General features: G+C 44.7%; 437 protein-coding genes, 33 tRNA genes, 6 rRNA genes, 14 pseudogenes and 2 other annotated features (1 of these 492 cut by a window edge). Of the genes and pseudogenes, 60 read left to right on the top strand and 430 right to left on the bottom strand.

Going from position 1 to position 461373, the window contains the following annotated elements:
• The 13 genes from xerC to dapB all read right to left on the bottom strand — a co-directional run.
• Positions 1-257, bottom strand: the beginning of a protein-coding gene (gene xerC, locus ACSYSK_RS04995; protein ID WP_491715804.1) for a tyrosine recombinase XerC. It extends 640 nt beyond the left edge of the window; only the first 257 of its 897 coding nucleotides appear in the window; the start codon lies at positions 255-257; its stop codon lies beyond the left edge, outside the window.
• 125 nt (positions 258-382) lie between these two features.
• Positions 383-2497, bottom strand: coding sequence for a type I DNA topoisomerase (gene topA / locus ACSYSK_RS04990; protein WP_491715803.1), 2115 nt, complete (start codon positions 2495-2497; stop codon positions 383-385).
• Between the two features lie 69 nt (positions 2498-2566).
• On the bottom strand, positions 2567-3439 hold the full coding sequence (gene dprA, locus ACSYSK_RS04985; protein ID WP_491715802.1) for a DNA-processing protein DprA: 873 nt from the start codon (positions 3437-3439) through the stop codon (positions 2567-2569).
• A 68-nt stretch (positions 3440-3507) separates the two neighbouring features.
• Positions 3508-4269, bottom strand: a complete 762-nt coding sequence (rnhB, locus tag ACSYSK_RS04980; RefSeq protein WP_491715801.1) for a ribonuclease HII — start codon at positions 4267-4269, stop codon at positions 3508-3510.
• Positions 4262-5119, bottom strand: a complete 858-nt coding sequence (gene ylqF, locus ACSYSK_RS04975) for a ribosome biogenesis GTPase YlqF (RefSeq protein ID WP_491715800.1) — start codon at positions 5117-5119, stop codon at positions 4262-4264. The genes rnhB and ylqF overlap by 8 nt, the downstream gene beginning before the upstream one ends.
• Positions 5120-5283: 164 nt before the next feature.
• On the bottom strand, positions 5284-6705 hold the full coding sequence (locus tag ACSYSK_RS04970) for a S41 family peptidase (RefSeq protein WP_491715799.1): 1422 nt from the start codon (positions 6703-6705) through the stop codon (positions 5284-5286).
• 15 nt (positions 6706-6720) lie between these two features.
• Positions 6721-6945 carry a YozE family protein gene (locus ACSYSK_RS04965; RefSeq protein ID WP_491715798.1) on the bottom strand — a complete coding sequence of 75 codons (225 nt, stop codon included), beginning with the start codon at positions 6943-6945 and terminating at the stop codon, positions 6721-6723.
• Positions 6945-7571: a YpmS family protein gene (locus tag ACSYSK_RS04960; RefSeq protein ID WP_491715797.1), complete on the bottom strand. Its 627-nt coding sequence runs from the start codon at positions 7569-7571 to the stop codon at positions 6945-6947. Before ACSYSK_RS04960 ends, ACSYSK_RS04965 begins: the two co-directional genes overlap by 1 nt.
• Positions 7568-8506 (bottom strand): SGNH/GDSL hydrolase family protein, encoded by a 939-nt coding sequence (locus tag ACSYSK_RS04955; protein ID WP_491715796.1) that lies wholly within the window; start codon positions 8504-8506, stop codon positions 7568-7570. Before ACSYSK_RS04955 ends, ACSYSK_RS04960 begins: the two co-directional genes overlap by 4 nt.
• A gap of 5 nt (positions 8507-8511) precedes the next feature.
• Positions 8512-9024: a dihydrofolate reductase gene (locus tag ACSYSK_RS04950; RefSeq protein ID WP_491715795.1), complete on the bottom strand. Its 513-nt coding sequence runs from the start codon at positions 9022-9024 to the stop codon at positions 8512-8514.
• A 15-nt stretch (positions 9025-9039) separates the two neighbouring features.
• Positions 9040-10926 carry an ABC-F family ATP-binding cassette domain-containing protein gene (locus tag ACSYSK_RS04945; protein ID WP_491715794.1) on the bottom strand — a complete coding sequence of 629 codons (1887 nt, stop codon included), beginning with the start codon at positions 10924-10926 and terminating at the stop codon, positions 9040-9042.
• A gap of 13 nt (positions 10927-10939) precedes the next feature.
• Positions 10940-12142: a CCA tRNA nucleotidyltransferase gene (locus ACSYSK_RS04940; RefSeq protein ID WP_491715793.1), complete on the bottom strand. Its 1203-nt coding sequence runs from the start codon at positions 12140-12142 to the stop codon at positions 10940-10942.
• Positions 12139-12918 (bottom strand): 4-hydroxy-tetrahydrodipicolinate reductase, encoded by a 780-nt coding sequence (gene dapB, locus ACSYSK_RS04935; protein ID WP_491715792.1) that lies wholly within the window; start codon positions 12916-12918, stop codon positions 12139-12141. Before dapB ends, ACSYSK_RS04940 begins: the two co-directional genes overlap by 4 nt.
• A gap of 140 nt (positions 12919-13058) precedes the next feature.
• Here dapB and ACSYSK_RS04930 point away from each other — a divergent pair, with 140 nt between their 5' ends.
• The gene (locus tag ACSYSK_RS04930; RefSeq protein WP_491715791.1) at positions 13059-13874 is read left to right on the top strand and encodes an integrase; all 816 of its coding nucleotides are present in this window, start codon (positions 13059-13061) and stop codon (positions 13872-13874) included.
• Positions 13875-13941: 67 nt separating this feature from the next.
• On the opposite strand, the gene ACSYSK_RS04925 is transcribed toward ACSYSK_RS04930, so the two are convergent.
• From ACSYSK_RS04925 to dnaE, 19 genes are all read right to left on the bottom strand, one after another.
• Positions 13942-15204 carry a tetratricopeptide repeat protein gene (locus ACSYSK_RS04925; protein ID WP_491715790.1) on the bottom strand — a complete coding sequence of 421 codons (1263 nt, stop codon included), beginning with the start codon at positions 15202-15204 and terminating at the stop codon, positions 13942-13944.
• Positions 15205-15355: 151 nt separating this feature from the next.
• Positions 15356-15631, bottom strand: coding sequence for an HU family DNA-binding protein (locus tag ACSYSK_RS04920; RefSeq protein ID WP_491715789.1), 276 nt, complete (start codon positions 15629-15631; stop codon positions 15356-15358).
• Between the two features lie 159 nt (positions 15632-15790).
• A complete protein-coding gene (gene der, locus ACSYSK_RS04915; protein WP_491715788.1) occupies positions 15791-17098 on the bottom strand; it encodes a ribosome biogenesis GTPase Der in 1308 nt (435 codons plus the stop codon).
• Positions 17099-17172: 74 nt separating this feature from the next.
• Complete coding sequence (gene rpsA, locus ACSYSK_RS04910; RefSeq protein WP_491715787.1) at positions 17173-18357, bottom strand: 30S ribosomal protein S1; 1185 nt, start codon at positions 18355-18357, stop codon at positions 17173-17175.
• A 75-nt stretch (positions 18358-18432) separates the two neighbouring features.
• Positions 18433-19107: a (d)CMP kinase gene (gene cmk / locus ACSYSK_RS04905; protein WP_491715786.1), complete on the bottom strand. Its 675-nt coding sequence runs from the start codon at positions 19105-19107 to the stop codon at positions 18433-18435.
• A gap of 26 nt (positions 19108-19133) precedes the next feature.
• Positions 19134-19760: an SAG1386/EF1546 family surface-associated protein gene (locus ACSYSK_RS04900; protein ID WP_491715785.1), complete on the bottom strand. Its 627-nt coding sequence runs from the start codon at positions 19758-19760 to the stop codon at positions 19134-19136.
• Positions 19761-19837: 77 nt separating this feature from the next.
• Positions 19838-21277, bottom strand: a complete 1440-nt coding sequence (locus ACSYSK_RS04895) for a RecQ family ATP-dependent DNA helicase (RefSeq protein ID WP_491715784.1) — start codon at positions 21275-21277, stop codon at positions 19838-19840.
• Complete coding sequence (locus ACSYSK_RS04890; protein ID WP_491715783.1) at positions 21174-22307, bottom strand: YpbB family protein; 1134 nt, start codon at positions 22305-22307, stop codon at positions 21174-21176. Before ACSYSK_RS04890 ends, ACSYSK_RS04895 begins: the two co-directional genes overlap by 104 nt.
• Positions 22308-22313: 6 nt before the next feature.
• Positions 22314-23051 (bottom strand): pseudouridine synthase, encoded by a 738-nt coding sequence (locus ACSYSK_RS04885; RefSeq protein WP_491715782.1) that lies wholly within the window; start codon positions 23049-23051, stop codon positions 22314-22316.
• Positions 23044-23631: an SMC-Scp complex subunit ScpB gene (scpB, locus tag ACSYSK_RS04880; protein ID WP_491715781.1), complete on the bottom strand. Its 588-nt coding sequence runs from the start codon at positions 23629-23631 to the stop codon at positions 23044-23046. The genes ACSYSK_RS04885 and scpB overlap by 8 nt, the downstream gene beginning before the upstream one ends.
• On the bottom strand, positions 23631-24371 hold the full coding sequence (locus ACSYSK_RS04875) for a segregation and condensation protein A (protein WP_491715780.1): 741 nt from the start codon (positions 24369-24371) through the stop codon (positions 23631-23633). Before ACSYSK_RS04875 ends, scpB begins: the two co-directional genes overlap by 1 nt.
• On the bottom strand, positions 24361-24720 hold the full coding sequence (locus tag ACSYSK_RS04870) for a GNAT family N-acetyltransferase (RefSeq protein WP_491715779.1): 360 nt from the start codon (positions 24718-24720) through the stop codon (positions 24361-24363). Before ACSYSK_RS04870 ends, ACSYSK_RS04875 begins: the two co-directional genes overlap by 11 nt.
• Before the next feature lie 67 nt (positions 24721-24787).
• Positions 24788-25663 carry a site-specific tyrosine recombinase XerD gene (gene xerD / locus ACSYSK_RS04865; RefSeq protein WP_491715778.1) on the bottom strand — a complete coding sequence of 292 codons (876 nt, stop codon included), beginning with the start codon at positions 25661-25663 and terminating at the stop codon, positions 24788-24790.
• An 8-nt stretch (positions 25664-25671) separates the two neighbouring features.
• A complete protein-coding gene (locus ACSYSK_RS04860) occupies positions 25672-26115 on the bottom strand; it encodes a Fur family transcriptional regulator (RefSeq protein WP_491715863.1) in 444 nt (147 codons plus the stop codon).
• A gap of 32 nt (positions 26116-26147) precedes the next feature.
• Positions 26148-27008 carry a CvfB family protein gene (locus ACSYSK_RS04855; RefSeq protein WP_491715777.1) on the bottom strand — a complete coding sequence of 287 codons (861 nt, stop codon included), beginning with the start codon at positions 27006-27008 and terminating at the stop codon, positions 26148-26150.
• A gap of 33 nt (positions 27009-27041) precedes the next feature.
• On the bottom strand, positions 27042-27500 hold the full coding sequence (locus ACSYSK_RS04850; RefSeq protein WP_491715776.1) for a DUF441 domain-containing protein: 459 nt from the start codon (positions 27498-27500) through the stop codon (positions 27042-27044).
• 189 nt (positions 27501-27689) lie between these two features.
• On the bottom strand, positions 27690-29459 hold the full coding sequence (gene pyk / locus ACSYSK_RS04845) for a pyruvate kinase (RefSeq protein ID WP_491715775.1): 1770 nt from the start codon (positions 29457-29459) through the stop codon (positions 27690-27692).
• 136 nt (positions 29460-29595) lie between these two features.
• Positions 29596-30558, bottom strand: a complete 963-nt coding sequence (pfkA, locus tag ACSYSK_RS04840; RefSeq protein WP_491715774.1) for a 6-phosphofructokinase — start codon at positions 30556-30558, stop codon at positions 29596-29598.
• A 131-nt stretch (positions 30559-30689) separates the two neighbouring features.
• The gene (gene dnaE, locus ACSYSK_RS04835; RefSeq protein WP_491715773.1) at positions 30690-33995 is read right to left on the bottom strand and encodes a DNA polymerase III subunit alpha; all 3306 of its coding nucleotides are present in this window, start codon (positions 33993-33995) and stop codon (positions 30690-30692) included.
• 133 nt (positions 33996-34128) lie between these two features.
• On the opposite strand from dnaE, the gene ACSYSK_RS04830 reads away from it, so the two are divergent.
• The gene (locus ACSYSK_RS04830) at positions 34129-34317 is read left to right on the top strand and encodes a YjzD family protein (RefSeq protein ID WP_491715772.1); all 189 of its coding nucleotides are present in this window, start codon (positions 34129-34131) and stop codon (positions 34315-34317) included.
• A 104-nt stretch (positions 34318-34421) separates the two neighbouring features.
• Here ACSYSK_RS04830 and clpB read toward each other — a convergent pair whose 3' ends face one another.
• From clpB to rpsU, 14 genes are all read right to left on the bottom strand, one after another.
• Positions 34422-37022, bottom strand: a complete 2601-nt coding sequence (gene clpB, locus ACSYSK_RS04825) for an ATP-dependent chaperone ClpB (RefSeq protein WP_491715771.1) — start codon at positions 37020-37022, stop codon at positions 34422-34424.
• Positions 37023-37050: 28 nt separating this feature from the next.
• Positions 37051-37851, bottom strand: a complete 801-nt coding sequence (locus tag ACSYSK_RS04820) for a Nif3-like dinuclear metal center hexameric protein (RefSeq protein ID WP_491715862.1) — start codon at positions 37849-37851, stop codon at positions 37051-37053.
• Positions 37851-38528, bottom strand: coding sequence for a tRNA (adenine(22)-N(1))-methyltransferase (locus tag ACSYSK_RS04815; RefSeq protein WP_491715770.1), 678 nt, complete (start codon positions 38526-38528; stop codon positions 37851-37853). Before ACSYSK_RS04815 ends, ACSYSK_RS04820 begins: the two co-directional genes overlap by 1 nt.
• 72 nt (positions 38529-38600) lie before the next feature.
• Positions 38601-39695, bottom strand: a complete 1095-nt coding sequence (gene rpoD, locus ACSYSK_RS04810; protein WP_491715861.1) for an RNA polymerase sigma factor RpoD — start codon at positions 39693-39695, stop codon at positions 38601-38603.
• A 32-nt stretch (positions 39696-39727) separates the two neighbouring features.
• Positions 39728-41575: a DNA primase gene (gene dnaG, locus ACSYSK_RS04805; protein ID WP_491715769.1), complete on the bottom strand. Its 1848-nt coding sequence runs from the start codon at positions 41573-41575 to the stop codon at positions 39728-39730.
• Positions 41576-41669: 94 nt separating this feature from the next.
• Positions 41670-43748 (bottom strand): glycine--tRNA ligase subunit beta, encoded by a 2079-nt coding sequence (gene glyS / locus ACSYSK_RS04800; protein WP_491715768.1) that lies wholly within the window; start codon positions 43746-43748, stop codon positions 41670-41672.
• A gap of 1 nt (position 43749) precedes the next feature.
• A complete protein-coding gene (glyQ, locus tag ACSYSK_RS04795; RefSeq protein ID WP_491715767.1) occupies positions 43750-44667 on the bottom strand; it encodes a glycine--tRNA ligase subunit alpha in 918 nt (305 codons plus the stop codon).
• Between the two features lie 61 nt (positions 44668-44728).
• Positions 44729-45502 (bottom strand): DNA repair protein RecO, encoded by a 774-nt coding sequence (gene recO / locus ACSYSK_RS04790; protein WP_491715766.1) that lies wholly within the window; start codon positions 45500-45502, stop codon positions 44729-44731.
• A gap of 16 nt (positions 45503-45518) precedes the next feature.
• Positions 45519-46421, bottom strand: coding sequence for a GTPase Era (era, locus tag ACSYSK_RS04785; RefSeq protein ID WP_491715765.1), 903 nt, complete (start codon positions 46419-46421; stop codon positions 45519-45521).
• A 25-nt stretch (positions 46422-46446) separates the two neighbouring features.
• The gene (locus tag ACSYSK_RS04780; RefSeq protein ID WP_491715764.1) at positions 46447-46860 is read right to left on the bottom strand and encodes a diacylglycerol kinase family protein; all 414 of its coding nucleotides are present in this window, start codon (positions 46858-46860) and stop codon (positions 46447-46449) included.
• On the bottom strand, positions 46844-47317 hold the full coding sequence (ybeY, locus tag ACSYSK_RS04775; RefSeq protein WP_491715763.1) for an rRNA maturation RNase YbeY: 474 nt from the start codon (positions 47315-47317) through the stop codon (positions 46844-46846). Before ybeY ends, ACSYSK_RS04780 begins: the two co-directional genes overlap by 17 nt.
• 10 nt (positions 47318-47327) lie before the next feature.
• Positions 47328-48308 carry a PhoH family protein gene (locus ACSYSK_RS04770; RefSeq protein WP_491715762.1) on the bottom strand — a complete coding sequence of 327 codons (981 nt, stop codon included), beginning with the start codon at positions 48306-48308 and terminating at the stop codon, positions 47328-47330.
• 259 nt (positions 48309-48567) lie between these two features.
• Positions 48568-49014 carry a GatB/YqeY domain-containing protein gene (locus ACSYSK_RS04765; protein WP_491715761.1) on the bottom strand — a complete coding sequence of 149 codons (447 nt, stop codon included), beginning with the start codon at positions 49012-49014 and terminating at the stop codon, positions 48568-48570.
• A 21-nt stretch (positions 49015-49035) separates the two neighbouring features.
• Positions 49036-49221, bottom strand: a complete 186-nt coding sequence (gene rpsU / locus ACSYSK_RS04760) for a 30S ribosomal protein S21 (protein WP_491715760.1) — start codon at positions 49219-49221, stop codon at positions 49036-49038.
• Positions 49222-49416: 195 nt separating this feature from the next.
• Between rpsU and ACSYSK_RS04755 the strand changes: the two genes are divergently transcribed.
• The gene (locus ACSYSK_RS04755; protein ID WP_491715759.1) at positions 49417-50238 is read left to right on the top strand and encodes a pyruvate, water dikinase regulatory protein; all 822 of its coding nucleotides are present in this window, start codon (positions 49417-49419) and stop codon (positions 50236-50238) included.
• Here ACSYSK_RS04755 and ACSYSK_RS04750 read toward each other — a convergent pair.
• The 4 genes from ACSYSK_RS04750 to hisS all read right to left on the bottom strand — a co-directional run bounded on the left by ACSYSK_RS04750 (position 50235) and on the right by hisS (position 55432).
• Complete coding sequence (locus ACSYSK_RS04750; protein ID WP_491715758.1) at positions 50235-51383, bottom strand: CDP-glycerol glycerophosphotransferase family protein; 1149 nt, start codon at positions 51381-51383, stop codon at positions 50235-50237. The genes ACSYSK_RS04755 and ACSYSK_RS04750 overlap by 4 nt on opposite strands.
• Positions 51384-51404: 21 nt before the next feature.
• Positions 51405-52277 (bottom strand): YitT family protein, encoded by an 873-nt coding sequence (locus ACSYSK_RS04745; RefSeq protein WP_491715757.1) that lies wholly within the window; start codon positions 52275-52277, stop codon positions 51405-51407.
• Between the two features lie 102 nt (positions 52278-52379).
• Positions 52380-54134, bottom strand: coding sequence for an aspartate--tRNA ligase (gene aspS, locus ACSYSK_RS04740; protein ID WP_491715756.1), 1755 nt, complete (start codon positions 54132-54134; stop codon positions 52380-52382).
• A gap of 2 nt (positions 54135-54136) precedes the next feature.
• On the bottom strand, positions 54137-55432 hold the full coding sequence (gene hisS, locus ACSYSK_RS04735; protein WP_491715755.1) for a histidine--tRNA ligase: 1296 nt from the start codon (positions 55430-55432) through the stop codon (positions 54137-54139).
• Between the two features lie 358 nt (positions 55433-55790).
• Here hisS and ACSYSK_RS04730 point away from each other — a divergent pair, with 358 nt between their 5' ends.
• Entirely contained in the window at positions 55791-56660 is an 870-nt protein-coding gene (locus tag ACSYSK_RS04730) for an N-acetylmuramoyl-L-alanine amidase (protein WP_491715754.1), read from the top strand.
• Between the two features lie 243 nt (positions 56661-56903).
• On the opposite strand, the gene dtd is transcribed toward ACSYSK_RS04730, so the two are convergent.
• The 5 genes from dtd to prmA are packed head-to-tail and all read right to left on the bottom strand — an operon-like array spanning position 56904 to position 61596.
• Positions 56904-57356: a D-aminoacyl-tRNA deacylase gene (gene dtd / locus ACSYSK_RS04725; protein ID WP_491715753.1), complete on the bottom strand. Its 453-nt coding sequence runs from the start codon at positions 57354-57356 to the stop codon at positions 56904-56906.
• Positions 57357-57367: 11 nt separating this feature from the next.
• Positions 57368-59590, bottom strand: a complete 2223-nt coding sequence (locus tag ACSYSK_RS04720; protein WP_491715752.1) for a RelA/SpoT family protein — start codon at positions 59588-59590, stop codon at positions 57368-57370.
• A 15-nt stretch (positions 59591-59605) separates the two neighbouring features.
• Positions 59606-59932: a hypothetical protein gene (locus ACSYSK_RS04715; protein ID WP_491715751.1), complete on the bottom strand. Its 327-nt coding sequence runs from the start codon at positions 59930-59932 to the stop codon at positions 59606-59608.
• Positions 59933-59968: 36 nt separating this feature from the next.
• On the bottom strand, positions 59969-60715 hold the full coding sequence (locus tag ACSYSK_RS04710) for an RsmE family RNA methyltransferase (protein ID WP_491715750.1): 747 nt from the start codon (positions 60713-60715) through the stop codon (positions 59969-59971).
• 11 nt (positions 60716-60726) lie between these two features.
• On the bottom strand, positions 60727-61596 hold the full coding sequence (gene prmA, locus ACSYSK_RS04705) for a 50S ribosomal protein L11 methyltransferase (RefSeq protein WP_491715749.1): 870 nt from the start codon (positions 61594-61596) through the stop codon (positions 60727-60729).
• A 102-nt stretch (positions 61597-61698) separates the two neighbouring features.
• Between prmA and ACSYSK_RS04700 the strand changes: the two genes are divergently transcribed.
• Positions 61699-62661, top strand: a complete 963-nt coding sequence (locus ACSYSK_RS04700) for a nucleoside hydrolase (protein WP_491715748.1) — start codon at positions 61699-61701, stop codon at positions 62659-62661.
• 9 nt (positions 62662-62670) lie between these two features.
• Entirely contained in the window at positions 62671-63021 is a 351-nt protein-coding gene (locus ACSYSK_RS04695) for a hypothetical protein (RefSeq protein WP_491715747.1), read from the top strand.
• Between the two features lie 291 nt (positions 63022-63312).
• On the opposite strand, the gene ACSYSK_RS04690 is transcribed toward ACSYSK_RS04695, so the two are convergent.
• From ACSYSK_RS04690 to ACSYSK_RS04625, 14 genes are all read right to left on the bottom strand, one after another.
• A protein-coding gene (locus ACSYSK_RS04690; protein WP_491715273.1) for an IS3 family transposase occupies positions 63313-64724 on the bottom strand; the annotation gives its coding sequence in 2 pieces (ribosomal slippage) (positions 63313-64232 and positions 64232-64724; 1413 coding nt in all).
• An 84-nt stretch (positions 64725-64808) separates the two neighbouring features.
• Complete coding sequence (locus ACSYSK_RS04685; protein ID WP_491715746.1) at positions 64809-65558, bottom strand: NADPH-dependent oxidoreductase; 750 nt, start codon at positions 65556-65558, stop codon at positions 64809-64811.
• 17 nt (positions 65559-65575) lie between these two features.
• The gene (gene greA / locus ACSYSK_RS04680; RefSeq protein ID WP_491715745.1) at positions 65576-66049 is read right to left on the bottom strand and encodes a transcription elongation factor GreA; all 474 of its coding nucleotides are present in this window, start codon (positions 66047-66049) and stop codon (positions 65576-65578) included.
• 31 nt (positions 66050-66080) lie between these two features.
• Positions 66081-66722: a uridine kinase gene (gene udk / locus ACSYSK_RS04675; RefSeq protein WP_491715744.1), complete on the bottom strand. Its 642-nt coding sequence runs from the start codon at positions 66720-66722 to the stop codon at positions 66081-66083.
• Positions 66723-66737: 15 nt separating this feature from the next.
• Positions 66738-67847, bottom strand: a complete 1110-nt coding sequence (gene mltG, locus ACSYSK_RS04670; RefSeq protein ID WP_491715743.1) for an endolytic transglycosylase MltG — start codon at positions 67845-67847, stop codon at positions 66738-66740.
• A 181-nt stretch (positions 67848-68028) separates the two neighbouring features.
• Positions 68029-70446, bottom strand: coding sequence for a phenylalanine--tRNA ligase subunit beta (gene pheT / locus ACSYSK_RS04665; RefSeq protein ID WP_491715742.1), 2418 nt, complete (start codon positions 70444-70446; stop codon positions 68029-68031).
• A gap of 6 nt (positions 70447-70452) precedes the next feature.
• Entirely contained in the window at positions 70453-71499 is a 1047-nt protein-coding gene (pheS, locus tag ACSYSK_RS04660; RefSeq protein ID WP_491715741.1) for a phenylalanine--tRNA ligase subunit alpha, read from the bottom strand.
• Between the two features lie 320 nt (positions 71500-71819).
• Positions 71820-72167, bottom strand: a complete 348-nt coding sequence (locus tag ACSYSK_RS04655) for a winged helix-turn-helix transcriptional regulator (protein WP_491715740.1) — start codon at positions 72165-72167, stop codon at positions 71820-71822.
• 116 nt (positions 72168-72283) lie between these two features.
• The gene (locus ACSYSK_RS04650) at positions 72284-72772 is read right to left on the bottom strand and encodes an HD domain-containing protein (protein WP_491715739.1); all 489 of its coding nucleotides are present in this window, start codon (positions 72770-72772) and stop codon (positions 72284-72286) included.
• Between the two features lie 90 nt (positions 72773-72862).
• Complete coding sequence (locus ACSYSK_RS04645; RefSeq protein ID WP_491715738.1) at positions 72863-73624, bottom strand: TrmH family RNA methyltransferase; 762 nt, start codon at positions 73622-73624, stop codon at positions 72863-72865.
• A gap of 20 nt (positions 73625-73644) precedes the next feature.
• Positions 73645-74262, bottom strand: a complete 618-nt coding sequence (locus ACSYSK_RS04640) for a hypothetical protein (RefSeq protein ID WP_491715737.1) — start codon at positions 74260-74262, stop codon at positions 73645-73647.
• A 33-nt stretch (positions 74263-74295) separates the two neighbouring features.
• The gene (locus ACSYSK_RS04635) at positions 74296-75231 is read right to left on the bottom strand and encodes a hypothetical protein (protein ID WP_491715736.1); all 936 of its coding nucleotides are present in this window, start codon (positions 75229-75231) and stop codon (positions 74296-74298) included.
• 9 nt (positions 75232-75240) lie between these two features.
• Positions 75241-76080 (bottom strand): exonuclease SbcC, encoded by an 840-nt coding sequence (locus tag ACSYSK_RS04630; RefSeq protein ID WP_491715735.1) that lies wholly within the window; start codon positions 76078-76080, stop codon positions 75241-75243.
• Between the two features lie 80 nt (positions 76081-76160).
• The gene (locus ACSYSK_RS04625) at positions 76161-77327 is read right to left on the bottom strand and encodes a hydroxymethylglutaryl-CoA synthase (protein ID WP_491715734.1); all 1167 of its coding nucleotides are present in this window, start codon (positions 77325-77327) and stop codon (positions 76161-76163) included.
• A 129-nt stretch (positions 77328-77456) separates the two neighbouring features.
• Between ACSYSK_RS04625 and ACSYSK_RS04620 the strand changes: the two genes are divergently transcribed.
• The 3 genes from ACSYSK_RS04620 to ACSYSK_RS04610 all read left to right on the top strand — a co-directional run bounded on the left by ACSYSK_RS04620 (position 77457) and on the right by ACSYSK_RS04610 (position 80184).
• On the top strand, positions 77457-77729 hold the full coding sequence (locus tag ACSYSK_RS04620) for an acylphosphatase (protein WP_491715733.1): 273 nt from the start codon (positions 77457-77459) through the stop codon (positions 77727-77729).
• Positions 77730-77802: 73 nt separating this feature from the next.
• Complete coding sequence (yidC, locus tag ACSYSK_RS04615) at positions 77803-78747, top strand: membrane protein insertase YidC (RefSeq protein ID WP_491715732.1); 945 nt, start codon at positions 77803-77805, stop codon at positions 78745-78747.
• A 207-nt stretch (positions 78748-78954) separates the two neighbouring features.
• A complete protein-coding gene (locus ACSYSK_RS04610; protein WP_491715731.1) occupies positions 78955-80184 on the top strand; it encodes an ISL3 family transposase in 1230 nt (409 codons plus the stop codon).
• 215 nt (positions 80185-80399) lie between these two features.
• Here ACSYSK_RS04610 and ACSYSK_RS04605 read toward each other — a convergent pair whose 3' ends face one another.
• The 11 genes from ACSYSK_RS04605 to rpsO all read right to left on the bottom strand — a co-directional run bounded on the left by ACSYSK_RS04605 (position 80400) and on the right by rpsO (position 93371).
• A complete protein-coding gene (locus tag ACSYSK_RS04605) occupies positions 80400-81881 on the bottom strand; it encodes a HAMP domain-containing sensor histidine kinase (protein ID WP_491715730.1) in 1482 nt (493 codons plus the stop codon).
• Positions 81881-82567, bottom strand: coding sequence for a response regulator transcription factor (locus tag ACSYSK_RS04600; protein WP_491715729.1), 687 nt, complete (start codon positions 82565-82567; stop codon positions 81881-81883). The genes ACSYSK_RS04605 and ACSYSK_RS04600 overlap by 1 nt, the downstream gene beginning before the upstream one ends.
• Before the next feature lie 172 nt (positions 82568-82739).
• Positions 82740-84161 carry an NADP-dependent phosphogluconate dehydrogenase gene (gnd, locus tag ACSYSK_RS04595; RefSeq protein ID WP_491715728.1) on the bottom strand — a complete coding sequence of 474 codons (1422 nt, stop codon included), beginning with the start codon at positions 84159-84161 and terminating at the stop codon, positions 82740-82742.
• A gap of 26 nt (positions 84162-84187) precedes the next feature.
• Entirely contained in the window at positions 84188-85432 is a 1245-nt protein-coding gene (clpX, locus tag ACSYSK_RS04590; protein ID WP_491715727.1) for an ATP-dependent Clp protease ATP-binding subunit ClpX, read from the bottom strand.
• A 120-nt stretch (positions 85433-85552) separates the two neighbouring features.
• Positions 85553-86899 (bottom strand): trigger factor, encoded by a 1347-nt coding sequence (gene tig / locus ACSYSK_RS04585; protein WP_491715726.1) that lies wholly within the window; start codon positions 86897-86899, stop codon positions 85553-85555.
• 161 nt (positions 86900-87060) lie between these two features.
• Entirely contained in the window at positions 87061-88248 is a 1188-nt protein-coding gene (gene tuf, locus ACSYSK_RS04580; RefSeq protein WP_491715725.1) for an elongation factor Tu, read from the bottom strand.
• A gap of 192 nt (positions 88249-88440) precedes the next feature.
• Positions 88441-89304 (bottom strand): hypothetical protein, encoded by an 864-nt coding sequence (locus ACSYSK_RS04575; protein ID WP_491715724.1) that lies wholly within the window; start codon positions 89302-89304, stop codon positions 88441-88443.
• A gap of 13 nt (positions 89305-89317) precedes the next feature.
• Positions 89318-91015: a ribonuclease J gene (locus tag ACSYSK_RS04570; RefSeq protein WP_491715723.1), complete on the bottom strand. Its 1698-nt coding sequence runs from the start codon at positions 91013-91015 to the stop codon at positions 89318-89320.
• Between the two features lie 13 nt (positions 91016-91028).
• Entirely contained in the window at positions 91029-91904 is an 876-nt protein-coding gene (gene dapA, locus ACSYSK_RS04565) for a 4-hydroxy-tetrahydrodipicolinate synthase (RefSeq protein ID WP_491715722.1), read from the bottom strand.
• Between the two features lie 14 nt (positions 91905-91918).
• Positions 91919-92971: an aspartate-semialdehyde dehydrogenase gene (locus ACSYSK_RS04560; RefSeq protein WP_491715721.1), complete on the bottom strand. Its 1053-nt coding sequence runs from the start codon at positions 92969-92971 to the stop codon at positions 91919-91921.
• Positions 92972-93101: 130 nt separating this feature from the next.
• Positions 93102-93371 carry a 30S ribosomal protein S15 gene (rpsO, locus tag ACSYSK_RS04555; protein WP_491715720.1) on the bottom strand — a complete coding sequence of 90 codons (270 nt, stop codon included), beginning with the start codon at positions 93369-93371 and terminating at the stop codon, positions 93102-93104.
• Between the two features lie 289 nt (positions 93372-93660).
• Between rpsO and ACSYSK_RS04550 the strand changes: the two genes are divergently transcribed.
• The gene (locus ACSYSK_RS04550) at positions 93661-95034 is read left to right on the top strand and encodes an ISNCY family transposase (RefSeq protein ID WP_491715848.1); all 1374 of its coding nucleotides are present in this window, start codon (positions 93661-93663) and stop codon (positions 95032-95034) included.
• Between the two features lie 379 nt (positions 95035-95413).
• The gene (gene rpsT / locus ACSYSK_RS04545) at positions 95414-95668 is read left to right on the top strand and encodes a 30S ribosomal protein S20 (RefSeq protein WP_491715719.1); all 255 of its coding nucleotides are present in this window, start codon (positions 95414-95416) and stop codon (positions 95666-95668) included.
• 60 nt (positions 95669-95728) lie between these two features.
• Here the strand turns inward: rpsT and holA are convergent, their stop codons facing one another.
• The 11 genes from holA to ACSYSK_RS04490 form a co-directional block, all read right to left on the bottom strand.
• Entirely contained in the window at positions 95729-96817 is a 1089-nt protein-coding gene (gene holA / locus ACSYSK_RS04540; protein WP_491715718.1) for a DNA polymerase III subunit delta, read from the bottom strand.
• Positions 96774-98972 carry a DNA internalization-related competence protein ComEC/Rec2 gene (locus ACSYSK_RS04535; protein ID WP_491715717.1) on the bottom strand — a complete coding sequence of 733 codons (2199 nt, stop codon included), beginning with the start codon at positions 98970-98972 and terminating at the stop codon, positions 96774-96776. The genes holA and ACSYSK_RS04535 overlap by 44 nt, the downstream gene beginning before the upstream one ends.
• 74 nt (positions 98973-99046) lie before the next feature.
• Positions 99047-99760, bottom strand: coding sequence for a helix-hairpin-helix domain-containing protein (locus ACSYSK_RS04530; protein ID WP_491715716.1), 714 nt, complete (start codon positions 99758-99760; stop codon positions 99047-99049).
• Positions 99761-99821: 61 nt separating this feature from the next.
• Entirely contained in the window at positions 99822-100319 is a 498-nt protein-coding gene (gene coaD, locus ACSYSK_RS04525; RefSeq protein WP_491715715.1) for a pantetheine-phosphate adenylyltransferase, read from the bottom strand.
• Positions 100319-100885: a 16S rRNA (guanine(966)-N(2))-methyltransferase RsmD gene (rsmD, locus tag ACSYSK_RS04520; protein WP_491715714.1), complete on the bottom strand. Its 567-nt coding sequence runs from the start codon at positions 100883-100885 to the stop codon at positions 100319-100321. Before rsmD ends, coaD begins: the two co-directional genes overlap by 1 nt.
• Before the next feature lie 11 nt (positions 100886-100896).
• Positions 100897-101181 (bottom strand): YlbG family protein, encoded by a 285-nt coding sequence (locus ACSYSK_RS04515; protein ID WP_491715713.1) that lies wholly within the window; start codon positions 101179-101181, stop codon positions 100897-100899.
• A 12-nt stretch (positions 101182-101193) separates the two neighbouring features.
• Positions 101194-102387: an FtsW/RodA/SpoVE family cell cycle protein gene (locus tag ACSYSK_RS04510; protein ID WP_491715712.1), complete on the bottom strand. Its 1194-nt coding sequence runs from the start codon at positions 102385-102387 to the stop codon at positions 101194-101196.
• Between the two features lie 6 nt (positions 102388-102393).
• Entirely contained in the window at positions 102394-102669 is a 276-nt protein-coding gene (locus ACSYSK_RS04505) for a DUF1507 family protein (RefSeq protein ID WP_491715711.1), read from the bottom strand.
• Positions 102670-102842: 173 nt separating this feature from the next.
• A complete protein-coding gene (typA, locus tag ACSYSK_RS04500) occupies positions 102843-104684 on the bottom strand; it encodes a translational GTPase TypA (RefSeq protein ID WP_491715710.1) in 1842 nt (613 codons plus the stop codon).
• Between the two features lie 161 nt (positions 104685-104845).
• Positions 104846-105130, bottom strand: coding sequence for a UPF0223 family protein (locus tag ACSYSK_RS04495; protein ID WP_491715709.1), 285 nt, complete (start codon positions 105128-105130; stop codon positions 104846-104848).
• Positions 105120-106025: a Rossmann-fold NAD(P)-binding domain-containing protein gene (locus tag ACSYSK_RS04490; protein WP_491715708.1), complete on the bottom strand. Its 906-nt coding sequence runs from the start codon at positions 106023-106025 to the stop codon at positions 105120-105122. Before ACSYSK_RS04490 ends, ACSYSK_RS04495 begins: the two co-directional genes overlap by 11 nt.
• A 165-nt stretch (positions 106026-106190) precedes the next feature.
• On the opposite strand from ACSYSK_RS04490, the gene def reads away from it, so the two are divergent.
• On the top strand, positions 106191-106757 hold the full coding sequence (gene def, locus ACSYSK_RS04485; RefSeq protein ID WP_491715707.1) for a peptide deformylase: 567 nt from the start codon (positions 106191-106193) through the stop codon (positions 106755-106757).
• Here the strand turns inward: def and ACSYSK_RS04480 are convergent.
• On the bottom strand, positions 106754-107245 hold the full coding sequence (locus tag ACSYSK_RS04480) for a hypothetical protein (RefSeq protein ID WP_491715706.1): 492 nt from the start codon (positions 107243-107245) through the stop codon (positions 106754-106756). The two genes, def and ACSYSK_RS04480, sit on opposite strands and share 4 nt — an antisense overlap.
• Before the next feature lie 168 nt (positions 107246-107413).
• On the opposite strand from ACSYSK_RS04480, the gene ACSYSK_RS04475 reads away from it, so the two are divergent.
• Positions 107414-107629: a DNA-directed RNA polymerase subunit epsilon gene (locus ACSYSK_RS04475; protein WP_491715705.1), complete on the top strand. Its 216-nt coding sequence runs from the start codon at positions 107414-107416 to the stop codon at positions 107627-107629.
• On the top strand, positions 107629-109305 hold the full coding sequence (gene rnjA / locus ACSYSK_RS04470; RefSeq protein WP_491715704.1) for a ribonuclease J1: 1677 nt from the start codon (positions 107629-107631) through the stop codon (positions 109303-109305). Before ACSYSK_RS04475 ends, rnjA begins: the two co-directional genes overlap by 1 nt.
• A gap of 421 nt (positions 109306-109726) precedes the next feature.
• Here rnjA and lepA read toward each other — a convergent pair whose 3' ends face one another.
• Both lepA and ACSYSK_RS04460 read right to left on the bottom strand, forming a co-directional pair.
• Entirely contained in the window at positions 109727-111556 is a 1830-nt protein-coding gene (lepA, locus tag ACSYSK_RS04465; RefSeq protein ID WP_491715703.1) for a translation elongation factor 4, read from the bottom strand.
• A gap of 927 nt (positions 111557-112483) precedes the next feature.
• Positions 112484-112687, bottom strand: coding sequence for a hypothetical protein (locus ACSYSK_RS04460; RefSeq protein WP_491715702.1), 204 nt, complete (start codon positions 112685-112687; stop codon positions 112484-112486).
• Between the two features lie 190 nt (positions 112688-112877).
• On the opposite strand from ACSYSK_RS04460, the gene ACSYSK_RS04455 reads away from it, so the two are divergent.
• Complete coding sequence (locus tag ACSYSK_RS04455; RefSeq protein ID WP_491715701.1) at positions 112878-113777, top strand: Ltp family lipoprotein; 900 nt, start codon at positions 112878-112880, stop codon at positions 113775-113777.
• Between the two features lie 615 nt (positions 113778-114392).
• A tRNA-Arg gene (locus ACSYSK_RS04450) sits at positions 114393-114466 on the top strand.
• Between the two features lie 123 nt (positions 114467-114589).
• On the opposite strand, the gene recD2 is transcribed toward ACSYSK_RS04450, so the two are convergent.
• The 25 genes from recD2 to ACSYSK_RS04325 all read right to left on the bottom strand — a co-directional run bounded on the left by recD2 (position 114590) and on the right by ACSYSK_RS04325 (position 140121).
• Positions 114590-116953 (bottom strand): SF1B family DNA helicase RecD2, encoded by a 2364-nt coding sequence (gene recD2 / locus ACSYSK_RS04445; protein WP_491715700.1) that lies wholly within the window; start codon positions 116951-116953, stop codon positions 114590-114592.
• Between the two features lie 9 nt (positions 116954-116962).
• Entirely contained in the window at positions 116963-117613 is a 651-nt protein-coding gene (locus ACSYSK_RS04440) for a tetratricopeptide repeat protein (RefSeq protein ID WP_491715699.1), read from the bottom strand.
• A gap of 10 nt (positions 117614-117623) precedes the next feature.
• Complete coding sequence (locus tag ACSYSK_RS04435) at positions 117624-118277, bottom strand: histidine phosphatase family protein (RefSeq protein WP_491715698.1); 654 nt, start codon at positions 118275-118277, stop codon at positions 117624-117626.
• 194 nt (positions 118278-118471) lie between these two features.
• The gene (gene mnmA / locus ACSYSK_RS04430; protein WP_491715697.1) at positions 118472-119593 is read right to left on the bottom strand and encodes a tRNA 2-thiouridine(34) synthase MnmA; all 1122 of its coding nucleotides are present in this window, start codon (positions 119591-119593) and stop codon (positions 118472-118474) included.
• 99 nt (positions 119594-119692) lie between these two features.
• Positions 119693-120034, bottom strand: a complete 342-nt coding sequence (locus tag ACSYSK_RS04425; RefSeq protein ID WP_491715696.1) for a cysteine desulfurase — start codon at positions 120032-120034, stop codon at positions 119693-119695.
• Positions 120034-121122 carry a cysteine desulfurase family protein gene (locus ACSYSK_RS04420; protein WP_491715860.1) on the bottom strand — a complete coding sequence of 363 codons (1089 nt, stop codon included), beginning with the start codon at positions 121120-121122 and terminating at the stop codon, positions 120034-120036. The genes ACSYSK_RS04425 and ACSYSK_RS04420 overlap by 1 nt, the downstream gene beginning before the upstream one ends.
• Positions 121123-121192: 70 nt before the next feature.
• The gene (locus ACSYSK_RS04415) at positions 121193-121876 is read right to left on the bottom strand and encodes a 5'-methylthioadenosine/adenosylhomocysteine nucleosidase (protein WP_491715695.1); all 684 of its coding nucleotides are present in this window, start codon (positions 121874-121876) and stop codon (positions 121193-121195) included.
• A 12-nt stretch (positions 121877-121888) separates the two neighbouring features.
• Complete coding sequence (locus ACSYSK_RS04410) at positions 121889-122140, bottom strand: hypothetical protein (RefSeq protein WP_491715694.1); 252 nt, start codon at positions 122138-122140, stop codon at positions 121889-121891.
• 4 nt (positions 122141-122144) lie between these two features.
• Positions 122145-122681 carry an NUDIX hydrolase gene (locus ACSYSK_RS04405; protein ID WP_491715693.1) on the bottom strand — a complete coding sequence of 179 codons (537 nt, stop codon included), beginning with the start codon at positions 122679-122681 and terminating at the stop codon, positions 122145-122147.
• A 14-nt stretch (positions 122682-122695) separates the two neighbouring features.
• Positions 122696-123682 (bottom strand): diaminopimelate epimerase, encoded by a 987-nt coding sequence (gene dapF, locus ACSYSK_RS04400; protein ID WP_491715692.1) that lies wholly within the window; start codon positions 123680-123682, stop codon positions 122696-122698.
• 141 nt (positions 123683-123823) lie between these two features.
• A complete protein-coding gene (ileS, locus tag ACSYSK_RS04395) occupies positions 123824-126619 on the bottom strand; it encodes an isoleucine--tRNA ligase (protein ID WP_491715691.1) in 2796 nt (931 codons plus the stop codon).
• Between the two features lie 273 nt (positions 126620-126892).
• Positions 126893-127594 carry a DivIVA domain-containing protein gene (locus tag ACSYSK_RS04390; RefSeq protein ID WP_491715690.1) on the bottom strand — a complete coding sequence of 234 codons (702 nt, stop codon included), beginning with the start codon at positions 127592-127594 and terminating at the stop codon, positions 126893-126895.
• Between the two features lie 34 nt (positions 127595-127628).
• Positions 127629-128408 carry a YlmH family RNA-binding protein gene (locus ACSYSK_RS04385; RefSeq protein WP_491715689.1) on the bottom strand — a complete coding sequence of 260 codons (780 nt, stop codon included), beginning with the start codon at positions 128406-128408 and terminating at the stop codon, positions 127629-127631.
• On the bottom strand, positions 128408-128665 hold the full coding sequence (locus ACSYSK_RS04380; RefSeq protein WP_491715688.1) for a YggT family protein: 258 nt from the start codon (positions 128663-128665) through the stop codon (positions 128408-128410). Before ACSYSK_RS04380 ends, ACSYSK_RS04385 begins: the two co-directional genes overlap by 1 nt.
• 21 nt (positions 128666-128686) lie before the next feature.
• Positions 128687-129913: a cell division protein FtsZ gene (gene ftsZ / locus ACSYSK_RS04375; RefSeq protein ID WP_491715687.1), complete on the bottom strand. Its 1227-nt coding sequence runs from the start codon at positions 129911-129913 to the stop codon at positions 128687-128689.
• Between the two features lie 23 nt (positions 129914-129936).
• A complete protein-coding gene (gene ftsA, locus ACSYSK_RS04370; RefSeq protein ID WP_491715686.1) occupies positions 129937-131262 on the bottom strand; it encodes a cell division protein FtsA in 1326 nt (441 codons plus the stop codon).
• Between the two features lie 114 nt (positions 131263-131376).
• A complete protein-coding gene (locus ACSYSK_RS04365; protein ID WP_491715685.1) occupies positions 131377-132147 on the bottom strand; it encodes a cell division protein FtsQ/DivIB in 771 nt (256 codons plus the stop codon).
• 4 nt (positions 132148-132151) lie between these two features.
• The gene (murG, locus tag ACSYSK_RS04360) at positions 132152-133249 is read right to left on the bottom strand and encodes an undecaprenyldiphospho-muramoylpentapeptide beta-N-acetylglucosaminyltransferase (RefSeq protein ID WP_491715859.1); all 1098 of its coding nucleotides are present in this window, start codon (positions 133247-133249) and stop codon (positions 132152-132154) included.
• Complete coding sequence (gene murD, locus ACSYSK_RS04355) at positions 133249-134610, bottom strand: UDP-N-acetylmuramoyl-L-alanine--D-glutamate ligase (protein WP_491715684.1); 1362 nt, start codon at positions 134608-134610, stop codon at positions 133249-133251. The genes murG and murD overlap by 1 nt, the downstream gene beginning before the upstream one ends.
• A 14-nt stretch (positions 134611-134624) precedes the next feature.
• Positions 134625-135590 carry a phospho-N-acetylmuramoyl-pentapeptide-transferase gene (mraY, locus tag ACSYSK_RS04350; protein ID WP_491715683.1) on the bottom strand — a complete coding sequence of 322 codons (966 nt, stop codon included), beginning with the start codon at positions 135588-135590 and terminating at the stop codon, positions 134625-134627.
• A gap of 23 nt (positions 135591-135613) precedes the next feature.
• Positions 135614-137665, bottom strand: a complete 2052-nt coding sequence (locus ACSYSK_RS04345; RefSeq protein ID WP_491715682.1) for a penicillin-binding transpeptidase domain-containing protein — start codon at positions 137663-137665, stop codon at positions 135614-135616.
• A gap of 95 nt (positions 137666-137760) precedes the next feature.
• On the bottom strand, positions 137761-138120 hold the full coding sequence (locus ACSYSK_RS04340; protein WP_491715681.1) for a cell division protein FtsL: 360 nt from the start codon (positions 138118-138120) through the stop codon (positions 137761-137763).
• 4 nt (positions 138121-138124) lie between these two features.
• Positions 138125-139078 carry a 16S rRNA (cytosine(1402)-N(4))-methyltransferase RsmH gene (rsmH, locus tag ACSYSK_RS04335; protein ID WP_491715680.1) on the bottom strand — a complete coding sequence of 318 codons (954 nt, stop codon included), beginning with the start codon at positions 139076-139078 and terminating at the stop codon, positions 138125-138127.
• 5 nt (positions 139079-139083) lie between these two features.
• On the bottom strand, positions 139084-139515 hold the full coding sequence (gene mraZ, locus ACSYSK_RS04330; RefSeq protein WP_491715679.1) for a division/cell wall cluster transcriptional repressor MraZ: 432 nt from the start codon (positions 139513-139515) through the stop codon (positions 139084-139086).
• Positions 139516-139764: 249 nt separating this feature from the next.
• Complete coding sequence (locus ACSYSK_RS04325; protein WP_491715678.1) at positions 139765-140121, bottom strand: DUF3397 family protein; 357 nt, start codon at positions 140119-140121, stop codon at positions 139765-139767.
• A 102-nt stretch (positions 140122-140223) separates the two neighbouring features.
• On the opposite strand from ACSYSK_RS04325, the gene ACSYSK_RS04320 reads away from it, so the two are divergent.
• Positions 140224-140343 (top strand): DUF4044 domain-containing protein, encoded by a 120-nt coding sequence (locus tag ACSYSK_RS04320; protein ID WP_491715677.1) that lies wholly within the window; start codon positions 140224-140226, stop codon positions 140341-140343.
• 107 nt (positions 140344-140450) lie between these two features.
• Here ACSYSK_RS04320 and cls read toward each other — a convergent pair whose 3' ends face one another.
• The 26 genes from cls to ACSYSK_RS04190 all read right to left on the bottom strand — a co-directional run bounded on the left by cls (position 140451) and on the right by ACSYSK_RS04190 (position 167900).
• Positions 140451-141896 carry a cardiolipin synthase gene (gene cls / locus ACSYSK_RS04315; RefSeq protein ID WP_491715676.1) on the bottom strand — a complete coding sequence of 482 codons (1446 nt, stop codon included), beginning with the start codon at positions 141894-141896 and terminating at the stop codon, positions 140451-140453.
• Positions 141897-141989: 93 nt separating this feature from the next.
• Complete coding sequence (gene minD / locus ACSYSK_RS04310) at positions 141990-142796, bottom strand: septum site-determining protein MinD (protein ID WP_491715675.1); 807 nt, start codon at positions 142794-142796, stop codon at positions 141990-141992.
• A gap of 1 nt (position 142797) precedes the next feature.
• Positions 142798-143463, bottom strand: coding sequence for a septum site-determining protein MinC (locus ACSYSK_RS04305; RefSeq protein WP_491715674.1), 666 nt, complete (start codon positions 143461-143463; stop codon positions 142798-142800).
• A gap of 15 nt (positions 143464-143478) precedes the next feature.
• The gene (mreD, locus tag ACSYSK_RS04300; RefSeq protein ID WP_491715673.1) at positions 143479-143991 is read right to left on the bottom strand and encodes a rod shape-determining protein MreD; all 513 of its coding nucleotides are present in this window, start codon (positions 143989-143991) and stop codon (positions 143479-143481) included.
• 14 nt (positions 143992-144005) lie between these two features.
• On the bottom strand, positions 144006-144857 hold the full coding sequence (mreC, locus tag ACSYSK_RS04295; RefSeq protein ID WP_491715672.1) for a rod shape-determining protein MreC: 852 nt from the start codon (positions 144855-144857) through the stop codon (positions 144006-144008).
• Between the two features lie 79 nt (positions 144858-144936).
• Positions 144937-145941 (bottom strand): rod shape-determining protein, encoded by a 1005-nt coding sequence (locus ACSYSK_RS04290; protein ID WP_491715671.1) that lies wholly within the window; start codon positions 145939-145941, stop codon positions 144937-144939.
• Positions 145942-146045: 104 nt separating this feature from the next.
• A complete protein-coding gene (locus ACSYSK_RS04285) occupies positions 146046-146252 on the bottom strand; it encodes a cold-shock protein (RefSeq protein ID WP_491715670.1) in 207 nt (68 codons plus the stop codon).
• 98 nt (positions 146253-146350) lie between these two features.
• Positions 146351-147607, bottom strand: a complete 1257-nt coding sequence (locus tag ACSYSK_RS04280; RefSeq protein ID WP_491715669.1) for a PTS sugar transporter subunit IIC — start codon at positions 147605-147607, stop codon at positions 146351-146353.
• A gap of 33 nt (positions 147608-147640) precedes the next feature.
• Entirely contained in the window at positions 147641-148618 is a 978-nt protein-coding gene (locus ACSYSK_RS04275; RefSeq protein WP_491715668.1) for a LacI family DNA-binding transcriptional regulator, read from the bottom strand.
• A 24-nt stretch (positions 148619-148642) separates the two neighbouring features.
• On the bottom strand, positions 148643-150019 hold the full coding sequence (locus ACSYSK_RS04270) for a glycoside hydrolase family 1 protein (protein WP_491715667.1): 1377 nt from the start codon (positions 150017-150019) through the stop codon (positions 148643-148645).
• A gap of 166 nt (positions 150020-150185) precedes the next feature.
• Positions 150186-151016 (bottom strand): exodeoxyribonuclease III, encoded by an 831-nt coding sequence (locus tag ACSYSK_RS04265; protein ID WP_491715666.1) that lies wholly within the window; start codon positions 151014-151016, stop codon positions 150186-150188.
• A 120-nt stretch (positions 151017-151136) separates the two neighbouring features.
• Entirely contained in the window at positions 151137-151661 is a 525-nt protein-coding gene (locus tag ACSYSK_RS04260) for a hypothetical protein (RefSeq protein ID WP_491715665.1), read from the bottom strand.
• Position 151662: 1 nt separating this feature from the next.
• Positions 151663-153129, bottom strand: a complete 1467-nt coding sequence (locus tag ACSYSK_RS04255) for a xylulokinase (RefSeq protein ID WP_491715664.1) — start codon at positions 153127-153129, stop codon at positions 151663-151665.
• Between the two features lie 11 nt (positions 153130-153140).
• A complete protein-coding gene (locus tag ACSYSK_RS04250; protein WP_491715663.1) occupies positions 153141-154184 on the bottom strand; it encodes a zinc-dependent alcohol dehydrogenase in 1044 nt (347 codons plus the stop codon).
• A gap of 15 nt (positions 154185-154199) precedes the next feature.
• A complete protein-coding gene (locus tag ACSYSK_RS04245; protein ID WP_491715662.1) occupies positions 154200-155039 on the bottom strand; it encodes a PTS system mannose/fructose/sorbose family transporter subunit IID in 840 nt (279 codons plus the stop codon).
• Complete coding sequence (locus ACSYSK_RS04240; protein WP_491715661.1) at positions 155032-155817, bottom strand: PTS mannose/fructose/sorbose/N-acetylgalactosamine transporter subunit IIC; 786 nt, start codon at positions 155815-155817, stop codon at positions 155032-155034. Before ACSYSK_RS04240 ends, ACSYSK_RS04245 begins: the two co-directional genes overlap by 8 nt.
• A gap of 39 nt (positions 155818-155856) precedes the next feature.
• Positions 155857-156333, bottom strand: coding sequence for a PTS sugar transporter subunit IIB (locus ACSYSK_RS04235; protein WP_491715660.1), 477 nt, complete (start codon positions 156331-156333; stop codon positions 155857-155859).
• Between the two features lie 14 nt (positions 156334-156347).
• Positions 156348-156698: a PTS sugar transporter subunit IIA gene (locus ACSYSK_RS04230; protein WP_491715659.1), complete on the bottom strand. Its 351-nt coding sequence runs from the start codon at positions 156696-156698 to the stop codon at positions 156348-156350.
• 90 nt (positions 156699-156788) lie between these two features.
• The gene (locus tag ACSYSK_RS04225; protein ID WP_491715858.1) at positions 156789-157643 is read right to left on the bottom strand and encodes a class II aldolase; all 855 of its coding nucleotides are present in this window, start codon (positions 157641-157643) and stop codon (positions 156789-156791) included.
• 154 nt (positions 157644-157797) lie between these two features.
• Complete coding sequence (locus ACSYSK_RS04220) at positions 157798-158541, bottom strand: GntR family transcriptional regulator (protein WP_491715658.1); 744 nt, start codon at positions 158539-158541, stop codon at positions 157798-157800.
• Between the two features lie 196 nt (positions 158542-158737).
• A complete protein-coding gene (gene radC, locus ACSYSK_RS04215; protein WP_491715657.1) occupies positions 158738-159412 on the bottom strand; it encodes a RadC family protein in 675 nt (224 codons plus the stop codon).
• Between the two features lie 40 nt (positions 159413-159452).
• Positions 159453-160769, bottom strand: a complete 1317-nt coding sequence (locus ACSYSK_RS04210) for a bifunctional folylpolyglutamate synthase/dihydrofolate synthase (RefSeq protein ID WP_491715656.1) — start codon at positions 160767-160769, stop codon at positions 159453-159455.
• A gap of 23 nt (positions 160770-160792) precedes the next feature.
• Positions 160793-163453, bottom strand: coding sequence for a valine--tRNA ligase (locus ACSYSK_RS04205; RefSeq protein WP_491715655.1), 2661 nt, complete (start codon positions 163451-163453; stop codon positions 160793-160795).
• Between the two features lie 58 nt (positions 163454-163511).
• Positions 163512-163709, bottom strand: a binding site (T-box leader).
• 39 nt (positions 163710-163748) lie between these two features.
• Positions 163749-164966 carry a tRNA uracil 4-sulfurtransferase ThiI gene (thiI, locus tag ACSYSK_RS04200; protein ID WP_491715654.1) on the bottom strand — a complete coding sequence of 406 codons (1218 nt, stop codon included), beginning with the start codon at positions 164964-164966 and terminating at the stop codon, positions 163749-163751.
• Positions 164967-164975: 9 nt separating this feature from the next.
• The gene (locus ACSYSK_RS04195; protein ID WP_491715653.1) at positions 164976-166133 is read right to left on the bottom strand and encodes a cysteine desulfurase family protein; all 1158 of its coding nucleotides are present in this window, start codon (positions 166131-166133) and stop codon (positions 164976-164978) included.
• Positions 166134-166211: 78 nt separating this feature from the next.
• Entirely contained in the window at positions 166212-167900 is a 1689-nt protein-coding gene (locus ACSYSK_RS04190) for a septation ring formation regulator EzrA (protein ID WP_491715652.1), read from the bottom strand.
• Between the two features lie 144 nt (positions 167901-168044).
• On the opposite strand from ACSYSK_RS04190, the gene ACSYSK_RS04185 reads away from it, so the two are divergent.
• The 4 genes from ACSYSK_RS04185 to ACSYSK_RS04170 all read left to right on the top strand — a co-directional run bounded on the left by ACSYSK_RS04185 (position 168045) and on the right by ACSYSK_RS04170 (position 171023).
• Positions 168045-168494 carry a GAF domain-containing protein gene (locus ACSYSK_RS04185; RefSeq protein ID WP_491715651.1) on the top strand — a complete coding sequence of 150 codons (450 nt, stop codon included), beginning with the start codon at positions 168045-168047 and terminating at the stop codon, positions 168492-168494.
• Between the two features lie 24 nt (positions 168495-168518).
• Positions 168519-169154, top strand: a complete 636-nt coding sequence (locus ACSYSK_RS04180) for a uracil-DNA glycosylase (RefSeq protein ID WP_491715650.1) — start codon at positions 168519-168521, stop codon at positions 169152-169154.
• Positions 169155-169417: 263 nt separating this feature from the next.
• Entirely contained in the window at positions 169418-170029 is a 612-nt protein-coding gene (gene rpsD / locus ACSYSK_RS04175) for a 30S ribosomal protein S4 (protein ID WP_491715857.1), read from the top strand.
• Positions 170030-170177: 148 nt separating this feature from the next.
• Positions 170178-171023: a phosphotransferase gene (locus tag ACSYSK_RS04170; protein WP_491715649.1), complete on the top strand. Its 846-nt coding sequence runs from the start codon at positions 170178-170180 to the stop codon at positions 171021-171023.
• A 351-nt stretch (positions 171024-171374) separates the two neighbouring features.
• Here the strand turns inward: ACSYSK_RS04170 and ACSYSK_RS04165 are convergent.
• Positions 171375-171462, bottom strand: a tRNA-Ser gene (locus tag ACSYSK_RS04165).
• A gap of 193 nt (positions 171463-171655) precedes the next feature.
• Between ACSYSK_RS04165 and ACSYSK_RS04160 the strand changes: the two genes are divergently transcribed.
• Complete coding sequence (locus ACSYSK_RS04160) at positions 171656-173029, top strand: ISNCY family transposase (protein ID WP_491715856.1); 1374 nt, start codon at positions 171656-171658, stop codon at positions 173027-173029.
• A 290-nt stretch (positions 173030-173319) separates the two neighbouring features.
• Here the strand turns inward: ACSYSK_RS04160 and ACSYSK_RS04155 are convergent, their stop codons facing one another.
• From ACSYSK_RS04155 to ACSYSK_RS04030, 26 genes are all read right to left on the bottom strand, one after another.
• On the bottom strand, positions 173320-173949 hold the full coding sequence (locus ACSYSK_RS04155) for an SAP domain-containing protein (protein ID WP_491715648.1): 630 nt from the start codon (positions 173947-173949) through the stop codon (positions 173320-173322).
• Between the two features lie 2 nt (positions 173950-173951).
• Positions 173952-175352, bottom strand: coding sequence for a Fe-S cluster assembly protein SufB (gene sufB, locus ACSYSK_RS04150; protein WP_491715647.1), 1401 nt, complete (start codon positions 175350-175352; stop codon positions 173952-173954).
• Positions 175349-175786, bottom strand: coding sequence for a Fe-S cluster assembly sulfur transfer protein SufU (gene sufU / locus ACSYSK_RS04145; RefSeq protein WP_491715646.1), 438 nt, complete (start codon positions 175784-175786; stop codon positions 175349-175351). The genes sufB and sufU overlap by 4 nt, the downstream gene beginning before the upstream one ends.
• Entirely contained in the window at positions 175773-176999 is a 1227-nt protein-coding gene (locus ACSYSK_RS04140; protein WP_491715645.1) for a cysteine desulfurase, read from the bottom strand. The genes sufU and ACSYSK_RS04140 overlap by 14 nt, the downstream gene beginning before the upstream one ends.
• Positions 176992-178263 (bottom strand): Fe-S cluster assembly protein SufD, encoded by a 1272-nt coding sequence (gene sufD, locus ACSYSK_RS04135; RefSeq protein ID WP_491715644.1) that lies wholly within the window; start codon positions 178261-178263, stop codon positions 176992-176994. The genes ACSYSK_RS04140 and sufD overlap by 8 nt, the downstream gene beginning before the upstream one ends.
• Positions 178264-178274: 11 nt before the next feature.
• Positions 178275-179060 (bottom strand): Fe-S cluster assembly ATPase SufC, encoded by a 786-nt coding sequence (gene sufC, locus ACSYSK_RS04130; protein ID WP_491715643.1) that lies wholly within the window; start codon positions 179058-179060, stop codon positions 178275-178277.
• A 68-nt stretch (positions 179061-179128) separates the two neighbouring features.
• Entirely contained in the window at positions 179129-179488 is a 360-nt protein-coding gene (locus ACSYSK_RS04125; RefSeq protein ID WP_491715642.1) for an arsenate reductase family protein, read from the bottom strand.
• A 141-nt stretch (positions 179489-179629) separates the two neighbouring features.
• On the bottom strand, positions 179630-180823 hold the full coding sequence (locus ACSYSK_RS04120; protein ID WP_491715641.1) for an FtsW/RodA/SpoVE family cell cycle protein: 1194 nt from the start codon (positions 180821-180823) through the stop codon (positions 179630-179632).
• A gap of 20 nt (positions 180824-180843) precedes the next feature.
• On the bottom strand, positions 180844-181062 hold the full coding sequence (locus ACSYSK_RS04115) for a DUF2969 family protein (RefSeq protein WP_491715640.1): 219 nt from the start codon (positions 181060-181062) through the stop codon (positions 180844-180846).
• Positions 181025-181351, bottom strand: a complete 327-nt coding sequence (yidD, locus tag ACSYSK_RS04110) for a membrane protein insertion efficiency factor YidD (RefSeq protein ID WP_491715639.1) — start codon at positions 181349-181351, stop codon at positions 181025-181027. Before yidD ends, ACSYSK_RS04115 begins: the two co-directional genes overlap by 38 nt.
• Positions 181351-182343, bottom strand: coding sequence for a rod shape-determining protein (locus ACSYSK_RS04105; protein ID WP_491715638.1), 993 nt, complete (start codon positions 182341-182343; stop codon positions 181351-181353). The genes yidD and ACSYSK_RS04105 overlap by 1 nt, the downstream gene beginning before the upstream one ends.
• A 33-nt stretch (positions 182344-182376) precedes the next feature.
• Positions 182377-183672, bottom strand: a complete 1296-nt coding sequence (murA, locus tag ACSYSK_RS04100; RefSeq protein ID WP_491715637.1) for a UDP-N-acetylglucosamine 1-carboxyvinyltransferase — start codon at positions 183670-183672, stop codon at positions 182377-182379.
• A 30-nt stretch (positions 183673-183702) separates the two neighbouring features.
• A complete protein-coding gene (locus tag ACSYSK_RS04095; protein ID WP_491715636.1) occupies positions 183703-183945 on the bottom strand; it encodes a DUF1146 family protein in 243 nt (80 codons plus the stop codon).
• A gap of 271 nt (positions 183946-184216) precedes the next feature.
• Positions 184217-184636 (bottom strand): F0F1 ATP synthase subunit epsilon, encoded by a 420-nt coding sequence (locus ACSYSK_RS04090; RefSeq protein WP_491715635.1) that lies wholly within the window; start codon positions 184634-184636, stop codon positions 184217-184219.
• Positions 184637-184649: 13 nt separating this feature from the next.
• The gene (gene atpD / locus ACSYSK_RS04085) at positions 184650-186056 is read right to left on the bottom strand and encodes a F0F1 ATP synthase subunit beta (protein WP_491715634.1); all 1407 of its coding nucleotides are present in this window, start codon (positions 186054-186056) and stop codon (positions 184650-184652) included.
• 18 nt (positions 186057-186074) lie between these two features.
• Positions 186075-187007, bottom strand: a complete 933-nt coding sequence (locus ACSYSK_RS04080) for a F0F1 ATP synthase subunit gamma (RefSeq protein ID WP_491715633.1) — start codon at positions 187005-187007, stop codon at positions 186075-186077.
• 12 nt (positions 187008-187019) lie between these two features.
• The gene (gene atpA / locus ACSYSK_RS04075) at positions 187020-188531 is read right to left on the bottom strand and encodes a F0F1 ATP synthase subunit alpha (protein WP_491715632.1); all 1512 of its coding nucleotides are present in this window, start codon (positions 188529-188531) and stop codon (positions 187020-187022) included.
• A gap of 20 nt (positions 188532-188551) precedes the next feature.
• Positions 188552-189094: an ATP synthase F1 subunit delta gene (gene atpH, locus ACSYSK_RS04070; RefSeq protein WP_491715631.1), complete on the bottom strand. Its 543-nt coding sequence runs from the start codon at positions 189092-189094 to the stop codon at positions 188552-188554.
• Entirely contained in the window at positions 189081-189602 is a 522-nt protein-coding gene (atpF, locus tag ACSYSK_RS04065) for a F0F1 ATP synthase subunit B (RefSeq protein WP_491715630.1), read from the bottom strand. Before atpF ends, atpH begins: the two co-directional genes overlap by 14 nt.
• A gap of 35 nt (positions 189603-189637) precedes the next feature.
• Positions 189638-189862, bottom strand: coding sequence for a F0F1 ATP synthase subunit C (atpE, locus tag ACSYSK_RS04060; protein WP_491715629.1), 225 nt, complete (start codon positions 189860-189862; stop codon positions 189638-189640).
• Between the two features lie 34 nt (positions 189863-189896).
• Positions 189897-190610: a F0F1 ATP synthase subunit A gene (gene atpB, locus ACSYSK_RS04055; protein WP_491715628.1), complete on the bottom strand. Its 714-nt coding sequence runs from the start codon at positions 190608-190610 to the stop codon at positions 189897-189899.
• Between the two features lie 402 nt (positions 190611-191012).
• Positions 191013-191642 carry a uracil phosphoribosyltransferase gene (gene upp / locus ACSYSK_RS04050; protein WP_491715627.1) on the bottom strand — a complete coding sequence of 210 codons (630 nt, stop codon included), beginning with the start codon at positions 191640-191642 and terminating at the stop codon, positions 191013-191015.
• Between the two features lie 87 nt (positions 191643-191729).
• A complete protein-coding gene (locus tag ACSYSK_RS04045; protein WP_491715626.1) occupies positions 191730-192749 on the bottom strand; it encodes an L-threonylcarbamoyladenylate synthase in 1020 nt (339 codons plus the stop codon).
• 17 nt (positions 192750-192766) lie between these two features.
• A complete protein-coding gene (gene prmC / locus ACSYSK_RS04040; RefSeq protein WP_491715625.1) occupies positions 192767-193612 on the bottom strand; it encodes a peptide chain release factor N(5)-glutamine methyltransferase in 846 nt (281 codons plus the stop codon).
• Complete coding sequence (prfA, locus tag ACSYSK_RS04035; protein WP_491715624.1) at positions 193605-194684, bottom strand: peptide chain release factor 1; 1080 nt, start codon at positions 194682-194684, stop codon at positions 193605-193607. The genes prmC and prfA overlap by 8 nt, the downstream gene beginning before the upstream one ends.
• Entirely contained in the window at positions 194684-195292 is a 609-nt protein-coding gene (locus ACSYSK_RS04030; protein ID WP_491715623.1) for a thymidine kinase, read from the bottom strand. The genes prfA and ACSYSK_RS04030 overlap by 1 nt, the downstream gene beginning before the upstream one ends.
• 173 nt (positions 195293-195465) lie before the next feature.
• Between ACSYSK_RS04030 and ACSYSK_RS04025 the strand changes: the two genes are divergently transcribed.
• Positions 195466-196812 carry a MurT ligase domain-containing protein gene (locus ACSYSK_RS04025; RefSeq protein ID WP_491715622.1) on the top strand — a complete coding sequence of 449 codons (1347 nt, stop codon included), beginning with the start codon at positions 195466-195468 and terminating at the stop codon, positions 196810-196812.
• A complete protein-coding gene (locus ACSYSK_RS04020; protein WP_491715621.1) occupies positions 196812-197516 on the top strand; it encodes a type 1 glutamine amidotransferase in 705 nt (234 codons plus the stop codon). The genes ACSYSK_RS04025 and ACSYSK_RS04020 overlap by 1 nt, the downstream gene beginning before the upstream one ends.
• 141 nt (positions 197517-197657) lie before the next feature.
• Here ACSYSK_RS04020 and manA read toward each other — a convergent pair whose 3' ends face one another.
• From manA to ACSYSK_RS03900, 24 genes and pseudogenes are all read right to left on the bottom strand, one after another.
• Positions 197658-198623 (bottom strand): mannose-6-phosphate isomerase, class I, encoded by a 966-nt coding sequence (manA, locus tag ACSYSK_RS04015; protein ID WP_491715620.1) that lies wholly within the window; start codon positions 198621-198623, stop codon positions 197658-197660.
• Between the two features lie 23 nt (positions 198624-198646).
• Positions 198647-199648, bottom strand: a complete 1002-nt coding sequence (locus ACSYSK_RS04010; RefSeq protein WP_491715855.1) for a serine hydrolase domain-containing protein — start codon at positions 199646-199648, stop codon at positions 198647-198649.
• Between the two features lie 282 nt (positions 199649-199930).
• Positions 199931-201124 carry a tryptophan synthase subunit beta gene (gene trpB, locus ACSYSK_RS04005; RefSeq protein ID WP_491715619.1) on the bottom strand — a complete coding sequence of 398 codons (1194 nt, stop codon included), beginning with the start codon at positions 201122-201124 and terminating at the stop codon, positions 199931-199933.
• Between the two features lie 263 nt (positions 201125-201387).
• Complete coding sequence (locus ACSYSK_RS04000; protein WP_491715618.1) at positions 201388-202218, bottom strand: phosphoenolpyruvate hydrolase family protein; 831 nt, start codon at positions 202216-202218, stop codon at positions 201388-201390.
• A gap of 7 nt (positions 202219-202225) precedes the next feature.
• Entirely contained in the window at positions 202226-203434 is a 1209-nt protein-coding gene (locus ACSYSK_RS03995) for a Tm-1-like ATP-binding domain-containing protein (protein WP_491715617.1), read from the bottom strand.
• A gap of 84 nt (positions 203435-203518) precedes the next feature.
• Positions 203519-204709 (bottom strand): phosphoenolpyruvate hydrolase family protein, encoded by a 1191-nt coding sequence (locus ACSYSK_RS03990; protein ID WP_491715616.1) that lies wholly within the window; start codon positions 204707-204709, stop codon positions 203519-203521.
• A gap of 91 nt (positions 204710-204800) precedes the next feature.
• Positions 204801-205366 (bottom strand): annotated as a pseudogene (locus tag ACSYSK_RS03985) (NAD(P)H-dependent oxidoreductase).
• Positions 205367-205906 carry a TetR/AcrR family transcriptional regulator gene (locus ACSYSK_RS03980; protein ID WP_491715615.1) on the bottom strand — a complete coding sequence of 180 codons (540 nt, stop codon included), beginning with the start codon at positions 205904-205906 and terminating at the stop codon, positions 205367-205369.
• Positions 205907-206078: 172 nt separating this feature from the next.
• On the bottom strand, positions 206079-206345 hold the full coding sequence (locus ACSYSK_RS03975; protein ID WP_491715614.1) for a hypothetical protein: 267 nt from the start codon (positions 206343-206345) through the stop codon (positions 206079-206081).
• Complete coding sequence (locus tag ACSYSK_RS03970) at positions 206342-206677, bottom strand: hypothetical protein (RefSeq protein ID WP_491715613.1); 336 nt, start codon at positions 206675-206677, stop codon at positions 206342-206344. The genes ACSYSK_RS03975 and ACSYSK_RS03970 overlap by 4 nt, the downstream gene beginning before the upstream one ends.
• Before the next feature lie 94 nt (positions 206678-206771).
• The gene (locus ACSYSK_RS03965) at positions 206772-207242 is read right to left on the bottom strand and encodes a dihydrofolate reductase family protein (RefSeq protein ID WP_491715612.1); all 471 of its coding nucleotides are present in this window, start codon (positions 207240-207242) and stop codon (positions 206772-206774) included.
• A gap of 14 nt (positions 207243-207256) precedes the next feature.
• Positions 207257-207460, bottom strand: coding sequence for a hypothetical protein (locus ACSYSK_RS03960; protein ID WP_491715611.1), 204 nt, complete (start codon positions 207458-207460; stop codon positions 207257-207259).
• Positions 207461-207544: 84 nt separating this feature from the next.
• A complete protein-coding gene (gene rlmD, locus ACSYSK_RS03955) occupies positions 207545-208912 on the bottom strand; it encodes a 23S rRNA (uracil(1939)-C(5))-methyltransferase RlmD (protein ID WP_491715610.1) in 1368 nt (455 codons plus the stop codon).
• A 70-nt stretch (positions 208913-208982) separates the two neighbouring features.
• Positions 208983-209981 (bottom strand): diacylglycerol kinase, encoded by a 999-nt coding sequence (locus tag ACSYSK_RS03950; protein WP_491715854.1) that lies wholly within the window; start codon positions 209979-209981, stop codon positions 208983-208985.
• A 29-nt stretch (positions 209982-210010) separates the two neighbouring features.
• A complete protein-coding gene (gene gatB, locus ACSYSK_RS03945) occupies positions 210011-211444 on the bottom strand; it encodes an Asp-tRNA(Asn)/Glu-tRNA(Gln) amidotransferase subunit GatB (protein ID WP_491715609.1) in 1434 nt (477 codons plus the stop codon).
• Positions 211444-212907 (bottom strand): Asp-tRNA(Asn)/Glu-tRNA(Gln) amidotransferase subunit GatA, encoded by a 1464-nt coding sequence (gene gatA / locus ACSYSK_RS03940; protein WP_491715608.1) that lies wholly within the window; start codon positions 212905-212907, stop codon positions 211444-211446. Before gatA ends, gatB begins: the two co-directional genes overlap by 1 nt.
• Positions 212908-213210, bottom strand: a complete 303-nt coding sequence (gatC, locus tag ACSYSK_RS03935; RefSeq protein ID WP_491715607.1) for an Asp-tRNA(Asn)/Glu-tRNA(Gln) amidotransferase subunit GatC — start codon at positions 213208-213210, stop codon at positions 212908-212910.
• A 141-nt stretch (positions 213211-213351) separates the two neighbouring features.
• Positions 213352-214476 carry a CamS family sex pheromone protein gene (locus ACSYSK_RS03930; RefSeq protein ID WP_491715606.1) on the bottom strand — a complete coding sequence of 375 codons (1125 nt, stop codon included), beginning with the start codon at positions 214474-214476 and terminating at the stop codon, positions 213352-213354.
• Complete coding sequence (ligA, locus tag ACSYSK_RS03925; protein WP_491715605.1) at positions 214473-216491, bottom strand: NAD-dependent DNA ligase LigA; 2019 nt, start codon at positions 216489-216491, stop codon at positions 214473-214475. Before ligA ends, ACSYSK_RS03930 begins: the two co-directional genes overlap by 4 nt.
• Before the next feature lie 9 nt (positions 216492-216500).
• On the bottom strand, positions 216501-218699 hold the full coding sequence (gene pcrA / locus ACSYSK_RS03920; RefSeq protein WP_491715853.1) for a DNA helicase PcrA: 2199 nt from the start codon (positions 218697-218699) through the stop codon (positions 216501-216503).
• A 210-nt stretch (positions 218700-218909) separates the two neighbouring features.
• Positions 218910-221186, bottom strand: coding sequence for an ABC transporter permease (locus ACSYSK_RS03915; protein ID WP_491715604.1), 2277 nt, complete (start codon positions 221184-221186; stop codon positions 218910-218912).
• A gap of 187 nt (positions 221187-221373) precedes the next feature.
• Positions 221374-221827 (bottom strand): annotated as a pseudogene (locus ACSYSK_RS03910) (ABC transporter ATP-binding protein); the annotation flags it as partial.
• Positions 221828-221898: 71 nt separating this feature from the next.
• Positions 221899-222669 carry an AAA family ATPase gene (locus tag ACSYSK_RS03905; protein WP_491715603.1) on the bottom strand — a complete coding sequence of 257 codons (771 nt, stop codon included), beginning with the start codon at positions 222667-222669 and terminating at the stop codon, positions 221899-221901.
• A gap of 2 nt (positions 222670-222671) precedes the next feature.
• On the bottom strand, positions 222672-223586 hold the full coding sequence (locus tag ACSYSK_RS03900) for an AvrD family protein (protein WP_491715602.1): 915 nt from the start codon (positions 223584-223586) through the stop codon (positions 222672-222674).
• 150 nt (positions 223587-223736) lie between these two features.
• Between ACSYSK_RS03900 and ACSYSK_RS03895 the strand changes: the two genes are divergently transcribed.
• Positions 223737-224084 (top strand): winged helix-turn-helix transcriptional regulator, encoded by a 348-nt coding sequence (locus ACSYSK_RS03895; RefSeq protein ID WP_491715601.1) that lies wholly within the window; start codon positions 223737-223739, stop codon positions 224082-224084.
• 138 nt (positions 224085-224222) lie between these two features.
• Here ACSYSK_RS03895 and ACSYSK_RS03890 read toward each other — a convergent pair whose 3' ends face one another.
• The 6 genes from ACSYSK_RS03890 to ACSYSK_RS03865 form a co-directional block, all read right to left on the bottom strand.
• A complete protein-coding gene (locus ACSYSK_RS03890; RefSeq protein WP_491715600.1) occupies positions 224223-225359 on the bottom strand; it encodes an ATP-grasp domain-containing protein in 1137 nt (378 codons plus the stop codon).
• Positions 225360-225386: 27 nt separating this feature from the next.
• Positions 225387-225962: a xanthine phosphoribosyltransferase gene (locus ACSYSK_RS03885; protein ID WP_491715599.1), complete on the bottom strand. Its 576-nt coding sequence runs from the start codon at positions 225960-225962 to the stop codon at positions 225387-225389.
• Positions 225963-226072: 110 nt separating this feature from the next.
• Positions 226073-226666, bottom strand: coding sequence for a LysM peptidoglycan-binding domain-containing protein (locus tag ACSYSK_RS03880; protein ID WP_491715598.1), 594 nt, complete (start codon positions 226664-226666; stop codon positions 226073-226075).
• A gap of 70 nt (positions 226667-226736) precedes the next feature.
• Positions 226737-227378, bottom strand: a complete 642-nt coding sequence (locus tag ACSYSK_RS03875) for a glycoside hydrolase family 73 protein (RefSeq protein ID WP_491715597.1) — start codon at positions 227376-227378, stop codon at positions 226737-226739.
• A 17-nt stretch (positions 227379-227395) separates the two neighbouring features.
• Positions 227396-228004, bottom strand: coding sequence for an ECF transporter S component (locus ACSYSK_RS03870; RefSeq protein WP_491715852.1), 609 nt, complete (start codon positions 228002-228004; stop codon positions 227396-227398).
• Positions 228004-228429, bottom strand: coding sequence for a MarR family transcriptional regulator (locus ACSYSK_RS03865; RefSeq protein WP_491715596.1), 426 nt, complete (start codon positions 228427-228429; stop codon positions 228004-228006). The genes ACSYSK_RS03870 and ACSYSK_RS03865 overlap by 1 nt, the downstream gene beginning before the upstream one ends.
• 245 nt (positions 228430-228674) lie before the next feature.
• On the opposite strand from ACSYSK_RS03865, the gene ACSYSK_RS03860 reads away from it, so the two are divergent.
• On the top strand, positions 228675-228980 hold the full coding sequence (locus tag ACSYSK_RS03860) for a DUF454 family protein (protein ID WP_491715595.1): 306 nt from the start codon (positions 228675-228677) through the stop codon (positions 228978-228980).
• 299 nt (positions 228981-229279) lie between these two features.
• Here ACSYSK_RS03860 and ACSYSK_RS03855 read toward each other — a convergent pair whose 3' ends face one another.
• The 57 genes from ACSYSK_RS03855 to ykzS all read right to left on the bottom strand — a co-directional run bounded on the left by ACSYSK_RS03855 (position 229280) and on the right by ykzS (position 282367).
• Entirely contained in the window at positions 229280-231346 is a 2067-nt protein-coding gene (locus ACSYSK_RS03855; protein WP_491715594.1) for a DNA topoisomerase 3, read from the bottom strand.
• Between the two features lie 76 nt (positions 231347-231422).
• On the bottom strand, positions 231423-232358 hold the full coding sequence (locus ACSYSK_RS03850) for a methyl-accepting chemotaxis protein (RefSeq protein ID WP_491715593.1): 936 nt from the start codon (positions 232356-232358) through the stop codon (positions 231423-231425).
• A 51-nt stretch (positions 232359-232409) separates the two neighbouring features.
• Complete coding sequence (locus ACSYSK_RS03845) at positions 232410-234488, bottom strand: methyl-accepting chemotaxis protein (RefSeq protein WP_491715592.1); 2079 nt, start codon at positions 234486-234488, stop codon at positions 232410-232412.
• A gap of 141 nt (positions 234489-234629) precedes the next feature.
• A complete protein-coding gene (flgL, locus tag ACSYSK_RS03840; RefSeq protein ID WP_491715591.1) occupies positions 234630-235673 on the bottom strand; it encodes a flagellar hook-associated protein FlgL in 1044 nt (347 codons plus the stop codon).
• Positions 235674-235676: 3 nt separating this feature from the next.
• A complete protein-coding gene (locus ACSYSK_RS03835; protein WP_491715590.1) occupies positions 235677-237269 on the bottom strand; it encodes a flagellar hook-associated protein FlgK in 1593 nt (530 codons plus the stop codon).
• Between the two features lie 11 nt (positions 237270-237280).
• Positions 237281-237640 (bottom strand): flagellar motor switch protein, encoded by a 360-nt coding sequence (locus ACSYSK_RS03830; RefSeq protein WP_491715589.1) that lies wholly within the window; start codon positions 237638-237640, stop codon positions 237281-237283.
• Between the two features lie 14 nt (positions 237641-237654).
• Positions 237655-237912, bottom strand: a complete 258-nt coding sequence (gene flgM / locus ACSYSK_RS03825) for a flagellar biosynthesis anti-sigma factor FlgM (protein WP_491715588.1) — start codon at positions 237910-237912, stop codon at positions 237655-237657.
• A 156-nt stretch (positions 237913-238068) separates the two neighbouring features.
• Positions 238069-239322, bottom strand: a complete 1254-nt coding sequence (gene fliY, locus ACSYSK_RS03820; protein ID WP_491715587.1) for a flagellar motor switch phosphatase FliY — start codon at positions 239320-239322, stop codon at positions 238069-238071.
• Complete coding sequence (gene fliM, locus ACSYSK_RS03815; RefSeq protein WP_491715586.1) at positions 239319-240332, bottom strand: flagellar motor switch protein FliM; 1014 nt, start codon at positions 240330-240332, stop codon at positions 239319-239321. The genes fliY and fliM overlap by 4 nt, the downstream gene beginning before the upstream one ends.
• 27 nt (positions 240333-240359) lie before the next feature.
• Entirely contained in the window at positions 240360-240767 is a 408-nt protein-coding gene (locus tag ACSYSK_RS03810; RefSeq protein ID WP_491715585.1) for a chemotaxis protein CheW, read from the bottom strand.
• Positions 240768-240788: 21 nt separating this feature from the next.
• Positions 240789-241151, bottom strand: a complete 363-nt coding sequence (locus tag ACSYSK_RS03805) for a response regulator (protein WP_491715584.1) — start codon at positions 241149-241151, stop codon at positions 240789-240791.
• A gap of 14 nt (positions 241152-241165) precedes the next feature.
• A complete protein-coding gene (locus ACSYSK_RS03800) occupies positions 241166-241768 on the bottom strand; it encodes a chemotaxis protein CheC (RefSeq protein ID WP_491715583.1) in 603 nt (200 codons plus the stop codon).
• On the bottom strand, positions 241768-243846 hold the full coding sequence (locus tag ACSYSK_RS03795; RefSeq protein ID WP_491715582.1) for a chemotaxis protein CheA: 2079 nt from the start codon (positions 243844-243846) through the stop codon (positions 241768-241770). Before ACSYSK_RS03795 ends, ACSYSK_RS03800 begins: the two co-directional genes overlap by 1 nt.
• Positions 243847-243867: 21 nt before the next feature.
• Positions 243868-244638, bottom strand: coding sequence for a CheR family methyltransferase (locus ACSYSK_RS03790; protein WP_491715581.1), 771 nt, complete (start codon positions 244636-244638; stop codon positions 243868-243870).
• 4 nt (positions 244639-244642) lie between these two features.
• Positions 244643-245737 (bottom strand): chemotaxis-specific protein-glutamate methyltransferase CheB, encoded by a 1095-nt coding sequence (gene cheB, locus ACSYSK_RS03785; protein ID WP_491715580.1) that lies wholly within the window; start codon positions 245735-245737, stop codon positions 244643-244645.
• 15 nt (positions 245738-245752) lie between these two features.
• Positions 245753-246250, bottom strand: coding sequence for a chemotaxis protein CheD (locus ACSYSK_RS03780; protein ID WP_491715851.1), 498 nt, complete (start codon positions 246248-246250; stop codon positions 245753-245755).
• Positions 246237-246737: a chemotaxis protein CheW gene (locus tag ACSYSK_RS03775; RefSeq protein WP_491715579.1), complete on the bottom strand. Its 501-nt coding sequence runs from the start codon at positions 246735-246737 to the stop codon at positions 246237-246239. Before ACSYSK_RS03775 ends, ACSYSK_RS03780 begins: the two co-directional genes overlap by 14 nt.
• Before the next feature lie 26 nt (positions 246738-246763).
• A complete protein-coding gene (locus ACSYSK_RS03770; RefSeq protein WP_491715578.1) occupies positions 246764-248059 on the bottom strand; it encodes a methyl-accepting chemotaxis protein in 1296 nt (431 codons plus the stop codon).
• A 99-nt stretch (positions 248060-248158) separates the two neighbouring features.
• Positions 248159-248866 (bottom strand): cell division ATP-binding protein FtsE, encoded by a 708-nt coding sequence (locus ACSYSK_RS03765; RefSeq protein WP_491715577.1) that lies wholly within the window; start codon positions 248864-248866, stop codon positions 248159-248161.
• 21 nt (positions 248867-248887) lie between these two features.
• Positions 248888-249658, bottom strand: a complete 771-nt coding sequence (locus tag ACSYSK_RS03760; RefSeq protein ID WP_491715576.1) for a flagellar hook-basal body protein — start codon at positions 249656-249658, stop codon at positions 248888-248890.
• A 22-nt stretch (positions 249659-249680) separates the two neighbouring features.
• Entirely contained in the window at positions 249681-250385 is a 705-nt protein-coding gene (locus ACSYSK_RS03755) for a flagellar hook-basal body protein (protein ID WP_491715575.1), read from the bottom strand.
• The gene (locus tag ACSYSK_RS03750) at positions 250382-251089 is read right to left on the bottom strand and encodes a sigma-70 family RNA polymerase sigma factor (RefSeq protein WP_491715574.1); all 708 of its coding nucleotides are present in this window, start codon (positions 251087-251089) and stop codon (positions 250382-250384) included. The genes ACSYSK_RS03755 and ACSYSK_RS03750 overlap by 4 nt, the downstream gene beginning before the upstream one ends.
• Before the next feature lie 25 nt (positions 251090-251114).
• Positions 251115-253184 (bottom strand): flagellar biosynthesis protein FlhA, encoded by a 2070-nt coding sequence (gene flhA / locus ACSYSK_RS03745; protein WP_491715573.1) that lies wholly within the window; start codon positions 253182-253184, stop codon positions 251115-251117.
• A 31-nt stretch (positions 253185-253215) separates the two neighbouring features.
• The gene (locus ACSYSK_RS03740; RefSeq protein ID WP_491715572.1) at positions 253216-254280 is read right to left on the bottom strand and encodes an EscU/YscU/HrcU family type III secretion system export apparatus switch protein; all 1065 of its coding nucleotides are present in this window, start codon (positions 254278-254280) and stop codon (positions 253216-253218) included.
• Between the two features lie 13 nt (positions 254281-254293).
• Positions 254294-255043, bottom strand: a complete 750-nt coding sequence (gene fliR / locus ACSYSK_RS03735) for a flagellar biosynthetic protein FliR (RefSeq protein ID WP_491715571.1) — start codon at positions 255041-255043, stop codon at positions 254294-254296.
• A 4-nt stretch (positions 255044-255047) separates the two neighbouring features.
• Positions 255048-255311: a flagellar biosynthesis protein FliQ gene (fliQ, locus tag ACSYSK_RS03730; RefSeq protein ID WP_491715570.1), complete on the bottom strand. Its 264-nt coding sequence runs from the start codon at positions 255309-255311 to the stop codon at positions 255048-255050.
• Between the two features lie 10 nt (positions 255312-255321).
• Positions 255322-256107, bottom strand: a complete 786-nt coding sequence (gene fliP, locus ACSYSK_RS03725; RefSeq protein ID WP_491715569.1) for a flagellar type III secretion system pore protein FliP — start codon at positions 256105-256107, stop codon at positions 255322-255324.
• Positions 256104-256445: a flagellar biosynthetic protein FliO gene (locus tag ACSYSK_RS03720; RefSeq protein WP_491715568.1), complete on the bottom strand. Its 342-nt coding sequence runs from the start codon at positions 256443-256445 to the stop codon at positions 256104-256106. The genes fliP and ACSYSK_RS03720 overlap by 4 nt, the downstream gene beginning before the upstream one ends.
• 10 nt (positions 256446-256455) lie before the next feature.
• Entirely contained in the window at positions 256456-256944 is a 489-nt protein-coding gene (locus ACSYSK_RS03715) for a flagellar basal body-associated FliL family protein (RefSeq protein WP_491715567.1), read from the bottom strand.
• A complete protein-coding gene (locus ACSYSK_RS03710; RefSeq protein WP_491715566.1) occupies positions 256945-257148 on the bottom strand; it encodes a flagellar FlbD family protein in 204 nt (67 codons plus the stop codon).
• Positions 257149-257169: 21 nt separating this feature from the next.
• Entirely contained in the window at positions 257170-258087 is a 918-nt protein-coding gene (locus tag ACSYSK_RS03705; RefSeq protein WP_491715565.1) for a flagellar hook-basal body complex protein, read from the bottom strand.
• 20 nt (positions 258088-258107) lie between these two features.
• Positions 258108-258620 carry a hypothetical protein gene (locus tag ACSYSK_RS03700; protein ID WP_491715564.1) on the bottom strand — a complete coding sequence of 171 codons (513 nt, stop codon included), beginning with the start codon at positions 258618-258620 and terminating at the stop codon, positions 258108-258110.
• 13 nt (positions 258621-258633) lie between these two features.
• Entirely contained in the window at positions 258634-260127 is a 1494-nt protein-coding gene (locus ACSYSK_RS03695; protein ID WP_491715563.1) for a flagellar hook-length control protein FliK, read from the bottom strand.
• Between the two features lie 24 nt (positions 260128-260151).
• Positions 260152-260577 (bottom strand): flagellar export protein FliJ, encoded by a 426-nt coding sequence (gene fliJ, locus ACSYSK_RS03690; RefSeq protein WP_491715562.1) that lies wholly within the window; start codon positions 260575-260577, stop codon positions 260152-260154.
• Between the two features lie 5 nt (positions 260578-260582).
• The gene (gene fliI / locus ACSYSK_RS03685) at positions 260583-261938 is read right to left on the bottom strand and encodes a flagellar protein export ATPase FliI (protein ID WP_491715561.1); all 1356 of its coding nucleotides are present in this window, start codon (positions 261936-261938) and stop codon (positions 260583-260585) included.
• A gap of 12 nt (positions 261939-261950) precedes the next feature.
• Positions 261951-262646, bottom strand: coding sequence for a FliH/SctL family protein (locus ACSYSK_RS03680; RefSeq protein ID WP_491715560.1), 696 nt, complete (start codon positions 262644-262646; stop codon positions 261951-261953).
• Positions 262639-263640 carry a flagellar motor switch protein FliG gene (fliG, locus tag ACSYSK_RS03675; RefSeq protein WP_491715559.1) on the bottom strand — a complete coding sequence of 334 codons (1002 nt, stop codon included), beginning with the start codon at positions 263638-263640 and terminating at the stop codon, positions 262639-262641. The genes ACSYSK_RS03680 and fliG overlap by 8 nt, the downstream gene beginning before the upstream one ends.
• A 40-nt stretch (positions 263641-263680) precedes the next feature.
• Entirely contained in the window at positions 263681-265204 is a 1524-nt protein-coding gene (gene fliF / locus ACSYSK_RS03670) for a flagellar basal-body MS-ring/collar protein FliF (RefSeq protein ID WP_491715850.1), read from the bottom strand.
• Between the two features lie 84 nt (positions 265205-265288).
• Positions 265289-265603 carry a flagellar hook-basal body complex protein FliE gene (gene fliE, locus ACSYSK_RS03665; protein WP_491715558.1) on the bottom strand — a complete coding sequence of 105 codons (315 nt, stop codon included), beginning with the start codon at positions 265601-265603 and terminating at the stop codon, positions 265289-265291.
• A gap of 14 nt (positions 265604-265617) precedes the next feature.
• Entirely contained in the window at positions 265618-266058 is a 441-nt protein-coding gene (flgC, locus tag ACSYSK_RS03660; protein ID WP_491715557.1) for a flagellar basal body rod protein FlgC, read from the bottom strand.
• Positions 266059-266081: 23 nt separating this feature from the next.
• Positions 266082-266453 (bottom strand): flagellar basal body rod protein FlgB, encoded by a 372-nt coding sequence (gene flgB / locus ACSYSK_RS03655; protein ID WP_491715556.1) that lies wholly within the window; start codon positions 266451-266453, stop codon positions 266082-266084.
• A 457-nt stretch (positions 266454-266910) separates the two neighbouring features.
• Positions 266911-267699 carry a flagellar motor protein MotB gene (locus tag ACSYSK_RS03650; protein ID WP_491715555.1) on the bottom strand — a complete coding sequence of 263 codons (789 nt, stop codon included), beginning with the start codon at positions 267697-267699 and terminating at the stop codon, positions 266911-266913.
• Positions 267700-267723: 24 nt separating this feature from the next.
• Positions 267724-268557 (bottom strand): MotA/TolQ/ExbB proton channel family protein, encoded by an 834-nt coding sequence (locus ACSYSK_RS03645; RefSeq protein WP_491715554.1) that lies wholly within the window; start codon positions 268555-268557, stop codon positions 267724-267726.
• A 209-nt stretch (positions 268558-268766) separates the two neighbouring features.
• Positions 268767-269141: a flagellar export chaperone FliS gene (gene fliS / locus ACSYSK_RS03640; protein WP_491715553.1), complete on the bottom strand. Its 375-nt coding sequence runs from the start codon at positions 269139-269141 to the stop codon at positions 268767-268769.
• Positions 269142-269161: 20 nt separating this feature from the next.
• A complete protein-coding gene (locus tag ACSYSK_RS03635) occupies positions 269162-269500 on the bottom strand; it encodes a hypothetical protein (RefSeq protein WP_491715552.1) in 339 nt (112 codons plus the stop codon).
• A 19-nt stretch (positions 269501-269519) separates the two neighbouring features.
• Positions 269520-271133 carry a flagellar filament capping protein FliD gene (gene fliD / locus ACSYSK_RS03630; protein ID WP_491715551.1) on the bottom strand — a complete coding sequence of 538 codons (1614 nt, stop codon included), beginning with the start codon at positions 271131-271133 and terminating at the stop codon, positions 269520-269522.
• Positions 271134-271141: 8 nt separating this feature from the next.
• Positions 271142-271573 (bottom strand): flagellar protein FlaG, encoded by a 432-nt coding sequence (locus tag ACSYSK_RS03625; protein ID WP_491715550.1) that lies wholly within the window; start codon positions 271571-271573, stop codon positions 271142-271144.
• A 220-nt stretch (positions 271574-271793) separates the two neighbouring features.
• Positions 271794-273047, bottom strand: a complete 1254-nt coding sequence (tyrS, locus tag ACSYSK_RS03620; RefSeq protein ID WP_491715549.1) for a tyrosine--tRNA ligase — start codon at positions 273045-273047, stop codon at positions 271794-271796.
• 58 nt (positions 273048-273105) lie between these two features.
• Positions 273106-273294 (bottom strand) — a binding site (T-box leader).
• Between the two features lie 12 nt (positions 273295-273306).
• On the bottom strand, positions 273307-273762 hold the full coding sequence (locus ACSYSK_RS03615; RefSeq protein ID WP_491715548.1) for a Fur family transcriptional regulator: 456 nt from the start codon (positions 273760-273762) through the stop codon (positions 273307-273309).
• A 153-nt stretch (positions 273763-273915) separates the two neighbouring features.
• The gene (locus ACSYSK_RS03610) at positions 273916-275967 is read right to left on the bottom strand and encodes an LTA synthase family protein (RefSeq protein ID WP_491715547.1); all 2052 of its coding nucleotides are present in this window, start codon (positions 275965-275967) and stop codon (positions 273916-273918) included.
• Positions 275968-276104: 137 nt separating this feature from the next.
• On the bottom strand, positions 276105-276332 hold the full coding sequence (locus ACSYSK_RS03605; RefSeq protein ID WP_491715546.1) for a YkuJ family protein: 228 nt from the start codon (positions 276330-276332) through the stop codon (positions 276105-276107).
• A gap of 133 nt (positions 276333-276465) precedes the next feature.
• The gene (locus ACSYSK_RS03600; protein ID WP_491715545.1) at positions 276466-277479 is read right to left on the bottom strand and encodes a lysylphosphatidylglycerol synthase transmembrane domain-containing protein; all 1014 of its coding nucleotides are present in this window, start codon (positions 277477-277479) and stop codon (positions 276466-276468) included.
• Positions 277469-278500: a glycosyltransferase family 4 protein gene (locus ACSYSK_RS03595; RefSeq protein ID WP_491715544.1), complete on the bottom strand. Its 1032-nt coding sequence runs from the start codon at positions 278498-278500 to the stop codon at positions 277469-277471. The genes ACSYSK_RS03600 and ACSYSK_RS03595 overlap by 11 nt, the downstream gene beginning before the upstream one ends.
• Entirely contained in the window at positions 278500-279684 is a 1185-nt protein-coding gene (locus tag ACSYSK_RS03590; RefSeq protein ID WP_491715543.1) for a glycosyltransferase family 4 protein, read from the bottom strand. The genes ACSYSK_RS03595 and ACSYSK_RS03590 overlap by 1 nt, the downstream gene beginning before the upstream one ends.
• A 281-nt stretch (positions 279685-279965) precedes the next feature.
• Positions 279966-281687, bottom strand: coding sequence for a phosphoenolpyruvate--protein phosphotransferase (ptsP, locus tag ACSYSK_RS03585; protein WP_491715542.1), 1722 nt, complete (start codon positions 281685-281687; stop codon positions 279966-279968).
• Entirely contained in the window at positions 281687-281953 is a 267-nt protein-coding gene (locus ACSYSK_RS03580) for a phosphocarrier protein HPr (RefSeq protein ID WP_491715541.1), read from the bottom strand. The genes ptsP and ACSYSK_RS03580 overlap by 1 nt, the downstream gene beginning before the upstream one ends.
• A 222-nt stretch (positions 281954-282175) precedes the next feature.
• A complete protein-coding gene (gene ykzS, locus ACSYSK_RS03575) occupies positions 282176-282367 on the bottom strand; it encodes a protein YkzS (RefSeq protein ID WP_491715540.1) in 192 nt (63 codons plus the stop codon).
• Positions 282368-282534: 167 nt separating this feature from the next.
• Here ykzS and ACSYSK_RS03570 point away from each other — a divergent pair, with 167 nt between their 5' ends.
• The gene (locus ACSYSK_RS03570; protein ID WP_491715539.1) at positions 282535-284718 is read left to right on the top strand and encodes an ATP-dependent Clp protease ATP-binding subunit; all 2184 of its coding nucleotides are present in this window, start codon (positions 282535-282537) and stop codon (positions 284716-284718) included.
• Between the two features lie 245 nt (positions 284719-284963).
• Positions 284964-285959, top strand: coding sequence for a MucBP domain-containing protein (locus tag ACSYSK_RS03565; RefSeq protein WP_491715538.1), 996 nt, complete (start codon positions 284964-284966; stop codon positions 285957-285959).
• Between the two features lie 71 nt (positions 285960-286030).
• Here the strand turns inward: ACSYSK_RS03565 and ACSYSK_RS03560 are convergent, their stop codons facing one another.
• From ACSYSK_RS03560 to rlmD (ACSYSK_RS03540), 5 genes are all read right to left on the bottom strand, one after another.
• Positions 286031-287608 carry a peptide chain release factor 3 gene (locus ACSYSK_RS03560; protein WP_491715537.1) on the bottom strand — a complete coding sequence of 526 codons (1578 nt, stop codon included), beginning with the start codon at positions 287606-287608 and terminating at the stop codon, positions 286031-286033.
• 17 nt (positions 287609-287625) lie between these two features.
• Positions 287626-288987 (bottom strand): ATP-binding cassette domain-containing protein, encoded by a 1362-nt coding sequence (locus tag ACSYSK_RS03555; protein ID WP_491715536.1) that lies wholly within the window; start codon positions 288985-288987, stop codon positions 287626-287628.
• A gap of 46 nt (positions 288988-289033) precedes the next feature.
• Positions 289034-290047 carry an NAD(P)H-dependent glycerol-3-phosphate dehydrogenase gene (locus ACSYSK_RS03550; RefSeq protein ID WP_491715535.1) on the bottom strand — a complete coding sequence of 338 codons (1014 nt, stop codon included), beginning with the start codon at positions 290045-290047 and terminating at the stop codon, positions 289034-289036.
• Positions 290048-290158: 111 nt separating this feature from the next.
• On the bottom strand, positions 290159-290704 hold the full coding sequence (locus ACSYSK_RS03545) for a DUF402 domain-containing protein (protein WP_491715534.1): 546 nt from the start codon (positions 290702-290704) through the stop codon (positions 290159-290161).
• A gap of 87 nt (positions 290705-290791) precedes the next feature.
• A complete protein-coding gene (gene rlmD, locus ACSYSK_RS03540; RefSeq protein WP_491715533.1) occupies positions 290792-292132 on the bottom strand; it encodes a 23S rRNA (uracil(1939)-C(5))-methyltransferase RlmD in 1341 nt (446 codons plus the stop codon).
• A gap of 112 nt (positions 292133-292244) precedes the next feature.
• Here rlmD (ACSYSK_RS03540) and recX point away from each other — a divergent pair, with 112 nt between their 5' ends.
• On the top strand, positions 292245-293045 hold the full coding sequence (recX, locus tag ACSYSK_RS03535) for a recombination regulator RecX (RefSeq protein WP_491715532.1): 801 nt from the start codon (positions 292245-292247) through the stop codon (positions 293043-293045).
• 162 nt (positions 293046-293207) lie between these two features.
• On the opposite strand, the gene ACSYSK_RS03530 is transcribed toward recX, so the two are convergent.
• The 25 genes from ACSYSK_RS03530 to ACSYSK_RS03410 form a co-directional block, all read right to left on the bottom strand.
• A complete protein-coding gene (locus ACSYSK_RS03530) occupies positions 293208-294089 on the bottom strand; it encodes a YihY/virulence factor BrkB family protein (protein ID WP_491715531.1) in 882 nt (293 codons plus the stop codon).
• Between the two features lie 126 nt (positions 294090-294215).
• Positions 294216-294288, bottom strand: a tRNA-Asp gene (locus ACSYSK_RS03525).
• An 11-nt stretch (positions 294289-294299) separates the two neighbouring features.
• Positions 294300-294373, bottom strand: a tRNA-Met gene (locus tag ACSYSK_RS03520).
• 12 nt (positions 294374-294385) lie between these two features.
• Positions 294386-294457: transfer RNA gene (locus ACSYSK_RS03515), tRNA-Glu, on the bottom strand.
• Positions 294458-294460: 3 nt separating this feature from the next.
• A tRNA-Ser gene (locus tag ACSYSK_RS03510) sits at positions 294461-294548 on the bottom strand.
• 3 nt (positions 294549-294551) lie between these two features.
• Positions 294552-294625: transfer RNA gene (locus ACSYSK_RS03505), tRNA-Ile, on the bottom strand.
• A 21-nt stretch (positions 294626-294646) separates the two neighbouring features.
• Positions 294647-294717, bottom strand: a tRNA-Gly gene (locus tag ACSYSK_RS03500).
• A 7-nt stretch (positions 294718-294724) separates the two neighbouring features.
• A tRNA-Phe gene (locus tag ACSYSK_RS03495) sits at positions 294725-294797 on the bottom strand.
• 9 nt (positions 294798-294806) lie between these two features.
• A tRNA-Asp gene (locus tag ACSYSK_RS03490) sits at positions 294807-294879 on the bottom strand.
• 11 nt (positions 294880-294890) lie between these two features.
• Positions 294891-294964 (bottom strand) — tRNA-Met (locus tag ACSYSK_RS03485).
• A 9-nt stretch (positions 294965-294973) separates the two neighbouring features.
• Positions 294974-295063 (bottom strand) — tRNA-Ser (locus ACSYSK_RS03480).
• Between the two features lie 16 nt (positions 295064-295079).
• Positions 295080-295153 (bottom strand) — tRNA-Ile (locus tag ACSYSK_RS03475).
• A gap of 15 nt (positions 295154-295168) precedes the next feature.
• Positions 295169-295242: transfer RNA gene (locus tag ACSYSK_RS03470), tRNA-Met, on the bottom strand.
• A gap of 16 nt (positions 295243-295258) precedes the next feature.
• Positions 295259-295332 (bottom strand) — tRNA-Pro (locus tag ACSYSK_RS03465).
• Between the two features lie 6 nt (positions 295333-295338).
• A tRNA-Arg gene (locus tag ACSYSK_RS03460) sits at positions 295339-295412 on the bottom strand.
• 13 nt (positions 295413-295425) lie between these two features.
• A tRNA-Leu gene (locus ACSYSK_RS03455) sits at positions 295426-295511 on the bottom strand.
• 21 nt (positions 295512-295532) lie between these two features.
• Positions 295533-295604 (bottom strand) — tRNA-Gly (locus ACSYSK_RS03450).
• Positions 295605-295607: 3 nt separating this feature from the next.
• Positions 295608-295680 (bottom strand) — tRNA-Thr (locus ACSYSK_RS03445).
• A gap of 59 nt (positions 295681-295739) precedes the next feature.
• Positions 295740-295812 (bottom strand) — tRNA-Lys (locus ACSYSK_RS03440).
• 7 nt (positions 295813-295819) lie between these two features.
• Positions 295820-295892, bottom strand: a tRNA-Val gene (locus tag ACSYSK_RS03435).
• Between the two features lie 6 nt (positions 295893-295898).
• Positions 295899-296015, bottom strand: a 5S ribosomal RNA gene (gene rrf / locus ACSYSK_RS03430).
• Between the two features lie 72 nt (positions 296016-296087).
• Positions 296088-298996, bottom strand: a 23S ribosomal RNA gene (locus tag ACSYSK_RS03425).
• Positions 298997-299135: 139 nt separating this feature from the next.
• A tRNA-Ala gene (locus ACSYSK_RS03420) sits at positions 299136-299208 on the bottom strand.
• A gap of 61 nt (positions 299209-299269) precedes the next feature.
• Positions 299270-300833 (bottom strand): 16S ribosomal RNA (locus ACSYSK_RS03415).
• The 16S, 23S and 5S rRNA genes sit together here with 20 tRNA genes alongside, the layout of an rRNA operon.
• A gap of 330 nt (positions 300834-301163) precedes the next feature.
• A complete protein-coding gene (locus ACSYSK_RS03410; protein WP_491715530.1) occupies positions 301164-301553 on the bottom strand; it encodes a CvfD/Ygs/GSP13 family RNA-binding post-transcriptional regulator in 390 nt (129 codons plus the stop codon).
• A gap of 198 nt (positions 301554-301751) precedes the next feature.
• Between ACSYSK_RS03410 and ACSYSK_RS03405 the strand changes: the two genes are divergently transcribed.
• The gene (locus ACSYSK_RS03405) at positions 301752-302750 is read left to right on the top strand and encodes an NAD(P)/FAD-dependent oxidoreductase (protein WP_491715529.1); all 999 of its coding nucleotides are present in this window, start codon (positions 301752-301754) and stop codon (positions 302748-302750) included.
• A gap of 29 nt (positions 302751-302779) precedes the next feature.
• Complete coding sequence (locus ACSYSK_RS03400) at positions 302780-303418, top strand: VTT domain-containing protein (protein WP_491715528.1); 639 nt, start codon at positions 302780-302782, stop codon at positions 303416-303418.
• A gap of 46 nt (positions 303419-303464) precedes the next feature.
• On the opposite strand, the gene ACSYSK_RS03395 is transcribed toward ACSYSK_RS03400, so the two are convergent.
• The 16 genes from ACSYSK_RS03395 to ccpA all read right to left on the bottom strand — a co-directional run bounded on the left by ACSYSK_RS03395 (position 303465) and on the right by ccpA (position 315839).
• Positions 303465-304106 (bottom strand): TIGR01906 family membrane protein, encoded by a 642-nt coding sequence (locus ACSYSK_RS03395; protein ID WP_491715527.1) that lies wholly within the window; start codon positions 304104-304106, stop codon positions 303465-303467.
• Complete coding sequence (locus tag ACSYSK_RS03390) at positions 304099-304872, bottom strand: TIGR01457 family HAD-type hydrolase (protein WP_491715526.1); 774 nt, start codon at positions 304870-304872, stop codon at positions 304099-304101. Before ACSYSK_RS03390 ends, ACSYSK_RS03395 begins: the two co-directional genes overlap by 8 nt.
• A 19-nt stretch (positions 304873-304891) precedes the next feature.
• Complete coding sequence (locus ACSYSK_RS03385; RefSeq protein WP_491715525.1) at positions 304892-305386, bottom strand: YutD family protein; 495 nt, start codon at positions 305384-305386, stop codon at positions 304892-304894.
• Between the two features lie 12 nt (positions 305387-305398).
• Positions 305399-306787: a bifunctional metallophosphatase/5'-nucleotidase gene (locus ACSYSK_RS03380; RefSeq protein ID WP_491715524.1), complete on the bottom strand. Its 1389-nt coding sequence runs from the start codon at positions 306785-306787 to the stop codon at positions 305399-305401.
• An 11-nt stretch (positions 306788-306798) separates the two neighbouring features.
• Positions 306799-307401 carry a metallophosphoesterase gene (locus ACSYSK_RS03375; protein ID WP_491715523.1) on the bottom strand — a complete coding sequence of 201 codons (603 nt, stop codon included), beginning with the start codon at positions 307399-307401 and terminating at the stop codon, positions 306799-306801.
• A gap of 191 nt (positions 307402-307592) precedes the next feature.
• On the bottom strand, positions 307593-308948 hold the full coding sequence (locus ACSYSK_RS03370; protein ID WP_491715522.1) for an amino acid permease: 1356 nt from the start codon (positions 308946-308948) through the stop codon (positions 307593-307595).
• Between the two features lie 159 nt (positions 308949-309107).
• Positions 309108-310094, bottom strand: coding sequence for a class I SAM-dependent methyltransferase (locus ACSYSK_RS03365; RefSeq protein ID WP_491715521.1), 987 nt, complete (start codon positions 310092-310094; stop codon positions 309108-309110).
• 80 nt (positions 310095-310174) lie between these two features.
• Entirely contained in the window at positions 310175-310474 is a 300-nt protein-coding gene (locus ACSYSK_RS03360) for a hypothetical protein (RefSeq protein WP_491715520.1), read from the bottom strand.
• Positions 310471-310905 (bottom strand): competence type IV pilus minor pilin ComGF, encoded by a 435-nt coding sequence (locus tag ACSYSK_RS03355; RefSeq protein WP_491715519.1) that lies wholly within the window; start codon positions 310903-310905, stop codon positions 310471-310473. The genes ACSYSK_RS03360 and ACSYSK_RS03355 overlap by 4 nt, the downstream gene beginning before the upstream one ends.
• Positions 310895-311152 carry a hypothetical protein gene (locus ACSYSK_RS03350; RefSeq protein ID WP_491715518.1) on the bottom strand — a complete coding sequence of 86 codons (258 nt, stop codon included), beginning with the start codon at positions 311150-311152 and terminating at the stop codon, positions 310895-310897. Before ACSYSK_RS03350 ends, ACSYSK_RS03355 begins: the two co-directional genes overlap by 11 nt.
• Complete coding sequence (locus tag ACSYSK_RS03345; RefSeq protein ID WP_491715517.1) at positions 311136-311576, bottom strand: prepilin-type N-terminal cleavage/methylation domain-containing protein; 441 nt, start codon at positions 311574-311576, stop codon at positions 311136-311138. The genes ACSYSK_RS03350 and ACSYSK_RS03345 overlap by 17 nt, the downstream gene beginning before the upstream one ends.
• Positions 311569-311892 (bottom strand): prepilin-type N-terminal cleavage/methylation domain-containing protein, encoded by a 324-nt coding sequence (locus tag ACSYSK_RS03340; protein ID WP_491715516.1) that lies wholly within the window; start codon positions 311890-311892, stop codon positions 311569-311571. The genes ACSYSK_RS03345 and ACSYSK_RS03340 overlap by 8 nt, the downstream gene beginning before the upstream one ends.
• Before the next feature lies 1 nt (position 311893).
• On the bottom strand, positions 311894-312880 hold the full coding sequence (gene comGB, locus ACSYSK_RS03335) for a competence type IV pilus assembly protein ComGB (protein WP_491715515.1): 987 nt from the start codon (positions 312878-312880) through the stop codon (positions 311894-311896).
• Between the two features lie 13 nt (positions 312881-312893).
• Entirely contained in the window at positions 312894-313874 is a 981-nt protein-coding gene (comGA, locus tag ACSYSK_RS03330; RefSeq protein WP_491715514.1) for a competence type IV pilus ATPase ComGA, read from the bottom strand.
• Between the two features lie 124 nt (positions 313875-313998).
• Complete coding sequence (locus ACSYSK_RS03325) at positions 313999-314718, bottom strand: YebC/PmpR family DNA-binding transcriptional regulator (RefSeq protein WP_491715513.1); 720 nt, start codon at positions 314716-314718, stop codon at positions 313999-314001.
• A 107-nt stretch (positions 314719-314825) separates the two neighbouring features.
• On the bottom strand, positions 314826-315839 hold the full coding sequence (gene ccpA / locus ACSYSK_RS03320) for a catabolite control protein A (protein WP_491715512.1): 1014 nt from the start codon (positions 315837-315839) through the stop codon (positions 314826-314828).
• Positions 315840-316040: 201 nt separating this feature from the next.
• On the opposite strand from ccpA, the gene ACSYSK_RS03315 reads away from it, so the two are divergent.
• A complete protein-coding gene (locus ACSYSK_RS03315) occupies positions 316041-317144 on the top strand; it encodes a M24 family metallopeptidase (protein ID WP_491715511.1) in 1104 nt (367 codons plus the stop codon).
• A gap of 328 nt (positions 317145-317472) precedes the next feature.
• On the opposite strand, the gene ACSYSK_RS03310 is transcribed toward ACSYSK_RS03315, so the two are convergent.
• Both ACSYSK_RS03310 and ACSYSK_RS03305 read right to left on the bottom strand, forming a co-directional pair.
• On the bottom strand, positions 317473-317706 hold the full coding sequence (locus ACSYSK_RS03310) for a hypothetical protein (protein WP_491715510.1): 234 nt from the start codon (positions 317704-317706) through the stop codon (positions 317473-317475).
• Entirely contained in the window at positions 317707-318138 is a 432-nt protein-coding gene (locus ACSYSK_RS03305) for a DUF948 domain-containing protein (RefSeq protein WP_491715509.1), read from the bottom strand.
• 158 nt (positions 318139-318296) lie between these two features.
• On the opposite strand from ACSYSK_RS03305, the gene ACSYSK_RS03300 reads away from it, so the two are divergent.
• The gene (locus ACSYSK_RS03300; protein ID WP_491715508.1) at positions 318297-319196 is read left to right on the top strand and encodes a mechanosensitive ion channel family protein; all 900 of its coding nucleotides are present in this window, start codon (positions 318297-318299) and stop codon (positions 319194-319196) included.
• Here ACSYSK_RS03300 and ACSYSK_RS03295 read toward each other — a convergent pair whose 3' ends face one another.
• The 10 genes from ACSYSK_RS03295 to ACSYSK_RS03250 form a co-directional block, all read right to left on the bottom strand.
• Positions 319197-320330: an N-acetyldiaminopimelate deacetylase gene (locus tag ACSYSK_RS03295; RefSeq protein WP_491715849.1), complete on the bottom strand. Its 1134-nt coding sequence runs from the start codon at positions 320328-320330 to the stop codon at positions 319197-319199.
• A gap of 23 nt (positions 320331-320353) precedes the next feature.
• The gene (gene dapD / locus ACSYSK_RS03290) at positions 320354-321073 is read right to left on the bottom strand and encodes a 2,3,4,5-tetrahydropyridine-2,6-dicarboxylate N-acetyltransferase (protein WP_491715507.1); all 720 of its coding nucleotides are present in this window, start codon (positions 321071-321073) and stop codon (positions 320354-320356) included.
• On the bottom strand, positions 321066-321554 hold the full coding sequence (gene cbpB / locus ACSYSK_RS03285; protein ID WP_491715506.1) for a cyclic-di-AMP-binding protein CbpB: 489 nt from the start codon (positions 321552-321554) through the stop codon (positions 321066-321068). Before cbpB ends, dapD begins: the two co-directional genes overlap by 8 nt.
• A gap of 145 nt (positions 321555-321699) precedes the next feature.
• Positions 321700-323049 (bottom strand): glucose-6-phosphate isomerase, encoded by a 1350-nt coding sequence (locus ACSYSK_RS03280; protein ID WP_491715505.1) that lies wholly within the window; start codon positions 323047-323049, stop codon positions 321700-321702.
• A gap of 106 nt (positions 323050-323155) precedes the next feature.
• The gene (locus ACSYSK_RS03275) at positions 323156-325324 is read right to left on the bottom strand and encodes an LTA synthase family protein (RefSeq protein WP_491715504.1); all 2169 of its coding nucleotides are present in this window, start codon (positions 325322-325324) and stop codon (positions 323156-323158) included.
• 213 nt (positions 325325-325537) lie between these two features.
• On the bottom strand, positions 325538-325870 hold the full coding sequence (locus ACSYSK_RS03270) for a hypothetical protein (RefSeq protein WP_491715503.1): 333 nt from the start codon (positions 325868-325870) through the stop codon (positions 325538-325540).
• 22 nt (positions 325871-325892) lie between these two features.
• Positions 325893-326339 carry a universal stress protein gene (locus tag ACSYSK_RS03265; protein WP_491715502.1) on the bottom strand — a complete coding sequence of 149 codons (447 nt, stop codon included), beginning with the start codon at positions 326337-326339 and terminating at the stop codon, positions 325893-325895.
• Between the two features lie 57 nt (positions 326340-326396).
• Positions 326397-326693, bottom strand: a complete 297-nt coding sequence (locus tag ACSYSK_RS03260) for a hypothetical protein (protein WP_491715501.1) — start codon at positions 326691-326693, stop codon at positions 326397-326399.
• A 101-nt stretch (positions 326694-326794) separates the two neighbouring features.
• Positions 326795-327097, bottom strand: coding sequence for a hypothetical protein (locus tag ACSYSK_RS03255; RefSeq protein WP_491715500.1), 303 nt, complete (start codon positions 327095-327097; stop codon positions 326795-326797).
• A 132-nt stretch (positions 327098-327229) separates the two neighbouring features.
• Positions 327230-327302: transfer RNA gene (locus ACSYSK_RS03250), tRNA-Glu, on the bottom strand.
• A gap of 206 nt (positions 327303-327508) precedes the next feature.
• Here ACSYSK_RS03250 and ACSYSK_RS03245 point away from each other — a divergent pair.
• Positions 327509-328882, top strand: a complete 1374-nt coding sequence (locus tag ACSYSK_RS03245; protein ID WP_491715848.1) for an ISNCY family transposase — start codon at positions 327509-327511, stop codon at positions 328880-328882.
• Positions 328883-329135: 253 nt separating this feature from the next.
• On the opposite strand, the gene ACSYSK_RS03240 is transcribed toward ACSYSK_RS03245, so the two are convergent.
• Positions 329136-329735 (bottom strand): XTP/dITP diphosphatase, encoded by a 600-nt coding sequence (locus ACSYSK_RS03240; RefSeq protein WP_491715499.1) that lies wholly within the window; start codon positions 329733-329735, stop codon positions 329136-329138.
• 113 nt (positions 329736-329848) lie between these two features.
• Between ACSYSK_RS03240 and ACSYSK_RS03235 the strand changes: the two genes are divergently transcribed.
• Positions 329849-330337 carry a DUF2507 domain-containing protein gene (locus ACSYSK_RS03235; RefSeq protein ID WP_491715498.1) on the top strand — a complete coding sequence of 163 codons (489 nt, stop codon included), beginning with the start codon at positions 329849-329851 and terminating at the stop codon, positions 330335-330337.
• A 161-nt stretch (positions 330338-330498) separates the two neighbouring features.
• On the opposite strand, the gene ACSYSK_RS03230 is transcribed toward ACSYSK_RS03235, so the two are convergent.
• The 25 genes from ACSYSK_RS03230 to tpx form a co-directional block, all read right to left on the bottom strand.
• Positions 330499-332841, bottom strand: a complete 2343-nt coding sequence (locus tag ACSYSK_RS03230; protein ID WP_491715497.1) for an endonuclease MutS2 — start codon at positions 332839-332841, stop codon at positions 330499-330501.
• A 14-nt stretch (positions 332842-332855) separates the two neighbouring features.
• Positions 332856-333341, bottom strand: coding sequence for a CvpA family protein (locus ACSYSK_RS03225; protein ID WP_491715496.1), 486 nt, complete (start codon positions 333339-333341; stop codon positions 332856-332858).
• Between the two features lie 8 nt (positions 333342-333349).
• Positions 333350-333598, bottom strand: coding sequence for a cell division protein ZapA (zapA, locus tag ACSYSK_RS03220; protein ID WP_491715495.1), 249 nt, complete (start codon positions 333596-333598; stop codon positions 333350-333352).
• A gap of 235 nt (positions 333599-333833) precedes the next feature.
• Positions 333834-334127 carry a DUF1292 domain-containing protein gene (locus ACSYSK_RS03215; protein ID WP_491715494.1) on the bottom strand — a complete coding sequence of 98 codons (294 nt, stop codon included), beginning with the start codon at positions 334125-334127 and terminating at the stop codon, positions 333834-333836.
• A gap of 9 nt (positions 334128-334136) precedes the next feature.
• A complete protein-coding gene (ruvX, locus tag ACSYSK_RS03210) occupies positions 334137-334583 on the bottom strand; it encodes a Holliday junction resolvase RuvX (protein ID WP_491715493.1) in 447 nt (148 codons plus the stop codon).
• A gap of 4 nt (positions 334584-334587) precedes the next feature.
• Entirely contained in the window at positions 334588-334845 is a 258-nt protein-coding gene (locus tag ACSYSK_RS03205) for an IreB family regulatory phosphoprotein (protein WP_491715492.1), read from the bottom strand.
• Between the two features lie 154 nt (positions 334846-334999).
• On the bottom strand, positions 335000-337642 hold the full coding sequence (gene alaS, locus ACSYSK_RS03200; protein WP_491715491.1) for an alanine--tRNA ligase: 2643 nt from the start codon (positions 337640-337642) through the stop codon (positions 335000-335002).
• Positions 337643-337905: 263 nt separating this feature from the next.
• Entirely contained in the window at positions 337906-339237 is a 1332-nt protein-coding gene (locus ACSYSK_RS03195; RefSeq protein WP_491715490.1) for a DEAD/DEAH box helicase, read from the bottom strand.
• Between the two features lie 8 nt (positions 339238-339245).
• Positions 339246-340190 carry a DHH family phosphoesterase gene (locus ACSYSK_RS03190; RefSeq protein WP_491715489.1) on the bottom strand — a complete coding sequence of 315 codons (945 nt, stop codon included), beginning with the start codon at positions 340188-340190 and terminating at the stop codon, positions 339246-339248.
• A 12-nt stretch (positions 340191-340202) separates the two neighbouring features.
• Positions 340203-341297: a DNA polymerase IV gene (gene dinB / locus ACSYSK_RS03185; protein WP_491715488.1), complete on the bottom strand. Its 1095-nt coding sequence runs from the start codon at positions 341295-341297 to the stop codon at positions 340203-340205.
• A gap of 198 nt (positions 341298-341495) precedes the next feature.
• Positions 341496-342959: a glucose-6-phosphate dehydrogenase gene (gene zwf, locus ACSYSK_RS03180; protein WP_491715487.1), complete on the bottom strand. Its 1464-nt coding sequence runs from the start codon at positions 342957-342959 to the stop codon at positions 341496-341498.
• A gap of 69 nt (positions 342960-343028) precedes the next feature.
• Positions 343029-343787, bottom strand: coding sequence for an enoyl-ACP reductase FabI (gene fabI / locus ACSYSK_RS03175; protein ID WP_491715486.1), 759 nt, complete (start codon positions 343785-343787; stop codon positions 343029-343031).
• A gap of 15 nt (positions 343788-343802) precedes the next feature.
• Positions 343803-344600 (bottom strand): carboxyltransferase subunit alpha, encoded by a 798-nt coding sequence (gene accA / locus ACSYSK_RS03170; RefSeq protein ID WP_491715485.1) that lies wholly within the window; start codon positions 344598-344600, stop codon positions 343803-343805.
• Entirely contained in the window at positions 344597-345448 is an 852-nt protein-coding gene (gene accD / locus ACSYSK_RS03165) for an acetyl-CoA carboxylase, carboxyltransferase subunit beta (RefSeq protein WP_491715484.1), read from the bottom strand. The genes accA and accD overlap by 4 nt, the downstream gene beginning before the upstream one ends.
• Positions 345435-346814: an acetyl-CoA carboxylase biotin carboxylase subunit gene (gene accC / locus ACSYSK_RS03160; protein ID WP_491715483.1), complete on the bottom strand. Its 1380-nt coding sequence runs from the start codon at positions 346812-346814 to the stop codon at positions 345435-345437. Before accC ends, accD begins: the two co-directional genes overlap by 14 nt.
• A gap of 4 nt (positions 346815-346818) precedes the next feature.
• On the bottom strand, positions 346819-347250 hold the full coding sequence (fabZ, locus tag ACSYSK_RS03155) for a 3-hydroxyacyl-ACP dehydratase FabZ (protein ID WP_491715482.1): 432 nt from the start codon (positions 347248-347250) through the stop codon (positions 346819-346821).
• Between the two features lies 1 nt (position 347251).
• A complete protein-coding gene (accB, locus tag ACSYSK_RS03150) occupies positions 347252-347707 on the bottom strand; it encodes an acetyl-CoA carboxylase biotin carboxyl carrier protein (protein WP_491715481.1) in 456 nt (151 codons plus the stop codon).
• Positions 347708-347709: 2 nt separating this feature from the next.
• Positions 347710-348945: a beta-ketoacyl-ACP synthase II gene (gene fabF, locus ACSYSK_RS03145; protein WP_491715480.1), complete on the bottom strand. Its 1236-nt coding sequence runs from the start codon at positions 348943-348945 to the stop codon at positions 347710-347712.
• Positions 348946-348959: 14 nt separating this feature from the next.
• The gene (fabG, locus tag ACSYSK_RS03140) at positions 348960-349691 is read right to left on the bottom strand and encodes a 3-oxoacyl-[acyl-carrier-protein] reductase (protein WP_491715479.1); all 732 of its coding nucleotides are present in this window, start codon (positions 349689-349691) and stop codon (positions 348960-348962) included.
• Positions 349682-350653 (bottom strand): ACP S-malonyltransferase, encoded by a 972-nt coding sequence (locus ACSYSK_RS03135; protein ID WP_491715478.1) that lies wholly within the window; start codon positions 350651-350653, stop codon positions 349682-349684. Before ACSYSK_RS03135 ends, fabG begins: the two co-directional genes overlap by 10 nt.
• Position 350654: 1 nt before the next feature.
• The gene (locus ACSYSK_RS03130; protein WP_491715477.1) at positions 350655-350903 is read right to left on the bottom strand and encodes an acyl carrier protein; all 249 of its coding nucleotides are present in this window, start codon (positions 350901-350903) and stop codon (positions 350655-350657) included.
• A 34-nt stretch (positions 350904-350937) separates the two neighbouring features.
• Complete coding sequence (locus ACSYSK_RS03125; RefSeq protein WP_491715476.1) at positions 350938-351921, bottom strand: beta-ketoacyl-ACP synthase III; 984 nt, start codon at positions 351919-351921, stop codon at positions 350938-350940.
• A gap of 16 nt (positions 351922-351937) precedes the next feature.
• Positions 351938-352378: a MarR family winged helix-turn-helix transcriptional regulator gene (locus ACSYSK_RS03120; RefSeq protein ID WP_491715475.1), complete on the bottom strand. Its 441-nt coding sequence runs from the start codon at positions 352376-352378 to the stop codon at positions 351938-351940.
• 67 nt (positions 352379-352445) lie between these two features.
• Positions 352446-352892 (bottom strand): 3-hydroxyacyl-ACP dehydratase FabZ, encoded by a 447-nt coding sequence (gene fabZ / locus ACSYSK_RS03115; protein ID WP_491715474.1) that lies wholly within the window; start codon positions 352890-352892, stop codon positions 352446-352448.
• Positions 352893-353312: 420 nt separating this feature from the next.
• On the bottom strand, positions 353313-353807 hold the full coding sequence (tpx, locus tag ACSYSK_RS03110) for a thiol peroxidase (protein WP_491715473.1): 495 nt from the start codon (positions 353805-353807) through the stop codon (positions 353313-353315).
• A 197-nt stretch (positions 353808-354004) separates the two neighbouring features.
• Here tpx and ACSYSK_RS03105 point away from each other — a divergent pair, with 197 nt between their 5' ends.
• Positions 354005-354670, top strand: a complete 666-nt coding sequence (locus ACSYSK_RS03105; RefSeq protein WP_491715472.1) for a DUF1361 domain-containing protein — start codon at positions 354005-354007, stop codon at positions 354668-354670.
• 135 nt (positions 354671-354805) lie between these two features.
• Here ACSYSK_RS03105 and murB read toward each other — a convergent pair whose 3' ends face one another.
• Complete coding sequence (gene murB / locus ACSYSK_RS03100) at positions 354806-355699, bottom strand: UDP-N-acetylmuramate dehydrogenase (RefSeq protein ID WP_491715471.1); 894 nt, start codon at positions 355697-355699, stop codon at positions 354806-354808.
• 120 nt (positions 355700-355819) lie between these two features.
• On the opposite strand from murB, the gene ACSYSK_RS03095 reads away from it, so the two are divergent.
• Positions 355820-356353 carry a 3'-5' exonuclease gene (locus tag ACSYSK_RS03095; protein WP_491715470.1) on the top strand — a complete coding sequence of 178 codons (534 nt, stop codon included), beginning with the start codon at positions 355820-355822 and terminating at the stop codon, positions 356351-356353.
• 7 nt (positions 356354-356360) lie between these two features.
• Here ACSYSK_RS03095 and tsaE read toward each other — a convergent pair whose 3' ends face one another.
• From tsaE to ACSYSK_RS03080, 3 genes are read right to left on the bottom strand one after another with little or no spacing between them, the layout of a single operon-like run.
• Positions 356361-356828 (bottom strand): tRNA (adenosine(37)-N6)-threonylcarbamoyltransferase complex ATPase subunit type 1 TsaE, encoded by a 468-nt coding sequence (gene tsaE / locus ACSYSK_RS03090; protein WP_491715469.1) that lies wholly within the window; start codon positions 356826-356828, stop codon positions 356361-356363.
• Entirely contained in the window at positions 356828-357805 is a 978-nt protein-coding gene (pta, locus tag ACSYSK_RS03085; protein WP_491715468.1) for a phosphate acetyltransferase, read from the bottom strand. Before pta ends, tsaE begins: the two co-directional genes overlap by 1 nt.
• A 10-nt stretch (positions 357806-357815) precedes the next feature.
• The gene (locus ACSYSK_RS03080) at positions 357816-358514 is read right to left on the bottom strand and encodes a uracil-DNA glycosylase (protein ID WP_491715467.1); all 699 of its coding nucleotides are present in this window, start codon (positions 358512-358514) and stop codon (positions 357816-357818) included.
• Between the two features lie 107 nt (positions 358515-358621).
• Here ACSYSK_RS03080 and ACSYSK_RS03075 point away from each other — a divergent pair, with 107 nt between their 5' ends.
• Positions 358622-359152 carry an LURP-one-related/scramblase family protein gene (locus tag ACSYSK_RS03075; protein WP_491715466.1) on the top strand — a complete coding sequence of 177 codons (531 nt, stop codon included), beginning with the start codon at positions 358622-358624 and terminating at the stop codon, positions 359150-359152.
• A gap of 137 nt (positions 359153-359289) precedes the next feature.
• Here ACSYSK_RS03075 and smpB read toward each other — a convergent pair whose 3' ends face one another.
• The 8 genes from smpB to rpoN all read right to left on the bottom strand — a co-directional run bounded on the left by smpB (position 359290) and on the right by rpoN (position 368260).
• Positions 359290-359754: an SsrA-binding protein SmpB gene (smpB, locus tag ACSYSK_RS03070; protein ID WP_491715465.1), complete on the bottom strand. Its 465-nt coding sequence runs from the start codon at positions 359752-359754 to the stop codon at positions 359290-359292.
• Positions 359751-362078, bottom strand: a complete 2328-nt coding sequence (gene rnr, locus ACSYSK_RS03065; protein ID WP_491715464.1) for a ribonuclease R — start codon at positions 362076-362078, stop codon at positions 359751-359753. Before rnr ends, smpB begins: the two co-directional genes overlap by 4 nt.
• A 75-nt stretch (positions 362079-362153) precedes the next feature.
• Complete coding sequence (gene secG / locus ACSYSK_RS03060; RefSeq protein WP_491715463.1) at positions 362154-362390, bottom strand: preprotein translocase subunit SecG; 237 nt, start codon at positions 362388-362390, stop codon at positions 362154-362156.
• Between the two features lie 191 nt (positions 362391-362581).
• Positions 362582-363331, bottom strand: coding sequence for a triose-phosphate isomerase (gene tpiA, locus ACSYSK_RS03055; protein WP_491715462.1), 750 nt, complete (start codon positions 363329-363331; stop codon positions 362582-362584).
• 25 nt (positions 363332-363356) lie between these two features.
• Positions 363357-364562 (bottom strand): phosphoglycerate kinase, encoded by a 1206-nt coding sequence (locus tag ACSYSK_RS03050; RefSeq protein ID WP_491715461.1) that lies wholly within the window; start codon positions 364560-364562, stop codon positions 363357-363359.
• Between the two features lie 83 nt (positions 364563-364645).
• Entirely contained in the window at positions 364646-365659 is a 1014-nt protein-coding gene (gap, locus tag ACSYSK_RS03045) for a type I glyceraldehyde-3-phosphate dehydrogenase (RefSeq protein WP_491715460.1), read from the bottom strand.
• Positions 365660-365723: 64 nt separating this feature from the next.
• Entirely contained in the window at positions 365724-366752 is a 1029-nt protein-coding gene (locus tag ACSYSK_RS03040) for a sugar-binding transcriptional regulator (protein WP_491715459.1), read from the bottom strand.
• Positions 366753-366952: 200 nt separating this feature from the next.
• On the bottom strand, positions 366953-368260 hold the full coding sequence (rpoN, locus tag ACSYSK_RS03035; protein ID WP_491715458.1) for an RNA polymerase factor sigma-54: 1308 nt from the start codon (positions 368258-368260) through the stop codon (positions 366953-366955).
• A 61-nt stretch (positions 368261-368321) separates the two neighbouring features.
• Here rpoN and ACSYSK_RS03030 point away from each other — a divergent pair.
• Positions 368322-368393 (top strand) — tRNA-Arg (locus ACSYSK_RS03030).
• Between the two features lie 279 nt (positions 368394-368672).
• On the opposite strand, the gene ACSYSK_RS03025 is transcribed toward ACSYSK_RS03030, so the two are convergent.
• Together ACSYSK_RS03025 and ACSYSK_RS03020 are read right to left on the bottom strand one after the other, a co-directional pair.
• Positions 368673-370421 (bottom strand): ABC transporter ATP-binding protein, encoded by a 1749-nt coding sequence (locus tag ACSYSK_RS03025; protein WP_491715457.1) that lies wholly within the window; start codon positions 370419-370421, stop codon positions 368673-368675.
• 33 nt (positions 370422-370454) lie between these two features.
• A complete protein-coding gene (locus ACSYSK_RS03020; RefSeq protein ID WP_491715456.1) occupies positions 370455-371243 on the bottom strand; it encodes a glycosyltransferase in 789 nt (262 codons plus the stop codon).
• Between the two features lie 260 nt (positions 371244-371503).
• Here ACSYSK_RS03020 and ACSYSK_RS03015 point away from each other — a divergent pair, with 260 nt between their 5' ends.
• Positions 371504-372097, top strand: a complete 594-nt coding sequence (locus ACSYSK_RS03015) for an ATP-dependent Clp protease proteolytic subunit (RefSeq protein WP_491715455.1) — start codon at positions 371504-371506, stop codon at positions 372095-372097.
• A 155-nt stretch (positions 372098-372252) separates the two neighbouring features.
• Here ACSYSK_RS03015 and whiA read toward each other — a convergent pair whose 3' ends face one another.
• From whiA to deoC, 31 genes are all read right to left on the bottom strand, one after another.
• Positions 372253-373182 carry a DNA-binding protein WhiA gene (gene whiA, locus ACSYSK_RS03010; protein WP_491715454.1) on the bottom strand — a complete coding sequence of 310 codons (930 nt, stop codon included), beginning with the start codon at positions 373180-373182 and terminating at the stop codon, positions 372253-372255.
• Positions 373183-373194: 12 nt separating this feature from the next.
• Positions 373195-374208, bottom strand: a complete 1014-nt coding sequence (locus ACSYSK_RS03005; protein WP_491715453.1) for a gluconeogenesis factor YvcK family protein — start codon at positions 374206-374208, stop codon at positions 373195-373197.
• Positions 374205-375089 (bottom strand): RNase adapter RapZ, encoded by an 885-nt coding sequence (gene rapZ / locus ACSYSK_RS03000; RefSeq protein WP_491715452.1) that lies wholly within the window; start codon positions 375087-375089, stop codon positions 374205-374207. The genes ACSYSK_RS03005 and rapZ overlap by 4 nt, the downstream gene beginning before the upstream one ends.
• A gap of 93 nt (positions 375090-375182) precedes the next feature.
• The gene (locus ACSYSK_RS02995; RefSeq protein WP_491715451.1) at positions 375183-375656 is read right to left on the bottom strand and encodes an S-ribosylhomocysteine lyase; all 474 of its coding nucleotides are present in this window, start codon (positions 375654-375656) and stop codon (positions 375183-375185) included.
• A 73-nt stretch (positions 375657-375729) separates the two neighbouring features.
• Positions 375730-378564, bottom strand: coding sequence for an excinuclease ABC subunit UvrA (gene uvrA, locus ACSYSK_RS02990; RefSeq protein ID WP_491715450.1), 2835 nt, complete (start codon positions 378562-378564; stop codon positions 375730-375732).
• Positions 378565-378575: 11 nt separating this feature from the next.
• Positions 378576-380576 (bottom strand): excinuclease ABC subunit UvrB, encoded by a 2001-nt coding sequence (uvrB, locus tag ACSYSK_RS02985; protein WP_491715449.1) that lies wholly within the window; start codon positions 380574-380576, stop codon positions 378576-378578.
• 221 nt (positions 380577-380797) lie between these two features.
• A tRNA-Leu gene (locus ACSYSK_RS02980) sits at positions 380798-380882 on the bottom strand.
• Positions 380883-380917: 35 nt separating this feature from the next.
• A tRNA-Cys gene (locus tag ACSYSK_RS02975) sits at positions 380918-380988 on the bottom strand.
• Between the two features lie 21 nt (positions 380989-381009).
• Positions 381010-381081 (bottom strand) — tRNA-Gln (locus ACSYSK_RS02970).
• A 7-nt stretch (positions 381082-381088) separates the two neighbouring features.
• Positions 381089-381161 (bottom strand) — tRNA-His (locus ACSYSK_RS02965).
• 4 nt (positions 381162-381165) lie between these two features.
• Positions 381166-381239, bottom strand: a tRNA-Trp gene (locus tag ACSYSK_RS02960).
• Positions 381240-381242: 3 nt separating this feature from the next.
• Positions 381243-381325 (bottom strand) — tRNA-Tyr (locus ACSYSK_RS02955).
• A gap of 4 nt (positions 381326-381329) precedes the next feature.
• A tRNA-Phe gene (locus ACSYSK_RS02950) sits at positions 381330-381402 on the bottom strand.
• 53 nt (positions 381403-381455) lie between these two features.
• Positions 381456-381528 (bottom strand) — tRNA-Val (locus ACSYSK_RS02945).
• Between the two features lie 6 nt (positions 381529-381534).
• Positions 381535-381651, bottom strand: a 5S ribosomal RNA gene (rrf, locus tag ACSYSK_RS02940).
• Between the two features lie 72 nt (positions 381652-381723).
• Positions 381724-384632 (bottom strand): 23S ribosomal RNA (locus ACSYSK_RS02935).
• 139 nt (positions 384633-384771) lie between these two features.
• Positions 384772-384844: transfer RNA gene (locus ACSYSK_RS02930), tRNA-Ala, on the bottom strand.
• 61 nt (positions 384845-384905) lie between these two features.
• A 16S ribosomal RNA gene (locus ACSYSK_RS02925) occupies positions 384906-386469 on the bottom strand.
• 304 nt (positions 386470-386773) lie between these two features.
• The gene (locus tag ACSYSK_RS02920) at positions 386774-387031 is read right to left on the bottom strand and encodes a PspC domain-containing protein (RefSeq protein WP_491715448.1); all 258 of its coding nucleotides are present in this window, start codon (positions 387029-387031) and stop codon (positions 386774-386776) included.
• A gap of 1 nt (position 387032) precedes the next feature.
• Positions 387033-387374 (bottom strand): PadR family transcriptional regulator, encoded by a 342-nt coding sequence (locus ACSYSK_RS02915; RefSeq protein ID WP_491715447.1) that lies wholly within the window; start codon positions 387372-387374, stop codon positions 387033-387035.
• Positions 387375-387671: 297 nt separating this feature from the next.
• Positions 387672-388127 (bottom strand): MarR family winged helix-turn-helix transcriptional regulator, encoded by a 456-nt coding sequence (locus ACSYSK_RS02910; RefSeq protein WP_491715446.1) that lies wholly within the window; start codon positions 388125-388127, stop codon positions 387672-387674.
• A gap of 21 nt (positions 388128-388148) precedes the next feature.
• Positions 388149-388871, bottom strand: coding sequence for an RNA-binding cell elongation regulator Jag/EloR (jag, locus tag ACSYSK_RS02905; RefSeq protein ID WP_491715445.1), 723 nt, complete (start codon positions 388869-388871; stop codon positions 388149-388151).
• Between the two features lie 298 nt (positions 388872-389169).
• Complete coding sequence (locus tag ACSYSK_RS02900; RefSeq protein WP_491715444.1) at positions 389170-389403, bottom strand: hypothetical protein; 234 nt, start codon at positions 389401-389403, stop codon at positions 389170-389172.
• 74 nt (positions 389404-389477) lie between these two features.
• On the bottom strand, positions 389478-390686 hold the full coding sequence (locus tag ACSYSK_RS02895; protein WP_491715443.1) for an ABC transporter permease: 1209 nt from the start codon (positions 390684-390686) through the stop codon (positions 389478-389480).
• Positions 390683-391366 carry an ABC transporter ATP-binding protein gene (locus ACSYSK_RS02890; RefSeq protein WP_491715442.1) on the bottom strand — a complete coding sequence of 228 codons (684 nt, stop codon included), beginning with the start codon at positions 391364-391366 and terminating at the stop codon, positions 390683-390685. The genes ACSYSK_RS02895 and ACSYSK_RS02890 overlap by 4 nt, the downstream gene beginning before the upstream one ends.
• Positions 391359-392411, bottom strand: coding sequence for an efflux RND transporter periplasmic adaptor subunit (locus tag ACSYSK_RS02885; RefSeq protein ID WP_491715441.1), 1053 nt, complete (start codon positions 392409-392411; stop codon positions 391359-391361). Before ACSYSK_RS02885 ends, ACSYSK_RS02890 begins: the two co-directional genes overlap by 8 nt.
• A gap of 624 nt (positions 392412-393035) precedes the next feature.
• On the bottom strand, positions 393036-394334 hold the full coding sequence (locus tag ACSYSK_RS02880) for a pyrimidine-nucleoside phosphorylase (RefSeq protein ID WP_491715440.1): 1299 nt from the start codon (positions 394332-394334) through the stop codon (positions 393036-393038).
• Between the two features lie 14 nt (positions 394335-394348).
• Positions 394349-395269: a sugar-binding transcriptional regulator gene (locus ACSYSK_RS02875; protein ID WP_491715439.1), complete on the bottom strand. Its 921-nt coding sequence runs from the start codon at positions 395267-395269 to the stop codon at positions 394349-394351.
• The gene (gene deoD / locus ACSYSK_RS02870) at positions 395262-395975 is read right to left on the bottom strand and encodes a purine-nucleoside phosphorylase (RefSeq protein WP_491715438.1); all 714 of its coding nucleotides are present in this window, start codon (positions 395973-395975) and stop codon (positions 395262-395264) included. Before deoD ends, ACSYSK_RS02875 begins: the two co-directional genes overlap by 8 nt.
• A gap of 331 nt (positions 395976-396306) precedes the next feature.
• On the bottom strand, positions 396307-397494 hold the full coding sequence (locus tag ACSYSK_RS02865) for a phosphopentomutase (protein WP_491715437.1): 1188 nt from the start codon (positions 397492-397494) through the stop codon (positions 396307-396309).
• Between the two features lie 15 nt (positions 397495-397509).
• Complete coding sequence (gene deoC, locus ACSYSK_RS02860; protein ID WP_491715436.1) at positions 397510-398163, bottom strand: deoxyribose-phosphate aldolase; 654 nt, start codon at positions 398161-398163, stop codon at positions 397510-397512.
• A gap of 234 nt (positions 398164-398397) precedes the next feature.
• On the opposite strand from deoC, the gene ACSYSK_RS02855 reads away from it, so the two are divergent.
• The 3 genes from ACSYSK_RS02855 to ACSYSK_RS02845 all read left to right on the top strand — a co-directional run bounded on the left by ACSYSK_RS02855 (position 398398) and on the right by ACSYSK_RS02845 (position 401837).
• Positions 398398-399336, top strand: coding sequence for a cation diffusion facilitator family transporter (locus tag ACSYSK_RS02855; RefSeq protein WP_491715435.1), 939 nt, complete (start codon positions 398398-398400; stop codon positions 399334-399336).
• A gap of 100 nt (positions 399337-399436) precedes the next feature.
• Positions 399437-399871: an ACT domain-containing protein gene (locus ACSYSK_RS02850; protein WP_491715434.1), complete on the top strand. Its 435-nt coding sequence runs from the start codon at positions 399437-399439 to the stop codon at positions 399869-399871.
• Between the two features lie 67 nt (positions 399872-399938).
• Positions 399939-401837, top strand: a complete 1899-nt coding sequence (locus tag ACSYSK_RS02845) for a M13 family metallopeptidase (protein ID WP_491715433.1) — start codon at positions 399939-399941, stop codon at positions 401835-401837.
• A 512-nt stretch (positions 401838-402349) separates the two neighbouring features.
• Here the strand turns inward: ACSYSK_RS02845 and ACSYSK_RS02840 are convergent.
• The 4 genes from ACSYSK_RS02840 to ACSYSK_RS02825 all read right to left on the bottom strand — a co-directional run bounded on the left by ACSYSK_RS02840 (position 402350) and on the right by ACSYSK_RS02825 (position 406555).
• The gene (locus ACSYSK_RS02840; protein ID WP_491714837.1) at positions 402350-403561 is read right to left on the bottom strand and encodes an IS110 family RNA-guided transposase; all 1212 of its coding nucleotides are present in this window, start codon (positions 403559-403561) and stop codon (positions 402350-402352) included.
• A 325-nt stretch (positions 403562-403886) separates the two neighbouring features.
• Complete coding sequence (locus ACSYSK_RS02835; protein ID WP_491715432.1) at positions 403887-404849, bottom strand: DUF4097 family beta strand repeat-containing protein; 963 nt, start codon at positions 404847-404849, stop codon at positions 403887-403889.
• The gene (locus ACSYSK_RS02830; RefSeq protein ID WP_491715431.1) at positions 404850-405449 is read right to left on the bottom strand and encodes a DUF1700 domain-containing protein; all 600 of its coding nucleotides are present in this window, start codon (positions 405447-405449) and stop codon (positions 404850-404852) included. It lies immediately after the preceding gene.
• A gap of 71 nt (positions 405450-405520) precedes the next feature.
• On the bottom strand, positions 405521-406555 hold the full coding sequence (locus ACSYSK_RS02825; protein WP_491715430.1) for a hypothetical protein: 1035 nt from the start codon (positions 406553-406555) through the stop codon (positions 405521-405523).
• A 68-nt stretch (positions 406556-406623) separates the two neighbouring features.
• On the opposite strand from ACSYSK_RS02825, the gene ACSYSK_RS02820 reads away from it, so the two are divergent.
• Positions 406624-407553 carry a hypothetical protein gene (locus tag ACSYSK_RS02820; protein ID WP_491715429.1) on the top strand — a complete coding sequence of 310 codons (930 nt, stop codon included), beginning with the start codon at positions 406624-406626 and terminating at the stop codon, positions 407551-407553.
• Here the strand turns inward: ACSYSK_RS02820 and ACSYSK_RS02815 are convergent.
• From ACSYSK_RS02815 to ACSYSK_RS02800, 4 genes are all read right to left on the bottom strand, one after another.
• Positions 407550-410186 carry a transglycosylase domain-containing protein gene (locus tag ACSYSK_RS02815; RefSeq protein WP_491715428.1) on the bottom strand — a complete coding sequence of 879 codons (2637 nt, stop codon included), beginning with the start codon at positions 410184-410186 and terminating at the stop codon, positions 407550-407552. The two genes, ACSYSK_RS02820 and ACSYSK_RS02815, sit on opposite strands and share 4 nt — an antisense overlap.
• Before the next feature lie 201 nt (positions 410187-410387).
• On the bottom strand, positions 410388-411332 hold the full coding sequence (locus tag ACSYSK_RS02810) for a 2-dehydropantoate 2-reductase (protein ID WP_491715427.1): 945 nt from the start codon (positions 411330-411332) through the stop codon (positions 410388-410390).
• An 87-nt stretch (positions 411333-411419) separates the two neighbouring features.
• Positions 411420-411758, bottom strand: a complete 339-nt coding sequence (locus ACSYSK_RS02805) for an ArsR/SmtB family transcription factor (protein WP_491715426.1) — start codon at positions 411756-411758, stop codon at positions 411420-411422.
• A gap of 15 nt (positions 411759-411773) precedes the next feature.
• A complete protein-coding gene (locus ACSYSK_RS02800) occupies positions 411774-412358 on the bottom strand; it encodes a cadmium resistance transporter (RefSeq protein WP_491715425.1) in 585 nt (194 codons plus the stop codon).
• Between the two features lie 170 nt (positions 412359-412528).
• Here ACSYSK_RS02800 and dltC point away from each other — a divergent pair, with 170 nt between their 5' ends.
• Positions 412529-412765, top strand: coding sequence for a D-alanine--poly(phosphoribitol) ligase subunit DltC (dltC, locus tag ACSYSK_RS02795; RefSeq protein ID WP_491715424.1), 237 nt, complete (start codon positions 412529-412531; stop codon positions 412763-412765).
• A 366-nt stretch (positions 412766-413131) separates the two neighbouring features.
• Here the strand turns inward: dltC and ACSYSK_RS02790 are convergent, their stop codons facing one another.
• From ACSYSK_RS02790 to scrK, 13 genes and pseudogenes are all read right to left on the bottom strand, one after another.
• Positions 413132-416869, bottom strand: a complete 3738-nt coding sequence (locus ACSYSK_RS02790; RefSeq protein WP_491715423.1) for a PHP domain-containing protein — start codon at positions 416867-416869, stop codon at positions 413132-413134.
• Between the two features lie 189 nt (positions 416870-417058).
• Positions 417059-419779, bottom strand: coding sequence for an MMPL family transporter (locus ACSYSK_RS02785; protein WP_491715422.1), 2721 nt, complete (start codon positions 419777-419779; stop codon positions 417059-417061).
• Between the two features lie 93 nt (positions 419780-419872).
• A complete protein-coding gene (locus ACSYSK_RS02780; protein WP_491715421.1) occupies positions 419873-420622 on the bottom strand; it encodes a CPBP family intramembrane glutamic endopeptidase in 750 nt (249 codons plus the stop codon).
• A gap of 20 nt (positions 420623-420642) precedes the next feature.
• Positions 420643-421143, bottom strand: a complete 501-nt coding sequence (locus ACSYSK_RS02775; protein ID WP_491715420.1) for a zinc ribbon domain-containing protein — start codon at positions 421141-421143, stop codon at positions 420643-420645.
• A 93-nt stretch (positions 421144-421236) separates the two neighbouring features.
• On the bottom strand, positions 421237-421944 hold the full coding sequence (locus tag ACSYSK_RS02770; protein ID WP_491715419.1) for a demethylmenaquinone methyltransferase: 708 nt from the start codon (positions 421942-421944) through the stop codon (positions 421237-421239).
• Between the two features lie 32 nt (positions 421945-421976).
• The gene (locus ACSYSK_RS02765; protein ID WP_491715418.1) at positions 421977-422753 is read right to left on the bottom strand and encodes a hypothetical protein; all 777 of its coding nucleotides are present in this window, start codon (positions 422751-422753) and stop codon (positions 421977-421979) included.
• Positions 422740-423456, bottom strand: coding sequence for an ATP-binding cassette domain-containing protein (locus tag ACSYSK_RS02760; protein WP_491715417.1), 717 nt, complete (start codon positions 423454-423456; stop codon positions 422740-422742). Before ACSYSK_RS02760 ends, ACSYSK_RS02765 begins: the two co-directional genes overlap by 14 nt.
• 21 nt (positions 423457-423477) lie before the next feature.
• A complete protein-coding gene (locus ACSYSK_RS02755; protein WP_491715416.1) occupies positions 423478-424062 on the bottom strand; it encodes an SOS response-associated peptidase in 585 nt (194 codons plus the stop codon).
• Positions 424063-424102: 40 nt separating this feature from the next.
• A complete protein-coding gene (locus ACSYSK_RS02750) occupies positions 424103-425266 on the bottom strand; it encodes an AI-2E family transporter (RefSeq protein WP_491715415.1) in 1164 nt (387 codons plus the stop codon).
• A gap of 484 nt (positions 425267-425750) precedes the next feature.
• Positions 425751-426609: pseudogene (locus ACSYSK_RS02745) on the bottom strand (fructosamine kinase family protein).
• An 81-nt stretch (positions 426610-426690) separates the two neighbouring features.
• The gene (locus tag ACSYSK_RS02740) at positions 426691-427359 is read right to left on the bottom strand and encodes a YczE/YyaS/YitT family protein (RefSeq protein WP_491715414.1); all 669 of its coding nucleotides are present in this window, start codon (positions 427357-427359) and stop codon (positions 426691-426693) included.
• Positions 427360-427495: 136 nt separating this feature from the next.
• Positions 427496-428194: a zinc metallopeptidase gene (locus ACSYSK_RS02735; protein WP_491715413.1), complete on the bottom strand. Its 699-nt coding sequence runs from the start codon at positions 428192-428194 to the stop codon at positions 427496-427498.
• A 57-nt stretch (positions 428195-428251) separates the two neighbouring features.
• The gene (gene scrK, locus ACSYSK_RS02730) at positions 428252-429124 is read right to left on the bottom strand and encodes a fructokinase ScrK (protein ID WP_491715412.1); all 873 of its coding nucleotides are present in this window, start codon (positions 429122-429124) and stop codon (positions 428252-428254) included.
• Between the two features lie 330 nt (positions 429125-429454).
• On the opposite strand from scrK, the gene ACSYSK_RS02725 reads away from it, so the two are divergent.
• The 3 genes from ACSYSK_RS02725 (at position 429455) to ACSYSK_RS02715 (ending at position 432136) form a co-directional block, all read left to right on the top strand.
• Positions 429455-430222 (top strand): lysophospholipid acyltransferase family protein, encoded by a 768-nt coding sequence (locus tag ACSYSK_RS02725; RefSeq protein WP_491715411.1) that lies wholly within the window; start codon positions 429455-429457, stop codon positions 430220-430222.
• A 76-nt stretch (positions 430223-430298) separates the two neighbouring features.
• Entirely contained in the window at positions 430299-431168 is an 870-nt protein-coding gene (locus tag ACSYSK_RS02720) for a lysophospholipid acyltransferase family protein (RefSeq protein WP_491715410.1), read from the top strand.
• A gap of 11 nt (positions 431169-431179) precedes the next feature.
• Complete coding sequence (locus ACSYSK_RS02715) at positions 431180-432136, top strand: glycosyltransferase family 8 protein (RefSeq protein ID WP_491715409.1); 957 nt, start codon at positions 431180-431182, stop codon at positions 432134-432136.
• A 196-nt stretch (positions 432137-432332) separates the two neighbouring features.
• Here the strand turns inward: ACSYSK_RS02715 and ACSYSK_RS02710 are convergent, their stop codons facing one another.
• The gene (locus tag ACSYSK_RS02710) at positions 432333-432761 is read right to left on the bottom strand and encodes a universal stress protein (protein ID WP_491715408.1); all 429 of its coding nucleotides are present in this window, start codon (positions 432759-432761) and stop codon (positions 432333-432335) included.
• A gap of 136 nt (positions 432762-432897) precedes the next feature.
• Here ACSYSK_RS02710 and ACSYSK_RS02705 point away from each other — a divergent pair, with 136 nt between their 5' ends.
• Positions 432898-433398: a hypothetical protein gene (locus ACSYSK_RS02705; RefSeq protein WP_491715407.1), complete on the top strand. Its 501-nt coding sequence runs from the start codon at positions 432898-432900 to the stop codon at positions 433396-433398.
• A gap of 91 nt (positions 433399-433489) precedes the next feature.
• On the opposite strand, the pseudogene ACSYSK_RS02700 reads toward ACSYSK_RS02705, so the two are convergent.
• The 4 genes and pseudogenes from ACSYSK_RS02700 to ACSYSK_RS02685 all read right to left on the bottom strand — a co-directional run.
• A pseudogene (locus ACSYSK_RS02700) lies at positions 433490-433744 on the bottom strand (flagellin); the annotation flags it as partial.
• 1080 nt (positions 433745-434824) lie between these two features.
• A pseudogene (locus tag ACSYSK_RS02695) lies at positions 434825-435160 on the bottom strand (flagellin N-terminal helical domain-containing protein); the annotation flags it as partial.
• A gap of 45 nt (positions 435161-435205) precedes the next feature.
• Positions 435206-436498 carry a flagellin N-terminal helical domain-containing protein gene (locus ACSYSK_RS02690; RefSeq protein WP_491715406.1) on the bottom strand — a complete coding sequence of 431 codons (1293 nt, stop codon included), beginning with the start codon at positions 436496-436498 and terminating at the stop codon, positions 435206-435208.
• A 17-nt stretch (positions 436499-436515) separates the two neighbouring features.
• Positions 436516-437811 carry a flagellin N-terminal helical domain-containing protein gene (locus ACSYSK_RS02685; protein ID WP_491715405.1) on the bottom strand — a complete coding sequence of 432 codons (1296 nt, stop codon included), beginning with the start codon at positions 437809-437811 and terminating at the stop codon, positions 436516-436518.
• A gap of 515 nt (positions 437812-438326) precedes the next feature.
• On the opposite strand from ACSYSK_RS02685, the gene ACSYSK_RS02680 reads away from it, so the two are divergent.
• The 4 genes from ACSYSK_RS02680 to ACSYSK_RS02665 all read left to right on the top strand — a co-directional run bounded on the left by ACSYSK_RS02680 (position 438327) and on the right by ACSYSK_RS02665 (position 443050).
• Positions 438327-439535 carry a flagellin N-terminal helical domain-containing protein gene (locus tag ACSYSK_RS02680; RefSeq protein WP_491715404.1) on the top strand — a complete coding sequence of 403 codons (1209 nt, stop codon included), beginning with the start codon at positions 438327-438329 and terminating at the stop codon, positions 439533-439535.
• A 24-nt stretch (positions 439536-439559) separates the two neighbouring features.
• Positions 439560-440828 carry a flagellin N-terminal helical domain-containing protein gene (locus ACSYSK_RS02675; protein ID WP_491715403.1) on the top strand — a complete coding sequence of 423 codons (1269 nt, stop codon included), beginning with the start codon at positions 439560-439562 and terminating at the stop codon, positions 440826-440828.
• 23 nt (positions 440829-440851) lie between these two features.
• Entirely contained in the window at positions 440852-442036 is a 1185-nt protein-coding gene (locus ACSYSK_RS02670) for a flagellin N-terminal helical domain-containing protein (protein WP_491715402.1), read from the top strand.
• A 486-nt stretch (positions 442037-442522) separates the two neighbouring features.
• Complete coding sequence (locus ACSYSK_RS02665; RefSeq protein ID WP_491715401.1) at positions 442523-443050, top strand: sigma-70 family RNA polymerase sigma factor; 528 nt, start codon at positions 442523-442525, stop codon at positions 443048-443050.
• A 49-nt stretch (positions 443051-443099) separates the two neighbouring features.
• Here the strand turns inward: ACSYSK_RS02665 and ACSYSK_RS02660 are convergent, their stop codons facing one another.
• The 4 genes and pseudogenes from ACSYSK_RS02660 to ACSYSK_RS02645 form a co-directional block, all read right to left on the bottom strand.
• On the bottom strand, positions 443100-443384 hold the full coding sequence (locus ACSYSK_RS02660; RefSeq protein WP_491715400.1) for a hypothetical protein: 285 nt from the start codon (positions 443382-443384) through the stop codon (positions 443100-443102).
• Positions 443377-443988 (bottom strand): RelA/SpoT-related domain-containing protein, encoded by a 612-nt coding sequence (locus ACSYSK_RS02655; RefSeq protein WP_491715399.1) that lies wholly within the window; start codon positions 443986-443988, stop codon positions 443377-443379. The genes ACSYSK_RS02660 and ACSYSK_RS02655 overlap by 8 nt, the downstream gene beginning before the upstream one ends.
• A 187-nt stretch (positions 443989-444175) precedes the next feature.
• Positions 444176-444430, bottom strand: a pseudogene (locus ACSYSK_RS02650) (flagellin); the annotation flags it as partial.
• A 1470-nt stretch (positions 444431-445900) separates the two neighbouring features.
• Positions 445901-446407 (bottom strand): annotated as a pseudogene (locus ACSYSK_RS02645) (flagellin N-terminal helical domain-containing protein); the annotation flags it as partial.
• A 474-nt stretch (positions 446408-446881) separates the two neighbouring features.
• On the opposite strand from ACSYSK_RS02645, the gene ACSYSK_RS02640 reads away from it, so the two are divergent.
• Positions 446882-446947 (top strand): hypothetical protein, encoded by a 66-nt coding sequence (locus ACSYSK_RS02640; RefSeq protein ID WP_491715847.1) that lies wholly within the window; start codon positions 446882-446884, stop codon positions 446945-446947.
• A gap of 243 nt (positions 446948-447190) precedes the next feature.
• Positions 447191-447286 (top strand): annotated as a pseudogene (locus ACSYSK_RS02635) (prevent-host-death protein); the annotation flags it as partial.
• Between the two features lie 206 nt (positions 447287-447492).
• Here ACSYSK_RS02635 and ACSYSK_RS02630 read toward each other — a convergent pair.
• The 4 genes and pseudogenes from ACSYSK_RS02630 to ACSYSK_RS02615 all read right to left on the bottom strand — a co-directional run.
• Positions 447493-447801 (bottom strand): type II toxin-antitoxin system YafQ family toxin, encoded by a 309-nt coding sequence (locus tag ACSYSK_RS02630; RefSeq protein ID WP_491715398.1) that lies wholly within the window; start codon positions 447799-447801, stop codon positions 447493-447495.
• A complete protein-coding gene (locus ACSYSK_RS02625) occupies positions 447791-448069 on the bottom strand; it encodes a type II toxin-antitoxin system RelB/DinJ family antitoxin (RefSeq protein ID WP_491715397.1) in 279 nt (92 codons plus the stop codon). The genes ACSYSK_RS02630 and ACSYSK_RS02625 overlap by 11 nt, the downstream gene beginning before the upstream one ends.
• A gap of 157 nt (positions 448070-448226) precedes the next feature.
• Positions 448227-448481, bottom strand: a pseudogene (locus ACSYSK_RS02620) (flagellin); the annotation flags it as partial.
• Between the two features lie 1475 nt (positions 448482-449956).
• Positions 449957-450458, bottom strand: a pseudogene (locus tag ACSYSK_RS02615) (flagellin N-terminal helical domain-containing protein); the annotation flags it as partial.
• 475 nt (positions 450459-450933) lie between these two features.
• Between ACSYSK_RS02615 and ACSYSK_RS02610 the strand changes: the two are divergent.
• Complete coding sequence (locus tag ACSYSK_RS02610; RefSeq protein WP_491715846.1) at positions 450934-450999, top strand: hypothetical protein; 66 nt, start codon at positions 450934-450936, stop codon at positions 450997-450999.
• Positions 451000-451314: 315 nt separating this feature from the next.
• On the opposite strand, the gene ACSYSK_RS02605 is transcribed toward ACSYSK_RS02610, so the two are convergent.
• From ACSYSK_RS02605 to ACSYSK_RS02595, 3 genes and pseudogenes are all read right to left on the bottom strand, one after another.
• A complete protein-coding gene (locus tag ACSYSK_RS02605; RefSeq protein WP_491715396.1) occupies positions 451315-452079 on the bottom strand; it encodes a DUF3800 domain-containing protein in 765 nt (254 codons plus the stop codon).
• A gap of 154 nt (positions 452080-452233) precedes the next feature.
• Positions 452234-452488 (bottom strand): annotated as a pseudogene (locus ACSYSK_RS02600) (flagellin); the annotation flags it as partial.
• 1559 nt (positions 452489-454047) lie between these two features.
• Positions 454048-454528, bottom strand: a pseudogene (locus ACSYSK_RS02595) (flagellin N-terminal helical domain-containing protein); the annotation flags it as partial.
• Between the two features lie 473 nt (positions 454529-455001).
• Here ACSYSK_RS02595 and ACSYSK_RS02590 point away from each other — a divergent pair.
• Positions 455002-455067 (top strand): hypothetical protein, encoded by a 66-nt coding sequence (locus ACSYSK_RS02590; RefSeq protein WP_491715845.1) that lies wholly within the window; start codon positions 455002-455004, stop codon positions 455065-455067.
• Between the two features lie 191 nt (positions 455068-455258).
• Here the strand turns inward: ACSYSK_RS02590 and ACSYSK_RS02585 are convergent, their stop codons facing one another.
• Positions 455259-456533: an ISL3 family transposase gene (locus ACSYSK_RS02585; RefSeq protein WP_491715395.1), complete on the bottom strand. Its 1275-nt coding sequence runs from the start codon at positions 456531-456533 to the stop codon at positions 455259-455261.
• Positions 456534-456927: 394 nt separating this feature from the next.
• Here ACSYSK_RS02585 and ACSYSK_RS02580 point away from each other — a divergent pair, with 394 nt between their 5' ends.
• Positions 456928-457191: a type II toxin-antitoxin system Phd/YefM family antitoxin gene (locus ACSYSK_RS02580; RefSeq protein WP_491715394.1), complete on the top strand. Its 264-nt coding sequence runs from the start codon at positions 456928-456930 to the stop codon at positions 457189-457191.
• A gap of 195 nt (positions 457192-457386) precedes the next feature.
• Here ACSYSK_RS02580 and ACSYSK_RS02575 read toward each other — a convergent pair whose 3' ends face one another.
• The 4 genes and pseudogenes from ACSYSK_RS02575 to ACSYSK_RS02560 form a co-directional block, all read right to left on the bottom strand.
• The gene (locus tag ACSYSK_RS02575; protein WP_491715393.1) at positions 457387-457695 is read right to left on the bottom strand and encodes a type II toxin-antitoxin system YafQ family toxin; all 309 of its coding nucleotides are present in this window, start codon (positions 457693-457695) and stop codon (positions 457387-457389) included.
• The gene (locus ACSYSK_RS02570; RefSeq protein ID WP_491715392.1) at positions 457685-457963 is read right to left on the bottom strand and encodes a RelB; all 279 of its coding nucleotides are present in this window, start codon (positions 457961-457963) and stop codon (positions 457685-457687) included. The genes ACSYSK_RS02575 and ACSYSK_RS02570 overlap by 11 nt, the downstream gene beginning before the upstream one ends.
• A 159-nt stretch (positions 457964-458122) precedes the next feature.
• Positions 458123-458377 (bottom strand): annotated as a pseudogene (locus ACSYSK_RS02565) (flagellin); the annotation flags it as partial.
• A gap of 1554 nt (positions 458378-459931) precedes the next feature.
• A pseudogene (locus tag ACSYSK_RS02560) lies at positions 459932-460438 on the bottom strand (flagellin N-terminal helical domain-containing protein); the annotation flags it as partial.
• 426 nt (positions 460439-460864) lie between these two features.
• Here ACSYSK_RS02560 and ACSYSK_RS02555 point away from each other — a divergent pair.
• Both ACSYSK_RS02555 and ACSYSK_RS02550 read left to right on the top strand, forming a co-directional pair.
• A complete protein-coding gene (locus ACSYSK_RS02555; protein WP_491715391.1) occupies positions 460865-461164 on the top strand; it encodes a hypothetical protein in 300 nt (99 codons plus the stop codon).
• 17 nt (positions 461165-461181) lie between these two features.
• Positions 461182-461310: a hypothetical protein gene (locus ACSYSK_RS02550; RefSeq protein WP_491715390.1), complete on the top strand. Its 129-nt coding sequence runs from the start codon at positions 461182-461184 to the stop codon at positions 461308-461310.
• The last annotated feature ends 63 nt before the right edge of the window (positions 461311-461373 follow it).

Genomic DNA, 461373 nt, shown 5'->3' with positions numbered 1-461373 from the left:
AAAAAGCGGTAAAACGAACGTAAACTAGAGATCATCCGCGAGACGCTGGTTTGCTGGTAATGTTGCTCGTATAAATAACTCAAATAAACGTGAACGTCATCATTAGTGACCGCGGCAAACGACGTTGCACCACCATTATGGGCCAAAAAGGTGCAAAAAGTCCGGATGTCTTGGCTATAAGCCTGAACGGTTTGGACGGAATACTGGCGCTCAAATTGCAGATAATGTTGGTATTCCGTGATCCAGTGTTCTTCCATGTTTTTCACCCACTAATTAAACTAGCAATAATTCTTTACTTATTTTTACCGCTAAAACATATCATAACACACTTTAACCGCGTAACGCCAAAGCTACCCGACCCTCTTGTCGCTTAAAAAACGCACTAACTATTTTGCAGTGCTTCTTCGTAGTCATGATTCGGGCACTTGACTTGCATGCCTTTACGCGATTTTTTGTAAATCAAATAGTGCTGACACTTAGGACAATTGCGTCCGACCGGTTGGTCCCACGAAACAAAATCGCAATCAGGATAACGGGAACAGCCATAAAAGACACGGTTTTTCTTGGACTTGCGTTCTACCACTTGGCCTTCTTGGCACTTAGGACAGGTGACATCCAGTTGTTTGACGATCGCCTTAGTATTACGACAATCCGGAAAACGGCTGCAGGCGTAAAATTTGCCGTAGCGCCCCATTTTAACCACCATCGGAGCTCCGCACAGATCACAATCAAAGCCAGCCGGCTCGTCTTTGATCTTGACCTTGGCTAATTTAGTATCCGCCGCGGCGACTTCCTTAGCGAAGGGCTGGTAAAACTGATCGATGATCTTGACCCATTGCTTTTTACCCTCTTCGATCTCATCTAGTTCATCTTCTAACTGCGCGGTAAAACTAACATCGACGATATCAGGGAAACATTCTTCAATCATCGAATTGACGATTTCTCCCAACTCGGTTGGCACAAATTTACGCGCCGTCAACTTAACGTAATAACGTTTTTGGATCGTACTTAATGTCGGGGCGTAAGTCGATGGCCGCCCAACGCCATTTTCTTCCAGCGTTTTGATCAAATTAGCTTCAGTATAACGTGCCGGCGGCAAGGTGAAATGTTGCTGCGGGTCGGTTTTAACTAAGCTGGCGGTTTGGCCTACCTCTAGTTCTGGTAGTAAATTGTCCTTACGTTTAGCGTCTGCGTATACCTTAGTATACCCAGGAAACTTCATCTTAGAACCATTAGCCCGAAATAAGACCTGGTCTTGGGTCAAATCAGCCCGCACGGTATCGACTAATGCCGGCGTCATCTGACTGGCGACAAAGCGCGCCCAAATCAAAGAATATAACTTAAACTGGTCTTTAGTTAAGTATTTTTTGAGCGACTCGGGCGTCCGCAAAGTCGAAGAAGGCCGAATTGCTTCGTGCGCGTCCTGGGCGTTTTCGGCTAATTTACCGGCCCGCGGAGTAACGGCGGCGTACTGACTGCCGTAGGTTTCCGTAATAAAGGAAGCAGCCTCGTGTTGGGCAATCGTAGAAATTCGCGTCGAATCGGTTCGCATGTAAGTGATCAACCCGACTGCGCCTCCCTTACCGATATTGATCCCTTCATAAAGCTGTTGTGCGATCATCATCGTTTTTTGGGTGCGAAATTTCAAATTATTATTAGCCGTTTGTTGCATCGTAGACGTCGTAAACGGCAATGCCGGGTAACGCTTACGTTCTTTTTTAGTCACGTTAGCTAAGGTAAATTCTTTTTGCAAGTCGATTCGTTTGAGTACGTCTTGCACGTCATCGTTATTATTCAGTTCCGTTTTCTTACCGTTTAACCCGTAAAAAGCCGCCTGAAATTTATCTTTACCCTTCTTAAAATCCGCGGCGATCGTCCAGTATTCTGCAGGTACGAATTTTTTGATCTGTTGTTCACGCTTGATGATCAAGTTTAACGCGATCGACTGTACCCGGCCGGCGGAAAGTCCCTTTTTGACCTTCGACCAGAGTAACGGGGAAATCGAATACCCCACTAGTCGGTCTAAGATTCGGCGTGCCTGTTGGGCATCAACGAGGTCCATGTCAATGGCCCGCGGATGTTTAAAGGCGTTTTTTACGGCTTCTTTAGTGATCTCGTTAAAGACGACCCGGTTTTTTTCCTGTGGATCTAACCCCAATAGGTAAGATAGGTGCCAAGCGATGGCTTCTCCTTCCCGGTCCGGATCGGCTGCGAGATAAACGTGTTGTGCTTTTTTAGCTTCTTTACGTAGCTCTTTGATCAAACTCCCCTTGCCCCGGATCGAAATGTAATGGGGTTCATAGTCGTGTTCGATGTCGATTCCCATCTTACTTTTAGGTAGATCTCTGATATGACCTAAGCTAGCCATTACTTTATAGCGTGAGCCTAGGTATTTTTCGATCGTTTTCGCTTTAGAAGGAGATTCCACGATCACTAAGTTTTTTTTGATTTTTCTTTTAGTTTTAGTAGCTTTTTTCTTTTTTGTGGTCTGCGGCAAATCATCCCACTCCTTTATTTAATTAATATTTCACAACTAAAATCGCTAATCATGTTATGCCACTCATCTTCAATTTGTCAAGAAATTTGTTAATTCGTCTAAAATATCCTGACTGGTCAGTGCCGGTTTCGCGCCCGCCAGCAATAATTCATTAGTTCCCTGCGCTAACGGCTGATCGATATTTCCCGGTACCGCTAAAACATTGCGGTTTTCTTGTAAAGCCAAGTTAGCGGTGATCAAACTGCCGCTGCGTTTTTTAGCCTGAACGACTAGTAAACTGCGGCACAAACCGGCGATGATCCGGTTGCGGTAAGGAAAATGAAACTTAAGTGGTCCTTGACCTTGTTCGTACTCACTTAATAATAACCCGTTACGAGCTACAGCCGCTTGTAATTCTTGGTTATAGCGGGGATAAACTTGATCTAACCCGGTCCCTAAAACGGCGATCGTATTGCCATGATGTTGTAGCGTGATCTGGTGTGCCAAGCTATCGTTGCCCGCCGCTAAGCCACTAACGATCACTACTTGCTGAGCAATCACAGCGGGTAACAGGCGTTGCAGGGCAATTTTGCCGTAAGTAGACATTTTGCGCGCGCCAACGACGGCTAATGCAGGAGCCTGTAACAGTCCCAAGTCTCCCCGGTAAAATAAAACTAGCGGTGGTTGGTAGATTTCTTTTAGGACCTGCGGATAACAATCGTCTAGGATCGTTAAAATACCTGCGGTCCGTAAATTTTGCTGGATCCGATCAGTGAGTTGACTAGAATGAAAAGCAGTCAAAAATTGGTGCAAGTTATTATTTTTCCCCGCTAATAGTGTCGCCAATTCCGTTCTCGTCGGTTGGCGGTGCAGTTCTTGCATAAACGCAAAGATCTTGTGCTCACCGGCTAACCCAATTCCCGTAGCTAGATGTACTCTAATTAAAAATGAACGATCATTCATGCTTAAATCCCGCCTTTTTTTAATTAAAATACGTCAAAACTAAACTAATTAACTCCCATTGCTTTAGTTTAGCTAAATTTTTTGACCGGTGCAAACGATAACCGGTGGATCGGTGTCAGCCCCAGTTGGGCCAAAGCAGCGAGGTGTTTAGCCGTACCATAACCTGCATTGTGAGCTAAGTCATAGCCTGGGTAGCGCTGATCATATTCTTGCATGATATGATCACGAGTTACCTTAGCGACGATACTAGCCGCCCCGATCGAAACCGAACGCGCATCGCCTTTGATCAGGCTGAGTTGGTCGATGTCACTGTCGAGTTGCATCGCGTCAACCAGTAGTTGTTGGGGCCGAACAGTTAAATTAGCCACCGCCTGTTGCATTGCACTACGCGCTGCTTCGTAAATATTGATCCGGTCGATCTCGCGGTTAGAAACGACGCCTATTCCGACGGCTAGCGCCTGTTGCAAAATCACCGGGTATAATTTTTCCCTAGCCTTAGCACTGAGTTGCTTAGAATCATTGACTTGATAAACGGCAAAAGTGGGCGGCAAAATGACTGCCGCCGCAACAACTGGTCCCGCTAACGGTCCTCTGCCAGCCTCGTCGATTCCTGCTACCAATTGATCTCGTTGCCAGTACTCACGTTCAAAACGACTGCGATAACGAAAAGCCATCAACTGATCTTGCTTTTTTTGCTGTCTTTTCCAATAGCTTTGCAATTGTTGTTGGACCCCCCGCCGGGGATCATCTTTTAACGCCGCCAGTTCTTTTTTAGTGGGAGTGGCGTGTAGTAGTTCTCGAATTTGTTTAACCGTTAATTTCTCACTCACTTTTTTCACGCACCACCCGTTGGGGAGCTTGTTCTAGCGTGTAACGACCTAGTTTACCTTTTCTGATATCTTGGATCAGCCGCTGGGCGCCCCGGTCATAATCGTCTTGAAAGCCGCAGTTTTTAGTCAGCGCTAATAACGTATCAACGTCACTAGCAGTCATTTGTGCGTCTGTCAGATGATAGCGTTGCTGCAAGGACGTAGGGGCCGCTTGCTTAAAAAAAGCAAGAGCGTATAAGCCGATATCATCGGCGTGATATAGTTGGTCTTTGATGGCCCCGGTCAAGGCTAATTTTTGTCCGACCAGTTGGTCTTCAAATTTGGGCCATAAAATTCCCGGCGTGTCTAACAGCTGCAGGTTTTTGCCCGCTTTTAACCACTGTTGTTTTTTGGTCACTCCCGGTTTATTGCCGACCTGTGCGACGTTTCTAGTAACTAGGTGATTTAACAAAGTCGATTTACCCACGTTAGGGATCCCGACGCATAGTGCGCTGATTTTACTGTTGCGGATACCCCGTTTTCGTTGACGCGCGAGCTTATCCGCTAATAATTTTTCTACTTTTTTAGTAATAATTTTAAGCGCACCTTGATTGCTAGTAACGGCCACAGCGGGTTGTCCTTGTCCTTCGTAATAATCTAACCACTGGCTAGTTTGCAGTTCATTAGCTAAGTCTTTTTTCGTTAAGATCAATAGTGTTGCTTTATCCGTTAAAATGCTGGCTAACTGCGGATTACGCGATGATTCCGGCAGCCGAGCGTCGACCAGTTCAAAAACGATATCGACGCTGCCCAATTGTTCTTTGACTTGCCGTAATGCTTTAGCCATGTGTCCAGGATACCACTGAATCATGTTTTATCTCCTTAAATCATTATTTATTCGTGTTTCATTATACACGTCTACGCCGTAATCAGTCTATTACTTACAGAAAACAAAAAAGGAGCTGCAACAAAACAGAGTTTTGTCTCAGCCCCCTTTTTGGGATTCCATAAACGATAGTCTTAATCGCGTTGCTTTTATTGCACCGTTTTGATTGCTTGCTTATATGCCTGATCAGAACGTACTAACAGTTGAGCAACCTGTTCTTCTAATTTTTGGTTAGTCTGCGGATCAGCTACACCGGTAACGGGTAATTGTTGCTGGGTTTGGAACTGCCGCACCGCCGCTGCAGTTTGTTCGCTGTAATACCCGTCTTCACGTCCCGGAGTAAAACCTAAAGCCTGCAAGAATTTTTGAATAGTCTTGATGTTGGTATTAACTTGGTCTTGCCGGTACGTTTTTTTCACGTTTGGCGCTGAGAGGTAAGCAACTGCCGGGTAATCAGCTTTAGTCGTTGGCTGTAGTCCTTTTTCGTGGATCCACGAGCCATCTGGTGTCAGCCACTTAGCGATCGTTAGTTTCAGTTCGGTTTTGTCCTTAAACGGCAAAGCATTTTGGACCGTGCCTTTACCAAAGGATTTAGTACCGATCAGTGGGATACCAGCTGATTGATTAAGAGCAGCCGAGAAAATTTCTGCGGCACTCGCTGAACCACCGTTGATCAAAACAGCCGTCTTTTCGGTCACCTTAAAGCCTTGATCGTATTTACGTCCCGCACGGTAGACTTCTTGTTTACCATGTCGGGGTTGGACGCGCATGATCACCTTACCATTATCCAAAAACATGGAAGACATCTTTAAGGCCTGGTCCATCAAACCACCCGGATTGTCCCGCATATCGATCACAAAGGACTTAGCCCCCTGATGACGTAACTTCTTGATTTCTTTTTTCATCTCACGCGTCGTATTATCGGAAAAACTGGTAACTTGGATGTAACCGACCTTTTTAGCCTGGGGATCTAAGTGGCCGTTGACCGTATGCACGGGGATCGTATCTCGCTTCAAAGTCTTGGTAAATGTCGTTTGCTGTCGTTTAATCGTTAACGTAACTGAGGTCCCTTTTTTACCCCGGATCAAAGAAACAGCCTTATTAAGCGAATAGCCCGAAATGGCGCGGCCATCGATCTTTAAAATCACATCTTTGGGCTTTAACCCGGCTTTTTTGGCGGGGGTCCCTGCAATCGGGGACACGATTTGGATCTGATTATTACTCTTACGCACCTCAGCACCGATCCCCGTAAAACTGGCCGAGATCGTATCGTTTAACGACTGGGTATCACTTTGAGACATGTATTCGGAAAATTGATCGCCTAAAGCATCGACCATCCCGTTTAACGCGCCGGTCTCCAGTTTTTGTTGGCTAATATTACGGTAATAATAAGACGACAACGCCTTATCTACCGCAGCGATTTTGCCTAAAGAGGCATTTTGGCGTTCAACTACTTGTAGCCGGGTATTCATAATGGCATAAACTATGCCCCCGCCTACTATTAATGTTAATAATGAGGTCAGTAGTAAGGTCCACCAACCAAATTTACGTTGCTTTTTAGGGGAATCCAAAGTATCTCCTTCTTCCTATGCCAGTTTGGTTAAGTATTGTTGCCACGCTTCGTCAAAAATCGTCATCGTCGGTAAGTAATTACCGTTTAATTCCAAGTACTGAGAAAGTTCCTCGTAGTCAGTGGCTTGTTTGGGAAAAGTTTGGTCAAAAAAAGCATTGTTGGCAAACTGAACGACTTCATCGCAATTATTGGGATCCCTTAAAGTCATTAAAAATTGGTAAAAAGTGAGTGTTCTCATCACTGCGCCTCCTGCTCTAGCGGGATCAAAACCTTAAAATCAAGCACATCATGCTGTAAGTCCAGCTTTTGGCCCTTAACTTGCATCCCTTGTTTAGTCTGCAAGTGACTCAAATCTAACGTGATCAGTTCCTTTTCCGGTGAGATCTTAACGGCTTGACCGGTATTAAAATGGTTTTTAACGTAGTTTAAGACGAATTTTTTGGGTGCGTTTAAAGAACCGACGGCAATCGAATTGACTTTTAACGCGATGTTACCCCTTTGGTCTAAAGAAGGCGTGGCAGAAAGGGTAAACGAAACTTTATTGTCTAACACCTTAGTGGTGCACATTAAAATCGCCACGTGTCCAAAAATGAACTTATAGTTTAGCTGACTATGGGGTTCTTTACTGAGATAGTAATTGATCACGTCACTTAGCTGTTGTTTGGTCAACTGGACGTTGATCCCCGTTTTATTTTGCTGCTGACTGCTACTAGCCAGTGCTACTTTTTCTTCTTGTTTAACCAGCGGATTAGGCGTTAACGCCCGGTGGATCACAAAAATCCCGGTCGCTAACAACAACGCCAGTAAAATTGCAAATGCCCATTTCCAATAATTAATGCGGGCACGTTTGGCTCTATGTTTCATTTCAGTTTCCCCTTACTAATAGTAGTATGCTTTACTATACTATGATATAGCTGTTTTGTCATGTAGCGGTATCCCCGCGAGTTGGGGTGAAAGTGATCCGTAGTAGAAAGATAATCATTTTTCTCCCGCGAATCGGCTAAAATTTGCGTCAATTGCTGTTTTTTCACTTTTTCCAAGTTCGGGTCGGTTTGGGCTCGCAGTTTTTTCTTAGACTTCCACCGGTATTGCCCTTGAGATAGCTGAGCTTCGATGTTGACTAAGTAAGAATTGTTTAAATTTCCTACTTGTTGGGCAGCGATGTTGTTCCACTGGTGCACGTAGTCTTGTAACGCGGTAATTTGGGGGAAATAAACGTAAAACGGGTTATAGATCGAAAATAAAAAAAGAGGCGCGTGTGAGTTGTAACGCCGGATCTCAGTCAACAACGCCGTTAAGTTATTTTGGTAGTCAGTTTGTGCTTTGGTCATCACCGTGGCAAACCGTGAACTCGCTAAGTACTCAAAATTATTTTGGAGTACCTGCATTAAATCGTTGCCCCCCGCCGTTACCGTGATAATATCGGCTTGTTTGACGTGGCGTTGCATCTCATTACTTTGCCGTAATCTTTTTAAAATTTGGGTAGTCGTATCGCCCGTTTTACCGTCGTTAGTCGTTTGAACTTGGTGTGCGTATCGGCCCAGTTGCGTGCGCACTAAAGTAACGTAACCGCCACCCTGCTCACTGGTATCACCAACCCCACGAGTCAAAGAATCTCCCACAGCAGCGACATCTAAATGCTTGATTTTGGCTGGTGTTTTTTTAACCGGAACACTACTGGTAGTCTGTTTAGGACCGGTATTAGTTGGCCGGTTTATCAGGGTCAGCAAGCCCCAAAAAAGGCCAGTTAAAAGTAATAATACGAGTAAAAATTTTCCCCCAGCGATTATTTTTTTCATCTATTTCATTCCTGACTGCGCCGCCGGTATAATTCCCACTTGTGCGGGTAAGGATTTTGCTGGTCGGTGGTGCCCACCACTTGTTTTACCAATTCAAACTGGTGGTAATCTAAGGCAGGCATCGTCGTATCGCCAGCAAAGTTACCGGTAACGCTGGTTTTAAAAAGATAAGTGACCGTGGTCGCGTAATATGCAAACAAACTAGCCCCCCCGATCACAAAAATCAGTTGGTCACCTTGGTGAGCTAGCCAAGTATCTAGCTTAGCAAAATTAGGGAAAACAAGTACCCGCTGATCAGTGGCATAACGTTGTGCCAAGCGCTGATCGTGGCTTAAAACTACGTGTTTTCTACCGGGCAAAACGCGGGGAAGACTAGCAAAAGTTTTTCTGCCCATCACCATTGGATGCTCCATCGTCGCCGCCTTAAAAAAAGTCAAGTCAGCTGGCAGGTGCCAAGGTAAGTGGCCCGCGACGCCGATCTGTTGTTTTTGATCTTCTGCCCAAATAAAAGCTAGCATATTAACTCCTCGTCACTAAACATATTGTCCTAACTCTTCCCAACGTTGCATCTTAGTTTCTTCTTGCCGGTTTAACTGTTCGACTTGCTGTTGCAATTCTCCCAACTGTAAGTAATCGTTACCCGCAACTGTTGCCATCTGTTGTTTTAACTCTGCTAGTTGGTCATCAATTTGTTCAATTTCTTGTTCCAACTTATCATACTCGATTTTTTCGGCATAAGTTAACTTAGTCTTAACGCCTGTTTGAGTCGGCTGCTGTTGTTTTTTGCTAGGTGCTTGCTTGAGATCTTTACCACTATTTTTTTGTTCTTGTTGTAAGTAGTCCGTCATTTTACCGGTATAACGAACTACATTACCCGCTCCCGTAAAAATCAGTAATTTTTCGGCGGTCTGGTTCAAGAAATAGCGGTCATGAGATACAGTGACCACGGTCCCCGCAAACGTCTGCAAATATTTTTCCAACACCGTTAACGTGTTGACGTCCAGATCATTGGTCGGTTCGTCTAACAATAACACGTTAGGCTGTTGCAGTAGTAATTTTAACAGGTACAAACGCCGCTTTTCTCCTCCAGATAGTTTGCGGATCAAAGTACCGTGCATAAAACGCGGAAATAAGAAATCCTCCAGTAACTGGGTCGTACTGATCGTTTGACCGTCAGTATTGACCACGCTTTGTGCAACCTCGTTTAAGTAACTGATCACCCGTTTATCCGGCGAGATCGGTTCTGTTTGTTGGTGATAATAACCGATCTTGACGGTCGGCCCGACGATCAGTTCTCCTTGATCAAGGGGCAATTGTCCGGCTAAAACGTTTAAAAAACTAGACTTGCCGGCACCGTTTTGCCCGGTGATCCCGATTCGGGCTCCCGCTGTCAGTAATAAATCGAAGTGGTTAATAATTTGGTGCGTCCCTAGTCGCAAAGAAGCATCTTTTAGCTCCAAGACCTTTTTGCCCAAACGTTGTTGCCCCAATTCAACCGTTAACTGTGCGTCTTTTTGCTGGGGATGATGAACTTGATCGGCTAAAGTTTCAAAGCGTTTCAAACGAGCCTGTTGCTTAGTTGAACGCGCCTTGGCACCTGTTTTGACCCAGGCTAATTCTTGGCGGTAAAGTTGCTTTTGCTTATGCTCTTGGCGGGCGACTTCTTCTTGCCGTGCCTTTTTTTGCCGCAAAAAAGCCGCATAGTTTCCCTGGTAAGCAGTTAATTTCCCCCAGGATAATTCATAGATCTGATTAGCGACCCGGTCCAAAAAATAACGATCGTGAGTCACCACCAACAATGCCCCCTGGTAGTTTTGCAGGTATTGTTCTAACCAGTCGATCGAATCAAAATCCAAGTGATTAGTGGGTTCATCTAATAATAACAGGTCTGGTTTTTGCAACAGCACCTGAGCCATTCCCACTCGTTTAGCCTGACCACCGGAAAGTTGACTGATTTTTTGGGTCAGTTGCGTGATGTGAAGCTGATTGAGGATACTCTTAACGTCACTTTCAAGCACCCACGCATTTTCTTGGTTCATTCGTTCTTCGATCACCGCATACTGTTCGGCTAGTTGCTGGTTTCTTGGCTCCTTAGTAAATCGGGCCAAGATCTCTTCGTATTCACGAACCAGTTGAAACCGGGGACCACTCCCACTAAAAACTGCGGCTAACACGGTCTGTGTCGGATCTAGCACCGGTGTTTGTTTGAGGTAGCCGATCTGATAGTCGTGCGGCATGATGAGCTCGCCTTGTTCGGCGCTATCCTGGCCACTCAATACGTTGAGTAAGGTAGTTTTACCCGAGCCATTAGTACCGATAAGGCCGATCCGTTGTTTTTCGGTGATCAGCAAATTTAAGTCCGTAAATAAAGTCTTTTCACCATAAGTTTTAGTTAAATGCTCCGCGCGTAATGTTTGCATGGCGCACCTTCTTTCATGAATTGCTCCATTTTTGAGCATACTCCAACAAGTCTGTTTGCCGGTTGGGGAGTTTTCCGTTTAAAACTAAACTTAAAATCGTGGTCAGTAATTCACCTAGCTTTTTTCCCGGCTGAAATTGTAACTGCTGAATCAGATCGTGACCGTCGATTTGAAGTTCATTTTTATTTTTGAGCGGTAACGCAGAATAACGCGCTACTAATTGTTCTTCATCATAGCCACCGCCACACAAGCAAGCGACGTTATTGGCTGCCAGTAACAGCGGCAAACCCGTGGTAAATAACAACTCGGGCGTTAGCTTTTCAAATTGCTGTAACGCCGCGAGTGCTTTGGTCACCTGAGTGATCATCTCGTTAGAACTTTTCCATTTTTTAAGTAAACTTTTGGTCTGTGTCAAGTTTAACTGGAAAAAAGTACAGACCAGCACCCAAATTTCAATTTCGTTATTAAAATGGAGCCGTTGCAGCTGACTGATCTGTTGTAATTCGTCCCGATAAGGGGCAAATTGCGGACAATACAAATAAAGTTTTGCCCGCAAGAATTCACTTAATCCTTTTTGCGGCGCGCTGCCTAATAACATCTTGACCCACTCGTCATGAATCCTTTCGACCGCAATTTTAGCCAGCAGACTAGCGTTATTAGCCAGTGCCTGCCGTGTTTTTTCTTCAATAGCGAAATCCAGCTGACTGGCAAAACGAACAGTTCGTAACATCCGCAAGGCATCCTCGTGAAACCGCTGGTTGGGGTCCCCCACCGCGCGGAGCGTTTGCTGGTGGAGGTCCGCTAACCCACCGAATAGATCGATCAGTTGACCGTCGGTATCCAATGCCAGCGCGTTGATCGTCAGGTCACGCCGTTTTAGATCCTCCGTTAAAGAACGGACGAATTCGACGTGGTCGGGGCGCCGAAAATCCTGATAGCCGCTTTCTGTACGAAAGGTGGTAATTTCGTAGCTACGTCCTTGGGTCAAGACCATCACCGTGCCGTGTTTGATCCCCGTGTCAACGGTCTGTCCAAAAATAGCCTTGATTTCAGCGGGATAAGCGCTACTAGCGATATCAATGTCGTGCGGGGGTAAACCTAACAATAAGTCACGCACACACCCACCGACAAAATAAGCTTCAAACCCAGCCGCTTGAATTTGCTTTAAGACTGGCAGTGCAGCGGTAAATTCAGCAGGTAATTGCTCTAATTTCATAAAATGTTTTCCAACCCCACCATTAAAGTTTGTAATTTATTAACTCGTCGTAATGCTAATGCCACTCCGTTCATAAAAGACGACCGGTCAAAAGAATCCTGCCTGATCGTCAAGGCTTCTCCGGGAGCCCCAAACAAAACCTGTTCGTGAGCGACATATCCCGGCAACCGGACCGCGTGGATCGGCACATCGTAGGCCTTACCACCGCGGACCCCGGGAATAGTCTCGTGTGCTTGGTCGTTTTTAATAGGTGCTTGCGTCCGGCCAGCAGCAATCTTTTCTGCCGTACTCAACGCCGTACCGGAAGGAGCGTCTAATTTATGTTCGTGGTGCATTTCGATAATTTCGGCATCGGGCAGATACTTAGCCGCTTGGTGAGCAAATTGCATCAGCAGTACCGCAGAAATACCGAAATTAGGAACGATCAAGCCGCCTAATTGTTTTTGTGCCGCTAAGTCTTGTAACTCAGCGACTTGCTTGTCAGTTAAGCCCGTAGTACCGATCACGGGATGAATTTCTTTTTGTAACGCGGCCAGCGTATTTTCGTAAACCGCATCAGGGGTAGTGAAATCAAGCCAAACATCGGCCGCACCTGTTGGGATCTGCGCTAATTTGGTGTACACAGGAACCGTTTGTCCGTTTGTAGTGGTCAGGTCCGTTTGTTGCGCGTGCGGATCGTAGCAACCCACTAGGGCAAGATCATCTTCTTTTAATACTAGTGCTAGGCTTTGTGCACCCATTTTGCCGTTAAAACCAGCTATTATTACTTTGATCAATTGCTTCACATCCCCATTTCAAAATATCATAGTCAATTTTACCAGAAATGAGGGGCATTTGCAGTGATTGTTGGGGGTTGTTTTGGGTTTTTATTTTTGTTAAAGTTAAAGTAACAAATTACTATTAAGAAGGTAGCGAAATGACATTTCCTTACGAGCAACGATTTCACAAATATTTAAGTCACGAGAAGTTACTGACCCCCCAAACTAGCGCCGATTTGTGCCACGACGTTAGTGACCTGTTCAATTACCTACGCACTTTTAACCCCGTTTACCAGGAACAACCCGAATTGTCCGTTTTAGAAGAAAGCGATATTCGCGAGTACTTGATCATGCTCCAAAGTCAGCGCGGAATCAAAAATACAACCTACAATAAAGTGCTGACACACCTTAACACCTACTTTAAATTTCTCTTTAAATACAAACTATCATCATCGCTGCCCACTCTTACCTTGAGCGGCTTACAGCGCTCTTTAGGCGACATAGCTGTTCTTTTGGGTTGGGAAACTCATTTGCCAAAATACTTATTACAACGCGACCTGCACGACTATACCAAACTCACCTTGTTGCTACTCAGTCGTTACTACACGATCGCCGAGATCCTCGCCCCCCAGTTTTACCGCGTACTAAAAAAAGAACAGTGGGCGGCAAATGAAACCTCTTTTCTGACGGCATTTTCCCAACACCAAGCTGCCCGCCAAGAAATGCAAGAATCTAACGACCTGTTTTTAAAAACCCGGATCAATTTGAGTAACCCCAGGCTGTCGTTAGCGGGATTGCATAAGATTTTAAAACGCGACCAAAAAAATTGCGCATTGCCGCTTAAACCGCAACTGCTGCACCAAGCCGTTATTTTTAATTTTATCAACACGCACCAAAACTGGAGTGACGAGCAGCTGCAACATCACCTGCGCCTAACGGACACTTCGTTGAATTATTACCGTCAGTTAAAGTAACTTTTTATTAAATCAAAAATGAAGCCCAGAAGCAATTTCTCATTGCTCCTGAGCTTCATGAAGTTGTTTAAATCGTGTCTGTCAGTTGTAACTGCAAGTCATTCATCTCAACGTTATTCGGATCAAGCTGCAAGTAAGCAGCGACACACTGGCGCGCCTGCTGTAAGTGACCGACATTGCGGTAAAAATACGCCGCATCCGCCAAAAAATCAGCAGCCGCACTCAAATCAGCGTAGGCCGCGTCATAGGACTGCAGCGCTTGTTCGTAGTTTTCCGTGGATACCAACGAACGTCCCTGGTTCCACCACAAATGGGCATCGTTTTGCTCTTGCAGGTATTTTTGCAGCAGCTTCAAGTTTTCTTCGTGCTTACCTTCTTTTAAATACAGGTCACTTAACGCGTTGACCAAAGTCAAATTGTCAGGATCCTGGTTAACGGCTTGCAACAAGTACTTTTCGGCTTCCGGTAACTGCCCCACTTTGAGTGCCATTTGACTAGCTGCTAAGTACAATTTGGGGTTGTACTGGTCGACAGCTAGTCCTTCTTGTAACGTGCGCAATGCCTGGCCAAATTGTCCTTGATGCTCGTAAATTTTGGCAAGATAGCCGTAAACTGTCGGATAATCGGGTGTACTTTCCTGCAGTTTTTCCAAGTTTTGCTGCGCCTCTTGTTCGTGTCCCAACTCAAATTGCGTCACGGCCAACTGAAAACGCGTGTCTGGATCCAAATTTTCCGGATGAATCTGTTCTAAGTAGCCTAAAGCCTGTTCAAATTTTCCGCTTTCGGCGTAGCTGACGCCCAAGCGTGCCACCAAATCGACCTTGGCGTAGTTAGTGATCCCCTGTTTGATCAAAGCCAAGTAGTATTTACGTGCTTGACTGTACTGCCGGAGATTAAAGTACAACTCGGCCAAAGCAAACTGGATCGCCGTTTCGCTCGGAGCCAACCGGTAAGCCTCTAATAGCTTTTGTTCGCTGATCTCGAAGAGCCCTTGAGTCTGATAAAGGTCGGCAGCAACTAACAGCGACTCCAAATAAGCCGGCGATTCGGGCGTGATCTCCGCCAAATACGATAGGGCTTGTTCGTCTTGGCCCTCATTGAGCGCTAATTCTGCCAGGGCCGTTTTGACCTGATCTTCATCCGGGTAACGCTGTAATAACAGTTCGTAAGCCCGCTTAGCAAAATTGGTAAAGCCCAGCGAAACTAGCTCTTGGGCCAAATTATAGATCAATTCGTCATCGTCTTTACGTAGTGCCCAGTTAAATTTTTTTCGTGCTAGTTCTAACTGCCCCGCTTCCAGTGCAGCTAACGTTTCTTGTGCGTAACTCATCTACTCATGCTCCTTTACTCATAATCATTATAAGCTTGCTTAGCGCCAATTTAACAGTAGTTTGTTTACCACACTAAATAATACCAGATAATAAAAGGAGCCAGAACAAATTAAATTGCCCTGACTCCTAGTTATTAGCTTTTACACTTAATTATTTAACAGCATCCTTAAGTGCTTTACCTGGTTTAAAGGCCGGCACTTTACTTGCTGGAATTTGAATTTCTGCACCTGTTTGTGGGTTACGTCCCTTACGCGCAGCACGCTGACGTACCTCAAAATTACCAAAGCCGATCAGTTGTACTTTTTCGCCGTCTTGCAAGAATTCTTGGATAGAATCGAAGACTGCATCAACTGCAACAGTTGCATCTTTTTTGGTTAAACCGGTTTTTTCCGCAACAGTTTCAATTAACTTTGCTTTATTTGCCATTTATTTCACCTCCTAAATTAGGAAATCAGTTAGCCAAGAGGTGGCTACCTTTGACCAACCTGACAATGACCCAAGTCACTGTTCACATAATAAGATAGCACATCAAGCCTAATATAACAAGGTTTTTATGCCGCTTTAATCATTTTTAATTTAATTTTTTTACTTTCTGCGCCTTTCAATTAATTTGAGGGGCGTTCCGCTAAAATCAAAGGCCGAGCGGAGTTGATTTTCCAAAAAACGTTCGTAAGAAAAGTGCATCAAATCCGGATCATTAACGAATAACACAAAGGTCGGCGGCTGAGTGGCGACTTGCGTCCCGTAATAGATTTTCAGGCGTTTACCGTTATCACTAGGGGTCGGATTATGAGCTAATGCGTCCAGCAAAACATCGTTTAGCACGGACGAAGTGATCCGCCGTTTGTGATTGCGATTGACCTTTTGGACCAAGGCGGGTAATTGTTCTAACCGTTGGTGCGTTTTAGCGGAAACAAAAAGCAGCGGTGCGTAGCTTAAATACTGAAATTCCTGGCGTACAGCAGTCGTAAAATCAGCTAAAGTATGGTTAGTTTTGGACAAACTATCCCACTTATTAACTACAATGATCACTCCCCGCCCCGCATCGTGCGCGTAACCGGCAATGTGCTTATCTTGCTCGCGGATCCCTTCTTGGGCGTTGAGTACCACACAAACCACGTCACTGCGTTCGATCGCCCTCATTGCGCGCAATACCGCGTATTTTTCCGTTTTCTCGTAAACCTTGCCGCGTTTTCTGATCCCGGCCGTATCGATCACGGTGAATTTTTGGTCATCGATCGTAAATTTAGTATCGACCGCATCCCTAGTTGTGCCTTCCATGTCCGAGACAATCACGCGTTTCTCACCCAACAAAGCGTTGACTAGTGACGATTTACCCACGTTCGGGCGGCCGATAAAACTAAACTTCAGCGAGTCATCCGCTGCTTGTTCTTGTTTAGCGGGAAAGCGATGACAGACCTGATCCAACAAATCACCGACACCGATCCCGTGAGTGCTAGAAACCGGCCACGGATCTCCCAGTCCTAACGAATAAAAATCGTAAATTTGTGCTCGGGCCTCAGGATTATCGACCATATTAACTGCTAGCAAAACCGGTTTATTGGTCTGATAAAGCAGTTGTGCGACTTGTTCGTCGGCCTGAGTCACTCCCTGTTTAACGCTGACGACTAACACGATCACATCGGCTTCATCCATCGCAATTTTAGCCTGTGCCCTAATTTGAGTCAGCAAAGGTACCGAACTAATTTCGATCCCACCGGTATCTATTAGGCTAAACTCTTGGCCCAGCCACTGTGCTTGGGCGTAGATCCGGTCTCGCGTTACCCCTGGAGTATCTTCGACGATCGAGATCTTCTCTCCAGCAATTCGGTTAAATAAAGTGGACTTGCCGACATTTGGTCGCCCCACGATTGCCACTACTGGATTACTCACTTTAATTTCCTCCTGCTAGCAAAAAAACCAGCCCACCATGATGCGTTGAGCTGGTTTGCTTAATTGACGTTAAATTAACCCTTTAAATCTTTACCAACAATATCACCTAAAGTAAAGCCGGATTCCTCAGCAGGAAAGTCCGTCGTTGCTTTACTCTGCCGCTTCTCGTTGACTTCAGCGGCTGGTTTTTCTTGTAAAGCCTTGATTGATAATGCCAAACGATGCGCTTCCGGGTCTACACTCAAAACCTTCGCTTGAACTTTTTCACCAGAAGTCAAGACTTCATTAGGCGTTGCAATATGTTTGTGCGAAATCTGTGAAATATGCACTAAACCTTCGACACCAGGAAAGACTTCGACGAAAGCGCCGAAGCTAGTCAAACGTTTGACCGTTCCTTCGATCACGTCACCAACAGCCACTTTTTCGGTGATACCATCCCATGGCTCTGGCAAAGTTTGTTTGATCGACAAGGAAATCCGCTCCCGGTCAGGATCGACGGATAAGATCTTAACTTGCACTTCTTGGCCCACCTTAAGTACGTCAGATGGCTTACCTACGCGTTCGTAAGAGATCTCAGAAACATGAACCAAACCGTCCACACCGCCTAGATCGACGAAGGCACCAAAATTAGTTAACCGCGCTACCTTACCAGTTACCACGTCGCCAGCTACTAACTGAGCCATGACTTCTTGGCGTTTAGCGGCACGTTGAGCCTTAGCAATTTCTTTGTGCGATAAAATCAACCGGTTTTCGCTCGGTTCGATCTCAATGATCTGCAATTCTAATTCTTGACCCTTAAACTGGTTTAAATCTTCCACAAAGTGATCAGAAACCATAGAAGCAGGAATAAAGCCACGAACACCGACATCAACTACTAAGCCACCCTTAACAACTTGGGTAACAGTGGCCGTTAAGTGTTCGCCTGACTTGAACTTCTCTTCGATCTCGTCCCAGACTTTACGAGCTTCAAGCCGCCGCTGAGACAACAAAAAGCTGCCGCCTTCTTTATCCGAACCAATTTTAGAAATTACGACCAAATCAAGCATGTCACCGACTTTAACGTTATCGGCTACCTCTTCTGGTTTCATACTCAATTCCCGGGCTGGAACAACACCTTCGACGCCAGCGCCTTCAATTCCTACAATTACCTGTTTGGCATCGTCTAAAGCTAAAACCTCACCCTTGACTACATCGCCAATTTTAACGGTCTTAACGCTATCCAATGCTTCTAATAAATCCTTGTTTTCTGATTCACTCATGGACTATGTCCTCCTTAACGACTAACTCTAGTTTACATCTTAACTGATTTTTAACAAAATTACCAGTAAATTTTGTTAATTTTCGCGTTTTGCTACGATTTTTAAAATTTGCTCCACTACTTGCTCGATCGTTAGTTTAGTGGTATCGAGCCTGATTGCATCCGGCGCCTGCACCAGTGGCGATAGTTCCCGGTGAGAATCTAAGTAGTCTCTGTGCGCGATCTGTTCTTCTAGTTCGTTTAACGGCGTGGTGATCTGCTTAGTTAAGTTCTCCCGGTAACGCCGCACGGCCCGCTCATGTACGCTGGCCACCAGAAAAATTTTGACATCTGCGTGGGGCAACACGGTCGTACCGATGTCCCGGCCGTCCATGACGATCCCCCCCGCAGTGGCGATCTGGCGTTGTTGCGCAGTCATTTTAGCCCGGACACTTTTTTGCGCAGAAACCACCGAAACGTAATTAGTGACCTCCGGTTGCCGGATGATCTGCGTCACGTCTTGGCCGTTGACCAGTACCTTTTGTTGGGGAACCGCCGGCTCAAATTCCAACACTAAATTAGCCAGTAACTCGGAATACGCGTCATCGCGCGCCAGTTCAAGCTGTTGTTGTAACGCTAAGTAAGTTACGGCCCGGTACATCGCTCCGGTGTCACAGTAAATGTAATTTAATTTTTGCGCGACGATCTTAGCCACCGTACTTTTGCCTGCCGAAGCCGGTCCGTCGATTGCAATTTGTTTGCCTCGTGTCATTTCAATTCCCCTTAATTATCTTATTATTACCTAATGCGAATCCGTTGTCCTGGCGTTAACGTCGTGGACTGACTCAAAGTCGGATTTAACTGCAATAAGCGTGCTACTGTCAGTCCATTATTGACGGCTACCCGATACATTCCCTGACCAGCACCAACAGTCGCGTAAGCCGCACTTTCATTTTCCTGGGATTGTTGCGGCTGTTCTGGTTGCGCTTGTTCTTGCTGCCCGGTCGTAGCGTTATCTGCCTGTTGGTCAGTTTGTGTTTGAGCGTCATTATCGTTGTTATTTTGCTCCTGCGGGCGGCTCGCCTTTTTCGTTGGCTTAGCGGCAGTCTTAGCCTTATGTACTTGCCGCTTTTTAGCTGGCTTTTTTGAGGCGGCTGACGCTGACTTTTTTGTTTTCGTGGTATTGACCGTTTCGACTTGGCCGTTATTATTCAACGACTTATGCGCCGTTTTTTGCGAAACGAAGTATAGCGCGATCGTACCGACTACGATCACCAAAAAAATCACCAGTAGTGAAGTCGTCAACACCGTATTATTCTTATTATTATTGCGTGAAACCGTTCGTGAATAATTGCCCGCGTCGTCTTTTTCGTTTTCAAACGTCGTCTCCCATGGCTTTTTAGTGTGATCCTTTTTCATATTCATCAAATAGACCTCCTCAAAACTGTGCTTTTATTCTACCATATCCCCGGCAAAATAGACTACTAGTAAACCAAGCCTTTTCATTTGCGATTAAATAAGCGTGCCAACAACTGCTGGTAATCCAACTCGGTCACATCTCCTTGTTTGCGGTTCACAGACCGCATAAGTGCTACGTCGGCAAGCGAACCGTCGTTTTGACAACAATTCTTGCGCGCCTGCTTTTTTTCCCCGAAATACTCCAACAAAAACTGGCGCAAGCAAGTGGTCAAAGTCACGTATTCTTTCACCTTTGCCAAGGCAAGCTGCTTTTCTTGGCGGCGCTGTTGCGTCAAATTTTCTATCTGTGCAAACGAAAAACCCAGCTGTAAGTAGCGGTTGATTAACGCGACACTGGGCTGTTGTTCCATCGTAGTCAACAAGGACGGCGTTTGTTCGTAGACTTTTAATTCTTGGCTGGTCGGCAAATCGAGGAGCGCTAGATTTTCTTGCAACTGTAAGTCTTGGTCACAATATAACAAAACGGCGACGCTTTGCTTGCCGTCACGACCCGCACGCCCGATTTCTTGCAGGTAATTTTCAATACTTTGGGGTAAATGATAGTGGAGCACATAACGAATATCGGCCTTGTCGATCCCCATCCCAAACGCATTCGTAGCACAAATGACGTCCAATTGCCCGGCTAAAAACTGCTGTTGCACGGCAAAACGTTCGCTGACCGGTAGATCCGCATGGTAAACGGCAACGCGTAAATTAGTTTGTTGGCGTAAAAAAGCGGCCAACTCGCCACACTTTTTTTTACTGGAAAAATAAATTAACCCCGGTCCCCCAAAACGAGTGACTAATTCCAATAACCGCTCATCTTTTTGCTGCGTGGAGGCTAACTGATCAACCGCTAAAAAAATATTAGGTCGGTCGACGGAACGCCGGACAATCCGGGTATCAGCAGGCAGCCGTAACGAAGTCGTAATGTCTTTTGTCACCTGTTCAGTAGCCGTGGCGGTCAAAGCTAGCGTCAAAGGAGCATTCAACTGCTGGCGAAAAGTGCCCAAACGAAGGTAAGCCGGCCGAAAATCGGGCCCCCAAGTCGAGATACAATGGGCTTCGTCAACTACTAACAATCCCCAAGAAACGGTCTGTAAGCGCGCCAAAACTTCCTTTTTTTGCAGCATTTCGGGAGCGACATAAACAAAACGATACTGCCCTAAATTAGCCAGTACCTGTTGTTTTTCGCCAAAAGTTAAACTCGAATTCAACGCCACGACCCGCGTTTCTCCTCGCAAGCGCAGCCGTGAAACTTGGTCTTGCATCAAAGAAACTAGGGGCGAAACTAACAGGACCGGGCAGCGCAATATTTGGCCTACAAACAAATAACACAGAGTCTTCCCTGCGCCGGTCGGTAAGATCGCTACCGTTGATTTAGCGGCCAGTAGATTTTGGATCACTTCTTTTTGTCCCGGCCGAAAGTCCTGTAGGTGATAGTGCTGCCTTAAAAATTGGTAAAGTCGCTGTTCGCTGATCAAGTTCTTGCCAACTCCTTTTAATTGCGTATAGCCTAAAATCAAAAAAAGAAATCGTCGGCGCCTGCAAACAAAGTTGCTGATAGTCCCACTGATCGATACTAGCGGGCAGTAATTGTTGCAGCCGCTGTTCTAATTGAGGTGCGATAAAAGAAGAGAAGGGAAAATCGGCACTGATCATCGCCGCGTTTAATAAGTGTTCTTTTAGCGTACTGATTTTGATCTTAAAATACCGGGCACTCTTAGTTAACGAACCAGTCTGTTTAACGACTCGCAGTGCCGCTACACTATCGTCTAACAACCGATTAGGCACCCGCAACGAAGCAAATAAACTCGCCAACGGCCCTTTTTGTTGCCATACCTTGGCCGTTAAGCGACTACACAGGTCTGCATTACTGACCTGCACTTCTGTGACCAAAGACGAAACGTGAGCAGCCACCTGCTCTAATGTCAGTGGCACTTGATAGTGACCGGCTAAGCGCGAACACCACGCCCAAGCAACTGCGGGAGTTTCTTGCGCTAAAAAAGTACTTAACGTTTGCCATAATTCGTTTTGTAACCGCACCAAGCCGTATTTTTTGACCCACTGTTTGACCATTAACTGTAGTTTCAAGCGGTCCGTAACAACATAATAATTACTGTTATGATAACTGGCTTCGGAAGCTACCTGCACCAATAAAAACCAGAGCTCTTGCACAGCAGTCATGTCAAAAACACCGAAGAGCTCGGGAGCTTTCAACGTTTGGTGCGTGGTGAGCAATTGCTGGCGCACCTCTTGTCCTCGGACGGTCAACGATAACTCCTTGGTACCCGTCAGTAGCCCTTGGTGCACTAGAAAAGCAAGTTGCTGTTCAAAGGTTGCGCGCTGTAGCTGGGGATAAACGTTAATATAACGCAATAAATCGTAACGCATTCCCCAAAAAAGAGTCGAGCTCGACAATTTTTTAGTCACTAACTGACGGATCACCGCGCTGCGCCGGGGTTGCTGGGGTGAAAAAAAGAGTAACCAGTAAAAAGCAGCTTGTAACTTCATCCGCTCTTACCGGGAATTTTTCTCGGCCAGCTCGTATAGCTGTGCCACTTCTCGCCGCGTTAGTTTGCGGTAATCTCCGGAAGTTAAGCCGGCCAAATTCAAAAAAGCATACGACTCGCGTTTTAATTTGAGTACCGAATGTCCGACGGCCTGTAACATCTTTTTAACCTGATGATTGCGTCCTTCGTGGATCGTTAACGAAACTACCGCCGTCTTTTTTTGGTGGTCGCTGGATAATAACTTGGCCTTTGCCGGTGCGCTTTTGTGCTGTTCGTCTAACTTGACACCACCGCGTAACGCCTGTAGTTCTTTGACCGTCGGAATACCTTTGACCTTAGCAACGTACGTTTTATTGACGTGATAGCGCGGGTGCATCAGGTAATTAGCTAGTTTGCCGTCGTTAGTAACTAATAACAGACCCGAAGTATCATAATCTAAGCGACCGACGGGATAAACTCTTTGGTCGATCTCGCTAAAATAATCGGTCACTACCTTGCGCTTTTTATCATCCTTAGCCGCAGAAATGACCCCGCGCGGTTTATAAAACAGGTAATAAACTAGTTCATCTGCCGGAGCAAGTAATTTACCATCGACTTCGATCACGGCTTGCGGGTCTACCTTATACCCTAACGTAGTGATCACTTGCCCATTGACTTTCACGCGACCAGCACTAATTATCTTTTCACTTGCCCGCCGGGAAGCAACTCCCGCATTTGCCAGCGTTTTTTGTAATCTTTCAGCCATCTTGTTTCTCCTCATCATTTGGTGTTACCGTCTTTTCGAATAATTCCAGTAAGTCCGGGGACTGTTTTTCTTCTTGTTGTTCAACGGACGGTAATTCTTCTAAGCTTGCTAAACCAAAATAATCTAAAAAACCGGCAGTCGTACCGTATAAAATCGGTGAACCGGTAGCCTGAGAACGCCCCTTTTCCGCGATCAAGCCTAGCGTTAGCAGCTTTTGCAGCATCGAGCTGGAATTTACGCCCCTAATTTCTTCGATCTCGACGCGAGTGATCGGCTGGTGATAAGCAACGAGCGCTACTGTTTCCAGCGCTTGGGGCGACAAGGTCAGTTCCGGCGTAGTAAAAAAGTTTTGGACTACCGCCGCTAAACTCTTTTTAGTCGCTAATTTATAGTATTCGCCCGTCTTTAACAATTCAAAACTACAGCTATTATCGGCCTGATACTTATTTTGTAGACGCGTTAACTGTTCTACGACCGCCGGTTTCATTAAACCACACAACTGGGCAAGTTGCGTAGCAGTTAACCCCGTGTCCCCGCTGACAAATAACAGTGCTTCTATTTTGATTTGATTGGATAACATTATTTTTCTCCGTTAACGATTTTGATCGGCCCTAAAACCCGTGCCTGTCTGACTTTTACCTTATGCTGTTTACTGAGTTCCAACAGTGCTAAAAAAGTAGTAACTACTAATTCCTGTTCGACTCCGTCAGTAAACAACTCGGTAAAGACGACCGGCTCACTGGCACTAACGACCCTGCGGTATAACCGGGGGATCTGATCTTTGACCAAGTAGCGCTCAGCTTGAACCAACCGGGGGACTTGCGCCGTGGTTTTTTGCCGCACCAATAAGCCTAAATATGCCTGTCGCAACACTAAAGAGCCAGCAGCCAGCGGCTTTAATTTGACCTGCGGCACGTCGGCCGGGATCTGGGCTTGCTGGCGCGAAACCTGTAAAGCACGTTGCTCATGTTTGACCCGTAGCTCTTGGGCCGCCGTTTGCACCTTTTGATAGGTCAGCAACTGTTCGACCAGGTCGGCTCTGGGATCTTCTTGTTCCACCTGTTGCTCATCAGCGGTACGCGGCAGCAACATTTGGCTTTTAATATTCAACAATAACGCAGCCGTAACAAAATACTCCCCAGCAATATTAAGCTTCATCTGCTTCATATGGTGCAGATGATCCAGATACTGAGAAGTAATTTTAGCCATCGGAATATCGTAAATATCCATTTTATTTTCTTTGATTAGGTGTAGTAATAAGTCCAGTGGGCCTTCAAAATCAGCGACTTTAAAGGTCAACACCTCATCTTCATTTGCCATTTGCTTTTTCCCATTTCGCAATCAGCGGGGCTATTTGATAACTACCCATAATTTTATGTGCGGGATAATGCTGTGCTAAAGCCGTCAGCATCTGATAACTCACACCCGTCTGACGTTCTTGGGGCGTCACCGCAATGTGGCGCACGAGTACTACGCTGTCGCCGACTTCCACACCGATGATCCCCACAAAGTCACCATTTTCGTTTTTCCAGAGGTATAAATTACGCTGCTCTTGGGTCAGATAAGCGTTGATCTCTTCTGATAAGCGCGCCACTTCTTTTAAACTCGGAATAAACGAAAGTAAACCCATCGCAATTTTTTGGTAACCTTGTTTATATTTATAAAGCATCTTGACCCCCCTTGGCCATCTTTTCTTAATACCCGTTAGGTTATCATATTTCAAGTCCGAAAACAAATCAGGCCCGTGGATGAGTCTTATTATAGACTGCACTTAAATGACGTTTGGATAAATGCGTGTAGATCTGAGTCGTAGAAATATCCGCGTGCCCCAATAATTCCTGCACGATCCGTAAGTCGGCCCCGTTTTCTAAGATATGCGTGGCAAACGAATGGCGTAGCGTATGGGGAGTGATATTTTTCGTGATCCCCGCCTTACGCGCCAGCTGTTTTAAGTTTTTCCAGACCCCTTGCCTCGTCAGTTTTTGCCCGTGAAAATTAACAAACAAGTACTGATTGGGACGCCGGATCAAACGGGGACGTGCCCGGTCCAAATACTCGGTGACCCACTTGATCGCAGTATCTCCGATCGGAATGATCCGTTCTTTTTGCCCCTTGCCTAGCGTTTGTAACAAGCCCATGCTTAAATGCAGGTCCGTTAATTTGAGTGCCGTGACCTCACTGACCCGTAAACCCGTGGCGTACATTAATTCCAGCAAAGCCCGGTCGCGCAAACCCAGGTCTTGGGCCGTGTTGGGTGCTTGCAACAACTGATCCACTTCTTCAGTAGACAGTACTTCCGGCAAAGTTTGGCGTTGTTTGGGCGTATCGATCAGCGCCAACGGATCTTGCGTGACCAGCTTTTCATTAATTAAATACTTAAAAAAACGCCGTAACGACGTCACACTGTGCACGATCGTCGCGTTGGCTTTATGCTGGAGCGTTTCTTGTTGTAAATAAGTCGTGATCACCTGACGGGTAACGTCTTTAAAGCTGGTGATCTTGTGGTTTTGTAAGTAACGGATAAACTGCTCTAAGTCATTGCCATAACTCTTAACAGTATTAGCAGACAAGCCGCGTTCGACCGTTAAATAGTGTAAGTAGTCTTGCACCAAATTTTCCGTTACGACTCACCGCTTTTCTTTTGCTGACAAGCAGCACAGATCCCGATAAAAGTTAACCGGTGATCGCTGACCACAAAATGATACTGCTTTTCAACTTGTTTTTCTACGTCCACCAACAGATCGGTTGTGATCTCCGTCGTTTTGCCGCATTTCATACATAATAAGTGGTGGTGAAAATGTTTCGCATCCCCGGTCCGTAGATCGTAGCGCACTATGCCGTCTTCAAACGAAACGCGCGTGACGATCTTTAATTCGACCAACATTTCTAACGTCCGGTAAACCGTTGCCAACCCGATCTTAGCGGTCTGTTTTAACAACAGCAGGTAAACTTCTTCGGCCGAAAGGTGTTCTTGGTGATGCTGCAGTAGTAACCTAACGATTGCCTGGCGTTGCGACGTTAACTTAAATCCCGCCTGCCGCATTCGCTGGTCGATCACCGCCATTTCTTTTTGCCAGTCCACACTGTTTCCCCCTACTACTCATTCAGCCAGATCTGCCCGTCTTTTTGCACAACAGCCCCTGCTTTTAACAGGTGTCCTAATGCCCGTTTAAACTGCCCCTTGCTGATCCCGAAATAGGCGTTGATCTCACTAGGCGTACTTTTATCCGATAATGCTAGTTTGCCCGCCGTGTGCTGAAGCGCCGCTAAGATCATCTGCGCATCGTCACCGATTGCTTCGTAAGCCCGTGGTTTCAACGATAAATTGAGCGTCCCGTCTTCTTTAACGCCGATCACGCGTGCCGCCAATACTTGCCCTAAGCGTGGTTCTTCTTGGCGTTGGGAAGGGTGAATGAATCCTAAGCAATAATCTTTGGTCAACACCCGCGTTCCCGCTTTTTTCAGGCGATAAACCACACAGGAAACGTCTTGATTTTTCATTTGCGTGCCTGCCTTTTGACTAACGCCCCTGATCATTTCTTCCGTGGCTAGATCGGCCCACAAGCGTCCGTGATGATCCACTTTCATGCCCACCAATAACCGGTCGCCGCGTTTAGGCCATAGTGCTGGTAGTTCCGGTAAATCATCCAAGGACAATGCCAGATCCTTATTAGCCAGACCAATATCGATAAAAACACCTAGGTTACGCTGGACTGAAACCACGGTGCCCCACGCGTAATGACCGTACCTACTATCCGGGATCTTGGTCGTCAGTTGCACGTGATGCCGCTCGTTTTCATAGACAAAACCGGTCACCTGTTGTCCGTTTACTAGTTTAGTCGCTACTTCAGTTTTAGCTAGTTGCAAGGTCACACCCGCGACCTGTGCGTAAAAATACTGCTCGTTTTCATCGGTGATCGTAGCAGTTACTACGCGCCCCATCACATCTTTTTTCATCGTTTTACTCCTCATCACGCAAAATACGCTGTTTTATTTAAAAGTCAATCCTAATAGTGACACGATGCAATACGTGATCCCACTAGCGATCACCGGACCAGCTGCGATCCCGTGCAAAAATACTACCCCAACAATAGTGCCGAACACTAATGCCACCGTCACTTGCGGAGAAGCAGCCAGCTGTGCGACCCCATAACGGGACAAAATTGCGACCAAGATACCACAAGCAATTGCGATCCAGCCAGCAGGAGACTTAAAAACTGTCAGTAAGTCGCTGAACTTAATTTCTCCTGTCGCGATCGGCACTAAGATCGCCACCGAGATCACGGTCACACCCCAATTGATCCCCTTACTCTGAATAGTCGGCAGTAAACTGGCGGTCACTGGTAACAGCTTTAGTAACATGACAACACCAGTAGCGATCAACAAAGAAGTATTTTTTCCTAATAGAGCTACCACTAAAACTAATAATAAAAATAACCAACTTTCCATTTTTTCACCTCATATACCTAATTATTCATTGTACAAGATTATGACCGTAATTAAAAGAAACTAACCGCGCAAATTATTGCTACTGACTGGTATCAGCTAAACATAGTTTACGTCAGCGCAAAAAAGACTAGGACAAAATTTTTGTCCCAGCCCCTTTTTATTTTTTAATTAACTACAGCAAGTAAACCATTAGATCGAATTAGAAGCACCGTGGTACACGATTCCTCTGCGAGCATCGATCGTGATCACTTCGCCATCTTTGATTGCAGTTGTTGCGTTGTGAGCACCAACGATCACCGGAATTCCTAGCGAAACTCCTACAACCGCAGCATGTGACGTTAAACCACCATTTTCAACTACCAAAGCAGCGGCGTCTTTAATTGCTGGCAAGTATTCTTTGTCAGTATTCTTGGTTACTAAAATGCAACCCTTAGTTACTTTTTGTTGTGCTTCTTGGGCAGAAGTAGCAACGGCAGCCTTGCCGATTACAGTTTCTTCACCAACACCTTGGCCTTCGACTGCTTTAGAACCGATCAGTTGGATCTTCATCAAGTTAGTAGTACCACTTTCACCGACCGGCACACCTGCGACGATCAAAATCAAGTCGCCTTCCTTAGCATAACCCAATTCCTGTGCTTTGCGGGTTGCGAGGTCAAACATTTCATCGGTATTTTCCGGTTTTTGAGCAACGATCGGATCAACACCCCAGTTGATCGTCAAACCACGCTGTGTCCGTTCGTCAAAGGTAATTGCCAAAATTTCGGCACTTGGACGATACTTGGAGATCATCCGGGCGGTATAACCAGAGTTAGTAGCCGTTACGATGGCTTTGATTCCTAATTCTTCAGCAGTTCGAACAACGGATTCACCAATTGCTTCGGTAGCGTTAGAACCCTTATAAGCAGCGAAACGTTGGCTAGCCAAAGTATTAACGCTATCCAATTGGTACTGAGTCTTCAGGTCGATCCGGTTCATGGCAGCAACAGCTTGTACCGGATAATCGCCGTTTGCACTTTCACCGGAAAGCATCGTTGCGTCGGTCCCATCCAAAACGGCGTTAGCAACGTCAGTTACTTCCGCACGAGTCGGGCGGGGATTTTCTTGCATCGAATCTAACATCTGTGTAGCGGTAATAACTGGTTTACCTAAAGCGTTACATTTTTTGATCAGTGCTTTTTGGACAAACGGTACGTTTTCAAACGGAATTTCAACACCCATATCGCCACGAGCGACCATCAAACCGTCGGAAACTTTTAAGATCGAGTCGATATTATCGATTCCTTCTTGGGATTCGATCTTCGGGAAGATCTGCACGTGTTCCATGTGTTTAGCTTCTAGTAATTCGCGAATGTCCAAAACATCTTGCGCCTTACGAACAAAACTTGCGGAAATGAAGTTGATTTCATGATCCAAACCAAAGTTAATATCATCAGTATCTTTTTGAGTGATCCCTGGCAAGCGGATCTCAACGCCCGGAGCATTAACGCCTTTACGAGAACCAATGATGCCATCATTTTGGACTACAGTTACTAATTCACGGGCCGCTTCGTCTTTTTCAATGATCTTTAAATCGACCAACCCATCGTCGATCAGCACGTGACCGTCGACTTTAGTATCGTCGAATAATCCCGGGTAGGTAACGGCGATCTTTTGCGGGTTACCCGTTAAAGTATCGTCCATCGAAATCCGGATCTTTTCTCCCTTATGAGCCTCAAACTTGCCGCCTTCTTGCACGGTCGTCCGGATCTCAGCACCCTTGGTATCTAACATGATACCAACAGTTTTGCCGGTCTTTTTTTCGGCTTCACGCACCATGTTCATCCGTGATAAATGTTCCTCATGATCACCGTGAGAAAAATTAAAACGAAAAACATTGGCACCAGCTTGGATCAATTGTGAAATTGTTTCGACGTCATTACTTGCTGGTCCTAATGTACTGACAATTTTGGTTCTTTTCATCGTGAAAAAACGCTCCTTTAAATATTGATTTCAGAACTGTCCATCTCTTCTTTAAGCTGCACTTTTGAAAGTCTCTATTAGTTCCCAACTACTTTCATGGCGGGTTCTTACAGCCAAGGGGTTATTTATTAACTAATTAAAACCTGATACGATCATTCAAATCCTTTAAAGCAACATCAGTGTGATGTTGATGTTTTTCTAGGGTTTCAATAATATCCGTAGCTACTAACTGATTATCCCTAATTCCGATCGCCAGTCCGCCTTTGCCTTCCAGCAATAATTTAACAGCATAATCACCAAAACGGCTAGCTAAGACCCGGTCTTTAGCAGTGGGCTGACCCCCCCGTTGAACGTGGGCCAACGTTACTGCCCGGCTATCAAAATGACCGTAGTTGTCTAATTCTTCTTTGAATTTTTGTGCCGACATTACTCCTTCGGCTAAGACGATCAAACCGTGCTTACGGCCATGTTCTCGGTTCTCCAGTAACTTAGCAGCTACTTTTTGGATGTCACAAGGACGTTCGGGGATCACGATCTCATCTGCACCAGCGGCGATCCCAGACCACAAAGCAATGTCACCCGCTCCACGACCCATCACTTCCACGACAAAAACCCGGTCGTGCGAAGTTGCAGTGTCATTGATCCGGTCTAACGCATCGAGTGCTACGTTAACGGCAGTATCAAAGCCGATCGTAAAGTCGGTTCCCGGAATATCGTTATCGATGGTTCCTGGAATACCGATCGAATTAAAGCCGTGTTGGGTCAAACGCTCAGCTCCGTGATAAGAACCGTCGCCGCCAATCACTACCAAAGCGTCGATCCCAAACTTTTTCAAGACTTCGATACCTTTTAACTGATATTCTTTTTCGGCAAATTCCGGAAAACGAGCCGAGTACAAGACGGTACCGCCCCGGTTGATGATCCCGTCTAACTTTTGGTTGTCTAATAAGGCAATGTTACCTTCTACCAAACCCTTAAAGCCATAACTAATGCCATAAGCTTCCAAGCCTGCAGACATTGCAGAACGCGCTACGGCCCGCACGGCAGCGTTCATTCCTTGAGAATCTCCACCACTTGTTAAGATACCAATCCGTTTCATGCTTCCACCCCATGTTAAATTGTTTAAAATTATCTACATTCTCCAACGTTCATAATATCACGTTTATTACTAATTGTCTTGTTTATTTTCAAAATAAATCGCAATATCGACTATTATTTTCATAATTGATTTCATGATTTTAACACCACGTTCGCTTTTCCTAACAAATTAGCTAAAGCCTGTTCGGTCCCCGTCCCAGCGCTCAACCATAAATTACGCGGCAAGACTTTTTTTTGGTCCGTTCCCGCGTCGAAAATAATCACCGGCAGTTTTCCATGAAAATCAAGCAAGACTTTTTTCAATTTTTGCTTGGTAGCTAGTGTCGTTTGGGCGTCTAGCTTCAAAAAATAGCAACCGGTCAATTCGGCGGCGGCTGTGACCTGCTGAGCAATCAGCGATAAATCTTTTTCGGTTTTACCACTGACTAGTAAGATCTCACCGACGACTAATAACGATTGAATTTGCTTAAAACAGCGGGGAAAAACCGTGATCTCTAATTCCCCCGTCTCATCGCTAGTGGAAACAAACGCCATTTGTTCACCTTTTTTGGTGCGGATCACCTTTACCTTACGCACATACACCAACACTTTTGCGTTTTGAGGAAACTGCAATTGCGCGATCTTTTGGGTACGGTAGATCTCACCGACTTCGGTATACTTTTCGACCGGATGTCCCGACAAGTATGCACCTAAATAGTATTCCTCTTTTTGTAATCGTTGAGCCAAACTAAGCGGCGTGACTGCCGGCATTTTTTTGGGCGTTAATAATTCCAACAAGCCTGCATCTCCGCCACTAAACTTCAAGTTATCCATGATCACCGGAAATTGGGCTAATGCAACGGCGCGTGAAGAAACCAGTTCATCAAACGCCCCGCTATAGATCAACGCTTCCATCACGTCCGCAGTTACCAACTCTATTCGCCCTAAGAAATCCTCCAGACTACTAAAACGTCCGTCTTGTTTTCTATTACTTAAAATCTCTTGGATCAAGTTACGCCGGACACCCTTGATGCTGCCCAAGCCAAAGTAGATCTCTTGTTTTTTGAGGGTAAAATACGTTTGACTGACGTTAATATTGGGTCCGTGAATGGTCAAATGCCGCTTTTTAGCTTCCATCAAATAAGTTTTAGTCTTAGCGGCCGCACCGATCACCGAATTTAACAGTGATGCGTAAAAAGCCGCGGGGTAATGAGCTTTGATGTAGGCTAGCTCAAACGCCATTTTGGAATACGCCACCGCGTGCGACCGGTTAAAGCCGTAATCACCAAACTTACTGATATACTGATAAACTTTAGTGGCAACCTGAACGCTAAACCCTTTTTTCTGAGCTCCTGCAATAAATTTAGCCCGCATCTGGGCGATCACATCGTGTTCTTTTTTACTCATCGCCTGCCGCAATAAATCGGCTTGGCCTAAAGAAAAGCCCCCCATCACAGCCGCTACTTGCATGACTTGCTCTTGGTAAACGATAATGCCATAAGTTGGTTTTAGGAGCGGCAACAGCGCCTGATCGGGGTAAACGATCGGCTTTAGTCCGTGCTTACGAGCGATAAATTCTGGGATATTTTGCAATGGTCCCGGACGATACAAGGCGTTGACCGCCACAATATCTTCAAAATCGGTCGGTACTAGTTTACGTAACACGTTTTTGATCCCCGCCGATTCGAACTGAAAGATCCCGTTAGTATCGGCCCGCCGAAATAATTCTAAGGTCTGTCGGTCCGTTAGCTTAATATCCGGTAAAGAAAAGCGTTGCTGATAGCCGATTTTTACCAACCGTAAGGCATTTTCTAAGATCGTTAGGTTACGCAAACCCAAAAAATCGATTTTTAGTAGTCCAACTTCTTCTGCCTGTTTTTTGGCAAATTGGGTCAACAAGATCCCGTCGCCGCCTAGTTGAACCGGGACCACGTCGCTTAACACTTGCTCGCTTAAGATCACCCCGGCGGCGTGGGTGGAATAATGACGAGGCAAGCCCTCTAATGCCAGTGCCGTTTTAAATAATAATTGGTTTTTAGCCGACTGTTGCACTAACCCCCGCAACCGCGCAGACTGCTGGTAAGCTTCTGTCAACGAAATATGCAGCACGCGTGGGATCGCCTGGCTCCATTCACTCATCTCGTAGCTACCTAAGCCAAAGACCCGTCCCACATCACGCAGTGCTTGTTTAGCCGCTAAGGTGCCAAAGGTAATGATCTGCGCCATTTTTTGGTCGCCGTATTTTTGGTGCACGTATTCGATCACCCGACTACGTTTTAAGTCGGGAATATCCAGGTCAATGTCGGGCATCTGCGCGCGCTCTTCGTTTAAAAAACGCTCGAATAGCAACTGGTATTCCAACGGGTCGACGTCCGTGATAAATAAGGTATAAGACACCAAAGAACCGGCGGCAGAACCCCGTCCGGGTCCAATTAGGATCTGATTTTGGTGCGCAAAATTGGTCACGTCCCATACGATCAAAAAATAATCGGCAAACCCCATCCGAGAAATCACGGCTAATTCGTGGTTTAACCGTGACTGATAATCTACTTCCGGGTGTTTTTTAGTAGCCGCTGCCAACCGTTGAGCCAAGCCCTGTTCGCATAATTGTGTCAGGTATTGTTGTGAATCCAACCCAGCAGGCGTTTTAAAATGCGGCAAACGCGTTTTAGCAAAAGTCAGCTGAACCTCACACTGTGCGACTAATTGAGCCACGTTTTGGTAGGCATCATATAAGCCGGAATCTTGGTATAACGTCGCAAACTCTTGGGGAGTGCGCAAAAAATTCGCGCCTTGCCGCGGGTTTTCCAACTGCGCAGCAGTCAGTTTTTCCCCGTTGCCGATCGCCATTAACACCGTTGCGCTAAAATGCTGCTTAGCCTCTAGGTACCTAACTGGACTACAAGCCACTACCGGCACGGCTAATTTTTGCGTTAATTTGCGCAAACTGACGATCACCTGATCGGACATTGCGGGTGCAACCCCGACGTACAAGCTATTGGCAGCCACTTTTTTTTGCCATTCCGTTAGCCAAGAAACTGCCAGCTCAACTTGCCCGTTTTGAATAGCAGTTACAACCAAACTATTAGTTGCCGGGGTAATCACGATTAAAGAAGATAGATATGGCGCCACCTCGGCTAAAGATAATTCCCGTTCACTCACGTTTAAACTGGTCATTTTCAGACTCGAGAGTTTGAGTAAGTTGTGATAACCCTGTTCATTTTTGGCAATAACGATGATGTCGTTTTGCTCTTGTAATTGAAGCGTTAATCCCAGTAAGGGCTTAATGTGATAACGGTGACAAGCGTGGTAGAAATCTAAAATTCCGTACAACACGTTGATGTCCGTTAACGCCAGTGCCTGGTAGCCCATCTTGCTTGCGGCCTGAACGTATTTTGTGATCTTTAGCGGACTTTGCAATAAACTATAGCAGCTAATGACTTGTAGGGGACTAAACAAGTCCGACACCTTCTTTACACTTGATTCGTAATTTACCTTTTTATTATACTAGCTTTCCCCCGAAATTTAGCAAATCAAATCTAGCGACTGTTACTATTTTGTGCTAAACTACAGGAGATAAGAGGTGTTAGCAATGGCAAAACAATTAACTACCATTTTTTGGAGTATCATTTACGGCTTGGTTTTAGGTTATATCGCTTCGGCACTAACTGGCACGGCGTTTAACCTCGTTTACAGTATCGTATTACCCGCGATCGGGGGCTTAGTCGTAGTCAACTGTCTCAGTCCAATGGTCAAAGCACCTAATAATAACAAGCAATAAGCAGTAACTGAGATGTAAAAACAAGACTGCAAAATGATAGTCTAAGCATGTCACAACTTAATTTTTAACAAATAAAAAAGCTGCCGCGGCAGCTTTTTTTATCTTTACTCTTCAGTGTGCGTATTAAATACCAAATTTTGCTGGTTGCCTACGCTGATCTCAACTTGTGAATGCGGTAAAACCTTACCCGCAATGATCTCTTTTGCCAGTGGCGTTTCTACCTGTTCGGTGATCAACCGCTGTAACGGTCGCGCACCATAAGCAGGATCATAACCGCGCTGAGCCAATAATTCTTTAGCCTGATCGTCTAATTTCAAGCTGATTTCTTGGTCGGCTAACCGTGCCGACAACTGGGAAACAAACTTATCCACGATCTGTTTAGTAGCCGCAAGCGTTAGCGGGGTAAACATAATGATATCGTCGATCCGGTTCAAAAATTCTGGCTTAAAGTGTTCCTGCGCTAATTTCAAAACCTTATCGTGAGTTTCCTGGGAGATCTTACCGCTCTGAGCGACTTCATCCAGTAAAATACTGGAACCTAAATTAGATGTCATGATCAAGATCGTGTTTTTAAAATCAACCGTCCGACCCTGCCCATCAGTCAGACGGCCGTCGTCTAAGACTTGCAGTAAAATATTGAAAACATCGGGATGGGCTTTTTCGACTTCGTCTAGCAAAATGATCGTGTACGGGTTACGGCGCACCGCTTCAGTCAACTGCCCGCCTTCTTCGTAACCGATATAGCCCGGAGCCGCGCCGACCAGCCGTGACACCGAAGCCTTTTCCATGTATTCGCTCATGTCGATCCTGACCATGTGTTTTTGCGAGTCAAATAAGTTTTCCGCTAAAGCCTTGGCTAACTCGGTCTTACCCACACCAGTAGGTCCTAAAAACATAAACGAGCCCAGCGGCTTAGAGGGATCTTGCAGCCCCGCTCTGGAACGTAAAACCGCATCGGAAACCGCCGTGACCGCCTCGTCTTGGCCGATCACTCGTTGGTGTAAACTATCCGCTAAGTGCAACAGCTTTTGGCGTTCGCCTTCCACCAATTTAGCGACAGGAATGCTGGTCAAACGACTCACCACCGCCGCAATTTCGTTTTCAGTTACCGATTCTTCCACTAGCCAATCATCCGGCCGGTCGCTTTTTTCGAGTTCCGCCAGTTCTTTTTCCAATTGGGGGATCGTTCCATGCTGTAACTTAGCGGCCTTTTCCAAGTCATATTGGTTTTCAGCCTCCTCTAACTCGTGTTTGGCCGCATCTATTTCAGATTTTTTAGCGCTGACCTTTTGGATATCTTCCTTTTCGGCTTCCCAGCGTGTCTTTAACTGTTGTTCTTTTTCGTGTTCGTCAACCAACTGAGCCTGAAGTTCTTTCAGCCGTTTTTGCGAAGCCTCGTCCGTTTCCTTTTTTAGTGCGGCCTCTTCAACTTCCAGCCGCATCACCGCCCGGTTGACCTGGTCTAATTCGTTAGGGACTGAATTCATTTCTACCCGAATTTCGGCACAGGCTTCATCCACTAGGTCGATTGCTTTGTCAGGCAAATAGCGATCGGTAATGTAGCGGTCCGAAAGCGTAGCTGCGGCGACCAGCGCGTTATCGTGGATCCGTACCCCATGATGGATCTCGTATTTTTCCTTTAATCCCCGTAAAATGGCGATCGTATCAGCCACCGTCGGCTCTTTGACCATCACCTTTTGAAAACGCCGCTCTAACGCCTTATCTTTTTCCAAATTCTCGCGGTATTCGTCTAGCGTCGTAGCCCCGATCAAATGTAATTCACCGCGCGCAAGCATTGGTTTCAACAAGTTGCCCGCATCCATGCTGCCCTCAGTCTTACCCGCACCGACAATGGTATGGATCTCATCGATAAATAAGATGATCTGACCGTTACTTTTAGTAACTTCTTTTAACACCGCTTTTAGTCGCTCTTCAAATTCACCGCGATACTTGGCCCCAGCGATCAGTGAACCCATATCCAAAGAAAAAATCGTTTTATCTTTAAGGTTATCGGGCACGTCTTTGCGAACGATCCGTTGGGCTAAGCCTTCGACGATCGCCGTTTTACCTACCCCTGGTTCTCCTAGTAAAACGGGATTGTTTTTAGTTTTCCGCGACAAAATGCGGATCACATCGCGAATTTCTTCGTCCCTGCCGATGATTGGATCTTGTTTGCCCGCACGTACCTCTTTGACCAAATCAATACCGTATTTTTCTAATGCCTTGTATTGCTTTTCTTGTTCCTTTGAAGTCACGTGTTCTCCTCCTCGTGTTTTTTCAACCACTGCTTGCAATTTAGCGGTCGTTAACCCCTGCTCGGTCAAACTGACGGTCAAGGGGTTGAACTCTAAATTCATCAACGCTAGCAACAACGTATCTAACGCAATAAATTCATCACCCAGCTTCTGGCGCACCTGCTCGGCTTGTTGCAATAACTCTAATAAATTACGACCGATCGTTTGGCCGTAAGCGACATTTTGCCCCTGCACGACCGCGATTTGGTCTAATTGTTGGTCAATTTTGTGTTCAAACTGTGCAACGTCAACTCCAGCTTGCTGGTAAATGTCGTTAGCTAGCTCTCCGGGCTGTACTAAAAATTTAAAGAGGTGCGCGCACTCGATTTCTTGGTGTTTTCTAGTGATCGCGATCTGCTGTGCTTGACCTAACGCCTCTTGCACGGCGGTCGTTAACTTTTCATTATCCATTTATTCCTCCACTGACTTAAAATCCGTATTAAACAAAAGTAAATGGCTCAGTATTAACTTGAGAGGCTATTACCGTAACGTCCCAGTGTTCTTGTTTTTGCCAAGCCACTAGCTTGCGTTGTAATTCAGGAATACAAATTGCTTCAATATGGTGGCCCAAGTCAAAAACGTGTAATCCGGCCGCCAACATATCGTGGGCAGTGTGATAACTAACGTCTCCGGTCAAGTAAAGGTCTGCGTTTTTAGCCACTGCTTGCGGGTAAAAACGGCCACCACTACCGCCTAAAATCGCTACCCTGTTAACCGGCTGGTTGAGCTCTGAACTGATCACCCGGAAGTGTTGCAACCGAAATGTCTCTTTGCATAAAGAGACCGCTTCTTGGACCGTCATTTCTTGGGGCAACTCGCCGACCCGGCCCATCCCGTAATTTCCGGGTTCATACGGTCCTAACAGCGGTACCGTTTTTCCCAATTTTAAGGCACTAGCTAGCCAATCGTTCATTCCCCCATTAGCGTTATCCAAATTAGTATGTGCGGCATAAACCGTTATGTCGTGTTTAATGATCTGTTCGTACATCCGGTTTTGGGGGACGTTTAAATCAAAACTTTTGACCGGGTGAAACATGATGGGATGGTGGGCAAAGATCATGTCTACGTTTAAAGCAATTGCTTCTTGGACCACCGCGGGCCTGACGTCTAAGGTAACTAAGATCTTGTGTACCGGACGGTCTAGTGCTCCCAACTGCAAGCCGATCGGATCACCTTTTTCGGCTAACCACTGCGGGGCAAACTCTTCAAATTTAGTAACTACGTCATTTACGGTAGTCATCATAAAACCTCCTCGATCTGTGCGATCTGCCGTTTTATCTGTGCAACTTTTTCTTGCGCATTCGTTTTGGCCAAAGAGCGCAGTATTTTTTGTTTACGCGCAATTTCTGTTTGCCATTTTTGCCTAAAAGCAGCGTTTTTAGCGCGCAGTAAAAACGGGCCAAATAAAATCTCTTGTGCCGTTAATTTAGGATGCGGCAAAAAATTAGCAACGATGATCTCATAGATGTGTCCGTCTTCACTTAAAATATTTTCGGCCGTGATCTGGTAACCGTGTTCGTCCAAAAAACCGCGGACCGCATCCGCCCTGACGTTTGGTTGTAATAACAATAGCGGGTGGGTACTCAAGTCTCCTTGCGCTAAAATATCACGGATCAACGGCCCCCCCATTCCACAGATCGCGATCGTATCGATCCTATCGGCGGGTTTGATTGCGGCTAAACCATCGGCTAAGCGTGCCTCCATCCGTCCCGCCAACTGTTGTTTTTGGATCACGCTAACTGCATTGAGGTATGGCCCCTTTGCTACTTCACCGGCCAGTGCAAATTCGATCACCCCGGTCGTCAGCAAATAAGCCGGCAAATAACCGTGATCGGAGCCGATGTCAGCCAACCTGGCTCCTTGAGGAACATAACTCGCTATACAACTCAGCCTTTGCGATAAGTGTTCTACATTCATATTCTACTCCTATTTGTCAAAAGGAGCCGGGGCACAACTTGCCCCAACTCCCCTTATTTTGCTAATTAATGATTAATCCAAAAAATCCTTGAGTTGTTTTGAACGAGACGGGTGGCGCAACTTACGCAACGCCTTGGCTTCGATCTGACGGATCCGTTCCCGCGTGACTCCAAAAACACGTCCCACTTCTTCTAGGGTCCGAGTCCGACCGTCGTCTAACCCGAAACGCAGCCGTAAGACATTTTCTTCCCTGTCCGTTAGGGTATCCAGCACGCTTTCTAACTGTTCTTTTAACAGCTCGTAAGCTGCGTGGTCCGCCGGACTAGTTGCTTCGTGATCTTCGATAAAGTCACCTAAGTGAGAGTCGTCTTCTTCGCCGATCGGAGTTTCTAACGAAACCGGCTCCTGTGCGATTTTCAAAATTTCACGCACTTTTTCGGTTGGCATTTCCATTTCGGCCCCAATCTCTTCGGGAATCGGTTCTCTACCTAAATCCTGCAACAACTGGCGCTGAATCCGGATCAGTTTGTTAATCGTTTCCACCATATGCACGGGGATCCGGATCGTCCGTGCTTGATCGGCAATCGCCCGGGTGATCGCCTGCCTGATCCACCACGTTGCGTAAGTCGAAAACTTAAAGCCCTTGCGGTAATCGAACTTTTCGACGGCCTTCATCAAGCCCATATTGCCTTCTTGGATCAAGTCCAAAAAAGACATGCCCCGACCGACATAGCGCTTAGCAATCGAAACTACCAAACGTAAATTGGCTTCTGCTAACCTCTGTTTGGCCGATTCATCGCCCCGTTCGATCCTCAAGGCTAAGGCGATTTCTTCGTCGGCCGTCAATAGATCGACACGCCCGATTTCTTTTAAATACATCCGGACCGGGTCGTTGATCTTGATCCCCGATGGTGCGGAAACGTCTTTTTTAGCGCTTTGAGCCTGTTTATCGGCCGCACGTAACGCCTGTTCACTAGGATTGCCGTTTTCATCTACCACGGAAATCCCCGCATCTTCAACGGCACCGATCAATTTATCCATAGTGTCTGCTTGCAAGTGATACGGCTCTGCCAATCGCTTCGATAATTCATTATATTTGATTTGTTTTTTGGGCTTATATTCGTGAATTAACTTACGGAGTTCTTTTTTATACTTTTCTTGCGTAATTTTATTATTTTTCTGATTATCTCCCGCCAAAGTCAAAGTCCTCCTTGGATTGTTTCAGTTTGCTGTAATAGCTGAATTAATTTAGTCGTCAACTCAGTGATCGCCTCTTGGTCATTCATCCTTTTGGCCCGCGTCAGTTGTTCTTTTAACCGTGCAACTTCTTGTTGTAACGGTGAAGTCTGCATAATCAAAGTCAAACAATCATCAACTTCTTGTTGCGTGCTTTGTTGCGTGTACTGTTGCATTTCTAACGACAAAACGACCTGTTGCAACACCTCGTCTTGCACAAAATCTAAGAAAATTGCACTATCATATTCATCATACTGCTCAAAATAAGCTTGCGCCAGTAAAAAAATCGTTTGGTAATTTTCATGGACAAAACAAAAGTCCGCCAGACTAGTTACGTGGTACAAAACTGCCGGTTCGTGCAACGCTCGAAACAGTAATAATCGTTCGGCTTGTTCCACTCGCGAATAATGGAGCGGTTCTTGTTGTTTAGCACTAACAGCAAGATCAGCAAGTGGTCGTTTAGCCGGTGAAGTGCGGTGTTTTTGCGGTTTTAATTCACTGACCTGAGCCGCTAAACGTTCCTTATCGATCCCAAAACGCTGAGCTAACCGATTTAAATACAGATCTTGTTCTAAGCCGTCGGACGACTGGGCGATCTTAGCCAATACGTCATCCAAATAAGCCAACTGGTCTAATTCATTATCTAAATTACGCCCCTGTTCGTAGTAATTTAGGTAAAAAGCTAAGGCACTTTCGCGGTTATCGGCGACAAATTGCGCAAAACGCTCAGTCCCGTACTGACGCACGTACTCGTCGGGATCCAGCTTTTGGGGTAGTTGAATAACACTTAACTGAAACTGCCCGGTAGTCGCTAACAAATCCAACGCCCGCGCGCTTGCCTTTTGGCCGGGAGAATCCCCGTCATAACAAACACTAACATTATGCGTTACGCGCGCCAGCAAATAAATTTGTTCCGTCGTTAAACTCGTCCCCATCGATGCCACCCCGTTTTTGACTCCCGCACGGTAAGCGGCTAAAACATCCATGAAGCCTTCAAACAAGATCACGTTTTTATTCTTTCTGATCTCAGCTTTAGCCTGATCGAAATTAAACAGGACCTGGCTTTTAGTAAATAGTGGCGTTTCCGGTGAATTCAAGTACTTAGGTTGCGTTTCACTTTTAGTCAGCAACCTACCCGAAAAAGCAACCACCTGCCCGTTAGCATTCCGGATGGGAAACATCACCCGTTCAAAAAAACGGTCGGTCAAATTGCCATCCTGGCTGGTCCCAAATAATCCCGAATCCCGGAATAACTGTTCGTCGGCCTCTTTTTGCTGCCGCAAAAAAGGCAGCAATGCCTTAGCCGGTGCGAACCCCAGCTGAAACTGGGTGATCAGATCATCATCTAGCCCACGCTGGTGCAGGTAATCTAGTGCCGGTTGCCCGACCTGCGTATTGAGTAAAATATGGTGATAAAACTCTGCACTGCTTTGATAATACTTCATCAGGGTCGCTTTTTGCGGAGAAACGGTAGTTACCGTTGACTTTGCTTCCTGCAAGGCCGTGCTACTAGCATCGTCCAAAGTAACATTACCTAACTGCGCTACTCGTTTTACCGCCTGAACAAAGCCAATGTTTTCGATCTCCATTAAAAATTTAAAAACATTGCCCCCGCGGTGACAAGAAAAACAGTTAAAAATCTGTTTTTGCTCGCTGACCGAAAAAGACGGGGTTTTTTCCGTATGAAACGGACACAACCCAAACCAGTTTTTACCGGAACGATGTAACTGAACGTATTGCCCTACGATGTCTAAAATATTTACCGCACCACGAATTTCATCGATCACTGCCGTTGGAATTTGTCGCTGCACTCCATCACCCCAGTTCATTGCTGGTCAAAATTGCAATCACGCATTATCTTATACTGAAATAAAAACCGGTGCAAGCATTATGTGTGCTACTCGCTTACTTAACGTTTAGTTGATTCAAGGAACCAAAAGAGCGGGTCAACTTAGTAATTTGCGCCAGTTGGGTTAAGCGATTTTGCCGTAAGGCTTGATCTTTAGCCATCACCATCGTTTGTTCGAAATAGGCACTGATCGGTTGACACAAGGCAACTAACAGCTGATATTTTTGTTCTAGGTCAACTTGGTAGTATTTCTCACTGATTTTAGCCACCTGCGCCGCTAACTCGCGTTCACTACTATTTTGAAATAACGTTTCGTCAACTTTGGTCCCAATCAAGTCCTGATTTTTAGTGGTCAAGTTGATCGTCCGGGTCAAAGCTTCGATCACGGGTTTAAACTGCTCTTCTTTTTGATGACTGGTCAAAACCTGAGCGGCGGAGAAGATCTCGGCAAAAGTATTATCGCCATGAGCAGTAACTGCCTGCACAATATCAAAGTCATAGTGCTGCTCAGTCAACAACTGTGCCACTCGTTCTAACATAAACTGCTGGCGCGCGTCTCGGTTAGTTTCAGGTAGTACATTTTGGTATAACTCCGGTAATTGTTGCTGTGCTGTGCGTAAAACGTCTTCTAAAGAAGCTACCGATAACGGCCACTTTTGTTGAACTGCAATTCTGATGACCCCCACAGCTTGTCTTCTCAACGCGTACGGATCATTAGACCCACTCGGCAACATTCCCGCCGCAAAGAAGGTTTGAATGCTGTCTAATTTATCGGCAACGGCTAGTAACGCCCCGACAGGACTCTGTGGTAATTTACCGTGCGTACTTAACGGCAGATAAGATTCCCTGATCGCCTGTGCGACTTCCTGATTTTCTCCGGCAGCTTGTGCGTAAATTTCACCCATCACGCCTTGTAATTCGGCAAACTCGCCGACCATACCCGTAACCAAATCAAACTTATAAATCGCACTAGCCCGCTGCAGGTCTTGGAGCTGTGTGGTAGTCAAGCCAACCTGTTTTCCTAATTGTTGGGCTAAAACACCTACACGCTGCATTTTTTCGGCCATCGTTCCGATCTTGTCGTGAAACATAACGTGTTGCAAACGCGCAACGTCCGTAGCAATCGCATTTTGCCGGTCTTCTTGGTAAAAGAACTTCGCGTCTTCTAAACGAGCTGTCAATACCTTCTCGTTACCAGCGACCACGTTTTCCAGGTATTCGGAATTGCCGTTGCGTACGGCCACAAAATGCGGTAACAACTTGCCGTTTGCATCTAACACGTAAAAGAAACGCTGGTTATCACGCATCGAAGTGATCAAAACCGGGGCCGGTAATGTTAAATACTCGGGGGCAAAATCACCCGCAAAAACGGTCGGGTACTCGACTAAGTTCGTCACTTCTTCTAGTAAGTCATCGTCAACTACGACTTGCCAGTCCCTTTTATCCGCTAACTGCGTGATCTGCGCTTGGATCATTTGTTTCCTACGGTCCTGGTCTGCGATCACCCACTGTTTTTCTAAAGCGCTAGGATAATCCGCCGCACAGGTGAGCTCGACTGGCTCTCCCAAAAAACGGTGGCCCGCAGAAACCCGGCCGGCCCGCAAGTTTAACAATTCGAGCGGCAAGACCTGGTCGTCTAACAAACACACTAACCAACGTAACGGTCTCACGTATTCAAACTCGTTGACCCCCCAGCGCATCATCGTCGGAAAGCGCATCGCCTTGATGACCGTGGTTACTTTAGCCAAAACTTCACTGGCTTTGACCCCAGCCACTTTTTTAGTAACGTAGGCGTATTGCGTGCCCTTAAATTCTTTAAAGTAGATCTCGTCTGGAGCAACACCTTGTCCCCGGCAAAATCCTTGCGCCGCTTTAGTCCAATTACCCTCTTTATCTTGGGCAATTTTTTTAGCGGGACCCTTAGCTTCACTTTCAATATCAGTTTGCTTTGCGGCTAACCCTAACACCTTAACGGCTAGTCTGCGCGGTGTGGCGTAAGTTTGAATTTCTTGGTATTCGAGCCGCTCTGTTTGTAAAAAGTCCGCCATCCGTTGAGCAAGTTGTTTAACACTAGGAGTGACTACGTGCGCAGGCATCTCTTCTAAACCGATCTCCAGTAAAAACGTGTGCGTCATTTTAAGCGTCCTCCTCTAATAATTTCTGCCGTAATTTTTCATCCTTGATCAAAGGATAGCCCAGCTTTTTTCTTTCCTTGACAAACGCCTTAGCCACATCTTTAGCCATGTTGCGGATCCGGGCTAAATAACCAGCACGCTCGGTCACCGAAACGGCTCCCCTAGCGTCTAACAAATTAAAGGTATGGCTAGATTTCAAAATGTAATCGTATGCTGGGTGGACCAAACCATTTTTGATCTGGGCCTTAGCTTCCTTTTCATACGTCGTAAAAGCCTGCAATAACATCTCTTCGTTGCTGGTCTCAAACGCATACTTAGACTGTTCGTATTCCGGCTGTAAGAAAATATCGCCGTATTTGACCCCGTTAGCCCATTCCAAGTCAAATACAGACTGAACGTCTTGGATGTAAGAAGATAAACGTTCCAGTCCGTAGGTCACTTCAGCGGCGACCGGCCAAACTTCTAGTCCGCCGACCTGTTGAAAATATGTAAACTGAGTGACTTCCATGCCGTCTAACCAAACTTCCCAACCAACTCCAGCACACCCCATCGAAGGGTTTTCCCAGTTATCCTCGACAAACCTGATATCATGTTCTTTAGCCTTGATTCCCAGTGCGGCCAAACTGTCTAAATACAAGTCCTGAATATTGGCCGGCGACGGCTTCATCACTACTTGGAACTGATGATGTTGGTATAATCGATTCGGGTTTTTACCATAACGCCCATCCGCTGGTCGACGTGAAGGTTCCACGTAAGCCACGTTCCATGGTTCCGGACCGATCGCCCGTAAAAAAGTATACGGGCTCATCGTTCCTGCTCCTTTTTCAGTATCATACGACTGCATCAACATGCAGCCTTGTTCGGACCAAAAATGCTGGAGCGTTAAAATAATTTCTTGCACACTTAATTTTTTTGACATCTGATTTCCTCCTCGCAAGGTCAACCCAAACATAATTATCCTGCCCCACAGATCTTATCGCCTACTCTTTGGGTGTGGGTTGCCACAAGTCCATTTCATTTAAAAATTTTTTAGCTTTAATAAAAATACCAACCTGGTTATCGTACAGTGTATCTAAAGTCTGCCGCAACTGTTTTTTAATCGCGGGATTGACCTTAATCGAATTCAGCCGCTCCAACCGTAAAACTGAAAATAAGCGCAGGTAATAGACCGTTTTTTGCTGCAAGTGTAACCGGTGAGGATCTAGGTACCAGTGGTGCTGGCACAAAATGCCCCCGTAACTTTCAGAAAAATCAAACGGACCGTGAGTTTCTTGACACACCACACAATAACGCCACTGGGGACCCACTCCAAAAACGGGCAATAACTGAACCTCGAGCACATTAGTGATGATCTGAGGATCTAACCCCTGGTCGATCAGTGTCAACGCCTGCTGGATCTTAGTAAACCAACCGGCCGGCAACAAAACGTCTTGCCCAAAAGCAGCGATCCCTAAACTAAAAATATAAGTAGCGTAGGCATTTAGCCTGATATCGACATAGATTTGTTGGTATTGCGCTAGTTCCCGGACCCCGGAGATATAAGACAAGCCGTGGTCGTTAATGCTACCAAAATAAGTGCCGTGCGCAAACGGCAAAACCGCGGCCGCTAGTTTAAAGCGGGCTTTCCTAGCTCCCCGAACTAAAAAGGTTTTAAACCCAAACTGGGCGGTCAAAATTTTGACCAGTAAGTCGCGTTCCTTATAATTAGTCCGTGAAACTACCAAGCCGTCAAAATCACTATGGTGAAGTGCCATTTAACTCACCGCTTTATTATTCGTCATCGTCACGATAGCCCAAGGACTGCAAGTCTAGCCTGCGATCCTTCCAGTTTTCTTTGACCCGGACCCATAATTCCAAATAAACCTTATCTCCCAGCAACGTTTCGATTTCCTTACGTGCCAAGGTACCGATCTTTTTGAGCATCGAGCCGCCCTTACCGATCAAAATTCCCTTCTGGCTGTTACGCTCCACGATGATCGTCGCCGCCACCTGAATTTTTTGTTGGTCCTGGCGTTTGACACTTTCAGTCACTACCGCCACCGAATGCGGAACTTCTTCTTTAGTCAACAAGATCGCCTTTTCCCTGATCAGTTCGGCAATAATGAATCTTTCCGGGTGATCGGTCACTTGGTCTGCCGGGTAAAACTGCGGTCCTTCTGGCATCGCCTGTACTAAGTTTTCCAGTAATTCGGGAACGTTATTACCCTGTAACGCTGAAATTGGGAAAATTTCTTGATAATCCAAGGTCTGCCGGTAATCGTCCATGATCGCTAGTAACTTATTAGGATGGATCTGATCGATTTTATTGATCAGTAAATAAACCGGCTTTTTGACGCTTTTTAGCCGCTCGATGATAAAATCATCACCCCGCCCGCGTTTTTGGGTAGCGTTGACCATCAACAAAATGGCGTCGACTTCGTTTAACGTCGACAACGCCGCTTTGACCATCAGATCTCCCAACTTACTGTGTGGTTTATGGATCCCCGGCGTATCAATAAAGATCAACTGCGCGTCGTCTCTGGTGTAGATACCCTGGATCTTATTTCTGGTAGTCTGCGGTTTGTCGCTCATGATCGCGATTTTTTGGCCGACAACCTGATTGATAAAAGTCGATTTACCAACGTTAGGTCGCCCTAAAATGGCGATAAAACCCGAATGAAACTCTTTATCCATACTACTGTTTTCCTTCCTACTCACATTAAAGTAACTGAATTACCCGACGCCAGATCTGTGGTATCAAAACTAAGGCTGCCACCACTAACGCGTAAAAAGTAGCTAACAAAACCGCTCCGGCCGCAATATCTTTGGCAAGTTTGGCGTACTTATTGGGTGTTGTCCCACAGATCAAATCAACGATATTTTCGACTACGGTATTCCACGCTTCACTACTCAGTACCAAAAAAACCGCTAGTAGTAGCGCTAACCACTGCCACGTGTTTAGCCTTAAAAACAGGCTCAAAATGATCACTAACACCCCGGCCCACACGTCAAAACGAAAATTGCGTTCGTTACGGTAAACGGCGATTAAACCATCCCTAGCGTGACAAACGGACTGCCAAAAGTGGCGGTTTTTCCACTTGGTAGTCCCCGTTTTTTTATCTTTTGAGGCCATAATCAGCTAAGATCTTTCTTTGTAGACCAAACATTTCCTTTTCGTCTTCTTCTTTCATATGATCATAGCCGTTTAAGTGCAAAAAGCCGTGTAAAACCAAAAAACCGAGCTCTCTTTCTTGCGAGTGCCCCAGATACTCGGCTTGCTCTTTGACCTTATCTAAGGAGACGACGATGTCGCCGATATTTTTAGGTAAATGCTCATCTGCCGCCAAAATGATCGGCACTTCGTCGACGGCGGTCTCTTCGATGGCAAAACTGATCACATCGGTCGGCTTATCTACGCCCCGATACTGTTTATTAAGCGCGTGGATCGCCTCATTATCAACCAAAGTGACAGACATTTCGGTATCTTCAGGCAGATCCAGGTACGGCGCAGCAAAGTTGAGCAAGTCCGTTATCAACTGCAACCATGCGGCAGATGCTTGCTTAGTCTGATCAATTATCTCTAGGTCCATTCTTGCTTTCCTACTTTCCGTGATTTTCATCGTTAGCGTGCTCATAAGCATTAATAATTGCGGAAACAACCGGATGACGCACAACATCTTCTGCCGCAAAATCAACAAATTCCAGTTGCTTTAATCCCTGTAAAATCGACCGGGCCTGGATCAAACCACTTTGTTTAGCTCCGTGCGGCAGATCGATCTGACTGATATCGCCGTTGACGATCATCTTGGAACCAAAACCGAGCCTGGTCAAAAACATCTTCATCTGCGGTTTAGTCGTATTTTGAGCCTCGTCCAAGATCACAAAGGCATTTTCTAGAGTCCGCCCCCGCATATAAGCTAAAGGTGCAATTTCGATCACACCCCGTTCGATCAACCGTTCGGTGCGTTCATTGCCTAAAATTGCGTACAGCGCATCATAAATTGGCCGCAAATACGGGTCGACTTTTTCCTTTAAGTCGCCGGGCAAAAAGCCCAATGATTCACCGGCTTCGACCGCAGGACGCGTTAAGACCAAGCGTTCGACTTCCTTTTTCTTCAACGCTGCAACCGCCATGACCACGGCTAAAAAAGTCTTTCCCGTTCCTGCCGGGCCGATACCAAAGACTAAGTCTTTATGCTGAACGGCTTGAACGTATTGTCTTTGGTGGGCATTTTTAGCCCGTACCGGTCGGCCCCGCCGGTCTTTTAATAACGTTTCACTATATAAGTCGCTAAAATACTCTAAGGTCCCCTTCTTACTCATATTTAAGGCCGTCAAAATATCACTAGGGCCAATCATCACTTTTTGGTGTAATAGCTGCAATAATTGTGCTATCACCTGAGTCACTTGCTGAACGGCACTAGGGGTTCCACTGATTTTAAATTCCGTACCAAAGGGTTTGATCGTAACTTGTCCTTCTTGTTCGAGCAGTTGCAAATTACGGTCACCTACTCCAGATAAACTTGCTTGCACTTCAGGGTCGGCAATGTTGATCCGCTGTTCGGTCATCTGTTCTGACAATTAAACGTCTCCTTTAACTAGAGTAACATAATAATACACTTAATATAGCCTATGGTGCTTGAGTTGGCAAGTCGGGAACTAGCGTGTAACTTTATTTTATGCGTAAAGGGGAGTTGCGAAAAAAGCCGTTAGCTGTTGTATTCCTAGGAACCTAGATTACTTGTTTGGTAAACACGATCAAGACTATCATTTACCAAAACAAAAAAGGACCTGGAACAAAACATAGTTTTGTCCCAAGCCCCCATAAATAACACTATCATTATTTAGCTAGTAACTCTTTGACAGCAGCACTGACAGCTTTGCCATTAGCCCGCCCTTTGACCTGCGGCATGACAGCTCCCATTACCTTGCCAAAATCAGCTGGAGAGCTTGCTTGCAGTTGCGTCATTACCCGTTGTACCAGCTCTTTTAACTCAGATTCGGTTAACTGCTGGGGCAAATAACTCTGCACCAAAGCAATCTCAGTTTGCAACTTAGCCACGGCTTCACTGCGGTCTGCTTTTTGAAACTCAGCCAGGGATTCCTGGCGTTGTTTTAGCTCACGCGCTAATACCGTAATTTCTTCATCTGGGGTCAAATCGTGTCCCAGATTGATTTTTTCATTGGTAGCAGCCGCTTTTAACATCCGAATCGTACTTAACTTTTCTTTGTCATGAGCCTTCATGGCCGTTACCAAATCTTTTTGCAATGTCGCTAATAAACTCATTGCAGGTGCCTCCTTAGGTCACTAGAAACGCCGTTTGTTTTTCCGCTTACGTGCGGCTTCAGATTTTTTCTTCCGCCTTACACTCGGCTTTTCATAAAATTCACGTTTCCGGTATTCCTGCAACGTGCCTGTTTTAGAAACGGTCCGTTTGAAGCGACGAAGAGCGTCATCAAGAGATTCGTTTTTGCGAACGACAGTCTTAGACATGATGTTTTCCCTCCCTCCGAGCTTAAGATAACCGTCTAACATGCACAAAAATAGCACAAAATCAACAGTTCCATTACATTATAACTAAACATAAAAACTGCGTCAATCTTTTCTTCCAATCTGACGCCAAAAATTTAGCCCCAACGATGAAAAAATCCCTTTCACCCCTTATAATATGATCAAGGAGTGAAGATTATGACTACTAAAGCTAAAAAAGAAAAAACAATTTTTATTATTTCCGATTCCTTGGGCGAGACGGCTTATAGCCTCGTGCAAGCGGCAATCGTCCAGTTTCCAGAAGTAAAGTTTCACATCCGCCGTTATCCTTTGGTACGGACTAATTCATTACTATCCGGCATTTTGAAATACGCTAAACGCCAAAATGCAATTATCGTCCACACCTTAGTGGCTCAAGAATTAAGTGCTGCAATTGCGAAATTTTGCCAGGCTAACCAGTTAAGCCACTTCGACGCACTCAATCCCTTGTTAACGATCATTAGTGAACAGACCGCTGTTAAACCTAAATTAGAGGTCGGCATGAACCACCATACGGACCAAAATTACTTCAACCGCATCGCCTGTACCGAATTTGCGGTCACCTACGATGACGGTAAAAACCCCAGTGGCTTTTTAAAAGCAGACATCGTTTTACTGGGCGTTTCTCGGACCTCTAAGACCCCGCTGTCGCTTTACTTAGCAAATAAGGGCTACCGGGTCGCTAACCTGCCACTCGTGCCACAAACCAAGATCCCGGACGAAATTTTTCAGATCGACCCGCAAAAAATCTTTGGTTTGACCAACGACCCGACGATCTTAAACAACATTCGCCAACAACGAATGCTTTCTTACGGCTTAGACCTTGATACTAATTATTCCAGCATCGAAAACATTAATAAGGAACTTAAATTTGCCACCGACCTGTATCACAAAATCGGGTGTTTGATCATCAACGTCGCTAACAAGTCGATCGAAGAAACCGCCATGCTGATCATCGAAAACCTCGAACAAAGCAATTAGAAATAATAGCGCAACACGTTGGCGCTCGCTTGCCCGTGATTGGCACTATTCCACAACTGGTTAAACTCGCTGTAATCCGTTGTGGCAGCGGGCTGTTGTAACGCGGCGAGTAACGAGGCGCCGTCGGTTAAAAAGGGGCCGGGGAGCCATTCCCTGAAGTCGGCTTGTATGCCGACGATCTGCTGGTATTGGTAGTGATCAAAACAATAAAATAGCATCTGACCGGCAGTTGGCAATAACGCGTAATCAAAGATCACCGACGAATAATCAGTGATCAAGCGGTCGGCTCTTACCAGTAATTGTTCCGTGCTAAAATCAGTGACCCACACTAAGTGCGAGAAGTGCTGGTCGCGCAAGAAAGCCGCCGCACCTACCACGTGGGGGTGTAATTTGATCACCATTACTTGGTGGTCGCTCAATGCGCGCACCACCTGCGTAAAATCAGCTGGAAATTCAAAGTAACTGTGCCCTGTGGGAGTTTCCCGGTAGGTCGGTGCGTACAAAATAACCTCTTTTCCCCGCAATTCGGGGTGTGCGCGCTCAATTTGCTCACGCAACACTTGATTTTTATTCGCCGCAAAAAACTGATCGGTGCGCGGATAGCCTAAAACTTTGATCTTGTCTTGGTTAACGTGATAGCTGGAACAAAAAACCTTCCCCATTTTAGCGGAGCCAACTACAAAATCGCTGAAGCGGTCATAAACTTTTTGAAAACGACGCTTGGCGGCTGCCGAACGCGTTTTAGTGCGTGGTTCTTGCCACCCAAAGGTCTTGACGGCTCCATTAGCATGCCATAGTTGGATCACCCGAGTCCGCTTGTTAAACGCACACCCCGCTAAAAAGGCGTAGTAATTGTCAACAAAAACTAGCTTAGCTTGCATGATCAACTTTAGTTTAGTAAAAATAAACGACCAGCCGTCGTGAAACTCCACCGCCCTGATGCCCTGCTGGCGTAATTTCTGTGCACTTGCTTGACAATTTTGACGATACAAAACACAAAAAGCGTTGGGCGCGGACTGTGCCAGTTTAACGATGAAATCCTCGTTACCGCTAAAACTCAACACGTAAACCACACTCGTCGGCTTTTTAGTTCGGACTACGTGTGACCACAGCCACAATAGCCACAGGTAAATACTCTTGCGCAATTTTCTAACCCCTCTTCTCACTTACAGGTCTGGTTCGTAAAAGTGTCCCATGATCTGCACGTTTTCCGCGATGCTGACAAACGCATGGGGATCGGCTTGACGCAGCGCTTGTTGTAACTGAGGCTGTTCGTAACGCGAGATCACCGTCAGTAAAACTGCCTTGCGGTCATGCTTATAAGCGCCCTCTGCATTGTGCACGATCGTCACTCCTCGCCGCATTTTACTTTGCAAACACTCAACGACCCGCTGAGATTCAGAAGTTACGATCAGCACCTGTAATTTTTGCTGGCGCGTGTATTGCATGTCCATCACCTTAGCATTGACCACCAGTCCTAATGCCGAATAAAATGCATACGGCCAGCCAAAAGCCCAACCAGCTGCCACAACGATCGCCGTATTGAATATTAAGTTGATCGTCCCGATCGACTTGCCAGTTTTTTTGCGTAAGATTAACCCCAGAATATCTAAGCCACCCGTCGAGATCCCATTTTTAAGCGCCATCCCCGTTCCAAAACCGTTTAACGCACCCCCAAAGATCGCACAGATGATTGGATCATGGGTCAGTGTCAACGGGTGTAACACTTTGATCATGAGACTGGCAAAAACTACGGACAAAAAAGTAAAGATGGTGAAACGCCGGCCGATTTGCAACCAAGCTAAAACAAATAACGGTACGTTTAATACAAACAACCAAAAAGCAGCCGTCAACTTCAGGGGCGTTTGCTGACACAAAGTCGCTAGCAGCTGAGCCACCCCCGTAACTCCCGAAGAATAAATATGTCCTGGAGTCCAAAAAAAGTTCATTGCGATCGAAACGATAATCCCATACATTAAAGCCGTTGAAGCTTTGGCTACGTACTCATGTCTACGCCACATTCGTTGCAATTCATCCATTGTTTAACCTCGTTTTACTATTTAAGCACCATTAAAAACTCATTCTAACAAAAAGCACCCCATCATTACCAGAATTACTGGCTTACGGGGTACTTTTTTAACTTATTCTTCAGTTTTCAGGTGCAATTCCGCTAATTGTTTAGCAGCTACCGCACTCGGTGCATTGGTCAGTGGCTCTGCCGCCTTCGAATTCTTCGGAAAGGCGATCACTTCACGGATATTGTCGCGTTTAGCCAACAACATCGCGAAGCGGTCTAACCCGATCGCTAATCCTCCATGAGGCGGGAAACCATAATCCAAGGCGTCCATGAACCAGCCAAATTGTTCTTTAGCCTGCTGTTCGCTAAAGCCCAACGCCTTAAACATCTCTTCTTGAACGCTACGTTGGTGGATCCGGATCGAACCACCACCCAATTCGTAACCATTAAGTACGATATCATAGCTTTGTGCGTGACACTTATGCGGGTCTGTTTTCAACAACTCTAAGTCTTCTTCGTTAGGCATCGTAAACGGATGGTGGGCTGCAATGTAACGGCCAAAATCTTCGCTGTATTCAAACAACGGCCAGTCAACTACCCATAAGAAAGCAAATTGATCTTGAGGGATCAAATCTAATTCCTGGGCACAATTCTTACGTAGGTAGCCCAAGGAATCCGCGACGATCTTAGCCGAAGCCGCTACAAATAAAATCAAATCACCCGGCTGAGCCTCCACTGCCGCGATCAATTCTTGTTGCTGCTCCTTGAAGAACTTGGCGATCGGTCCTTGCAACTCTCCTTGTTCCGTCACCTTGACCCAGGCTAACCCCTGAGCACCAAAACGTTTGATATAATCCTGCTTAGCTTCGATTTGTTTACGTGAGTAAGCCTTAGCTCCACCCGGCACGGCGATTGCCTTGACCTGTCCGCCGTCTTGTAAGACGTTATCGAAAACTTTGAAGCCCGCGCCCGTTACTACCTGTGCCATGTCGTGTAATTCGAGGCCAAAACGCACGTCCGGTTTATCGGACCCGTAGCGCGCCATTGCCTCGTTCCACGTGATCCGCGGTAATGGCGTTTGAATTGTGATCCCTAACGTCTCTTTCATGACAGCTTTGAGCAAACCTTCCGTTAGGTCCTGAATTTCTTCAGCCGTCATAAACGACGTCTCCAAATCGATCTGCGTAAATTCAGGCTGCCGGTCACCACGCAAGTCTTCGTCTCTAAAGCAACGCGCGATCTGGTAATAGCGGTCAAACCCGGCACCCATCAGTAGCTGTTTAAATAACTGCGGGGATTGCGGTAAAGCGTAAAAATGTCCCGGATAAACGCGTGAAGGTACCAAGTAGTCACGAGCACCCTCCGGTGTGGATTTAGTTAAGTACGGCGTTTCAATATTAATGAATTGTTGTTCATCTAAATAACGATGGACGGTCTGAACGATCCTGCTGCGGATCCGCATGCCACGTTGCATTTCCGGGCGCCGCAAGTCTAAGTAACGGTATTTCAAACGTAAATCACCGGTAGCAGTGGTATCGTCTTGAATATCAAACGGTGGCGTCTTCGCTTTATTAAGCACGGTCACTTGAGCAACTTCCACTTCAAATTCACCGGTTGGGATCTCATGGTTAGGTTGCGCACGACGGACAACTTTACCCTGGACTTCGATCACGTATTCACTGCGCAGGGTTTCAGCAACGGCCAACGCGTCCGCACCAAATTCCTGACTAAAAACCAACTGAACGATCCCTTCGCGGTCCCGCAAATCAACAAACAACAAGTTACCTAGATCCCGGCGTTTTTGGACCCAACCTTGTAAAACAACTTGTTTTTCCAAGTAAGTTTCGTCAACCAGCCCCGCATAAGTCGTTTTTTTCATTTTCACTTCTCCTTTGAAAAATTAGCTTGCACCCGCGCAAAATCCTGATAGACCTGCTGCAATGCGACCTTAGTTTCCTTACCACTACTCATTTCTTTAACGTTGATCATTCCCGATTCTAGTTCGGCTTCCCCAATCGTCAAAGTAAAACTCGCCTGTGCTTTGTTAGCCGCTTTAAATTGGCCCTTCGGCTTTTTGTCTAAATAATCGCGTTCGGCACTAAAGCCTTGATGTCGTAAGGCTTGCACCACTTTCAAAGTCGTGACCTGAGCCACTTCACCGATTCCTACTACATAAGCGGTCAATCCCTGTGGTTGCGCAACTTCGATGTGTTCGGCCGCTAACACTAGTAATAAACGTTCGACCCCTAAACCAAAGCCAACTCCAGGTGTTTGCGGACCGCCCAGCTGTTCGACCAAACCATTGTAACGACCACCCGCACAAACCGTAGTCCACTTGCCACCAAAGGCTTGCGAATCACTCATCAACTCGAAGATCGTGTGGTTGTAATAATCCAATCCCCGCACCATTTGAGTGTCGATCTCGTATTCGATCCCCAGTGCAGTTAAATACTGTTTAACCTGCGCAAAATGTTCACTGGCTTCCGGCGTTAAATAGTCCAGGATCTGCGGGGCGTCAGCAACGATCTGTTGGTCTTGAGGTTCTTTACTATCCAAAACACGTAAAGGATTACGTTCCATCCTGACCTGTGAATCCGGCGACAACTCTTCTTTATGCGGTGCTAAAAACTCAAGCAACGCCGTCCGGTAATCGGCTCTGGTCTTTTGGTCACCCAAAGTATTCAAGCTTAATTTCAAATGGGATAAACCAAAATGTTGCAGCAAGTCAACGGCTAACGCGATCACTTCGACGTCAAGCGCTGCGGACTGAGAGCCAAAAGCCTCTACTCCGATTTGATGAAACTCACGCATCCGGCCGGATTGGGGCCGTTCGTAGCGAAACATCGGTCCCATGTAAAAAGTTTTAAAGGGTTTAGCCACTTCCGGACCGTATAATTTATTTTCTACGTAAGCCCGCACGACTCCCGCAGTTCCTTCCGGACGCAAGGTAATGTGGCGGTCGCCTTTATCGTAAAAATCATACATTTCCTTAGTAACGATGTCCGAAGTTTCACCGGACGTGCGGGAAAAAACGGCGAAATTTTCAAACAGCGGCGTGCGTATTTCTTGGTAACGGTAATTGGCAAAGACTTGGCGGGCAATATTTTCGATTGCTGTCCAGCGACTCGCCTCTTGCGGCAAAATATCCGCGGTTCCCTTTGGACGTTGGTATTTCATAATTTCCTCCTCTGAATTGTTTGATTCCATAAAAAAAGCCCGAGGCTACTAGCCAAGGGCGCAAACTGCACGGTACCACCTTTATTTTTCACTTGGCAATAACGCTGCAGCAGCGACAATTATGCACCTCAAAAGTGTCTTCATTTTAGCAACTTGACGGAAATCGCAGCACTTCTTTCCGCTCTCTTCCAAGTTAATTAAAACTACTCTTCTTTATCATTGGTTTTCAAAATTAGTATACAAATAAAGTGAGCCAAAAGCAAGGGGCTCAGCTCCAACAAATGCGAGTAACGATTTTCAAATGCCACTAAATTTTGTATAATTGATATTAGTTCAGTAAACGTAGGTGGTGAAACAAATGCACAGTCGTAAAATTGCGGGTAATAAAATATTATTAGCAGCGATCATTATTTTTTTAGTCGGTCTGCTGGGCTACCGCACCATTCACTATTTTCAACAAGTCGTAGTCCAAACCGAAGAAGCAGTGCTAAAAAAAGGCCCGGGAATTGAGTATGAGCAAAAAACTACCGTCCCTAAACAAACCCGGTTGACGATCCTTAAAACTAGGTATCACTGGCTCTACGTTAACGACGGCCACACCAACGGTTGGATCGCCGACTGGATGATCGCCCCCACCTATCATAATCAAATCACCAGTCTGGCTAACGCAACGATCGTGTTAGATCCCGGTCACGGTGGTTCCGATTCGGGAGCCCTGGCTGCCACCGAAAAACACCACGAAGAAAAAAATTACACCTTACGTTACGCGCAAAAAACTGCGGCTAAGCTGCGCAAAACAGGAGCTAAAGTTTACTTGACCCGGACAACAGACCAAACCGTTTCACTCACGGCGCGTCCTGCCTTAGCGTTACGGACGCACGCCGACGCGTTTATCAGTTTCCATTTCGATTCTTCGCCCAAGGCTAACCTCGCATCCGGAGTGACTACTTATTATTACCATAAAGATTCATCCCTACCATTAGCCAACAGCTTAAGTCAGCAATTCAATTCGCTTTCCTTAAACAACCGCGGCGTCGAGCCGGGTAATTTTTTAGTGATCCGCGACACCGTTCAACCCGCGGTCTTACTCGAATTGGGTTACATTAATTCCGAGCCGGACTTCTCTCAGATCAAGTCTGCATCCTACCAAAATAAAGTTACTACTCAAATCGTTACCGGCCTAAAACAGTATTTTAGCAGTGATGGCAATCATAACAAAAGCAAGTAGCTAGCCGCAGACTGCTGGTTTTTCAAAGCGCGGTTAATCTATGCTTACAAGGAAATAAAACACTAAAAATAGAGGCTCCAGACAAAACAGACTTTTGTCTGGAGCCCCCTATTGTATTTTAGTCACTTATTGTCTGACCGTACTCCTAAAAGGAGTAATGCGCCTAGTTACGGTTAAAAATAAAAGCCAAGTTCAGGTTTTACTCGCAGCTAGGCTAGTACCCGAAGCACCTTTTTGTCCCCATTAATTTAACAACTCCGCGGTATCGTAAATGATCGTCACCGGGCCGTCGTTAGTCAACTCTACTTGCATGTCGGCTCCGAATTCACCGGTCGCAACTTGCAACCCAGCCGCACGCAATTTAGTATTAAATAAATCGTAGTTTTGGCGCGCCAACTGCGGTTCTTGTGCCAGTGAAAATCCCGGGCGGTTGCCCTTTTTAACGCTAGCATACAAGGTAAACTGCGAGACCGACAAAATTTGCCCAGCCGCTTGTTGGATATTGTAATTCATCTTACCAGCCTCATCACTAAACACCCGCAAATTAGCGATCTTTCTGACACAGTAATCGATTTGTTTTACTCCATCGCCGTTCGTAAATCCCACCAGCAAGACAAAACCGCGGGGAATCTCGCCTACTACGCGCTCCGCGATCTTCACTTGTGCGTGCTGACTTCTTTGCACTACTACCCTCAAAGTATTTCCTCCTAACGGATCGGTCGCTTAACTTCATAAACGTCCTTGACGCGTTTGATATTATCGATCAAGCGTTGTAATTCCATTTTGTTATGCACGCCAACGGTGATGTCGATCGTCGCCATTTTGTTCTTGTCGACCCGGCCGTTAACGGAACTTAAATTCTTAGTCGTATTGTTGATCACTTGCAAAACTTCGTTTAAAAATCCCGAATAGTTATAACCTTTGATCTCCAAGTCAGCATTATAGTACGTATAGCCAAGTTCAGTCGTATTCCACGCCACTTCGATCAGGCGCGTGCCGTTTTGTTCTTCTTGACTAACGTTGGGACAGTCGCTGCGATGAACCGAAACCCCACGTCCCTTGGTGATATATCCTACGATTGGATCTCCAGGAAGCGGATTACAACAACGACTCAAGCGAACTAACATGTTATCGATGCCGGCAATTATCACGTTTTCACTATTCTTAGCAACCTTGGGGGGCCGCGTGACCTGCTCGTTATCGTGGTGTTGTTCTAATAATTCCTTTTCCTGTTGGTGCTGGCGTTTGATCTCTTCTTTTTGCCGAATATCTTGCGTTAATACGTGCGCGATCCCCGTCGGCTGTAATTCACCAAAACCCAATGCAGCATACAGATCTTCCGCCGTTTGGTAGTGTTTTTTAACCAAGACTCGTTGCAAGTTATCGTTAGTCAAAATTTCGTGGGGATCATAGCCAGCCGTTAGCAAGGTATTACTGAGCAGTTCTTTGCCCGCCGTAATATTTTCATTACGATCGCGCATTTTAAAGAAACGCCGGATCTTATTACGCGCTTTATTGGTGTGTACAAAATCTAACCAGTCCGAACTGGGGCCGCTGGAATTTTGCGAGGTTAAAATTTCTACGATATCGCCGTTTTTGATCTGATAATTCAACGGCACGATCTTACCATTGACCTTAGCCCCCGTCGTGTGGTTACCGATCTCAGTATGGATCGAATAAGCCAAGTCCAACGGGACCGCTCCTTTAGGCAGTTCGATCACGTCACCTTTAGGCGTAAAAACGTACACCCTGTCGGTAAACAAGTCGCCCTTAACGCTTTCCATAAAATCAGTCGCGTCTTTAGCGTCGTTTTGGTATTCCAAAATTTCCTTAAATAAATTCAGCTTATCGCCAGTCGTCGTTGCGGCAACCGCCCCGGTTTTTCCTTCCTTATAGGCCCAGTGCGCAGCGATCCCGTATTCAGCGACCCGGTGCATCTCTTTAGTTCTGATCTGAACTTCAAACGGCCGCCCGTTACTGCCCAACACGGTCGTGTGTAACGACTGGTACATGTTAGCCTTAGGCATCGCGATGTAATCCTTAAATCTTCCCGGCATCGGCTTCCAGTTGGTATGGATCGCGCCTAACACCGCGTAACAGTCCTTGATCGAATCGACCACGACCCTCACTGCCAACAAATCATAGATCTGGTTAAATTGTTTGTGCTGGTCGCGCATTTTGCGGTAAATCGAATAGATATGCTTAGGCCGCCCGTAAATTTCACATTTTAAGTCCAACTCGGCCAGCACTTTTCTGATCTGCGCCACCACTTCATCGATGTATTTGAGTCGTTCCTTACGCTTAGAATTCATCAAATGAGCGATATGATAATACTGCTGCGGGTTTAAATAACGCAACGATGTGTCTTCTAACTCCCATTTGATCGCACTGATTCCCAACCGGTCGGCTAACGGTGCGTAAATTTCCAGCGTTTCGTTGGCGATCCGTCTTTGTTTATCGGGACGTAAATGACTTAACGTTCGCATATTATGTAAGCGATCAGCCAGTTTGACGATGATCACCCGCAGATCTTGGGCCATCGCTAACAATAACTTGCGGTGATTTTCGGCCTGCGCTTCTTCGTGTGACACGTATTTGATCTTACTGAGTTTAGTAACTCCGTCTACGATCACCGCCACGTCATGCCCAAAAAGCTCTTCGATGTCTCCTAACGTCACCGGTGTATCTTCAACTACGTCGTGCAAAAAACCCGCGCACACCGTTTGCGGATCCATCTTTAAGTTAGCTAAGATCCCGGCCACTTGGATCGGGTGAACGATGTAAGGTTCACCGGACTTGCGAAATTGTTCGCGGTGAACGTACGTCGCAAAGTCACAGGCTTTTTTAACCTGTGCGACGTGTTGTTTGTTCATGTATTTTTCACACATCTCCAAGACTTGTGCCGCATTCCAAATTGTTTCTTTTTTCAACGCACTCACCTCTGCTTAGTCCTTAGTCACCCCGTAAGCTAAAAACGTCAATAGTAAATAAATCAACGTAAAATAGCTGGCGTAACTAGCAAAAAAATAGCGATAACCGGCAAAATATAACAACGGAAAAAGCAGTAAAAAAAACCAGCCTCTTCGCATTTTACCCGCACATAAACCGGTAACTACCGCATAAATAATGTTGACTCCTAGTAAGATCAATCCCGTTTTCACGATATCCGTGAGGGCCAAAGACACCCCAGCGATCGGGATCACGAAAGCAAAAGTTGCACCAAACGCAAGGTACCACAAAGCCCGGACCATAAATAATTTATTATCACTCATACTGTTTCCCCGTTTACTTAAATGATTAACCGTATTTTACTCCAACTCTAAAGTAAATGAAAGAACCGCTAAAACGTAGAGCGGAGCCGTCTGCGCCCGCATGATCCGCGGTCCTAGACCACAAACTCGGACTCCGGATGCCTGCAACTCCCTGATTTCTGCGACAGAAAAACCGCCTTCTGGGCCGAAAAAAAAGGTTGCTTGCGCACTTTTTTGCTGTTTAATTTCCTGACACACGCTGACCAATCCCGCGGTCTGATTGCTTTTACCGGCTTCTTCGTAAGCTACCGCACGTACGCCGCCGGTTTTGGCTAAGACACTTTGCTGGTTGGGATATAATTTGACCTGCGGGATCAGGTTTCTGTGTGACTGCTGGGCCGCGGCCAACGCGATCTTTTGCAGCCGCGCAACTTTTTTTTCGGCTTTATCATTAGCCCAACGCGCGACCGAGTACTCACTATTATAAAAAATGAACTCGCTGGCACCCATTTCCGTTCCCTTCTGTACGATCTCTTCGGACTTGGCTCCCTTGGCCAAGCCACAAACTATAGTCACTTTAACTGGTAGCTCACTATTAGTCGTTTGTTGCGCCACAATTTGGGCCACGGCTTGCTTTTTAGTTACCTGCGTCAGTTGGGCGACCTTCACTATTTGGTCTGGTCCCACTAATTCAAACTTAGTTCCGACTTGTGCGCGCATCACCGCCAGTAAATGATGACAGATCTCTGGAGGAACTTCAAACTGAGATGTGGTAATATTTTGTGTCACTAAATATCTTTGCATGATCCACCTACTTATTTTTGCCAACTAGCACTAATACAATACCAGTCTCCGCTATTTAAAATTTCGTCTGCCACCAAACCGTTAGCGTTTAACAACGCCAAAACCGCAGATAACTTATCTGCAATGATCCCAGAAAGCAACAAATGTCCAGTAGGTAACAAGCAGTTTTTGACTTGTGGCACCAAACGCTCGTGCAAGTCGGCCAGTAAATTAGCGACGATCAGGTCCGCGGGTAATTCAATGCCACTCAATAAATCATTGACCGCTAACGTTGCGTCCTCTAAACCGTTAAGGTGAAAATTACGCCGAGCGGCCGTCAGCGAATCGGAAGTCACATCGTAAGCATAAATTTTACTTGCGCCTAACAACCGCGCCGCGATACTCAAAACTCCCGAGCCCGTACCCACGTCGATTACGGTCTCACCGCCCCTAACGACCATTTCTAACGCGTGTAAGATCAATTTAGTAGTCGGGTGCGTTCCGGTGCCAAAGGATTTTTGCGGGTCTAATTTAATGACGCTGACTTCTTGGGCAAAATCAACAGCATCTTCCCAGCTAGGAGCGATCGCTAAGTAGCGGCTGATTTGGACCGGATGATAGTATTTTTCCCACTGCTTCTCCCACGCACTAGAAGAAACCGCCGTGTGTGTGACCGTGAAATCTCCCGGGTCAAGGCCGTAAGTCGGCAAGCTCGCCAAGTATTGCTTTAGTTGCATAATTAACGGCTCCAAGTCCTTAGGTGCGGTAAAATATGTCGTTAAAGTCACCATTTGTTGGTGTTCTTCGACTTGCAACCCTTCCGCACCGTTTTCTAGTAAAAAGTTGCTAACTGCATCTTGCGCGCTTAAAGCAACACTAACAGCTAATTTTTCCCATTCCATAAATTCACGTCCTTAAAATTATTCGCTATGATTGCGATCACATGCTTACAAACTGCTTCTTTTTTGTTAAAATTAACTTAAATATATTGGGGAGGTTTTACAATGGCAAAATATAAAATGATCCTTGACCTGGATACCGGAATCGATGATGCTTTAGCCCTAGCCTACGCGATCGCGACCCCGTTAGCGGATCTGATCGGTGTCGTGTGCTCGTACGGTAATGTAACTACCCCCAAAAGCGCCGAAAACACCTTAGCGCTACTAAAATTATTGGGCCACCCGGAAATCCCGGTCTATTTAGGAGCAAGTCACGCTTTAGACCAAACAAATTTTACCGTTCAACCGATCAGTGCCCAGATCCACGGTAAAAATGGCCTCGGTGAAGTCCAATTGCCCCCAGCACAAAATCACGTTGATCCGCTGGAGGGACAAGAGTTCATCATTCAAGCCGCACATAAATACCAAAAAAATTTGTTGCTCGTGCCGACGGGACCACTGACTAACCTGGCAAGTGCCATTAGCACCGACCCCCAAATTGTTTCCCTGATTGGCAACGTGACTTTAATGGGTGGCGCTTTGAGCGTTCCAGGAAACGTTTCTGCCGTCGCCGAGGCTAACATCCACCAAGATCCGCAAGCAGCTAATGCCGTTTTAGGGAGCGATTTAAACTTGACCATGGTCGGCCTAGACGTCACGACCCGCACGTTACTAACTAACACCGAAACCAGTGTTTGGCGCAAACTTAACACTACCGCCGGAACCGCCTATGCGCAAATCGTCGATTATTACATCGACGCTTACCGGGTAACTAATCCGCACCTCGGTGGCTGCGCTTTGCATGATCCCTTGGCCGTTGCCGTGGCAGTTGAACCGACCTTAGTCCAAACACTGCCCTTAAACATGAAAGTTGATACGGCTCCAGAAGTTAGTGGCCGCACGATCGGCGACGAGACCCGGATCAATCAACCTGCGCTATACACCAAAGTCGCCGTTAACGTTGCCCGGGAACATTTCTTGGCGGAATTCATGCAACTCTTGACTAAATTATTTAAAAATCTTAACTAGGTGAACACAATGTGGCAATATTTAGGAATCTTAGGCTTTGCTTGCTGGTTATTTCTGACCGTCATCAAATTTAACCAACTCAAACCAAACGGGCGCTCTTTTTCGTACCGCCGGGCTTTTTTCGGTCAGTTAAACTGGTATTCCAACCTGCGCAACTGGTTGTTATTATTCAGCCTAACGGTCTTAGAACTGACCGCAGACCTGAAAGTTATTTACCTGTTATTTGGCGTCAGTGCTCTCATCTTTTTACTTTTATGTCTGCGCAACTTACACCTAAAAGTCGGTGCCATGAGCAAATCTTTACTATTGGCGTTACTCAATTTAATCGTCTGCGTCGCCACCGGCCTTTTCGTGATCTAATCGAGTAATATCATGACAAACCAGCTGTGAGAAGCCGGGTAGCAGTCGATGTCTTTAGAGCTTAGAATGTTGGTTCGAAAAGCGCGATTAAACTATTACTTATGAAAATCAAAAATGGGGGCTGGAACAAAACAGAATGAAGTGCAACAAAAAAGTTAGACATTTATAAAAGCTTAAAAATTTATCGCTTAACCAAAAAAGCAAAAACTCAAGTCATGTATATTTAAAAACCAATGGAGGTTTAGGAAGCGTCGTGCCTAAGCCTCCATTGGTTTTATGTACATTTTTAAATTAAGCCGTCAGTTTTTGGCGATAAGCGCTTGGCGTAGCGTAATTTAACTTGTTAGATCTCCTAACTTGGTTAAACCAAGCAACGTATTCTGTTAAGATTGCCTGCATTTTTTCCAGTGAAGCTATTTTTTCTCGATTTAACTTTTCTCTTTTTAACAAGTTAAAAAACGTTTCTGCTGGAGCGTTATCTAAGCAGTTACCTTTTCTAGACATACTTTGCTTGATGTGCATTTGCTTTAAGCGAGATTGGTAATTAGGATTACGGTATTGAAAGCCTTGATCTGAATGCAAAATGGGACGAGCGTCTGCTGGTAAGTTAGCTTGTAATTCTTCTAACATTGCATAGACTAATTCCATATTAGGTGAATAACTAACCTGACAGGCTAAGATTTCTAGCGAAGCTTCATCAATTACTGGTGAAATATAGACCTTACGGCCGGTAGTTAATTTGTATTCAGTAATGTCGGTGTGTAAAACGTGGTATGGCTGAGTTTCATCGAATTGTTGTTTTAGTAAATTAGCTTTAGTCGTCCCCATTGGTCCCGCATAAGAACTATAACGAGCTGTGTGGCGACTATAAACTTGAGTTTTAAGCCCCAACTGCCGCATAATTTTACGAATTGTATTCAATGAATAACGGTAACCGCGGTCTAATAAAGCACTATGAACACGTCGATAACCGTAGGTTGCATGACCTTCATGATAAAAAATATCTTGAATAATAGGTCTTAAACTAGCGTATTTATCGGGCTTATTAAGTCGATTCCAACAATTATCATAATAGGTTTTCCGATTCATATTTAACTTCTTGAACAAGACTTTTAATGGAATATCTGGTCTTTGTGCCCGAATTTCCAAGATTATTCTGGTTTTTTGGCGGTTGGTAAGCTTGGATATCGGGCAGCCACTTTTTTTAAGATCAAATTATCTAATTCGAGATCTTGCTTTTCTGCCTTTAACTTAATATTTTCTTGGCGTAATCGTTCAATTTCAGTTAATGGTTTAGTTGGTTTTTTGGTCCGTTTTTTAATTTTTTTAGTTTTTTTCTTAGCCACTTGAGATCGTCTCCCTTTAGGTTGAGGTGCTAAGCCGGCTAAACCATTTTCGCGATAGGCTTTCTCCCAAGCACTTAAGCCAGAAAGTGCAATTTGAAAATGAGCGGCGACTTTAATTTTTCCCCAATCATGTTCTTGATAAAAGCGTAACACATGTAGCTTAAATGTGGGAGAATAACTTTTTTTATGTCGTGAGGCTTTTAAAGCTGATAAGCCGTGTTTTTGGACTAAAAGAGCCCACTGTTTGATTCTATCTGGTTTAATTGCATACTCTCTGGCTAAACCTTCAAATGAATTTTCATGCCGTAAGTATTTAGTAACAATTTCTATTTTGAGTTCAGTTGGATATCCAATCATAAAAAATGCCCCCTAATAGTTAGTTTCTATGTCTAACTATTATGGAGCACTTCAGAATTTTGTCTCAGCCCCTCTTTTTTCCACTTAAGCCAGACACAGCCCCTGTTGGTGCAAGATCTCCACCAAGTCATTGCGTTTGGTCTGACGTTTTGCTAATTTACGTTTAATTTGGTTGGTAAACGTGTCGACCCGTTGGTTGGTATCACGCAAGTCATAGTAAGTATGGATGACCTTATCGTAGTCAGCTAGATCAGCCACGTCAAAATCGGCTTGGTACTGATTTTCAAAGTAACGCCGCTTCAACGGTAAACGCGGTTTTAGTTCCGGATGCTGGGCCGGATAACCAATTTGTAAGCCTAACAACGGGAAAGTCAACGGCGGCAAGTTTAACAATTTGACCATCTCAGCCGCATCGTCTAAAATGCTGCCTAAAAAGACGGTCCCCAACCCCCGACTCTCTGCTGCTGTCGCCGTGTTTTGGGCAGCCAACACCGTGTCTTCGACTGCCTGTAAAAAGACATCGGTCATGTGCAAGCGCCCGTCGTCCAGCCCACTTTGCCGTCTGATCTGTTGGTTGCGGTAGAGATCGGCCACTAAAATAAACAGTTCGCCGTTAGCACCAACGTAATCTTGCTGGCAAACCGCACGGATCGCAGACCGTAACTGCGTGTCCGTCACGTGGATCACCGTCGTTTGCTGTAAAAAAGAAGAAGTTGCTGCCTGGCGTCCCACCTCTAACAAACGATCAATTTCTGCGCGAGCGACCTTTTTGGCACTAAAAGCCCGGATCGTACGCCGTTCTAGCAATAGTTTTTCTGTTTCGTTATTTTCCACTCAATGTCCTCCTGTTATTACTCGACTGCCGTGATCTTCACTTTCATCGCGCCACCCGGAGTTTGGATCTCAACTTGTTCGCCTAACTTGTGGCCGATCAACCCCTTAGCGATCGGGGATTCGTTCGAAATTTTACCGGCAAACGGATCGGCTTCGGCAGCACCTACGATCTGGTAAGTTTCCGGCTCGTCGTCATCTTCTTGAAAGGTGACTTTCTTGCCGACCGCGACTTCATTTTTAGCGATCGCATTGCTGTCGATGATCTCGGCGTAGTTTAACATGTGATCAATTTCTTTGATCCGTCCCTCGACAAAAGACTGTTCGTCTTTAGCGGACTCGTATTCCGAATTTTCGGAAAGGTCACCGAATGAACGAGCAATCTTGATTCGGTCGATCACTTCGGATCTTTTCTTAGTTTTCAACTCTTCTAATTCGTCTTCTAGCTTCTTTTTACCCTCTTGGGTCATTGGAAATGTTTTTTGTTCTGCCATGATAAAGATCCTTTCATTTTAAATCTAATTGCTACTTAGAAGGACGAGAAATAATATCCTTGATCTTAGTTACCAGTAAATCGACCGCCACTCGGTTCTTGCCACCTTCCGGAACGATCACGTCGGCGTAACGTTTAGTCGGCTCTACAAACTGGTGGTACATCGGTTTGACGCTTTTTAAGTACTGCTCGATCACGGCTTCTAGGGTCCGGCCCCGCTCTTTGATGTCCCGTTGGATCCGCCGTAACAAACGAATATCGTCGTCAGTATCAACGAACACCTTGATATCCATCAAATCCCGTAAGCGGGGGTCGTTTAACACTAAAACGCCCTCCAAAATGATCACTTCTTTAGGGGGGACTGTGACAGTTTCTTTACTACGGGTAAATAAGGCATAATCATAGACTGGCTGTTCGATCGACTGCCAGTCTAATAACTGCTCGAGTTGTTGCAATAACAGTTCCGTGTCAAATGCCGCTGGATGATCGTAATTGACCTGTTTGCGTTGAGCCAAAGGAACCGCGGTTTGATCGCGATAATAAGCGTCTTGTTGTAACATTAATAGTGAATGACCTGCCAACTGATCTAATATTGAATGAGCCACCGTCGTCTTACCACTGCCCGATCCTCCGGCCACGCCGATCACGATCGGTCTTTTTTTCTTAACTTGCAACTATTTTCCTCCTAATTACTGCTGGGTTTGTAGATCTTTAGTGCCGTGTTTAGCACTGATCTGTTGGTGGCGCTCATATGTTTGCGAAAAGTAGACCTTACCGGTTTTACTATCGGCAAAAAAGTACAAGTAATTTTTATCTTGTTGTGCGGGATTTAACACCGCTTGGATCGAATCCAGACTCGGATTATTAAAGGGCCCCGGTCCTAACCCCCGGTGCAAGTATAAATTATACGGCGAAGCGACCCGCAAGTCCTTATAAGTCACGTTTTGCTTGTGCGTTTTTAACGCGTACAGCACAGAAATATCGGACTGGATCATCATATTGCGTTGCAGTCGATTCTCAAAAACGCCCGCGATCTTAGCGCGATCGCTCGAAGTGACCCCTTCACGTTCGACTAAAGAAGCTAGCGTCAACACGTCTTGCACACTCTGCTTTTTATCCCGGATCTGGCCGTAATAAGGCGTTAATACCTGATTAGTTTTAGCGACCATCTGCTCGACAAACTGTTTTAACGTCGTTTTTTTGGTGACTACATAGGTTGCCGGATACAAATAACCCTCGAGGCGGTAGCGCACCTTTTTGGCGGTCACAGCGGAACCTAACAAATCAGGGTACTTATTAGCTAGCGCGGTCACAAACGCGGGATCATTGACCAGCGTCAAAAATTGTTTGCGCGAAAACCGCGTATTGCGTGCGACTTGCGTAGCTACCTGACTAACAGTTGCCCCCTCACGGATCAACACGTGACCGGAATTTAACGGCTCGCTAGCACCACCGACTTGCAAGGTATGCGAAATAGTAGCTAAACTCATCGCAGGTTTTAACTCGTAGTAGCCTGCTTTTAAATTACCGATTTTTTTGGTTTTGACGTAATAATCGAAAACAAAACCGCTCTTGACCACTTTTTTATCCTCTAGGATCGAACCGATCTGCTTACTATTACTACCTACCGGGATCTTAACTTCGATCCGTTGGTGTGAATGCGGGGCTAGCGGTTTTAGACCAGACCTAAAATAACGGTAGCCCGCTAAACTAACCACGATCAGCAAAACGACGAGCAAAAAAACTACCCCACTGACCAAGCAGACTACGGTTTTACTAGCTTTAATTTTTTTATTCAAGATTCGGCCTCCTACAACTATCGTTTTCAATTATACTAAAAAAAATTATTTTTTGCATTAAGATAGCTGCGCCTTTTTCAACTTTAGTAAAAAGTAAACAATAAAGTAAGGACCAAGACAAATTGTAAAATTTATCTCAGTCCCCTTTTTTAACTATTAATTACCCCTTGCCAGCTAGTAATTAACGTGCACTAATTCCTAATTGCTCATCTAGTACGCTGACGACGTGGGCAAAGTCCGTCACGACTGTCTGGTCTTTTAAAGTACCGGCCGGATCACGGTAAACCAGCGTATAAGCTAATGACTTGTAGCCGTGCGCGATGTGTTCGCCCTGATAGTGGTCAAACAACTGAACGTCTTCCAAATATTGTCCACCGTTTTCCCAAATGCAATCTAACACTTGTTGGTTGGTAATTGCGACCGGAACCGCCAACGCTAGGTCACGGGTGATTGCCGGGTACTTAGCGATTTCTTCGTGCGCTAAAGTGGCTTTGGGTAAATCAATGATCTTTTGCAAGTCCAATTCGAACACGTAAACTCGTTTTAATTTATATTCACGGGCCAAATCCGGATGAATCTCACCTAAAAATCCTAACAGCTCATCACCGGCATAGACCTCAGCCGTCCGTCCCGGATGCATTTGCGGGTAAGCGGTCGTTGCACGGTAAGTGATCTTTTCTTTTAATGATAGGGAAGATAACAAGTATTCTACGATCCCCTTGACTAGGTAAAAATCAACGGGACGCTTGAGTTGCAGCCACGTAGACTGCTGCCAGTCCCCGGTCAAAACTCCCGCAATATGTTCTACTTCGCGGGGGCGCTCCTGCCCTTTTTTGGCGAAAAAGACCCGGCCTTGTTCGTATAACGCTACGTCCGTGACCTTGCGGGCAGAATTATAAGCTACGTCGTCCAATAACCCCGAAAGCAAGTTCATCCGCAGCGTCGTATGATCGGCACTCATCGGAAACGATAACTTGGTTGCAACACTGGGTTCTAATAAGAAGCGCTCTGCTTTTTCAGGAGTAGTCAAGCCGTATGAAATCGCTTGATTTAACCCCGCATCTTCCAGTAACCGACAAGCCGTCCGGAGCAACTCTTGTTTTTTGGTGTAATGCCCGGTCGTCATCTCTCCGGCAGGCAGTGTAGCCGGTAAGTTATCGTAGCCATACAAGCGGGCTACTTCTTCGATCAGGTCGGCAGCGATGAAAATATCCCACCTTCTGACCGGAACTTGGACCGTAAAATTCCCCTGCTCTTCTTGGACTCCAAAGCCTAAGCGTTCGAATAACTGACGCACTTGGTCGCTAGTCAAAGCAGTTCCCAAGACCTTATTGATCTTAGTAACCGAAACTTGGACTTCTTTAGGCGTTTGGTCGGCTTTTTCTATCCCGGTGACCCCGGTGACCACCTTACCGTTACCTAACTGGGCGATCAAAGCGGCCGCAGTGTCCAAGGCTTCTCTGACCGTTGCCACGTTAATGCCGCGTTCGTAACGCATTGAGGCTTCGGAATGCAGTTTTTCCTTCCGTGCGGTCTTACGGATCCGACTACCAGCAAAGACTGCGGACTCCAATGCCACCGTCGTCGAACCGTTATCGATTTGGGTAGCGGCGCCCCCCATCGTTCCGGCTAAAGCAACGGGGGCAGTTCCATTAGTGACTACAATATCATTAGCATTCAGTGTCCTAGTTTCGCCGTCTAACGTCGTCAGTTGTTCGCCTTCACGGGCTAAGCGCACAGAAATTTGCTTGCTATTTAATTTATCGTAGTCAAATGAGTGCAGTGGCTGTCCGTAATCTAGCAAAATATAATTAGTAACATCGACCACATTATTGATCGGACGCACACCCGCATTCCACAACCGGCGTTGAAGCCACAGTGGACTAGGCGCGATCGTCACGTCTTTGATGATCCGCATTAAATAAGTCGGCGCCAGGTCCGTTGGAATATCTTTAGCCGTAATGTAATCAGCGATTTGAGCAGCCGGATCTTCGCTTAATTTGACCTGCGGAAATGTAACTTGACGGTCGTATAAAGCAGCTACTTCATAAGCCACTCCGCGCATTCCCAACAGATCCGCCCGGTTAGGAGTAATGTCTAAGTCGATCACTTCTTGATCCATCCCTAAATAAGGAAAGACAGATTCACCGACAACGGCGTCGGCAGGTAAAACATAAATACCATCAGCGTAGTGTTTAGGAACCACGTTTTCGGCAAAGCCAATTTCTTGTAACGAACAGATCATTCCCTGAGAAACCTCGCCACGCATCTTAGCTTTTTTGATCTTAACGTGACCCGCGATCCATGAATTAGGCAAGGCGACGATCACATTTTGCCCGCTTTCCACGTTAGGTGCTCCGCAGATGATCTGGTAATCTTCGTCCTCACCAACATCTACTTGACAAATGTTCAAGTGATCGGATTGGGGATGAGGAGTCATACTCTTAATGTGTCCGACAACGATCTTTTTTTGCCCCGCCGCTAGCGAAGTCACGTCGTCGACTTCAACTGCGGAACGCTCGATTTTATCAGCTAGTTGTGCCGTAGGGATGTCTGCTACGGGTACGTATTCATTCAGCCATTCTTTTGCAACCTTCATACTATTTTATCCTTTCTGTGCGAATTGATTTAAAAAGCGCATATCGTTCAAATAAAATTCCCGAATATCGTCAACTCCGTACTTCAACATTGCCAAACGATCCGGTCCTAAGCCAAAGGCAAAGCCGCCGTAAACTTCAGGATCGATGCCCGCCATCGTCAACACGTTAGGGTGCACCATGCCAGAACCTAAAACTTCGATCCAGCCCGTGTACTTGCAGACTGCACAGCCCTGACCCTCACACTTGAAACACGAAACGTCGACTTCAGCTGACGGTTCGGTAAAAGGAAAATAGCTCGGCCGTAAACGGATCTCGCGTTGAGCACCAAACAACGTCTTAGCAACTACTTCCAAGGTTCCCTTCAAGTCGGCCATCGTAATGTGCTTATCGATCACTAGGCCTTCAATTTGGTGAAACTGGTGGGAGTGAGTGGCGTCGTCAGTGTCTCGCCGGTAAACTTTTCCCGGGCTGATCATCTTTAACGGTCCCTTAGTAAAATCGTGTTTTTCCATCGTCCGGGCTTGGACCGGCGAAGTTTGGGTCCGCATTAAAATCGAATCGGTAATGTAAAAAGTATCCTGCATGTCGCGTGCCGGGTGGTCTTTGGGTAGGTTAAGCATTTCAAAATTGTAATGCTCTTCTTCAACTTCCGGTCCGTCAACTACCTGATAACCCATTCCCAAAAAAAGGTGCTCAATTTGGGTGATCACTTGAGTCAATACGTGGGGTCTACCTTGTTTGACCGCCACCCCCGGCAAAGTGACGTCGATTTTTTCCGCCTCTAACTTAGCAGCAGTCTTAGCTTTTTCCAGTTCTTGGCGCTTATTTTCCAGTCGTTGCGTTAGTTCATCACGAATTTGGTTGGCAAAGCTGCCGACCTGGGGACGTTGTTCCACCGGTAGTTCGTGCATTCCCCGTAAAACTTCAGTTAAGCGTCCCTTCTTGCCTAAAACCTCAATGCGAATATCGTTGATCCTTTTGAGCTCAGCGGCTGCAGCAATTTCTTTTAAGCCTTCACGCTGCAGTTGCAGCAATCTATCTTTGAGATCCATTGATTTTTCCTTCCTTTTGCTAGATTTTACGAAAAAGAAAAAAAGCCCCGCCCCCGAAAAGGGACGAGACTACGCGGTACCACCCTTGTTTTAGCCGTTAATACGACTAACACTTGGTGCTTGATAACGATCAGAACCGACCGTTGTGCTTTTCGCATTGCGCTCCCAGCACCAACTCGGGAAGTGAACTTCAACTGTTAGTTTGTCGAAGCATTCTCAGTTTACTGCTTCTTCCTGTAACAACCCGTCAGCCTACTTTTTTCCGTCTTCGTCTTCAAATATTAACATCAGTGTACCTTTAAAAAAATCAAGCGTCAAGTTTAATTTTGACAATCTGCCAAAGTGTACCATTTTTCGGCCCAAGTATGTGCCGCTTCCATGATCTCCGTTAAGTCCGCCCCTTGCGGCGTTAACTGGTAAGCATCGCGACACGAATTTTCTAACGGCACTTTTTGAACCAAATTTTCCTCTTCCAATTCTTTTAACCGTTCGGCTAGGACCCGGTCGCTACATTTAGCGATCTTAGCCGCAAGGTCTTTGAAACGTTGCTGTCCTTCCACCCGTAAAACGTCGATGATCAATCCGTTCCACTTTTTGCCTAAAATACCAAAAGCCTTAACAAAACGCGGACACATCTGATACTCCCCTTTTTTCTCAGTTGCTAACATAGCCAACTTCCCCCTTTATCTCACCTAAAATTTCCGTAAATAAAAAAGCTCGTCTGTTAATTAGCCGAGCACTTTTAACGTTCCTATTTTAAAACAATTTGCTTACTTTTGTAAAGTTAAATTACTAATTTCAATTTGCCACTCAATTCTCGGTGCAAGTGGCCTAAATATTCCTGGGTAGCAGCGTACTTGTCGACCGCCGAAACGATAAATCCCTCCGGGTAACGTGGAGGACATAAGGTCGCGCCCCACATGTGCTTAACGATAATATCTTTTTCTAGTGGTGTTAACTCCGTCAATTTTTCCGCATTTTTTAACGCGATGCGCGGGTGGATCCACGCGTGAGTCCCACAGTCAAACTTAGTGACCCGCCAATCATAATAAAATAAATCATGCAATAAACCGCCGCGCGCAGCCGCCCGCGCGTGTAAGTGGAACTTTTTAGCCAAACGATAACTAAGATACGAAACAGTAATGCAGTGCTCCAAGCGCGTCGTCGCGTGATGTTGCTCATAATTACCCAATTCCCGAACAGCCGGTTGGGCTAACAACTCGGCTACACAGTCTAAATACCCTTGATCGTTTTGCCATTCAGCTTTAATCATCGTCTAACCTCACTTATCTCAAGTCTAAACTATGATTATCATAACTCATAAGTGGCGGCTTTGGCAATTTAAAAAATTATTAAGATAACGTCATTTTTTCAGCGCAAACATTAAAATCCCCGCCGCGACCGCCACGTTCAACGATTCCGCTTGTCCCGTTAGCGGGATATATAAATTAGCACTGGTCTGGGCCAAAACCTCATTACTGATGCCGTTACCTTCGTTTCCCACGACCAGGCCCAAGTTTTTTTGCGGGGTGATTTGGTCATAACTACGCGCAGCTGGATTTAGTTCGCTGCCGTAAACGGGGATCCCTTGCTCCTTAAAAGCCGCAAGCCACTCCGACAAATCGCCCTGAAACAACTGCAAGTGAAACTGACTGCCTTGCATCGCGCGCACTAATTTGGGTTGGTACAAGTCCACCGTTCCTTGCCCCAAAACAACACCAGCAAAGCCCGCGGCGTCTGCCGTACGCACGATCGTCCCCACATTACCCGGATCTTGTAATGCATCTAGTAGTACCCACGCACCCGTAAGATCAGCCGGTATTTTATCCGCTGGCTCGGTGAGCTGGAGCACGGCAAAAATTCCTTGGGGCGTAGTCGTTGCACTCAATTGCCGGGCAACCGCGGAAGAAATTTCGTAAAGTTCAGTATTTGTTGGGACGTCAAACTCATGATCGAACTCAGCGGTCATTAAAATGGCCTTTAAGTTGCAGTTAGCCTGCAGCGCTTCACTGACCAAATGCCATCCCTCTAACAAATAAGCTTGCTGTGCACTGCGTCCTTTTTTAGTCTGCAGTTTTTTGATCTCTTTGATCAACTGATTTTTAGTTGCCGTAATTTTTTTCATTCACTGCTTATCCTTTACGCTTAATGTACTGCTATTTTTTTAACCAGCCGCAAGACCGCTAACTGGTAGCCGTCCGCTAACTGATAAGTCCCCGCAAAAACCCGTACGTGGTAAGTAAAAGCCAGCTTTTGTAATAGTTTTTGCCGGGTAACAAACCGCAGGGTAGTCAAAAGTACCGCACAACTAGCCTGTTGGCGCGGTAAATACTGCGAGTGATAGATCGTAACCGGGATCTGACTCAACGCCAAATCACTGCTAAAAAAGTTCATGTTGTAGTGAGCAATTTCGCTCAGCAGGTCAGCAACCAAACCAGGAAATTGGCGCTCGTTAAAAACGGCAGTCAAGGAATCACTAGTCAAAGGCAGGCAGTCGATGATCGGTGCTAGACTAGCGTTGACTGGCGTCAGCAATAAATACAAGTAACCCCTTTTGAGCCGTGTTTGGTGCTCTAAAAGTACCGTATTGATCTTACCTATCATAAACATCTGCCGCCTAACGCCCAAGATCTGATAGGAGATCACCGTCAAATTGACCTGTAACTGCTGTTGTTGGAGTCGGCGACGCAAAAAAGATTCGATTTTTTGCGCTAGATAAAATTCATAGCTAGTTTCACCGACTGGCTGGTATATGACTTCCACTTTGCAATTCCTTCCAACTTAATGTGCTCATCTTTAAAAATAATTAGCATCCACCCTGATCTCTAACACGGTCAGATTATCCAAATACCAATCCCGTAAAAATTGATACTGGCATAATAAATCAAACCACGATAGCTGTGCCGCAGTGTCTTGCACGCTGATCCCCCACTGACCGTCTTTAGCACAAAACAGTAGCTGCAAGTCCGGTTTTAAGCGCAATAAAGCGTCTCCTTCACTATTTTCCTCCAACATGTAACCAGCTTGAGCGGCCACCACGAACAACTTGTCCAGTGCCTCTTTAGGCCTTGTATTCGTGCTAAAAGGATAAAACACCGTATTGGCGGGATCTAAAATATTAAAATCAACGTCAAAACCGTAGTCATCCTTGAGATAGCCACCTAAGCGCAGCATAAAATCGGCGAAACTCTTGCTGACAGTTAATTCAAATTGTTGTTGGTAATCGACCAGCAATAAAGTAACCAGCGCCCGCGCATTAAAGCGCACCAAGCGTTTAGTCAGATCCACGTAAAACAGTCGGTTGTTCGTTCTTTTTTCAAGGTAAAAAAAGCCCGCCGGCTGTGCCAAGCAAATAAAGTAACCGGCCGAATTAAGCGCCGGAAATTCGTGATACAGCTCTCGTTTGGCACTGTTATCCTGTAAAATCACCCGGGTAGTATCGTGTAACTCTAATAACCGGGTCAAAAATACCAAGTAAAAATCCGCCTTGCTGTATTGCTTGAGAAAGTGAAGGTACGCTGTGTCCAAATCAAACGCCGTCAGTTGTTCGAGGGCCGCCAGCAAGGTCGCAGGATCCTTAGTGGTGATCAGCTCGGTCAGGACTGTCGTGAATTTGAGTCCGTTTTGTAACCCCTGTTCGAGTTGTTGTTGGTAGGCAATCAGCTTGCCCGTGGTACTTTTAGGTAATGCTGCTTTTTTCTCCGGTTGAAAAGTGATCGTTTTATTATTCATTTTGTCTTCCTATCCTTCTTGTGCTATCAGGTCGGTCAAATAATCCCGGTACAAATTCTGATTATGTTCGACAAAATTAGCAAAAGTCCCAAACTTAGCAGTAATACTTTGCTTTTCGTATTCCAGTAAAGTATCTTCTTTGGATAGCGCTAAGATCTTTTTTTCATTTTCACGGATAGTTTCATAAGAATTATTAGCTTTTTCATCGATTTCAGTCAGGTGCGATAATTCTTGCACTAATTTTTCTTTTTCTTCTTTTTTGCGCCCATTTTCCCACGGCAGGGATTTTTCCTGCGCCAACTGCTTGATCTTCGTGCGCACGACTTTTTTACGTTGATCTCTTTCGTCTTGTTCGTCCATCAATTTCTGTAACTGTTCATTTTCGTGGGCAATCTGATCGATCTGTTGCCCGTTGACGCGCTGATTTTGCTTTTCCAGTTCAAAAGAACGAGCTAGTTGTTCGTAAGGTTCGGGGCTAAAAACAAACTGCACGTTCAATACGTCCAACTCGCCAAACAATTTGTGCCCCCACCAGTTGCCAAAATAAAACTGCAACTTAGCATCACTATTTTTTTCAAAGTAAAAAAATGGGTATGCCTGCCGTAAAAATAACAGTAATTTTTGACTGAGAAAATCGCTGAGCGCTCCTTTTAAGTCGCTAATTAAAAACTCATTACCGTCAGCACTGATGTGGCGGGCCCGCTGCACTTCTTTAGCGTATTTTTGGCCGTCGATCAGCTGATAGACCAAGCGATCATCTTGTTGTCGCAAAGCCTCTTGTAGTGCTTGTAAATAACTGATCTTACCGGTAACTGCCGCTTCCAGATTAGCCTGATTTGTCTTTCCCATATGATCTTCTCCCAATCATTATTTTCCCTTAATGACTTAGACACCTACTATCTTTATTTTACCACCGGAGTCCATGACTGCTACTTAGTTGGATCCAGCCGCCGCAAGTACTGGCGTTGAGCGTCACTTACTCCCTGAAATACGAAATCAGCTGGATCGACCGTCACGTCCAATTGCCGTTTCCTCTCAGTTGTAATAGCCGCGCGGTAAATTTCTTCGTATTCAGCCACACTGACCTGCTGGCGAGCCGCTAGTAGGTGTTTGACCCGCTGGTCTTGTGCGCATTCACAGAATTTTTCTTGCACGATCCCGCTCAAAAAGGCCGCCTGTGCTCCCGAGCCGTAACTATATAAACCGATGCGCTGGCCCGCTTTTAGCGTAGTACTATTTTGCACTAAGGACAATAAACTCAAGTATAAAGAGCCGGTGTATAAATTACCGACCTGACTACTATACAAGCGAGCGGCCTCAAACTGTTTAAACAACGGAGAAGACGCGTCGCTGACAACTGACCGTAACGCCTTGAGTCCTAATTTGGTATACGGTAAATGAAAAACTAAGGCGGCAAAATCAGCCAGCGTCCGGCCCGTTTGCTGACAGTACTGGTGGTAGACCTGAGTGAAAAATTCCAGGTAAACATTAGTAGAATACTTACCGGAAACTAAGGCCTCGCTGCAAGCTAATGGCCGCCAAAAATCCATCACGTTTTGCGCATAGACCGTCTGGGGGTCCTCGAATGCTAGTAAACTCGGATCAGCGGACAATAGCATTGCGACCGCACCGCCGCCTTGCGTAGGCTCCCCCGCCGTTTTTAACCCGTAACGGGCAATGTCGCTGCCAATTACCAGCACCTTTTTATCCGGGTGCACCGTCAGGTAATCTTTGGCCCATAACAAACCGGCAGTTGCTCCAAAACAAGCTTGCTTTAATTCGACCGCTAACACTTCTGCGGGCAACTCCAACAATTCAGCAACGTAAACGGCAGCCGATTTAGAGTTATCGATCCCCGATTCCGTCCCGAATAACACCAAACCCAGCTGTTTTTTATCAGCCGGCGTCAAAATCGTTTGCGCCGCGTTGCAAGCCAACGTTACGGCGTCTTGACTAGGAAGCAGGACCGCCATTTTTTGCTGGCCGATCCCCACCAAATATTTATTAGGATCTTCATTGCGCGCCGCTGCTAGGTCTTTCATCGCCACGTAAAAAGGTGAAGTGTAAAAACCTAACTTATCAATTCCAATTTTCATGCACATACTCCTTTGCTCAACATTACATATTATAGCTTACCTGATTTCAAAAAGGCAATCCTTGCCGGTTTTCCTGCGGACATTTTTAGCTTGTAGTATAATAATGCAAAAACAACAGGAGCAATTATCATGAAAACAGTACAGCTGACAGTCACAGGTTTCGTCCAGGGAGTCGGTTTTCGTTACACGACTAAAATGCTGGCGGAGCGGTTGGGAATCACGGGGATCGTACGCAACCAGTTTAACGGCGACGTTTATATCGAAGCGACGGGTAGCAACAGCGCGTTAACCCATTTCATCGCGGCAATCAAAAGTTCGCCTTCCCCCGCAGCACGCGTCACCGCCGTAACGACTAAAGAGATCCCGCCTAAAAAATACAGCGCGTTTTCCGTCGTTTACTAATAAAATAGCACGGAAAATCCGATTGTGATATAGTAGTAAATGTGTATTTTATAATGAAAGGATTTTTAATTGCATGAAAAATAAAAAGCTGGTCAGGTTATTTCCGCTTTTTTGGGGTCTAACTTTAATCTTAGGCGGCTGTGTCAGACGGACTAGTTCCGGCAAGCCGTATGGTTTTATTTACGATAACCTCGCGATCCCGACACAACATTTACTGGTGTGGTTATCACAACATTTAGGTAACAGTTACGGCTGGGCTATTATTTTGATCACCTTCGTCGTGCGTTTGATTTTAATGCCGCTCATGGTATCACAGTCACGGAAAGCCACCGTCCAACAAGAAAAGATGGCTGCGGTCAAACCATATTTAGATGATATTCAAAAAAGGCAAAAAAACGCTCAGACCCAAGACGAACAAATGGAGATCAGTCAGGAAATGATGAGCCTCTACAAAGAAAACGGGATCTCAATGACCGGGGGGATCGGTTGTTTACCCTTACTGATCCAAATGCCGGTTTTTGCCGCGTTGTACGCCGCGATCCAGTATTCGCCGGAATTGTCGAAGTCTTATTTTTACGGGATCAATCTGGGAAATCGCAGTCTAATACTCGTCATTTTGAGTTTTGCGATCTACGTTGCCCAAGCCTACATGTCGATGTATGGCCTGAGCCCCGAACAAAAAAAGCAAATGAAATCGATGCTGCTAGTCAGTCCGCTGATGACGGCTTTTATCACCTACATTTCTCCAGCGGGCCTAGGTTTGTACTTCTTTGTCGGCGGGATCTTTGCTTGCCTGCAGACACTAGCTATCATGTTCATGCGGCCGCGGATCAAAAAAGAAGTTGAAGAGCAACTTAAAAAGCACCCTATCAAAGCACCGGTCAAAAAAGCGGTCCCCGTTGCTCCGAGTACGAATGCTGCTACAACCAAAGCGGCTAAATCTGCTACGACAGCTGCTAACCAGCAGATGCACGCTAACAACCGCCAACGTAACGCCGGCAAACAAAGACATCACTAAATTTAATGGATACTAAAAAGGATCTGAGACAAAACTTATTGTTTTGTCCCAGACCCTTTTTTAGGGTTCTATACTAACAAGTGTTGATGACGAAAAATCAATGCTTGTTTTTTTGTATACCAATTTAAATTTAGGTATAAGAAAAAGCATTGCGCTTTTCCGTGTTACAATTAAGTCGACCAAAACCAATTGAAAGGAATGAAGGCAATGCTTTCCACAAATTATCTTATCAAACTTTGGCTCGGAATTACAGATAAAAACATCAATTTTGATGAAAAATATCCCCTCAGTCAGGAAATTATCAAAAAGAAACCAGCTCTTGTATTTCACGCTAATCTGACTTATTCACTTAACCGCTGTTTAAACTGCGGTTTCACAGGAAAAGTGGTCAAACATGGATTAAAATCTACCTTAGTTCAGCTGTGTGCTGATTCTCACCACCCACTTTATTTAGCACTTAAAAAGCAACGCTTTTTGTGTCGCCACTGTCAAATTTCTAGAACGGTCCATCAAATGATCACCCTAGAGGCAACCAAAAACGTGGCTTTACGTGAAATTGCCCAGCGTTTTAGGATCAGTGCCAGTACCGTCCAAAGATTTATCAACCAAGATAATCAGCAGTTATTAGTCGCTAAACCAACAACTCTACCAGCTCACCTGTTATTCGATGAAATCAAAGTCATGGGTCACGGCTATAGTTTTATTGTAATGGACGCCGATACTCATGAATTATTGGATATTTTACCCGGGCGCACGACCCGCGAGATTAAAGCTTATTTTCAGGAATTTTCCCTGACAGAGCGCCATAAAGTAAAGACAGTAGTCGTCGATTTAAACGCGGCTTATCTTAAATTTATTCCTGAACTTTTTCCGCAAGCAGCAGTGATCGTTGATCGTTTTCATATTGTACAGATGTTAAACCGTGCGCTGAATTCAATGCGCACTCGCGTAATGAAAAAGTATCCCAAAAGTTCGTTTGAATATAAGCTGTTGAAGCGTTATTGGCGTTTATTTTTAAAAAATTTTAACGACCTTGAGGCCGTTAAACTGCGTTATCATCCAGGAATCAAGCGCACTGATACTGACGTTCGTTTGGTCTATCAAGGGTTAGAGCTAGATTCCGGGTTCAAGGCAGCTTATGAAGTCTACCAAAAAATTTTAACGGCGCTCAAAGAACACGATAGTGCAACAATAATTACCACATTGAGTAATTACCATAAGCTAGATAATGAATTTGACCAGCCAATAAAATCGCTCAAGAAGAATCTGGTGGCAGTGGTAAATAGTTGTCGGTATCGCTATAGTAACGGCCCCTTAGAGGGCATGAACCGTAAGATCAAAGGGATTAAACGGACGAGTTTTGGTTTTAGAAACTGGTTTAATTTCAAGTTACGGGTCATTTTAGAATGTACCAGTAAGCTTTCAATACTGAATTAATTCAAAAAATTTGATCAAGTAGGAGGCTTATTTAGTGTACGTTAAAAGCGGGAAAACACGCCTAAATTACTAAAAATTAAAAGTGAAATTAATTAAAAACAAAAAACGACTTAAAAACAACAAACCACCTAGACCAATTTTGATCTAAGTGGTTGGAAAATTCTCCATCAACACTAGTTGACAAAGAACCTTTTTTAGTTTTACTTACCGTACTATCAATTATCTTTTTTATTTTTAGGCTTTCGTTTAGCTAACGGTAATAAGATCCTAAATAATGAACCTTGGCCCTCAACACTTTCGACCATGATTTTACCATGATAGCCTTCTAGCAAACGTTGTGCGATCGCTAGGCCTAACCCATTGCCACCCCGGTCGCGGCTGCGCGCCTTATCGACCCGATAAAACCGGTTGAATACCTTCTTAAGGTCCGCTTTAGGGATTCCCGCGCCAAAGTCTTGGACCACGATTTCGGCAAAGCGGCCCCCTTTAGCCAGGGTAACGTGCACTTCCTTGCGTTCCAACGAATATTTAACGGCATTATCCATTAAAATGATCATGATCTGTTCGAGGTGATTACGGTAAACCTGCACCATTGTTTCACCCTTGAGCTCGTTATCTAATTCAAAGGTGAAATCCGGGTGGATCATCCTGAAGTCATTGACCACTTGGACCACTAGCGAGCACACGTCACTTTTTTCCGCCGCAAACTGTAAGTTGACCTGCCCGGCACGTGAGAGGTCCAGCATCTCTTGCACTAAATTTTCCATCCGCTGGATCTCTTGGAGCGAAGCCGTGATCGATTCCGCCAAAACCTGCGGGTCATCTTTCCCCCACCGATTCAAGAGGTTCATGTGCCCCTTGATCACAGCGACAGGAGTACGCAACTCGTGAGAAACATCCTCCACAAACTGCAGCTGCTGTTCGATATAACGCTGCATCTGATCTAACATATCGTTAAACAGCTCGCTTAACTCAGACAACTCATCGTGTTGTTTAGGCAAGGGCACGCGGACCGTCGCGATCGCTTTTCCCCGGGGATCATCCGTTAATTTGCGGATCGCCGCATTTAGCGCTTCGATCGGTGTTAACAACCACGAGGACAGCAACATGCTCAATAAAGTGATCGCCACGCCCATCGTGATCCCTAACACCACGAAAATCAAGATCAGCTTCTGGCGGATCTGGTCGTAATCAGTTAAACGATCGGTGACCTGCACGTAACCTAAGATTTTTCGGTTATTTTTGGCCCGCACGGGTAAACTGGTAAGGAAAAAAGTATTTCCATTATGTTTCAATAGCTGGGTGCCTTTTTCCTGAAAATGAGTCCAGCCCGCCCGCGAATGATAAACTTGCCGGTCGTCTAAATTATAGACACTGACTACAATATTTTTACGTGCTAAAGAAGTCAGTGCGTGATTAGCGTAGAGGCGCGAGCGTTTTTTCTTGGCAACCGTCAGCTTTTTTTTGACGTAAACGGAATCTAATTCCCCGTTATTATCGGTCAAATGATTAACGGCCGTAGTCAACGCGTCGTTGGCATAAGCTTTCTCTTGTTTCAATAAAATACTGGAAAAACTTTGAAATAATAAAATCGCAAAAATTGCAAATAAGAGCAAAACGCCTAATCCCATCCCAATCGACCACTTGGTTTTTAGCGAGACAAAACGTTTCTCTTGGTTCGAATTTGCTTCAGGCATTACGAGCGCATAACGTAGCCAGTTCCACGCACCGTTTGAATGTAACTATCTTCTCCCGGACGGTCGATCTTATTGCGCAGATACCTGATATAAACGTCAACCACGTTAGTTTCAATTTGAGATTCGTAACCCCAAACCTTCTTTAACAAAACATCTCTGGCCAAAACAACGTTGATGTTTTCCATCAAGGCTAGCAATAACTCATATTCCCGTTTGGTCAGTTCAATGATCTCATCGCCTCGTCTAACGACCCGGTTTTCTTTTTCGATCGTTAGATCCCGATAATTAACTGTAGTCTGTTTCGTCACGTTTTGTTCGTTTTCTAAGTCGATCCGCCGTAATAAAGCACGTAAGCGGGCCAGTAATTCCTCAATTGCAAATGGTTTTACGATGTAATCATCGGCCCCGTGATCCAAACCAGAAACCCGATCGATCACTGAATCGCGCGCCGTCATCATAATGATCGGAGTATTTTTGACCTGACGCACCCGCCGACAAACCTCTAAGCCGTTTAATTCCGGCAACATTAAGTCTAGTAAAATAGCGTCCCAGTTTCCCTGCAAAGCGGAATCCAAGCCTTCCCGGCCATTTTCACAAACCTTTGTACTGTAACCCTCGTGACGTAGCTCTAACTCAATAAAATGTGCTAAATTTTCCTCATCTTCGATAATTAAAATATTACTCATTAAGTTCACTCTCCTAGTAAATTGTCCTTTTGAATTTAGCATTATTCAACATTATTCGGGTTTCAGCTTGATCAAAGCAAATAAACCGGCTATTATTTTAACGTTTATTAGCTAAAAAAGCAACGAATCGTGTTTGCGACCCGTTGCTCCCCAACTAAATTACCAAATTATCTTACTCTTCGTGATACCATTCGTAATGAAAAATCCCTTTTTGGTCATTACGCTCGTAAGTGTGGGCACCAAAATAATCACGCTGAGCCTGAATGATATTAGCCGGCAAATTAGCGGCCCGGTACTGATCATAATAAGTGATCGCACTCGTGAATCCAGGTGCAGCCACACCGGCTTGAATCGCCCACGCTGCCACGTCACGCACCGCACTTTGATAGTCGGCCGTGATCTTAGCAAAGTAAGGATCCAACATCAAGTTTAACAACTGCGGCTCTTTTTCGTAGGCATCAGTGATCTTTTGCAAGAACTGCGCCCGAATAATACAGCCCCCGCGCCAAATTTTAGCCAAATCGCCTAAGCGCAAATCCCAGTGATAGTTTTCCGAAGCGACCCGCATCTGTTCGAAGCCCTGCGCGTAACTCATGATCTTGCTGAAGTATAATGCGCGTCTGATCTTTTCAATGGCTTCGTTTTTATCCAGTTGCGTAGCGGTTTTGACTACCGGATGTAATACGTGACTAGCCGCTACCCGCTCATCTTTTAAAGCGGAAATATAGCGCGCGTAAACGGATTCGGTGATCAATGACTGTGGCACACCCAACTCTAACGCACTCTGAGAGCTCCATTTTCCGGTACCCTTGTTACCAGCTCGGTCCAAGATCTTATCGATGATCGGTGCGCCGGAACCAAGGTCATCTTGCCGCGTTAAAATTTCAGCGGTGATAGTGATCAAATAACTATCCAGTTCACCTTGTTGCCACTGACTAAAGGTCTGGGCAATCTCAGCTACCGACATTTGTAACACATCGCGCATCAAACTATAACTTTCGGCAATCAGTTCCATGTCGCCGTATTCGATCCCGTTATGAACCATTTTAACGTAATGACCGGCACCGTTAGGACCAATGTAAGTCACACACGGAGCGCCATCATCGGCTTTAGCAGCGATCTGTTCTAGGATCGGCCGCACTAATTCGTACGCCTCTTTTTGCCCACCTGGCATCAATGATGGTCCCCGTAAAGCACCTTTTTCGCCACCAGAAGTACCCATACCGATAAAGTTAATTCCAGAATCGGCTAGCTGACGGTTGCGGCGCATCGTATCTTTGAAAAAGGTATTACCACCATCGATCAACACATCGCCGCGGTCCAAGTACGGTAATAACTGTGCGATCATATCATCGGTCGGCTGTCCCGCTTTGACCATTAAAATGATCCGGCGCGGTGTTTGCAACGAGGCAACAAAATCGCTTAACGTGTAACTCGGTACCAGCTTTTTATCCGGGTGATCCGCTACCGTTTTTTCGGTCTTAGCAGCGGTCCGATTAAAGATTGCTACCGCATAACCCCGGCTTTCGATGTTTAGTGCCAGGTTTTTACCCATGACAGCCATCCCGATCACACCAATTTGTGGTTTATCCATTTTCTAATCTCCTTAACTAAATGACCTTAAGAGGCCTTAGCTTTTTTTTCTAACGTCGGACCAGCCTTGCCTTGAACGGTCTTTTTAGTGATCGTCACCTTAGCGATATCGTCTTGACTCGGAACATCAAACATCACGTCGCGCATCGTCGCTTCGATGATCGACCGTAACCCCCGCGCGCCGGTATTGCGTTCCAGCGCCAAATGAGCGATCTCTTTGAGAGCCGTCGGCGCAAATTCCAGCTGGACCTGATCGAGTTTGAGTAATTTTTGGTACTGCTTAACTAACGCGTTTTTAGGCTCCGTCAATACCCGCACTAAATCCTTTTCGCCGAGTTTTTCTAAGGCCGTCAAAATTGGTAAGCGTCCGATAAATTCCGGGATCAAGCCAAATTTAAGCAAGTCTTCCGGAATGATCTGTTGCATCAAACTCTTACCCTTAGCAAAATGTTGCTGGGAATCAACGCCAAAACCGATCGTTTTATCACCCAAACGGTTTTTAACCAGCGTTTCGATCCCATCAAAGGCCCCACCAACGATAAATAAAATATTAGTAGTATCGATTTGAATAAATTCTTGTTGCGGGTGCTTGCGGCCACCTTGAGGCGGAACGTTAGCGATCGTTCCTTCTAAGATTTTTAGTAATGCCTGTTGAACCCCTTCACCAGAAACGTCTCTCGTAATCGAAACGTTTTCGCTTTTCTTAGCAATTTTATCGATCTCATCGATATAAATAATACCGCGTTGGGCCCGCTGCACGTCGTAGTCGGCGTTTTGCAGTAATTTCAGTAAAATATTTTCAACATCTTCTCCCACGTACCCGGCTTCAGTTAAGGTCGTGGCGTCCGCAATAGCAAACGGAACGTTTAAGATTCGGGCCAAGTTTTGTGCTAAGAAAGTTTTTCCTGAACCGGTCGGTCCTACCAAACAAATATTACTTTTCTGTAGTTCAGTTTCGTCGCTACCAGCTTCTAAAGAAGCGTTAATGCGCTTGTAATGATTATAAACGGCAACTGCCAAAGTTTTTTTAGCTTCGGTCTGTCCAATTACATAATCATCGAGTAAAGCCACAATTTCTTTAGGTGTCGGGACTTCTTTTAATTCACTGCGAACTTCATTTTTATTTTCTTCTACAATAATACTCTGGGCTAACGCCACACATTCATTACAAATAAAAACCCCGGGACCCGAAAGCATACTTTGCACTTGGTCATCGGTTTTACCACAAAATGAGCACGTTACGGTCCCATTATTATTCTCGTTCATCAACATCACCCTTGATCAATAGTTAATTTCATTCTAACAAAACCGAGCTAAAAAGGCGAATACTTGATTTTTAACGTTAATAAAAAATACGACTTTCCTAGCGGATCATCGTATCTTTATGGTCAGTTATTTAGTTTCTTTAGTTTCCTTTTTTTCAGTTTTGGCTTTTTTAGTAGTCTTAGCCGGTTTAGTTTGCTTAGCCGAGTCAGCAATTTCGTCGACTACTTTGCGGATAGCAATATCGTGTTGCAACATGTCATCGGACAGTGCGGAACGAACCGCTTTTTCATCCAAGCCGTACTGATCAGCTAGACTCTTGATTTCAGCAGAAATTTCTTTTTCCGAAGCCTTGATCTCTTCTTTAGCAACGATTGCTTCCAATACCAAATTAGTCTTGACCCGTTTTTCAGCACCCTTGGCAAAGTTGTCTTTCAGGTCTTGCTCGCTAGTACCCGTGATCTTGTAATACATCTCGGGACTGATCCCTTGTTGTTGCATGCCAGACAAGTACTGTTCTACCTGGCGTGCAACATCATCGTCGATCATTTCTTGTGGGATCTCAGCGATCGTTGCATTTTCAACGGCTAAATCAATTGCTTCTTCTTCTACGGCTTCTTTAGCAGCTTCCTTTTTCTTAGCCACTAAGTCTTCTTTGACCTTAGCCTTTAATTCTGCCAACGTATCGACGTCTTCGTCAACATCCTTAGCAAATTCATCATCAAGTTCTGGCAACTCTTTTTGCTTAACTTCGTGGATCTTAGTGGTGAAGACGGCTTTTTTACCAGCAAGGTCACTAGCCTGATAATCTTTAGGGAAGGTAACTTCTACCGCTACTTCTTCCCCGGATTTATGACCGATCAATTGGTCTTCAAAGCCCGGAATAAATTGACCCGAACCCAATTCGAGTGAGTAATTGTCGGCACTACCACCTTCAAAAGTTTCACCGTCGACCTTACCAACGTAATCGATCACGACGGTATCACCTTTAGCAGATGGTTCGTCTTCTTTTAAGACCAATTCGGCTTGTTGTTGGCGCTTATCTTCCAGGTTCTTTTCGACTTCTTTAGCAGTAACCGTCGTTTTTTGTTTAGTGACTTCTAGTTCCTTATACTGCCCTAATTCAACTTCTGGCTCAACCACTACATCAGCGCTGAGTTTCCAAGCCTGACCCTTTTCCATTGAAACAATGTCGATTTTAGGCTGAGCAACTGGCTTGATGTCACTTTCTTTGACAGCAGCAGCGTAAGCAGTAGGTAAAACAGCGTTTAAAGCATCTTCATACAAAGATTCTTCGCCATACATTTTGTTAAAGATCTGGCGCGGCACCTTGCCCTTACGAAATCCAGGAACATTAAGGTTCTTTTTAACACGAGCAAACGCCGTGTCCAATCCTTTTTTAATTTCATCAGGCTGAATTTCAAAGGTTAATTTACCGTTGTTCGTGCCCTCTTCTTTTTTCCATTCTACAGACATGATTTTCCCTCCGAACGATATTTTGTGCAATATAATAACTGCATACTAAAACAGTTTAACCTAGAAAGCGCGAAATGTAAATGTTTCTGCGCAAAAAACTATTTTAACAGCAAACAAAAAAACTCAGGAGAAGCTCCTGAGTTTTTAGCGTCCGTTGTTGCTTAGTCGTCAATTTCAGAAACAACACCAGCACCAACAGTACGACCACCTTCACGCACGGTGAATTTAAGTCCTTTTTCAATCGCAACCGGCGAGATCAATTCAACTGTAAAGGTAACGTTATCGCCAGGCATTACCATTTCTACTCCGTCTGGCAATTCGATCACACCAGTAACGTCGGTAGTATGGAAGTAGAATTGTGGACGATAGTTAGAGAAGAACGGTGTATGACGGCCGCCTTCTTCTTTAGACAAGACGTAAACTTCACCCTTAAATTTCTTATGAGTTTGAATAGAACCTGGTTGTGCCAAAACTTGACCACGAATAACTTGATCACGGTCGATCCCACGAAGCAAAGCACCGATATTATCGCCGGCTTCACCAACATCCAGGGTCTTACGGAACATTTCAACACCAGTAATAGTTGTCTTCAAAACTTCATCGCTTAAACCAACGATTTCAACTTCGTCGCCAACTTTAACAGTCCCACGGTCGATACGGCCGGAAGCAACTGTTCCACGACCAGTGATCGTGAAGACATCTTCAACAGGCATCAAGAATGGCTTGTCAGTTGGGCGGTCAGGTGTTGGAATATAAGAATCAACAACATCCAATAATTCTTGGATATGTTTTTCTTCTTCGGCATCACCTTGTAAAGCCTTCAAAGCAGAACCACGGATCACTGGAATATCATCACCAGGGAAGTCATATTCGGTCAACAGATCGCGAACTTCCATTTCAACTAAGTCTAACAATTCGTCATCGTCAACTAAGTCAGTCTTGTTTAAGAAAACAATGATGTATTCAACACCAACCTGACGAGCCAACAAAATATGTTCGCGGGTCTGTGGCATTGGGCCATCAGTTGCGGCAACTACCAAAATAGCACCGTCCATCTGAGCAGCACCAGTGATCATGTTTTTAACGTAATCAGCATGTCCTGGGGCGTCGATATGAGCATAATGACGCTTTTCAGTTTCATATTCAATATGGGAAGTATTGATTGTGATCCCACGTTCTTGTTCTTCAGGAGCAGCATCGATAGAAGCGTAATCCTGGAACTGTGCTAATCCTTTTTCAGATAAAACTTTCGTAATTGCAGCCGTTAAAGTTGATTTACCATGATCGACATGTCCGATCGTACCAATATTAACATGTGGCTTTGTTCTTTCATAATGTTCTTTTGCCATTAGTATGAACCTCCTGTAAATTTGCAAAGAAAATCTGCAAAAATTGCAGACAATCCTTTAATTTTAATTATACTACTTCTCTTCAAAAAAGCCAAATAAGACAGCCGTAATTAGCGAAGATTTCTTAAATCATTATATAGAGCAAAAATGCGTTTGTAAATACTAAATCGTAAAATTATCGAGTTTTTTCACCTAGGGTTGTAACTCAGCGATCCTTTTTTCAAGCAAAATAGCTGTTTTTTGATATTTAGGTGCCAAATCCTTAACTTGCTGGTCATTGAGCAAAACATGATACCATGCGGCTAGATCGGTTGCGCCTATTTGGGGATACAACAGAATTGCTTTTAACTGCAGTTCCGCAAACTGCGCACGTTGACGGGGAGAACCGTTTTTCAATTCCTTTTGATACTGCAGGTAAAACTGAGATTCCTCTACTCCTTGTAATTTTCCCGGAACTAACTGAGTTTCATTTCCCCAAAAGTCAATAAAGTTAACTGGCGTAGTCACCTGTAATAAGCGTAAGTCGTTTAAAAACGAAGAGCGTACCAACGGATGCACGTTAGGATCTGCTATCACACACGTGCTGACTTGAATAAACGATTCAACGGGCAACTGGTAAGCTTGCTTAGCAGCCTGTCTTTGCTGCAATGGTGTCAGTACTCCTAAATAACGAATTTTTTTACTGATCTGAACCGTTTCTGGTACTGGTTCGGCAGCTAAAGCAGCATTAAAAGTTTCCTTTTCTGTCGGTGTCAAGTACGGAGCTAAACTTAACAGTAGTTTAACGATCTCAATACGCAACCCAGCACTCACGGTAACGTGAATGTAAAATAAAAAGCGCTGGTCTTCCAGAAGATATTCCCGCAAAAAGTCCTGACAAAGATCATAAGCCTCTTTAAACTGCTCGTTAGCAACCAGTGCTTTGGCTAAAAAATAATTATTGCGCGCATTTTTTTGTCGCTGATAAAGCAGATCAAAGAAAAAAACAGTATTTACATAATCCTGCTGTAAAAATGACTGTTTTCCCTTCTGCTGTAATTCTTGTTTGGTCAGCACCGCTACTTCTCGTTTACTTTGCTGCTGATTGTGCTTTTCTTTGTGCAAAATAACGTTGGTTAACCTCCATAATAATTGGCAAGATCACGGGGTGACGGTGGGTTTGTTCGTATAAGAAATAACTTAACTTCTCGCGAATGACTTGTTTTAAGTGGCCCCAATCAAATTCTTTATTATCCAAATTTTCTTGAACCACTTCGCGTACTATTTTGGCACTTTCATTTAACAGGTCGTGGCTAGTTTTAACAAAGACAAAACCCCGCGAAGTAATTTGCGGCTCGGCAACGATCCGACGTTTTTTGCGGTCGATCGTCACGACTGCGATAAAGATCCCGTCGTCTGACAACGTCTTACGGTCGCGCAACACGATATTTCCAATATCGCCGACGCCTAAACCATCGACCATCGTGTCACTAGCCTCTACGGCTGCGCCCCGTACCATTTTACCGTGACTGTATTCTAAAACGTCACCCTTAGCTAACAAAAAGATTTGGTCTTTGTTCATTCCCGCAGCCTGGGCACATTCGCTATGGGCAAACATCAAGCGGTACTCTCCTTGGACGGGTAACAAATAACGTGGGTGCATGATGTTGATCATCAATTGCAAGTCGCGCCGGCTAGCGTGACCCGAAGAATTCAATTCATCAGCAAGTGCCTTAACGTCTGCTCCTGCACGGTAGATCATGTCACGAGTAGCCGCAAACATCGTGTCCATTGCGTGTGAAGGAGTTGTGGTGATGAATACCAGATCTCCTTCGCCCAAAGAAATTTGCTGATACTTAGACGTAGCCATTTTTTGCAAAGACTGCAACGGTTCGCCCGCCTTGCCGGTCTCTAGCACAATTAATTGCTCGGGGCGGTAATTTTTCATTTCTGCCGGTTTGATCAAAATGTCTTTTTGGGGCAAGTGCAATTTTTTCAACTTCAAAGCAGTGTTGATGATCTTTTCAACATCGTGGCCCGTCAACACCACCTTGCGCCCATTATCCGCAGCGGCCGTAAGGATCTGTTGTACCCGCAAAATATTAGCCGCCACACAGGCAACAATGATCCGTCCCGGGTGATTTTCGATTGTTTCGCCGATCAAATCGGTAACTGCCGAGTCATCGACAACGGGTTGAAAGTTTTCGGCATCAGCGGAATCACTGAGTAAGGCAAGGACGCCTTGCTCTCCGATTTGAGCTAAGCGAGTAAAATCGGTCTGATAATCGCTTGCGGCGGTCGGATCAAACTTAAAGTCCCCGGTATAAACGATATTACCTTCAGTAGTACTGATCACTATCCCCAGTGACTCAGGGATCGAATGGGTCGTTTTAAAAAACGAGACCGTCGTCTGGCCAAAATCGATTTCGGACTTAGCGTTGATCACGTGAAAATCCTTAAATTCCGGTGCATCACTTTCACACGCGATCCGAGCTAATGCGATCGTTAGCTCCGAACCAAAGACTGGAACATCGAACTCACTAACAAAATACGGCAAAGCCCCAATCGAATCGGCGTGACCGTGAGTCAAAAAGACTCCTGCGATCCGGCCAGCATTTTCCCTCAAATATTCAAAATTAGGAATCACCATATCGATCCCCAGCAATTCATTTTCCGGGTATTTCAACCCACAATCTAAGACAAAAATATCATCTCCCACTTCAACGGCATACATGCTTTTACCATTTTCCCGAACTCCTCCTAGTGGGATGATCTTAATTTTACTCATTTCTTCACCTCTATTAATTTTCTGCTAGTACTTGCATTAACTGGTCTCGTTGCTTTTCATCAAGCGGTAAAATGGGTAATCGTGTACCACCCATTGCAATTTTACGGGCATTTAACGCCGCCTTAACGGGACCTGGCGACGGCCAATTAAATAATGCAGTGATCCGCGGGGTCAAAAAGCGCATGATCGTACCCGCAGTTTTAATATTGCCCGCATCTACGGCAGCATACATCTGAGCCATCTTTTCTCCGTACAAATGGCTGGCGACGGAAATGATCCCCGCGCCCCCCAGTGTTTTAACGGTTAAAGCATCCTCGTCTTCGCCGGAATAAACTAAAAATCCCGGTGCGACCCGCGAAATCAACAGGGATAAATCACCGGCTCCCGTACAATTTTTAACCCCGATAATATTAGGAACGTGTGATAACTGTACGACCGTTTCTACCTCCATCTTAACACCCGTCCGACCGGGAATATTATAGATGATCACCGGCACCGGACTGTTTTGCGCGACCGCCGTGAAATGCGCGATCATTCCAGCCTGACTAGGTTTATTGTAATACGGGACCACGACTAAAGCGGCAGCTAACTGCGGGTAAGCTGCTAAGTGTTGCATATCAGCGATCGTCGCTTGCGTATTATTAGAACCCATGCCCACGATCACCGGGACCCGGTCAGCGACAATTTTTAACGTTTCGCTCAAAACTTGCTTTTTTTCACGCGGGTCCAAGGTAGGCCCCTCGCCAGTCGTACCGGCAACCAGTAATCCCTGCGTTCCCGTTTTTAATAAATACTCGATCAAATTTCGCAACCGTGGCAAACTAATTTCTTGGTCGGCGCCAAAGGGAGTTGCCATCGCGGTGATGATCTGTGCTTGCTTTAATTCCATTATTGATCAACTCCTTAGTTTTTGGGGACCCGCAACAAATTCATTTCGTGGAGACATTCGGCTATCTGAACGGAATTCCACGCAGCTCCCTTTAATAAATTGTCAGCTACACAATACAAATGAAACGCATTTTTCTGTTCCTGATCTGGCCTAATACGCCCGACAAAAGTTTCTTTTTTGCCGACAGCCTCGATCGCTTGCGGAAAAACTTGGTGCTCGGGGTCATCTTGAACGACGATCCCGGCAGAATTTGCCAATAATTCACGGATCTTAGCGACTGAAGCCCCATCTTTTGCTAATTCAAACCACACCGTTTCCGAATGAGCGACCGCCACTGGGACCCGGACACAAGTCGCAGTCACCTGGATGTTTTTATCAGCCATGATTTTTTTAGTTTCATGGATCATTTTCCATTCTTCGTGAGTATAGCCATCGTCTTCAAAAACATCGATCTGAGCTAACGGATTAAAAGCAATTTGATAATGCTTTTTGTCGCCCGCTACCGGTAGGATCTGCGGGTCGACTTCACGGTGTTCCAAAACTGCTTTAGTTTCATTATGTAGTTCTGCTAACGCCCGGTTTCCCGCACCAGAAACTGCCTGCATCGTGGTAACGATCACCTTTTTTAAACCGTATACCCGCCGTAAGGGTTCCAGTGCTACTACCATTTGAATAGTGGAACAATTCGGGTTAGCAATCAACCCATGATGACCAACTAAGGCTTCCCGGTTAACTTCGGGTACGACTAACGGCACATCTTTGTCCATCCGAAAGGCACTAGTGTTGTCTACTACGACTGCCCCGCGTTCAATTGCGGCAGGAACGTATTGCTTAGAAACCGAACCACCGGCCGAGAATAAAGCTAGATCAATATCAGTAAACGAATCCGGCGTAGTTTCTTGAACGGTGATCTCTTGGTCTTTAAAACGCAATTTTTTACCAGCAGACCTTTTAGACGCCAAAAATTTAACACTAGCGATCGGCAAACTCGTTTGCGTCAACATCTGGATCATCCTACTTCCCACTGCCCCAGTTGCACCAACAACTGCTACTCGATATCCATTCATAGCTATTACCTCTCCTTAACCTTTTAGTCAATCATTATAGCATACTTTGCTTTTAATGTAGGAACTCTGCTTAAATTTAAAAAGCCCAGCAACTCCCCTAACAGGAATTCCTGGACTTTAATGGGTTTAATTAACGACGTAATCCCAAGCTATTGATCAAATCACGGTAACGACGAATATCAACCTTACGTAAGTAAGCTAATAAGTTACGCCGGTGACCAATTTTTTTCAATAGGCCACGTTGTGAAGCATAATCCTTTTTATGTTGCTTAACGTGTTCGTTTAATTCGTTGATGTCGGCAGTTAAAACTGCAATTTGGACTTCAGCGGAACCCGTATCTCCCTCATGCCGCGCATATTTTTGCATGATCTCGTTTTTCTTTTCTTGTGAAATTGCCATTTCAATTTCCACCTTTCATGTTAAAGTTGCCCGTGACCGCGTCGATCGCCGGTGTCAGCGCAAAAACCCAGTCACAGGTCATAGAACCTGACAATAGTTTACTAAATTTAAGCAGAAATTGCAATTTTTAATTTTGGGCGTCAAGTTTTTTTTGTCATTCACATCTGATAATGTCTTAAGTAATCACACGAGAAAATGTCTCAAATAACTAGAAAAATTCCTCCGCTTCTGCCAAAATAATTAGGCAAATTATACAGCGGAGGATCTTATGAGAAAGGTTTACTTAACGATGAAAGAAGCACACAAATATCGAATTATCAAAAACGTAGCTGAAGGTAAAATGCCTAAAACTAGAGCTGAGGTTCAACTAGGGGTAACCAGACGTCAGATTGATCGGTTACTTGTCCGTTACAGAACAATTGGTAAATCAGCTTTTATTCACCAAAATCGTTTGAAAAAGCCCAAGCACGCACTTTCCCAAACAACACGTTCAACTATCGTTGAACTGTATCAAACAAAATACGTCGGCGCTAATTTCACTCATTTTACGGAATTATTAGCCGAACATGAAGACCTTAAATTCAGTCGGTCAACAATCGCTAATATCTTAAAACAAGCGAATATTTTATCGCCTAAGGCTCATCGGCGAACCAAACGACTGCACCGAGAAAAGCTCCGAAAACAAGCTATGAAAACTAAAACAGTCGCTAAATCAGATAAAATTTTAATTCCAGGAGAAACTCACCCTAGTCGCCCACGTAAAAAATATTTTGGTGAATTAATCCAAATTGACGCTAGTGACCACTTATGGTTTGGCAAGCAAAAAAGTCATTTACACGTGGCAATTGATGACGCAACTGGAACTATCGTTGGTGCTTACTTCGATCATCAAGAAACCCTCAAGGGTTACTACCACGTTTACCATCAGATCCTAACCAATTATGGCATTCCATATGAATTTTTCAGTGATCGGCGAACGGTATTTGAATATCAACGCAAACACCAAAAACAGGTTGAAAATGATACTTTTACGCAATTTGGTTATGCTTGTCAACAACTTGGAACTAAGATTTCGACCAGTTCTATTCCACAAGCAAAAGGGCGAGTTGAGCGTCTCTTTGAAACGCTACAATCTCGCCTAATCACTGAATTACGTATTCATCAAGTAGCTACGCTAGCTGCGGCCAATGTATTCCTAGATTCCTACATCGAAAGATACAATGCGCAGTTTGCCCTACCGATAAATGATACCACATCAGTGATGGAAAAAGCACCCGTAACAACTAAATTAAATCTAATTTTGGGCACTTTAACTACTCGTAAGATCAATACAGGTAATCACTTTTCATTCCATAAACAGGCTTATTTACCGGTCACATCGACTGGAAAAGGAGTTTATTTTCAACGTGGGACAGAGGTGTTGGTTATCAAAGCCTTTGACGGTGAATTGTACGCTTCGATCGCTGAAGGTTTATATCGTGTGCGTCGCTTAGCGGCACATGAGTTACGATCCCAGGAATTCGACGCCGTACCTCAAAAACAAAAAGCGAAAAGAAATTACATTCCACCGCTTTCGCATCCCTGGAAAGCAGCCAGTTTTAACCGCTATTTAGCTAAACGCGGGATCACACAAGCAGAATTTGAACAGGAGCGCTACGCTTAGCACAGCTTTTTTCGTCGGTCGACTCAGATTAAAGCAACACATCGCCTTACAGAGGTCAAGGGCGGCGTAGCCGTTTATTTTACCCTTGACCTTCTGTGAGGCGGTGTGTTAGGCAACCATTTCGACTGACAAAAAAGCTGAGCATCCCCTTTTTTCAGAGGGAGATAGCCCAGCGGCTTGAGCGCTAATTACTCGCTAATGTTTATATTTTTTTGAGACATTTTCAAAAACGATTGACATTTTTAATTTTGGGCGTCAAGTTTTTTTCTTGACATCTTGGCTTTTTTTATTGCATTGTCGCAGCCGCTCTTGTATAATGGATTTTGTTAAAATTAAGCTAGTTGTAGTGATGCAGTTAGTAACAGTGGAGGTGACTTAGATGCCAATTATTAAATCCGCAATTGCTCGTGTTAAAACCAACGAAAAAGCAAACGCCCGTAACTCCGCACAATTAAGTGCAATGCGTACGGCGGTTAAAAAGTTCGATCAAGCTAAAGAAGCAGGTGCTGATAACGTTGAAGAACTCTTCAACCAAGCTGTTTCTGCCGTTGACAAAGCTCATTCCAAAGGATTGATCAAAGCTAATAAAGCAGCTCGTGATAAATCCCGGATGGCTGCGCGTTTAGCTAAATAAATAAAAACACTATCTCGCTTATTTAAGCATGATGGTGTTTTTTTATGCCCTTTTTTGCACTTAAGCTGGGCGCACTCGCTGACTAAAATGTAACAAAAATAGTTGAAACAACAACTCAGGCGCGACCGGTGCCGACTTGAGTTTTTCTTCAATGTGGACTAACCCTAAAAAAGCTGCCTTCAAATCCTCTGGCTTAAACCGCCGGTTTTTACGCAGCGCTAATTTTACCCGGTAAGGATGCACCTTTAATAACTGAGCAATGCTCCCCTGATCGTAGCCTTGTCGCTGTAAAATCGCCGTTTGAAGCATTAACCGAAACTGTCCCACTAACAAAGCGTTGATCTTTAACGGTTCTTCTTTTTGTAATAACAGCTCGTGATACAAAGATAGTGCCTGGCTGATCTTGCTTTCTAACACTAAATCGACCAAATCAAAGACACTTTGTTCAAACGAACGCGGAACCAATCCTTCCACATCAGTCAGTTCAATTTGATGGCTTTCATTGGTCCCTAACATTAATTTAGGTACCTCGTTCATGATCACAGTTAGTTTAGCACCCGTTTTTTCCAGTAATTTAGCGACTGCCGGTGCACTGATCTGCCAGCCCTTAGTCGCTAAGTACTGCGTTAAATACTGCCGAACCGCACCTTCTTTTAACTGTGTACAGTCCACAAATTCTGCGGTCTGACGTAGCTTTTTCGTGATTTTTTTACGCTCATCCAATTTATCATACGGTGCAACTAGCACTAATATCGTCGTAGGCATCGGGTTTTGCAGGTAGTGTAGTAATTCATCGAGATTATGTTCCGGCATATTAGTCGCCCTTTTACTGGTCAGAAAAAACGGATTTTTGAGCGTTACCACCCTGTGATCTCCCCCAAAAGGTGCTGAAGTCGCGTCTTCTAACGCCACGGCGACATTAGTTTCTTGCATGTCATACTGACTAACATTAAAATCTCGTTGTTCCTCCGGGATCAGTGCGGTAATTTTAGCACCGAACTGAGCACTTAAATAGTCTTCCGTCCCCAAAACAACATACACTGGCGCTACTTTTTTACTAGTGATTTGTGTTAGCGCTTGTTGTAATTGCAGCATTTTTCTTTCCTCAATTTTCTTTTGGATTAACTGTGTTAACTCTAATTTTCCCATTTATTCCACATTTTAACTGGATCATCCCTACTTCGGCGGTCACCAAATACGGAACGTGCAACTGTGAAAGAGTCGCCAAGGTTTCTTGGTTCGGGTGGCCGTAGCGGTTATTTCTGCCAGCCGAAATGATCGCTAATTTAGGATGCATTTGTGCAATAAATTGCGGCGCAGATGCCGTTTTACTCCCGTGGTGACCAGTTTTCATCACCGTTGCGCGTAATTGTGGGTATTTTTGCATTACTTTTAGTTCGTTGGCTTGGTCCAAATCGCCCGTAAACAGACAATCTATTCCCTGAAAATTATACAACAAAACTAATGAATCTTCATTTTTACCCTCCCCCGCCTCAAACGGATGTAAGATCTTGACCGTTTTCAATCCTGCTGGAGTACTATCCGTTACCGGAGAAATTTGCGCCTTAGTTTGCGCGCTAGCCAAACGCTGTTGAAAACTGGCTAACTTTTCCATTCCGGCCGGAATTACGATCTGCTTTAACCTAACCCGGCGACTAAGGCTCGGAAAATTACCGACATGGTCCGTGTCTTGATGGGTCAAATACAGACAATCAATGTGTGAAATTCCCTTACTGTGCAAGTAATTAGCGATCACCGTTTCTCCTTTAGTCTTAGAGTTTCTTTCTTGCCATTTTTCGGTGTTAAAAGTCAATTTACCCCCGGTATCGACCATAAAAACTTCCCGGTTAAACCGGGTTTTTACTAATGTAGCGTCACCTTGACCAATATCAAAATAAGTCACTTCGCTAGTCAGTGGTAAGTGAATAAATAAAAAGACGGCAAAATAAGAAACTAACGACCAACACAACGCCTGACGCCAATTATGGCGGGCCTGACAAACTAATAATACCAATAGCCAGAATAAGACAAAAGCCAACGGTGGTTTACCAAAAATAATATTTCCCGGTAAAGCAGCGATCTTAGTAATGATCGTTTGTAATAGTAGTAATAACTGATTACAAACCAAACGCAACGGCACCACCAGTAAACCACCTAAGACACACGGAAAAATCAGCCAGTCAAAAATAGGCGTGATCAGTAAAGAAAGCGGTAGTGTCAGTAAATTCCACTCGAAAGTATGCCATAAAACTAACGGGATCGTGTAGCAAGTCAACTTAAAGTTAAGCTTAAACTCCCCGTCATCACGGCTGACAAATAAAATAAACGTTAGTAAGTAACTCAGTTGTGCTCCTAACGCGTAAATTGCCGCTGGCGTCAACCATAAATTGACCAATACAACTACTGACCAGGTATCACTTCCCCGTAATTTGATGGGAAAATAGTTTCTGGTAAAAAGATGTAACCACGACATCCAAATGGAACGTAACAATCCTAAAGAACTCCCACCTAAAATGCCGTAAACCGGCAAGATCACCAGTAACACTAGGTCCGTTTTTTCACGCGTGACCTTGAACAAGCGCAGTAACCACCTCAATGTCGCACATAAATAAAAAACATGCATCCCCGAAAGAGTGAATAAATACAACAGACCAATCTTATTAATGTCGTCCATCGTCTCTTGAAAATCTGTGCTCTGATATCCTAGAAGCAATACTTGCGCAAACCAGCCTAGCGGTTGAGGCAAAGTATCTAAATACAACAGGCAATCACGCCGTAACGTGTGAATACTGCTGTTGACACTTTGTCCTAAGTTAGACGCAGTTAATGGTGCTGATTGTAACGAATCAATATTAACTGCATTAACTATTCTTTTCCCCAATAAATAATGCTGGTAGTTGAACTCATTTTCGTTGGTCGGGCCTGCCACCTTTTGAGCGCTACCGTTGATAGTTAGTAATAGTCCACGACGATTTTGCAGGAACTGTTCTTTTTCGTTTTGCGTTTTAAAGCGATAATAAGCCACGACCGGCTGCTTTTCTTCCTGCCATTTTGCTGTGATAGTCAATAAGTCACCCTTAGCCGTCCAGTCATCAGCTTGTACCACCAAGTGTTGGTCTCTAAAAGGCATTTTTTCGTTAATGCTTTGGGTAGCGATTTGTTTTTGCCATCCTCCCAGATAAATAAACCAGCCCAGACAAAACAGCAAATTAACACCATAAAAACGCCAGTTTCTCCCCGCCAACAGCCGCATTTGTAATAGCAGCCAAAATACCAGTGCCCACGGGCTATGCGTTAAGCTCATAAAAGTTACAGAAATCGCATCTAAACTAATAAAAAATAAGTAACGCGTGATTGACTCCCCTCTTAAACTACAAATCAGACTGTGATCTGTGCCGCAATCGTAGCAAAAATTTTATCACCGATCCCCGAAACGTTTTTTAAGTCATCAATACTCTTAAAATTACCATTTTGTTGGCGGTAAGCTAGAATTTGATCGGCTTTTTTGTCTCCGATCCCGTTTAACTGTGTCAACTGCTCCTTAGTTGCCGTATTTAAGTTGATCTTAGCGCCACTTTCTGCCGGCGCACCCGGCTGTTCTTCTTGGGTTGTCTGAGCCGTGCTAGTCGCTTGTGCGGGATCAGTTGGCTCTTGAGATAGTAAAACAGGACTTGCGACTTTGACCTCTTCTCCCTGATAAGGAATATAAACTAACATCTGGTCGGTCAATTGATGCGCTAAGTTCACCTGATTTAAATCAGCCGTCTCAGTACTGCCTCCTGCACGTTTTAACGCACTATCGACCCGCTGAGTCGCTAACAATTTATAAACTCCCGGATGTCTTACTGCCCCTTTAACGTCAACGTACACGTAACGACCCGTAGTCGACGGCGTACTCGAGGACACAGACGTATCAGGAGCAATAGACGTACTTTGAGTGGTAAAATCACCACCTTCTGCAGTCTTAGCAGGCGCTTTTTTGGCTCCCCAAAACAACGCTAAAAATGCACCGAGTACTACGACCACCGCAAGGAGCAAGATCTTACTTTTATACTCCTCCCATAGTTCTAGTATCCGTTCCAACTCCCCCACCTCCTTATCACTAAATACGCAAAAAAAGAAGCCCCTTATTACCAAAGGCTTCTTTTTTTAATTATTGACCCGAACCGGCTTGACTGGGCCACTTTTTGTGTAATGCTCGGGCAACGTTATCTGGAACTAACCCCGTAACCGGACCACCAAACTGCGCGATTTCTTTGATCATGCTTGACGATAAAAACGAATATTCAGGCCGAGCTGGTAAAAAAATCGTTTCTATTTCGGGATCTAAGTGATAATTCAACGCGGCGATCTCTTGTTCGTACTCAAAATCCTTGGCGTTGCGGACTCCGCGCAACAAGACTTGGGCGTCCAACCGGCGCATCACGTTGACTGTTAAATCAGCCTCGACGGCAATCGCTCTTGCATTTGGGATCGCTTGTAAGTTAGCAGTGATCAAAGCCAACTTTTCGCTCGTGGTAAATAGCGCTTTTTTAGCGGTATTAGTCATTATCGCGACGATCACTTCGTCATACATCGCAGCCGCCCGCTTGATCAAATTAACGTGCCCGTTAGTCAAGGGGTCAAAACTTCCCGGAAATAATACTTTCATTATTGCTCTTCACCACCGTTAAATTGATAACAAGTCAACTCGGTGATCCCGTAATTCGCTTTTTTAAATAGCGAAAATCCCGGTAATTCCGCCGGTAACTGTGCTTCATGGTCCGTTTCACAAACGATCAACGCGTCACTTGCCAGTAAATTTTGTGCGACTAACATCGCGATTAAACTGGTGATCTTTTGTTTTTTATAAGGTGGATCTAAGAAAACGTACTGAAACTTTTGCCCTTGTGCCGCTAATTTGGTAATTATCCTAAAAGCATCGCCCTTGATCACCGTAAATTTTTCTTCCTGGTTAGTCAACCGCACATTTTCCGTAATAACTTGCTGGGCACCAAAAGAACGGTCCACTAAAATCGCATGTTCCGCTCCACGCGAAACTGCTTCGATCCCTAAAGCGCCACTACCAGCAAATAAGTCCAACGCAACACCACCGCTAAAGTAAGGACCAATGATATTAAACAACGATTCTTTGACCTTATCGGTAGTCGGACGAGTTTGCCTACCAGCAACGGTTTTTAAGCGTCGTCCTTTATATTGTCCTGCAATTACTCTCATCAATTAATTCCTCATTTTTCCTGATCTTCTGTAGTCAATTTGTAAACCGAACCCAAGCCGGTTTGAAAGTCCCTTTTAATTTCTGGGCGCGCAGAAAGTTCCACCCTTTTAACGAATTTCAATTTTTGCAATTTAGGTATAGCCGTAGCCACATCTTCTTGATTCAAGTATAAAACAACGTACTTCATTTTGCGGGAAATATAATAAACAGTACCATACCTGCGTAAAACCTTACTCTGTTTTAGGTGGTACAAATATACGATCACGCCCTGCCTTTTTTGCATTTCAAACGCCACTTTTTTCCCTCCTTAACTATTAATGATATCATGTTCAGTCTCCCGCCGCTGATTAGCAGCAATGTTCATCACCATACCCAAAGCCAACGATAACACTAGCATACTGGACCCACCGTAAGAGATAAATGGCAAAGTAACCCCGGTGATCGGCAACATTCCCGTAACACCACCGACATTAAAAGCCGTTTCCACTAGGAAAAAAGTGCCGATCCCGTAACAAAACAGCGTATTATAGGTATTATTAGCCCTAATCCCGATCAAAAAGATCCGTAAAATAATAAACGCCAACAGTAATAGCAAAAATAACGTCCCGATCAGACCCAATTCCTCCGTGATCACGGATAAAATAAAATCAGTGTATGGCTCTGGCAAATAGCCCCGCTTTTGAACGCTATTACCCAAGCCTAAACCAAAGACCCCGCCATTACTGATCGCATAGTATGAATTTACTAGTTGTTTACCGGAAGATTTGGTGTGTGCAAACGGAGCAAAAAAAGCTTCAAAACGAGTATACATGTAAGCATACCTGGTCCCGTGCAACGGATTCCACAACCGCAACGACTGAATCAACAAAAATGCTGCGAATAATCCAACAACGATAATTTTCGTCACACTCCGGTACGAAAATCTACTCCCCGTTGAAGCGGTCAGCCAAATAACCATTACGATCAGTAAGTTGATCGCAAAGCCGCCTAGATCGGGCGCACTGAGGATCAACACCAAAAAAATAGTCACAAAAATTATGGGTTGCCACGACGAATCTTTTTGCAAGTAAAACACATTGTCCGCATTTTTCTCGCGAATAGCTAACAGCCGGGCTAAATACATCGTCAAGTACAACTTACAGATTTCGGACGGTTGAATGCTGATGATCCCTAAACTGATCCAGCCGCGGGCACCATTGATCGGTGCCGTAAAAAAGCGGGCAAATAACAACAACCCTAATAAAGCTAATCCCAAAAATATAATTAATTTACCATTGACCCACCACTTAGGATCGATCCGGTAAACCAACAGTAAGGCTAAGACACCAACGATTACGTACACTAGCTGTTTCCACAAATAGCTATCGGCTTTCAAACCTAGCGCCGAAAGGTTCAACGAGCTAGCAGAATAGACCATTACGATCCCACTCACACATAACAAGATATAAGGAATAAATAAATAATAGTCAAAATATTTTAGTTTTGTTTGTCTTTTTTTCATCTAACTTTACAGTTGGTCTTGAACTTCAGTTTTGATCTGTTCTAGTTCCAATTCAAGACTGTTGACCAGCTGCTTTCCTTCCGTCATAGTAATTAAACCACACGCCACCGCAAAATGAACCTGGCACGAAAAACCATATATCCTGGTATCCGCTACCTCTTGAAATGCCGGGCATTCATTTAAACACAAGGCATTTCCCTGCTGCTTGATCAGTTTTTTGATTTGAACAGCATTATTAGTTAAAATTTTAAGCGCATCTTTTCTGTTGACCACATTTTCCATTACTACGCTTCCTTCTGTCATTTCGACCCAGATGATACCATTTTAACACAAACTATATTATATGAAATTTATGCTTAAAAATACAGCCAAAAAGAAGTTAGCGCCAAACGAAAATACTAGAAAAAGCCTAGGACAAAACAAAGTTTTGCCCTAGGCCCCTTCTTATTACGGTTCTATTTAGTAACGCGTTTATTTTTCTTAGCTTCTTTTTCCCGGGCATTCGTGTTTAATATCCGTTTACGCAAACGAATCGAATCCGGAGTGATCTCTAATAATTCATCTTCGTTTAAGAATTCCAACGACTCTTCTAGCGTTAAGTGCGTTGGTTTCTTGATCGAAGCCGTTTGGTCTTTGTTCGATGAACGCACGTTCGTCATATTTTTACCCTTGGTAATATTGACCGAAATGTCGCGCTCACGAGAAGATTCACCAACGATCATTCCTTCATAGATCTCGGTTCCTGGATCAACGAAAATCGTTCCTCGACTTTCAACGCCCATGATCGCGTAAGTGGTAGCTTTACCCTGATTGATAGAAACTAACGCACCATTTCTTCTACCCGGTTCCCAGTTTCTGATCATCGGCTTGTACTCGGCAAAAGTATGGTTCAAAATGCCATAGCCCCGTGTCATCGACAAGAACTGGGAATCATAACCGATCAAGCCACGAGTAGGTGTCGAAAAGGTCAAACGTGTCTGACCATTATTGCCGGTTTCCATGTTGGTCATTTCGCCCTTACGATTGGCTAACGAATCGATGATCGCACCGGAATATTCATCTGGAGTATCGATCGTCACGTTTTCAAACGGCTCGGATAGCTTACCGTCGATCTCGCGCAAGATCACTCGTGGACGAGAAACGGCCAATTCAAAGCCTTCCCGCCGTAAAGTTTCGATCAAGATCGACAAGTGTAATTCCCCGCGGCCTGAAACGGTCCAGGTATCCGGAGAATCCGTGTCTTCTACCCGCAAGGAAACATCGGTATGCAGCTGTAATTTTAAGCGGTCTTCTAGTTTACGTGCCGTTACCTTATCGCCTTCACGGCCAACAAATGGTGAGTTATTAGTAATAAAGTTCATTTGTAAGGTAGGTGGATCAATGCGCAAAATTGGTAAAGCATCGGGATGATCTACCGGACAGATCGTTTCACCGACAAAAATGTCCTCCATCCCAGAAATAGCAATCAAATCACCAGCTTGAGCTTCATTGATTTCCAAACGCTTGAGTCCAAAATAACCAAATAATTTAGTCACCCGGAAGTTTTGTTGGGTCCCGTTTAACTTCATGACCGTAACGTTATCGCCAACTTTGATCTTACCGCGGAAAACCCGACCAACGCCGACCCGACCAACAAATTCGTTATAATCCAGCATCGCTACTTGGAATTGGAGCGGTTCGTCTGAATTATCAACGGGAGCGGGGATCGTCTTAATAATCGTGTCAAAAATTGGGTCCATCGTATGCTTTTGAGTGGCAATATCTGGATCTAAAGAAGAAGTTCCGTTCATCGCAGAAGCATAAATCACCGGAAAATCAAGTTGGTCTTCGTCGGCACCTAATTCAATAAATAAATCTAACACTTCGTCAACGACTTCTTGGGGACGAGCACCAGGACGATCGACCTTATTGATCACCACGATCGGTGTCAATTTTTGTTCAAACGCTTTTTTCAAAACAAAACGGGTCTGAGGCATCGTTCCTTCAAACGCATCGACTACCAAAACTACACCATCAACCATTTTCATGATCCGTTCCACTTCGCCACCAAAATCGGCATGTCCCGGAGTATCCAAAATATTGATCTGTTTATCACCGTAACGAACGGCGGTATTTTTGGACAAGATCGTGATTCCACGTTCCTTTTCGATTGCGTTGGAATCCATTGCCCGGTCGTCGATTTGGGTGTGTTCGTCCAACGTATCAGATTGCTTCAACAATTCATTAACTAATGTTGTCTTACCATGATCGACATGGGCAATAATGGCAACATTTCTAATATCATCACGTATTTTCAAAATTCTTCTTCCTTTCACCTAGCGAATTAATATTCTCCCGCATAAAAAAAGCCGTGACGCCACAGTTTTAACGCAGCACCTAACAGCCTACTAATATTAACTGTAAATATAACTAAGTTAACATACCATATCAAAAAGTAAAATGTCAATCATTACTTCCACTACGTCGGAACATACTTAACATAGTCCTTGTCCGTCTGTAAGACATACTGAACCCCTTGATAAATGCTGATCCCTGCTACCTGATAAAATCGTTTATCTAACTGTTTTTGCGCCATTTTGGCCGGTTCCAATCGCCTGAAGCGCTGGTATTTCGTTAAAAATTCACTGCGTTTGATCCCTTTAGTATATAAAAATTCCACCGCTTGATAAAATTCGACTGCTAAAATGATCTCGCTAGTCGTCCATTCTGGCATTAAAGGGTATTCGTAATTTTCACTTTTCATTAGTTGCCTTCTTTGTCAGTTGCAAAATTTCCTCGTCTAGCTGTTCTTTACTCTTCGCTAACTGTTCTTTTTCCTGCTCAGCTAAAGTAACTGCCGGTAAGGCCGAAACTCCTTGTTGTGCCAGTAATACCGGTGCACTCAGCGTCGTGTCTTTATTTTGACAAGCCAAGGTCATAAAAAAGCTTTCCGGGGTAAATAAACTGTGTATCACTTGATCAAAATTAGTGAGCAACGGCGGTAACAGCCCACCAACCGCGACATCCGCTAACTGTTCTTCGATCTCTAATAATTCATCCGGTGAAAAAAGGCTATCTTCTCGCGCTAAAAAAGCCAACAAGGCGTTACCTCCGACCTGCGCTCTACTCCATACCGGGACAGGAGATTTGCGGGTCCCCAACACGTTAACGTAGACTTGTTGCGCGGCAACTCCTAATAAATTACCGACTAGATTAGCGGCAATTAACGATAATGGCGCGGTTCCCAAACCAAAAACTGCTGTAGCCGGTAATCCCGAAAAATGGAGTGCAAAATGAACTAATAACTCGTCAGCAGTCCCCACAAAACAGAGCTTGCCGCTAAAGCCATTAGCCATCGCTTGGTTGATGAGCGCTTGGACCTTAGTCAGCTGTGCGCTTACCGTACCGTCAACGGCGTCTGGTGGCGTTAACGTCCCGATCACTAACAGGTCAACGTGGGCCCATTCTGGCGTAGGCGTTGGTGTGAGTGTCATTTTTTGTACCGCACTCGCAGCTACCACCAAGTTCGCCATTGCTGCCGGTAATTCCGGAGTTTCTTGCAACCAATACCAATTCAAATTTTGTTTGGTAAGCATACTGTGGTATAAAAGTGCTCGAGTTAAGTCATCATTGCCACAGAGTAGAATATTTTTTGTCAATTAATTTCCCCCAAAATTAAAAAAACTAGCGCTGACAATCTATTCTACCACAATTTTTGTTAAAACTAACTAAGTGATGCCCGTAATATTTTGATAAACAAGTAGCAATAAATATGCTAAAATAACTACATTACGCAAAATTACGTTCAGATGGAGGACTCATAAGTGATTTTAATGAATGATATCACCCGCGACGGTGATCCCGTATTACGTCAACGCGCCGCAGCTCTAACCTTTCCGTTGACGCCTAAAGAAGAAGAACTCGGTCATAAAATGATGGAATACCTCGAAGTCAGCCAAGATGAAGAACTAGCCGAAAAATATCACCTGCGTGCAGGAGTCGGCTTAGCTGCTCCTCAGGTCGGTGTCGCCAAACGCATGGCAGCTGTTTTGGTGCCAAACGAAGAAGACGACCCTAACCAACCACCCGCTTTCAAAAAAATATTAGTCAACCCCACGATCCTCAGTGAATCGGTGCAAGTCGCTGCGTTGGGGACCGGCGAAGGCTGCCTTTCCGTTGACCAAGACGTACCCGGATATGTTTGGCGCCACGACAGGATCAAACTTCGTTGGTATGACCTAGATGGTACTAAACACGTAGAACGTCTTAAAGACTACCCCGCAATCGTCGTTCAACATGAATTTGACCACTTAAACGGTACTCTATTTTACGATCACATTGACAAAAATCAGCGCTTTGCGACCCCCGAAGGTGCAATTTTATTGAATTAGCTTTGTTTAGCCGTCGCAATTTTTTTAATATCATGCAGGTACTGACAAGTTTCCTCATTTACTAAGTACGCGACTTCTAGGTATAATTCAGTCTGATTGGACCACAGATCGGCCACCACTAACACCGGTTGCTGATTAGCCCTGAGCTGCTTATGCTGAGCATAGGTGCTGAGGGCTTTTTGTAACTGTTGTTTTACCGCCGCTAGTTCAGCTGGTGCTAGTAATTCAGCGTGAAAATAGTAACCGTACACCGCCACGTTGATCCCCCACGCATGAGCAAGTGACTGCGGTGTTTTTAACTGTGTCACCAACTGTTTGCCACTGACATGCGCGGTATCGAGCTGCGCCAAACATTCTTGCAACGCAGTAGTGACCAGTTGCTGCCACTTTTTTTGCAGGGTGATTTTTTGATGACGCCGCCATTCAAATATCAAGACTATCCCACCTAGTAAAATTACCACGCACAAGCCTAAAATTAATAATTTCATCTTGCAAAACTCGCTTTCTCATTCCTAATTATAGTATATAAAATTAGCCTCACATTCTCAATTGTATACTTACTGAAATTTGTATGTTAGAATGTAGCTAACTGATTGTGCAAACAATCCATGTGCGGGAGTTGAATTACTAAATTTAACAAAGGAGTATCTTAATTTATGGTTTTTAAAGTTTATTACCAACCTACTAAGGGAACTTCACCACGGCGTGAAAAAACGGAGTCCCTTTATTTAGAGGCGCCTTCATACGTTGAGGCGCGCGCTATTGTTGAAGAAAAAACGGAGTACAATATCGAATACATCGATCAGCTCGACGATGCTACTTTAGCATACGAAAAGCAGGCTAGTGACTATCACTTAGCGGAGTTTGCCTAATGAAAAACGTCAACGTTAAAAATAACGAGACGGCCGTATTTGCTGTGGGCGGCCTAGACGAGATCGGCAAAAATACCTATGGGATCCAATTTCAAGACGAGATCATCCTAGTAGATGCCGGAATCAAGTTTCCAGAAGACGATTTATTAGGGATCGATTACGTGATCCCTAACTACCAATATTTGGTAGCTAACCAACAAAAGATCAGGGCCCTAGTCATTACTCACGGGCACGAAGACCATATCGGCGGAATCCCTTATCTTCTCCAACAGATCAACGTTCCGGTTTACGCAGGGCCCTTGGCTTTGGCCTTGATTAAAAGTAAACTCGAAGAACACGGTCTATTACGTAGTACGGAGTTACACGAGATCAATGAGGATACCGTTTTGCGCTTTCGTAAAACCAGTGTCTCTTTTTTTAGAACTACCCATTCAATTCCTGACACCTTAGGAGTAGCGGTCAAAACGCCGCCGGGCACGATCGTTTGCACCGGAGATTATAAGTTCGACTTAACTCCGATCACCAATCAGCCCCCTAACCTGCAAAGAATGGCACATTTAGGAGAAGAAGGAGTTTTATGTCTCTTATCCGACAGTACCAACGCCGAGATCCCTAACTTCACCAAATCAGAGCGTTGGGTCGGTAAATCGATCCGCAGGATCTTCGAACAAGTTACTGGCCGGGTGATTTTTGCTACTTTTGCTTCTAACATTTCCCGGATCCAACAGGCGGCCACTGCTGCAGTTAATCGTGGGCGTAAAATTGCCGTGTTTGGTCGCAGTATGGAATCAGCGATCGCTAACGGACGCGAACTAGGTTACCTAGATATCCCCGATGAAGCATTAGTCAGTGCCCACGAGATCAATCACCTCCCCGCAAATAAAGTGATGATTTTATGTACGGGATCTCAAGGAGAACCGATGGCCGCCCTCAGTCGGATCGCCAACGGTACTCACAGACAAGTGACTATCCAACCGGATGACACGGTCGTCTTTTCTAGTTCCCCGATCCCGGGCAACACGTTAAGTGTCAACCGCGTGATCAACGAACTAGAAGAAGCTGGAGCCACGGTAATTCATGGCAAGGTCAATAACATTCATGCTTCTGGTCACGGTGGTCAAGAAGAACAAAAATTGATGTTGCGTTTAATGAAGCCTAAGTTCTTTATGCCCGTACACGGCGAATACCGCATGCTTAAAATTCATACCGAACTAGCGCAACTCTGCGATATCAAAAAGGAAAACACCTTCATTCTAGAAAATGGCGATGTATTAGCCCTCACCAAAGACCACGCACGCTATGCGGGGCATTTCGATGCCAGTGACGTTTACGTCGATGGTTCGGGTGTCGGCGATATCGGTAACGTTGTTTTACGTGACCGGCGCATTTTAGCCCAGGAAGGGATCGTCGTCGTCGTAGCTACGATCGACTTACACAAACGAACCATTTTAGCTGGGCCGGATCTCTTATCTCGCGGATTTATTTACATGCGCGAATCTGGTGAGTTAATCAGTCAGGGACGTCATTTATTGGACCGTTCGTTAAAACGCGCCCTCAAAAAAGAAAACGTTACGGAAGCAACGTTACGGGAAGCAGCCGTAACAGACCTGCAATCATTTTTATACCGTCAAACTGAGCGACACCCAATGATTTTACCGATGTTTGTTTTAGTTTAATGGATGTTAAAAAAATTAAAAGGAGTTGGGACAAAAAGCGCTTAGCAGTCGAGCACTAGCCTAGTTTCAAAGTAAAACCCGAACTTGGTTTTTATTTTGAAACGTAGCTAGGCGCAAACTGCTGCTTTTTGGAGCACGATCAATCTATTACTTACGGAAAATAAAAAAGGGATTGGGACAAAATGCGATTTTGTCCCAATCCCTTTTTTGAAGACACAAAAAAATCCTGTCACAGCAAGCGACAGGAAGAACAGAATATGTGCATAGCCACTAAAGTAGCAAAATATGTGATAAATAATAAAATCATAAATGGAATGTTACTCTAATGCTTGGCTACATCTTAAGTTTATACTAAAACTTTTAAAAAATCTATAACAAAATTATTACAATCGAGTAACATTATTCATGACCGGCAATCAGACTACTTTGCCTCGTCTTCTGACTGTAATACCGCCATAAATGCCTCTTGCGGAATTTGCACAGTCCCGACGGCCTTCATCCGTTTTTTACCCCGTTTTTGTTTTTCCAGCAGTTTCGCCCTTCTATCCGGATCGCCCGTATGGATCCGAGAAGTAACGTCTTTGCGGTAGGCCTTGATATTCGTCCGTGCAATGATCTTGGCACCGATCGCAGCTTGGATCGGAATTTCAAAATTTTGCCGGGGAATGATCTTTTTCAGTTTACCCGTAATGATCCGGGCCCGTTCCTGAGCAAATTGCCGGTGTGAGATAAAACTTAACGCATCGACTTTATCGCCGTTTAATAAAATATCGATCTTAACTAAATCACTAGGTTGCTTTTGGCTAAACTCGTAATCCAAAGAAGCATAGCCGTGAGTACTAGACTTTAATTTGTCAAAAAAGTCGTAGATAATTTCGGCTAATGGCATTTGATAGATCACATTGACCCGGGTTTCATCCAAATAGTCCATCGTAACAAACTGGCCTCTTTTGCGCTGGCAGAGTTCCATCACCGGCCCAACATAACTGTTAGGCACCATGATCTCCGCTTTGACAAAGGGCTCATTGATCTGTTTGATCTGCGCCACTTCGGGCATTTCCGCCGGGTTGGCTACCTGTAATGTACTGCCATCCGTTAACTCGACGTCGTAAGTAACCGCCGGCGCCGTCGTTATCAGATCCATGTTAAACTCACGCTCTAATCGTTCTTGGATCACGTCCATGTGCAGTAATCCTAAAAAGCCACAGCGAAAGCCGAATCCCAGAGCCTGTGAAGTTTCCGGCTCAAACTCTAACGCCGCATCGTTTAAGCGCAGTTTTTCCAAATCATCGCGCAAATCGTTATACTTCGCGTTATCCGTCGGATATAGCCCAGCATAAACCATCGGGTGCATTTCCCGGTAACCAGCCAATGGGTGCGCGGCCGGTGCATTAGCATGCGTCACTGTATCACCAACACGGGTATCTTGAATATTTTTAATGCTGGCAGTCAAATAACCCACATCACCGGCGATCAAGACTTCTTTTTTGACCGGTTTAGGCGAATTGACCCCAACTTCTGTCACTTCATATTCACCCTTGCTGTTCATTAACCGAATCCGTTCCCCGGGTTTCACGGTCCCTTGAACCACCCGGATACTCAAAACGACCCCCCGGTAATCATCGTAAACTGAGTCAAAAATCAGTGCCTGCAATGGTGCCTGCAGATTACCAGTTGGCGCGGGCACCTGTGTGACGATCTGTTCTAAAATTTCCGGAACACCTTGCCCCGTTTTAGCGGAGGTCAACACCGCGTCCGTCGCGTCTAATCCGATCACATCTTCGATTTCAGTCCGCACTTGCTCGGGCTGCGCGCTGGGTAAATCGATCTTGTTGATCACGGGTAAAATTTCTAAGTCGTCGTCTAACGCCAAATAAACATTTGCTAGAGTCTGTGCCTCAATTCCCTGAGCCGCATCCACGACTAATAGCGCACCTTCGCAAGCCGCCAAGGAACGCGAAACTTCATAGGAAAAATCGACGTGGCCGGGAGTATCGATCAAATGAAAAATGTAGCATTCACCGTCTTTAGCGGTATAATGCAATTCAACCGCATTTAATTTGATCGTGATCCCCCGCTCGCGTTCCAGGTCCATCGAATCCAACAACTGGTCTTTCATCTCACGCGGCGAAACCGTGTCCGTTAATTCCAAAATGCGATCAGCTAACGTTGATTTACCATGATCAATATGAGCCACAATCGAGAAATTTCGAATGTGCTTTTGCCGTTCAACCATTTCTTTTTCATCCATCGCAAAACTTCCTGCTTTCTTTGCCCTATTCGAACCTTAATTATAACTTTATTTCCGCACTTATCATAGTAAAGACTACCAAACTAACGCTTTAAAATAAATAATTAGCGCTAGTTCCCCAGCTTTACCGAGTAAACCAGTTTTTTTTGACTTTTATCCCTTTTTCTTAGATAATACTGGTGTACATCAGTTATGTAGCATGTAACACAGACGCGGCGAAAAACGCGTCTTTTTTTGCTGGTTACTTAAAAATAGTAGCCTAAAAATTGCTCGTTTTAGAAAATTTTCCGTCCCGGTTAAAATAATCAATCATTATTAGTATACAATTTTTATCATCCTTTTTCGAGTAGGCATTATCAGCTACTCTTAACTGTCTTTTCCTACTTGAAGAAAATAGTTATTAGACAAATCACAAGCACCAGGGCCGAACAAGTGTAAATTATCCCCTTTTTGTACTTACTTTTCATCAACTATCGCTCCCTTTAATGACACTCAACACATATGTAATACCCCCCTAACTCAATAAAGATTGAAATAATGTACTGTAACTACCCTTCTTGTGTTCTTTTTCTATATAATAAGCATCTCTATAAAATTAATATTTTTAACTAATTATTCAGTAGTAGCTAATTTTAAGGACTTCCATTAATTTCCCTTCTTAAGTCAGAAAAAAATTCTATGAATATCCAGCATTATTACCTACTACATAATATTAACTATCACCTTAATTGACGTTTATCAGCAACTAATTGATTATCTGTACTAAAATCTTTCTTCATTACTAAATTTACTAATATGATATTATATATAATTTTATTGCTATTTACCACCTAATTATTATATAATAAAAATACTAAATTATTAAAATTATAACAATAATAAATAATTAATTGCTGTCCAAATACTGATGACTTTAAAAGCTGAAAGTTAAGGAGAAGTTGTTATAAAAGCTAATTTAATAAATCCAACAACTAACCAATTAAAGAAAGTCAAAGTTATATTTTCGTGGACCACATTTTTCTTTGGATTCATTCCCGCTTTATTTAGAGGAGACTGGAAATGGTTTTTCATTATTGCTCTTGCTGAAATTGTCTTTGGCATGTTCACTTTTGGGATCGGTGCTTCAATCATCAGAATTGCCTTTTCATTCTTTTACAACAAAGTTTACATCAATTATTTATTAGCTAAAGGCTGGGAGGGAGCCGACCAATCAGCCCAAGATATTCTCGTATTAAAGGGCTTTACGGCTAAACAATAAAAATTAGTTAGCTGTTTTGCAAAGACAAAATTTAAACAAATAAATTAATATAAAGGACCTATTATGAAAAAGAATAAACTCATTTTTCTATCAATTTTAATCAGCAGCACCCTACTATTTGGCTGTTCTAACAAGCAAAATAAAAATGAAGTGTCGCTTTATAAAACGAAAATAACTGACGTAAAAGAAAATAGTGATCATGACTGGCAACTAAAAGGCAAGACTAATGCTCCGGATGGTGCAAAAATATTAGTTATACCAGCTAATCCTTCAATTTCAAACTATTATGATAATAGTGGTGCATCAAAAGACGACGATTCATGGGCTGAAGTCAAAAACAAAAAATTTACCGTTGTAGTAGATTCCGTAGAATTGTCTGATAAGTATACCGCAGGAACTAAAGTAAAAACAATCATCTTTGCGGCAACTAACTATAAGCACAAATGGACTGATTCAGAAATATCAACAAAATTAGCTAAAAAAGCCAAAAAAGTTCTCAATCCTATAATTCTAACTATATCTCAAGAACAAGCAGATTATATAGCAAGTTTAGCTGATGATTCAAAACAATCTAGTGCAAGTTCCAGTTCTAATTCCGGTTCAAGTTCTAACTCTAGTACAGACACTGATTTACCAAAGAAACAACCAAAAATACCTAGGGACTATAAAAATGCCCTAATAGCAGCGGAAGAATATCAAGAAACTAATGGTACTATGAGTTACAATGGGCTTTACGAGCAATTAACCAGCGCTGATGGTGAAGGATTTTCTCCTGATGCAGCAAACTACGCAATGCAACATATCGACATTGACTACAATCAAAATGCCTTAAAATGCGCCAAGGACTACGAAGAAAATGAGCATATGAGTACTGCTGAATTACAAGATCAGTTAACTAATGCTGATGGCGAAGGATTTACGGCCGAGCAAGCACAATATGCTATTCAACATTTAACTGATTAATAATCATCAAAAAGCTATCCATATTACTAAATACAAGATGACTTCTCAACTAAAGTCATCTTTTTTACTACCATTGGTACTGAAATAATTCTTACACCGCCTAATATTTTAAACTATCTCAGTATCGAAATTTAGTTGGTACAATTTAATTCCAGTTGATTTTCTTCAACTTAATTGGAGCACGAAGGAGCCTAATATTTTTTCTTGTGTTTAAATTTAAATTTACGAATAGTTTCTTTTTTCATATTTTTAAACGAAACATCTACTACAATGAGTATAGCAAACAGAGGAGGTTTTCCCTCGTTGCCTCTAGTCTTTGAACAAGTCTAGGATTGCAATTAACGTTTGGATAATGAACAATGTTATTGAAATCTTTTAACCCTTGCTTAAAGGTCCTTTTTAATACGTTTCGTTTTTCTCACCTCTTTACATTTATTATTACAGTACATAAATTATGCAAAACAAAGACTTTTGCTAGAAAATTTAAAAAGATGTCCAAAATAAAAACTTAAACAAAGTGCTATAAATCAACGCTTATTAGTATAGAAGCTGAATAGATTTAAAATATTTTATTTGACATATCTTAGTAAAATATATTAAAATTATATTATTGCTGGTTCGGTAGCTCAGCTGGATAGAGCATCCGCCTTCTAAGCGGATTGTCGAGAGTTCGAATCTCTCCCGAATCATTTAAAAAAGTTCTATATTAACAGGTGTTGACGACGAAAAATCAACGCTTGTTTTTTTTGTGTGCCAATTTAAATTTGAGTATAAAAAGCAATATGCTTCTCCGCGTTACAATAAACAGTTCTTCACCCCATAAAATCTGCCGGCGTCATATTCTCCATTCCAATCAACGGGTCAATTTGTTGGGATGCGATCATCTCTGTAGTCAGTATATACGAAGCGGGCTCCTCAGCGATTTCGTTTACTGCTGTGCTCTCATCACCTGCCGGTTTTACAGCACCCAGTTGTTCTTGCAGGCACTCTTTAAGCGTCGTTAGCCGTAAATGTGACACGGTCGTTACACTTTTTTGAAAAGCAGAAAATTCGCCCAGCAAGACTAATTTAGTCTGAGCCCGCGTGATCGCAGTATATAACAAATTACGGGCGAACATCCGGGCAAACTGCTGCACTAATGGCAAGATCACCACCGGAAATTCGCCGCCCTGTGCCTTATGGATCGACAAACAGTACGCTAATGTCAGATTATTCCATTCCTTTTTAGGATAGCTAACTTCATTTTGTTCAAACGCAACCGTGAGCTCCGTTGGCTGTTCCTCTTCTTTTGCAGTACCGATCCCCACTACTGTACCAATATCGCCGTTAAAAATATTTTTCTCCGGGTCATTAACTAGCTGCAAGACCCGGTCGCCAATCCGAAAAATTTGTCCTTTGACTTGCACAGATTTTTGGCGGTCATGGACCGGATTTAACACACTTTGCAGCGCCTGATTTAAGCGGTCGATCCCCGCAACTCCCCGGTACATTGGCGCTAATACCTGAATTTGTGCGGGTAAAATTCCTTTTCTCAACGCCCCCTGAACGATCTGTAAGACCACGGAAGCTACCTGATTGGCATGACACGGAATAAACGAGCGGTCGCTTTTACGAGTCGCAAAATCAGCCGGTAATTCACCGTTTTTCACGTGATGGGCGAGCGTGATGATTGAAGAATCCTGTTCTTGCCGGTAAATTTTCGTCAGTTCTTTTTGCGGCAGGACTCCGCTTTGTAACATATCGGCAAATACCTGCCCCGGTCCTACCGACGGCAACTGGTGGCGGTCACCGACAAAAATCACGTGCATTTTGACCGGAATACTTTTAAGCAATAATTTCATCAACTCGGTATCGACCATCGAAGTTTCGTCCACGATCAGCAACTTGCCGGTCAACTCATCCACCTCGGCCGGCAACTGTTCGTCGCGCCCGTTAATTCCCAATAAATGATGGAGGGTACTAGCCGGTAATCCCGTAGTCTCACTCATTCTTTTAGCCGCCCGCCCCGTCGGCGCAGCTAACAAGATATCTTGCTGGTGTTCGTCTTGACGCTCGTCTTCATGCCACAAATTGTAAAGAGCAATAATTCCCCTGATGATGGTCGTTTTACCCGTACCGGGCCCACCGGTCAGTAAAAATAGCGGGGTAGCTAACGCAGCCATCAGCGCATTTTTTTGTTCGGTATCATATTTGATTTGCAACTGGTCTTCAATTTCACGTAGATCTTGTTCTAAATCCCGCTCGCTAGGCCCAGACATTGGAGTTTCTAAGATGCGCTTTAACTCGTAGGCAATATCTTTTTCCGCAAAATAAAAGCGCGGTAAATAAATTTTATCTTGCTCTTGTACCACTTTTTTTTGCGTCACTAACTGTTTTAACTGCTCGGTGATCCGTTCTGGCGTTACCGTATTTTGTGCTAAAAGCCCCGCAACTTGCGCCATTAGATTGGCCTTCAGCAGGTAAGTATTTCCCTGCTCGTAAGAATTCACCGTTAGTACCTGAAAAATTGCCCCCTGGATCCGTTCCTTAGCATCAGCCGCAAAGCCTAAACTCGCGGCGATTTGGTCCGCTCGCGCAAAACTGATCCCTTTGATATAAATGGACAGACTGTACGGATTTTCGTGGATCACGTCCAACGTTTTTTCCTGAAAATAGTCGTAGATCCGGGCCGCAAGCGTGCTAGAAAAACCTAGAGTATTTAAACCGATGATGATTGCTTCCGTACCCTGGTCTTCTTGCAACGCCGCAATCAATGTCTTAGCTTGGCGCTGTGACAGGTCTAATTGGTCGACTAGACTGTGGTCTTGTAATAATAACTGAATACAGTCAGTGCCTAACACGTCAACGATATGCTGCGCGGTTTTCTGCCCGATCCCCGGAAATTTAGAGCCAGCTAAATAAGAAATGATGCCCTTCTCAGAAGATGGCAGTTCGGTGCGGTAGTTGTCGGCCTGAAATTGGACACCATACTTAGGATGATCGATCAACTTACCGCTAAAATGGTAACTAGTATCTTCTTTGATTTCGGCAAAATTTCCCGTCACAGTCACCGTTTCTTCGGGCCAATCGCAATTTTGACTCTCAATTTTGACCAGTAACACCTTGTAAAAATTACTACTGGACTGGAAAAAAAGTTGAATGACCTGTCCGTTAATATACTCATCTTCTTGGTGCACGACTATTCCTCACTTCTTTTTGGACTGTAATACCTTGACGATTTCTTGCAAGCGTTCCTGTTTTTGCGCAAAATACTGCGGATCAAGTTTTGCGACTTTAGCAAAATAAGGATTCTGCCCTTCTTTTTTAGTCAGTTCGATAACTCCCCGCTGAAAATTAGCCCGTTTATCATCCGGGGCTAACCGCAAAGCCTCGTCGTAATATTTCTGCGCATTCTGCAGGTCTCCCGTCGCTAAAAAACAATCTGCCAGTAAAATTTTCGCCGCAGGATCGGCCGTTTGCCGCTCGCTAGCGGTCAACGCGTAGACCATCGCCTGTTGGTATTTTTCCTGGGCGTATAACCCCTGGGCGATCATTAACAACGCATCGGCTTGCAGGTGCGAATCAGTGACTAACTGATATTGCTCGATTGCTTTTTCGTACAGACCAGCGGTGTAATACACGTTGCCCAAACCATAATGCAGTAAATTTTGCTGCTCGATTTGACCGTCAAAAACATTCAGTCCCCGCTGAAATAACTCCTCGGCTTGGGGAATACTATTCATTTTTAGTAATAAACTGCCTAAATCATAATAATTCTTAGGATCATAGGGATCACGATCCAACGCAGCGATCGCTTGACCAACTAATTTTTGGGCTTTAACTTCCTCTTTTTTCATGATACCATTCCTAAACTAAATCACTGGGGTCAGTTTTGCGTGTTAAATAGTCCGTTTTATTCCAGGCTAAACACTCAAAATGATTACCGTCTACCGTTTTTAAAATTGTCGTACTCGTATTAGCTAGCCCACCTAGCGCCCTGATCTGAGCTAATTCGATTCCCTGTAAGTGCCTGATCTCCGCACACAACGCCGCTCCATGAGAAACGATCAGAATATTTTCTTGCGGGTATTTTTGACAGATCTCTTTGATCTTAGGCGTCATGCGGGCAAATAACTGTTGAAAAGTCTCACCGTTGATGCGCGTGGGGTCGTATTGTTCGGGATGGTACCTAAAACCAGTAACTTCTTTAGCGTACTTCTTTTCCACGACGGCAAACTTTTGTCCTTCCATTTTACCTAAGTCAAATTCGACGAAGGCCGGCTCAACCGTGATCGGTACGTCTTGGTCTAGTTGCTGCGCTATTTTTTGGGCCGTTACCTGCGTCCTTTTTAGCGGGCTAGTATAAATATGGACAAACTTAAACTGCTTTAAGTACTGCGCTAACTGCGTGATCTGCTCGTAGCTTTCCGGCAAAAGGGGTGAATCACCGTGCGCGCCCTGATAACGTCTTGCATTATTCCATTCGGTTTTTCCGTGTCTAATAAAAAATAGTTTAGTCATTTTCCGTCATTTCCTTTTATGTACTTGGGTTTAATTATCTCACAAAACTCCCAGTCGACAAAACCGTTCGTAAGTGCCTTTTAACCATTTTACCACAGTCAAAAAAGGAGTTGGGCCGAAATACTATCCATTTACCAGTATCAAAATAGGGACCGCAGCAAAATAAAGTCTTGCCCCGATCCCTATTAATAACTTTATACGTATTGCAATAAACGTTCCTGTTGGTAAGCGTGGTCGATCGTCCCGCTACCTAAACACTCTTCACCGTCATAAAAAACCACTTCCTGGCCCGGAGTGATTGCCCGTACCGGACGGTCGAAAGTAACGACCGCGTGCGTTTGCTCATCATTTATCACTACACTGACACCTTCGTCTTTTTGACGGTAGCGAAACTTAGCGGTGCAGTGAAACTCGTGTTCGGCTAACGGAGCAATAAAGTTCAACTTGCTGGCATCTAAGCTGGTCGCATACAAGCGCTCGTTATGGTACCCTTGCCCCACTAACAATTCGTTTTGCGCTAAATTTTTGCCGATCACAAACCACGGCTCGTTACTATGAGCGTTGCCACCGATCCCTAGGCCCCGACGTTGTCCGATCGTGTAGTTCATCAAACCGTAATGCTCACCCATCACTTGTCCATCAAGGGTGACCATTTTGCCCGGCTGTGCCGGTAAAAATTCGCCCAAAAACTGGCGAAAATTACGCTCACCGATAAAGCACACCCCGGTCGAATCTTTTTTAGTAGCCGTTGCTAACCCAGCCTCGGCCGCAATTTGGCGCACTTCCTTTTTTTGCATGCCGCCGATCGGAAACATCACTTTTTCCAATTGTTTTTGCGACAACTGACTTAAAAAGTACGTCTGATCCTTATTATCATCGGCACCACGCAACAGGTGTAAGGTGCCATCTTCGTCTTTAGCTAACTGCGCGTAATGCCCCATCGCGACGTAATCAGCGTCGATCTGTAAGGCATAATCCAAAAAAGCCTTAAACTTAACTTCTTTATTACACATCACATCGGGATTAGGCGTTCGCCCATTTTTGTATTCGTCCAAAAAATAGGTAAAGACCCGGTCCCAGTATTCTTTTTCAAAATTGACAGCATAATACGGGATCCCGATTTGTTCTGCCACTTTAGCTACGTCTTGGTAGTCTTGGGTCGCGGTACAAACACCGCTATCGGTCGTATCGTCCCAATTTTTCATAAAGACGCCGACCACGTCGTAGCCCTGTTTTTTTAGCAAGTAAGCACAAACTGACGAATCAACGCCGCCGCTCATGCCCACGACTACTCGAATTTGACTGTTATCTTTCATGTTACCCACCGTCGATCATTAAAATTACTGAATTATAGTCAATTCAGCAGTAATCAGTATAACAATGTTACTTACAAAAAACAAGTAAATCTATTATTGCTATTCCTGCACCAAGATCTCTCTTTCCTGCAGGTCAGCTAAGATATATTGCAACTGTTCTTTTTGCAGCGCCACGTCGCCCTTTTTAAAAATATTGACCGCCTGTAAACCATTGGCCGTCGTCGTCGCTATCTTTAATTTACGCGCCGTCAAATCGACCGTGATCTTTAGTTTCATTCCAACATTTGGTGCTGAATTCGGGTCCAAGTTACGTTCCAACTGATAACGCCCAGTTTTTTTAGCAATGAAACCCGCGTCTACTAAAGAATATTTTTTCACAGCGTCCGCTAGCCGGTACGTGTGCTGGTCTCCTACAATTTGTGCACTTTGTGCTAGTGCCATTACGCTTCCCCCTTAATGATCTTCGTCAAAATTTGAACAGTAGCCGCGATTTGAGCGCTGGTCGTTTGTGTGCCGAAACTAAAACGAAGCGATTCGTTGATCCGTGCGGAATCTTTACCATACATTGAACGCAAAACGTGCGACGGTTCTAGCGAACCCGCCGTACAAGCCGAGCCCGCCGAGGCAGCCACCCCGTTTAAGTCTAAATTAGTCAGTAACGCGTCACTTCGTTGCCCCTTAAACCATAAGTTGACGATCTCAGGTAACTCGCCTGCCATAAACGGCCCGTTGACCTGTACGGCAACACCATTTTGCTGCAAGCCCGTCACCAACTGCTGTTTTAATTGATAATAACGCTCCCGTAGCTCTTTTTTGCGGGCAGGAGTCAGTACTGATACCGCCGTCGCCATCCCGGCGATCCCCGCAATATTTTCGGTGCCGGCCCGTCTTTTTAACTCCTGTTGGCCCCCACGCAGTATGGGTTCATAGTTGACACCATCACGACAATATAAGAAGCCGACCATCTTAGGACCGTTAAATTTATGAGCAGAAACCGACAGCAAGTCGATCTGTGCGGCTTGAACATCTAAGTCCAATAAACCGTAAGCCTGGACCGCGTCGGTGTGAAACCACGCGTTAGAAGACTCGTGCACGAGCTGTCCGATCTCCGACAACGGCAAGCAAGTCCCGACTTCGTTATTACCGGCCATGATCGATACCAAAATCGTATCCGGACGCAATGCATTTTTTAAATCGGCTAGGTCGATTTGCCCCTGGTCGTCGACTGGCAGATAGGTCACCTCAAAACCGTGCTGCTCCAAAAACTTCATTGGTTCCAACACCGCGTCGTGTTCGATACTAGTAGTGATCAAATGACGGCCTTCACTTTGCCGGGCCAAAGCGGTCCCGATGATCGCGGTATTGTCACTTTCGGTCCCGCCACTGGTAAAAACGATCTCGCTATCCTGTGCGGCATTTAACGATTGCGCTAACAAATGCCTGCTTTGGTCTAGCAATTTACGCGCTTCACGTCCCTTAAAGTTAATAGCCGAAGCGTTACCAAAATCTTGGGATAAAACCGCCGTCATCTTAGCAGTAACTGCCTCAGCTACTGGGGTAGTTGCAGCGTTATCCAAATATATCACTTATAAGTCTCCTTTAACTTAACAGTTCCAAAATCATTTTAGCGGAACGCTTGCCCGCGTCGATGATAAATTCATCAAAGCTCTGACCGGCTTCTTCGTTGCCATTATCAGACATCGCCCGCACGATTGCAAACGGCACCTTAAACTGATAAGCAGTCTGTGCCACCGCAGCACCTTCCATTTCACAACACAGCGCCTGCGGGTAAATGGTCTTGATCCGTTTGATCTCGTTACTGTCAGCAACAAACTGGTCGCCCGACACGATCAATCCCGTTTTAACGGCTAAACCGGTTTTGGCGGCGGCCTGCTCGATCCGTTCTACTAACTCTTGGTCCGCGCTAAAGATCTGGGGTTGTTGGGGTAATTGTCCCTGTTCGTAACCAAACGCCGTGGCATCTGCGTCGTGATAAGCTGCTCCCGTCGAAACGATCAGTTCGCCCACTTGGATTCCTTCTCCGATCCCCCCAGCGGAACCAGAATTAATGACGGCATCCACCTTAAAATCGGCGATCAACAGGGCCGTAGTGATCGCAGCTTGAACCTTGCCGATCCCCGAGCGCACCAATACTACCGGGGTGTCGTAGATCGTTCCGGTATAAAAATCACTACCGCCGATCGTAGTTTGCTTTTGTCCTACCAATTTGGCCAGTAACGCCTTGATTTCTTCTTCCATCGCACAAATAATTCCGTATTTCACTTCAAACTCCCCTTATTTAAAATTAACAAAACGCATAAACAGGTAAACTAAGACGATCAGCACTACTAATACTAAGATCACCCTGTTCAACCGGTGCGCCAACCGTTGTCTTTTTTCTTCTTCACTACTCAACTTTTGTTGTTCTTGTGCTTGCATCCGCGATTCCGGCTGCTGCTCTTCTTTTTTTTCACTGGTAGCTAAGTGTTTAGGTAGCGGCCTATTAAAAAAAGTACTTCGTTTTTCTTTTGCCTGACTTCTTTTCATTACTTTACTCCATCGCTTGCCACAGTAATAGTGCAATCAGTGTTTTAGCGTCACAAATTTCCTTATTTTCCACGGCAAGTTGGACTTCAGCACGTGACAACTCCACGATCTCTAAAAATTCGCCTGGATCACGAGGTAATTTATTAGTCACCGGCTGTAACCCACTCGCGTGGTACAAGTACATCTTTTCGTCGGCAAAACCAGGAGACGAATAAAAGGACGTTAAAAACTCACAGTTTTGGGCCTGATAGCCCGTCTCTTCGTTTAACTCGCGGAGCGCCGTTTGTTCAGGAGCTTCGTTAGCTTCTATCTTCCCCGCAGGGATCTCCAGTGTCGTTTGCTGTAGCGGTGCTCTCCACTGGCGGACCAAAATGATTTTATCACTAGCCGTCAGTGCCACAACGCCCACCGCACCATGATGATGTACGATCTCACGGGTCGCCTGTTGTCCGTCAGGCAGTTGGACTTGAGCCACGTCCAACGTAATTACCTTCCCGGAAAAAATCCGTTTTTGCATCTTTACCTTTTCCGTAAAATCCATTTTCTTACCCCTGATCAATTACTTTTCTTTAGTGAAGCCACGAAACGTTGGTACGTTTTTTCTTCACCGGTTTCCTGCCAGTCACTGCGACTAAAATCACCTGTCAGCGCATCTTTTTGGGTCAGCTGAACGCGAGCCACTTGAGTAGCATTTCCGCCCAGCGTGATCCAATAGGTACCATCTGCGCGCTGGTGAACTTTAGTCCGTACCATGCCTCCCGGATTATAAACCGTCAATTGGCGTTCTAATCCCTTTTCCTGTAAGTATAATAACACATACATCAAGCTGCTGGCACTCATCGCAGTCCCACAGGCATTAGTCAGCCCGACACCTCGTTCGTAGGTGCGGACAAACAACTGATCGGTAGCTAAAATTTGCACAAAACTGACGTTGATCCCGTCTGGGAAAAAGTCGTTAGGAGAATTTAAGCGCTGAGCCAGTTCAACCAACAACGGGCCGTGCAGCGTTTTTTCATCCACGAAACTGATCAAATGCGGGTTAGGCACCGCGACCGCCGAAAAGCGTAAGTTTTCTGCCAGCTCAGGTACTGATTCGTTGAGCAACTCACTAGTACGCCCCGTCATTTGCAGCGCTTGGGGAGTAAAGCTGACCGGTGAAATTTCCGTTTCGTAACAAACCATTCCGGGAAATAGCTCAGCACAACGTTGCACGGTCAGTTCACTTTTCATTGTTTCGATCTGAAACGAAGCGTCAGCGGGAACCTGATTTTTAGCAGCAACGTAACGAGCAACCGTCCTAATACCATTGCCACACATGGCGGCTAGCGAACCATCGGCGTTAAAAATCGTCATTTTAGCCAGTGCCCGTTTTGCCGGGCTAACTAGTAATAATCCGTCGGCTCCACCGTGTAACCCGGTTTGACGGTCGCATAGTTTCACTGCTAACGCAGCTAGCTGTTCTGTGGGTAAGTCTGCTTCCAGCCAGTCACTATCTAACAAAAAGAAATCATTTCCCGAACCATGCACTTTTAGTAATTTCATCGTAACTTCTCCTTGTTTAAAATATTACTTTTATTTTAACAAACTGGCACACACTTAGTCTATTATTTACGGAAAACAATAGGGATCCGAAGCAAAATACTCATTTTGCCTCGGGTCCCCATGTATTATTTACTTTTGTCGCTAAGCGTCAAAGCCTTCTTGAACGGCCTGCGGGTAATCCTGTGCTACGATCTGCGCACATTTGCCACATAATTGCGGTAAGGCAGGATCACTGCCAATGTCTTCTTTATACATCCGGCACCGCGGGCAAACCTCACCAGCGGCGTGTTTAACAACAACAGCCACGTCACCGACCCGTAATGCATCTGCCGGAGCCTGTGCGCCATCGTTTAACTCCAAGGCAGAAACGATCAGATCCTGCCGCAAATTAGTTTCCAAACGGGTTAATGTTTCCTTAAGACTCGGAGCAACGTACAATTCGACTGCGGCCTCAAACGACTTACCGATCAGTTTTTGGTCCCGTGCCTCTTCTAAGCCCTTGAAGACCACCGCACGTACCTGCATAAAGACTTGCCAGTCCTGTAACAACTGTTGTTCGTTGTGGTAATGAGCGACTGCCGGCATTTCGGCTAACTGAACAAATTCTTCGGGTTCTTTAAGATACTCCCAAATTTCCTCGGTAGTATGAGGCAAGATCGGGGTCAGTAATTTCGTCAACCGAACGGCGATATCATACAAAACGGTTTGCATCGAACGCCGCTTTTGGCTAGTAGCACTTTCAATATAAACTACGTCTTTAGCAATATCCAAATAAAATGCGGACAGATCACTCGTAATAAAGTTGATCAATTTTTTATAGATATCCATAAAATCGTAACTAGCATAATCGTCCAAAATTGCTTTAGTAAACTGATTAGCCTTAACTTCCATATACTGGTCTAACGAACTCAAGTCTTGATAAGCGACGCCATCTTTTTGTGGGTCAAAATCAGTCGTGTTAGCCAGTAAAAAGCGCAGAGTATTCCGGATCTTACGGTAACTTTCAGAAATTTGCTTAAAGCTTTCCATCGATACCCGCACGTCGGCCGATGAATCCACACTTGCGACCCATAGGCGGATGATCTCTACTCCCATTTGCTTGATCACCTTAGCAGGAACGATCGTATTGCCTAGTGACTTACTCATCTTACGGCCCTGACCATCAAGAGTAAATCCCTGGGAAAGTATCTGTTTATAAGGTGCGTGCCCGGAAAATGCCACGCTAGTGATCAAACTGGAGTTAAACCAACCACGGTACTGGTCGGAACCTTCCAGGTACATATCGGCCGGATAAGTCAAGTCATCACGCTCGGCACAGCAACCTTGATGTGAGGTTCCGGAATCAAACCACACGTCCATAATATCCGTTTCTTTGGTAAAGACTCCGTGCGGCGAATGCTCACTGGTAAATCCTTCTGGTAATAGGTCTTTGGCGTCTTTTTCAAACCAAATATTAGAACCTTCCTTGGCGATCAGGTCAGCAACATGATTGATCGTTTCAGGCGTCATGATCGGCTCGCCATCCTCAGCATAAAAGATCGGTAGCGGAACGCCCCAAACTCTTTGCCGCGAAATGACCCAGTCACCCCGGTCACGGATCATATTTTTCAAACGTTTTTGACCCCAGCTCGGGAAGAACTTAACTTCGTCGATCGCGTCTAAAATCTCTTGGCGAATCTTAGATACTGAAGCAAACCACTGTGGCGTAGCCCGGAAGATCACCGGTTTTTTAGTCCGCCAGTCAAACGGATAGCTGTGTTCGATATCCATTTCTTTTAATAACAAGCCCGCGTCAGTCAACTTTTTCAGTGAGATGGCATTAGCGTCATCATAAAAGACCCCAGCAAAATCAGGACCCGCTTCTTCGGTCAGGTACCCTTGATCATTGACCGGTACCAGCACTTCTAAGCCGTATTCCATGCCAACGTTAAAGTCATCTTCACCTAAACCAGGAGCAGTATGCACCAACCCAGTCCCGGCATCCAAGGTAACAAAATCACCCAGCATAGTTACTAATTTACGTTCCGGATAAAACGGATGTTCCGTCAAAATATTCTCTAACTGCCGGCCCTTGAGCGTCTTTAACACCTTAACATCGTGCCAGCCAAAGAGTTCGGCGTTTTTAGTTACTAGTTCGGCTGCTAAAACAAATTTACGCGTCTCACCAGCAGGTTGAACGAGCGCATAATCAAAATCAGCGTCTACCGTGATCCCCATTGAAGCTGGGATCGTCCACGGAGTAGTAGTCCAAACTACCATGTAGGTATTGTCATCCAAAACACCCTTACCATCGACCACTTTTTCACCGTAATAAGCTGACGGCGAGGTAATATCGTGATATTCAACTTCGGCTTCAGCCAGGGCAGATTCCGATGACCAGGACCAAAAGACTGGCCGCTTGCCCCGGTAGATCAACCCCCGTTCTACCATTTTAGCGAAAACGCGAATCTCGTGAGCCTCGTATTCCGGTTCCAGTGTAATGTAAGGATGATCCCAGTCACCACTGACACCTAGACGCTTAAAATCAGTCCGCTGCTTATCGACTTGGCTCAACGCGTATTCCCGACACTTTTCCCTAAATTCAGCTACTGAAAGTACCTTACGGTCGACACCGGCCTTTTTTAACTGTTGTTCGATCGGTAAACCGTGTGTATCCCAACCGGGAACGTAAGGGGCTCTAAAACCCATCATCGATTTCGAACGAATAATAAAGTCTTTAGAAATCTTATTCATCGCATGTCCCATGTGAATATTACCATTCGCGTAAGGAGGCCCATCATGCAGTACGAAGGTTGGTTTACCCTCGTTTAACTGTTGCCTTTTTTCGTAAACGTGATTTTCTTCCCACTGCTTTTGGCGTTCAGCTTCTTTAACGGGTAAATTCCCCCGCATCGGAAACTTAGTTTTACCCAAATTTAACGTTTCTTTGATTTTCATACTATTACCCCTTTCTCAAAAGAAAAAATTCGCCCCCATTACAGGGACGAATTTTTCGTGTTACCACCCAACTTCAACAATTAGTTACCAACTAATTATTCTCATTGCTGCTTTAACGGTCCAAACCGGCCAAATCTACTGAAACTATATGTAGTAAGTTCAATTTGACAATGATAAAGATGATAAAGTCTACCCTTCAAATTCCGGTCTCACACCATCACCGGTTCGCTTGTTTTTCCGTGGTAAACTTCGTGTTCTTTACTAAATAACTTATTATTTTGCCTGACCAGTCTCGTCCGTGGCTTCCTTTTCCGGAAAAATCACGACAGTGTCATCACTAACTTCCGCCGTTTCAGCAGGTTGAGGTTGTTGCACGTCTTGATTTACGGTTGATTGTACTGCTTTTTGTGCTGTCTTGTCAAGGTTTTCATTATCATGATGCAAGACCTGCTGAATTTCTTCGTAGCTGCTGATTTCGCCTTGCTTTAAAATGTCGTCCCATTCGGATCCCTTAACAATTTCCAATTGTGATTCCATCATCACTTGTAACTTTTGCCGGAAAATGCGGGCCTGCTTACGTAATTCATCGGTTTCACTAGCCAATTGCGTGGCTTTATGTGAAGCTTGTTCCAAAATATTTTGGGCTTTTTCGTTTGCCTGATCGATCGCATCTTGCCCTTCTTTTTGGGCCTCACGCTGAATGATCTCGGCTTCACGTTGAGAATTAGCTTTTACTTTATCCGCAGCTTCTTGTGCAACAATGATCGATTGGTTCAAAGAATCTTTCAGGTCATTAAAATATTTCAGTTTCTCTTCGTTTTGTTCCAAACTATTTTTTAGTTTTTCATTTTCTTGTAAAGTTAATTCGTAATCCTTGATTACCTGGTCTAAAAAATCATTAACTTCATCTTGATCATAACCACGTAATTTGACATGAAACTCTTTGTTATGAATATCTAATGGGGTCAACGTCATTTTTCCAGCACCTCCTGCTTTTATTCCTAGCATACTACTTTTTTAAAATTGCTGCACTAATTTTCAGTTTTCCTTTTTTGGATAGACCTAAAACATTATTTAATTTCAGTCGACCGTAGCCCCGAACCGACAAAATATCGTAAGCAGCCAGTTCGTAATCCGGTTTATCTAACAAAGTCCAATTCAACTGTACCTTGTGACTCTTAAATAATTCCTTGGCGTGATTACGTGACAGGTGATAAAAATTAGCGATCAACGCGTCTGCCCGTAAAGAAGTCACCGTTTCGCTTAACTTTTCCCATTCGTCTAGCGGCGTCAACACCTGCTCTTGTTGTTCTAAGCGCACCTTAACTTTGCCGATCCGCTTGATTTCACCGGTAAAAAATGGTAGTAATTCTTCTTCCGTCATAAACTGCCACGACACCCCGTCGGTGATAATATCGCCTAAAACGAAGCGTTCAATCCCACTATTAGCCAGAGTTCCTAAGATACTACCATGATGTAACGTCGCGAATTTTTGCGGGTAATTGATGCCAATGACCGCCACACCAAAATCGCTAGCGACCGGTTGATAATACGAAGGATAAAAAAGCAACCGTTGTCGCTCGCAGTTAGCAAATCCGCCCCAAGTGGCTAGTGAGAGCTCACTACCGGCAACGACTTGCGCAATGTAAAGCTCACGTGGATTTAAAAAATGGGTCAATACCGGCCGGTACTCGGCAAGCGCTTGATTTTTTAAATCAGTCAACTCATCAATAAGCGGCGCTTCTGCCGCCCGAAAATGCTGGTAAATTGATTGTCTTGACTTAGCCATCAGTACACCCCGAATATCCCCAGTAGTGAAATTAACCCGTATTCCACAAACTCCAATACGATCAGAGCGATCCACGGGGCGAAACTGATTCCAAAAATAGGCGGAATAAAGTTAAACAGGCTTAGATACGGCTCACACAAGCGAGCTAAAATCTCACCTAAACGGGTTTGATAGGCTCCCGGAAACCACGACATTAAGACGTAGATCAAAATTAAAAAAGAATATAACTGAAATAATCCGTTAATTATCACTAACAAATTAACAACCCCTTGTGTCCCTTAAGAACGACGGTGACGCAAAAAAGGTGGCGTACTCAAGCCATCATCACTATCAGCCGGATCATCATTTTCATCAGAGTCGGCACCAAAAATATCAAAATCCTGTTTTTTCACCCCGTTGAACTCATTAGTCCGGCGTCTGGACTGCGACTGTTGGGGTTGATCGACGTTTAATTCCCAGTTGTCAAAATGACGCTCAGTAGCCTTAGGCGCATCGTTGTTAGGAGTAGAAGCAGCGTTTTGAGTAGGTGTTCCATTTTTTCCCTTAGGAGAGTCGATCCCCGTCGCAATGACCGTTACGACCACACTATCTTCCAAGTTTTCGTTGATCGAGGTCCCAAAAATGATATTGACATCATCGCCAGCAACCTGCGACACGATCTTAGAAGCAGCTTCTGCTTCAAACAAACTGAGATCAGGACCACCCGTGATATTTAATAAGACTTGTTTAGCGCCATCGATCGAAACTTCCAATAGCGGAGAAGAAATAGCCTTTTTAGTAGCGTCTTCCGTCCGGTTTTCACCGTTAGCAGAACCAATACCCATCAGCGCAGAGCCTTGATTTTGCATCACAGTTTTAACGTCGGCAAAATCCAAGTTGACGTAACCTGGCGAAGTGATCAGGTCAGAAATTCCCTGTACACCCTGACGTAAAACATTATCTGCTTCCTGGAAAGCCTGCAGAATCGGGGTTTTCTTGTCGACAATTTCCAACAACCGGTTATTAGAAATAATTACCAACGTATCGACGTGCTCTTTTAGTTTAGCAACTCCTTCGACCGCAAAACGCCCACGCTTCGGGCCCTCAAATGTAAACGGCCGCGTAACTACTCCGACCGTTAACGCTCCCTGGTCCTTAGCAATTTTAGCGATGATCGGCGCCGCACCAGTTCCGGTACCACCACCCATTCCGGCGGTCACAAAGATCATATCGGCCCCTTGTAAACTTTCAGCGATCGTTTCTTCGCTTTCTTGCCCAGCTTTACTACCGACTGCAGGATCCGCTCCGGCACCTAATCCCTTAGTCAGTTTCGGTCCTAACTGAATTTTAGTTTCGGCTTGTGAATTCTTCAGTGCCTGCACGTCGGTATTAGCGACAATAAATTCCACGCCCTTAACGTCGTCTTGGATCATGCGGTTAACGGCATTGCCACCAGCGCCTCCTACTCCGATCACTTTGATCGTCGCTCCTGCATTATTTTCATTTGCATCTAGTGAAAATTCCATGCTATTTCCTCCCGTTAGTTTCGTTAGTCAAAAAAATTGTCAAAAAATTGTTTGATCCTAGCAGTTAATTTAGCTTTCTGCTGGGGTTGAGCCTGTCGTTGCTGCTTTGGCGGTTGCACCACTCGTTGCTCACTTTGTGGATGCAACTGAGTGATCTTTGGCTGCGTTTTGCGCAGGTTACCCAGCGTTTGTTTAACCACCAAACTGATCTCACTTTGCTTAGTCGCGTACTCAACTAGTCCGATCACCTGAGTGAATGTCGGCGTCCGCAAATTGATCTCTTGGGGAACGTAGACCTTGACGTTTTTGACCTTGAAAATTTCCGCCGCTAACTGAGCGATCCCCGGTAAGGCCGCCATTCCACCGGTTAAAACGATCCCTCCAGGTAGCTCTAACGCGTTGATCTGTTGTAACGCGTTAGCCAGCTTTTCTAAGATCTGCCGCAAACGCGCCTCGATAATCTCCGCTAAGTAAGTGGTTGAAACTTCAATCGGTTCTTGTTGGCCCACGACTTGTACCGGAAATTTCTCATCAACAGAAACCTGAGCCGCCATTGCGCAACCGTAATTACGCTTGAGCATTTCCGCATTTTCGATCGATGTGTTTAAAACGACGGAAATATCACGGGTAACGTAATCGCCACCCTCTTGGTCTAAGTAAGTATATTTAAGTTTATGATCATGCACGACCGCAGCGGTAGATTGGCCGCCGCCTAAATCGATCGTGATCGCTCCAAAATCTTGTTCCCCGTCATTTAATGCCACTTGCGACAATGCAATCGGTGCCACAATAATATTAACCACGTTTAAGCCTGCGCGTGTCACACACTTCTTAATATTATGTAAAACCGTTTTAGGACCGGTGTACATCACCGCTTGCATTTCCATCCGCACTCCGACCATCCCTCGCGGATCTTTGATGCCATCAAAGCCATCGACCACGAATTCATCGGGAACGATATCAATAACAGTACGCTCCGGCGGTAAATTTTGGATCAAGGCCGCCTGTGTTACCTGATAAACGTCTTCTTCGGTGATTTCTTTAGAACTACCATCTGGTCCACTGACTGCGATCATACCATGACAACGCTCAATTTGGAGCATATTTGCCGGAATACCGACAATCACATCCGTAATGTCAACGTTAGCTCGTTGCTGTGCCTGTTTGACAGCTGTTTTGATCGCCGTCACGGCCTGATCGATATCAACGACTACACCACGCTTTAATCCCGCGGAATCGGTATTTCCATATCCAATAATATTGAGCTGATTTTTAATTCGTTCGGCAATAATAACTTTGATTGAAGTTGTTCCAATATCTAAGCCTACAAATATTTCAGAATGATTCACCTTTCAGCCCCCATCATCTAATTTACTAATTTACTTAAAAAAATTACTATAAAGATTTTAACATACAAAGTTACTATCTGAACAATTTTCTTGTCCAAATCGGTAAATTTGTCATTATTTTATATAAGAAAAGGCTCCTACCTCGAGATCGATCGTCCCCTTACCATTCATCTGCGCGACAATTTCGGGATAATACTTTAGCTTAGCCGCTAGCGTCGAACGCTTAGCGATCACCCGGTTGCCGTCGTTCATATCTAATAAGAGTTTTTGCGGGTCCAATTTACTCGGCCGGGAGTGGATCTCGGCGATTTGCCGGCGGATCTCCGGTCGCAGTTGTTGCAGTGCAGCCGCCAGCTCTTGTTGTTGACGGTGGTGCTTAAACCCGTACAAGACGGGGTACTGGTCGTCAAAAGCAACGTGTTGTTGACTGACGCCACTAGTAGTTAAGCGGTAAAAATGACCACGTCTAGCAACGTAACCCACGGTCGCGGCTTTTTTGATCCGAATGACCACCTCGCCCAAGTGATATTGTAACTGGACTTGCTTAACCGTTGCAACTCGGCTCTTGATTTGCCGTTCGATCCGCGGTGCCTGCAGGTAAACGGCGAGCAGTAGATCATAATAACGCAACCCGCTGGCTCGTAAAATTTGGGCTTTAGTTTCAGGGTAAGCGGCACTGATCTGGACTTTAGTCACCCTACTAGCTGGCGTTATCAAATAGATCATCGCCCCGGCAATGGTGCTAAAAAATAATAACAGTACGGTCACCCGCCTTTTTAACCTCCGTAATCGACTTTTCTTAGTATGAGGCAAATTAGCATCGTATTTGGCAGCTAAAAACACTGGCTGTTTATTTTTAGGAGACTCAAATTTCTGCACTTTCATTGGTTTACTCCGTTTGGCTTAGTTGCTCCAACACTTTTAGTACCCGATCGGCCGCATCACGTTTACCTAAACTGCTAGCATTTTGGGCCATCTGCTGACATTTTTGCGGATCCGTTAATAACTCCGTCGCAGTTTGCGCTAACATCTGCGGAGTCAAATCATTTTCCGTGATCATTTTAGCCGCTTGACGATCCACTAGACTCAGCGCATTTTTAGTTTGGTGGTCGTTAGTGACGTAAGGACTGGGGATCAAGATACTAGGGATCCCTAAAGCAGTGATCTCCGCTAAACTAGTTGCGCCTGCCCTTCCTACGATCACCGTAATTTCCGGCAAGATCTGTGGCATGTTGGCGATGTAAGGCTGGATCACGAAATTAGCTGGAATATCTTTAGCGGCCGCTTGTTCCATGATGTGCTCGTAGTGTACCTTACCGGTGACAAATAATACCTGATAATCGTCATCCCGAAACAAGGTAGCGGCGTTTAATGCGGTCTCGTTGATCTTAGCCGCGCCCCGTGAGCCGCCAAAAATCAACAGCGTCTTACGCCCAGTGGTCAAACCATACTCGGTTAACCGCCCAGCCGGCTTGATCCCTGCGACCTCTTGGGCCCGAGGATTACCCGTTAGTACTACCTTAGATGCGGGAAAAGCTTTTTTGACCGCCGGAAAACAGATTCCGATCTTATCAACGTAACGGCTCAAAAACTTGTTCGTGATCCCTGCCACACTATTTTGTTCGTGGATCATGGTCGGGATCTTTAACTTAGCGGCCGCATAAACGACCGCGCCGCACACATAACCACCGGTTCCAACCACCACGTCAGGACGAAATTCGCGAATGATTTTTTTAGAGGCGGTTACGCTGCGTAAAAACAGCCAGATCGTCTTAAAATTACTCCACGTCAGTTTTCTTTTAAAACCCTGGATCTCAATAGTTTTAAAGTCGATCCCCGCCTCTGGAACGATTTTAGCTTCTAGTCCCTTATGCGTTCCGACATACAAAACTTGCGCGCTCGGATCTTTTTTTAACAGCGTTTTGACCAACGCTAGCGCCGGGTAAATGTGGCCCCCCGTGCCGCCACCTGAAATTAATAAGCGCATCATTTTTCTCCCTTAATTAAATTTTGGATCGCAGCCATATACTGTTCCCCTCGAACTTCAAAGGTCGGCCACTGATCCCAACTAGCACAGGCCGGGGATAATAGAATTACTTCGTTAGGCCGACTGGCTTTAAACGCTACGGGAACAGCACTGACTGCATCTTTAGTATGTAAGATCGTCTTGATCCCCGCTTGGATCCCCAACTGTTCCAACTGTGTGGCTGTTTCGCCAAAAACTACCAGTACCCGCACGTGTTTTTTGAGTGCTGGCACTAATGCAGCAAATGATAAGTGGCGATCCAACCCGCCGGCAAGTAGGACTACTGGTTGTTTAAAGCCACTTAAAGCCATCTGGGTCGCAGCGACATCCGTTGCTTTAGAATCATTATAAAAATCTCGTTTCTTATAAGTCGTCACGTACTGTGTCCGGTGTTTTACCCCCGCGAAAGTCCGTAAGACTTCCACGATCTGGTCGTTGGACTGGCCCATTAACTTAGCGGCTGCAATAGCGGCCAGTGAATTTTCAATATTATGAACGCCAGGTAACTTGATTTGTGCAACTGCAATGATTTTTTCACCCTTAAAATACAAATAATCATCTTTCAAGTAAGCACCCTCGGGCATGACTTGTTTTCGTGAAAATGGTACCAACGTAGCACGTGAGCGTTGACTGGCCTGACGAACCTCTTCATTATCCCAATTGACAATGAAAAAGTCGCTACTAGTTTGATTTTTAGTGATATTCATCTTAGCTTGCACGTAATTTTCATGTGAACCATGAAAATCGGTATGGGCTTCATACAAATTAGTTAATACTGCGATGTGCACGTGGAGTTTAGTTATTCCCTGCAACTGAAAACTGGACAATTCCGTTACCACTACATCGGCAGGATCAACTTGCTGCACTACTTGTGAAACCGGGATCCCAATGTTGCCCGCACAATAAGCGTGACCTTGTTGCGGCAGATCCTTAAGCATTAACGTGATCAGTGTCGTCGTCGTCGTTTTGCCATTGGTCCCCGTCACCCCTAAAAGTGGTGCTTGTGCGGCTTCGTAAGCAACTTCTGGCTCGGTGATCACCGGGATCTTGAGTGCGAGCGCCTGTTTGACTAACGGATTTGAATACGGGATCCCCGGATTTTTAACGAGCAAGTCCTTATCAGTCAGTAGTTCCAACGGGTGACTACCCGTCACCACTTCTACTCCCAGCTGTTGCAATTCATTTACCTGCGTCAGGTCTGTCGGCGTTTGCCGGTCGTTAACGACCACTTTAGCACCGAGTTTGACTAACAATTTAGCGACACTAATGCCACTCTTACCTAACCCCAAAACCAACACTTTGCGCCCATGATACGTGTCCATTTGATTAACTCCTTTTACCGAATAATAAAGCCCACGGCTATCACAGCCATTATTAACCCCAGCAGCCAAAAAGTCCAATCGATCCGCCACTCACTCCAACCACAGAGTTCAAAATGATGATGGATCGGACTCATTTTAAAGATCCGTTTGCCGGTTAATTTGAAGGATGCTACTTGTAAGATCACACTGGCCGTTTCCAACACAAAAACTAACCCGATCACTAACAAACTCAGTTCATGGTGAACCAAGATCGCAACCGCAGCTAACGCACCGCCCAACGCAAGCGACCCCATATCCCCCATAAAAATGCGGGCAGGTTTGTGGTTGAAGACAAAGAAAGCTACTAAAGCGCCCATGACCGTCAAACAAAACAATAAGACATCTGCTTGTTGCTGTTTAGCCGCAATCACGGCATACGCTCCAAAAGCAATCACCGCTTGACCAGCAACCAGTCCGTCGATCCCGTCCGTCAGGTTGACTGCGTTAGAAAAACCGATCAGCCAAAATAGTACAAATAAAATGTAAAAAATGACGCTACTAATTTTAAAGTTAAAAATGTTCAGTGCAAAAGGCAGGTTTTCGTGGCGGTAAACCACCAAGAAAATAATTCCGCCGACAATTTGTCCCAGTAATTTTTGCCACGCTTTTAAACCTTCATTTTGCTTTTTCCATAATTTGATCGAGTCATCAAAAAAACCTAAAAAGCCGTACAGTAACAAGATAAAATCTAATAATAATAACTGTGCCGATAGTAGGTGGCCCCACAAAGCGACACCTAAACTGCTGACTAGAATAGCCAAGTTAAACACTAAACCACCCATCGTCGGTGTCCCCGACTTTTTGGCATGCCACTTTGGCCCTTCTGCTCTGATCATTTGCCCCTGATTTTTACGGTGAGCATAGTTGATAAATAACGGCGTTAAAATTAATGTGATTAAAAAACCAGCTATCGTGGTGCTAAACATGATTCCCAAATTCATTTAGAAACTCCTTTGAACAATAATTATGGTTGCAAAAAAACGACTAACTCTTTGACCTTAGTCAGCTCAGTTCCCGCAATAATATTTTGTCGTACACTATATCCAGTTCCCTTAACTTTCAACTTCAAGTGTGTCAGGCGCGCAAATTTAGTAATATCTGCCCGCGACCACCCCGTTAAATCGGGCATCTGTAAGTTTTCGTTCGTTAATAAAATAACTCGCCGCCCCTTTAAGAGCATTTCTTCAGGTTCCAGCGACTGACCGACAATCTCGGGGCCCGTCCCAATTACCGTCACTTGTGCACCCTGTTGCTGTAAATCAGCCGTCACTTGCGTGGTCGCACGCCCTTTCAGGTTACCGATCTTAGTAGGTGTTACCGGCTGAGCGTTAGTATTATCACTATCTAACGTCCGCTGCATTAGCGGATTAAAAATTGTCGCTAAATCTCGTTCGGCCGAACCTTCCTTACCAAATGTCGCCGGGCGTTCCATCGTAATGTACAAAATATACTTAGGATGGTCCGCGGGCGCGATCCCGACAACCGAAAAAGTATAATTAGTGATCCCCGTTAAATAACCGCCCGTCGGCGCGGCAATTTGTGCCGTTCCCGTTTTGACTGCGACCGGATAATTATTCAGCTTGTAAACTTTCCCGGTCCCTTCCTTATCGGTTACAACGTCTTGCATCAACGTTAGGACTTGCTTAGCCGTCTGCTTAGTGATCGGTTTGCCTACCACTTTAGGTTGCGCGTGATACAACACCTGCCGTTTATTAGGATCGACCACTTCGTTGACGAGGTAGGGTCTGACCATTTTACCACCGTTAGCGATCGCAGAAAAGCCCTGCATCATCTGAAACATCGTCACATCGATACTTTGCCCGTAGGCCGTGTCGGCTTGTTCGATAGGATAACGATAACTGATAGCACCACTCGCTTCTTTCCCTAAGTTCGCATTCGTACTTTGCAACATCCCAAATTTTTTCAGATACTGCATCCATAATTTGGGACCCATCTGTTGTTCTAAGTGTGCCATTCCGACATTAGAAGACCTGATAAAGGCCTGCTGGTAATTGATCATTCCCCAATTATCGTTCCAGTCGTTGATGGTTTGCCCGTCGATTTGGTATTTGCCGGACTTAAAATACGCTCCGCCATTAAAATTATTGCTGTCGATCGCAGCAGCCGTGGTAAAGACTTTCATCGTTGAACCCGGTTCGTAAGTATCTTCCAACAAGGTATTACGCCAAATTTGCCCTACGCCCGCCCTAGTTTGGGCGTTAAACGACGGCCACTGGGTAGCCGCTAAAATTTTGCCGGTCTTGGCTTCCGTTAACATGACCCGCAGCCCTTTGGTATGATACTTCTTTTGAGCCTGACTGACCAAAGTTTCCAGGTAGTTTTGCAAGGGAGCGTCTAGTGTCGTGTAGATCTCGTCGCCGTTTTTCACCGACCGCGACTTTTCAGTTTGGTTTAAGATCGGCATCCCTTGCCCGTCAGTCGCCTGCTTTTTGTTACCATCTTGTCCCGCTAATTCTGTATTATATTGTTTTTCTAGTCCTAACACCCCAATTAGTTTACCACCGGAGTTTTCTGCTAGGCCAATAAAATGAGAAGCAAAATTGCCGTTAGGATACAAGCGCGCCTGCGCGGGAACGAACTCGATCCCTGACAAATGGGCACGTTGGATCGCCTTTTTAGTCTCTAACGAAATGTTTTTACCCGCATCTCCTAACTCCACTTGGTATAATTTGGGATCGGCAGGATGGAGTAATTGCCACACCTTATGATAACTAATGTGTAAATTTTGGCTTAACACTTTAGCAGCCCGCTTTTTTTGCTGGTCTGGTAAATATTCTTTGTGGCCGTTGAGCACCGCGTCTTTATCTAAAACGATATAAATCGAATAGTTAGTCGTATCCTCCGCGATCGGTTTACCACTATTGTCATAAATGGTACCACGTTTAGCCGGGATCTTAGTTTGTTCGTTATATAACTTAGCGACCCTGGTCGTTAAATTTTGTTTAGCTGCTCGGTGAAAAACTGTAATATAAAAAAAGCGCCCTGCAAAAAGCATGAAAATAATAATTACCAGGAGAAAAAATATCCTACCTAAGTAATTACGTTCTCTTACTGGATCTTTGCTTTTTGAAGAGTCTTTTTGTTGGCCATTCATTTAGTTACATTCCTCATACTCTGTTCATTCATTTTCAATCCTGCCGCCTTGGCAGCGGTGTTTAGTCGTGAACGACTAGTTAATTCGTTGACTTCCTGCCGGACATTAGCACTACTAGTTTGGATAGCGGTGATTTTTTGCTCTAGCGTCCGCAAATGCAGCTGTTTATTATTTAAAACGATCGTTGAGCGCACGACCAAGCAACCACAAATACTAAGCCAAATCGCACTAAAAAGCAACAACTTTTTTTCTTTTTTTAAATATGTACGTTGCTGAACGTGAATTGACCGTGCCGTTTTTGGCTGCTCAGTTTTCTTGACAGCAGTTGTCAGCTGCTGCGCTGCATTCTGTGCCATTTGTTCAAACCTCCTCCATTTTTTCGATCACCCGCAACCGCGCCGAATGTGCCCGGTGATTAGCCGCAATTTCTGCTTGACTCGGCACAATCGGTTTTCTGGTCACTAATTTAAACTTAGGTTGCATCTCTGCCGGGATCACGGGCAAATGTGCGGGTAAATCAGGCAAGGATGTTTTTTCTTTAAAAATATTTTTGACTAACCGGTCTTCTAACGACTGAAAAGTGATCACGCTGATCCGTCCTCCAGGCTTTAGTAATTCTAACGCCTGCTCCAAAGACTCTTCCAAAGCTCCTAATTCATCGTTAACGGCGATCCGTAACGCCTGAAAAACGCGCTTAGCGGGATGTCCGGCCTTTCTTCTAGCTCGTGCTGGGATCCCCTGTTTGATCAGTTCTACTAATTCACCAGTCGTTTTGATCGGTGCTTTTTGCCGTTGATTTTCGATGCGCCGTGCGATCGCCTTAGCAAAGCGTTCTTCCCCATAACGGTAAAAGATCCGCACCAACTCTTGATAAGACCATTCATTGACGATCGTTTGCGCGTTTAACGTTTGACTTTGGTCCATGCGCATATCTAACGGGGCGTCTAAGCGATAACTAAACCCCCGGGAGGCTTCATCAAATTGCGGTGAAGAAACCCCCAAATCGTAGAGTAAGCCATCGACTTGAGTCACGCCTACCGCAGCTAGTCGTTTTTGAACTAGGCGAAAATTAGCCGCAACCAGCGTCAATTGTCCCATTTTGAGCGGTTGTGCTAACTGAGTTTGATTATAAGTGATCGCAGTTTGATCCTGATCAAACGCATATAGCCTACCATTTTCATCCAGTTGAGCCAAGATCGCCCGCGTGTGTCCGCCGCCGCCTAAAGTACAATCAACGTAAGTACCAGTAGGTTTGACTTGTAAGCCAGCCACTGCTTCTTGTAACAAAACTGTCTGATGTTTAAATTCCGGCATGATTTTTACAACTCCAAGTCATCTAACTTTTCCGCGATCTCATCAAAATTATCTGCGGCACTAGTGGTGAAACTTTCCCACTGATCTTCCGCCCAGATTTCAAAACGATTCGCCACCCCGACGATTACGCATTTTTTGCTGATTTTGGCGTAATCCAGTAACATTTGGGGTAAATTGATCCGCCCTTGTTTATCAAATTCAACTTCAACAGCTCCCGAATAAAAGAAACGCAAAAAGAAGCGTGCGTCTTTTTTAGTCAAAGACAATTGTTTTAAATTTTCTTGCAATTTTTGCCACTCAGCTAACTGATAACCAAAGATGCAACCGTCCAACCCGCGCGTCAACACACAACCTGTTAGTAGTTGCGCCCGCAACTTAGCGGGAATGATCAGCCTGCCTTTAGTATCAAGTGAATGGCGAAATTCACCCATAAACAAGTGACTTCACCTCTAAAACTATTAAACACTCTAAATTCTACCATAATTCCCCACTTTCAACCACCTTATCCACAAAAAATCTGAAAAATTACGCCAAAAGAGTTGTGTAAAAAGCGATTGGCAAGCGAACACTAGGTTAGATTTTTGGAACACGAACAAGAAAAGGCACTCGTTTGTCATTTACCAAAATAAAAAATAGGGGCCAAAGCAAAATTAATTTGCCCAGCCCCTACCTATCGTTATCAGTCTTTAACGCCAAAACAACAACCCACGCCACACCGATAAAGCAAATACCAATGCAATTAACAATAAATCGGTCACCCGCCAAAAACGAATCCAAAACAAGCGATAGACGATCTCCCCCGTAAAATATGCTTTGCTCAAGGTCAAATAGATCCCCCACAACGCTAACACTAAGATGACAGCGGGAAGCAAAGACACACCGCACAGCTCACGTGACAAAAAATGAACTACTACAAATAACAACGGACATACCAGATCTAATTTTTTCAAATGAGCCGGCCAACTGCCAAAGTGTTGGACAAGTGTTAAACAAAATAGCAGTAACAAACTCAGTACTAACCACAACAGCCAATTCGTTAACATCTTGTCCCTCCTCAATAAATTTGCAAAAAAAACTAAACTTCACTAAAATATCAACCAAGGGCGTGGCCTTCAAAATCAATCAGTAGATAAGGATGAGTTTAAGTGCACAAAAAGAAAAAACGTTCAACCTTTCAAAAGATCACTAACGTCGTCGTTTGGCTGATGCTGATCTTTACTGTTGGTGCAGTAATTTTAGGTGCAGCAGGCAGTTTTATCGGTTAGCAATTCGACTTGGCTAACTGATAAAAAGGGACTGGGACAAAATCATTTGTCTCGGTCCCTTTTGTATCTTCATCAGCCATAGTTTAGTCGTTTCCCAATACTGATTGCTACAAAATCGGTGACAATAACCGGGAAAAATACTGTTTGAATTTTAGCCACCGCGATTGCTGATCAAAGTACTCCGGAGTCAGCTGCTGACAATCCCGCAAGTCATTTTCAAATAACTGTGTTAACTGCAATGCCAGTTGTGGATCGTAGCAAAACGAATTGACCTCAAAGTTGAGTTTAAAACTCCGAAAATCCAAATTAGCGGACCCCACCGAAGCCATCTGCCCGTCGACCACCATCGTTTTAGCGTGCATAAAGCCTTTTTCATACTGGTAAACTTCAATATTTTTGCCCAACAAATCTTTGGCATAATACTCGGTCGCGCGGTAAACAAAGGCGTGATCCGGCATACACGGGATCATAATTTTGACCTTTACCCCCGACAACGCAGCTACACTTAACGCCTCCAAAACCGAATCGTCTGGAATCAGGTACGGCGTTTGAATATAGACGTAATCGTGCGCGGAATTGATCAGTTTCAAGTAACCTAACTTGATCGTTTCGGTATCGTTATTAGGACCGGAGGCAACAATTTGGATCCCCGTTTTTCCCTGGCTTCTTTGTAGTGGAAAATAACGGTCATCATAGCCAATAGCCGTATCGCTGATCGTCGCGTTCCAATCCATGAAAAAGACTGACTGTAACGCAATCGCCGCGTTACCCACAATCCGTAAGTGTGTGTCGCGCCAGTGCCCAAATTTTTTCATGCGCCCTAAATACTGATCACCGACGTTAAAGCCACCGATATAACCGATCTTACCGTCGATCACTACGATCTTTCTGTGATCCCGATAATTTAGTCGTGGACTGTGAAAATACGCAGTTTTAGAACCAAAGAAGGGTTCTGCTCGTCCACCTAAGCGTTCTAATTTCTTAAAAAAGCCGCGCCGTTGTCCGCGTGAGCCCATGCTATCGTAAATAATACGAACGGTAACGCCTCTTTTTTGGGCTTCTTCTAGTGCCGTCAATAGTTGCGTGCCGATTTGATCACTGAAAAAAGAATAATATTCAATATGTACGTGATCCTTAGCAGCAGCAATATCCGCTAGCAACGCAGCAAATTTGTCATCGCCAGCGGTAAAGACTTTAACCTGATTATAATTAGTGAAAATAGCGCGGTCGGCGTTTAAAAACAGCTGAGCCGTTTGTTTAGTCTCGACGGTCGCTAAGTTAGCCGGCATATTTTTGTCCCACTGCTCTTTTTGCAGTGCTGCCAGCTGATCGATCCCCAGTTTATCCTGCGCTTTTAAATCAAAGATCCGTTCCCGCGAAATCTTCTTGCCCACGAATAAATAGATCAAAAAACCAACTAAGGGCAATAGGATCAAGACTAACAACCACGCCCAGGTTGCGGCGATGTCCCTTTTTTCTTTAAAAACCGTAATGATAGCCAGTGCGGTATTCAGTAATAACAGTAAAACAATAAAACTAACAACAAGACTCAAGTCATCCACCATCCAAATTTTTGTTTGGTCACTAATGTTGCAAGGTCAACGGACAGATCCCCCACTTGCTCTTGTCGTTTTCCTCTTTTATAACTAATCTTTTTTAAACCACGAACCAATTTTTTGGAACAGGTTTTGGGACTTCGGTTCTTTTAAGGTCATCAGTGGCACTGTTTGGCCCTCCAAGCGGCGTGCAATGTTGCGAAATCCCTGCGCCGCAGGACTTTTTTCTTGCAAAACTACCGGTTCACCCTTGTTGGAAGTCGCAATCACTTGTTCATCATCATACACTAAACCAAGTAATTCTAGCGATAAGTGTTGGGTAATTTCATCTACGTCCATCATTTCACCGTCGTTGACCATCTTGGGTTTGATCCTGCTGATCAACAACATCGGCGCTTTATCTAACTGCTGTTGTTCCAACAAACCAACTACTCGGTCGGCATCGCGAACGGAGGATAATTCAGGCGTTGAGACCACGATAGCCTCATCCGCCCCCGCAACGGCGTTCATAAAGCCCTGCTCAATGCCCGCCGGACAATCCAACAACACGTAATCGTAATCGCCCTTTAACGTATCGACGATCTGTTTGACCTCGTCGGGATTGATCGCATTTTTATCGGTATTTTGCGCCGCTGGCAGCAAAAATAGTTTATCATTGAACCGTTTATCTTTGATCAGTGCCTGATGCAGTTTGGCCCTTTGTTTGACCACATCTACGATATCGTAAATGATCCGGTTATCTAACCCTAAGATAACGTCCAAGTTACGCAAACCGATATCTAAATCTACCAAACAGACCTTTTTATTCATCAGCGCTAACGCTGTGCCCAAATTTGCGGTAGCAGTGGTCTTACCCACGCCGCCTTTGCCCGAAGTAATTACAATCGCACGTCCCATGTTAAAATCCCCCTGCCTTGATAAAAAGCTTTGGTCTCACTTTTTTAAGTTGTTCGAGCGCAGTAAATTCCAATGCGTGGAGGTCATTGACCAGTACCGCAGCTTGTTTATTCTTATTTTTGTGCTCGATGATCTCCACTAAATCGGCGATCCGCAGCTGCTGTGCCTGCATGATATTGCCACCGATCACAGCACTGGGATCCGCATCATAACCAGCGCACACGATTCCTTTAACCGTGCCTAAAACAAAAATACTACCAGTTGCACGCAAGATTCCACCTTCGTGCACGGTCCCTAAAAACAACAAATTACCCCTGATCGTTTTTTCCTGACCGTTACGAATAATATCGCCGTTGATATGCATGCTCAAATTAGTAAAGATCTCTTGCGCGTCTTTTCTAGCAAGCACACTACCATAGATCCGGTGAATAGTAAAATTAGGGTAAGCGGCAAAAACTGCGGCTAATTGCTGTTTTTGTTCAGCCGTCAGCAATAACTCCTGACTGTTGATATCAAATGAATACTTTTTGCCAGCGGTAACCGTTTTTTCTTTTACCAATTTTTTCATCAGCGTATTTAACTCAGCTATAATGGCCGTAAAGGAAGCCGCTGGATCCAATAATAATTGGTAACCATCCTGATAGCCCTTCAATACAACTGCTTTCATCTCGCACACTTCCCCCTACCGTACCCGCGTAAAAAACAATTTCAGCGGCCAATATAACAGTACAAATACACAAACATTATAAATCAAAGTTGGCTGAAGTGTGCGAATGATAAAGGTGACCACCGACACCCCAGTAAAACCAATCAACGCGTTAAAACAATAATACGCAACGGTTAATATCGTAATGTCTATCAGATAAAGCAGTAAAATCACGATAAATGACCGCTTAAAAAATGGCAAAACACTTTGCGTAGCATACACAAGTAATGGTAACAGCAAAGTCATGATCCCTAAAATTCCCGTGTAATAAACGTCAAATAAAACACCGGCAATAATAGACCATAACAACAAATGGTCCAATTCACCGTAAATCAACGCCATCACTAACCACAATAACACCAAACGACTTTCAATTGCTACCGTCGGTGTAAATAAATAGCGGGCGCAGATCTGACTGAGTGAGCCATCTAAAAAAATAAAAAGTAATAAGCCCAAAGGAAAAAGAGATCTCATTTTGGAAATTCTCATTATCGACCTCTCCTTTATTTAGCTCTTTTGACAACTGTAACAACGTCCAAGTCGGTAAAATCGGCCGCAGGCTTGATAAACACCTTAGCGGGTAAACCATCGCTGCCGTTATTTTCAACACGCACCACGGTCCCCACTAAAAATCCCTTCGGCGTCAAACCACCCAGACCCGAAGTAATTACTTTAGTACCTAAATTAACCTTTTGCTTGGTCGTGATCTGCCCCATTACCAGCTGATTTTTTTGCGTATCATAAGCCGTGATCAAACCATTGATGACCCCCGTTTTTCCCTGCATGCTAACGGCAAAACGGTTCGCGGTATCATTTCTCGTCGACAGTAATTCGACCTTGCTAGTAGTCTGATTGACCTCAGTCACCCGACCGACCAACCCTTTTTTGGCCACGACCGCTTCATTTTTAGCGATTCCCGCTAGTGCACCCTTATTGATCACTACCTGATTTTGCCAAGTAGAAGGTGCCCGAGTCAGTACGCTTGCGGTGATCTGCTCATAAGAAGTCAAAGTATGGTTTAATTTTAACTCTTGCTTGAGGTGCTGATTTTCCTTTTTTAATTCCTGATTTTCAGCTTCTTGTGTCGCAAGTGCTGCTACTTTTTTCTTAAGCGTTTGGTTTTCCCCGTACGTATTATAGAGTTCGCCTAAAGAACCCGTTGCGTGCGCTAACCCGTTTAACGGCACCCCAACTACCCGATCGACCAGCCCACCGGCTTCATTACCAAACTGTTGTACCAGTGGTGGTGCCTTACGATTATTACGAACACTGATCGACAGTGCAATTAACAAAAAACAAACGATCAAAACGATCATCGTGATCACCAGTTTTTTATTAAAAGAAAACTTTTGCATCTTACAACCTCCTGGGAATAAATCAAAAATTAAGAGGCTGGATCATCCAACCTCCTCAACCAGCCTATTTTGTAAAATGTTAATTTTTCTTCATAACATCAATACTTTTCAGCGATTCACCCGTTCCAATCGCTACACAATCTAACGGTTCCGCAGCAACAAAAACCGGAACCTTAGTAGCTTCAGAAATCACCTCTGGTAAGTGCCGTAACAAAGCACCACCACCAGTCAATACGATCCCGTGGTCGATCACGTCGGAAGCAATTTCAGGTGACGTTTCTTCCAATGTCTCCTTAATAGCAGAAATGATATCACTGATCACTTCTTGAATGGCCTCAGCCACGTGTTGGGCCTTGATCTCAACGGTCTTAGGTAACCCCGTCACTAAATCACGTCCCCGGATCGTTTGCGGATCCAGCTCTTTAGCCGCCGTCACGGAAGCAGAAGCAATATCGATCTTTAATTTTTCAGCCGTTCGTTCACCGATCAGCAAGTTATAATTCTTCCTGACATAATAAATGATAGCTTCGTCGATCCGGTCTCCAGCCATGCGGATCGAACGACTAGATACGATCCCCCCCAACGAGATCGTCGCCACATCAGTAGTTCCGCCGCCGATATCAACGACCATACTGCCCGTCGGTTCCATTACGGGTAATCCGGCACCGATCGCTGCTGCAAAAGGTTCCTCGATCACGTAAGCATCCTTAGCCCCTGCCACTTGAGTAGCATCAATGACGGCTCGTTTTTCAACTTCAGTCACTCCACTAGGGACGCAGACCATAACGTAAGGTTTACCGCCACGTTTGCCCATCGCTTTTTCAATATAATATTTCATCATCGCTGCGGTGGTATCGTAATCGGCGATCACTCCGTCTTTCATCGGTCTGATTGCAACGATACTTTCAGGTGTCCGTCCGATCATATCACGTGCTTCTGAACCCACGGAAACGATCGCTCCAGTTTTGGTATTTTTAGCTACTACAGAAGGCTCACGTAAAACAATTCCCTTACCTTCCGCGTAAACAATCGTATTTGCGGTTCCCAAATCGATCCCAATATTTTTTGTTCCCATTCCAAACAATCTATTTCATCCCTTCGCAAGCGTTCATTTCAGATTAATAATTAAATTATAACACAACTGATTAACTAACCTAGGTTGTAGCTAAAATTTAAACTAAAAAATAATTATTCCACTACACTGACCAAACTGGCCTGAGGTCCCTTGATCCCTGCAACTACTACAAAAGAAACTTTTTGCCCAGGAGTTAGGATCTTATAGCCCGTTTTTTGAATAGCAGAAAAATGGACAAAGATGTCTTGCCCACCATCGTCTGGAATAATAAAACCATAACCTTTATCTTGATTAAAAGATCGTACCGTTCCTGTCAGCATCTTTTTTCCCTCGCCTTTTTCTTTTGCAAGTTTAACACATTCTTAGAAGCCACACAACAAATGAAAAAGGCCCGGCAATTTACCGTGGCCCTCACCACTTATTTACTTTCCATTTGCTCTTTTTTGAGCTCTTGGTCGACACTGATCTTGACAAAAGGCATGTAGATCACAGCTGAAAGTATTAGGTTGACCGCGGCTAAGATCCCCCCGCTAATACTTTGTGTGGCTAACACGCCCCCGATGATCGGCGGCGTCACCCACGGCGGCATGACCGTAGCCGGGGGCACTAGACCTAATTTAGTAGCAAAATAAGCGACCGTTACCAACACGATCGGTGTCAGAATAAACGGAATGAACATCAACGGGTTCAACACGATCGGTAAGCCAAATAGCATCGGTTCGTTAATATTAAATAACCCTGGTGCAAAACTCAAGTTATTGACCACCTTGAAGCTTTTACTGCGCCGGCCGACTAAAAAGATCGCAATGATCAAGCCTAACGTAGCGCCGGTCCCACCTAAATTAACAAAACTATCCATAAAAGGTTTATTAACGATGTAAGGTGCGGCTTTCCCAGCCGAAATTGCTTGGGTATTAGCGGCGATTGCCGGCGCATTGATCGTTTGCATAAAAGGATCGATCATATTAGCACCGTGTAAACCAAAGAACCATAAGAAAGGAGCAATAAATGCCAAAAATACGGCTGAAGCATAGGTGCTAGCCATACCCATAAACGGCTGTTGAACTGCTTTATAAAACGAACCAATAATGTCTTTAACGCCAAAGGCCGCAAAGATCGCCGTCACCAGTCCAAACAAGCAGATCACGATCATCGCCGGTAACAAAGCCGCAAACGACTTAGCAACAGCGGGCGGGACACCTGCGGGCATTTTGATCACCAATTTAGGATTGCCCACTAACCGGACAAACAATTCCGTCGCTAGTAATGCGACTATGATGGCGATAAACAAGCCGTTAGTCGACATACCCTTAGCCCCACCGACAGTGAAAAACGCTGCGACCGAGACCGCGCCTGCGGCTACCGGATCCTTGTCATAACTTTTAGTTAAGTTATAGGCGATCAAAAAAGCAACGAGGACGGATAAGACCGCAAAAGTTCCGTTCCACACGGAAGTCCCAAATCCCTGCCACGACTTATGTGGAAAAACCGCGTTCATGAAATTTTGAAAAGCAGGGATCGGCAAGTTATTGAGCATCGTAGCTAAACCACCCAAGATCATCAGCGGCATCGTGACCATAAAAGCGTCACGGATCGCTAATAAATGGCGCTGGGTCCCAATTTTAGCCGCGACTGGAACAAAGTGTTTTTCCATAAAACTGACAAAAGTATTCATCTACTTCCTCCTAATTAATGTTAGCTCAAGCGCTTAATTCCATAAAATTTCATTTTCTACTAGTACTTGATGATGCATTTTAGCAGTTTGCCGGTCCAATACCAGCGACTCCAATAAATTATTGGCGGCTTTTAGCGCCACCGTTTCGACCGGCTGCTTGATCACAGTCACCGCTAAGTTCAAGATCAGCGACAAATCGGAATAACTGAAACAACAAACTGTAATATCGGTGCCGATCTTCACTTTCATCTTGCGTAAACTGTTGATCACTGGCAACGCATTTTGATTATTCATCACAAAAACCGCCTGGTAACCGTTAGCCACGATCTGCTGAGTTGTTTGGCCAACGTCTTTACTACCAAACGCCACCTCATAAAATTGTTTCTTTGTTAGTTCTTGTTGCTGCTGCTGGTAAGCGGCCTTAATGCCTGCGATCCGCTGATATTCGTCATAACCCTTTTTAGGAGGGAGCACAAAAGCAGGATGTAATTTTTGGGTCAACAGCCGCTTTACCACTGCTTTAGTTGACTCGCGGTCGGTACTTAACACCGTCGACACATGCAGTTGCTCTACCGGACTACCGATGGTTACGACAGGTAATTGTAAGTGTTCCAAATTGACCAACGCGTCCCAACTAGGATTAGGCTTAACGATGATCAAGGCATCGACCGAACGTTCCAGCAACTTATTTAATTTTCGTTCAAAAAGCACTTCGTCGTTGCGGTGAGTTGCCAACAGTAAAAAGTAATCGTACTGATCAAAAATATTTTCTAAAACGGCGATCAACCGGGGACCGTAAGTACTTTCCATCGTATCGACTAAGATCCCCACCAAAAATGATTTCCTGCTCTTTAAACTTTTAGCCGTCTGGTTTTGAACGTAGTGTAATTGCTCGATCGCATTTTGAACCCGTTGGCGGTTTTTTTCTTTTAACTGGTACCCGTTAAGGTAGCGAGAAACCGACCCCACGGAAACCCCTGCCCTTTTCGCTACATCTTTGATCGTTGCCATTTTGCTCCCCCACTTACTGTTTGTCTATTCTTCTAGCTCAGCTCCGTTGCTAACTATCACCCGCTTAAACCAGCCATAACTTTTTTTAGGGATCCGTTTAAGGTCTTTTAAGTCGTGATTGTCGCGGTTGACGTATACCATGCCGTAGCGTTTTTCCATATTACCCGAAGAACTTGGAATATCGATGAGTCCCCAGCCTAAATAGCCTAAAACTTGCACCCCATCCTCGTAGATCGCCTGTTTTAACGCTTCTAAGTGGTCTTTATGATAGGCAATCCGGTAATCATCTTGAATCTGGGTGCCGTCATAATGTTCCTGGACGCCGATCCCATTTTCTACCGGAAATAACGGTACGTGGTACTGATTATAAGTTTTACTTAAAACATCACGAAAACCTAACGGGTCGATCGCCCAGCCCCACTGGTTAACGTGCAAAAACGGATTTTCCTTTTGCCCGTAATCTAAGTATAAATTAGGATATGTTCCCTCAGGGACCAACTGACTACTGATAGTCACGCTTTGATAATAACTAAAGGCGATAAAATCACTCGTCAGCAAAGACAGTTCCTGCTCGTCACTTTCTTGCCAGTCAACATCGATTTGGTGATTGCGCACAAAACATTCTACTTCGTGTGAATATTTACCGGTAGTGAATGCATCCAGTAAATTTTTATTCATAAATTCGTCGATCTGGCGGGCAAATAACACGTCTTTGGGCGCACAAGAAACGGGGTAGACCTCGCTATACGCCAGCATCCCCCCGATCTTAGCGGTGGTATTAGCGTGTAAGTAATTAGCGATCCGGGCGTGTGCCACCATTAAATGATGAGAAATTTTAAATAACTCAGCTGGCGTTTGTGCCCCCTCCAAGTATCCGGAAATTTTAAATCCCTGGGTACTCAAATAAAGATTTTGTTCGTTAAAGGTCAGCCAGTATTTGACCTGATCGCCGAAAAGATCGATCATTTTTTGCCCGTAACGCACGAAGGCATCGACTACGTGGCGGTCAATAAAGCCGTTGTATTTTTGGGCCAAATGCAAGGGCATATCGAAATGGTACAAACAAATCATCGGCTCGATATTACGCCGCCGTAAACCGGCGATCAGATCAGCATAAAACTTAATTCCCTCTTCGTTAAAATCCCCATCGCCTTGTGGGTTAACCCGGCTCCAAGAGATTTGAAAACGATAACAGTTGATCCCCTGCTTTTGCATCAGATCTAAGTCTTCGTCATACCTGTGATACTCATCTATCGCTACTTTCCAATCAGAACTTTGCGCGGTAGCCGGATAAGTATCGTAAACCGATTTTCCTTTGCCCCCCTCGTTGTAAGCTCCTTCCGTTTGCATGCTAGACGTCGAATTTCCCCATAAAAAACCCTGTGGCATTGCCTGTTTCATACTAGTATTCCCTTCAAATTAATAATTGAAACGTTTTAATTGGATTATAAAAGAATTGCATTGATTTGTAAATCATCTCGCAGTGCCTACTGTAAATTAATTTTACTAGTTATATGTTAACCCGTAGTCACAATTGAGCGCAAATTTTTCTGTGAACGACGACGTACTAAAGTTTAAATTCTGGCGATAACGTTAATGCGAGTGGTGCGTGGTCGTGCCGCTCGCCGGTGTCTACCACGCTCACGTCTGCAATATACTTATTCAAACTAGTCGATACCAAGTAATAATCGATCCGCCACCCCGAATTGTTCGCTTTAGCAGTTTTAGCGATCTGAGACCACCAGGTGTAGACTCCCGTTTCATCCGGGTGCAAGTAGCGGTAAGTGTCGGTCAAGCCGCTGGCTAATAACTGGGTAAATTTCACCCGTTCTTCGTCGGTAAACCCGGCGTTATGGTGATTGGTCTGCGGGTGTTTCAAGTCGATCTCTTGGTGAGCAACGTTATAATCACCCGAAGTGATCACGGGTTTGGTCTGGGCCAAGCACCGCAGGTACTCGCGGTAAAGATCGTCCCACTGCTGCCGCTGCTCCAAGCGGGCTAATCCCCGTTTAGAATTAGGCGTATAGACCGTCGAAACGTAAGTATGAGCGAATTCCAAAGTAATGATGCGTCCTTCTTTATCCATCGTTTCTGGCGCCCCAATCTCAGGGTAAGTGACTTTCAGCGGCTCCGTTTTACTAAGCATCAGTGTTCCTGCATACCCCGAACGTGCTGTGCTCGAACGGACGTAAAAATGATAACCGTCAAAAAGTCCACTTAACGCTTTTTGTTGCTTAGGTGTCAACCCACTGGGTTTTAGTTTAGTCTCTTGGATCGCCAACACATCCGGTTGTTGCGCAGCAATGTCTTGCAAAACCTGCCAGGTCATTTTACCACGCGCAGACGTATGTTCTACTGCCGCGTTGATACTATCGATATTCCACGAGATAAATTTCATTTCATTAACTGCCCTTCCTGATACTTGATAATCGTTACTTTAATTATAAAGCAAATCAGCCTTAAAACAAATAGGGAGACTAGGGCAAAAATGCTTTGTCCTAGGTCACCCCAACTATTCCTATTCTATTTTGATCTCGTGCAATTCTTGCACTATTTGGTGTGCTACTTTATCGAGTTGCTTGTAAGTTACACTACTAACGGAAACCATCTTTTTAGTCAAAATGATTTGTTGTTGCTGGCCTAAATCGATATTGATCCTAATATCACCAACGACCGTATCGTTATGTCGCCACTGCTTTTTCTTGAGTTCCACACGCTGCAACTTACTAAAATTAAAGATTGCCGGGACAGCCGGACCGTCGGTAAATTGCCGATTATTCGGAAAACAAAGTAGCCGGTGGTAATCGTCAAACAAAAGCAGCTGACCAATCTTACGGGTAAGGTGAAAATCACGTTGCGCTAAGACTTGATTTTTTGCATTTTCGGCAGCAATCTCACTTTGTAAAGAGGGAACAGCTAACGTTGCTACTGTTTGTTGGTAATCGTGACTCGCTAACCGATAACAAGCTGGGCAAATTTTGCCGTCAAGGGTATTGAAACGACGTAGCCTCAATTTTTGCTGGCACAAAATGCATTTTTTCATTTTAAAGATCCTTTTGATAAAACTGAAGCATATTCGTCACTAATTTTTGATAACTAGCATAGCGTTGGCGGTAAGCAGCAACTATTTTAGGCTGCGGATAAAAAATCCGTGCGTTGGCAGTTGAACTTGTAATGTTTACTCCTACTCCTGCTCCCGCAAAAATTATCGCGCCATTGATTGCCTCTCCCGCTTGAGCGGCCACCTTAATGGGATAATTCAACACGTTAGCGAAAATTTCACACCAGATATCACTCTTAGTGCCACCACCAACAGCGATCAAGTAGTCAATGCGACCATGATCCTGAATTTTATCAAAGACTTGCTTGATTCCAAAAGCTAAGCCTTCCAAAACCGCCAAATACATCTGTGCTCGCGTAGTTTCTAAACTTAAATTGACAAATGCCCCGCGCAAATCGGGTGCCATGTACAGTGTTTTTTCCCCGTTTAAGTGTGGAAAAAAGATGACTGGATTATGTCCCAACAAGTTTTTTTCAATTGCCTTTTGTTCACCCAAGTAATCCGTTGTGCGGAGGATTCTTTCTAGCCACCACTGATTCAATTGGGCCCCCGACTGAACTACACCTTGCGTGATCATTGCCGGCTGCTCATCGTTAATTGCCACGGAGATATTTTTTCCGGTCGTTTTAACCCGCTTTTCTCGGCTGAAAATAATCACCACACCCGAAGTTCCTAACGATAGTAACGGTTGTTGGTGTGAAAAAATGTGGTTAGCGATCGCCGTGGCCGCGTTGTCACCCGTTCCCACCACCACAACTGGCGGCTTAGTCAGTTGGTATTTTTGTTGTAGCTTTTGCGTAATCGACGCCACGACCCTCGCCGCTGGTTTAATTGCCGGAAACAGACTAGCTGGTAGTTTGAACAATTTAATAATTTCTTGGTCCCAATCACTGGTGGTAAAATCGTAGATCCCCGAAGTAGAAGCATCGCAATAGTCCATCGTCAGCTGTCCTGTCAGCAAGTAGACTAGATAATTGACCGGAAATAATACCGTCGCTATTCGGGCAAAATTTTGCGGTTCGTTTTCTTTAACCCATAATAAATTCAACAATGGGTTACCCGTAGAAATAATCTTGCTTGCAGTGGTGTTATTAACTTTAGCGGCTAGTAATGACTGCACGGGTGCGACCATTTTCTCGGTGCGGTGATCGTTCCACATGATACTATTTCTCACCGAATTTCCCTGGGCGTCCAAAAAAACCGTCGTGTGCATCTGCCCCGTGACACCAATACTTACGATTCGCTCACTGGCAACTCTACTTTTCAGTTCGGCTAATCCCTTAGATAGTAATCGTTGCCACACCAACGGAGAAATCTCTTTCGCTCCAGCGTCCTTAACTTCCACCTGATACCGATACTGCTGAAAATAACAAGTCCGCCCCGTGTGATCGGAAACTAAAAATTTAAGCGATGAGGTCCCTACATCGATCCCTAAAAATAAGCTTTCCATGGCATCCCCCGTTAGTCAAACGTGATCATCGTTTTTAAAGTATCCGGCCGCAACGCATCCTGAAAAGCAGCTTCGTAGTCGGCAAACTTAAAGACATTACCTAATACTGCGGAAACATCGATCAGTTGTTTAGCGATTACTTGCGTGGCCTGAAAATACGTCTGTCTCGTAGGACTGACCGTCCCCTTGATAAATTTTTCGTGTGAGTGAACCGCTCCGACGTCAACTGCGACCGGGTCATTGGGGTGCATTGAACTAAACATCAGTGTTTGCCCACCATTTGCAGTCAGCTCAATCGCTTGTTTAGCCACCGCCGGGATCGCCGTCGTATTAAAGACCACGTCCGCTTTACGCCCACCAGTATAATCTTTAAGTTGTTCCACCGGATCACCAACCGTTGGGTCAAAGGCAAAAGCAGCTCCCAATTTAAGTGCAAGTTTTCTTCTCTGGGTGTTAGTCTCACTAACAATCACCCGCACACCGGCAATTTTAGCGATCATAACGTGTAATAATCCCATCACTCCCGCACCAATTACCAAAACATCTTGTCCCAAAGCTAGGTGTGCTTGGTTAACGCTATTGATCACACAGCCGACAGGTTCCGTAAATGCCATAGCGGTAAACGGCGTCTCACGTGGATATTTAAACAAGTCTTGTGACTTGACTTTGATGTATTCTGACATTCCCAAAAAACCGGAAATCCCGTGATCGTTATGAAATGTCGGTGAACTATAGATCTGAGTACACAGGTTGGGACGTCCAATTTTGCAATAATAACACTCACCACAGTTAGGTAAAATATACTTAACAACATGATCTCCCACCTGAAAGTGCGCAGGATTAACCTGCAAACCTACCTGAGAAACTTCGCCAGCAAATTCGTGACCGCCGATCCGGGGATACGTCCACTTAGTGTCGCCCGTATAATCCCGTACGTCGTTTTGACACAAACCATTAGCCCGGACCCGCATCAACACCTCATCGTCTTTGAGCTCTGGTAACGGAAAATCCTGGATCACAACATTTTTTGGCCCTAATTCAACAAGTGCTTTCATTTAATCTCTTCCTTTCTAAATTCCTAAAATGCCAAACGTACCGCCAATGATCGCCACCACAATCGTTAATATGATCACTTTGATCGAACTCCAGCCCTTTTTCAGTAGGTATAACACTAGCAGAGTAAATCCAAATGGTAGGATATTAGGCATCAACACGTCCAAAAACTGTTTTTGAATACTAAATGACTGGGTCGAAGTAACGATTTTTAGTGGGACTGTGACTTTTACGTAGTTGGTGATCAAGCCTCCCATGACAAAACAACCCATCACCTCAGCACCTTTTAGCACTTTATCCAAAATCCCGTTTTCTAAAAAGTCCATCACAGCTTCGGCCCCTGCCCGGTAACCAAACATAAAGTTGACATAACTAAAGCCCCAAGAAATAGCTAACATTAATACGAAATATAAAACAGAACCCCAGATAGTTCCCTTAGCGGTAATATCAATACAAATCGCCAATAAAATGGGGATCAAAACTCCCTGATAGATCGTATCGCCAACGCCTGAAAGTGGCCCCATCATTGAAGTTTTCAGACTGGTAATAAATTCACCCGGAATTTTTTTGCCCTGGGATTTTTGTTCTTCCATGGCAATGATCATCCCGATGATCACCGAGCCAAATTCAACGTGCACGTTAAAAAATTCAATCTCGCGTTGCATCATTTCTTTTTTCTTAGCCGGATTGTTCCGGTATAGTTTCTTTGCCACCGGCACAAAAACGTGTGCGATTGCTTGGCCCATCATTCTTTCGTAGTTATAGCAAGTCTGGGGAAAGTTTTCCCAAATCAGCCACGACTTGAATAGGTCTTTTTTAGTTAAAATTGTTTGCGGTTGATTCGTTGGCTCACTCAAAATCATCATCTCCTCCTAAATCACTATTGATCTCAGGCTTTTCTTTTTTATTGCCCGTGACTTGAACGTAGATAATAGCACCTAATAACGCGATTACTCCTAACGGTAACAAATCTAACTTAGAATAAGTGGCAATCACAAAACCGAGAAATAAAAACACCTTAGCGTCGCCTTTATAAATATATTGCAAGGTCAACCCGACTCCTAATGCAGGCATTAGTCCCCCAATCACTTTGAAGATTGTTAACACCGTCCCACTTAATGCAGCGATAAAACTGGAGATATAACTAGCACCAAAATAAGCGGCCAAACCACACGGAGTGATCGTGATCACCGCCGTGATCAATTGCGGGAACAAAACGTTAGCTAACCAAATTTTTTGATACTGCTTGTTTTCGATATAATAATCAGCCAAATGAACGAAAACCGAGCCGTAAGTCATTCGTGCGTACCAAACTAAAGTTCCTAACAATCCGATAGGAACGGCAATCGATAAAGCCGTCTTAGCATCCAAATGACCTGTGATCGCAAATGCCGTTCCTAATATCCCAGAAAGTGCCATATCTGCAGGCATCGAACCGCCTGCCGAAATAAATCCCAGATAAACTAAGTTAATGGAACCCCCGATCATCGCGCCTTTGAGCGGATCTCCCAAAATGATCCCCGTCACTAACCCACAAACTAACGGCCGTTGTAACGTCCATAACCCGACAAACGGTAAATTACCGATCGCAATGTAGTACACAAAACCGCAGAGAAAAGCTTGTAGAATCGTCATTTAATCTCACCTCACTAATTTTTGCTTCCTGACACGTTACTACAATAGATTAGTTACTTCGCTCTTTTTTTGGTCAGGAACTAACTGGTAAAATACATCCACCTTTTTAGCAACTAATTGCTTGATTGCCGTGATTTCATTGAGGTCACAGGCAACATTTTTAATAAACGGCTTACGGTCCCCGCGTAACCCCATTCCCCCTAAGTTAACTTGTTTTAATGCCACTCCCTGATCTACCAAACGCGCGTAAACCGTCGGTGACTTAGTCAGTAACAAAATTCTTTCCTTGGCGTTAAAATTTTTTTGCAAGTAAGTAGCACTAGCATTCGTGTCCGCCACGCTGACCTTCACGTTAGTTGGAGATAGCGTTTTCAAAATTCTTTTTTGAAACTGATCACCGGCGATATCATCATCAATGATGATGATATGATTGATATTTTTCGACGGCACCCATGCCGTGACCACTTCCCCGTGCAACAACCGGTCATCTACTCGTGCGTATATTATGTTTTTCATTTACTCCATCTCTTTCATTCATTTTGTGCAAAATATTTTTTGACATCGATAACCGTTGATCCCGCCTCCGTCACCAATTTATTGCACAATTTTGTGCTGGTGATCTCTTGGGTATTTCTCGTCATAAACGCATCTAACATCAACGGTAAGTTGATCCCCGTAATGTGTTCCATCTCGTATTTACCCATCAGTGACGCCACCGTATTAAAAGGTGTGCCACTAAATAAATCGGTAAAACAAATCACTTCTCGCTGCTGTTTTTGCAGCTCGCTTAGTTTACGTTCAATTTGTTCTTTTAAATCATCCGGGTGCTGTTTAGGTTGTAGTCCAAAAACACTCACGTTTTGCTGCTCACCAATGATCATTTCAATACTTCCTAGTAAGCTACGTGCGAAATTTCCGTGCGACACCAAAATAAAATCCATTTTTACCACTAGCCTTTCGTCAGCATAAATTTAACAAACCCTAGTAGGTGAATTCTGATTCATCATCTGAATCTTTTGGTAAACTACCTTTTCCACCGCTTTTCTGGCGTCTAGCGTCACATCAATCAAGTCAAACCGATGGGGATCATCGTTATAATCAATACCTACCGCTTTAATATATGCATTTCTTAAGTCACTTGCCACGTTGATCTTAACAACACCGTAATTTACCATTTGCGCGATTTGTTCGTCAGGAATCCCTGAAGCGCCGTGTAAGACTAACGGCACCGGACAAACCTGTTGGATCTTAGCTAAGAGGGGAAAATCAATATTGGGGTCTAGGTTGAGACCATGAACATTTCCAACCGCAACCGCTAATAAGTTAACACCCGTCCGTGCAACAAAATCGACTACCTGGTCGGGATCAGTCTTGTCATTTCCTTCCGTCACGTCATCGTCTTCTTTACCAGCAATCGCTCCTAATTCTGCTTCGACCGGAATTCCGTACCCTTCAGCAAACTGGACCGCTTCAAGTGTATGTTGCACGTTTTCTTCGTAGTCGTACTTAGCGTTATCAGTCATCACCGAAGTAAAACCTGCTTCAGCCGCCTGTTTGACCGCCGCAAACGACTTACCGTGGTCTAAGTGTAATGCGACCGGAGTTTCCATTTTAGCCGCATATCTTTTAACCATATCCGCAATATAACCGTAACCCGACAAAGAAATATTAGTCGGGGCAATTTGGATAAAAGCAGGAATCTTGCTTTTTTCAACTGCATCTAAAATTCCCATCGTCGTAATCAAGTCGGTAGTATTAAATGCACCCGCAACCACATTTCTTTCCTGAATAATATCAATTAACTTAAAACCATTCACTAATGGCATCATCAGCACGCTCCTTTTATATACGTATATGTACCTTTAAGTACGTTTATATCTTAAATCGCTTTCATTTGAATGTCAAGCACAAAAAAAATTCCTAACTTTAATTTCCTGCAGTCACAGTCAAGTTAGAAATTTTAATTAGTTATGTTTGCTACTACATTCTTCTTTGTGCCGTCGTAGTTAAAAAATATTTATTACCCTTTAGCCAAACTGTTCCGTATTCGATTGGAATTTCCGCGGTCAAATAAACACACTGCGTCATCTTTAACACCGGCGTTGCTTCGGCAATTTGCAATAAATTTCCCCGCTCCTTACCGACAGCTACAGCTTCATACGTACTTTGCGCATACGCAATCTTAGACTTCGTCAGCTCCTCAATTTTTCGAAATAGACTGATATTATTATAATCTACCGTGGTAAAAATCGGGTACCTCTGAATGTTAATTCGATTTTCGATCAACATCAGTTTTTCACCATTAACGGTCCGTATCCTTTCTAAGTAAAGAAAGTTGCTGCCCTCTTCGATTCCTAACTTCTGGGCAATAATTTTATCCGCTTGGCGTGTTTCTTGTTTGACGACCGCCGTTTGATAAGATAGATTTTCTTTTTCTAACATCTCAGCAAAAGAAAACAGTTGCTCGTTTAGGGGAAATTCCACGTCCTGCGCGTTGACAAAGGTTCCTTTCCCTTGAATCTGAACCAAGGTACCATCGTCAATTAAAACGGAGATTGCTCTGCGCACCGTTCCCCTGCTAATGCCGATTTCTTCGGCCAGCGATTGTTCCGCTGCCAATTTTTCTCCCTTTTCTAACACCCCATTGTAAACGGCGTCACGAATAGTATCAGCAACTTGTTTATAAATCGGGATCATCGAATTTTTATCGATCGTAATTTTCATAATAACCCCCAGTAAATTAATATACCTTTATGAACCATTATATCCTAATATCACTATTTTTTCTCAGATCTACTATTTTAAATTATAAAATTAATGGAAAAAGAGCCCGAGACAAACCACCGCTCATCTCAGACTCACTTCGTATATTTGTAAATGTAGCAAGCGTGCTCACCAAATCAGCGACTTGATTTACAGCTCATTTCAATAATCCTTCTTCACGAAAACTCAAATACTGACTGTCGCCCACAATAATGTGGTCCAACAGTGTGATCCCCAGTAATTCGCCACACTGCTGCAATCTTTTAGTCATTTCCAAATCATTCGTAGATGGCGTCGGATTACCGCTGGGATGATTATGCACGACCATCACCCGCGCGGCGCTACACTTCACCCCCTCACGAAAAACTTCGCGCGGATGAACCGTAGCAGAATTCAAAGTCCCCTTAAAAATGATTTTTTGCAAAACTACTTGATTTTTCGTGTCCAAATACAAGCCAACTAACAATTCTTGTTTTAACGAACCGTAAGTTTGGCATAAATACTGGCCGATCTCCCTACTGGAAATCACCGTTCCCACCGCCAAAGCTGGCCTTTTTTGGTACCGTTGCGCAAATTCACATAAAACCGCAAAGAACCATTTTTTATTAGCCTGCGGCAAGATCTGCTGCCAATCCTGGACGTTTAAATACTGCATCTGCGCCAATGATTCGTACTGTTCAAAATAGGTTGCTACCACTTTTTGCGCGCTTTTGGGGGGATAGACGCAGCAGCATAAACAATACAATAACTCCTCATCAGACAAACTTTGAGCACCAAATAAAGTGATCTGTTCTAACAAATAATCTAATGCCGGCTGGTTGATCAACGTCATTTAACGCGCCTCCTTGCTAATAAATACGCAAGTTGGTCGCTTATTTTACCCGCCGTTGTCGTAAAAATTGCCGCACCTCAGACACAAAATACAATGAACCCGTAAACAACAGCATATCTGCTGGCTGTATTTGATGGTCAACTCGTGCTAAAGCCCGGTGCCAGTCAGTAATTACTTCAATGTTAGCGGCAGTGTCAGGCACTGCTATTTTTCGCGGCGCGTTAAAGGTCGTTACTATTAACTTGACGTTTGCGACCGTTAGTAACTGGCGCACCATCGCTGTGAACTGTTTATCCGCCAAAACCGCTAAAATTACGAAAATGCGTTTTTTACCGGCGAAACGCCGCCGTAGAACAGTCGTTAATTCGGTGATGGCGGCTAAATTATGCGCCCCGTCTATGATGACTACGGGATTTTCACTTAGCTTTTCCAAGCGTGCCGGCCAACTTGTCCGCACTAATCCCAGTTGAATTTGCTCAGCCGTGACCGGCCATCCTTCTCGGGCTGCTACCGCCAAAAACGTCGTCAGCGCGACCGCGGCATTATCGACCTGATAGTCTCCTACTAGGCCAATTTTCAAGGCGGAAAAGTGCCACCGCTTAAAGTGGTAACTAAAAGTTTCACCCCAAAAGCCGGTAGGAGTCGTCACCTGCGCGTCAATTCCTCGGCCTAAATAATAGACCGCAGAATTTGTCTGCCGTGCTTTAGTCGTAATTACGTTTCTTGCTTCTTGTGGCAGTCTGCCGGCGATCACGGGAACGTTGGCCTTAATGATCCCCGCTTTTTGACTAGCGATCTCCGTGATCGTATTACCTAATAACTGCATGTGATCTAACGCCACGGTCGTGATCACCGCAGCTAACGGAGCCGCGATCACGTTAGTGGAATCTAATAAACCGCCGATTCCCACTTCTAAAACTACGTAATCCGGTCGTTTAGCCGCAAAATAACAAAACATCAGTGCCGTGATCACTTCAAATTCGGTCGGACCACCGCCTTGAGCCGCAAATTCTTGGTCAAGTTGCGCTACGACCGGTTGTAGTTTTTGCACTAAAATCACCAGGTCGTGATCAGTGATCATCTGACCGTTTAAAGCGATCCGTTCGTTAAACTTCACGATAAAAGGTGAAGTAAACGTCCCCACGTTAAACCCATGTGCTAGTAACAGTTCTCGTAAAAAAGCGCTGACCGAGCCTTTACCATTCGTTCCCGTCACGTGAATGAAACGTAACTGTTTTTCGGGATGTCCTAACAGTTCGACCAACCGGTTCATTCGGGCCAGTGTTGGTAATTTGGCATAACGGTGGCGGCTATGAATAAATTCTAGCGCCTCCTGATAGTTCGTAACTTTATTCACCGCACACACCGCCTACATTTAAATTACAATTCTGCTTTAACATCAGCCAATCGTTGGGTTACCGCCGTCAGTTTAGCTTGATAATCCGCCAATTTTTCCTTTTCTTTTGCCACTACTGCTTCCGGAGCATGAGCAACAAAACCTTGATTAGCTAATTTCTTTTGCCCCCGCGCCACTTCAGCCTCTAACTTAGCAGCTTCTTTTTCTAGCCGACCTTTTTCTTGCGTTAAATCGACCAATTCAGCCAGTGGTAAAAAGATTTCGGCCCCACTGATCACCGCCGTCAGCGCCAATTTAGGTGCCGTCACGTCCGTTGCGATCACCAACTTCTTCGGGTGACAGAAGCGTTCAACGTAATCCTGGTTAGTTGCCAAAATTTGCTTAAACTGGTCGTCTTTAGGCTTGATCATGATATCAACCGGCAAGGACAGCGGTGCGTGTGCCTGTGCCCGGACGTTACGAACAGCTTTGATCAGTTCGATCACGCTTTCCATTTCACGTTCAGCCTGAGCGTCAGCCAACTGCTCGCTTGCTTGCGGGTAACTAGCCGTCACCAGCGAAGCACCTGTGTGGGGCATCGTTAACCAAATTTTTTCGGTTACAAACGGCATGATCGGGTGCAACAAGCGTAGCGTCTGGTCTAAGACGTAACATAAAATATTTTGCGTGTTGTGTTTTAGTGATTGGTCCGTGCCATAGAAGTCTTCCTTAGCAATTTCGATATACCAATCGCACAAATCGTTCCAAATAAAGTTATACAAACTACGTCCGGCTTCACCAAACTCAAATTTTTCAAACAAGTCAGTGACTTGTTTGACCGTCGTATTCAAACGACTTAAAATCCAGCGATCAGCCAACTGCCACTGTTCTTTAGGCGGTAATTGCGCTTTAGTAGTATCATCAAAGTTCATGATAGCAAACCGACTAGCGTTCCAAATCTTATTGATGAAATTCCACGCCGCATCCATTTTAGTGTACGAGAAACGAATGTCTTGTCCCGGCGTAGAACCCGTCGTCAAGAACCAGCGTAAAGCATCGGCACCGTATTTTTCGATGACCTCCATCGGGTCGATTCCGTTACCTAAAGACTTGCTCATCTTGCGTCCCTGTTCGTCTCTGATCAATCCGTGGATCAAGACGTGTTCAAATGGCCGCTGATCGGTAAATTCCAATCCCTGGAAAATCATCCGCGATACCCAAAAGAAAATGATGTCATAACCAGTAACTAACGTGTTGGTCGGATAATAGCGTTTAAAATCAGGCGCGTCTGTGTCCGGCCAGCCCATCGTTGAAAACGGCCATAAAGCACTAGAAAACCACGTATCCAAGACATCGGGATCTTGCTGCCAATTTTCACTATCGGCTGGCGCAGTTTCGCCAACATAAATCTCACCCGTTTGCTTGTGATACCAAGCGGGGATCTGATGGCCCCACCATAACTGGCGAGAAATCACCCAGTCATGGACGTTTTCCATCCACTGGGAGAAGATTTTTTCAAAACGCGGTGGCACGAAATCGACCTTGCCGTCTGTCTGCTGATTTTTCAGTGCAGCCTGAGCTAGGGGTTTCATTTTAACAAACCATTGGGTCGATAAACGAGCCTCCACCTGAACGCCCGTTCGTTCAGAATGTCCCACACTATGCACAAGCGGATCGGCTGAAATCAAGTAGCCTTGCTCTTTTAAGTCGGCTACGATCGCCTTGCGCGCTACAAAGCGGTCCATTCCCTCATACTTGCCGGCGTTTTCGTTTAACGAAGCATCTTCGTTCATCGTATTGATCCGTTCTAAGTTGTGCCGATTGCCGATCGCAAAGTCGTTAGGGTCGTGTGCCGGCGTGATTTTAACCATCCCGGTCCCAAATTCAGGATCAACGTAATCGTCCGTAATGATCTCCAGTTCTCGTCCCTGCAACGGTAAAATTACCTTTTTGCCAACAATCTGGCGGTAACGGTCATCGTTCGGGTTAACGGCCACGGCCACGTCACCCATCATCGTTTCCGGCCGGGTCGTCGCGATCTCAATGTAATTTTTACCGTTAAAGACCGTGTCGTCGGCAAAGAAATACTTAACGTGGTAAAAAGCACCTTCATCGTCTTGGTGAATGACTTCGATATCCGATAACGCAGTTTTAGCCTGCGGGTCCCAGTTAATAATGTATTCACCCCGGTAAATCAATCCCTTTTTGTACAAGGAAACAAAGACCTTGCGCACGGCCCGCGACAAGCCTTCGTCCAAGGTAAAACGTTCACGGTCGTAATCAAGCGATAATCCTAATTTAGCCCACTGTTGATGGATAATATTGGCATACTCATCTTTCCATTCCCACACCTTGGCTATAAACTTATCGCGTCCCATGTCGTAACGCGAGATCCCGTCTTCAGCTAAACGTGCCTCAACTTTAGCCTGAGTAGCGATCCCGGCGTGGTCCATTCCTGGTAACCATAACGTATCGTAGCCCTGCATCCTTTTTTGCCGCACGATCATGTCTTGTAAAGTAGTATCCCAAGCATGTCCTAGGTGTAACTTGCCCGTGACATTTGGCGGTGGGATCACGACCGAATATGGTTTAGCGGTAGTATCGCCACTAGGTTTAAAAACTCCAGCGTCTAGCCATTGCTGATAGCGACCGGCTTCAACGGCAGTCGGATCGTATTTACTGGGCATTTCATTTTTACTTTCCATTTTCATCCTTCTTTCCTTTAACCACAGGTCAAGTTAACAAAAAAAGCACCGCCATCCTGTATAGGACGACAGTGCCGTGGTACCACCTAAATTGGGCTTTTAACCCCACTTAATTGCTAACGGATCACTCCGGTTATCTTTACTAAATTCAAGTTAACAGCTCCCAAGCTACCCGCAACTGGCACTTTGAAACGTCACACCCACCCGTTTCTCTCTGCAAAAGCCTCCAATTACTCCTCTTGTTCACAGCTTATTAAATATATCTTAGCCGCCAATAGCGTCGCCGTCAAGCCTTTTATAGTAATTGTGCAAATGATTCTTCTTGGGCGTTTAAAAAGTGATCGTTACTGTGGATCTCCGTAATTTCGATCTTATCTAAGGCACGTTGCATCAGCCCGGCAACATCTAATTTATCCTCAAATTCCCGGGCCCGGTCGATCCGCGGTTTAGTCTTAGGTGCCGTCGGGGCAAAGATCGTACAACAATCCTCGTACGGTTTGATCGACAACTCAAAAGTATCGATCTGCTCGGCAATTTTGATGATCTCATTTTTATCCAGTGAAACCACCGGCCGCAAAACTGGCATGGTAGTTACGTCGTTGATCGCCGCCATGCTTTCCATCGTTTGGGACGCTACTTGGCCCAACGACTCGCCGTTAAAAATAGCTAGCCCGTGTCTTTTATGTGCCACTGCCACGGCTAAACGTAACATCAACCGACGTTGCACAGTCATTAAATAACTAGCTGGCACTTCTTTTTTGATCGTTTCTTGGATCTCAGCAAACGGAACCGCGATAAATCTGATCCTGCCGCTATAGCTCGCTAACTTAGCGGTCAGTTCCTTCGCTTTATTTAAGGCTTGCTCGCTGGTATAAGGAGGACTAAAGAAATGCACCATTTCTAAGTCTACCCCCCGTTTCAGTGCCAAATAACCCGCCACCGGCGAATCGATGCCACCCGACAACATCAGCATGCCTTTTCCGGCAGTGCCGACCGGCAAACCGCCAGCACCCAAAATTTGTTCGTGGGAAAGATAAATCCCGTCCGCGCGAACTTCAACTCGGATCGTTAAGTCCGGAGCTTTCATTTTGACGCTGATCTGGTCAAAATTCTCCAAGACACAACCGCCTAAAACGTCGTTTAACTGGTTAGTGTCCAGTTCAAAATGGTGGTCCGATCTTCTGGTGTTGATTTTAAAAGTCATTTGGGGGTGGTAAACTTGGGCGACCATCGCGATCACCGCTTCTTTGACCTGAGCAACGTCGCGTTCGACCCGCACGCTGGGCGCAAAACTTTGAATGCCAAAGATTTTTTTCAGCCGGTCCATGACCTCGTTATAATCGGTACCGTTGAGTTTAATGTGCATCCTGTCGCGGTGCGACGTGATCTCCAGTTCGCTGTACGGCTTTAATGCTTGACGCACGTTAGTCGCTAAACGGTCGACGAAGCTGCGCCGATTCTTCCCTTTCGTCGACAATTCGCCGTAGCGTACCATAATTTCTGTATAATCCATTTTCTTAACTTAATCCTTCCCCGTAAAAATTGTGGCAAAACGCCGGTAGATCTGGTCAAAAGCCGTAATAAACTGGTTGGCTTGTTCCAAGGTATTACTTTCATCCAAACTAATGCGCACCGCAGACGTAGCAATCTCTGGTGCGATCTTCATCGCCTGTAACGTCCCAGAGATCACTCCTTTTTTAGACGAGCACGCACTCGTAGTCGACAGGTAGATCCCGTGTTCTTCAAAGGCATGAACTACCGTTTCTCCGCGGACCCCAGCAATTGCAAAACATAAAATATGTGCCGCAAAATCAGCCGTTGGTTGCGAGAAAATAGTTACGTGTGGCAATCCCTTTAAATGATTGTAAATTTTTTGCTTAATCTGGCGCTGACGAGCTACTTTTTGTTGTTCGTCGGTCAGCGTTAGCCGTAAAGCTTTAGCCATTCCCGCGATTGCCGGCAGGTTTTCCGTTCCGCTGCGCTGATTTTTCTCCTGACCACCACCGGTCATCAGCGGCGCTATCATCCGTCCTTGTTTTTGATAAACGAAGCCGATGCCCCGCGGAGCATGAAATTTGTGGCCCGAAAAGGTCAAAAAATCGATCCGCTTATTAGTCAAAAGTTCGCTTAAACCCTTGCCTACCGCCTGAACGGCATCGACATGAAAGTGGATCCGCGGATGTGCTTGTAATACCGTAGCCAGTTGGTTCAGCGGTTGGATCGCCCCAATCTCATTATTGACCGCCATGATCGAAACTAAAATCGTGTCCGGACGCAGTGCCGCTTGTAAATCGGCCGCACTGACCTGACCGTTTTGATCTACCGGCAAATAGGTAACCTCAAAACCCAGCTGTTCTAACTGTGCCATTGTGTTCAATACCGCCGGATGCTCGACCGAACTAGTGATGAGGTGCTTACCAAACTGTCTTTTTTGTAACGCGGTACCCTTGATGATCCAATTATCTCCTTCAGTACCACCGCTGGTAAAGAAGATTTCGTTTGGCTGACAGCCGATCAGCTTAGCGATCTGCGCCCGCGACTGTTCCAATAAATTAGTTGCCGTTTCCCCTAAACCGTGCAAAGAAGAAGGATTGCCCCAGATCTGTTGGCTGACCTGTACGTAGGTATCCAACACGGCTGGCGCAACCTTGGTCGTCGCACTATTATCAAAATAAATCATAATATCCCTCTTATTGAATTTTGCCGACTATTAAAAATCACAGCAAAATAAATTTTACACCTAAATAATGGTCGAGCGCTATCTTTGCGCCTGCCGGTCCTGTTGCAGTTGTGTAGCGATCCGTTGCGGTGCTCCCGGTTCCACGGCATCTAAGGCCTCAGAGATCGTGTCGACCGCGCCTAAATAGTCGTATTTCTCACTAAATTGCTGGTAGGCATACTGGTAGGCTTGCTGGATCTCCGGGTAATCATTGCGGTAACGATTGGAATACTGCAAGAGTTGTTCGGCTAAAGAAACGTACTCTTTAATTTCATCTGCTTTCTGGGTTAAAAGTTCCATGTCATTTTTAGTACCCTTCATCTCAGCAGTAATAGTTTGCATGTCGATCTTTTTTTGGTTAAGGTCTTGGTCTAACCGTTTGATATCATCGCTGACCTGATAGAAAAAATCGGTATAATCAGCAGCCAACCCCGGCAGGTTTAATTTTTCCAACTCACGTTTGATCAGGTGGATCTGCCGGTCAAATTTGACCACCGCTTGCTGGGCCTCACTTTCTTCTTGCCATAAGCCCGCAACGCTTTCACTAAGTTCTTTTTGCTTTTTTTCGATCTGCAATAACTGCGTGTCGTTTTGCCGTAATTGCTGCAAGGTAGCTGAATACAGCAAATGATCTTTACTAGCAGCAATTTCCGTGTAAGACTGGTCGATTTTAGCCAGCTGCTGATCCAAAACGACAGCTTGTCCTTGTTCATCGTGGTTTAACGTGTAGTTTTGCGCCAACCGCGTCAGTTCTTGCGTCAAATTGAGTTGGTGTTGTTGCGCGTGTGCCAAAAACTTGCCGATTCGACGGTACCACGGCTTGATTTTTTGTCTAGCGGTATACTCCACTTCAAGCTGTTCGTAAACCTGATCGATCTGTGCGGCCAGCTGTTCGTTAGTCGTGATCACCGGTGTAATTTTTAACTCCTGTAAGTCAGCTTGTGCTTGGTCGCGCTGATTTTTTAGTTCCTGTAATTTCGCCGTTAGATCCGTCGCAAACGCGTAGCCCGTGGCCGTCATTTGCTCCACAGCAGCAGTTAACTCCTTCAACTGGGGAGGGAAAACGGCAGTCAGTTGGTTAAATAGTGGTGGGATCTGAGTCGTCAAATTTTCCAACCGTTGCGTGTTGGTATTTAATTTAACTAACAACGCATCGGCACTGGCAAAATCGCCGGCAGTCGCAAAATCTTGGTACGCCTTAATATCATCTTCAACTTGAGCCGCGGACGTTTCTAACTGGTCCAAACTGGTGCCAAACGCCTCGTGTTTTGCTAACAACACTTTACGTAAAGCCTGGTATCTTTTCGTAATATCTTGCAGGGAACTCGTATATTTTTCCGTAGCTTGCTGTAACTTGGTCAAACCCGCACTCGCCAGCTCGTAGCGAGAAGTAGCCGCCTCTAATCTCATCTCGATCAGCTGCAGCCGTTGTGCTACGCCCCAGACCCGATTGTGCTCTAATTCGACGGCCACGGAGTTCAATTCTTCCGTCAGTGCGGGTAATTGGTGGTTATTTAAATAAACGTATTCCTGTTTTAACGCCTTAAATTCCCTTAGACTTTTTCCCGAAAGCTGTGGGAGCTCATTAAATTCTAAGGAACTTTGAACAATACTTTGGACGCTATCTTGCTGGTGTAATAGTAAAGTATGGTAACGTTGCTTAGTACTCAACAACCCACCACAGACCACTACTGCAATGATAACAACTGCACCTAAAAAAAATATCATCCAATCCCCTCTTCAGTCCTTAACTTGCAAATTAGCAACCTACAAGTTAAGCTTTTAACTAGTATTCAAAATTAAATTATTACAATCTTTATCATTATAACATATCAATTCTCTATTACGATACCGCTAAGAAAGGAATTTTCAATGCCTAAATATTTACTTGCACAACAACTAGACGCACTATTAACTGCAGAACACGAGCGGATCGCTAATTTAGCCAACGCCTGTGCCCTCCTTTTCACGAACGTTCCCGCATTAAACTGGGCCGGTTTTTACCTATTTAATGAAAATACCCGCCAACTTGACCTCGGACCCTTTCAAGGGCAAGTCGCTTGTATGCACATCAAACTCGGACAAGGCGTGTGCGGCACCGCATTTGTTACCCAGGAAATTCAGCGAGTAGCAGACGTCCACCAGTTTAGCGGTCACATCGCTTGCGACAGTCACAGTAACTCAGAACTCGTCATCCCGCTGACTAAAACACACCACCGCCTCGGTGTGTTAGACCTTGATTCTCCGCGACTCAACCGTTTTAGCGCCGCAGACCAACAAGAACTTAGCGAATTTTGTGCCGTATTGCTCCAACACCTTTAATTTATCCAGAAAGCCCGTGTCATCATGAAGTATCCCCAAGAATTGATTACAGCCGTCGCCAAAAGAAGCGCCGGGTTCCGCCTTGAAGGACTAAATGCCGGTGCCGGTCCCAAACACCCCGCTTTAATGCTCGTCGGTGAAGCGCCCGGTCGTGACGAAATCGAAACTCACATTCCCTTCCACGGTCGTTCGGGACAAGAGTTGATGAAATCGCTAGCGTTGATTGGCCTGACGCGCACGGACGTTTACATCACCAGTGTCGTCCGCAGTCGGCCGTATGGGATCAAAAAAACACTTAACCCCAAAACTGGCGTTACCGAAGTCAAATACCCTAACCGTAAACCGACGCAAAAAGAAATTTTGGCCCAGGCACCGTTTTTCGATTACGAGGTCAGTTGGGCGCAGCCCCAAACGATCGTGGCTTTAGGCGACACGGCCATGAGACGCTTGTTGGGTAGCGGCCATAGTATCAGCCAGGAACACGGACGAATTTTAACCTCCCAACCGATTTTACAACTCAACGAAAAACAAGACGGCTACGTGTGGTCGCGTCCAAAATATCGGGTGTTTTTGACCTACCACCCCGCTGCGATTTTTTATAACCGTAAATTAGCTCCGGTGATTGCTCAAGACTGGCAGTCACTCAAGAATTATTTGTAATATTTTATCGTGTGATTACTTAAGACATTATCAGATGTGAATGACATTATCTGTCGTAAAACTTGACTTAACACTTACAAACTGTTAAGTTTAGCAGTGTGTAAAATAATGCAGCAACAAGCGGTAAGCACGTCAACAGTTGGTTGCCCATCTGGTTAAGTTAGTAACTTTTCGGCTGCAAAAGCGAACGCCCCAAAAGCAACTGCACGAATACTAAGCTTGTAACGGATTATTTTACTCCAAAAAAATATTGGAGGAATTTTATTATGCGTTATACAGGTCCATCATGGAAAATTTCCCGTCGTTTAGGCGTTTCACTTTCGGGTACAGGTAAAGAATTAGCTCGTCGTCCTTACGCCCCGGGTCAACACGGTCAAAACAACCGCCGGAAACTTTCCGAATACGGTTTACAGCTGCAAGAAAAACAAAAGTTAAGAATGACATACGGTTTATCCGAACGCCAATTTGCTAACTTATTCGTTAAGGCCAGCAAAATTCGCGAAGGTAAACACGGTGACAACTTTATGATCTTGCTCGAACGTCGTTTAGACAACATCGTTTACCGTTTAGGTTTAGCTACTACCAGACGTCAAGCTCGTCAGTTAGTTAACCACGGTCACATCAAGGTTGATGGCAAACGAGTTGACATTCCTTCTTACGAAGTAACTCCAGGCCAAGTGATCTCTTTGCGTGAACGTTCCAAGAACTTGCAAATCATTAAAGACGCTTTGGAAGCCGTTGTCGGTCGTGCACCATTTGTTTCTTTCGATGATAACAAAATGGAAGGCACGTTGGTTCGGTTACCTGAACGTGAAGAACTAGATGCTAATATTGACGAAGCTCTAATCGTTGAATACTACAACCAATTAGGCTAAGCCAATTAATGCTACTAAAAGACTTGAAACTTACCGGTTTCAAGTCTTTTTTGCTGGACTAATAGTTAATCAAGCACCCGCTCTTTTCTTGCGTGTCACTTAATTTTAACGTACTATTAAAGTAGTTAATTGGATTTGAGGTGAAAGAGTGAAGGAACTAATCGCATTTTTAAATGATTATTATCAAGCGGACCTCCAGCAAACTCATACCGGTGCGGGGAACCTCCATTTGACCGGTTACAGTCAGTTTTACCAGACAAATTTATTCATCAAGGTTTTTAATAACCGTGACATGTTTTATGCAGAACAGCACGTCAATCAAGTTTATTATCCCGATATTTTGCTGAGCACGGTGATTTTAGGCGACCATTACGTCGTCGTCTTACGTGACCGTGAAATGGAAGACATTGACGAACATCATTTTACGGCGGAACAAGTTTACTTATTCGGGCGCTTGTTAGCGGAATTTCACCAAAAGCTAACTAATCAAGTTGCGGTCCCTAACGACGAGTCTCTTTTGTCTCAACGGATTGAACATAGGCTGGCAGGATTCAAAAGCCCACAGCACTCACAGGCAGCACGGGCGGTGCTCCCCGCCATTCAACCACGGCTAGAAAGTGCACAAATGGAATATGATCAGTTAAAAAAAGTAGTATTACACGGTGATTTTAGTGCCCACAACATTATGTATTATCAGGAAAATTACCTACTGATCGATTTTGAATGGGCTCATTTAGGGTGTCAGTACGAAGATTTCATCAAGTTCTTTTTCAATGAAGTCAAAGACAAAACGCTGCGCAAAAGCTTTTTAGCGGGTTACGAATCGTTAGTCGCTTTTGAAATCCCGCAAATCAATCTGCAGCAAGTCCTACTTTTCTTATGCGCCTTAGACATTATGAACTACAATGAAACTCATAGTACCCACAAATACGGGACGATGGCAGAAGAAATGTTGGCGCTAGTCAAAGATGGCAAGGCCGTTTTAGAAATCTAAGTTGCTATTCAAGGTGGCCAAAACCACCGGCCAAGAATTCCTAGCGTACCTGTTGCTCGTAAGTGGCGTGTTCGTTTTAGCAAGTGGAATTTACTTAAAACTTTAATCCGGTAAATAAGAAATAAACTCTTGAACGCTTGTGGTTCTTGAGTTTTTTATTTTAGTGCACAGGTCAACTTAATTTTAACTAATTACTATATTGAAAAACAAGCGTTGATTTTTTGTTCACCACTCTCTAGTATAGGATCATATTTGTGCACACGGCCTTTATTTTTTGCCTTTAATCAAAAATAAAAAGCCTGTAATATCAGCAATTACAGGCTTTTAGCATTTATTTAAAACCATTAAATAAGGAGAGTACAGGATTTGAACCTGCGCGCCGGTATTAGCCGGTTCGCCGGATTTCGAGTCCGGTGCATTACCACTCTGCCAACTCTCCAAGACAAAAAATATTATACCAAAAATAGCTCTTCTTAGCAAATTTTTTATCTTCAAGTGTCATTCACATCTGATAATGTCTTAAGTAATCACACGAGAAAATGTCTCAAATAACTAGAAAAATTCCTCCGCTTCTGCCAAAATATTAGGCAAATTATACAGCGGAGGATCTTATGAGAAAGGTTTACTTAACGATGAAAGAAGCACACAAATATCGAATTATCAAAAACGTAGCTGAAGGTAAAATGCCTAAAACTAGAGCTGAGGTTCAACTAGGGGTAACCAGACGTCAGATCGATCGGTTACTTGTCCGTTACAGAACAATTGGTAAATCAGCTTTTATTCACCAAAATCGTTTGAAAAAGCCCAAGCACGCACTTTCCCAAACAACATGTTCAACTATCGTTGAACTGTATCAAACAAAATACGTCGGCGCTAATTTCACTCATTTTACGGAATTATTAGCCGAACATGAAGACCTTAAATTCAGTCGGTCAACAATCGCTAATATCTTAAAACAAGCGAATATTTTATCGCCTAAGGCTCATCGGCGAACCAAACGACTGCACCGAGAAAAGCTCCGAAAACAAGCTATGAAAACTAAAACAGTCGCTAAATCAGATAAAATTTTAATTCCAGGAGAAACTCACCCTAGTCGCCCACGTAAAAAATATTTTGGTGAATTAATCCAAATTGACGCTAGTGACCACTTATGGTTTGGCAAGCAAAAAAGTCATTTACACGTGGCAATTGATGACGCAACTGGAACTATCGTTGGTGCTTACTTCGATCATCAAGAAACCCTCAAGGGTTACTACCACGTTTACCATCAGATCCTAACCAATTATGGCATTCCATATGAATTTTTCAGTGATCGGCGAACGGTATTTGAATATCAACGCAAACACCAAAAACAGGTTGAAAATGATACTTTTACGCAATTTGGTTATGCTTGTCAACAACTTGGAACTAAGATTTCGACCAGTTCTATTCCACAAGCAAAAGGGCGAGTTGAGCGTCTCTTTGAAACGCTACAATCTCGCCTAATCACTGAATTACGTATTCATCAAGTAGCTACGCTAGCTGCGGCCAATGTATTCCTAGATTCCTACATCGAAAGATACAATGCGCAGTTTGCCCTACCGATAAATGATACCACATCAGTGATGGAAAAAGCACCCGTAACGACTAAATTAAATCTAATTTTGGGCACTTTAACTACTCGTAAGATCAATACAGGTAATCACTTTTCATTCCATAAACAGGCTTATTTACCGGTCACATCGACTGGAAAAGGAGTTTATTTTCAACGTGGGACAGAGGTGTTGGTTATCAAAGCCTTTGACGGTGAATTGTACGCTTCGATCGCTGAAGGTTTATATCGTGTGCGTCGCTTAGCGGCACATGAGTTACGATCCCAGGAATTCGACGCCGTACCTCAAAAACAAAAAGCGAAAAGAAATTACATTCCACCGCTCTCGCATCCCTGGAAAGCAGCCAGTTTTAACCGCTATTTAGCTAAACGCGGGATCACACAAGCAGAATTTGAACAGGAGCGCTACGCTTAGCACAGCTTTTTTCGTCGGTCGACTCAGATTAAAGCAACACATCGCCTTACAGAGGTCAAGGGCGGCGTAGCCGTTTATTTTACCCTTGACCTTCTGTGAGGCGGTGTGTTAGGCAACCATTTCGACTGACAAAAAAGCTGAGCATCCCCTTTTTTCAGAGGGAGATAGCCCAGCGGCTTGAGCGCTAATTACTCGCTAATGTTTATATTTTTTTGAGACATTTTCAAAAACGATTGACAATTTTTTATCTTCAAGTCTTTCCACCAACGTGCTTTTACCAAAATATTTACCTACTTCAGGTAATCCGTTAGTTCCACCGCATGGTCTTTTAGTAACTTGCTACTGTATTCTTTGACCAAATTCGAGTCCCGTACCTTCTGCCACAAAATACTAGCGACCTTTAAGCGCTCTTGGTACTTTTTAGTTGTTTCATCGGCAAAAAATGCCCGCACAAAATTATTCCACTGATAAGTTTGCTCCTCAGCCATTTCAGTCAGATTTTGCGCTTTTAGTAAATCAGCCCGTTCGAGCAATGCGCCAACCGTTAGTTCAGTATCATTAACTTGTTCGGCTTGCCGTTTAACAATTGCCATCTCCTTGTTAAAGGAGAACTTAGTAACACCAAAATACTGTGCCAAAAATTGGCGGGCTTCATCATTAAAAGAAAAACCTGAATCTACCACTTTAGTTTCCAAGGTGATGTCCGCCGCACGTAATGTTGCATTTGCATGCTTTAAAGAAGAACGTGCTGGGTTGATTTGAGCAGCGGGCACACCTGATAAAAACTGAATTAGATACGAATTAAGCTCGGCTTTGGTTCCTCTTGTGGGTAAATGTAACTTCCGACACATTTTAATTAAATCAGTTTTATAATAGTAAGTTTGCTTGAATTCTGCCACAGTTTCAGGAACTTTTGCCATTGCTATCCGACCGAGCCTTCCATTTGGAAATTGATCAGTCGGTTTAATTCCACCGCATATTCCATCGGTAATTCCTTAGTAAACGGCTCGACAAAACCCATGACGATCATCTCAGTTGCCTTTTCCTCCGAAATTCCCCGACTCATCAAGTAATACAGCTGCTCTTCTGAAATCTTAGAAACCTTGGCTTCGTGTTCCATCGAAACGTTGCCGTTTAAAATCTCGTTCATCGGAATCGTATCGCTGGTGGATTTTTCGTCCATGATGATCGTGTCACACTCCACGTGTGCTAGTGAACCATCACTTTCCCTACCAAAACGCACCTGCCCGCGATAATCAACGCTACCGCCATCCTTACACAACGACTTAGAAACGATCGAAGACGAGGTGTTTTTCGCGTTATGCAGCATCCGGGCACCGGTATCGGAACGAATATCCTTGCCCGCAAAAGCGATCGACAGCATCGTTCCCCGTGCCCCCTGCCCGTTTAAATAAACGCTCGGGTATTTCATTGTGACTTTAGAGCCTAAATTACCATCGACCCATTCCATCGTCGCGTTTTCCAGTGCTTGGGCGCGTTTTGTTTCCAAACTGTAGACATTATCGGACCAATTTTGGATCGTCGTATAACGGCAGTAAGCGTTAGGCAATACGTTGACCTCAACGACCGCAGCGTGCAAACTATCCTGTGAATAATTGGGCGCCGTACAACCCTCGACGTAATTGACGCTCGCACCTTCGTCGACGATGATCAGCGTTCGTTCAAATTGCCCCGAATTTCCCGCGTTGATCCGAAAATAACTCTGAATCGGCGTCGTTACTTTGACACCCTTAGGTACGTAAATGAAAGTGCCCCCCGACCAGACGGCGGAATTGAGTGCCGCCATTTTGTTGTCGGTCGGTGCTACTAATTTACCAAAATACTGACGCACTAACTCCGGATATTCCTGCACCGCCGAATCGGTATCCATAAAAACGATCCCCGTTTGCGCAAATTGTTGGCGCATATTATGATAAACTACCTCGGATTCATATTGTGCCGAAGAACCAGCTAGATACTTACGTTCCGCTTGTGGCACCCCTAACCGGTCGAAAGTTTTTTTGATTTTTTCCGGAACATCTGACCAATCGCGGGCCACCTTAGCGGCATCCCGCCGGAAATAGTTGATCTTATCAAAATTGAGTGCAGACAGGTCCGGGCCAAACTTAGGCATTGGTAATTTCTGGTAGATCTGATAAGCCTGTAAGCGAAAATCAAGCATCCATTGTGGTTCGTTTTTAGCCGCCGAAATTTGGCGCACGATCTCTTCTGTCAGCCCTTCGCCGGTCGTCAACAGTGGCTTGATCTGGTCTTTAAACCCATATTTATACTCGGAATCAGGGATTGGACTTGCGTTACTCATTTTTCATCCTCCTCAAGTGCTTGGTAAACTGCTTTCCACGCTAACGTTGCACATTTGATCCGGGCCGGAAACTGGGAAACTCCCGCAAAAACTGCGGCCTCACCTAAATCTTTAGTCGCAGTTTCCTTACCCATCACCAAATCGGAAAAAGCTAAAACTAAGCTTTCGATCTGCGCAGGGGTCTTGCCTTTGATCTGATCGGTCATGATCGAAGCGGAAGCCTGTGAGATCGTACAACCTTCCCCAAAATAACCAACTTGAGCGACGCGACCAGTGGAATCTAAACTCAGTTGGACGGTCAACACGTCACCACAGGTCGGATTTTTGAGCTCTAATTGTTTTTGCGCGTCTTTTAAAGCCCCGTAATTATGGGGATTTTGGGCGTGTTCTAAGATTACTTGTCGGTATAAATTATTTAGCTTACTCAACGCCATTAGCGAAAAACTCCTTTGCCTCCTGAATACCACTTAACAGCCGGTCTGCGTCTTCTAGTGAATTGTATAAATAAAAACTAGCCCGTGCCGTCGCGGAGATACCCAAATACCGCATCAGCGGCTGGGCACAGTGGTGACCCGCGCGAATCGCGATCCCCTCCATGTCAAGGGCAGTCGCCAAGTCATGGGGATGAATACCAGCAATGTTAAACGAAATAATTCCCGTACGCTGTTTTGGAACTAATGGCCCGTAAATTTCGAGTCCCTCAATCTTTTGCATTCGTGGCAGTAAGTACTCGACGAGCTGTTCTTCTTGTGCGGCGATATTAGCTAAGCCGATTTGGTTTAAGTAGTCGAGTGCGGCTCCTAAACCGACCACCCCCGCAATGTTTTGGGTCCCTCCCTCAAATTTATAAGGAACGGGTTTAAAATCGGTCTGCGTCAAACCCACGGTCGAGATCATCTCGCCGCCAAATTCTAGGGGCTCCATTTGCTGCAACAGCTCCTTTTTGCCCCATAAAACGCCGATCCCCGTTGGGCCTAACATTTTATGTCCGGAAAAAGTATAAAAATCTGCACCCAGTTCCAAGACATTCACCGGAAAATGGGGAACTGCTTGGGTCCCATCAACTACCATGGTAGCACCGTTTTGGTGGGCTAATTCTGTGATCTGGGCGATCGGATTTACCACCCCTAAAACGTTTGAAGCATGACACAACGACACGATCTTAGTTTCAGGAGTGATCATTTTACGGGCACTAGCCAAATCCAGGCGACCATCTGGCAGTAGATCAATGTATTTTAACTGCGCCCCAGTCTGGGTGGCAATCTGTTGCCACGGTACGATATTACTGTGATGCTCCATGTATGAAAGTACGATCGTGTCTCCCGGTTGCAACACTGCTTTACCGTAACTATGTGCGATCCAGTTTAACGCTTCCGTCGTCCCTTTGGTATAGACGATCTCACTAGGATCCTGGTTACCGATAAAATCAGCTACTTTTTGGCGCACAGCTTCGTACTGCGCGGTCGCTCTTTGGGCTAAGGTATGAACACCGCGATAAACATTAGCGTTGTCGTGACGATAATAATGCTCAAGCGCGTTTAAAACGGCCAGTGGCTTTTGGGTAGTCGCCGCATTATCTAGGTATACTAATGGTTCATCGTTGATTTTTTCTTGTAAAATTGGAAAATCTGCTTTGATCTCATTCATCTTTTTGCCCCTTGACTAATTTAGCAGCAATCGTTTTTAATAACAGCTGGCGGACCTCTTTAGCCGGGACTTCTGCTAAAACGGGTCCCAAAAAGCCGCGGATCACCAAACGCTCGGCTAACTTCCGGGACAACCCCCGACTCATCAAGTAATACAACTGTTCCTGGTCAACACGCCCGACACTAGCGGCGTGACCAGCAACTACGTCGTTATCGTCGATCAGTAAAATGGGGTTGGCGTCCCCGCGCGCCTCAGTCGAAAGCATCAATACGCGGTTTTCCTGCTGCGCGTTGGCTCCCTTAGCCCCGTGTATAATATGACCGATCCCGTTAAAAATCAGACTAGAACGAGACAAGATCACCCCGTGTTGTAAAATATCACCGCTAGAATGTTGCCCGTAATTGACAACTTTAGTATTGATCCCTTGCACCTGCTCGCCGGTCGCTAGTGCGATCACTTTAACATTGGCGTGCGAATCCTCACCCTTCAGTTCGGAATTAAAGTCCGCTAACACATGCCCGTCATTTAACATGCCAAACGACCAGTTAATGTGTGCGTGGTCGGCTAGGTACCCTTGCCTACTCAGATAAACGGTCGTATTTTGCCCTAAATGATCCGCACTCGCAAATTTTACACGGCTGTTTTCACCGGCAATCACTTCTACGCTAATATTTGCAGTACTCTGCATGTTTCCGAGCGTGCCCCGGTTTTCCAGGTAGGAAATCTCGCTGTTGGGCTCAGCTACTAACAATACGTGATGGACATAATCGGCGCTTTGGCGGGCATCTTGCCACAAATCGACCGTCAGTGGGTGTTTGAGCACCACGTTACGGGGAACGTAGATAAACAGCCCTCCCGTCAGGTACGCTACGTGTGCGGCGTTTAAGCGGTTAGCATTCGTTTGTTGTACCTGCATAAAATAACGCTGGACCAAATCAGCGTGTTCGGCTAGTGCTGTTTGCCAGTCACATACGATCACCCCTTGGTGGGTAAATTCGCTTAACTGTACCTGCTGGACGATCTTAGCACCCACCTGAACAACATCGGCTTGGCTAGGCAACTGCGGCTCTTGGACAGAACTCGAAGTTGCTAACGTGACGTCTAAGGGCCAGTCACGGTAATTGATCTTCGGAAATTTAGGTAATGCCAGTTTTTCACTTTGATCCAAGGCCGCCAAACGCATTTTGGTAAACCACGCGGGTTCGGCCGTTTGCTTAGCGTACGCGGAAATCAGAGCAGCTTGTTGTGCTAATTTTGCTTGCATCTCACCGCCCCCTACTTCTTTTCGTCGACTAATTCAACGTCTAGGCCTAACTCATCTCTTAACCCCACGTAGCCTTCTTCTTCCAAGCGCAAAGCCAAAGAAGCATCGCCGGATTTTACGACCCTGCCACCCATCATGACGTGTACCACATCCGGGTGAATGTAGTTTAACAGCCGCTGGTAATGAGTGATCATCAGCGCACTAAAATTAGCGCCCCGCATTTGGTTAACGCCACGGGAAACTACTTTTAACGCATCGATGTCCAAACCCGAATCGATCTCATCTAAAATCGCAAACTTAGGCGCGATCATCATCAGTTGTAAAATTTCATTCCGCTTTTTTTCGCCACCGGAAAAGCCTTCATTTAAATAACGTTCGGCCATTTCTTGGGTCATATCTAAAGTAGCCAGTGTTTGGTCTAACCGCTGTAAAAATTCCGGGATCGGTAACGGCTGGTCTTTAGGCCGACGGGCATTGATCGCCGTTCTAACAAACTCTTCGTTGGTGATCCCCGGAATTTCTGCGGGATATTGCATCGCCAAGAAAAGTCCGGCACGGGCACGCTCATCAACTTTCATCTTTAAAATACTATTGCCGTCGATCAAAATGTCCCCACTGATGACCTCGTAAGCCGGATTTCCCATAATAGTTTCTGACAGAGTTGATTTTCCCGTTCCGTTGGGCCCCATGATGGCATGGATCTCCCCGGTATTAATGGTTAAATTAACTCCCTTTAAAATTTCTTGGTCTACATCCTTAGCTTTGACGTGTAAATCTGTGATCGCTAAAGTTGACATTTTAGCCCTCCTCGAATCCTTAAATTAGTTTTATTCTAATCTAAATGAGAAGTGTTTTCAATTAAAATTTAATCCTGCGCCCAAGTTTGTTGATAAATGTCTTCTTTAAAACCACACGTTAATTTATCTCCTTGTACTAATAACGGGCGCTTGATCAACTTACCGTCGCTAGCGAGTAGCTGGGCGGCTTGCTTAGCGCTTAACTGCGGTAGCTTATCCTTCAGATTTTGTTGCCGGTAGTGCTGGCCGCTGGTATTAAAGAAATACTTCAGCGGCTTATCGCTTGTCGCAAACCACTGTTCAAACTGCTGTGCGCTAGGCGGTTGTTCCACCAAGTCTTGTTTTTCGTACTCAACATCGTGGGCATCCAGCCATTTTTGCGCTTTTTTACAGGTAGAACACTTAGAATAACAATAGAATTTTTTCATTTTATTCACTTCTCCTTTATTACTTACTAAATTATACCACCTACTAATAGTGCGATTCAGTTTTCAGTAACGAAGACGCCAAAAAAGCCGAGACAAAACGTCTCAGCTTCATTTGATAATCGTGCTTTAAAGAACAACTTCTTATTTAAATTCCTCATTGTTGCTGAACATATAGCTCTTGTAATGATAGCGCATCGACATGACCAAACCGATTCCGATCATATTACCGATCAAAGCCGAACCTCCTTGGCTCACAAAAGGCAACGGGATCCCCGTCAGTGGCAGTAATCCGATACTCATACCAATATTTTCAAACACGTGGAAAATGATCATCATGATCACACCGGTAGAAATGTAGGCATAAAACTCATTTTTAGTGTCAAAAGTGATCTGGATCATTTGAAAGATCAATAATAAATAGATAAAGATCAACACGCAAGCCCCAACGAAACCAAAATTCTCCCCGATCACGGAAAAAATCATGTCCGATTCACGGACCGGCACGTAAACCTTAGAAACGTTGAACCCTTTTCCTAACAGCTGCCCCGAACCGATCGCTTTCATGCTTTGCCACAACTGATAGGCACTCGACGAGGTATTAGCCGCGGGATTTAACCACGAATCTATCCGTTTGAACTGATAGTCCTGAAACCCTAGCGCTAGCAAAAAATTACGATCATAAACTACCAAAAAGATCAGTAGGGAACCCAATAAAGCCACACCAATAAAAGTTGGCAAGATGATCTTCCACGAAATCCCTGACAGTAAGATCACTCCGCCTAAGATGGCGATAAAAACTAACATCGTCCCAAAATCATTTTGTAATTCTAGTAAAACCGCAACCGGCAACGTCCAACCAAGCAACTTCCAGATCAAATGCCAGTCACTAGTCAGCGAATGATGGGGATTTTCACTGTTGTGTTGGGTAACGACCCTGCCCAGCATCAGAATATACGAAGGCTTCATCACTTCGGAAGGCTGGAAGGTCAGCGGTCCTAACGCAAACCAACTCTTAGCCCCCGTTAGCGCCGCGTAGGGACGACTGTATAAAAACAGCACCATTACCAGCAAAAAAATCCCCAGCCAGTAAGCAAGTGGAGCAATTTTCCACAGCTGTTCCGCGTCAAATTGCATCACAAAGACAACTAAAACGATCCCCAAAACATAAAACAACGCCTGAGTCACTAAAGCATGAGCGACACTAGTTGTGCTGGTATCATGACTAGCCGCCACAAAAATCGCGGTCATCCCAATCACCGCCAGCAATAACACGGACAAGATGATCCCCCAGTCGATTCTGGTTTCGTTATTGCTGCTTCTTAACTTTGTATTCATTCTGTAGTCTAAATACTCCTTTAATTATGGTGTAAGTGATATTCCCTGATCAAAGCATCAATTGCTGCAGTTTGGTTTTTAGTATGTAACTGCTCCCCGTTGGGAAAACTAACCAAATAATTGTGCTGTTGTGAACTCACAGTACCTAAACTAGCTTGTCCGATCGTTAATTCTACTACGCGTTGTCCTTGAATCACTTTTTCATTTTGCATGACTTGAACATTTTTTTGCTTTTTCATTTTCGCTCCTCCACTTTGCCACTATACTATTTTTTTCTGTTTGCAGCCACTCATTATTCTTGCGTACCGTAAAATGATCCGGGACCGGATCGTAGCCGCCACGGATCAACGGATTACAGCGCAAGATGCGAGCACTTGCCATTATTAGTCCTAAAAACGCCCCGTGCTTTTGCACCGCTTGAATAGCATAATTAGAACAAGTCGGATAATAGCGACAACTGGGCGGAAACAAGGGTGAGATCCATTTTTGGTAAAACGTAAAAAAACTCAGTAAAAGTTTTGCTATCATTATTTATAATCCGTAATTTTATCGGTGTTTTCTAACAAAAAGCTAGTTCCTTGGGCGACGTCTGTCAGTGCACTTTCAGAAACACTGACCGGCACGTTTAATCGTTCTGCAAATAGTTGGCCCATACCGTCAAGTAATGCTCCGCCACCGGTCAACATAATTCCCCGGTCGATCACGTCGGCAGCTAATTCCGGTGGAGTAACGCTCAATAAATCCTTAGCAGCAGTTACTACCGTTTCCATTGTCACATGAAGCGCCTCTTCTACCTGATTAGACGTCAACGTAATTTCTTTGGGTAAGCCCGTTACTACGTCGCGTCCCCGGACCCGCATTTCTTTTTGACGGTGATCTTTAACTACGGTCCCAATATCGATCTTCACTTTCTCGGCTGTATGTTCACCGACCAGTAAATTAAACTCTTGGCGCACGTAATTAACAATGTCTGCATTCAAGCGGTCGCCCGCAAAACGCAAGGACTTGCTATTAACGATATCGCCCAAAGAAAGGACCGCCAAATCGCTAGTTCCCCCACCAATATCAACTACCATATTACCAAGGGGTTTGAAGATATCTAAGCCGGCACCGATCGCCGCTACTTTCGGCTCGATTTCGACGTAGACCTGACCGTTCCCCGTCTTTTCAGCCACTTGGCGAATCGCTTTTCTTTCGATATCCGTAGTTCCCGTAGGACAACAGATCAAAATATTAGGCTTCGACATCAACCCCTTGACGTTTAGCTTTCTGATAAAATAAGACAGCATCTGTTCGGTCATATCAAAATCAGCAATAACACCGTCTTTTAACGGCCGTACAGCCTGAATGTTGCCCGGGGTGCGTCCCACCATTTTATATGCTTCGGAACCAACCGCTAATATCTTCCCGCTTTTCATGTCGACCGAGACCACCGAAGGCTCGTTTAAGACGATCCCTTTACCTTCAATATTGATCAAAACATTAGCCGTTCCCAAATCAATTCCGATATTTTTTCCCATCGTAATTCTCCTTTATTTTCCAACGTAATGACATTACAGTGGCTGCTTAGTAGTGGCGAATTGCTGGTCAATGTCATCAACTCGTTTAATTTCAGCCCCTAATGCAGCCAATTTTTCGTTAAAATGATAATAACCACGGTCAAGGTATTGTAAATTAGTGACCTGCGTAATATTTTCCGCCACCAACCCGGCTAAAATCAAGGCCGCAGCCGCACGCAAGTCACTCGCCGCTACCTGAGCTCCCTGCAGCTGACCGCCATACATGATCGCCGATTTGTCTTCGATCTTAAAATCAGCATTCATCCGGCGTAATTCTTCCAGGTGCATAAACCGGTTTTCAAAAACCGTTTCGGTCATCACACTCGTTCCGTTTGCTACCAGCTGTAAAATCGTCATTTGTGGCTGCATGTCAGTCGGAAAACCGGGGTAAGGCAGCGTTTTGACGGTCACCGGCCGCAGTTTTTGGGGACCTTGGACCCGAATGCCAGCTGGCTCTTCACTGATCAGGGCCCCCATTTCACCGAGCTTAGAAAGCAAGGGTTTGTTATGTTCGCTAAGAGCATCTTTGACTAAGACATTGCCCTGAGTTAATGCTGCGGCTACCATGAACGTTCCAGCCTCGATCCGGTCTTGAATGATGGCGTGCTGAGTGCCGTGTAACGCAGTCACGCCCGTGATCCTGATCGTTTCGGTCCCAGCACCCTTGATCTTAGCTCCCATTTTATTCAACACGTTAGCTAAATCTACGATCTCCGGTTCACGCGCCACGTTTTCCAGCACCGTGGTCCCCTTGGCTAAAGTAGCTGCCATCATAATATTTTGGGTAGCCCCCACGCTAGGAAAATCAAGGTAGATATTAGTTCCTACCAAACCGTCCGTCGTTGCTTCCAGGTAACCATCGTACTGTTCGATCTGCGCACCTAAAGCACGTAAGCCTTTTAAGTGCAAGTCAATTGGCCGGGTGCCGATCGCACAGCCTCCGGGCAAAGCTACTTTAGCATGTTTTAAGCGGGCTAACAACGGGCCCAAGACCACGATCGAGGCTCTCATTTTCGACACGTACTTAAACGGTGCTTCGTAAGAAAGCTGCCCGGTCGCATCCAATTCGATTGTTTTATGCTCTTCGTCCAAGCCAACTTTAACGTTTAAAAACCGGATCACGTTATTCATCGTATAAACATCCGATAAAATAGGTACATTGGTTAAAGTAGTCCGTCCACTGGTAGCTAAAATACTCGCCGCCAAGATGGGTAAGACCGCGTTTTTAGCGCCTTCGATCTCCACCGTTCCTTCAAGTCTATTACCACCACGAACAATTATCTTTTCCAACGTAATTCCTCCACTTTAACAACAATAATTTTAATGATCAGTAAGTAATAAATCGGAGAGGTTGCGGACATTGCCGACAAAACTGAGGAAAAAAGAACTGCATAAAAATCCGAGTGCGACTGACACTAAGACTAACAGTATCTTATATTTTCCTTGTTTGGCGGGTGCAATATACCGGTCTAACCGTAAAGACTGAATCACATTAAACGCAAGCGCGATAAAAATAAAATGACTTACTAACGTCAACACTGCAGTGATCCCAATCAATTTCATGAGTCTCCCCCAAATCTATATCTGTTGTAATAATATCATATCCTCCGGTAACAAGACAACACGTGCCCTCTTTTACGACACTGCTACCATCATATGATTAATTCGTGCAAATTTAAAGCACTAAAAAGTGAATAGTAACTTGTGGAGACCCAAAGAAGAAAGCTGTGGAAAAAAAACGGTTAAATCCATTACTTACGGAAACCAAAAAAGGGAGGACCGGGACAAAATGACTTTTGTCCCGGTCCCCTCCTCACATTTACCTGCGCTAAATCTAGTGATTGTAAATGTTCAAACGGTTGAGCGCTCTGCGTAAAGAAACTTCTGCACGCCGTAATTCATCCGGATTATGTGCTTTTTTAGCTTCTTCGATCCGTTTTTGTGCTCTTTGCTTAGCATTTTGTGCCCGCTGGGCATCGATTTTTTCCTTGGGCTCAGCAGCACCAGCAACGATCGATAAAACGTTTTGTGAAAACTCTAAAAAGCCTCCGCTCACCGCAATTTCATCGTACTTGCCATCAGCTAACTGCACCCGCACTTCATCGATCGCCAACGAAGCCAACACCGGCAAACGATTGGGCATGATCCCTAGTTCGCCTTGCGTCGTCTTGCAGACTGCAAAGCCCGTCTTTTTTTCGTAAACACTACCGTCAGGCGTAACCACATTCACAGTTAATTCCGGTTTATCAGCCATTGATAAGACCTCCTTAATTGTGCTGCTTCATTTTTTCAGCCTTAGCGACAACTTCTTCAATCTTACCTACCGAACGAAAGGCATCTTCAGGTAGATCATCGTATTTACCTTCAAGAATCTCCTTGAAGCCCTTGATCGTTTCTTCCAACGGTACGTAAGAACCTGGTTGGCCAGTAAAACTTTCGGCCACGTGGAAGTTTTGCGATAAGAAGAATTGGATCTTACGCGCACGAGCCACGATCAATTTTTCATCGTCAGACAATTCGTCCATCCCTAAAATAGAGATAATATCTTGCAATTCACGGTAACGTTGCAAAACGTGCTGGACTTCCGTAGCTACGGCATAGTGTTCTTCTCCCACGATTTCGGGTGACAAAGCAACAGAAGTCGAAGCCAACGGGTCAACAGCCGGATAAATTCCTTGCTGCGTCAATGAACGTTCCAAGTTAGTCGTCGCATCCAAATGGGCAAATGTCGTTGCCGGCGCCGGGTCGGTATAGTCATCGGCAGGCACATAAACGGCCTGGATCGAAGTAACTGATCCCTTCTTAGTAGAAGTGATCCGTTCTTGCAATTGCCCCATTTCAGTAGCTAAAGTTGGCTGGTAACCAACGGCTGAAGGGATCCGCCCTAGCAAAGCTGAAACTTCTGAACCAGCTTGGGTGAAACGAAAAATGTTATCGATAAATAACAACACGTCTTGGCCTTCAACATCACGGAAATATTCGGCAATCGTCAAGCCCGTCAAAGCAACCCGCATTCTAGCACCAGGCGGCTCGTTCATCTGACCAAAGACCATCGCAGTCTTCTCCAAAACACCGGAGCTTTTCATTTCAAAGTATAAGTCGTTACCTTCACGGGTCCGTTCACCAACACCGGTAAAAACTGAGATCCCGTTGTGTTCTTGGGCAATGTTATGGATCAATTCCTGGATCAAAACGGTCTTACCAACACCAGCGCCACCGAACAAACCAATCTTACCACCCCGAACATACGGAGCCAGCAAGTCGATCACTTTGATCCCGGTTTCCAAAACTTCGGTACTCGTGTTCAATTCATCGTAAGCAGGTGCATCACGGTGAATCGGATCACGACGATGATCTGCATCGAATTTAGGACCATTATCAATGGTATCGCCTAAAACATTGAAGACCCTACCTAGAGTATCTTTACCTACTGGAACGCTGATCGAAGCACCAGTATCAGTTACTTTAGCCCCACGTTGTAAGCCATCAGATGAATCCATCGCAATCGTCCGCATTACGCCGTCACCCAATTCCAGGGTAACTTCCACGGTCAATTGTGTGCCATCATCACGGTCAACGGTCAAGGCATTATTAATATCAGGTAAAGTTTCATCTAGCGGGAATTGAACATCAATGACTGGCCCAATAACTTGCACTACTTTACCAGAACTCATGCACTAATTCCTCCTTACTTATTCCAGTGCCGCTTGGGCACCGGTAATTTCGGTTATTTCAGTTGTAATCGCACTCTGACGTGCACGGTTATATTGTAATTCTAATGAAGCGATAATGTCATTAGCATTATCCGAAGCTGCACTCATCGCGGTCGAACTCGAAGCGTGCTCGGACGTTTTAGCATCCAAAATAGCCCCGTAAATCAAGCTTTCTGCGTACTGAGGTAACACAGCTCCTAACACAGCTTCTTCAGAAGGTTCAGTTTCATAAGCCAAACTATAGCCATTCTGATCAGTCTCTTGTTGTTGCTGGTGCTGCTCTAAACTTTCAGGCGAGATCGGCAACATTTTTTCACCACGAAAAGTCGAAGTCAAGGTATTGACGAAATGATCGTAGCAAACGAACAGTTCATCGAATTTTTGTTCGTTATACATTTTAATGATTGCTTGCACGATCGGCCGGACTTCCCTAAACGTCGGAACATCACTGACGTCACGGTATTCATAAATAATATCGTAACCCCGTTTCTTAAAGAAGTCAGCTCCAGTACCACCGATAGCAATGATTTCTACTTTTTGGGTGTCGGGTTGCTGTTTAGCGATCAACTCCAACGTTTGCTTAATGACTGTACTATTATAGCTACCCACCAAGCCACGATCCGAGGTAATTACTATGACCCCCGTCTTTTGGATCGGTCTTTCCTGTAATAAGGAAAGTGCACTGACTTCTTTAGTACCAGCGGTTTGCTGCGGAGCTTCATCCAGTAAATGTGACGAAGCCAAATGGCCGATAACCGAATGAATCTTAGCAGCATAGACCTGATAACTAGTAGTATGGCGCTGAATCTGATTGAGTTTAGCCGTCGAAACCATTTGCATCGCAGCGGTGATCTGCCCGGTTTTTTTAGTGGACGTGATCTTACGCTTAACTTCTTGTAAAGACGCACCCATCAGTAATCACCTCTATTCATGACTTACTTGGAAGGTCTTAGCAAATTCCTGAATCGCTGCATCCATTTTATCTGTATCTGGCAGTTGACCGGTTTTAGCAATTTCTTCCAACAAGTCCGTGTGATTACTATCAAAATCAGCAAACATTTCGTCTTGGAAACGTAAAACTTGGTCTACTGGAATTGCATCCAAATAGCCGTGAGTCAACGCATACAAAATCACAACCTGTTTTTCTACGGCCAACGGCTTATGCAACGGTTGTTTCAAAACTTCAACCGTTCTTTGCCCCCGATTCAACTTAGCTTGGGTAGCTTCATCCAAATCAGAACCAAACTGTGCGAATGATTCCAATTCACGGTAAGAAGCTAGGTCCAGCCGCAAAGTACCAGCAACTTTTTTCATAGCCTTGATCTGCGCATCGCCACCAACACGAGAAACCGAAGTCCCGGCATCGATCGCAGGACGAACACCAGAATAGAAGTTATCACTATCCAAGAAGATCTGTCCGTCGGTGATCGAAATCACGTTGGTTGGGATATAAGCAGAGACGTCGCCCGCTTTAGTTTCAATAAACGGTAACGCGGTCATCGAACCGCCGCCCAGCTCATCGTTTAACTTAGCAGCCCGTTCCAACAAACGAGAATGTAAGTAGAAAACATCGCCCGGGTAAGCTTCACGACCAGGTGGACGTCTCAAGATCAATGACAGTTCACGGTAAGCATCCGCCTGTTTGGATAGATCATCGTAAACGATTAACACGTGTTTGCCGTTATACATAAACTCTTCACCCATCGCTGCACCTGCATACGGAGCGATCCATAACATCGGTGCTGGTGAAGAAGGACCAGCAGAAACCACGATCGTATAGTCCATTGCGCCGTATTTACGCAAAGTTTCTACCTGCGTTCTAACGGTAGATTCCTTTTGGCCGATCGCCACGTAAATACAAATCATATCTTGGTCTTTTTGGTTAATGATCGTATCGATCGCAACCGAAGTTTTCCCGGTCTTACGGTCACCAATGACCAACTCACGCTGTCCTCTACCGATCGGTACTAAGGCATCGATCGCCTTTAGCCCTGTCTGGAGGGGTTCAAAAACAGATTGTCGTTCCATTACGCCCGGAGCTTTACGTTCGATCGGTCGTGTCTTAGTCGTCTTGATCTCACCTTGACCATCAATTGCTTGGCCTAAGGGATTGACGACCCGACCGATCAGTTCTTCGCCCACCGGAACTTCCATGATCCGACCAGTTCTTTTAACAGTATCGCCTTCACGAATATTCTTAAAAGAACCTAAAATCACGATCCCGACATCATTAGTTTCCAGGTTTTGCGCCATGCCATATGTTCCATCCGAAAACTCCAATAGTTCATTAGACAACGCATTATCTAAACCGTTGGCCCGAGCGACCCCGTCACCAACGTAAGTAACTGTTCCGACTTCATCGACCGTGAGCTCACTTTGATAATTCGCCAGCTGTTTTTTGATCAGCGTACTGATTTCTTCAGCCTTAATGCTCATAAAAGTCTCACCTCTTCAAATCAATTTAATAACAGACGTTTGATGTTATCTATCTTAGACTTGACCGAACCGTCGTAGATCTGATTTTGGGCTTGTAAAATCACGCCCCCAATAATTTGCGGGTCTACGGTCGGCTCGATCACTACTTTTTTAGCACCAACGACCTGACCAAAACGCGTTGCCAGTTGTTGTTTTTGCGCATCGTCTAAAGCAACTGCAGTCGTAGTTTTGACCCGGACCGTCTCATTTTTAACATCATTCAACCTGTTAAATTCATCTATAATATCGTTAATATTTTGCAACCGACCATAATCAAACAACATCTGTAATAGATTAGCTATCAAAGGTGATGCGTCTTGCATCAATGTTTGTAGCATTGCTTGTTTATCCCGTAATTTGATCTGGGGACTGACAAAGAAAACAAGCAATTGCGGTTGTTCACTCACAACTTCTTTGAGTGCAGCAAGTTCGGCGACAAGCGCTTGACTATCAGCTTGTTGCTCAACTAATTCAAATAGCGCTTTGCCATACCGATTTGCTACTTCAGCATTACTGAGCGCCATTTTGCTTCCCCAACCCTTCAATATATTGATCGACTAATTGTTTTTGATCATCTGCAGTTAATTCCTTTTGGATGATCTTAGTTGCAATTTCAACCGATAATTCTGCTACGTCATTTTTAACACTGTCCAGTGCTTCTTGTTTTTGACGAGCAATTTCTTTTTGAGCATTTGTTTTCAGTGAAGTTGCGTCAGCGGTTGCTTGCTGCACAATTTGTGCGCGCTGTTGTTCACCGCTGTTTTTAGCACGGTCAACGATTTTAGCCGCTTCACTGTGTGACTCACTTAAAGCGACCTCGCGTTTTTTAGCTAGTTGCTCTGCTTTTTGCCTAGCACCTTCGGCCGAATCAAGGTCAGTTGCGATCTTATTGGCTCGTTTTTGTAACATTTCTTGGACCGGACCCCAAGCAAAATGTTTTACTAATGCCATCAGCAAAACAAACAGAATTAGGTAAAAAAGAAAATCGCCCCATTGAACCTGAGCAACACCAAGTACAAATGGTGTATTCATTTAGTGACGCCTCCTTCCAACTACTAAACCGTTATTTATTTTGCATACAATAAGAAAGCAATCACGATCGCGATGATCGGCACAGCTTCGATCAGGCCGACACCAATAAACATGTTAGTCCGTAATTGTCCGGATAATTCAGGTTGACGAGCCATCGATTCCAACATCTTCGAAATAACCAAGCCATTACCTACACCAGTACCAACAGCAGCGAGTCCAGCGGCTAAACCTGCGCCGAGTAAAGCTAATCCAGTTGTCATAATAAAAGTTCCTCCTTAAATTTAAAGAAATATTCTACTCTTCCTGCACTTTTTGTGAAATATAGACCATCGTCAGTGTAACAAAAACGTAAGCTTGAATTGCACCGATAAAGACCGAAAAACCTTGCCAAATCATCTCTAAAGGAATTGCAGGAATAAACGTGATAAATCCTTTGAGTTTAGCAAATGAACCGATCGTTGTCATTAATACTTCGCCAGAGAAAATATTACCATACAAACGAAGGGCTAAGGTCAAGAAATTCGTAAATTGTTCCAGCACGTTGATTGGAAATAGTAGCTTCAACGGACTCAAATACGAATTTTTAAAGTAGCCCTTAAAACCAAACTTGGCAACCCCGCAAAAGTGGGATAAGACTAAAACCATAAAAGCCAACGTCAGGGTCGTAACTGGAGATGAAGTCGGGCTTTTTAAGTAATTAGTATCACCAACCGTAATCTCGATCATCAATCCGATCTGATTGGAAACAAAGATAAATAAAAAAAGAGTGAAAGCTAGCAAGCCATACTTTTGACCCTCTTCATCAGGGAGTACTCCCTTGACGATCCCATTTGTGAAATCAACCATCCACTCAAACGCATTTTGCTTACCAGTTGGCTTTAATTTAATATTGCGCGAAAACCAGATTGCAATGATCAACACAATCGCCGCGGAAACCAGTCCCGAAAGACAGTTGCCAACGTTAAACGGTATTCCAAAAAGCGTCAATACTTGGGCTTTTTCGTTCACAAAGTTTCACCTCTTTTCATCAAAATATGGAAATAGAATGGTTTAACCAAACTGTAAGGTAAAATAACTCAGGAATAAATTTCCTGATACAAGTGAAATCATACCACCATTTTACGGAAAAACAAAGACCTTGAAAAAAATAATTTGCCGTAAAATTGCCTTTAATTAAAGGAAGGTTAAAAATATCGTTTTCATTATTAACGGCTGGCCATCCGCCAAAAGGGGCAAAAATATTGTGCACAATTTATAAAACTATGGAGGACTGCTACCTTGTTGTCCCTACCACCCGAGAATATAAAAAAGGCCAAGACAAAATAACCTTGCCCTGGTCTTTTTAATTTTCCTAAATAATTAACGTGCTCAAAACATACTAATCCCACTCAAGCGCAGCACCAGTACCAGTTATTTGGTACCAAATAACCGGTCACCAGCATCGCCTAAACCTGGAATTATATACCCATTTTCATCGATGCGCTCGTCTAAAGCCGCAGCGTACAAGTCAACGTCAGGATGCTTTTCCCGTAAGGCCTTCACCCCCTCGGGAGCAGCCACCAAGCAAACAAACTTGATACTGCGAGCGCCACGTTTTTTCAGGGCGTCGACCGCCATAATTGCAGAACCACCAGTTGCTAACATCGGGTCGACCACGATCATTTCGCGGCTTTCCAAATGATCTGGCATTTTAACGAAATACTCGTGGGGTTGCAACGTCTTTTCATCCCGGTACATTCCCACATGGCCGACTTTGGCTGCCGGGATCAGCTCTAAGATACCATCGACCATTCCTAAACCGGCGCGCAAAATCGGCACGATCACTACTTTTTTACCAGAAAGTTGTTTTTCGGTCGCAGTCGTGATCGGCGTTTCAACCTCAACGTCTTCCAGTGGCATGTCACGCGAAACTTCGTAAGCCATTAATTCGGCAATCTCATTAACAACTTGCCGAAACTCCCGTGTCCCACAATTTTTATTACGGATAATAGTTAACTTATGCTGAATCAACGGATGATCTAAAATTTCAAATTTTCCCATTGCTGAGCGCACGCCCCTTTCTTAATCCGTATTCCATTTTAATAGAATTCGCTACTCTTTACCAGCAAAAATTTAGTTAATTTGAAATTAGGATTTAGGACTGAAAACCTGACCGCCAGCAGCCTTTCTCAAACGGTTCATGTACGCCGCGCCTAAACCGTCGTCCGGCCAGGTTTGGGCCAATACCCAGTTGACTTTTTGTTCGTCATCAAAATAACGCAAACCGCTAAATAACCGGTGCGTAGCAGACGTCACGTCAGCACCTAAATCATACAGCACAGCGTTTGCGGGCAATTGTGGTAACTGCACACCGCAAGCCAATACCCCGATTTTTTCTTGTTGCTCACTTGCCCACCGAAGTGCTGCGGGCCACTGCTCGGGAGCAACCAGCAAAACCTGCGCGTCGGGAGCATAGTGTTTATATTTCATTCCCGGTGCCTTAGGAACTTCTTTTTCCCCGACGTGATGTTGTTCAGAAATGACTTCCTGTCCTAAAAAGTCACTTAGTTCCTGTGCAGAAACCGCCCCCGGACGCAAAATCGTCGGCGTCGGCACGCTAAGGTCTAAGATCGTTGATTCTACCCCAAACTGTGCGGGGCCGTCGTCCAAGATCCCGGCGATCCGCCCGGCCAAATCGTGATAAACGTGTTGCGCCGTTGTCGGACTAGGCTTGCCCGAAGTATTGGCAGAAGGTCCGACTAACGGTACCCCGGCCGTAGCGATCAGCTTACGAGTCGCCTGATTAGCCGGCATCCGAAAAGCGGCGGTTTTCAACCCTCCCGTCACAACAGCTGGCAGTGAGCCTGGTTTGATCGTAAAAATCAAGGTCAGTGGCCCGGGCCAAAATTGGTTCATCAGTTTTTGCGCCGTTTGATCCACCTGTTGAATATAGTGTTCGGCCATTTGTTGCGAACAAACCGTTACGATCAACGGATTATCGGAAGGCCGCCCCTTAGCTAAATAAACCCGCTTGACGGCCTGTTCGTTAGTCGCGTCTGCCCCTAAACCATAAACGGTCTCCGTGGGAAATGCGACCAGCTCACCTAATTTAAGTTCTGCGGCAGCCGCTTCGATCTGGCTTGTCGTATATATTTTAGTGATCACCATTTACCTTCATTCCTTCGTTAAAATTTAACCCTGACCATTCGTTCATGATCACTGATATCACGGCGGACAGTCACTTGAGCCTGCGGAAAAGTCTTTGCAAAGATTCCCCTAACGGCCGCCCCCTGCTGATAACCGATCTCTAAGTAAAGCTGGCTACCGGCATGAAAATACTCACCTGCCGTCAACTGCTCAGCCAACTGGCGGTAAAAAAACAGCCCTTGGTCAGCGGCAAATAAAGCCGTCGCCGGCTCATGCAACAAAACACTTTGATCCATTACCTTTTTTTCGTCAGCGGCAATATAAGGCGGGTTGCACACCAATATGTCAAAAATCTGCCCCGCTACTGGAGCCAACAGATCACCTTGGACCACCGTAACATCCAACTGTAACGCAGCGGCATTTTCTTTAGCCACTGTTAACGCGGCGGGTGAAATATCACTTAACGTCACCTGCCAGTCCGGGCGCTCTTGTTTTAACGCCAACCCGATTGCACCCGAGCCGGTACCGATATCGATCACGTTTTTATTTGCTAGATCATTATCCGTTAAAACCCATTCGACCAATTCTGCCGTTTCCTGACGGGGGATCAAAGTCGCGGGGGTTACCTTGAGTTTTAGGCCGTAAAACTCCGCGGTCCCGAGTAAATACTGGGGGGGCCACCCTTGACAATAAAGCCGCACGTTTTGTTTAAAATGAGCCAAGTGTTCAGCGGGCATCGGCAGCCGTAAATTTACTAAAAAATCCGTCTGTGAAAAAGCCATTTCTCCCAACAACAGTAGCTGAACGCCGGATCGTTCACAACCGTGTTTGTCAGCAGCTAAAAAAGCGCGTTGCTGAACCGCTAGCAAAGTGGGCTCAGTCATTTAAATTTTCCAACGCCTTGGTTTGCTCGTACAAGATCAGCGCGTCGATCACCGGTTCTAATTCCCCATTCATGATCCGGTCTAATTTGTTTAACGATAAACCAATACGGTGATCCGTCACCCGGTTTTGGGGATAGTTGTAAGTCCGGATCCGCTCGGAACGATCCCCTGTTCCTACGGCAGATTTCCGATTTTGGTCATATTCGCTTTGTTCTTTAGAAGCATAGTAGTCGTAAACTCGCGCCTTTAAAATCTTCATCGCTTTTTCCCGGTTTTGTTGTTGCGAACGTTGGTCTTGCATCGCTACTACGATGCCTGTCGGTAAATGGGTCATCCGCACAGCACTAGAAGTCTTATTGATATGCTGACCACCGGCACCAGAAGAACGGTAAACGTCGACCCGAATGTCTTTAGGATCGATTTCAATCTCAACGTCTTCTTCTTCGGGCATCACGACTACGGTTGCCGTAGAAGTATGTACCCGGCCGGCTGATTCAGTAACTGGTACCCGCTGGACCCTGTGCGCGCCACTTTCGTATTTGAGCTTGGAATAAACGCTCTTGCCGTTGATCAGTAAGGCGATTTCTTTAAAACCGCCGACTTCGGTCACGCTCTTATCGACCACCGAGATCGACCAGCCCTGTTTTTCAGCGTACTTGCTGTACATTGAAAAAAGGTCCGCCGCAAATAAACTGGCTTCGTCACCACCAGCTGCTCCCCTGATCTCCATGATGATATTTTTATCGTCGTTAGGGTCTTTGGGTAACAACAAGATCTTGATCTGTGAGGTCAGTTCTTCTTTTTGCTTTTTAGCAGCGGACAACTCTTCTTTGACCATCGCCGCCATTTCATCGTCCAGGTTTTCTTGCAACATTTCAGTATCATCAGTGATCGTTTGTTGCACTTTTTTATATTCCTGGTACTTGCTGACGGTTTCCCTGAGGTCCGCCATTTCCTTGGACAACTTGGTAAACCGCCGTGTATCGGCAATCACTTCCGGGTCGGAAAGTAATTCTCCCAACTCGGCGTAACGGTCTGCTAACATCTGTAATCTTTCAAATAATTTATCCATCAGTTACTTCCTTTATCACTTTGAGTTTCGGCAGTTAAAGGTGGTGCAAAATAATGCTTACGGCACACGGGATAATAACGCTCATTGCCCCCGATTTGGATCTGTTCTCCGGTATAAAGGGGTCCTTGCTCGCTAAAACGCAGGTTCATGATCGCTTTTTTATTGCAAAACCAACAAATTGTTTTCATTTCTTCGATCTTATCGGCATACAATAATAAGTATTTGGAACCTTCGAACAATTCGTTTTTAAAATCATTTTTCAAACCAAACGTCATGACCGGGATCTCCAAGTCATCAACAACTTTAGTAAGGTCAAAAACGTTTTGCTTCGTCAAAAACTGGGCTTCATCGACTAAGACACACGCCACTTGTTGCCGGTTAGTTTCCTTAGTGATCACCGCCAACAAGTCGGTTTCCGGGTAGACTGGAATGGCTTGGCGCTGCAATCCTACTCGACTAGCGATCATTCCTACGCTTTCACGGTCGTCTATTCCACTGGTGAACATCAAAACGTGCTTGTCTTGTTCCTCGTAATTATGAGCAACTTTTAGGATCTCGATCGACTTACCACTGTTCATCGCGCCGTAACGGAAAAATAATTGGGCCACCTCAATCACTCTTTTCTCAAAAATTGTCAAGTTTTAGTATAAATGATTCTGCCCCAAATTTCATTAATCCACTATTATTTTAGTAATTCTCCAGATAAAAGTAAAATCACTACTGAAAACTAATTTTTTTATGATAAGATAATGCTATTAAAATACCTGTAAGGAGTCTTTAGATGACGCTCAATTTAGCTATTGCGGCCGGTAGATCTGCACACTGGTTTTTGCATAAATTCAGTCACGGGGGCACGTCTTTGCCCGGAAAAATCACGCTGGCACTCGATCATGACGTTTTGACCAAACTGGCTCGTGATTACGAGATCATTCTGGTCACCGGTACCAATGGTAAGACCTTGACGACCGCTTTGACCGTTAAAGTCTTACAAGCAGCTTACGGCCACGTTTTAACTAATCCCAGTGGTTCTAACATGAAACAGGGGATCGTGACGGCCTTTTTAAGCGACCACCCTGCTAAAAATAGCACCAAAAAAATCGCCGTGTTAGAAACGGACGAGGCCAACGTTCCCATTATTTCTCGTTACCTCAAACCAGCGGCCTTTGTGTTGACCAATTTATTTCGGGACCAAATGGACCGCTACGGTGAAATTTACACCACTTACCGTAAAATACTGGATGGGATCAAAATGCACCCGCAAGCAATGGTGATCGCTAACGGTGACGCGCCGATCTTTAATTCCGTTGAGCTGCCTAATCCCGTGATCTATTACGGTTGTGACTACCAAGAAGAACACGAACAACGGGCTCCCGCTAACACCGACGGGTTATTATGCCCCAGTTGTCAACACATTTTACACTACCATAGCCGCACTTACAGTAATCTGGGCCACTATTACTGCCCCAACTGTAATTTTACCCGGCCAAAATTAAAACATCATGTGACTAAGATCAGCCAGCAAACGCCCCAATCAACGACTTTTACTATCGACGACCACCAAATCAACCTGCAGATCGGGGGAACCTACAATATCTATAATGCCTTAGCCGCATACACCGTCGGTCGTTTCTGTGGCGTGAGTGGCACAAAGATCGCCCAGACACTCAGCAGCGCCGACAGTAAAGTCTTCGGGCGCCAGGAAGTGATCACCGTCGAAAACAAAGAAGTCACCTTGATCTTGGTTAAAAACCCGGTCGGACTGGACCAAGTTTTAGAAATGATCACTAGCGACGACCAACCATTTTCCTTAGCGATCTTGCTAAACGCCGAATACGCCGACGGCATCGACACCAGTTGGATCTGGGACGGTTCTTTTGAAAAGCTGCCATTTGACAAGATCCCCTTTGTGTTGACCGGAGGAAAGCGTTACCGTGATATCACCTTTCGGTTACAGGTCGCAGGCGTGCCGGCAAACAATTTTTACCAAGAACCGGAATTAGCACAAGTCGTCGAGCAGATCAAAAAGATGCCGACCAAACACGTCTACGTATTAGCCACCTATACTGCCGTGTTGCAGCTACGTAAATTACTGACACAACAAGGCTATTTGATTGGAGGAATGGACTGATGCAATATTCACTAAACATCGCTCACTTATACGGCGATTTGTTAAACACGTACGGCGATGTGGGTAATATTTTAGTATTACGCTATTACGCCAAACAAATGGGCGTGACACTCGAGTCACAAATTGTATCCTTAAACGACGATTTTGTCGGCGAAAACTACGACCTCTTCTTATTTGGCGGCGGACAGGATTATGAACAACTGATCGTCTCCCAAGACCTCCCCCGTAAAAAGCAGGCGCTGGAAAAATTTATCACCAGCGACGGTCCCGGACTAGCGATTTGTGGCGGTTACCAATTATTAGGTAAGTATTATATCAGCGCACAAGGACAAAAAATTCCGGGGGCGGGCATTTTACCCCACTACACTAACAGTCAAAATAACAACCGTTTTATCGGCGACATTACCATTCAAAACGAAACGACCGCAGAAAAATACCACGGCTTTGAAAACCACAACGGATTGACTTACCTCGGTGAAGACGAACGACCGTTAGGAAAAGTCCTTCAGGGGCATGGCAATAACGGCGAAGACGGGGGCGAAGGAGCAATTTACCACAACGTTTACTGCTCGTATTTTCACGGACCGATCCTCGCACGCAACGGTAATTTAGCCAAAAGACTACTGTTATTAGCGCTGCACCGCAAGTACCCGCAGACGGACTTAAGTGAACAGGAAAAATTGGTAATTAAACCGACGTATTAAAAACGGCTAGTTAAATGTAGGTGGCTGCCAGCTGAAGCGCAATCATGAGTTACTTTTCAGCATCGTTTACTCACAAACATAACAAAAAGAGACTGGAACAAAATTCTGTTTTTCCCAGTCTCTTTTTTGGTCTTTTATTATTTACGCATCTTTGCCCGGCTCCGAAACGATCAAAGTCATTTCTCCGGTCAACCGCCACTTTTTCACCTGATACGGCAAAATAAAATGTGTTCCCTTTTGCAGCTGGTAAGTCTGGCCGTCCACCACGATCTCGCCGTGACCAGCGACTACCGAAACTAACGTGTATGGTGCCTCTTGTCTAGTAAAAGCGGCACTACCACCATTTAACCGCCAACGATAAACTGCAAAATAGCGGGTCGCCACAAACTGGGTGACCGCAGCTTGCCCCACCAAATATTCCCGGTGAGCTAACTCGGGCATTTTAAACGGCACCGTCGTACAATCCAGTGACTGCTTAATGTGCAGGTCGCGTTTTTTACCCGTTGTTTGGTCAACACGATCAAAATCATACAAACGATAAGTCGTGTCGCTACTTTGCTGGGTCTCAAGAACCATGATCCCCTTGCCTACCGCGTGGATCGTCCCGCTGGGAACGTAGATAAAATCACCAGGCTTCACCGGCTGGTAGCGAAACAGCTGTTGCCACTGCTGGTGTGCGATCATGTCGGCTAACTGTTCTTTTGTCTGCACGTGATGCCCGTAAATCAACTTAGCTCCCGGTTGTGCCGCTAACACGTACCAACACTCAGTTTTACCCAGTTCACCCTCATTTTCCTGCGCGTACCGGTCGTCTGGATGGACCTGAACCGAAAGATCTTCTTTAGCATCTAAAATCTTGGTCAGTAGCGGGAAAACTTCCCCGCGTGCGTTACCAAAAACTTCGCGGTGTCGTTGCCAAACCTGGTCTAAGGTCATTTGTTTAAACGGCCCGTTGAGCACCGTCGCCGGTCCGTGTTTGTGCGCGGAAATCGCCCAGCACTCCCCGGTATGATCACTGGGGATCTGGTAACCAAATTCGGTTCGTAACTTGTCACCGCCCCAAATTTTTTCGTGAAATACCGGCTGTAAAAATAATGGTTCACTCATTAGATCACTCCTCTTATCATTAATTATGGCTTTTCTGCCAAATACGTCGCGATCAGTTGGTCGCGTGCCAGCAAAAAACGCGCGTTACGAGCCGTCGGATGAACCCGGTTAGTAAAAACTACCAGCGCGTCTTGTTGAAAACGATCCACCAACAGCAACGTTCCCGTATAACCCGTGTGATATAAACAAGGCTGGTGTTGCCGGTTGTAGCGCAGATCCCAGCCTAAGGTGCGCCCGCCTCCCGGACCCGGCGTGTACTTACGAAATAACGACCGCAGCGTTTTTTCCGGCAAAAAAGAATCCTCCTGCGCTGGCGCCAACACCCAACAGACAAATTTAACCGCGTCGTGGAGCGTCATAAAAAGCCCGGCCGAAGCACAGTGTTTGCCCAAAACAAAAGCCTTAGGGTCATGAACGATCCCCTGGCGCAAACCGTACTGATCGTAAGTCGTCGGCACGCACTGCGCGGGGGCCGGACTAAATGTACTTTGCGTCAGGCCAAGCGGTTGTAGCACCTGAGTCGTCAACACGTCTTGGACCGGGCGGTGGTAAATTTGTTCCAACACCTGCCCCAATAAGATCATACCGATGTCGGTATACTTGATCCGACGCCCCAAACCAGGACCGGTACTAAGCTGTTCGTAAATCGCAGTTAATAATTCGGTTGCATTCAGCTGGTCGCGGTGTGGGATGTAGCCACTGATAGCCGCCGTATGTGTCAGTAAATGCAAAAGCGTCACCCGCCGATCCTTGAAACGCGGCAACAGATCCGCGACCCGCGAATTCAAGGATAAGCGCTTGATTACAAGTAATTTTAAGATCAAAGTGGTAGTGCAAACTACCTTGGTCAAAGAAGCAACGTCGTAAAACAATCCCTCTTGTAGTGGCCGGCTTTGTGGTTGAACTTGCCGCCGCCCCAAAACCGCACTTTGAATTTGACCATGGTGCACCAACGCATAAGACACACCGGGAACAATATTTTGTTGTACTAATTGGTGGAGCATTTTAATTGTTTGTGGATTTATTGTTTTCATTAGCTAAAAATCATTATAATTTAAAAATAACGAGGAAACAAATTTAAATTTACACCAAAAAAGAGGCTGGGACAAAAGCCCGGTTAGCAGTTGAGAACTAGCCTAGACGGTGTCAAATTGCGCTCTTGGCAATTTAACAGCGACGTAGCTAGCCGCAGACTGCTGGCTTTTCGGAGCGCAACTAATCTATCCTTTCAAGAAAATAAAACACTAAAAATAGAGGGATTGGAACAAAATCACATTTTTGTCCCAATCCCTCTTAATCACTATTATCTACGCATTAATGTGCAAGTAATCTGCCACTTGGTCAATGTCTTTATCCCCACGTCCCGAAACCGTGACGATCACTATTTGGTCTTTTTTCATTTGCGGTACCATCTTGACCGCCTGAGCGATTGCATGAGAACTTTCTAATGCCGGAATGATTCCTTCTAAACGCGACAATAACTGAAATGCCGCCACCGCTTCTTGGTCCGTAATGTCATAATACTGCGCACGCTGACTGTCTTTTAAGTATGCATGTTCCGGCCCCACTCCAGGATAATCCAGTCCAGCAGAAATCGAATATGCAGGTAATACCTTGCCGGCATCATCCATCAAGACGTAAGATTTCATGCCGTCGCTGATTCCCACTATTCCGTTAGTCATAGTAGCGGCATTCTCGGGAGTATCGACCCCGTGACCCGCGCCTTCGACTCCGATCAACTGGACTTCTTGATCCGCAATAAATTCCGCAAACGAACCGATCGCGTTAGAGCCGCCACCGATACAAGCGATCACCGCATCAGGTAAGCGATGCTCTTTATCTAGGATCTGTTGTTTAGCTTCTTTACTGATCACACTTTGAAAGTCGCGCACCATTTGCGGGTAAGGATAAGGTCCTACTGCAGAACCTACGATGTAAAAAGTATCATCCAAATGAGCGGCAAAATCGGCAAACGCCGCAGCCACAGCATCCTCTAGCGATTGCGTTCCCGTCGTTACGGGATGGACCGTAGCGCCTAACAATTTCATTTTAAAAACATTTAGCGACTGGCGCTTGCAGTCCAACGCCCCCATGAAGACTTCGCATTTTAAGCCAAAACGTGCAGCCGCCGCGGCCGTAGCCACCCCGTGTTGACCGGCACCCGTTTCTGCGATGATCCGTTTTTTTCCCATTCGCTTAGCCAGTAAAATCTGGCCCAAAACGTTGTTTAACTTATGTGCTCCCATATGATTAAGGTCTTCTCGTTTTAAATAAACCTTAGCTCCACCTAAATACTTGGTAAAAGATTCCGCGTAGTATAGTGGCGTTGCGCGTCCCGAGTAATCCTGCAGTAAACCAGCTAATTCTTCCCTAAAATCAGGATCGTCACGGTAACGTAAGTAAGTTTTTGCTACTTGATCTAAAGCACCCTTGATATTAGCGGGTACGTACTGGCCGCCAAATTCACCGTAATACATATTTTGTTGCACTGCGTTAGTCATTTTGATTACCTCTTTCATTCAGTCCGAGCCTACTACCGCGGTAACCAAAAAAGTCGAATGACATCAAATATGCCACTCGACTAATCAGAAAATGATTATCTGGCATAGGCTTTTACAAATCTCACCAAAGTAAGCCTACACCCGTGATGTAAACCTACCTAACTATGCCAGTTACGCCAACTTTTCATCATGATAACCATTCCTTTCGTTTATTTAATCTTATTATAACCTATTTTTAATCAAAAGCAAGAATAAATTAATCTTTATTTCCGGATGCTTTCAAATTTTTCGGTCTGTTCTTTAATACTTTTTTCTGCGGCTAACCGTTCGATACTAGAAGCACCGAAGAAGCCGTCGATGCCGTTGACCCGTTCGATCACGTAAGCAGCATCTTTTGGTTCAGCGATCGGGCCGCCGTGGCAAATTACCATGATATCCGGGTTAACTTTGCGCCCAGCGTCTAAAATTGCCTGTACCCGGTCGACACATTCGTCCAGAGTTAATGCAGTTTGTGCCCCGATCGCACCCTTAGTGGTCAATCCCATGTGCGCCACTAATAGATCGGCACCAGCTTGAGCCATCTTCGTCGCTTGTTGCGGATCAAATACGTAAGGTGTCGTTAACATGCCTAACTCGTGAGCCTTATGGATCATGTCAACTTCTAAGTCGTAGCCCATACCGGTTTCTTCCAAATTTTGCCGGAAAACACCGTCGATCAATCCCACTGTTGGAAAATTTTGTACCCCACTGAAGCCTTGATCTTGTAATTGTTTTAAGTAAATGTCCATTACCCTAAACGGATCGGTACCGCAAACACCTGCAAGGACCGGCGTGTGTTTAACGATCGGTAATACTTCTTGGCCCATCTCAACTACGATCTGGTTGGCATCGCCGTAAGATAATAGTCCGGCTAACGAACCGCGGCCAGCCATCCGGTAACGACCAGAATTATAAATGATCAGTAAGTCAGCACCACCGGCTTCACTACTTTTAGCGGTGATCCCGGTACCGGCACCAACTCCAACTAAAACCTCGCCTTTTTGTCGTTTTTGTTTAAAATCGGTAATAATTTGTTCTCTGTTTCTCGTATCCATGTCATTGTCATCCTTTCATTAATGAATTCAATTCTGCTACACATTCTGTCGTAAACTGTGGGTCGTTGATGTTGTAGGGTAATTCGCGCACTTGAACCAATTCATTGTGTAAATTATCCCTTAGTGTCGTCACAAACGCCTGGTCAGCTTCCGGGTCATAAAACGGCTGGTCGGGTGCATCCAGTTCGGAAAAGCCCTTCGTCGGGATCATCACCGTGACCCGCGACGTAGCGCTATTCAACTTATCACTCATAAACTGAGCAAAGGTGATATTTTCCGCCACAGTCGTGCGCATCAAGGTGATCGTCGGGTTATGTTTAACTAAATTGCGTTGCTGGTACTTCGCAGGTACCGTGTCAAATTCACCAAAATTGACCATGTCCAAGGCACCAGGGGCGATGACTTCTGGAACCTGCGCTGTAAGTGCAGCTTGTAACCTGCTCGGACCAGCTGTTAAGATCCCACCGCAAAGCTCATCGGCAATTTCAGTGGTAGTTAAGTCCAAAACACCGCGGAAATAACCTTGAGCAATCAACGATTCCAACGTTTTACCACCCGTACCCGTAGCATGAAAGACCAATGTTTCTAATCCTTGCCGGTCCAATTCCTGGCGTGCGTGGTCGACAGCCTTGGTCGTCACGCCAAACATCGTCGCCCCCACCAGTTGATGATCGTCTTTTTCTGCTGGGATACGCGCATTGACCATCCCGGAGATCGCCGCAGCCGCGTTATTAAAAATCGTGCGCGAAATTTGGTTTAATCCCGAAACGTCAACGATCGATGGCATCATTAAAATATCACTAGTGCCAACATAAGAACTAGTATTACCGGAAGCTACCGTAGAAACCATCAGCTTCGGTACTCCTAAAGGCAACTCCTGCATCGCTGGAGTAACCAGTGAAGTACCACCGGAACCGCCTAGCGATAGTATCCCTTGAAAACGCCCCTGTTGGTATAGCCGTGGTAGCAAGACCCTCAACCCGTGAGCTAAGATCGAATTAGCCTCACCCCGGGTATAATTACCGCGGATCTCGGCCATTGTCAGTTCCTCGATCTGGGCGATCCGTTCGGAGTCAATGTCAACCGGAACTGTCGGGTCAAATACCCCCGCATTGATCGTTAACACCTGAGTGCCCAATTTCTCTAAAACCCGGCGTAAATAACTAAACTCCTGGCCTTTAGTATCAAAAGTTCCCACTAAAGCAATCGTGCTCATTAACTAACCTCCCTTCAAATCACTATTTCATCATAATTTGAAAAGGGTTACATTAACAGGTATTATCATTGGGATTATTAGTTATTATATGTGTTGGCGGTACGCTTTAGGCGCCTGACCAAAATATTTTTTAAAAATCTTGTTGAACTGAGCATAATCGGGATAACCGACCATCTCCGCGATCTTATTTAGGGGTTGATTACGGTATTTCATCAGCTCCACCGCCTTATTCAAGCGAAAGCGAACCAAATATTGCGAAAACGACTGATTGGTTTTTTTCTTAAAAAGAGTGCTCAAATACGTCGGCGTCAAGTGCAACATCTCCGCGAGGTCTGCCAGGTAGATCGGCACCGAATAATTTTCCGCAATAAAGCGCTTGACAAAATCGACCGGCTGATAGTATTCGCCAACGCCCTTTAAGATCTTAACGGTCAAGTTATCGTCTAACGTTTTATCCGCAGTTTTAAACGCGTGGATCTGCTGGGATAACGTTTGTTCGGGGATGATCCGTTCAAAAGTCGAACCCCCAATATAGCCGTTGATCTGGGGGATCAAGTTGTACATGTAACGGACTTCGGTCAGTTCGTTTAAAATCCCACCGTAGATCATCACGATACTTTTGGTTTGTTGTTGCTCCAGCTGTTCACAGATCACTTTGACCTTGGCGATCATCGCCGCAAAACTTTGAATCCGTTTGGCACCTAGCACCCCTCCTTGGGTCAGGCCTAAATGAATACAGATCACGTCAACTGCGATCGCGTTAGCCGCCAAGGCTTCTTCAGTATTGGTCACAAACGCCACCGTAAAGATCCCCTGTTGGTGCATCCGATCCAGTAAAACGATTTCTTGTTGGTAACTGATGCCCGCTTCATTGAGGCCTTCACGAAACTGCCCGTCAAACAAGCTGACGGTCGGATAATTAACGATCCCCGCAACCTGATACTCGCGCAAAAATTGCAGTAATTGTGTGGGATCTAAGCTCGGATCCGTCGCGTTGATCCCCAGCACACACGGAAATCCCTTGATCACCGGCAATATTTCTTGCGCAGCAATTTGAAAGACCTGCTGGTTACTATTGATAAACGGTAAGTACCCTCCCAGCGACGAACGACCCATTTGGCGAAACTTACCCGAATTTAAGACCATAATGAAATCGGCGCCCGATTCTAAGGCATGCAGTGCACTCATTCCCGTAGTCGTACTTAAACTCAACAACGGGTGGTGTTTATTTAACTGTTGGCGTAAATTGCTTTTCAGCTTATTGATCTCAGTCACCTTCTTAATTGAATTTGCTTTCTTATGAAGTATACGACAAAAAGGGGATTGAGAACAAAACTCTATTTTGTCTCAGTCCCTAATTTTTTTATTAGTCCTTAAATTTTTGCTGTTGCACCTTAGCGAGATATTTTTTTCGGGCAGTAGTACTGGAAAACGTGATCCCGCCAAAATTTTGCCAGTGACGGTCCTTAAATCCTAGCTGTTTCAACGTTTGGTTCACAAAAATCTTGCGCACCGCGTTACCGCAAAACCAGCGAAGATAAAATGTTGGTGAAGTCGACGTCGTCAAAACATAACAGTGTTTAACGTTAGTCAATTTCCCGTGGATTCCCGTTTTAGTGACCGTGTATGATGCTCCTTCTTTCATCACCTTATCGATAGCATCCCGGGAATACTGTTCCACCATAACGGGGTGATAAACATTACGCTAGTTGCTTTCGTTAACATCGCTAAGTACTTAGTCACCAGCGGATCTTGCGTTTTTCCCGCGTGAAATAAAGCTAATTCTGCTTTGGAATAAACCGGCTCAAAATTTTGCGCGTACAAGTCGATCACCTGATAAGTAATTTTTTGCGCGGTCAAATTACGACAAACCGCCGTTAAAATGGCGTGATTAAAACTTTTTTCGTACGGGTGACAATAAATGATCAGCACCTAATGGTCCCCCTTAATAAACTGTGTGAGCGTCTGTTTTACCAATTGCGGGTCGTAACTGGCCACCTGATTTTTCAGCAGTAAGGCATATCCCTGAATAAACGCCCAGAGTTGAATAAACAACTGCTGGTCACTTAACTGTCCCGGATTTACCTGGTGAACTAAGTCTAATATCAGTTGTAAGAAAGCAAAATTACTGTCTTGTTGCTGGTAAACATCTTTTAGCGCCGGATTAAAAAACAAAAAGTCCATTACTTTAGGCTCGCTATCGAATAACGCGCAAAATTGCTGTGCGAGTTGTAATAACTGCTCGGCCGCTGGTAAAGCAGGTGTGACTTCCAATTGTGCTACTACCTGGCGCGACAGTTCCATTGCGGTTTGGTAAAAAAGTTCATTTTTACTCTTAAATTGCTGGTAAAACGCCCCCGTCGTTAATCCCAATTGCTGTGCTAATTTGCGCAGTGAAAGGCGCTGATAATCGTCAGTTTTAACCCAGCGAATCGTTTGGGCAATTATCTTTTGTTTAGTATCGTTAGTCATATTTTACCTTTCTTGATAACAGTGTTATTTAAATTACAGCAATTATCATAACACTGTTATCAAAAATGTCAAGACACAAAAATAGGACCAAGACCACGTCTAGTCTTAGTCCCCTGCCTGTTTACGCTTACCTAGCCGAAACGACCTGCACTCCAGCCGTCTGCCACATTTATCATCCCCCGATTTTGACGTAGACCTGGTGGCTGCGCGGAAATTCACGCTTAAAAGCAGCTTGCAACGCGTGTTTGGCCTCTGACAGCGCATAGGTTGTCGTTTCATTGACGTAGCCTTGCTCGGTCACCTTAATTTCTTGTTCTGTAACCGCTAAAGTAAGTGAACGGTCTTTTTTAGCGGTCAAAAACACGATCTGCTGGTCATTTCGTGACCGTAACGCTTTTTTTAGCAGCCCCTTGGCCTGCTTAAGTGGTATTTTTTTCATGAGCCGCTCACTAACTGGGCCAGTTCGTGGCTAAACGTTGCTTTTTGCAATTCACTGGAGATCAAATACACGGTTGCTTGCCGCTCGTGAAGCGTAAAAGCGATCCGCGCGGAACCGATCTTCCCCAAATTTAGGCGAAATTCGTAACACAACTGGTTATTAAAGCGGTGCTCGGTGGCTAGTTTGACCTTGGTCATACCCGTTTGACTTTCGCGACACAGGGCGGCACTAATTTTTCGTGCGATCATCTTTTGTTGTCCCGGATGTTTTTTAAAAAATGGCTTGCACCCGCGGCGAGTAAAAATTACCCGCAATTCAGTTGTTTCACTCACTACTGCCCACTTCTTCGTTCAAATTAACTGTAATCGTTACTTTGATTGTAAGACGCGGTGGGCCAAATTACCACCGTAAATTTAAAAATGACCCCTAGTTTTGGCGTTTAAAACGTAAGTGGACCCCGCCGTCGGCTAATTTTTGGGCCGAATCAAAAGTAAAAATGTCGTCTACGTCCTCGCCTAAGGTATCAAAAGCCGTTTTGCCGGTAACATCGCCGCTAACTACCGGAGCAACTACCAGCGAAATCTCGTCCACTAGGTGCGCACGTAAAAACGCTCCGTCGATCAGCGCCCCACCACAAACGGCTAGCGTATTGATCTGGAAGTGTTGTTTTAACAACACCAAGACCTCTTCTAGGTCATAGTCGGTCTGCCCACTGACGATATAAGGAATTTTCATCGTCCGCAAGTACGCCAAATACCGTTTGTCGGCTTGCCTAGTCACCACCTCGAGTGCGTGCATGCGGTGACCGTTATAGGCAAAATAATTTTGGGTCCAACCACACCGCCCCTTGCGGTCAAAAGACACCGACCAAGTCTGGGAGGTAATCTCAGTGGGCAACCAATTTGCGTACGTTAATCCCGTTGCATCGCATTGTCCAAAGCAATTTGCGCCGGCGCCGCGCATTTTTGGATCGTCTTGCGCCCATTGGCATCGGCATTACTGATGCGGTAGAGTTCATCGCTGTAATACTGACCAGAGATCCCGCTTCCATAATTTCCTTCGATCTTGCCATCAAGCGACACGTACATATGGATCACTACTTGACTACGTTTCATCAACTTTGCCTCCATTTATTAGTAAATTAAGTCAAAGTCAGTGTAACTCTTAAAGTTGACTTGAAGTCAAGGAGAAATTTTACGCTACTTTTTTTCCAACACCGCGATCGTCTCCACGTGCGTCGTTTGTGGGAACTGGTCAAACGGCTCCAGCGGCTTAGTCACTTCGTAGCCAACTTCCTGAAAACGACCCAGATCACGTACCAACGTCGCCGGGTTACAACTAACATACACTACGCGTTGGGGCTGCATTTTAGCCGTCGTAGTGATAAATTCTGCTGCTAACCCCTTACGCGGTGGGTCGACTACTACTACGTCGGGTTTGACCGCTGCGTCCGCCCACTTATTCATCTGTTCTTTAGCGTCACCGACCACGAATTTAACGTTGTGGCAATCGTTTTCCCGCGCATTTTCCTTGGCGTCCTTGATGGCTTGCGGCTCGATTTCGACACCGTAGACCTGCTGAGCTCGTTGGGCCATCGCCAACGTCAACGTCCCGATCCCACAGTAAGCATCGAGTACCGTTTGCGTCGCGTTTAAGTCGGCCAGTTCTACGGCCCGCGCGTATAATTTTTCGGTCTGAAGCGGGTTGACCTGGTAAAATGACGGTGCCGAGATCTTAAACGTCAGTCCGTTGAGCTGGTCTTCGATGTAATTACGTCCCGCCAGTACGTGAGTTGTTTTTCCTAAGATCACATTGGTTTTTTCCGGGTTGATATTTTGCAACACAGCAACTACGTCCGGACATTTTTCCTGGATCAATTGGGCCAACTGCTCACCGTTGGGCAGTTTTTTAGTGCGCGTCACTAACACCACCATCACTTCACCGCTGTGATACCCGCGGCGCACGAACAAGGTCCGCACAATACCTTGATGATGTTGCTCGTCGTATGCGCTGATCTGAAACTGACGCAACAGGTCACGCACGATCTTTAAGACCTCATCGATGCGTTCATCTTGAATGTAGTAGTTTTCCAACGGGACAAAATGATGGCTGCCTTGGCGGAAAAAACCAGTTTCTAGCTGTCCGTTGACCATTCGCACCGGCACTTGAGCCTTGTTACGGTAATGTAACGGCACGTCCATCCCGACTACGGGAGCGACCTCCAAGTCTAGGTGCGCTTTAGTCAACAGGTCCGTCAGCAATTTGCGTTTATACCGCAGCTGTGCGGGGTAAGCCCAGTGTTGCAGTGGCGCGATCCCGGTATCCAAAAATTCTTTTTGCCCGGTGCCGACCCGTTCGGCACTTTCCCGTAAAACTTTGATCAACTTAGCGAAACCGTAATTTTTAGTAGTTTTGACCACGTGCAAGCTCACCTGCTCGCCAGGCAAAGTACCGGCAACAAATAACGGGTAGCCTTCTATTTTAGCGACCCCCATTCCCTGATAGGTCAAATCGGTGATCTCGGCTTGTAGCTCTTGGTTCTTAGTAACTGGCAATTGTTTTTTCATTATTTTCCTCCACTAACAAAAAGGAACGAAACAAAACTAAGTTGTCTCGCTCCCTTTAGCTCACGTCCAATTATTCATCATCTGGTAAATGGTCTAATTCTTCGACAAAGTGTTTGCGGGCGTCGTCTGCTAACGTCGCTTCCGCCGTGATCGCGTGTTTAGGTAACTTATCCGTATTAGCGAACATTTCAATCAACTGTTTATGGTTAACAAACGTCACCGGCGCATCGCCACCATACTCGCCGTCGATATTGATCATTATTTTTTCGTCTACCGGCTTAACCTTGATCTTAGCCGTTTTTACGTACAAAACTCGCGGGTCATCGACATGCTTACCACCGCTAAACACCTTTTGGACCAGGTGTAAAATTTCGATCAAATTGCTGGTCTTGACCACGATCAAGGTAAATTTACCGTCATCTAAAGAAGCATCAGGTACGATTTGTTCAAAACCGCCGATCGAATTAGTCAGCGCCACAAAAAACATCGAGGCCGTGCCATCGTACACTCCCTGATCGTATTCTAAGTGCATCTTGATCGGTTTGATGCGCGGCAATAATTCGGCTCCCCTGACCAAATAAGCCAAGTAACCAAAAATAGTCTTGAGCTCGGAAGGAACCGAATAAGTCAATTCGGAAAGCAACCCCCCGGCAGCGATGTTAACAAAATACTTCTCTGCTGCCTGACCAATATCCATCTTAACGGTCTGTCCGCGTGCAATCACCCGGGCGGCCGCTAGCGGGTCTTCGCGCGGGATCTTCAGCGCCCTAGCATAGTCGTTAGTCGTACCGGCGGGGATCACTCCCATTTGTGGGCGTTTTTTTAACGGCGCGATCCCGTTAACGACTTCATTGATCGTCCCGTCACCGCCAGCAGCGACAATTAGGTCAAACCCTTCTTGCGCCGCACGCCGAGCTTCGTTTTTAGCCGAATCTTGCTGGGGCGTAGTAGCAAAAGCGCTCGTTTCGTAGCCAGCACCCTCCAAAATGTCCAAAATCCCGACCAGATCACGTTTCATCGCTTCTCTGCCAGAAGTTGGGTTATAAATAATGCGACACCTTTTTTTCATCACTTGTTGCCTCGCCTTCACGCGAGATCTTACCTTTCCTTCAAACTAGCCATCAATAACTGGTTAACTACTTTAGGGTTAGCCTTGCCCCGCGTTTTTTTCATAATGTTACCGACCAAAAAGCCCACGGCCCGGTCTTTCCCGTTCTTAAAGTCCGTGATAGATTGCTCGTTAGCATCCAAAACTTCGTCGATCATTGGTTGCAAGACCTTAGGATCCGATAGCTGTACCATCCCTTTTTCTTCTACCCATTGCTTAGGGTCAGTATCGTTAGCTACGATTTGTTGGAAGACCTTTTTAGCAATCTTAGAAGAAATCGTGCCATCTTGGATCAAGGCGATCATCGCCGCCAAATGTTTTGGTGTCAGTGCCAGTTGCCCTAATTCAAGGTGTTGTTCGTTCATGTAAGCATTGACGTTACCCATCAGCCAGTTAGCGGCTAATTTAGGATCAGCCCCTGCAGCGACGGTTTCTTCGTAAAAGTCAGACATTTCTTTTGTTTGGGTCAAAACGCCCGCATCATAGGCCGGCACACCCCACTGCTCAACATAGCGAGCACGCCGCTCTTCCGGCATTTCGGGGATCGATTTTTGCACCTGTGCGATCCATTCGTCGGAAATATGGATCGGTGGCAAGTCAGGTTCTGGGAAATAGCGGTAATCGCTAGCCCCTTCTTTGACCCGCATCAGGACCGTTTCGCCGGTATTAACGTCAAAACGGCGAGTCTCTAATTGGACCTTGCCGCCCGCCATCAACACTTGTGCCTGGCGTTTAGCTTCGTATTCCGCCCCGTTTTTAACGTGTTCAAACGAGTTCAAGTTCTTCATTTCGGTCCGAGTACCGTATTTATCAGAACCCAGCGGCCGCACCGACACATTGACGTCGGCACGCATTGAGCCTTCTTCCATCTTCACGTCCGAAACCCCGGTAAACTGGATCACTTGCCGTAATTTTTTCATGTAAGCATAAGCCTCGTCGGCCGACGCCAAATCAGGCCGCGAAACGATTTCGATCAACGGTGTGCCCTGCCGGTTCAAATCGACGTAAGAATAGCCATCGGGTTCGTGGGAATTTTTCCCGGCATCTTCTTCAACGTGTAGTTCTTCGATCCCGATTTTTTTAGTCGTTCCGTCTTCCAGTTCAATTTCCAACCAGCCGTCATAACCGATTGGGGTCTGGTATTGCGTAATCTGATAGGCTTTCGGATTATCCGGGTAAAAATAGTTTTTCCGGTCAAAATGAATATCTTGTCTGATTTTGCAATGCAAAGCTAACGCAGCACGCATCCCGTATTCTAACGCACCCTTGTTGACCAACGGCAATACCCCCGGATAGGCCCAGTCGATCACGTTGGTGTTGGTATTAGGCGCCTGACCATATTGCACCGGTGCCGGAGAATAAGCCTTGGAGTTAGTTTTTAATTCTACGTGGACTTCCAAGCCAATCGTTGTTTCAAAATTCATTAGTCTAATCCCCCAATCTCAGGTACTGCTAAATGAAAATCAGTTGCCTGTTCAAACGCATAGCCAGCGCGGTAAAGTGTCTCTTCGCCATATTGAGGTGCGATCAGTTGCATTCCGATCGGCAGTCCGTCCGTGAAGCCAGCGGGTAATGACATCGCTGGTAAGCCAGCTAAGTTAACGGGAATCGTCAAAATATCATTCATATACATCGTCAACGGATCGTCGACTTCCGCACCAATATCGAAGGCCGGGCTCGTCGTAGTCGGTCCTAAGATCAAGTCGTAATCAGCGAACACTTTGGTGAAATCACGACAGATCAACGTCCGGACCTGAGCGGCTTTCTTGAAATAAGCATCATAAGTCCCGGCCGATAACGAAAATGTTCCTAACATGATCCGGCGCTTAACTTCATCGCCAAATCCTTCCGAACGTGAACGAACGTAAACGTCTTCCAAGTTTTTAACGTCTTGTGCCCGAAAACCGTAACGAATGCCGTCGTAACGTTGGAGGTTAGACGAAGCTTCGGACGAAGCGATAATGTAATAAACCGCTACGCCGTATTTGCTGTAAGGTAAAGAAACTTCGTCGACCGTAGCACCTAAACCTTCTAAGGTCTTAATTGCCTGGTTGATCGCATCCTTAACTGCCGGATCGACCCCTTTGTCCATGTATTCACGTGGTACACCAATGTGTAGTCCCTTAACATCGCCGGTCAACTGCGCGGTGAAATCCGGAACCGCATTGTCCGAACTGGTGAAATCGCGGTGATCGTGCCCTGCGATCGCGTTTAAGACTAAGGCATTGTCTTTGACAGTCCTAGTCAGTGGCCCAATTTGGTCTAAACTGGAACCAAAGGCGATCAAACCATAGCGCGATACCCGCCCGTAAGTTGGTTTGACCCCGACGATACCATTATAAGCCGCGGGTTGGCGGATCGAACCACCGGTATCGGTCCCCAAAGCAGCGAGTACCTGTCCCGAGGCAACGGCAGCGGCCGAACCGCCCGAAGAACCACCCGGGACTTTAGTTTGGTTCCAAGCGTTTTTAGTCACCTGAAAGGCGGAGTTTTCGGTCGAACCACCCATCGCAAATTCATCGAGGTTGGTCTTACCGATATTGATCATCTGCGCCTGGTTGATTTTTTCCACCACGGTCGCGTCATAAATTGGTTCAAAATTAGCCAAGATCTTGCTGGCAGCCGTTGTTTTCAAGCCCTTAGTAACGATGTTATCCTTAATTGCCAGGGGGATTCCCGCTAAAGTTGCTTCCGGTGTGATCCCGGCCTCATCGACTTGAGCCGCCCGTTTGAGCGCAGCTTCCTTGTTCAAAGTCAAAAACGCATTGATGCGCGGGTCGATCTGGGCGATCTTGTCATAGGTTGCTTGCGTTAATTCAGCAACGCTAAATTCTTGATTGACTAACCCGTTGTGCACGCTCGTGAGGTCATTTTTTAAATAATCCATCTAGCCTTCCTCACTTTCGTTGATAATTGCCGGAACTTTGATGTAGCCGTTGGCGCTGTCCGGCACGTTTTTCATCATTTCTTGCCGGCTAGTACCCGCAACAGCAACGTCTTCGCGCATGACGTTTTTAGCCTGTGCAACGTTACTGGTAACCGGCACGCCATCAGTATCGACCGTGCTTAACTGATGGACCATGTTAATGATCTGGTCCATTTGACCAGCAAATTTATCTAATTCGGATGGGGCTAAATCTAATTTAGCCAAATGAGCAACGTGTTGCACTTCTTGTGCTGAGATTGCCATTGAATTTCCTTCTTTCTACCGTAAAATAACCAGTTAACATTTTAGCATAATAATAGTGAGTGAAGCAAAGCGAGAGTAAGCGACGGCTAACCTAAGCAAGTTAAATTCGAACTTGGAATTTAAACTTACCGCCACCACGCATCAATAACTGCCAAACACATGCGTGTAGTATTCACCGTTGCCGCTGTCATTTGCCAAAAAGGCCTGCATGGTCCCGTCTGCACCCTTGATCGTAATATCGATTGGAATACCACCCGGTAGGTAATTTTTAGCTGCTTGCGCCACGTACTGAGTGAAACTATTGATCTCCGATTCACCATAAAATTGGGTCGTGATATTAACGTGCATTCCCTGCAACGTCTGCTCGTTATATTGTCCCTGTGCGGTCACTCCCGCTAAATTGGGGAAGAAATTTTTGATCTTATTTTGGAAACTTTCAAACGAAGTCTCGTCGTTATCGTTAGGGATCGACTTGGTTGCGATCGCCGGGAAAGTATAACTAGCTAGGTGGGTGTGCTTCCACGAGCCCAAATTGTTGCCCCGCCGACTCACGGAATAAGCGTAAAACGAGCCGCCCACCAAACTATCGTTAGGCGCCTGTTCGTACAGCGCGATCATGATCGGCAAATTGTCCGGCACCCCGTGCATTGCGCGGATCCGCGTTAGTACTTTGGATGCCGCGATCTGACCTTGCTTAACCATCACGTCGTGGGGAATATCGGTCGTAAAAGTCGCACCGTATTCTTCTTTTTGGTAGTAATCCTTTTGGTTCATCCCGATCCCCACCGTCATGCCGCTTAACGACAAGGTGCCGTTATCGTTTTTCATGTAATCTTGTTCTTCGATCTGTTGCACGTACATCGGGTTACGCTTTTTAGCGTCGTTTTGCCCGTTATCAGGCGGGTTTAACCCGCTCGGATTGTCTTTAGTTTTGCGGTCCAACCAGTTTTCCACCGTATTTTTACTTAACAGCTGTCCTTCTTGGAAAACATATTTTTTAGGGGAAAATTCCTTTTTAGAAAGCTGGGTCAACCCCGCCTCAAAGCTCTTCAAGTTTAACAGGTTATCGGCATTTTGAGCCACGCCGACTCCCCTGGCTTTGCTGGTTTGGTAGCGACCTTTTTGAACGACCCCTTGGTAATCAGAACTCGCCTGCTTAGTCGTTGTTTGGTTGCCAGAACTACTTTTATGGCTTTCTTTTTGACACGCGCTCACTAAAAGCAACGTCATTGCTAGTGCCGCCAGAATACTTAGCTTTCGTTTCACTGCGTTCCCTCCATTTGTTGGCGAAATTGGTGCTCGTTGATAATTGGGACCTCTAATTCTTGGGCCCGCGTTAGCTTAGACCCGGCAGCTTGCCCAGCCACTAACAGATCAGTCTTGCGCGAAACACTGCCGGTCACCTTAGCACCGTGTTCTTGGAGCCACGTTTTGGCCTGAGCCCGCGTCAGTGTCGTCAGCGTCCCCGTTAACACCACGGTTTTCCCGTAAAATTGACTGGCTTTTGCCGTTTGTGCCACCTGTTCTTGAGTTTGCCCTAAATAAGCGAAATTAACGTGTTGTTTTTTGAGTTCCTGGAGTAATTCTTGGACCTGGTGGTTTCCGAAATACTGCACCACACTTTCCGCAATGATCGTGCCTAGCGAGTCGATAGCTTCGATCTGTTCTTGGTCAGCGGCCATTAACTTTTCCAGATTGCCAAAATGTTGCGCCAAGATCCGGGCGGCTTTGGCGCCAACGTGGCGAATACCTAACCCAAATAACAAGCGTTCTACCGAATTATCCTTACTATTAGCGATCGCCGTCAGCAAGTTAGCTGCCGTTTTTTCCTTGACCTTATCGAGTTGTAACAGGTCTGCGGTCGTCAACTCGTACAAGTCGGCGACGTCTGCGATCAAATTTTTACTGAACAGCTGGGCAATAATTTGCTTGCCTAGTCCGCGAATATCCATCGCATCGCGCGACGCAAAGTGGATCACGCTTTCCTTGAGCAGCGCCGGACACTTAGGATTGATACAGCGCAAAGCCACTTCGTCAGCCTCGTGTACCAAGCGCGAACCACACTGCGGACAGTGCGTCGGGATCTCGTAAGGTTGAGCGTCCGCCGGGCGTTTGGCTAGTACCACCTCAGCTACCTCGGGAATAATATCTCCTGCCTTGTGCAACTTAACGGTATCTAACAAGCGAATGTCTTTTTGCTGCAGGTAATCGGGATTGTGCAACGACGCGCGGCTGACCGTCGTCCCGGCTAACTGCACGGGATCCATGATAGCCGTCGGCGTCACCACCCCGGTACGTCCCACGGTCCACTCTATTTGGCGCACGACCGTTTCTTGTTGGTCGGGCGGAAACTTGTAGGCGATCGCCCACTTGGGAACCTTCACGGTATTGCCGACTTGTTCGTGGATCCTAAACGGGTCGGCTTTCAGTACGATACCGTCAATATCGTACTCTAATTGCGTTCTTTTTTCCTGATACTCGTCGATATAAGCGGCGATCTCTTGCCAATTTTGGGCTAAACGTGCCGTTTGGTTGACCTTAAAGCCCCAAGCTTGCATCTGTTTTAAAGCCGCACTCTGGGTCGTGATCCCGTATTTTTGCGGCTCCATTAAATAATAAATAAAGGTGCTTAAATTACGTTTTTTAGTCACCCGCGCGTCCAGCTGACGCAAAGAACCGGCGGCAGCGTTTCGGGGGTTAGCAAATACCGGGCGGCCCGCTTGTTCGCGTTGTTGGTTTAAGGCTACAAACGCCTCTTTTGGCATGTAGCATTCACCACGAACTTCCAGTGAAACTGGTTCACTCAATTTTGCAGGGATCGCCGCAATCGTTTTTAAATTGTTGGTAATGTCTTCGCCGATCACACCGTTGCCTCTCGTCGACCCCTTGACAAATATCCCGTTTTCGTAGGTCAACGAGATCGCTAGGCCGTCGATCTTTAGCTCACAGTTAAACGGGATCTGCGTATCCGTCGTCTGTTCTAATTTAGTCACAAATTCCTGCAATTCTGCCTGCGAAAAAACGTCGCCCAAAGAAAGCATCGGGATCTCGTGAGTCACCTTAGTAAACCCACTGGCGACACTGCCGCCCACGTGTTGTGTCGGAGAGTCTTTCGTCACCAATTCGGGATGTTGTTGTTCTAATTCCTGCAACTTACGGTAGGCCTGATCATAAACTGCATCTTCGACCTGAGGCGCATCAGCATTATAATAAGCAGTTCCCCACGCAAGCAGTCTTTTGCGCAAGTGTTGTATTTGTTCAACTACTTCATCTTCAGCCATTTTTTCTCCTTATTTCTTCTGGATCGGTGCAAAGGCCGCCAGTAAACGTTTGATCCCCTGCTCTTTAAAAGCAATATCTAATTCGGTATCATCGCCAGTCCCCGTGACCCGTACAACCGTACCCGTTCCCCAACTCTTGTGTTCGATCAGATCACCAATCTGCCAGGCTTTTTTCTCGGCTCCGGTCGTTTGCTCTTTGATCACACTACTCGGTCGCAGGTAAGGAGCGGCCACTTTTCTTTTACCCCAGTTACCGCTAAAGCTACCGTTACTGCGCAGCGGCTCTTCTTTGTTGTCGGATACCAACAAATCGGGTCCAATCTCATCGATAAAACGAGACGCTGGGTTATTTTGCCTTCTGCCATATAACATGCGCGAATAAGCGTTAGTTAAATAGAGCTCTTTTTGTGCCCGCGTAATTCCCACGTAGGCCAAACGCCGCTCTTCTTCTAGTTCCCGGTCATCGGCTAAAGCGCGGGATATTGGAAAAATTCCTTCTTCCATTCCGATCAAAAAGACCACGGGAAATTCCAGCCCCTTAGCCGCGTGTAACGTCATTAAAGTAACTTCGTCTTGTTGTTCGTCAACGCTGTCTTGGTCTGAAACCAATGCCAGGTCCGCTAAAAAGTCGCCAAAAATATCCTGGTGTTCTTCATCGGCTTGCCAGGAATTATCGAATTGTTGGGTAACCGTCAAAAATTCATTGAGGTTTTCTAGGCGGCTCTCATTTTCCAAACTCTTAGTTTCGTGTAACGATTTTAGGTAACCCGAACGCTCCAGGATCTCGTTGGTGATCTGGGTGACCGTCGCGTTTTCTTCTAGCGCGTGTAAGTCTAAGATCAGCTGCGCAAAACTGGTCAAACGCTGCGCGGCTTTCCCCGAAATATCGGCCATCACGGCGTTTTGTGCGGCTTCTAACATCGTCAGCTGGTTAGCGGTCGCAAAAGCCTGTAACTTCTCTAGACTAGTAGCGCCGATCCCCCGTTTAGGTGTGTTGACGATCCGCGCGAAACTTAGCGAGTCCTGGGGATTAGTCACCAAACGCAGATAGGCGAGAATATCTAAGATTTCCTTACGGTCGTAAAAGCGGTGTGCTCCCACTATCTTGTAAGGAATATTAGTCTTAACAAAGGTTTCTTCTAGTACCCGTGACTGGGCGTTGGTACGGTACAAAACGGCAAAATCCCGGTAATGCTGGCGTTTGGTGCGTTGTTTTTCTTGAATGTTTTTAACAACATAATAAGCCTCGTCGTTAGCGTTATTTCCCCGGTAATAATGGACTTTTTGGCCGTTATCGTTTTGCGTCCAGAGCTTTTTTTCCTTGCGGTGAACGTTATTTTCGATCACCGCGTTAGCCGCAGCCAAAATCGACTTAGTCGAGCGGTAATTTTGTTCCAATTTGATCACCGTGGCGGCAGGATAATCTTTTTCAAAATTTAAGATATTTTCCATGTTAGCCCCGCGCCAACCGTAAATACTCTGATCGGCATCGCCCACGACACACAGATTTTGCCTTTTTTGCGCCAACATTTTAACCAACGTGTATTGCGCTTCGTTAGTATCCTGGTACTCGTCAACGTGAATGTATTCAAATTGGTCTTGGTAATGCGCTAAAACGTCCGGAAACTGTTGGAACAAGACGATCGTTTGCATGATCAAATCGTCAAAGTCTAACGCAGAATTACGCTGCAATTCTTTTTGGTAGCGTTCATAAACGTTAGCGACGTTTTGCTCAAACGGCGAACCGACCCGTCCTGCCAGATCAGCCGGTGTTAATAAATCATTTTTAGCATTCGAGATCGCACTTAAAATCGCCCGCGGATTAGTTTTTTTCGGATCGATATTTAAGTCCGTTAAGATATTTTTGATTAGGGTACGTTGTTCGGAAGAACTGGCGATCGTAAACGACTTACTATAGCCCAGTTGATCGGCATAGCGGCGTAAAATACGCACACACAACGCGTGAAACGTCGAGACCCAGATCTCGGAGGCAGAATCACCCAGCAGCGTGTTGACCCGCTCCCGCATTTCGGTAGCAGCCTTATTGGTAAAGGTAATAGCTAACACCCGCCAAGGCAAAACTCCTTTTTCTTGAATTAAATAGGCAACACGGTGAGTTAAGACCCGCGTTTTACCAGAACCAGCACCAGCCATGATCAACAGCGGTCCTTGCGTGCACTGGACAGCCTGAGCTTGTTTGTCATTCATATTTGCGAGCAAATCAGTGTGACTCAATGTGTTCAATCCTCTCTTGAATTTATCGAACCCTATTATAACACAATCGTACGGCGAGTCAGCCGCTGAATAACGGCTTGCTATTTGACCTTCAAATGCCCACAAAAAAGGACCAGGACAAAAAATTTAGTTTGTCTCTGATCCTAATTACATCTCCGTAAATTACATTCTTATTTGCGTTTGCTACTCTACTCCCTTCGTCGCCGCAATCATGTCTAACTTTTTCAACCTGCTACCGATCAAAATAACTGTTGATAATGAAAAAATCACCGTGATCGCCAATGCCAACCACAAATTCAGCTGACTGATCGTCGGGTAATACATGATTTGCTCTGTAGTAAAGGTCGTCACGTATTTAGCCAAAAACCAGATCCCAAATGGAATTCCTACCAATAAACCGATCACCGTAGTGACAATATTTTCTCCGGCAGTTAATCTGCGTAATTCAGACCTGTGAAAACCTAGAATACTAAGCGTTGCGTAGTCTCTCGTCCGCTCAGTAAAATTCAGTGAACCTAAATTATATAAAATTACAATCGTTAGTAAGATCCCAAAAACTTGAATTAATAAGAAAATACTATTTAAATTAGCTACCATTAGATGCGCATTAGCATGTTGTTTTTTTAGTTCGACTACTTGATCTACTTGATTTTTCGCATAGTGCAAATGAGTTTCACCGGTCAAAATCGCTGTGGGATGAAAATGATACCCTGCATCCTGCCATGTTTTTTGAGTAACGAAAACTCCTTGAGTCGTGTTAGTTTTAACGATTCCCTTAACTATAAAATAACGCTTTTTGTTACTTAATGCCGGTAAAAGGCCGATTCTTTTACCAACTTTAATGTTGGCACTGCGAGCTAACCCTTCACTAAGATAAACACCACCAGCTTGCAAAGTGTGCCCAGTAGTTGTCATTAAATGCACGTACTTTCCCGACCCAATCACGGTCAGTGGCCGGTCAAATTGTCCGCGCAAAGCTAGTTTAACGACTGATCTAGCCAACTGCTGTCCATTATTGTTGACCGCAAGTTGTTGATTTTGTATCGTAGTATTTTGCGGATTTAAGTTCAGTTGGTAACGATAATTATATTCTGTACCAAACATCTGATCGACTTGGCGGTTCATTGAATCCTTTGTGCCAAATCCCGTCATGATCAACGCTAATCCTCCCATAACACCTACAATTCCTAACAATGACCGCCCGGGGTTATTAGCGCCATCGCGTAAAGTCCAACGCGTTCCTAACTGTATCTTAGACCATAGTTTAGGAAAACGTTCTAGCAAAATTCGCTGCGCTTTTTTACTATTTTCGTGACGCATTGCTGCCGCAGGAGTTAATTTCTGCCCCGTTCGTGCCGCGAATAGTGCTGCTCCAACGCAAAATAAAATCACGATCACCGCTAACAATAAGGAATACGGCGTATAGCCAATTTGCCATCGTGGTAAATCAAACATCTTCTTTTGCGAATTTAGTACAAAATGTGATAGTAGTGGTGCACACGCCCACGCGCCGATCGTACCCAACATTCCAATCACCGCACCGTACAATGAGTAATACATTGTCAAAAAACGATTGGAATACCCTAAAGAACGTAACGTAGCAATATCTTGTTGTTGCGCGTCGATCACCCGCTTGATCGTAGTATACATTGCTAAAACGGCTAACAAAATAAAAATCAATGAAAACAAAACTGCCAAATTACGAATTTGGCCGATCCGGTCAAGTGCCGTGGAAATTGCAGGATCAGACCGTCGCGTTTGCATACTGATAAAGTGTTCTCCTAAGATAGCATGAATTTGACGTTCAACTTGTCCATTTTTATTATTTTTTAAAGAAATAGTATTAGCACCACCTAAATAGCCAAACCGAGTAATCAACGTTTTCTGACTGATAATGCCATAACCATAATCTTGTTGCTGAGGAGAAATAAAATCGTTTGAACCAGTATAATACATCTTTTCCGGAGAGCGTACTAGTCCAGCTATTCGCAAGGAAACTCGACGTGTGTGGTCAATAAAAGTCACTCGGTCACCTGGTTTTAAATGATTACTGCGAGCAAAAATCGTATTCAGATAAACTTCATTGGTGTGTAGTTTACCCTTTTGGTACCCTAACGGCCGGGAAATTCCATTTTGCTCAGGCGTAGTCAACGACACGTAACGTTTTTTGCCGTTTGTCTTCAGCTTAACCATAATCTCGGTCGTCGCACTTATCTTTTTTACCGCTGGTAAATTTTTGATCTCGGTCAATTCATCTTGCTTAACCGCAGTCGCTTGAACCCACGAATCGGCTAAATTCGTCTGCTTCAAATAATGGTCAACACTAATTTCCATTCCCTTCCATGTACCTTCTAATCCCGTGTACAACAACACACTCAAAAAGGCCATCAAAAATACCGAAAAAAATTGGGTCCAATTTTTAAGCATCGTTCGTCCTAATTTTCGCAGTAACAGACTCATTGCCACTTCACCTCGGATACAGTTAATGGGCGGGGATTATCCGTCACACTTGCGAGTATTCCATCTTTAATCCTAATCACTCTGTCGGCGATCACGGCTACCTGCGGATCATGAGTAACGATCACAACTGCTGTCTGTGTGTCACACGAATTTTGCAAAATAGCGAAAATACGGTGCGAAGTTTGCGAGTCTAACGCACCAGTAGGTTCATCGCATAACAATAATTCTGGTTTTTTAGCTAATGCCCGAGCAATCGCAACTCGCTGCATTTCACCTCCCGATAATTGTTCGGGAAAATTATCCCGCCGTTTTTCCAAATTAACTTGTTTTAATAACTCATTAATAGCAACATCTTCTTGACGATTTAACTTTGCTGCCAAGTTGATATTTTCTACCACCGTTAAATTATTTACTAGGTTGTAAAACTGAAAAACAAATCCAACTACCTGACGCCGATAATCCGTTAATTCTTGATCAGTCGCCCTGGCTAACGAACGTTGCTGATAAATAACATCTCCACTGGAGGGTCGATCCATCCCCCCTAAAATGTTTAGCAGGGTACTTTTCCCCGATCCACTCGGTCCTAAAATAATCGTTAACTTATTAGTCTCGATCTGACAATTAATATCTTTAAGTGCCATCGTTTGCGAACTGCCGCGACCGTAACTTTTGGTGATATGTTGTAGTTTGATCATTTGCCTACTCCTGTCCTTTAAAATTGAGATAAAATTTTTATTCTTTCTTTAAAAGTTGGTTTGTGATATTGATCTAACATCTTTTGTGATACAACTTCCCTACTTTTACTTATTTTGTTTTTTGCTATTTCAACAGCTTCTTGTGTACTTATCACTTGAGGTAGTTTTAAAATCTTTATAATACTATTTACCCTCTCAACTTGACTTCCCTTAATAATATAAAATGGTATATTATATTCAGAAAAAATCTTCTGTAATTCTGAATCTGATAAATTTCTGTAACGTTCTGATACAGGTCTATGTCCATCAGGAGCCATTGGAAATTCTATCGGTAAATGAATTACATGGGTATAAACATTTTTAGAATATTTATTTACTACCTGTCCATATGCATCCATATATTTATTCAAAAAATTTTTAGCAGGAAATCCTAAAACTGCTTTTATTATTTGTTGATACCTTGGCGCACCTGGATTTATACCAATCTTTGTTCTTACAATACCGTAAACCCATTCATTTATAACAGAACCATCAGATATAAAATCTTGTTGTCGAGCAATTAATAAATTTTCTGCTTTTACACGTTCTTTAAATCTTTCCAAACCTAATGCCATCAATTCTGTAATATTCATATCATGAAATTGTCTTCCAGGATATAGATTAGTTAATATTTCTCTTGCAGAAAGAGCGTTTATCATAGGAATTCCAGTTGCTATAGATAACGATGTTGTTGTTGTTTTTCCAGTTGAATATGTTCCAGATATTACTATATGCTTATTTATTTTCATTCTTAACTTACTCCTAACATTCTATGTGCAATTTTCCCCTTATATCTAATAATTTTTTTACGATCAAAACCTATCATTTTAAAAGTACGCCATTGTTCACTATTCATCTCAATCAAACTACATTTAGTTATTTCTAAAATTAAATCAAATACATCATTTAATTGATATAATTGATCTACATCCACTTCAGCAGAAAAACTTCTTACCCAAAGATTGTCAGTTTTATTTCTGCTAATTTTATCAAAATTATACGCACTAACCTCTGCTAGCTGGGCAAATATAATTAGCAACGATAAAATTGATATTTTCTTATTAAAATTGCTTTGCATACCCTTATATAACCTTTTATCGTCTCCCTTAACTTCAACTGTAGCCTCCAATTTATTATCAGAAAAAGTAATATGATTAATTATATTGTCACTATTTTTATAATGATTCTCCCAAAATTCAATTGAATTTTTTCTGATATTATTTTCTCCTGTGTTACATTTATACCAGGCCTTCAATTGTACTTTTATATTCCCTATTATTTCTTTTACCAAAAAATAATCATCATTTTTTTCTATCCCTACCATCCTTATTGAAATATTATCTAAATCTAATATCGGAGAATTTCCTAAATTCATTTTAATTGCATAGACTACAAGATTAGCACAGTTAATTCCAGGAAATTTAACTAATATTACCTTTTCCATAAAAAGCGACGATATAACTAAAATATCCACACTACTAAGATGTTGAACAAGACTCATACCATCCTTTGTGGACCATATTTTATTTTTAGTTACTTTTGCTACACCAGTAAAATCATTATTACTACTATTAAACTTATAAATTAAATGATCTATTTTTTTATAGCCCGATCCAAAGTATCGTTCCGTACATTTTCCCAACAATTCATCAATATCATAGCTCACATCTATCAGCACCTATCCTTAAATTTAATTTCACTTATTAATTTACCAGCAATCATATCTAGCGAAAAGAAGTGAAAAAAAGTATAGTAGGTATAAAATAGTTTACTAGAAATAACGGTGAAAAACGCCAACGGGGAGTGAATTAACTGTATGGAGGAAAAATACACAGTCGATAATTGTCCAATCAAACCAGCGATCGACATTATCAGTGGTAAGTGGACAGCACTGATTCTCTGGGAGATCTACCGGGGAAACAATCACTTTGGAATTTTAAAACGCCAGCTCAATGGCATTTCTGCGCGTGCATTATCCACTAGACTACATATGCTAGAAAATAATCAGATCGTTACCCGCACCGTTTTTGCTACTAATCCGCCAACTGTAGAATACACCTTGACCGAAAAAGGAAATCAATTAGCACCGATTTTATTTGAAATGAAAAATTGGTGTGACCAATACTGTCGAACTAATACCGCTTCCAGCAACGTTTCCCTTTAACATAATGAAAAATGGAGTTGGGACAAAAAACGATTTCGAGCACGATTGGACTATCATTTACGAGTACGCAAAGTGAGGCTGAGATAAAAAGCATTTTGTCTCAGCCTCACTTTTATATTTTTTCAAAAATAGTCTTAATTACGCTTTTTTTGTCTGCCACATATTTGTCGCATCCAACTGTTCCTTTAGCTCCACGCCGCTTTTTCCCGTAGTAACGACATAACCCAGAGTTTCTTGGGCCATCGTCGTCGGGTAACGGAAGAAATGGTAACTCCAATTATCTTTCAAGACCCACTGCGTTTTAAGCGCTTCTCGCTGGGAACGCGTGATAAACGCCAACGCCCCCGCCGTCAAACTTCTAGCCGGCGTTAACGGCATTCCCGCAAGTGCCCGCAAGTGTTGCTCGTACATCGAAACGTTACAAGTACTATCTAACAAATACCCCGCCTCATGCAAGGCTGGAACGATCCGCTTAACGTAGATCGTCTGCGCGGCCGTCACAAAAAAGGCAATCTCAAAACTACCGACATAATCTATGCTAGACGCAATCTTATGCGCACTATTACGCAATTCCTGTAATAATTCGGCCGGTAAATCCGCAGCAGTCAATACCTGCTGTAAGTGTTGTTGGTCGTAGATACATTCCACTTCGGGCATAAAAAACAATTTTCCCGTAACATCCTTAGTCACTACCACTGAGATCTCTTTTTGATACGGGATCCAGGATTCTAAAATAAACGTTCCCCGGTCCAACCACGCAGCACACTTGGCGATATCGGATTGCTTGCGTAAAACTAACTGCTGGTGACGCCATAATCCCTTTTGAATCGGCTTTAACACGCAGGGAAAACCGATCGACGAAACGGCGGCATACACATCGTCTAAACTCACGATCGTCGCGTAAGGAGCGATATTGACGTTTAACTGTTCAAAACAAGCCCGCTCCAATAAGCGGTCTTGCATCATTTCTAACGTAGTAGCTCCCTGAGGAACCCGTGTAAATTTGGTCAAATACTGCACTACTTGAGCGCTGACACTTTCCGATTCATAGGTAACTACATCGCACCGTTCAGCAAATTCTTGTAATTTTTGCTGGTCGCTGTTGGCACCAGTCACCGTAAAATCGGCTTCACTAAGCGTTGGGCTAGCGGGTTGACTGCTATACGCGGCCACCTTAAATCCCATTTTTTTGGCAGCTCGTGCTAGTTCTATCCCATTGGGACTATCACCGATGATCCCAATAGTACTGTTCGGCAATAAAACATCCGTTGTCACTATTAATTCACTACTTTCTGTGGTCGTTTACTTGGCTACAAAATTAACTTTACCGGCCGTAAACGACGCGATCTTAGCTAATGATTCGATCCGGACTCCCTGAGCGCGTAGATTTTTACCGCCATCTTGAAAGGCCTTTTCGATCACAATACCTACCCCGCAAACTTGCGCGTGGGCCTGCTCACACAATTTTAACATACCAGAAACCGCCTGTCCGTTAGCTAAAAAGTCATCGATCAACAACACCGTATCATCTGCGGTTAAAAAACGCCGGTCGACAGAGATCGTATTAGTTACTTTTTTGGTATAAGAATAAACGTCTGCCAGATATAACGGCATCTCCATCGTTGAACTGTGCTTTTTACGAGCAAAAACGACCGGGATATGTAGCGCCAGTCCGGTCATCATCGCGGGCGCGATCCCCGAAGACTCGACGGTCAAGATCCTAGTTGGCTGGTCATCCCGGAAAAAATGAGCAAACTCCTGACCGATCGTATTCATCAAGTCGACGTCGATCTGATGATTCAAAAAGGAATTGACCTTCAACACGTTTCCTGGTAATACGACCCCATCTTCTTGGATCCTTTTTTCTAATAGTTTCACGGTCCCATCTCCTTGCTCAAATTGTGTCATTGCCGTAAGAAATAAAAACCGCGCGGTCCGATTGCCCTACGCGTTTTTTAACTACTTCTACTGATTTAAAACAATAATGATCAATACCAATGATACTTGACCCAGTGTTTCTGGGCAGTTTGCCAGTTACCGTAACGGTTAGCCACGTACTGAGCGGCCACTTTTTCCTGGTTAGCCGGCGAAAAATCACCGTGCAAATAACTTTGATCTAGCTGATACTTACCGATATACTTGCCGTTACGGGCATTATAATCGCCACCGGATTCATGTTGAATGATGTAAGCCCGCGCACTTTCTTCGCTCCCCGATAACTGCGGTTCTACTTTTTGCGCAGCACCACTCGCCTGCGGCTGAAAACTAGCATTAACCGCCTGCGCCTGTGGGGACGTCACGCTGCCCGCTTGGTTCCCGTTAGCCGCCGGGATCGTCAATTGCTGGCCCGCTAAGATAAAATTAGGATCACGCAGCTGATTAGCTTGGCTAACAGCCTGAGTAGTCGTACCGTACTTTTCGGCTAATTGTGAGACCGTATCTCCGTACTGCACGGTAATCGTTTGGGGCGCGGACTTAGCCGCCACTAAATTAGCGAATTGCGCTTTTTGCGCAGCAGTCACATTATTTTGTTGTGCTGGCGTGACTCCCGTAACTTGACTATTATTATCGACTCTTAACATTCAGCTGCCCCTCTCCTTAAATTCTCATTAATTCTATTGTACAATTCTACTAGTAGTAGTCAAGCGGTTTTTAATCAATGTTATCGTAGCGCTCTAGGTGATACTGCTGGATCAGCCTGACCAGTTTGGCGGCATAATTAGGATCCGTGGCATAACCCGCTGCTTGCAGTGCTTTTGCCGCCTCCTGGTAATTAGCCGCGTTCAAGACTTCCTGATAATGATGCGCATCCCACTGCGTTCCGTTAACAAACAGCTGGGTATGAGCCTGGAGCGCTTCTTGATCGTCGCGGTAAGCGGCAAAGTGTGCCTGCACTGTGATCCACTGGCCGTTGACGTATTCTTTAGTCGTCAAATTAGGCCCGTTAGGATCCTTGATTCCAAACAAGTTATGGTATTTGGTAGCCAGCTCACTCTTGCCCCAATCCGACTCCAAGGCCGCCTGCGCCAAGGTAATACTCGAAAAAACGTGGTACTTATGCTGTTGGTCCTGGGCGGTCGGCGCCAGCCGTTTGATAAACTCTTCTTTTTGCTCTTTTTGCGAACGAGGAACTTGCGGTGCTAATGGCTGCGAGTGTGACCACCATTTTAACAGCTGCAACGAACACACCACTACGATTAAAGCTGCCAACAAATAATACGGCAGCTTAGTAGAATGACGCTTTTTACTTGGCCTTTTTTTGGAGTGCTGAGTCTTTTTTTTAGCAGCTGCCACTTAAATCACCTTACCTCTTAGCGCCGCGTTTTTCTGTTTAACAATGGCTTAGCGATCAACGGCGTTACGATCCCCGCCAAAATCGCCTCAGGGATCCCGTTCGTTCCGATCACTCCTAGTAAATAAGGTAACAGCGCCTGCGTGTCAATCGCATACAAAGCGTGTGCGTGCCCGTGATAAAACAAGTAAATCTGTCCTAACACTAGGATCGTATTAGTCAATGCACCTAAAACAGCGGCCACACTAGCCGCAAATACCTGTTGACGCGGCCATTTTCGGTACAGTCCTTGAAATACCGCCCCTGCTACTACCCCAATCAAAATTCGCGGTAACACCGAAACCAACGGGTTAACAAAGACGATCGCAGCTAACGGACTAGTAGGCCATACAAAAGCCCGCACAAAAGTGATCAGTCCCCAAATTCCGCCTACTATCGCACCACCACGAATCCCTAGAGTCACGGCCGCAATGATGACCGTAATGTGAATGATCGTCAAGTCTAACGGCCCAATTGGAATATAGCCTAAAAACGGCACCAAATTCTGCAGGATAATGATCGCAGTAAAAAATGCGTATAGCACTTTACGGTAAGTACTGTTGTTCAAAATTTTCTTCCTCTCACTGATTACCTAAATTCGGCAATAATTTCTGTTACCTGTCGTAAGACTCGCTTAAAGATCGCCAGGTCGCGCGCCGTCACTTCATCTTCTAACTTGATTTGTAGTCCCCGCCAAAAGTCAGTATTCGGGTCTAACGTCGCTAAGTAAGCGGGCGTCACCCTTAAATGAGTCAGCCGGCGGTCGCTAACATCGCTTTGTTTTTCAATCAAACCCAACTTAAGTAACTTTTTGAGATGATAGTTAGTATTAGGCTTCGATTTGGCTAATAACTGCGCCAACTCACCGATCGTCGGTTCTTTTAACTGATAAATTGCTTCTAAGTAATAAATATCGCTAACGCTCAACCGAGAAAATTGTTTTTGCGTGTAACGCCGATTGCGTAAATTCAAGATTTGTGTAAAATCAAGCATTAATTTTCCAAAAGAACTCACTGAGATTTCCCCCATTGTTCCCCCATTATGGTAGCAAGATAAACTTTATTTATACTGATAATATTTTATATTGTAGCATATTACCTGTTTGAAGCAAGTTAGGTTACTCACTAAAAATAGTGCTATTAAAAAGTAAAGTAAAAATTAAATCTATTCCTAATATTAATAAATTTTTAGGATAATTACGCGTACAACGGCAAAATTAAGTGCTATAATCAAGCTAAATTAATTAAAGGAGGAATCTGATGACTAAACACCTAATCAAATTTTTATGGCTAATCTCAACTCTATTCAGTTTCACCTTAGGAGTCATTGCCTTGGCACTGCCAGTCGTACCGCAAATTCCCTTTTTTATTCTGGGGATCTTTAGCCTGTCACAGTTTTCTCCTAAGTTTCACCGCTGGTTGGTCAACACCAAGATCTACCGGCGCCTATTTGGCAACCTAGCCGAACACTTGGCTCACCAAAAGCAGCGGTTAGAACAGCGCAGCATCAAATGGTATGAAGCTCTTTACTTAAAAATCATGAGCGTTTTTTTAGTACAAGAATAGTTTGAAAGTCACCAAAAAAGGGAACCGGGACAAACAGAATTTTGTCCTGGTCCCCTTTTTTGTTTCCCGTAAACAATAGACTGATCGTGCCCCCACCTTTTTGAGTACCCTTGTAAATTACAACCTTAATTGCGCCACTTAGTTCACGACTTGACTTAACCTGCTTGACTCACAGCTTATTTAATTGCGCTCATCAAACCAGCAATCTAGGCCCTAAGGATACCTCACACCAAATCCAAGTTCAGGATTTGCCGTTCAAGTGCCACTTAGTCCACGATTTAACCTGCTTGACTCACAGCTTATTTTTTGAGTGCCTCTTTTAACGCCTGTGCCAGCGCACTTTCTTGGGGTTCATCATCTTGATTGACCTTTTTTAACAACCGTTGTTGCTCGCGCGCGTTCATCTTTTTCTTTCCCCGACCTCGTTTGGCGTCCGTTAATTTTGTCGTCGTACCATCATACTTGCAGCGGAAATAATCTCCGTTTTTACCACTGACCAGTAACATCTTACGGTGACACTGCGGGCACCTGTGATTAGTCACTTTCGCTTGGGCCCGCCGCCGGTAATCACACTGCACGTTGGTACAGATCAACAACTCTCCGTCATGAGTCTTACGCTGCTTTAAGTTTGCCCCACACTTGGGACACTTCTTAGTCGTGAGCGCGAAATCGTGGTATTTTTGTTTGCTATTCTTGATTTCACGTACCAATCTACGCGTATCTTCCCGCACCTCCGCGATAAATTGTTCACTATCGTAGTCTCCTTGCGCGATTTTCGTTAACTGGGTCTCCCACTTAGCGGTCAGGTCGGGCGAAACTAACTCGGGATTGACCAGTTGTAATAACTGCTGCCCTTTTTTAGTCACGTGAAGATGTTTTTCCCTGCGTTCCATTAACTCTGCTTTGAGCAATTTCTCGATGATCTCAGCCCGAGTCGCTGGCGTGCCCAAATTGTACTTCTCCATACGGGCGAGCAAACTGCCTTCGGTCAACGGTTGCGGTGGCGTCGTTTGCTTTTCTTTGAGCTGAAACTTCCCCGTCACTTCGCTGTCCTTGACCCAGTCGGTCACCGTCGTCTGTTGCTCTTGCTCTGTTTTCCACCCCTGCTCTATTACCGCAGTTTGTTCAAAAATAAATTGCTGCTTGCCAAAAGTCACGGTTACCTGTTGTTTTTTAGTCTGGTATGCCGGCGCGAATAAGCCACTAAAACGCTGGGCAATCAGCAAGTAGATCCTTTTTTCGTCGTTACTTAGTTTGGCGTAATTAGGTCTTTGCTCGGTCGGGATCAACGCGTGGTGATCGCTGACCTTAGCGTTATTAAACACCCTTTGCTGGACCACCTGACTGCCATTTTTTAAGTAATCCTTAGCTGCCGGCACGATACCTACGATCGCCTGCAACCGTTCTTTCATCGTCGGCTTTAAGTCCGTGCTTAAATATTTACTATCCGTTCGCGGATAAGAAACGATTTTATGCGTTTCGTACAAACTTTGGACTAAAGACAACGTTTTTTTAGCCGAATAACCGTATAACTGATTGGCTTTTTGCTGCAACTCGGTCAGATCATAAGTTAGTGGTGCTTGCTGGCTCTTCTTTTTAACCTGGATCGCGCTCACCCGCCCGGTTGTTCCGGTAAGTTGGTGCACCAACTCTTGTGCCTCTTGTTTACGGGCAAAATTTTGTTGCAGACGCCCCGTTTGTCCGTTGACCGTCACCGTTAGTTGATAATAATTTTGCAAAATAAAGTGGGCCCGTTTTTCCTCTTGCTGTGCTACCTGAGCCAAAGTTGGTGTTTGTACCCTGCCAGCCGCCAAATTATCGTCGTACTTAACGGTCAGTGCACGAGTCACGTTTAAGCCGATCAGCCAATCAGCCGTCGCCCGGGCCAGCGCAGAAGAATACAGGTTATCGTAATTTTTAGCAGGCTGAAGTTGGGCAAATCCTTCCTTGATCGCCTTATTTGTTTGCGATGAGATCCACAAACGTTGCACTTTTTTATTGCACTTCACGTACTGCAAGATCCAACGCGCGACCAGTTCTCCTTCTCGCCCAGCATCGGTAGCGATCACCACGCTATTAACGTCTTTTCTATTAGTCAAACGGCCAATCGTTTTCAGTTGCTTAGTCGTCTTAGGTAGCGGTTTGATCCCAATTTCACGGGGCAACATAGGTAAGGTCGCCAGCTGCCATTTCTGCCATTTTCGGTCAATTTCTTCGGGCATTTTGAGTCCCACCAAATGGCCCAAAGCCCACGTCACTACGTAACGCGGTCCTTCATAATAGCCATTTTTAGCTGTTGTAGCTCCTAACACCCGACTGAGATCACGAGCAACACTAGGTTTTTCGGCTAAAATCAACTGTTTCATTTTCATTTCTCCTCGTAACTAAAAAGTGGCTGAGACAAATTGCCCCAACCCCTTTTATTATTTAGTAACCGCCGCGTTAAATTTTCATCGCCCGGTCTAATTCAAAGATTTTACTAAAGTCGGAAATCGTTTTTTTCAACGTAACGGACTGTTCTTGCAAACTATCGAATGCTTTTTGGTTGTCCGTCAACACTTTTTGCGCATCACCGATACTTTCGCCCGTATGTTGCGAACTGTTGATAATCCCATCAACTTCGTCAACGATGGCTCCGATCATCTGCTGAATACTACGCGAAGCTTCATCTACTTGACCCGCTAACTTACGCATTTCCTGAGCAACAACGGCAAATCCCTGCCCTTGTACTCCTGCACGAGTCGACTCCAACGCCGCGTTCACTGCCAGCATATTAGTCTGATAAGCAATATCATGCACAGTATCCGTGATTTTTTCGATCTCATTAGTTCGTGCCTTCAAAGTTTGGGTACTAGCAACATTTTCCTGCGAACTATGCAAAACGGTTTCCATAACATCTTTTAAGCTACCCAACTTTTCGACCCCATCGGTAGAAAGTTGCTGCAAATTTTTAGAAGTCGAAACGACTTTAGCAATCGTTTCGTTTAAATTCTGATTCATCGTATCATTGTCATCGGTCTTGTTAAAACAGATCTTACCAATCGCCTTGATCTGCCCCTGTTCGTCTTTAATAGGAAAATAACTAGCTTCCAAAATCACTTCTTGACCCTGTTTATTTTTACGGATGATACGGTCCTGATAGCTTTTACCGGCTAATAAGTTCTGCCAAAACTGCTCATAATCAGGACTTTGCGTAAATTCACTAAAGCACAGATCGTAATGATGCATTCCCAGTAATTCTTCGGGCTGATAGCCCATCGTTTGGGCAAACAGCTGCGAAACAAAGATAATTTCCCGCTCGGTGTTAAAAATAATTAATGCCGTCCCAGCCGCAATCGAATTAAAAATCTCATTCACCTGTGTTTTGTCAAAATCCATTACAAATCCCCCTTTCTCAAATTATGCACCATTATCGTGTTAAAAACAAGCTCACTTAACCGATAACTCTTGCTTTTTGATTTCAAACGACTGCACGATCTTTTCCAGTTGCGCTGCATCGTCTTGTAAATCAGACACATGATTGGTAAATTCGTCCATCGTTGCCTGCACCTCTTGTGAATTAGCCGAAGCTTCTTCGGTACCGGCCGCATTTTCTTGGGTAGAAGAAGAAATACTTTCCAAATTACCCAGAATACTCTTTTGAGTAGCACCAACTTTAGCACCGACTTTAGTAGCCTGAGCCGCAACTCCGACAATCGTGTCGTTTTTCTGGTAAACCTCTTGGGTCGCTTTACGAGCATCTTCGATCAGGCCAGTTTGGACTTCACTACTTTCCAGCGAAGAATTGGTCTGCGTTACCATATCAGTAGATTGCGACCTGATCTGGTTAATAAATTCCTCAATTTGTTTAGTCGAGCTGTGGCTTTGTTCAGCTAATTTCCGAATTTCGGCAGCGACCACAGAAAAGCCTTTACCGGCTTCACCCGCACTAGCCGCTTCAATCGAAGCATTCAGTGCTAACAAATTGGTTTGCCGTGAAATCTCGTTGATTACATTCACGATCTTAGTGATGTTTTGCACGTCGCCATCCATCTTCTTGACGCTTTCCATCATTTCTTTCATCTGACCAGTTTCTTCGTTCCAGTTGGTTTGAACCTTATTGATCACGTCAACATTTTTTTGTCCCATCTGGGAAGCTTCGGTCGAAGAAGCAGACAAATCATTTAACGTCTTAACCACTTGGTCTAAGACGGTGGCAAAACTCTGCACTTGGTCTACGGTCTTAGACGTATCCTTAGACTGTGAGCTCGTAACCGTAGCAATTTGGGCGATGGTCTGCGCGATATCTTCGGAAGATTTCGTAGTTTGTTTGGCTAAACTCAGTAAAGAAGCTGACTTTTCCGCCACATCTTTCGCCTTTTGTTGTACCTGCCCGATCATATCTGCAATCGAAGTGATCATCTTATTGTAATTGACCGCAATTAAGTTAAACTCGTGACCATTAGGATCAGCCACAGCCATGCGCTGACTCAACACGTTAGTAAAGCCATGTAAATTTTCCTCGTGCCGGTGCCGTGGCAAGTAGATCAATTTGCCCTTTTCGGCAGCAGCAAAATAATCTGAAAAGATCTTAAGTAACTTGACCAATAGCCGGGTCACAAACATCGCAAGGAGTACCGCTAAAACGAATACCAAAATGCTGACAGTCAGCATACCAATAGTTCCCCTAAACGTTGCTGAGCTGAGATCATTTTTATTCATCTTGGCCATGATCCAGTTTTGACTACCCGGACCTCCCTTATTAAAGCTGACGTCTTCTAGGTGTGAACGGCCGATTTTGACGGTCCCACTATTTTTAGGAGAGGCAGCAACAGCTTTATATTCGGGTGTTGCAGCAATACTTTTACCAGCAACATATGTATTGTTATTCTTGCCGGTATTTTTAGCGGCAACTACGCGCCCGTTTTTGTCAATAAACGCAATTTCACCACTTCTGCCCATCTCCAAATCATGAATTTCTTGGTTAACCCAGGCATATGAAATTTTAGCAGATAGCACAAAAGAACCACCATTAGGGTTATCAAAGCGCTGTGAAATCACGGTAACATCGCTTTTAGCGCGTGGGTCATAGTAAGGCTTAGAGCGATAAATCTTATTAACACTGGCTTTTTGGAACCAACCTTGATTTCGTAAATCTGTTTTCTGTCCCCCCTTTAAATCGGCTGTCGCCATTTCACCTTTGTCATTAACGTACGTCACACCGATCAAGGACTTAGAACTCATGCCGGAAACCGCCAAAAATTTTTTCAGCCCATCACCCGTTAAATTACGGTCAGCAATGGTTTTTCCCAGCTGATCCAAATCATTATCAGCACTTGCCCGCATCCCTTGATACTGACCATCAAACACATTGACGGCCGTTTGCCGCAGCTGTGCGTTACGTTGCATCAACTGATTGCGCATCAGACTACCCCAAAAGACCCCGACAATGATCATCGGGATGATTGCTAGTGTGAAAACGATTGCCAAAACATAGGTGCCGATAGTTTTTCTTGTGTATTTTTTCATCTTAATTAGCTCCCCCCTAATTCTTAAACACAGCCCCATAATAACACAAAATAAAGCTCCGTAGTAATAAATATTGATAAAATTTCATCAATAGTTATTATCACGGAGCTAAAAGTAAATATTATTTAGTTAACATTACTACTAATGAAGATAATCCATCACTGTTAGTTGTGAAATTTTAGTTCCCATCGCTAATGTTGATTGGTAAGATAACATCTGGTTTTGGTAATCCATGTATTTGGCTGCCACATCGACGTCTTGTTTTTCGGAAAGGTTTTGTGCCAAATTAATTTTTTCGGTATCGTTACGTTGGCTAGCGCTACCTAACCGATTTTCTACTGAACCAATATTAGCTTGAATATTACTAAAGTTTTCTTTGAACTTATCGATCTGATCCAAATATTTTTTATCTAACTCAAAGTTCGGTTGGTATTGCGGGTTATCGACCATGTGCCCCGGACTTAGCGGGTCTTCCACTTTTTCAGGAGCTCCTGTCGCCTTTTGTGCGTTGACTAAATCCCGAATTAAACTGCTAAATAAGTCATTCAAATTATTCGGTTTAGCAGGACCATCCGTTGCCCCGGTACCACCGTTACTCGAACCATCGGCATTCATAAAACGCGAGCCATCCGTGATCAAATTGACATTTACTCCGTCGGAAATTTCCCGCGGCATATCAATATCATTACCGTTATACTTGATCCCCGTGACCACCGTCTCGTCATCCACTTCATGAGTAATGGTTGAAAAAGGCGGCTTATCGGTAGCAGTTCCTGCAAAAATATAACGTCCACCGTAATTAGTATTTAAAGTATCAACGATCGAGGAGATTGAAGCCGAAATTTCTTTACGTAAATCATAGTATTCAGCAGAACTGTTAACCCCGCCGTTAGAAGCCTCATTAACGTCATCACGAATCTTAGACATCACCGTTGAAACTTGATTTAATACCGAATCCTGTGTCGTTGACCACGATTTAGCATCAGAAATCGTCTGCGCGTAATTCGCATTTTGTGCCTTAGAAACGTTTAAGTTCAAAATATTAGAAGCCAACACCGGGTTATCCGAAACTTTATTAATTTCCTTGAGCGTTGACAACTGGTCCATTGTATGTTGTACCGACTGGGCACTCAGTTGTAAGTTATTGATAAAGTCGGCGTTGGTCATTTTATTAGTAATTCGCATTTATTAAACCCCCGTCCGGTTAATCAAAGTATCCAAGCATTCCGAAACCACACTGATCATCTTAGAGTTAGCTTCAAAAGCCTGCTGGTACTGGATCACGTTGGACATTTCTTCGTTTAAATTGACCCCAGAAACAGACTGATCACGAAACTCTAACTGGTTCAAAACGATTTGCTGTGCACTAGTAGCCTGATCAGCATTACTCTTAGACAACCCATTGTTAGTAATAATACTGTGCAGGTAATCCGTATTAGTAGAACCACCCTCGGTATTAACAAATTCCATCTTAGTCGGATCGTAAACCGCACCACCAGCACCCGGCGTCAGTGGGTATTTTTCCTTGGCGTTCATTGCCCCGGCCATTGCCTGTGCTCGAGAACCGTCACTTTCACCCGTCGAACCAGCATAGTGCCCAACTTCCATGGTCGTCGGGTTTTTAGCCAAATTGGTGTTAACTTTAATATTCTTAGCTAAATTAGCATCTCCCGGTGTAAAGGTGAAAATCCCATCTTTAACGTGCGCAGCTGCATCATCACCGTTGTAAGCAATATTTTGCATGCTAGCAAAGCCTTCGACAAAGTTGTTGAAATCTGTAGTGCGCCCGTTAATTTGACTCAAGGCTTCTTGCAGGCCAGCGATTTTACCACCATCACTAGCCGGAATATCCAATTTAGTAAAAGTTGCGCCAGGAGCTTCTGGATCCTGATCGGCTGGCAAAATAACAATTTCACCACTCTCAAACGGGCCACCACCAGCAGCGGTAATTGGATGACTCTTATCACCGTTAGCATAAATGGTTGAACTGGCACCGTCTTGGACAACACTCAGTTTTTGTTGCACCCCGTCTTTATGATCTAAGATTTTTTCGCCGTTTTTATCACCAATTCGGACAGTTGCACGCCCATAATTGTCAAAATCCGCGTTAATCTTAGTTTCACTGGAAAGGTCTTTGAGTAGTGAATCTCTTTTGTCCAACAAATCATTAGGTGTCCCATCGGTCGTTCTCCCTAATTTGTCATTAATGTCAGACAGTTCTTGCATTTTTTCGTTAAAATCCGACGTCACATCACCCAAAGTACCAATCGTAGTATCATGCACCGTGCTCAACTGATTAGCCGTGCTGTTAATCAGACTAACAACAGTCTGAGCAGCACCAATCGTAGCTGTTTTATTAGTATTACTTGGATCAGCCGCCAATTGCTGTAAAATACCCTGATAACCCGTTTTATTATCCGTACTATCTTGATTACCAACTAACGCAGCCTGTAGCAAATTCTTCGACGGTTCACCAAAAGCATCTTCAACTTGCCCCAACACATCAGACAACTGTGTCTGGTAATTGTACTTAGAATTCGAATCACGTACTTGAGTGCGAATATAATCATCAACTAAACGAACAATATCATCAGAATCAGCCCCAGTCCCAACAATTCCCGTTCCCGGAATATATTGTGGCGCCTTGCTCACAACATTGACCCGTTGCCGAGAATAACCATCGGTATTAGCGTTAGCAATGTTATGACTAGTTTCTTGTAATTGGGTTTGACTAACATTTAAACCAGTAGTTGCAGTCCCCAACGTTCCAAAAAGTGACATAAACTTTCCCCCTAAAACGATTGATCGATCATCGCAGTTGAGACTCCTTTTTGCCCCTTCTGCGGCTTAGTATAAGTCCCATCAGGCCGACGCAAACTCTGCTGAATAGCATTCATCAGAGTTTTCTGGTAGCCAATTGCCTGTTTAGTCAACATTAAGTTCGTTTCTTGCTCTTCTTTGATCTGGGCGATCAGTTTTTGACTGGCTTCTGATACCGGACCATCATATTCGTTGACAAAAGTGACGAACTCTTGTTTTTGTTTCGTCACTTCGGGCAATTTTGCACCCTGGTCTTTAATTAAAATTTTTCGTTCCCGTTCCAATAAACGGATAAATTGTTTTAATTTGCTCTGTAAAACTTTTTCATTCATCGATTAACGATCCTTTATTGCATTTCTTCCCACATCTGTGCCGCAATATTTTCCGGTGAAACTTGGTAAGCACCAGCAGCAATTTTCATGATCAGTTCTTTAACTTTAACTTCATCCACGTCATCATGAGAGAGCATTTGCACTTGTTGTGCCGTGGAGGATAAAGTCACACCTTCTTGCTGTTGTGCCGCTGCTTTTTGCGGTTGGGCAGCTGAATAATGTTGGCTGACCAATTTAGGATCAATTTGCGAATAACTTCCACTGATTTTCATATGAATGCCTCCCTTTTTAGCTCTTCTGTATATATTATCGGCGAAAAGCCCAAAAGTTAAACACTTTATTTGCCAATAATCTGATTAATTACCATCTTTTTTATTTTTGCTGAAATAAAAAGCGCTGATGGCTTAACATCAACACTAAAAATTTTTTTAATTGAGACGGTTAAGCCGCTGCTTTTCGGAAACTATGCTGGTAATCCGCACCCCAAAGTTTTCATTGATCACAACAACCTCTCCGGTGGCAATTAGCTTACCGTTTAACATAATATCCAACGGATCATCTGTCAGTTTATCTAATTCTACAACCGACCCCGTCGTTAGATTTAAAATATCACGAACAGTTCTATTAGTCCGCCCTAATACCACGCTCAAGTTTAGCGGGATATCTAATAATAAGTCCAAATTGTCGCCACTCCCCTTCGGAGCAGCGTCTAATTGTTGAAAATCTGGCCGCGAAATCTGTACGTTTTTGAGCGTAGCCGGTTGGGGTTGAGCCTGAGCAACTGTTGCTTGCGGCTGTGGTTGAGCAGGCTGTTGCACTGGTTGAGGTTGGGGCTGTTGTTGCGGTTGAGGTTGGGGCTGTTGTTGCGGCTGCGGCTGAGGAGCAGGTTGTGGTGCCGGCTGTTCTTCTGCGGCTCTAATATTTTCTGCCTTATCAGCCATCATTGCATTAGCAATATCTTTAACCATATCCAAAGTAAATAACTGCGTAATACTACTGGAAATTAAATCCCCGACTTTTAACGAAAAAGAAATACTATAAATTTCTTCGTCTAAGGGCATCGAATTATCTTTGACCTGGTCCGCAGATTCCCATAATTTAACATCCGGTGGCATAATATCGACTTTTTTGCCGATCATGGTTGCCATCGCAGTCGAAGCCGAACCGATCATCTGGTTCATCGCTTCCCCCACGGCACTCAACTCAACTTCAGTAAATTCCTTATTTTCAGGGTTACCATCGCCACCCATCATCAGATCGGCAATTACGACAGCATCATTAACTTCCAACAACATTAAGTTGGCCCCCGACAGGCCCTCACGAAACTTAACAGATGTCGCTACCTTAGGTGTTTTAATCTGTTTAAGCAAAGAAGCAAAAGTCGTTTTAGAAACTTGCGGTGTCGTAATCGAAACTTTATGATTCAAGATTGAAGAAAGGGCAGTAGCAGACTGCGACATGGAAATATTGCCAACCTCACCCATCAAATCTCTTAAAGTCTGTTCATCCATTCCCGCTGGCAAGTCAGCTCCTGTTTCAGTAGTTGCACCTACAGCAGTCGTATCTGCAGCCGGAGCCTCTGTTGTTTGAGCATCAGCTTGAGCAGCATCGTCGGCGCTCGGGGCAGCCGCTTCCCCGTTCATCATTGCATCGATTTGCTCTTGTGTTAAGGTATCGCTCATTTTTTATCTTCCCCCTCGATCTTATCGATCAATTCTATTGCCATCTGCCCTTTCTTTTGTCCTGGCTTGACGGTATAAAACGGCCGATTCTCGATATAAGTATTCAATGGCTCAGTTATCTTTTTATCCAATTTGATAACATCACCCGGCTCTAGTTTCAAAAAGTCCGCAAAATTCATCTGTGAACTACCTAGAATCGTCTCAAGCGGCAAAGAAACCTCATCTAATCCTCTCTTTAATTCGTCAGCTTCCTCTGGACTCAATTCCTGTTCACTGGAATCAAATAAACTCTTAAAGCTTAACTTATCCAAAATATTTTCAAACGAAACATATGGAATACATAAGTTAATAAATGTATTTAATTCAAAAATTTGGACAGTAAAAGTTGCTAGTACCACTGGCTCATTAGGAGACAATGCTTGTAATAACTGCGGGTTAGTCTCTAGGGAATCTAAATTGACGTCTAAATCTACGACTTCTTTCCAAACTGATTGCAATACGTGCGAAAATTCATCCATCACTTCGCGTAAAATCGCTAATTCAATTTCGGTAAAAGAACCCTTATCCCAGGATGGTGCAGTTTTTTTATTACTCTGAAAGTCAACCCCACCACACAATAACTCGATCAAAGCCATACATAACTGGGGATTAAGCTCAATCATTTGAGATCCCTTCAGTGGATCAGCATGAAACATTCCAATCAAAGTGACGCGGGGGATTGAATGGATAAATTCGTCATAACTAACCTGTTCAATTGAAGCTAACTGCATGCTAAAATTAGCACGCAATAAGTTAGACAGCAAATTGCCACTCATCTTAGAAAAATCATCCAAGATCATGTGCAAAGTGTTGATGTATTCTTTAGAAAGACGAGTCGGCCGCCTAAAGTCATAGTCTTTGACCTTAGGGGTATCATCCGTTTCTTCTTCAATTACTTTTTCATCAATGTCACCGGAGTCCATCGAATTTAATAACGAATCGATTTCCTCTTGTGATAGCACCTGATCCACAAAGATCCTCCCTCTCACATCAAATCATTAGTTATGGTTATGTTGAAAAATAGTATCGTTAACATCGATCACATCGGCAACTTTATCGTGAAAAGAAACCACCCCAGCAAAATGCGGATCGGTATTTTTATCCGACAGTTGAATGTCTTTTTCGGCCACATCAACAACTTCGATTACTTCTTCTATCAGTAATCCCCGCCGTTCGTCACCTTTTTTCATGATCATAATGTTACGGTTGACTTCTGCTTTAGGCACCCCGATCAAATCCGCCAAACTGATCACCGTTAAAACGGTTCCCCTTAAATTGATCAGTCCAGTCACCCACGCAGGTGCTAAAGGAACTTTGGTAATTTTAACAGTGTCGACTACTTCTTCCACCGTTTGTGCAGAAATCAAATAATTCTGTTGGTTTAACTTAAACATGATCATCTGCATTACTGACTTTTCCCCCTTTTACTACTTCAAGGCTTTATCAATGGCCTTAATAACTCGGTCGGTATCAAATGGTTTAACAATAAAATCAACGGCACCGGCCCGGATCGCATCCATGACCATTCCTTGTTGGCCCATCGCACTACACATCACGACTTTGGCATCAGGATCAGCTTCTTTGATCATTTTAACAGCCTGGATCCCGTCGACCTCTGGCATCGTAATATCCATCGTTACTAAATCCGGTTTTTCGGACTGGAATAAATCAAAGGCTTCTTGGCCGTTGGCAGCCTCGCCGGCGACTTCATAACCATTTTTCTCCAAAATATCTTTTAACTTCATCCGCATAAATACAGCGTCATCTACAATTAGCACTTTTTTTGCCACGTTACATTCTCCTCTCAGACTCCGAGTGATTTAATAATACTATCGATTACACCAACTTCTGGAATGAAATAAAGTGAAGCTTCTAACTGATTATTATCATACGAAAATTCATTCCTAATTACCATAATTTCATCGCCGTATTGCTCAAATTCCATGTAAGCACTACTGATAATGGCGCCAAACAAATCAAATGAGGCCAACGGCGCTTGGGGACGCATTTGCTTGTTGATCAAACTACCGATCGACGTTAAAAACGCGCTGGAAATAATATTAGTCAATTCACTAACGGCAGAAACCTTGAGCTCTTCTGTAATCTCTTGGTCAGAACTAATATCAGCACCCAACATTAGCTTAGCTATTTCCCCAGCCGAATCATCAGTGATCACAAACAACATTGCCCCGTTGAGTTCACCGCTGATCTGGCTTAAAACTGCATGAACTTCTTGGTCGTCAGACATCATTTGCTGATACAACTCATTATAACTTAAAATCGAGACTTCAGGAACAATCATTTTGACCGTGCTACCAACCATTTGAGAAATCGTCGTTGCCGCTTTGCCGCCGCCAATGTTCATCAACTCTTTGAGCGCATCTAGTTGTATGTTAGTATATTCCATTATATTACCTTAACATCCTTACATATGGTATTAACATCTAATATTAACGCAATCGACCCGTTACCTAAAATAGTAGCTCCCTGGAAGCGTTTAATATCTTGTAACATTGAATCAATTTTCTTGATAACAATTTCTTGTTGTCCAATAAACCTATCCACTAAAATACCTAGATAACGATGATCTTCTTTCACTAAAATCATGTACTTTTTCTTTTGCTTTCCTTCAGGTAATTGTAACAGACGTGCTGTTCTAACTACGGGAGTTAATCCGGACTGCAACTTATAAACTTCATGATTAGCAGTCATTAGAATATTGTCTTCTTGAATCATTTCGACTCGTTCAACTACATCTAATGGAATAGCAAACGTTTCTCCGCCTAATTCCACCATCAATGCTTGAATAATCGATAGTGATAGCGGCAATTTAATGATCGTCGTCGTTCCTACATGCGGCTTACTATCAACTTCGATCGAGCCACCTAACTCACTGATCTTGGCCTGGACCGCATCCAAACCAACTCCACGACCGGAAATATTGGTAATCTTTTTAGCGGTTGAAAATCCCGGGTTAAAGACCAACATTTGAATTTCTTTATCGCTCATTCCCGAGGTATCAATTCCCCGTTCCTCAGCCGTCGCACCAATGATTTCGGGATCTAATCCCTTGCCGTCATCACTTAAAGTGATCATCACTTTGTTACCTTCTTGGTAAGCGGAAAGTTTGATGATCCCTTTGCGCGGTTTTCCTAATTTTTCCCGGGTATCTGGATCTTCAATTCCATGGTCAGCTGAATTTCTGACCAAATGAATCAGCGGTTCGCTCAGTTCGGTGACAACCGTTTTATCTAACTCGGTGTCTTCCCCTTCGATTTGGAGTTCCATTTCCTTGTTCAACTGATTGGATAAATCACGCACCATTCGTGGAAAACGACTGAAGACCACGTTAACTTGCTGCATTCTGATCTTCAACACCAAATCCTGAAGCTCAGACGTTAACCGCGAGACTTGCTCCAACGAATCGTGAATTTCTTCGATACTTTTACGATTAGTAGCATCCTCTAATTGGTTACGGTAAACAACTAATTCAGACACCACGTTTAAGAAACGGTCCAAACGAGACAAGTCAACTCTGATCGACTGATTTTTGCTAGCAGCACGTTTCTTTTTCTTAGGCGCTGCCTTTTTAGCTTTCTTCTCACTTGCAGCAGGTTTTGCTTCAGGAGCTGCCGCATCTTTTTCCGTCTTAGCTTCCGGAGCCGGAGCATCTTTAGCTTGCTCCTGCGTTTTTTCATCAAATTCTGCGGTTAAAACCTCAGCAATTTCACTACTGCTTTCAATCACATCCTTGATTTCTTCCGGAGTCGATTTAGTTACCACGATCAGCTTAAAGTCGGTATCAAATTCCCCTTCTTCCAGTTTATCTGGACTCGGTTCAGTATGAACAATGTCGCCTTCAGCTTCCAGTTTTTCGGTAACCAAAAAGGCCCGTGGTCCCTTGAGCACCGACTCAGCATCGATCCTGACCGCAGCACTAACAGCATGCATATTTTCGTTGTGTGCCTGTTCAATTACCGCTAAATCAGGTTCTTCGATCGCGGTAAATTTGAGCTCTAGCTTTCCTGTCGGGCTAGCAGTTGTATCATCCGCAGCAGGCTTAGCTGCCTTAGCTTCATCAGAATTATTGATTCCAATCGATTTTTCTACCTTGTCTAGCTCGTCCCACTCTTCTTTGATCTGATCGTCGGACAAATCGTTACCATCACGCAAGTCATCCAGTAATTCCGTCAATTTATCCAAACATTTGAACACCAGTGAAATGTGGTCACTATTAACTTTAAGTTTTCCCGACTTAAATAAATCAAAAATATCTTCCATCTTATGAGTCAACTTAGTCATTACGTCGTAACCCATCGTAGCAGACATTCCTTTTAAGGTATGAGCTGCCCGGAAAATTTCATTGACAAGGTCAATATTTTCCGGATCTTGTTCCAATCCCAAAACATTGTCATTCAGTTGTTGCAGATTATCTTCGCTTTCTTCGAAGAAGATGTCACGATAAGCGCTATTGTCGTCTGCCATAAAATCGCCCCCTACTTCTTGTTAAATCTTTTGGTAAACAAACGCGTCGAGCTTTTTCAAACCCATTTTTTCCGGAAAATTAATCGTCTCGGTCGCACCGGTAAACAACAGCCCCCCTTTTACCAAAGAGACCCCTAATTTCCGGTATACCTCGTCGCGGACTTCCGGTTTAAAATAAATAGTCACATTACGACAAACTACCGCGTTAAAACCATAATCATAACTATCCTTGAGTAGATCATGTTTCTTAAAGTGAACATGACGCTTAACTTTTTCTTTGATCCGGTAAGAATTATCGTCCATAACGTCAAAATATTCACGTAAATCAGCAGCAGTTACATTGGCAACTTCTTTTTTAGCATATCGACCAGCCCTGGCCCGTGCCAAAATATCATCATCAATGTCTGTCGCTATTATATCACCACGAAGATTGTTTTTTTCCAAAATAATCCCCAAAGTATATGGTTCCGCTCCGGTAGAACAAGCTGCACTCCAAATTTTAACAGTCGGATGAGCGGAATCAATATTTTTAAGTAAGTATTTTTCGAAGTTAAGAAAAATATCTTTATTCCGGTAAAACTCCGTCACGTTAATCGTGAGGTGTTCGATAAATTCCGTGCGTTTGACCGGATCACTTTGTAAAATTTGTTCGTACTCTGATAAATTATGTGCTCCTGATTTAACGACAATGTTCATGATCCTGCGCTGCATTTGTTTTTCTTTATAATCACGCAAGCGGATCCCATAATGATTTTCTACCCACTGATTAAATGCTGTAAAATTTTCTGCCATTTTCTCACCCAACAATCGTCTTCAATTTTTGGCTAATTTCCGTTAAACTTAAAACTTCATCGACACACTTAGCCTCGATCGCGGAACGAGGCATCCCAAACACGGTACAAGTCTCAGCGTTTTGAGCAATCGTCCAGCCACCGGCATCATGGATCTTACGCATACCGCTAGTTCCATCATGTCCCATTCCGGTTAAAATGATTGCCGCCAACTGTCCTTGATAAACATCCGCAGCGGAAGAAAACAAGTAATCCACAGCTGGACGAGTCCCATGCAGTTTAGGTCGCTGGTCCAACTTGATCCGCCCGTTTGCTATCGTCATGTGAAAATTTCCCGGGCAAAAATAAACTTGGTTACGAATCGCCATTCCTTCTTGGGCCTCAACCACCTTGACCCCAGTTTCAGCATCCAATCTCTGAGAAAACGACAGGGTAAAACCGGCCGGCATATGCTGCACAATAAAGATTGGCATTGTGGTACGCGTTAACCCCCGAAAAACTTCTAGTAAAGCCTTAGGTCCGCCCGTAGATGAACCAATTACTACCGCCTTTTTAGAACCATTATTCCTTCCCGCAGATCGCAAAGCCTGCTGTTTAACAGGGTGGGATGGCCGAGTCGCCGTTTTCGCTGCCCTAGCAGCAGCAACATATCTTTTACGCTGTGGTCTAGCGTGTACGCTCGCTGATATTGACTTGGCTTTTTGAGCTTGTGCCGTAGTACATATATTTTTAATTTTGGTGTGCAGTTCTGTGACCCAAGCATCTTCAATATTTAACAAGTTAACAGGCTTTTCAACAAAATCAGCCGCACCTAACTCCAATGCTTTAATGGTAACTTCTTTATCACTGACAGCACTTAACATCACTACAGGAATATCATATTTCCTTTTAACTGCCTGCAAGGTTTCGATCCCATTTAATAGCGGCATTTCAATATCCATCAAGATCAAGTTAAAATCATTTTCCTGCTCCAAAATCTTGAGCGCATCACGCCCATTATGAGCGGTTTTAACAGTTCCTACACTGGACATTTTTTTCAGCATATCAGAAATAACTCGTCTCATAAATGCCGAATCATCAACAATTAATATCTTAAACATGAGATCCCTTCCAAACTAAATATAAATATCTTTTGCACGTACAACTTTGATTAGGGTCTGGAAATTATCCAAATCAACAATCATTGTACGTCCAGAACTCCCCCCTACATTTTCCCCAATCACGGGAACACGCAACTCTTTTAGTGTTTTTTTAACTGCTTCTACGTTACGTTGACCAATATTAGAATTGGCTAAATCATTCTTAAAGCCAAACATATTAGCACCGCCGGAAATTTTAGCCTTAAAAAGTGCTCCTGGAGCCTTTTTGCGCAATTCAGCTACCATTAAAGGTAAAGCAGTGTCAGCATACTTTGCCTTGTTAATATTGGCACCCTTAGTTTTAAGAAACGGTTTGCTATCAGGAAGCATGATATGACTCAGTCCGCCCAACTTAGTTCGTTGGTCATAAACTATCGTACCGACACATGAACCTAGGCCTACAGTCATAATCGTTCCCGGAGCCTGCGCAATCTTATAATCAGCTATTCCGACTCGAGTTTCATTTTGATTCATCATCTTCCGACTTCTTCGTACTTTCTTTTTGAGTGTTGAGATTATCCATTGAATTAAGTAATTGATCTTCCTGCGAATTACTGAATAAGTACTCAATATTTAATTCAATAATGACTTTATCTTTTGATTTCAAAAACTTACTGATGTAACCTTTTTTGAAATTAGACTTCATCAAGTCTTCTTCGTAATCGGTTTCCTCTAATTCCGTGATCCCAACGATTTCCTCTACAAAAATACCGATTGTCCGCTCTTTCCAGTGACATAAAATCACCATCGGGTCCGCCGATTTAGCCGAGAAATCACCAAATAATTTCTTGCACAAATCAACAATTGGTAACATCTGTTCTTCATATTCATAAACTCCCAGAATATAGGCGGGAACCTCAGGTAACGTGATGAATTCTTGCGCTTCGATCACCCGCTTAACAGCAGTTACTGGTAAAGCAAAAAGTTGCTGATGACTTTTGAAAACAACATATTGCTCCATTTTATGCGTCCTTTCCTTGATCAATCCTATTCATTATCTGCGCTTGAAGTCTGCATTTCAGTCGCTTCAGCCGTAACTTCCGGTTGCTCTTCTTCAGCTTCGACGGAATTTAAACGTCCCATATTCTTACCGATATCATCGATCATTGAATAGAAATCATCCAGTGTAGCTGTAACTTCCTGAGTGGCTGCTGAAGTATCACTGACAGCACCACTGATTTCTTTGATTTCATTAGCAACCTTATCTTTTTCATCCCTAATATCGCTAGAACTAGCCTGGATTTCTTTCAAACCGGAAGTTAACTGGTCGATTCCCGTGGTGATGTGACCGCCAGTTTCGACCACTTGATTGATATATTGCGTTTGTGACTCAGTTTTATTGTACGATTCGTTTAAATCACCGGTCATCCGTTTGAATTTCTTAATAATATCTTCGATGATTTCCCGAATATTTTTGGTCGACTCACCTGACTGTTCGGCTAAAGTCCGGACCTCTTCTGCCACGATAGCAAACCCCTTACCAGCTTCACCCGCACGAGCAGCCTCAATCGATGCGTTTAGAGCTAATAAATTGGTCTGTTCCGAAATATCGTTGATCAACTGAATGATATTACCAATATTTTGAATATCCTTATTTAATTCGGCCATGTCATCAGCGATTTTCTTTTGGTTATCGTTTTCTTCCTTCCAGGTCTCCATAAATTTCTGCATGATTCCCATATTCTGGTTATTGTAACTCTGGGTTTGATTAGCAGCTGCACCAGTTTCATCGATTTGCCCAATGATCGCTTCTAAGCCCTCACCAAATCTTTCCATCCGGTCGCTCGTCGACTGAATATCACTTGCTTGCGTACTAGAATTATTAGCAATCGAAGTCATTGCATCACGCAAAGCATTGATCTTAGCCTTACCATCATCGGTAGAACTCCCAAAGCTCGATAAGATAGAAATCGTCTTGCCTTTTTCTTGTTCCAACTCATCAGTCACAGACATTACTTGTTGCAGTAATTTCTGGACAGACTGAGTCACCGGATCACTGGTCTCTTGGTTTTCAAATTGTTCTAAGGCTTGCTGGTTACCACCTAAAATAGCACTGATCTGTTTAATCAAAGCCTGATCATTACCACCCGTAACCCGATTTTTTCTAAAGAAAAATAAATAGAGAAAATGAATCCCTAAAATCAAAACAGCGACGATCCAAAACCGAAAGTTGTTAGCTGCTGAAACTGCGCCACCCATCACGTAAAATCGAATTACTGCTAAGGCAATTAAAGTCCCAATCAACGGTAAAAAACGCAACCCATTACTTTTATTTGAACTCATAATAAAATCCTTCCCCCCTGTTATTTTTAGTGACAACTCCTAGTCCCCCACGGAAATTCAACTAAAAATCAAACAATAAAACCTAACTTAGTTATGTAACTACCACACGTAAACATCGGATGAAGTAGCTAAAACACTATAGCCGCCCGTAGGATCATCTCTGAGCAAAGCGCCCTTTTTCAACTCCAAAGTGCGGTGCCGCAACGTATTGACCATTGTACTATCATGAGTTGCCACAATGACAGTTGTCTTTTGCTGGTTAAGGTGAAAAAAAATCTGCATCACTTCTTTAGCAGACTTTAAATCCAAATTGGCAGTCGGTTCGTCTGCTAAAATGACTGCCGGACGGTTAATGATCGCACGAGCCACAGCTACTTTTTTTTGCTGGCCCACCGATAATTCACAAGGCAAGCGCCGTCCCACTTGAGGTAAGCCAACTATGCGTAAGACTTCTTTGATCCGTAATGACCACAGTTTGGCGGGAATTTCTAGTGCCGCTAAACAATAGCGTAAGTTTTGCTCAACGGTCAACTTATCTAAAAAAGTATCACCCTGAGCAATGACTCCTAATTGGCGCCGTAACTTATAGACTTGAGAATTTTTCAAGTTATTGATGTAAATATTGCCGATCTTAATGCTGCCAGAATCACAATATTGCTGGGCACTCAGTAACTTTAAAAAAGTCGTTTTCCCCGCCCCACTAGGCCCTACTAGGTAAACAAATTCCCCCTGTTTAATAGTACAGGAAATATTTTTATTGGCATAGATCGTGCCGTACATTTTAGTTACCTGGTCAAATTGAATCAAAGCTTCTTTTTACCACCCATCTTAGTCCGTAAAGTGATTGATCGTTTGCATCATGCTATCCGTAGTCCGCGTAGCCTGTGCGTTCAACTGGTAGGCCCGTTGCGCCGTGATCATGTTAGACATCTCGGTCGCTAAGTCCACGTTAGAATTTTCCAACATTCCCTGAATCACCCTACTACCCGGACCTGCCGGACGAAAACCACTCAGTGATTCGTAAAGGTTATCCCCCCGTGACACCAAGGTATGTTCTTGGTTTGGTTCAAATAATTGCAATGAACCAACATTAACGGGATTACCATCGTCACCTTCGATCGTGATCGTCCCATCTTGTGAGATCGATGCGCTTCCTTGCGGCCACTGATTAGCCGGAATGTTGTAGTTAACGGCTACCCGGTAACCCAAGCCATTCAGCAAAGTACCGTTAACATCGCGCCGGAAGCTACCATCTTTAGTCAACAACAACTGCCCGTCCGGACGATAAACCCCAAAAAAAGCAGGTCCATCAAGGGCAACATCATATTCTCGCCCGGTGGCTACGATCGCCCCTGCACGGTCGTCTAACGGCCCGTTCCAAGAACCCATCCCGGTATTGGCAACCATCCGCCCAGCATTGGGACTTAAACTCGCATCACTTTGAGTAATATTGTTGTTCATCAGCTCCGTAAAGGAGGTAGGGATCTCCTTATAACCAACGGTGCTGACGTTTGAGATGTTATGGGCGATCCCGTCCAAATGGGTCTGCATCCCATTTAGCCCACTGCGATTGATCCCCAAAACTGCACTCATATTCATTTAATTATCGCCCCCTTTCAAATTAAACTCTACCTAACTGATTAACGGCTTTATCTAAAGTCGAATTAGTAGTCGTCAAACTTTTTTGCTGGGCCTCAAACTGTCTGCTGGTTTCGATCATATCGACCATGGCATCCGCCGTAGAAACGTTTGAATCCTCTAAAAAGCCCTGGCGAACTTCGGCATTAGGAACTAATTGAGCTCCTTGCCCCGTGTAATATGTTCCGCCCAAGCTTTGTAAATTAGCATTATTGCCAAAGGCGACTACCATGAAATTCGGGTTAGGCTCGTTAGCCATGATTGGTCCGCCATTTTGGTTTAACACCTGATAACCCTCCTGGGTCACCAACTGGCCGTTATTGTTAACGGTAAAATGACCATTGCGGGTATAAGCTAAAGTACCGTCGTTCATGCGGACAGTGAAAAAACCATCATTGCGGACCAAATAATCGGTCGGGATCCCCGTGGAATTGATTGGACCAGCAGACATGCTCACACCACTACCATCAAGCTGATTACCAAACGGAAAGCCGCCAATTTCAAAACGAGTTTCGTCTTTGCGCCCGGACTGATAATTATGCAGCTGCACTTCTTGCATCGTAGTTGAAAAAACTTGTTTTTCCAAATACCCTGGCGTTTCGGAATTAGCAATATTCGTACTAATATTTTCTTGTTGTGCTTGCAAAACATCAAAACTATGTCTTAACGTGTCAATCCCACGAATCATTGGTTATTTTCCTCCATATATCTTCTCAACTTTGCCACTATCTGCCCGTGAATTTGAGAAACACGTGCAATTGAAATTCCTAACACCTCGCCAATTTCTTTGAGCGTTAAATCCTGCTCATAATATAAGCTTAACACTAATTGTTGCCTTTGAGAAAGCCTTTTTATTGCTTCTGTTAATTCTTTTTCGGTTTCTATTTTGATCATTCGGGCTTCCGCACCATTATCACTCTTATCACGAACCATTTCTTGAACGGTCGGGCTGCCCTGATTTTCGAATAAAGTATCTTCCAGCGAAATACTAGCCATATAACTTAGGCTTTCGTAAATTTCACGTAATTGTTTCTTGGAGATTTCCATCTTTTTGCAAATCTCTTCATCAGTTGCCTGCCGTTTTAATTCCTGCTCCAATTCGCGAGTCGCTTGGTAATAATTAGTCAAATTATCAAACTTATACCGGGAAAGACGCCCGTGACTCCTGATCTCGTCAATAATTGCCCCCCGAATTCGGACGTAAGCATACTTTTCAAACGGCACCTTTTTAGTAGGATCATATTTTTGCAAGGCATCGATCAACCCGATAACTCCCGTATTATACAGGTCTTGATACTCATATTCAGAACTCTTAACGTTGATCCGGTTAACCACGCGTTTGACCAAAGGCAAGTACTTAACGACTTGATCCTCCATTTTCATCTCATACATCGAAAAAGTATCCTCCATTCAAATCTTAAATCTGAATTTGTCCTACAGCTTCAATCGTGATTTCATTTGGAATCTCATTTAGCGATAGGATCGCTAAATCCGGAAAATTAAAGGAAATTAACTTTCTAAAAGCCGCCCGGGTTTTCGGCGAGGTCAGTAAAACAAATGACACATTCTTAACTACTAATTGTTCTTGGAGCTTAGTGATTGCGTCTAACAACTTATTCAACGTTTCCGGTTTCAGTACGGGAAATGAACCCGTCGCGGTTTTTTGAATACTTTGAGTGATCATTTCTTCGACCTTCGGGTGCACCGTTACCACGCTGATCTTATTGTCATCGTCCGCGTATTGATGCGCGATCGTCCTTTTCAGTGACTGTCTGACGTATTCTGTCAGGGTCTCTGTATCCTTAGTAACTGTGCCGTAATCCGCCAAGGTCTCTAAGATAGTCGACAAATCGTTGATTGGAATTTTTTCTTCCAGTAAGTTTTGTAGGACCTTTTCGACTTCACCCAAACGTAAAATATCTGGGATCAACTCATCGATTACCACGCCACTCTGGCCTTTGATACCTTCCAGTAACTGCTTGACTTCTTGCCGCCCTAGCAACTCAGCCGCATGGTTGTAAATGACTTCCTTTAAGTGCGTAGCGATCACGGTCAACGGCTCGATCACGGTAAAGCCCTGCAAGTCGGCAGCATCTTTATCCTTCTCGTCGATCCATAATGCGTCGATATGAAACGCCGGTTCAACCGTCTTGATCCCTTCAAACGGGATCTCTTCTCCCGTCGGACTAAAGATCATGTACTTGTCAGGATAAACATCGCCGTGTCCGACTTCATTGCCCTTGATTTTGATCGAATAGTCGTTAGAATCTAAGTACAAATTATCTCGGATCCGCACCGGACTGACCAAGATCCCTAATTCGTGGGCGGTTTGTTTACGTAACGCAACGATGCGACTCATCAAACTATTATCGATCGAACTATCCACAATGGGGATCAAGCCGTAACCAATTTCGATCGCCAAAGTTTCCACCTGAAACGAAGCGACGTCTTCGTCTTCTTGAGTATCTTTTTTCTTTTTCAAAGCCAAAGTTTGCTTTTGCCGCTTTTGGGCCAGTTCTTTTTTAGCAGTTTGCTGTTTAACGGCATAACTCGCTACTAACAACCCAACTCCCATTAACATGAATGGTAAAAACGGAAAGCCTGGAACTAACGCTAACACCATTAAAATTCCGGCGACGATCCGAAACAGTTGCGGGTTACGTAGTGCATCTTTAGTAATATCTTGTCCAAAACTACTATTATTTTCGGAACGAGTCACAATGATCCCAGAAGCGATCGAGATCAACAAAGACGGCACCGAACTAACCAAACCATCACCGATCGACAACTTGCCAAATTGCGAAAGCGCCTGCCCGATGCTTAAACTTCCGTTAGCAGAAAAAATAATAGTACCCGCAATTAGGTTAACTAACACGATCACAATCCCGGCGATCGCATCACCCTTAACAAACTTGCTGGCACCATCCATTGAGCCGTAAAAATCGGCCTCGCGCTGAAGATCTTCTCGTCTTTTACGCGCTTGTTCTTCGTTAATGATCCCCGTGTTTAAATCAGAGTCGATCGCCATTTGCTTTCCTGGCATCGCGTCCAAAGTAAAACGAGCAGAAACTTCGGCAACTCGCCCAGAACCATTAGTAACGACGACTAACTGTACGATCATGATAATTACGAATAACACGATCCCTACGATGTAGTTTTTACCAGCCACAACGTTGGCAAACGCCGCAATCACATGACCACCATCGCCGTTAGTCAAAATCGAACGGGTAGATGACATATTAAGTCCCAGTTTAAACATCGTCGTAATCAACAGTAACGTCGGGAAAGTCGAAAATTCAAGCACCGTCCGGGTAAACATCGTAATCAACAAGATATTCATCGCAACCGCAATGTTTAAGGTGATCAATAAATCTAACAGTGGAATCGGTAAGGGAATGATGATCAAACCGATGATCCCAACTACTAAGATCGAGATAATCAGGTCAGCTGGTTTGATTAACTTTTTCTTTTTCGTTTCGTTATTCATCTCAAATTACCCTCCACCAATTAACTTACAACTAAATCTTTCCCTTGGATTCTCGGTTCAAACGATAGACCAAAGCAATGATATCTGCTACCGGCTCGTAAAATTCATCGGGAATATAATCGCCGGGTTCCATAATCGGATATAACGCCCGAGCTAACGGCTTATTTTCAATAATCGGCACGTCATTTTTACGCGCTTCTTCTTTCATCCTTTGTGCTACCAGATCGGCTCCCTTGGACAAAAGCTGCGGTACCCCGGCATTTTCTTGATCGTATTTTAACGCTAAAGCTAAATGCGTCGGGTTGGTAACTACCACAGTAGCATCCTTGACCTGTGCGATCGCATTTTTGACCATTGCTTGATACTTGGATTTCCGCTGGGCTTTCATCTGCGGATCTCCTTCTTGTTGCTTAACTTCTTCTTTGATCTCTTGTTTACTCATCTTCAACTGCTTAGTTCGTGAATATGACTGGTACATGTAATCGGCGATCCCGATCACCAATAAAAACGCCGCCGCTTGCAGCCCCAAACCCTTAGCAAAATTGAGGATAAAATACAAAATTTGCTGCGTCCCAGCAGCACTGGCGTTCATGATCTGTGGCATCGAATTAACATACTTGCGGTAACACAGGTACGCAACGATCCCAAATTTAGCCAAAGTTTTAGCTAAATTTTCCAAAGCACGCAGACTAAACATCTGTTTTAACCCAGTTAAAGGATTAAGGCGCTTAAAATCAGGCTGCAGTGGCTTAGCGGTAAACAAAAAACCAACTTGCACGAAATTACCTAACAAGCCTGTCACTAAGCCAATCAGTAAAAACGGGGCAACCATGATCAACAACATCAGCATCGCCTGGATCCCCACCTTAGGTAACGTGGCAAGCATCGCAGTCGGATCACTTAATTCCTCAAGAAAGCCAGCAAAATAAGGAGTAAAACGAGTTAAACCAAACTGCCAGAGGGGAATAAAGACTCCTGAAAAAACCAATAGCCCGAAAGCAGCCACCAGATCCGGACTCTTAGCAACTTGTCCTTTCTTTCTGGCGTCACGCTTTCGTTTGGGTGTCGGTTTTTCTGTTTTATCGTCGTTTTTCATTAAACTTCCCCCATCAGCCTAACGCGTGTAAAAATTGCATCATATATTGGTACGACTGCGGCAAAATTTTAGCTAAGTAACTGACAACATTGGGTAACATCAGCAATAACACGATCAAGCCCATTGAAGCCTTGAGCGACAAACTGACCATCAAAACGTTCATTTGTGGCACCGTGCGTGACAAAATTCCTAATACGATATCGATGATCATCACGGCAATGATCAAAGGGGCAGAGACGTTAAAAGCAATTTGGAAAACCTGAGCCGTTAATTGCACTACTCCCTTGACGGTCGTTCCCGTGATCTGCGCGACCCCTAAAGGAACGATCCTAAATGAAGCCATCAAGCCGCGAATCAACTGTAAATGAAGGTCCAACATGAAAAAAACAGCAATTGCTAACCAGTAATAAATTTTACCGTACTGAGACGTTGCCACTTGCATCGTTGGATCATAGGCTTGTCCCATCGAAAATCCGTTTTGAAAATCGACCAGAGAGCCAGCCATAATGATCGCCTGAAAAACCAGTTGACTGATATAACCCAAAGCCATCCCCAACAATCCTTCTTTGGCAGCTAGTAAAGCAAATACGATCATATTAGCAATGTGTACGGGCTTCACTACCGGTAAAACCGCTACCGTTAAGCAACTGCCAATGATCAACTTTGCTGGATTGGGAAACTCTCTTTGTGAAAATAATGGTGCCGTAGAAATAAATAAAAATATCCGACACATCACTAGACTAAGCAGCTGAATCTCGGCCATAGGCTCACATCCTTGCGATCAATCTAAAAATATAACGGGTAAATTCATTCATCACACTCATTATAAAATTAGCGGAGATCACCAGCGCTAGCAAAATTGCTATCAGTTTAGGCACAAAACTCAACGTCTGTTCCTGAATCTGAGTGGTAGCTTGAAAAATACTGATAACTAATCCAATCACCATTCCAGCTAAGACGGCCGGTCCCGAAACTATCAAGATCCGGATAATTGCCTCGCGCAATACCGTTAGTACTAATGAAATTGTCATCTGGATCCTCCTAACTAAAACTGCGCACCAAAGATTCAACCAACAGGTACCACCCGTCAACTAGTACGAATAATAATAGTTTAAAGGGTAGCGAGATCATTACCGGCGATAACATGATCATCCCCATCGCCATCAATACACTAGAAACGACCATGTCGATGATCATAAACGGAATGAAGATCAAAAAACCAATACTAAACGCCGTTCGTAGTTCGCTAATGATAAAAGCGGGAGTCAGGGTCATCAACGGCACCTGCTGTACGTTTTTATACTTATGCTTGTCTTTAGAAACGTTTAAGAATAACTTAATATCCTTTTGCCTGGTTTCTTTTCCCATAAAGACCTTGATTCGATTTTCCGAGCGGTGATAAGCCTGCTTTTGCGTGATCTCTTGTTTGTCGTAAGGCTGAATAGCATTGTGATAAATGTCGGTATAAACGGGCTTCATCGTAAACAACGTCAAAAATAACGCTAAACCCATCAAAACCAAGTTAGGCGGATTTTGCTGCGTTCCTAACGCACTGCGGGTAAACGAGAGCACCATGATGATCCGCGTAAACGACGTCATCATCATCAGTAACAGCGGGATCACCGACAACAAAGTGAGCATCACAAACAGATTGACGATATCGTTAGAACCGCCAGTTTGCCCGTTTAACAGGTGATTGACTGTCTTACCAATATCGGCGACCGTGGTATCTGCTGCCTCAACTTTAATGGAAAAAAAGCCGCAAGCCACAGTTGTCAGTGGAATTGCTAGTGCGACCCACCAGCGGCGTTTTCTTCTTGTCTTCATTTCTTCTCCTTGCCCTTCAACCGACTATTTTGTAGTGCCTGGGAAAACCCATCTTTATTGATATCAGATCTTTTTTGCAATAACGCAGCAACATCTTCAGGACTTAGTTCATTAATAATCCGGCTACCGTGTTCTGCTAAACTCATCAGGTAGTAATGATCTACCACTTGAACGATTCCGAGTGAAGAAGATTTAGAAACCGTAATTTTTTTCACTACCCGAAAATTATTATCTTGGGGAGCAATATATTTTTGCAGAAACTTGAGAAATAAGTTGATCAGTAACACTACGACTACTAAACCAACTACTAGCCTAAGTAAAAGCAGTGCTGTCTGCATAAAATACTCCTTACTGGATCACCATATCCGTAATATAAACTTCTTTAACGATATTTGCCCCATAATCATGGTTAATATTTTGCTTGATCTGTCCCTTTAAGACGTCAATACTATTTCCTTGCCCTAAAAGATCATCGGATTTCTTTTGTTTCAAAACCCTGATAACAGTATCACGTACTAACGGCATGCTCTTTTTCATTTGACTAGCTTTATCAGAGTTAGCAACTAATAACGACATCTTAACCCGTAAGTACTGTTCATCTTGATCCTTACCACTGATATTAACGATAAACTTGCTGACAGGAACTAATTTTTGTTTGCCAGAAATTGCCGTCGTTTGTACCGGCTTTGGCTTTTTAGCTTCTTTCTTATTGAAAAATTTGTTACCCAAAAAAGCGCCGGCTACTGCTGCGACAATGACAAGTACCACGATTGCCAGAAGCATTATCAGTTTTTTCTTACCGCCTTTTTTCTGGCCGTCTGCTTTTCTCTTTGCCATTTAAATATCTCCTTTAAACCGCCCCGCCAAAATTTGCCGGTGATAATCAATGATCTTCGTCAAAATTTGCTGGGCAGATTCCTTAACCACCAAGGTTTTATTAATCGTTAAGGTGATGGTCGTGTCCGGTGTTTCTTCTACCTTGTAAATCAAGTCTGGATTCAGATAAAAACTATTATCACGAATGGACGTCAGTAAAATCATTATTCAGACCCCCTAAACAACTTAACTACGCTTCAAATTGACCAGCTCTTGTAAAATTTCATCGGAAGTCGTGATCGAACGCGCGTTAGCCTGATAAGCCCGGCTAGTTTCGATCATGTTAGAAAATTCGGTAGCCAAGTCAACGTTAGAATCTTCCAAATTACCAGTTACTAAAGTACCAGCATTATTCTGACTAGTATAACTAAATGCAGCTCCCCCTGAATCAACCGATTCCGAGTAAGTACTATTACCATTTTTAACTAAGCCAGCAGAATTCCTAAAAGTAGCCAATGAAAGCCGCCCAATAAAATGATTTTGACCACCATAACTAGCAGTGACATAACCAGAACCATCAATTGCTAATGAGCCGGGATCATAAGCAGTCCCAGCCGCATTAGTAGCAGGAACTGTAATACGTCCTGGAGTATCATTATTTTTAGCATTAAGTGTAACCATGTCAGCATTTGTATTAATATCAGTACCATCAACAATAACAGGAGTAGTGAGCATTTGCCCTTGAACAAATAATCCATCACCATTAGTCAAATTATTTGCTTCATCAACTTTAAAAGCACCATTTCGCGTATAATAATGTCCGTCTCCATGTTCTAAAACGAAGAAGCCATTACCATCATTACTATTAGCACCAGCAATTGCTAAATCTAATTTATAACCTGTCGGACTGTATTGGGCGGATGTCATGTTATTATCAATTTCTGAGACTTGGACCCCTTGCCCAGGCTGCTCAGCATCAATACCACCAATAGTATTTCCCGGAGCACTCGGTGACCGTAAGGTTTGGCTCAGTAAATCGGTAAACAATACCCGCCCGGCTTTAAAACCCGTCGTGCTCGAGTTAGCGATGTTATTAGCGATAACATCCAATTTTGTTTGTTGACTTTTCATTCCTGAAACTCCAGAAGCTAATGAACGTAACATCTAATTTTCCTCCTAAAATTTTATTTAGTGCCGATCTCATCGACGCCATACTTGCTAGTATCATATTCTTTACCGTTGATCGTCAGCTTAATGTGAGCCGGGTCTTTGAAGTTGACCTTGTCAACGGTCCCGGTAACGGTCTTGTCTTCACCTTCGGCCGCATTATCATTAGCCAGCGTCACTTTTTGCCCAATCAAACTCAAAAACTGTTGGGATGAACTCAGTCCGACCATCGAACTCATGGAAGTTGACAAGTCGTCGAGTTCTTCTAGGGTAGCAAACTGCGCCATCTGTGAGATATACTGGGTGGAATCATCGCCACCGCTACCGCCGCCACCGTCGCCAGTCATCGAACTAAGCGATGGTGTGGACATGGCCTTAGAGATGATCTTCAAAAAATCATTCATCGACAAGCCGGTCTTTTTTTTCAGGTGGTCATCCGCCGTTTTCTTAGTATTCGTATCGGTTTCTTTAGCTTTCATTAAACCCGAAGTCGTGGTCGTGTTATCGGCCACCGAACTGACTGGATCCATTTTAATTCCTCCCTCACACTAGCATGCTGATCGTACTTTTAAGCTGCTCTTCTTGTAACGTTGGATCTTCCGTCGTAAAGTTAGCAGTCGCTTGTTTCGCCCTACTATAGTGCCGCTCTTGCCGTCCCTGATCAAACAACTCTGCTTGGTTTCCTTGTTGTTGATTATTATCGGCAGTAGTAGCAGTCGAGCCTCCCTCTTGTCTCGGTGTAGCCACGACGTGTTCAGCGTGTTGGACTTGACTATTAAACTGCAAGCTAGCCATGATATTATCCAGTTTGCCGCTAACAGACTGTAATAACGACTTAGCATCAGCATTTTGGACCTGAAATTCTAGTGAGACCGAATCATTGTTGTTTTTGATCAAAATCTTCATCTCGCCTAAATTATCGGGTTTCAGGTGTAAAACCACTGTTTGGGTGCCAGTCGCGCCACTAACATTAGTTTCCACATTTGGAGCTACCACTTCTTTAATAGCGTTAGCAGCGGTTTGTAATGCATTTTGCACTGCCGGCACCTCAAGCTGTGGTTTAACTGGTTGTGCCATCGTCGCATTGTTAGGCGTTGCTACCTGATTATATAAGGCGCTCAAATCAAGCGTTGTACTACTTGATTGTGCTGTAGTAGTTGTTTGAGTCAATGTCACTTTAGTAGTAACCGACTTGACGGCAATATTATCTTGTTTAGCTTGCGCAGAAAGCTTACTTACTGTGGCGGATTCCGCTGAATTTTGTGCCTGAATTGCCGTTTGTGCTAACGTTGTTTCGGCTTCCTGTACCGGTGCGGAAACAACCTGCGTTAACTCCTGTTGTCCCAGCGATTTAGCCTTAATTTGCTGCGTTGCCACACCATCTTTCACTTGTGACGAAACCAATGATGCATCCTTTAGCGGTTCCTGTTGGTCTTTTATATCACCAGATTGCTTTGGCGGCACGGCTACTTTGACCTGCGATTCAACCACTGAATTTGCCGTCTTGCCATTTTCCTGACTAACTGCCGCTGTCACCGTTTGGATTGTCACCGGCAATTTTTCTTGCGGTTGTGGCTGAGCTACACCTGCATCTTCTACCTTAGTTTGAGCTACAGTCTCATCTTGAGAAACCACAGTAGTTACTTGCACCTTGCCAGTTTTTCCACCATCCTCTGGAAGTGTTACCGTTAACCCTGACTGGTTTTTCTTAGTTTCAACTGGCGTCAGCTGTGCTGCTAATTGTGGTGGTAGCTCCGACGCTACTACCTGCTTAGTATCATGCTTTGTAGTGGTCACCGCATCATCTTTATCCTGATCTTGCGTTACGGTCGAATCACTTGCCAGCGCAGATGACGGCTGCGTTACCGTCGTGTCATTTTGTTGTTGCTCCGGTTGCTTTTGAACTTGACCCTGATCTTGACTATGTTGCTGTAAATAATCCTGAAAGCGGCGGGCCCCCTGTGGCTTATTTCGCGCAGAAGAACGCGTCTTAGTTTTACTAACTGCTTGTAAATCAACAGTTACTTTTTCCACCATTAACCACCTCCTTAGGTGCTTGGCTTACATTACTAAATAATTATTACGACTGTGAAAATCGTCTAGCTGCTTTTGTTGCTCCCTATTATATTCAACTTGGTACTTAGCATACTGTTTTTCTTTGAGCTTTTCTAACACCTTGCGCTCTTTTTGAGCTTCTATTAACCCAGCTCTCACTTTTTCTTTTTTACTTTGTAACTCTATTAACTGATTATGATAAAGCAACAACTGGTTGTCAAGAAATTGCAAGTAACGCTGAGTAACCTGCATACGTCCCAGCGTTTTTTGCGGTGAACCCATCAACTGGGATTTTTCACCTTGAACCTGTTTTAACAGCTCCGTTTGCTTGTTTTCCAGTTCAACTACCTTAGCAAAATCGCCCTTGACCTGATCTTCTTTTTGATACCGATATTCTAACACTTTTTCTAAAGAAAATTTGAATGCTTTCATTTACATCACCCTTGAGCAACACGAGACGTGTTAATAGCAGAATCACTGGCGAACAAAGATTCTAGCTGCTTTTCCGTTTCGTCATAGCTAGAAAATTCACTGACATCCTGTAATAAAAACTGATCGATCGGCTGGTGTAACTGGACCGCATAATCGATCACCGGATTAGAACCAGACTTATAAGCCCCAATGTCGATCAGGTCCTTAGCATCCTGATAAGTCTTCAGGTTTTCGCGTAAATCACTAGCCGCCGAGTTATGTTCCGGCGTTACTAACGATTTCATCAGTCGACTAACGCTAGGTTGGATATCAATCGCCGGGTAATGATTTTGTGCGGCAATATCACGTGATAAAATAATATGCCCGTCTAAAATCCCCCGAACGGCATCGGCAATCGGTTCATTCATATCATCGCCTTCGACCAAGACGGTGTAAAAAGCGGTAATCGAACCCTTATCAGACATGCCACTACGTTCCATCAGCTTAGGCAATTCCGAAAAAACGGACGGCGTGTATCCCCGCGTAGTCGGTGGTTCTCCCGTTGACAACCCAATTTCACGTTGCGCCATCGCAAAACGGGTGACAGAATCCATCATCAACACGACTTTTTTACCTTGATCGCGAAAATACTCCGCAATCGCCGTCGCAGTATATGCTCCTTTTAACCTAACCAGCGGCGGCATGTTAGATGTCGCGCACACGACCACTGATTTAGCGTAACCCTCACCTAAATCTTTTTCGATAAACTCGCGCACCTCACGGCCCCGTTCGCCGATCAGTCCGATTACGATCACGTCGGCCTCACAGTACTTAGCGATCATTCCTAGCAAGGTACTTTTACCCACACCACTACCGGCAAAAATACCCACTCGCTGACCCTCGCCGATCGTCAATAACCCATCGATCGCGCGAATACCGGTCCGCATGATCTGCGAGATCGGACGCCGTTTAAAAGGATCCGGAGAATCGGCAGTCGCTGGGTAACCAATCATTTCGCTAGTATCGATCTGCTCTCCACTTAACGGCCGGCCGAGTCCATCCAAGGTATGTCCTAATAAACTATCTCCTACCTTAACTTGGAGGGTTTTACCCGTCGCAGCCACCAGACAGCCCGGCCCAATGCCTTCCAACTCATCTAAAGGCATCAACAAAACGGTTTCTTTAATGAAACCGACGACTTCAGCCATCGTTTTTTTGTCGCTATCTTTAATAAACACTTCACAAACCTCACCGACAAAAGTCTGTAAGCCCTCGACTTTAATCACCAAACCGACGACTTCACTGACTTTGCCGTATACGGAATAAAACTGATGATCCTGTGCTTTTTGCAAATAATTTTCTAGTGGTAAAGTAAATTTCACTATCGATCACCTTCATAATTCCCGTAAAAACGTTTGTAACTCTTTTTTAAGGTCGATTTTAACTACAGACTCATTTGACTCGACCCGTAAATCCAACGGATCTAAACTATCATCATCAAAAATGATCACCCGTAAGTTAGGCACTTCTTTTTTTAGCTGCTCCATTTTTTGGGCTAAGGGCTCATGATACTGCGAATTGGCCCAGATCATTACGACCTGATCAGGCTTTTCCATTTCAAATAAAATCGGGGAAAGCAAGGTGGTAATCTTTTCTGGAGCAATCGTCAGCTGTTCTTTTAACAAGGTTTGCGTCATCTGAACTGCAAATTGGATAATTTCTTTTTGCTTGTCCGTTAAATATTGCGTAACCTCTTGTTGCGCTTGCTGAACGTTTGCTTGTGCCTGCTTGATCAGCGGCTCTTGTTGCGCTTTTCCATGTTCTAGCGCCTCTTTTTTGCCAGCCGCGCTCCCCTGCGCGAACCCTTCCTGGTAAGCCTGCTTTTTCATTTGCTCACTTTCAGCTTGTGCCTCAGCTAAAATTTGCTGTTTTAAAACTTGCAAATTGTGCTTTTGCTGGCGCTCTTGTTGAGTCAACTGTTCATCAGAAACCGAAACTTCATCTTTTTTAGGAGCGACTTCTGCTTTGGTAATAATCGGCCTGTGTTCGGGCATTACATTTGCTTGTTTGAGTACTCCAAAACTAGACAATTTGGTCATCACCACCTCTACTGATGTAGATCTCACCGGCATCATCTAACTTGCGAATGATAGAAACAATTTGTTGCTGGGCCTCTTCAACCGCAGACAAACGCGTTGGTCCCATAAATTCGAGTTCTTCTTTGATATTTTCGACCGCCCGAGAAGACATGTTGGAGAAAATGAAATCTTTGATCGAGTCGTCGCTGCCCTTCAAAGCCAGCTCCAACACATCGTTGGTAACATCGCGCAGTACTTTTTGCACGTCCAACGGTTGCAACGTAGTGATATCGTCGAAAGTAAAGAGGTTGGCCCGCACTTCGCCCGCCAATTCTGGTTGCCGTTTTTCCAAATCGGATAAAATTGTTTTTTCGGTACTCCGGCTAGCAGAATTCAAAATATCTACTAAAGCACTGACACCACCAACGTTTTCTCGTTCACTATCAACCACATTCGAGAACCTCGCTTCCATCACACCTTCAATTCGGTGAATAGTTTCTGGCGCGGTCGGGGTAATAATCCCGATCCGCTCGGCAATATCCGCCTGTTCTTCGTCTGGTAATTCAGATAAAACCACGGCTGCTTTTTCCGGTTGCATGTAACATAAAATCAGTGATACAGTTTGTGGATGCTCTTCTGACAATAAATTGATCAGTTGTTTTTCGTCAGCTTTGCGGGCAATATTAAACGGTCGTTCCCGCATTTGCAGCTGATTCAACACATCCATTACCTGCTTGGCTTTACTTTGCCCCAAGGCTTGCACTAACAAGTCATGAGCGTAGTCCATCCCACCGTCTAATACATACTGGCGAGCAGTTGTCGTATCAACAAAATCATCTATTACTTCGTTTTTTTCCTCGGGAGTTACGGCATCGGTATTAGCAATCTCGTAACTGATCCGTTGGATCATCGAATCCGGCAGGCGTTTCATGATCTGAGAGGAGGTTTCCGAGCCAAGCGAAATCATTAAAATTGCCGCTTTTTTAGCACCAGTCATTTCACTCATATCTCACCTGCTCCTTCCACATTTGACTTAATTGTCCTCATCACTTATCTTTTGGTCCTCTTTGATCCTCTTTCATCCACGCCTTAATCATTTCAGCCGTTACCTCAGGATTTTGTTCGGCATATTCTCTTGCCCGGTCATCTTTAGCCTGACGAGCTTTAACTTCTGGTGACACTTTGATTTCTTCTACTGGCGCCTCTTCTTCTGGTTGTTCCTCTTGTTCCTGTTCTTCTGGAGCATTTTCATCCGCCGCAACGTCAACATCGTAATCGTCGTCGTAATATTCTTCTTCTCTGGCTTTTCTCCGTCGTCTGAGTAACAAGAATACTACCAATCCAATTATTACCAGTAAAATGGCAATTGGAATCGCGATATAATACCACGGCACCTTAGCCTTAGTCTTCTTGTTATTGTTCTTGGCTCGTGGCTTAGCTACCCTGACGGCCGAGACGGTTACCCGGTCTCCTCGTCCCCGGTCATAACCGATCGCAGAACGTACTAAATTACGCACCTGCGTTCTTTGCGCCCGTGGTAAATTACCCCTGATCACCACAGAAGACGATAAGCGCCGCACTGCCCCAGGAGCCTGAATAGTTTTAGTTACATTGGTATCCAATTCATTATTGACAGTTCTACTGTAAGAAGCGCCATTATCATTATTATCCCCAGTGACATTAGAAACGTTATCGTTAGCTTGTCCGGTTTGCGCCTGCAAAATCTGCTGCTGGTTACCGTTAGCCTGCACATTTTCACTTCTAATATTAGGATTTGCGTACTGCGTGTTTTTATTTTCGACCGCGTCAAAATTCAAATCCGCATAAACTGCGACGCTCATCTTACGGTTACCAACGATCGGTCGTAGTAGTTCAGTGATTTGCTTTTGTAACTGTTTTTCATAAGAACGCTGAAGTTGCATGTATTTATTATTAGCACCGGTCAAACTATTGGCATTATCCCTGCCATCGGCTAAGACATTCCCGTTACTATCGACGACTCGCACGCTATTACTGCTCATTCCTTTGACCGCACCCGTCGTCAACGCCACGATCCCTTGCACCGTAGAATTAGAAATCGTATAACCCTTTAACGTTAACACGATGGACGCTTTGGCCTTCTTACTGCCCGAATTATCGCTAAAGACATCATCATCTGGCATCGTTAACATGACTTTGGCCTTTTTAACCGCGTCCAAGGCTTCGATCGAACGTTCCAGTTCTCCGGTCGTCGCCCGTTGATACATGATCTTACGGTCCTCATCGGTCGTCATCATATTGGTATTATCAAATAACTCATAGCCTTGTGAACTATCAGGTAACTTATTATCGACCGCTAAATCGATCCTAGTCTGATCTACTTTGGTTTTATCGACTAAAATCGTGGTGCCGTTATCTTTGAGTTTATACTTAACGTTTTGGTCGTCTAAGTCCTTAGTGATCGTGCCCGCATCAGCATCACTCACACCGGAAAACAAAACCGCATACTGAACCCGCGTATTCAAATAGTAAACTATCCCACCGACCGCAAGTAAACTGATCAAGCCCGTAATAAGTGCGATCTTGACCAGTCTATTTAAGCCGAGCCATTTTTCCTTAATTTTTCCAAAGAATTCCTTTAACTTGTCCACTGTTCAGCCCCCAATGACCCCTCGTTAAAATTGCATATTCTTAAAATCGTTGTAGGCATCAAGAACCTTATCACGAACCTGAACCGCAGTTTCTACAGCTAATTGTCCTTCTGTCATGTCTGTCATCACTTTACCCAAATCATTTTGCTTACCACTGATCATATCGGTCATCGACCCATCCATGGTATCCATTCGGTTATTCAACCCGCTAATTGCCTGGGTCAAGTAGTCACCAAAAGTTTTATTAGTTTTAGGGCGATCTAAGCGTGATAAGCCCGTTTCATTTCTCAGTTGCTGCGCATAGTCATTCAAACCGCCAATCCGATTAATTTGTACCATTTTAAATAGCTCCTTTAATTTTTGCCAATTTCAAGCGCCTTACTCAAGATCTGCTTATTAACCTGACTAGAAGAAACATCGGCTTCGTAAGTTCGTTGGGCCTGAATCATATCGACCATCTCATCTGCTAAGTTAACGTTGGGCAAATGAACGTACCCATTTTGATCGGCGTCAGGATCAGTCGGATCAAAGCTCAGTTTTTCCGTTTGGTCTTGTCCGATTCCCGTTACCCGCACGCCGGCGTCTTGAATACCGCTGTATAGTTGACCGTTAGCCCGTGTTCCCTGAACGCTCTTTAAATTACGGGCAAATTCGACTACCTTACGCTTATACGGCCCGCCTTCAGGGGTTCTTTTAGTATTTAAATTAGCAATATTAGTCGACGCCGTGTCCAGTTTTAACCGTTCTAGTGCTAAGCCACTGGTATTGATCTGTAATCCGTCAAAAATACTCATCGTAAATTGCTCTCCTTATTCGTTTAATGATTTAACACGTAATCTGTCAGTTGATAGCGTCCCTTTAACTGAGAAACTAACGCGTTATACTCCAATTCATTTTGAGACTGATTCATCATTTCAACATCCAAATCAACATTATTGCCGTTTTCCTTCACTGCTGTGTTGCGAAAGACCTCGGTAGGAATCATTGGTCCCCCCGGCTGCATATGTAGTTTATGAGTAGTCGTTAGCCGTGTGCTAGCATCTAAGGCCTGATTAAGTTTGCTTTCGAATTCAATTCGTTTAGCCTTAAAGTTAGGTGTATTAACGTTAGCCACATTATTAGCGTTTAAAATTGCACGTTGATTAGTAACTCCTAACGTCTGTTTTAATAAACCATATGTATTATCCATTCCAATCACCCCATCTTATCCATTCAACTCAAATACTTAACTAGTCACCTAATTTCTATTTAATACCTAGAATTGTACAAAAGCAACCCCAAAACTAGGTAAATAACAACTAAGCACGCCTTTAGGTTAGTTCCTAAATTAATTTTAGCCAATAGTTAAAACCAACCTAAAGCCCCCCACAATTACACGTTAACCATTTTATCGTTATAATGCCATTAATTAACTTTTATTTAAGTAAATCATTAAATTTTATTACATCATTAAGTTTCATAGCATTAATCCCTTAAACATTTTTTACATAAAAAAGTCCTTTTTTGATTTTAGCAAATTTAACCGTAAAAATCTAGGAAATCCGCCGAATATTTAAAAACCGCAACCTTTATTAAATATATTTCCTTTTTCTGCATTAACATCTCTTGCCAAGCACCATCTGATACCAGCAAAAAAGGGCAAAGTATTAACTTTGTCCTTTTTTAACGATTAGTTCCACTCTTCTATTTTGCGCACGACCTGCTGGTGTATCATTAGATGCACGTGGGTCATTTTGCCCGTGTCCTTGGATACTGGTTTTAGTCTCGTCTACGGCCCCTGAATTAACGAAAAAATGCATAACAGTAGCCGCACGCCCAGCACTTAGTTCCCAGTTGCTAGGATACTTTGCCGTATTGTTAGGCACATCGTCCGTATACCCGGCCACGATAATTGATTGTCCCTTTAACTTCGCCAGTGCAGGCGAAAGCTGCCCCAACGCATTTTCAGCGTCGGCGGTCAATTCGGCACTTCCACTATCAAACAAAATACTACTATCAAAATTAAGGTGCATTCCGTCCGATTTCATCACGGCCTTGGTATTACTTCCCAAATTCAGCCCCTTCAAGTCCTGATTGATCTCATGAGTGATATTAACCATATTTTGGGCAGAACCGTTAGCAACTCGCCCCCTAATGACCTGTTCTTTACGAATAGCATCTTCCCGTGAGTCAGGTGTGTCTTCATTGTCTTCCCGGTTAGTTACGATCGGCTTTTTTTTCTCCTCGTCGTCATTAGTAATTTTAGGTTGCTTTTGCGGGTCCAGTGCCATCAACGACCCAAACTCGGCCCTGATTTGCTGAAATTTATGATTATCGACTTTAGCCATCGCAAACATTACGATAAATAAAGCCAGCAACAAGGTCAGCATATCAGAATACGGCAGCATCCACGCTTCACTAGCACCCTCTTGTGGTTTTTTCTTCTTCTTCATCATGTCACCTTTAATCTTAAACTAGTCTTACTCCTGTGACTCTTGTGCCTCTTGAGCTCCCGCACCAGTAGCCTCGTTTTCTTCAGCCGCCGCGCCTTTTTTCGCGGGCTTTTCAACTAACATACTCTCCAGGTTCTTTTCCATTGTTTTAGCCGGGACCCCGTCTTGAATAGCCATTGTTCCCTCTAAAATCAAGTCTAATTTTTGGACTTCCATCTGTGATTTCCGCTCTAAGCGCAACCCCAGCGGATTTAACACCAAATAACCTAAGAAGATCCCAAATAAAGTAGCAACAAAGGCCGATGAAATTGATTCCCCTAATTTATTGATATCATTTAAATTTCCTAAAGAACCGATCAAACCGATTACGGCCCCCATAACACCTAAAGTCGGCGCCGTTGCACCCGCGCCCTTAAACATTTTAGCTCCCTGAGCGTGGCGTTCTTCGATCGAACTGATCTCATTTTCCATCACCTCTTGGATCCGGTCTTTTTCGATCCCGTCGACCACCATTTCCATCCCCATCTTCAAAAAACTGTCCTCTTTGGGATCTAATTTTTCCACCGGATCTTCTAGCGCTAATAAACCTTCCCGCCGCGCAATATTGGACAACTCGACCAGCTGTTGAATCGTCGCCATGTAATCGTAATCTTGATTTTTGAATAGGACCTTAAACATCCCCGGCATTCTCATCACGTCTTTCATCGGATAAGAATTAATTAAAGCAACGATCGTGCCGCCAAAAATGATCATCATGGCTTCGGGACTAAACAAAACGGCGATACTTGCACCCTTTAACACCATCCCAGTAATAATAATGATAAAGGCACAAATAATACCAATCAACAACGTGATATCCATACTCGCTAACTCCTCCTCATTCACTCACCAATAGCGGTTAAAAATAATTTATTTTTAAGATAAATCAGTTAGTACACATTACTTATCATAACATAAAAATATCATGACAGAAGTATTAGATATTAATTTCCAACAAAAAAGGAGCGGGACAAAACGTTTCGTCCCACCCCTCTGATATTAATTAATTATACCGTGCAGACCACCAATTATTACTTAGCGATTTGATTCCAAGTTTCTAATAATTGTTGCAATAAATCTACAATTGGCGGTAACTTTTCTTTATCCTTACTTAAATTTGCATCCATTAACTGTCCCTTGATAAACTCGTAGAGACGCTGCAAATTACCAGTTAGTTCCGGATCGACTTCCGGATTTAAAGAAAAGTTTAACTCATCGACTATTTTTTGTGCCCGAATCAGTTCATGATTAGCCTTACTGATATCTTTTTTGTCGATCGCCATTTCTGCCAATTTAACAGCCTTAATCGCTCCCGCAATCAACATTTCGATCAATTTGTTAGGAGAAGCAGTCATTACCTGATTTTTTAAATAAAAGTCCCGGCCTCGTGCCTGTTGGGAATTCATCTACGGTCTTCCTTTCGTTTCTAATAATGAAATTCGATCATTGCGCCCCGCTCAACCCCATTTTGGTAAGGAGCCGTTTTTTGGGCGGAGCGAAACTGTTGGTTCAGCTGCCCAATTTGGTCTACCAGTTGGTCTTTATTGCCCTGTAAATGAGTAATTAAGGAACGATACTGCTCACTTATTTGCCGGTAAAGAGTCTGCTGTTTTGCGGTTAACTCCAACGGTTGGGGCAAAGCACGCAACTGGGCAAGCAGTTTTTCGTTAGTAGTCATCAAGGAAGCCAGAGTTGCAGACTGCCCGTCCCACTGTGTTAGATTTGCCTGTAATTGCTGTAATATGTCAGCTGCCTTTTCAGTCATTGCTTTTACCTGCTAGTAATTAATTGTTGTTATTATTGACATTCATACTCTGGAAGGACTGTAATTGTGACTGCGCGTTCATCATCATCGTATCCAACTGAGTAAATTCAGCAATATACTGCTGCTTTTTTTGGTCCAACTGGTCGTTGAAATCCTTGATCTGCTTATTATAGTCTTTGATGCTGGTATCCAAAGTCCCAGTTAACGTTGGGATCGTCGGCTTGCCCCGGTTAGCAGTCGTCGAGTTCAAGAAATTGTCCAGTTTGTCCGCCAATGCACCCGCGTAACCAGTTTTACCAGATTCTTTGGCACTCGTGGAATTATTGACGAAGAAATCATGGACACTGTCAGGATCATCGGCAATTGCTTTATTGAATTTAGTAGCATCTAAGCTCATCGTACCGTTCTTGTCGATCGAAAAGCCTAATTTAGCGAAGGAAACCGTTAAATTACCGTTCTTATCTTGGGTAGTGTTACCACCATAGCTATTGCTGGAAGCCAAGTTCCGGATCTGCGTTTGAATCGACGTTAACGTAGAATCGCCAACTAACTTACCCTGCTTATTAGCAGTAACGGAATCACTAGTGCTGCTGGACGGATCCCCGACATCCAAGTCATCGGCGATAAAGCCCATCGTACTGTTGTATTGGGAAACAAAGTCTTGGGCAGCCGATAAGATCTTGGAAGTATCGTTAGAAACGGATAAAGTAACTGGCTTATTATTCTTACCCTCTTCATCCATAGTCGGACTTTTTAAAGTGATCGTCGAGCCGTCGATCACGTCAGTAATGGTGTTGGTATTACGGGAAACATCCATTCCATCAATGTTAAACTTAGCACTTTGTCCTAGTTGTTTGAAACCTGTATTCTTTGTACTGCTAATTTTAGCGTTAGATGTAGTATTACTACCATCATCATCTGGATTAATTCCAGACGCCGTGCCGAACCCATTTAACCCCAAATCGGCTAACAACTGATCCTGATCATTATTAGCAAACTCAATATCCTTGTAACCCAAATCCTGATTAGTTAAAACTAGCCGCTTATTCAAAATCGAAGCTGTCACACCACTTTGATTAGACTGCTTATTAATTTTATCAACAATCGTATTTAACGAGTCGGTCGTTTCAATGTTGATACCTACAGTTTTACCAGAAGCGGTATTATCATCACCCATGACCTTGAATTCCAAAGTACCAGCTAAATTCAAACGATCACTATCAGAACCTGAATCACCTAAACCCTTAATAGCACCACTAGTTAATTTAGTAGCCGTCGCAATTCGATCCACTGATAATTTATAAGTACCGCCAATTTTAGACGCCGAGCCGTTACCCGCGATCGAAGCCACCGAGTCATCCGAACTCGTGGCTTTTTTCGTGTAATAAGTACTATCATTTTGCAGCGTCTTGACCTTATTTAACAAGTTAGTCAACCGCGTAGTAACGTCGCTCCACGCCGTTTTTTGGTCGGTCAGCTGCTGCACTTGATTTTGCAGTTGTGTCCGCCCGCCAGCACTAGCCTCTACCAGCTGGTTGATCTGATCCATGCCAATTCCGGAATACTGGCCTAAAATACTGATCCCCAAACTGTTTGCCGTTGACTGATTTACATTAGTTGTAATATCTGACATTAAGCACCCTATCCTTTCTTATCGACTGCGATTCCCATCTGATCCCAGATGTGTCCGACCACATCCAACAAATCATGCGGGGGAATCTCTTTTAACACCTTGCCGCTTTGCATATCTACTAGTTGCACGTACAGATGGCCCGTGCGCTTATGTGTTTCGTAGCGCATCTTAAAGTCTCGTCCCAAAAGCTTTTCGTTGATTTTCTTAACTGCTTTTTTAACTTCAGCCGGGTCTACTACTTTATCATCGGCTGATTTCTTGGTTTCTTTAAGCCTATTAGCAGAATTTAAACGAAAAGTTTCCGGGCGCGCTTTAGTATTGTCTTTTAAGAACTGCTCATTTAACAATGAACTGTCCATTTCATAAGCATCGGCATCAATTTTTTGCACCTTATCGACTGGCGGCAGCGGATTAACTGGTGGAATATTATAATTATTCATCTGCGATCCCCTCCTTTATCTTAGCATCTTTTAACCAAAAAAGCCCACCGCCGATGGTAACGACGATCGGCTTTTGCCAATAACAGACTCTTTTATTCACACCATAGTAACATCAACTTGGACACTCACTAAGTATATCGGCTGGAAAGCGGATTAATTTAAGCCCATTTAGCAGACATTATTACTCTACCAAAAATTAATCGTCCCTTAACCTGCCTGTTTACTGCACGTGTGCCAGAAAATATTTTTTCTTGCCGCGCCGCGCGATCACGAACCGGCCGCCAAATTTTTGCGCCGGATCAACGGTAAACTCTACGTCCGAGATGCGCTGACCGTTGATATAAATTGCGCCGTTATTAACGTCTTCGCGTGCTTGGCGTTTTGATTTTTCAATCCCGGTATTGACCAGCCACTCAACAATATTAGTCGCTTCACTAGTGGACTTGACTGCCGGCATGTTTTTAAAGCCCTGCTCAATGTCTGCCGTCGTTAAGTCGGCAACGTTGCCCGAAAACAGCGCACGTGAAATCCTTTCGGCCTGATCAACGGCTTGTTTGCCGTGAACAAATTCCGTCACTTCTTGTGCTAGTTTCCTTTGTGCTTCTCTTTTTTCCGGAAGATCTTTTACGGCCTGCTCCAAGTCTAAGATTTCAGCATGAGACAGGAAAGTGAAGTATTTCAGGTATTTGACCACGTCACGGTCGTCTTGATTCAACCAGAACTGGTAGAATTCATACGGCGTAGTCTTTTTCGGATCAAGCCACAATGCGCCGCCGGCGGTCTTACCAAATTTAGTCCCGTCGGCCTTTAACATCAGCGGGATCGTCAGGCCAAACGCCTGGGCCTGTGAGCCTTCCAATTTATGGATCATGTCGATGCCGGCCGTAATATTGCCCCACTGATCGGCGCCACCGATCTGCAACTGGACGTCATCATGTTGCCAGAGATGGTGAAAATCGATCGACTGCAAGATCTGGTAAGTGAATTCGGTAAATGAAATTCCCACCTCTAAACGAGAGGCCACAACCTCCTTGTTTAACATGGTATTGACGTTAAATAATTTGCCGTAGTCACGTAAAAATGTCAGCAGATCGATTTGTGACAACCACTGGTAATTATTTTTGATCACGATATTATCCGCACCAAATAAATTTTCCATTTGAGCCGTTAGAGAATCTTCGTTGTGGTGGATCACGTCCATCGACTGTAAGACCCGCTCGGAATTACGCCCCGAAGGATCACCGATCGAACCGGTGCCGCCACCAATAATGATATGAGCCCGGTGACCGGCCAACTGAAACCTTTTCAAGATCATAAACGGGATCAAATGCCCGATATGTAAACTATCGCCGGTCGGATCGACCCCACAATATAAGCCAACGGATTTCTTTTGTAATAGCTCGTACAAAGCCTGTTCGTCCGTTACCTGATTGATCGCACCGCGCCATTTTAAATCTGCAATAATATCTTCCATTTTTAGTCCCTCCATTTAGTTGATCGGTAACAAAAAAGTCCCTGATATTCACATGAATACCAGGGACGAAAATTTCCGCGTTACCACCCAATTTATTATCAAACATGATAATCTCTTTGACATTGATAACGAAATGACCCGTTAATTGCTCCGTAATGTACTTCGTGTGCTTGCGCCGCTTGGTTTGCACCAACCACCAAGTCTCTTCACTAACTACAACCACCTACTGCGTTACTTCCGCATTTACTATCAAATTACCTTACTTAGCTACTACCGCTTGTTTAGCTTGACACTCCGGACACAAACCGTAGACTTCATACTGACTTTCCGTGATCTGAAAACCGGTCTGAGCTTGGGCTTGTTTTTCTAACTGCTTAAACGAATCGTCATAAACATCTTCGATCCGGTTACAGTTAACACAAATTACGTGATAATGCGGCTCAACAAAATAATCATAACGCATGTGTCCGGTATTATCCGGGGTCACTTCGATAATTAATTTATTTTTCTTTAGTAATTCTAAAGTGTTGTAAACCGTTGCTAAACTCACATTATAACCGCTCTGGCGCACGTGGTTATAAATCATCTCAATCGAAGGATGCTCGTGGGAGGTCATTAAATAAGCTAAAATCACCTGCCGTTGGGGCGTATTCTTGATCCCTCGTTTTTTAAGATAAGTCGCCGCTGCTACCAAAGCCTCTTGACTCTTCAGCATTAACTGGCCTCTTTTCTAACGTTGACCTAATTTAACTGACATTGACCATGTGGGTATTTTAGCATGTTAAAGCCACAAAAGTCCAGTATTATTCTTCAAAAAACTTATTTTTTAGAAAATTTCCAGATAGTTTACGTTTGGACTAGTAACCCTCTACTTGTTTAATTCCGGCGCGTCCGTTTCAAATAGGTCTTGTGTCTCACCTTTTTGCTGGCGCAAGCTCGTCTTTTGGCGTTGCGCTTGTTTGAGCTTTTTCATGCCGTCCTTACGCTTGTAACTGTAATCCGCCTTGTTGATCTTGGTAAATCCCTTTGGCGTGTAAAAACGTAATAGATCGCCGGTCACGATCTTATCGGACAAACTCAGCGCATGCGTAGTGTAACTTTCCTTTTGCTTGACGGTCTTTTGCTGAGCGGCAGTCAGTTTCACCAATTTGCCAGTGTGATCGTAGATCTTGCCTCCGACCTTAGTAAATTGCGGGGAAACGAAATCACCGTTTCTAAAGACCACCGTCTGACGGCGCGAATTAGCCAGTAGATCCTGTCCTAGTTGGACCGTATCGTCATTTTTGATCCCCAATAAGTCCATCAAGGTTGGCATCACGTCAATTTCGCCACCATAAGTGTGGTTGAGTCCGCCGTTCAAATTAGGAGCATGCAACATTAACGGCACCTTCTGAAACATCGCTAAGTCGTAATCGGTGACCGTCTTTTTACCTAATAACTGGGCAATCGCCTTTTTATGGTTGTTAGAGATCCCGTAATGATCGCCGTAAACCACCAACAACGAATTATCGTACAAACCGGATTTCTTCAAATAATTCATGAATTCGCCAAATGCTTGGTCCAAATAGTGAGCCGTTTGCACGTAACCATCGACCGTCTTATCGCCAGTCGTCGTTTTAGGGATCGTCTGGTTAGGTTTATCCAATTCATAAGGATAATGATTCGTGACGGTAATGATCTTAGCGTAAAACGGCTGGGGCAGCTGCTCGATGTATTTGATCGATTGCTTCAAAAAGATCTTGTCTTTTAACCCGTAACCGACGCTATAGTTAGCCTTATCCTTAAAATAATCTTCATCAAAGAAGTACTGGTAACCCCAAGACTTATAGGTATTATCCCGGTTCCAAAAACTGCCGACATCGCCGTGAAAGGCCGCCGTGGAGTAACCTTGTTGGTCTAAGATCGCCGGTAACGCCTGAAAAGTATTAGACGAACCATAAGAAGTCATCACCGAGCCTGACGGTAAACCGTATAAAGAATTTTCCATCATATTTTCGGCGTCAGAAGTTTTCCCCTGACCAACCTGATGGAAGAAATTATCAAACGCCAACGTGTGCTGGTCGTTATAAAAACTATTGATATTAGGGGTGACTTCCTGTCCGTTAACTTTATAGTTGATTAAAAATTGCTGGAAACTTTCCAAGTGAAAAATAAACACGTTCTTGCCTTTTTCCTTGCCGTAGTACTGCACGTTAGGCGCCAAACGGTTGGCATTGACGAATTTTAACGCCTGGTTGATATCTTTACTGTCGGCATTCGCCCTAGTCGCACTTTGTTTATGCGACTGATAGGTCGAATAACCCCCGTAAAAATCCATTCCCAGGTACTTAACAATATAGTTGTTGTCAAATGTCCGGGTCAATAATTGCGGCCGGTCTTTTTCTGCCAAGTCCCAGTTGATCCCAAACAACGCGATCGCAGCAAGCGAAACGCCAAAGGCACGCAAGTAACGTGGCTGGGAATTATCGGGTTTAAGCACCTTGAAAACTACCAATAATAGCAATACTAAAACGTCGATAAAAACGTAAAAATCGGCGGGATGAATAATTTCCATGATACTCAAGCCTAAATTATTAGCAACCGACCCCGATGACTTAATGATCCCTAAGGACAAAAAATCGGAAAATTCGCGGTAGTATAAAATATTGGCAAACAGCCAGATAGACTGTAATAAATTAATAATAATATTGATCCAATAAGATTTTTGCCCCCTAAAATACAGGGAGATCCCAAAAAATAATAGCCCCGCGGGAAGTGGATTTAATAATAACAAAAACTGTTGCATCGTGTTATTAATTCCCAGCGAAAAGTCGTGTTGGTACGCGAAATAGGTTTTCCCCCAAAATAAAATCACGGTCAGTAAGAAAAAGCCCACCCGTGTACTTAAAAAAGCACGAATTTTAGTTAATACAGCTCGCATTACTTAATTTTCCTCCATCTTCAAATCAGCCAACTAGCAAAAAGGAGCTGAGACAAAACTAATCGTCTCGGCTTGTTGTTTCACAACATAACCGCCGCAATCCAACTACCTTTATCCCAGCTCCTTTAGTATCATCATTAATCAGCTAATAATTCATAGATTTCAATCGCTACTAAATCAAGATCATCAAACTGAAATTTTTGCTGATCGGCAACCTCCGTTAGTTCGAACATTTGTTCTTGCGGGTCGTAAGTAACTATCCCGCATTCACGTCCGTCCTTTTCAAAACGACGCGAAACCACTTGTTCTTCGTTTGTCATGGCTTGTAGCCGTGAAATGATCGCCGCCAACTGCGAATTTTGCATCCCGAAACCTCTTTTCTTAGATCTTGCTGAACTTAACGCAAGCAGATTATTTATTCAAATTTGATAATACCATTTTTACCGCTAAAATAACATTTAAAGCCCTGTAAAATAAATAATTTTACCTTTCCTTAACCTACTCTGTGCGTTTTTTAGGCGGAAATAACAACGCGATCAGGCCCAAAAACATGCCCAGATAATAAGTGATCAGCCGCCATAACATCATCGCTAACAACACCTGACTGTGTTGGGGCATAAAAGTCGAAAAAACGACCGAAAAGCTGTATTCCGCCCCACCGATCCCGCCGGGAAGCGGAAAAAGCGAAATGATCATGACGATCAACACGTGCAAAGAAAAGACGTCTAACAACCGTACGTGTGTTACTCCCAGTGCCGTTAAAATAAAGTACGGGATCACGTAATAAAAAAACAATTGTAAAGCGGTCAAGACTGCAATTTTACTCAGTGTGCGCCAGTCTTTACGCAAACGCAAGCTTTCCTGGTGAAAAGAAGCGATCTTTTGGTTCAATAAACGTTCGACACGCTCGTAAGTCGCAGTTTTAGCCCACCGTTTCAAGGGAGCTAACGCCACGTACAACAATATTTTGGTAAAATTTTTCCAGTACATCAGTAACAATAAGACCGCAATCACCATAAAGTGGATCGCAAAGCCGGCGACTACCAGCCACGTTAACGCGTGCAGTTGCTTTAACAAAAAATGCAGCTGGCCTAGTAAGCACAACAAAAACGACAAAACGATCATTACCTGATAGACGATAAATTTCATCAACATATTAGAAGCAGCTTGCCCGCCATCAACCCCTGCTTGGATCAACGCGAACAATTGTGCCGGCTGGCCGCCGCTTTGAAAGGGCGTGATCCCGTTGAACAGTTGTTCTAATAATGGGACCCGCAGCGCATTTTTCAGCGTAAAACGGGGCGTATGATTCTTGATCAGCACGTAAACGACCGCCGCTTCCAGTAATAACGATAATATTAAACAGCAAACGGCAACTGCCAGCCATTTTAAACGCAAAGAAGTCAGTTGTGCAACGAAAGTCGACCAGGAGATCTTACGTAAGGCCAACGCAAAAATAAAGCAGCCGCAAAAAAGCACTGCCACTAAAGACCACTTATTTTTACTTGTCATCTTTTTTCCCCGCCTGTTTTTGGTAATAGTCATGCCAAATCTGGGCTAAATGTTGTTCACTGTACTTGTGGGCGGCGGCGATCGCTTTTTCCTTGAGTCGTGCCAGTTGTTGGGGCTGAGTACTCAAGGTCGTCAAGCACTGCTGCATTTGAGTAACATCGCTAGCGGGAGCATAGTACCTGCTTAAAATCGCGTGGTATAATTCTAAGTCCCGCAACACGACCGGAACTTCACAACTAAAAGCCTCTAACACGCTCATCGGAAACAGTTCATTGTACGATGGCAACAAAAAAACGTCGGCTAAATTATAAAAATCATTCATCTGCGCGCGCTCAACGATCCCCGGAAACCATAAATTAGCGGGAGGAGCTTGCATTACCCGGCGCAATTTTTCGTACCCGGCCGTCATTTTGCCAAAAGAAAAACCACCGACCCAAATAAATTGCAGGTCAGGGAGTTTTTGCGCCAATTTGATAAAGTCAAAAACTCCCTTGCGTTCTTGTACCTGCCCGACGCCTAATACCACAAAACTAGCGGGCGAGATGCCCATTTTTTGGCGCAATTGTAATTTTTGCGCCGGTTGTTGCGCGTAAAATTCCTTTTTAGCAACAAAATTAGGAATGTACGTGATCTTATCTGCCGCGATCCCTGCGGCCTGTAATTTAGGAATAAAGGTCGGGTTGACCACGACTAGTGCATCCATCCGGCGATAAAAAGCCAGTAAATATTTACTAAAAATAACAAAAGCCCAGTGGGGTAAACTCAAACTGCCCTGCAACGTTTCGGGTAAAAAATGAACGTAACCGATCTTTTTGCCTTGCCCCGGCCAAAAACTAGCCAAATAAAACTGAGGATCCACTGTGTGGTAATGACTGATATCCGCCTTTCCCAACCGATTTTTACTCAGTTGAAATTCCGTGGGAAAGTAGGTGGTCAACAAGCGGACTAATTCCAGGTAAGCACTGCCCACACCCTGGCCTTTCACCCTAGTCGCAGAAGAAAACATCCGCACTTTTAGCATCAAAACACCTCATTATCACGGGAACGTCGCGCGTTAAACTGGGCGTAATAAGCACAGCTATCGTCATAAAAACGCAAGATGCGTTGCGCAAATTTCTCCGCGGAAATACTTGCAAGTTTATCTTGCCGGTAACTATCATCAGCATAAAACTCCGGGTGGCGCAGGTAAGAAACGACCGCCCCCACAAATTCATTTTGAGTGGTAAACGTAGCTCCGATATTACGGTCGTCTAGCAAAGCATCGGTGTAAGAACCGCTGGCAGCCACCACTTTGAGTCCCGCAGCCAACGCCTCGATAAACGTTAACCCCTGCGATTCCGAAACGGAAGTTGAAACGAATAAATCAGCCATATGATAATAGTGCCCGACGTTTGCGTGCGCAATTTCGCCGGTGAAAATAATATCTTCACTACACCCTAACTCGCGCGCTTGTTCCATCAATGATCCCTTAGCGGGGCCGTCCCCACAAATCATTAGTTTAACCTGCGGAACTTGCCGTTTGATCGCCGGGAAAGCCGCAATCAACCGGTCAATGTCTTTTTCATAAGCTACCCGACTCAGCGTCAACAATAACGGCGTTTGCGCACTAATATTATACTTGGCACGCAGATCCACGTCTTCTTTTTGCTGAAACTGTCCTAACTCTATTCCGGTCGGGATCACGCTGATCGGCTCTTTGATCCCATATTCCGTCAGTTTGTCTAACACCCTCGTGCTCGGAGCTACGATCCCTGCCATGTGCTCGCAAAAACTGCGACTCATCTGTTTAACGTGACTAGGACGCAACAGCTTGCCGTGAGCAATGTAATGCAAATAATCCTCATACATCGTGTGGTAAGTATGAACACAGGGAATTTTTAAATTTTTAGCCACTAGCTTGCCGATGATCCCGAGGGAAAATTCAGTCTGAGTGTGCACGATATCTAAGTTTAATTCTTTAGCAACTTGATAGGCATGAAATAGCCCGCGAACCGCGATCCGGCGTTCTTTAAAAGAAATAAAAGGAATACTGGTAAACCGAAAAACATTTCTCTCATAGCTATTTTTATCTACTTTGGGGTCCGTGGTCGTAAAAATATACACGTTGTGACCACAGCTTTCAAGTTGATCACGTAATGTTTTGATCGAAGTAGCGACTCCGCTTACTTGTGGATAATAAGTATCCGTAAATATCCCGATATTCACGCTGATCCCCCTTAGCCAGATTCATAATAATCACTGTCCATTATATGGTTTTGGATTTCAGTTTGCAATTTAAGCGAACAGTAATTGCTAAAATCTCAAACTTTCTTAAGGTTTGCGTTATCACATTAAAATTAATTAATTTTTGTCCGCCACTAAAAAAGAGACCCAGACAAAATAATTAATTTTTGTCCGCCACTAAAAAAGAGACCCAGACAAAATTTAAATTGTCTCGGTCCCTTCACACTAATAATAACAGTTTTGCTACAGTTATTTCCTATTATTTATTCAGTATATTGTTTAACCAAAGCAGCAACTTCAGCAGTTGTTTCACACTCGTTAACCGCTTTAGCAGCCAATTCTTGCATCTTAGTAGTATCCAGTTTCTTGATCAAACTCCGGGTCTTGAGGATCGAAGTGGCACTCATCGAAAACTCATCCAAGCCCAGACCAACCAACAACGGAACAGCAACTTGATCGCCGGCCATTTCACCGCACATGCCAGTCCACTTGCCTTCTTTATGAGAGGCAGTGATCACGTTTTCGATCAAACGCAATAAGGAAGGATTATACGGCTGATAGAGGTATGAAACGTGCTCGTTACCCCGGTCAGCGGCCATCGAATACTGGATCAAATCGTTAGTCCCAATACTAAAGAAATCAGCATACTTAGCCAATTTATCAGCAATCATCGCCGCAGCCGGGATCTCCATCATCATACCGACTTCGATATCATCAGCTACTTTGACTCCAGCCTGTTGTAACTTGGCTTTTTCCTCTTCAAAAATCGCCTTAGCATCCTTGAACTCTTGGACCGTCGCGATCATCGGGAACATAATTGCTAAACGCCCGTAAACAGAAGCACGCAATAAAGCACGCAACTGAGTCCTAAAGATGTCTTGGCGGTCTAGCGAGATCCGGATCGCACGGTAACCCAAAAACGGATTTTGTTCTTCTGGCAACGGTAGGTACGGCAATTTCTTATCGCCGCCAATATCCATCGTCCGGACCACTACCTGGCGTCCATTCATCCCTTCGACAGCCTGTTTGTAAGCTTCAAATTGTTCGTCTTCGGTGGGCAATTCAGCCGAATCCATGTACAAGAATTCCGAACGGAACAAGCCGATTGCTTCAGCACCATTATCGTTTGCACCAGCGACGTCTTTAGGGGTCCCGATATTAGCTCCGATCACTACTTTTCGGCCGTCAGCCGTGACCGACTGGGCGTTTTTCAACTGGGCCCATTCGGCTTTTTGAGCGGCGAAATCATGTGCTTTTTGCTCGTATTCGCTCACTTGTTGGGCACTTGGATCGACAAAAGCCTCTCCGTTAATGCCGTCGATGATCACGGTTTGACCGGCGGTAATTGAACTAGTAGCATCGCCTGAACCAACGATCGCAGGGATCTCCAGCGTCCGCGACATGATTGCCGAATGCGAAGTCCGTCCGCCGATATCGGTGATAAAGCCCTTGACAAATTTACGGTCAAGCTGCGCCGTATCGGAAGGAGTCAAGTCATGTGCTACCACGATCACTTCTTGGTCGATCAAAGCCGGACTAGGTAAAGTAACTCCCAACAAATGGCTCAACAACCGTTTAGTGACGTCACGGACATCTCCTGCCCGTTCTTGCATATATGCGTTATCGGTCATTCCTTCAAATAAAGCAATAAAGGAATCGGTAACGTCTTTGACCGCCGTTTCAGCGTTGACTTTTTTGTCTTTGATCTCAGTTGTGATCTGGCCCAACATTTCCGGGTCAGCCAAAATAGTCAAGTGCGCCTCAAAAACTTGAGCCTCTTCAGCACCCAAGTTAGTCGTTGCTTTTTGCTTAATAACTTCTAGTTCTTTTTTAGCAGCCTCTACCGCCGTGTTTAAGCGGTCGATTTCGGCCTGTGTATCGCTAATACTAGTTTGTGAAAATGACAAATCAGGTTCGACCAACAAATAAGCCTTAGCAGTTGCGATCCCATCACTAGCTGCGATCCCCTTTAACGTCTTTGCCATTATTCAGCAAGTCCTTCCTTTTTCATCGTATCACCGATAGCTGCGATGGCATCAGCTTCATCTGCACCTTCTGCTGAAATCGTGACGTCAGCACCTTGGCCTACGCCTAAAGACATAACACCCATGATCGATTTTAAGTTAACTGACTTGTCGTTATAAGTCAAAGTAATATCAGAGTTAAATTTGCTGGCAGCTTGTACCAATAATGTAGCTGGACGTGCGTGAATTCCTGTTTCTGCAATTACGTGAAAGTCTTTCTTTTCCATTAATATCATACTCCTTTGAAGTGGATAAAAATTATTGAGTCGCCTAACAAGAAAACCGACTACCGAACACGTTTACATTTTCACTAGTCAAATTTTCAAACATCAACTCGTTAGTTCTGATAATAACATGTATCCCGCAATAAAACAAGTTTAGCCGCGTGCGTTCAACATTCTTAAATTAAAATCAACGAGTGAATTTTAATTTAAACGACAGTAAATTAATTAATTTACTAACGCTTTTTCATAATGATAAATGATCTGCCCCCCGCGTTTGGCAGTGCCCACGATATTTTTGCGTTGAGGGTAATTCATCAACACACTTTGAAAATCCATGAAATCCGCTTTTTCGATCACAATTTCTGCCAGTTGTCCGGACTTCAACTCTTCCAATAATTCTTGATAGTCTTGCGCCACGTGATTTCCTTCTTTCCTTAGCTTAAATTATAGCATGCTTAACCGTTATTTGACTTATTAGACCATTTGGCTTGTATTTTGAGCCAGATTTTGTATAATAAGGCAGAAAGGTCAAAGTTAGTCAAACAACGACCTTGATTTCAGTTATGGAAAGGTAGTGTTAATGAATGTTATGTCAAAATTGTCATAAAAACCAGGCGACGATCCACCTCACTACTAATTTGAATGGACGTCAAGCTTCCATTGATTTATGTAAAGATTGTTACCAAATTTTAAAAAATCAAACTAATCCGCGTTCCATGATGCAAGATCCCTTCGGCTTTGGGAGCTTAGATGATATTTTCAAGGCCATGTCTGCTCCAAGCAACGGTGCTAAACAAGTACCTCCTACTCAAAGTGCCGGCGGTGACCGGGGGAACGGCAACGGAATATTGGCTCAGTACGGTCATGACCTAACGGCAGAAGCGCAAAAGGGAAATATCGACCCCGTGATCGGGCGGGACCAAGAGATCAAACGCGTCATCGAGATCTTAAACCGGCGCACTAAAAATAACCCCGTCTTGATCGGGGAAGCAGGTGTCGGCAAAACGGCCGTAGTTGAAGGCTTAGCCCAAAAGATCGTCGACAACGACGTTCCCCAAAAACTGCAAAACAAAAAAGTAATTCAACTAGACGTCGTGTCGTTAGTTCAGGGTACTGGTATTCGCGGACAGTTCGAACAGCGCATCAAACAACTGATGGAAGAGCTCAAAAAGACACCAAACGTGATCTTATTTATCGATGAGATCCACGAGATCGTCGGTGCCGGTAACGCCGAAGGGGGCATGGATGCTGGCAACGTTTTGAAACCAGCGTTAGCCCGGGGCGAGCTGCAATTAGTCGGCGCAACTACGCTTAACGAATACCGTACGATCGAAAAAGACGCGGCACTGGCTCGGCGGTTACAACCGATCCAAGTTGACGAACCGACCGTTGCCCAAACGATCCAGATCCTGCAAGGAATCAAGCCTAAATACGAAGCTTATCATCACGTCAAGTACAGTGATGAAGCGCTCAAGGCTGCAGCTAATTTGTCGGACCGCTACATCCAAGACCGGTTCTTGCCAGACAAAGCCATTGACCTCCTCGACGAAGCCGGCTCTAAGAAAAATCTGACGATCCACACGATCGATCCTCAAGTGATGGAAGATAAGATCAACAACGCCCAACAAGAAAAGCAAAACGCGTTGCAACAAGAAGATTACGAAAAAGCCGCCTATTATAGGGATCAGGTCACTAAATTTACCAAGATGAAGGAAAACTCCGCCACGACCGAAAGTACCCCGCAGATCAACGAAAGCGATATGGAAAAAATCGTTGAGGAAAAAACGGGGATCCCAGTCGGCGAGTTGAAGCAAAAAGAACAAGAACAACTCAAAAACCTAGCGCATTCGCTTGCTAGTCACGTGATCGGTCAAAAACAAGCCGTCGATAAAGTGGCCCGGGCTATCCGGCGCAACAGAGTCGGTTTCAATAAATCCGGTCGCCCGATCGGTTCGTTTCTATTTGTCGGCCCTACTGGAGTCGGTAAAACCGAAACTGCCAAACAACTGGCAGTCGAACTATTCGGTACCCAAGATGCCATGATCCGTTTTGACATGAGTGAGTACATGGAAAAATTCTCGGTCTCTAAACTAATCGGTTCTCCTCCTGGATACGTAGGTTACGAAGAAGCCGGCCAGTTGACCGAACAGGTGCGGCGTCATCCTTACAGCCTGATCTTATTAGATGAAGTAGAAAAGGCTCACCCGGATGTTTTGCACATGTTCTTGCAGATCCTAGACGACGGCCGGTTGACCGATTCTCAGGGGCGGACGGTCTCTTTCAAAGACACGATCATCATCATGACTTCTAACGCGGGCAGCGGCGATTCCGTCACTTCCGTTGGCTTTGGTGCCGAAAACGCTGGTAAAACAAATTCGATCATCGATAATTTGACTGCTTACTTCAAGCCTGAGTTTTTAAACCGCTTTGACGGGATCATCGAATTTAATGCCCTCACCAAAGAGGACTTAAATCAGATCGTCAACTTGATGTTAGCGGACGTTAACCGCATGTTATCTACCCAAAACATCGAGTTGCACGTCACGACTCCCGTTGCGGATAAACTGGTCGATCTCGGCTACAACCCACAGATGGGAGCCCGGCCGTTACGGCGTGTGATCCAAGAACAGATCGAAGACAAGATCGCCGATTACTATTTGGATCATCCGACGGCTAAAAACTTGCTCGCTAAATTGGAAAACGGCGAAATCAAGATCACCAAAAACGATAATGCAGCAACGGCCGACAAAGACGATAAAGAAGAGTAAATTGTGCCGAAAAATAATGAATAGTTTGTGAAGATAGAAAAAGCCCTGGGACAAAACAATATTTTGCCTCAGGACTTTTTGTTTTCTGTAAGTGATAGACTGATCGTTTTCAAAATGTTTTTTTGTCCCAACTTCCTTTGTATCTTCCTAAATAATTCTTAAGTGTTAGAAAATAATTTCAATTAAGCCACTAACATACTATAATAAGTTAAAGAATTTAATCAATCGTAAAGAGGTGAGACCTAATGGCCCTGTTAAAAAATATTAAAACTCACTGGCACCAGCTAAAAAATGACTGGCCGCAAGCAGCAGTTTCATCCAAGCTTCCCCAAACGACGGCTAATAGTCCGCAAAAAACGGCAACCGCCACAGTGTTGGTTTTATACTTGGACGAACATAAAAAATTCTTAGCAGCCCCGCTCGTGTTGCACGGTCAATGCGGCCAGGACATCACCTTTGAAATTAAGGATTTTCCGGATTATTTACTGGTTAACATCGCGGGCATGACCCGGCAGTTTACGGTTCGCTACGCTACGATCACTTTGACTTATCACCAAAAAACCGGCGCGGCTATTTGGGTCTTGACCAAAGACATCGACCAGCGTAACTTACTGAGCAGTCCGCAATTTTTACACGGAGCCTTGCATGAAAATTACACCGCGGTCTCACCTCGCATCAAAAACTACCGCCTGTTGCTCGCTAAGGGACCCGTGCGGGGAAAATTCGTCAAAAAGCAGCAGACGATCACCTATTTTTACCGGCGCAATTCGTGGGTCGACGTGGATCAAACGATCAAAACGCTCAAACTAAGTGACTTTAGTCCCTGCTATCGTTTACCTAAGGGCGAGCAACTGTACCTCACTTTAGCAAAGAATACCTTTTGGCGGATCTTTGCCACCGTTAAACTGGCCGACCACAGCACGTGGTATTTTTTAGGCGGCAGTACGTGGACTCCTCAAAGTGCGGCTACTTCGGTCTTACCGGCCAACGCGATCATCGAGCAAAATGCGCGCCGGCACCCTTCGTTTCCTAGCCATCAAATTACTTTGTCAGCGAGGATCGACTTTGTGCCCCACGGTCGCCTGTCGCTTTACCAACGTCCTTGGGGACCGCAACATGGCTACATCAAAGACGGCACGATCGTTTCTTTGACCGCGCATTTAGCCGATGGCAGCAGCGACTGGTACCAAATCGACCACCAAGGCTGGTTACTCAAGGAATACTTGCATATTTTATTTTAAAAGTTACACCAAAAAGCGGGGTTGAGACAAAATTCTGATTTGTCCCAGCCCTGCTTTTTTACCCAACTCTATTATAACAACGTTTGTAACTCAACATCTGGATATTTATCCGCAAACCATCTCTGCGCAAACTCATTTTCAAATAAAAACAGCGGCTTTCCTTGCAAATCTTTCACCAATAAGTTACGTGAACTAGCCATCTTTTCATCCAGCTGTTCCGGTGCGATCCACCGTGCGATCTTGTGCCCTAACGGAGTCATCACTACTTCCGAATGGTATTCGTTGAGCATCCTAAACTGAAAGACCTCGAACTGCAACTGTCCGACCGCTCCTAAAATATAATCACCTGTCGCGTAGCTTTGGTACAGCTGAATAGCCCCTTCTTGGACCAACTGATTGATCCCCTTATGAAACGACTTTTGTTTCATCACGTTTTTAGCGGTGACGCGCACGAATAATTCGGGCGTGAATTGCGGTAATTTTTCAAACTCTACGGTTTGTTTGCCGGTATAGATCGTATCGCCGATCTGAAAATTCCCCGTATCATACAAGCCGATAATGTCGCCCGCCACCGCGTTTTCAACGATCTTACGCGCATCGGCCATAAACTGCGTCGAATTAGCCAACCGCAATTGCTTGTTAGTCCGTGCCAAAGTAACGTCCATGCCGCGTTCAAATTCGCCGGAACATAAACGCACAAAAGCGATCCGGTCGCGGTGATGCGGGTTCATATTAGCCTGAATTTTAAAAATAAAGCCCGAAAGTTCCGCAGAAGTCGGTACTATTTCTTTTCCGGCCACCGTCCGATGGGCACTCGGTGCCGGTGCAAATTGCAAATAAGCCTCTAAGAAAGTCTTCACCCCAAAATTAGTTAAGGCCGAACCGAAGAAAACGGGAGTCAATTGCCCGGCTAGGATCTTTTGCTCGTCAAACTGGTTGCCCGCTTCTTTGAGTAAAGCAACCTCTTCTAATACTTGAGTAAAGATACTTTCCTGCGCCAATTCATTTTCTTGCGCCAAATTTCCTTTATCATCCAATTCCAAAAATTGGCGCTTACTATCTTCTTTTTGGTAGAGTTCTACCCGGTGATTGTAGATGTCGTACAAGCCTTTGAGACCCTTTCCCATCCCGATCGGCCAGTTCATCGCGTACGCGTCGATCCCCAAAACTTCTTCTAGTTGAGCGACCAAGTCCAATGGTTCGCGGCCATCGCGGTCTAACTTATTGATAAACGTAAAAATCGGAATATGGCGCATTTTACAAATTTGAAATAATTTCTTAGTCTGCGGCTCGATCCCCTTAGCCGCATCGATCACCATCACGGCAGAATCGACGGCCATAAGGGTCCGGTAAGTATCTTCTGAAAAGTCCTCGTGTCCCGGTGTATCCAAAATATTGATCCGTTTTCCGGCGTAATCAAACTGCATCACGGAACTAGTAACTGAGATCCCGCGTTTTTTTTCGATCTCCATCCAATCGGATTTCGCAAAGCTGCCACTTTTTTTAGCCTTGACCGTCCCGGCGGACCGGACGACTCCCCCAAACAATAATAGTTGTTCGGTGATCGTAGTCTTACCCGCATCCGGATGAGAGATGATCGCAAACGTTCTTCTTTTAGCCACTTCTTGTGCTAATTTCTTGGTTTCCATTTTACCCTCGCATCTTTTTATTTAGGAACTTTGATCACATTTCCCGCAGTCAGGTCGGTATCAGTTCCCATGTCGTTTAATTCCTGGATCTTTTGCACGGTCGTCGAATATTTATCCGCCAAATCACTGATAGTTTCCCCGTCATCAACGTTGATCGTTTGCGTTTCTTGTGCGACCGAACTGGAACTAGCGGCACTAGCCTTCGCGGCTGCTTGTTGTTGCTTTTTTTGTCGTTGCAACTGCGCCGCTTTTTTACTGCTGCTTTGTTTTTGTTCCTTAGCCGCGGCAAGTGAACTAGTTTCAGCCTTCTTGCGGGCCACTACCTGGCTAGATTCATTTTCTTGTCCCTTAGTTGCGAAGTGTCCGCCGTGCTGTTGTTTAGCGTAAATTCCCCCGCAGATCAGCAACAAACACACTATTAGGATCAAGGTCCGCGGGTGTTTTTTTAATAAACTGCCGTGTTTTCCCTTAGTTTCGGCCTTCATTGTCGGGTCACTGCCATGGTTAACGTAAAATTCCTTACGCAAACGGGCTTCGTCTTTGCGCGTACGCCCCTGTTTGAACTGCTCGGCCTTAAATTCTTCGTAAACCTGGTTAATATCAAAGTCTGCCTGTATCTTTTGTTGCTTGGCTAAATAATCGTTTTGTTCCGGCAAGCTTAAATTATGGTACCAATCTACAAAGTACTGGTATTGCTGTAAAATTTCGCGTGTCGCCCCGAAGTCTTGTTGCTGACCAAAATGCAACCATAAGGTCCGTTCGCAAAAGGCTTCGACGTTTAAGCCCCGGGAATCCACGATAATAAAGGAAGTCCCGTTGTCTTTTAGTCGTTGGATCCGCGCAGCAGTTTTATGGAAAAAACTCTGGTCCAATAGCGGAAAAATATCATCCAGTAAAACTAACTCGGGCCGGACGTATAACGCTAAGCCCAAACTTAAGCGCGCCCGCATCGCACTGGAATATTCCTCAACTGGCCGGTAGATCCACTGACCTAATTCGGTAAAGTTAATGATCCCATTGGTTAAATGGTCACCTTTAAAACTGTCGATCTGTGCCCGTGAAATCGTCTTGCGAATATTAGCCAGTCCGGTCTCACTAGTTACCAACCCCTGCGTAGCCGAAGCCAAATTGCCCCGGCAATTATTGGTGATAAAGCCCGTCGACTGGTTCATTTGCCCCGCGATGATCTGCAACAACGTCGATTTACCCGCACCGTTGATGCCGACAATTCCCACGGCCTCGCCATCGCTCACATCAAAAGAGATTCCACACAGCTCCCAAAAACGCTGGTCTTTAGACGTCGGAGTAATACCATGTTCTTTTTTACCAATTACCAGTAAATTATCTTTTGTAATATATTTTAATTCGATTTTTGCCATCCTGTTTTTCCCTCAAATCATCACAATAAATTTAGTTGAAAAGCGGTTAAAAGTCCATTTCCGACTTGCCCTCACGCTTCATCAAAGCTGAAACCTCGGTTTTGATGTCGGCTTGCTGGTACAACACGTGGTAAATGGCTTCGGTGATCGGCATTTCAATTCCTTTTTGCTGGGCTAATTCGTAAGCAGCCTGACAAGTCGTGATCCCTTCGATCACCATTCCCATTTGCTCCTTAACGTCCGCTAATTTTTTGCCACTTCCCAATTGATCACCGGCCCGCCAGTTACGCGAATGCACACTGGTACAAGTCACGATCAGATCGCCAACTCCAGATAACCCGATAAAAGTTAACGGTTCGGCGCCAAACGCCACTCCCAAACGAGTGATCTCAGCCAAGCCCCGCGTCATCAAAGCCGCTTTGGCATCATCGCCGTACCCCAGTCCATGAAGTGCACCCGCGCCTAAAGCGATAATATTTTTAAACGCCGCTCCTAATTCCACCCCGATAATATCACTGTTCGTGTAGATCCGCAGGTAATCGTTCATGAATAACTCCTGCACCTGTTTAGCCTGCTGCAGGTCCTGGCTAGCTGCGGTGATCAGTGTCAGGTCTTTTTTAGCTACTTCTTCGGCATGACTAGGTCCTGAGAGCGCCACGATCCCCTGATTTTGCGGGATCTCTTGTTCTAAGATCTGTGAGAGCCGTAAATAAGTGTGAAGTTCTAAGCCCTTACTAGCATGTACTACCAAAGGGCACTGCTTTTGTTCTTGTAAAATCGGCGCTACCTGACGAGCGACGGTTCGCACCGCATTGGTTGGAACCACAAACAAGACCACGTCTGCGGCAGCCAACGCAAACGGTAGTTCACTGGTAGCGTGCAACCGTTCGTCATAGTGATGCTCTTTTAGGTACTTCCGATTGGTATGGTACTGGTTGATTTCGGCCGCTTGTTCTGGTTTGTTAGTCCATAACGCAACGTCTTGCCCGTTTTGTACCAATACATCCGCCAGCACACTTCCCCACGAACCAGCACCTAACACCGCAACTTTTTTTTTCATTATTATCCATCCTTTGTTGGTAACACTAAGTCCTGCTAGGTTCACTACCACAGTTAAAAAGCCCGCAACAATATTATCATTGCAGGCTTTTACAGCTATAAACACAGTCCGTTACTGACGACGTGACAGTTCTAAATAGCGGTTGTACCAGATCTCAACGTACTCCTGCGAAAACGGACCCTTTTGATGGTTGATCCAATCGACCAGCGTTAACACATTATGCTTTAAAATTTTATCAATAGCAGCAGAATAGTGCCAGCGTGCACCAAATTCTTGGTATTCGTCTACATCCAACAGCTTTTTTTCGCCAGTGGGAAAAACCTTCACGTCTAAATCGTAGTCAATGTATTTTAACGCCTCTTTGTCCAACAAAGCCGGTGAGGCCAAATTGCAATAATAAGAAACCCCATTTTCACGGATCATCGTTACTACATTAAACCAATACTTAGCGTGAAAATAAACTAACGCCGGTTCCCTAGTCAACCACCGACGGCCATCCGCTTCAGTCACCAAGGTATGATCGTTACAGCCAATCAACGTATTTTCACTGGTCTTTAAGACCATCGTATCGCGCCATGTCCGGTGCAAACTACCATTGTGTTTATAACTTTTGATCGTAATGAACTCGCCTTCCCTAGGTCCATTGAAATGCCGCATCAAATTCCCAGCTTTCTATAAACACAGGTGTCTTTCACACCATCATCGTTTTAATTATACCAAAAAAAAGCTGCCCCGCAAAGCCGTTTAGCGTTGAGCCGAACGTAAGGTCAATTTCACCACGGCCTCACAGCGCGCCGTTTGTGCAAACATATCGACGGGTTGGATATCAGCCACGTCATAGACGGTGGTCAGTGCAACTAAATCGGCGGCAAGCGTCGACGGATTACAAGAAACGTAAACGAATTTAGCTGGACGGTAACGTAGGATCGTAGCGATCAGTTCCTTAGTCAAACCCGTGCGCGGCGGGTCGACCACCAGCGCCGTCGGAATGATCCCGCCAGCCGTCCACTTAGCCAGTACGTCTTGGGCAGTTCCGACTTCGTAGTGCGCGTTAGTGATCCGATTTTGCCGGGCATTTTGCTGGGCATCAGCAATTGCCGGTGCGATCACATCCATGCCGTAAACGGCTTTGACCTGCTTGGCTAAGTACAACCCGATCGTCCCCACACCACAGTAGGCATCGACTAGCAGGTCATTTGCATCCAAGCCCAATGCCAGATCGATCTGCTGATATAAAACGGCAGTTTGTTGTGTATTTAACTGGAAAAAAGCCGGCGCGGAAAGACGATAAGTCAAAGTCCCGATTTTTTCCGTCAGGTATTCTTGCCCCCATAACAACCACGTATCCTGGCCCCAAACCAGCGAAGTTTTTTGCGGATGATAATTTTGCAGTACGGAAATTACCGCCGGGATCTTTTCAACTAGTTCCGCGATCAACTCGTTAGCGTGCGGCAACTGTTTAGTCCTAGTGATAAAAACGACTTGCAATTGGTGGGTCGCAAACGATTCCCTGATCACCAGCGTTTTTAAAATTCCCGTATGATGACGTTCATCGTAAGCGGCTACCTGCCATTTAGTCAGTAGTTGACACAGCAAACGGACCGTTTTCATCGTTAAGTCCGTTTGCGTCGCAAAAGTCGGCAAGTTTACCAGCTTGTGACTATTGGGTTGATAAAGACCCGCTTGTATTTTCCCGTTGGGTGCACGCCGCACCTGAAACTGTAATTTATTACGGTAATGATAAGGTTCTTTCATTCCCAGTGTTTCTTTGATCTGGTAGTGCTGAAACCCCCGCGGCCGGTATTTTTTGAGCGACTGGACGATAATGTCGCGCTTAAATTTCAACTGTTGCGGGTAAGCCAGGTGTTCTAATTCAATGCCACCGACTTGGTAGTGATCGACCGGCTTTACCCTGTGGGGACTTTTCTTTTTGATGCGGACCAATTCTCCGGTCAAATAATTAGCTTTTACGGCCGTAATTTTTACCAGTACTTGTTCGTGTACTAAAGCGCCGGGGACAAAAATGATCTTGCGGTGGTAATACCCGATTCCCTCGCCATTGATGCCTAATTTTTTGATCGTCAACCAAACTGTTGTTCCTAATTCTCGCTTATTCAGCTCAATTCCTTCTTTCTTTTACCACAGTCAACATGCTAGAATAGTTTTACTTTAGTTCCACTATAAAGGAGTTTAACCGATGACACAAACTATCACTTCCATTCAAACCCAAAAAAGACCGGGACGTTATAACATTTATTTAGATGATCATTACGCTTTTGCAGTCAGCGAAGACGTCTTGATCTCCTTTAACCTCAACAAGGGACAGCAACTGACCGCCACGCAGATCGCCCAGATCACAGAACAGGAAAAAAGCGCCAAGGCGTATAGCCGCGCGTTAAATTTTTTATCCTACCAAATGCGCAGTCAAGAAGAGATCCGCCGCCGCTTAACTAAAGATGAGGTCACAGAAGACGTGATTGCTGCGGTGATCGCCCGCTTAACAGCAAACAACTTACTCGACGATTCCAATTACGCCTCCAGTTTTGTCAGCACCCAAATCAAAACCTCAGACGACGGTCCGGGTAAAATTGCGTTTAAACTCAAGAAAAAAGGGATCGACCAAAATTTGATCGACGATGCCCTGACCCAATTTTCGGCGGAACAGCAGGTAGCAACCGGCAGTAAAATTGCCCAAAAAACGCTACGCCGCTTGCACAATTACTCGTTTAGAAATCAGCTCACCAAAATCCGCCAAACCCTAATGAATAAAGGATATTCTACGGAGATCATCACTACTATTTTGGCGAAACTGGATCTTCAAGAAGACGAGAAGCAAGAACAAGAAGCGCTCTATGAGCAGGGAAGAAAGCTCTGGCGCAACAATTCACGCCGCGAGCTTCCCGATAGGCTTAGAAGAGTCAAGCAAAGTTTATACCGCAAGGGTTTTTCTTTAAGTGATATTGATGATTTTTTAAGCGACATCCAAGAAGAAGATTAATATTAAATAGGACCGGGACAAAAGTAATTCTGTCTCGGTCCCAACTTTATGTACTCGTAAATGAGATGTCTGATCGTATTTTTAAAAACAAGAATTTGTGCCTAGCTACGTTTGAAATCAGACTAGTACTTAACTGCCAACCGCTTTTTTACATGACTTCCCCTAATTTTCTTTAGTAATTATTTTTTTCAAGACTGGCTTTTTAGGCGTGATTTTCCCACCAAAATACTCCTCCAAAGAGGCGTTTAACAGTCCGCCTAATAAAAACGCCCAACTGGAAAAGTTTAGCCAAAACAACAACACGATAAAAGTTCCCAGGGTACCATAACTTAAAACGGAACGCGCAAAGTATTTTAAGTAAGTGGAAAAAACACTCGTTAAACAGATCCACCCTAACGTCCCCAGCAAAGTGCCCTGCCAGACAAAACGCCAGTGAGTTTTGGCGTTGGGCATCGTCTTGTACACCAACAACATCACCAAAAATAGGATCATAAAGGTGGTTAGTACCTTATAGTGTAAGAAAAAATTCAGCCAGTTAATAGGCAAGGAAAACAACGGAGCCACGTTATCCAAAAGGTACTGACCAAAATTATACAATAAGAAAATCCCTCCGACTAATAGGCCGAATAACAACGTCAGTAAAAACGAAAAGATCCGGTTAACTACGGCATTGGTCACCTCGCTGACGCCGTACACTTCGTTTAGTGCCTTTTTTAACGCGTTAGTTCCCCGACTGGCCGCCCAGACAGTTAACAAACCGGTAATCGAAGCTAGCCCGCCGGAACTATGATCCAAAAAATTTAAAATCAACGGCTTTAAAATATGAAAAACCGTCTTAGGAAAAGCGATTGCTAAATAGGGAAGCAGGGTCTTAGATTTTAAGCCTAACAAAGGTAACAGGTTAGCCACAAAGATCACGACCGGAAAAATGGCCAGCAACGAATAATAAGCCATCACGATCGCGGCATCACTCAAATTTACGGACTGAATTCGGGAAACGATGATCGCAATAAATTTTTTCAAGTTATTTTTATGAATTTCCATCAGCTTTCACATCCCTATCAACTGACTGCTAAACAGTGCACCAACAAGTTTAGAATAACACTGATCATAATTTTTACTACAAAAAAAGGTGCTACTGGAATAAACCACTAGCACCTTAACTAATTACGGTCCTAACCGGATTTGAACCGGTGATCTCCTGCGTGACAGGCAGGCGTGATAACCCCTACACCATAGGACCAAATATTACAATTGCGGGAGCTGGATTTGAACCAACGACCTTCGGGTTATGAGCCCGACGAGCTACCAGACTGCTCCATCCCGCGATAATATGAAAGTGACCCGTACGGGATTTGAACCCATGTTACCGCCGTGAAAGGGCGGTGTCTTAACCACTTGACCAACGGGTCATACGGAGAAGGAGGGATTTGAACCCTCGCGCCGTTTTACCGACCTACACCCTTAGCAGGGGCGCCTCTTCAGCCACTTGAGTACTTCTCCAAATGGGCCTAAATGGACTCGAACCATCGACCTCACGCTTATCAGGCGTGCGCTCTAACCAGCTGAGCTATAGGCCCATTTACGATAAATATATCGTAAGCGGGTGACGAGAATCGAACTCGCGACAACAGCTTGGAAGGCTGTGATTTTACCACTAAACTACACCCGCAATTCAATGGCGCGGGACAGAATCGAACTGCCGACACATGGAGCTTCAATCCATTGCTCTACCGACTGAGCTACCGAGCCATTAATTAACGGTCCTAACCGGATTTGAACCGGTGATCTCCTGCGTGACAGGCAGGCGTGATAACCCCTACACCATAGGACCAAATATTACAATTGCGGGAGCTGGATTTGAACCAACGACCTTCGGGTTATGAGCCCGACGAGCTACCAGACTGCTCCATCCCGCGATAATATAAAGGAGGATAAGAGATTCGAACTCTTGCGTGGTTTTACCCACCTGACGGTTTTCAAGACCGTTCCCTTCAGCCAGACTTGGGTAATCCTCCATAACTGCCAAAACAATGGACCTTGTAGGACTCGAACCCACGACAGGACGGTTATGAGCCGTCTGCTCTAACCAACTGAGCTAAAGGTCCAAGGTCTGTTGTAAATCGCGGCGGGGGGGATCGAACCCTCGACCTCCCGGGTATGAACCGGACGCTCTAGCCAGCTGAGCTACACCGCGATAAAAAACACGCAAATCGGGAAGACAGGATTCGAACCTGCGACCCCCTGGTCCCAAACCAGGTGCTCTACCAAGCTGAGCCACTTCCCGATAACATGCACCCAGTAGGAGTCGAACCTACAACCTTCTGATTCGTAGTCAGACACTCTATCCAATTGCGCTATGGGTGCATAAAACAAAAAATGCCGAGGACCGGAATCGAACCGGTACGGTGATCACTCACCGCAGGATTTTAAGTCCTGTGCGTCTGCCAGTTCCGCCACCCCGGCAAAAAATAAAACTGGTACACAAGCGGAAGACGGGATTCGAACCCGCGACCCCCACCATGGCAAGGTGATGTTCTACCACTGAACTACTTCCGCATATGCCGACTAGACGATTCGAACGCCCGACCCTCTGATTACAAAACAGATGCTCTACCAACTGAGCTAAGTCGGCAAACTTAACAACAAATATTATACCATGTTATTGCAAGATTGTCAAATAAATCTTACAAATGAGTCGTGACAGGCTCGAACTGTCGACCCTCTGATTAAAAGTCAGATGCTCTACCAACTGAGCTAACGACTCATGATAATGGAGGATACAGGGCTCGAACCTGTGACCCTCTGCTTGTAAGGCAGACGCTCTCCCAACTGAGCTAATCCTCCATAATTGCGTGGCGACGACCTACCCTCGCAGGGGGCGATCCCCCAACTACTCTCGGCGTGACGAAGCTTAACTGCTGTGTTCGGCATGGGAACAGGTGTAGCCTTCGTGCCATCATCACCACACGTGAGCTTTGCTCACTCAAAACTAAATCATCTTTATTTCTTCTGTCTTCCGACTTCCACTGCGCTTGCTACTTGGTTAAGTCCTCGACCGATTAGTAATGGTCCGCTCCATGCCTCACGGCACTTCCACTTCCATCCTATCTACCTGTTATTCTCTCAGGGGTCTTACTTCATTTCTGAATGGGAAATCTCATCTGGAGGCGAGTTTCGCACTTAGATGCTTTCAGCGTTTATCTCATCCATACTTAGCTACCCAGCGCTGCCTTGGGCAAGACAACTGGTACACCAGCGGTATGTCCATCCCGGTCCTCTCGTACTAAGGACAGATCCTCGCAAATTTCCTACGCCCGCGACGGATAGGGACCGAACTGTCTCACGACGTTCTGAACCCAGCTCGCGTACCGCTTTAATGGGCGAACAGCCCAACCCTTGGGACCGACTACAGCCCCAGGATGCGATGAGCCGACATCGAGGTGCCAAACCTCCCCGTCGATGTGAACTCTTGGGGGAGATAAGCCTGTTATCCCCAGGGTAGCTTTTATCCGTTGAGCGATGGCCCTTCCATACGGAACCACCGGATCACTAAGCCCGACTTTCGTCCCTGCTCGACTTGTAGGTCTCGCAGTCAAGCTCCCTTGTGCCTTTACACTCTGCAAATGATTTCCAACCATTTTGAGGGAACCTTTGGGCGCCTCCGTTACCTTTTAGGAGGCGACCGCCCCAGTCAAACTGCCTACCAGACACTGTCTCCCACCGGGTTAACCGGTGTGGGTTAGAGTGTTCATACAACGAGGGTAGTATCCCACCAACGCCTCGGGCGAAACTGACGTTCCGCCTTCTATGGCTCCTACCTATCCTGTACAAGTTATACGAACACCCAATATCAAGCTACAGTAAAGCTCCATGGGGTCTTTCCGTCCTGTCGCGGGTAACCCGCATCTTCACGGGTATTATAATTTCACCGAGTCTCTCGTTGAGACAGTGCCCAGATCGTTACGCCTTTCGTGCGGGTCGGAACTTACCCGACAAGGAATTTCGCTACCTTAGGACCGTTATAGTTACGGCCGCCGTTTACTGGGGCTTCACTTTTGAGCTTCGCTTGCGCTAACTCATCCGCTTAACCTTCCAGCACCGGGCAGGCGTCAGCCCCTATACTTCATCTTACGATTTTGCAGAAACCTGTGTTTTTGATAAACAGTCGCCTGGGCCTATTCACTGCGGCTGATCGTTAGATCAGCACCCCTTCTCCCGAAGTTACGGGGTCATTTTGCCGAGTTCCTTAACGAGAGTTCTCTCGCTCACCTGAGGATACTCTCCTCGACTACCTGTGTCGGTTTGCGGTACGGGTGACCAGATCCTTACTAGAAGCTTTTCTCGGCAGTGTGACTCGCTTCCCTTCGCTACTTAGATTTCGCTCCCCATCACAGCTCGTGTTGCTTGAATGCAAACATTTAACTCACACTCGCACTCGCTGCTTGGACGTGCATTTCCATTCGCACGCTTCGCTTGCCTCCTGCGTCCCTCCATTGTTCAATCAGATCTGATCAGTACAGGAATCTCCACCTGTTATCCATCGCCTACGCCTTGCGGCCTCAGCTTAGGTCCCGACTTACCCTGGGCGGACGAGCCTTCCCCAGGAAACCTTAGTCTTTCGGTGGGTCAGATTCTCACTGACCTTGCGCTACTCATACCGGCATTCTCACTTCTAAGCGCTCCACCAGTCCTTACGGTCTAGCTTCGCCGCCCTTAGAACGCTCTCCTACCATCCAACCTGCGGTTGGATCCACGATTTCGGTAATGTGTTTAGCCCCGTTACATTTTCGGCGCAGAACCACTCGACTAGTGAGCTATTACGCACTCTTTAAATGGTGGCTGCTTCTGAGCCAACATCCTAGTTGTCTGTGCAATTCCACATCCTTTTCCACTTAACACATATTTTGGGACCTTAATCGGTGATCTGGGCTGTTTCCCTTTCGACTACGGATCTTATCACTCGCAGTCTGACTCCCGGTCATTGATCTGTGGCATTCGGAGTTTATCTGAATTCAGTAACCCAAGACGGACCCCTAGTTCAAACAGTGCTCTACCTCCACGATCATTCATACCGAGGCTAGCCCTAAAGCTATTTCGGAGAGAACCAGCTATCTCCAAGTTCGTTTGGAATTTCACCGCTACCCACACCTCATCCCAGCATTTTTCAACATACACGGGTGCGGTCCTCCGGTGCGTTTTACCGCACTTTCAACCTGGACATGGGTAGGTCACTTGGTTTCGGGTCTACGTCAAACTACTTTGTCGCCCTCTTCAGACTTGCTTTCGCTACGGCTCCAGTCTTTCCACTTTAACCTTGCAGCTTAACGTAACTCGCCGGTTCATTCTACAAAAGGCACGCCATTACCCTTAAATGGGCTTTGACTACTTGTAGGCACATGGTTTCAGGAACTATTTCACTCCCCTTCCGGGGTGCTTTTCACCTTTCCCTCACGGTACTGGTTCACTATCGGTCACTAGGTAGTATTTAGCCTTGGGAGATGGTCCTCCCAGCTTCCGACGGGATTTCACGTGTCCCGCCGTACTCAGGATCCCGATTCCCGGTTCGTCGTGTTTCACTTACAGGGCTCTCACCTTCTATGGCTGACCTTCCCAGATCATTCAGCTACATTCCTCACCGTCTATGTTCGGTCCTACAACCCCGAAAGACAAGTCTTTCGGTTTGGGCTGTTCCCCGTTCGCTCGCCGCTACTCAGGGAATCACTGTTGTTTTCTTTTCCTGCAGGTACTGAGATGTTTCAGTTCCCCACGTCTGTCTTCAACTGACCTTAACGGTCAGCGATAATAACCTCACGGTTATTGGGTTTTCCCATTCGGAGATCTGCGGGTCATTGCTTACTTACAGCTGACCGCAGCATTTCGCTGTTAGTTGCGTCCTTCTTCGACTCCTAGTGCCAAGGCATCCACCATGCGCCCTTCCTAACTTAACCTTTAATTTATCTGACGATAAATTGGTTATGAGTTGACGTTGTTCTCGTCAATTTTTACGCAGTGTTTTTCTCGGTTGATTATTAAGAAATAAAAATGATTCAGTTTTCAATGAACAATGCTTTGACAGTTGCCTGTCAATGGAGCTTAACGGGATCGAACCGTTGACCTCCTGCTTGCAAAGCAGGTGCTCTCCCAGCTGAGCTAAAGCCCCCAAGTAGAGCTTTCAAAACCAAACAAAGTTTCGTTGTGTGAGTTTCCGTTATTTTCCTTAGAAAGGAGGTGATCCAGCCGCAGGTTCTCCTACGGCTACCTTGTTACGACTTCACCCCAATCATCTGTCCCACCTTAGACGGCTGGTTCCTTACGGTTACCCCACCGGCTTTGGGTGTTACAAACTCTCATGGTGTGACGGGCGGTGTGTACAAGGCCCGGGAACGTATTCACCGCGGCATGCTGATCCGCGATTACTAGCGATTCCGACTTCATGCAGGCGGGTTGCAGCCTGCAATCCGAACTGAGAACGGCTTTTAGAGATTAGCTTGACCTCGCGGTCTCGCAACTCGTTGTACCGTCCATTGTAGCACGTGTGTAGCCCAGGTCATAAGGGGCATGATGACTTGACGTCATCCCCACCTTCCTCCGGTTTGTCACCGGCAGTCTCGCCAGAGTGCCCAACTGAATGCTGGCAACTGGCAACAAGGGTTGCGCTCGTTGCGGGACTTAACCCAACATCTCACGACACGAGCTGACGACAGCCATGCACCACCTGTCTTAGTGTTCCCGAAGGAAACACCTAATCTCTTAGGTTGGCACTAGATGTCAAGACCTGGTAAGGTTCTTCGCGTTGCTTCGAATTAAACCACATGCTCCACCGCTTGTGCGGGCCCCCGTCAATTCCTTTGAGTTTCAACCTTGCGGTCGTACTCCCCAGGCGGAATGCTTAATGCGTTTGCTGCGGCACTGAAGGGCGGAAACCCTCCAACACCTAGCATTCATCGTTTACAGCGTGGACTACCAGGGTATCTAATCCTGTTCGCTCCCCACGCTTTCGAACCTCAGCGTCAGTTACAGACCAGAGAGCCGCTTTCGCCACTGGTGTTCTTCCATATATCTACGCATTTCACCGCTACACATGGAGTTCCACTCTCCTCTTCTGCACTCAAGTTCTCCAGTTTCCAATGCACGACTCCGGTTAAGCCGAAGGCTTTCACATCAGACTTAAAAAACCGCCTGCGTTCCCTTTACGCCCAATAAATCCGGACAACGCTTGCCACCTACGTATTACCGCGGCTGCTGGCACGTAGTTAGCCGTGACTTCCTCGTCAGATACCGTCATGGCTCTAGCAGTTACTCTAGAACTCGTTCTTCTCTGACAACAGTGTTTTACGATCCGAAGACCTTCTTCACACACGCGGCGTTGCTCCATCAGACTTGCGTCCATTGTGGAAGATTCCCTACTGCTGCCTCCCGTAGGAGTTTGGGCCGTGTCTCAGTCCCAATGTGGCCGATCAACCTCTCAGTTCGGCTACGTATCATTACCTTGGTAGGCCGTTACCCTACCAACTAGTTAATACGCCGCGGGCCCATCCTCAAGCAATAGCTAACGCCATCTTTTCCCCATAAAGCATGTGCTTTATGGGCTCATTCGGTATTAGCACCTGTTTCCAAGTGTTATCCCCAACTTAAGGGCAGGTTGCCCACGTGTTACTCACCCGTTCGCCACTTTCCTGTCTTGTTCGTGATACAAGTACCACTCCCAACACATTCTCGTTCGACTTGCATGTATTAGGCACGCCGCCAGCGTTCGTCCTGAGCCAGGATCAAACTCTCAGTTTGTTTAGCTCATTTTTGATTACTAGCGAAATTGACTTCGCAAATGTTTGCACCCGGATTGCTCCGAGCGACCTCACACATTTTTACGAAACTTTGTTCAGTTTTCAAAGTTCTACTCTGTTGATTCGTTCAAGTTGTTGACCAGCAACAACGTTATTAAATATATCAGAAATTCGATTACTTGTAAAGAACTTTTTTATATTTTTTCAAATATTTTTTAATCAAGGTTAGATCAAAAGTTCCGCTAAGCAAATTTAATGCCATCACCACTCAACTTCGCGGCTAACAGCAATAAATATCATACCAACATTGGGTGGTCAGGTCAAGAACTTTTTATTTTCCTTTTTCAATATCCTGTAGTGCCTCTTCAGTCCATTCAGCTAAATTGTCTCGCAAAGGAGTAAATCCCTCATGGCTAAACCGATCCGTCCAGTATTTTTTGTATTGCGTTCCTAACATCCTGGTCGAACGAGAGAAATCAAACGGTTTTTCTAAAACACGTAACGATAAAGAAATTTTTTCCGTATATAAATCAATGTCGATCACCATGACCCTTACTTGCTGGCCAATCTGCAAAAAGTTGCCCACTGCGGCAATATAGCCGTGATGCAACTCCGAAATATGGATCAACCCTTGCGTCTGTTCGTCCAACGCCACAAATACTCCATATGGCTGAATCCCCGTTACCTGTCCGGTCACAACCATTCCAATTCGATAATCCACCTGTTCACTCATCCCTCATTAAATGCTACTAAATTTTTATACCGTCACCTAGCATTTTAAGCTAAATACCCCGCACGCGCTCATTTTTAAGCATCTCGATTTTTCAGTTTCAATTAAATATACTATACCACAATTTATTTTCTAAATTTTTTATGCTAGGCTAAATGTTAGACTAATAAAGGGAGTTACTCGTTATCAATGGAAAAAGAAATTTATGATATTACTATTATTGGCGGCGGGCCCGTCGGCTTATTCGCCGCTAGCTACGCGCGGATGCATATGCTCAAAGTCCAAGTGATCGAAAGTTTATCCACTCTGGGCGGACAAGTCGGTGCCTTATTTCCCACCAAAAAGCTCTACGATATTCCGGGTTTTCACCAAATCACCGGACAACAATTGATCGACAATTTAGTGGAACAAACTCATTTTTTTGCCCCCAAGATTTTTTTAAATGAAACTGTGCAAAATTTCACGGTGGATCCTTGTGGTTACCAAATTCAAACTACCAATAGGACTACCTACACTAAAAGCATCATCATCGCTACTGGGATCGGTTCGTTTACCCCGCGCAAACTACGCGTCGCTAATGCCACGAAATTCGAGGGCCAACAACTGCGTTACTTTATCTCCGACCCGACGATTTTTGCTGATAAAAATATTGCGATCGCGGGTGGTGGAGATTCGGCGATCGACTGGGGCTTAGAACTCGCTAGTAGCGCCCACAGTATTAAAGTGATCCACAGACGCGATCAGTTTCGGGCACTCGAAAGTAGCGTCGCTCGCTTGCACCAAGCAGCTAACGTTGACTTCATGACCCCGTACACTATTAAAGAACTCGCCGAAAATCGGGAGCACCAACTAACTATTACCCTTAAAAACACTGATTCTACTATTGAAAAATTGCCTAATATCGATTACCTGCTAGTCAATTACGGCTTTTCTGCTAACAACCAGTTTTTAGCAGACTGGGACTTAACGACCAAACGAAAAGCCATAGTCACCGACCAGCGCCAACAAACTTCACGCGCAAAGATCTATGCCATCGGTGATGCCGTCTTCAAGGAAGGCCGTACCTCGCTGATCGCTACCGGTTTTGGCGAAGCCCCGTTAGCCGTCAATAACGCTTTAGTCGACATGTATCCGGATAAAAAACAACCGGCCCACAGCACTGAACTAATGCTTAAATTTAACAAATAACATTCGTTCACTCACCTAAAGGAGAATTCATGGCTAACTTAATTGATTTTGTCTTACACATCGACGCCCACCTAGTCAATATCGTCAGTACCTTTGGCAACTGGACGTACCCGATTTTATTTATCATTATCTTCATCGAAACCGGAGCGGTCATCTTACCGTTTTTGCCCGGCGATTCCCTACTGTTCGCGGCGGCGGCGCTTTGTGCTAATCCCGTTTACCATTTAAATATCTGGCTGTTCGTTTTATTATTTTTGCTAGCGCCGATCTGTGGTGATTCGTTAAACTTCTTGATCGGTCACACGATCGGCAATCAGTTAAAAAATGCCGCTTTTTTTCAAAAATTAGTCAAGCCCGAATACCTAGAGCGGACCGAGCAGTTCTTTGAAAAACACGGGGCGTTGGCGATCACTTTGGCACGCTTCATGCCGATCATTCGTACCTTCGCCCCGTTTATTTCGGGGGCCAGTGGACTGAAGTATGCGCAATTTATCGGCCATAACGTGTTGGGCGCCGTCTTATGGGTCGCGCTTTGTTGTTGCTGCGGTTATTTTTTCGGCAACCTGCCCTTCGTTAAAGCACACTTTTCTTTGATCATCATCGCCATTATTTTAGTATCATTACTACCGGCGCTAATTGGTCTACTAAAATCACGTCACAGTAAATAGTATTAAAAATAAAACGGTTAACAGCCCGCGCGTTCAAGCGCAACTGCTAACCGTTTTTAGTTTTCACTTCTTTTTGACCTAACCAGATCGTTACCAGTAAAAACACTTCACACAAGCCCCAAAATAGTACAAAACATGCCAGAAAAAAATCGTCCGGCAACGCTAAAATAATGGGATCTGTCCGCGGATCAAACAACCATAAGTCATCGGTGAATAACAACCGGTGGAAAAGAACAAAAAAGCGGTTGAAATCAACTATTAATATCAATACCAAAAACAACAGGCCTTCAGCCACACATTTAGCCGGTAAGATCAGCGTCCATAACCGCCGTTCGTGTCGTAAAGTCCGCACATACTTGATACTAAATGGCAAGCTGATCGCTAACAACGCGTCTGCCAGCCACAATAAGTGGCGGACCTGTTTAAAATGTACCAACGCACCGGTCGAACTCGGCAAGGACAACTGCAATTTCGTATGCCAAAATAAAGTCAAATAAGCTAACAACTCCCGGTAATTTTGGCGTAAAAGCACCGGACTTAAATTAACCTTAGCCGCGAGGTTTTCTTGAGCAGCTATCCAATAATACAGCGGCCTAAAATTGACCACGAGCAATAAGCTAAATAACACCATCGTTAACAATAAATTACCGCGCCACAAATCAGCGGCTAACTTTTGCCGCCTATTCATCAAACCATTCAGCTAACGAATCTACTTGATACGTCGGTTTCACCGCGACTTGAGCAACTTGTTTCCTAGTCGAAACCCCGGTATAAACCAGTAACGTATCCATGCCAAAATTGATGCCCGCCTGAATGTCTGTCATGTAATTGTCTCCTACCATCAGTACCTGATTTTTAGCTAGGCCCATCCGTTGCAGCGCTTTTTCCATAATGATAGTTTCCGGCTTACCGATATAAGTTGCTTTTTGTTGCGTTGAGCGTTCGACCAGCGCAATCAAAGAACCCGCTCCGGGAACCAACCCCCGTTCGTTTGGCAGGTTAGTGTCGGCATTCGTGCCGATAAAACGCGCTCCCCGTTTGATCGCCAACGTAGCCAGTTCAAACTTATGGTAAGTCGCATCATAATCCAAACCCACTACCGCGTAGTCCGGGTTGGTTTCTTCCAAATAAAAACCGCGTTCCAATAGGGCGGTCTTCAACCCAAATTCGCCGATTGCATACACCGAACGTTTAGTAGGCGTAAGGTCTGCTAAAAAATCCGCAGTCGCCAGTCCGGAAGTGTACACGTTGGCCGGTTGCACGTGGACGTCAAAATTTTGTGCCAAATTTTGTGCCACCTGTGCCGGCGTTTGCGTGCTATTATTAGTCACGAATAAAAACGGTAAGTCCAATTCTTGGAGATGACGGACAAATTTTTGCGCCGCCGGAATTCGTTCTTTTCCCCGGTACATCGTACCATCTAAGTCGATCATATATCCCTGATAATTTTTCATGAGTCCTTCTTTTCTGCGTTTATTTTTGCCTGATAGTAAAACGGCGTTTATTAGTGTGCTGGCTAACCGCTCTTCTCCTGTGGGGACGCGTGGCCCGACGCGGTTTTTTAGCCTTAGGCTTATATTCGACTTCCTTTTTTGGTGTCTGAACGGCTAAGTTTTGTAAGACAAAATAGGGGCAGCCAAAATTACAGTACTCGTATAAATAGTCCTGCAAATGCGCGATATTTTGTAACGAATTGCCCTTTTTACCGCGGTAAAATCCGTGTAGCCGCAACTGTTCAAAGCCCATGTCGCCCACGATATAGTCGTATTTGGTCAGGATCTCACTGAAACGCTCCTGCAATTTTTCAATATTAAACCCCTCGCGAAAATTGACTAATAAACGGTAAGGGCGGTCGTCGATCTTCAAGTTGTTTTCGTCTAACATTTCTACTTTGCTGGCGTACATTTTGATGGCCGCTGCTTTTTTAGCTAGAGACGCTTCTCGCCGCTCTTTTTTTTCACTATTCAAAAATCTTCCTCCTCACTTCGTCAGTGGAAAATGCGCGCGTAAGTAACTGGCTAGTGCATCGCGTAAAAACTGATCGCCAAAATAAGTGATCTCCCCGGTAATTTCCAGTGTGGGAAAAAAGGGAGCAAACACGTAATTATCTACCATTCCCACCTCATAATGAGCACCTAGATCAAGGGGCTGGCCCTGGTACAAAACCTGTTTAGTTTCTTGCTGGTATTTTAATCCCTGGTACACCAGTTCGCCAAACTGTTTGCCCCGAAAACCATTTCCCTTAACGACTGCATGCCTCAAATAACGCCGATTTTTTTCCATTTCGCGCACTAAGCGCCATAAATTATAGCCCGTCAGCCGAACCCTGATCATGCGCATCGGATGGGGTAATAACTGGTGTAAGTCTTTTTTAGTAACTATTCCCTTTTTTAAATTTCCTAAAAATAACCCCGCATTTAAGATCACACTGTCCGTTTGCGTGACTTTGCCCACGGCTTTTAATCCCAATTGGATCAAAGGAGAATTACCACTCAAAGAAATCGGATAATCTCGTTGTAACAACGCCACTTTTTGTTGTGCTAACAGTTCTTCTCCCTGTTTTTGCCACGCAGTAACTTGTTTTGTATCCTCGGGTAGTGCAGGCAAATCTGCGGTCGCAAACGTCTGCGCGCTTTTACGGGTTATTTTGTGATCGCGCAACTCAATTTCTACTCGGCCCACGTACTGACCCCATTTTCCCGCCGCGCAGATCAACGTGCCGTGAGCCATTTCACCTCGAGGTAACAAACGGTGACTATGCCCACCTATGATCAGGTCAAATTCAGGATACTGCTGGGCCAAATAACGATCGGTATCGATGCCCAAATGTGAGATCAAGACCAAAACGTCGACTTGTGGACGGACTTTTGCCAACAATTGGGGTAAAACCTGATCGACCGCCAAGGTTTGCCAGTCATTCATCAAATATGTCGGTCCAAAAGGAGCGGTACAACCCAACAACCCGACTTTAGTCCCCTGAGGACTGATAATAATTTTAAAATCTTGGCTCCAGTCCGGAGTCTTTCCCGTCCGCAAGTCAACTAAATTATTCAAAATTACCGCAAAATTAGCATCCTGGTACAAGTGATCTAACTCTTCGTGGGAGTTACCGATCCCCTCGTTGTTGCCGATCGTGACCGCGTCATAACCCGCTTGATTCAATAACGAGACGTTAGCTTGTCCCGCAGTCGCTTCCGTTAACGGATGGACTCGGTCTAACGCATCGCCCACATCAAGTGTCACCACTAACTGACCCTGTGCGGTCAATTCCTGGCGCGTCTGGACCAAGTAACGCTGGAGCGGTGGCCAATTTTCAAAATGCGAGTGCAAGTCATTAGTATGTAAAAACGTAATTTTTTCACCAGTCATTTATTATCCAGTTACCTTCTTTTTTGATAATCGATTTTCTTTTGTACTACCATTTTAACGATTTGGCTTTGCGAAAACGGCGTGCCAAATGCCGGACGTGCAGCCCCCAGGTAATCACCCTCCGGAGTGTCTACACCAACGTTAATGTTATTTTCCAAGTTGACCGCATTATGATGAATGTGACCGTGCAAGTTAATGCCGTTAGGCGAGATTCCCAAAATCAACGGGTAGTGTGTCAGGAAAAACTGATAGTGGTCAAATTTAATGATCACCCCGACTTCATGCCAGCTAAACTTAGCCGGTGTTTGTGGCGGCATATTTTTGAGCAAGAATTTTAGCAGCGCCCGGGAATCGTGATTGCCCTTAATGAAAATTATCCGTCCGTTGAGTTGCAACAAAAGTTCTAAGGCCTGTTGGTAACCTTCCCGGTTGGACTTAACGTGAGCAATGTCACCCAAATGATAGACAGTATCTGTCGGTTTAACGACCGCGTTCCAGTTAGCGACGATCGTCTGGTTCATTTGCGTGACCGTCAAAAAATCGCGCTGCGCAAAATTCATGTTATGTACTAAATGCTTATCAAAAAAATGCGTATCCGCAGTAAAATATAACATTGCCCCACATCCTTTTACTTAGATTTTACACTGATTAGTACCACAAAAAAAGGAGTTGCTCCAAAAAGCGGTTAGGAGCACGGGCAGACATTTAAGGAAGCCAAAAAAAGGAACCGGGATAAAATCACATCTCCCCGTTCCATTTCACATTTTTGTCAGTGGTCATTTTAATTGCATGCTCGAAATCATTTTTAATTTTGGGCTGGCTTTTTCAAACCAAAACCAACGTACAAGACTACAAACCACACGATCGCCATTACCAACGCTAACATCGTCGTTTTTTGCAACAGCATCACTATCCCGACAAATAACAAAAATCCTAAAACTAGGTAGTCGCTCACGGGATACAACGGCATTTTAAATTTTTGGAGTTGCTGGCCTTTTTGGTGCCGGTAAACTAAATGAGTCACCACGATAGCTCCCCAAATAAACAAAAAGCACGTCGTCGCGATACTAGAAATGAAAGAAAACAGTGTCGTATTTGAAATCACCATGTCAGCCACGACCGTCAGCAAAATGATCAGCGCGGAAAACAGTAGACTATTCGCCGGGACTTGGGTGCGTGATAGGGTACTCATTTTGCGACTAAATTTAGATTTACCACCATGAGTTAGGGTAAATAACATCCGCGCGGTGCTAAATAACGAGCTATTAGAAGCCGACAACGCGGCCGTCAAGACGACAAAATTAATGATCCCGGCAGCGGCTGGCACCCCGATATTTTTGAACACCTGCACAAACGGACTCGACGAAGCAGAAATGTCTTGCCAGCTGTAAATACACATTAGCGCCAACAACGACCCCACGTAAAAGATAATGATCCGCAACGGAATTTCGTTAATTGCCTTAGGAATGATCTTTTGGGGATTTTCAGTTTCAGATGCGGTCACGCCGACCATTTCGATCCCGATAAAACCAAAAGTCACCATTTGAAATGAGAGAATAAATCCCTTTAATCCGTGCGGGAAAAAGCCGCCATTGGTTACCAAGTTGCTGACCTGCGCCGTACCAGCCGGTGTTTTAACGTGAAAGACCACCATCACTATTCCAACGATAATCAACGCCACGATCGCGATGATCTTGATCAGCGCAAACCAAAATTCGGTTTCGCCAAACGCACTGACCGCGATCAGGTTCAATAACGTCAAAACCGTGATCGCCACTAACCCCGGCAACCAACGCGGTACGTGGGGAAACCAAAACTGAACGTACATTCCAGTCGCGGTGATGTCCGCCATCGCAATGGTGATCCAGCAAACCCAATAGGTCCACCCCGCTACCTTACCGATCCGTTTTCCCAGATAAAGCGTGATAAAATCGATAAAAGAAGTGACCTGCAAGTCCGATAGTAATAATTCCCCCATCGCCCGCATCAATAAAAAACAAACGACTCCGGCCAGCAGGTAAGCTAACACGATCGAAGGACCCGCTAGGTGAATTGAAGTGCCGGATCCTAAGAAAAGTCCGGTTCCAATCGTTCCCCCTAGCGCAATCAGTTGGACGTGACGACTTTTCAGTTGTCGTGAATATTCTTGCTTTTCAGCCATAATTTTCTCTCCAGTCAAAATAACTTGTGTTACAGCTAGTCTACTATTTTAATATCGATTAGTAAAATTCAATCTTCTCAGTTAAAGATGAATATTATTCATCAATAAACCAAAAAGCAGGACAAAACAGCTCACTACGCCTTTTGCCCCACTTTTTACTCAGTTCAAACTGATTTGATTTTGACTGACCCAACGATCAATTTCCGCTAAAAAGTTACTGAATTCTCGCTGCGCTTTAAACGAAGGAAAATCTCCTAACAAAATAGGTTGCGCTTGTTTACTACCCGCACCTTTTTTTTGCAACAACAATAATGATTTTTGGCTGTTAGGCGTGGCGAATAACTCGGCCGGTAAGTTCAACAAGCCCTGCAAGTAACTCACTTTTTGAATAAAATGTAACAAAGATTGCGCCTCAGTGGTCTCGAATAATCCCCGCGGCACGACCAATAGCGCACAACCACCGGCAGCCAAGGTATTCAGCACTTGTTCGATCAGTAAATGATGGGCATACGAATGCCCCGTCTGTGCGGCGGTCGCAAAATCACGTACCCGCTCGTCTAAAGGATAGTAGCCCACCGGCAGATCTCCGACTACTAAGTTAATCTCACTGACCGGGATCTGTCCTAACGCGTCTTGGTGATACAATTCGACGGGCGAAGCGGTCAGCTGGGCCATAATACTGGCGATCGTCAGTAAACGTGCGTCATTATCGACCCCCGTGCCGTTCACTTGTCGCCAGCCGTTAGCCTGGAGTTGCGTCATCAACGTCATTAACAAATTGCCAGTTCCTACCGTAATGTCCAGGATTTTTAATGGCTGCTGGGGCTGCGTTATTTTTTCTACCAAATATTCTACTAATAAGCCGATCGAATCCGGCGTCATCTGTTGGTTAGCCGCCACTTTTTGTTCGTGATAAGAACGCAACAATACCAACTGAACGAGTTGCCTCATTTCTAACGGGGTTAACTTGGCGGCCTGAATCTCATTTTTTAGCTGCTGCTCGTCAGGATCCTCACTACTATCGGCTAGTAAATTATCTGCCACTAATACAAACGCGTTCAAATAATCTTCGTTAGTCTTTTTTTGCACCACTTGAATTGCTTGTTCTAGCAAGTGATAAATTTTTTCTACTTCTGCAAACGCCACTATTTTCCACCTCAATTATTCAATCACTTCAGTCTACCACGAATAAACGGGGAGCAAAACTTTTTGAGTTACTCGTACTTTTACTTACTTTTCCACTCCGCAACCGTAAAAGTAAACTTTTTTTGATTGTTGAGGATCACAATACAGTGCTCTTTTTGGCGTTTAGCCTTTCCCAAATTAAAAGTCAGCGTCTCGTTATCATCCAACTCCTTAGCCTGAGCAAGATTGCGCATCGCCTGGGCTTGATTGTGCTGGGTGATCTCTAAATAGCTCGTACAACTTGTTTTGTAATACAAAATTTGGGCGGTAATTAAAAATCCAGCCAATAGTAAAATAGCCGTTGCCGAAAAAAAGACAAACCCGGAATTTTTCTGCTTCATTGTCCCACCGCTTTAGCTAAAGCCATCTTTTCATAAAATTTTTGACCGTGCATCGTAATATCAATAATCAAATACGGCTTTTCAACGTGCACGCTGCTGCGTTCGATCCCATAAAGTAAGGGCATATAACCCTCGCCACTGTCGCTTTGCATTACTAATTTGTCGGCGATACGCTTAATGTGATACTTCTTTTTTTGTGTCGCACTGTACAGGTCACGCGAGTTAGATTCGCAGTAATGTAAATCCAGCTGTTCGGACTGGAGTCCCGTCAACATTTGCTGCCACTGGTAACGATCAGAAGTAGTAGTTGCACTAAATTGCCGCTGCCGGTTCAATAAAAAACCACTCGCTAAATAAATAGTCAACAAACTAATAGCTAAAGCCACGATAGTTTCGACTAAAGTAAAGCCTTGGTTATTTTTACTGCACATTAAGCCGCATTTTTTCTCCGTTTTTTTCCACTTCAATTGTTGGCCTCACCTGCTCTTTTGTCCCTTGTAATTCGAGATTACTTTGACTGACCAGCTGCCGTGATAATTCCGCTCTTTGGTATAATCTTTGCTCTTGGCGGACAAATCGTTGCTGAATCGAAGCATACATGCCTAAAGATAACGTCATAATTCCCAAAGACACCATCGCATCGGCCAGTAGAAAGCCTTTATTATTTAATTTTTTCAACGTGATACTGTCCCCCATAGCCAACTTGAAAAAGCATCTGGTACTTTTCGTGTGACAGCTCTGAGACCCACGTGATCGTCTGCGCCTGGGTTCCACCATCCGCCGAAACATTTTCCTGTCGGTAATACCCATTAACTAGGCGTAGCGTTTTAGGGATCTGTAATGTTTTTTTCGTTTGTCCTTTAAAGATCACCCGGTCATCGAAAATTCTAAAATTACCGGGACGCCGATTTTGTTTAGCATAGATCACCAATTCCACCCAGTTTTGCCTAAATTGCCGCCAAAATTGCTTTTCGACTAGGTCTTTTCTTAAATAAGCGTTGGGTCCCAGTTGCATCAGTGCTATCAACGCGACGATCGCTAATACCACCGCCTCTTCTACCAACGTAAATCCCTGGTTTTTAGCGCCGCGCCTGCTAGTCATTGCCGCCCCCGATCGTTAATTTTCCCTTTTGGATCTGCTTTACTTGTGAATTTGTCAAATAGCCATCTTCTTTTAAAGAACCGATAGAAACCTCGCTAATATTGTCTAAGTTATGGTCGTTCATGTATAATTCTGCTTGTGAATTTAGTTCCGTTTGTAACGCCGAATTATTGACTTTGACCGCGTGTCCCCTTTGTCTGGTCACGTTGGGGATCACTATTAGGATCAATAAACTAATGATAAATAAAACGATCGCCATTTCGATCAACGTAAAACCGCTGCTGTTATTTTTCGCTGTTAGTATTTTCTTTTTCATGTTATAGTCCTCCAATACTTGAATAAAGCGGTAGTAAAATCACCAAATACGTGCCAATGATCACCAAGGCAACTACCAAGAATAACAAGGGTTGAACCCAAGTTAGCAAATGATCTACCTCGCGTAATAATTTTTGGTACGAAATTTGCGCAAAAATCAGTAATTCCTCGCTGAGTTGCTTTTTAGTATCACCGTTATTTAAAAAAAGCAGTAATTCATTGGGGATAAACGAATACTGTTGGATAAAGGCGGTAATTTCCTTACCGGATTCCAAGATCCTTTTTAGCTCCGCGCCTAACTGATAATACAGGGATTTTTTATCAAACCCTAGTAAAAAAACGCAGATCTGTCCGAGATCAAGACCACCCTTAAACAACAAAGCCAGGTTATAAGAAATAAAATAAGCACAGTAAGTGCGATAAACCTTGCCCAGCACGGGCAACTGCGAATACCACACATTGCGCGCCAACGTCTGTTGTTTTTTCCAGCGGTAAAAGACCCGCAACAAATACAAAAATAACACGGCTAATAAAAACCACAGCAGGAATTTCACCACTAAAAACCAGTCAATACCTAAATGCTGGTTGGTCGTAGTCGTAAACTGATTGATTTTGGGCATCAACCAGATCTTAATTGCCCCACATAATACGACCATTAACACCAGTAACATTAGCGGATATAATAATAATCCCTGTAATTTTTGTTGCTGCTGACGGGCATTTTCCAAAAAAGTCCCTAATTCCTTGACACTGCGATCCAAATTACCGTGTTGTTCGGCGATTTTTAACTGGTAGTAGGTGTTTTTAGAAAAATAACTCTTAACGGCCGTACTAAACGAATCTCCCTGATCCAAACTACGGATCATCGTGGCAATGTCTTTACGCTGCTTGACCAGCAGCGTTTGCAAATTTTGCAGGCTTTTTTGGAGGGAAAATCCTGCTCGCAACAGGTCCGCTAGCGTAGTTAAAAATTCCGCCTGTTGTTTCACGCTCCATTTTCGTTTACCCCGCCGCGTACTGGAGGTGAGTTTGGTGGTCGATCCACCCTTTTTGTTCGCAAGCTTCCAACTTAGTCGTCCATTCACTAGTCATTTCTCCCCTCTTTTTGGCTGTGAGCGTACTCCAAGAAGTGTCAGCTAACTCCAGTAAGTCAAATAACACCTTTTGCTGGTGGTCGACCGTACTGATCAGACGCTGATAAGAGATCAGCTGGACGGTTTGCTCCAATTCGTACCGGGAGATCCCTAGTTTAAGTAACCGTAATAAAACCCCATAAACATTTTGGGCGTGGACCGTGCTCAAGACTAAATGCCCACTCAAAGCGGCGTTGACCGCAGTTTTAGCAGTCTGTTCACTTCTGATCTCACCAATAATAAAAACGTCGGGGTGGTGGCGTAACGCAACCATTAGGAGTTCATCGTACGTCATTTGTGCCTTATCATTGACTTGCAACTGTAAAAAACTTGGCTCGTAAATTTCTACCGGATCTTCAATACTCATTACCTGTAATCCCGTCAGCCTCTTAGCAAAACTGTACATCGCCGTCGTTTTTCCCGAACCCATCGGCCCGGCAAATAAGATCAAACCTCTTTTTTGGCAAGCCGCGTAGATCCGTTCAAACTGGTCGGCGAAAAAATAACCACCGTGATGTTCGTAATTTTGGTAAAGCAACCTAATAACCATCGATTCCTGTCCTAAAAAAGTCCCGACGCAAGAAAAACGGCAGTTCAGACGTAATTTTTCGTCTTGATAAACCCAAGCCCCTAATTGTGGTCGCCGCTGATCGCTCAAACTCATTTCGGATTTAAATTTTAAAAAGTTGATGATCTGGCGCGCTGCCGCAAATGAAAGCTGTTGGTAAAAAACATTTTTAGTGCCGACACTAAAATTCACCCGGTAACCCGTTTCCTGCGGAAATAAGTAAATGTCGCTGGCGTGTTGTTTGATGGCCGCCCGAAAAATTTTACGGATCTGTTCTTCCATTCAAATCCCTCCTTTGCTTTAAAGATACGCAAAAAAAAGATTTTATTTTGGGGGAAAACAAAAAAAGAGCCTGAGACAAACATTTTTGTCTCAAACTCTTTTTGTGCTATTAAACGACTACTACTTAAACATCTGCCGTCGTATAAACTTCTGAAACGTCATCTTCATCTTCAAGATGATCGATCAGCCGTTGTAATTGTTCTTCCTTATCGGCTGGGACCGGCACCATATTTTTTGGCACCATCGTGATCTCAGCACTAGCTAACTCATATTTTTTCTGTAAGGTATCGCGCACGTCGGCGAAAGTTTTCGGGTCCGTATAAATCTCGAAAACTTCAGCAGATGTTTGCAAGTCGTCGCCCCCGGCATCGATCACATCTTCAAACATCTGGTCTTCATCGACTGTCAGATCCTGCCGTTCGATCGCGATGTAACCCTTACGGTCAAACATGAAGCTGACTGAACCATTTTCACCTAAATTGCCACCATTACGGTTAAAATCAGCCCGCACTGCCGAGGCCGTCCGGTTGCGGTTATCCGTCAAAGCATGCACTAAAATAGCTACACCGGCAGGACCATAACCCTCATAAGTGATTTCTTCGTAGTCAGCACCGTTAGCGCCGCTAGCCTTATCTAAAGCTCGTTTAATATTATCTTTTGGCATGTTAGCAGCCCGGGCTTTATCCATGATCAAACGCAATTGTGGGTTAGATTCAGGGTCAGGACCACTGCTTTTAGCCGCCATGTAGATCTCGCGTGAAATCTTTTGAAAAATTTTACCCCGTTTTGCATCCTGCGCATTTTTACGCCCTTGGATATTATGCCACTTTGAATGTCCTGACATTTTAAATACCTCTTTTCGAAAATTATTCACTAAACGTTAAAATCATAACAAATGATTAACGGTAACGCAACCTTTCCCGTCAAATCACTGCCAGTTAACGAACTAAACTACTTAGTAGAAGCCCGTTTGATGAAACCATACGGCAATTCGACCGCTTTTTGCGTCGGTTCTTCTTTATTCATCATCTTGGTCAACAACCGCATCGAAACGGCACCGATATCGTACAGCGGTTGGGTGATCGAAGATAATTTAGGGCGGACGATCTCGGCTAATTCGGAATTGTCGCTAGTTACGACTTCAAATTCGCTCGGAACCTTGACCCCGGCGTCCAGTGCACCATTTAACACCCCGGCAGCCAACTCATCGTCGGCCACAAAAGCCGCCGTCGCGTTCACTGACGACAAGGCTGGCCATAAGATTTCACCGGAACGATACTTATAATCAGTTTCAAAGACCAAGTTAGGATCGTATTTAATGTTATTTTTAGCTAAAACTTCTTGATAGCCTTTCAAACGATACTCGCCGTTGATTGGATCGGATAGAGGTCCCGAAATAAAAGCGATCCGCTGATTACCGTGATTGATCAATTCACTAACGGCTTCCTTAGTAGCTGCCCGGTAATCGATGTGCACACTTTCCATTTCATTTTGCTGATCGACCGTTCCTGCCAAGACGATTGGGGTCTTGGAACGTTCAAATTGCTTGCGCAGGTCCGCAGTCAAGTTATGGCCCATAAAAATGATGCCGTCAACCTGTTTGGCTAATAATGTCCCTAATACCTGAATCTCTTTTTCGCGATTGCCATCGGAATTGGCTAAAATGATATTGTACTTGTACATCGAAGCAATATCATCGATCCCACGAGCCAGCGAAGCAAAGTAAAAATTGGTAACGTCCGGGATGATCACGCCAACAGTAGTCGTTTTCTTGCTAGCCAGTCCCCGCGCCACCGCGTTTGGCCGGTAGTCGAGCCGGTCGATCACTTCTAAGACCTTTTTGCGGGTCGCAGGTTTTACGTTCGGGTTGCCGTTAACTACCCGGGAAACAGTTGCCATGGAAACTCCTGATTCTTTAGCTACATCGTAAATCGTTTTTGGTTTATTGTCGTCTTTATTCAGCATAACTTTTCCTTTCTTACTTCTGATCAGTTGGATTTTCATAGTTGTTTTCAACTAACAATTTCTAATTTAGCAAAGTTTTTCAGATAATGCAAACGTTTCACCTCAGAATATGAAATTTATTTTCAAGAAATTTTCACTCAAATGTGAACCACTACCAAATGTGCTATAATACATTCAAATAAATGGTAAAGGAGCGATTTTATGTCCCATCTGGCAGAAATTCAAGAATGGTTAGGTCAAAATCATTTCGATATTGCCTACATTAGTGATTATAAAACAATTCAGTACTTAACAGGTTTTAGCAGCGACCCGGTCGAACGAGTCCTCGCTCTGTTCATTTTTCCCGATCATGCACCATTTATCTTTGCCCCGGCCTTAGAAGTCGAGGCCGTCAAGGAAACCGGCTGGACGGATCCCGTTTACGGCTACTTAGACCACGAGGATCCATTTGCACTGATCCACGACCACATCGTAGCCATCAACGACGCCCCTATCAACTGGGCGTTAGAAAAAGGTAATCTGACGGTCACGCGTTTTGAAGCACTGGCACAGCAGTTTCCCGCCGCTAAATTTACTGGCAACTTGACACCGCTGATCGAACACATGAAGCTTTTTAAAACGGACGACGAACTTCACAAATTAGACATCGCTGGCAAGTGGGCCGACGAAGCTTTCAAAATCGGCTTTGCTGCCCTAAATCAACAACGTAGTGAACAAGACGTAGCCGCTCAAATCGAATACCAATTAAAATTAAAGGGCATCATGCACATGAGTTTTGATACCCTCGTTCAAAGTGGTAAAAATGCCGCTGAAGCCCACGGCGGTCCCCGTAAAACTTTGATCTCCTCTAACGAGTTATGCTTGTTTGATTTAGGCGTCGTTTACGAAGGCTATATTTCAGATGCCAGCCGGACCGTTGCTTTTGGCCCAGTTTCACAACGAGCTAAAGACGTCTACCAGGTCTGCTTAGAGGCCCAGTTGACTGCTCAACAAGCGGCTAAGCCGGGAATGTTAGCGGAAGAACTCGACCAAATCGCGCGTGATATCATTACTAAAGCGGGCTTTGGCGAATATTTCACCCACCGTTTAGGCCACGGCATGGGACAAAGCGAACACGAATTTCCGTCGATCATGGCGGGCAACAAATTGGAATTACAACCGGGAATGTGTTTTTCCATTGAACCGGGAATTTACATTCCGGGTGAGTTAGGAGTGCGGATCGAAGACTGTGTCCACGTCACTGAAACGGGAGTAGAACCGTTCACGCACACACCAAAAGAACTGCAAACAATTCCGCTGGCATAAACAAGCTGCGGAAAGCGGCGCATAGCAGTTGCGAGCTAGCCTAGGCCAACGAAAAAGTCTGGACTTGACTTTTCGTTGGACGTAGCTAGATCAAAACTGTCGCTTTGCGGAGCGCAATTAAAACAAGCTGTGCGGCAAGCCGTTTAGTAGTCGTGGACTAAGGGCACGGCGGAATAAATCCTGTGGATTTGTTTTGTCGTGTGCTTATGGCCCTAGACTGCTGCTTTTTGGAGCACGATCAGTCTATTACTTGCGGAAAACAAAAAAGGAGACTGGGACAAAACTAAGTTTTGTCCCAGTCTCCTTTTTTATTTTTTCTACTACCATTTTAAACGTGAAAACTACCGTCCGGTTCAAAGATCCGCGTTAACTGTTGGTCTTTGATCTGTCCAAACTGGGACTTAACGTCCGTTGTTTTCTGTGCCTCAGTTAGATCCGTTTTCAATTCAGCAGTTGTCTTTTTGAGCTCAGCGACCGCCTGCACCGCGTCTTGACGCAACCACAATTTAGTTAATAAACAGGCCCCGGTAGCGGCGACGGCAAACCATACCCAATTTTTCATTTACTGCTCCTTATTCTTTTTCTTCTTTTTGCCAGCAAATTTAGTCGCTAATTTGGTACCTAAGCCTAAAATTGTCGACAATTTGCGCAGCCCGCTCAACTTATGAGCTGAATCATTTAGCTTGTTCACCTTAGCGCGCGTTGCATTATTCAGTGCGGAAACCGAATCACTGACATCTGAAATCGCCTGAAATAACGGGTCGATCGTTTTCACCTTATGATTTACATCTTGCAATAAATCATTAGTCTTGTCCAACAATTCGTTAACCTGATCTAACATCCCGTGAGCATCTGTAGTCAGTGTCGTAACCGTTTGTTTCACGTCCTTCAACGTTTTAGTGACTTGCACCAACACCGTGCAAACATAAACTACAAAAATTAATAAAGCAATTGCAGCGATCAAGCCAGCCACTCCGCCCAATGTCACATTCATCTCAAATTCCTCCTCGGATAAATCAAATAAGACTATCTTAAAAATTAGCTGCATCTTAGTTTGCAACGTCAATGTCTAACATATGATACAAAAAAAGCACCATGATTGCAATTTTTTGGTATGATAACAGTAATTACATCAAAAGAAGGTCAAGTTAATTGCAACTTATCAACCTCATCGCCGCTATTCAACTGCGGCGCTACAAGTTTAATATCATCGCCCATTATTTTGAACATTTTGATTGGGATAAAGCCATCAACTCATTCGTTCAAGTCGTGTTTTCACTGATCATCATCACCATTATTTTTTGGCTATTGAATTCACTGGGCAAGATGATCATTAAACGGAGCCTTAAAAAGAAGCCGCAAAACAGCAAACACCAGTATTTTTCGCAAAATAGGTTGGACACGATCTACACACTAGCACAAAATATTTTTCACTACGGTATTTTATTTTTTTACCTCTACGCCGTGCTTTCCATCCTAGGTGTTCCCGTCGGCACCCTACTCACCGGAGCCGGGATCATGAGCGTTGCTTTGGGCCTGGGTGCCCAAGGTTTCGTAACAGACGTCGTCACTGGCTTTTTCATCTTACTAGAAGAACAATTTGCGGTCGGTGAGTACGTTAAAATCGGCAACATTCAGGGAAATATTTATGCCATCGGTCTGCGCACGACCCAAATTCTCGGCGACGACGGAGCCTTACATTTCATTCCCAACCGCAGCATTACGATCGTCAGTAATTTTTCCCGCCACGACATGCGCGCCGTGGTCGACGTTCAAATCGATCCCAACGATGACCTCCAAAAAATTACCGCTTTAGTGGCGGAAGTCAACCAAAAATTAACGCCTAAATACAATGAGATCATCGCTACACCCCAGATCCTCGGAACCGTCGCTTTACCCAACGGCACCTACGTTTTACGCGTCAACATCACTACTAAAAACGGGGCTCAAGCTCAGATCCAGCGCACCTTTTTAGCCGCCTACATCAAAACTTTAGCGGCCGCTGGTTTCCACATCCCGGTTTCTCCGCTCAACTTGACGACTGGCAAATAGTCAGCGCTCGTTTTCATTAGCTAATTTTTGCATCCGCTGGGCCAAAAAGCCGGATAACGCGGTGATCCCCCGCTCAATCGCGGCTAGATCCGGCGCCATTTGAGAAGAGTGCAACGAATACGGGCTGTTGACGCCTAACCAACACATCGTCCCCGGGATCTTAGACATCAGGTAGCCAAAATCTTCTCCCGTCATGGCTGGCGGTGTTTCACAGTAAGCAACTTCCGGCGTGTTTTGCATATAAGCAATCAGGTCCGGGGTCGTCTGCGGGGCATTTTCAACCGCCAAGTAACCACCCTGTTCCAAGACTAAATCGTATTCACAAGCAAACGACGTCGCAATTCCTTGCGCGATTTGACGCACTCGTTGTTGAATTTTTTCGTTTAGTTCCTGGGTCAGGGCCCGGATCGTCCCGTCGATCTGGCACGAAGCCGCAATCACATTACCGGTCGTGCCCGCCGTAAAATGTCCGATTGTCACCACACCGGCCTTGATTGGGTCAATGTTACGACTGACGATCGTTTGCACTTGATCAATAAACTGCGCGCCACAGACTACCATATCGTTAGCCTGGTGGGGGTAAGCCGCGTGTCCACCTTTACCCTTAAACTGCAGGTGAATTTCACAGGTCCCCGCAAACAGCGTTCCTAAGCGACAGCCGATCGTGCCGGCAGGAAGACCGGGATTAACGTGCAACGCGTAAATTTCTTGGGGCATCCACGGATCCAAGACCCCGCTGTCATACATTTTCTTGCCCCCGTAAACATTTTCTTCCGCCGGCTGAAAGATCATCGTCAGTGAGACCGGCGGTTGTTGTTGTGCAAAATAACTCAGTATCCCTAATGCCACCGTCATGTGAACGTCGTGGCCGCAAGCATGCATCTGCCCGCTAAACTTGGACGCGTAAGGTAGTCCGGTTTCTTCCGTGACTGGAAGACCGTCGATGTCGGTGCGGTAGCCGATGGTTTTAGTATCGTCTTTTCCCGTTACGTGAACCAAGATCCCCGTTTTCCAAGTCTTGATCTCCAGATTTTCTTGAGGCATTTGGTGAATGATCTTTAGTAAAAATTTTTGCGTCTCAACTTCTTGCATCCCAATTTCTGGGATCTGGTGTAATTGTTGGTAGATCGTCATTAATTGTGTGTGACTCAGCAATTCTAGTCCTCCTCATCTATGTTGCGCAATTGGCTTACGAGCTTAACTTTTTGCCCCTTAACCGCACTAACTTCCTTGATTTTACGAGCAGGTGCCCCCACAACGACGCTGCCAGCCTCCACGTCTTTAGTCACGATCGCACCGGCACCTACGACTGCGCCAGCACCTACGTGTACGCCTTCCAAAACTACAGCGTTAGCACCGATCAAAACGTTATCGTCGATCTGCACTGGTTTAGCGGACGGCGGTTCTACCACACCGGCCAGCACCGCACCGGCACCGATATGGCAATTTTCTCCCACCAATGCCCGGCCGCCTAAAACCGCTCCCATATCGATCATCGAACCAGCACCGATCTCAGCGCCAATGTTGATGATCGCGCCCATCATGATCACAGCTTGTTTGCCGATCACTACCTGATCACGAATGATCGCACCGGGTTCGATCCTGGCATCGTATTTTTTAGTATCCGCTAGTGGCAGTGCGGTGTTGCGCCCGTCGTTTTCAACGTGATACCCAGTGATAGCGGGTGTTTGGTCCAGCCAAGTTTTGACTTGCTGCCAGTCGCCAAAAACTACCCCCGCTTGCGGCGTTAAGTACGCATCCAGCGTTTCTGGTACCCGTAACTGGCCTAAGTCTCCTTTAATATAAACTTTGACCGGTGTTTTTTTAGGCGCCTGCGCGATAGTTGTGATAATTTCATTTGCATCCAATTTAGCCATTTTTTCGTCCTCCATTTGTTTTGAGCCACCAATTTTCCCATTTACCCGACTCGTGTGCCGCTTTGTTGACTACTTTCAGTAATTCCCGGCGCGTGACGATCCCTACGAACACGTTTGTAGGAGTGGTGACCACTAAAAAATTTTCGTCAACTAATAAGTGCAATACCTTTTCTAACGGACATCCCTGTTGGATCGTGCGCACCGTAGTTTCCATCACATCTGCCACCGTCAAATTTTCCAGTACACTGTCGTCGATGCCGTTTAACCCCAACATCTTCTCGGTGATCATCGCCAGTGACAACAATCCCTTAAAATGCTGTTGGGCATCAAGGACCGGTATTTTAGCGTAACCGACCTTGGTCAGCACCATAAAAGCATGTTCTAAAGTGTTACTTTCTTGCAGGTTAACTACTAATTCGGCGGAGATCAGTAACTTGTTGCGCTGTTTTTCAAACGACCGCACAATCGCCTTAGCTATCATAAACTACCTCCTACTAACGTCCTTATCTCATTATTTTATGCGGATTTAAGCAAATTACAACTGCTGGCCTTCTTTTTTAGCAATAAATTAAAAGGCCCTGCCACCGCTCAAGCGATAACAAGGTCTCTGTTAACTTATTATTAAATTACTTTAACCGTTCTTGTAATTCTTTAGTTAATTTTTCGTAGCCCGGACGACCTAACAAGGCAAACATATTTTTCTTATAAGCTTCCACTCCCGGCTGGTTAAACGGATTAATACCGTTTAAGTAACCTGAAATTGCGACCGCGATCTCAAAGAAGTAAATCAAGTAGCCCAAAGTGTGTTCTTTTTGGTCGCTGATATTAACGACCATGTTAGGAACTGCGCCATCGGTATGTGCTAGAATAACTCCCTTGGTTGCTTGGCCGTTAACGTAATTCATTTCTTTTTCACTCAAATATTCCAAACCGTCCAAGTTTTCCTCGTCGGCAGGGATCTTGGTATCGAAACGGGGGTGTGCCACTTGGATGACCGTTTCCATCAAGTTGCGGCGTCCCTCTTGGATATACTGACCCAAAGAATGTAAATCGGTCGAGAAATTAGCAGAAGACGGGTAAATTCCTTTTTGATCCTTACCTTCGGATTCACCCATCAACTGTTTCCACCATTCTGAGAAGTATTGCAATGATGGCTCATAATTTTCCAAGATCTCGGTAGTGTAACCCTTCCGGTACAAAATATTACGTAAAGCGGCGTAACGGTAGGCATCGTTTTTAGTCAAGTCCGCGTCGCTATAAGCACTGCGCGCGTCTGCGGCACCCTTCATCAATTCGTCGAGATCGGCACCTGAAACCGCGATCGGTAATAAACCAACGGGAGTCAAGACTGAGAAACGACCACCAACGTCATCGGGGATCACGAAAGTTTCGTAGCCAGCTGCATCGGCTTCGGTCTTCAACGCACCGCGTGCCCGGTCAGTAGTGGCATAGATCCGTTCGTTAGCTCCCGCCTTGCCGTACTTAGCGATCAGTTTTTCTTTAAATACCCGAAATGCGATCGAAGGTTCGGTCGTCGTCCCCGATTTAGAAATCACGTTGACCGAAAAATCACGGTCGCCGATCAGATCGATCAGGTCGTGGAGGTAAGAACCGGATAAAGAATTCCCGGCAAAAAAGATCTGCGGAGCATTGCGTTTTTCTGGTGCTAACATGTTATAAAATGAATGGTGTAAAAATTCAATCGCTGCCCGTGCGCCTAAATACGAACCACCGATCCCGATCACTACTAAAACGTCGGAATCAGAGCAGATTTTTTGGGCGGCCTTTTTGATGCGAGTAAATTCGTCGTGATCATAATCCACCGGCAAATTCAAAAAGCCCCGAAAATCATTTCCAGCACCAGTCCCTGCCCGTAACTCTTGGTCAGCGGCGCTTACTAGCACTTGCAATTCGCCTAATTCATTGTCCTGCACAAAATTCGTTAAATTAGAACTATCAAAGGAAACTTGAGCCATAACCGATCTCTCCTTATTATTTTGTTAGCTAATACAACTTTTATTATACATCACTTTTAATAACTTAACAGGGGAAATCCGTTTAAAAAACGATTTTTGCTTAATGTTACTTAACAGCCGTTTTAGTTTTGGCTTCCTTGGCTAAATGCTTCGTGATCGCTTTTTTGGCATTCTCCACGTCGGCGGCGTTTTGATCGGTATCCTTTAATTCCGGTGCGTCCGAATCGTAGTCGCCGATCGTCGTGTGGTGCTGGTTTTGTGACCATAAACTAGTCGAAGCGGATTTTAACTGTCGTTCTCGTTGCATCAAGTCGTACCAATCATTTTGGTAGTCGTAATTATGCGGGTCGACCGGAGTAAAATTAGTCGGCACGTAAAAACGTAAGAGATTTTTATTGTTAAGCGCGTCTGACAGCGATAGTTCTTTCATTACTTTTTGCGAGTCACGGGTCAGTTGTTTTTTGACTCGGGCGCGCGGATGAGTGACCACGTTTCCCGTCGCGTTTTCGTAGATCGTACTGCCGATCACCGTATATTTGGGCGTCACAAAGTTATTATTTCTAAACGCCACCACCTGATCGTGTTGCGGAGAAAAGAGGTCCGTACCAAATTGCAGGTAATCTTTAGTGTCAACGCCTAACAAATGCAACAACGTCGGCAAAACGTCGATCTCTCCTCCGTATTGTTGCTGGATACCCCCATTTTGCTGGCCGGGAATGTGGATCATAAACGGCACTCGCTGCAGTTGGGCATTATCGTTATCGTTCCAAGTAGCAGCATCCTTGCCCAACAAAGGAGCCAATTTCAAGTTACGCGTATCGGAAACGCCATAATGATCACCGTAGATCACGATGACCGAATTATCGTAGAGCCCGCTTTTTTTGAGGTAATCAAAAAATTCTTTAACCGCCTGATCGAGATAATGCGCGGTCACGAAATAGTTATTGACCGAATTATCATCGGTATGCGCCGGGGCAAAAGAACGGTTCTTTTTATCCAGTTCATAAGGAAAATGATTGGAAACCGTAATGAATTTAGCGTAAAACGGCTGCTGCAAACGTTCCAAGTACTTAACAGAATCGTGAAAGAGCAATTTATCTTTTAAGCCGTATTCCGTCAGGTTAGCTGCATCCTGATTAAAGTAACTCGCATCAAAAAAATTCTGGTAGCCCAAGTTGCGGTAGACATTGTTGCGGTTCCAAAAAGAACCGTTATTGCCGTGAAAAACGGCGGAAGAATAACCTAACTGTTGGGCTAAGATCGCGGGCGCACCTTCGAAAGTATTGTCGGTCCCCAACGCGGAAAACAAAGAGCCCTGTGGTAAACCATAAGTGCTAGTCTCTAGCATGTTTTCGGCATCAGAAGTTTTTCCTTGCCCCACTTGGTTAAAGAAGTTAGCGAAACTATAAGTTGCAGGATCGTTATATAAACTGTTCAAAAACGGCGTGACTTCCTTATCATCCAAGCGATAATTAATTAAAAATTGCTGAAAACTTTCCAGGTGAATCACGAATAAATTTTTACCGCGAGCAACACCAAACATTGCGGGATCTGGTTCAGCGTAATGCTGCTGGGTAAACTGCAACACTTTATTTAAATCGGCACTATCGGCCCGGTTACGCGCCTGATTGTTCTTAGCAGTCTTCAAACCATCGTAAACCGTAAAAGCATCGATCCCCAGATATTTTACCAAGTAATTGCGGTCAAACGTCCGTGTTAATAGCTGCGGGCGGTTAGTCTCTCCTAAAGTTAAGTTCACCAGTAACAGCAATAGCGAAAAAGAGGTGAACGCAGCAGCTTGCCGCTTGGGCAGCGGCTCAGGATCTAATCTGATCACCCGACTCATCAAAGCTAACAAGACTAAAACGATATCGCCCACCAAAATAATATCTTGGGGTTTTAGCAACGCAAAAGAACTACCGCTTAGTCCCTGAGAGACCGACGAATAACCAAAGATCACGTTGATCGTCATGAAATCCGTAAATTCGCGGTAATAGATCACACTAAACAATAATAAGGCGCTGTTGGCAATATAAATCAAAATCATCGTTAGGTAAGCCGGCAGTGTTTTTTTAATATACAAGCCTAGGCTAAATAACAATAGCGTAGTGGCCAGCGGGTTTAGCAGTAAGATCAGGTACTGGTAAAAGCCACTGACTCCGAGGTGAAAATCGATCAAATAACTAAGGATCGTTTTTAACCAAAATAAAAAAACCAACAGCATTAAAAAGCCTTTGCGGGTATTAAAAAAGGCTCTGATTTTTTTGCTCTGCAAAATGCGTTAAATTCCTTTCATCATAAACTCGATCACTACCAGTCTATAATAACAAACAAAGACCCGTCAATTTTCACTCCTCAACTTCAAAGTAATTTAAAAAATTAAAACAAGCTGTGCAACCAAACGTCTAGCAGATGAACACTAGTCGCGACCATACAAAATAGGACTGGAACAAAATGAACTTTGTCCCAGTCCCACCAGTAATAATTTTTATTTAGCCGTTAACAATTTTAAAATATTCGTATCGATTTGGTTGACCATGATCACCGTAAAAGTATAGAGGTCCATAAAAAACGCTAGTTGTAAAATGCTTCCCTTAAAAACCATGAACAGCGAGATCCAAAAAAAGAGCTGGCTTAAAAACGACCACCGTCGTTTATCGGCAGTATAATTTTTGAATTTGCCCTGTTCGCTTTGTGAAAGATTAGTAGGAGTCCGAACTGCGGTATTTTTCCGTAATTTTACTAAACGATAATTTTCTCGTAAATTGTAAATCATTAACACTACCAAGGACGCATAAACAATTGTTTCAATTAGCGACAATAGTTAAACCTCCCTTAGCTCATTAGCGCGCGATGATCACATCACATTCAGCAGCCCGGATCACGTAATCGGTCACCGCACCCACTAATACCCGTTCAACCGCGTTTAAACCCGTCGGTCCCATGATGATCAGGTCCGTACCGTGATCCAATGGGAAGTCTTTAGAGATAACTGTTCGTGGCGAGCCAAAACGAGCATGGACTTCGACATCAGTAAAACCCTGAGCCTCAACTTTATCTTTGAGCTCCCTCAAATACTGATCGACATCCTCGAATGTCTGATAAACGACATCCCCATTTGCCCCTAACATCCCAGCAAAACTAACAGAAAACTGTTTTAAGTCGATCACGTTTAAAATGTCCAAGTGTGCTTGGTTTCTTTTAGCGATCTCAACTGCCTTACTCAGTGCTTTTTCTGCTGCATCAGAACCATCAACTGGTACTAAAATTGTTTTATACTGCTGTTCCATGACTGCCACTCTCCTTAATAAATCAATCACTTTATTAATTAGATTGTAACATGAATTTTAATTTTTGTCGTCCGTTCGTTCCAAAAGCAAGTAATTGCGACAAATGTCCCTGATCCGTTCTAATTCCTTTCCCAGCTCAGTTTCATTAAACGGCGTCGCAATTTTTTGGAGTAACCTACCGTAACGTTCGTCTTTGTGCTGAGTGTTTTGGTACTGGGCACCACAAACGCGCTTTAAGTTGCGCAAAATCAACAGTGCCCGTTGCTTTTCATTTTGCGCGTTTAACTCTATCGCCGACTGCGCCTCGTCGCGGTATAAGCGTACCTGTTCTACTAAATAATCCTGTTGCATCATAATTTCTCCCTCTAGTTTGAAAATCAAGCACCGTTTGCTGCCACACAAGCGGCACTCCAAGATTGTTATCGCTTACTAATCATTGCATTAAATTAATAACGTTAACTTTTAGGCTCCGAGCCCGTCAATTGGGCAACGTGCTTTTTCAAATAAGTCAATAATTCATGTTCGTTAGCAAAAACGTGCGGGTGCACCTGACCGTGCAAACGCAACGTGATCTTATTGACCTTGATCCTCCCGGTCCACGTATAGACGTGTTCGACCACGAAACGATTGACGTAACGGCCATTTTGCTTCCCGAACTTCAATACATAAACTCTTTCAGGTGTAATCAACGGATTAACGTGGACTTTAGTATAATCAATATGATTAGCCCGTAAAAAATTTTTAGTCTTTTTTAGCAAGTCGCTGATTTCCCCCTTTGTTCTTTAAGCTAATTATAACAAATGTTGTTGGTAAATGTTATCATCTTGCCGGATATTAAATAAGAATGTTCATAAAAGTTAATTTACAAACATTCCCATAGTTAATTTGAATCACCCGTACGGGGATCGAACCCGTAACTCCGCCTTGAGAGGGCGACGTCTTAACCAATTTGACCAACGGGCAAAATTACTTATATAAGTATACACCCCTTAGTAAATTTGTCAACCCACTAATGCTTATTATCCGCAGCAATGTCATTCACATCTGATAATGTCTTAAGTAATCACACGAGAAAATGTCTCAAATAACTAGAAAAATTCCTCCGCTTCTGCCAAAATAATTAGGCAAATTATACAGCGGAGGATCTTATGAGAAAGGTTTACTTAACGATGAAAGAAGCACACAAATATCGAATTATCAAAAACGTAGCTGAAGGTAAAATGCCTAAAACTAGAGCTGAGGTTCAACTAGGGGTAACCAGACGTCAGATTGATCGGTTACTTGTCCGTTACAGAACAATTGGTAAATCAGCTTTTATTCACCAAAATCGTTTGAAAAAGCCCAAGCACGCACTTTCCCAAACAACACGTTCAACTATCGTTGAACTGTATCAAACAAAATACGTCGGCGCTAATTTCACTCATTTTACGGAATTATTAGCCGAACATGAAGACCTTAAATTCAGTCGGTCAACAATCGCTAATATCTTAAAACAAGCGAATATTTTATCGCCTAAGGCTCATCGGCGAACCAAACGACTGCACCGAGAAAAGCTCCGAAAACAAGCTATGAAAACTAAAACAGTCGCTAAATCAGATAAAATTTTAATTCCAGGAGAAACTCACCCTAGTCGCCCACGTAAAAAATATTTTGGTGAATTAATCCAAATTGACGCTAGTGACCACTTATGGTTTGGCAAGCAAAAAAGTCATTTACACGTGGCAATTGATGACGCAACTGGAACTATCGTTGGTGCTTACTTCGATCATCAAGAAACCCTCAAGGGTTACTACCACGTTTACCATCAGATCCTAACCAATTATGGCATTCCATATGAATTTTTCAGTGATCGGCGAACGGTATTTGAATATCAACGCAAACACCAAAAACAGGTTGAAAATGATACTTTTACGCAATTTGGTTATGCTTGTCAACAACTTGGAACTAAGATTTCGACCAGTTCTATTCCACAAGCAAAAGGGCGAGTTGAGCGTCTCTTTGAAACGCTACAATCTCGCCTAATCACTGAATTACGTATTCATCAAGTAGCTACGCTAGCTGCGGCCAATGTATTCCTAGATTCCTACATCGAAAGATACAATGCGCAGTTTGCCCTACCGATAAATGATACCACATCAGTGATGGAAAAAGCACCCGTAACAACTAAATTAAATCTAATTTTGGGCACTTTAACTACTCGTAAGATCAATACAGGTAATCACTTTTCATTCCATAAACAGGCTTATTTACCGGTCACATCGACTGGAAAAGGAGTTTATTTTCAACGTGGGACAGAGGTGTTGGTTATCAAAGCCTTTGACGGTGAATTGTACGCTTCGATCGCTGAAGGTTTATATCGTGTGCGTCGCTTAGCGGCACATGAGTTACGATCCCAGGAATTCGACGCCGTACCTCAAAAACAAAAAGCGAAAAGAAATTACATTCCACCGCTTTCGCATCCCTGGAAAGCAGCCAGTTTTAACCGCTATTTAGCTAAACGCGGGATCACACAAGCAGAATTTGAACAGGAGCGCTACGCTTAGCACAGCTTTTTTCGTCGGTCGACTCAGATTAAAGCAACACATCGCCTTACAGAGGTCAAGGGCGGCGTAGCCGTTTATTTTACCCTTGACCTTCTGTGAGGCGGTGTGTTAGGCAACCATTTCGACTGACAAAAAAGCTGAGCATCCCCTTTTTTCAGAGGGAGATAGCCCAGCGGCTTGAGCGCTAATTACTCGCTAATGTTTATATTTTTTTGAGACATTTTCAAAAACGATTGACACCCACTAATGCTTATTATCCGCAGCAAAACCACGAGTTAAATTGACGCAACAATTCTTGCACCGCTTTTTTCCTATGACTGACCTGATTTTTTTGAGTGGCGGTCATTTCGGCAAAAGTGCATTTAAACGGCGGGTAGTAAAATAACGGATCGTAACCAAAGCCGTCGTTACCGTGCGGTTCAGTTAAAATTACCCCTGCTACTTCACCTTGGACGATCAAAGGGTCACTTTGCGGACGCAGTGCTACGATCGTGCAGTGAAAACGGGCCGTTCTTTGAGCTAACGGAATCCCCGTTAATTCTTGCAATAGTTTACGGTTATTAGCCTGATCGTCATGATCTCCCGCATAACGCGCCGAGTAGATCCCCGGGCGTCCGTCCAACGCATCGACCATCAAGCCTGAATCGTCGGCTAAAACGGGTAAGTGACAAGCGGCCATCAAAGTGCGGGCTTTGATCAGCGCGTTTTGCGCAAAGGTCTCCCCTGTTTCTTCAATATCATATTGCTGCTCCAAATCATTTAAAGACTTGATTTTTAAGTGTTTGGGAGCAAACAGCTCACGGTACTCAGCGACCTTGCCCGCGTTATTACTAGCAATTAAAATTTCATCCATTATTATCACCCGTTCTTATTTTTAAAAAAAATTGCCCAGATTCAGCGTATATTTAAATATAGCACAAAAAAAGGTATAATCAGTTCAGACAAGTTAAGGGGGAGCAACACGGAATGCCAAAAAACTTTTTTACTACTTCAACCGTTAATAATCAACTGGGAACAACTTTAGCCACAACCATTTTGCGTGACCAAGTTTTACCTCTAGTAACCGGCAAAAAAAGCAAAATCTTATATTGGACCGGCAGACAGTTGGCCCGCGAATTCATTTTAGCACAAGTTTCAGACTTACCACCGTTTTTTGCCAACGCGGGGTGGGGAGACCTAGTCTGTCACAAAGCACACACCGCCGAGCAGCGTTTTATTTTAAGCGGTGAGATCGTCAGCGTGCGCCAACAAGCAGCCACGGAACCCAACTTTTTATTAGAGACCGGCTTTATCGCCGAAACCTTACAAAATCAAACTGGCCACCCGACGGAAGCCTGGGTCACCGTTAAGAAAAATGAAGTCCATATTGCGGCTAAAATGGATATAAACGCGCCGTTATTAGAGGAACGCCCCGAACCTAACTTGGGATTTCCTCAGGCCGCACAAAGACCATAGGTGATATTTGTAGCTGCCAATGAAAAAACACGGGGGGCTGGGACAAAACGAAGTTTTGTCCCAGTCCCATTTTGATTTTCCGTAAATAATAGACTGATCGTGCTCCAAAAACCAGCAGCCTAGTTTCTAAGTGGCTTACCTCACGGCTTCATTTTACTTTCCTATTTTAATTCGACCACAGTCGCGCCGTTTCCTCCAGCATTCGGGGACGCGTACGCGAAATTTTTCACCAGCCGGCTTTGTTGCAGGTATTCGGTGATTCCCCGCCGCAAAGCCCCCGTTCCCTTGCCGTGAATGATCGTTACCGACCCATAACCTGCTAGTACCGCACTATCAAGGTAACGATCGACTTTAGTCAACGCTTCTTCGTACCTTTCGCCGCGCAGATCAAGGGTCGGAGAAACCGTACTGGTCCGTTTGACGGACGTCCTCGGAGTTTTAGTTTTAGTTGGCGTGATCTTTTCTAATTCGTCTTCAGCCAACTTCATCTTAATTACCCCCAGCTGCACTTCCCACTCCTTTTTGCCAATTTTTTGCACCAAAACGCCCTGCTGACCGTAAGTCTTGACCAAGACGTCATCGTTAGGGTGTAATTCTTGTCGGTTCTTAGCACGTTGTAAAACTTTATTTTTGCGCAAATTTTCCGGCTGGTGCAGCCGATTTAGTTTGCCCTTCGCCGCGATCAACCGGTCTTCTTTCACGTCACTAGCGCCGTTCAACCGCAACTGACGCAAATCGCCAATGATCTGATCCGCCTTTTTAGTCGCGTCATCCACCATCTCGTTAGCCTGCCGCCGCGCTTTCGCCAGTAAATTTTGTCTTTGATCGTTTAGCTTCTGGCTAGCCTGCTTGAGATCGTTTAGTAATGACTCTGCCTCGACTAAGTCACGTTGCGTTTTTCTTTCCTGTTTGGCTACGTCTTGTCTTTTCTGCACCAAATCACCGATAATGTCATTTAATTCCTGGCTATCTTGCGCCACTAAATTGCGAGCAGACGCAATGATCTGGGCTGGCAGTCCTAGCCGCTGAGAAATATCTAACGCGTTACTGCGGCCCGGGATACCGATCAACAGTTTATACGTCGGATTTAAAGTCTCACTGTTAAATTCGACCGAAGCATTGATCGTTTCCGCGCGTTCGTAACCGTAAGCCTTTAATTCCGGATAATGCGTCGTCGCCACTACGTAACTGCCGTGGGCCCGAGCGTAATCCAAAATCGCAATCGCTAACGCCGCGCCTTCCTGCGGGTCAGTTCCCGAACCCAATTCGTCAAATAACACTAACGTCTTAGCAGTCAATTTAGGTAAGAAACTATTGATATTAGTCAAGTGCGCCGAAAAAGTACTCAAATTCTGTTCGATCGACTGTTCGTCACCAATATCAGCAAAAATATCACCGAAAACCGTGACGGTACTTTCCGGTGCGGCCGGAATAAATAACCCAGCTTGAGCCATCAACTGGATCAGCCCCACGGTTTTTAACGTTAACGTCTTACCGCCAGTATTGGGCCCCGTGATCAACATCGTTTTAAAATCCTGTCCTAATACTAAATCATTTTTAACGACCGTTTTCACGTCCAACAAGGGATGCCATGCCTGGTGTAAGTCGATTTGTGCCGCTAGTTCAGGCTGTGTCGCCTTAATTTCATTAGCATAAAGTGCCTTAGCATTGACCAAGTCCAAGTGGCCCAAGACCTGTGCGTTATGACTGATCTCCGCGGTATAAGGCACCAAGGCCTGCGATAATTCCTGTAAAATGCGTTGAATCTCCTGTTTTTGGTCGGCCTGTTGTTGGGCCAACAAGTCGTTTAATTCTAACACGGCTTGCGGTTCAATAAATAACGTCTGCCCGGAAGCACTCTGATCGTGGATCTGACCGCCAAAATGACTGCGGTACTCAACTTTTACCGGTAACACGTAGCGTTCGTTACGCACCGTGATCACGGCTTCGCTTAAATACTTGGCGTTTTTACCGTGAACCATGTGTTCCAGCTGTTCTTTGACATTTTGGGTAGTTTTTTTGATCCGGCGCCGCAGATCATGCAACAACACGGAAGCATCATCCGTAACGTAGCCTTCATCCGTGATCGCCGTCCGTAATTTAGCGGTCAACTGAGGCAAAGTCGTTAATTCAGCGACGCGCGTAGTAAGTTCAGGGACCGCAATTTCTTCGCTGTTCAACTGTTCAAAAAACGCTTTGACCTCCTGCACGGTACGCAACACCTTGCCGATCTCCGCTAACTCCTGCGCGTTTAACAAGGCTAACCGTTCCAAACGCTTAATAGGTTGCGTAATACTATTGATCCGTGGCAACAGCAAGCCACCTTTTAAGCGTAAAATTTCAGCCGCGTCGTGCGTTTCGTCTTGCATTTGCTGTACTAAAGCTGGCGTTGTCGCTGGTTGTAAAGCAGCCAATTTTTTTTGGCCCATTTGGGTCACTAGATAATTACTTACTTTTTGTTTAATTTTACCAAAGTCTAGGATCGCTAAACTTTTTTCGTTCACCTTATGCACCCCTTTTAATTCAACTCGTTACCGGTAATTTCAGAAAATAGTGGCGTGCGGTGTAAGATCACCTGCGCCACCCGTGAATTATTCACGGATTCGTTGAGCTGTGCCGCGGGACTCAAGCCGACACCTAGCAGTAAGAAAAATAATATTAAATATACCAGTACAAAACAAACGATCCCGCCACACAAAGAATTTAACTGCACGATCAGTGGTAGCTTAGTTATCCCCGTGGTCAGCCGCAATACCAAACGTAAGACTAACGCCCCCGCTAAAACCAGCAGCCAAAACGCTAATAACCGGGTAAAAACCGCACTCGCCTGCAGCGTCGTCCCCGGTAAAAAGTGCAGTAAAATAGTGCCCACTGCCTGAGAAAAATACAGTGAGCTCCCGATGATCACCAAACTACCACAAATTTTTACCAGTGTCTTTACCAATCCATGCCGGTAACCATAACTAAAAGCCACAAATAACAGCACTAAAATGATAGCCGACATCTATTCACCTACTTTTTATCCTGTTTTTTCAATCGCTCTAATTCCGCTTGCTTTTTCAACTGGTCCGAAACTGCGTTGACCGCTAACAGTACTGCCGCATCTTCTCTAGTGATCGTCGGTAGCTGTTCTTTGATTTCGGCTAACTGACTAGTCAACAATTGATTGACGGCCGTCATATGTTCTACCGTACTATCACCAATGATGACATACTGCTTTCCGTTTAACTTTAACTTAAATCTATTCTTGCTGGCTGTCATCAAAAGGCTCCTTTATTTCCAAATTAATTATTGCCATTATTGTAGCATTATTGTCGGCGCCAGAGAAGTGCTTACCTAATTACATCACAAAAGATGCGAAAAAATAGTGGTGCTCAAAAACACTTCGACTAGCAAAAAAGGCCTGAGACAAAACAGCGTTTGCCCCAAGCCCCAATTTCACTTCTTTGATCTACGCGGCGCCGCTATCCTTAAAACAACAGCCGCCACCGATATTTTATTGCAAATTTTCGTCGTTTAAAAACGTATCTAAGACGTCTTCGACCATCTGCCACTCTTCATCGTCTGCGATATCGTGCAGTTCGGCTTCCTTTTGCTCGCCGTTTTCGTTGGGATCAAACGAAAATGCCAACACGTCTACTTGTTCTTCGGGTTCAGAACCAGCTGGTACCAACAAAATATATGATTTGCCGTAATCTTCGGAATTGAAGGTAAATAAAATCTCATACAGTGTTTCGTTACCCTGATCGTCGACCAAAGTAATTAAATTATCTTCTTCATTTGCTGCCATCGTTGAACCTCATTTCTCAAGTAGTTGCACCAACTTGCCTTTGCGTGCCAGATAACTCTCTAAAATCAAACTGGCGGCTAGCTTATCGATCACTTTTTTCCTTTTCTTACGCGAAGTATCCGCCTGTTCGATCAACATCCGCTCGGCTTCCACCGTCGTTAACCGTTCGTCTTGGTACTCAACTGGCAACTTAAAGCGTTCCTGCAGCCGGTCGCCGTAAGCTTGACTAGCAACTACCCTGGGCCCAAGAGTATTGTTCATATTCTTCGGTAACCCGAGCACAAAAGCACAAACATCGTACTTTTCCACCAGTTCGGCCACGCGTTGCAAGCCCCACTCTTCTTGTTGTTCGTCGATCTTAATGATCTCAACGCCTTGCGCCGTCCAGCCCAGTTCATCGCTGACCGCCACTCCGACGGTCTTTGAACCCACATCCAGTCCCATTATGCGTGGCACTTCGTTACTCCTCCTTATGCAGGTATGAGCGGACCAGTTCTTCGACTAGTTCATCGCGTTCATATTTTCTGATTAAATTGCGCGAATCGTTTAAACGTGGAATATAAGCTGGATCGCCTGACAATAAATAACCTACGATCTGATTGATCGGATTATATCCCCCCTGTGCCAAAGAACGGTAGACTGTCTCAAGCGCCTGATGCACGTCTTTTTGCCGCTTGTCATCAAAAGCAAAATACCTAGTCTCATCCAATGAACTCATTAACTCCACCTCACTATTTCGCTACTTACTACCTATTCTACTAAAACCCGTCCACCGCTACAACGTTTAAGTGGAGTTGTAAGAAAGACGTAATAGTTTGGAGATATAAATGAAATTTTAACGCTAATTTAATCAGCGCGACTTGCTCGCAGCGTTAAGCCTGTTTTAAACACTCAGCTGCCTTTTGCAGTGCAGCTGCGATCCCTGCCGGATCCTTGCCACCTGCCTGGGCCAATGCTGGGCGACCGCCACCGCCGCCGCCAACCAAAGGAGCGATCTGTTTGATCAATTCCCCAGCTTTCAGCCCCGCTTTAACTGCCGTTGGGGCAACCGCAACGATCAAATTGACCTTGTGTTCCGCCGTAGCAGTTGCTAAAACTAAGACGTCAGAAACCTGTTTTGCCTGCCACTGGTCGGCTAATTGACGCAGCTGTTCCATTCCAGCGACCTGCACTTTAGCCGCAACAAGCGTATAGTTACCAGCCGTTTGAACCTGCTGCCAAATCTGGGTAGCCTGCTGGCTAGCAAATTTTCCTTCCAGGGTCTGAATTTTTTGTTCCAATTGCTTATTAGTATCCATTAACCCCTGGACTTTAGTCGGTACCTCAGTATCCTTAGCCGTCTTCAGCACCGCAGCCGTTTGGGTCAATAATTGATTTTTAGCCTCCAAAAATTCATAGGCTTCCCGAGCGGTAACCGCTTCGATCCTGCGGGTACCGGCACCGACACCAAATTCGGCGGTGATTTTAAAGAGACCGATCTCGCCGGTATTGGTTACGTGATTGCCCCCACAAAATTCGCGCGAGTAATCGCCGGCAGAAACTACACGGACAACGTCACCGTATTTTTCGGAAAACAGCGCGATCGCCCCCATCTTTTGGGCACTCTCAAAATCCGTAACGGTCGTCGTTACTTCTAAGTTTTCCCAGATCTTTTCGTTAACTATTCGTTCAACTTGTGTTAATTGCTCTTGGCTCAGCGTTCCCATGTTAGTAAAATCAAAGCGCAGGTAGTTAGGTTCTACCAGCGAACCAGCCTGGTGGGTATGCTCACCCAAAACATCGCGCAAAGCCTGATCTAACAAGTGAGTTGCCGTATGATTTTTCCGCAGCTTATTGTTGCGGGCAACGTCGATTTCTAACTGGTATTTTTGACCGACTTGCAGTTGTCCTAAAACTTCTACTTTATGCATATTTTGCCCGTTAGGTGCGTGTTGCACGTCTAATACTCGGGCCACTAACTGGCCGTCTTGGTCTTTGATCGTTCCGGTATCAGCAACCTGACCACCCATTTCCGCGTAAAAAGGTGTTTGCGAAAATAACAGTTCGACTTCTCCGCTGCTGACCTGATCGACCAACTGATCTGCGGTCACGATGTTAGCCAACGTAGCCTCAACGCGTGCCGTTTCATAACCAACATACTCACTAGGAGTCTTTAAGTCGGTCAGTAACGCGTTTTGCACGCCCATCGATTTTTCGGAGCCACGCGCGTCGTGAGCCCGTTTCTTTTGGGCCGCCATCTCCTGGTCAAAGCCTTCACGGTCAACGGTCATCTGATTTTCAGTCGCATATTCAGCGGTCAACTCCAACGGAAAACCATAGGTGTCATACAGTTTGAAAACCGTTTTTCCGGGTAAGACCGTCTGCTTTTTTTGTTTCGTAGTTTGGATCAGGTCGTCTAACAAAGCGAGCCCGTCTTTTAGTGTTTCGTTAAACCGTTGCTCTTCTTGACGCACGATTTTTTGAATATAAGCGCTTTGTTCCGTAATTTCTGGGTAAGCACTTTGCATGATCTGACCCACGATTGGCACTAATTGTTCCAAGAAAGTGGTTTTGATCCCTAATTTATGACCGTGCATCACGGCCCGCCGCAACAACCGGCGGATCACGTAGCCGCGACCGTCATTTGAAGGCAAAGCACCGTCGCTGATCGCAAAAGTAATTGCCCGAATATGGTCGGCAATCACCTTAAAGGACACGTCACTATTGTCATTTTCGCCGTATTTAACTCCCGCCGCTAACTCTTCAGTTTTAGCGATCAGTGGTAAAAATAGGTCCGTTTCAAAATTAGTCTTAGCGTTTTGGAAAACAGAAACTACCCGTTCCAAGCCCATACCCGTATCAATGTTTTTATGCGGTAACGGCTCGTAGGTGTCATCTGGTTTGTGGTTAAATTCCGAAAAGACGATATTCCAAATCTCCAGGTAACGTTCGTTTTCTCCTCCGGGATAACTTTCCGGATCGTCGGCAGCGAGGTCGTTAAATTCCTGCCCCCGGTCGTAGAAAATTTCTGAATCCGGACCGGAAGGACCCTGGCCGATATCCCAAAAGTTGTCTTCCACTTCGTAAATATGGTCGGGACTGACACCGACTTGTTGCCAGTATTCTTTAGTTTCAGTATCCTTAGGATAAACTGTCATGTATAATTTTTCCGGATCCATAGCAAACCAGTCCGGAGAAGTCAACAGCTCCCACGCCCAGGCAATCGCTTCTTTTTTAAAATAGTCCCCGACCGAAAAGTTACCTAACATTTCAAATAACGTTTGGTGGCGCGCCGTGTGACCGACGTTTTCGATATCGTTGGTCCGGATCGACTTTTGTGAACTCGTCAAGCGCCGGTTTTTAGGTACTACCGAGCCATCAAAATACTTTTTCATCGTCGCCACGCCCGAATTGATCCACAGTAACGTCGGGTCATCTTTAGGCACTAAAGGCGCACTTTTTAACACGTCGTGTCCCTTACTCTTAAAAAAATCTAGGTACATCTGGCGCACTTGCGCACTCGTTAGTTTCTTCATTGCAGTTCCTCCTATTTCAAGCACAAAAAACACCGCTGCTCACAGGGACGCGTCAGCGCGGTACCACCCCATTTGCAACGATGTCATCGTAACCTCTTAATTAACTTATTCATTTTTATCCAGGGAGCACTGAGTAACGACGCGTGAATTTTTACACCGACCAAATTCTCTCTTAAACTAGCAGAAACTCAGTATATCCTGTACTATACCGTCAAAGTATAAATTAAATCACGGTATTTTGTCAAATCAAATTAGCCTTGGTTTCATTTTTTAGCCGTATTTTGCGCATTACGCTTTTTCAACCTACGCCGGTAACGCTCGTCTTTTTGCACGGCGCGTTTGATTTTTTTCTTATAACCCGGCTTGTGTTTTTTCTTTTGCTTAGCAGCCATGCCCCGCAACTCCGGAGCCATGCCCTCGTGATGCCTCTTTCTTTTTTGCCGCCGGTTGCGGTCATAAGAATCAACCAGTTCACCATTTTTAAGTTCCTTAGGCACAAAAGTGATCCCAATCTCTTCTAGTTGCGTGATCTTTGTCTCGTCATCCGGGGTATACAACGTGATCGCAGTTCCCTTCAACTGATTTCTCCCCGTCCGACCGACCCGGTGAACGAAAAATTCTAAGTCGTTAGGCAGTTCGTCGTTGATTACCACAGAAACTCCCGGGATATCGATTCCCCGAGCAGCTAAGTCGGTCGCCACTACGAACTGATAATCTAACGCTAAAATCTGTTTCATCACTCTTTTACGCTCGCGGGCTTCCATGCCGCCGTGAATTTGTGCTACCTTTAAGCCCTGTTTGCGCAAGTACTGCGTTAATTCGGTAACTCGTTCCTTAGTATTAGCAAAAACCAATGCCAAATAAGGCTCTCCTAACGTTAACAGCGAATAAATCAGCTGCTTACGGTCTTTACCCTTGGTCGACAACAGCCAATTAGCGACGTTAGGGTTGATCACCTGCGTATTTTCAACGATCTCTAATCTGGGGTGGTGCATGTACTTATCTAAAAACGGCTTTAATTTAGCCGGGATCGTCGCCGAAAATACTAACATTTGCAGTTCGGCAGGTAAAAAAGAAGCGATCCCCGATGTTTCCTTTAAAAATCCCATGTCAAGCGTCATATCCGCTTCATCCACCACAAAAAATTTAACCTGCCGCACGTCCAATTCGTGCGTAGAGATCAGATCCAAAATCCGCCCGGGCGTCCCGATCACAACTTGGGGTTGGTGGTGGTGCAACTTAGCGATCTGGCGCTTCTTATCGGTACCGCCAACGTAGTTATGCACGGTGATCTGGGGGGCAGCTTCCTTAGCCACCAACCGAGCAGCCTCGTAGATCTGAACCGCCAATTCTCGACTCGGCGTGGTGATCACGGCTTGAGCCATCTGCTTTGTCAGGTCGATTTGGTTTAAGATTGGTAATAAAAAGGCGTGCGTCTTACCGCTTCCCGTCTGAGCTTGCCCAATGACATTTTGGCCCGCAATGATCGGTGGCAGTAACTGTTGTTGCGCGACCGTCGGTTCAACGAAGCCGATTTTTTGTAGTGCCGTATTGATAAAAGGTTTAAAGTGGTAATCCGTTAATTTTTTTCCCATTTTTTCTCCTATTCAGTGGCTGCTAATTCGTCTAACTGGGCCACAAAACCCGCAATTTCGCTTTCATCTTTGATCGTAGCTCCACTGGCTAAAGCATGCCCGCCACCGTGATATTTTTTAGCCAATTCATTGATCACGACTTTTTTAGAACGAATGCGTAGGCGATACGAGCCGTCTTTTTGCTGCTCAAAAATCGTCCAGCACTTAACCGTTGAAATTTTTCCTAACAAGGGCACTATCGCCGAAGTACTGGCATCTCCTAGTTCAAATTGCTGCAGTAATTCGTTAGTCAACACGATATAAGCAGCGTTGTGGGGCGTCAACGTCATGTGCTGCCACACGTAAGCACACAGGCGAGCCACTGCCGGTTCGATCTCATCCATCCGCCGGTTGACCGCCGCATTATCAAAGCCCGTGCGCACCAGCTGTCCCGCGACTTCTAAGGTATGCGCGTCCGTGGCGTCGTACATAAAACGCCCGGTATCCCCGACGATCCCAGCATACAACATTCGGGCAGCTTCTTTGGGTAACTGTAATTTTCCCTTGCTGCTGGTCACTAAATCAGCGATCATTTCCGAGGTGCTAGAAGCGCCGGGCACCACCCAGTTTAACTGTCCGTAAGGATCGTCATTAGGGTGATGGTCGATTTTAAGCAGCATTTTTCCTTGAGCATAGCGTTCGTCGTCAATGCGCGGACTATTGGCGGTATCGACGACGATCACCAACGCGTCTTGATACTGTTCGTCTTTGACCTGTTCTTCTTGAGCGATCCATTCTAAGCCGCGAGCCCGAGTACCGTTTTGGTAGATTTTTTTCGCAGGAAAACTCGCGCGCAAAATAGCAGCTAAACCGCACTGAGAACCGATCGCGTCCGGATCGGGGCGCTGGTGACGATGGATAATGATCGTTTCAAATTGCTCGATTTGTGCCAGTATTTCTTCTTGTATCGTCATTATTAAACTCCTTTAAACTAAATTGTTCTTCTTCGTCGTTGGCCACAACGGTAACGACAAATTTTCAAATTCCAACGGCGCTAAATTAGTCATCGTTAGTCCCAACAACCTAATATCATAGTTTTCGGGTTGGACTTCTGCCAGTAATTTTTGCCCGTAAAATTCAAATAATTCGCTGTCATTCGTCCAAAAATCATCCCAACTCAACCGCTTGGTCGTCGTTTCAAAAGCCGAATTTCTGACCTTTAAGACCAGCGTCTTACCGTGTTGCTGCTGCTTTTTTAAGTCTGCAGCTAATCTAAGCGCCGAACGGTGCAGGTAATCTTGTACCTCCGGGGCGGTCTGTAACGGCCGGTCAAAAGTCCGCTCGTTGCCGATCGACTGTCGTTTTCGCTGCCATTCTACCGGCCGCTCGTCGATCCCTCGTACCCGCTGGTATAAAAGATAACCCATCTTACCAAAATGCTTGATCAAATCAGTTGCACTGTGCGCGTAAAGGTCTGCGCCGGTAAAAATTTGTAATTCATGCATTTTAGGCACCGTCTTTTTACCAACACCGCGGAATTTTTCGATCTTCAAGGGGAATAAAAAATCACGTACAGAGTCGGCGCGAACCACCGTGATCCCTACGGGTTTGCGGTAATCCGAAGCTAACTTCGCCAGAAATTTATTGTAAGAAACTCCCGTCGAACAAGTCAAATGAAGCTTATCATAAATTTCTTGCTGAATCTGTTTGGCCACTTGAACGGCCGGGATCTTGCTAGCTGAAATATCCAAGTAAGCTTCGTCAAAGGCGACCGGCTCAATTTTTTGCGTATACTCGTGCAAGATCTCGTGCAGCTGGTGGGAAACCCGCCGGTATTTAGGAAAATCGGGTTGCTTAAAGTAGGCCTGCGGACACAACTCCCACGCTTGTTGACTACTCATCGCCGAATGGATCCCGAAAAAACGGGCCCGGTAATTAGCGGTAGCGACAACGCCGTGACCCCCACTTTTACGTGGATCGCGCGCGATCACTAACGGTAGCGTAGCCAAAGACGGATCATCGCGCATCTCGATCGAAGCGTAAAAAGCGTCCATGTCCACGTGCAAGATCTTTCGTTCCATGCCCTTCCTCCTGTAACCCCCAGTAATCAACACAGAACTATTATTCACGAAAATTAAACGGGACTGAGACAAAACTCTGTTTTGTTCCAGTCCCATTTTTGTTTTCCGTAAGTAATAGACTGATCGTGTTCTAAAAAGCAGCAGTTTGTCCCCACTCCGCCTTTTGTGAGAGGTCAATTGTACTCCAACTCACTATAGTTAATCCGGGTCAAAGTACCACTTGCGCCCGTCTTTTTGTAACAGTTCTGTCGCTTGTGCTGGTCCCATTGTACCACACTTATAAGACGGTAATTGTGTTAGACTCTGCGCGTCCCACGCCTGTCTGATCGCATCCACAAAACGCCAGGAGTAATAGACTTCATCCCAGTGCGCGAAATTAGCCGTTTCTCCCTTTAAAACATCATATAATAATTTTTCGTACCCAACCGCTAACTTTTTTTGCTCGGCCTCACTATGACGGTATTTTAAACGTAAGCCCTCGACTCGATAATCTTGCAAGTCGACTTTTTTGCCGTTTAACCGTAACTCTAAGCCGGCCACAGGTTCGATCTTAAACGTTAAGACGTTGGGTTTTAACGGCCGGGTTCCAAAAATATTATGAGGCATATTTTTAAAGACGACGTCTACTCGACTGGCCTTAGTCGTCATTCTTTTACCGGTGCGCACGTAGATCGGCACCCCAGCAAAACTCATATTATCGACAAACAACTTACCGGCCACAAAAGTTTCGGTACAAGAATTCGCGGCCACCTGATTTTCCTGCCGGTAACCTTTTTGTTCCCCGTTTTGAGCGTACTGTCCCCGCACAAAATTACGTTCTACTTGCTGGGGCGAATAAACTTTCAGCGCTTTTAACGTGCTGATTTTTTCTTGGCGCAGATCCGAATCACTATAACTGGTAGGAGCATTCATCGTTACTAACGCCACGGTCTGCAAAATATGGTTTTGAACCATATCACGCAGCGCACCCGCGTTTTCATAATAACCCGCACGCTCCTCAACGCCTAGCGCCTCGCTTAAAGTGATCTGAATATTGTCAATGTAGCGGTAATTCCACAGTGCATTAAAAATATTATTGCTAAACCGTAATGCTGGAATGCCTTGCACCATTTCCTTACCTAAATAATGATCGATGCGGTAAACGTCTTTTTCGGGAAAATACTGCTTGATCTCATCGTTTAGCGCCACCGCACTAGCTACGTCGTGGCCAAATGGCTTTTCGATCACGACCCGGTTATAGCCGCTCGCACTCACTAAGCCCTGCGTTTTCAAGTGCTGGCAGATCGTACCAAAAAATTGCGGCGACATCGCCAAATAAAAAATACGGTTACCGTTCAAATGATATTTATCTTCCAGGTGAACTGCCAACTCCTGCAAGGTTTCGTAGTGTTTAGTATCATTGACGTTATGCGCCTGATAGTAAAAATGACTAGCAAATTCGTTAGCCTGCTTAGTCGTGACTTCCATCCCCGAGATCGCGGCCCGTACCACTTCTTGGTAATGATCGTGATTCCACGGTCTGCGCGCCGTCCCGATCACGGCGAAATTTTTTTGCAAGTACCCCTGCTGGTAAAGGTTAAATAACGACGGGTACAATTTACGTTGCGCCAAATCGCCCGTGCCACCAAAAATAATAAATAAAGCCTGCTGTTCATTTTTCATTATCATCAAATCTCCTACAGACCTAAAATTAAACGCCCTACATCAAATAATGTAAGACGTCGTCGTGTTTTATATTAAATGAACACCCTTATCAACATAGATCGTGTCGCCCACGACCCCAGTTGCGAGGTCGCTCATCAAAAAGGCACACGCCCCACCGATCTGGGTAGTTGTGACCGAATTACCATCGACCGTACGTTCCTGTGATTCTCTCAGCAAACCGGAATGATCCTTAACCCCGGTCACAGCTAGTGTCTTGACGGCACCAGCGGAGATCGCATTGACCCGCACGCCGTATTGTCCCATATCACGTGCTAAGTAACGAACGTTTGCTTCCAAAGCGGCCTTAGCAACACCCATCACGTTGTAATTAGGGATCGCTCTTTCGGAACCAAAATAAGTCAAAGTAACGATGCTGCCCGGATTTTTCAGTAATTCTTTACCGTAACGAGCAACTGCTAAAATTGAATAGGACGAGATATTTTGGGCCATCGCATAGCCATCACGACTAGTGTTTAAGATTTCGCCTTCCAGTTCGTCTTTGTTGGCATAAGCGATCGCGTGCACAATTCCGTCTAACTTACCAAACCGTTCTTTTAGTTCACTAAAAGCCTTGTCCATACTCTCATCTGTGGCGACGTCACATTCGACCAAGCGGTCTTCGTCTGGCACTAATTTTTTAATGCTCTTTTTCATCCGTTGATTTTGATAAGTGTAAATTACTCGTGCACCCTGTTCTTCCATCACTGAGGCACATCCCCAAGCGATCGAACGTTTATTAGCAACGCCCATTACGAGGATGGTTTTGCCCTCTAATAATTTTCCCATGATAAAGTCTCCTTACTAAAATTTACGAAAACGCTGTTGTCTTTTTCGTACTAATTCGTTTGGCGGCAGTTGCTGTAATTGCGGCAACTGTTGTGCTAAAACATGACCGATATTTTTGCAAAAGCGCTTTTTAGATGACGGTTCTGGGATCACTCCTTCGATTATACCAGCTTTTAGTAAAGCGGTGGGAGTTAATTGCATGATCTCAGCCGCCTCGCTAGACTTAGTAGCATCTTTCCAGAGGATCGAAGCAAAACCTTCTGGCGACAAAACAGAATACATACTATTTTCACTCATCCAAACCTGATCCCCACAAGCCAAGGCTAACGCACCGCCGCTACCACCCTCGCCGTAGATCACGGTGATCAGCGGCACCTTGATCGCTGCGATCTCCAACAGATTGCGGGCGATCGCCTCGCCTTGCCCTTGTTCTTCCGCACTTGCAGCGGGGTAAGCCCCTGCCGTATTGACAAAAGCCAACACGGGACGGTTAAACTTTTCCGCCTGTTTGATCAAGCGTAAGGATTTCCGGTAAGCCGCGGGAGTCGGACTGCCAAAATGTTTGGCGACCCGCTCCTTGGCGCTAGTTCCCTTATCGATCGCCAATACGGTCACCGGTTGCCCCGCAAAATGTGCCAGTCCACCGATAATCGACGGATCGTCATCGTTTAACCGGTCGCCATGTAGTTCTAAGAAATCCGGAAATAATTCCGCTAATAACTCTGTTCCCGTAATTTTTTTGGAGTTACGAGCAGCCGCAACTACTTCACCGGCCGTCCGCTGCTTTTTTTTCAAAAAATTTGCGATGATCATTCACCCGCCTTTATCTGATGCATTTCAAGTAACCATTTGATTTGCTTTTTTTCATCCTGACGGGTAACCAGTGCATCGATAAATCCGTGCTGCAAAATATTTTCGGCGTCCTGCAAGTCAGCGGGAACCTTTTGGTGCATCGTTTGTTCGATCACCCGTTTGCCGGCAAAACCGATCAAAGCCCGGGGTTCCGCCAAAATAATATCGCCTTGCATCGCAAAACTAGCCGTCACGCCACCGGTCGTCGGATCAGTAATGATCGTCAGATAAAACAAACCCGCATCAGAATGCGCTTTGACTGCCTGAGAAACTTTAGCCATCTGCATTAAAGAATAAATCCCTTCCTGCATCCGCGCACCACCAGAAGCCGTAAACAGCACGACCGCTTGTTTAGCAGCCGTTGCCGCCTCGAATAAGCGGGTAAGTTTTTCCCCAGTCACGGTTCCCATCGACCCCATAATGAATTTAGGATCCATGATCCCCAAATAAAATTCTTGCTGGTCGATCTTAGCCTGACCGGTCAAAACGGAATCGTTCAAATCGGTCGCCCGTTTAGCCTTAGTCAATTTTTGCTGGTAATCAGGAAACTGTAACGGATCTTTAGTAGTTAGCTCACTATCCATTTCGTTAAAATCATCTACCAGCCAAGCCAGCCGTTTACGTGCCGTCATGCGAAAGCCATAACCGCAATTAGGACACGTCATATACTGATCCAAATCCTTATGATATAACGCCTTTTGGCACTTAGGACAGGTCAGCCACAAGCCAGTTGGCACGTTTTGTTGGGCCGCTTTATCGGCTTTGATATGCTTTTGTCCGAGCGTTTTTAATTCATCAAACAGCTGCATTGCTTTCCCTTCTCTTCCATGCAGGCAAAAAGACCCGTTCGACGTAATCCGTCGTTAGTGTTCCTTTTTGCAATTCTGGATCTTCTAGTAACGACAAATAAAATTTCTGATTAGTAGTAATTCCTGAGATCACCATTTCGTTTAACAACCGCTTGATCTTTTGCAATGCTTCCTGACGGTCATGACCCAAGGCGATCACCTTAGCGATCATTGAATCGTAGAAAGGTGAAACCGTACAGCCCGCATACAATGCGGTGTCCATTCGCATTCCCAAATTACCAACGGGAACATACAAATAGTTGACCTCACCGGTAGACGGCAAGAAGTTTTTGCTCGGGTCTTCGGCGTTGATCCGACACTCGATAGCCGCGCCAGAAACCTGAATATCTTCTTGCTTAAACGGCAGCGGCTCACCGGCAGCCACTTTGACTTGTGCTTTAACTAAGTCGATGCCTGTCACCATTTCAGTCACGGTATGTTCGACTTGGATCCGCGTATTCATTTCCATAAAGTAAAAATGATGTTGACTGTCCATCAAAAATTCGATCGTTCCGGTATTCAAGTAGTCGATCGAATTAGTTGCACGTAACGCGATCTCGCCTAATTGCTGGCGTTGCTTGGCGGTAACCAGCGCACACGGACTTTCTTCGATCATTTTTTGCTTATTGCGTTGTACCGAACAATCACGTTCGGGGAAATAAACGGCATTTCCCTGACTATCACGGAAAACCTGGACCTCGATATGCTTGACGTTTTCCATGATCTTTTCTAAATACATCCGGTCATCGCCAAAGTCGCTAAGTGCTTCTCTTTTAGCTTCAGTAAAAGCCCTTTCCAAGTGGGCTTCGTCGTCTACTCGCCGAATTCCTTTTCCGCCACCGCCGGCAGCAGCCTTCAATAAGACAGGATAACCAACTTGCTTGGCAACTTTTTTAGCTTCAGTTGCATCGGCTAAAAAGCCCTCACTACCCGGTATTACCGGCACTCCACTTTTTTGCATCTGTTCGCGGGCATTTGCCTTGTTGCCCATCAGATCGATAGTTTGCGAATGGGGGCCGATAAAAGTCAAGCCGCAATCTTCACACATCTCAACAAAACGGCTGTTTTCCGACAAAAAGCCAAAGCCCGGATGAATGGCTTGTGCACCAGTTCCGATAGCTGCGGCTAAAATATTTTTCATATTCAAATATGAGTCTTGGGGACGCGCCGTTCCAACACAAACGGCCTCGTCGGCAAGTTGGACGTGTAAGCTTTCTCGGTCTGCAGTCGAATAAATAGCAACTGACTGAATGCCTAATTCCCGTAAGGAGCGAATGATCCTGACCGCAATTTCACCCCGATTTGCTACTAAAACTTTTGAGAACATAGCGTTAATCCCCAATCATAAATGTAATTTCTGCAGTACAAGCCTTTTTACCGTCAACTAGTGCCACACCCTTGCCTAAACCGACATGGCCCCTGATCTTTTCTAAAGTAACTTCTAAGCGCATTTGATCTCCCGGACGGACGACCTTGCGAAACTTAGCAGTTTTAATGCCGCCAAAATAAGCAGTCTTACCCTTAAATTCATCGAGGGTCAATAACGCGACCGCACCCGTTTGTGCCAGCGCTTCTACGATCAAAACGCCCGGCATCACGGGATTACCCGGAAAATGCCCCTGAAAGATCTCTTCGTGAGCCGTTACGTTACGCAAAGCAACGGCCCGCTTACCAGGCTCTAATTCCTCGACACGGTCGATCAACAGCATCGGGTAACGGTGCGGAATAATTTTTTGGATCTGGGTCGAATCTAAAACTGTCATTTTAATCCTCCTCTACTTCAAAAAGCGGTTGATCAAACTCAACTAACTCTTCATTTTCGACTAAGACTTGACTGATAGTCCCAGCAACTTCACTCTTGATTTCTGTCATCATCTTCATCGCTTCGATGATGCAAACTACGTCGCCTTTAGCCACTTTAGAACCAACTTTAACGTAGGTTTCTTTTTGTGGATCTGGCCGTAAATAAACACTACCGACCATCGGCGCTTTGATCGTCGTTTTCGCAGCATCGTCTTGCGTTGCAGCGCTTGGAGCCTCCGTAGCCGACTCTTGGACCGCCGGACTAACAACTGCCGGTGCCGGCACTGCTACCGGAGCTGCTGGAGCCGTTTCATTCTTACTTAAACGTAAGTGAAAATCACCCTTGCTTAATTCCAATTCCCGCGTCTGTGATGAACTGAATTTTGCTAATAAATCCGTTAATTCTTTAAAATCCACGCTTAATCACTCCATTTTTTCAAGGTCAAAACTGCATTATGCCCACCAAAACCAAATGAATTGCTTACAACATATTGCAAGTCAGGCGCAGCGTTATTTTCTTTAGTCACCAAGTTAACTTGGCAAGCAGGATCCTGGTTAGTTAATCCCACGTTAGGCGGTAACTGACCATTTTGTAAAGCTGCCACACAAGCAACGGCTTCCACCGCTCCTGCGGCTCCTAAAAGATGGCCCGTCATCGACTTAGTGCTGCTGACTTTGACCTGACTATCTGCACCAAAAACTTGGTTGATCGCCTTAGATTCACTAGAATCGTTAGTCACCGTTGCAGTCCCGTGAGCGTTGATATAACCGACATCTTGAGGAGAAATTCCAGCTTCTGCTAACGAAAGCTGAATGGCACGAGCAGCACCAGCACCACTAGGATCAGGCGAAGTCATATGATAAGAATCAGAAGTCGTGCCGTAACCGACGATCTCTCCTAGAATATGAGCCCCACGTTTTTGTGCGTGTTCTAAGTTTTCTAAGATCAAACTTGCGCTTCCTTCGCCCATCACAAAGCCCGAACGGTCCCGGTCAAACGGAAGCGATGCTTTAGTCCGATCAGTCTGCGGCGACAAGGTATTGATCGCAGCAAAACCTGCGATCCCGATCTCATTGACTGAAGCTTCGGCCCCGCCGGTCACCATCACTTGTGCCCGGCCTTCTTTGATCTGGCGGTAAGCTTCACCGATCGCATTATTAGCCGAAGAACAAGCCGTCACGATCGTGGTCGAAATGTTTTTAGCTCCCAGTCTGATCGAAATATTGCCCGCTGCCATATTGACGATCGCGGTCGGTACAAACATCGGTGACACCCGTTGCGGACCTTTTTCATGCATTTTGATCACTTGTTCTTGGATCGTCGTTAACCCACCGATCCCGGAACCATAGATCACGCCTAAATCATAAGCAGACGTATTTTCAGGAGTGATTCCTGCTTGTTCAGCTGCTTCTAAGGCACTATGCACTGCATATTCCGAAAATAAGTCCATCCGCCGAGCAGCCTTTTTGCCCACTCTTTGGGTAGGATCGAAGTCTTTCACTTCACCGGCCATTGTGATTCCGGTCGGGGCCGCATCAAATTTAGTAATTTTATCGATCCCTAACTTACCGGCTAACACATTTTTGCTAAAAGTCTGAGCATCATTGCCGATTGGAGTTACAGCGCCGATTCCAGTAATTACTACTCTACTCATGTCTTTACTCCTTTTTAGATCGTCATCCCGCCATCTACACTGATCACTTGTCCCGTGATGTAATCATTTTGTGCTAAAAAGACGGCAGTTTGCGCTACTTCTTTAGCTTCACCAAAACGCTGGAGCGGGATTTGGGTCAACATTTGTTCTTGTACCTTGTCGCTCAAAACAGCTGTCATATCGCTTTTGATCATTCCCGGTGCAATTGCATTACAACGAATATTACGCAAAGCACCTTCCTTAGCGACCGTCTTAGTTAAGCCGATCACCCCCGCTTTACTGGCGGCGTAATTGGCCTGCCCGATGTTACCGTGTAAGCCAACTACACTAGCCAAATTGATGATCACGCCGGAACGCTGTTTGTTCATCTTACGTAAAATTGGCCGCGTCATTGCGTAAGTTCCCACGAGATTAACGTCGATCACTGACCGAAAATCTTCTTCTTTCATGCCGATCAGCAACTTATCGTTGGTGATCCCCGCATTATTGACTAAAACATCGATCTGACCACACTTGTCATAGGCTTCCTTAACCATCCTTTTGACGTCATCTAGCTGAGAAATATCGCCTAAAACTACCGTGCATTCGACTCCGTAGCCTTCAATTTCTGCTACCAGTTGGGAGTCGACTTTTTTTCTCGCGTTTAAAATCACGTTACTTTTTGCCTGGGCAAACTGCAAAGCGATCTGCTTACCAATTCCCCGCGACGAACCAGTAACAAAAACCGTTTTATTAGCTAATTCCATTTTTGTGTCCCTCGCACTTCTGTGACAAATGCTTGATATTGTTCCCAATTTTCCACATGATAACGCGTCAAGTGGCGGTCAATTTGCTTGGCAAACTTAGTCAAAGTATCTCCCGGCCCTAACTCTATGGTCGTCGTGACCCCTTCATTTTGCACCAAATAAGACAGACAATCCGCAAAATGAGTCGGACTAACGATCTGTTTAGTTAGGGTAGCAGCCAACTGTGCCGGCACAAAAGGCTGTCCCGTCGTGTTACTTAAAACCACCGTTTGCGGCTGGCTAAAAGTAACTTGCGCTAGCACGGGCTGCATTTTACTGCTAGCCTGAGCAAATAACGGGGTATGAAAAGCACCCGCCACTGGCAATGAGATCACCCTACGCGCAGCTTGTTTTTCTGTGATTTGAGCACAGGCTTGTTTTACCGCCTGCTGGTCGCCTGCGATCACTACTTGTTTAGGTGAATTATAATTGGAGATCGCAACTAACTCGTCCGGTGTACTTAACTGGTCACAGATTGCTTCTACCGCGCTAACATCCGGACTCAACAAAGCAGCCATCCCACTTTGCCGCTGATCAGCATCGCTTTGCATGTATTCTGCCCGCTTTTGCAGGGCTTGGATCCCCTGTTGTTCAGACATCGCTTGTGCCGCAATTAAAGCAGCGTATTCACCTAAAGATAAGCCTACCATCCCAGCGACCGGGATTTGCGGAAAGTCACGTTTGACCAGCGCAAACAGTCCTAAACTGACAGCTACGATAGCCGGTTGCTGAAACTGAGTCTGAGCCAATTCATGATTTTCATCCGCCAAAATAGTTAACAAGTCTAGTCCCGGTAACAAGTCGTTGAGCCGGTCTAGCGTTTGGGCAAAAAGCGGGTCATGATCGTAAAGATCAAGCCCCATTTTACTATATTGTGCACCTTGTCCACTAAACAAGAATGCTACTTTTTGGACTTCAGTCATGTTATTTTTCCTTAGCGTCGACTTCTTTTTTCACGTATTTAACAACGTCTTGGATAGTCTTAACGTCTTCACTAGCTTCAAGCTTGATGTCCAAGTCGTCTTCTAGTTCGTTCATAATTTCAAAAACGTCTAAACTATCAGCGTCTAAATCATCCTTAATATCAGCTGTCAGCGTTACGTCAGCTGCATCAACGTCCAATTGTTCTACCACGATATCTTGCACTTTTTTCAAAATTTCTTGTTCAGTCATAATTTTTTTCTCCTTTAAAATTAACTAATTTTTATTAATAAACAATTATTTGGGTACCAATCGTCAAACCGCCGCCAAAGCCGCTTAATACCACGACTTGACCGCGTTTGAGCCGTCCAGTTTGGACTAACTCATCCAGTAACAACGGCTCGCTAGCTGCCGAAGTATTCCCGTACTGGGTAATATTGATGGGAAATTTAGCCAACGGTTGGTGCAGTCTTTTGGAGATCGACTGCACGATGCGTGCGTTAGCCTGATGCAAAATAAACAAATCAATGTCGTCAACGGTCAAACCGGCTTTTTCACAGGCCGCTAAAATCGACGCTGGCACTTCATGGGTCGCAAATTTGTAAACTGCCCGCCCGTCCATGGCAAACGGCTGGAGCGCACCTTGGGCTTTAGCCGGCGGAAATTCTGTCAAAGCAGGATTGACCCCCGCAGTTAATTTATTACCTTGAGCACCAAAAGTTTTAAGGTCACTGGCTAACAAAGCCGACGCTTCGTCTTTTCTAGTCGCTAGTAACGCCCCAGCAGCGCCATCGCCAAACAACACTGCCGTCGCGCGGTCCTGCCAGTCAACTACCTTAGATAAAACCTCGGCGCCTAATAACAAGACTTTCATTGACTCGTCTTGTGCCATAAACTTAGCGGCAACTTCTAAGCCATAAGAAAAACCGGAACACGCCGCAGAAATATCAAAACAAACCGCGTTTTGCGCACCGATGCGCCCTTGTACTAGTGCCGCCGTCGCCGGGGTATATGAGTCGGGAGACATGGTAGCCACGATGATCAAATCCAAATCACTAGCCTGCCAACCACTTTGGCATAACAATTTTTGCGCGACTTTAGTACACAAGTCGGACGTGTTCTCGTTAACACTGATATGACGATTTTTAATGCCCGTACGTGAAGAAATCCATTCATCAGAAGTGTCCATCAACTTACTCAAATCATCATTCGAGACCGTTAGTGGCGGAACATAGCTAGCTGTTTTTATCATTTTTACTTTCTGGGTCATGTCTTCTCCTCAATACTTAAGAACGTTCAGCGATAAATTTTTCTAAATTCTGTAAAGCCCGTTGGATCACTTGGACTTCCTGGTCGTTAAAGCCCTGCAAAAACTCTGCCACCAAATTACGGTGAAATGATTCGTGTGCCCGGTATTCAGCGCGTCCCTTATGCGTCAGACTCAACCGGATAACACGCCGATCGTTTTGCGAACGACTTCTTTCAACGTAACCTTTTTTTACCAAGCGATCTATCGTAGAAGTCAAGGTTCCCGGCGTTAAGTGCAATTCCTTAGCGACCTTAGAAGCATTTTTATGCTCGTACATGGAAATCGCGTTGATCGCGTGGATCTCTTTGATCGTCAAATTATTAAACTGACTCTTGCGTAACGCGTTTTCTTCCGCCCACAAAATATCACTGTAGACCCGGATCAATGACTCACTGATTGCCTTACTTGTGTCATTCATTGCCTTACCGCCTTTTACTTGTCATCCAAAATATTTGGTTATCAAAGTATCCAGCACACAGTGTCGGCTACACTTTTTCACCAGTCTCTTCTACAATAAACATCAATTCGGCGCTGCAGGCCGTCTTGCCAGCGACACTAGCAGTAGTCTCAACGATCCCAACGTTCGAACGTTTCTTAGCCATTACTACTTCTAATTTTAGCACCGCACCAGGCCGGACCATCTCAGCAAAGCGGGCCTTATGGATCGCACCTAGATACGCCGTTTTCCCCAAAAATTCTGGCGACTTTAAAATTAGGATCGAAGCTGCCTGTGCTAACGTCTCAATGATCAGCGCACCAGGCATGAGCGGATTTCCAGGAAAATGTCCCCTAAAAAACGATTCGTTGATCGTCACATTTTTAGTAGCCAAGATCCGTTTACCGGGTTCAAGTTCGTCAACGTAATCAATATAACAAATCGGATAACGGTTAGGGATCAGATCCATGATCTCTTGGGCATCCATCACTTTCACCACTTCCACCTCGCTTAATTTATTTCGAATATCAAAATATTCGATGTAAGAATCATATTACAAGTTAAACTAACTGTCAAGCTGCGAGACAAGCTACAAAGCCAAGCGCTTAGCAGGTGAGCACTAACCTAGCTGAGAAGTAAAGCCGAACTTGGGCTTTGCTTAGCAGCGTAGTTAGACAGCCTGCTGCTTGACGAAGTGCGATTAAAACAAGCTGCGCAAGCTGGCGGTTAGCCGCTGAGGATTAACCTAGCAAAACAAGCAAGTTGAACTAGACTTGATTGGCTTGCGTAGTTAAACGTAGCGGCTGCCAGTTGGAGTGTGATTATAACAAGCTGCGCAAGCTGGCGGTTAGCCACAAAACAAGCTAACATAAAAAAGAGCGCAGGCAACGGTTCGTCTCGCTCTTTTCCTCACAACTTAGTTCAAATTTTGTAAGAAATCTAGTGCTTGTTGGTAGTTAGGCTCGTGTGCCAATTCCGATAGCAACTCGCGGTATAAAATTTTCCCGTCAGCAGCAACGATCCAAATACTACGGGCATCGATCTGCTTGTCCGCAATATAAAGTCCCATCTGCTCGCCAAAGTCGTGCTCGTGATCGGATAGTAGTTGCATTTTGGCTACGCCTTGAGCCGCACACCAATTCTTTTGTTCATCTGGGGTGTTAGTTGAGATCGTGTAAAAATTAACCCCCTGGTAATGATCGACTTCCTGGTTAAAACGTTTGGTCGAAATGCTGCAAACACTGGTGTTGATATCTGGTACGACACTGATCAGCGTTGGGCGGGTTACTAGTTGCGAGTTAGTGACACTGTGAGCGGCCGCATCCACAACGGTAAATTGTGGTAACATTTCGCCGACTTGTGGCGGTTGTCCGTTAGTTGTTAGTGGTGCATCTTTCATAGTTACTTTCATTAAAGTTCACTCCTTTTTTCCAGTTTACCATACTTCGTAGTAAAAAAAGCCATCAGTGCTTTAGCAGTAGCCAGATTAAGCTTACATTTTTATTAAGCTTTAGCGTTAACCGACAAAAACGTTCTTTTTTATACGTAACTCACCGGCAAATCTGGTAAAATATATTGACAAAAGTAATTTTAAATCAGGTGAACGTCGTGACCACAAAAAACAAATGGTTAATTAGAATTTCATTTTTCCTTTACATGCTTTACATCTACCTGACTGTTTTTCGCCAAAACGGGTATTTTAGCTTCCTACTACTCAACACTTTTTTAGGCTACATCCCCATAGAACTAGGAATGCATATTAATTCTACTCAAAGATTACCATTTTTTATTATCTTAGCCTGCGCGTGGCTGTTATTTTACCCTAACGCTCCTTACTTGCTGACAGATCTCTTTCACCTCGCAAGCATCGACCCTTACAATCACGTCACGGGCTTGATGAGTTTTAACCTTCACATGTGGCTGACATTTACCAATCTGGTAGTCAGTGCCTTAGCTTGCAGCATCCTGGGAACATGGAGCCTAGAACATATCGCTAACACTTTGCTAGTCCGGGCGCACCATTACAATGCACGTAACCGCACCTTACTCGTATTATTACTGACAGTCCTTTCTTCAATCGGGATCTATATCGGTCGTTTCTTGCGCCTGCACACCGCTTATTTATTTTTAAATCCCGGCTGGGTGTTGAGACAGTTATTTGAAATGTGGAACGTGCGCATGTTGATCTTCGTCGTCTTTATGACTATTTTACAAATGGTCGTCTGGGTCACCTTGCGCTGTTACGCGACGGCTAGCTCGGGTTTATCAAGTTAAAATGGAAAACACGATTAAGGTCATCTCATAAAAAGACAATTAGGACCTGAGGCAAAGTACAACTTTGTCCCAGGTCCTAATTTGTGTACCCATAAATAATACTCAACTGCTAGCCGCTTTTGGTCCCATCTCAGACTAATTTCCTAGTATTCTGACCTCGGTTTCTAGTCGAACCTGGTCTTTTTGCCAAATCACTTCTTGAACGTGTTCGATCACGTGCAAGTAATCGCTCGCCGTCGCGTCTCCCCGATTAACGATGAAACCCGCATGCTTCAGCGAAACCTGCGCGCCACCATGGCGATAACCCTGTAATCCGGCTTCATGGATCAACTGGCCGGTATAATGTCCTGCTGGTCGTTTAAAAACACTGCCACAAGAAGGATACTCTAGCGGTTGTTTAGCCGCCCGCAAAAAATTATATTCATCCATCTGTTGACGGATCAACTGCCGGTCACCTGGCTGCAAGGCAAACTCGACACTAACAACGACTACCGGAATTTCTTGCAATAAGCTGTGGCGGTAACTAAAATTCAATTCCTCGCGGTGATAAGTTTTCAATTCTCCGCTCGCAGTGATCACGGTGACTGTTTTTACCACTTGGCTCATCTCGCCACCGTACGCGCCGGCATTCATAAAAGCCGCACCACCAACGCTTCCCGGGATCCCGGCCGCAAATTCCAATCCGCACAAGCCAACTTTTTCAGCCAGACGAGCAACTCGCATCACCGCAGCCCCCGCTTGCGCAGTTATTTGATTTTCACTGACCGTCACTTGGTTCAGCCGCGTTAGGTTTAAGACCACCCCGTCGATACCGCCGTCCTTAACGATCAAATTACTAGCATTACCGATCACCGTCAGTCGTAAACCGGCATTTTTAGCGCTCAAAACTAACTGTTTGACTTCTGTTAACGAAGTCGGGAAAGCCAAGTAATCAGCTGGCCCCCCCGTTTTAGTATTGGTATATTTAGCTAAGGGTTCATTGGGTAAAATTTTAATTCCTGATAACTGTGTCTCATCTAATAAAGCCATTTTTCTGCCCCACATTGTAATATCATTTATTGGATTCCAACCGGCTTGCCTCAAATACTGGTTATTTGCCCTGATGCTTGCTAAACTAATCTATAGCACCTAGTTATGGGAGGATTTTTGATGAATTTTATTGCAATTGATTTCGAAACCGCCAGTTCTAAACGCTGTAGTGCCTGTTCGCTCGCACTGACAGTCGTTCGTGAAGGTCAGATCGTAGACGAACTTTATTCACTGATCAAACCGCCCACTACATTTGCCGCTACCAATATTCGGATCCATCATATCAGACCCAAAGACGTCCAAAACGCACCGACTTTCGCGCAACTGTGGCCGCACATCGCTAATTTCTTTACGCCCCAACAACTGGTGATTGCCCACAATGCCACTTTTGATTGCAGCGTGCTTAAACAAACGCTGGCCTATTATCAAATCAGCCTGCCCCATTTTATGGTATTAGATACGCTCAAAACTAGCCGCCGCTTTTTACGTGACCTGCCGAATCATAAATTAAATACTGTCTGTGACGCACTGCAAATCTCACTCAAAAATCACCACAACGCGCTGGCCGACAGCCATGCCTGCGCCCAAATCTTACTCAAACAATGCGCTCAGTTTGGCGCTGCCGCCTGCCAGCAACTGATCAAAATGTATTAGTCGCTAGTCATTTTGACAAGCGCATTGCTAGTTGGGCTAATAATTCCTGATAGCGCGTCCCTTGCGCGGTAAAGGATAACTGGCGCGTCTGATCTCCTGTCGCCGTTAAGTTCAGCGTTAAATTAGCGTCGGGCATCGTCCCGAAATGCGCCCATTCTACGACGCACACGCCAGCACCGGAAAAATATTCTTCTAGTCCCAGATCCTGCGCCCCACCATCTTCTAGGCGGTACAGGTCCATGTGATACAAAGGCAAGCGCCCTTCTTGGTATTCGCGGATCAAAGTATAGGTGGGACTTTTAATATTATGCCGAATCCCTAATCCTCGGGCTAGCCCCCGCGTAAAAGCCGTTTTCCCCGCGCCTAACTGACCTTCTAACAATAAAACATCGCCCGCCTGCAACAGTTCAGCTAACTGGCAGGCATATTCTTGGGTCTGTTCTTCATTTTGCGCATTTAACTGTAACTGTTGCATTATTTTTCACCCGCCGCCAGCGCTTGGGCCGCAACGATCAAAGCCGCATCATAGACGTCTTGTTCGCTACAACCGCGTGATAAATCGGAAACCGGTTGGTTGATTCCCTGTAAAATCGGCCCGATCGCCGTGAAACCACCTAAACGCTGGGCGATTTTATACGCCAAATTCCCCGACTGCAATTCTGGAAAAATAAAGACCGTTGCTTGCCCTGCAATCTCTGAATGTGGGGCTTTTTTAGCGGCTACTTCAGGTACGAATGCCGCATCAAATTGTAATTCACCGTCCACCGGAATTTCCGGTGCTAACTGGTGAAAAAGTTTGGTCGCTTCAACCATCTTATCGACTTGGGGCCCAGCAGCCGAACCCTTAGTCGAAAAACTTAGCAGCGCTACTCGTGCAGGAATATCAAATAACTGGGCAGTTCTAACGCTCGTCAGGGCGATCTCAGCCAAGTCCTGTGCGCTAGGATCAATATTCAGCGCACAATCCGCAAAAATATAGTTTTCCTGTCCCCCATTTCTGGTCAGTAAAAACGAGCCACTCATCCGCCTGATGCCGGGTTGCGTCTTGATCAACTGCATGGCCGGACGCACCGTATCCCCAGTAGAATGACTAGCACCAGATACCAGTCCATCAACTTCGTGTAAGTAGACCAACATCGTTGCAAAATAATTAACATCCTGTAATTTTTCTCGGGCCTGTTGCTCGTTTTCTTTGCCCTGACGCCGTTTAACAAAAGCGGCAACCATTTCATCTTTTGCCGGGTAATTTGCCGGATCTATAACCGTAATGTTTTCCCCTAATTCGGCAGCATTTTTCCCTTCAGGCAAAGGACACAGCAATACCGGGTGCACGACATTAGCGTCAGCCAAACGCAGCGCTGCGTTAAATACCCGCGGGTCATTAGCTTCTGGGAAAACAATTTTTAACTGTGAACCGCGTACTCGGTTTTCTATTTTAGCGAATAAATCCATTTAATTTCTCCTAATCTGATTGTTGTAAATCGACACTTGCAGGTAACTGCCAGTCGATCGGTGTTTCTCCCATCGCTTCTAGGGCCGCGTTGGTCTTAGAAAACGGCCGGGAGCCAAAAAATCCCCGAGCAGCCGAAAGCGGACTGGGATGAGCGGACTTAATGATCACGTTTTTAGTCTGGTCGATAATTTTGATCTTATCTTGTGCCGCTTTGCCCCACAAAATAAAGACCACCGGCTGCTTGCGTTCAGACAACTTTTGGATCGCCACGTCGGTCAGTCGTTCCCAGCCATGTCCCCGGTGAGAATACGCCCGGCCATCGCGGACCGTCAACACGGAGTTGAGTAGTAATACTCCTTGACGTGCCCATTTTTCCAAATAACCGTGGGTTACCGGCGCAATACCTAGGTCACTTTGCAATTCCTTATAAATATTTTGTAAGGACGGCGGCACCGGCACTCCCGGTAAAACGGAAAAACTCAACCCGTGAGCCTGATTATAGCCATGGTAAGGATCTTGCCCTAAAATGACGACTTTGACCGCCGCAAAACTAGTCCACTCAAAAGCCTGAAAAATATGATACATGTCGGGGTGGATCCGGTAATTACGGTACTCTTCTTTTAAAAAATTGTGTAATTCCTGGTAGTAGTCTTTAGCAAATTCTGCCTCCAAAACCTGCTGCCAATCGTTGTGAATTAGCGTTTTCATCCAAACACCTCACATTTATCTTACCACATATCTAGCTATCATACTCCCCTTTAGCTAAATCGTGTTAAAATAAAACTAATATTATTAATTGCTAGGAAGTGAGAGCTGTGCGCACATTATACGCTAAAAAACTGGAATTTACCCGCAGCCAAACCACCTTGATCACCGACCGCGTCGGCCACGATTTTTACTACCTTAAAGGTCAACGAGGCCTAACTAACGCTACGGTTTTAGTTTATCGCACCGATGGTTGCCTCCTAGCTAAGGTCAGCCAAGATTCTGCCGGCAGTTTTCCCACCTTTTCGCTTTATTACCTGGGAAAATTAGTGGGACAGGTGCGTCATTACCATCACGGCCGCTACGAACTCCTTTTTGTCCACCAGTTAGGCTGGCTGATCTACGGCAATTTACAGTCGTTTCGGTACCGCATTTACCATAAACGAGAACTCATCATGCGCACGACTACCACCACGCAAAACAATACCACTTATATCGCCTTTCAAATTCATTTCCGTGACCAAGAACCACTTTGTCTGTGTATCGCCGCGATCCTCAATTACTGGGCGTTAAATCTAACTCCACAAACTACAACTAAAAAATTGCGCAACAAACCACTACGTAAACGCGGATTAGCTTAGAAATCAGTTGTTCACGCAGACCGCTGGCTTGAAAAACACAATTAAATCTATTACTACCGGAAAATAAAGAGGGCTTGGGACCAAAATCTTGATCTCAAGCTCTCTTTATCTTCTCCGCTAACTGTCGTTTTAAGCGCTCAGAAATTTTTTAACGTTCGTCTGATCTCACGTTCCTGATCGCGGCGCTTAATGGTCTCACGTTTATCATAATCTCGTTTTCCCTGAGCTACTCCAAGTAACACCTTAGCAAAACCGTGTTTCAAATACACCTTCAGTGGTACTAAAGTGATCCCCTTTTTAGCAGTTTCTTGTGCCAATTTAGCAATTTCTTTTTTGTGCAACAATAGCTTGCGGTTTCGTAAGGGATCGTGGTTAAATTGATTTCCCTGCTCGTACGGTGAAATGTGCACGTTTTGTAGCCACACTTCATTATTTCTAATTTGCGCAAACCCGTCTTTTAAATTGATCCGCGCAGCCCGTACCGACTTGATCTCCGTTCCCGTCAACGCGATCCCCGCTTCAACGGTCTGCAAGATATAATAATCGTGGCGAGCCTTCCGGTTTTGTGCTAACGGACGCTGTTTTTCTTTAATTGCTCTCACCGCCTCTTATTAGGATGCCGGTTATCGATCGTAAAACTGCCCTTTTTATGCGCGTGCTGATAATTTCTTTTACCCTGAGACCGGTGCTGGTTAAACTTGCGCCCCCCGTCACGACGCGGTTTTAACGGCGCTAATTTAACTCCATCTAACAGGTCCGTTTTGGGGGCCTGACCTTTTTGAGCCAAAGTAAAGTCGATCTGCTTTTGTTCCACGTTAACGTTAAGCAATTTTACTTTTACCGGCTGGCCGATCCGGTAGGTCTGCTTAGTCCGCCGCCCCACCAACGCCATTTGTTTTTCTAAATACTCGTAATAATCATCGGAAATTTCACTGATATGCACGAGCCCTTCGACCGTGTTAGGCAAAGCGATAAACATCCCGAATTTCGTCACCGAGCTGACCACGGCATCGAAGGTCTGTCCCACGTAATTTGCCATGTATTCTGCTTTTTTCAGCGCATCTGTATCCCGTTCGGCATCAACACTGCGCCGTTCTGTTTCAGAACTATGCTTAGCGATTTTTTCTAATTCATCATTAGCCGGTGCCTTGTCAGCGTCAATTCCGTTTTCCAAATAAAAGCGGATCAAACGGTGAACCATCAAATCAGGGTAACGCCTGATCGGTGACGTAAAATGCGTGTAATCCGCAGCCGCGATCCCAAAATGACCAGCCGGTTGAGGCGAATACTTCGCTTGCTGCATTGAACGCAACAACATCACCGAAACCATTGCTTCTTCGGGTTTACCAGCTACTTTTTTCAAGATATTTTGCAACATCTTAGGTGTAATTTCGCTTTTTTTACCAGTAACTTCGATTCCTAAGCCACCCAACATTTCAAAAAAGGTCGTGATTTTTTCCGGCTTAGGGGTTTCATGGATACGGTAAATAAACGGTACTTTTAGCTGATGATAGTGCCCAGCGACGGTTTCATTGGCCGCCATCATAAAGGATTCTACCATTCGTTCACTGATCCCTCGTTGACGGACCTGGATGTCTGTCGGGCGTCCCTTTTCGTCGACGATGATCTTGGCTTCGGTATCATCAAACTCGATAGCTCCCCGTCTTTTACGCATTTTCAACAGGACCTTGTGTAGCCGCGCCATGTCTTCAAACATCGGCACTAGATCACGGTAACGTTCCCGCGTTTTTTCATCGTGAGCCTCTAAGATCTGATTGATCGCCACGTAAGTCATTCTTTCCGTAGACTTGATCAGGCTCGGAAAAATGCGGTGATTAACCACCTTGCCGTCGGCGTCGATCTCCATTTCACAAGACATCGCACAGCGCTCCACGTGCGGGTTTAACGAACAGATCCCGTTCGACAATTTAGCCGGTAACATTGGCACCACCCGGTCAGTCAGATAAACGGAAGTCCCCCGTTCAAACGCTTCGCGGTCTAGCGGCGTTCCGGGAACCACGTAGTGCGAAACATCAGCGATATGAACGCCCAAATGAAAATTGCCATTGGGTAACTGCCAGACATTGACCGCATCATCCAAGTCCTTAGACGAAATATCATCGATCGTCACCAATGGCTGATCAGTCAGATCTACCCGGTCCTTTTTATCGGCTTCGGTTACCTCATCCGGAATTTCTTTGATCTGCTCTAACACATCCTCTGGAAATTCGTGTGGGATCTCGTGTTCGTAGATGATCTCTAAAATGTCGATCCCCGGATCATTTTCGTTACCAATGATCTTGACCGCATTGCCCTTGATCATTCCTGGTAAAGCAGCGGAAGGATACTCCGTGATCTCAGCTAAGATCACCTCTCCTGGGACCGGATGCAAGCCATTTTCCGCCACTAAAAATTTAAAATTAGCTAGTTTTTTATCCTTTAAGTGCACCATTCCAATAATACCGGCGGGTAAGATCTCCCTGTCTGGCGTTTGGAAAACACCCACGACTTGGGTTAAGGAGTGACTGATGATGCGCAAGACTTTTCCCTCAGGGCGTTTTCCCTGTTGCACGTCGCCCGCAGAAAGCATCGCAATTTCAACTTCATCACCATTTAAAGCCGAAAGCGTTGCCGTTGGATTGATGAAAAAGTCTTGTTCTTGCTCTTCTACTTCCACAAAACCAAAGCCACGGTCATTGCCGTGAAAAATTCCAGTATATGTAGGTAGCTGGTGTGCCAAAGCAACCTTACCATGCTCGTCTAAGGTGACTTGATGCTCGTGTTCTAATTGCGTTAAGGCTTGGACCACGAAATTAAACTGGCCTGCCTGATCCATTCGTAACTGTGCGACTAACTGCTCGACCGTCGTAGATTCGACCGTCGCCAAATACTGCACTATATTTTCACTTAATTTTTTTCTATCCATCTAATTTCCCCATACTTTAAATTAACAAACGTGCCAACAAAAAACCTCCTGAAACTGTGACAGGAGGCCAAGCGATCAATGTGAAGAAATATACACTAAAGCCAAAGCGACCACAAAAAACAACACTCCTAAAACAGCGGTCACTTTTTGCATAAAAGCTTCAAAACCCCGAGATTTTTGCTTGCTAAACAAGTCAGATGCTCCGCCGGAAAATGCCGAAGCTGCATTATCATTTTTAGCTGGTTGCATTAAAACTGCAATAATAATCAGTACTGAAACTATCAATAGTAAGGTCATTAATGTATTATACAAACAAACTTCCTCCTTACCCTTATCTAGGTAATACAAATCTATTCTAATTTAGCACAAATACATATCCAAAACAACTCTTAGTGCCAAACACAGGCAAACAACAAACGTTCTCCGACCAAAAAAGGCTACGACAAAAACTGCATTTTGCCGTAACCTTTTTATATTATCCGGTGATCAACCAACTAGTAAGACTATTTCTTAAAGTTAACTAATTGGAGGTAAGAATCGGGTACCAAAGAAGCACCACCGACTAAGCCACCGTCGATATTATCTTTAGCCATTAATTCCTTAACGTTTGCCGGTTTAACAGAGCCGCCGTATTGGATCCGCACTTTGTCAGCCACACTTTGGTCGTATAACTTAGCAACAGTTTGGCGAACTACACCACAAATTTCTTCTGCCTGATCAGAAGTAGCAGTTTTACCAGTACCAATTGCCCAAATTGGTTCGTAAGCAATCACCAAACTACCAACTTGTTCAGCCGTTAAGCCTTTTAACGCAGCAGTAACTTGGTTTTCGACCCAAGTCTTAGCGTCGCCTGCTTCACGTGTAGCCAACGTTTCACCACAGCAAATGATCGGTGTCAAACCATTTTTAAAAATGGCATGCGCCTTTTTGTTGATGTCTTCGTCAGTTTCATGGAAATACTGGCGGCGTTCCGAATGACCGATGATCACGTAATCAACGCCCATTTCAGCTAAGACCTTAGGAGAAGTTTCTCCCGTATAAGCACCCTCATCTTCAAAGTAGCAATTTTCAGCAGCTACTTTCAGTGCCGAGCCCTGTGCATTTTCAAGCAATGCTGGTAGGTCGACTGCCGGAGCGCCGATCACAGCTTCAACGTCGGTCGGTAGCTGATTTTTAACAGCCTGCACAAACTCAGCCGTTTGGGTCGGATTCATGTTCATTTTCCAGTTTCCCGCAATAATTGGTGTACGCAAAGTAATCATCCCTTCAATTCAGTTATTATTTGTCAGAAACAGCAGCAATTCCTGGTAATTCCTTACCTTCTAGGTATTCCAGTGAAGCGCCACCGCCGGTCGAAATATGAGTCAACTTGTCGCCTACGCCTAATTGCTTAACAGCAGCAGTCGAATCGCCGCCACCAACGATCGTAGTTGCGTCGGTCAACGTGCCTAGAAACTTGCCAACTTCCAAAGTTCCCTTAGCAAAATTACTCATTTCAAAGACGCCCATCGGTCCGTTCCAAACTACCGTCTTGGCATCCTTTAAAGTATCCTTGAATAATTCGATCGATTTAGGACCAATATCCAAAGCCATTTCGTCGTCCGGAATATCGCCAACAACAACTTCACTCGGTGAATCATTCTTGAATTCTTTAGCAACTACGTTATCAACCGGCAAGACCAACTTGTCGCCTGCTTTAGCGATAATTTCTTTAGCCAAGTCAACCTTGTCTTCTTCTACCAAAGACTTACCGATCTTGATACCCTTAGCAGCGTAGAAAGTATAAGTCATCCCGCCACCGATGATCACTTTGTCGGCTTTGCCTAGCAAATGATCGATGACACCGATCTTGTCGGAAACCTTAGCACCACCCAAGATAGCAACAAACGGGTGTTTCGGATCGTCTACGGCATTGCCTAAGAACTTGATTTCTTTTTCTAACAAGAAGCCAGCAGCAGCTTGTTTCATGTTGCTTGCGATTCCCACGTTAGAAGCATGTGAACGATGGGCAGTTCCAAAGGCATCGTTGACGTAAACATCGCCTAGTGAAGCCCAATATTTACCTAATTCAGGATCGTTGCCGGATTCTTTTTTACCGTCAAGATCTTCGAAACGGGTATTTTCAACCAACAAAACGTCGCCAGCTGCCATCTTGTCAATGGCCTCTTCCAATTGTGGCCCGCGAGTTACCGGAACGAATGTCACTGGTTTATCCAAAACAGTTGCCAAATGTTGAGCGACTGGACGCAATGTCAGTTTCTTTTTATCTTCTTCTTTTTTTACCCGACCGAGATGAGAAAAGAGGATCGCCTTGCCACCGTGTTCGCAAACGTACTTGATCGTTGGCAATGCCGCTACGATCCGGTTGTCGTCGCCGACTTCCATTCCCTTTGCTCCTTCTTTCAAAGGCACGTTAAAGTCCACCCGAATTAAAACTTTTTTATCTTTAAGATCAGTTAAATCTGAAACAGTTAATTTAGCCATTATTTTACCCCTCCAAAATTCAAAATAAGAAAAGGCGGAAGGAATAGCCTCCTCCCGCCTTAACATTGCTACATCCCTTTAAATTAAAGCATGCTTGCAAATTTTTCTAATGTCCGGATCATTTGAGCAGTAAAGCCAGATTCATTATCGTACCATGCAACTGTCTTAACTACTTGGCTGCTACCTGAACCAACAACTTGTGTTTGAGTTGGGTCAAAGATTGAGCCATAAGTGGTGCCGATCACATCAGATGATACGATACCATCGTCGTTGTAACCAAATGATTCGTTATTGTCAGTTACTTTCTTCATAGCTGCATTAACTTCGTCAACAGTTACTTCTTTGTCCAAAGTTGTTACCAATTCGGTCAAAGAACCTGTGATTACAGGAACACGTTGTGCGTGACCATCCAATTTACCTTTCAATTCAGGAATTACCAAGCCGATTGCTTTAGCAGCACCTGTTGAATGAGGAATTGTGTTTTGAGCAGCAGCACGAGCGTTACGAACATTGCCCTTCTTGTCAGGACCATCTTGTACCATCTGAGTAGCAGTATAAGCATGGATCGTTGTCATTGTTCCTGCTTTAATGCCAAATGCATCGTTAACTGCTTTAGCAAGTGGTGCCAAGCAGTTAGTAGTACATGAAGCAGCAGAAACGATCTTGTCATCTTTAGTGATTTGGTCATCGTTAACACCATAAACGATCGTTGTCATATTGCCAGCTGGTGCTGAAACCAAAACGCGTTTTGCGCCTGCTTCCAAGTGAGCAGATGCTTTTTCTTCTGAAGTGTAAAAACCTGTTGATTCAAGAACTAATTCAACACCGTCATTTTTAACCCAAGGAATATTATGAGCGTCTGGTTCTGCGTAAACCGGGATCTTCTTGCCGTCAATGATCAATGCATCGTCGGTTGCAGAAACTTCGCCATCAAACCGGCCATGAGCTGTATCATACTTCAGCAAGTGAGCTAACATTGCTGGTGAAGTTAAATCATTGATAGCAACAACTTCGAGATCCTTGCTGGTTTCTTTGATCCGACGAAGTGCCAAACGACCGATACGGCCAAAACCGTTAATACCTACTTTAGTAGTCATACTAAAATTTCCTCCTTCAGGAAATAAATATTTATTTTAAACAAGCAACATTAAGTTAATAATATTACTTTGTTAAAATCATCTTTGCGGCTCCCTCATCCGTTACCAAATAAGTTTGCGGGGGAGCGAGTTTCATGTAAGCAGCAATCGCAGTGGCTTTAGAAGCCCCACCAGCAACCGCCACAATACATTTCATAGTAGCCAGATCCTCTAACTGTAACCCGATTCGGGATAATTTATACACGATCCGACCACGGCAATCGAAAAAATAACCAAAAGCTTCACCGACAGCTCCAGCCGTTTGTAACTGCTTGATCACAGTTTCCGACATCGATCGCCTCTTAGCCATCGGAATTGCGGAACCAATACTATGGATCACCGCATTACTATGACTGATCAGTGTTACTACTTCTTGCACTGCCGGTTCATGTAACAACGGTTCGTAGGTGTCAGCGCTCACGTGTTCAGGAACATACAACGCGCGGTGTTTACCACCAGTTTCAGCGGCCATGCGCGCACAAATCGTGTTCGCCTGAATGTCGACTCGTTCACCGATCCCCCCACGAGCAGGGACAAAGGTCAGCTGTCGTTGCTGTAACAACTCAGCGGTCAAACACGTTGCCACCGTTGCCATCGTCGTACCCCCCATGACGGCAATAACATTCTTGCCGAAGGGTAACAACTGAGACAAAACGGTATTAACTGCCGCTCCCAGAGCACTAACAGTATCTTGAGCTGCATCTGCATCACCCGCAACTACCAAACAGCGATAGCCGCCTAACAACGCACTCAACTGTTTTTCCAACGCGGGCAACTTGCTCAACTGTCCTAAAACAGTGTTCAAATCACCAACTAGCTCTTGCCCCTTCGTCGTGAGTTGCATGCCACTTTGATTACTTTTTAGCAAACGCTGCGTCCGTAAAAAATCTGTTTCCGAGCGCAAAGTCCGTTCGCTCAAAGCTAAGTGCTGTGCCAATGAACGGCGCCCGATCGGAGCCATCTGGCTAATAGCCTGCAAAATACTAAACCTGAGCTGCAATGTGCTAAATAGGTCCGGCACGATCGCCTTCAGTAGTTCCAACTCACGGTGCATACTGCTCTCTCCCGGGACTAAAAATGTCCAGCAAATTTATCAGCTACTTATAACAGAGTTTAACTCGTTACAGTGGCTCGATTTCACCTACAAGTGCATTATAGCAATAATGAAAAATCAATGCAAGTCAAGTAAGTCCCTGTGCACAAATATTTTTTTCCGGGCAAAAAATTTCCTCGTAGGGGGATAATTTAACCTTCTCAGTATTTTTTCCTTTTGCTCGAACTAACTATTCCCAGCTGTTCCCGGTATTTCGCAACTGTTCTGCGGGACAATTTCAGTCCCTTCGCTGCTAGATCGACGGTTATGCGTTGATCGGACAGCGGTTCTTTAGGATCCTCTTGGGCAATTTGTTTTTTGATCATTTCCTTAACGTCGGCTGCGGTTAGCTCTTCTTGACCGTAGTTTACCGCCTGAGAAAAGAAACTCTTCAGTTCAAAAACTCCCGCATCAGTTTGTAAATACTTGCCGTTGATCGTGCGGCTGACCGTCGATTCGTGTAACTGCAACTTCTGCGCGACGTCCCTGAGTAATAAAGGCTTTAACCTCGTCGTTTTCCCCCAGAAAAATTCCTTTTGGCGGGCGACGATTTCGTTTCCCACCCGTAATAACGTACTGCCCCGCTGTTCGATGTCTTTTGCGATCACGCCGTATTCTTTTTTCTTTTGTTCCAAATAGGCTTGGACTGCTGGATCTTTTTCCGCTGCCATCCGTTGAAAATAAGCCGTACGAAACGCAATTTTAGGAACCGACTGCCTGGTAGCCGCTAACGTCAGTTGGCCTTCAGCCGTTTTAGTTAAAATTAAGTCCGGTTGGATGTAGCCTACCGGATTTTGATTATAAGCTGCTCCCGGTGCCGGTGACAACGTTTGGACGTAATCAAAGATTTTTTGCAGATCGGCTAAAGGAATACCGTACTTTTGTGCTAAGGGCCCCCATTTACGATCGCTAAAGTCCTTAAAGTCCTGAGCTAAGATCTCGCACGTCAATGCGGGAGCGTTGCTATCATTTTGACTTTGTAACAACAAGCATTCTTGCAAATTACGCGCACCCACGCCCGGCGGATCTAATTGCTGTAACAGCGTCAACGCGTCGATGATCGTCGTTTGGTCCACCTTTTTTTGTGCGACTAATTCATTCAAATCAATTTCTAAATACCCGTTTAAGTCGAGGTGCTCCAACAAATAGATCACCCACCCGCGTAAAACGGTCTTGCGCATCGTCAAATGAATCTGTTCTAACAAATAATCGTAAAGTGACTGCGTTTTTTGGGTCGCAGTATACGTCGTCCAATCGCTCGTATCTGCACTGTGACTAACGTAACTTTGCTCTTTTCTAAGTGCCGGGTTAACGATCAAAAACGGATTGTCTAACTGTTTTTGTGCTAAGTATTCTTTTAATTCATCGGTATTAAACTTTAAAATTTGGATCGATTGCTGCATTCGTTGCGTCATCGCTAGCTTTTGAACCTGTTTTTGCTGCTGATTTAGGCTTTGTTGTAATGCCATGCAAATTTCTCCTTAAAAGTACTTGTATTTTAAAATCACTTGAGTTAGAATAGTTAAGCACGCGCCGATAGTGTAATGGATCGCACGCAAGATTCCGGTTCTTGAGATCAGGGTTCGACTCCCTGTTGGCGCATCGCCGAATTTTAATTTTAAATATGACAGTCAGAAGCCTTAACTTTTAAAGGCTTTTTCTTTTACCACTAAAAATGATTTAGCCACAATTATAATATACAACTTTCTTGGAGCATTTTTACCTAATATCCTAAAATATTTTTACCAATAACAAAAAAGAGTTGAAACAAAAAGCGATCAAGTCCATTACTTACGAAAACCAAAAATAGGACCGGAACAAAACAGAATTTTGTTCCAGTCCCATTTTATCTTAGTTAAAATTTTAATCACCACAGCGAACTTATTTTTTCTCAAACTGACTATGAAAGTACTCCCGGTACAGCGGATAAGTGTGCAGTAGCTGCTGGTGTGTTCCCGAGCCACCGACCTTACCATTATTGATAAAATAGATCTGGTCGGCGCCGATGATCGTATTTAAGCGGTGCGCAATCACAAAAGTCGTGCGTCCTTTCATCAGTTTAGCCAACGCCTTTTGGATCATCGCTTCCGCGGCTGGATCCAAACTAGCCGTCGCTTCGTCTAACATCAATAAACGCGGGTCGCGCAAAAAGACGCGGGCGATCGCCAAACGCTGGCGCTGTCCTCCCGAAAGGCTCATCGCCCGCTCACCGATCTGCGTGTCTAATTGTTCGGGCATTGCCGCTACAAAATCCTTAGCGTACGCCAAATCTAACACGTGCCACAAATCATCATCACTGAAGTCCTGAGTCATACCATAAGTCAAATTATAGCGGATCGTCCCCGCCACGGCCGCGGCATTTTGGTCAACCAGTCCCAGTTGCTTGCGCCAACTTTCCAAGTTAAGCTGAGCCAAATCGGTATCACCGATCATGATTTTTCCACTGTCCGGTTCGTAAAAACGTTCCATTAATTTAAAAATAGTGGATTTACCACCACCAGAAGGCCCCACAAACGCTACTAGCGAATTAGGTTGAACCGTGAAATTGATTTTTCGCAGACTTTTTCTTCCTGATGGATATGTAAAGGCAACATCTTCCATTTTGATCTGCCGCTGCTCTAGCATCAGTTTTGTTCCCTGGTCACAGACTTCTTCTGTTTCGTTTAACAATTCTTGGATCTTAGTCGTTGCCCCAGTCGCCTTGGCAAAATCGGTCATAAACTGTCCCAAGGTAGTAAAAGGCACGAGCAACTGCACCAAATACATCATAAATGCCAGTAAAGTACCGGTATCCAATGTACCTGACTTGATCCGCACAGCCCCGTACAATAAAATCCCGATGATCGTCATTAACATGATCAACCCGGTCACTGGCCCCGTAATGGCGTCGTAAATCGCTTCTTTACAGCCAACTTGATACAGCAAGCTCATCTGCTGACGCCCTTTTTTGCGCTCCAGCGGTTCCGCATTAGCCGCCTTGACTAGCTGGACTTCTGCCAACATCTCGGTCACTTTACCGTTGAGCTGAGCCAAATAATGTTGCCGCTTTTTCCCCAACTTAGCCGACCGTTTCAAAATTGGCGACAAAATAACGAGTAACAACGGGATAACTGCGAACAAAACGATCGTCATTTTCCAGTCCATCGCCAACATAAAGCACAATACTCCGACTAATTGCAACAAGGAAGTCGCCATTTTAGGTAAAGAATTAGCGAGTAACTCCTTGACTTGATTGGCATCGTTGGTGATCCGCGAAGCAATTTCTCCCGCACGATTACGAGCAAAATAACCTAATGGTAAGGTCAGTACCTTGTCCCATAACTTGACACGCAATTGGCGCACGACTTCTTCACCAAAAAATCCCAAAAATCCGCCAGAAAGCGCTCCTAATAATGTGCTACAAACAAACACTAGGCAACCCAAGACTACTAATCCGGTGTTCACATTAGCCAAAGAATGTTGTACCTGATTGATGATCTGTTTAGCCATTACTGGTACTATTAATTGAAGAAAGATCGAAACCATTCCTAATAAAATACCGCTCACAAATTTCCAGTAATGGGGCCGAAGTTGCAAAATCAACGCCGCTAGTCCGCGGCCATGGCCCAGCAATCTTTTCTTTATCTGCATGAATTCTCCTTTGACTACAACAAAATGGCCGTTTTAAGGATCTACTAATTGCAAATACTCATCAAACACGGCCGTATCATCCCCCACCAATCCCGCGGCAAAGACTTTATCGATCTCCCACGGCTTGATGGAAACGGGATGGATCACCGGAAACAGCTTCCAGCTGGTAGAAAAATGCTGAAATACCGTCTCCTTATTCACTCCATGTTGCTCGTTATATTTTCTATCCGCCAGGCGTTTGGTAGTAGCAAACTTATTGATTGCCGATTGGTCCGGCATGATCAAACGGTGCCGGCGACAATAAGCCCGACACTTAGCAAACAACCCTGTCTGGCGAATCATTTCCATGTTTAGTAACAACATTCCTGAATTAAGGTAATCAAATTTTTTTAATTGGTAATGGAAAAACCAGCGACCGTAATAATCTAACACCCCTACCACTTCCGTTTGCGCCAGTGATTGGTAATAAAAATCCTGAAACGGCCGGTGACAAATAATATCCGTGTCTAAGTATAATAACCGCTGCGGAATTTCCGGCACCAAATCAACGTACAAACGCAGCATACTGTAAGGCGTAAACAGCGTCTTGAGGTTAGCAGTCGGAGGATCAGCGTTAAAGACTGAGGTCAGATCGATTTTTTGGACCCGGTGCTGGGCATTTTTACTACGCACTAAATCAGCTAAATACTCAACATGAGCTGTACTAAGTGGGTGAAAATGTTGTTTACCATTGCTTAAGTCAGCGGTCACCAAATAAAAAGTGCACGGTTCAGTCACATTTTTAGTCAGTGATAATATTGACAGCAAAATGCCTTCAAACATCTGGTCATCGCCACAATACAAAATATTAATCGTAAAAACCTCCTTAGCACAAATTTTATTAGTTTATCGAGAAATTGTCAAAAAAGTAACGACAACTCCTTAGGTTAGTAATCACTTACTATAATAACACGAAGTTAACGGTGAAAAAAGATTCTACTATGTGCAACGTGCTTTAAGTTTGACCTTTTTTGACCTATAGAGTAAACTATTTATAAATCAATTAACCATTATCAGTTAGATTACGAGGAGGCTTTTGGACTATGAATTTGGTACCAACAGTTATTGAACAATCACCACAGGGCGAACGTGCTTATGATATTTACTCACGCTTACTAAAAGACCGGATCATCATGGTTTCGGGCGAAGTTAATGATGACATGGCTAACGCGATCATCGCGCAATTACTCTTCTTAGACGCACAGGACGCTAATAAAGACATCTATATGTATATCAATTCTCCCGGCGGATCGGTTTCCGCTGGGTTAGCGATCCTAGATACCATGAATTTTGTCAATGCTGACGTGCAAACGATCGTATTGGGCATGGCAGCTTCGATGGCTTCGATTTTGGCAACCAGTGGGACTAAAGGTAAGCGTTTTGCTTTACCTAACTCAGAAATCTTGATCCACCAGCCATTAGGCGGTGCTCAAGGCCAGTCAACGGAAATTCAGATCGCCGCTAAACACATTTCTAAAACCCGTAAGGTGATCAACCAGATTTTAGCGGAGGCGACGGGCCAAGAAATCGAAACGATCAACCACGACACTGAACGTGATAATTTCATGTCGGCCCAAGAGGCGGTAGATTACGGCCTGATCGATAAGATCATGACTAACAAGAAAAAATTAAAATAACAAGCTGCGAGAAAAGCACGGTTATGAAAAGGGACTGGAACAAAATTCTGTTTTGTTCCAGCCTCTTTTTTGTTTTCCGTAAGTAAAATAGGATTGACTCACAGCTTGTTTGATCGTGCTCGAAAAAACAGCAGTTTGTCCCAACTCCTTTTTCCCTATTCACTTAATTTTTGGGCAAACTCATTGATCTTACGCAAACGATGATTAACCCCGGACTTTGAAATCGGTCCGTCAGCCACAAAATTACCCAATTCTTTTAAACTAACGTCTGGGTGTTGCACTCGCGTTAGCGCCATCTGTTGTAATTTTACCGGCAACTTATTTAACCCGATCTTCTCGTCGATCAGTTTAATGTTAGCGATTTGCTTGGTAGCGGCATCTGCCACTTTATTCAGGTTGGCGTTTTCGCAATTAACGATCCGGTTGACCGAGTTGCGCATATCACGCATGATCCGAATATCTTCAAATTTAAGCATCGATTTCGTCGCACCGATCAAAGACAAAAAATCAGCAATTTTCTCGCCTTCCTTGAGATAAGTGATGTAGCCACTCCTTCTTTCGGTTTTACGCGCATGGAGGTGATAGTGATTCATCAACTCACAAATCGAATCGTTGTGACTTTCATATAAGGAATAAATTTCCAAGTGATAGCGGCTAGTTTCCGGATTATTAACCGACCCCGTCGCTAAAAATGCCCCCCGCAGGTAAGAACGCACGGGACCATCTAAACGCATAAATTCCGGTGGGACCGTCTGTTTGATCTGCATCCCCACTACGATATCTAAGTCTTGCAGGACTTTTTGAGTTTCCTTGCGTACGCGGACGACGTACAAGTTATTTTTTTTCAACTTCATTTTTTTGCGGACGCTCAGTTCACTTTTAGCGCCATAAAAATGGTCGAGCAACCAGTAGATCCTGCGGGCGATCGCTGGGTTTTCCGTTTGAATGCTCAAAACAAAATGGTGATTGACTAAACTCAAAGAACCATTCATTCTGATCAACGCAGCCAGCTCCGCTTTACCGTTAGCAGCCTGGCGGACTTCCAGCATCGTCAGCTCTTTTTTAACTTCACTAGCATATGACACGCAAAAGCCCCCTTAATTATAGTTGCTAACTTCCCACGACTTCGGGCGGCTAATCAGTTGCATCAGCTCGTTGACCACTTTAGTTCCATCGTGAAAAACTCCCCGCTCGCGCAGACACAAAAAGTTATCGGAGATCACCCGGCAGCCTTGTGCGCGTAGTCCCGCAAAGTCATACTTAACTTGATACAAGATCTCGTTATATTTTTGACTGTCCAAATAATCGGCAGGAACGGGCTCGGTGTTGACTAACACGGTGTCAATAAATTGCTGTCCTAAATGTTCGTTTAAGACCCGGACGTGGTCGGCGTCGGTAAATTTTTCGGTTTCCCCTTTTTGAGTCATGATATTACAAATATAAACTACTTCGGCCTTTGTGGCACAAAGCGCCTGCCCCACATTTTCGATCATTAAGTTAGGCAAAATGCTCGTAAATAAACTGCCCGGACCCAAAACGATCTGGTCGGCTTCCATGATCGCCTTGATCACTTCCGGTCGTGCCTGCGGTTTAGCTAACTGTGAGCTGGTGACCCAAACTTTAGTGATCGTCTTGTGGGCCGCCGTGATCTCAGCTTCCCCAGTCATGACCGTGCCATCGCTAAATTGAGCATTCAGCGTCAAAGGAACATCGGCGGCGGGATAAACGTTACCGTCCACCCGCATCATTTCGGAGAGTTTTTGGACCGCGGCAAAAATATCATCCTGGTACATCTCGGATAACGCCGCGATGATCAGATTACCGATCGCGTGTCCCGAAAAAAACTGGTCTTTAGAAGCGAAACGGTACTGAAAAATATTTTTATACAATCGGGGCATGTCCGACAACGACACCAAAACGTTACGAATATCGCCGGGAGGGACCACGTTGATATAGTCGCGTAAAACCCCCGAAGAACCACCATCGTCAGCCACCGTCACAATAGCCGTAATATCAGCGTTAGACCTACGCAAACCGTTTAAGATCACCGGCAAGCCGGTCCCGCCGCCGATCACTACTAGTGACGGGCGCTTGTTTTTTTTCGCTTTCATGAACGATTGACAGTCTCCTTTCGCTTGTGCATGTCACGGTGAGAAATGCGCACGGGATAATTTTTTTGCAATCGTTCACCGATTTTATGGGCTAACGCGACGGACCTATGCTGCCCGCCTGTACATCCAATAGCGATCACTAAACTCGATTTCCCTTCCGCAATATAGCCGGGCAAAATCTCTTCCAGCAGGTGTGCGAAATCCTGGTAAAATTTTTGTGCCGTCGTGGAATTCATCACGTAATCACTGACATCTTGGTCTAACCCCGTCTGTTCCTTTAATTCCGTCACATAATAAGGGTTGGGCAAAAAGCGCACGTCCATAACGATATCGGCGTCGATCGGTAAGCCGTACTTAAAACCAAATGACATGACCTCGACGTGAAAAGGCGTACTCTGATCATTTTGAAAGGTGTGAAAAATCTCCTCACGCAACTGCCGCGGCGACAAATTAGTCGTATCGATCACCAACTGCGCTTGACTCCTGATCTCCGCTAACAAGTTCCGCTCACGGGCGATCCCATCCAACAACCGGCCTTCACGAGCCAGCGGGTGAGCCCGACGCGTTTCTTTATAACGCGAGACCAACTCTTCGTCCGACGTATCCAAAAAAACGATCTGGACCCTGATTGCCGGGTTATCTTCGATCTGGTTTAAGGTGTGCGTGATCTGTTCGTAAAAAGAACGCGAACGCAAATCGATACCGAGCGCCACTTTATGAATCTTACCCGCCTCTTTGATCAGTTCATAAAACTTGGGTACCAGCGTCGGTGGCATGTTATCGACGCAAAAATAATTCAGATCCTCAAAGCTTTGCATCGCCACCGTTTTGCCGGCACCGCTCATTCCGGTCAAGATCACTACCTCAAATTTTTCTGACATTTTCGTCATCTCCCTTGTATCCATCCGGGCGTATCATTTTTTTCAAGCCATAAAAAATCCGGAAAGCAACTACCTTCCAGATCATTTTTTTAATTACTTCACTACTTTACGTTCAAACGGGTCAGACGAGATCCCTTCGTCTAAGATCTTACGGCACCATTCCTGTGCGGAAAAAAGTGAATGGTCACGGTAATTGCCGCAGCTCTTGATGTCTGTTCCCTGAACGTCGGACCAAGATGATTGGCAAATATCTTCTAATGACTGCTTGAGCGCCTTAGCTACCGTTTCAGTGTCGTGTTCTCCCCACGTGATCAAATGAAAACCAGTCCGACAACCAAACGGCGAGCAATCGATCACACCGCTTAAATGATCCCGCAAATAGCCGGCTAACATGTGTTCGATGGTGTGTAACCCAGCGGTCGGGATCGCATTTTCGTTAGGTTGAACTAACCGTAAATCAAAATTAGAGATTCGATCTCCCTTTTCTCCCTTTTCAACGGTAATTAGTCGTACGTACGGAGCCTTGACCGCCGTATGATCAAGCGTAAAACTTTCTACTTTTGCCATAATATCACTCTACTTTCTTTAATAATAACTTAACTCTAGCAGTTTACTTCAGAATTGCAAGTCATTTTTGCCATTACTCGTAGTGGCCGTTAGCTAACATCGTTTTTAAATACTGCCCCGTGTAGCTAGCGGGACAAGCAGCGATCTGTTCGGGAGTCCCCGTCGCTACGACCTGACCACCACCAGCACCGCCTTCGGGTCCCAAGTCGATCAGGTAATCAGCGGTTTTGATCACGTCTAAATTATGTTCGATCACTAATACCGTGTTACCCTTATCGACCAAGCGTTGTAACACGACTAACAAATGCTTGATATCTTCCGTGTGCAATCCCGTTGTCGGTTCATCCAAAATATAAAAAGTTTTGCCGTTAGACTTGCGGTGCAATTCCGCCGCTAATTTCATTCTTTGTGCTTCCCCACCTGAAAGAGTCGTCGCCGGTTGCCCTAACTTAACGTAACCTAAACCCACGTCGATGATCGTTTGCAGTTTACGTTTGATCTTAGGGATCGGAGCAAAAAACTCGAGCGCCTCACTGACGGTCATTTCCAACACGTCAGCGATCGTTTTACCCTTGTATTCGATCTCTAGGGTTTCCGAATTAAAACGAGTGCCGTGGCAAACTTCACAGGGAACGTAAACGTCCGGCAAGAAATTCATTTCGATTTTTAAGATTCCGTCGCCCTTGCAAGCTTCGCAGCGCCCGCCTTTGACGTTAAAACTAAACCTGCCCTTGCCGTACCCCCGCATTTTAGCTTCGTTGGTCTGGGCAAATAGCGTGCGGACGTCATCAAACACGCTGGTATAAGTGGCTGGGTTGCTGCGCGGTGTGCGTCCGATCGGCGACTGGTCGATATCGATCACTTTTTCTAGGTCCTGGTAGCCGCTGATTTTTTCGTAACGTCCCGGTTTGACCGTACTGTGATTCAATTTTTGGGCTAGTGCTCGCTTTAAAATTAGGTTGACTAACGTTGACTTACCGGAACCGGAAACGCCTGTCACCGTAATAAATTTCCCCAAAGGAAAATCTACTGTCAAATTTTTCAGGTTGTTTTCGCTGGCCCCTGTCACCGTTACTTTTTTGCCACTGCCAGCTCTTCTTGTAGCGGGGATCGGGATGTAACGTTTGCCCGCTAAATACTGTCCCGTGATGGATTTGGCACTGCGTGCGACCTGCTTAGGTGTCCCACTGGCCATTACTTGGCCGCCATGAACCCCTGCACCCGGGCCAATATCTACCACGTAATCGGCCGCTTTGATCGTGTCTTCATCGTGTTCGACCACGATCAACGTATTTCCCAGATCACGCATTTTTTTCAAAGAAGCGATCAGCCGGTCGTTATCGCGTTGGTGCAAACCGATCGAAGGCTCATCTAAAATATACATAACTCCCGACAAGTTGGAGCCAATCTGAGTCGCCAAGCGGATCCGTTGGGCCTCACCGCCAGACAAAGTCCGAGCCGACCGACTGAGTGTCAAATATGACAGTCCCACATTTTGTAAAAACGCCAGCCGGTCGTTGATCTCCTTTAAAATCGGCTGGGCGATCTGGGCATTTTGTTGGGAAAAATGCAGTTTGGAAAAGAACTTGATGGCACTCCCAATCGACAAGGCCGTGACTTCACCGATATTTTTGTGCGCGATCTGCACCGCCAACGCCTTTTCGTTGAGGCGGTAACCGTGACACGTCTGGCAAGTCAAACTCGTCATGTACTTACGCATCACATCGCGGGTAAAATCACTGTTAGTCTCCCGGTAACGCCGTTCTATGTTAGGAATAACGCCCTCGAATTGCATTTCTAAGTCACGCTTACCCCCAAATTCACCACTAAAGGTAAAATGGAACGTCTGCTTACCGTTCCCGTATAAAATGATCCGCTGCTGTTTTTTAGGCAGCTGATTAAAGGGAACATCCAGTGCAATGCCAAACTTGTCACAGGCCTGCTGCAATAAAGTCGGGTAGTACTGAGAGCTGATCGGATTCCAGGGCGCGATCGCTCCTTGTGCTAACGTTTTTTTCTTGTCTGGTACGACCAAATCGCGGTCAACTTCCAGTTTGATCCCTAAGCCGTCGCAGTCTGGACAGGCACCAAACGGCGCGTTAAAAGAAAAAAGACGCGGCTCTAATTCTCCGATCGTGAAACCGCAGTAAGGACAGGCAAAGTTTTCCGAAAATTGAATCGTCTGCCCTCCTACGATCGCAGCAAACGCATAACCACCAGAGAGGCGTAAAGCGGCTTCAAAAGAATCGAACAAACGTGCCTTAATTCCCTTTTTAACTACGATCCGGTCGACTACCACTGCGATCGAATGCTGCACGTTTTTATCTAATTCGATCTGTTCTTCGATATCATGTGTCTGTCCGTCGATGATCACCCGAACAAAGCCCTCACGCTTAATTTTAGTCAGCACTTTTTTATGCTGCCCTTTTTTAGCTCGCACGACGGGCGCCAAGATCTGCAGTTTAGTTCGTTGCGGCAAAGCCAGTACCCGTTGAACCATCTGTTCGGGTGACTGACTAGTGATCTCGTGTCCGTCGTTAGGACAGATCGGGGTCCCGACTCTTCCCCATAATAAGCGCAAATAATCGTTGATCTCCGTTACCGTCCCGACCGTCGAGCGCGGATTTTTAGAGGTCGTTTTTTGGTCGATCGAAATGGCAGGCGACAACCCATCGATCGAGTCGACGTCCGGCTTATCCATCTGCCCTAAAAACTGCCGTGCATACGACGAGAGGCTTTCAACGTATCTTCTCTGGCCTTCCGCGTATAACGTATCAAACGCTAACGAGCTTTTCCCCGAACCTGATAAACCGGTCATTACGATCAGCTTATTTTTAGGCAAAGTAACATCAATATTTTTTAAATTATGTGCTCGTGCACCGTGGATCTTAATTTTATCTTGCGCCAATATCCTAACTCCTAACTGATCTGCGCTTTAAGTTCAAAGACCGTATCCCGCAAAGTCGCCGCCTCTTCAAAATTCAGCGACTTAGCAGCATTTTTCATCTGATCTTCTAAGTTTTGGATCATTTCTTTTTGGTCAGCACGTTTTAAGTGACTAAAATCAACGCCATCACTTGTAGTGTCATCTTTTCCTGTCGCTGGCACCACACCGGAAATTGCCGCCCTGATCTCTTTTTTGATCGTCTGTGGAACGATGCCATGTTCTTCATTATACTGTTGCTGGATTTGCCGCCGTCTGGCTGTTTCATCCATCGCCTTTTGCATCGAATCGGTCACCTCATCAGCGTATAGGATCACGTGCCCGTGGACATTGCGCGCTGCCCGCCCGATCGTTTGGATCAGCGACCGTTCGTTACGCAAAAATCCTTCCTTATCGGCATCTAAAATTGCGATCAAAGAAACCTCCGGCACATCGATTCCTTCCCGTAACAAGTTGATCCCCACTAAAACGTCGAACTTGCCTAAACGTAGATCCCGAATGATCTCGGTTCGTTCCAACGTTTTAATGTCTGAATGCAAGTATTTGACCTTAATACCCAATTCCTTAAAATAATCGGTCAGATCTTCCGCCATCTTTTTCGTCAGTGTAGTCACAAAAACACGCTCGTGTTGTTCGACTCTTTCGTTGATTTCAGAAACCAAGTCGTCCATTTGTCCGTTGGTTTCGCGCACTTCAACCGTCGGATCTAATAAGCCAGTCGGGCGAATGATCTGCTCTACGATATGATCAGTTTGCTCGTACTCGTAGGGTCCCGGGGTAGCCGACATATAAACGATTTGGTGCACGTGTTTTTCAAATTCGGCTAACTTTAAGGGCCGGTTGTCCAACGCGCTGGGCAAGCGAAAGCCGTAATCGACCAACATTTGCTTACGCGACCGGTCTCCATTATACATTCCACGTACCTGAGGCATCGTTACGTGTGACTCATCGACCACGATCAAAAAATCTTTGGGAAAGAAGTCCAGTAACGTGAAGGGGGGTTCTCCTTTTTTACGCCCATCCATGTGGCGCGAATAATTTTCGATTCCCGAACAATAACCCATTTCCTTGAGCATTTCAACGTCATAAGTCGTTCGTTGCTCTAAACGCTGAACTTCTAATAACTTACTTTGAGCCGTCAGTTCAGCACTGCGCTCTTTTAATTCGGCTTCAATGCCCTCTATTGCTTCGTGCATCCGTTCGTCGTTGGTCATGAAGTGGGTCGCCGGGAAAATGGCAACGTGATCACGATCGCCAATTATCTCTCCTGTTAGCGAATCGACTTCTCTGATCCGGTCAATTTCATCACCAAAAAACTCAACGCGTAAGGCGCGCTCGTCGTGGGAAGCGGGAAAAATTTCAACCACGTCTCCCCTCACCCGAAAGCGCCCCCGTTGAAAGTCAATGTCGTTTCTTTCAAATTGAATATCGACCAGTTGACTTAAAAGGCGGTTGCGTTCGATCTCTTGTCCGACCCGTAAGGAAATCGTGTGCGCCCTATATTCAGCAGGATCGCCCAAACCGAAGATAGACGAAACCGACGCCACGACGATCACATCGTTACGTTCTAATAACGAACTGGTTGCAGAGTGACGTAATTTATCAATTTCATCATTAATACTAGAATCTTTTTCAATATAAGTGTCGCTAGAAGGAACGTAAGCTTCTGGCTGATAATAATCATAATAACTCACAAAATATTCAACCGCATTATGGGGGAAAAATTCCTTAAACTCACCGTACAATTGACCGGCTAAAGTTTTATTATGCGCTAATACTAACGTAGGCTTATTGACATTTTTGATCACGTTAGAGATAGTAAATGTTTTACCCGTACCGGTCGCGCCCAACAAGATCTGCGCTTTTTCGCCGGATTCAATGCCTGCAGTTAGTTGTTCGATTGCTGCTGGTTGATCTCCAGTCGGTTGATAATTTGAAACAAGTTCAAATTGTCGCTGGCTTTGCTTTTCAATCACTAGAACTTACCCCCTTAATTATTTGACTATTAGTAGCAGGTTCAATTATAGCATTTTTATAATGACACACAAAAAAACAAGTATTGACTGGTAAACAGCAATACTCGTCAGCATCATATTCACTTGAACAACAGCAAGACATCAAATTACTTTTAATATCTTTTATACAAAATAAAAACGCCTATTTCTAGGCGTTTACTGTTACAAAATAGTATCTAAGATACCGGTGATCGGGGTCGAACCGATACTCCCTCAACGGGAACTGGATTTTGAGTCCAGCGCGTCTGCCAATTCCGCCACACCGGCAAAATAATAAAATGTTAGCGCCAAGCAACAGCTAAAGGCGGTAACCGGATTTGAACCGGTGATGAAGGTTTTGCAGACCTCTGCCTTACCACTTGGCTATACCGCCATTTTAAGGAACAAATCCTTATTGGGATAGCTGGATTCGAACCAGCGCATGTGAGAGTCAAAGTCTCATGCCTTACCGCTTGGCTATACCCCAATTACAGGGCGGTAGGTGGGAATCGAACCCACGCGTGCCGGAGCCACAATCCGGTGCGTTAACCACTTCGCCACTACCGCCATATGGCAGGGATAGCAGGACTTGAACCCGCATCGACGGTTTTGGAGACCGTTGTTCTACCGTTGAACTATATCCCTATATGGAAGGGAGTGGATTCGAACCACCGAACCCGAAGGAGCGGATTTACAGTCCGCCGCGTTTAGCCAGACTTCGCTACCCTTCCATAATGGCGCGGGACGGAATCGAACCGCCGACACATGGAGCTTCAATCCATTGCTCTACCGACTGAGCTACCGAGCCAAAAACTTTCAATTGTATATTAACGATTAACCAATAACACATTATCGTAATAATGGAGGATACAGGGCTCGAACCTGTGACCCTCTGCTTGTAAGGCAGACGCTCTCCCAACTGAGCTAATCCTCCATAATTGCGTGGCGACGACCTACCCTCGCAGGGGGCGATCCCCCAACTACTCTCGGCGTGACGAAGCTTAACTGCTGTGTTCGGCATGGGAACAGGTGTAGCCTTCGTGCCATCATCACCACACGTGAGCTTTGCTCACTCAAAACTAAATCATCTTTATTTCTTCTGTCTTCCGACTTCCACTGCGCTTGCTACTTGGTTAAGTCCTCGACCGATTAGTAATGGTCCGCTCCATGCCTCACGGCACTTCCACTTCCATCCTATCTACCTGTTATTCTCTCAGGGGTCTTACTTCATTTCTGAATGGGAAATCTCATCTGGAGGCGAGTTTCGCACTTAGATGCTTTCAGCGTTTATCTCATCCATACTTAGCTACCCAGCGCTGCCTTGGGCAAGACAACTGGTACACCAGCGGTATGTCCATCCCGGTCCTCTCGTACTAAGGACAGATCCTCGCAAATTTCCTACGCCCGCGACGGATAGGGACCGAACTGTCTCACGACGTTCTGAACCCAGCTCGCGTACCGCTTTAATGGGCGAACAGCCCAACCCTTGGGACCGACTACAGCCCCAGGATGCGATGAGCCGACATCGAGGTGCCAAACCTCCCCGTCGATGTGAACTCTTGGGGGAGATAAGCCTGTTATCCCCAGGGTAGCTTTTATCCGTTGAGCGATGGCCCTTCCATACGGAACCACCGGATCACTAAGCCCGACTTTCGTCCCTGCTCGACTTGTAGGTCTCGCAGTCAAGCTCCCTTGTGCCTTTACACTCTGCAAATGATTTCCAACCATTTTGAGGGAACCTTTGGGCGCCTCCGTTACCTTTTAGGAGGCGACCGCCCCAGTCAAACTGCCTACCAGACACTGTCTCCCACCGGGTTAACCGGTGTGGGTTAGAGTGTTCATACAACGAGGGTAGTATCCCACCAACGCCTCGGGCGAAACTGACGTTCCGCCTTCTATGGCTCCTACCTATCCTGTACAAGTTATACGAACACCCAATATCAAGCTACAGTAAAGCTCCATGGGGTCTTTCCGTCCTGTCGCGGGTAACCCGCATCTTCACGGGTATTATAATTTCACCGAGTCTCTCGTTGAGACAGTGCCCAGATCGTTACGCCTTTCGTGCGGGTCGGAACTTACCCGACAAGGAATTTCGCTACCTTAGGACCGTTATAGTTACGGCCGCCGTTTACTGGGGCTTCACTTTTGAGCTTCGCTTGCGCTAACTCATCCGCTTAACCTTCCAGCACCGGGCAGGCGTCAGCCCCTATACTTCATCTTACGATTTTGCAGAAACCTGTGTTTTTGATAAACAGTCGCCTGGGCCTATTCACTGCGGCTGATCGTTAGATCAGCACCCCTTCTCCCGAAGTTACGGGGTCATTTTGCCGAGTTCCTTAACGAGAGTTCTCTCGCTCACCTGAGGATACTCTCCTCGACTACCTGTGTCGGTTTGCGGTACGGGTGACCAGATCCTTACTAGAAGCTTTTCTCGGCAGTGTGACTCGCTTCCCTTCGCTACTTAGATTTCGCTCCCCATCACAGCTCGTGTTGCTTGAATGCAAACATTTAACTCACACTCGCACTCGCTGCTTGGACATGCATTTCCATTCGCACGCTTCGCTTGCCTCCTGCGTCCCTCCATTGTTCAATCAGATCTGATCAGTACAGGAATCTCCACCTGTTATCCATCGCCTACGCCTTGCGGCCTCAGCTTAGGTCCCGACTTACCCTGGGCGGACGAGCCTTCCCCAGGAAACCTTAGTCTTTCGGTGGGTCAGATTCTCACTGACCTTGCGCTACTCATACCGGCATTCTCACTTCTAAGCGCTCCACTAGTCCTTACGGTCTAGCTTCGCCGCCCTTAGAACGCTCTCCTACCATCCAACCTGCGGTTGGATCCACGATTTCGGTAATGTGTTTAGCCCCGTTACATTTTCGGCGCAGAACCACTCGACTAGTGAGCTATTACGCACTCTTTAAATGGTGGCTGCTTCTGAGCCAACATCCTAGTTGTCTGTGCAATTCCACATCCTTTTCCACTTAACACATATTTTGGGACCTTAATCGGTGATCTGGGCTGTTTCCCTTTCGACTACGGATCTTATCACTCGCAGTCTGACTCCCGGTCATTGATCTGTGGCATTCGGAGTTTATCTGAATTCAGTAACCCAAGACGGACCCCTAGTTCAAACAGTGCTCTACCTCCACGATCATTCATACCGAGGCTAGCCCTAAAGCTATTTCGGAGAGAACCAGCTATCTCCAAGTTCGTTTGGAATTTCACCGCTACCCACACCTCATCCCAGCATTTTTCAACATACACGGGTGCGGTCCTCCGGTGCGTTTTACCGCACTTTCAACCTGGACATGGGTAGGTCACTTGGTTTCGGGTCTACGTCAAACTACTTTGTCGCCCTCTTCAGACTTGCTTTCGCTACGGCTCCAGTCTTTCCACTTTAACCTTGCAGCTTAACGTAACTCGCCGGTTCATTCTACAAAAGGCACGCCATTACCCTTAAATGGGCTTTGACTACTTGTAGGCACATGGTTTCAGGAACTATTTCACTCCCCTTCCGGGGTGCTTTTCACCTTTCCCTCACGGTACTGGTTCACTATCGGTCACTAGGTAGTATTTAGCCTTGGGAGATGGTCCTCCCAGCTTCCGACGGGATTTCACGTGTCCCGCCGTACTCAGGATCCCGATTCTCGGTTCGTCGTGTTTCACTTACAGGGCTCTCACCTTCTATGGCTGACCTTCCCAGATCATTCAGCTACATTCCTCACCGTCTATGTTCGGTCCTACAACCCCGAAAGACAAGTCTTTCGGTTTGGGCTGTTCCCCGTTCGCTCGCCGCTACTCAGGGAATCACTGTTGTTTTCTTTTCCTGCAGGTACTGAGATGTTTCAGTTCCCCACGTCTGTCTTCAACTGACCTTAACGGTCAGCGATAATAACCTCACGGTTATTGGGTTTTCCCATTCGGAGATCTGCGGGTCATTGCTTACTTACAGCTGACCGCAGCATTTCGCTGTTAGTTGCGTCCTTCTTCGACTCCTAGTGCCAAGGCATCCACCATGCGCCCTTCCTAACTTAACCTTTAATTTATCTGACGATAAATTGGTTATGAGTTGACGTTGTTCTCGTCAATTTTTACGCAGTGTTTTTCTCGGTTGATTATTAAGAAATAAAAATGATTCAGTTTTCAATGAACAATGCTTTGACAGTTGCCTGTCAATGGAGCTTAACGGGATCGAACCGTTGACCTCCTGCTTGCAAAGCAGGTGCTCTCCCAGCTGAGCTAAAGCCCCCAAGTAGAGCTTTCAAAACCAAACAAAGTTTCGTTGTGTGAGTTTCCGTTATTTTCCTTAGAAAGGAGGTGATCCAGCCGCAGGTTCTCCTACGGCTACCTTGTTACGACTTCACCCCAATCATCTGTCCCACCTTAGACGGCTGGTTCCTTACGGTTACCCCACCGGCTTTGGGTGTTACAAACTCTCATGGTGTGACGGGCGGTGTGTACAAGGCCCGGGAACGTATTCACCGCGGCATGCTGATCCGCGATTACTAGCGATTCCGACTTCATGCAGGCGGGTTGCAGCCTGCAATCCGAACTGAGAACGGCTTTTAGAGATTAGCTTGACCTCGCGGTCTCGCAACTCGTTGTACCGTCCATTGTAGCACGTGTGTAGCCCAGGTCATAAGGGGCATGATGACTTGACGTCATCCCCACCTTCCTCCGGTTTGTCACCGGCAGTCTCGCCAGAGTGCCCAACTGAATGCTGGCAACTGGCAACAAGGGTTGCGCTCGTTGCGGGACTTAACCCAACATCTCACGACACGAGCTGACGACAGCCATGCACCACCTGTCTTAGTGTTCCCGAAGGAAACACCTAATCTCTTAGGTTGGCACTAGATGTCAAGACCTGGTAAGGTTCTTCGCGTTGCTTCGAATTAAACCACATGCTCCACCGCTTGTGCGGGCCCCCGTCAATTCCTTTGAGTTTCAACCTTGCGGTCGTACTCCCCAGGCGGAATGCTTAATGCGTTTGCTGCGGCACTGAAGGGCGGAAACCCTCCAACACCTAGCATTCATCGTTTACAGCGTGGACTACCAGGGTATCTAATCCTGTTCGCTCCCCACGCTTTCGAACCTCAGCGTCAGTTACAGACCAGAGAGCCGCTTTCGCCACTGGTGTTCTTCCATATATCTACGCATTTCACCGCTACACATGGAGTTCCACTCTCCTCTTCTGCACTCAAGTTCTCCAGTTTCCAATGCACGACTCCGGTTAAGCCGAAGGCTTTCACATCAGACTTAAAAAACCGCCTGCGTTCCCTTTACGCCCAATAAATCCGGACAACGCTTGCCACCTACGTATTACCGCGGCTGCTGGCACGTAGTTAGCCGTGACTTCCTCGTCAGATACCGTCATGGCTCTAGCAGTTACTCTAGAACTCGTTCTTCTCTGACAACAGTGTTTTACGATCCGAAGACCTTCTTCACACACGCGGCGTTGCTCCATCAGACTTGCGTCCATTGTGGAAGATTCCCTACTGCTGCCTCCCGTAGGAGTTTGGGCCGTGTCTCAGTCCCAATGTGGCCGATCAACCTCTCAGTTCGGCTACGTATCATCACCTTGGTAGGCCGTTACCCTACCAACTAGTTAATACGCCGCGGGCCCATCCTCAAGCAATAGCTGACGCCATCTTTTCCCCATAAAGCATGTGCTTTATGGGCTCATTCGGTATTAGCACCTGTTTCCAAGTGTTATCCCCAACTTAAGGGCAGGTTGCCCACGTGTTACTCACCCGTTCGCCACTTTCCTGTCTTGTTCGTGATACAAGTACCACTCCCAACACATTCTCGTTCGACTTGCATGTATTAGGCACGCCGCCAGCGTTCGTCCTGAGCCAGGATCAAACTCTCAGTTTGTTTAGCTCATTTTTGATTACTAGCGAAATTGACTTCGCAAATGTTTGCACCCGGATTGCTCCGAGCGACCTCACACATTTTTACGAAACTTTGTTCGGTTTTCAAAGTTCTACTCTGTTGCTTATCAAGCAACAACTTTATTACTATAACATCTCATCGCTAACAAGTCAACTGTTAATTTCAATTAACTTTCTGTGCCGCAACACTTCGTAGCGGTGAGCATTTAATAATATACACGCTTCTGTCCTTGCCGTCAATACCTTTGACTAAAAATATTTAAATTAACTCATAATTCCAGAATCAATTACTTTTTTTCGGTAAATTCTCCCTCAATGATCGTTTCATCATCGTCTTTACCGTTGGTCGGTGCATCTGGCATCACAAGTGCAGCAACAAAATAAATTAACACACCTAAAAATAAGTTTCCTGGAAAAACAATCAAAATTGCGCCAATTATCCGCACAATTGCTTTATCCCACTTAAAATACTCCGCTATTCCACCAAAAACTCCACTTAATACCTTATCATTTGACTTAACTAATCTTTTAGTTGGCTTACTCATTTTACTCGTCTCCTTCTTTATGTTCTTGGTTTCTCCCATCATTTTCAAAAATATGATCCAAACTCTCTTTATAATCTTGCCACATGTGATAGATCCTGTCTAAATGTTTTTCTCCGCTCTCAGTCAATTGATAGTAACGCCGATTTCTTCCCTGAAAAGGTTGGTCATAAGTAATTAAGTAACCATTTTTCTTTAAGCGACGTAATACCGGATACATCGTTGATTCCGAAATCGAAATTGCCTTTTGCATGTCCTGCGTTAAAGAATATCCGTAGTAATCCTGACGTTTCAACAAAGACAAGACCAATCCATCAAGCAAGTCTGCACTAACTTGAATTTTCATATACCGTATTCCCCTTTATTACCAGTCAAATTATTGTACTACAGCTACCACCAAGATCCCTCCTTGCAACTCGCCTCACAGTTTCTACTTAATTTCTAGCTATATTATATTACGTATAATATAAAAAGTAAAGACTTTAACTCCTAAAAAAAGACCAGCGCATGGCTCGCGATTATGCAACAAAAAGACGGGGCTTGAGCCGCCTCGCCTTTTCTTATCGTCATTAAACTAAAACCAGCACTTGCCATTCATCATCACTTTTTCGGTCAGTACTTCCCTTTTAAAATTGCTACCTAACTAAGCTAAACTTTGGTCGATCTGGGCGATCTTGGCACCGATCTTGCGTACCAATTTGACACTATCTTGGTACTCCTGATAAGTCATATCGATCGTAGAAAGACAAGATTTGACACTCGCCTTTACTTTTTCTTCGCTCATTGCACCCTTATCAGACAAAGCAATATACACCTTACGGCCGTCTTCTGGAACGTGAGTCCGCACAATCCAGTGATCTTTTTCCATTCGCTTTAATAAAGGCGTTAAAGTACCTGTATCAAGTTTCAAACGAGAACCGATCTCTTTGATCATCAACGGCCGTTTTTCCTCCCACAATACCAGTAAAGTCAGGTACTGGGGATACGTCAAATCAAATTCCGCTAAGGCTTTAGCATAAAATTTGTTGTAGTATTTTTGAGCCGAGTAGATTGCAAAGCAGAGTTCATTTTCGACTCGTTCTGGCTGATATTCTTTCATCTGCTACTCCTTTATCACTTGTCAGTACGGTGCAATTACCACCGCACGATGGGGCTCGTTTCCGCGCGAATACGTCTTGACCTGCGAAACATCGGCCAGCGTAGTGTGGATCACCTTGCGTTCCAAAGCAGGCATTGGATCCAACTCGACCACTTTACCCGTCGCCGTCACGGTCTTCGCAGTTCGTTGAGCCAAGCGGGCCAGCGTCTCTTCTCGTTTGGCCCGGTAACCAGCCACGTCTAAAATCACCCTTAAATGATGTTGCGCACGTTGATCTAGAAAATCCTGCGCCAAAACCTGTAATGAATTTAACACTTTGCCGTGTTTACCGATCAATAACCCCGCCTGTTGCGTATCAAAGTCATAATAAACCGTTCTTTTCTCCGGTGTCACCGCAATCACGGTCTCAATTCCCATTTTTTTGGTCACATCCGCTAAGTACTCGCCTAGTGCCCGCACATCTTGCTCTCGTTTTTGTGCGTTATCCTGTCGGCTGTTTTTGGGCTTAGCTGAAACCACTTTTGCTGGTCGTTGAATGTTTTTCATTGAAGTCGGTTTTGGCTTTTGCGTTGCTGGCGCTGGTTTTTGCGCTATCTCAACTAGTGCCAGTTTTTTACCGATTCCTAAAAAGCCCTTCTTGCCGTGAGAGAGCACGTTGATCAGTGCCTGCTCTTGAACAATACCTAGGTCTTTGAGACCAGCAGCAATTGCTTCTTGAGCCGTGCGTCCCGTATATTTTGTCATCCTTGCCTCCTGCCTCCAATAATTAAACTATTACATTATAATTATATCACAGTAACCGTTTTTACCCGCATATTATTGCTTGCATCACCAGTTGATACAAAAGAGGCTGGGACAAAACTTTGTTTTGTTCCAGCCTCTTTTTGTTTTCCGTAAGCAATAGACTGATCGTGCTCCAAAAAGCAGCAGTTTGCGCCTAGCTACGTTTCAAAATAAAACCCAAGTTCGGGTTTTACTTTGAAACTAAGCTAGTGCTCGACTGCTAAACGCTTTTTATCCCAACTCCATCCGTGATTAACTTTTACTTATTGACTAACAAACGATAGATGATAAAAAGTACCAAAGCGGGGAGCAAGAACACTGCCAGTAAATGAAAGACAGCGATCATTGCGATCACCCCGAACGCCGCTACTAAAATAAACGGCCATACTAGTGGTTGTAATAGGCTAAAGCCCAGCCGGAAAATTCCCTCAAACAGGCTGACAAAAAGACCGAGGCCACCTACTAACAGGAATAAAACAAATACGAGTAACATCTTCCATCACCTCACTTTAATTTTACCAGCGATCGTTGCTACTTTTGCGTTTACTGCTCAGACTTAACCACAACTTAACGTAAGGTGTCGATCAAATTCTTCTGTGCGGCCTGCCGTGCTGGCAAAACACCGAAGATCACCCCGACCGCAGTTGAGATACCGACCGCCATCATAAATGAACCTAACGTTACCGGCATCGCAAAATGGGCGATTAGCGCGGCAATCTTGGCAAACAAACAACCTAATAAAAAGCCGGCTAGGCCACCGAAAAGCGTCAGCATCACGGCCTCCATTAAAAACTGTAACATGATCGACGCGGGTTTAGCACCTACCGCCAAGCGAATCCCAATTTCTTGCGTTCTTTCCGAAACCGAAATATACATCATGTTCATCACACCGATCCCGGCGATCAATAGTGAAATAGCGGCAATTGCTCCCACGATACCCGTCAACATGTTGATCTCTTGGTTCAACTCGCCCATTGCTTTGGCAATATCTTGGAAGATGTAGGTCCCGTTTAAGTGATTAGTCCCCCGCTTTTTTAGGTAAGAAACGATCTGCTTACCCAACGCGTTAACATCAACCCCCTTGGCGAATGTGATCTTAATGAGACTGCCTGAATTGGCATTACCACCAGCCTGATAGGTCTTTTTCGGTAAAATCACGTCCATATCGTAATCATCACCCGTTTGCGAATCGTTACTGTACTGTCCGTGATTAAAGATCCCGACGACCTGATAAGTCTTGTTTCCGATGGTAACGGTCGTGCCTAACGCGTTTTCCGGGCGGTGAAATTCCCTTTTAGCCAATGATTTATTCATTAATGCCACCGGTTTTTCTTCCTGATTTTCCTTGGCGGTAAACAAGCGCCCCGTTACCAAATCAAACATGTGATTGTAATGGTCGACTAACGCTAACGTGATCTCTTGTTGCTGGTTACCAACCGTGCCGTTGACGCTGATCTGTGAAGTGACCGGCAGGATCGTCACGCTTAAAACTTCATTGCTAAAATGATTTTTTAGCGCGTCCATATCTTCTTGATCAAAGCCATCGCTGGAAATATAATCAGTATCATTTCCTTGATATAAGACTTCGCCGGTCTGATTACCGTTATTGGTGACCTGCATACTCTTTGCCATGTGGCGTTGAAATCCCTGACCGATCGCCATGATCGTGATCACTGCCGCTACCCCGATCACAATACCGATGGTCGTCAAAATACTACGCTTCGGATTGGTACGCAATGACTGCCACGCCGTTTTAAATAATTCCCAAAATATCATTGTTTCACCTTCTCATCAGAAACGACCCGCCCGTCCAAAATTCTAACCAGTCGTTGGGCCTGTGCTCCCACCTTAGGATCATGAGTCACCATGATCACCGTCGTGTGATTTTGCCGGTTTAAATTTTTAAACAGTTCCATGATCTCGGCAGAAGTTTTACTATCCAAAGCGCCGGTCGGCTCGTCTGCAATCAAAAAACTGGGTTTAGCGATAATTGCCCGGGCGATCGAGACCCGCTGTTGTTGGCCCCCCGATAAGTTTTTCGGGAGTTCTTTTTCCACTCCGTGCAGTCCCACCTGTTCTAGCGACTCCGCCACTCTTTTTTTCACGTTGGCCCTTTTTTCTCCCGCGTATAGCAGCGGTAAACTGACATTTTCGTTGACGGTCAGGTTATTGATCAGCTTGAAGTTTTGAAAAACAAACCCCACATTGCTGTTACGCAACTTGGAAAATTGTGAGCGACTATAATCGTGCAGGGGTTGATCTTGGTAAAAATAATTCCCCTCAAACTGGTCATCCAAAAAACCGATGATATTGATCAACGTCGACTTGCCGGAACCCGATTGCCCCATGATGGCGACAAATTCACCAGCTGCGATCGTCAGGTTAATATCATGTAACACGTGAAATTCGGCTTTTCCCTGCCGGTAATATTTATTAACGTGCTCCAGCCTAATCATCTAACTGAACCTTTTTGCCATTTTTTAAATGACTGTCCGGGTTAACAATCACTTTTTGCTTGGCGTGCAATCCTGATTTAATTTCAAACTGATTATCTTCCATGTGACCGGAAACACGCTGCAAAGAAACGCGTTTGCCTGCCCCTAAGACATAAACGCTATTGTGATGAACGATGCTTGAGCTCGGCAGTGTCAATCCTTTTTGCTTCACGGTCGCCCGCGCCGTTTGACCGTTCATAAATTTACCACTGATCGGTGCGGTAAACTGATACTTGGCTTCGTTAGCCTTGCTGGTCGGCTCCGGTTGCGTCGCTAAGTAATCGACGTTAGAGTCCGTTGCGTTTTTCGTCGCTAGTGAGGTGACCGTCAACTGGGAACCAACCTTGATCTTGGCGTAATCGTATTCGTTGACGTCGGCTTGAAATTGCAGTTGATCGGCATAAACCGTGACCTCAGGCGTCCCGTTTTTGGCATAGTCAACAACTACTTGGCCGGCAAACGGCGCCGTGACCGTATGATACATCTGATTTTTAGCCCGTTGTAATTTATTCTTTAACCCCGTAACCTCATCGTTTTGATCGTCAAGCTGATTTTGCGCGTCGGTCACCTGGCTATTCGCATCCTGATAACCATCGTCATCAGCCGTCAGTTGTGCTTTTTGTTGTTTAGCAGTATTCAAAGCCTGCTGTGCTCTCGTGGCCTTGCGCTGTGCCTGTGCCAAGTCTGCGTTAACGTCGTCGACTTGGTCTTGTTGCGTTTCATCGTAAGTAGAAAACAACTCTTCTCCAGACTGGACTTCTTGTCCACTGCGAACGTCGACTTGTTGAACCTTACCTCGCGGAACTATTACCTGCTGGGATTTTACCGCTTGGATCTTGCCGGTGATCACGTACGGCGCGGCGGTCGTGACCCGTGTTACTTCGTATTGCTTACCCTGCTTTTGCTGGTTGTGCGACTTCCAACTAAAAAATATCCCTAATAAAATAATAACTATTACTAAGAATCCGCCAATCAGCAGCCACTTTTTCTTCTTTAATTTTCCCACAACTACTCCTCCTTAGAGCTCTTCATTATTTTTATGAGTTAAACTGACTCATTATTTTCTAACAATGATATTATATATAAAATAATATTGAAAGTAAAGCAAAATTTCAGCTAACTCCTAAACTAAAGTACCTGATTACCGCCAGTTTGCCAAGCTTAATTCTCCAGACTCGGAGTCTTAGTTTCTCAGACAACGGAATTATTAGCTAATAATAAAGATCCTAAGTCAGTGCTCACAACAACTTTTCATCCCCATCATTTATTCCCCGGGAAATATTTTTCAATAACAAAAGAGAAGTTGGGACAAAAAGCGCTTAGCAGTCGAGCACTAGCCTAGTTTCAAAGTAAAACCTGAACTTTGGTTTTATTTTGAAACGTAGCTAGGCACAAACTGCTGCTTTTTGGAGCACGATCAAACAAGTTGTGAGTCAAGCCGGTTAGCGGTCGTAGACTAAGTGGCACTGACAAGCAAATCCTGTACTTGGATTTGTTTGTCAATGTCCTTAGGACCTAGACTGCTGGCTTGAAAAACGCGATTAAGTCTATTGCTTACGGAAAAACAAAGAGGGGCTGAAACAAAACAGAGTTTTGTCTCAGCCCCTCCACCTTAATTAAGTCTACAAAATTATTTGATCACTTGATAAATCATTTTGTATGGTTCTGCGTGGTCTGCAATTTTAATACAGTTATTGAGTCGCTCTTTGATAGCAGAGATCTCTTGTTGGTTACTGTGGATCGTCAACAACGACTCTCCTTCTTTTACTTGGTCACCAACTTTTTTGTGTAGTTCAATTCCTACACCATAGTCTAACTCGTCATCTGCTTTTTGGCGTCCGCCGCCTAATAACATGCTGGCGATCCCAATTTCGTCTGCAGTCAATTGGGAAACGTAGCCACTCCTTGATGCCGGTAATTCGATTTGATACTTAGCATGAGGCATAATGCTATAATCATCAACTACTCGTTGGTCACCACCCTGCGCTTTGATCATCGCTTTAAACCGGTCCAAAGCAGAGCCGTCGGTGATCGTTTGCTCCAACATTTTATGTGCTTCATCCAGGTCGCTGGCCTTTTGTCCTAAAACGACCATTTGACTTCCTAAGGTTAATACCAACTCTAATAAGTCTTTTGGCCCTTTACCCTTCAGTAAATCTAAGGATTCCTCGATCTCTAGCGTGTTACCGACTTTATTGCCCAAAGGTTGGTTCATATCGGAGATCAAAGCCATGCACTTTAAGCCCACGCCCTTACCGATATCGACTAAGGCCCGCGCTAATTTCACGGATTCCGGTAAGGTCTTCATGAACGCTCCAGCCCCGGTCTTCACGTCGATCACTAACGCATCAGTTCCCGAAGCAATTTTTTTACTCATGATCGAACTGGCGATCAACGGGATCGAATCGACCGTGTCAGTAACGTCGCGTAACGCGTAGATCTTTTTATCGGCCGGAGCGATGTTGCCCGTCGCACCGATAATCGCCAATTTTTCTTTTTTGACCTGGGCAATAAAGTCTTGTTCACTGATTTCAACTTGGTAGCCCGGGATCGCCTCTAATTTATCGAGGGTCCCACCCGTATGGCCTAAGCCCCGACCGGAGATCATTGGCACCGGAATTCCTAGCGCCGCTACCATCGCTGCCAACGGTAAGCTGACTTTATCGCCCACGCCGCCGGTTGAATGTTTATCCACCTTGATCCCTGGGATCTCACTTAAGTCCAAGTGATCCCCTGAATTCATCATGTCTAACGTTAAAGTGGCCCGTTCGTGGTCGGTCATATCATTGAAATAAATCGCCATCAGTAACGCACTGATCTGATAGTCCGGAATTTCACCACTAACGACTCCGGAAATAAAGAACTGAATTTCTTCGTCCGTTAGTTCATGGCCGTTTCTTTTTTTATCTATTACGTCGATCATCCGCATGATCTCACACCCCACTATTCGTATGTTAACAATTCCTGCGCGATCGCCTGGTCGATGATCAATTCGTTGGCGTACCCTGCCTTGATCACCGCATCGACCACCGGCGCTTTTAAGATCCCGCTAGCAACTAAGATAGAATGTTCCTTATTCTTAAGTTCCTCTAGCTCAATTCCCACCGTCCGTTCGTTTAACGCCTCGTCGACAATTTTTCCTTGCCTGTCAATGAAACGCGAGACGATGTCTCCTACGGCTTGTTTTTGTAACTTCTTTTTTTGCTGGGCGTTAAAATAACCCAACTGAAAAAGCAACGCATCCTTGCGAACGGTCCCAACGCTGTACAGCGCAATGTTGGCGCGCCGTCCCAAACTCAGCGTATTTTCAATAAACCGGTCCTTTTCTACGATCTCTTTAGTCAAACGTTCGTCAAAAAAGGGCGGCAGGGGCAAAAAATGGGCAGTCGCGTGCAAAGCCGTCGCCAGTTCGGTCACACTTTCTTCGGCGTAAGTCTCTTCGTTGTTCATGTTGACGCCGCCCTTTAACTGGACGACTTGCACGTCAGCTACTGTTAGCTTGGCCAAATGGGTGGTTATCGAGTGGATCGTTTTACCCCAGCCCAGACCAATAATGTCGTGTGGCTTAACTAACTGTTGTAGGTATTGCGCCGCATACACACCCTCAGTATAATTTTCCGGCACAACTTGCACTTGCACCCCGTACTTAGCCGACAAAGTAGCTCCCAAATCGGTCGCGTGCACCAGGGGATTGTTGATCTCGATCTTGACGATCCCCCGTTGACGCGCCATTTTTAACAACCGCGAGACCGTCGGCCGGGAAATATTCAAGCTCCGCGCGATCTGCGTTTGCCCTAAATTATCTTCATAATAAAGACGCGCAACAGTTACACTTTGCGCGAGTTTTTTTTGTTCCTTATTCATCTGTACTGATAGCAGTCTCCAATGCAACGTTGATCATGTCATTAAATGAAGTTTCCCGTTCCTTAGCGGTGGTTTTTTCACCCGTCATGATCAAATCACTGACCGTCAAGACTGCTAAGGCTTTAACGTGATACTTAGCAGCTAATAAGTATAATGCAGCTGCTTCCATTTCAGAACCCATGATGCCGTAATCCGCTAATTTTTGCTTATCCATTTCGTCGTTATAGAAACGATCTTCGGACAAAATATTTCCAACTCTGACCGGAACATTTAATTTTCCTGCTGCGTGGTAGGCGGTTTCTAACATGCCAAAGTCGGCCGTTGGTGCGTAATAGATCCCGCTGCCAAACGTGTTTTGAATAATGGAAGAATCCGTACTTGCGCTTTGAGCTAACAAAACGTCACGTAGTTTAATGTCAGGTCCTAACCCCCCACACGTGCCGACCCGCAGTAATTTTTTCACGCCAAATGCTTGGATCAATTCCGTAGAATAAATCGAAATCGAAGGGATCCCCATTCCCGTTCCCTGAACTGAAACTGGTTTACCATGATACGTTCCGGTATAACCAAAGGCGTTGCGCACGGTGTTATAACACTTAGCGTCCGTTAAGAAATTCTCGGCGATGTATTTAGCCCGTAACGGATCTCCTGGTAATAAGACGGTGTCTGCGATCTCACCGCGTGTAGCATCAATATGAGTACTCATTATGTTGACCTCCTTCAGATTATGGGGCTAAGACAAAATCGAATCTTGTTCTAGGAGCCTGTTATCCCACCGTAAATGATAGTCTGCTCGTACCCCAAAAACAGCAGTTTTTGTCCCAACTCCTTCAAAATGATAACAATTCTAATCATGCTGGTCAATGCCAGTTTTTAATCACCGTTTTAACCAATAAGCGCTTACATCATTTTTACTAAAGGAACCGGGACAAACAACTGCCTCGGCCCTTTGTGACCATCATTTAATAATGTCGACCCTAGTCGTTGAGTAACGGCGCTAGTTGGGCATTACTAATTAAGCTTTAATTAAATATGTGTTACTTCAAGTCAGCTAAAAAGCTCGTTCCTTCATTATTACCGCTAACACCAAAATTATCTAGGATAGTAGCGCCGTAATCGGAGAACGTTGAACGAATACCTAGGCTAGCCGGCTGTTTCATGCTTGGAGAATAAACTAATAACGGAACGTATTCACGCGTGTGGTCGGTTCCTTTAAAGCACGGGTCGTTACCATGATCGGCCGTGATCATCAACAGATCGTCGTCGTGCAGGTTATCAATTACCGTACCCAAACGCTGATCTAGTTCCATCAAAGCCTGACCGTCGCCATCTGGATTGCGTCGGTGACCGTACATCGCATCAAAATCGACCAAGTTGGTGAAGCAAAAGCCGGTAAAGTCTTGTTTCATCACGTGATCTAAGTGATCCATCCCGTCCATGTTGCTTTCGTTATGGTAGCCCGTCCCAATTCCTTGGCCGGAAAAGATGTCGTTAATCTTGCCGATTCCGATCGTGTCGATCCCAGCTGCTTGCAAGTGATCTAACACAGTTTTACCAGTTGGTTTGAGGGTGAAATCGTGCCGGTTAGCGGTTCGGGTGAAATGACCCTTGCCAGTGCCGACGTACGGACGAGCGATGATCCGCCCTACCAAATATTCTGGACCGTTGACTAAACTACGAGCGTACTCACAGATCTTGTACAATTCTTTGACCGGGATCACATCTTCATGAGCAGCGATCTGCAATACCGAGTCACCAGAAGTATAGATGATCAAATCACCGGTTTCCATTTGGTGTTCGCCTAATTCTTCTAGGATCTGAGTCCCTGATTCTGGGCGATTACCCACGATCTTGCGTCCGGAAAATTCCGAGATCTTGTTTAACAGATCATCTGGAAATCCTTGCGGGAAGAAACTGAGTTCTTGGCGGACTGGCAGTTCCATCATTTCCCAGTGGCCGTCCATACTGTCTTTGCCTACGGAAACTTCTTGCATTTTACCGTAATAGCCGATCGGTTGGTCAGCATTCGGTACCCCTACGATCGGAGTTTCCCGTAGGTTAGAAAGACCTAATTTAGCCATGTTAGGCAATGCCAGTTTACCGGCAAAATGTTCACCGATGTGGCCTAAAGTATCAGCACCTGCATCATCAAACTTAGCGGAATCTGGTGCTTCGCCGGTCCCAATCGAATCCATTACTAAGCCAAAAATTCGTTTATATTTCATCAGTAACCTCCTAGATTAAGACAAAATTGCAACAGTTGCACTAACACCCAAACGATTAGCTCCAGCGTCGATCATTGCCAGTGCTTCATCATAACTATGAATACCACCAGCGGCCTTAACGCCAACTTCTTGACCTACAGTTTCGCGCATCAATTTAACATCGTCCACCTTAGCACCTGCAGTACTGAAACCGGTCGAAGTCTTAACGAAATCAGTTCCTGCTTTAACGGCCAACTGACAAGCGCGCACCTTTTGTTCTTTGTTTAAAAATGAAGTTTCGATGATCACTTTTAATACTTTGCCTTTTTCGTGAACTGCGGCTACAACGGCAGCAACGTCTGCTTGCACAGCTTCGTCGTTACCAGCGAGTAATTCACCAATATTGATCACCATGTCGATCTCGTCGGCGCCATCAGCAATTGCTTGTTTAGCTTCAAATGCTTTGGCACTGCTGCTCATTGCACCTAAAGGAAAACCCACTACACAGCAGGTATTGATATCTGTTCCCGCTAATTGCTCGTTGACTAGTTTTGCCCAGTAAGAATTAACACAGACAGAAGCCGTGTTATATTGCTTAGCCTCCTCACAAGTCTTAACGATATCTTCTTTGGTAGCGTTAGCTTGTAAATTGGTATGATCTAAATACTTAGCTAATTTACTTTTTTCCATTGGTTATTAAACCCCTTTCACTTAAATTATAAGCAATTACTTTACAAATGTAAACTATTTTTATTGAACATTTGTAAAAATAATGCTGCCGTGCATTTTTTTAAGGACCGTCCCTTGTATTTACGCCCTGCTTGGTTTAAAATCAGTAAAACAATAAAGCGCTTCATCAATAATATTATCTTCCGCTATCGTTGGCGGAATTTTTTGCTTACAGTAATTACAAAGGGGATCACCATGCTTAATGAACGTTACCAACAGATCAAAGAAGCGCAAGGCGGCGCGTTGATCAGTATCGTTGCTTACAGCCTAGCCACATTATTAAAATTAGTCGTCGGCCACCTCGCGCATTCACAGGGACTAAAAGCCGACGGATTAAATAACTTAACGGACGTTTTAGCCTCATTAACTATCCTGATCGGATTAGGGATCTCGCGTAAACCAGCGGACCACGAACACCGTTACGGCCACTGGAAATCGGAAAATATCGCCAGTTTGATCACCTCTTTGATCATGCTGGTGATCGGCGCCCGGGTCTTTTTTGGTTCGTTGACTAGGATCATCATTCACGACCAAACTACTCCCGACAAGCCGGCCGCTTTCGTCGGATTGCTCTCCGCTTTTTTAATGGGCGGCGTTTACGTGTTAAACGACTACCTTGGCAAAAAAGATCAGAGTACCGCATTATTAGCAGCGGCCAAAGACAACCTCTCCGATGCTTTGACCAGTTTAGGGACCTCGGTAGGGATCTTAGCCGCAGCTTGCAACCTCAAATGGGTCGATCAAGTCGTGGCGTTGGGGATCTCTTTACTGATTTTAGAAACGGCATTCAACATTTTTAGGACCAGCGTTTTTTCCTTGTCCGACGGCTTCGACGAAAGTCAGCTCGTAGAATATAAGACCGAGATCCTAAAAAATCCGCAGGTCAAAGAGGTCAAAAGTATCAAAGGACGCAAATCAGGGGCCTTGATCTTCGTTGACTTGACCGTTTTGATGGATCCCGACTTGACCGTGCGCGAGAGCCACCAGGTCACCGAAATAATTCAGGGTGCATTGCGGCGTAAATTTCGGATCTTTGACGCCGATATTCACGTCGAGCCCTACGAGATCAGTGAAAGTAAGGTTAAAAAACAAAAGAAATCATATTTAAAAAGAAGTAAGCAACGATTTAAATAAAACCGGAAAATACTAGCTAGTTAATTTTATTGTGTTTGCAAAAGTGGCTCAAGCACGCTACATTAGTCTTAATAGCAGACAATTAGTGAGGAGGAAGTCAGTGGAAAAATTTTATATCGTAGACAGTTCGATCCTACCGCGCACCTTTGGTAAAGTGATCGCGGCCCGACAACTGCTCGAGTCCGGCAAGGTCAAACAAATCAGTGAAGCCGTCAAAAAAGTCGGCATCAGCCGGGGAACCTATTATAAGTACAAAGACTTAGTTTTTTTACCCGCAGAAAAAACCGTTTCGAGTAAAGCGGTCCTGTCTTTAATGTTAGAAAATCAACAAGGAATACTGTCCCAAGTCCTGATTACGATCGCTCACAGTCGCGCCAGTATCCTGACCATTAACCAAAACATTCCGATCCATAACCTGGCAAGCATGACGATCTCCCTAGACTTAACTCACCTCCAGGGAACGATCGACGACTTGCTAAACGCCTTAAGGAAAAATCAAGGTGTCAGCGACGTAATGTTAATTGCGCTCGAATAACATGGTGTGTCTTTTATTCCCTCAAGCAAAAGAATAAAATATAAGTATTAAATATGGAGGTTTAACAGTGAAAAAAGAACAAATTAAAGACGATCTCTACCAAGCGGTCAACGGTGAATGGCTGCAAACCGCACAGATTCCCGCAGACAAATCCACTACTGGCGGTTTTGCGGACCTAGCGGATAATATCGAAAAAACGTTAATGACGGACTTTGCCGCGATGGTTAAAGGCGAGGTTCAGCCCGCCGATCCTTACCTGCAAGAATTCGTTAAGTACTATCAGTTAGCGGCGAATTATCAGCGCCGCGACCAAGAGGGGGTTGCCCCCGTCAAGCAATCTTTAAAGCAGATCGAAGGGCTCACAGACCTAGCCGATTTACAAGACCACCTGTACGAGCTCACCTTGCAAGGCAACGTTTTACCTTTCGACCTGTACGTTGCCGCCGACATGAAAAATACCGCGCGCTACGCTTTGTACGCGGAAGTGCCATCATTGATCTTGCCCGATAAGACTTATTACGAAAAAGATAATCAGCAAGCACCGGCGTTAATAGCCGTTTACAGTCAAATGGTCTTGCAGTTATTCCAACTGGCTGGCTACCCACAAGAACAGGCACAACAGTTGTTACAACAAGCGTTAGCCTTCGACCGCAGTTTAGCTCCACACGAAAAAGACAGCACCGAACGGGCCGATTACGTCAAAGACTACAACAAATACTTGTTTGCGGATTTTAGCAAGTTCAGCAGCAATCTAGACCTCGCTAGTTACGCCACAGACCTCTTACAGACTACGCCCGACCAGGTGATCGTCAGCGAACCGCAATTTTACGAGGCGTTAGACGAATTAGTTAACGCAGAAACGTTTGTTAATTTACGCAGCTGGATGCTGGTCAAACGACTGGTAGGCCTCAGTTCACTGGTCAGTGATAAAGCCCGCGTGATCGGCGGCCAGTATTCACGCGCACTATCCGGCTCTAAAGAAGCAATGAACCCGCAAAAAGCAGCCTACTACCTGGCAACCGGACAATTCAGTCAAGTAGTTGGTCTCTATTACGGCAAGCGTTATTTCGGTGAAAAGGCTAAAAACGACGTTCACCAGATGGTAGAAAAAATGGTAGCAGTTTACCAAAAACGGTTGGCCCAAAACGACTGGCTAGGAGCGGATACCAAGAAAAAAGCCGTTACTAAATTAGCGACCCTCGCCATCCAAGTTGGGTACCCGGATAAGTTAGACCCGCTGTTTACTAAATTTCACGTTGATTCCAGTCAGAGCCTCTTCCAAAATGACGCGCGCTTCACTGAGATCGCCATCAAGGATCACTTCGCACATTACGGAAAAAAAGTTGACCGTACTCGCTGGGAGATGTCCGCTCATACCGTCAACGCCTATTACAATCCGTCGTTTAACACGATCGTCTTTCCTGCCGCGATCTTGCAAGCTCCGTTTTATTCACTGGACCAGTCGGCCAGCCAAAATTACGGCGGGATCGGTGCCGTGATCGCCCACGAGATCTCGCACGCCTTCGATAACAACGGCGCGCACTTCGACGAATACGGCAACCTCAATAACTGGTGGAGTCAAGCGGACCTCGACCACTTCAACGAACTCGCACAAGCCGAGATCGATCAGTTTGACGGGTTAAAGACCGAAGCCGGCACAGTCAACGGCAAACTAGTGGTCTCCGAAAATATCGCGGATGCCGGCGGTTTAAGCTGTGCGTTAGAAGCCGCCAAAGAAAATGACGACGCCAACCTCGAAGCCTTTTTCATCAATTGGGCCCGCATCTGGCGCTTGAAGTCCTCGTTACAAAGAGAAAAGTTACTACTCAGTATTGACGTTCATTCCCCTAATGAATTACGGGCAAACGTTCAAGTCAAAAACCTAGCAGATTTTTATACCACCTTTAACGTCGTTGCCGGCGATCAGATGTACTTACCGCCGGAAAAACGCGTCAACATCTGGTAATTAACGCTTAGAAATACAAAGGGGCGTTGGGACAAAAAGCGTTTAGCAGTCGAGCACTAGCCTAGTTTCAAAGTAAAACCTGCACTTTGGTTTTATTTTGAAACGTAGCTAGGCGCAAACTGCTGCTTTTTGGAGCACGATCAAACAAGTTGTGAGTCAAGCCGGTTAGCGGTCGTAGACTAAGTGGCACTGACAAGCAAATCCTGTACTTGGATTTGTTTGTCAATGTCCTTAGAACCTAGACTGCTGGCTTGACGAACGCGATTAAGTCTATTGCTTACGGAAAACGAAAATAGGGAGCTGGAACAAAACGAAGTTTTCTACGATTAGTCAAGTACAAACTGCTACTTTATTGGGATTTTCCTACCAATATTTTTAAAATTAACCAGTAAATTTACTGAATTCAATCCGTAATTTGTCTTAATTACCTTTTTGAGAGTACAACAAATAGACACCTAATTTTATTAATTTTTTTAAAGGTGTTATGATATAGAATATAATTAAAAAGTATCCTATGGGCGCTTTGACGTCGAATAATAGACATACTTTTGATTTTTAACTACTAGGTGATATATCGTCCTAATCAGACGATGTATTGATGCAATAGCGATCTTCTTGGTCATGTGTGGCCGACCAGATCGCTTTTTTCTTTGGTAATAATCGGCAATATGATTTTGACTACCATTTTTGGTGCTGGTGGCGATCATGTTCATAATTACTTGGTAAAAAACTTTACGTGCGTACGGATTACCCCGTTTACTGATTGATTCAGCCGCTAGATATTTTCCAGATTCATAATGGCGGAGATCAATTCCAATAAAAGCGTTAATTTGATTAGATGAACTAAAACGTCTGATATCACCTAATTCGGCTATTATTAAATTAGCGGTACTTTCTCCAATCCCTGGAATAGATAGTAAGATCTCGTATTCCGGTAATGCAGCTGCCATTTGACTCATTTGTTTAATGATTTTCCGTTTTTGTTGATTTAATTGCTTTAATTGTTGTGCCCAATAACTGACCTGTTGGATCGTACTAGATCCTTGCGGTACCGCCGGGTAACTTTGGCGCGCAAGCTGTACCAATTTTGTAGTAACTTTTGTGACTTGAATTCGTGATGTTGTCTTAGTCAGTGAATTTTCAACGCCGCTAGTTACTTCCGCAAGCGAACATTTAGTAACTGCATAACTACTAGGAAAGCGGCTAACTAAATTCCAATATAGCGGACCATTGGTGGTACTAAGTAACCCTTCGATTTCTGGGAAAGTCAATTGTAATATCCGGTGTAGGCGGTTTTTGGCACGCACTAAATCGTTATTGATTTCTTGATAGAAACGACTGAGATCCTTGAGTTCTGTGTAAACCGGAAGCTGTTGGTAGTCAGCTATTCGCTTTAATATAAATTGCGACTTAGCTAAGTTAAGCGCATCTAGTTGATCAGTTTTACGATGGCGTAAACTGTCTAACTGTTTTTTAGCCGCTAATGGATTTAACCTAGTGTAAGAATAACCGTAATCCTGAAAAAAAGACTGTAAGCGACGTGAGTAGATCCCAGTGGCCTCAAAAATAATTTCTGGTTGATGACATGAACGAAGATCTTCCAATAATTTCATTAAACCACAGCGATCATTACTGATTTGATATTGTTGAACTATTTGTCCAGCGATACCAATAGCTACATTAGATGTTCGACTACTAACATCAATTCCAAAGACGACTTGCATTTTAATCACCTTTCTTGAAGTTTGCTTCCATCTTCCTGATCAATCTACTTTTCACTACACGACATCAAGTGTCCCACATTCTTCGAACAGATTTTTAATCAGCAAGGATGAAGTTGCCTGTTTTGTCCACGACGTTATGCGCCTATCTGTTTTACGACTTGTCAACTTCACCACCACTTTAACACCAAGAAAAAGTGGTAGAGAAAAAACTCCGTCGAGTTAATTCTCTACCACTAATCTTAGAATGTTTTGTCCCAGCTCCCTATTTTTTATATTCCATCAGTAGACTTAATCGCGTTTTCAATCCAGCAACTTGACTCACAGCTTATCTAATCGTGTTGTCACCGTCGTTGTTCGTGATCAACATCACGTTACCGCTTCGTGCTCCCTTAACCGATTCATTTCTACCGAACAGTGAATTTTCACCATCCTCCGAGTTGCTCAACACGTAGCCGTCCGCCGCGGTATTGCTGACCATATTGTCGCCATCTTTGTTATCAACGCTGTAGCCGTTAGTTACGTGGGAATCTCTGATCGTAACGTCTCCATCGTTACTTTTGAGCTTACCACTATCCAACGATAAGTTTTTAAAACTCGTATCTCCGTCCACGGTCTCGACATCAAAATTACGTAAAGTACCGTCAGTAACATTCAAGTTGCCATCATTAACGGTCAACATTCCCGCTAAGATGTTTGTATTTTCACTCGTGAAGTCACCGTCTTTATGGTCTACGTTAGCTTTTTCCACGTTCATCCCCCGCATTACCAAATCGGTATCAGAACCGCTTAATTCCAGGTTACGGACGTTAGCATTATTTAGCTCTACGTCACTATCACTGTACAACAGTTTTACTAAACCCAATTGGTCCTTAGCAGGAACGGTGATCGTGACCCGATTATCATCGCTGTCACCATAATTTCTATTAAAGTTAAATCCCCAGACATCAATAACATGCATGCCGTGTTCGTGGCTTCTTTGAGTAATTTCCAAGCGGTGATTGATCACGTTGACTTGAGGCCGACTCTTTTTGTCGCCACGATAACTAACGCTGTAATTTTCACCGGTTTTAAGCACTACTTGCGCGTCTTTAACGTCAACTTTGACGTCCTTAAATGCCCGCTGTTTTTCAGTAAAATGGTAGATTCCAATGTGTTTAGTCTCATCCAACAAGTAAGGACGGTTATTTTCGATCACCACTTCGCGATTACCGTGTAATAGGAAACCGATCCCTAAAAAAACCAGTCCGATCACCAGTAAGACTCCGGAAATTTTCATGATCCTTTTCATTTAGGCGTCCCCCTTGCGTAATTTTTGATAAATGAAACGAGTCAGGTTAGCGATCATCTGCACTAATGCCGAACACAGCCAGTAAACCACGGTGATCACTACTACCTCTAACGCTAAGCCCGTTAACGCTGCGCCGATATAAAAGATCCCGACTCCGGGATGAACGAAAAGCAGCAACACTCCGGCATAAAGTGCTGCACCGATCACACAGATCAATGCTCCCGCAATGACCACGGCACTAAACACCAAGGCAAATAATAAAACTACTACTACAAAAAGTGCAATAAAAAACATCAAGCCGACAAAAATCGTGACCGGAGAAGCCGCAAAAGCTAAAATGATCAGTAAGATCATCTTCGCGTTACCGGTCAGCGAACCGACGCGCCCCTTAGTCGTTTTATTTTCCTTGATCGCCGAATCGGCTAAGATCGTTCGGCTCAATTGCCGCGGCGTCCCCAGCTTTTTTTCGATCTCATCTTTACTGGTCAACCCACTATCCGCTAAGTATTCATTATAGTATTCCAAAATATCGTGGCGGTCCGCCTCGTCTAAGTCACTTAAATATTTCTCTAGTTCATTTAAATAATGGACCCGCTCCATCCCTTATTCCCCCTTTAGTTTTAATTTTAACTATATTATACACAATATAATATAAAAAGCAACACTTTTATCTACTTAGCTACTCGTAATTGAGTAAATTCCTGACTCTGCCGGTCAAACGTCAAAGTAAAGCGTGTGACTTTCTTGTTAGTCGCCTGAGCCAAACCGTACTTGACCTCATACGGGTAATCTTGCAGTTCAATACTCGTAACTTCTAACGTTTTAAAATCACCGCCGCTAGATTGCAATAATTGATACAAAGCCCGGCTAGAAGGCTTATCCAACTTTAGATTCTTCGCTAGGGCCTGCAGCGGTTTTTTCAGCCGACCATAATCAGTATCAAGCGTTTTTTCGTAAATGTCCGCGTTCAATAAACCATTTTTAACGGTGTTGAGTTGCGTTGGCAGCTGCTCAAATCCGGTCTGCTCCCCGTTTCCCTGGGGTAAAATTCCCCGCGGTGTCGTGTTACTAGTATAATGTTTTAGTAACTTAGATTGCCTTAACGCGGCAAAATCGACTCGCACCACGTAAATCTGGTACTTAGTAGTATCGTCGACCTCGTTAAAAGCCACTTTGGCGTATGAACCGTGCGTATCTTTGCCGACTGCTAGCGGAGTTACTCCCACAAAATAACGATGCTTGCCCGTAGTCGCTTCTAGTTTTTTTTGCAAGTGCGGCGCAAATATCCCGGGGATCGTTTTTCCCTGACTATCTTTGACCGCAGTGTTCCACTGTTTAGTTTTAGCTAGAACTTTATTATGCAGGTCCGTTAAGTCGGGCGTCTTATTTAAAGACAACTTGGCAAATTTTTTCGTTTGTGTTACCTCTTTGTGACTCAACACCCAGTTAAAGGGGATCGTTTTAGTGATCAGGTAATCTTGCAGCGCCGTTGCTATCACGTTACGCGCTAAAAATACCACCACTATGAGCGCTAACAATCCCCAGAGGTAAGGATGCTTACCTTTATTTTTGGGCGCCGTCGTTTTTTTAGTGGACTGCTTTGGGCGCGGCAGATGTGGCTTTTTCGGCAAGTGATGCGCGGATTTATGGTGCAGTTCTTTTCTGGAAGGTAACTCACTTACCAGTAATTTTTTTTCCTGAGTCACAATTTTCACCTCATATGGCAGTAAATTTGGTATGATAATTACAAAACCAAGGAAGGACAAATTTATTAATGTCACAACACAGTCATTTTAAGAATTCTACTTTAGCTTTTATTTTACCGTTATTGATCCTGATTTTAGCTGGCGGCATTTTTTTATTTTGGCACCAAAATAACTCCACGACCACCCAAGTCAAGCGCTTTTCTCATCAGCTCAACTCCTTATACGTCAACCACGACGAACACAAAGGAGCGCTAAAAACTGACTTACAAAAAAGCGACCTGACGCAGCTGGAAGAACAGTACCAACGCCTCGACGTTAAAGTGCGCTCACACCTCAAAAAACGATTTGAACGTACCCAAAAACAAGGACAAAAACAACTGCACTTAAAACACGTCGTTAACCAGCTGCCCGACCCGCACCATCACGGATTTTACCGCGACGGATTGACTAGCGCGCAACTGCAACAATACTCCCGTGACATCAAAGACATCAAAAACCAGCACGTTTTTGCCACGTTAAGCGAGCGGCTAGACGACATCCTTTCAGATGTCACGGCAACTACCAAAGCCGTCAACTACATCAATAACCTAGCAAGCCTGGTCAAAGAACAACAACCAGTCAGCCGCCAAAAAGCCGCAACGGCACATTCTTATTTGGACTTGATCAAAAACTACCGTGCGCTCAAAAAAGCGCAAAAACAGGTGCGTGTGATCAAAAAATACGCCAATGCTAACGCCAAAACAACGGCCAAAAACCAGCAGCAACAGCAAAAAGATGACCTAGACAAGATTGCTTCACAACCCATCAATAACTCCGATTACACTAAAGGAAAAGTGATCATTCAAGACCAACGGAGTTCCCAAACTACCTCAACTAACAGTAGCAACGCAGACAGTATCACTACCAACAGTTCGAGTTCCGCTGATGATAGCAGCAGTGAGGCTAGTCATTCTAGCAGTGAAGTCACCAGTCAAAGTTCCAGCACACAAGATGATTAATCCGTCAGCCTGATCGTCGGGTCCCCCACATTAACGCCGTAAGAACGCAACTGATTTAATAGGTTGACCAGGGTGTTTCGTTGTTGTTCTTTGTCGGGACTATTATTTTGATAAGCCGCCGTCGTTACCGCCAGTTGTTGGTTATACTGCTGGATAGCGGCGGCAATTTTTTGCTTTCGTTGGTCTTGCCACCGCTGTTTAGCCTCCTGCTTTTGCTTTTGCCAAGCATCTTTTTTGCGTTCCTTAGCCTGTGCCAGCAGCGTCGCATTTTGCTCGCTTAAATCGTCTTTTAGATTTTGTAACGTCAGTTCGTTACGTTCCTTAGCGTTACTACGTTTAACTTGCACGTTGATACTTTCCATTTTTACCAGTTCTTTTTGGTAATCACCATACTGCGCCGCAGAAGTCAGCGGGCCCCGTTCGCGGTAGGCCGCCAGTAAGACGTTAAATTTGTGTTCCCGCTTTTTTTCTTGCGACCAGCTCAGGCGTGATACTAAACGGTAATCAAGATTTTTGATCCGTTTTTCGTTCCAGTTTTTAGCGCTTTGCTCCTTTTTTTGCCCCATAAACGTCAGCTGATCTCCCAGATTTTCCTTGGCCGGGCGAGACGTTTGCCAAAGATTGCCACCGTTGACACCCCGCACCGTCGTTGGCCGCACAAAATCGTCCCCACTCGCTCCGTTAGCTTGCAGATCCGTATTGATCTGGCGAAAGACCTTTTGCGGTAACGACTGTTCGGTAGTGTTTAACGTCCGGGGCTGATCGGCACCGACCCAGACCGCAGTGGTATAACTATTGGTCACACCCACAAAATACGCGTCCTTATTTTGGTCGGTCGAACCCGTTTTCCCCGCGGTATACGGGTAATTAGGCAGCTGGGCTTGCCGGCCCGTTCCCTTAGTCACCACGCCTTTCATTGTATCTAGCATCTCATAGCTAGCCGCCGCCGAAAAGATCTTGGTGCGCTGCGCGGGATTACGATACAAAATATTATTATTTCTATTATCCTGGATCGTGGCTATGTTAGTCGGTGCGATAAACGCCCCACCACGCGTAAAGGTCGAAAAACCGCTCGCCATTTGCGTCGTCGTTACCCCGGTGGTAAAGCCGCCGATACTGATGATTGGGTTATTATCCTGGGGTTGTAAGCCATCAAATTGCATTTTAGCTAAATTATAGTAGTAACTGTCACTTTTATCGGCGAGTGCCAAACGATAGGCAACCGTATTTAACGACTGCTCGAGTCCCGTTCGCAAACTGACCGGTTTGTTGGAAACCCCACCGTACCAATTTTTGACCTGTGAACCAGCGACTACGGAATCCATCATCGTCGTTTGGGGCGTGGCACCATGCTGGTAAGCGGCCGCGTAAACAGCCAAAGGTTTAATTGCCGAACCTGGTTGCCGGTACGACTGAAACGCCCGGTTCAACGCGTCATCTTGACTGGAAAGCCCGCCGACGATCGCCGCTACGTTGCCCGTTTGATTATCGATCACCGTACTTGCTACTTGAGGCGTTTTTTTGCCATTTTCTTCGTGGACTGCACCACCCATTGCAGCATCGACTTGGGCTTGAACCCGGTCTTGAAGTTCCATATTGATCGTAGTTTGGATCGTATACCCGCCGGCTAGCAGATTGGTGCGCTCACGTTCGTAACTCTTAGTGTAACGCTGCCGGTAAGCGCTGCGAGCCTGCTCGTCTTTAAAATGATACTGAAACGCAAAACCATGAACTTGCATCAACGCCCTGGTCGCACAATCGACCGCATAGCTGAGCGCATAATTTTTAGAAACATCGTTATCCAGTAAAATATTTTGCGGTTTTAACCCCAATTTCGTGCGCTGCAAGTGGCGCAACTGTTTTTTTGACTTGATCATTTTGGCCTGATACATCCGGTATAAAACGGTGTTACGACGCGCATGAGCCTTTTTAGGGTGCGTTTGGGGATTGTACAAACTCGGATTGTTAATGATCCCCACCAAGGTAGCCGTTTGTTGCAAGTTTAACTGACTTTGGTCGCAGGAAAAATAATTTTGGGCAGCCATCTCCAGTCCCTTAGCGCCGTTACCAAAATCAACGTCGTTTAAGTAAAATTCCAGTATTTGTTTTTTACTAAATTTTTTTTCTAATTCCTGGGCGATCACCATTTCTTTGACCTTGCGCTTCATTTGTTGCGACTGGTCTTTTAAGATCACGTTTTTGACTAGTTGCTGGGTCAGCGTACTGCCTCCCTGTAAGTCGTGGTGTCTAATGTACATATAGCCCCCACGTAGCATCCCGTACAAGTCTACTCCGTGATGTTGGTAAAATCGTTTGTCTTCCGTTGCCACCAGGGCTTTTTTGACCAGTGGATTGATTTTTTGGTTAGGAACGTAGGTGCTTTTAGTCTTCGTTAAAGTTTTTAGTGTTTTACCGGAACTGTCGATGATTTTAGTCGGCCCTAGTGACTTAAACTGGCTGACTTTGACCTGGTCGGCAGCTAAGTAACCCGATTTGATCGTCGCTTTTAGCCCGGGGAGCGCGTGTATTACCACCAGTAAAACGACCAACAAAAAAATCAGCACAGCTAATAGCGTGTAGCGTAGATAATGGCGCTTGCGTGGTACCTGCTTATTTTTTGCAGTTTCTTGCATTTAACTTCCTCATTCACAATGGATTTAATTTACCATAAAACTTCACCTCTTTAAGGTAGCAGTTTTCTGTCAATTTGGCTAGTGTTAGCTTAAAATTTTTCCAGATCAAGATGAGAGCGATCAGACTATGATTTACCAAGACACAAAAAGGACCGCGGCAAATTTTACCTCGATCCTTTTAATTTTCCTTTTTCTACGTTCCTAGTCCATCTTAGCTCCCACTAGTTGTTCCTTACTGTGGATCAATTGCGTCAGCAAGCGACATTCGGGTGTTGGGATCCCGTATTTTTGTCCCTTACGCCAGACCGCACCGTTGATAAAATCGATTTCGGTCATCCGGTGATGCTTGACCAAGTCTTGATACATGGACGGATAATGATCGGCAATATCGCCGTAGAACGTCTCGTCGATGTGATGGAAGACTTCTTCTTCATCCAAATCAGTGCCCTCATGCCGAGCTACCGCCGCAAATTCAGCGATAATATCCTTTAAATAAGTCTGCGCTTCCTTGGTCGTACCTAATTCCTTCATGTTACACTCAAACAGCGAACATAATGAATTCAACGTACCGTTAACGCACGCCTTGCGCCAGATCGAATAACGCGCACTGGTACTGTACTGTGAAGTTAATCCCGCTTTGGTAAAGACATCGACTACTTCGTGCGCGAAATCCTCCCCCTTAGCGCCTAGGTTTTGGATCTCGACGTTGCCGCTGCCAAATAACTGAGCGTGGCCGGGTTTATCGTAACCGGCAGTAAACATCGTGACGCCGATCAACAGCCGGTCACGGGGTACGTATTTTTCTAAGATCTCTTCGTGACCCATGCCGTTCATTAAACACAGCATATAAGTATTAGGTGTTAAGATCGAATCTAACTGATCGAAGTATTCTTCTAGTTGATAAGACTTAGTAAAGACGATCACTAGGTCCGCTGCTTCTTTGATCTGCGCAGCTTCACTCGGATAATAGATTGGTAATTTCTTACTGATCTCCTTGCCATCCAAAGTAGCGCTGATCCCGTTTTTGCGAATAGCTTCTACGTTAGGCTTCCAGCCATCGATCAGGGTCACATCATTTCCAGCTTCAGACAAGGCGTAACTGAAACGCGTCCCCATACCGCCAACACCAACCATCGTTATTTTCATCTGCTTACTTCCTTTCGTTATTTAGTAATCCCATCATAACACCTAAGTTAAAATATTGTAACCATTTTTTAATCTAATTAATATTTTTCATTCACCGTGCCGCTTTCCACGCACCACGTGATCGGCATGTGCTAGCATCTCATTGATCACGTCTAAAATATGAGGATCATCCAAACGATACTGGTTATACTTACCGATCCGGTGTGCCGAAACCAGCTGATGTTCGCGCAGTAACGCGAGGTTATGTGAGACTAACGGCTGATCGAGTTGTAACAGTACGCCTAGTTCGGTGACCGTTAACGCCCGTTGTTCCAGCGCATACAACATTTGAACGCGCGTCGGGTTGTTCAACAATTTTACGATCCGTCCTAACTCGGCCAACTGCTTGGGAGCTATTAATTCGATTTTTTGGTGTTCATCACTCATTTAACAGATTTCTCCTTAACTTAATAGGTGCCACAAATGGCTGATCAGGCCGCTGTCCCAAAAAACATACAAGCCGATCAGTACGTAGCAGATCTTCATTAGCTTTTCCCCGTATCTTTCCATTATTTGTGCCACCATGTCAAGCTGAGCGACTAATTTAATCATTATGACCACCAATCCGGTCAAAGCGCCAATAAAAACTAACGTACCGCCAAATTGCAGCACACTTTGCCCCACTAATACTGGTAAAAATAACGACAAATTGCACCCCGAACACACTGCTAGGTAGGTAATAAAAACACTCAGCATCCCCGATTTGTGTTCTTTAATATCTTCATCGTCATCGTCGTCGTGAAATGCTAAATAAAGCGGCAGCAGTCCCAAAATTCCCAGCGTCCATTCCGGCAAGACCAAACTCAAAGCGCGCCCAACAACGTAACTGACCACCAACAAAAATAAATTACCACTCAGATAGCCAACTATTACTTGGACTACAGAATACTTACGTAATAAAAATAATAGCATGAAAAAGAAATCTAAATTAACACTCAAAAAAGTCAGTAACAATACACCATAATGCAACTCCAACACGTCTTTCATATATATTTATTTTCATATGAATTTTAAAACATATTAAGTGACATGTCTATCGTCTATTAAAAATACCAAGCGTTGCTGATTTATTAAATATGGGTTAATTTTAGGCAAAACCCTCCCACAGAATTACACAAAAGACTATACTGTAATAAATACTTGATGGAGGTTTTCTCATGAAAGACACAGTATTAGATATCCTAGCAGATGTGACCGGCTCACCAGAAGTTAAACAAGACATGGACTTAAACCTCTTCGACAACGGCCTGCTGGATTCAATGGGGACCGTGCAGTTATTACTCGAATTACAAGAACAGTGCAACGTTGACGTCCCAATCTCTGAATTTGACCGTACGCAGTGGGCCACCCCGGCGCAAGTAGTCGGCCAAGTTGAAAAATTAAGCAAGCTATAAAACAAGCTGCGGAAGCTGGCGTTCAGTCGCTAAGGATTAACCTAGCAAGACAGCCAAGTTGAACTTGACTTGGTTGGATTGCGTAGTTAACCACCGGCGACTGCCAGCTGGAGCGCAATTAATCAAGCTGCGGAGCAGGGCGCTTAACAGGCGAGGACTAGCCTAGACCAACAATAAGTCGGTCTGAGACTTGTTGCTGGTCGTAGCTAGACACAGCCTGTTGCCTTGCGGAGCGCAATTAATCAATCTGTGGAAACAACACAATCATTACGAACGCAAAATAGGGACCACGACAAATCAATTTTTGCCTTGGTCCCTCTTTTATTTGTATCTCATAAATTACATAGTCTGATACGCGTGCCACAATTAACTCTTAGTATCAAGCACGTACGCATCCTTGCCATAACCAACAACTTTGAGCACCGCCGCGTGGTATTTACTGTTCGCAGCACTCGCGTAAAAGTTATCCGCGTTGCGATACCCCACTACTAACAGTTGTGTGCCCCGTTGCAGCCATGAAGGACTTTCCTTTGTCCTTTGGTCATACTTGCGGTAATTATAACGACCCAAACGAACGTTGACCACTCCGCTAGCCGTCAGCAAAAACACCATGTTCTTGCGTGGATCCTTATCGATCACCGCTCCGGCTAACACACTTCTTTGGTACTGCGGCCTTTGAGTGCGCGTCCAGCCGATCGGTTGCGGTTGGGCGGGCAACTGCGTAAAATCTATCACCCCGTACAACTCGGGGATCGTCGTGTAGGCTAGCTCCGGTTTATGCACGTAAAATGCCAGTGAATCCATTTCCCACGAAGCCGGATTACCGGTACAATTTTCCTGCCAAAATTCCTGGCGTCGCACCCGCGCTTCGCTTTCACGTGCCTGCGGGGTCTGCAACCATTTTTTGAGCGGTTTTATCTGTTTGTTATACCACTTATCAAATTGTTTGGTGTCGATTTGCAAAACATCGTCTGCTAACTTCCACCCGTCCGGAAATTCCTGTTCGTATTGCTGTTGGTACTGTGCGAAAAATTGCGCCTGCAACTGCTCGTTCATCGCCACTTTTTGGCGACCGGTGATCTGATTACGAAATTCTAACAACTGGACTTGTTCGTCGTATTGTTCCGGGATCTCGGCTTTTAACTTAGGCACCTGGGTAACGGTCAGGCGTTTTTTAGGAACAAACAGCAACTCTAAATAATCCGTCATCACCTTCACGCGATTTTGGTTAAAACAATCAAAACACCCCGCCTTGATCAAGGTCACAATTTTTTTAGGCGTTAACTTAGTCTTCGTTACAAAATCCACCAGCGAATCATACGGACGATGCGCGCTGATCTCTTGAACGTCGTCGCGGTTGATCCCAATCAAAGAATACAAGCCAAACAAAATTTGGTTGCTTTCTACCAGCGGTAAAAAGCCGTAATCAGAGTGGTTGATGTCCGGGTTGACCACGATCCCCGGCATTTCAGCTAACGCCCGGCTGACCTGCGCGTAATTCGGACTACCGAAGTTATCCCCGTAAATTCCGCTATTGACCGACAGACAAGCCGTTTTCCAGTAAATGGACCCAAAGCGATAACAAATATTCATCTCGACTAACAACACTAACGTATAGGCGATCCCGTGGGCCAAATTAAAACTATAGTAACGCGCAGGTTGGGCACAATTATCCCAAACGTACTGCAAAAACTGCGGGGAGGTTTGCTGTTGTTTTCCCTTGGCAAAAAAATGTTCCTTTTCTTGGTGGTAAAGTTGCTGGTCTTTTTTAGCGATCGACTTGCGCAACTGATTAGCTTCCAGCAGCGAAAAGTTCGTGATTTTGGGATCCATTACCAATTCCATCAGCGTTTCTTGTGAATAACAGACACCGTAAAATTTATCCAGATGATGGTGCAATAACTCAATTTCTGCCGCGGTCAATCCCGCTTCTTGCATCTCTTTTGTCCACTGCGTCAGGTCCGCACGGTAACGCAGGTACTTGTCAATCGGCTGTTCGCCTTGCGCAACAGTCAGTCTCATCAGCGCGTTGGCCGCTACCAACTGATCAAAAGTCCGCGCGTTGATTTTAACTAAAGTCCGCCGCCCGGTCTGAGTGCTAAACTCAAAGGCGTTAACGACTTCGCCTTGCAACAATAGGTCGTACATCTCGGGCGCGTCAAATTCCAAGTTAGCAACTGCAAAATAGTGATCGTAAGTGGCTTTCAAACTACCCTGCCACTCGATTTTTTGCTCCTTTAATAATAAATTCAGCGCCTCGTGGATCCGGTCTAAGGCGTTTAAGCTCAAAATATCATATTTTAAGCCGCCCTGATAAGCGCTGTCGGCCGCGTCGTACTGCGTGATCTCTAACCCCGACTGGGTCATCATCAACGCGTTATGCTCGCTGTAAGGTTCGTTAGTCAGTAAAATACCGGAAGCGTGCTGTGAAACGCCGCGCACCCGCCCTTCCAGTTGCAATAAAGTTTCTTTTAGCCCGGGAAATTTAGCGACCGCCGCACTGAAATCTGCCGCTGGCTGGCGTTTTTTAGCCGAATTACCTAGTAACGCATCGCTCAACGGCCAAGGAACCATCCGCTCTTTGGGCAGCAAGTTGATCAAATTACGGGCGGCACGCAAATCAATCTCCAGGCCGCGACAGGCCGCTAGGATCGTCGATGCCGGAGCCTGGGTATTAAACGTTGCTAAGTTTAGCACGTGAGCGGCACCAAAGTGTTCTTTAAACGCGGCGATGATCTCCGTGCGTTTAGCTCCCTGGGTGTCGGTATCAACGTCGGGTAAGTCATGCGCCCGTTCCGCCGACAAAAAACGCCAGTAAGGCAGGCCGTGTTTTAACGGATCAACTTGGGTGATATCCAGTAAGTATGCGAGGTAAAAACATCCCACAGACCCCCGCCCGGGTCCTACTAACGATCCCGTTTGCCAAATCAGTTGTAACAGGTCTCTCATCGTCAAAAAATACTGCGACAGCGGCGCACCTAAAGCTTCACTGACTGCTTGGACCGCGCCTAATTCTTGGTCGATCCGATTTAAGTGCAGCTGATCAAACGGCTGCTTTTTGTCTTTTAACGCCTGCATTATTAAATACAAAAAATAGCGGTCGGCCGTTTGAGTAGAAGCGGCAAACTTGGCGATCTGGGGGTAATCGGAAGCAGAGATCTCATAGTCCGTTAGTTTGACCGGAGAAAACGCCGGGATCTTAGTCACCGGGATCTCTTGGGTGTGCTGCAAGCTAAAAGACTCGATTTGTCCTAACAGTTCCAGTGAATTAGCCATTGCTTGCTGCAAGACAGCCGGCTCAAAATATGGTGCCAACTCTTCTGAGGTAAACAAATGCGCGTACTGGTAAAAATCGCGCACGTTTCTTTGCTGGTTTTCCGATTTCAAAAAAAGTTCGTGGCTGCGCTGATCACGCGCATCTAAGTAGTGCGCATCGGTCGAAATCAAATAGCGACTGCCGCTTTGCTGGGCGAGCTGCACCAGCGCCTGGTTGACCGTGAGCTGTTGTTGACTGTTCGCGGGCATTAATTCAAAATACAAATCATCCTTGCCAAAAATGGATTGTAACCTAGCGATTAACTGCTGAGCAGCCTCCTGTTTTCCCGCCAAAATATCCTGTGATAACTCCGAACCCAAACAAGCCGTCGAAGCAACAACATCACCGCGATAAGCCGGCATTTCGGTTTCCAGCCAATCCCAGTAAGTCGGCAGCCTTCTCATCCCGCGAAAAAAGAAACTATCCCGCCACGCCTGACTACTCAAGCGCCGCAAAAACTGGTAGCCGTGCGCGTTTTTAGCAGTCAATAAAAAGTGATAGAATTTGACCGGCTGTTTTGCTTGGCGCGCCTGCGTGATCGTTTGGCGCTCCACCAGATAAATCTCCACACCGTAAGTGACGCGGAAATTTCCCAGTTCTTTTTGGTGTTGCTTGACGTATTTTTCCGCCTTAACGTGCGCGCTTAAAGTTTGGTGGTCACTGATGGAAATGCCCGCTAATCCCTTAGCGTGAGCCGTTTGAATCAGCGCGGCGACATCGTTGAGTGCGTCTAAGAAACGGCCGTTAGAGCCGATTGCCGTGTGATTATGAATGCCAAAGTATGTCATATCGTTCCTTCTTTCTTTTATTTATTCTACTCTCTCAAGGAGAAGTTGCGAAAAAAAGCGCTTAGCAGTCGAGCACAATCAGTCTATCACTTACAAAAAAAGGGTCTAAGACAAAACTTATCATTTTGCCCTAGATCCTTCTTAATCGCGCTCACTAAGCCAATGGACTAAGCAGCTTACTTCGCAATTTTATTTTTCTCTTTTACTCTTCATATCATCTAGCGGATACGTCAGCCGGATCAAACTACTGTTCATGATGGGGATCAAGAACACCAAGATCACCAAACCGCCGATCACGCCGATCGCTACTTGCGTCAACGTCATCACCCCAGCCGGTATCAGTGCTGCAAACGTGCCGCCTAAAATGATTGCCGCCGAGATCACTACCGTACCGATCACACCGGCTGCCTTGATGATCCTTCTACTTGGAACCGCAGAAGTTGCGCCGAATTCCCGGTATTTCATCATCAAAAAGATACTGTAATCGACTCCCAACGAAAGGAGCATGACAAAAGTAAAGAACGGTGTGTTCCAACTGAGTAGTTTTTCTCCCAAAACCATTCCTGAAAATAGCCGTGCGATCCCGATTCCGCCCAGATAAGCCAGTAATAGTGAAACAATAATGTACAACGGCTGTAAGATCGATCTGGTGACAAACATCAATGCCAAAGTAATCCCACATAACATGATCACCGCACTACGCAAGAAGTCCTGTTGCGACGTTTGTGCGGTATCGTCCGTTATCGCAGTCTCTCCTCCAACCGCTACTTGTGCCTTCCTCAAAGAAGTACCCCGGATATTATTTTTGACCTGTGTCTGTAATTCACGCACTTCGTTGAGCGCTTTTTTGCTGGTAGGATCATCCTTTAATACGACCGTAAACTGGGTCATCTTCTTATCACCCGACAAGTACGTCTTGACTGCCTCTTGGTACGTCGAACTATTTAAAACAACCGGCGGTACGAAATACGTGTTGCCCGCAGCCGAATTTTGCAGGGACTTCAGGTAATCGTTAGCACTAGTCAAGCCCCCGTTAACTTGGTCCAAACCTGCCGTTGCGGCTTGGGTCAACTGTTGTTGTTGCTGTTTTAACTGGTTGCCCACACCTAGTGCATCGTTACCGATTGCCTGTGTGTTAGCCGCAATCGTTTGTAAACTTTGCGTTAATTGCTGCGTAGTTTGGGTGAGTTGCCCTTGGGTTTGAGTTTGAAGCTGCGTCAAAAGTGCTGCTAAAACCTGCAGCTGCTGGGGTGACAACGGCTGTTGGATCTGCGCTAATTGTTGCTGCAGTCCGGCTAAAACGGTCTGCCCGTCCAGTTGCATTCCACCTTGTGAACTTGCTTGTTGTAGTTGTTTTAATTGCGTACCAATCGCCTGCGCGCGGCTTCCGATATCCTGCAACTGGCTCGCGTTAAAACTCGAGCTGGTCGTTTTATCCTTCATCTGAGCTAACCCTGCTTTAGCTTGGTCCGTTTGTGAAGTCAAAGTTTTCAACTGGTCAGCCACGTAAAGCTGTTGGATCTTAGTGCCTGCTGGGCGCGTGACCGAAGCGACGGTTTTGATCCTGTGGCGTTCGGCTAACTGACCGGTCAGTTGGTCTAAAGTCTTCAAGTCCTTTTCGTTATCCAAGGGATGGTCGGCTTTCACATAAATCGTCGTCGGCTCGGCGGTCCCCTTGCTAAAGTGATCTTGAACTACGTGTAGTCCCTTTTTAGCGGAATAATTGGCCGGCAATTCGACCGATGAATCGTAATTCAATGTTCCGTCATACGCGAAGAAAACGGGCACGGCAATTACCACGATCAACGCAATGGCGCCGTAAGGATAGCGGACCGAATTACGAGAAAGAAAACTCCACATCCGGTTGTTGCGCGTCTTGATCTTCTGGTGCGTCGGCCAGAACACTTTTTGCCCCAAAGTCGCCATAAAAAACGGATTCAACGTCAACAAAACGGCCAGTAAAATGGCGACCCCTAAGCCGACCCCCGCCGCGGACCGGTAAATCGAAAACTTCGCGAAAAACAGCGTCAACAGTCCGATCAAAACCGAACTGCCACTGTACAGGATCGTTTTACCGGAAAGTTTGACCGCGTGGCGCGTCGCTTCGAATTTATCCATGCCCTGAGCCAGGTCGGTCTTAAACTGATTAAATAGTAGAATATTATAGTCGGTACCGACACCAAACAACACGACGACCATGAAGACCTGAGTAAAATTAGAGATCGTCAGGCCGAAGTGTTTGGCCAGGTTCATCACCAAAGAAAGTGCTAGTAAAAACGAAACTCCCACGGTAAATAGAGAAATAAACGGTACAACCGGAGAACGAAAAACCAGGATCAAGACCAGTAAAATAAAGATAATGGCGATCACTTCGGTCTTTTGGATCCCGCGTTCCGTCGCTAAAATAAAGTCATCGGTCAAAATATCGCCGCCGGTCACGTAAGTCTTAACGCCCGTCGTTTTAACGGCTTTTTCGATTTGCTGGCGCGTTTGTCTGATCGGATTTTTCTTGCTGACGTCCAGTTGCACCAACTGCGTCGAGCCGTCTTTAGAGATCAGTTGCTTTTGCGTGGCAGCATTATCGTTAGGCGCCGTCACGTTTTTTATTTCATACTTAGCTTGGTGCTTTTTTAACTGATTGATCGTTTGTTGGACACGCTTGTCCTGGGCACCACTCAGTTGATGATCGTCGTTATTAAAAACGACCACTACCTGGCGCGTATTACTGATATTGTGGCCCCAATGCTTTTGCATCGTCGCAGCCACCTGACTTTTGGCACTAGCCGGGATCTTAGTTTGCCCTTTTTGCGCTACCAACTGTGACATGTTAGGCAGTAAAACCAGCGCAACAACGGTCAATAACAGCCAAATGAGCAACGGCAAAACATGGTACTGCTTTATTTTTTGCAAAACTGTTCTCCTTATCTCTACTCCAAACTATCCCTATTAAAAAACTTCAAGCCAACAACACTTGGAGTTTGATTTTAATTATTATTGGTCAGTTTAAACCAATAAGCTTAAACTGGCAAATGCATTCCAGCTCATATGTAACGCGATCGAGCTGACGATACTACCACTGCGGTAATACTGACGTACTAACACCCAAGAAATGCAACCGTACAACAAACACCCAGAGATCAAACCGAGTAAACCAGCTTGAGTATAATGCTGTGCCACACTGACGATCTGTTGTAGCATGTGTGCTAATACGAATAAGACCAGACTAACTGCCGCCATTGTCTGCCGGTGTTGCTTAGTGGGAGTCATTTTACGCGTTCGTTTAGGACCGATCAGCAACAAGCGGTACAAAACTTCCTCACAAAGCGGCCCCACAAAAATTGCCAGCACTAACATTAGTATCTTACTAAGCTGGTTGAGTTGGACTAAGTCTTCGAGGTTTTGCTGGTTAGTCGTCGTTTGCGCCGGAAAATGAAGTAACAGTAACAAAAACCCCACCAGCAAATCCAACACGATAATTTGTAAAAAACCGCTGCAAACGCTCGCTGCTCCCCGACCGAAACGCCGGGTCCACGATAAACGGGGCGCTTTTTTGACCCGATGTTCAACGTGCCAAGCAAAGCCGCCAAAAATCACCAGTAACGCTATGATCGTCGCGCTCGCTAATAAGATCCCACCTAGACCCTGTCCGCCGTCAGCCGCGGGCCACTCGACTAGGTATTGCCCCATAAAATAAATCACGTGTAACAAAACGAAGTACCCCACTACCCGATACCACGGCATCCAGTTGGTCATGTCACATTCTCCCGAAACGATTATTTTTTAATATTCTTCAAATAACGGCCACAGTGCGGACAAAAGTTAAAGTCCTGGTACGGCTGGTGAGGATAGCGCGGATGGCAAAATTCACACAACGCCTGTTTTTTACGGTTGATGTGAAAACGGCGCAACGTCAAGGTGTCAAACGGATCTAACGCCGATAGCGGCTGGCCCGTTTTACGTTTATTGACCTGAACTACTTCGACCGTATCAGAATTTTCCAAGGCCTCGATGGCAGTTTGGTACTGGTGTGCCGTGTCGGCGGCCTCATCGTAGTCATCTAAAATATCCTGTAACTCTCCGTTGACCAAGATCAAAAAGCGATTGCTATTTTCAGACACGTCGTCTTCAGATAAAACCGTCGTCCCGCTGGTCAGGTGACCTAATTTTTTAGCAGCTAGATCCCGCGCCGGGGTCAAATTTTCTGGCGTCGCGCGAAAAACGGTATAACTTTTACCCTTACGATCGCTGACCAGATAATAATCCATCCGTACCATAGCTAACTCCTCCACTAGTTAAAATTTCTTGAGCACTCAACTATAAAATTCATCTTAGCACTTTTTGCGCAGCAAAAACACCACGATTTGCAATTATTTAAAACCCAAATGTAACGCCGCCGCCCCGAAGAAAAATAAGCGGTACGAAGCGGGAGTAAAACCAGTCTCGCTAAACAATTGCAATAATTCCGGCGCGGTCAAAAATTGCTGGCTCGTCTGTTGCAAATAAGCGTAGTCGCTGGCGTGGACCCGAGACAACTTGGCCAATAACGGCACGGCTTTGAAATAAAGTTGCCATCCCAAATGAAGCACACTGTTTTGCGGCTGTGAAGTTTCCAAACACGCGACTTGTCCGCCAGGACGGCAGACCCGGTACATTTCGCGTAATACCTGTTGGGCGTCCGGAACGTTGCGTAAACCAAAGCCGATCGTCACGCAGTCAAACTGATTGGCAGCAAACGGCAAGTGCATCGCATCTCCTTGCTGTAAGGTGATCCGTGCGTCCAGGTGTTCGCATTGCACTTTTTGGCGTGCCTTAGCCAACATTTGCGCGCTCAGATCTAACCCGTAAACGTGCCCGCCAGCACCGACGGCTTTAGCGAGTTGCACGGTCCATTCTCCGGTCCCGCAACACAAGTCTAAAACGTTAGCCCCCGTAAATAAATCCAGCTGTTGCATTGTTTGGCGCCGCCACTTACGTTGCATTCCGCAGGTGATCACGTCGTTCATCACGTCGTATTTGCGCGCGACGCGGTCGAAGATCTCTGTTACTTTTTTTTCTGAAGTTTTATTCGTTAACACTAGTTACCAAACTCCCCTAGGATTTCAAATATTTAATTGGCCTCTACCCAACGGTCGACCAAAAAGACGTTGATCACGCCGATGACCACGGTCGCTACCGCCAGTAAAAAGGCCGTCCACAACGGGCCGGAATAGATATTAGTCGTGTATAACGTGTAGCGGATATACACTAACTGGCCCAACCATCTGGAGGCTACTCCGAACATCCATAACACCATGACGATCAATAAGACGTACAAAACCGCCTTGTAAAATTTCTGATTAGTGGCCGGCAAAAACCGCGAGATCGCATTGGTCAGCAAATGGATCAGACTGATAGTCGTCCACCAAAATAAGATCCCGAACAAGGACACCAAAAAAACGCCCAGCATTAATAACCAAAAACGGTATTCGTTGCCGAGTAAATTGGTGCTTATCGTCGCACTGATCACTTTCATATTGAAAAGGTAATGGATCAGTACGAAAAACAGCTGTGCCAAAAAGACCAGTGCAAAAGAAATAAAAGAAGTTAGCAAGTTAGCGACGTATAATTTAGCGGCACTAAGCGGCACCAAGCGGTAACGCGAAGCCGTGTATACCCGCTCGCTGATCAACGCTAAAAAGATAAAGGCCGCAAGCGAAGCGAAAAAAGCCCACTCCAGCGCCGAACCAGCCAATAACAAGCTCCATTTTTCCGTAAAAAAGTTGCCGCTAAAGATCTGCGGTAATAAAGAAAGGAGCACTATCGCCACGTATAATACGATCACCTTAAATGCAAGCTGCACTTTTTCTGCCAGTAGCGTGCGTACCACCTTATTAAAATTCGTCATCTGTTTTTCCTTTCTGCTGGTAAAGCTGCTCGTAATATTCCTCTAAACTTTGGTCTTTGATGGCCGCAGTCTTTTGGTGGGCGATCATTCGATTCCCCCGTAAAACGGCGATCTCGTCTAGTAAGCCCGCAATTTCCGTTAAGTAATGGTCGCTTAATACCAGCACCGAGTCTTCATTTTTCCACTGGATCAAACTGTTGATGATCTTCTTACGCGTCATGCTATCGATGCCGGAAAGCGGTTCGTCCAATAAATAGACTGTCGCTTGCCGGGCCAAAGTCAAACTGATGATCAGTTTTTCGCGCATTCCCTTAGACAGTTCATTTAGCCTGCGCTGGGTAGTATCTAGCTCCAAAAAATCGCTGATCTCGCGAAATTGGTCCGAATCGAAATCGGGATAAACGGTCTCATAAAATTCGGCAATGTCGGCAATCTTAGTGTTATTCGCAAAACTTTGTAAGTTATCCGAATAACTGACTAGCGCCTTACGCTCAACTTCTTTAACGTGACCGTTAACACTCACGGTCCCCTGCAGGCCCTTGGCCAAACCCGCGATCAGGCGCATCAACGTCGTTTTACCAGCACCATTTTCACCCAGTAATCCCAACGTCACTCCTGCGGTCACCTGCAAATCGATGTCTTGTAAGATCACCCGCCGGTTTTTTTGGTAGGAAACACTTTCTAGTTCTAAGACGTTATCCATTTTCTTCTCCCTTTAAATTACTCAAATTAACTCCTGTTGCGTGTACCCGTGAGGTTGTGTGGCTTGTTTAGCGGTCAGTTCCGGCATCTGCACGCCGAGTTGGGCCACCGCAAATTGCTGATCGCACAACCAGGCTTTGAGCTGTTGTTTACTCAGTAGTAACGGCATACGCTGGTGGATCGCGCCCACGGCTTGATTCGGTTTAGTGGTCACCAACGTGCTGCACGTTTCCGAGCCAAAAGTGGCGTAGATCCCGGCAATGTACAACGGCTGGGTCGCATCTCCGTAGTTGAACCACCATTTTGCCTTGTGGCGGTCCCACTCGAAAAAACCGGTCGTCGGATACACACAGCGGCTTGTGCGAAACGCACTGGCAAACATCTTCTTAGTCGTCAGTGACTCGCTGCGGGCATTAATGATCCGCTGGTGAGGCTTAAATCCCGGAAACCCCCACTTCATTGTCACGACCCGGACTTTTTGTCGTGCAAAAATCACCACCGCAGTTTGGTCCCCGGGAAAAACCTCACCGACCTTAGGACTGACACTGGTCTGGCACGCCAACTGGTAGATGCGCGCAATTTCCGGGCTAGCGGTAGGTTCAAACATAAAACGGCCACACATAAAAAGTTCCTTTCTATATTAACGCTCAGCTTTTATCCACTGGCTCTTTTTGGTATAAATTAGGGTGCGTTTTTTGAAACCAAGTAAAATAGGTAGTAACTAAAACTTTTAGGACCGCATAACCGGGCACACCTAGTATCACTCCTGCTAAGCCAAACATTTTACCCGCTACTAATAAGATAAACAGGACCGTGAGCGGGTGAAATTTTAAACTGTTACCCAAAATCAGCGGCGAAATGATCCGTCCTTCTAGCGTTTGTTCGACCGCAAAAACCAATAGAACTTTGACCAGCATAAAAGGCGAGGTAAACAGGCCGACGGCTACTGCCGGGACCATCGCCAAAAACGAGCCCAGGTAAGGAATCAAATTTAACAACCCCGAGATCACGCCCAACAATAGTGCAAAACGCAAACCGACGATCCAATACCCGAGCCAAAACATCACGCCGACGCAAAAAGCAACGCCTAACTGGCCGCGCACGTAATTGCTGACTTGTTTGTTCATGTCGCTCAACACCCCACGTGCCGTGGCCCGGTAGCGGTTGGGTAAAAAATTAGCTAGGTAACGCGGCAGTTGGTGCCCGTCTTTTAGCAGGTAAAATAAAATCAGCGGCGCCGTCACTACCGCGATCACCAGCGAAGTCACCCGCGATATTAAGCTACCTAAAGAGTTCAAGGAACGCGGGACCAGTTGAACGGCTTTTTCAGGCTTAAAAAATGCCAGTAACTGCTTGTTTATGTCTGGTAACCTATTTTGCAGGTCGCTAAAAGTACTGCCAAAGGCCTCAATGATCAATTTTTCCAGCCGGTGCCAGTATTGCGGCCACCTAACTAGCAGGCCGTGTAGTTCCGTGCCGATCACCGGCGTGATTGTCACGACGAAAATGACCAAAGCCGCAGCCAAGATCACAAAAACTAACGCGACGATCCAACTGCGCGCTAATTTTAGTTTACAGTCCAACAGATCGACTAACGGATTTAAGAGGTAATAAAAAATCCCCGCGATCACCAGCGGCAACATGATGGTCTCTAAAATCAGTGTGAGCGGTGCGAGGACCCACGTCACTTTGCTTAACAGTAAAGCAATCAACAATAAAAGTAAAACGATCAGTAACGCAACGACGAAGCGGCTATCGATCACCCAGTTGAAAAACCAATTTGTCTTTTTATTGTGTTCATTTTTTAGCATAGCTTTCTCCTTTAGTGAACATTCTAAACAAAGAAAAGCTGCGAAGCAAGTCGTTTAGTAGCCGTAGACTAAGAAGCCAAGCGAAGCAAATCATGCACTTGGATTGGCTTTGCTTGGTACTTAGGACCTAGGCTACTGACTTGACGAGCGTAATTAGAAAAGCTGCGAAACAAGCTGTGTAAGCTGGCGGTTAGCTGGTGAGCACTAACCTAGCTGTAAAGTAAAGCCTGCACTGGGGCTTTGCTTTACAACGTAGTTAGGCACAACCTGCTGCCAGCTAGAACGCAATTAGGCAAGCTGTTTAGTAGCCATAGATTTCGCAGATACAAAAAAGGAGCTAGAACAAAATTACTTTTGTCCTAACTCCTCGTGTGTGCGTTACATAACATCAAAGATGACGTAAATAAATTTATACTGGTTAGTTGTTCCAGCGTTAGTTATTATAACATTCTTAAGCGTTAAAAAACAGGAAAAATTTGGCTGCTTAACTCGCACTAGTTAAAATCCGCTGCATTCCGTTAGCCACGCTGCCGGCGTAACTGGTCCCAAACTTATCGAGGTGGAGCATCAACAAGTACAGGCTATAAAATTGTAGCCGCAACTGGTACCCAGCGGCTAGCGGGTATTCGTTTTGGTAAGTCGCGTAAAAATCTTGACCGTAGGCACCGAATACCAAACTGCACCCCAAATCAAACTCGCGGTCGCCGTACATCGCTGCCGGATCGATCAGTGCAGGCGTACCGTCACGCAAAAACATGTGATTGCCGCCCCAAAAATCTCCGTGTAATAAACTCGGTGCGCTTGGATGCTGCCCCAAAGTAACGTTGATCACCTCGCGCACACGCCGGTAAACCTCTAAGTCTCGCTGGTGCCAGCGCCCCTTTTGCACCAGTGCGGCGGCTAACTGTTCCAGCCGTTGGTCGACAAATAATTCACGCCACGAATCCACCCAACGATTGCTAAAAGTCATGCTTACTACCCTGATAAGGAGTACCAAAGCCAAATTTACCCGTCGGATTGTGATAGCGGTGCAATTTGACCAGCAAACGTGCGAGGTCACTTTGCTTGCCGCGCCCCTGCTCCAAAAAACTTAGGATCAGGTAGGCAAAGCCCCCAGATTGGCCGGTCGCGATCACGCGCGGTGCCGTTACGTCAGCTTTAGCAAATTCTTTGAGTCCTGCAACTTCTCCCTGGTAAAAAGCGGCGGTTTGGTGCGGTTGCACCAGTAAAAAATACGTCTGCTCTGCAGTTTGCACGCGGTAGGCCTGATTAACATCACCGCCAGCAACGGGGGTGACGCTTTTAATTCGTTTTAATGGTAAATGATGCCGCCAATTTTCCATTTTCTCACGACTTTTCTGCGATTTCAGCACCAAAAATAATTTCTCTATACTTCAGATTATAGTCCAATCACATAGTCATGACTAGACCGTTAAGTGTTGGTGTTTTAGTTTAATAAAAATATACTTATCACTAAGCCCGACAAAATAGCCCTGAAATAAAAACGAAAAAACCGTTCCGACGTTGACCGCCCAGATCCTGTGGTTGAAAAAAGTCGTAATTCCAATGATAACTACGGGGATCAAAAAAGAAACGATCTGCGCCACGGCCGCCGAACCGTGAAAAAATTTAAACCGAATGATCTGCATGAAATCATCGTTAGGGTGCAAGATCAAATTTAACCGCTGGTAGATAGAAACACCGCACGCAATACATAAAAGGCCAAAAATATCTAAAATTAACCGGACTAATAAGGGCAGATCCATAATAAACGAGTGCGCTAACAGCGGCGAGATCAATCCAACCAGGTAACTAAACGGAAACATAAACACAAAATTACCGATCACCCGGTGAAGCTCAAAACGTCCCAGTAATAAGGCGTTAGTAATGACTACAACGACACCTTCTAATAATAAAATAACGGTCAATCCCAGCGGGAAAAGGTGTGATAAATTGACGGCAGACGCGGTCCACAGTGCACTTCCCAGGTTCAACGCGACCGTCAGTGCGTTACCAAACGAATTGATTGCGATCGAAATCAATAAGAAGACAACATCGCCCACAGCAGTGGGGCGCCCGTCTCGATGATACATGTAAATTCCTCCTCGTATTAGTTAAAAATGCCAATAAAAAACCGCCGCTCAAGTTAACAAAACAACTTCAAGCAACGGACATCTAAAAATCAAACGACGGCTAAGATTAACATTAATTTAGTGCAACGTCAACGTTTCAGCGCTCATCCCGGTCACCGAATAATAAAATTAACCGGAACAGCTGTAAGAAAGTTGACAACGCACCGGCCACATAAGTTAATGCAGCCGCGGTCAAAACCTTGCGGACCTGGGCAACCTCTTGTTTGGTCAACAAACCCCCGCCCGCCAAAATGTTGATGGCACGCGCCGAAGCGTTAAATTCCACCGGCAAAGTAACTATTTGAAATAACAAAGCTAACGAGAAAAAGAAGATCCCGATATGGATCAACGTTTGGTTAAACCCTAAAAAGATTCCTAACAAGATCAACGGCATCGACAAACTCGTTCCAAAATTAGCGACGGGCACCAAAGTCGTACGCAAACGCATCGGAAAGTAATTCACCGCATCCTGAACGGCATGGCCGCATTCGTGCGCGGCTACCCCGATCGCAGCTACCGAAGTCGAGTCTGCCGTGGAATCGGACAAATTCAGCGTTTTATTACCACCATTGTAATTGTCGGTCAGATCCCCGCCGACCCGTTTGACGACCACATCAGTGATCAACGACTGCTGTAAAATGTATTGCGCCGCTCCCGTGCCGGTCACGTTACTACTCGACTGGTAGCGGTCGTACTTGCTAAAAGTCGAATTAACGTAACTAGACGCGGCTAACGACAATAACATCCCGGCGATCACTAAAATATAAGTTGAGTCAAAAAAACCATATACCGGCATTTAACAACCTCCCTCAAATACTGCTAGGTTAACTGAAAGCAAAATTAGCTGCAAACATTAAGACTGCAACAACTTAACGGCTAAGGCAAAATCACCCAACGTAGCGGAACCGTTATTTTGTACCGCAGGCATCACGATGTAGTGGTCTAATTCAGGAAGCGGTACGTAAGAATTCAACATCTTGCTAAATTGCGCACGCACTTTGACCAAAAACGGCTCGCTGATCACACCGCCACCAAAAACAACTTTATCCGGTCTAAATAACAGAGTCGCCTGTAAAGCAGCTTGTGCCACGTAATAAGCCATGATGTCCCACACCGGCTCGCTTAGCGGCACGTCTTGGCCCTTGCGTCCGGTCCGCGCTTCAAACGTCGGACCGGAAACCAATCCTTCCAAACAGTCGCCGTGATAAGGACAGATCCCCTTAAAATCAACATCGTCGGGGTGGCGTTTGACGAACACGTGACCCATTTCGCTGTGGCCGACGCTACCGATAAAGTTGCCATTGACGACCGCGCCGCCACCGACACCGGTACCGATCGTGTAGTAAACTAACGAAGCAACGTTTTCGTTAGCCAGTGTCGCCATCACGTATTCACCGTAAGCCGAACCGTTGACGTCGGTCGTCCAATAGACCGGCACGCCTAGATTTTTCTTCAAATAACCGACAAAATCCGTATCCTGCCAGTGCGCTTTAGGGGTGCTGGTGATGTAGCCATACTTAGGCGAGTTTTGTTTGATCTCGATGGGACCAAAAGATGCTACGCCGATGGCTGCCACCGGGTGTTGTTTAAAATACTCAACCACTTTAGCTAACGTTTCCGTGGGAGTGGTGGTTGGAAACTGGACTTGATCTTTAACACGGTAGTCGCTATCACCCACCGCACATACAAATTTGGTCCCGCCTGCTTCCACACTGCCTACTAACATAAAAAAATCCTCCTCAAGCGGCCGCGAGTTATCGTTCGCGACTCATAATCTACTACTATATAAAATAAACCAGTGAATCAATTGAATCACTGCGATCAAATGATCTTTATTAATTATAGCATCTTAGCTTAAACAAGCTAGTATTATTTAACACCCAGAGTTGCGTAAAAAAACGGCTAGCAGTTTGGAACACGAGCACACCAGCTGCTGACTTGTTAAGTACAATTAAGGCTATTATTTTTGAATAAAAAGCCACTCGTCTTAGTTAGTGTTTACTCACCTAAACTTTCATGCTATAATTACTGCAGTCTAATGAGAGGAGCATTCAACATGACCCGTGCTAAAACGATCTATTATTCCTCTTACCAAGACGACCTAGTGCACAGTAAACAACAAGACTACCAGCTGCCCGCAAACTACCAGTGGGAAAAAAGCGGCCGGCTCGCCCAGTGTAGTAATGCTATTCTTCACGGTTGCGTACGCGTGATCAGTTGGTTTTACTGCCACCTTTTCTTAGACGTCACGGTCCACGGCGCCGCTAAACTGCTGCCCTACCGCAAGCAGGGCATTTACCTATACGCTAATCATACCCAAATGGTCGGTGATGCTTTTTTGCCGTTTTTAATTTTAGGAAAACAACACCCCGCCGTGATCATCAGTCCCGCTAATTTGGGGATCCCAGTGATCGGCCGCCTGTTGCCGTGGGTCGACACCTTGCCGCTGCCCAACAAGCGCGATTCTTGGGCGCGGTTTATCCATGCGGTTTACGCTCAGGTCAAGGCCGGTCACTGTGTCGTCACTTACCCGGAAGCGCACCTGTGGCCCTACTATACTAAGATCCGTCCGTTTGGCACGGGAGCATTTCACTATCCCGCTAACGACCACGCGCCGGTTTTTTGTTTAACTAATACTTATCAAAAGCCGCGCCACGGCAAGCGCCCCCACATTACGAGTTATATCGACGGCCCCTTCACGGCCCCAGCGGCATTAGGAGTTAAAAAACGCCAACAGACTTTACATGACCAGGTCAAAGAGTGTATGGTAACCAGAAGTCGTCAAAGCACATACAGTTACTTTGACTACCAGCAAAAGCACTAACTAGATACAGGAGAAAGCAGATGAAACTACAACCAAGTCTTATTTTTAGCAACCAACAAATGCTAGGAGGCGGCCTATGATCGTCGGTGGAGATAAAAGTGCGGTGATCGCCAATATCCAAAAAGCCGTAGCGGCCAGACGACTCAACGACAAAGTCGAAGTCGGCGACCCGCAATTAGACATCGCCGAACAACAACAACTGGCCAGCGCTTTTATGAACCAGCGCGGCCATTTTTCTTACCGGGTGAAAAACTTTCTGGGCCGCAGCGGCCTGAACCTGGCCGGTTGGTGGCTCAACCGTCACACGCAAATCAGCGGCATTGAACAAATAGCCGGGATCACCAGCGGCGCGATCGTCACCAGTAACCACTTTAATCCCCTAGAAAACACCGCCGTGCGCACGACGATCCACCGCGCGTTGCACAAGCGAATGTTTGTCGTCAGCCAGGCAACCAACCTGAAAATGACCGGCTGGCTGGGCTTTTTTATGAACTACGCCGACATCTTGCCCCTCAGCAAGGGTATCAATTACATGGGAAGAGTTTTTCCCCAGGGGCTGGAGCAAACCTTAAAACAAGGACACTGCGTCTTGATCTACCCCGAACAGGAGATGTGGTTCAACTACCGTAAGCCGCGCACGTTGCAACGCGGTCCTTACTATTACGCCGCGCGCTTTAACGTGCCCGTGATCTCGTGTTTCGTGGAAATGATCGACTTGCAAAACCCGGACAACGAACAGTTTAATCAGGTGCAATACCACGTTCACGTCCTCGCCCCGCTTTACCCCGACCCGCAAAAAACGGTCGCCGAAAACAGCCGCGCGATGCAAGCAGCCGACTACCAACAAAAAAAGACGGCTTACGAGCAGGCTTACCACGAAAAGTTAACTTATGATTTTGAACCCCAAGATATTGTCGGTTACCGGCAAGAATCAGGACACAACTAAGGAGAAGAGTAATGAACGAGATCCCCATTTTTTTCAGTGTTGATGATAACTACGCTCCCTACCTCGGAGTAGCCTTACAATCACTGATCCAACACACCAACGATGCCAATTCTTATCACATTCATATTTTGTACCAGCAACTCAGTCGTGATTTTCGTGACAGGCTCGCCGGACTCGCGACTGCCAACGTTCAAATCGAATTTATTTCGCTTAAAGACGATCTGTACGACCGCTTGGGCCACGACCAAAACACCCTGCGCGCCGATTATCAGACCCTAACAATTTATTACCGGCTATTTATCGCCGAGATGTTCCCGCAATACAATAAGGGCATTTACTTAGACGCCGACATCGTCGTGGAAGAAGACATCGCCCATTTATTTGAAATCGACCTAGGCGACCACTTGCTCGGTGCGATCCCCGATTCGTTTATCAGTCACGACCCCCAAGCGATCCCTTATCCGGATAACGCGGTGGGCATCGACCACAGTACTTATTTTAATTCCGGCGTGTTGTTGCTCAACTTAGAGCGGCTGCGCGCACAACATTTTAGCAATCATTTCTTGCAGTTGATGAACGAATATCATTTTCAGCTGATCGCACCCGACCAAGACTACCTAAATGCGATCTGTAACGACCAGCTGTTGTTACTCGACTTACACTGGAATTACCAAACGGAATACCCGCTGGAGATCCCGGTCAAACCCGCTATCGTGCATTACAATTTGTTTGGCAAACCGTGGTGTTACGACGACGTTCCTTACGCTAATTTCTTCTGGCACTACGTCAAAGGAAATCCTTTTGCTAAGGAAATCAACGCGATCAAGCACCGTTACCAAACAGAACCAGGGCTGACGGAAAATGACCGCAAACACAAGGCCTTACTCGTCGAACGGATCAAACATTTTCCGGAACTAGACGTGACCTTCAAAAAAATGGCGGAGCAGGGAACCAAAATTCGCCTATAACCATGAAAACACTAAGGGAACCGCAACAAAAGCAATTTTGTTGCAGCTCCCTTTTGGTTTTCCGTAAATAATAGACTGAATCGCGTTCGTCAAACCAGCAGTCTAAGTCCTAAGGACACCGCCAAACAAACCAAAGTACATGATTTGTCTGGCGGTGCCACTTAGTCTACGACCGCTAACCGGCTTGATTCACAACTTACCTGACCACTAGTACCGAACACGGCGCGTTTTTAGCCATGTAGGCCGCCTGACTGCCAAAATGCACTAAGCCGCGTTTGTCTTGCGAGCCGATGACCAACAAGTCCGGCTGCAAGCGCGGGATCACGTCTTTAACGATCGTCTTGCCCGCATCGCCTTCCGCAATCACCGTTTGCACCTTTTTGACTCCTGACTCCAGCGCTTGTTGCTTAAAGTCCAAAACGTGTTTTTCCAAGTGCTCCCGTTTGCCGTTGACGTAATCATCATCTAGCGCCTCGTAAACATTCATTTCGTCGCTTTCATTAATGCTTGCGATCAACAGTTCCGCGTCATTTTCCTTGGCATAGCGCACCGCATAATAAAACGCCAACTGCGCGTCGTGTGAATCATCGACGCCGACCAACACCCGGTTAAATCTAGTAGTCATGTTATCTCCCCCTCATAGCGCTCATCAGTAAACGTATTCATTAATTTTAGATTAACACACTTAGTGGCAAAATCCAATAAAGCAGTGCATATCAACCGGATTTCAGGTAAAATAAAACCAAAGGATGTGACGCACAGTGGACAAGCTATCATTGAAAAATATCATCGCTACCGCTAATGAGATCATTATTAATGAAGAAGACACCTTAGTACTAGAGATCGCCCACGAATATATCGGCGATGCCTTCGACTCAACCGGCGCCAGTAACGTCTACCTTGAACTCAAAAAATTTATCGAAGACGGCGGGACCGGTTATGACGACGGGATCTCCGGTATTCGCTTCGATTCGCGCAAAACGATCAATTCGGAAGACCCGCTAGTGATCAGGTTGAACCGCGAATTAGACAGCTACGCCGACGATCAAACTAAAATCGAGGTCCTCGCCACCTTTGACAATGTCAAAGTCGTGTCGATGGGCAACATGGGCTGCGGGTTGACCTTCACCTTGCCCCACTACGACCTCGACGTCAAATCGGTGTTCATCCAACGCTCGCTGTACCACGGCATCATGGATCGCGTCGAGCTCAAATTGCCCGCGATCGAGGACCAGTGGATCTTGAAGAGCCATTTAAAATAAAAATACGGGGACCAAAAAGAGGAGCTGAGACAATTAACTTTGTCCCAACTCCTCTTTATTATTCACCAATCGTGTTCAAGCAGTTATTTTATTAGCCTTGTAGTAAGGTCAAAACGCTGTTTGGCATGGCATTAGCCTGAGCCAACATCGACGTGGCAGCCTGCGAAAGGATGTTATCTTTAGTGAAGTTCATCATTTCTTGGGCCATGTCGACGTCACGGATCCGTGAATTAGCATCCGACAAATTCGTCGAAGTCGTTCCCAAGTTGTTGACCGTGTGAGTCAAACGGTTCTGAGCGGCGCCGAGGTCGGCACGCTGACCGGAAACCTTGTTGATGGCATTGTCCACTACGTTAAGAGCATGGGAAGCATTCGCACGAGCGGCACTATCGATTGTACTGTTATACGTAGCAATTGCTTTATTAGCCTTTTGAGAAGCCTTTACCTCTTTTTTAGCAGGTGTGCCTGCAGTACCACCTGACGTAGTGGATACTTCAATTTTAGAAGCAATGTTAGCCACAGCTGTTTTCAAACTTCCCAACGCAGATGTTGCTGTAGAGTTTACCCCTGAACCCGTATTAGGCAAACCATTTATTGCAGTTTTTAAATCTTCTATTTGTTCCTTAGTAACTCCCGATTTTAAGGCACCAGATGAGCCATCTGTAGCACTAAATACATCAGCCAATTTGGTTACTAAAGAATTCCAAGCACCACCAACGCCTATTGCACTTTGAATGTTTCCTATCGCGGTTTTAGCACTAGCTAAATCACTTTGCTCGGCTTTACTAATATCAATAGATACAGTAGTAGTACCCGGTGTACCTGAGGTGCCAGCAACCGCTGCATCATGATAACCTTCTACCACGGCTTTAACATCATTTTGATCACCATAACTGCCAATGTCTCCCTGTAGCTGATTAGCAAATGCTACTAAATCATTAGTAAATTTTGCCAATTTTTCAGTATCATAATTGTCTCCTGCTAACTTCCCATCAGAATCTCCTGAAGCTTTCTTTACTGCTTCATAACTATCCTTCAAATTATTATAAAGTGTTCCTAAACTGGCATCATAATCCACTAGACCTTTCTCCGTTTTTTTAGTAGGAGTAGTCGTATCATAGACACCTTCAACTAGCTTGCCCAAGTCACTTGTATCATGAGTATTACCAGTACTTTTAGCTGTATTAGTAAAACCTAGGTCCGTAGTAAATTGAGTAAGCGCTGTCGTCTGTTCTTTTTGAGTTGTGTTAACCGTAATTTCATCAGTATTATCACCTACAGCTACCCCTAATGAAGAAGCATCCATCGCATCGACATTAACGCTCATCGTTTGACCGGAGTTAGCACCGATTTGGAAGGTAAATTGAGTGTTGTCTTTGCTCAATAAGTTCTTCGTGTTAAATTGAGTCGTCGTTGCGATTCGCGTAATTTCTTTAGACAAAGCAGTGTATTCCTTGCTAATTTCACTACGATCTTCAGAAGTCAAGGTATCGTTAGCCGATTGCACGGACAAGTCCCGCATCCGCCCTAAGATACTATGAGTTTCGTTCAAAGCACCTTCAGCCGTTTGGATCAAAGAAATTCCATCTTGGGCGTTAGTCTTAGCTTGGTTCAAGCCGCCGATCTGTGCCTTCATTTTTTCGGAAATAGCTAAACCAGCGGCATCGTCGCCGGCCTTGTTGATCCGGGAACCGGATGATAATTTAGCGAGGGAACCTGCCTTAGAATCATTAGCTAAGTTTAGACTAGACAAAGTATTCATCGCCGGAATGTTGGTATTAATTCTCATTAAAAACCTCTCCTTTTATTAACCCTGTAGTAATGTCAACACACTATTCGGCATTGCATTTGCTTGAGCTAACATCGATGTCGCAGCCTGAGATAAAATATTATCCCTAGTAAAATTCATCATTTCTTGTGCCATATCAACGTCACGAATCCGGGAATTGGCGTCCGACAAGTTAGTCGAAGTGGTACCCAGGTTATTGATCGTGTGGGTCAAACGATTTTGCGCGGCACCAAGGTCGGCACGCTGACCAGAAACTTTGTTAATCGCATCGTCAACTACATTCAAGGCATGAGAGGAATTTGCACGAGCATTACTATCGATCGTACTATTGTACGTAGCAAGAGCAGTATTAACTATTTTAGAAGCTGCATTAGCAGAAGCGGCATAGTTCGTAGCTGCACCAGCACCACTGCCGTAGGAAACCTTATCTCCATAACTACCGATGTCTCCTTGCAATTGATTACCAAATGCAACTAAATCATTGGTAAATTTGGTTAAATTTGCTGATTTTAAATCAGCATTATCAGTTTGAAGCGTCCCATCGTTTTTACTTCCTTTAACATCACCATAGCTTTTAACTAGAGCGCTGTATAACTTGCCTAAACTAGCATCATATTTAGTCAGCCCCGAAGAAGCATCACCAACCAATTTACCTAGTTCACTGTCACTACTCGATCCAGCATCATCTTTTCCATTAAATCCCAATCCTTTGTTAGTAGTAGCGCCAAGAAAAGTATTCAGAGCCGTAACCTGTTCTTTTTGAGTAGCATTAACCGTAATTTCACCAGTATCATCGCCTACAGCAACACCAAGAGACGAAGCGTCCATTGCATCAACGTTAACACTCATAGTTTGACCAGAATTAGCACCAATTTGGAAAGTAAATTGGGTATTATCCTTGCTTAACAAGTTTTTAGTGTTAAATTGTGTAGTCGTAGCAATCCGAGTAACTTCCTTTGATAAAGCCGTATATTCTTTGCCAATTTCACTACGGTCTTCAGAAGTTAATGTATCATTAGCAGATTGCACAGACAGATCACGCATTCGGCCTAAGATACTATGAGTTTCATTCAGTGCACCTTCAGCTGTTTGAATAAGCGAAATCCCGTCTTGAGCGTTAGTCTTAGCTTGGTTCAAGCCGCCGATTTGGGCCTTCATCTTTTCCGAAATAGCTAAGCCAGCAGCATCGTCACCAGCTTTATTGATCCGTGAGCCGGACGACAATTTAGCCAGTGAACCCGATTTAGCATCATTTGCTGAATTCAGGCTCGACAATGTGTTCATTGCAGGTATATTAGTATTGATTCTCATTTAAAATCTCTCCTTCATTAACCTTGTAGTAGAGTTAACACACTATTCGGCATCGCATTTGCTTGTGCCAACATCGACGTTGCAGCTTGAGAAAGGATATTTGACTTTGTAAAGTTCATCATTTCTTGCGCCATATCAACATCACGGATCCGTGAATTAGCATCTGATAAATTGGTAGAAGTTGTCCCCAAGTTATTGATTGTGTGGGTCAAACGATTTTGTGCAGCACCTAGATCAGCACGTTGTCCAGATACTTTGTTGATGGCGTTATCAACCACGTTAAGAGCATGGGAAGCATTCGCACGAGCAGCGCTATCGATCGTACTATTATACGTAGCAACAGCACCGTTAACTTTTTTAGAAACAGCATTATAGCCGCCACTATCATAGGCATCTACGACTGCTTTAACATCAGCATTACTACCGTAGCTACCAATATCGCCTTGTAATTGATTAGCAAATGACACTAAATCATTGGTAAATTTGGTCAAAGTTGCGTTATCTCCAATTGATCCCGGTAATTGTCCACCAGTTCCAGACGCAGGCGTAGCATCATTGCTTTTAACATCTCCATAGCTTTTTACTAAATTATCATACAGAGTTCCCAAACTAGCATCATACTTATTTAGGCCATCATTAGTGCCGTCACCCTTAACTAAATCAAAAAGTTTGGTAGTACCATCTGCATGCGTATTTGCAGCCGTAAAATTAAGACCTGTAGCACTCCCGGTAAAAGTGTTGATAGCAGACATTAATTCGCTTTGCTTCGCATTAACGGTAATTTCATCGTCACCATCGCCTACAGCTACTCCCAGCGAAGAAGCGTCCATTGCATCGACATTAACACTCATTGTTTGACCAGAATTAGCACCGATTTGAAACGTAAATTGAGTGTTATCCTTGCTTAATAAATTCTTAGTGTTGAACTGAGTAGTTGTGGCAATTCGTGTGACTTCTTTAGATAAAGCCGTATACTCTTTACCAATTTCGGAACGATCTTCCGAAGTCAAAGTATCATTGGCTGACTGTACGGAAAGATCACGCATCCGACCGAGAATACTATGAGTTTCGTTCAAAGCGCCCTCAGCTGTTTGAATTAAAGAAATTCCGTCTTGAGCATTGGTTTTGGCCTGATTCAAGCCACCGATTTGCGCCTTCATTTTTTCAGAAATAGCCAGACCTGCAGCGTCGTCGCCAGCTTTATTGATCCGTGAACCAGACGACAATTTAGCAAGTGAACCTGACTTAGCGTCGTTAGCTGAATTCAGGCTTGATAATGTGTTCATCGCGGGTATGTTAGTATTGATTCTCATAAGCAACTCCTCCAATACAATTTTTAAGCACAAATTTTAATTATAATTTGTAGCTCACTTTTATATATCGGAGTTATTTTATTAAATTAAAGATATAAATAAAATTACATTAATTTATTTTTTAAAGTAAAATTTATTTATTAAGTATGTAAATATATTTAAAGAAATTAGTGTGACACTAACAATTGAAGAATAAGATTTAAAAAATCCTCCCCTCCTCCTCTACAATTTCACTTCACATCAAACTCATATTAATTCTCATTTTAAAAAGTAAAATTTAACTTAAAATAGATAGCTAATTGATAGTTAAAATGATTTTTTCTCATAAACTTGCTTTTAACTTTTATTACATTTGTTGTCATTAGCAATTTTCGTCAGTTTATAAAAATTAAAAATAATAAGTAGAACCTCTTTAAATAAAAGAAAACCTCCAAATAAATATTTTTTCAAATGCCAACGCGTGTTCCACGCTAAGGTTTTCACGCTCAAATATTTTATCAATGGAGGAATATACAATGCGGATTAATACTAATGTGCCAGCAATGAACACGTTGTCCAGCTTAAATTCGGCCAACGACGCTAAGTCTGATTCCTTGGCCAAATTATCATCCGGCTCCCGGATCAACAAAGCCGGTGATGATGCCGCGGGTTTGGCAATTTCTGAAAAGATGAAAGCTCAAATTGGTGGCTTAAACCAAGCAAAGACTAACGCCCAAGATGGAATTTCTTTGATTCAAACTGCTGAAGGTGCGCTGAACGAAACTCATAGTATTCTTGGTCGGATGCGTGACCTTTCTGTACAAAGTGCAAACGATACATTAACAACGGAAGATCGTAGTGAATTACAGAAAGAATTCAGTGCCTTAACTAAAGAAGTTACCAGGATTGCTACAACTACCCAATTCAACACCAAGAACCTGTTGAGTAAAGACGATACTCAATTTACTTTCCAAGTTGGTGCTAATGCTGGTCAGACAGTTAGTGTCAAGATTGGAGCAATGGATGCTAACGCCCTTAAAATTGATGGCGAAGGTGATGATGCTATTGAAGTTGATGCCACAGATGTGCAGAAGAAAACAGCATATAAAGATTTAATAGGGTCAAGTGGATTAGATTGGACAACAGGAATTGCTTCATCAGGTGGTTTAGACTTACTTACTAACACAACTAATGGCTTAGGTCAATTTGATAGTGGTTTGGCAACCTTATATTCAGACGCTAAGACTGCCGTTTCAACAGAAACTACAACAGATTCCGCAGAAAATGTTGAAAAAGCATCTAAAGCGTTAATTGCATTTTCTAACCAGCTACAAGGAGACATTAATAGTTATGGTGATCAAATTACAGATGCAGGTACCAAAACAGCTCTAACTAGCTATAAGACTAAAACTAATGACGCAATAAATAATTACAATTCCTCTTTAGATAAAGATGCACGTGGTAATGCTACTGGAGCAATTAATGCATTAGATGCCGCCATCAATAAAGTTTCCGGTCAGCGTGCCGATTTAGGTGCTGCTCAAAACCGTTTGACACATACGATCAACAACTTGGGGACGACTTCGACGAACTTGTCGGATGCTAATTCTCGGATTCGTGATGTTGACATGGCACAAGAGATGATGAACTTCACGAAGGACAACATTTTGTCACAGGCTGCGACATCGATGTTGGCTCAAGCTAATGCGATGCCAAACAGTGTATTGACCCTGTTACAAGGCTAATTAATTTAGAAAGGAGTTTTTACAATGAGAATTAATACTAATATTCCTGCAATGAACACGTTATCGAGTCTGAACTCAGCCAACGACGCTAAATCTGATTCGCTAGCTAAATTATCGTCTGGCTCCCGGATTAACAAAGCTGGCGATGACGCTGCAGGTTTGGCAATTTCCGAAAAGATGAAGGCTCAGATCGGTGGCTTAAACCAAGCAAAGACTAACGCTCAAGACGGAATTTCTTTGATCCAAACTGCTGAAGGCGCGCTAAACGAAACTCACAGCATTCTTGGCCGGATGCGTGACTTGTCCGTGCAATCAGCTAACGATACTTTGACGACGGAAGATCGTAGTGAATTACAGAAGGAATTTAGTGCCCTAACTAAAGAAGTTACTCGAATCGCCACGACAACTCAGTTCAATACCAAGAACTTGTTAAGTAAAGATGACACTCAATTCACATTCCAAGTCGGTGCCAATGCTGGTCAAACAGTTAGCGTCAAGATTAATGCTATGGATGCTGATAGTCTGGGTGTTTCTGTTACTGGTGATAAAGCAATTAGTGTCAATGCCACTGACGTTCAAGCAGGGACGGCATATGATTCTTTATTATCAGATTTAGGACTAGATGATACTGATGGTACAAGTGATGATATTGATACTTTATTGAAGAATACGAGCGATACTGACAAAGGTTTAAAAGATTTTGATTCTTCACTAGAATCACTTTATGCTGCTGCTACGACTGCTATTAAGGATATTATTCCTGGTGCAACTGCTGGTGGCCCTGCTATTGATGCTTCAGATTCAACTAAATTAACTGCTGGTGTCACTGCTGAAACAATTGCAACAGCTGCTAAAGCCGTCACCTCCTTTGCAAATCAATTGCAGGGAGATATCAATAGCTACGGAGATCAACTTGGAGCAACTGCTGCAGCTAAATTAAGTGACGTCACTAAGGCTGTAACTAAAGCTGTTCCAAATTACAACTCTGCCATTGACAAGTCTGCTCGAGGAGAGGCTACTAAGTCAATTAATGCCGTCGATGCCGCTATCAATAAAGTTTCTGGTCAACGTGCTGATCTTGGTGCTGCCCAAAACCGTTTGACACATACGATCAACAACTTGGGTACGACTTCGACCAACTTGTCGGATGCCAATTCTCGAATCCGTGACGTGGACATGGCGCAAGAAATGATGAACTTCACAAAGGACAACATTTTGTCACAGGCTGCGACATCGATGTTGGCTCAAGCTAATGCCATGCCAAACAGCGTTTTGACCCTATTACAAGGTTAATAACCTAGGAGGGAGTTTTTACAATGAGAATTAATACTAATATTCCTGCAATGAACACGTTATCGAGTTTGAACTCAGCTAATGATGCCAAATCTGATTCGCTAGCTAAATTATCGTCCGGTTCTCGGATCAACAAAGCCGGCGACGACGCCGCAGGTTTGGCAATTTCTGAAAAAATGAAAGCCCAAATCGGTGGCTTAAACCAAGCTAAAACTAACGCCCAAGATGGTATATCTTTGATCCAAACAGCTGAAGGTGCGCTGAACGAAACTCACAGTATCCTTGGCCGGATGCGTGACCTTTCTGTACAAAGTGCTAACGATACATTAACAACGGAAGATCGTAGTGAATTACAGAAAGAATTCAGTGCTTTAACTAAAGAAGTTACTCGAATTGCTACAACTACTCAATTCAATACCAAGAACTTATTAAGTAAAGATGACACGCAATTTACATTCCAAGTTGGTGCTAACTCCGGACAAACAGTTAGTGTCAAGATTAATGCTATGGATGCCAGCTCCTTGAGTATTGATACCGTACAAGTGGATGCAACAGATGCTCAAAAGAAGGATGCATACGATGCTTTGATTGGTTCAAATGGACTCAATTTAGACCCTGGTACTGACATTACTCAGGCTATTGATACTACTGATGGTTTAGGACAATTTGATAGCAGTCTTGCTAGCCTTAAAACAACTATGGATGCTGCAGTTGACGCTGTTGATAGCACTACTCCTACTGCTGATCAAATTTCAACTGCATCTAAAGCTGTAATCGCATTTGCTAATCAATTACAAGGTGACATTAATAGTTATGGTGATCAAGTAACAAAATCTACCAACAAAAGTTCTGTAGATGCGTTAAAGTCATTAACTAATGATGCTATCAATACCTATAATTCAACATTAGATAAAAATGCTCGTGGTGAAGCAACTAAATCAATTAATGCACTTGATGCCGCCATCAACAAGGTTTCTGGCCAGCGTGCTGACTTAGGTGCCGCTCAGAACCGTTTGACGCATACGATCAACAACCTGGGTACCACTTCGACTAACTTGTCGGACGCTAACTCGCGGATTCGTGACGTTGACATGGCACAAGAGATGATGAACTTTACTAAGGATAATATTTTGTCACAGGCTGCGACATCGATGTTGGCGCAAGCTAACGCGATGCCAAACAGCGTGTTGACTTTGTTACAAGGCTAATTTAGGCTTTTACCTCAGACTTTAAACACAACTTGAACACTCAAAAAACACTCAATTAACAGGAACGTGCCTCGGGGGATCGGCGCGTTTCTGTTTTTTTGTCAATCATTAAATTTTAGTTAATAATTATTTTTAGGCGATTTTAGGTACTATTTAAAACAGTAAAACGTTGTCATATCAACGCTGGTGATTGTCAATTGCACTTTCAGAGCATTTTTAACACCTTTTTTACCCTTTAAGCGTTGATTTAACAACATTTCACTTCGAATTTTAGAATCTAAGTAGTTTTCTTATTTTTTATTAGTAAATATCATTTTAATTTTTAGAAATGCGCTATTATCAGGATTAGTTTGATGCATGATGATTTTTTAGTGACATATCAATGTGCAGTTTTTGTTTTTTAAGTGCAATTTTTATTTGAGGGGCTTTCTAGTATGATGAAGGCGTTCGGGGCCCCGGATAATCTAACAGAAACGGGTGTTGGCAATGAAACACACACGAGAAGCGTTAAATTATCTACTACAAGACGATCACGAGCGCGTCATTCACGGCGTGTTGAAAAACTTGCACGTTGCGCGCAGTTCAACTAACTACGAAGACTTGGTGTCGGAGGGACGCCTGTTATTTGCCGCGGCTTACGAGGAATACTGGCGGCGTAACGGCCATATCGACGCGCACTTCATGGGTTTTGCTTACCGTAAAATTCGCTGGGGGATCCTCGATATCTTGCGCAAAGACCACCTGCACCAGCAGCGCCAAACGCAGTTGCCGGTAACGGAATCCGGCATGCTACGTGCCACTTCCAACATCGCCGCTACATTCGAACAGCGCGAACTGTTGCGCAGTATCTGGCACGCTTGTAACGCTAAGGAGCGCTACTTACTGTTCCAGCGCTGGGGGCTCAACAAAAGTGTGGCGCAGATCGCCGCGGAGTTGCACGTCACGCGCCAAGCCGTACATTATTGGCAGCGTCGCGTCCGCGCTAAGGCAGCCAAATTGATGACACAAAAGTAACATTACCAAAAACGACCGGTGCACGAGGCACGGGCCGTTTTTTAGTGAGTCATACTTTTTGTTTCGTTAATTCCGTCCATTTGTCATAAAATTCATCGATACTGCCAACTTCAATTGCATCTTTAAAATATGGATCCATCTGTTGCACAGAAGCAAAATCAGCAGATTCCGTCGTCAGTACGTGAAGAGCAAAGGGAATGTCGGTAACAGCAACTTTTTTACTGATCAGCTGATGTTCGTGCATGATCTGTTCGTTGTCATCGGAAGCAAAATCATAGACATAAGCAGTTTTTCCACTTCTGCCGTACATGATCAAGTGCGTTATTTTATTCATTTTGGTCACGCTCCCGTTCGTGTCTGTCGTGTTCTAAGTAATTATTGGCCTTGTCGCTGACATCCCAAATCTGCAACTCCCACGGAAAATAGCGGTTGTTAGCCTGAAAGTAGCAATGAAATGCCCGGTATTCGCCGTCACTTCTGTAATAGTAACGTGTCATGATTTTCCGTTGCTTAAAAGTGGCAAGTAGTTGCTTGATTGCAGCAGAGTGAGCCGTTACTCCCGGTAAAATGATCCGGACGCCGTAGAGATCATTCAGTGATTTACCGACGTACAATTCACCGTGAGCAGAGGTTCGTTCAACATAATGGTGCATTTTTTTGTTGATGGTGTCAAGTGATTTCGTTCGGTAACGAACGTCAAACCGTAATTGCAATTTACGCATTTTTAGCGCTAGCGAACCATCCGTTTCTAACGCTTTTAAGTAATCCGGCACCAGCTCACGCATAAAAATTGGCTCGTTGTACGCCTGCGTGACGCCAAGCTTTTTCAAATTGCGCGTCCAGTACTCGGAGTGCACGTCATAATACGTTTGTGAAAACTGGCAGTGCAGCTGGTAGATGTCGTTGACCAGCTGCGTAATAATTGTGCAACAGTCCATGGCTCCCTCCGTTGAATTGGCTCGAAAAGCAAAAAGTAGCAGGAACTCCCAGCTACCGTAATTAGCGTAGCATTAATTGAAAGCGAAATCAAAACACAAAAAACAGGAACGCGCCGATCCCCCAGACGCGTTCCTGTTCGAGTATTCAAGTTGATGAAAAGGTAAATCTTGATTCTTAAATTAAATCTTAGCCTTGTAGCAAAGTCAACACGCTGTTAGGCATTGCGTTTGCTTGAGCTAACATTGACGTTGCAGCTTGTGACAAGATGTTGGACTTGGTGAAGTTCATCATCTCTTGCGCCATATCCACGTCACGGATACGTGAGTTAGCGTCTGACAAATTGGTTGTCGTCGTGCCCAAGTTATTGATCGTATGAGTCAAACGGTTTTGAGCGGCACCAAGATCGGCACGTTGACCAGATACCTTGTTGATGGCATTGTCAACAGCATTCAAAGCTGCGGAGGCGTTGGCACGAGCGTCACCATCAAGAGTGGCGTTGTAGTTAGCAATAGCATTGTTGGCTTTCTGTGAAGCATTAGCAGCTGGATGAGAATCTTCAGCAGCGGTATAAACTCCACCCTTAGTCATAGTGTTCATTTCTGCTTGCAGATTTTGTAAGTTAGTCTTGTCAGTACCATCAGCACTGTTGATTGCTTTACTTAATGAATCCTGTAAGTCTTCAAAGTTTTTAGCCGTAGGAGTACCAGCAATTGCACCACTAGAAGTAGTGAAAACTTTATCAACTGCGGACTTCAAATCACTATTTTCATCTTTACCTAGAAAATTACTTAATTTAGTTAAGGTTGCTTTAACACCATCTTTAGCGCCAGTAGCTTTACCTAGCATCTCAGTGGTTAGCTTGGTATCGTCTGTTTCGCCATCTCCAATAAAGCCCGAAGTATTTTTGATGGTATTTAATTGAGTGGACAAATCGGTATAGCCATTATCAGCAGCAAGCTTAACTAATGCGTTGAAGTCGTCAACCGTAGCATTAGACTTAACTTTACCTTCATTACCGGTGGAGGTATCGAAGACTTTATTATAAGCAGTTTTAAGTCCATTTGTGTCACTTGAATAATCACTAGCTAAAGAACCAGTAATTAATGCTTTGATTTTATCTGGACTACCATCATTACTAGAAGCAATAGCTGTTTGCACAGTAGAATCAATAGTTCCAGCGGTATACGCACCAGTTACTCCCTTAAATGCGGTCATTTGAGTTTGAAGGTCTGTTAAAGCATCCTTATCATTTCCAGTAGCAGATTCGAGCGCAGTATTAACAGCATCAGTTAATTTATCAAATTGCTTAGCGGTAGCAGTAGATTTAATTTTACCTTCATTACCAGTAGAAGTATCAAAAACATTTTCTAAAGTAGTCTTAAAACTACTGTTATTGTCCAAATATGATTTTAAAGCTGTTATATCGCCAGCAGTACCGGAACCTGCGCCATCTTTCATTTGATCCGTATAGTTAGAACCATCAAAGGCTGCAGCTTTTGAACTAGTTAATGCTTGGTCAACATATTTAGACGTGTCAACATCTGATTTATCGCCATAACTGCCGATGTCACCTTGTAGTTGGTTAGCAAAAGAAGTTAAATCAGTAGAGAATTTAGCGAAATCTTCCGGTGTAAACCCAGTAGCTGAAGCACTGACTTTGTTTTGACCATCAATAATGTTAGCCATATCGCCAGATAGTTTGCCATATAGGTCCTTTAAACTGGAATCATAGTGACCTAAACCAACATTTGAATTAGAGCCATCACCATAAACTAGGTTATAAAGTGCGTTATCGCCACCGCTCGTAGCATCTTTATCATAGCCGAGTTGGTTAATGAAAGTATTTAGCGCATCAATTTGTTGATCTTGTCGAGCGTTGACAGTGATATCACCAGTACCGTCACCAACACTAACACCTAGTGAATATGAATCCATGGCGTTAACATTCACACTCATCGTTTGACCAGAGTTAGCACCAATCTGAAAAGTAAATTGGGTTTTATCTTTACTTAAGAGGTTCTTGGTATTGAATTGGGTAGTTGTGGCAATTCTGGTAATTTCTTGTGAAAGTGCGGAGTATTCCTTGCTAATTTGGCTACGATCTTGGCTCGTCAACGTATCGTTAGCAGACTGAACAGACAAGTCACGCATCCGGCCAAGGATACTATGAGTTTCGTTCAAGGCACCTTCAGCGGTTTGAATCAAAGAAATTCCGTCTTGGGCATTCGTCTTGGCTTGAGTTAAGCCACCAATCTGAGCCTTCATTTTTTCAGAAATGGCAAGTCCTGCGGCATCGTCACCGGCTTTGTTGATCCGAGAGCCGGATGACAATTTAGCTAAGGAATCGGACTTAGCGTCGTTGGCCGAGTTTAAGCTGGACAACGTGTTCATTGCGGGAATATTAGTATTAATTCTCATTGTGATAACCTCCAAATATATTTTTTTAAGTACTGAACGCGGGAAAACTTGGAACACGCGTTGGCATTTTGGAGGAAAGTTGTTTGAATGGAATGCTAATTAAACGGAATTTTAATAGATATTTTAGAATTTATATAAATTAAAAAAGAACAGAATTGGATCGAGATTTGAATTTTCATCCTGAAATATTATGAGAAAAAATGAATTTAACTATCAATGAAGCATCGATTTTAGATTAAATTAGCTATTGAAAAATTAAAATTAATTCGAATAAGATGTGAATAAAAATAGGAGGATTTTTACGCTGAAAAATGTCATAAAATTACTTTTTAGGATTGAGGATATGATATACTGAATGCATGGGAAGTTTTATGGGCGGTGGTTGCGTACTTGAAGAGGAGGCGATGCCTATGGCATCAACAAATTTAGTGAAAGGAAACAACCGGCTTGAGTGTTTTTCAAGCTATCTCGTTGATGATCGAATTCGCAACGTTAGTCATTTTGATTATAGAATTCCACGATCATCACGACGAAAAGTAACACAAAAAAGCCGTCCCTCTATACTTTGACGAGTTAGGGACGGCTCATTTGCCGTAAATAATTTGCCACTGCCTTTAAAGCAGCCTGTTTTCAAAGCCGGTGTTAGCGCACCGGTTATTTTTATGTCTTCATTATAACACTAAAAATGTATTATTGACTAGCAATCATGTACTGAAGTTGCTGGGTGCAAACATTGCGTACGGCATTAACGTACATTACAATGAGCCTAAAGAGGTGAACGAGATGGAAAACACCGGTACCTTGGCCAAAGTACGTGAACGTGAAGCCGATGATAGTGGCTTTACCAATGTTGACGACATTGATTGGGATAATCTATGAATAATTATCAAGTTGAAATTAAGAATTCCGCCAAATATGAATAAGCAAAAACTACATAAAAAGCCATCCCACTTACTTTGACCGAGTACAGGATGGCTTTTATAGGACTTCTAAACTATGTTACCGCCTTTAAAGCGGCTTCCTTTATGTCCTTATTCTAACACTAGAATAAATGATCAACTAGCAGTACACCAATATAATTATATCTAAGGATTCTTATTCAAAATTTCGTGTGAACCCGTTGTTACTAATAATAAAATGAGTTTGTCACTTTGCAACCGATAGACCACAATCCAGCCATCATAATTACTAGCGTAAGAACCATACCTAGCTGGATGAAATTCACGGTATCCTCGCCAATTACCTGTTAATGCATGGTCTTTGATTCTCGCTAAAATGAGTTCATCATGTTCAATAACAGCTTTTACGCAAGGCTTTAATACCGAGACAGGAAAATGCTTTTTCGCCAGTTTTTTTAGTTGACGTTCAAATAAGTTAGTTCGTTTAATTTCCATCTAAGTTATCAACCCACTTATCAAAGTCATTCAACGTACCGATAGTTTTCACCTGACCGTTTTCGGCCTCTTTTTTTGCAGCTTTAGCCTCTGGAGAATCCAAAAAACTTACCAAGCGCACTTCATTATTAGCTGCTTTAATCAACGACAAGCGAATATATTCAGAAATGGTCAATCCTTGTTTAGCAAGATTATCCTTGGCTTTTTGCTGAATAGCTGAAGTTACTCTAGTAGAAACAGTTTTGTTTTTAATAACAGTATTACTCATGACATCCTCCTTTAACGTTTACTATTGTACTACAATAATTATATCTCATTTGGCACAACGTAGCAATTAAAGACACAAAAAAACAGGAACGCGCCGATCCCCCAGGCGCGTTCCTGTTCGAGTATTCAAGTTGATGAAAAATTAAATCTTAAATCAATTAGCCTTGTAGCAAAGTCAAGACGCTGTTAGGCATAGCGTTTGCTTGAGCCAACATTGAGGTAGCAGCTTGAGAAAGGATGTTGTCCTTCGTGAAGTTCATCATCTCTTGCGCCATATCAACGTCACGAATACGCGAATTGGCATCTGACAAATTAGTAGTTGTTGTGCCTAGGTTGTTGATCGTGTGGGTCAAACGGTTCTGAGCAGCACCTAAATCAGCACGCTGACCGGAAACTTTGTTGATGGCATTATCAACGGCATTCAAAGCGGAAGATGCGTTGGCACGAGCATCGCCGTCAAGTGTAGCGTTGTAGTTAGCAATTGCATTGTTAGCTTTTTGCGAAGCATTGGCATCTAGAGTACCCTTAGTGTAAGCACCATCAGATACCATCTTATCCATTTCGTCGCTTAAATCTTGTAGATGTGCTTTGTCATCACCAGTTGCAGTACTGAGAGAATTCTTAACTGCTTTTTGTAAGGCTTCAAAATCAGTAGCTTTAGCAGTTGTCTTCAATGCTCCATTTGTAGTATCGAATACTTTACCAACTGCAGTATTTAAATCAGAGTCAGTACCTAAGTAAGTAGCTAAATCAGTACCTAAAGTACCTGAAAATCCAAGTTTGCCAGCTGTACCTTGCATATCAGAGGTATATTTAGCTGCATCGACTGTTCCTTCAACATGTTTTGTATAAACACTGGCAGTAGATAAAACATTTAATGCACTACCTAAAGCAGTTAACCCTGCATTATTAGTAGTATCACCATCAACGGCTTTTTGTAGTACGTTAACGTCATCTAAGCTAGAGGTGCTTTTGATTTTACCATCTGAATCAAAGACATTATTAAAAGCAGTCTTGAAAGTAGCATTACTACTATTACTATAATATGAATATAAATCTCCAGGAGCCGAAGTATTATCAGTAGGGTCAGAATGTTCAGCAATCAATCCTTTAATGGTATCTGCGTCAGCATCCCCAGTTTGATTAGTAACTGCTGCAGTCCAAGAACCTGCTACTGGTTCAACGTAACCACCCGCATTCTTGAAATCACCAAGTTTCGTTTTAATTGTGGTTAAATTAGTGGCATCATCACCAGTTGTAGCTGTTATAGCATCTGTTAATGCATCTGCCAAATCTTTAAGCTGACTAGCAGTAACACTACTTTGCATTGTGCCATCGTTTTTAAACACTGCTTTAACTTTAGAATTAAGATCAGAATTGCTGCCTAAATAAGTTTTCAATCCTTGGATAGCACCAGCAACACCGCTACCCTCTACTGTAGTTTGGTTAGTCATTGCAGAAGAATCAAGCGCTGATGGATGAGCATCATCGACATAGCTTGTTAAATCAACGTCTGTTTTATTACCGTAACTGCCAATATCACCTTGTAGCTGGTTAGCAAATGAAGTCAAATCAGTAGTAAGTTTAGAGAAACTATCATCAGTAAAACCGGTAGCTGCATCAGAAACATTACCGCTTGCATCGGTCATGTCTTTCATGTCGGATTTAAGATTATCATATAGAGTTCCTAGACTAGAATCATAATGACTTAAACCAACATTACTAGAAGTTCCATCACCTTTAACTAAATCATAAAGGGCATCACCATTAGCAGCATTTGTTTTATATCCTAAATCAGAGATAAACTTGTTTAACGCACCAATCTGTTGTTCTTGTGTAGCATTAACTGTAATATTACCATCGTCAGTATTGTTAGCAACACTAACACCTAGTGAGAATGAGTCCATAGCGTTAACATTAACACTCATTGTCTGACCGGAGTTAGCACCGATCTGGAAAGTGAATTGAGTGTTATCTTTACTTAACAAGTTCTTGGTGTTGAACTGAGTAGTTGTAGCGATTCGAGTGATTTCCTGTGATAGAGCAGAATACTCTTTTTGGATCTGGCTACGATCTTGGCTCGTCAACGTATCGTTAGCCGATTGCACGGACAAGTCACGCATCCGGCCTAAGATACTATGAGTTTCATTCAAAGCACCTTCAGCGGTTTGGATAAGTGAAATACCATCTTGGGCGTTGGTCTTAGCTTGAGTCAAGCCACCGATCTGAGCCTTCATCTTTTCGGAAATTGCCAAACCTGCAGCATCGTCGCCGGCTTTGTTGATTCGGGAACCCGAAGAAAGTTTTGCCAGAGAATCGGATTTAGCGTCGTTGGCTGAGTTCAAACTGGACAACGTGTTCATTGCGGGAATATTAGTATTAATTCTCATTGTGATAACCTCCAATAAATATTTTTTAAGTACTGAACGCGGGAAAACTTGGAACACGCGTTGGCATTTTGAAGGAAGTATTTCGTACACAAATACTTATTTTTAGAAGATAATCATAAATATTTAGAATCGATATAAATTAAAAAAGGGATGAATTGAACTAAAAGTTGAGCCTATTGCAACGAAATATTATGAGAAAAAATGAATTTAACTATCAATCAGGTATCGATTTTAGATTAAATTAGCTATCGAAAAATTAAAATAAAAATGAATTAGATGTGAATAAAAATTGAGGAATTTAGTGCTACAAAAATGTCATAAAATTACTTTTTACAGTTGGGGATATGTTATACTAATTGAGCAAGGGGTTTTATGGGCGGTGGCTGTGCACTCGAAGAGGAGGCGATGCTTATGGCATCAACAAATCTAGTGAAAGGAATCAGCCGGCTTGAGTACGTTTCAGGCTATATCGTTGATGATCGAATTCGCAACCTTAGTCATTTTGATTATAGAATTCAACGATCATCACGACGAAAAGTAACACAAAAAAGCCGTCCTACTTACTTTGACCGAGTATAGGATGGCTTTTATAGACTTCTAGACTATGTCACCGCCTTTAAAGCGGCTTGCAGAGGGTCAGTGCTTTTTACTGGCTCTCTTTTTGTACCTTTATTATAACACTGGAAATGTATTATTGACTAGAATTAGTTCATAAACACTGATACTATAATTTACGAGTATCAAAGTGTTTGAATTTAAAATTAGCTGTGTTAGAATTAAGACGTAAGCAGGGTCTAGGCAAATGCAGCCTGGTGATGATCAACTGTGATGTTGATGCCCTGTATTTTTTATGCGTTTAATTAATCCATTTTGTAGCTTTAATGTAGCTGTAGTCAATGATATTACCGTTATCGTTAGTGGGGAAGTTATTTTTGATTTTACGCGCAAATTCTTTTTCTCCCAATTCTACACCTCTCCAGAGAGCTCCAGCTACTAAATCAGCTAATTGCACGCCTGTTGTAAATTCGGAATCTACAAAATTAATACTAGGTGCAAATTTGGTGGAATCGAATAATAAAAGTTTGCCATGTTGGATTTTTATAGCTTCTTTGTAAGCTTTAGCAATTTTTCTATTATGTCTGCTTCCCATACTATCAATAAAAACAATAACTTCTGAAGAAATTTTTTCTTCGTTGATATAACTAGCTACAGAGGACAGAAGATACTGAAAACATAATTTATACAGTTGGAAATCATCTTCAACGATAGATTTTTGAAATAAATGAATTTTATTCGACTGTGCACCAAATAGTTTAGTATCATTATTGCAAATAATATCGTATATTTCCTCCTTAAAGGCATGTCTAATAGTTCTGATATTAGTATTATCAGAAAATTTTTTAAAATTCAGTCCCTTTAAAGATGATTTGATTTCTACTTCTGTTTTAGTTAAAAATTTCTTTTTAACAGCATCGAATTGATATTCTATATTTTCTAAGTTGTGAACTTTAAGTAACGCACCACTTAAAACAAAAAAATTAGAATTGGAATGATCGGTTTCATCATCAACTTGACACTTCTTCGTTGGGGTGCCGGATTCGTCTATGTATAATAAATTCATGTTCTTCTCCATATTTTTATTGTTAACTCTATTATACAGATAAATTAATCAGAAAAAAATGAACAAAACACAAAAAACAGGAACGCGCCGATCCCCCAGACGCGTTCCTGTTCGAGTATTCAAGTTGATGAAAAGTTAAATCTTAAATCAAATCTTAACCTTGTAGTAAAGTCAACACGCTGTTAGGCATAGCGTTTGCTTGAGCTAACATTGACGTTGCGGCTTGAGAAAGGATGTTGGACTTGGTGAAGTTCATCATCTCTTGTGCCATATCAACGTCACGGATCCGTGAGTTGGCGTCTGACAAGTTAGTAGTTGTCGTACCCAAGTTGTTGATTGTGTGCGTCAAACGGTTCTGCGCAGCACCTAAGTCAGCACGCTGGCCAGAAACTTTGTTGATGGCATTATCAACAGCAACTAAAGCAGCAGAAGCGTTGGCACGAGCATCGCCATCAAGGGTTGCGTTGTAATCGGCAATTGCGTTGTTAGCCTTTTGTGATGCATTTTTACCGGTAACGTCAGGCTCTTCGGTAGGATCAGAGAAGACTCCAGCACTTACCATGTCGGTCATTTCTTTTTGCAGGTCTTGCAATAATGTCTTATCGCCAGTTGTAGTCAATGGATCAGCAATTGCGTCTTTTACGCTTTTTTGTAAAGCGCTGAAGTCTTCTGCCTTAACGCCATCTTTTAGACCACCATCGAAATTACCAGAAGTAACACTGAAGACCTTTCCGAGAGCAGTCTTTAAGTCAGCATGATTTGATAAGTAACCGCCAGTTGCACCTAAGCCGTCAGTTCCAAGAGTAGTAGTAGTTCCGACAGTTCCGTTATCACCCTTCATAGCAGCAGTGTATTTATTAGTGTCTAAAGTCTCCACTTTTTCAGTGTAACCGCCAGCAGTTTTGATAGCATCCAGTTGGGTGAGCAAATTGTCGTACCCATTTGCAGGACCAGATGCAGCTTTATTATCACTAGCTACCTTATACAACGCCTTGAAGTCACCAGCAGTAGCTGTGGATTTCATCTTACCATCAGAACCAAAAACAGCATCAAATGCATTTTTAAGACCATGTGTATTTCCATTATAATCAGCATTCAAAGCACCAGCTGTACCACCACTAGGAGCTGGCGCTATTAACCCCTTAATAGCATTTGCAACTGTTGTAGTTTCTTTGGTGCCGTCAACTGCGGCCTGTGTTGTAACACTGACTCCACCAGCGGTCTTGAAGGCATTCAACTGGGTTTGGATAGTTTTCAAAGATGCTTCATCATCATCGGAAACACCAGTTGCATCAATTGCACCTTGCATTGCATCACTTAAATCATTAACTTGCTTAACGGTCACACCAGATTTAAGTGAACCATCTGTACCAAAGACATCTGTTAACTGAGTTTTAAAAGCAGCCGTTGGATGTCCAGTGCCGGAAGTAGCTGATAAATAACCACCAGTTTTATTTAATTGTTTCATCGCACCGGCAACGCCAGTACCATCTTCACCGGTTTTCATCTTATCAGTAAACTTATCGGTATCAACTGTTGACACATCAGAAGCTGCAGGTGCGGCTTGTCCAGCAGCGTAAGCGTTAACTACTGAGCTGACTTCTGTTTTATCGCCGTAACTACCGATATCACCTTGTAGTTGGTTAGCGAACGATACTAGATCAGTAGTGAATTTAGCCAATTTGTCGGCATCACCCGAAACATTGCTTAAGTCTGTAGCACCATCGCCAAGGGCGCTAGTGATATTGTTATAGAGGCGTTCCAAGCTGGCATCGTATTTAGCAAGACCTGATCCGTCAGTAGAGCTGCCAACTAATTGTTTTAGACCACTACCACTGTCAAAAACACCAAGGTCATCGGCAAATTGAGTTAAAGCTGCTTGTTGTTGGTCGGCAGTGGCGTTAACTGTGATGTTGCCACCGTTAATGTCGTTAGCAACATGTACACCTAGAGAAGTAGCGTCCATCGCATTCACATTGACACTCATTGTTTGCCCAGAATTAGCACCAATCTGGAAGGTAAATTGAGTATTGTCCTTGCTAAGTAAGTTTTTCGTGTTAAATTGTGTTGTCGTAGCGATCCGGGTGATTTCAGTCGAAAGAGCTGTGTATTCTTTTTGAATTTCGGAACGATCTTCACTCGTCAGTGTATCGTTAGCACTTTGTACAGAAAGATCACGCATCCGACCGAGGATACTATGAGTTTCGTTCAGCGCACCTTCAGCCGTTTGAATCAAGGAAATCCCATCTTGAGCGTTGGTCTTGGCTTGGGTCAAGCCACCGATTTGGGCCTTCATCTTTTCGGAAATTGCCAAACCTGCGGCATCGTCACCGGCTTTGTTGATCCGGGAGCCCGAAGAAAGTTTTGCCAGAGAATCGGACTTAGCGTCGTTGGCCGAATTTAAGCTGGACAACGTGTTCATTGCGGGAATATTAGTATTAATTCTCATTGTGATAACCTCCAAATATATTTTTTTAAGTACTGAACGCGGGAAAACTTGGAACACGCGTTGGCATTTTGAAGGAGTTATTTTCAGAATAAATACTAATTAAACAGCGCTTATAGAATTGCTTTAGAATTGATATAAATTAAAAAAGAGATGAATTGAGGCAAAAATAGAATTCAGGAGACAAAATATTATGAGAAAAAATGAGTTTAACAATCATTTAGATATCGATTTTAGATTAAATTAGCTATCGAAAAATTAAAATAAATTCGAATTAGATGTGAATAAAAATGGGTGGATTTTTGCGTTGAAAATGTCATAAAATTACTTTTTTCAGTTGGAGGTATGATATACTAAATAGGCAAGGGGTTTTATGGGCGGTGGCTGTGCACTCGAAGAGGAGGCGATGCTTATGGCATCAACAAATCTAGTGAAAGGAATCGGCCGGCTTGAGTACGTTTCAGGCTATATCGTTGATGATCGAATTCGCAACATTAATCATTTTGATTATAGAATTCAATGATCATCACGACGAAAAGTAACGGTTCTTTGTCAACTAGTGTTGATGGAGAATTTTCCAACCACTTAGATCAAAATTGGTCTAGGTGGTTTGTTATTTTTAAGTCGTTTTTTGTTTTTAATTAATTTTACTTTTAATTTTTAGTGATTTTGGCGCGTTTTCCCGCTTTTAACGTACACTAAATAAGACTCCTACTTGATCAAATTTTTTGAATTAGTTCAGTAGTGAAAGCTTGCTGGTACATTCCAAAATGACTCGTAACTTGAAGTTAAACCAGTTTCTAAAGCCAAAACTCGTCCGTTTGATCCCCTTGATCTTGCGGTTCATGCCCTCTAAGGGGCCGTTACTATAACGATACCGACAACTATTTACCACTGCCACCAAATTCTTCTTGAGTGATTTCATTGGCTGGTCAAATTCATTACCTAGCTTATGGTAATTACTCAATGTTGTAATTATTGTTGCACTATCGTGTTCTTTGAGCGCCGTTAAAATTTTTTGGTAGACTTCATAAGCTGCCTTGAACCCGGAATTTAGCTCTAACCCTTGATAGACCAAACGAACGTCAGTATCAGTGCGCTTGATTCCTGGATGATAACGCAGTTTAACGGCCTCAAGGTCGTTAAAATTTTTTAAAAATAAACGCCAATAACGCTTCAACAGCTTATATTCAAACGAACTTTTGGGATACTTTTTCATTACGCGAGTGCGCATTGAATTCAGCGCACGGTTTAACATCTGTACAATATGAAAACGATCAACGATCACTGCTGCTTGCGGAAAAAGTTCAGGAATAAATTTAAGATAAGCCGCGTTTAAATCGACGACTACTGTCTTTACTTTATGGCGCTCTGTCAGGGAAAATTCCTGAAAATAAGCTTTAATCTCGCGGGTCGTGCGCCCGGGTAAAATATCCAATAATTCATGAGTATCGGCGTCCATTACAATAAAACTATAGCCGTGACCCATGACTTTGATTTCATCGAATAACAGGTGAGCTGGTAGAGTTGTTGGTTTAGCGACTAATAACTGCTGATTATCTTGGTTGATAAATCTTTGGACGGTACTGGCACTGATCCTAAAACGCTGGGCAATTTCACGTAAAGCCACGTTTTTGGTTGCCTCTAGGGTGATCATTTGATGGACCGTTCTAGAAATTTGACAGTGTGACGCCACTAACGAAGTTTGTGCCATCATTGTAGTTTGACAGTGGCGACACAAAAAGCGTTGCTTTTTAAGTGCTAAATAAAGTGGGTGGTGAGAATCAGCACACAGCTGAACTAAGGTAGATTTTAATCCATGTTTGACCACTTTTCCTTTAAAACCACAATTTAAGCAGCGGTTAAGCGGATAAGTAAGTGTTGCGTGAAATACAAGCGCTGGTTTCTTTTTGATAATTTTCTGACTGAGGGGATAATTTTCATCAAAATTGATGTTTTTATCTGTAATTCCGAGCCAAAGTTTGATAAGATAATTTGTGGAAAGCATTGCCTTCATTCCTTTCAATTGGTTTTGGTCGACTTAATTGTAACACGGAAAAGCGCAATGCTTTTTCTTATACCTAAATTTAAATTGGTATACAAAAAAACAAGCATTGATTTTTCGTCATCAACACTTGTTAGTATAGAACCAAAGTAACACAAAAAAGCCGTCCTACACAACTTTAGCAGGTTGTAGGGTGGCTTTTCTAATCTTATAACTGAGCTACCGCCTTTAAAGCGGCTTGTTTTCAAAGCCGGTGTTAGCGCACCGGTTATTTTTTACGCCCTTATTATAACACTCAAATAAATATTTGACTAGCAATCATGTGCTGAAGTTGCTGGACGCAAATATTGCGTACGGCATTAACGTACGTTACAATGAGCCTAGAGAGGTGAACGAGATGGAAAACTATACTCCCACTAAGGCGCGCCAAAATTTCTACCAGATCCTGAAAGATATTAACCAGCAAAAAAAGCCGGTGACGGTCACTTCTGCTAATGGGAATGAAGACCAAGCGGCAGTCATTGTTGCTAAAAAAGACTGGGACGCAATCGCCGAAACCCTATATTTGGAAAACACCGGTACCTTGGCTAAAGTGCGCGAACATGAAGATGACAATAGTGGTTTTACTAATGTTGACGATATTGATTGGGATAATCTATGAGTAATTATCACAAATTTCACCAAATATGAGTGGACAAAAACTACATAAAAAAGCCGTCCTACTTACTTTGACCGAGTACAAGATGGCTTTTACAGACTTCTAAACTATGTCACCGCCCTTAAAACGGCTTTCTTCATGTCCTTATTCTAACACTCGAATAAGTGATCAACTAGTAGTACACCAATACAATTATATCTAAGAATTCTTATTCAAAATTTCGTGTGAACCCGTTGTTACTAATAGCAAGATAAGCTCGTCACTTTGCAACCGATAGACTACAATCCAGCCATCATAATTACTAGCGTAAGAACCATACCTAGCTGGATGAAATTCGCGGTATCCTTGCCAATTACCTGTTAATGCATGGTCTTTGATTCTCGCTAAAATGAGTTCATCATGTTCAATAACAGCTTTTACACAAGGTTTTAATACCGAGACGGGGAAATGCTTTTTCGCCAGTTTTTTTAGTTGACGTTCAAATAAGTTAGTTCGTTTAATTTCCATCTAAGTTATCAACCCACTTGTCAAAATCATTCAACGTACCGATGGTTTTCACCTGACCGTTTTCGGCCTCTTTTTTTGCTGCTTTAGCCTCTGGAGAATCCAAAAAGCTTACTAAGCGCACTTCATTATTAGCTGCTTTAATCAACGATAAGCGAATATATTCTGAAATGGTTAATCCTTGTTTAGCGAGATTATCCTTGGCTTTTTGCTGAATAGCTAAAGTTACTCGAGTAGAAACAGTTTTGTTTTTGATAACAGTATTACCCATGACATCCTCCTTTAACGTTTACTATTGTACTACGATAATTATATCTAATTTGGCACAACGTAGCAATTAAAGACACAAAAAAACAGGAACGCGCCGATCCCCCAGACGCGTTCCTGTTCGAGTATTCAAGTTGATAAAAAGTTAAATCTTAATTCAAAATTAGCCTTGTAACAAAGTCAACACACTGTTAGGCATTGCGTTAGCTTGAGCCAGCATTGACGTTGCAGCTTGAGAAAGAATATTAGACTTGGTGAAGTTCATCATCTCTTGAGCCATATCCACGTCACGGATCCGCGAGTTAGCGTCTGACAAATTGGTTGTCGTCGTGCCCAGGTTATTGATCGTGTGGGTCAAACGGTTCTGAGCGGCACCAAGATCGGCACGTTGACCAGAAACTTTGTTGATGGCATTGTCAACAGCATTCAAAGCTGCGGAAGCGTTGGCACGGGCATCGCCGTCAAGCGTAGCGTTGTAGTTTGCAATAGCGTTGTTAGCCTTCTGTGAAGCATTAGCATCAACAGTTGCTTTAGTGGAAACGCCATCATTAACCATCTTGTCTAACTCTTTGCTTAAATCTTGCAAATTGATTTTATCGTCACCGGTTGCACTATTAGCAGCTTGCTGAACTACTTTTTGCAAATCAGCAAAATCTTTAGTAGTAGCACTTGACTTCAAATCGCCTACTTTGCCACTTGAAGTATCAAATACTTTGCCGAGAGCAGCAGCAAAATCCGCATGAGTTGCTACATATCCAGTGGTTGCAGTTAACAAATTATCAGTACCACTAGTACCTCCCAAGGTGTCCTTAACACCTTTAACGGTAGCCGTTCCTCTATCGGTAGAGCTGTATTTAGTAGTATCAAGACTATCTTTAGCTAAGTAAACACTGTCTTTACCTTCTAATTTTTGTAATTGTGTCTTTAAATCTGCTAGGTCACCGCCAGTAGCTGAATCAGTAGAATTGTTAACAGCATCAATTAAAGTTTTGAATTGAGCGGCAGTAGGAGGAGTAGAGGCAAAATCACCACTTGCGTCAGAATCATTACCGCCATCACCAATCTTACTTTCAGTACCTGTACTAAATACAGCTTTTAAAGCCTGATAAATGTCGTCATGATTAGCGGCAACATGTGAAGTAGTGTTAACTGTCCCAAAATAATTACTGTCTAACAAGGTCTTTAAAGCTGTTTTCGTGTTAGCTACACTACCATCACCAGAGGTTGGCCGTTTTGATGTATCCACACCGGCTGCACGATAACCAGTGAAAGATCCAAGTCCAGTTCTAATTTTAGTTAAAGCAGCACCATCAGCACTAGAGATACCGGAAGGGTTAGCAGACCCCATTGCGGCTTTTAAAGCAGCGAACTGTTCTCCAGTTGCACTTGTCTTAAATGAACCATCCTTATTAAATACCTCATTAATTCCGTTAAGTATACCACTAACACTAACACCATTACTTGTTCCATTCCAAAATTCATCTGTCAGTTCACTCAAACCACCAGCAACACCACTACCAGAATTAATAGTTTTATTTTTATAGTTAGATGCATCAATTGCAGCTGGTTTTGCAGAATCAATGTATTTAGTTAAATCAACATCACTCTTACTGCCATAGCTACCAATGTCTCCTTGCAATTGATTAGCAAATGAAGTTAAATCAGTGGTCAATTTAGAGAATTTATCATCAGTAAAGCCTGCAGCATTAGCAGAAACTTTACCATCACCATCTGTCATATTTGCCATGTCGTCTTTAAGCTTATCGTAAAGATTTCCTAAACTGGAATCATAGTGATTTAAACCAACGTTGCTAGAAGTCCCATCACCCTTAACCAAATCATAAAGAGCATCACCATTACCAGCATCTGATTTATATCCTAATTGACTGACAAAATTATTTAATGCACCAATTTGTTGATCCTGTGTAGCATTGACTGTGATGTTGCCGTTATCAGTGTTATTAGCTACACTAACACCCAAAGAGAAAGAATCCATGGCATTGACGTTGACACTCATAGTTTGACCAGAGTTAGCACCGATCTGGAAAGTGAATTGGGTGTTATCTTTACTTAACAAGTTCTTCGTGTTGAATTGAGTAGTAGTAGCGATCCGGGTGATTTCTGTCGATAATGCAGAATACTCTTTTTGAATTTCGGAACGATCTTCACTCGTCAAAGTATCGTTAGCTGACTGAACGGACAAGTCACGCATCCGGCCTAAGATACTGTGAGTTTCGTTTAGCGCACCTTCAGCGGTTTGAATCAAGGAAATCCCGTCTTGGGCGTTCGTCTTGGCTTGAGTTAAGCCGCCGATCTGAGCCTTCATTTTTTCAGAAATGGCAAGTCCAGCAGCGTCGTCGCCGGCTTTGTTGATCCGGGAACCCGAAGAAAGTTTTGCCAGAGAATCTGACTTAGCGTCGTTGGCCGAATTTAAGCTGGACAACGTGTTCATTGCGGGAATATTAGTATTAATTCTCATTGTGATAACCTCCAATAAATATTTTTTAAGTACTGAACGTGGGAAAACTTGGAACACGCGTAAGCCTCTCACGCTCCACATATATTTATCGGAAAGATGTCATAATGTTTAATACCTTTTACGCAATTTTTTAATTAATTTTCACCAAACGATGAGAAAGTGCCGCCACGAGTGAACTTTTTGCCCTAAATTTTTTTGTAATTTTCTGTTACTTTTAGCATTGATACTAGAGAATTTAACGTTTTGAGTGGGGAAATTTATTTATGAAGTGTCCTAATTTAATCTCATATTAGAAATGTTTTGTTGTAATTTATTTCGTGAAGGTAATTTTTGTAGTCAATCACTGGCCTGCTGAAGAATTTAGCATTATGTTATAATTTAGTCAGCATATGTTCAGTTGTCGTATTTATTAATGGGTGATTGCAAATGAATTACTTATTAACAGCTGTTACTGATTTAAAAACTACACTTGAATCGCTCTCGTACGCGGTAACCATTGCGGGTATCATTTTGTTGTACATCGAAATCAAGCGTTTCAACAATTTAGAACAAATTGCCGTTTATATCAACTATAATTTGGTCAATGAGGCAATAGTTTACCCAGCAGTGCATAAAGTATTCTTAGATTTTTGCGACGAACACCAAGAATATTTTGAGCGTATCAGAAGCAAGGAAGTTCCATATATCAACGTCACGAGTTTATACCATAGATGGAAAAATAACTAAATTTTAGGGGGATAAATATGACAGTAGAAGAAGTAATTACACAAGAAATGGAAAAAATGGAAAAAGAAAATGACGAGCAAATCAAGAAATTGCACAAAGAGTTATTCAGGGAAGATTTGTTAGCCGACGACCAAAGCAAGAAGTAATGTTGCTTGCACGGTGAAGGAAGGAGCTGCCAATTTAGCGCTAAAATATTTTGGCAGATTTAT

The organism is Ligilactobacillus sp. ESL1201 (assembly GCF_058503265.1).
The sequence above is the reverse complement of the archived record's forward strand: the minus strand, read 5'-3'. Positions and strand labels throughout refer to the sequence as shown.

Coding starts and splice junctions, on each gene's coding strand:
- dprA (WP_491715802.1), bottom strand. CDS start 3,439: ATGAATGATCGTTCATTTTTAATTAGAGTACATCTAGCTACGGGAATT.
- ylqF (WP_491715800.1), bottom strand. CDS start 5,119: ATGATTCAGTGGTATCCTGGACACATGGCTAAAGCATTACGGCAAGTC.
- ACSYSK_RS04965 (WP_491715798.1), bottom strand. CDS start 6,945: ATGAGAACACTCACTTTTTACCAATTTTTAATGACTTTAAGGGATCCC.
- ACSYSK_RS04960 (WP_491715797.1), bottom strand. CDS start 7,571: ATGAAACATAGAGCCAAACGTGCCCGCATTAATTATTGGAAATGGGCA.
- ACSYSK_RS04955 (WP_491715796.1), bottom strand. CDS start 8,506: ATGAAAAAAATAATCGCTGGGGGAAAATTTTTACTCGTATTATTACTT.
- ACSYSK_RS04950 (WP_491715795.1), bottom strand. CDS start 9,024: ATGCTAGCTTTTATTTGGGCAGAAGATCAAAAACAACAGATCGGCGTC.
- ACSYSK_RS04945 (WP_491715794.1), bottom strand. CDS start 10,926: ATGCAAACATTACGCGCGGAGCATTTAACTAAAACTTATGGTGAAAAG.
- ACSYSK_RS04940 (WP_491715793.1), bottom strand. CDS start 12,142: ATGAAATTAGAGCAATTACCTGCTGAATTTACCGCTGCACTGCCAGTC.
- ACSYSK_RS04930 (WP_491715791.1), top strand. CDS start 13,059: ATGACATTTCCTTACGAGCAACGATTTCACAAATATTTAAGTCACGAG.
- ACSYSK_RS04925 (WP_491715790.1), bottom strand. CDS start 15,204: ATGAGTTACGCACAAGAAACGTTAGCTGCACTGGAAGCGGGGCAGTTA.
- ACSYSK_RS04920 (WP_491715789.1), bottom strand. CDS start 15,631: ATGGCAAATAAAGCAAAGTTAATTGAAACTGTTGCGGAAAAAACCGGT.
- rpsA (WP_491715787.1), bottom strand. CDS start 18,357: ATGAGTGAATCAGAAAACAAGGATTTATTAGAAGCATTGGATAGCGTT.
- cmk (WP_491715786.1), bottom strand. CDS start 19,107: ATGACACGAGGCAAACAAATTGCAATCGACGGACCGGCTTCGGCAGGC.
- ACSYSK_RS04900 (WP_491715785.1), bottom strand. CDS start 19,760: ATGAATATGAAAAAGGATCACACTAAAAAGCCATGGGAGACGACGTTT.
- ACSYSK_RS04890 (WP_491715783.1), bottom strand. CDS start 22,307: ATGAAGTTACAAGCTGCTTTTTACTGGTTACTCTTTTTTTCACCCCAG.
- ACSYSK_RS04885 (WP_491715782.1), bottom strand. CDS start 23,051: ATGGCTGAAAGATTACAAAAAACGCTGGCAAATGCGGGAGTTGCTTCC.
- scpB (WP_491715781.1), bottom strand. CDS start 23,631: ATGTTATCCAATCAAATCAAAATAGAAGCACTGTTATTTGTCAGCGGG.
- ACSYSK_RS04875 (WP_491715780.1), bottom strand. CDS start 24,371: ATGGCAAATGAAGATGAGGTGTTGACCTTTAAAGTCGCTGATTTTGAA.
- ACSYSK_RS04870 (WP_491715779.1), bottom strand. CDS start 24,720: ATGCTTTATAAATATAAACAAGGTTACCAAAAAATTGCGATGGGTTTA.
- ACSYSK_RS04860 (WP_491715863.1), bottom strand. CDS start 26,115: ATGGCGGTGATCGACCAGCGAATGCGGCAGGCGGGATTTAAGTTAACG.
- ACSYSK_RS04855 (WP_491715777.1), bottom strand. CDS start 27,008: ATGAAAAAAGATGTGATGGGGCGCGTAGTAACTGCTACGATCACCGAT.
- ACSYSK_RS04850 (WP_491715776.1), bottom strand. CDS start 27,500: ATGGAAAGTTGGTTATTTTTATTATTAGTTTTAGTGGTAGCTCTATTA.
- pyk (WP_491715775.1), bottom strand. CDS start 29,459: ATGAAAAGAACCAAAATTGTCAGTACATTAGGACCAGCAAGTAATGAC.
- pfkA (WP_491715774.1), bottom strand. CDS start 30,558: ATGAAACGGATTGGTATCTTAACAAGTGGTGGAGATTCTCAAGGAATG.
- ACSYSK_RS04830 (WP_491715772.1), top strand. CDS start 34,129: ATGGCAAAACAATTAACTACCATTTTTTGGAGTATCATTTACGGCTTG.
- clpB (WP_491715771.1), bottom strand. CDS start 37,022: ATGGATAATGAAAAGTTAACGACCGCCGTGCAAGAGGCGTTAGGTCAA.
- ACSYSK_RS04820 (WP_491715862.1), bottom strand. CDS start 37,851: ATGACTACCGTAAATGACGTAGTTACTAAATTTGAAGAGTTTGCCCCG.
- ACSYSK_RS04815 (WP_491715770.1), bottom strand. CDS start 38,528: ATGAATGTAGAACACTTATCGCAAAGGCTGAGTTGTATAGCGAGTTAT.
- glyS (WP_491715768.1), bottom strand. CDS start 43,748: ATGACGCACACGTTTTTACTGGAGATCGGTTTAGAAGAGATGCCTGCG.
- glyQ (WP_491715767.1), bottom strand. CDS start 44,667: ATGTCAAAAAAATTAAGTGTGCAAGAAATTATTTTAACGCTCCAGCAT.
- recO (WP_491715766.1), bottom strand. CDS start 45,502: ATGGCACTTCACCATAGTGATTTTGACGGCTTGGTAGTTTCACGGACT.
- era (WP_491715765.1), bottom strand. CDS start 46,421: ATGGATAAAGAGTTTCATTCGGGTTTTATCGCCATTTTAGGGCGACCT.
- ACSYSK_RS04780 (WP_491715764.1), bottom strand. CDS start 46,860: ATGGCCTCAAAAGATAAAAAAACGGGGACTACCAAGTGGAAAAACCGC.
- ybeY (WP_491715763.1), bottom strand. CDS start 47,317: ATGGACCTAGAGATAATTGATCAGACTAAGCAAGCATCTGCCGCATGG.
- ACSYSK_RS04765 (WP_491715761.1), bottom strand. CDS start 49,014: ATGAGTTTATTAGCGACATTGCAAAAAGATTTGGTAACGGCCATGAAG.
- rpsU (WP_491715760.1), bottom strand. CDS start 49,221: ATGTCTAAGACTGTCGTTCGCAAAAACGAATCTCTTGATGACGCTCTT.
- ACSYSK_RS04755 (WP_491715759.1), top strand. CDS start 49,417: ATGACTACTAAAGCTAAAAAAGAAAAAACAATTTTTATTATTTCCGAT.
- ACSYSK_RS04745 (WP_491715757.1), bottom strand. CDS start 52,277: ATGGATGAATTGCAACGAATGTGGCGTAGACATGAGTACGTAGCCAAA.
- aspS (WP_491715756.1), bottom strand. CDS start 54,134: ATGAAAAAAACGACTTATGCGGGGCTGGTTGACGAAACTTACTTGGAA.
- hisS (WP_491715755.1), bottom strand. CDS start 55,432: ATGAAATACCAACGTCCAAAGGGAACCGCGGATATTTTGCCGCAAGAG.
- ACSYSK_RS04730 (WP_491715754.1), top strand. CDS start 55,791: ATGCACAGTCGTAAAATTGCGGGTAATAAAATATTATTAGCAGCGATC.
- ACSYSK_RS04715 (WP_491715751.1), bottom strand. CDS start 59,932: ATGAGTGATAATAAATTATTTATGGTCCGGGCTTTGTGGTACCTTGCG.
- ACSYSK_RS04710 (WP_491715750.1), bottom strand. CDS start 60,715: ATGCAAAGATATTTAGTGACACAAAATATTACCACATCTCAGTTTGAA.
- prmA (WP_491715749.1), bottom strand. CDS start 61,596: ATGGAATGGGAAAAATTAGCTGTTAGTGTTGCTTTAAGCGCGCAAGAT.
- ACSYSK_RS04700 (WP_491715748.1), top strand. CDS start 61,699: ATGGCAAAATATAAAATGATCCTTGACCTGGATACCGGAATCGATGAT.
- ACSYSK_RS04695 (WP_491715747.1), top strand. CDS start 62,671: ATGTGGCAATATTTAGGAATCTTAGGCTTTGCTTGCTGGTTATTTCTG.
- greA (WP_491715745.1), bottom strand. CDS start 66,049: ATGGCAGAACAAAAAACATTTCCAATGACCCAAGAGGGTAAAAAGAAG.
- pheT (WP_491715742.1), bottom strand. CDS start 70,446: ATGAAGGTTGCAAAAGAATGGCTGAATGAATACGTACCCGTAGCAGAC.
- pheS (WP_491715741.1), bottom strand. CDS start 71,499: ATGGATCTCAAAGATAGATTGCTGCAACTGCAGCGTGAAGGCTTAAAA.
- ACSYSK_RS04655 (WP_491715740.1), bottom strand. CDS start 72,167: ATGTTAGCAACTGAGAAAAAAGGGGAGTATCAGATGTGTCCGCGTTTT.
- ACSYSK_RS04650 (WP_491715739.1), bottom strand. CDS start 72,772: ATGATTAAAGCTGAATGGCAAAACGATCAAGGGTATTTAGACTGTGTA.
- ACSYSK_RS04645 (WP_491715738.1), bottom strand. CDS start 73,624: ATGAAAAAAATTACGGCAACTAAAAATCAGTTGATCAAAGAGATCAAA.
- ACSYSK_RS04635 (WP_491715736.1), bottom strand. CDS start 75,231: ATGAATAATAAAACGATCACTTTTCAACCGGAGAAAAAAGCAGCATTA.
- ACSYSK_RS04630 (WP_491715735.1), bottom strand. CDS start 76,080: ATGGGAAAGACAAATCAGGCTAATCTGGAAGCGGCAGTTACCGGTAAG.
- ACSYSK_RS04625 (WP_491715734.1), bottom strand. CDS start 77,327: ATGAAAATTGGAATTGATAAGTTAGGTTTTTACACTTCACCTTTTTAC.
- ACSYSK_RS04620 (WP_491715733.1), top strand. CDS start 77,457: ATGAAAACAGTACAGCTGACAGTCACAGGTTTCGTCCAGGGAGTCGGT.
- yidC (WP_491715732.1), top strand. CDS start 77,803: ATGAAAAATAAAAAGCTGGTCAGGTTATTTCCGCTTTTTTGGGGTCTA.
- ACSYSK_RS04610 (WP_491715731.1), top strand. CDS start 78,955: ATGCTTTCCACAAATTATCTTATCAAACTTTGGCTCGGAATTACAGAT.
- ACSYSK_RS04605 (WP_491715730.1), bottom strand. CDS start 81,881: ATGCCTGAAGCAAATTCGAACCAAGAGAAACGTTTTGTCTCGCTAAAA.
- ACSYSK_RS04600 (WP_491715729.1), bottom strand. CDS start 82,567: ATGAGTAATATTTTAATTATCGAAGATGAGGAAAATTTAGCACATTTT.
- gnd (WP_491715728.1), bottom strand. CDS start 84,161: ATGGATAAACCACAAATTGGTGTGATCGGGATGGCTGTCATGGGTAAA.
- clpX (WP_491715727.1), bottom strand. CDS start 85,432: ATGTTGATGAACGAGAATAATAATGGGACCGTAACGTGCTCATTTTGT.
- tig (WP_491715726.1), bottom strand. CDS start 86,899: ATGTCTGTAGAATGGAAAAAAGAAGAGGGCACGAACAACGGTAAATTA.
- tuf (WP_491715725.1), bottom strand. CDS start 88,248: ATGGCAAAAGAACATTATGAAAGAACAAAGCCACATGTTAATATTGGT.
- ACSYSK_RS04570 (WP_491715723.1), bottom strand. CDS start 91,015: ATGAGTAAAATTAAGATCATCCCACTAGGAGGAGTTCGGGAAAATGGT.
- dapA (WP_491715722.1), bottom strand. CDS start 91,904: ATGGAATTAAAGCAAGCACAGATCATCACCGCGATGGCAACTCCCTTT.
- ACSYSK_RS04560 (WP_491715721.1), bottom strand. CDS start 92,971: ATGAATGGATATCGAGTAGCAGTTGTTGGTGCAACTGGGGCAGTGGGA.
- rpsO (WP_491715720.1), bottom strand. CDS start 93,371: ATGGCAATTTCACAAGAAAAGAAAAACGAGATCATGCAAAAATATGCG.
- ACSYSK_RS04550 (WP_491715848.1), top strand. CDS start 93,661: ATGAAAGAAGCACACAAATATCGAATTATCAAAAACGTAGCTGAAGGT.
- rpsT (WP_491715719.1), top strand. CDS start 95,414: ATGCCAATTATTAAATCCGCAATTGCTCGTGTTAAAACCAACGAAAAA.
- holA (WP_491715718.1), bottom strand. CDS start 96,817: ATGGGAAAATTAGAGTTAACACAGTTAATCCAAAAGAAAATTGAGGAA.
- ACSYSK_RS04535 (WP_491715717.1), bottom strand. CDS start 98,972: ATGAGCTTAACGCATAGCCCGTGGGCACTGGTATTTTGGCTGCTATTA.
- coaD (WP_491715715.1), bottom strand. CDS start 100,319: ATGAAAGTATTATTTCCGGGAAGTTTTGACCCCTTGACTAACGGGCAC.
- rsmD (WP_491715714.1), bottom strand. CDS start 100,885: ATGAGAGTAATTGCAGGACAATATAAAGGACGACGCTTAAAAACCGTT.
- ACSYSK_RS04510 (WP_491715712.1), bottom strand. CDS start 102,387: ATGAAAAAAAGACAAACAAAACTAAAATATTTTGACTATTATTTATTT.
- ACSYSK_RS04505 (WP_491715711.1), bottom strand. CDS start 102,669: ATGGAAAATGTGGTCAACAGAAAAGATGCGCTTAAAATTTTAACTAAT.
- ACSYSK_RS04495 (WP_491715709.1), bottom strand. CDS start 105,130: ATGAAAAGTGAAAATTACGAATACCCTTTAATGCCAGAATGGACGACT.
- ACSYSK_RS04480 (WP_491715706.1), bottom strand. CDS start 107,245: ATGAAATTATTAATTTTAGGCTTGTGCGTGGTAATTTTACTAGGTGGG.
- ACSYSK_RS04475 (WP_491715705.1), top strand. CDS start 107,414: ATGGTTTTTAAAGTTTATTACCAACCTACTAAGGGAACTTCACCACGG.
- rnjA (WP_491715704.1), top strand. CDS start 107,629: ATGAAAAACGTCAACGTTAAAAATAACGAGACGGCCGTATTTGCTGTG.
- lepA (WP_491715703.1), bottom strand. CDS start 111,556: ATGGATGAAAAAGAAATGGTTGAACGGCAAAAGCACATTCGAAATTTC.
- ACSYSK_RS04460 (WP_491715702.1), bottom strand. CDS start 112,687: ATGATTGAAGCACCGATCCCAAAAGTGAACATGCCAAAGACAATTTCA.
- ACSYSK_RS04455 (WP_491715701.1), top strand. CDS start 112,878: ATGAAAAAGAATAAACTCATTTTTCTATCAATTTTAATCAGCAGCACC.
- ACSYSK_RS04440 (WP_491715699.1), bottom strand. CDS start 117,613: ATGAAAAAAGAGGAAGTTAAAGCCCAAAAATTAGTTGGTCAAGCGATC.
- ACSYSK_RS04435 (WP_491715698.1), bottom strand. CDS start 118,277: ATGACTAAACTATTTTTTATTAGACACGGAAAAACCGAATGGAATAAT.
- mnmA (WP_491715697.1), bottom strand. CDS start 119,593: ATGAAAGATAACAGTCAAATTCGAGTAGTCGTGGGCATGAGCGGCGGC.
- ACSYSK_RS04425 (WP_491715696.1), bottom strand. CDS start 120,034: ATGGCACTAGCACAAAGTGCACAAATTGTAGGAGACCAGCACACGTAC.
- ACSYSK_RS04420 (WP_491715860.1), bottom strand. CDS start 121,122: ATGACGGCGGTTTTATCCCAAGATTTTGGTAACGCTTCGGCTATTAAC.
- ACSYSK_RS04410 (WP_491715694.1), bottom strand. CDS start 122,140: ATGAAAAGAAGTCAGGCAAAAGAAAAACGAAGTACTTTTTTTAATAGG.
- ACSYSK_RS04405 (WP_491715693.1), bottom strand. CDS start 122,681: ATGGATTTTACGGAAAAGGTAAAGATGCAAAAACGGATTTTTTCCGGG.
- dapF (WP_491715692.1), bottom strand. CDS start 123,682: ATGAAATTACTAAAAGTGCATGGTTCGGGAAATGATTTCTTTTTGTTA.
- ileS (WP_491715691.1), bottom strand. CDS start 126,619: ATGAAAATCAAAGAAACGTTAAATTTGGGTAAAACTAAGTTTCCGATG.
- ACSYSK_RS04390 (WP_491715690.1), bottom strand. CDS start 127,594: ATGACGTTGACCCCATTAGATATTCATAACAAAGAGTTTCATGTCAAA.
- ACSYSK_RS04385 (WP_491715689.1), bottom strand. CDS start 128,408: ATGGCTAAGTCAAGACAATCAATTTACCAGCATTTTCGGGCGGCAGAA.
- ftsZ (WP_491715687.1), bottom strand. CDS start 129,913: ATGGAATTTTCACTAGATGCAAATGAAAATAATGCAGGAGCGACGATC.
- ACSYSK_RS04365 (WP_491715685.1), bottom strand. CDS start 132,147: ATGAAAGTGCAGAAATTTGAGTCTCCTAAAAATAAACAGCCAGTGTTT.
- murG (WP_491715859.1), bottom strand. CDS start 133,249: ATGCGCTTATTAATTTCAGGTGGCGGCACGGGGGGCCACATTTACCCG.
- murD (WP_491715684.1), bottom strand. CDS start 134,610: ATGGACACGTATCATGGGCGCAAAGTGTTGGTTTTGGGGTTAGGTAAG.
- mraY (WP_491715683.1), bottom strand. CDS start 135,590: ATGAATTTGGGAATCATGTTTAGCACCACGATAGCTGGTTTTTTAATC.
- ACSYSK_RS04345 (WP_491715682.1), bottom strand. CDS start 137,665: ATGCTTTTTGCAGGGCGCTTTTTTTATATTACAGTTTTTCACCGAGCA.
- ACSYSK_RS04340 (WP_491715681.1), bottom strand. CDS start 138,120: ATGGCACAGAATGCAGCGCAGCAGCTGACAACTGCTGTCAAGAAAACT.
- rsmH (WP_491715680.1), bottom strand. CDS start 139,078: ATGCCGGAATTTAAACATCAGACAGTTTTGTTACAAGAAGCAGTGGCT.
- ACSYSK_RS04325 (WP_491715678.1), bottom strand. CDS start 140,121: ATGTTAACGAATTGGCTGTTGTGGTTAGTACTGAGTTTGTTACTGCTA.
- minD (WP_491715675.1), bottom strand. CDS start 142,796: ATGGGACGTGCGATTGTAATTACTTCGGGCAAAGGCGGCGTGGGTAAG.
- ACSYSK_RS04305 (WP_491715674.1), bottom strand. CDS start 143,463: ATGAAAGCAGTTGTATTGAAGGGCTATCAGGATGGTTACCAATTATTA.
- mreD (WP_491715673.1), bottom strand. CDS start 143,991: ATGAGAATTTCCAAAATGAGATCTCTTTTTCCTTTGGGCTTATTACTT.
- mreC (WP_491715672.1), bottom strand. CDS start 144,857: ATGCAAAAGTTTTCTTTTAATAAAAAACTGGTGATCACGATGATCGTT.
- ACSYSK_RS04285 (WP_491715670.1), bottom strand. CDS start 146,252: ATGCTGACAGGAACGGTACGATCTTTTAATCAAGATAAAGGTTATGGT.
- ACSYSK_RS04280 (WP_491715669.1), bottom strand. CDS start 147,607: ATGAATACTTTTGTCAGTTTTATGGAAAAACACTTTGTTCCAGTCGCG.
- ACSYSK_RS04275 (WP_491715668.1), bottom strand. CDS start 148,618: ATGGCAACGATCAAAGATGTAGCGAAAAGGGCAGGGGTTTCCGTGGGG.
- ACSYSK_RS04270 (WP_491715667.1), bottom strand. CDS start 150,019: ATGAAACAGGCAATGCCACAGGGTTTTTTATGGGGAAATTCGACGTCT.
- ACSYSK_RS04265 (WP_491715666.1), bottom strand. CDS start 151,016: ATGAAATTTATCTCGTGGAATATCGATAGTATCAACGCGGCAGTAGAA.
- ACSYSK_RS04260 (WP_491715665.1), bottom strand. CDS start 151,661: ATGAAAAAATGCATTTTGTGCCAGCAAAAATTGAGGCTACGTCGTTTC.
- ACSYSK_RS04255 (WP_491715664.1), bottom strand. CDS start 153,129: ATGGAAAGCTTATTTTTAGGGATCGATGTAGGGACCTCATCGCTTAAA.
- ACSYSK_RS04250 (WP_491715663.1), bottom strand. CDS start 154,184: ATGAAAGCACTTGTTGAATTAGGGCCAAAAAATGTTGTGATCCAGGAT.
- ACSYSK_RS04240 (WP_491715661.1), bottom strand. CDS start 155,817: ATGACGATTCTACAAGCTTTTCTCTGCGGTTTTGTGTACTACATTGCG.
- ACSYSK_RS04235 (WP_491715660.1), bottom strand. CDS start 156,333: ATGAAAAACATAATATACGCACGAGTAGATGACCGGTTGTTGCACGGG.
- ACSYSK_RS04230 (WP_491715659.1), bottom strand. CDS start 156,698: ATGATCATTGGTGAGCAGCAAAACGTGAGTGTTTTTGGACTACAACCT.
- ACSYSK_RS04225 (WP_491715858.1), bottom strand. CDS start 157,643: ATGCCATTAGTGAATGGTTTTAAGTTAATTGATATTATTCAGGAAAGA.
- ACSYSK_RS04220 (WP_491715658.1), bottom strand. CDS start 158,541: ATGAAAATTACGATCGATAAAAATTCGATGATCCCGATTTATAAACAA.
- radC (WP_491715657.1), bottom strand. CDS start 159,412: ATGACGTTGATCAACCAGCCGGCATTAGATTATTTGTTAGAACAGATC.
- ACSYSK_RS04205 (WP_491715655.1), bottom strand. CDS start 163,453: ATGGAAAGTAAAAATGAAATGCCCAGTAAATACGATCCGACTGCCGTT.
- thiI (WP_491715654.1), bottom strand. CDS start 164,966: ATGGATTATACAGAAATTATGGTACGCTACGGCGAATTGTCGACGAAA.
- ACSYSK_RS04195 (WP_491715653.1), bottom strand. CDS start 166,133: ATGATTTATTTTGATAATAGTGCGACGACCAAGGTTGCGCCAGCCGTG.
- ACSYSK_RS04190 (WP_491715652.1), bottom strand. CDS start 167,900: ATGATATTTTTTTTAGGTGCAGTTGTTATCATTGCAGTAGTGGTCTGT.
- ACSYSK_RS04185 (WP_491715651.1), top strand. CDS start 168,045: ATGCCTAAATATTTACTTGCACAACAACTAGACGCACTATTAACTGCA.
- ACSYSK_RS04180 (WP_491715650.1), top strand. CDS start 168,519: ATGAAGTATCCCCAAGAATTGATTACAGCCGTCGCCAAAAGAAGCGCC.
- ACSYSK_RS04160 (WP_491715856.1), top strand. CDS start 171,656: ATGAAAGAAGCACACAAATATCGAATTATCAAAAACGTAGCTGAAGGT.
- ACSYSK_RS04155 (WP_491715648.1), bottom strand. CDS start 173,949: ATGGCAAAAGTTCCTGAAACTGTGGCAGAATTCAAGCAAACTTACTAT.
- sufB (WP_491715647.1), bottom strand. CDS start 175,352: ATGAGTAACGCAAGTCCAATCCCTGATTCCGAGTATAAATATGGGTTT.
- sufU (WP_491715646.1), bottom strand. CDS start 175,786: ATGGCGTTGAGTAAGCTAAATAATTTATACCGACAAGTAATCTTAGAA.
- ACSYSK_RS04140 (WP_491715645.1), bottom strand. CDS start 176,999: ATGAATGAGATCAAAGCAGATTTTCCAATTTTACAAGAAAAAATCAAC.
- sufD (WP_491715644.1), bottom strand. CDS start 178,263: ATGCAAGCAAAATTAGCACAACAAGCTGCTCTGATTTCCGCGTACGCT.
- sufC (WP_491715643.1), bottom strand. CDS start 179,060: ATGTCAACTTTAGCGATCACAGATTTACACGTCAAAGCTAAGGATGTA.
- ACSYSK_RS04125 (WP_491715642.1), bottom strand. CDS start 179,488: ATGAAAAAATTCTATTGTTATTCTAAGTGTTCTACCTGTAAAAAAGCG.
- ACSYSK_RS04120 (WP_491715641.1), bottom strand. CDS start 180,823: ATGAATACAAAGTTAAGAAGCAGCAATAACGAAACCAGAATCGACTGG.
- ACSYSK_RS04115 (WP_491715640.1), bottom strand. CDS start 181,062: ATGAAAAAGCAAAAAAATGTTCAAGTCATGCAAAATGAAAAAGTGATT.
- yidD (WP_491715639.1), bottom strand. CDS start 181,351: ATGATAGCAAAACTTTTACTGAGTTTTTTTACGTTTTACCAAAAATGG.
- ACSYSK_RS04105 (WP_491715638.1), bottom strand. CDS start 182,343: ATGGGAAAAAATATCGGAATTGATTTGGGAACGGCTAATGTTTTGATC.
- ACSYSK_RS04095 (WP_491715636.1), bottom strand. CDS start 183,945: ATGAAATTGATTGGGATCACTGCAGTGTTGACGTTAGTAAGTCATTTT.
- ACSYSK_RS04090 (WP_491715635.1), bottom strand. CDS start 184,636: ATGGCTGATAAACCGGAATTAACTGTGAATGTGGTTACGCCTGACGGT.
- atpD (WP_491715634.1), bottom strand. CDS start 186,056: ATGAGTTCTGGTAAAGTAGTGCAAGTTATTGGGCCAGTCATTGATGTT.
- ACSYSK_RS04080 (WP_491715633.1), bottom strand. CDS start 187,007: ATGGGTGCGTCTTTACAAGAAGTTAAGCGTAAGATCACGTCCACTAAA.
- atpA (WP_491715632.1), bottom strand. CDS start 188,531: ATGAGCATTAAGGCTGAAGAAATCAGTACGCTGATCAAAAAACAGCTG.
- atpH (WP_491715631.1), bottom strand. CDS start 189,094: ATGGCGCTCAGTAATGCTGAAGTAGCAAATCGGTATGGCAAAGCGCTA.
- atpF (WP_491715630.1), bottom strand. CDS start 189,602: ATGAATACACCATTTGTACTTGGTGTTGCTCAGGTTCAATGGGGCGAT.
- atpE (WP_491715629.1), bottom strand. CDS start 189,862: ATGACAACTGGATTAGCTTTACTCGGCGCAGGTTTAGCCGCTGGACTC.
- upp (WP_491715627.1), bottom strand. CDS start 191,642: ATGGGAAAATTTGAAATTTTAGATCATCCGTTGATTCAGCATAAGTTA.
- ACSYSK_RS04045 (WP_491715626.1), bottom strand. CDS start 192,749: ATGGTGATCACTAAAATATATACGACAAGCCAGATCGAAGCGGCTGCC.
- prmC (WP_491715625.1), bottom strand. CDS start 193,612: ATGACTGAGCCCACTTTGCTAGCGGTTCAGCAACGCGCTTTTTTAGCT.
- prfA (WP_491715624.1), bottom strand. CDS start 194,684: ATGGATAAATTATTTGAAAGATTACAGATGTTAGCAGACCGTTACGCC.
- ACSYSK_RS04025 (WP_491715622.1), top strand. CDS start 195,466: ATGACGCTCAATTTAGCTATTGCGGCCGGTAGATCTGCACACTGGTTT.
- ACSYSK_RS04020 (WP_491715621.1), top strand. CDS start 196,812: ATGCAATATTCACTAAACATCGCTCACTTATACGGCGATTTGTTAAAC.
- manA (WP_491715620.1), bottom strand. CDS start 198,623: ATGAGTGAACCATTATTTTTACAGCCGGTATTTCACGAAAAAATTTGG.
- trpB (WP_491715619.1), bottom strand. CDS start 201,124: ATGACTAACGCAGTGCAACAAAATATGTATTACGGTGAATTTGGCGGC.
- ACSYSK_RS04000 (WP_491715618.1), bottom strand. CDS start 202,218: ATGGATACGAGAAACAGAGAACAAATTATTACCGATTTTAAACAAAAA.
- ACSYSK_RS03995 (WP_491715617.1), bottom strand. CDS start 203,434: ATGAGCACGATTGCTTTAGTGGGAACTTTTGATACTAAAGGCCAGGAG.
- ACSYSK_RS03980 (WP_491715615.1), bottom strand. CDS start 205,906: ATGACTAACGATACTAAACAAAAGATAATTGCCCAAACGATTCGCTGG.
- ACSYSK_RS03975 (WP_491715614.1), bottom strand. CDS start 206,345: ATGAAAAAAATACCACTTAAGCAGGCCAAGGGGCTGCTAAAAAAAGCG.
- ACSYSK_RS03960 (WP_491715611.1), bottom strand. CDS start 207,460: ATGAAACGTAGTCAAGTAGTGATCCATATGTACGTGTCGCTTGATGGC.
- rlmD (WP_491715610.1), bottom strand. CDS start 208,912: ATGAAAAAACAATTGCCAGTTACTAAGAACCAAGAGCTACAAGCCGAG.
- ACSYSK_RS03950 (WP_491715854.1), bottom strand. CDS start 209,981: ATGAAAAAAAGGTGTCGCATTATTTATAACCCAACTTCTGGCAGAGAA.
- gatB (WP_491715609.1), bottom strand. CDS start 211,444: ATGAATTTTGAAACAACGATTGGCTTGGAAGTCCACGTAGAATTAAAA.
- gatA (WP_491715608.1), bottom strand. CDS start 212,907: ATGGATTATTTAAAAAATGACCTCACGAGCGTGCACAACGGGTTAGTC.
- gatC (WP_491715607.1), bottom strand. CDS start 213,210: ATGGCAATCTCAGCACAAGAAGTGCAACACGTTGCTCATTTGGCTAAA.
- ligA (WP_491715605.1), bottom strand. CDS start 216,491: ATGGCTGAAGATGAAGTAGTTGAACAAATACAACACTTGCGCAAAAGA.
- pcrA (WP_491715853.1), bottom strand. CDS start 218,699: ATGAATGACAAACAAGCTCAGGCTGTCCAGTGCACGCAAGGACCGCTG.
- ACSYSK_RS03915 (WP_491715604.1), bottom strand. CDS start 221,186: ATGAGTCTGTTACTGCGAAAATTAGGACGAACGATGCTTAAAAATTGG.
- ACSYSK_RS03905 (WP_491715603.1), bottom strand. CDS start 222,669: ATGAAAATAAATAAGCATATAGTAATATCTGGAACATATTCAACTGGA.
- ACSYSK_RS03895 (WP_491715601.1), top strand. CDS start 223,737: ATGGAGGAAAAATACACAGTCGATAATTGTCCAATCAAACCAGCGATC.
- ACSYSK_RS03880 (WP_491715598.1), bottom strand. CDS start 226,666: ATGTTAAGAGTCGATAATAATAGTCAAGTTACGGGAGTCACGCCAGCA.
- ACSYSK_RS03860 (WP_491715595.1), top strand. CDS start 228,675: ATGACTAAACACCTAATCAAATTTTTATGGCTAATCTCAACTCTATTC.
- ACSYSK_RS03855 (WP_491715594.1), bottom strand. CDS start 231,346: ATGAAACAGTTGATTTTAGCCGAAAAACCTAGTGTTGCTCGTGATCTC.
- ACSYSK_RS03850 (WP_491715593.1), bottom strand. CDS start 232,358: ATGGATTTTGACAAAACACAGGTGAATGAGATTTTTAATTCGATTGCG.
- ACSYSK_RS03845 (WP_491715592.1), bottom strand. CDS start 234,488: ATGAAAAAATACACAAGAAAAACTATCGGCACCTATGTTTTGGCAATC.
- flgL (WP_491715591.1), bottom strand. CDS start 235,673: ATGCGAATTACTAATAAAATGACCAACGCCGACTTTATCAATAACTTA.
- ACSYSK_RS03835 (WP_491715590.1), bottom strand. CDS start 237,269: ATGTCACTTTTTGGAACGTTGGGGACTGCAACTACTGGTTTAAATGTT.
- ACSYSK_RS03830 (WP_491715589.1), bottom strand. CDS start 237,640: ATGAATGAAAAAGTTTTACAGAGCAAATTAAAACAATTTATCCGTTTA.
- flgM (WP_491715588.1), bottom strand. CDS start 237,912: ATGAAAATCAGTGGAAGTTATTCGCAAATTGATCCTAAATTGGTCAGC.
- fliY (WP_491715587.1), bottom strand. CDS start 239,322: ATGAGCGATACCTTAACACAAGAGCAAATCGATGCAATGATGAACGGG.
- ACSYSK_RS03810 (WP_491715585.1), bottom strand. CDS start 240,767: ATGCAGATGATCATGTTTAAGTTAAACCAACAGAATTATTTGATTTCT.
- ACSYSK_RS03800 (WP_491715583.1), bottom strand. CDS start 241,768: ATGGAATATACTAACATACAACTAGATGCGCTCAAAGAGTTGATGAAC.
- ACSYSK_RS03795 (WP_491715582.1), bottom strand. CDS start 243,846: ATGGCAGACGACAATAGCGCTTATCGTGACATCTTCTTCGAAGAAAGC.
- ACSYSK_RS03790 (WP_491715581.1), bottom strand. CDS start 244,638: ATGGCAGAAAATTTTACAGCATTTAATCAGTGGGTAGAAAATCATTAT.
- cheB (WP_491715580.1), bottom strand. CDS start 245,737: ATGTTTAAGATATTAATTGTTGATGATTCGGCATTTATGAGACGAGTT.
- ACSYSK_RS03780 (WP_491715851.1), bottom strand. CDS start 246,250: ATGAATCAAAATGAAACTCGAGTCGGAATAGCTGATTATAAGATTGCG.
- ACSYSK_RS03775 (WP_491715579.1), bottom strand. CDS start 246,737: ATGGAGCAATATGTTGTTTTCAAAAGTCATCAGCAACTTTTTGCTTTA.
- ACSYSK_RS03770 (WP_491715578.1), bottom strand. CDS start 248,059: ATGAGTTCAAATAAAAGTAATGGGTTGCGTTTTTTACCGTTGATTGGG.
- ACSYSK_RS03760 (WP_491715576.1), bottom strand. CDS start 249,658: ATGAATATGAGTGCAGTTTTGGGGATCAATCGCAGTGGGCTAAATGGG.
- ACSYSK_RS03755 (WP_491715575.1), bottom strand. CDS start 250,385: ATGATTCGTGGGATTGACACGTTAAGACATAGTTTTGATGTTTTGCAA.
- ACSYSK_RS03750 (WP_491715574.1), bottom strand. CDS start 251,089: ATGTATGAGATGAAAATGGAGGATCAAGTCGTTAAGTACTTGCCTTTG.
- flhA (WP_491715573.1), bottom strand. CDS start 253,184: ATGAATAACGAAACGAAAAAGAAAAAGTTAATCAAACCAGCTGACCTG.
- ACSYSK_RS03740 (WP_491715572.1), bottom strand. CDS start 254,280: ATGAAAAACGACGATAAAACAGAAAAACCGACACCCAAACGAAAGCGT.
- fliR (WP_491715571.1), bottom strand. CDS start 255,043: ATGGCCGAGATTCAGCTGCTTAGTCTAGTGATGTGTCGGATATTTTTA.
- fliQ (WP_491715570.1), bottom strand. CDS start 255,311: ATGACAATTTCATTAGTACTAACGGTATTGCGCGAGGCAATTATCCGG.
- fliP (WP_491715569.1), bottom strand. CDS start 256,107: ATGAAGACAAGAAGAAAACGCCGCTGGTGGGTCGCACTAGCAATTCCA.
- ACSYSK_RS03720 (WP_491715568.1), bottom strand. CDS start 256,445: ATGCAGACAGCACTGCTTTTACTTAGGCTAGTAGTTGGTTTAGTAGTC.
- ACSYSK_RS03715 (WP_491715567.1), bottom strand. CDS start 256,944: ATGGCAAAGAGAAAAGCAGACGGCCAGAAAAAAGGCGGTAAGAAAAAA.
- ACSYSK_RS03710 (WP_491715566.1), bottom strand. CDS start 257,148: ATGATTTTACTGACGTCCATTCGTGATAATAGTTTTTATCTGAATCCA.
- ACSYSK_RS03705 (WP_491715565.1), bottom strand. CDS start 258,087: ATGTTACGTTCATTAGCTTCTGGAGTTTCAGGAATGAAAAGTCAACAA.
- ACSYSK_RS03700 (WP_491715564.1), bottom strand. CDS start 258,620: ATGGATCCAGTCAGTTCGGTGGCCGATAACACGACCACGACTTCGGGT.
- ACSYSK_RS03695 (WP_491715563.1), bottom strand. CDS start 260,127: ATGGTGGAAAAAGTAACTGTTGATTTACAAGCAGTTAGTAAAACTAAG.
- fliJ (WP_491715562.1), bottom strand. CDS start 260,577: ATGAAAGCATTCAAATTTTCTTTAGAAAAAGTGTTAGAATATCGGTAT.
- fliG (WP_491715559.1), bottom strand. CDS start 263,640: ATGAGTGAAATGACTGGTGCTAAAAAAGCGGCAATTTTAATGATTTCG.
- fliE (WP_491715558.1), bottom strand. CDS start 265,603: ATGGTACAAATTAATCGGATTGGCGGTTTGAATGACTATGCGCAGCAA.
- flgC (WP_491715557.1), bottom strand. CDS start 266,058: ATGAGTATTTTTGACGGATTACAGATCAATACCAGTGGCTTAGCACTA.
- flgB (WP_491715556.1), bottom strand. CDS start 266,453: ATGGATAATACATATGGTTTATTAAAACAGACGTTAGGAGTTACTAAT.
- ACSYSK_RS03650 (WP_491715555.1), bottom strand. CDS start 267,699: ATGATGAAGAAGAAGAAAAAACCACAAGAGGGTGCTAGTGAAGCGTGG.
- ACSYSK_RS03645 (WP_491715554.1), bottom strand. CDS start 268,557: ATGGATATCACGTTGTTGATTGGTATTATTTGTGCCTTTATCATTATT.
- fliS (WP_491715553.1), bottom strand. CDS start 269,141: ATGAATTCCCAACAGGCACGAGGCCGGGACTTTTATTTAAAAAATCAG.
- ACSYSK_RS03635 (WP_491715552.1), bottom strand. CDS start 269,500: ATGACTGAAAAGGCAGCTGACATATTACAGCAATTACAGGCAAATCTA.
- fliD (WP_491715551.1), bottom strand. CDS start 271,133: ATGTCAGATATTACAACTAATGTAAATCAGTCAACGGCAAACAGTTTG.
- ACSYSK_RS03625 (WP_491715550.1), bottom strand. CDS start 271,573: ATGAATAATTATAATATTCCACCAGTTAATCCGCTGCCGCCAGTCGAT.
- tyrS (WP_491715549.1), bottom strand. CDS start 273,047: ATGGAAGATATTATTGCAGATTTAAAATGGCGCGGTGCGATCAATCAG.
- ACSYSK_RS03615 (WP_491715548.1), bottom strand. CDS start 273,762: ATGCTGAAGAGTCAAGAGGCTTTGGTAGCAGCGGCGACTTATCTTAAA.
- ACSYSK_RS03610 (WP_491715547.1), bottom strand. CDS start 275,967: ATGCGAGCTGTATTAACTAAAATTCGTGCTTTTTTAAGTACACGGGTG.
- ACSYSK_RS03605 (WP_491715546.1), bottom strand. CDS start 276,332: ATGCAAAATTCGCAGTTGGCGGCGATCATTTCACGGCTACAAGCCATG.
- ACSYSK_RS03600 (WP_491715545.1), bottom strand. CDS start 277,479: ATGACAAGTAAAAATAAGTGGTCTTTAGTGGCAGTGCTTTTTTGCGGC.
- ACSYSK_RS03595 (WP_491715544.1), bottom strand. CDS start 278,500: ATGCTAAAAGTGCGGATGTTTTCTTCTGCGACTAGGGTGAAAGGCCAG.
- ptsP (WP_491715542.1), bottom strand. CDS start 281,687: ATGGCAAAGACGTTAAAGGGGATCGCAGCTAGTGATGGGATCGCAACT.
- ACSYSK_RS03580 (WP_491715541.1), bottom strand. CDS start 281,953: ATGGAAAAGAAAGACTTTCACGTAATTGCAGAAACAGGAATTCACGCA.
- ACSYSK_RS03570 (WP_491715539.1), top strand. CDS start 282,535: ATGTTATGTCAAAATTGTCATAAAAACCAGGCGACGATCCACCTCACT.
- ACSYSK_RS03565 (WP_491715538.1), top strand. CDS start 284,964: ATGGCCCTGTTAAAAAATATTAAAACTCACTGGCACCAGCTAAAAAAT.
- ACSYSK_RS03560 (WP_491715537.1), bottom strand. CDS start 287,608: ATGGAAACCAAGAAATTAGCACAAGAAGTGGCTAAAAGAAGAACGTTT.
- ACSYSK_RS03555 (WP_491715536.1), bottom strand. CDS start 288,987: ATGGCAAAAATCGAATTAAAATATATTACAAAAGATAATTTACTGGTA.
- ACSYSK_RS03550 (WP_491715535.1), bottom strand. CDS start 290,047: ATGAAAAAAAAAGTTGCGGTGTTAGGTGCTGGTTCGTGGGGAAGTGTG.
- ACSYSK_RS03545 (WP_491715534.1), bottom strand. CDS start 290,704: ATGCGGCATTTCAATGGACCTAGGGAAGGCGAGTTCATTACGATCAAA.
- recX (WP_491715532.1), top strand. CDS start 292,245: ATGACACAAACTATCACTTCCATTCAAACCCAAAAAAGACCGGGACGT.
- ACSYSK_RS03530 (WP_491715531.1), bottom strand. CDS start 294,089: ATGGAAATTCATAAAAATAACTTGAAAAAATTTATTGCGATCATCGTT.
- ACSYSK_RS03405 (WP_491715529.1), top strand. CDS start 301,752: ATGGAAAAAGAAATTTATGATATTACTATTATTGGCGGCGGGCCCGTC.
- ACSYSK_RS03400 (WP_491715528.1), top strand. CDS start 302,780: ATGGCTAACTTAATTGATTTTGTCTTACACATCGACGCCCACCTAGTC.
- ACSYSK_RS03395 (WP_491715527.1), bottom strand. CDS start 304,106: ATGAATAGGCGGCAAAAGTTAGCCGCTGATTTGTGGCGCGGTAATTTA.
- ACSYSK_RS03390 (WP_491715526.1), bottom strand. CDS start 304,872: ATGAAAAATTATCAGGGATATATGATCGACTTAGATGGTACGATGTAC.
- ACSYSK_RS03380 (WP_491715524.1), bottom strand. CDS start 306,787: ATGACTGGTGAAAAAATTACGTTTTTACATACTAATGACTTGCACTCG.
- ACSYSK_RS03375 (WP_491715523.1), bottom strand. CDS start 307,401: ATGTTATATTTTACTGCGGATACGCATTTTTTTGATAAGCATTTAGTA.
- ACSYSK_RS03370 (WP_491715522.1), bottom strand. CDS start 308,948: ATGGCTGAAAAGCAAGAATATTCACGACAACTGAAAAGTCGTCACGTC.
- ACSYSK_RS03360 (WP_491715520.1), bottom strand. CDS start 310,474: ATGAAGCAGAAAAATTCCGGGTTTGTCTTTTTTTCGGCAACGGCTATT.
- ACSYSK_RS03355 (WP_491715519.1), bottom strand. CDS start 310,905: ATGTGCAGTAAAAATAACCAAGGCTTTACTTTAGTCGAAACTATCGTG.
- ACSYSK_RS03345 (WP_491715517.1), bottom strand. CDS start 311,576: ATGACTAGCAGGCGCGGCGCTAAAAACCAGGGATTTACGTTGGTAGAA.
- ACSYSK_RS03340 (WP_491715516.1), bottom strand. CDS start 311,892: ATGAAAAAGAAAATACTAACAGCGAAAAATAACAGCAGCGGTTTTACG.
- comGA (WP_491715514.1), bottom strand. CDS start 313,874: ATGGAAGAACAGATCCGTAAAATTTTTCGGGCGGCCATCAAACAACAC.
- ACSYSK_RS03325 (WP_491715513.1), bottom strand. CDS start 314,718: ATGTCAGGACATTCAAAGTGGCATAATATCCAAGGGCGTAAAAATGCG.
- ccpA (WP_491715512.1), bottom strand. CDS start 315,839: ATGCTGAATAAAGACGACAATAAACCAAAAACGATTTACGATGTAGCT.
- ACSYSK_RS03315 (WP_491715511.1), top strand. CDS start 316,041: ATGTCCCATCTGGCAGAAATTCAAGAATGGTTAGGTCAAAATCATTTC.
- ACSYSK_RS03310 (WP_491715510.1), bottom strand. CDS start 317,706: ATGAAAAATTGGGTATGGTTTGCCGTCGCCGCTACCGGGGCCTGTTTA.
- ACSYSK_RS03305 (WP_491715509.1), bottom strand. CDS start 318,138: ATGAATGTGACATTGGGCGGAGTGGCTGGCTTGATCGCTGCAATTGCT.
- ACSYSK_RS03295 (WP_491715849.1), bottom strand. CDS start 320,330: ATGACGATCTACCAACAATTACACCAGATCCCAGAAATTGGGATGCAA.
- dapD (WP_491715507.1), bottom strand. CDS start 321,073: ATGGCTAAATTGGATGCAAATGAAATTATCACAACTATCGCGCAGGCG.
- cbpB (WP_491715506.1), bottom strand. CDS start 321,554: ATGATAGCTAAGGCGATTGTGCGGTCGTTTGAAAAACAGCGCAACAAG.
- ACSYSK_RS03280 (WP_491715505.1), bottom strand. CDS start 323,049: ATGGCTCAAGTTTCCTTTGATAGTTCTAATTTAACGAATTTTGTGCAG.
- ACSYSK_RS03265 (WP_491715502.1), bottom strand. CDS start 326,339: ATGGAACAGCAGTATAAAACAATTTTAGTACCAGTTGATGGTTCTGAT.
- ACSYSK_RS03260 (WP_491715501.1), bottom strand. CDS start 326,693: ATGATGCAACAGGATTATTTAGTAGAACAGGTACGCTTATACCGCGAC.
- ACSYSK_RS03245 (WP_491715848.1), top strand. CDS start 327,509: ATGAAAGAAGCACACAAATATCGAATTATCAAAAACGTAGCTGAAGGT.
- ACSYSK_RS03240 (WP_491715499.1), bottom strand. CDS start 329,735: ATGGATGAAATTTTAATTGCTAGTAATAACGCGGGCAAGGTCGCTGAG.
- ACSYSK_RS03235 (WP_491715498.1), top strand. CDS start 329,849: ATGCCAAAAAACTTTTTTACTACTTCAACCGTTAATAATCAACTGGGA.
- ACSYSK_RS03225 (WP_491715496.1), bottom strand. CDS start 333,341: ATGTCGGCTATCATTTTAGTGCTGTTATTTGTGGCTTTTAGTTATGGT.
- zapA (WP_491715495.1), bottom strand. CDS start 333,598: ATGACAGCCAGCAAGAATAGATTTAAGTTAAAGTTAAACGGAAAGCAG.
- ACSYSK_RS03215 (WP_491715494.1), bottom strand. CDS start 334,127: ATGGCAGCAAATGAAGAAGATAATTTAATTACTTTGGTCGACGATCAG.
- ACSYSK_RS03205 (WP_491715492.1), bottom strand. CDS start 334,845: ATGAGTTCATTGGATGAGACTAGGTATTTTGCTTTTGATGACAAGCGG.
- alaS (WP_491715491.1), bottom strand. CDS start 337,642: ATGAAGAAACTAACGAGTGCGCAAGTGCGCCAGATGTACCTAGATTTT.
- ACSYSK_RS03195 (WP_491715490.1), bottom strand. CDS start 339,237: ATGGGAAAAAAATTAACGGATTACCACTTTAAACCTTTTATCAATACG.
- ACSYSK_RS03190 (WP_491715489.1), bottom strand. CDS start 340,190: ATGACGATACAAGAAGAAATACTGGCACAAATCGAGCAATTTGAAACG.
- dinB (WP_491715488.1), bottom strand. CDS start 341,297: ATGGAACGAAAGATCTTGCACGTGGACATGGACGCTTTTTACGCTTCG.
- zwf (WP_491715487.1), bottom strand. CDS start 342,959: ATGAAAAATGAACAGCAGGCTTTATTTATTATTTTTGGTGGCACGGGC.
- fabI (WP_491715486.1), bottom strand. CDS start 343,787: ATGGGAAAATTATTAGAGGGCAAAACCATCCTCGTAATGGGCGTTGCT.
- accA (WP_491715485.1), bottom strand. CDS start 344,600: ATGATCATCGCAAATTTTTTGAAAAAAAAGCAGCGGACGGCCGGTGAA.
- accD (WP_491715484.1), bottom strand. CDS start 345,448: ATGCAGCTGTTTGATGAATTAAAAACGCTCGGACAAAAGCATATCAAA.
- accC (WP_491715483.1), bottom strand. CDS start 346,814: ATGTTCTCAAAAGTTTTAGTAGCAAATCGGGGTGAAATTGCGGTCAGG.
- fabZ (WP_491715482.1), bottom strand. CDS start 347,250: ATGACAGTTTTAGATTCGACCCAGATCCAAAAAATTATTCCGCACCGT.
- fabF (WP_491715480.1), bottom strand. CDS start 348,945: ATGAGTAGAGTAGTAATTACTGGAATCGGCGCTGTAACTCCAATCGGC.
- fabG (WP_491715479.1), bottom strand. CDS start 349,691: ATGGAATTAGCTAATAAAACGGTTTTTGTTACTGGTTCGTCGCGGGGA.
- ACSYSK_RS03135 (WP_491715478.1), bottom strand. CDS start 350,653: ATGACTGAAGTCCAAAAAGTAGCATTCTTGTTTAGTGGACAAGGTGCA.
- ACSYSK_RS03130 (WP_491715477.1), bottom strand. CDS start 350,903: ATGACTGAACAAGAAATTTTGAAAAAAGTGCAAGATATCGTGGTAGAA.
- ACSYSK_RS03125 (WP_491715476.1), bottom strand. CDS start 351,921: ATGACCCAGAAAGTAAAAATGATAAAAACAGCTAGCTATGTTCCGCCA.
- ACSYSK_RS03120 (WP_491715475.1), bottom strand. CDS start 352,378: ATGAATGACACAAGTAAGGCAATCAGTGAGTCATTGATCCGGGTCTAC.
- tpx (WP_491715473.1), bottom strand. CDS start 353,807: ATGAAAGTAACTATGAAAGATGCACCACTAACAACTAACGGACAACCG.
- murB (WP_491715471.1), bottom strand. CDS start 355,699: ATGGCTTTATTAGATGAGACACAGTTATCAGGAATTAAAATTTTACCC.
- ACSYSK_RS03095 (WP_491715470.1), top strand. CDS start 355,820: ATGAATTTTATTGCAATTGATTTCGAAACCGCCAGTTCTAAACGCTGT.
- tsaE (WP_491715469.1), bottom strand. CDS start 356,828: ATGCAACAGTTACAGTTAAATGCGCAAAATGAAGAACAGACCCAAGAA.
- pta (WP_491715468.1), bottom strand. CDS start 357,805: ATGGATTTATTCGCTAAAATAGAAAACCGAGTACGCGGTTCACAGTTA.
- ACSYSK_RS03080 (WP_491715467.1), bottom strand. CDS start 358,514: ATGAAAACGCTAATTCACAACGATTGGCAGCAGGTTTTGGAGGCAGAA.
- rnr (WP_491715464.1), bottom strand. CDS start 362,078: ATGGATAGAAAAAAATTAAGTGAAAATATAGTGCAGTATTTGGCGACG.
- ACSYSK_RS03050 (WP_491715461.1), bottom strand. CDS start 364,562: ATGGCTAAATTAACTGTTTCAGATTTAACTGATCTTAAAGATAAAAAA.
- gap (WP_491715460.1), bottom strand. CDS start 365,659: ATGACTACTAAAGTAGGTATTAACGGTTTTGGCCGTATCGGTCGTTTG.
- ACSYSK_RS03040 (WP_491715459.1), bottom strand. CDS start 366,752: ATGCACCGTGAGTTGGAACTACTGAAGGCGATCGTGCCGGACCTATTT.
- rpoN (WP_491715458.1), bottom strand. CDS start 368,260: ATGGCATTACAACAAAGCCTAAATCAGCAGCAAAAACAGGTTCAAAAG.
- ACSYSK_RS03025 (WP_491715457.1), bottom strand. CDS start 370,421: ATGCAGATAAAGAAAAGATTGCTGGGCCATGGCCGCGGACTAGCGGCG.
- ACSYSK_RS03020 (WP_491715456.1), bottom strand. CDS start 371,243: ATGTTTGAAGGCATTTTGCTGTCAATATTATCACTGACTAAAAATGTG.
- ACSYSK_RS03015 (WP_491715455.1), top strand. CDS start 371,504: ATGAATTTGGTACCAACAGTTATTGAACAATCACCACAGGGCGAACGT.
- ACSYSK_RS03005 (WP_491715453.1), bottom strand. CDS start 374,208: ATGAAAGCGAAAAAAAACAAGCGCCCGTCACTAGTAGTGATCGGCGGC.
- rapZ (WP_491715452.1), bottom strand. CDS start 375,089: ATGTCAGAAAAATTTGAGGTAGTGATCTTGACCGGAATGAGCGGTGCC.
- ACSYSK_RS02995 (WP_491715451.1), bottom strand. CDS start 375,656: ATGGCAAAAGTAGAAAGTTTTACGCTTGATCATACGGCGGTCAAGGCT.
- ACSYSK_RS02920 (WP_491715448.1), bottom strand. CDS start 387,031: ATGAGTAAGCCAACTAAAAGATTAGTTAAGTCAAATGATAAGGTATTA.
- ACSYSK_RS02915 (WP_491715447.1), bottom strand. CDS start 387,374: ATGAAAATTCAAGTTAGTGCAGACTTGCTTGATGGATTGGTCTTGTCT.
- ACSYSK_RS02910 (WP_491715446.1), bottom strand. CDS start 388,127: ATGAAAGAATATCAGCCAGAACGAGTCGAAAATGAACTCTGCTTTGCA.
- jag (WP_491715445.1), bottom strand. CDS start 388,871: ATGACAAAATATACGGGACGCACGGCTCAAGAAGCAATTGCTGCTGGT.
- ACSYSK_RS02900 (WP_491715444.1), bottom strand. CDS start 389,403: ATGTTACTCGTATTTGTTTTATTCCTGTTAGTAGGTGGCCTCGGTCTT.
- ACSYSK_RS02895 (WP_491715443.1), bottom strand. CDS start 390,686: ATGATATTTTGGGAATTATTTAAAACGGCGTGGCAGTCATTGCGTACC.
- ACSYSK_RS02890 (WP_491715442.1), bottom strand. CDS start 391,366: ATGATTAGGCTGGAGCACGTTAATAAATATTACCGGCAGGGAAAAGCC.
- ACSYSK_RS02880 (WP_491715440.1), bottom strand. CDS start 394,334: ATGCGGATGATCGACGTAATAGATAAAAAAAGAAACGGCCATGAACTA.
- ACSYSK_RS02875 (WP_491715439.1), bottom strand. CDS start 395,269: ATGAATAAGGAACAAAAAAAACTCGCGCAAAGTGTAACTGTTGCGCGT.
- deoD (WP_491715438.1), bottom strand. CDS start 395,975: ATGAGTACTCATATTGATGCTACACGCGGTGAGATCGCAGACACCGTC.
- ACSYSK_RS02865 (WP_491715437.1), bottom strand. CDS start 397,494: ATGAAATATAAACGAATTTTTGGCTTAGTAATGGATTCGATTGGGACC.
- deoC (WP_491715436.1), bottom strand. CDS start 398,163: ATGGAAAAAAGTAAATTAGCTAAGTATTTAGATCATACCAATTTACAA.
- ACSYSK_RS02855 (WP_491715435.1), top strand. CDS start 398,398: ATGCTTAATGAACGTTACCAACAGATCAAAGAAGCGCAAGGCGGCGCG.
- ACSYSK_RS02840 (WP_491714837.1), bottom strand. CDS start 403,561: ATGCAAGTCGTCTTTGGAATTGATGTTAGTAGTCGAACATCTAATGTA.
- ACSYSK_RS02835 (WP_491715432.1), bottom strand. CDS start 404,849: ATGAAAAGGATCATGAAAATTTCCGGAGTCTTACTGGTGATCGGACTG.
- ACSYSK_RS02830 (WP_491715431.1), bottom strand. CDS start 405,449: ATGGAGCGGGTCCATTATTTAAATGAACTAGAGAAATATTTAAGTGAC.
- ACSYSK_RS02820 (WP_491715429.1), top strand. CDS start 406,624: ATGTCACAACACAGTCATTTTAAGAATTCTACTTTAGCTTTTATTTTA.
- ACSYSK_RS02815 (WP_491715428.1), bottom strand. CDS start 410,186: ATGCAAGAAACTGCAAAAAATAAGCAGGTACCACGCAAGCGCCATTAT.
- ACSYSK_RS02810 (WP_491715427.1), bottom strand. CDS start 411,332: ATGAAAATAACGATGGTTGGTGTTGGCGGTATGGGGACGCGTTTCAGT.
- ACSYSK_RS02805 (WP_491715426.1), bottom strand. CDS start 411,758: ATGAGTGATGAACACCAAAAAATCGAATTAATAGCTCCCAAGCAGTTG.
- ACSYSK_RS02800 (WP_491715425.1), bottom strand. CDS start 412,358: ATGAAAGACGTGTTGGAGTTGCATTATGGTGTATTGTTACTGACTTTT.
- dltC (WP_491715424.1), top strand. CDS start 412,529: ATGAAAGACACAGTATTAGATATCCTAGCAGATGTGACCGGCTCACCA.
- ACSYSK_RS02790 (WP_491715423.1), bottom strand. CDS start 416,869: ATGACATACTTTGGCATTCATAATCACACGGCAATCGGCTCTAACGGC.
- ACSYSK_RS02780 (WP_491715421.1), bottom strand. CDS start 420,622: ATGACCAACTGGATGCCGTGGTATCGGGTAGTGGGGTACTTCGTTTTG.
- ACSYSK_RS02775 (WP_491715420.1), bottom strand. CDS start 421,143: ATGGTACGGATGGATTATTATCTGGTCAGCGATCGTAAGGGTAAAAGT.
- ACSYSK_RS02765 (WP_491715418.1), bottom strand. CDS start 422,753: ATGACGAATTTTAATAAGGTGGTACGCACGCTACTGGCAGAAAAAGTG.
- ACSYSK_RS02760 (WP_491715417.1), bottom strand. CDS start 423,456: ATGGATAACGTCTTAGAACTAGAAAGTGTTTCCTACCAAAAAAACCGG.
- ACSYSK_RS02755 (WP_491715416.1), bottom strand. CDS start 424,062: ATGTTTGAACCTACCGCTAGCCCGGAAATTGCGCGCATCTACCAGTTG.
- ACSYSK_RS02750 (WP_491715415.1), bottom strand. CDS start 425,266: ATGCTAAAAAATGAACACAATAAAAAGACAAATTGGTTTTTCAACTGG.
- ACSYSK_RS02740 (WP_491715414.1), bottom strand. CDS start 427,359: ATGTATCATCGAGACGGGCGCCCCACTGCTGTGGGCGATGTTGTCTTC.
- ACSYSK_RS02735 (WP_491715413.1), bottom strand. CDS start 428,194: ATGCCGGTATATGGTTTTTTTGACTCAACTTATATTTTAGTGATCGCC.
- scrK (WP_491715412.1), bottom strand. CDS start 429,124: ATGTTAGTAGGCAGTGTGGAAGCAGGCGGGACCAAATTTGTATGTGCG.
- ACSYSK_RS02725 (WP_491715411.1), top strand. CDS start 429,455: ATGACCCGTGCTAAAACGATCTATTATTCCTCTTACCAAGACGACCTA.
- ACSYSK_RS02720 (WP_491715410.1), top strand. CDS start 430,299: ATGATCGTCGGTGGAGATAAAAGTGCGGTGATCGCCAATATCCAAAAA.
- ACSYSK_RS02715 (WP_491715409.1), top strand. CDS start 431,180: ATGAACGAGATCCCCATTTTTTTCAGTGTTGATGATAACTACGCTCCC.
- ACSYSK_RS02710 (WP_491715408.1), bottom strand. CDS start 432,761: ATGACTACTAGATTTAACCGGGTGTTGGTCGGCGTCGATGATTCACAC.
- ACSYSK_RS02690 (WP_491715406.1), bottom strand. CDS start 436,498: ATGAGAATCAATACTAATATACCTGCAATGAACACATTGTCGAGCCTG.
- ACSYSK_RS02685 (WP_491715405.1), bottom strand. CDS start 437,811: ATGAGAATCAATACTAACATACCCGCGATGAACACATTATCAAGCCTG.
- ACSYSK_RS02680 (WP_491715404.1), top strand. CDS start 438,327: ATGCGGATTAATACTAATGTGCCAGCAATGAACACGTTGTCCAGCTTA.
- ACSYSK_RS02675 (WP_491715403.1), top strand. CDS start 439,560: ATGAGAATTAATACTAATATTCCTGCAATGAACACGTTATCGAGTCTG.
- ACSYSK_RS02670 (WP_491715402.1), top strand. CDS start 440,852: ATGAGAATTAATACTAATATTCCTGCAATGAACACGTTATCGAGTTTG.
- ACSYSK_RS02665 (WP_491715401.1), top strand. CDS start 442,523: ATGAAACACACACGAGAAGCGTTAAATTATCTACTACAAGACGATCAC.
- ACSYSK_RS02660 (WP_491715400.1), bottom strand. CDS start 443,384: ATGAATAAAATAACGCACTTGATCATGTACGGCAGAAGTGGAAAAACT.
- ACSYSK_RS02655 (WP_491715399.1), bottom strand. CDS start 443,988: ATGGACTGTTGCACAATTATTACGCAGCTGGTCAACGACATCTACCAG.
- ACSYSK_RS02630 (WP_491715398.1), bottom strand. CDS start 447,801: ATGGAAATTAAACGAACTAACTTATTTGAACGTCAACTAAAAAAACTG.
- ACSYSK_RS02625 (WP_491715397.1), bottom strand. CDS start 448,069: ATGAGTAATACTGTTATTAAAAACAAAACTGTTTCTACTAGAGTAACT.
- ACSYSK_RS02605 (WP_491715396.1), bottom strand. CDS start 452,079: ATGAATTTATTATACATAGACGAATCCGGCACCCCAACGAAGAAGTGT.
- ACSYSK_RS02585 (WP_491715395.1), bottom strand. CDS start 456,533: ATGCTTTCCACAAATTATCTTATCAAACTTTGGCTCGGAATTACAGAT.
- ACSYSK_RS02580 (WP_491715394.1), top strand. CDS start 456,928: ATGGAAAACTATACTCCCACTAAGGCGCGCCAAAATTTCTACCAGATC.
- ACSYSK_RS02575 (WP_491715393.1), bottom strand. CDS start 457,695: ATGGAAATTAAACGAACTAACTTATTTGAACGTCAACTAAAAAAACTG.
- ACSYSK_RS02570 (WP_491715392.1), bottom strand. CDS start 457,963: ATGGGTAATACTGTTATCAAAAACAAAACTGTTTCTACTCGAGTAACT.
- ACSYSK_RS02555 (WP_491715391.1), top strand. CDS start 460,865: ATGAATTACTTATTAACAGCTGTTACTGATTTAAAAACTACACTTGAA.
- ACSYSK_RS02550 (WP_491715390.1), top strand. CDS start 461,182: ATGACAGTAGAAGAAGTAATTACACAAGAAATGGAAAAAATGGAAAAA.